At 68.4% G+C, this 454,816-nt stretch carries 436 protein-coding genes, 2 tRNA genes, 8 pseudogenes and 1 riboswitch (2 of these 447 cut by a window edge); of the genes and pseudogenes, 288 read left to right on the plus strand and 158 right to left on the minus strand.

Annotated features, from left to right (window positions below):
* The 12 genes from JOF29_RS10505 to JOF29_RS10560 form a co-directional block, all read left to right on the plus strand.
* Positions 1 to 180, plus strand: the 3' portion of a protein-coding gene (locus JOF29_RS10505; protein WP_209694017.1) for a peptide ABC transporter substrate-binding protein. The gene continues 1,407 nt to the left of window position 1, outside the view; 180 of the gene's 1,587 nt are visible here — the last part of the coding sequence; its start codon lies beyond the left edge, outside the window; its stop codon occupies positions 178 to 180.
* Positions 180 to 1,559 carry a M14 family zinc carboxypeptidase gene (locus tag JOF29_RS10510; protein WP_209694018.1) on the plus strand — a complete coding sequence of 460 codons (1,380 nt, stop codon included), beginning with the start codon at positions 180 to 182 and terminating at the stop codon, positions 1,557 to 1,559. Before JOF29_RS10505 ends, JOF29_RS10510 begins: the two co-directional genes overlap by 1 nt.
* Positions 1,556 to 2,482, plus strand: coding sequence for an ABC transporter permease (locus tag JOF29_RS10515; protein ID WP_209694019.1), 927 nt, complete (start codon positions 1,556 to 1,558; stop codon positions 2,480 to 2,482). The genes JOF29_RS10510 and JOF29_RS10515 overlap by 4 nt, the downstream gene beginning before the upstream one ends.
* Positions 2,475 to 3,383 carry an ABC transporter permease gene (locus JOF29_RS10520; protein ID WP_209694020.1) on the plus strand — a complete coding sequence of 303 codons (909 nt, stop codon included), beginning with the start codon at positions 2,475 to 2,477 and terminating at the stop codon, positions 3,381 to 3,383. The genes JOF29_RS10515 and JOF29_RS10520 overlap by 8 nt, the downstream gene beginning before the upstream one ends.
* 31 nt (positions 3,384 to 3,414) lie before the next feature.
* Complete coding sequence (locus JOF29_RS10525; protein ID WP_209694021.1) at positions 3,415 to 4,836, plus strand: serine hydrolase domain-containing protein; 1,422 nt, start codon at positions 3,415 to 3,417, stop codon at positions 4,834 to 4,836.
* A complete protein-coding gene (locus JOF29_RS10530) occupies positions 4,829 to 5,356 on the plus strand; it encodes a GbsR/MarR family transcriptional regulator (protein ID WP_209694022.1) in 528 nt (175 codons plus the stop codon). Before JOF29_RS10525 ends, JOF29_RS10530 begins: the two co-directional genes overlap by 8 nt.
* Entirely contained in the window at positions 5,353 to 6,993 is a 1,641-nt protein-coding gene (locus JOF29_RS10535; RefSeq protein ID WP_307863245.1) for a dipeptide ABC transporter ATP-binding protein, read from the plus strand. The genes JOF29_RS10530 and JOF29_RS10535 overlap by 4 nt, the downstream gene beginning before the upstream one ends.
* A gap of 144 nt (positions 6,994 to 7,137) precedes the next feature.
* Positions 7,138 to 8,811, plus strand: a complete 1,674-nt coding sequence (gene icmA, locus JOF29_RS10540) for a coenzyme B12-dependent isobutyryl-CoA mutase large subunit (protein WP_209694023.1) — start codon at positions 7,138 to 7,140, stop codon at positions 8,809 to 8,811.
* Positions 8,732 to 10,672 (plus strand): NAD-binding protein, encoded by a 1,941-nt coding sequence (locus tag JOF29_RS45225; RefSeq protein ID WP_307863246.1) that lies wholly within the window; start codon positions 8,732 to 8,734, stop codon positions 10,670 to 10,672. The genes icmA and JOF29_RS45225 overlap by 80 nt, the downstream gene beginning before the upstream one ends.
* A gap of 34 nt (positions 10,673 to 10,706) precedes the next feature.
* On the plus strand, positions 10,707 to 11,630 hold the full coding sequence (locus JOF29_RS10550) for a tetratricopeptide repeat protein (RefSeq protein WP_209694024.1): 924 nt from the start codon (positions 10,707 to 10,709) through the stop codon (positions 11,628 to 11,630).
* Positions 11,631 to 11,702: 72 nt separating this feature from the next.
* Entirely contained in the window at positions 11,703 to 12,584 is an 882-nt protein-coding gene (locus JOF29_RS10555) for a MurR/RpiR family transcriptional regulator (protein ID WP_209694025.1), read from the plus strand.
* A gap of 49 nt (positions 12,585 to 12,633) precedes the next feature.
* The gene (locus JOF29_RS10560) at positions 12,634 to 14,034 is read left to right on the plus strand and encodes a hypothetical protein (protein WP_245357535.1); all 1,401 of its coding nucleotides are present in this window, start codon (positions 12,634 to 12,636) and stop codon (positions 14,032 to 14,034) included.
* 39 nt (positions 14,035 to 14,073) lie between these two features.
* Here JOF29_RS10560 and JOF29_RS10565 read toward each other — a convergent pair whose 3' ends face one another.
* Positions 14,074 to 15,270: a citrate synthase gene (locus JOF29_RS10565; RefSeq protein WP_209694026.1), complete on the minus strand. Its 1,197-nt coding sequence runs from the start codon at positions 15,268 to 15,270 to the stop codon at positions 14,074 to 14,076.
* 73 nt (positions 15,271 to 15,343) lie between these two features.
* Between JOF29_RS10565 and JOF29_RS10570 the strand changes: the two genes are divergently transcribed.
* On the plus strand, positions 15,344 to 16,483 hold the full coding sequence (locus tag JOF29_RS10570; RefSeq protein WP_209694027.1) for a citrate/2-methylcitrate synthase: 1,140 nt from the start codon (positions 15,344 to 15,346) through the stop codon (positions 16,481 to 16,483).
* 776 nt (positions 16,484 to 17,259) lie between these two features.
* On the opposite strand, the gene JOF29_RS10575 is transcribed toward JOF29_RS10570, so the two are convergent.
* Positions 17,260 to 18,693 (minus strand): flavin-containing monooxygenase, encoded by a 1,434-nt coding sequence (locus JOF29_RS10575; RefSeq protein WP_209694028.1) that lies wholly within the window; start codon positions 18,691 to 18,693, stop codon positions 17,260 to 17,262.
* A 104-nt stretch (positions 18,694 to 18,797) separates the two neighbouring features.
* Here JOF29_RS10575 and JOF29_RS10580 point away from each other — a divergent pair, with 104 nt between their 5' ends.
* The gene (locus JOF29_RS10580; RefSeq protein ID WP_209694029.1) at positions 18,798 to 19,169 is read left to right on the plus strand and encodes a YciI family protein; all 372 of its coding nucleotides are present in this window, start codon (positions 18,798 to 18,800) and stop codon (positions 19,167 to 19,169) included.
* 100 nt (positions 19,170 to 19,269) lie between these two features.
* A complete protein-coding gene (locus JOF29_RS10585; protein WP_209694030.1) occupies positions 19,270 to 20,481 on the plus strand; it encodes an RNA polymerase sigma factor in 1,212 nt (403 codons plus the stop codon).
* On the opposite strand, the gene JOF29_RS10590 is transcribed toward JOF29_RS10585, so the two are convergent.
* The gene (locus tag JOF29_RS10590) at positions 20,478 to 20,894 is read right to left on the minus strand and encodes a MerR family transcriptional regulator (protein ID WP_209694031.1); all 417 of its coding nucleotides are present in this window, start codon (positions 20,892 to 20,894) and stop codon (positions 20,478 to 20,480) included. The genes JOF29_RS10585 and JOF29_RS10590 overlap by 4 nt on opposite strands.
* Positions 20,895 to 20,917: 23 nt before the next feature.
* On the opposite strand from JOF29_RS10590, the gene JOF29_RS10595 reads away from it, so the two are divergent.
* Positions 20,918 to 22,321, plus strand: coding sequence for an MFS transporter (locus JOF29_RS10595; protein ID WP_209694032.1), 1,404 nt, complete (start codon positions 20,918 to 20,920; stop codon positions 22,319 to 22,321).
* Here JOF29_RS10595 and JOF29_RS10600 read toward each other — a convergent pair.
* On the minus strand, positions 22,302 to 23,237 hold the full coding sequence (locus tag JOF29_RS10600; protein ID WP_209694033.1) for an RNA polymerase subunit sigma-70: 936 nt from the start codon (positions 23,235 to 23,237) through the stop codon (positions 22,302 to 22,304). The genes JOF29_RS10595 and JOF29_RS10600 overlap by 20 nt on opposite strands.
* A gap of 32 nt (positions 23,238 to 23,269) precedes the next feature.
* On the minus strand, positions 23,270 to 24,157 hold the full coding sequence (locus tag JOF29_RS10605) for an alpha/beta hydrolase (RefSeq protein WP_209694034.1): 888 nt from the start codon (positions 24,155 to 24,157) through the stop codon (positions 23,270 to 23,272).
* A gap of 140 nt (positions 24,158 to 24,297) precedes the next feature.
* Between JOF29_RS10605 and JOF29_RS10610 the strand changes: the two genes are divergently transcribed.
* The gene (locus tag JOF29_RS10610) at positions 24,298 to 24,465 is read left to right on the plus strand and encodes a hypothetical protein (RefSeq protein WP_209694035.1); all 168 of its coding nucleotides are present in this window, start codon (positions 24,298 to 24,300) and stop codon (positions 24,463 to 24,465) included.
* A 141-nt stretch (positions 24,466 to 24,606) separates the two neighbouring features.
* Here JOF29_RS10610 and JOF29_RS10615 read toward each other — a convergent pair whose 3' ends face one another.
* From JOF29_RS10615 to arfA, 8 genes are all read right to left on the minus strand, one after another.
* Entirely contained in the window at positions 24,607 to 25,500 is an 894-nt protein-coding gene (locus JOF29_RS10615; protein WP_307863247.1) for an NUDIX hydrolase, read from the minus strand.
* A gap of 10 nt (positions 25,501 to 25,510) precedes the next feature.
* Entirely contained in the window at positions 25,511 to 27,739 is a 2,229-nt protein-coding gene (glgB, locus tag JOF29_RS10620; RefSeq protein WP_245357536.1) for a 1,4-alpha-glucan branching protein GlgB, read from the minus strand.
* A 16-nt stretch (positions 27,740 to 27,755) separates the two neighbouring features.
* The gene (locus JOF29_RS10625; protein WP_209694036.1) at positions 27,756 to 29,168 is read right to left on the minus strand and encodes a maltokinase N-terminal cap-like domain-containing protein; all 1,413 of its coding nucleotides are present in this window, start codon (positions 29,166 to 29,168) and stop codon (positions 27,756 to 27,758) included.
* Positions 29,168 to 30,883 carry a maltose alpha-D-glucosyltransferase gene (gene treS, locus JOF29_RS10630; protein WP_209694037.1) on the minus strand — a complete coding sequence of 572 codons (1,716 nt, stop codon included), beginning with the start codon at positions 30,881 to 30,883 and terminating at the stop codon, positions 29,168 to 29,170. The genes JOF29_RS10625 and treS overlap by 1 nt, the downstream gene beginning before the upstream one ends.
* A 221-nt stretch (positions 30,884 to 31,104) precedes the next feature.
* On the minus strand, positions 31,105 to 31,347 hold the full coding sequence (locus tag JOF29_RS10635; protein WP_209694038.1) for a hypothetical protein: 243 nt from the start codon (positions 31,345 to 31,347) through the stop codon (positions 31,105 to 31,107).
* Complete coding sequence (locus JOF29_RS10640) at positions 31,344 to 31,556, minus strand: type II toxin-antitoxin system HicB family antitoxin (RefSeq protein WP_209694039.1); 213 nt, start codon at positions 31,554 to 31,556, stop codon at positions 31,344 to 31,346. The genes JOF29_RS10635 and JOF29_RS10640 overlap by 4 nt, the downstream gene beginning before the upstream one ends.
* 55 nt (positions 31,557 to 31,611) lie before the next feature.
* Positions 31,612 to 32,319 (minus strand): sunset domain-containing protein, encoded by a 708-nt coding sequence (locus JOF29_RS10645; RefSeq protein ID WP_209694040.1) that lies wholly within the window; start codon positions 32,317 to 32,319, stop codon positions 31,612 to 31,614.
* Positions 32,320 to 32,502: 183 nt separating this feature from the next.
* A complete protein-coding gene (arfA, locus tag JOF29_RS10650; RefSeq protein WP_307863248.1) occupies positions 32,503 to 33,612 on the minus strand; it encodes a channel-forming protein ArfA/OmpATb in 1,110 nt (369 codons plus the stop codon).
* 230 nt (positions 33,613 to 33,842) lie between these two features.
* Between arfA and JOF29_RS10655 the strand changes: the two genes are divergently transcribed.
* Positions 33,843 to 34,364 (plus strand): winged helix-turn-helix domain-containing protein, encoded by a 522-nt coding sequence (locus tag JOF29_RS10655; RefSeq protein ID WP_209694041.1) that lies wholly within the window; start codon positions 33,843 to 33,845, stop codon positions 34,362 to 34,364.
* 103 nt (positions 34,365 to 34,467) lie between these two features.
* Here the strand turns inward: JOF29_RS10655 and JOF29_RS10660 are convergent, their stop codons facing one another.
* Entirely contained in the window at positions 34,468 to 38,853 is a 4,386-nt protein-coding gene (locus tag JOF29_RS10660) for a S8 family serine peptidase (protein WP_307863249.1), read from the minus strand.
* 291 nt (positions 38,854 to 39,144) lie between these two features.
* On the opposite strand from JOF29_RS10660, the gene JOF29_RS10665 reads away from it, so the two are divergent.
* Positions 39,145 to 39,735, plus strand: coding sequence for a winged helix-turn-helix domain-containing protein (locus tag JOF29_RS10665; protein WP_209694043.1), 591 nt, complete (start codon positions 39,145 to 39,147; stop codon positions 39,733 to 39,735).
* 11 nt (positions 39,736 to 39,746) lie between these two features.
* Positions 39,747 to 40,898: a threonine synthase gene (locus tag JOF29_RS10670; protein ID WP_209694044.1), complete on the plus strand. Its 1,152-nt coding sequence runs from the start codon at positions 39,747 to 39,749 to the stop codon at positions 40,896 to 40,898.
* Here the strand turns inward: JOF29_RS10670 and JOF29_RS10675 are convergent.
* On the minus strand, positions 40,895 to 42,883 hold the full coding sequence (locus JOF29_RS10675) for a maltotransferase domain-containing protein (RefSeq protein WP_209694045.1): 1,989 nt from the start codon (positions 42,881 to 42,883) through the stop codon (positions 40,895 to 40,897). The genes JOF29_RS10670 and JOF29_RS10675 overlap by 4 nt on opposite strands.
* 187 nt (positions 42,884 to 43,070) lie before the next feature.
* Here JOF29_RS10675 and glgP point away from each other — a divergent pair, with 187 nt between their 5' ends.
* Positions 43,071 to 45,665 (plus strand): alpha-glucan family phosphorylase, encoded by a 2,595-nt coding sequence (gene glgP / locus JOF29_RS10680; protein WP_209694046.1) that lies wholly within the window; start codon positions 43,071 to 43,073, stop codon positions 45,663 to 45,665.
* A 421-nt stretch (positions 45,666 to 46,086) separates the two neighbouring features.
* Here the strand turns inward: glgP and JOF29_RS10685 are convergent, their stop codons facing one another.
* From JOF29_RS10685 to JOF29_RS10695, 3 genes are read right to left on the minus strand one after another with little or no spacing between them, the layout of a single operon-like run.
* Positions 46,087 to 46,956, minus strand: a complete 870-nt coding sequence (locus JOF29_RS10685; protein WP_209694047.1) for a transglutaminase-like domain-containing protein — start codon at positions 46,954 to 46,956, stop codon at positions 46,087 to 46,089.
* Entirely contained in the window at positions 46,956 to 47,810 is an 855-nt protein-coding gene (locus JOF29_RS10690) for a MerR family transcriptional regulator (RefSeq protein WP_209694048.1), read from the minus strand. Before JOF29_RS10690 ends, JOF29_RS10685 begins: the two co-directional genes overlap by 1 nt.
* A 22-nt stretch (positions 47,811 to 47,832) precedes the next feature.
* Positions 47,833 to 48,228, minus strand: coding sequence for a hypothetical protein (locus JOF29_RS10695; protein ID WP_209694049.1), 396 nt, complete (start codon positions 48,226 to 48,228; stop codon positions 47,833 to 47,835).
* Positions 48,229 to 48,364: 136 nt separating this feature from the next.
* Between JOF29_RS10695 and JOF29_RS10700 the strand changes: the two genes are divergently transcribed.
* Together JOF29_RS10700 and JOF29_RS10705 are read left to right on the plus strand one after the other, a co-directional pair.
* On the plus strand, positions 48,365 to 48,529 hold the full coding sequence (locus JOF29_RS10700) for a hypothetical protein (protein WP_209694050.1): 165 nt from the start codon (positions 48,365 to 48,367) through the stop codon (positions 48,527 to 48,529).
* On the plus strand, positions 48,529 to 48,957 hold the full coding sequence (locus JOF29_RS10705) for a PadR family transcriptional regulator (protein WP_209694051.1): 429 nt from the start codon (positions 48,529 to 48,531) through the stop codon (positions 48,955 to 48,957). The genes JOF29_RS10700 and JOF29_RS10705 overlap by 1 nt, the downstream gene beginning before the upstream one ends.
* A gap of 26 nt (positions 48,958 to 48,983) precedes the next feature.
* Here the strand turns inward: JOF29_RS10705 and JOF29_RS10710 are convergent, their stop codons facing one another.
* Both JOF29_RS10710 and glgX read right to left on the minus strand, forming a co-directional pair.
* On the minus strand, positions 48,984 to 49,724 hold the full coding sequence (locus JOF29_RS10710) for an SGNH/GDSL hydrolase family protein (RefSeq protein WP_209694052.1): 741 nt from the start codon (positions 49,722 to 49,724) through the stop codon (positions 48,984 to 48,986).
* A gap of 75 nt (positions 49,725 to 49,799) precedes the next feature.
* Positions 49,800 to 51,896, minus strand: a complete 2,097-nt coding sequence (gene glgX, locus JOF29_RS10715) for a glycogen debranching protein GlgX (RefSeq protein ID WP_307863250.1) — start codon at positions 51,894 to 51,896, stop codon at positions 49,800 to 49,802.
* Between the two features lie 131 nt (positions 51,897 to 52,027).
* On the opposite strand from glgX, the gene JOF29_RS10720 reads away from it, so the two are divergent.
* The 6 genes from JOF29_RS10720 to JOF29_RS10745 all read left to right on the plus strand — a co-directional run bounded on the left by JOF29_RS10720 (position 52,028) and on the right by JOF29_RS10745 (position 57,948).
* On the plus strand, positions 52,028 to 53,044 hold the full coding sequence (locus JOF29_RS10720; RefSeq protein ID WP_209694054.1) for a Gfo/Idh/MocA family protein: 1,017 nt from the start codon (positions 52,028 to 52,030) through the stop codon (positions 53,042 to 53,044).
* Positions 53,041 to 54,084 carry a Gfo/Idh/MocA family protein gene (locus JOF29_RS10725; protein WP_209694055.1) on the plus strand — a complete coding sequence of 348 codons (1,044 nt, stop codon included), beginning with the start codon at positions 53,041 to 53,043 and terminating at the stop codon, positions 54,082 to 54,084. The genes JOF29_RS10720 and JOF29_RS10725 overlap by 4 nt, the downstream gene beginning before the upstream one ends.
* Before the next feature lie 141 nt (positions 54,085 to 54,225).
* Positions 54,226 to 55,005 (plus strand): enoyl-CoA hydratase/isomerase family protein, encoded by a 780-nt coding sequence (locus tag JOF29_RS10730; protein ID WP_209694056.1) that lies wholly within the window; start codon positions 54,226 to 54,228, stop codon positions 55,003 to 55,005.
* On the plus strand, positions 55,005 to 55,955 hold the full coding sequence (locus tag JOF29_RS10735) for a class I SAM-dependent methyltransferase (protein ID WP_209694057.1): 951 nt from the start codon (positions 55,005 to 55,007) through the stop codon (positions 55,953 to 55,955). The genes JOF29_RS10730 and JOF29_RS10735 overlap by 1 nt, the downstream gene beginning before the upstream one ends.
* Before the next feature lie 9 nt (positions 55,956 to 55,964).
* Positions 55,965 to 56,867 (plus strand): acyltransferase, encoded by a 903-nt coding sequence (locus JOF29_RS10740; RefSeq protein WP_209694058.1) that lies wholly within the window; start codon positions 55,965 to 55,967, stop codon positions 56,865 to 56,867.
* Between the two features lies 1 nt (position 56,868).
* Complete coding sequence (locus JOF29_RS10745) at positions 56,869 to 57,948, plus strand: hypothetical protein (RefSeq protein WP_209694059.1); 1,080 nt, start codon at positions 56,869 to 56,871, stop codon at positions 57,946 to 57,948.
* Here JOF29_RS10745 and JOF29_RS10750 read toward each other — a convergent pair.
* Positions 57,945 to 58,676 (minus strand): class I SAM-dependent methyltransferase, encoded by a 732-nt coding sequence (locus tag JOF29_RS10750; protein ID WP_209694060.1) that lies wholly within the window; start codon positions 58,674 to 58,676, stop codon positions 57,945 to 57,947. The genes JOF29_RS10745 and JOF29_RS10750 overlap by 4 nt on opposite strands.
* Positions 58,677 to 58,794: 118 nt before the next feature.
* On the opposite strand from JOF29_RS10750, the gene JOF29_RS10755 reads away from it, so the two are divergent.
* The gene (locus tag JOF29_RS10755; protein WP_209694061.1) at positions 58,795 to 59,586 is read left to right on the plus strand and encodes an electron transfer flavoprotein subunit beta/FixA family protein; all 792 of its coding nucleotides are present in this window, start codon (positions 58,795 to 58,797) and stop codon (positions 59,584 to 59,586) included.
* A 15-nt stretch (positions 59,587 to 59,601) separates the two neighbouring features.
* Positions 59,602 to 60,558: an electron transfer flavoprotein subunit alpha/FixB family protein gene (locus JOF29_RS10760; protein WP_209694062.1), complete on the plus strand. Its 957-nt coding sequence runs from the start codon at positions 59,602 to 59,604 to the stop codon at positions 60,556 to 60,558.
* A gap of 1,422 nt (positions 60,559 to 61,980) precedes the next feature.
* On the opposite strand, the gene JOF29_RS10765 is transcribed toward JOF29_RS10760, so the two are convergent.
* Positions 61,981 to 63,543 (minus strand): hypothetical protein, encoded by a 1,563-nt coding sequence (locus JOF29_RS10765; protein ID WP_209694063.1) that lies wholly within the window; start codon positions 63,541 to 63,543, stop codon positions 61,981 to 61,983.
* A gap of 180 nt (positions 63,544 to 63,723) precedes the next feature.
* Here JOF29_RS10765 and JOF29_RS10770 point away from each other — a divergent pair, with 180 nt between their 5' ends.
* From JOF29_RS10770 to ligA, 4 genes are read left to right on the plus strand one after another with little or no spacing between them, the layout of a single operon-like run.
* A complete protein-coding gene (locus JOF29_RS10770; protein ID WP_209694064.1) occupies positions 63,724 to 64,926 on the plus strand; it encodes a cysteine desulfurase family protein in 1,203 nt (400 codons plus the stop codon).
* A complete protein-coding gene (gene mnmA / locus JOF29_RS10775) occupies positions 64,926 to 66,017 on the plus strand; it encodes a tRNA 2-thiouridine(34) synthase MnmA (RefSeq protein WP_209694065.1) in 1,092 nt (363 codons plus the stop codon). Before JOF29_RS10770 ends, mnmA begins: the two co-directional genes overlap by 1 nt.
* Positions 66,014 to 66,991, plus strand: a complete 978-nt coding sequence (locus JOF29_RS10780) for a uroporphyrinogen decarboxylase/cobalamine-independent methonine synthase family protein (RefSeq protein ID WP_209694066.1) — start codon at positions 66,014 to 66,016, stop codon at positions 66,989 to 66,991. The genes mnmA and JOF29_RS10780 overlap by 4 nt, the downstream gene beginning before the upstream one ends.
* Before the next feature lie 36 nt (positions 66,992 to 67,027).
* On the plus strand, positions 67,028 to 69,142 hold the full coding sequence (ligA, locus tag JOF29_RS10785) for an NAD-dependent DNA ligase LigA (protein WP_209694067.1): 2,115 nt from the start codon (positions 67,028 to 67,030) through the stop codon (positions 69,140 to 69,142).
* 97 nt (positions 69,143 to 69,239) lie between these two features.
* Here ligA and JOF29_RS42910 read toward each other — a convergent pair whose 3' ends face one another.
* Entirely contained in the window at positions 69,240 to 69,755 is a 516-nt protein-coding gene (locus tag JOF29_RS42910) for a hypothetical protein (protein ID WP_245359296.1), read from the minus strand.
* 105 nt (positions 69,756 to 69,860) lie between these two features.
* On the opposite strand from JOF29_RS42910, the gene JOF29_RS42915 reads away from it, so the two are divergent.
* Together JOF29_RS42915 and JOF29_RS10795 are read left to right on the plus strand one after the other, a co-directional pair.
* On the plus strand, positions 69,861 to 70,853 hold the full coding sequence (locus tag JOF29_RS42915) for a hypothetical protein (RefSeq protein ID WP_307863251.1): 993 nt from the start codon (positions 69,861 to 69,863) through the stop codon (positions 70,851 to 70,853).
* 16 nt (positions 70,854 to 70,869) lie between these two features.
* Positions 70,870 to 71,094: a hypothetical protein gene (locus JOF29_RS10795; RefSeq protein WP_209694069.1), complete on the plus strand. Its 225-nt coding sequence runs from the start codon at positions 70,870 to 70,872 to the stop codon at positions 71,092 to 71,094.
* Here JOF29_RS10795 and JOF29_RS10800 read toward each other — a convergent pair.
* Entirely contained in the window at positions 71,087 to 71,797 is a 711-nt protein-coding gene (locus JOF29_RS10800; protein WP_245357538.1) for an ACT domain-containing protein, read from the minus strand. The genes JOF29_RS10795 and JOF29_RS10800 overlap by 8 nt on opposite strands.
* A 222-nt stretch (positions 71,798 to 72,019) precedes the next feature.
* Between JOF29_RS10800 and gatC the strand changes: the two genes are divergently transcribed.
* From gatC to gatB, 3 genes are read left to right on the plus strand one after another with little or no spacing between them, the layout of a single operon-like run.
* Positions 72,020 to 72,316, plus strand: a complete 297-nt coding sequence (gatC, locus tag JOF29_RS10805; RefSeq protein ID WP_209694070.1) for an Asp-tRNA(Asn)/Glu-tRNA(Gln) amidotransferase subunit GatC — start codon at positions 72,020 to 72,022, stop codon at positions 72,314 to 72,316.
* A gap of 2 nt (positions 72,317 to 72,318) precedes the next feature.
* Positions 72,319 to 73,824 (plus strand): Asp-tRNA(Asn)/Glu-tRNA(Gln) amidotransferase subunit GatA, encoded by a 1,506-nt coding sequence (gene gatA, locus JOF29_RS10810; RefSeq protein WP_209694071.1) that lies wholly within the window; start codon positions 72,319 to 72,321, stop codon positions 73,822 to 73,824.
* Complete coding sequence (gene gatB / locus JOF29_RS10815) at positions 73,821 to 75,317, plus strand: Asp-tRNA(Asn)/Glu-tRNA(Gln) amidotransferase subunit GatB (protein WP_209694072.1); 1,497 nt, start codon at positions 73,821 to 73,823, stop codon at positions 75,315 to 75,317. Before gatA ends, gatB begins: the two co-directional genes overlap by 4 nt.
* Positions 75,318 to 75,370: 53 nt before the next feature.
* On the opposite strand, the gene JOF29_RS10820 is transcribed toward gatB, so the two are convergent.
* From JOF29_RS10820 to JOF29_RS10830, 3 genes are all read right to left on the minus strand, one after another.
* Positions 75,371 to 75,853 carry a hypothetical protein gene (locus JOF29_RS10820; protein WP_209694073.1) on the minus strand — a complete coding sequence of 161 codons (483 nt, stop codon included), beginning with the start codon at positions 75,851 to 75,853 and terminating at the stop codon, positions 75,371 to 75,373.
* A 130-nt stretch (positions 75,854 to 75,983) separates the two neighbouring features.
* Entirely contained in the window at positions 75,984 to 77,039 is a 1,056-nt protein-coding gene (locus tag JOF29_RS10825; RefSeq protein ID WP_209696072.1) for a PQQ-dependent sugar dehydrogenase, read from the minus strand.
* Between the two features lie 246 nt (positions 77,040 to 77,285).
* Positions 77,286 to 78,572: a class I SAM-dependent methyltransferase gene (locus JOF29_RS10830; protein ID WP_307863252.1), complete on the minus strand. Its 1,287-nt coding sequence runs from the start codon at positions 78,570 to 78,572 to the stop codon at positions 77,286 to 77,288.
* A 100-nt stretch (positions 78,573 to 78,672) separates the two neighbouring features.
* On the opposite strand from JOF29_RS10830, the gene JOF29_RS10835 reads away from it, so the two are divergent.
* Positions 78,673 to 79,851 (plus strand): RNA-guided endonuclease InsQ/TnpB family protein, encoded by a 1,179-nt coding sequence (locus JOF29_RS10835; RefSeq protein WP_209694075.1) that lies wholly within the window; start codon positions 78,673 to 78,675, stop codon positions 79,849 to 79,851.
* A 38-nt stretch (positions 79,852 to 79,889) separates the two neighbouring features.
* Here JOF29_RS10835 and JOF29_RS10840 read toward each other — a convergent pair whose 3' ends face one another.
* On the minus strand, positions 79,890 to 81,269 hold the full coding sequence (locus JOF29_RS10840) for an FAD-binding oxidoreductase (RefSeq protein ID WP_307863253.1): 1,380 nt from the start codon (positions 81,267 to 81,269) through the stop codon (positions 79,890 to 79,892).
* A gap of 97 nt (positions 81,270 to 81,366) precedes the next feature.
* Between JOF29_RS10840 and JOF29_RS10845 the strand changes: the two genes are divergently transcribed.
* From JOF29_RS10845 to JOF29_RS10855, 3 genes are read left to right on the plus strand one after another with little or no spacing between them, the layout of a single operon-like run.
* Positions 81,367 to 82,299 carry a 2-hydroxyacid dehydrogenase gene (locus tag JOF29_RS10845; RefSeq protein WP_209694076.1) on the plus strand — a complete coding sequence of 311 codons (933 nt, stop codon included), beginning with the start codon at positions 81,367 to 81,369 and terminating at the stop codon, positions 82,297 to 82,299.
* A gap of 15 nt (positions 82,300 to 82,314) precedes the next feature.
* Positions 82,315 to 83,409, plus strand: coding sequence for a WD40/YVTN/BNR-like repeat-containing protein (locus JOF29_RS10850; RefSeq protein WP_209694077.1), 1,095 nt, complete (start codon positions 82,315 to 82,317; stop codon positions 83,407 to 83,409).
* On the plus strand, positions 83,406 to 83,669 hold the full coding sequence (locus tag JOF29_RS10855; protein WP_209694078.1) for a MoaD/ThiS family protein: 264 nt from the start codon (positions 83,406 to 83,408) through the stop codon (positions 83,667 to 83,669). The genes JOF29_RS10850 and JOF29_RS10855 overlap by 4 nt, the downstream gene beginning before the upstream one ends.
* Before the next feature lie 12 nt (positions 83,670 to 83,681).
* On the opposite strand, the gene JOF29_RS10860 is transcribed toward JOF29_RS10855, so the two are convergent.
* On the minus strand, positions 83,682 to 84,053 hold the full coding sequence (locus JOF29_RS10860) for a nuclear transport factor 2 family protein (protein WP_209694079.1): 372 nt from the start codon (positions 84,051 to 84,053) through the stop codon (positions 83,682 to 83,684).
* A 91-nt stretch (positions 84,054 to 84,144) separates the two neighbouring features.
* Between JOF29_RS10860 and JOF29_RS10865 the strand changes: the two genes are divergently transcribed.
* On the plus strand, positions 84,145 to 84,684 hold the full coding sequence (locus tag JOF29_RS10865) for a phosphotransferase-like protein (protein ID WP_209694080.1): 540 nt from the start codon (positions 84,145 to 84,147) through the stop codon (positions 84,682 to 84,684).
* Here the strand turns inward: JOF29_RS10865 and JOF29_RS10870 are convergent.
* On the minus strand, positions 84,674 to 85,540 hold the full coding sequence (locus tag JOF29_RS10870) for a 5-aminoimidazole-4-carboxamide ribonucleotide transformylase (protein WP_209694081.1): 867 nt from the start codon (positions 85,538 to 85,540) through the stop codon (positions 84,674 to 84,676). The two genes, JOF29_RS10865 and JOF29_RS10870, sit on opposite strands and share 11 nt — an antisense overlap.
* Positions 85,541 to 85,558: 18 nt before the next feature.
* Positions 85,559 to 85,637: riboswitch (ZMP/ZTP riboswitch) on the minus strand.
* Between the two features lie 19 nt (positions 85,638 to 85,656).
* The gene (locus JOF29_RS10875; protein WP_209694082.1) at positions 85,657 to 86,376 is read right to left on the minus strand and encodes a class I SAM-dependent methyltransferase; all 720 of its coding nucleotides are present in this window, start codon (positions 86,374 to 86,376) and stop codon (positions 85,657 to 85,659) included.
* Positions 86,377 to 86,697: 321 nt separating this feature from the next.
* On the opposite strand from JOF29_RS10875, the gene JOF29_RS10880 reads away from it, so the two are divergent.
* The 5 genes from JOF29_RS10880 (at position 86,698) to serA (ending at position 93,147) form a co-directional block, all read left to right on the plus strand.
* Positions 86,698 to 88,449: an acetolactate synthase large subunit gene (locus tag JOF29_RS10880; protein WP_209694083.1), complete on the plus strand. Its 1,752-nt coding sequence runs from the start codon at positions 86,698 to 86,700 to the stop codon at positions 88,447 to 88,449.
* On the plus strand, positions 88,450 to 89,085 hold the full coding sequence (gene ilvN, locus JOF29_RS10885) for an acetolactate synthase small subunit (protein ID WP_209694084.1): 636 nt from the start codon (positions 88,450 to 88,452) through the stop codon (positions 89,083 to 89,085).
* A 27-nt stretch (positions 89,086 to 89,112) separates the two neighbouring features.
* Entirely contained in the window at positions 89,113 to 90,132 is a 1,020-nt protein-coding gene (gene ilvC / locus JOF29_RS10890) for a ketol-acid reductoisomerase (protein WP_209696074.1), read from the plus strand.
* A gap of 109 nt (positions 90,133 to 90,241) precedes the next feature.
* Positions 90,242 to 91,423 carry a trypsin-like peptidase domain-containing protein gene (locus JOF29_RS10895; protein ID WP_209694085.1) on the plus strand — a complete coding sequence of 394 codons (1,182 nt, stop codon included), beginning with the start codon at positions 90,242 to 90,244 and terminating at the stop codon, positions 91,421 to 91,423.
* 116 nt (positions 91,424 to 91,539) lie between these two features.
* Complete coding sequence (gene serA, locus JOF29_RS10900) at positions 91,540 to 93,147, plus strand: phosphoglycerate dehydrogenase (RefSeq protein ID WP_209694086.1); 1,608 nt, start codon at positions 91,540 to 91,542, stop codon at positions 93,145 to 93,147.
* Positions 93,148 to 93,245: 98 nt separating this feature from the next.
* Here the strand turns inward: serA and JOF29_RS10905 are convergent, their stop codons facing one another.
* Positions 93,246 to 93,812: an O-methyltransferase gene (locus JOF29_RS10905; protein ID WP_209694087.1), complete on the minus strand. Its 567-nt coding sequence runs from the start codon at positions 93,810 to 93,812 to the stop codon at positions 93,246 to 93,248.
* 146 nt (positions 93,813 to 93,958) lie between these two features.
* Here JOF29_RS10905 and JOF29_RS10910 point away from each other — a divergent pair, with 146 nt between their 5' ends.
* The 13 genes and pseudogenes from JOF29_RS10910 to JOF29_RS10970 all read left to right on the plus strand — a co-directional run bounded on the left by JOF29_RS10910 (position 93,959) and on the right by JOF29_RS10970 (position 103,982).
* Positions 93,959 to 94,117, plus strand: a complete 159-nt coding sequence (locus JOF29_RS10910) for a hypothetical protein (RefSeq protein WP_209694088.1) — start codon at positions 93,959 to 93,961, stop codon at positions 94,115 to 94,117.
* Positions 94,114 to 95,163 carry a 3-isopropylmalate dehydrogenase gene (locus tag JOF29_RS10915; protein ID WP_209694089.1) on the plus strand — a complete coding sequence of 350 codons (1,050 nt, stop codon included), beginning with the start codon at positions 94,114 to 94,116 and terminating at the stop codon, positions 95,161 to 95,163. The genes JOF29_RS10910 and JOF29_RS10915 overlap by 4 nt, the downstream gene beginning before the upstream one ends.
* A gap of 60 nt (positions 95,164 to 95,223) precedes the next feature.
* A pseudogene (locus JOF29_RS10920) lies at positions 95,224 to 96,316 on the plus strand (branched-chain amino acid aminotransferase).
* Between the two features lie 177 nt (positions 96,317 to 96,493).
* Positions 96,494 to 96,892, plus strand: a complete 399-nt coding sequence (locus JOF29_RS10925; RefSeq protein ID WP_209694090.1) for a hypothetical protein — start codon at positions 96,494 to 96,496, stop codon at positions 96,890 to 96,892.
* A 214-nt stretch (positions 96,893 to 97,106) separates the two neighbouring features.
* Positions 97,107 to 98,696, plus strand: coding sequence for a citramalate synthase (gene cimA / locus JOF29_RS10930; protein ID WP_209694091.1), 1,590 nt, complete (start codon positions 97,107 to 97,109; stop codon positions 98,694 to 98,696).
* A complete protein-coding gene (locus JOF29_RS10935) occupies positions 98,693 to 98,935 on the plus strand; it encodes a hypothetical protein (RefSeq protein WP_209694092.1) in 243 nt (80 codons plus the stop codon). The genes cimA and JOF29_RS10935 overlap by 4 nt, the downstream gene beginning before the upstream one ends.
* A 47-nt stretch (positions 98,936 to 98,982) precedes the next feature.
* On the plus strand, positions 98,983 to 99,426 hold the full coding sequence (locus JOF29_RS10940; protein ID WP_209694093.1) for a MarR family winged helix-turn-helix transcriptional regulator: 444 nt from the start codon (positions 98,983 to 98,985) through the stop codon (positions 99,424 to 99,426).
* Positions 99,423 to 100,757 carry an MFS transporter gene (locus JOF29_RS10945; RefSeq protein WP_209694094.1) on the plus strand — a complete coding sequence of 445 codons (1,335 nt, stop codon included), beginning with the start codon at positions 99,423 to 99,425 and terminating at the stop codon, positions 100,755 to 100,757. The genes JOF29_RS10940 and JOF29_RS10945 overlap by 4 nt, the downstream gene beginning before the upstream one ends.
* 12 nt (positions 100,758 to 100,769) lie before the next feature.
* Complete coding sequence (locus tag JOF29_RS10950; protein WP_209694095.1) at positions 100,770 to 101,348, plus strand: isochorismatase family protein; 579 nt, start codon at positions 100,770 to 100,772, stop codon at positions 101,346 to 101,348.
* A 76-nt stretch (positions 101,349 to 101,424) separates the two neighbouring features.
* A complete protein-coding gene (locus JOF29_RS10955; protein ID WP_209694096.1) occupies positions 101,425 to 102,597 on the plus strand; it encodes an alginate lyase family protein in 1,173 nt (390 codons plus the stop codon).
* A 212-nt stretch (positions 102,598 to 102,809) separates the two neighbouring features.
* The gene (locus JOF29_RS10960) at positions 102,810 to 103,418 is read left to right on the plus strand and encodes a GntR family transcriptional regulator (RefSeq protein ID WP_307863553.1); all 609 of its coding nucleotides are present in this window, start codon (positions 102,810 to 102,812) and stop codon (positions 103,416 to 103,418) included.
* Positions 103,415 to 103,771: a hypothetical protein gene (locus JOF29_RS10965; RefSeq protein ID WP_209696259.1), complete on the plus strand. Its 357-nt coding sequence runs from the start codon at positions 103,415 to 103,417 to the stop codon at positions 103,769 to 103,771. The genes JOF29_RS10960 and JOF29_RS10965 overlap by 4 nt, the downstream gene beginning before the upstream one ends.
* Positions 103,668 to 103,982 (plus strand): mannonate dehydratase, encoded by a 315-nt coding sequence (locus JOF29_RS10970; RefSeq protein ID WP_209694098.1) that lies wholly within the window; start codon positions 103,668 to 103,670, stop codon positions 103,980 to 103,982. The genes JOF29_RS10965 and JOF29_RS10970 overlap by 104 nt, the downstream gene beginning before the upstream one ends.
* 67 nt (positions 103,983 to 104,049) lie before the next feature.
* Here JOF29_RS10970 and JOF29_RS10975 read toward each other — a convergent pair whose 3' ends face one another.
* From JOF29_RS10975 to JOF29_RS10990, 4 genes are all read right to left on the minus strand, one after another.
* Positions 104,050 to 105,102, minus strand: a complete 1,053-nt coding sequence (locus JOF29_RS10975) for a ribonucleotide-diphosphate reductase subunit beta (protein ID WP_307863254.1) — start codon at positions 105,100 to 105,102, stop codon at positions 104,050 to 104,052.
* Positions 105,099 to 107,957 (minus strand): ribonucleoside-diphosphate reductase subunit alpha, encoded by a 2,859-nt coding sequence (locus JOF29_RS10980; protein WP_209694099.1) that lies wholly within the window; start codon positions 107,955 to 107,957, stop codon positions 105,099 to 105,101. Before JOF29_RS10980 ends, JOF29_RS10975 begins: the two co-directional genes overlap by 4 nt.
* Before the next feature lie 282 nt (positions 107,958 to 108,239).
* The gene (locus tag JOF29_RS10985) at positions 108,240 to 108,818 is read right to left on the minus strand and encodes a DinB family protein (protein ID WP_209694100.1); all 579 of its coding nucleotides are present in this window, start codon (positions 108,816 to 108,818) and stop codon (positions 108,240 to 108,242) included.
* 70 nt (positions 108,819 to 108,888) lie between these two features.
* A complete protein-coding gene (locus JOF29_RS10990) occupies positions 108,889 to 110,154 on the minus strand; it encodes a Fic family protein (protein ID WP_245357540.1) in 1,266 nt (421 codons plus the stop codon).
* A 78-nt stretch (positions 110,155 to 110,232) separates the two neighbouring features.
* On the opposite strand from JOF29_RS10990, the gene JOF29_RS10995 reads away from it, so the two are divergent.
* Together JOF29_RS10995 and JOF29_RS45905 are read left to right on the plus strand one after the other, a co-directional pair.
* The gene (locus JOF29_RS10995; protein WP_209694101.1) at positions 110,233 to 111,054 is read left to right on the plus strand and encodes a class I SAM-dependent methyltransferase; all 822 of its coding nucleotides are present in this window, start codon (positions 110,233 to 110,235) and stop codon (positions 111,052 to 111,054) included.
* 31 nt (positions 111,055 to 111,085) lie between these two features.
* A pseudogene (locus tag JOF29_RS45905) lies at positions 111,086 to 111,217 on the plus strand (class I SAM-dependent methyltransferase); the annotation flags it as partial.
* 48 nt (positions 111,218 to 111,265) lie between these two features.
* On the opposite strand, the gene JOF29_RS11005 reads toward JOF29_RS45905, so the two are convergent.
* From JOF29_RS11005 to JOF29_RS11015, 3 genes are all read right to left on the minus strand, one after another.
* Positions 111,266 to 111,460, minus strand: coding sequence for a hypothetical protein (locus JOF29_RS11005; protein WP_209694102.1), 195 nt, complete (start codon positions 111,458 to 111,460; stop codon positions 111,266 to 111,268).
* A gap of 396 nt (positions 111,461 to 111,856) precedes the next feature.
* Positions 111,857 to 112,711 carry a 3-methyladenine DNA glycosylase gene (locus tag JOF29_RS11010; protein WP_209694103.1) on the minus strand — a complete coding sequence of 285 codons (855 nt, stop codon included), beginning with the start codon at positions 112,709 to 112,711 and terminating at the stop codon, positions 111,857 to 111,859.
* Positions 112,708 to 113,190 carry a GNAT family N-acetyltransferase gene (locus tag JOF29_RS11015; protein ID WP_209694104.1) on the minus strand — a complete coding sequence of 161 codons (483 nt, stop codon included), beginning with the start codon at positions 113,188 to 113,190 and terminating at the stop codon, positions 112,708 to 112,710. Before JOF29_RS11015 ends, JOF29_RS11010 begins: the two co-directional genes overlap by 4 nt.
* 41 nt (positions 113,191 to 113,231) lie before the next feature.
* Here JOF29_RS11015 and JOF29_RS11020 point away from each other — a divergent pair, with 41 nt between their 5' ends.
* From JOF29_RS11020 to JOF29_RS11040, 5 genes are all read left to right on the plus strand, one after another.
* Positions 113,232 to 114,020 (plus strand): fumarylacetoacetate hydrolase family protein, encoded by a 789-nt coding sequence (locus JOF29_RS11020; RefSeq protein WP_209694105.1) that lies wholly within the window; start codon positions 113,232 to 113,234, stop codon positions 114,018 to 114,020.
* Positions 114,013 to 115,521: a glutamate--tRNA ligase gene (gene gltX, locus JOF29_RS11025; RefSeq protein WP_307863255.1), complete on the plus strand. Its 1,509-nt coding sequence runs from the start codon at positions 114,013 to 114,015 to the stop codon at positions 115,519 to 115,521. The genes JOF29_RS11020 and gltX overlap by 8 nt, the downstream gene beginning before the upstream one ends.
* A complete protein-coding gene (locus JOF29_RS11030; protein WP_209694106.1) occupies positions 115,518 to 116,423 on the plus strand; it encodes a CPBP family intramembrane glutamic endopeptidase in 906 nt (301 codons plus the stop codon). Before gltX ends, JOF29_RS11030 begins: the two co-directional genes overlap by 4 nt.
* Positions 116,424 to 116,542: 119 nt before the next feature.
* A tRNA-Gln gene (locus tag JOF29_RS11035) sits at positions 116,543 to 116,614 on the plus strand.
* Between the two features lie 79 nt (positions 116,615 to 116,693).
* Positions 116,694 to 116,769, plus strand: a tRNA-Glu gene (locus tag JOF29_RS11040).
* Between the two features lie 97 nt (positions 116,770 to 116,866).
* Here the strand turns inward: JOF29_RS11040 and JOF29_RS11045 are convergent.
* Positions 116,867 to 118,339 (minus strand): sensor histidine kinase, encoded by a 1,473-nt coding sequence (locus JOF29_RS11045; RefSeq protein WP_209694107.1) that lies wholly within the window; start codon positions 118,337 to 118,339, stop codon positions 116,867 to 116,869.
* On the minus strand, positions 118,332 to 119,009 hold the full coding sequence (locus tag JOF29_RS11050; protein ID WP_209694108.1) for a response regulator transcription factor: 678 nt from the start codon (positions 119,007 to 119,009) through the stop codon (positions 118,332 to 118,334). The genes JOF29_RS11045 and JOF29_RS11050 overlap by 8 nt, the downstream gene beginning before the upstream one ends.
* A 116-nt stretch (positions 119,010 to 119,125) precedes the next feature.
* Here JOF29_RS11050 and JOF29_RS11055 point away from each other — a divergent pair, with 116 nt between their 5' ends.
* The 8 genes from JOF29_RS11055 to JOF29_RS11090 are packed head-to-tail and all read left to right on the plus strand — an operon-like array spanning position 119,126 to position 128,881.
* Positions 119,126 to 120,292 carry an acyltransferase family protein gene (locus JOF29_RS11055; RefSeq protein ID WP_209694109.1) on the plus strand — a complete coding sequence of 389 codons (1,167 nt, stop codon included), beginning with the start codon at positions 119,126 to 119,128 and terminating at the stop codon, positions 120,290 to 120,292.
* On the plus strand, positions 120,285 to 121,331 hold the full coding sequence (locus JOF29_RS11060) for a glycosyltransferase (RefSeq protein WP_209694110.1): 1,047 nt from the start codon (positions 120,285 to 120,287) through the stop codon (positions 121,329 to 121,331). Before JOF29_RS11055 ends, JOF29_RS11060 begins: the two co-directional genes overlap by 8 nt.
* Positions 121,325 to 123,922 (plus strand): YfhO family protein, encoded by a 2,598-nt coding sequence (locus tag JOF29_RS11065; protein WP_209694111.1) that lies wholly within the window; start codon positions 121,325 to 121,327, stop codon positions 123,920 to 123,922. The genes JOF29_RS11060 and JOF29_RS11065 overlap by 7 nt, the downstream gene beginning before the upstream one ends.
* A gap of 31 nt (positions 123,923 to 123,953) precedes the next feature.
* Positions 123,954 to 125,270, plus strand: a complete 1,317-nt coding sequence (locus tag JOF29_RS11070) for an ABC transporter substrate-binding protein (RefSeq protein ID WP_209694112.1) — start codon at positions 123,954 to 123,956, stop codon at positions 125,268 to 125,270.
* 10 nt (positions 125,271 to 125,280) lie between these two features.
* The gene (locus JOF29_RS11075) at positions 125,281 to 126,141 is read left to right on the plus strand and encodes a carbohydrate ABC transporter permease (protein ID WP_209694113.1); all 861 of its coding nucleotides are present in this window, start codon (positions 125,281 to 125,283) and stop codon (positions 126,139 to 126,141) included.
* 5 nt (positions 126,142 to 126,146) lie between these two features.
* Complete coding sequence (locus JOF29_RS11080; protein WP_245358468.1) at positions 126,147 to 126,956, plus strand: carbohydrate ABC transporter permease; 810 nt, start codon at positions 126,147 to 126,149, stop codon at positions 126,954 to 126,956.
* A gap of 22 nt (positions 126,957 to 126,978) precedes the next feature.
* Complete coding sequence (locus JOF29_RS11085; RefSeq protein ID WP_209694115.1) at positions 126,979 to 127,896, plus strand: nucleoside hydrolase; 918 nt, start codon at positions 126,979 to 126,981, stop codon at positions 127,894 to 127,896.
* Positions 127,880 to 128,881 (plus strand): LacI family DNA-binding transcriptional regulator, encoded by a 1,002-nt coding sequence (locus tag JOF29_RS11090; RefSeq protein WP_209694116.1) that lies wholly within the window; start codon positions 127,880 to 127,882, stop codon positions 128,879 to 128,881. Before JOF29_RS11085 ends, JOF29_RS11090 begins: the two co-directional genes overlap by 17 nt.
* Here the strand turns inward: JOF29_RS11090 and JOF29_RS11095 are convergent.
* The gene (locus tag JOF29_RS11095) at positions 128,857 to 129,435 is read right to left on the minus strand and encodes an HdeD family acid-resistance protein (RefSeq protein WP_209694117.1); all 579 of its coding nucleotides are present in this window, start codon (positions 129,433 to 129,435) and stop codon (positions 128,857 to 128,859) included. The genes JOF29_RS11090 and JOF29_RS11095 overlap by 25 nt on opposite strands.
* A gap of 131 nt (positions 129,436 to 129,566) precedes the next feature.
* On the opposite strand from JOF29_RS11095, the gene JOF29_RS11100 reads away from it, so the two are divergent.
* A complete protein-coding gene (locus tag JOF29_RS11100) occupies positions 129,567 to 129,962 on the plus strand; it encodes a VOC family protein (RefSeq protein WP_209694118.1) in 396 nt (131 codons plus the stop codon).
* Entirely contained in the window at positions 129,941 to 130,399 is a 459-nt protein-coding gene (locus JOF29_RS11105; protein WP_209694119.1) for a 2'-5' RNA ligase family protein, read from the plus strand. Before JOF29_RS11100 ends, JOF29_RS11105 begins: the two co-directional genes overlap by 22 nt.
* Positions 130,400 to 131,096: 697 nt before the next feature.
* Here JOF29_RS11105 and JOF29_RS11110 read toward each other — a convergent pair.
* Entirely contained in the window at positions 131,097 to 131,816 is a 720-nt protein-coding gene (locus JOF29_RS11110; RefSeq protein WP_134124286.1) for an IclR family transcriptional regulator, read from the minus strand.
* A 106-nt stretch (positions 131,817 to 131,922) separates the two neighbouring features.
* On the opposite strand from JOF29_RS11110, the gene leuC reads away from it, so the two are divergent.
* From leuC to JOF29_RS11130, 4 genes are all read left to right on the plus strand, one after another.
* Complete coding sequence (gene leuC / locus JOF29_RS11115) at positions 131,923 to 133,347, plus strand: 3-isopropylmalate dehydratase large subunit (protein ID WP_209694120.1); 1,425 nt, start codon at positions 131,923 to 131,925, stop codon at positions 133,345 to 133,347.
* Between the two features lie 14 nt (positions 133,348 to 133,361).
* Positions 133,362 to 133,961: a 3-isopropylmalate dehydratase small subunit gene (gene leuD, locus JOF29_RS11120; RefSeq protein WP_209694121.1), complete on the plus strand. Its 600-nt coding sequence runs from the start codon at positions 133,362 to 133,364 to the stop codon at positions 133,959 to 133,961.
* A gap of 250 nt (positions 133,962 to 134,211) precedes the next feature.
* Entirely contained in the window at positions 134,212 to 135,378 is a 1,167-nt protein-coding gene (corA, locus tag JOF29_RS11125; RefSeq protein ID WP_209694122.1) for a magnesium/cobalt transporter CorA, read from the plus strand.
* Between the two features lie 180 nt (positions 135,379 to 135,558).
* Entirely contained in the window at positions 135,559 to 136,128 is a 570-nt protein-coding gene (locus JOF29_RS11130; protein ID WP_209694123.1) for an HU family DNA-binding protein, read from the plus strand.
* Between the two features lie 88 nt (positions 136,129 to 136,216).
* On the opposite strand, the gene JOF29_RS11135 is transcribed toward JOF29_RS11130, so the two are convergent.
* Positions 136,217 to 136,423, minus strand: a complete 207-nt coding sequence (locus JOF29_RS11135) for a hypothetical protein (protein WP_209694124.1) — start codon at positions 136,421 to 136,423, stop codon at positions 136,217 to 136,219.
* Between the two features lies 1 nt (position 136,424).
* Entirely contained in the window at positions 136,425 to 137,096 is a 672-nt protein-coding gene (gene cofC / locus JOF29_RS11140) for a 2-phospho-L-lactate guanylyltransferase (protein ID WP_209694125.1), read from the minus strand.
* Positions 137,097 to 137,112: 16 nt separating this feature from the next.
* On the opposite strand from cofC, the gene JOF29_RS11145 reads away from it, so the two are divergent.
* Genes JOF29_RS11145 through JOF29_RS11155 form a run of 3 tightly spaced genes read left to right on the plus strand, consistent with a single transcriptional unit; the run spans position 137,113 to position 139,813 of the window.
* Positions 137,113 to 137,898 carry a lysophospholipid acyltransferase family protein gene (locus JOF29_RS11145; RefSeq protein ID WP_209694126.1) on the plus strand — a complete coding sequence of 262 codons (786 nt, stop codon included), beginning with the start codon at positions 137,113 to 137,115 and terminating at the stop codon, positions 137,896 to 137,898.
* The gene (locus JOF29_RS11150; RefSeq protein ID WP_209694127.1) at positions 137,895 to 138,899 is read left to right on the plus strand and encodes an NAD(P)H-dependent glycerol-3-phosphate dehydrogenase; all 1,005 of its coding nucleotides are present in this window, start codon (positions 137,895 to 137,897) and stop codon (positions 138,897 to 138,899) included. Before JOF29_RS11145 ends, JOF29_RS11150 begins: the two co-directional genes overlap by 4 nt.
* Positions 138,896 to 139,813 carry an aminoglycoside phosphotransferase family protein gene (locus JOF29_RS11155; RefSeq protein WP_209694128.1) on the plus strand — a complete coding sequence of 306 codons (918 nt, stop codon included), beginning with the start codon at positions 138,896 to 138,898 and terminating at the stop codon, positions 139,811 to 139,813. Before JOF29_RS11150 ends, JOF29_RS11155 begins: the two co-directional genes overlap by 4 nt.
* Before the next feature lie 462 nt (positions 139,814 to 140,275).
* Here the strand turns inward: JOF29_RS11155 and JOF29_RS11160 are convergent, their stop codons facing one another.
* The gene (locus JOF29_RS11160) at positions 140,276 to 140,524 is read right to left on the minus strand and encodes a hypothetical protein (RefSeq protein ID WP_209694129.1); all 249 of its coding nucleotides are present in this window, start codon (positions 140,522 to 140,524) and stop codon (positions 140,276 to 140,278) included.
* A gap of 165 nt (positions 140,525 to 140,689) precedes the next feature.
* On the opposite strand from JOF29_RS11160, the gene JOF29_RS11165 reads away from it, so the two are divergent.
* The 4 genes from JOF29_RS11165 to JOF29_RS11180 all read left to right on the plus strand — a co-directional run bounded on the left by JOF29_RS11165 (position 140,690) and on the right by JOF29_RS11180 (position 144,970).
* On the plus strand, positions 140,690 to 142,360 hold the full coding sequence (locus JOF29_RS11165; protein WP_209694130.1) for a hypothetical protein: 1,671 nt from the start codon (positions 140,690 to 140,692) through the stop codon (positions 142,358 to 142,360).
* Positions 142,361 to 142,484: 124 nt separating this feature from the next.
* A complete protein-coding gene (locus tag JOF29_RS11170) occupies positions 142,485 to 142,745 on the plus strand; it encodes a hypothetical protein (protein ID WP_209694131.1) in 261 nt (86 codons plus the stop codon).
* 88 nt (positions 142,746 to 142,833) lie between these two features.
* The gene (locus tag JOF29_RS45230) at positions 142,834 to 143,925 is read left to right on the plus strand and encodes a Gfo/Idh/MocA family protein (RefSeq protein ID WP_307863256.1); all 1,092 of its coding nucleotides are present in this window, start codon (positions 142,834 to 142,836) and stop codon (positions 143,923 to 143,925) included.
* Positions 143,926 to 143,962: 37 nt separating this feature from the next.
* Complete coding sequence (locus JOF29_RS11180) at positions 143,963 to 144,970, plus strand: sugar phosphate isomerase/epimerase family protein (protein WP_209694132.1); 1,008 nt, start codon at positions 143,963 to 143,965, stop codon at positions 144,968 to 144,970.
* Between the two features lie 250 nt (positions 144,971 to 145,220).
* Here JOF29_RS11180 and JOF29_RS11185 read toward each other — a convergent pair whose 3' ends face one another.
* On the minus strand, positions 145,221 to 146,417 hold the full coding sequence (locus JOF29_RS11185; protein ID WP_209694133.1) for a CynX/NimT family MFS transporter: 1,197 nt from the start codon (positions 146,415 to 146,417) through the stop codon (positions 145,221 to 145,223).
* 58 nt (positions 146,418 to 146,475) lie between these two features.
* Between JOF29_RS11185 and JOF29_RS11190 the strand changes: the two genes are divergently transcribed.
* Entirely contained in the window at positions 146,476 to 147,153 is a 678-nt protein-coding gene (locus JOF29_RS11190) for a FadR/GntR family transcriptional regulator (RefSeq protein WP_209694134.1), read from the plus strand.
* On the opposite strand, the gene JOF29_RS11195 is transcribed toward JOF29_RS11190, so the two are convergent.
* Together JOF29_RS11195 and JOF29_RS11200 are read right to left on the minus strand one after the other, a co-directional pair.
* Positions 147,099 to 147,641 carry a GNAT family N-acetyltransferase gene (locus JOF29_RS11195; protein ID WP_209694135.1) on the minus strand — a complete coding sequence of 181 codons (543 nt, stop codon included), beginning with the start codon at positions 147,639 to 147,641 and terminating at the stop codon, positions 147,099 to 147,101. The two genes, JOF29_RS11190 and JOF29_RS11195, sit on opposite strands and share 55 nt — an antisense overlap.
* A gap of 46 nt (positions 147,642 to 147,687) precedes the next feature.
* Positions 147,688 to 148,044 (minus strand): MerR family transcriptional regulator, encoded by a 357-nt coding sequence (locus tag JOF29_RS11200; protein WP_209694136.1) that lies wholly within the window; start codon positions 148,042 to 148,044, stop codon positions 147,688 to 147,690.
* Positions 148,045 to 148,100: 56 nt separating this feature from the next.
* On the opposite strand from JOF29_RS11200, the gene JOF29_RS11205 reads away from it, so the two are divergent.
* Positions 148,101 to 148,529 carry a hypothetical protein gene (locus JOF29_RS11205; RefSeq protein ID WP_209694137.1) on the plus strand — a complete coding sequence of 143 codons (429 nt, stop codon included), beginning with the start codon at positions 148,101 to 148,103 and terminating at the stop codon, positions 148,527 to 148,529.
* Here JOF29_RS11205 and JOF29_RS11210 read toward each other — a convergent pair.
* Positions 148,438 to 149,619: an MFS transporter gene (locus JOF29_RS11210; RefSeq protein WP_209694138.1), complete on the minus strand. Its 1,182-nt coding sequence runs from the start codon at positions 149,617 to 149,619 to the stop codon at positions 148,438 to 148,440. The two genes, JOF29_RS11205 and JOF29_RS11210, sit on opposite strands and share 92 nt — an antisense overlap.
* Positions 149,620 to 149,671: 52 nt before the next feature.
* Between JOF29_RS11210 and JOF29_RS11215 the strand changes: the two genes are divergently transcribed.
* Positions 149,672 to 150,433, plus strand: a complete 762-nt coding sequence (locus tag JOF29_RS11215) for a DeoR/GlpR family DNA-binding transcription regulator (RefSeq protein WP_209694139.1) — start codon at positions 149,672 to 149,674, stop codon at positions 150,431 to 150,433.
* The gene (locus tag JOF29_RS11220) at positions 150,430 to 151,602 is read left to right on the plus strand and encodes an MFS transporter (RefSeq protein ID WP_209694140.1); all 1,173 of its coding nucleotides are present in this window, start codon (positions 150,430 to 150,432) and stop codon (positions 151,600 to 151,602) included. Before JOF29_RS11215 ends, JOF29_RS11220 begins: the two co-directional genes overlap by 4 nt.
* Here JOF29_RS11220 and JOF29_RS11225 read toward each other — a convergent pair.
* Positions 151,583 to 152,692 carry a trans-sulfuration enzyme family protein gene (locus JOF29_RS11225; RefSeq protein WP_209694141.1) on the minus strand — a complete coding sequence of 370 codons (1,110 nt, stop codon included), beginning with the start codon at positions 152,690 to 152,692 and terminating at the stop codon, positions 151,583 to 151,585. The two genes, JOF29_RS11220 and JOF29_RS11225, sit on opposite strands and share 20 nt — an antisense overlap.
* A gap of 68 nt (positions 152,693 to 152,760) precedes the next feature.
* Positions 152,761 to 153,360 (minus strand): TetR/AcrR family transcriptional regulator, encoded by a 600-nt coding sequence (locus JOF29_RS11230; protein WP_209694142.1) that lies wholly within the window; start codon positions 153,358 to 153,360, stop codon positions 152,761 to 152,763.
* Positions 153,361 to 153,459: 99 nt separating this feature from the next.
* Here JOF29_RS11230 and JOF29_RS11235 point away from each other — a divergent pair, with 99 nt between their 5' ends.
* The 3 genes from JOF29_RS11235 to JOF29_RS11245 are packed head-to-tail and all read left to right on the plus strand — an operon-like array spanning position 153,460 to position 157,357.
* A complete protein-coding gene (locus JOF29_RS11235; protein WP_209694143.1) occupies positions 153,460 to 154,701 on the plus strand; it encodes a cytochrome P450 in 1,242 nt (413 codons plus the stop codon).
* Positions 154,702 to 154,759: 58 nt separating this feature from the next.
* Positions 154,760 to 155,890: a D-alanine--D-alanine ligase family protein gene (locus JOF29_RS11240; RefSeq protein WP_209694144.1), complete on the plus strand. Its 1,131-nt coding sequence runs from the start codon at positions 154,760 to 154,762 to the stop codon at positions 155,888 to 155,890.
* Between the two features lie 9 nt (positions 155,891 to 155,899).
* Positions 155,900 to 157,357: a carboxylesterase/lipase family protein gene (locus JOF29_RS11245; RefSeq protein ID WP_209694145.1), complete on the plus strand. Its 1,458-nt coding sequence runs from the start codon at positions 155,900 to 155,902 to the stop codon at positions 157,355 to 157,357.
* A 90-nt stretch (positions 157,358 to 157,447) separates the two neighbouring features.
* Here JOF29_RS11245 and JOF29_RS11250 read toward each other — a convergent pair whose 3' ends face one another.
* Together JOF29_RS11250 and JOF29_RS11255 are read right to left on the minus strand one after the other, a co-directional pair.
* Positions 157,448 to 158,641 carry an RNA polymerase sigma factor gene (locus JOF29_RS11250; protein WP_209694146.1) on the minus strand — a complete coding sequence of 398 codons (1,194 nt, stop codon included), beginning with the start codon at positions 158,639 to 158,641 and terminating at the stop codon, positions 157,448 to 157,450.
* 6 nt (positions 158,642 to 158,647) lie between these two features.
* Positions 158,648 to 159,064: a YciI family protein gene (locus JOF29_RS11255; protein ID WP_209694147.1), complete on the minus strand. Its 417-nt coding sequence runs from the start codon at positions 159,062 to 159,064 to the stop codon at positions 158,648 to 158,650.
* Between the two features lie 175 nt (positions 159,065 to 159,239).
* Between JOF29_RS11255 and JOF29_RS11260 the strand changes: the two genes are divergently transcribed.
* Positions 159,240 to 159,815: a winged helix-turn-helix domain-containing protein gene (locus JOF29_RS11260; protein ID WP_209694148.1), complete on the plus strand. Its 576-nt coding sequence runs from the start codon at positions 159,240 to 159,242 to the stop codon at positions 159,813 to 159,815.
* Positions 159,808 to 161,022, plus strand: a complete 1,215-nt coding sequence (locus tag JOF29_RS11265; RefSeq protein WP_209694149.1) for an MFS transporter — start codon at positions 159,808 to 159,810, stop codon at positions 161,020 to 161,022. Before JOF29_RS11260 ends, JOF29_RS11265 begins: the two co-directional genes overlap by 8 nt.
* A gap of 15 nt (positions 161,023 to 161,037) precedes the next feature.
* Here the strand turns inward: JOF29_RS11265 and JOF29_RS11270 are convergent, their stop codons facing one another.
* Together JOF29_RS11270 and JOF29_RS11275 are read right to left on the minus strand one after the other, a co-directional pair.
* Positions 161,038 to 161,493: a DUF3515 domain-containing protein gene (locus tag JOF29_RS11270; RefSeq protein WP_209694150.1), complete on the minus strand. Its 456-nt coding sequence runs from the start codon at positions 161,491 to 161,493 to the stop codon at positions 161,038 to 161,040.
* Positions 161,494 to 161,525: 32 nt separating this feature from the next.
* Positions 161,526 to 161,762 (minus strand): Lrp/AsnC family transcriptional regulator, encoded by a 237-nt coding sequence (locus JOF29_RS11275; RefSeq protein WP_170990044.1) that lies wholly within the window; start codon positions 161,760 to 161,762, stop codon positions 161,526 to 161,528.
* A 124-nt stretch (positions 161,763 to 161,886) separates the two neighbouring features.
* On the opposite strand from JOF29_RS11275, the gene JOF29_RS11280 reads away from it, so the two are divergent.
* Genes JOF29_RS11280 through JOF29_RS11290 form a run of 3 tightly spaced genes read left to right on the plus strand, consistent with a single transcriptional unit; the run spans position 161,887 to position 164,371 of the window.
* Positions 161,887 to 162,849 (plus strand): thiamine-phosphate kinase, encoded by a 963-nt coding sequence (locus tag JOF29_RS11280; RefSeq protein WP_209694151.1) that lies wholly within the window; start codon positions 161,887 to 161,889, stop codon positions 162,847 to 162,849.
* A 2-nt stretch (positions 162,850 to 162,851) separates the two neighbouring features.
* Positions 162,852 to 163,658, plus strand: a complete 807-nt coding sequence (gene thiD, locus JOF29_RS11285) for a bifunctional hydroxymethylpyrimidine kinase/phosphomethylpyrimidine kinase (RefSeq protein ID WP_209694152.1) — start codon at positions 162,852 to 162,854, stop codon at positions 163,656 to 163,658.
* Positions 163,655 to 164,371, plus strand: a complete 717-nt coding sequence (locus tag JOF29_RS11290) for a DinB family protein (protein WP_209694153.1) — start codon at positions 163,655 to 163,657, stop codon at positions 164,369 to 164,371. Before thiD ends, JOF29_RS11290 begins: the two co-directional genes overlap by 4 nt.
* Here JOF29_RS11290 and JOF29_RS11295 read toward each other — a convergent pair.
* A complete protein-coding gene (locus JOF29_RS11295; RefSeq protein ID WP_209694154.1) occupies positions 164,368 to 165,525 on the minus strand; it encodes an ROK family transcriptional regulator in 1,158 nt (385 codons plus the stop codon). The genes JOF29_RS11290 and JOF29_RS11295 overlap by 4 nt on opposite strands.
* A gap of 48 nt (positions 165,526 to 165,573) precedes the next feature.
* Between JOF29_RS11295 and JOF29_RS11300 the strand changes: the two genes are divergently transcribed.
* Genes JOF29_RS11300 through JOF29_RS11315 form a run of 4 tightly spaced genes read left to right on the plus strand, consistent with a single transcriptional unit; the run spans position 165,574 to position 168,749 of the window.
* Complete coding sequence (locus JOF29_RS11300) at positions 165,574 to 166,194, plus strand: HAD-IA family hydrolase (RefSeq protein ID WP_209694155.1); 621 nt, start codon at positions 165,574 to 165,576, stop codon at positions 166,192 to 166,194.
* Positions 166,191 to 167,381 (plus strand): MFS transporter, encoded by a 1,191-nt coding sequence (locus JOF29_RS11305; RefSeq protein ID WP_209694156.1) that lies wholly within the window; start codon positions 166,191 to 166,193, stop codon positions 167,379 to 167,381. Before JOF29_RS11300 ends, JOF29_RS11305 begins: the two co-directional genes overlap by 4 nt.
* Positions 167,382 to 167,421: 40 nt before the next feature.
* On the plus strand, positions 167,422 to 168,255 hold the full coding sequence (locus JOF29_RS11310; RefSeq protein WP_209694157.1) for an SMP-30/gluconolactonase/LRE family protein: 834 nt from the start codon (positions 167,422 to 167,424) through the stop codon (positions 168,253 to 168,255).
* 11 nt (positions 168,256 to 168,266) lie between these two features.
* Positions 168,267 to 168,749, plus strand: a complete 483-nt coding sequence (locus JOF29_RS11315) for a GNAT family N-acetyltransferase (protein WP_209694158.1) — start codon at positions 168,267 to 168,269, stop codon at positions 168,747 to 168,749.
* 325 nt (positions 168,750 to 169,074) lie between these two features.
* On the opposite strand, the gene JOF29_RS11320 is transcribed toward JOF29_RS11315, so the two are convergent.
* Positions 169,075 to 169,680, minus strand: a complete 606-nt coding sequence (locus JOF29_RS11320) for an HAD family hydrolase (protein WP_209694159.1) — start codon at positions 169,678 to 169,680, stop codon at positions 169,075 to 169,077.
* Positions 169,681 to 169,798: 118 nt separating this feature from the next.
* On the opposite strand from JOF29_RS11320, the gene JOF29_RS11325 reads away from it, so the two are divergent.
* The 5 genes from JOF29_RS11325 to rpmB all read left to right on the plus strand — a co-directional run bounded on the left by JOF29_RS11325 (position 169,799) and on the right by rpmB (position 175,248).
* Complete coding sequence (locus tag JOF29_RS11325; protein ID WP_209694160.1) at positions 169,799 to 171,073, plus strand: ABC transporter substrate-binding protein; 1,275 nt, start codon at positions 169,799 to 169,801, stop codon at positions 171,071 to 171,073.
* Positions 171,074 to 172,102: a carbohydrate ABC transporter permease gene (locus JOF29_RS11330; RefSeq protein WP_209694161.1), complete on the plus strand. Its 1,029-nt coding sequence runs from the start codon at positions 171,074 to 171,076 to the stop codon at positions 172,100 to 172,102.
* Complete coding sequence (locus JOF29_RS11335; protein ID WP_209694162.1) at positions 172,092 to 172,919, plus strand: carbohydrate ABC transporter permease; 828 nt, start codon at positions 172,092 to 172,094, stop codon at positions 172,917 to 172,919. The genes JOF29_RS11330 and JOF29_RS11335 overlap by 11 nt, the downstream gene beginning before the upstream one ends.
* Before the next feature lie 33 nt (positions 172,920 to 172,952).
* Entirely contained in the window at positions 172,953 to 174,941 is a 1,989-nt protein-coding gene (locus JOF29_RS11340; RefSeq protein WP_209694163.1) for an aldo/keto reductase, read from the plus strand.
* Positions 174,942 to 175,026: 85 nt separating this feature from the next.
* Positions 175,027 to 175,248 (plus strand): 50S ribosomal protein L28, encoded by a 222-nt coding sequence (rpmB, locus tag JOF29_RS11345; protein ID WP_130387610.1) that lies wholly within the window; start codon positions 175,027 to 175,029, stop codon positions 175,246 to 175,248.
* 58 nt (positions 175,249 to 175,306) lie between these two features.
* Here the strand turns inward: rpmB and JOF29_RS11350 are convergent, their stop codons facing one another.
* Positions 175,307 to 176,296: an SAM-dependent methyltransferase gene (locus tag JOF29_RS11350; protein ID WP_307863257.1), complete on the minus strand. Its 990-nt coding sequence runs from the start codon at positions 176,294 to 176,296 to the stop codon at positions 175,307 to 175,309.
* Between the two features lie 128 nt (positions 176,297 to 176,424).
* On the opposite strand from JOF29_RS11350, the gene JOF29_RS11355 reads away from it, so the two are divergent.
* The 8 genes from JOF29_RS11355 (at position 176,425) to mutM (ending at position 183,891) form a co-directional block, all read left to right on the plus strand.
* A complete protein-coding gene (locus JOF29_RS11355; RefSeq protein ID WP_209694164.1) occupies positions 176,425 to 178,047 on the plus strand; it encodes a DAK2 domain-containing protein in 1,623 nt (540 codons plus the stop codon).
* A 13-nt stretch (positions 178,048 to 178,060) separates the two neighbouring features.
* Entirely contained in the window at positions 178,061 to 180,298 is a 2,238-nt protein-coding gene (gene recG / locus JOF29_RS11360) for an ATP-dependent DNA helicase RecG (protein WP_245358483.1), read from the plus strand.
* A 34-nt stretch (positions 180,299 to 180,332) separates the two neighbouring features.
* The gene (gene rsmD / locus JOF29_RS11365) at positions 180,333 to 180,893 is read left to right on the plus strand and encodes a 16S rRNA (guanine(966)-N(2))-methyltransferase RsmD (protein WP_209694165.1); all 561 of its coding nucleotides are present in this window, start codon (positions 180,333 to 180,335) and stop codon (positions 180,891 to 180,893) included.
* Positions 180,886 to 181,356, plus strand: coding sequence for a pantetheine-phosphate adenylyltransferase (coaD, locus tag JOF29_RS11370; RefSeq protein ID WP_209694166.1), 471 nt, complete (start codon positions 180,886 to 180,888; stop codon positions 181,354 to 181,356). The genes rsmD and coaD overlap by 8 nt, the downstream gene beginning before the upstream one ends.
* A gap of 128 nt (positions 181,357 to 181,484) precedes the next feature.
* Positions 181,485 to 182,000: a YceD family protein gene (locus JOF29_RS11375; RefSeq protein ID WP_307863258.1), complete on the plus strand. Its 516-nt coding sequence runs from the start codon at positions 181,485 to 181,487 to the stop codon at positions 181,998 to 182,000.
* A 96-nt stretch (positions 182,001 to 182,096) separates the two neighbouring features.
* Positions 182,097 to 182,288 (plus strand): 50S ribosomal protein L32, encoded by a 192-nt coding sequence (gene rpmF / locus JOF29_RS11380; RefSeq protein WP_130387616.1) that lies wholly within the window; start codon positions 182,097 to 182,099, stop codon positions 182,286 to 182,288.
* Positions 182,289 to 182,303: 15 nt separating this feature from the next.
* Positions 182,304 to 183,035 (plus strand): ribonuclease III, encoded by a 732-nt coding sequence (gene rnc / locus JOF29_RS11385; RefSeq protein WP_209694167.1) that lies wholly within the window; start codon positions 182,304 to 182,306, stop codon positions 183,033 to 183,035.
* Position 183,036: 1 nt separating this feature from the next.
* A complete protein-coding gene (gene mutM / locus JOF29_RS11390) occupies positions 183,037 to 183,891 on the plus strand; it encodes a bifunctional DNA-formamidopyrimidine glycosylase/DNA-(apurinic or apyrimidinic site) lyase (RefSeq protein WP_209694168.1) in 855 nt (284 codons plus the stop codon).
* Between the two features lie 159 nt (positions 183,892 to 184,050).
* Here the strand turns inward: mutM and JOF29_RS11395 are convergent, their stop codons facing one another.
* Entirely contained in the window at positions 184,051 to 184,269 is a 219-nt protein-coding gene (locus tag JOF29_RS11395) for a hypothetical protein (RefSeq protein ID WP_209694169.1), read from the minus strand.
* Between the two features lie 203 nt (positions 184,270 to 184,472).
* Between JOF29_RS11395 and smc the strand changes: the two genes are divergently transcribed.
* On the plus strand, positions 184,473 to 188,036 hold the full coding sequence (gene smc, locus JOF29_RS11400; RefSeq protein WP_209696082.1) for a chromosome segregation protein SMC: 3,564 nt from the start codon (positions 184,473 to 184,475) through the stop codon (positions 188,034 to 188,036).
* 22 nt (positions 188,037 to 188,058) lie between these two features.
* On the opposite strand, the gene JOF29_RS11405 is transcribed toward smc, so the two are convergent.
* Entirely contained in the window at positions 188,059 to 188,382 is a 324-nt protein-coding gene (locus JOF29_RS11405; RefSeq protein ID WP_209694170.1) for a nuclear transport factor 2 family protein, read from the minus strand.
* 97 nt (positions 188,383 to 188,479) lie between these two features.
* Between JOF29_RS11405 and JOF29_RS11410 the strand changes: the two genes are divergently transcribed.
* From JOF29_RS11410 to JOF29_RS11425, 4 genes are read left to right on the plus strand one after another with little or no spacing between them, the layout of a single operon-like run.
* On the plus strand, positions 188,480 to 189,016 hold the full coding sequence (locus tag JOF29_RS11410; RefSeq protein WP_209694171.1) for a COG4315 family predicted lipoprotein: 537 nt from the start codon (positions 188,480 to 188,482) through the stop codon (positions 189,014 to 189,016).
* 46 nt (positions 189,017 to 189,062) lie between these two features.
* Positions 189,063 to 189,596, plus strand: coding sequence for a sigma-70 family RNA polymerase sigma factor (locus JOF29_RS11415; protein ID WP_307863259.1), 534 nt, complete (start codon positions 189,063 to 189,065; stop codon positions 189,594 to 189,596).
* The gene (locus JOF29_RS11420; RefSeq protein ID WP_209694173.1) at positions 189,589 to 190,263 is read left to right on the plus strand and encodes a zf-HC2 domain-containing protein; all 675 of its coding nucleotides are present in this window, start codon (positions 189,589 to 189,591) and stop codon (positions 190,261 to 190,263) included. The genes JOF29_RS11415 and JOF29_RS11420 overlap by 8 nt, the downstream gene beginning before the upstream one ends.
* Positions 190,264 to 190,293: 30 nt before the next feature.
* On the plus strand, positions 190,294 to 191,385 hold the full coding sequence (locus JOF29_RS11425; RefSeq protein ID WP_209694174.1) for a threonine aldolase family protein: 1,092 nt from the start codon (positions 190,294 to 190,296) through the stop codon (positions 191,383 to 191,385).
* Between the two features lie 135 nt (positions 191,386 to 191,520).
* Here the strand turns inward: JOF29_RS11425 and JOF29_RS11430 are convergent, their stop codons facing one another.
* On the minus strand, positions 191,521 to 192,426 hold the full coding sequence (locus JOF29_RS11430) for a M56 family metallopeptidase (RefSeq protein WP_209694175.1): 906 nt from the start codon (positions 192,424 to 192,426) through the stop codon (positions 191,521 to 191,523).
* Positions 192,423 to 192,806 carry a BlaI/MecI/CopY family transcriptional regulator gene (locus tag JOF29_RS11435; protein WP_209694176.1) on the minus strand — a complete coding sequence of 128 codons (384 nt, stop codon included), beginning with the start codon at positions 192,804 to 192,806 and terminating at the stop codon, positions 192,423 to 192,425. The genes JOF29_RS11430 and JOF29_RS11435 overlap by 4 nt, the downstream gene beginning before the upstream one ends.
* A gap of 82 nt (positions 192,807 to 192,888) precedes the next feature.
* Between JOF29_RS11435 and JOF29_RS11440 the strand changes: the two genes are divergently transcribed.
* The 7 genes and pseudogenes from JOF29_RS11440 to JOF29_RS11470 all read left to right on the plus strand — a co-directional run.
* Positions 192,889 to 194,292 carry a cytochrome ubiquinol oxidase subunit I gene (locus JOF29_RS11440; RefSeq protein ID WP_209694177.1) on the plus strand — a complete coding sequence of 468 codons (1,404 nt, stop codon included), beginning with the start codon at positions 192,889 to 192,891 and terminating at the stop codon, positions 194,290 to 194,292.
* A 10-nt stretch (positions 194,293 to 194,302) separates the two neighbouring features.
* Positions 194,303 to 195,286: a cytochrome d ubiquinol oxidase subunit II gene (cydB, locus tag JOF29_RS11445; protein ID WP_209694178.1), complete on the plus strand. Its 984-nt coding sequence runs from the start codon at positions 194,303 to 194,305 to the stop codon at positions 195,284 to 195,286.
* On the plus strand, positions 195,283 to 196,908 hold the full coding sequence (gene cydD / locus JOF29_RS11450; RefSeq protein WP_209694179.1) for a thiol reductant ABC exporter subunit CydD: 1,626 nt from the start codon (positions 195,283 to 195,285) through the stop codon (positions 196,906 to 196,908). The genes cydB and cydD overlap by 4 nt, the downstream gene beginning before the upstream one ends.
* Positions 196,905 to 198,569 carry a thiol reductant ABC exporter subunit CydC gene (gene cydC / locus JOF29_RS11455; protein WP_209694180.1) on the plus strand — a complete coding sequence of 555 codons (1,665 nt, stop codon included), beginning with the start codon at positions 196,905 to 196,907 and terminating at the stop codon, positions 198,567 to 198,569. The genes cydD and cydC overlap by 4 nt, the downstream gene beginning before the upstream one ends.
* 43 nt (positions 198,570 to 198,612) lie before the next feature.
* Positions 198,613 to 199,803, plus strand: a complete 1,191-nt coding sequence (ftsY, locus tag JOF29_RS11460) for a signal recognition particle-docking protein FtsY (protein WP_209694181.1) — start codon at positions 198,613 to 198,615, stop codon at positions 199,801 to 199,803.
* Between the two features lie 15 nt (positions 199,804 to 199,818).
* On the plus strand, positions 199,819 to 200,226 hold the full coding sequence (locus JOF29_RS11465; RefSeq protein WP_209694182.1) for a YciI family protein: 408 nt from the start codon (positions 199,819 to 199,821) through the stop codon (positions 200,224 to 200,226).
* Positions 200,204 to 201,406: pseudogene (locus JOF29_RS11470) on the plus strand (RNA polymerase sigma factor); the annotation flags it as partial. The gene JOF29_RS11465 and the pseudogene JOF29_RS11470, both read left to right, overlap by 23 nt.
* A gap of 83 nt (positions 201,407 to 201,489) precedes the next feature.
* Here JOF29_RS11470 and JOF29_RS11475 read toward each other — a convergent pair.
* The gene (locus JOF29_RS11475; protein ID WP_209694183.1) at positions 201,490 to 202,065 is read right to left on the minus strand and encodes a helix-turn-helix domain-containing protein; all 576 of its coding nucleotides are present in this window, start codon (positions 202,063 to 202,065) and stop codon (positions 201,490 to 201,492) included.
* A gap of 50 nt (positions 202,066 to 202,115) precedes the next feature.
* Between JOF29_RS11475 and JOF29_RS11480 the strand changes: the two genes are divergently transcribed.
* The 3 genes from JOF29_RS11480 to JOF29_RS11490 are packed head-to-tail and all read left to right on the plus strand — an operon-like array spanning position 202,116 to position 203,736.
* A complete protein-coding gene (locus JOF29_RS11480) occupies positions 202,116 to 203,081 on the plus strand; it encodes an NAD(P)/FAD-dependent oxidoreductase (RefSeq protein WP_245357541.1) in 966 nt (321 codons plus the stop codon).
* A gap of 26 nt (positions 203,082 to 203,107) precedes the next feature.
* Positions 203,108 to 203,551, plus strand: coding sequence for a sigma factor-like helix-turn-helix DNA-binding protein (locus JOF29_RS11485; RefSeq protein WP_209694184.1), 444 nt, complete (start codon positions 203,108 to 203,110; stop codon positions 203,549 to 203,551).
* Complete coding sequence (locus JOF29_RS11490; RefSeq protein ID WP_209694185.1) at positions 203,548 to 203,736, plus strand: hypothetical protein; 189 nt, start codon at positions 203,548 to 203,550, stop codon at positions 203,734 to 203,736. The genes JOF29_RS11485 and JOF29_RS11490 overlap by 4 nt, the downstream gene beginning before the upstream one ends.
* Before the next feature lie 28 nt (positions 203,737 to 203,764).
* On the opposite strand, the gene JOF29_RS11495 is transcribed toward JOF29_RS11490, so the two are convergent.
* The gene (locus JOF29_RS11495; protein ID WP_307863260.1) at positions 203,765 to 204,283 is read right to left on the minus strand and encodes a TetR/AcrR family transcriptional regulator; all 519 of its coding nucleotides are present in this window, start codon (positions 204,281 to 204,283) and stop codon (positions 203,765 to 203,767) included.
* 346 nt (positions 204,284 to 204,629) lie between these two features.
* Between JOF29_RS11495 and JOF29_RS11500 the strand changes: the two genes are divergently transcribed.
* Genes JOF29_RS11500 through JOF29_RS11515 form a run of 4 tightly spaced genes read left to right on the plus strand, consistent with a single transcriptional unit; the run spans position 204,630 to position 209,638 of the window.
* Positions 204,630 to 205,988 (plus strand): ammonium transporter, encoded by a 1,359-nt coding sequence (locus JOF29_RS11500; RefSeq protein ID WP_209696084.1) that lies wholly within the window; start codon positions 204,630 to 204,632, stop codon positions 205,986 to 205,988.
* A complete protein-coding gene (locus JOF29_RS11505) occupies positions 205,985 to 206,323 on the plus strand; it encodes a P-II family nitrogen regulator (protein WP_131346991.1) in 339 nt (112 codons plus the stop codon). Before JOF29_RS11500 ends, JOF29_RS11505 begins: the two co-directional genes overlap by 4 nt.
* Entirely contained in the window at positions 206,324 to 208,579 is a 2,256-nt protein-coding gene (locus tag JOF29_RS11510; protein ID WP_209694187.1) for a [protein-PII] uridylyltransferase, read from the plus strand.
* A 9-nt stretch (positions 208,580 to 208,588) separates the two neighbouring features.
* Positions 208,589 to 209,638: a DUF2332 domain-containing protein gene (locus tag JOF29_RS11515; protein WP_209694188.1), complete on the plus strand. Its 1,050-nt coding sequence runs from the start codon at positions 208,589 to 208,591 to the stop codon at positions 209,636 to 209,638.
* Positions 209,639 to 209,766: 128 nt separating this feature from the next.
* Here JOF29_RS11515 and JOF29_RS11520 read toward each other — a convergent pair whose 3' ends face one another.
* The 9 genes from JOF29_RS11520 to JOF29_RS11560 form a co-directional block, all read right to left on the minus strand.
* Complete coding sequence (locus JOF29_RS11520; protein WP_209694189.1) at positions 209,767 to 210,471, minus strand: hypothetical protein; 705 nt, start codon at positions 210,469 to 210,471, stop codon at positions 209,767 to 209,769.
* A 133-nt stretch (positions 210,472 to 210,604) separates the two neighbouring features.
* Positions 210,605 to 210,961, minus strand: coding sequence for a hypothetical protein (locus tag JOF29_RS11525; RefSeq protein WP_209694190.1), 357 nt, complete (start codon positions 210,959 to 210,961; stop codon positions 210,605 to 210,607).
* A 3-nt stretch (positions 210,962 to 210,964) separates the two neighbouring features.
* On the minus strand, positions 210,965 to 211,402 hold the full coding sequence (locus JOF29_RS11530) for a hypothetical protein (protein ID WP_209694191.1): 438 nt from the start codon (positions 211,400 to 211,402) through the stop codon (positions 210,965 to 210,967).
* A gap of 374 nt (positions 211,403 to 211,776) precedes the next feature.
* Positions 211,777 to 212,307 (minus strand): hypothetical protein, encoded by a 531-nt coding sequence (locus JOF29_RS11535; RefSeq protein ID WP_209694192.1) that lies wholly within the window; start codon positions 212,305 to 212,307, stop codon positions 211,777 to 211,779.
* Positions 212,268 to 212,975 carry a hypothetical protein gene (locus JOF29_RS11540; protein ID WP_209694193.1) on the minus strand — a complete coding sequence of 236 codons (708 nt, stop codon included), beginning with the start codon at positions 212,973 to 212,975 and terminating at the stop codon, positions 212,268 to 212,270. Before JOF29_RS11540 ends, JOF29_RS11535 begins: the two co-directional genes overlap by 40 nt.
* Positions 212,976 to 212,978: 3 nt before the next feature.
* A complete protein-coding gene (locus tag JOF29_RS11545) occupies positions 212,979 to 213,413 on the minus strand; it encodes a hypothetical protein (protein WP_209694194.1) in 435 nt (144 codons plus the stop codon).
* Positions 213,413 to 213,856 carry a hypothetical protein gene (locus JOF29_RS11550; RefSeq protein ID WP_209694195.1) on the minus strand — a complete coding sequence of 148 codons (444 nt, stop codon included), beginning with the start codon at positions 213,854 to 213,856 and terminating at the stop codon, positions 213,413 to 213,415. Before JOF29_RS11550 ends, JOF29_RS11545 begins: the two co-directional genes overlap by 1 nt.
* Positions 213,857 to 213,876: 20 nt before the next feature.
* Positions 213,877 to 214,857 (minus strand): hypothetical protein, encoded by a 981-nt coding sequence (locus JOF29_RS11555; protein ID WP_209694196.1) that lies wholly within the window; start codon positions 214,855 to 214,857, stop codon positions 213,877 to 213,879.
* Positions 214,850 to 215,299, minus strand: a complete 450-nt coding sequence (locus JOF29_RS11560; RefSeq protein ID WP_209694197.1) for a hypothetical protein — start codon at positions 215,297 to 215,299, stop codon at positions 214,850 to 214,852. Before JOF29_RS11560 ends, JOF29_RS11555 begins: the two co-directional genes overlap by 8 nt.
* Before the next feature lie 134 nt (positions 215,300 to 215,433).
* Between JOF29_RS11560 and ffh the strand changes: the two genes are divergently transcribed.
* From ffh to JOF29_RS11595, 8 genes and pseudogenes are all read left to right on the plus strand, one after another.
* Complete coding sequence (gene ffh / locus JOF29_RS11565; RefSeq protein WP_209694198.1) at positions 215,434 to 216,999, plus strand: signal recognition particle protein; 1,566 nt, start codon at positions 215,434 to 215,436, stop codon at positions 216,997 to 216,999.
* Between the two features lie 252 nt (positions 217,000 to 217,251).
* Positions 217,252 to 218,616 (plus strand): lytic transglycosylase domain-containing protein, encoded by a 1,365-nt coding sequence (locus JOF29_RS11570; protein WP_209694199.1) that lies wholly within the window; start codon positions 217,252 to 217,254, stop codon positions 218,614 to 218,616.
* 212 nt (positions 218,617 to 218,828) lie between these two features.
* Positions 218,829 to 220,007 carry a lytic transglycosylase domain-containing protein gene (locus tag JOF29_RS11575; RefSeq protein ID WP_307863261.1) on the plus strand — a complete coding sequence of 393 codons (1,179 nt, stop codon included), beginning with the start codon at positions 218,829 to 218,831 and terminating at the stop codon, positions 220,005 to 220,007.
* 96 nt (positions 220,008 to 220,103) lie between these two features.
* Positions 220,104 to 221,192 carry an amidohydrolase family protein gene (locus tag JOF29_RS11580; RefSeq protein ID WP_209694201.1) on the plus strand — a complete coding sequence of 363 codons (1,089 nt, stop codon included), beginning with the start codon at positions 220,104 to 220,106 and terminating at the stop codon, positions 221,190 to 221,192.
* 106 nt (positions 221,193 to 221,298) lie between these two features.
* Positions 221,299 to 222,621 (plus strand): peptidoglycan recognition protein family protein, encoded by a 1,323-nt coding sequence (locus JOF29_RS11585; RefSeq protein WP_209694202.1) that lies wholly within the window; start codon positions 221,299 to 221,301, stop codon positions 222,619 to 222,621.
* Between the two features lie 112 nt (positions 222,622 to 222,733).
* On the plus strand, positions 222,734 to 223,474 hold the full coding sequence (locus JOF29_RS45235) for a histidine kinase (RefSeq protein WP_307863262.1): 741 nt from the start codon (positions 222,734 to 222,736) through the stop codon (positions 223,472 to 223,474).
* 165 nt (positions 223,475 to 223,639) lie between these two features.
* Positions 223,640 to 223,717: pseudogene (locus JOF29_RS45240) on the plus strand (DNA-binding response regulator); the annotation flags it as partial.
* A gap of 116 nt (positions 223,718 to 223,833) precedes the next feature.
* A complete protein-coding gene (locus JOF29_RS11595; protein ID WP_209694203.1) occupies positions 223,834 to 224,937 on the plus strand; it encodes a S1 family peptidase in 1,104 nt (367 codons plus the stop codon).
* 63 nt (positions 224,938 to 225,000) lie between these two features.
* On the opposite strand, the gene JOF29_RS11600 is transcribed toward JOF29_RS11595, so the two are convergent.
* From JOF29_RS11600 to JOF29_RS11625, 6 genes are read right to left on the minus strand one after another with little or no spacing between them, the layout of a single operon-like run.
* Entirely contained in the window at positions 225,001 to 226,350 is a 1,350-nt protein-coding gene (locus JOF29_RS11600; protein WP_209694204.1) for a flotillin family protein, read from the minus strand.
* A 40-nt stretch (positions 226,351 to 226,390) separates the two neighbouring features.
* Positions 226,391 to 226,585: an NfeD C-terminal domain-containing protein gene (locus tag JOF29_RS11605; RefSeq protein ID WP_141852289.1), complete on the minus strand. Its 195-nt coding sequence runs from the start codon at positions 226,583 to 226,585 to the stop codon at positions 226,391 to 226,393.
* 57 nt (positions 226,586 to 226,642) lie between these two features.
* Entirely contained in the window at positions 226,643 to 227,470 is an 828-nt protein-coding gene (locus tag JOF29_RS11610) for a carbohydrate ABC transporter permease (RefSeq protein WP_209694205.1), read from the minus strand.
* A complete protein-coding gene (locus JOF29_RS11615) occupies positions 227,467 to 228,396 on the minus strand; it encodes a carbohydrate ABC transporter permease (protein ID WP_307863263.1) in 930 nt (309 codons plus the stop codon). Before JOF29_RS11615 ends, JOF29_RS11610 begins: the two co-directional genes overlap by 4 nt.
* Positions 228,393 to 229,694, minus strand: a complete 1,302-nt coding sequence (locus JOF29_RS11620) for an ABC transporter substrate-binding protein (protein WP_209694206.1) — start codon at positions 229,692 to 229,694, stop codon at positions 228,393 to 228,395. Before JOF29_RS11620 ends, JOF29_RS11615 begins: the two co-directional genes overlap by 4 nt.
* A gap of 4 nt (positions 229,695 to 229,698) precedes the next feature.
* Positions 229,699 to 230,661: a carbohydrate kinase family protein gene (locus tag JOF29_RS11625; RefSeq protein WP_209694207.1), complete on the minus strand. Its 963-nt coding sequence runs from the start codon at positions 230,659 to 230,661 to the stop codon at positions 229,699 to 229,701.
* A gap of 126 nt (positions 230,662 to 230,787) precedes the next feature.
* Here JOF29_RS11625 and JOF29_RS11630 point away from each other — a divergent pair, with 126 nt between their 5' ends.
* From JOF29_RS11630 to dprA, 14 genes and pseudogenes are all read left to right on the plus strand, one after another.
* Positions 230,788 to 231,540: a DeoR/GlpR family DNA-binding transcription regulator gene (locus JOF29_RS11630; protein WP_209694208.1), complete on the plus strand. Its 753-nt coding sequence runs from the start codon at positions 230,788 to 230,790 to the stop codon at positions 231,538 to 231,540.
* 25 nt (positions 231,541 to 231,565) lie between these two features.
* Entirely contained in the window at positions 231,566 to 232,918 is a 1,353-nt protein-coding gene (locus tag JOF29_RS11635) for a 6-phospho-beta-glucosidase (RefSeq protein ID WP_209694209.1), read from the plus strand.
* A gap of 178 nt (positions 232,919 to 233,096) precedes the next feature.
* Positions 233,097 to 233,549: pseudogene (gene rpsP, locus JOF29_RS11640) on the plus strand (30S ribosomal protein S16); the annotation flags it as partial.
* A 113-nt stretch (positions 233,550 to 233,662) separates the two neighbouring features.
* Positions 233,663 to 233,914, plus strand: coding sequence for an RNA-binding protein (locus tag JOF29_RS11645; protein WP_209696086.1), 252 nt, complete (start codon positions 233,663 to 233,665; stop codon positions 233,912 to 233,914).
* 86 nt (positions 233,915 to 234,000) lie between these two features.
* On the plus strand, positions 234,001 to 234,543 hold the full coding sequence (gene rimM, locus JOF29_RS11650; RefSeq protein WP_209694211.1) for a ribosome maturation factor RimM: 543 nt from the start codon (positions 234,001 to 234,003) through the stop codon (positions 234,541 to 234,543).
* Entirely contained in the window at positions 234,533 to 235,729 is a 1,197-nt protein-coding gene (gene trmD, locus JOF29_RS11655; protein WP_209694212.1) for a tRNA (guanosine(37)-N1)-methyltransferase TrmD, read from the plus strand. Before rimM ends, trmD begins: the two co-directional genes overlap by 11 nt.
* Before the next feature lie 172 nt (positions 235,730 to 235,901).
* Complete coding sequence (rplS, locus tag JOF29_RS11660; RefSeq protein ID WP_209694213.1) at positions 235,902 to 236,261, plus strand: 50S ribosomal protein L19; 360 nt, start codon at positions 235,902 to 235,904, stop codon at positions 236,259 to 236,261.
* A 145-nt stretch (positions 236,262 to 236,406) separates the two neighbouring features.
* On the plus strand, positions 236,407 to 237,036 hold the full coding sequence (gene lepB / locus JOF29_RS11665) for a signal peptidase I (RefSeq protein WP_245357543.1): 630 nt from the start codon (positions 236,407 to 236,409) through the stop codon (positions 237,034 to 237,036).
* Entirely contained in the window at positions 237,033 to 237,836 is an 804-nt protein-coding gene (gene lepB / locus JOF29_RS11670) for a signal peptidase I (RefSeq protein ID WP_307863264.1), read from the plus strand. Before lepB (JOF29_RS11665) ends, lepB (JOF29_RS11670) begins: the two co-directional genes overlap by 4 nt.
* Before the next feature lie 22 nt (positions 237,837 to 237,858).
* Complete coding sequence (locus JOF29_RS11675; RefSeq protein ID WP_209694215.1) at positions 237,859 to 238,641, plus strand: ribonuclease HII; 783 nt, start codon at positions 237,859 to 237,861, stop codon at positions 238,639 to 238,641.
* Positions 238,638 to 238,961 (plus strand): DUF2469 domain-containing protein, encoded by a 324-nt coding sequence (locus tag JOF29_RS11680; RefSeq protein ID WP_209694216.1) that lies wholly within the window; start codon positions 238,638 to 238,640, stop codon positions 238,959 to 238,961. The genes JOF29_RS11675 and JOF29_RS11680 overlap by 4 nt, the downstream gene beginning before the upstream one ends.
* 94 nt (positions 238,962 to 239,055) lie before the next feature.
* On the plus strand, positions 239,056 to 239,412 hold the full coding sequence (locus JOF29_RS11685) for a YraN family protein (protein ID WP_209694217.1): 357 nt from the start codon (positions 239,056 to 239,058) through the stop codon (positions 239,410 to 239,412).
* Positions 239,412 to 240,989 carry a YifB family Mg chelatase-like AAA ATPase gene (locus JOF29_RS11690; protein ID WP_209694218.1) on the plus strand — a complete coding sequence of 526 codons (1,578 nt, stop codon included), beginning with the start codon at positions 239,412 to 239,414 and terminating at the stop codon, positions 240,987 to 240,989. The genes JOF29_RS11685 and JOF29_RS11690 overlap by 1 nt, the downstream gene beginning before the upstream one ends.
* 242 nt (positions 240,990 to 241,231) lie before the next feature.
* Entirely contained in the window at positions 241,232 to 242,389 is a 1,158-nt protein-coding gene (gene dprA, locus JOF29_RS11695; RefSeq protein ID WP_209694219.1) for a DNA-processing protein DprA, read from the plus strand.
* 27 nt (positions 242,390 to 242,416) lie between these two features.
* Here dprA and JOF29_RS11700 read toward each other — a convergent pair whose 3' ends face one another.
* Positions 242,417 to 244,051 (minus strand): APC family permease, encoded by a 1,635-nt coding sequence (locus JOF29_RS11700; protein WP_209694220.1) that lies wholly within the window; start codon positions 244,049 to 244,051, stop codon positions 242,417 to 242,419.
* A 135-nt stretch (positions 244,052 to 244,186) separates the two neighbouring features.
* Between JOF29_RS11700 and JOF29_RS11705 the strand changes: the two genes are divergently transcribed.
* The 3 genes from JOF29_RS11705 (at position 244,187) to JOF29_RS11715 (ending at position 246,154) form a co-directional block, all read left to right on the plus strand.
* A complete protein-coding gene (locus tag JOF29_RS11705) occupies positions 244,187 to 245,125 on the plus strand; it encodes a tyrosine recombinase XerC (RefSeq protein WP_209694221.1) in 939 nt (312 codons plus the stop codon).
* A gap of 93 nt (positions 245,126 to 245,218) precedes the next feature.
* Entirely contained in the window at positions 245,219 to 245,698 is a 480-nt protein-coding gene (locus JOF29_RS11710; RefSeq protein WP_209694222.1) for an RrF2 family transcriptional regulator, read from the plus strand.
* Positions 245,699 to 245,749: 51 nt separating this feature from the next.
* Complete coding sequence (locus tag JOF29_RS11715; RefSeq protein WP_209694223.1) at positions 245,750 to 246,154, plus strand: VOC family protein; 405 nt, start codon at positions 245,750 to 245,752, stop codon at positions 246,152 to 246,154.
* 3 nt (positions 246,155 to 246,157) lie between these two features.
* Here JOF29_RS11715 and JOF29_RS11720 read toward each other — a convergent pair whose 3' ends face one another.
* Positions 246,158 to 246,799, minus strand: a complete 642-nt coding sequence (locus tag JOF29_RS11720; protein ID WP_209694224.1) for a murein hydrolase activator EnvC family protein — start codon at positions 246,797 to 246,799, stop codon at positions 246,158 to 246,160.
* A gap of 284 nt (positions 246,800 to 247,083) precedes the next feature.
* On the opposite strand from JOF29_RS11720, the gene rpsB reads away from it, so the two are divergent.
* The 6 genes from rpsB (at position 247,084) to JOF29_RS11750 (ending at position 252,010) form a co-directional block, all read left to right on the plus strand.
* Positions 247,084 to 248,136, plus strand: coding sequence for a 30S ribosomal protein S2 (gene rpsB / locus JOF29_RS11725; protein ID WP_245357544.1), 1,053 nt, complete (start codon positions 247,084 to 247,086; stop codon positions 248,134 to 248,136).
* A gap of 148 nt (positions 248,137 to 248,284) precedes the next feature.
* Positions 248,285 to 249,103, plus strand: coding sequence for a translation elongation factor Ts (gene tsf, locus JOF29_RS11730; protein WP_209694225.1), 819 nt, complete (start codon positions 248,285 to 248,287; stop codon positions 249,101 to 249,103).
* Positions 249,104 to 249,162: 59 nt separating this feature from the next.
* Positions 249,163 to 249,924: a UMP kinase gene (gene pyrH / locus JOF29_RS11735; RefSeq protein WP_307863265.1), complete on the plus strand. Its 762-nt coding sequence runs from the start codon at positions 249,163 to 249,165 to the stop codon at positions 249,922 to 249,924.
* 96 nt (positions 249,925 to 250,020) lie between these two features.
* Positions 250,021 to 250,575, plus strand: a complete 555-nt coding sequence (gene frr, locus JOF29_RS11740) for a ribosome recycling factor (RefSeq protein WP_209696089.1) — start codon at positions 250,021 to 250,023, stop codon at positions 250,573 to 250,575.
* The gene (locus tag JOF29_RS11745; RefSeq protein WP_209694226.1) at positions 250,575 to 251,423 is read left to right on the plus strand and encodes a phosphatidate cytidylyltransferase; all 849 of its coding nucleotides are present in this window, start codon (positions 250,575 to 250,577) and stop codon (positions 251,421 to 251,423) included. The genes frr and JOF29_RS11745 overlap by 1 nt, the downstream gene beginning before the upstream one ends.
* Positions 251,420 to 252,010 (plus strand): GNAT family N-acetyltransferase, encoded by a 591-nt coding sequence (locus JOF29_RS11750; RefSeq protein WP_209694227.1) that lies wholly within the window; start codon positions 251,420 to 251,422, stop codon positions 252,008 to 252,010. Before JOF29_RS11745 ends, JOF29_RS11750 begins: the two co-directional genes overlap by 4 nt.
* Here JOF29_RS11750 and JOF29_RS11755 read toward each other — a convergent pair.
* Positions 252,000 to 252,965: an MsnO8 family LLM class oxidoreductase gene (locus JOF29_RS11755; protein WP_209694228.1), complete on the minus strand. Its 966-nt coding sequence runs from the start codon at positions 252,963 to 252,965 to the stop codon at positions 252,000 to 252,002. The genes JOF29_RS11750 and JOF29_RS11755 overlap by 11 nt on opposite strands.
* Positions 252,966 to 252,993: 28 nt before the next feature.
* Positions 252,994 to 253,395, minus strand: coding sequence for a MarR family winged helix-turn-helix transcriptional regulator (locus JOF29_RS11760; protein ID WP_209694229.1), 402 nt, complete (start codon positions 253,393 to 253,395; stop codon positions 252,994 to 252,996).
* A gap of 61 nt (positions 253,396 to 253,456) precedes the next feature.
* On the opposite strand from JOF29_RS11760, the gene JOF29_RS11765 reads away from it, so the two are divergent.
* The 5 genes from JOF29_RS11765 (at position 253,457) to JOF29_RS11785 (ending at position 257,839) form a co-directional block, all read left to right on the plus strand.
* Complete coding sequence (locus JOF29_RS11765; RefSeq protein WP_209694230.1) at positions 253,457 to 254,353, plus strand: LLM class flavin-dependent oxidoreductase; 897 nt, start codon at positions 253,457 to 253,459, stop codon at positions 254,351 to 254,353.
* A 98-nt stretch (positions 254,354 to 254,451) separates the two neighbouring features.
* Positions 254,452 to 255,132, plus strand: coding sequence for a C39 family peptidase (locus JOF29_RS11770; RefSeq protein ID WP_209694231.1), 681 nt, complete (start codon positions 254,452 to 254,454; stop codon positions 255,130 to 255,132).
* A 175-nt stretch (positions 255,133 to 255,307) separates the two neighbouring features.
* Positions 255,308 to 256,429 (plus strand): dual-specificity RNA methyltransferase RlmN, encoded by a 1,122-nt coding sequence (rlmN, locus tag JOF29_RS11775; RefSeq protein ID WP_209694232.1) that lies wholly within the window; start codon positions 255,308 to 255,310, stop codon positions 256,427 to 256,429.
* Positions 256,430 to 256,508: 79 nt separating this feature from the next.
* Positions 256,509 to 257,360, plus strand: coding sequence for a pyridoxal kinase PdxY (pdxY, locus tag JOF29_RS11780; protein ID WP_209694233.1), 852 nt, complete (start codon positions 256,509 to 256,511; stop codon positions 257,358 to 257,360).
* A gap of 26 nt (positions 257,361 to 257,386) precedes the next feature.
* Positions 257,387 to 257,839 carry a GNAT family N-acetyltransferase gene (locus JOF29_RS11785; protein ID WP_209694234.1) on the plus strand — a complete coding sequence of 151 codons (453 nt, stop codon included), beginning with the start codon at positions 257,387 to 257,389 and terminating at the stop codon, positions 257,837 to 257,839.
* Here JOF29_RS11785 and JOF29_RS11790 read toward each other — a convergent pair.
* Positions 257,832 to 258,920, minus strand: coding sequence for an LOG family protein (locus tag JOF29_RS11790; RefSeq protein ID WP_372446263.1), 1,089 nt, complete (start codon positions 258,918 to 258,920; stop codon positions 257,832 to 257,834). The two genes, JOF29_RS11785 and JOF29_RS11790, sit on opposite strands and share 8 nt — an antisense overlap.
* A 49-nt stretch (positions 258,921 to 258,969) precedes the next feature.
* On the opposite strand from JOF29_RS11790, the gene JOF29_RS11795 reads away from it, so the two are divergent.
* A complete protein-coding gene (locus tag JOF29_RS11795; RefSeq protein WP_209694236.1) occupies positions 258,970 to 260,259 on the plus strand; it encodes an aspartate aminotransferase family protein in 1,290 nt (429 codons plus the stop codon).
* Between the two features lie 41 nt (positions 260,260 to 260,300).
* On the opposite strand, the gene JOF29_RS11800 is transcribed toward JOF29_RS11795, so the two are convergent.
* The 5 genes from JOF29_RS11800 to JOF29_RS11820 form a co-directional block, all read right to left on the minus strand.
* Positions 260,301 to 261,179, minus strand: a complete 879-nt coding sequence (locus JOF29_RS11800) for an amino acid ABC transporter permease (protein WP_209694237.1) — start codon at positions 261,177 to 261,179, stop codon at positions 260,301 to 260,303.
* Positions 261,179 to 261,826, minus strand: coding sequence for an amino acid ABC transporter permease (locus tag JOF29_RS11805; RefSeq protein WP_209694238.1), 648 nt, complete (start codon positions 261,824 to 261,826; stop codon positions 261,179 to 261,181). The genes JOF29_RS11800 and JOF29_RS11805 overlap by 1 nt, the downstream gene beginning before the upstream one ends.
* An 85-nt stretch (positions 261,827 to 261,911) precedes the next feature.
* Complete coding sequence (locus tag JOF29_RS11810) at positions 261,912 to 262,835, minus strand: glutamate ABC transporter substrate-binding protein (protein WP_209694239.1); 924 nt, start codon at positions 262,833 to 262,835, stop codon at positions 261,912 to 261,914.
* 59 nt (positions 262,836 to 262,894) lie between these two features.
* On the minus strand, positions 262,895 to 263,623 hold the full coding sequence (locus JOF29_RS11815; RefSeq protein WP_209696090.1) for an amino acid ABC transporter ATP-binding protein: 729 nt from the start codon (positions 263,621 to 263,623) through the stop codon (positions 262,895 to 262,897).
* Positions 263,624 to 263,793: 170 nt separating this feature from the next.
* The gene (locus JOF29_RS11820) at positions 263,794 to 265,326 is read right to left on the minus strand and encodes an amidohydrolase family protein (protein ID WP_209694240.1); all 1,533 of its coding nucleotides are present in this window, start codon (positions 265,324 to 265,326) and stop codon (positions 263,794 to 263,796) included.
* 100 nt (positions 265,327 to 265,426) lie between these two features.
* On the opposite strand from JOF29_RS11820, the gene miaB reads away from it, so the two are divergent.
* Together miaB and JOF29_RS11830 are read left to right on the plus strand one after the other, a co-directional pair.
* Complete coding sequence (miaB, locus tag JOF29_RS11825; RefSeq protein ID WP_209694241.1) at positions 265,427 to 266,899, plus strand: tRNA (N6-isopentenyl adenosine(37)-C2)-methylthiotransferase MiaB; 1,473 nt, start codon at positions 265,427 to 265,429, stop codon at positions 266,897 to 266,899.
* On the plus strand, positions 266,896 to 267,561 hold the full coding sequence (locus JOF29_RS11830; protein ID WP_209694242.1) for a phosphotransferase: 666 nt from the start codon (positions 266,896 to 266,898) through the stop codon (positions 267,559 to 267,561). Before miaB ends, JOF29_RS11830 begins: the two co-directional genes overlap by 4 nt.
* A 111-nt stretch (positions 267,562 to 267,672) precedes the next feature.
* Here JOF29_RS11830 and JOF29_RS11835 read toward each other — a convergent pair whose 3' ends face one another.
* The 4 genes and pseudogenes from JOF29_RS11835 to JOF29_RS42930 all read right to left on the minus strand — a co-directional run bounded on the left by JOF29_RS11835 (position 267,673) and on the right by JOF29_RS42930 (position 272,065).
* Positions 267,673 to 269,520, minus strand: a complete 1,848-nt coding sequence (locus tag JOF29_RS11835) for a LamG-like jellyroll fold domain-containing protein (protein WP_245357545.1) — start codon at positions 269,518 to 269,520, stop codon at positions 267,673 to 267,675.
* Positions 269,521 to 269,561: 41 nt separating this feature from the next.
* Positions 269,562 to 270,014 carry an NUDIX hydrolase gene (locus tag JOF29_RS11840; RefSeq protein ID WP_209694243.1) on the minus strand — a complete coding sequence of 151 codons (453 nt, stop codon included), beginning with the start codon at positions 270,012 to 270,014 and terminating at the stop codon, positions 269,562 to 269,564.
* A gap of 732 nt (positions 270,015 to 270,746) precedes the next feature.
* Positions 270,747 to 271,685, minus strand: a pseudogene (locus JOF29_RS11845) (integrase core domain-containing protein); the annotation flags it as partial.
* A 77-nt stretch (positions 271,686 to 271,762) separates the two neighbouring features.
* Entirely contained in the window at positions 271,763 to 272,065 is a 303-nt protein-coding gene (locus tag JOF29_RS42930; RefSeq protein ID WP_245357546.1) for a hypothetical protein, read from the minus strand.
* Between JOF29_RS42930 and JOF29_RS11850 the strand changes: the two genes are divergently transcribed.
* The 3 genes and pseudogenes from JOF29_RS11850 to JOF29_RS11855 all read left to right on the plus strand — a co-directional run bounded on the left by JOF29_RS11850 (position 272,036) and on the right by JOF29_RS11855 (position 275,125).
* Entirely contained in the window at positions 272,036 to 273,943 is a 1,908-nt protein-coding gene (locus JOF29_RS11850; protein ID WP_344749732.1) for a hypothetical protein, read from the plus strand. The two genes, JOF29_RS42930 and JOF29_RS11850, sit on opposite strands and share 30 nt — an antisense overlap.
* 123 nt (positions 273,944 to 274,066) lie before the next feature.
* Positions 274,067 to 274,210 (plus strand): annotated as a pseudogene (locus JOF29_RS45910) (DUF4236 domain-containing protein); the annotation flags it as partial.
* Positions 274,211 to 275,125, plus strand: coding sequence for a hypothetical protein (locus JOF29_RS11855; protein WP_245357548.1), 915 nt, complete (start codon positions 274,211 to 274,213; stop codon positions 275,123 to 275,125).
* Here the strand turns inward: JOF29_RS11855 and JOF29_RS11860 are convergent.
* Positions 275,122 to 275,691: a GNAT family N-acetyltransferase gene (locus JOF29_RS11860; protein ID WP_209694245.1), complete on the minus strand. Its 570-nt coding sequence runs from the start codon at positions 275,689 to 275,691 to the stop codon at positions 275,122 to 275,124. The two genes, JOF29_RS11855 and JOF29_RS11860, sit on opposite strands and share 4 nt — an antisense overlap.
* Here JOF29_RS11860 and JOF29_RS44430 point away from each other — a divergent pair.
* Positions 275,690 to 275,812, plus strand: coding sequence for a hypothetical protein (locus JOF29_RS44430; protein ID WP_281067222.1), 123 nt, complete (start codon positions 275,690 to 275,692; stop codon positions 275,810 to 275,812). The two genes, JOF29_RS11860 and JOF29_RS44430, sit on opposite strands and share 2 nt — an antisense overlap.
* 397 nt (positions 275,813 to 276,209) lie before the next feature.
* Here the strand turns inward: JOF29_RS44430 and JOF29_RS11865 are convergent, their stop codons facing one another.
* Complete coding sequence (locus tag JOF29_RS11865; RefSeq protein ID WP_209694246.1) at positions 276,210 to 276,449, minus strand: antitoxin; 240 nt, start codon at positions 276,447 to 276,449, stop codon at positions 276,210 to 276,212.
* Between the two features lie 122 nt (positions 276,450 to 276,571).
* Entirely contained in the window at positions 276,572 to 276,805 is a 234-nt protein-coding gene (locus tag JOF29_RS11870; RefSeq protein ID WP_209694247.1) for a hypothetical protein, read from the minus strand.
* A 120-nt stretch (positions 276,806 to 276,925) separates the two neighbouring features.
* Between JOF29_RS11870 and miaA the strand changes: the two genes are divergently transcribed.
* From miaA to ggt, 4 genes are read left to right on the plus strand one after another with little or no spacing between them, the layout of a single operon-like run.
* Positions 276,926 to 277,897: a tRNA (adenosine(37)-N6)-dimethylallyltransferase MiaA gene (gene miaA / locus JOF29_RS11875; protein WP_209694248.1), complete on the plus strand. Its 972-nt coding sequence runs from the start codon at positions 276,926 to 276,928 to the stop codon at positions 277,895 to 277,897.
* Complete coding sequence (locus JOF29_RS11880) at positions 277,884 to 278,387, plus strand: SigE family RNA polymerase sigma factor (protein WP_209694249.1); 504 nt, start codon at positions 277,884 to 277,886, stop codon at positions 278,385 to 278,387. The genes miaA and JOF29_RS11880 overlap by 14 nt, the downstream gene beginning before the upstream one ends.
* An 8-nt stretch (positions 278,388 to 278,395) precedes the next feature.
* Complete coding sequence (locus JOF29_RS11885; protein WP_209694250.1) at positions 278,396 to 279,085, plus strand: hypothetical protein; 690 nt, start codon at positions 278,396 to 278,398, stop codon at positions 279,083 to 279,085.
* 9 nt (positions 279,086 to 279,094) lie between these two features.
* The gene (ggt, locus tag JOF29_RS11890; protein WP_209694251.1) at positions 279,095 to 280,894 is read left to right on the plus strand and encodes a gamma-glutamyltransferase; all 1,800 of its coding nucleotides are present in this window, start codon (positions 279,095 to 279,097) and stop codon (positions 280,892 to 280,894) included.
* On the opposite strand, the gene JOF29_RS11895 is transcribed toward ggt, so the two are convergent.
* Positions 280,881 to 281,963, minus strand: a complete 1,083-nt coding sequence (locus tag JOF29_RS11895) for a M20/M25/M40 family metallo-hydrolase (RefSeq protein WP_209694252.1) — start codon at positions 281,961 to 281,963, stop codon at positions 280,881 to 280,883. The genes ggt and JOF29_RS11895 overlap by 14 nt on opposite strands.
* A gap of 69 nt (positions 281,964 to 282,032) precedes the next feature.
* Here JOF29_RS11895 and JOF29_RS11900 point away from each other — a divergent pair, with 69 nt between their 5' ends.
* From JOF29_RS11900 to JOF29_RS11915, 4 genes are read left to right on the plus strand one after another with little or no spacing between them, the layout of a single operon-like run.
* Positions 282,033 to 282,689 carry a GNAT family N-acetyltransferase gene (locus JOF29_RS11900; RefSeq protein WP_209694253.1) on the plus strand — a complete coding sequence of 219 codons (657 nt, stop codon included), beginning with the start codon at positions 282,033 to 282,035 and terminating at the stop codon, positions 282,687 to 282,689.
* On the plus strand, positions 282,682 to 283,317 hold the full coding sequence (locus JOF29_RS11905; protein WP_209694254.1) for a MurR/RpiR family transcriptional regulator: 636 nt from the start codon (positions 282,682 to 282,684) through the stop codon (positions 283,315 to 283,317). The genes JOF29_RS11900 and JOF29_RS11905 overlap by 8 nt, the downstream gene beginning before the upstream one ends.
* Entirely contained in the window at positions 283,307 to 284,437 is a 1,131-nt protein-coding gene (gene menC, locus JOF29_RS11910) for an o-succinylbenzoate synthase (protein WP_245357549.1), read from the plus strand. The genes JOF29_RS11905 and menC overlap by 11 nt, the downstream gene beginning before the upstream one ends.
* Before the next feature lie 4 nt (positions 284,438 to 284,441).
* Complete coding sequence (locus tag JOF29_RS11915) at positions 284,442 to 285,815, plus strand: N-acyl-D-amino-acid deacylase family protein (RefSeq protein WP_209694255.1); 1,374 nt, start codon at positions 284,442 to 284,444, stop codon at positions 285,813 to 285,815.
* Positions 285,816 to 285,848: 33 nt separating this feature from the next.
* On the opposite strand, the gene JOF29_RS11920 is transcribed toward JOF29_RS11915, so the two are convergent.
* Positions 285,849 to 286,103, minus strand: coding sequence for a hypothetical protein (locus JOF29_RS11920; RefSeq protein WP_209694256.1), 255 nt, complete (start codon positions 286,101 to 286,103; stop codon positions 285,849 to 285,851).
* Between the two features lie 45 nt (positions 286,104 to 286,148).
* Here JOF29_RS11920 and dapF point away from each other — a divergent pair, with 45 nt between their 5' ends.
* Complete coding sequence (gene dapF, locus JOF29_RS11925) at positions 286,149 to 286,991, plus strand: diaminopimelate epimerase (protein WP_209694257.1); 843 nt, start codon at positions 286,149 to 286,151, stop codon at positions 286,989 to 286,991.
* Positions 286,992 to 287,062: 71 nt separating this feature from the next.
* Positions 287,063 to 288,532, plus strand: coding sequence for a GTPase HflX (hflX, locus tag JOF29_RS11930; protein ID WP_209694258.1), 1,470 nt, complete (start codon positions 287,063 to 287,065; stop codon positions 288,530 to 288,532).
* Between the two features lie 65 nt (positions 288,533 to 288,597).
* Here hflX and JOF29_RS11935 read toward each other — a convergent pair whose 3' ends face one another.
* A complete protein-coding gene (locus tag JOF29_RS11935) occupies positions 288,598 to 290,970 on the minus strand; it encodes an immune inhibitor A domain-containing protein (protein ID WP_209694259.1) in 2,373 nt (790 codons plus the stop codon).
* A 189-nt stretch (positions 290,971 to 291,159) separates the two neighbouring features.
* On the opposite strand from JOF29_RS11935, the gene macS reads away from it, so the two are divergent.
* From macS to ligD, 5 genes are all read left to right on the plus strand, one after another.
* Entirely contained in the window at positions 291,160 to 292,275 is a 1,116-nt protein-coding gene (gene macS / locus JOF29_RS11940; RefSeq protein ID WP_307863269.1) for a MacS family sensor histidine kinase, read from the plus strand.
* A gap of 37 nt (positions 292,276 to 292,312) precedes the next feature.
* On the plus strand, positions 292,313 to 292,945 hold the full coding sequence (locus JOF29_RS11945; protein WP_307863270.1) for a response regulator: 633 nt from the start codon (positions 292,313 to 292,315) through the stop codon (positions 292,943 to 292,945).
* Positions 292,946 to 293,134: 189 nt separating this feature from the next.
* Positions 293,135 to 295,435 carry a protein translocase subunit SecD gene (secD, locus tag JOF29_RS11950; protein ID WP_209694261.1) on the plus strand — a complete coding sequence of 767 codons (2,301 nt, stop codon included), beginning with the start codon at positions 293,135 to 293,137 and terminating at the stop codon, positions 295,433 to 295,435.
* A 56-nt stretch (positions 295,436 to 295,491) separates the two neighbouring features.
* Positions 295,492 to 297,489 carry an ATP-dependent DNA helicase gene (locus tag JOF29_RS11955; protein WP_209694262.1) on the plus strand — a complete coding sequence of 666 codons (1,998 nt, stop codon included), beginning with the start codon at positions 295,492 to 295,494 and terminating at the stop codon, positions 297,487 to 297,489.
* A complete protein-coding gene (gene ligD / locus JOF29_RS11960) occupies positions 297,486 to 298,460 on the plus strand; it encodes a non-homologous end-joining DNA ligase (RefSeq protein ID WP_209694263.1) in 975 nt (324 codons plus the stop codon). Before JOF29_RS11955 ends, ligD begins: the two co-directional genes overlap by 4 nt.
* A gap of 345 nt (positions 298,461 to 298,805) precedes the next feature.
* Here ligD and JOF29_RS46270 read toward each other — a convergent pair.
* Both JOF29_RS46270 and lexA read right to left on the minus strand, forming a co-directional pair.
* Positions 298,806 to 299,078 (minus strand): annotated as a pseudogene (locus JOF29_RS46270) (glutathione peroxidase); the annotation flags it as partial.
* A 48-nt stretch (positions 299,079 to 299,126) separates the two neighbouring features.
* Positions 299,127 to 299,891, minus strand: coding sequence for a transcriptional repressor LexA (lexA, locus tag JOF29_RS11970; RefSeq protein ID WP_307863271.1), 765 nt, complete (start codon positions 299,889 to 299,891; stop codon positions 299,127 to 299,129).
* 367 nt (positions 299,892 to 300,258) lie between these two features.
* Here lexA and JOF29_RS11975 point away from each other — a divergent pair, with 367 nt between their 5' ends.
* The gene (locus JOF29_RS11975; protein WP_209694264.1) at positions 300,259 to 300,747 is read left to right on the plus strand and encodes a LysM peptidoglycan-binding domain-containing protein; all 489 of its coding nucleotides are present in this window, start codon (positions 300,259 to 300,261) and stop codon (positions 300,745 to 300,747) included.
* Here the strand turns inward: JOF29_RS11975 and JOF29_RS11980 are convergent.
* Genes JOF29_RS11980 through JOF29_RS11990 form a run of 3 tightly spaced genes read right to left on the minus strand, consistent with a single transcriptional unit; the run spans position 300,707 to position 302,590 of the window.
* Complete coding sequence (locus tag JOF29_RS11980; RefSeq protein WP_307863272.1) at positions 300,707 to 301,312, minus strand: GNAT family N-acetyltransferase; 606 nt, start codon at positions 301,310 to 301,312, stop codon at positions 300,707 to 300,709. The two genes, JOF29_RS11975 and JOF29_RS11980, sit on opposite strands and share 41 nt — an antisense overlap.
* A gap of 10 nt (positions 301,313 to 301,322) precedes the next feature.
* Complete coding sequence (locus JOF29_RS11985; protein ID WP_209694266.1) at positions 301,323 to 302,285, minus strand: nucleoside hydrolase; 963 nt, start codon at positions 302,283 to 302,285, stop codon at positions 301,323 to 301,325.
* Positions 302,282 to 302,590: a metal-sensitive transcriptional regulator gene (locus JOF29_RS11990; RefSeq protein ID WP_209694267.1), complete on the minus strand. Its 309-nt coding sequence runs from the start codon at positions 302,588 to 302,590 to the stop codon at positions 302,282 to 302,284. The genes JOF29_RS11985 and JOF29_RS11990 overlap by 4 nt, the downstream gene beginning before the upstream one ends.
* Positions 302,591 to 302,928: 338 nt before the next feature.
* On the opposite strand from JOF29_RS11990, the gene nrdR reads away from it, so the two are divergent.
* Together nrdR and JOF29_RS12000 are read left to right on the plus strand one after the other, a co-directional pair.
* Positions 302,929 to 303,417 (plus strand): transcriptional regulator NrdR, encoded by a 489-nt coding sequence (nrdR, locus tag JOF29_RS11995; RefSeq protein ID WP_209694268.1) that lies wholly within the window; start codon positions 302,929 to 302,931, stop codon positions 303,415 to 303,417.
* 144 nt (positions 303,418 to 303,561) lie between these two features.
* Positions 303,562 to 306,480, plus strand: coding sequence for a vitamin B12-dependent ribonucleotide reductase (locus tag JOF29_RS12000; protein ID WP_209694269.1), 2,919 nt, complete (start codon positions 303,562 to 303,564; stop codon positions 306,478 to 306,480).
* A 97-nt stretch (positions 306,481 to 306,577) separates the two neighbouring features.
* On the opposite strand, the gene JOF29_RS12005 is transcribed toward JOF29_RS12000, so the two are convergent.
* Positions 306,578 to 306,724, minus strand: a complete 147-nt coding sequence (locus tag JOF29_RS12005; protein WP_209694270.1) for a hypothetical protein — start codon at positions 306,722 to 306,724, stop codon at positions 306,578 to 306,580.
* Between the two features lie 312 nt (positions 306,725 to 307,036).
* On the opposite strand from JOF29_RS12005, the gene JOF29_RS12010 reads away from it, so the two are divergent.
* Positions 307,037 to 307,666, plus strand: a complete 630-nt coding sequence (locus JOF29_RS12010; protein ID WP_209694271.1) for a hypothetical protein — start codon at positions 307,037 to 307,039, stop codon at positions 307,664 to 307,666.
* A 181-nt stretch (positions 307,667 to 307,847) separates the two neighbouring features.
* Positions 307,848 to 308,843: a hypothetical protein gene (locus tag JOF29_RS12015; protein WP_209694272.1), complete on the plus strand. Its 996-nt coding sequence runs from the start codon at positions 307,848 to 307,850 to the stop codon at positions 308,841 to 308,843.
* A 59-nt stretch (positions 308,844 to 308,902) separates the two neighbouring features.
* On the opposite strand, the gene JOF29_RS12020 is transcribed toward JOF29_RS12015, so the two are convergent.
* Complete coding sequence (locus JOF29_RS12020) at positions 308,903 to 309,196, minus strand: hypothetical protein (RefSeq protein ID WP_245357550.1); 294 nt, start codon at positions 309,194 to 309,196, stop codon at positions 308,903 to 308,905.
* 140 nt (positions 309,197 to 309,336) lie between these two features.
* Here JOF29_RS12020 and JOF29_RS12025 point away from each other — a divergent pair, with 140 nt between their 5' ends.
* Positions 309,337 to 309,675 (plus strand): helix-turn-helix domain-containing protein, encoded by a 339-nt coding sequence (locus JOF29_RS12025; RefSeq protein WP_209694273.1) that lies wholly within the window; start codon positions 309,337 to 309,339, stop codon positions 309,673 to 309,675.
* On the opposite strand, the gene JOF29_RS12030 is transcribed toward JOF29_RS12025, so the two are convergent.
* The 5 genes from JOF29_RS12030 to JOF29_RS12050 all read right to left on the minus strand — a co-directional run bounded on the left by JOF29_RS12030 (position 309,676) and on the right by JOF29_RS12050 (position 316,073).
* Positions 309,676 to 310,326, minus strand: coding sequence for a hypothetical protein (locus tag JOF29_RS12030; protein ID WP_209694274.1), 651 nt, complete (start codon positions 310,324 to 310,326; stop codon positions 309,676 to 309,678).
* 249 nt (positions 310,327 to 310,575) lie between these two features.
* Positions 310,576 to 313,686 (minus strand): coiled-coil domain-containing protein, encoded by a 3,111-nt coding sequence (locus tag JOF29_RS12035; protein ID WP_209694275.1) that lies wholly within the window; start codon positions 313,684 to 313,686, stop codon positions 310,576 to 310,578.
* Positions 313,683 to 314,339, minus strand: coding sequence for a hypothetical protein (locus JOF29_RS12040; protein ID WP_209694276.1), 657 nt, complete (start codon positions 314,337 to 314,339; stop codon positions 313,683 to 313,685). Before JOF29_RS12040 ends, JOF29_RS12035 begins: the two co-directional genes overlap by 4 nt.
* Positions 314,332 to 314,886, minus strand: coding sequence for a hypothetical protein (locus JOF29_RS12045; RefSeq protein ID WP_209694277.1), 555 nt, complete (start codon positions 314,884 to 314,886; stop codon positions 314,332 to 314,334). The genes JOF29_RS12040 and JOF29_RS12045 overlap by 8 nt, the downstream gene beginning before the upstream one ends.
* The gene (locus tag JOF29_RS12050; RefSeq protein ID WP_209694278.1) at positions 314,883 to 316,073 is read right to left on the minus strand and encodes a hypothetical protein; all 1,191 of its coding nucleotides are present in this window, start codon (positions 316,071 to 316,073) and stop codon (positions 314,883 to 314,885) included. Before JOF29_RS12050 ends, JOF29_RS12045 begins: the two co-directional genes overlap by 4 nt.
* A 262-nt stretch (positions 316,074 to 316,335) precedes the next feature.
* Here JOF29_RS12050 and JOF29_RS12055 point away from each other — a divergent pair, with 262 nt between their 5' ends.
* The 3 genes from JOF29_RS12055 (at position 316,336) to JOF29_RS12065 (ending at position 319,106) form a co-directional block, all read left to right on the plus strand.
* Positions 316,336 to 317,142, plus strand: coding sequence for a TrmH family RNA methyltransferase (locus JOF29_RS12055; RefSeq protein WP_209694279.1), 807 nt, complete (start codon positions 316,336 to 316,338; stop codon positions 317,140 to 317,142).
* Positions 317,143 to 317,185: 43 nt separating this feature from the next.
* The gene (locus tag JOF29_RS12060) at positions 317,186 to 318,166 is read left to right on the plus strand and encodes a GDSL-type esterase/lipase family protein (RefSeq protein ID WP_307863274.1); all 981 of its coding nucleotides are present in this window, start codon (positions 317,186 to 317,188) and stop codon (positions 318,164 to 318,166) included.
* 592 nt (positions 318,167 to 318,758) lie between these two features.
* Positions 318,759 to 319,106, plus strand: a complete 348-nt coding sequence (locus JOF29_RS12065; protein WP_209694280.1) for an iron chaperone — start codon at positions 318,759 to 318,761, stop codon at positions 319,104 to 319,106.
* Here JOF29_RS12065 and JOF29_RS46300 read toward each other — a convergent pair.
* Together JOF29_RS46300 and JOF29_RS46305 are read right to left on the minus strand one after the other, a co-directional pair.
* Entirely contained in the window at positions 319,097 to 319,552 is a 456-nt protein-coding gene (locus tag JOF29_RS46300) for a hypothetical protein (RefSeq protein WP_245357551.1), read from the minus strand. The genes JOF29_RS12065 and JOF29_RS46300 overlap by 10 nt on opposite strands.
* A gap of 17 nt (positions 319,553 to 319,569) precedes the next feature.
* Entirely contained in the window at positions 319,570 to 320,886 is a 1,317-nt protein-coding gene (locus tag JOF29_RS46305; protein ID WP_504739544.1) for an SWIM zinc finger family protein, read from the minus strand.
* On the opposite strand from JOF29_RS46305, the gene JOF29_RS46310 reads away from it, so the two are divergent.
* Complete coding sequence (locus tag JOF29_RS46310) at positions 320,792 to 321,094, plus strand: hypothetical protein (protein ID WP_245359298.1); 303 nt, start codon at positions 320,792 to 320,794, stop codon at positions 321,092 to 321,094. The genes JOF29_RS46305 and JOF29_RS46310 overlap by 95 nt on opposite strands.
* Before the next feature lie 177 nt (positions 321,095 to 321,271).
* Here the strand turns inward: JOF29_RS46310 and JOF29_RS12080 are convergent, their stop codons facing one another.
* A complete protein-coding gene (locus JOF29_RS12080) occupies positions 321,272 to 324,094 on the minus strand; it encodes an SCO1167/SCO6262 family helicase (RefSeq protein WP_209694282.1) in 2,823 nt (940 codons plus the stop codon).
* Positions 324,095 to 324,185: 91 nt separating this feature from the next.
* Between JOF29_RS12080 and JOF29_RS12085 the strand changes: the two genes are divergently transcribed.
* Positions 324,186 to 325,154, plus strand: a complete 969-nt coding sequence (locus JOF29_RS12085) for a zinc-binding dehydrogenase (protein ID WP_209694283.1) — start codon at positions 324,186 to 324,188, stop codon at positions 325,152 to 325,154.
* A gap of 97 nt (positions 325,155 to 325,251) precedes the next feature.
* On the opposite strand, the gene JOF29_RS12090 is transcribed toward JOF29_RS12085, so the two are convergent.
* Positions 325,252 to 326,568 (minus strand): GGDEF domain-containing protein, encoded by a 1,317-nt coding sequence (locus JOF29_RS12090; RefSeq protein WP_209694284.1) that lies wholly within the window; start codon positions 326,566 to 326,568, stop codon positions 325,252 to 325,254.
* A gap of 121 nt (positions 326,569 to 326,689) precedes the next feature.
* Between JOF29_RS12090 and JOF29_RS12095 the strand changes: the two genes are divergently transcribed.
* Positions 326,690 to 326,878, plus strand: coding sequence for a DEAD/DEAH box helicase (locus JOF29_RS12095; protein WP_209694285.1), 189 nt, complete (start codon positions 326,690 to 326,692; stop codon positions 326,876 to 326,878).
* Positions 326,879 to 326,943: 65 nt separating this feature from the next.
* Here the strand turns inward: JOF29_RS12095 and JOF29_RS12100 are convergent, their stop codons facing one another.
* Positions 326,944 to 328,203 (minus strand): MFS transporter, encoded by a 1,260-nt coding sequence (locus tag JOF29_RS12100; RefSeq protein WP_209694286.1) that lies wholly within the window; start codon positions 328,201 to 328,203, stop codon positions 326,944 to 326,946.
* Between the two features lie 362 nt (positions 328,204 to 328,565).
* Between JOF29_RS12100 and JOF29_RS12105 the strand changes: the two genes are divergently transcribed.
* Entirely contained in the window at positions 328,566 to 331,136 is a 2,571-nt protein-coding gene (locus JOF29_RS12105; RefSeq protein ID WP_209694287.1) for an MXAN_6230/SCO0854 family RING domain-containing protein, read from the plus strand.
* A gap of 147 nt (positions 331,137 to 331,283) precedes the next feature.
* Entirely contained in the window at positions 331,284 to 331,829 is a 546-nt protein-coding gene (locus tag JOF29_RS12110; RefSeq protein ID WP_209694288.1) for a hypothetical protein, read from the plus strand.
* Positions 331,830 to 331,857: 28 nt separating this feature from the next.
* On the opposite strand, the gene JOF29_RS12115 is transcribed toward JOF29_RS12110, so the two are convergent.
* Positions 331,858 to 332,616, minus strand: coding sequence for a FadR/GntR family transcriptional regulator (locus JOF29_RS12115; protein WP_209694289.1), 759 nt, complete (start codon positions 332,614 to 332,616; stop codon positions 331,858 to 331,860).
* 109 nt (positions 332,617 to 332,725) lie between these two features.
* On the opposite strand from JOF29_RS12115, the gene JOF29_RS12120 reads away from it, so the two are divergent.
* The 8 genes from JOF29_RS12120 (at position 332,726) to JOF29_RS12155 (ending at position 341,628) form a co-directional block, all read left to right on the plus strand.
* Entirely contained in the window at positions 332,726 to 334,240 is a 1,515-nt protein-coding gene (locus JOF29_RS12120; RefSeq protein ID WP_209694290.1) for an ABC transporter substrate-binding protein, read from the plus strand.
* Positions 334,237 to 335,184: an ABC transporter permease gene (locus tag JOF29_RS12125; RefSeq protein WP_209694291.1), complete on the plus strand. Its 948-nt coding sequence runs from the start codon at positions 334,237 to 334,239 to the stop codon at positions 335,182 to 335,184. The genes JOF29_RS12120 and JOF29_RS12125 overlap by 4 nt, the downstream gene beginning before the upstream one ends.
* Positions 335,181 to 335,999, plus strand: coding sequence for an ABC transporter permease (locus JOF29_RS12130; protein WP_209694292.1), 819 nt, complete (start codon positions 335,181 to 335,183; stop codon positions 335,997 to 335,999). Before JOF29_RS12125 ends, JOF29_RS12130 begins: the two co-directional genes overlap by 4 nt.
* A gap of 25 nt (positions 336,000 to 336,024) precedes the next feature.
* Entirely contained in the window at positions 336,025 to 337,029 is a 1,005-nt protein-coding gene (locus JOF29_RS12135; RefSeq protein ID WP_245357553.1) for an ABC transporter ATP-binding protein, read from the plus strand.
* Positions 337,022 to 337,969, plus strand: coding sequence for an ATP-binding cassette domain-containing protein (locus tag JOF29_RS12140; protein ID WP_209694293.1), 948 nt, complete (start codon positions 337,022 to 337,024; stop codon positions 337,967 to 337,969). The genes JOF29_RS12135 and JOF29_RS12140 overlap by 8 nt, the downstream gene beginning before the upstream one ends.
* A complete protein-coding gene (locus JOF29_RS12145; protein ID WP_209694294.1) occupies positions 337,966 to 339,399 on the plus strand; it encodes an aldehyde dehydrogenase family protein in 1,434 nt (477 codons plus the stop codon). Before JOF29_RS12140 ends, JOF29_RS12145 begins: the two co-directional genes overlap by 4 nt.
* Before the next feature lie 97 nt (positions 339,400 to 339,496).
* Entirely contained in the window at positions 339,497 to 340,258 is a 762-nt protein-coding gene (locus tag JOF29_RS12150) for an SDR family NAD(P)-dependent oxidoreductase (protein WP_209694295.1), read from the plus strand.
* An 8-nt stretch (positions 340,259 to 340,266) separates the two neighbouring features.
* Positions 340,267 to 341,628, plus strand: a complete 1,362-nt coding sequence (locus tag JOF29_RS12155; RefSeq protein WP_209694296.1) for an amidase — start codon at positions 340,267 to 340,269, stop codon at positions 341,626 to 341,628.
* A 308-nt stretch (positions 341,629 to 341,936) separates the two neighbouring features.
* Here the strand turns inward: JOF29_RS12155 and JOF29_RS12160 are convergent, their stop codons facing one another.
* Positions 341,937 to 342,623: a hypothetical protein gene (locus JOF29_RS12160; RefSeq protein WP_209694297.1), complete on the minus strand. Its 687-nt coding sequence runs from the start codon at positions 342,621 to 342,623 to the stop codon at positions 341,937 to 341,939.
* A gap of 322 nt (positions 342,624 to 342,945) precedes the next feature.
* On the minus strand, positions 342,946 to 343,935 hold the full coding sequence (locus tag JOF29_RS12165) for a tyrosine-type recombinase/integrase (RefSeq protein WP_209694298.1): 990 nt from the start codon (positions 343,933 to 343,935) through the stop codon (positions 342,946 to 342,948).
* Between the two features lie 363 nt (positions 343,936 to 344,298).
* Between JOF29_RS12165 and JOF29_RS12170 the strand changes: the two genes are divergently transcribed.
* On the plus strand, positions 344,299 to 345,240 hold the full coding sequence (locus JOF29_RS12170) for an aminoglycoside phosphotransferase family protein (RefSeq protein ID WP_209694299.1): 942 nt from the start codon (positions 344,299 to 344,301) through the stop codon (positions 345,238 to 345,240).
* A 149-nt stretch (positions 345,241 to 345,389) separates the two neighbouring features.
* Here JOF29_RS12170 and JOF29_RS12175 read toward each other — a convergent pair.
* Positions 345,390 to 346,144, minus strand: a protein-coding gene (locus JOF29_RS12175; RefSeq protein ID WP_209696099.1) for an IS5 family transposase whose coding sequence is annotated in 2 segments (ribosomal slippage) — positions 345,390 to 345,961 and positions 345,961 to 346,144 — 756 coding nt in all. Because the reading frame shifts where the segments join, the coding sequence is not laid out codon by codon here.
* Between the two features lie 1,019 nt (positions 346,145 to 347,163).
* Between JOF29_RS12175 and JOF29_RS12180 the strand changes: the two genes are divergently transcribed.
* Complete coding sequence (locus JOF29_RS12180) at positions 347,164 to 347,658, plus strand: hypothetical protein (RefSeq protein ID WP_209694300.1); 495 nt, start codon at positions 347,164 to 347,166, stop codon at positions 347,656 to 347,658.
* Between the two features lie 379 nt (positions 347,659 to 348,037).
* Here JOF29_RS12180 and JOF29_RS12185 read toward each other — a convergent pair whose 3' ends face one another.
* The 3 genes from JOF29_RS12185 to JOF29_RS12195 are packed head-to-tail and all read right to left on the minus strand — an operon-like array spanning position 348,038 to position 351,146.
* Positions 348,038 to 348,895, minus strand: a complete 858-nt coding sequence (locus JOF29_RS12185) for a carbohydrate ABC transporter permease (RefSeq protein ID WP_245357554.1) — start codon at positions 348,893 to 348,895, stop codon at positions 348,038 to 348,040.
* Entirely contained in the window at positions 348,892 to 349,857 is a 966-nt protein-coding gene (locus JOF29_RS12190; RefSeq protein WP_245357555.1) for a carbohydrate ABC transporter permease, read from the minus strand. The genes JOF29_RS12185 and JOF29_RS12190 overlap by 4 nt, the downstream gene beginning before the upstream one ends.
* Positions 349,854 to 351,146 (minus strand): ABC transporter substrate-binding protein, encoded by a 1,293-nt coding sequence (locus tag JOF29_RS12195; RefSeq protein ID WP_209694302.1) that lies wholly within the window; start codon positions 351,144 to 351,146, stop codon positions 349,854 to 349,856. Before JOF29_RS12195 ends, JOF29_RS12190 begins: the two co-directional genes overlap by 4 nt.
* Before the next feature lie 227 nt (positions 351,147 to 351,373).
* Between JOF29_RS12195 and JOF29_RS12200 the strand changes: the two genes are divergently transcribed.
* From JOF29_RS12200 to JOF29_RS12230, 7 genes are all read left to right on the plus strand, one after another.
* Positions 351,374 to 352,621: a hypothetical protein gene (locus JOF29_RS12200; RefSeq protein WP_209694303.1), complete on the plus strand. Its 1,248-nt coding sequence runs from the start codon at positions 351,374 to 351,376 to the stop codon at positions 352,619 to 352,621.
* 8 nt (positions 352,622 to 352,629) lie between these two features.
* Entirely contained in the window at positions 352,630 to 353,655 is a 1,026-nt protein-coding gene (locus JOF29_RS12205; protein ID WP_209694304.1) for a class I mannose-6-phosphate isomerase, read from the plus strand.
* Between the two features lie 35 nt (positions 353,656 to 353,690).
* Positions 353,691 to 354,629, plus strand: coding sequence for a ribokinase (locus tag JOF29_RS12210; RefSeq protein ID WP_209694305.1), 939 nt, complete (start codon positions 353,691 to 353,693; stop codon positions 354,627 to 354,629).
* 13 nt (positions 354,630 to 354,642) lie between these two features.
* Positions 354,643 to 355,707: a LacI family DNA-binding transcriptional regulator gene (locus tag JOF29_RS12215; protein WP_209694306.1), complete on the plus strand. Its 1,065-nt coding sequence runs from the start codon at positions 354,643 to 354,645 to the stop codon at positions 355,705 to 355,707.
* A 173-nt stretch (positions 355,708 to 355,880) separates the two neighbouring features.
* Positions 355,881 to 357,242 carry an ADP-ribosylglycohydrolase family protein gene (locus JOF29_RS12220; protein ID WP_209694307.1) on the plus strand — a complete coding sequence of 454 codons (1,362 nt, stop codon included), beginning with the start codon at positions 355,881 to 355,883 and terminating at the stop codon, positions 357,240 to 357,242.
* Positions 357,243 to 357,459: 217 nt separating this feature from the next.
* Entirely contained in the window at positions 357,460 to 358,518 is a 1,059-nt protein-coding gene (locus JOF29_RS12225) for an NAD(P)-dependent oxidoreductase (protein ID WP_209694308.1), read from the plus strand.
* Positions 358,509 to 359,594, plus strand: a complete 1,086-nt coding sequence (locus JOF29_RS12230; RefSeq protein ID WP_209694309.1) for a Gfo/Idh/MocA family protein — start codon at positions 358,509 to 358,511, stop codon at positions 359,592 to 359,594. The genes JOF29_RS12225 and JOF29_RS12230 overlap by 10 nt, the downstream gene beginning before the upstream one ends.
* Positions 359,595 to 359,620: 26 nt before the next feature.
* Here the strand turns inward: JOF29_RS12230 and dmpG are convergent, their stop codons facing one another.
* The 3 genes from dmpG to JOF29_RS12245 are packed head-to-tail and all read right to left on the minus strand — an operon-like array spanning position 359,621 to position 362,461.
* The gene (gene dmpG, locus JOF29_RS12235) at positions 359,621 to 360,643 is read right to left on the minus strand and encodes a 4-hydroxy-2-oxovalerate aldolase (RefSeq protein ID WP_209694310.1); all 1,023 of its coding nucleotides are present in this window, start codon (positions 360,641 to 360,643) and stop codon (positions 359,621 to 359,623) included.
* Positions 360,640 to 361,632, minus strand: a complete 993-nt coding sequence (locus JOF29_RS12240) for an acetaldehyde dehydrogenase (acetylating) (RefSeq protein ID WP_307863277.1) — start codon at positions 361,630 to 361,632, stop codon at positions 360,640 to 360,642. The genes dmpG and JOF29_RS12240 overlap by 4 nt, the downstream gene beginning before the upstream one ends.
* A gap of 4 nt (positions 361,633 to 361,636) precedes the next feature.
* Positions 361,637 to 362,461 (minus strand): 2-keto-4-pentenoate hydratase, encoded by an 825-nt coding sequence (locus tag JOF29_RS12245; protein WP_209694312.1) that lies wholly within the window; start codon positions 362,459 to 362,461, stop codon positions 361,637 to 361,639.
* Between the two features lie 196 nt (positions 362,462 to 362,657).
* On the opposite strand from JOF29_RS12245, the gene JOF29_RS12250 reads away from it, so the two are divergent.
* From JOF29_RS12250 to JOF29_RS12300, 11 genes are all read left to right on the plus strand, one after another.
* The gene (locus JOF29_RS12250; protein WP_307863278.1) at positions 362,658 to 363,536 is read left to right on the plus strand and encodes a glucosyl-3-phosphoglycerate synthase; all 879 of its coding nucleotides are present in this window, start codon (positions 362,658 to 362,660) and stop codon (positions 363,534 to 363,536) included.
* Positions 363,533 to 364,396: a dihydropteroate synthase gene (gene folP, locus JOF29_RS12255; RefSeq protein ID WP_307863279.1), complete on the plus strand. Its 864-nt coding sequence runs from the start codon at positions 363,533 to 363,535 to the stop codon at positions 364,394 to 364,396. Before JOF29_RS12250 ends, folP begins: the two co-directional genes overlap by 4 nt.
* Entirely contained in the window at positions 364,393 to 364,935 is a 543-nt protein-coding gene (locus JOF29_RS12260; RefSeq protein ID WP_307863280.1) for a class III extradiol ring-cleavage dioxygenase family protein, read from the plus strand. Before folP ends, JOF29_RS12260 begins: the two co-directional genes overlap by 4 nt.
* A gap of 242 nt (positions 364,936 to 365,177) precedes the next feature.
* A complete protein-coding gene (locus JOF29_RS12265; protein ID WP_209694314.1) occupies positions 365,178 to 365,696 on the plus strand; it encodes a DoxX family protein in 519 nt (172 codons plus the stop codon).
* A gap of 333 nt (positions 365,697 to 366,029) precedes the next feature.
* Positions 366,030 to 366,221, plus strand: coding sequence for a hypothetical protein (locus tag JOF29_RS12270; protein ID WP_209694315.1), 192 nt, complete (start codon positions 366,030 to 366,032; stop codon positions 366,219 to 366,221).
* 165 nt (positions 366,222 to 366,386) lie between these two features.
* On the plus strand, positions 366,387 to 367,358 hold the full coding sequence (locus JOF29_RS12275; protein ID WP_209694316.1) for an alpha/beta fold hydrolase: 972 nt from the start codon (positions 366,387 to 366,389) through the stop codon (positions 367,356 to 367,358).
* 4 nt (positions 367,359 to 367,362) lie between these two features.
* Positions 367,363 to 368,475, plus strand: a complete 1,113-nt coding sequence (locus tag JOF29_RS45265) for an acyl-CoA dehydrogenase family protein (RefSeq protein WP_209694317.1) — start codon at positions 367,363 to 367,365, stop codon at positions 368,473 to 368,475.
* A gap of 43 nt (positions 368,476 to 368,518) precedes the next feature.
* Positions 368,519 to 369,730 (plus strand): acyl-CoA dehydrogenase family protein, encoded by a 1,212-nt coding sequence (locus JOF29_RS12285; protein WP_209694318.1) that lies wholly within the window; start codon positions 368,519 to 368,521, stop codon positions 369,728 to 369,730.
* A 258-nt stretch (positions 369,731 to 369,988) separates the two neighbouring features.
* Entirely contained in the window at positions 369,989 to 370,324 is a 336-nt protein-coding gene (locus tag JOF29_RS12290) for a Dabb family protein (protein ID WP_209694319.1), read from the plus strand.
* Between the two features lie 598 nt (positions 370,325 to 370,922).
* The gene (locus tag JOF29_RS12295) at positions 370,923 to 371,867 is read left to right on the plus strand and encodes an aldo/keto reductase (RefSeq protein WP_209694320.1); all 945 of its coding nucleotides are present in this window, start codon (positions 370,923 to 370,925) and stop codon (positions 371,865 to 371,867) included.
* Between the two features lie 23 nt (positions 371,868 to 371,890).
* Positions 371,891 to 372,391: an SRPBCC family protein gene (locus JOF29_RS12300; protein WP_209694321.1), complete on the plus strand. Its 501-nt coding sequence runs from the start codon at positions 371,891 to 371,893 to the stop codon at positions 372,389 to 372,391.
* Between the two features lie 40 nt (positions 372,392 to 372,431).
* On the opposite strand, the gene JOF29_RS12305 is transcribed toward JOF29_RS12300, so the two are convergent.
* Entirely contained in the window at positions 372,432 to 373,739 is a 1,308-nt protein-coding gene (locus JOF29_RS12305; protein WP_209694322.1) for an MFS transporter, read from the minus strand.
* A 117-nt stretch (positions 373,740 to 373,856) separates the two neighbouring features.
* Here JOF29_RS12305 and JOF29_RS12310 point away from each other — a divergent pair, with 117 nt between their 5' ends.
* The gene (locus JOF29_RS12310; protein WP_307863281.1) at positions 373,857 to 374,738 is read left to right on the plus strand and encodes a LysR family transcriptional regulator; all 882 of its coding nucleotides are present in this window, start codon (positions 373,857 to 373,859) and stop codon (positions 374,736 to 374,738) included.
* A 132-nt stretch (positions 374,739 to 374,870) separates the two neighbouring features.
* Positions 374,871 to 378,395, plus strand: a complete 3,525-nt coding sequence (locus tag JOF29_RS12315) for a PEP/pyruvate-binding domain-containing protein (RefSeq protein ID WP_209694323.1) — start codon at positions 374,871 to 374,873, stop codon at positions 378,393 to 378,395.
* 14 nt (positions 378,396 to 378,409) lie between these two features.
* Here JOF29_RS12315 and JOF29_RS12320 read toward each other — a convergent pair whose 3' ends face one another.
* Entirely contained in the window at positions 378,410 to 379,279 is an 870-nt protein-coding gene (locus tag JOF29_RS12320; RefSeq protein WP_209694324.1) for an amidohydrolase family protein, read from the minus strand.
* A gap of 428 nt (positions 379,280 to 379,707) precedes the next feature.
* Between JOF29_RS12320 and JOF29_RS12325 the strand changes: the two genes are divergently transcribed.
* The 5 genes from JOF29_RS12325 to JOF29_RS12345 all read left to right on the plus strand — a co-directional run bounded on the left by JOF29_RS12325 (position 379,708) and on the right by JOF29_RS12345 (position 384,993).
* Entirely contained in the window at positions 379,708 to 380,883 is a 1,176-nt protein-coding gene (locus JOF29_RS12325; protein WP_209694325.1) for an ABC transporter substrate-binding protein, read from the plus strand.
* Positions 380,884 to 381,066: 183 nt separating this feature from the next.
* Positions 381,067 to 381,900: a carbohydrate ABC transporter permease gene (locus tag JOF29_RS12330; RefSeq protein ID WP_209694326.1), complete on the plus strand. Its 834-nt coding sequence runs from the start codon at positions 381,067 to 381,069 to the stop codon at positions 381,898 to 381,900.
* Positions 381,897 to 382,739 (plus strand): carbohydrate ABC transporter permease, encoded by an 843-nt coding sequence (locus tag JOF29_RS12335; protein WP_209694327.1) that lies wholly within the window; start codon positions 381,897 to 381,899, stop codon positions 382,737 to 382,739. The genes JOF29_RS12330 and JOF29_RS12335 overlap by 4 nt, the downstream gene beginning before the upstream one ends.
* Positions 382,736 to 384,031, plus strand: coding sequence for an SDR family NAD(P)-dependent oxidoreductase (locus JOF29_RS12340; protein ID WP_281067223.1), 1,296 nt, complete (start codon positions 382,736 to 382,738; stop codon positions 384,029 to 384,031). The genes JOF29_RS12335 and JOF29_RS12340 overlap by 4 nt, the downstream gene beginning before the upstream one ends.
* Positions 384,032 to 384,042: 11 nt before the next feature.
* Complete coding sequence (locus JOF29_RS12345; protein ID WP_209694329.1) at positions 384,043 to 384,993, plus strand: TIGR03621 family F420-dependent LLM class oxidoreductase; 951 nt, start codon at positions 384,043 to 384,045, stop codon at positions 384,991 to 384,993.
* 82 nt (positions 384,994 to 385,075) lie between these two features.
* Here the strand turns inward: JOF29_RS12345 and JOF29_RS12350 are convergent, their stop codons facing one another.
* Positions 385,076 to 386,029, minus strand: a complete 954-nt coding sequence (locus tag JOF29_RS12350; RefSeq protein WP_209694330.1) for an alpha/beta hydrolase — start codon at positions 386,027 to 386,029, stop codon at positions 385,076 to 385,078.
* 148 nt (positions 386,030 to 386,177) lie between these two features.
* Here JOF29_RS12350 and JOF29_RS12355 point away from each other — a divergent pair, with 148 nt between their 5' ends.
* The 4 genes from JOF29_RS12355 to JOF29_RS12370 all read left to right on the plus strand — a co-directional run bounded on the left by JOF29_RS12355 (position 386,178) and on the right by JOF29_RS12370 (position 389,330).
* The gene (locus tag JOF29_RS12355; RefSeq protein ID WP_245358555.1) at positions 386,178 to 387,059 is read left to right on the plus strand and encodes an alpha/beta hydrolase; all 882 of its coding nucleotides are present in this window, start codon (positions 386,178 to 386,180) and stop codon (positions 387,057 to 387,059) included.
* A gap of 79 nt (positions 387,060 to 387,138) precedes the next feature.
* The gene (locus tag JOF29_RS12360; protein ID WP_209694332.1) at positions 387,139 to 388,071 is read left to right on the plus strand and encodes a TauD/TfdA dioxygenase family protein; all 933 of its coding nucleotides are present in this window, start codon (positions 387,139 to 387,141) and stop codon (positions 388,069 to 388,071) included.
* Positions 388,072 to 388,124: 53 nt separating this feature from the next.
* Positions 388,125 to 388,940 carry an SDR family NAD(P)-dependent oxidoreductase gene (locus JOF29_RS12365; protein ID WP_209694333.1) on the plus strand — a complete coding sequence of 272 codons (816 nt, stop codon included), beginning with the start codon at positions 388,125 to 388,127 and terminating at the stop codon, positions 388,938 to 388,940.
* Between the two features lie 54 nt (positions 388,941 to 388,994).
* The gene (locus tag JOF29_RS12370; RefSeq protein ID WP_209694334.1) at positions 388,995 to 389,330 is read left to right on the plus strand and encodes a Dabb family protein; all 336 of its coding nucleotides are present in this window, start codon (positions 388,995 to 388,997) and stop codon (positions 389,328 to 389,330) included.
* Positions 389,331 to 389,365: 35 nt separating this feature from the next.
* Here JOF29_RS12370 and JOF29_RS12375 read toward each other — a convergent pair whose 3' ends face one another.
* Positions 389,366 to 390,892, minus strand: coding sequence for an aldehyde dehydrogenase (locus JOF29_RS12375; RefSeq protein ID WP_307863283.1), 1,527 nt, complete (start codon positions 390,890 to 390,892; stop codon positions 389,366 to 389,368).
* Positions 390,893 to 391,095: 203 nt separating this feature from the next.
* Here JOF29_RS12375 and JOF29_RS12380 point away from each other — a divergent pair, with 203 nt between their 5' ends.
* From JOF29_RS12380 to JOF29_RS12390, 3 genes are read left to right on the plus strand one after another with little or no spacing between them, the layout of a single operon-like run.
* Complete coding sequence (locus JOF29_RS12380; protein ID WP_209694336.1) at positions 391,096 to 392,253, plus strand: Gfo/Idh/MocA family protein; 1,158 nt, start codon at positions 391,096 to 391,098, stop codon at positions 392,251 to 392,253.
* Between the two features lie 13 nt (positions 392,254 to 392,266).
* Entirely contained in the window at positions 392,267 to 392,647 is a 381-nt protein-coding gene (locus JOF29_RS12385) for a hypothetical protein (RefSeq protein ID WP_209694337.1), read from the plus strand.
* Entirely contained in the window at positions 392,644 to 393,027 is a 384-nt protein-coding gene (locus tag JOF29_RS12390; protein ID WP_307863284.1) for a cupin domain-containing protein, read from the plus strand. The genes JOF29_RS12385 and JOF29_RS12390 overlap by 4 nt, the downstream gene beginning before the upstream one ends.
* Before the next feature lie 22 nt (positions 393,028 to 393,049).
* On the opposite strand, the gene JOF29_RS12395 is transcribed toward JOF29_RS12390, so the two are convergent.
* A complete protein-coding gene (locus JOF29_RS12395) occupies positions 393,050 to 393,862 on the minus strand; it encodes an alpha/beta hydrolase (protein WP_209694338.1) in 813 nt (270 codons plus the stop codon).
* A 210-nt stretch (positions 393,863 to 394,072) separates the two neighbouring features.
* Between JOF29_RS12395 and JOF29_RS12400 the strand changes: the two genes are divergently transcribed.
* The 3 genes from JOF29_RS12400 to JOF29_RS12410 all read left to right on the plus strand — a co-directional run bounded on the left by JOF29_RS12400 (position 394,073) and on the right by JOF29_RS12410 (position 396,346).
* Positions 394,073 to 394,435 carry an antibiotic biosynthesis monooxygenase family protein gene (locus JOF29_RS12400; protein WP_209694339.1) on the plus strand — a complete coding sequence of 121 codons (363 nt, stop codon included), beginning with the start codon at positions 394,073 to 394,075 and terminating at the stop codon, positions 394,433 to 394,435.
* 121 nt (positions 394,436 to 394,556) lie between these two features.
* Entirely contained in the window at positions 394,557 to 395,333 is a 777-nt protein-coding gene (locus tag JOF29_RS12405; RefSeq protein WP_209694340.1) for an IclR family transcriptional regulator, read from the plus strand.
* Between the two features lie 101 nt (positions 395,334 to 395,434).
* Positions 395,435 to 396,346: a VOC family protein gene (locus JOF29_RS12410; protein WP_209694341.1), complete on the plus strand. Its 912-nt coding sequence runs from the start codon at positions 395,435 to 395,437 to the stop codon at positions 396,344 to 396,346.
* Between the two features lie 21 nt (positions 396,347 to 396,367).
* Here the strand turns inward: JOF29_RS12410 and JOF29_RS12415 are convergent, their stop codons facing one another.
* Together JOF29_RS12415 and JOF29_RS12420 are read right to left on the minus strand one after the other, a co-directional pair.
* Complete coding sequence (locus JOF29_RS12415; RefSeq protein ID WP_209694342.1) at positions 396,368 to 396,745, minus strand: MaoC family dehydratase; 378 nt, start codon at positions 396,743 to 396,745, stop codon at positions 396,368 to 396,370.
* 47 nt (positions 396,746 to 396,792) lie between these two features.
* Complete coding sequence (locus tag JOF29_RS12420) at positions 396,793 to 397,239, minus strand: FAS1-like dehydratase domain-containing protein (protein WP_209694343.1); 447 nt, start codon at positions 397,237 to 397,239, stop codon at positions 396,793 to 396,795.
* Positions 397,240 to 397,286: 47 nt separating this feature from the next.
* Between JOF29_RS12420 and JOF29_RS12425 the strand changes: the two genes are divergently transcribed.
* Positions 397,287 to 398,417: an amidohydrolase family protein gene (locus JOF29_RS12425; RefSeq protein ID WP_281067224.1), complete on the plus strand. Its 1,131-nt coding sequence runs from the start codon at positions 397,287 to 397,289 to the stop codon at positions 398,415 to 398,417.
* 23 nt (positions 398,418 to 398,440) lie between these two features.
* Here JOF29_RS12425 and JOF29_RS12430 read toward each other — a convergent pair whose 3' ends face one another.
* From JOF29_RS12430 to JOF29_RS12460, 7 genes are read right to left on the minus strand one after another with little or no spacing between them, the layout of a single operon-like run.
* The gene (locus tag JOF29_RS12430; RefSeq protein ID WP_209694345.1) at positions 398,441 to 399,064 is read right to left on the minus strand and encodes an RraA family protein; all 624 of its coding nucleotides are present in this window, start codon (positions 399,062 to 399,064) and stop codon (positions 398,441 to 398,443) included.
* A 32-nt stretch (positions 399,065 to 399,096) separates the two neighbouring features.
* Positions 399,097 to 399,819, minus strand: coding sequence for an SDR family NAD(P)-dependent oxidoreductase (locus JOF29_RS12435; RefSeq protein ID WP_209694346.1), 723 nt, complete (start codon positions 399,817 to 399,819; stop codon positions 399,097 to 399,099).
* Positions 399,816 to 400,613: a DUF6282 family protein gene (locus tag JOF29_RS12440; RefSeq protein WP_209694347.1), complete on the minus strand. Its 798-nt coding sequence runs from the start codon at positions 400,611 to 400,613 to the stop codon at positions 399,816 to 399,818. The genes JOF29_RS12435 and JOF29_RS12440 overlap by 4 nt, the downstream gene beginning before the upstream one ends.
* Before the next feature lie 4 nt (positions 400,614 to 400,617).
* On the minus strand, positions 400,618 to 401,328 hold the full coding sequence (locus tag JOF29_RS12445) for an SDR family NAD(P)-dependent oxidoreductase (protein WP_209694348.1): 711 nt from the start codon (positions 401,326 to 401,328) through the stop codon (positions 400,618 to 400,620).
* Complete coding sequence (locus JOF29_RS12450; RefSeq protein WP_209694349.1) at positions 401,315 to 402,280, minus strand: NAD(P)-dependent oxidoreductase; 966 nt, start codon at positions 402,278 to 402,280, stop codon at positions 401,315 to 401,317. Before JOF29_RS12450 ends, JOF29_RS12445 begins: the two co-directional genes overlap by 14 nt.
* The gene (locus JOF29_RS12455; RefSeq protein WP_209694350.1) at positions 402,271 to 402,975 is read right to left on the minus strand and encodes an amidohydrolase family protein; all 705 of its coding nucleotides are present in this window, start codon (positions 402,973 to 402,975) and stop codon (positions 402,271 to 402,273) included. The genes JOF29_RS12450 and JOF29_RS12455 overlap by 10 nt, the downstream gene beginning before the upstream one ends.
* Positions 402,972 to 403,841: a hypothetical protein gene (locus tag JOF29_RS12460; RefSeq protein ID WP_209694351.1), complete on the minus strand. Its 870-nt coding sequence runs from the start codon at positions 403,839 to 403,841 to the stop codon at positions 402,972 to 402,974. Before JOF29_RS12460 ends, JOF29_RS12455 begins: the two co-directional genes overlap by 4 nt.
* A gap of 208 nt (positions 403,842 to 404,049) precedes the next feature.
* Here JOF29_RS12460 and JOF29_RS12465 point away from each other — a divergent pair, with 208 nt between their 5' ends.
* From JOF29_RS12465 to JOF29_RS12475, 3 genes are read left to right on the plus strand one after another with little or no spacing between them, the layout of a single operon-like run.
* On the plus strand, positions 404,050 to 405,237 hold the full coding sequence (locus tag JOF29_RS12465; protein ID WP_209694352.1) for a CaiB/BaiF CoA transferase family protein: 1,188 nt from the start codon (positions 404,050 to 404,052) through the stop codon (positions 405,235 to 405,237).
* 5 nt (positions 405,238 to 405,242) lie between these two features.
* Positions 405,243 to 406,142 (plus strand): cyclase family protein, encoded by a 900-nt coding sequence (locus JOF29_RS12470; protein WP_209694353.1) that lies wholly within the window; start codon positions 405,243 to 405,245, stop codon positions 406,140 to 406,142.
* Positions 406,139 to 407,314: an alpha-hydroxy acid oxidase gene (locus tag JOF29_RS12475; protein WP_209694354.1), complete on the plus strand. Its 1,176-nt coding sequence runs from the start codon at positions 406,139 to 406,141 to the stop codon at positions 407,312 to 407,314. Before JOF29_RS12470 ends, JOF29_RS12475 begins: the two co-directional genes overlap by 4 nt.
* Here JOF29_RS12475 and JOF29_RS12480 read toward each other — a convergent pair.
* A complete protein-coding gene (locus tag JOF29_RS12480) occupies positions 407,287 to 408,315 on the minus strand; it encodes an isocitrate/isopropylmalate family dehydrogenase (RefSeq protein WP_209694355.1) in 1,029 nt (342 codons plus the stop codon). The two genes, JOF29_RS12475 and JOF29_RS12480, sit on opposite strands and share 28 nt — an antisense overlap.
* Positions 408,316 to 408,541: 226 nt before the next feature.
* Between JOF29_RS12480 and JOF29_RS12485 the strand changes: the two genes are divergently transcribed.
* The 14 genes from JOF29_RS12485 to JOF29_RS42950 all read left to right on the plus strand — a co-directional run bounded on the left by JOF29_RS12485 (position 408,542) and on the right by JOF29_RS42950 (position 425,902).
* Positions 408,542 to 409,828, plus strand: coding sequence for an amidohydrolase family protein (locus tag JOF29_RS12485; protein ID WP_209694356.1), 1,287 nt, complete (start codon positions 408,542 to 408,544; stop codon positions 409,826 to 409,828).
* A 122-nt stretch (positions 409,829 to 409,950) separates the two neighbouring features.
* Positions 409,951 to 411,588, plus strand: coding sequence for an FAD-dependent monooxygenase (locus JOF29_RS12490; protein WP_209694357.1), 1,638 nt, complete (start codon positions 409,951 to 409,953; stop codon positions 411,586 to 411,588).
* A 697-nt stretch (positions 411,589 to 412,285) separates the two neighbouring features.
* Positions 412,286 to 413,149, plus strand: coding sequence for a branched-chain amino acid ABC transporter permease (locus JOF29_RS12495; RefSeq protein WP_209694358.1), 864 nt, complete (start codon positions 412,286 to 412,288; stop codon positions 413,147 to 413,149).
* Positions 413,146 to 414,975: a branched-chain amino acid ABC transporter ATP-binding protein/permease gene (locus tag JOF29_RS12500; protein WP_209694359.1), complete on the plus strand. Its 1,830-nt coding sequence runs from the start codon at positions 413,146 to 413,148 to the stop codon at positions 414,973 to 414,975. The genes JOF29_RS12495 and JOF29_RS12500 overlap by 4 nt, the downstream gene beginning before the upstream one ends.
* Before the next feature lie 34 nt (positions 414,976 to 415,009).
* The gene (locus JOF29_RS12505) at positions 415,010 to 415,720 is read left to right on the plus strand and encodes an ABC transporter ATP-binding protein (RefSeq protein WP_209694360.1); all 711 of its coding nucleotides are present in this window, start codon (positions 415,010 to 415,012) and stop codon (positions 415,718 to 415,720) included.
* Complete coding sequence (locus JOF29_RS12510) at positions 415,717 to 417,036, plus strand: ABC transporter substrate-binding protein (RefSeq protein WP_209694361.1); 1,320 nt, start codon at positions 415,717 to 415,719, stop codon at positions 417,034 to 417,036. The genes JOF29_RS12505 and JOF29_RS12510 overlap by 4 nt, the downstream gene beginning before the upstream one ends.
* A 123-nt stretch (positions 417,037 to 417,159) precedes the next feature.
* Positions 417,160 to 418,401 (plus strand): cytochrome P450, encoded by a 1,242-nt coding sequence (locus tag JOF29_RS12515; RefSeq protein WP_209694362.1) that lies wholly within the window; start codon positions 417,160 to 417,162, stop codon positions 418,399 to 418,401.
* A gap of 7 nt (positions 418,402 to 418,408) precedes the next feature.
* Positions 418,409 to 418,606: a ferredoxin gene (locus tag JOF29_RS12520; protein ID WP_209694363.1), complete on the plus strand. Its 198-nt coding sequence runs from the start codon at positions 418,409 to 418,411 to the stop codon at positions 418,604 to 418,606.
* A gap of 104 nt (positions 418,607 to 418,710) precedes the next feature.
* Complete coding sequence (locus JOF29_RS12525; RefSeq protein WP_307863285.1) at positions 418,711 to 420,069, plus strand: FAD-binding oxidoreductase; 1,359 nt, start codon at positions 418,711 to 418,713, stop codon at positions 420,067 to 420,069.
* A 170-nt stretch (positions 420,070 to 420,239) separates the two neighbouring features.
* Positions 420,240 to 421,460, plus strand: a complete 1,221-nt coding sequence (locus JOF29_RS12530) for a Tm-1-like ATP-binding domain-containing protein (RefSeq protein ID WP_209694364.1) — start codon at positions 420,240 to 420,242, stop codon at positions 421,458 to 421,460.
* Between the two features lie 30 nt (positions 421,461 to 421,490).
* Entirely contained in the window at positions 421,491 to 422,339 is an 849-nt protein-coding gene (locus JOF29_RS12535; RefSeq protein ID WP_209694365.1) for a phosphoenolpyruvate hydrolase family protein, read from the plus strand.
* A 413-nt stretch (positions 422,340 to 422,752) separates the two neighbouring features.
* On the plus strand, positions 422,753 to 422,893 hold the full coding sequence (locus JOF29_RS12540; protein ID WP_209694366.1) for a hypothetical protein: 141 nt from the start codon (positions 422,753 to 422,755) through the stop codon (positions 422,891 to 422,893).
* Between the two features lie 209 nt (positions 422,894 to 423,102).
* Positions 423,103 to 425,313 (plus strand): glycoside hydrolase family 2 TIM barrel-domain containing protein, encoded by a 2,211-nt coding sequence (locus tag JOF29_RS12545; RefSeq protein WP_307863287.1) that lies wholly within the window; start codon positions 423,103 to 423,105, stop codon positions 425,311 to 425,313.
* Between the two features lie 40 nt (positions 425,314 to 425,353).
* Positions 425,354 to 425,902: a beta-galactosidase small subunit gene (locus JOF29_RS42950; protein WP_245358571.1), complete on the plus strand. Its 549-nt coding sequence runs from the start codon at positions 425,354 to 425,356 to the stop codon at positions 425,900 to 425,902.
* An 18-nt stretch (positions 425,903 to 425,920) separates the two neighbouring features.
* Here JOF29_RS42950 and JOF29_RS12550 read toward each other — a convergent pair whose 3' ends face one another.
* Positions 425,921 to 426,946 (minus strand): LacI family DNA-binding transcriptional regulator, encoded by a 1,026-nt coding sequence (locus tag JOF29_RS12550; RefSeq protein ID WP_209694367.1) that lies wholly within the window; start codon positions 426,944 to 426,946, stop codon positions 425,921 to 425,923.
* A 150-nt stretch (positions 426,947 to 427,096) separates the two neighbouring features.
* Between JOF29_RS12550 and JOF29_RS12555 the strand changes: the two genes are divergently transcribed.
* The 7 genes from JOF29_RS12555 (at position 427,097) to JOF29_RS12585 (ending at position 434,132) form a co-directional block, all read left to right on the plus strand.
* The gene (locus JOF29_RS12555; protein WP_307863288.1) at positions 427,097 to 428,245 is read left to right on the plus strand and encodes a Gfo/Idh/MocA family protein; all 1,149 of its coding nucleotides are present in this window, start codon (positions 427,097 to 427,099) and stop codon (positions 428,243 to 428,245) included.
* Positions 428,214 to 429,038, plus strand: a complete 825-nt coding sequence (locus JOF29_RS12560; protein ID WP_209694368.1) for a DUF6807 domain-containing protein — start codon at positions 428,214 to 428,216, stop codon at positions 429,036 to 429,038. The genes JOF29_RS12555 and JOF29_RS12560 overlap by 32 nt, the downstream gene beginning before the upstream one ends.
* 65 nt (positions 429,039 to 429,103) lie before the next feature.
* The gene (locus JOF29_RS12565; protein ID WP_245357561.1) at positions 429,104 to 429,994 is read left to right on the plus strand and encodes an ABC transporter permease; all 891 of its coding nucleotides are present in this window, start codon (positions 429,104 to 429,106) and stop codon (positions 429,992 to 429,994) included.
* Positions 429,991 to 430,920 carry a carbohydrate ABC transporter permease gene (locus JOF29_RS12570; RefSeq protein ID WP_245357562.1) on the plus strand — a complete coding sequence of 310 codons (930 nt, stop codon included), beginning with the start codon at positions 429,991 to 429,993 and terminating at the stop codon, positions 430,918 to 430,920. Before JOF29_RS12565 ends, JOF29_RS12570 begins: the two co-directional genes overlap by 4 nt.
* 21 nt (positions 430,921 to 430,941) lie before the next feature.
* Positions 430,942 to 432,570, plus strand: coding sequence for an extracellular solute-binding protein (locus JOF29_RS12575; RefSeq protein WP_209694370.1), 1,629 nt, complete (start codon positions 430,942 to 430,944; stop codon positions 432,568 to 432,570).
* A 354-nt stretch (positions 432,571 to 432,924) separates the two neighbouring features.
* The gene (locus JOF29_RS12580; protein WP_209694371.1) at positions 432,925 to 433,236 is read left to right on the plus strand and encodes a transposase; all 312 of its coding nucleotides are present in this window, start codon (positions 432,925 to 432,927) and stop codon (positions 433,234 to 433,236) included.
* Complete coding sequence (locus JOF29_RS12585) at positions 433,233 to 434,132, plus strand: IS3 family transposase (protein ID WP_209694372.1); 900 nt, start codon at positions 433,233 to 433,235, stop codon at positions 434,130 to 434,132. Before JOF29_RS12580 ends, JOF29_RS12585 begins: the two co-directional genes overlap by 4 nt.
* An 893-nt stretch (positions 434,133 to 435,025) precedes the next feature.
* Here the strand turns inward: JOF29_RS12585 and JOF29_RS12590 are convergent.
* Entirely contained in the window at positions 435,026 to 435,181 is a 156-nt protein-coding gene (locus JOF29_RS12590) for a hypothetical protein (RefSeq protein ID WP_209694373.1), read from the minus strand.
* Between the two features lie 179 nt (positions 435,182 to 435,360).
* Between JOF29_RS12590 and JOF29_RS12595 the strand changes: the two genes are divergently transcribed.
* Positions 435,361 to 435,555, plus strand: coding sequence for a hypothetical protein (locus JOF29_RS12595; RefSeq protein WP_209694374.1), 195 nt, complete (start codon positions 435,361 to 435,363; stop codon positions 435,553 to 435,555).
* A 1,237-nt stretch (positions 435,556 to 436,792) separates the two neighbouring features.
* Here the strand turns inward: JOF29_RS12595 and JOF29_RS12600 are convergent.
* On the minus strand, positions 436,793 to 437,560 hold the full coding sequence (locus JOF29_RS12600) for a L,D-transpeptidase family protein (RefSeq protein ID WP_307863291.1): 768 nt from the start codon (positions 437,558 to 437,560) through the stop codon (positions 436,793 to 436,795).
* A gap of 101 nt (positions 437,561 to 437,661) precedes the next feature.
* Entirely contained in the window at positions 437,662 to 438,204 is a 543-nt protein-coding gene (locus JOF29_RS12605) for a GNAT family N-acetyltransferase (RefSeq protein ID WP_209694376.1), read from the minus strand.
* An 18-nt stretch (positions 438,205 to 438,222) separates the two neighbouring features.
* On the opposite strand from JOF29_RS12605, the gene JOF29_RS12610 reads away from it, so the two are divergent.
* Complete coding sequence (locus tag JOF29_RS12610) at positions 438,223 to 438,732, plus strand: phosphotransferase (protein WP_209694377.1); 510 nt, start codon at positions 438,223 to 438,225, stop codon at positions 438,730 to 438,732.
* Here the strand turns inward: JOF29_RS12610 and JOF29_RS12615 are convergent.
* Both JOF29_RS12615 and JOF29_RS12620 read right to left on the minus strand, forming a co-directional pair.
* Complete coding sequence (locus tag JOF29_RS12615) at positions 438,729 to 439,145, minus strand: hypothetical protein (RefSeq protein WP_209694378.1); 417 nt, start codon at positions 439,143 to 439,145, stop codon at positions 438,729 to 438,731. The two genes, JOF29_RS12610 and JOF29_RS12615, sit on opposite strands and share 4 nt — an antisense overlap.
* On the minus strand, positions 439,135 to 440,043 hold the full coding sequence (locus JOF29_RS12620; RefSeq protein WP_209694379.1) for an SEC-C metal-binding domain-containing protein: 909 nt from the start codon (positions 440,041 to 440,043) through the stop codon (positions 439,135 to 439,137). Before JOF29_RS12620 ends, JOF29_RS12615 begins: the two co-directional genes overlap by 11 nt.
* 375 nt (positions 440,044 to 440,418) lie before the next feature.
* On the opposite strand from JOF29_RS12620, the gene JOF29_RS12625 reads away from it, so the two are divergent.
* On the plus strand, positions 440,419 to 441,306 hold the full coding sequence (locus JOF29_RS12625; RefSeq protein WP_209694380.1) for a LysR family transcriptional regulator: 888 nt from the start codon (positions 440,419 to 440,421) through the stop codon (positions 441,304 to 441,306).
* Positions 441,307 to 441,600: 294 nt separating this feature from the next.
* Here the strand turns inward: JOF29_RS12625 and JOF29_RS12630 are convergent, their stop codons facing one another.
* Positions 441,601 to 442,596 carry an aldo/keto reductase gene (locus tag JOF29_RS12630; RefSeq protein ID WP_209694381.1) on the minus strand — a complete coding sequence of 332 codons (996 nt, stop codon included), beginning with the start codon at positions 442,594 to 442,596 and terminating at the stop codon, positions 441,601 to 441,603.
* 61 nt (positions 442,597 to 442,657) lie between these two features.
* Here JOF29_RS12630 and JOF29_RS12635 point away from each other — a divergent pair, with 61 nt between their 5' ends.
* Positions 442,658 to 443,527: a LysR family transcriptional regulator gene (locus tag JOF29_RS12635; RefSeq protein WP_209694382.1), complete on the plus strand. Its 870-nt coding sequence runs from the start codon at positions 442,658 to 442,660 to the stop codon at positions 443,525 to 443,527.
* A gap of 25 nt (positions 443,528 to 443,552) precedes the next feature.
* Here JOF29_RS12635 and JOF29_RS12640 read toward each other — a convergent pair whose 3' ends face one another.
* The 5 genes from JOF29_RS12640 to JOF29_RS12660 all read right to left on the minus strand — a co-directional run bounded on the left by JOF29_RS12640 (position 443,553) and on the right by JOF29_RS12660 (position 447,410).
* Positions 443,553 to 444,467: an aldo/keto reductase gene (locus JOF29_RS12640; protein WP_245357563.1), complete on the minus strand. Its 915-nt coding sequence runs from the start codon at positions 444,465 to 444,467 to the stop codon at positions 443,553 to 443,555.
* A gap of 227 nt (positions 444,468 to 444,694) precedes the next feature.
* On the minus strand, positions 444,695 to 445,516 hold the full coding sequence (locus JOF29_RS12645; protein ID WP_209694384.1) for a hypothetical protein: 822 nt from the start codon (positions 445,514 to 445,516) through the stop codon (positions 444,695 to 444,697).
* Complete coding sequence (locus JOF29_RS12650) at positions 445,513 to 446,187, minus strand: pentapeptide repeat-containing protein (RefSeq protein ID WP_209694385.1); 675 nt, start codon at positions 446,185 to 446,187, stop codon at positions 445,513 to 445,515. Before JOF29_RS12650 ends, JOF29_RS12645 begins: the two co-directional genes overlap by 4 nt.
* Before the next feature lie 36 nt (positions 446,188 to 446,223).
* On the minus strand, positions 446,224 to 446,406 hold the full coding sequence (locus JOF29_RS12655) for a hypothetical protein (RefSeq protein ID WP_209694386.1): 183 nt from the start codon (positions 446,404 to 446,406) through the stop codon (positions 446,224 to 446,226).
* A complete protein-coding gene (locus tag JOF29_RS12660) occupies positions 446,403 to 447,410 on the minus strand; it encodes a radical SAM protein (RefSeq protein WP_209694387.1) in 1,008 nt (335 codons plus the stop codon). Before JOF29_RS12660 ends, JOF29_RS12655 begins: the two co-directional genes overlap by 4 nt.
* 225 nt (positions 447,411 to 447,635) lie before the next feature.
* Between JOF29_RS12660 and JOF29_RS12665 the strand changes: the two genes are divergently transcribed.
* The gene (locus JOF29_RS12665; RefSeq protein ID WP_209694388.1) at positions 447,636 to 448,295 is read left to right on the plus strand and encodes a YdcF family protein; all 660 of its coding nucleotides are present in this window, start codon (positions 447,636 to 447,638) and stop codon (positions 448,293 to 448,295) included.
* A complete protein-coding gene (locus JOF29_RS12670) occupies positions 448,292 to 449,059 on the plus strand; it encodes a WbqC family protein (RefSeq protein WP_209694389.1) in 768 nt (255 codons plus the stop codon). The genes JOF29_RS12665 and JOF29_RS12670 overlap by 4 nt, the downstream gene beginning before the upstream one ends.
* Positions 449,060 to 449,089: 30 nt before the next feature.
* On the opposite strand, the gene JOF29_RS12675 is transcribed toward JOF29_RS12670, so the two are convergent.
* Both JOF29_RS12675 and JOF29_RS12680 read right to left on the minus strand, forming a co-directional pair.
* Positions 449,090 to 449,953 carry an HNH endonuclease gene (locus JOF29_RS12675; RefSeq protein ID WP_209694390.1) on the minus strand — a complete coding sequence of 288 codons (864 nt, stop codon included), beginning with the start codon at positions 449,951 to 449,953 and terminating at the stop codon, positions 449,090 to 449,092.
* A gap of 52 nt (positions 449,954 to 450,005) precedes the next feature.
* Positions 450,006 to 453,104, minus strand: coding sequence for a DEAD/DEAH box helicase (locus JOF29_RS12680; RefSeq protein WP_209694391.1), 3,099 nt, complete (start codon positions 453,102 to 453,104; stop codon positions 450,006 to 450,008).
* A 232-nt stretch (positions 453,105 to 453,336) separates the two neighbouring features.
* Here JOF29_RS12680 and JOF29_RS12685 point away from each other — a divergent pair, with 232 nt between their 5' ends.
* Entirely contained in the window at positions 453,337 to 453,744 is a 408-nt protein-coding gene (locus JOF29_RS12685; RefSeq protein ID WP_209694392.1) for a CYTH domain-containing protein, read from the plus strand.
* Positions 453,745 to 453,893: 149 nt separating this feature from the next.
* Here the strand turns inward: JOF29_RS12685 and JOF29_RS12690 are convergent, their stop codons facing one another.
* Together JOF29_RS12690 and JOF29_RS12695 are read right to left on the minus strand one after the other, a co-directional pair.
* On the minus strand, positions 453,894 to 454,487 hold the full coding sequence (locus JOF29_RS12690) for a hypothetical protein (protein ID WP_209694393.1): 594 nt from the start codon (positions 454,485 to 454,487) through the stop codon (positions 453,894 to 453,896).
* On the minus strand, positions 454,484 to 454,816 hold the 3' portion of the coding sequence (locus tag JOF29_RS12695) for a hypothetical protein (RefSeq protein ID WP_209694394.1). 27 nt of this gene lie beyond the right edge of the window; the window shows 333 of its 360 coding nt (coding positions 28–360); the start codon falls outside the window, past its right edge; it ends in the stop codon at positions 454,484 to 454,486. Before JOF29_RS12695 ends, JOF29_RS12690 begins: the two co-directional genes overlap by 4 nt.

The following is a 454,816-nucleotide window of genomic DNA, read 5'->3' on the forward strand; positions in this document are numbered from 1 at the left end:
GTCGATCCGCAGAAGGCGATCGACGGGTACGTCGACGTACAGAAGGCGATCCTGAAGGACTTCCCGGCCCCGCCGATGTTCTTCGAGAAGTACACCTACGCGACCTCGGACCGGATCGCCAAGCTGGCCGAGGGCGCGGGCAGCCTCGAGCTCGAGAACACCACGCTGGCGGACAGTTGATGGCGGCAACGAACGGCGGCCCGCTCCAGGTGATCCTGGAGCGGGCCCACCGCGTCCCCGACCTGACGTCGTTCCCGGGTGTCGACGAGATCAACGCCCGCCTGGACGCGTTGGCGCAGCGGCATCCCGAGCTCGTCACCAGGCGCCGGATCGGTACGTCGAGACTCGGCGACCCGATCACCATGTACTCGATCGGCGAGGGTCCCGACCAGGCCCTCGTCTACGCCGGCGTGCACCCGAACGAGCCGATCGGGTTCTGGACCGCGATCCAGCTGGCCGCGGACCTGTGCGCCGATCCGGACCTCCGGGCGACCTGCCGCTGGAACATCATCGGCTGTATCGACCCCGACGGCACCCGGCTCAACGAAGGCTGGTTCGCCGGGCCGTTCACCCGGGTCCACTACGGCGCGAACTTCCACCGGCCGGCGCCGGCCGAGCAGGTCGAGTGGTCGTTCCCGTTCCAGTACAAGAACGCGTACTTCGACCAGGTGATGCCGGAGACGCTCGCGCTGATGCGGGTGATCGACGAGCTGAAGCCGATCATCGCCGTCTCGTTGCACAACACCGAGCTCGGCGGCGTCTACTACTACGTCACCGCGGAGCTCGACGGGTTCGTCGACGATCTGCACGCGGTGGCCGCCTCGTTCGGGCTGCCGCTCGACCTCGGTGAGCCCGAGACGCCGGTCGCCCGGCCGATCGGGCCGGCGGTCTACGAGATGATCTCGGCCAAGGAGTCGTACGACTACGCCGAACGGCTCGGCCTGCCGACTCCGAACGAGTCGGGCAGTTCGTCGGCCGCGTACGCCGAACGGCACGGTACGGTCACCGTCGTCGCCGAGCTGCCGCACTGGACCCACCCGGCCGCGGACGACCGGACGCCGACCGACACGTCGTACCGGATGCTGCTGGCGGACGCCGCCGACGAGCTCGAGCGGAACCTGCTGGCGCTGCACGAGATCTTCACCGAAGCACGTCCGTACCTGTCCGACGACTCGCAGCTGGTCCGCGGGACCGCGGCGTTCCTGCCGTACCTGCTCCGCCGTCCGGAACGCGACCGACGGCGGGCGGCCGGGATCGACCCCGGCCGGCTGGCGACCGTCGCGGAGGCGTTCTCGCTGCGCGACACCAACCGGATGTTCCGGCTTCGGTACGGCGGGATGCTGGTCCGTGCGATCGAGGGTGAGATCGCTCGGGGCGGCGCCGCGGCCGCGCTGTACGCACCGGCCGAACGGCTGCGGAAGTTGTACGGCGAGTGGCAGGCCGAGGCCGCGTCGCTCGACCCGGAACTGCGCACGATCCCGATCAAGGACCTGGTCGGAGTGCAGTACGCCGCGGCCCTGGCGCTGCTGGACGCGGTGCGGAGGAGGACGGACCGATGATGCGCTTCACGGTCCGGCGGCTGATCGAGCTGGTCCTGGTCTTCTTCGGCGTCACGTTCGCGATCTACGCGGCGGTGTTCGCGCTGCCCGGTGACCCGATCTCCAGTCTCGGCGGTGACCAGCCGTTGTCGCCGGCGGTGGTGGAACGGATCCGCAACCTCTATCACCTCGACGACCCGCTGTGGTCGCAGTACCTGCGCTACCTCGGCCATCTGCTGACCGGTGACCTCGGCGTCGACTTCCGTGGCCGGTCGGTGGCCGAGCGGTTGGCGACCCGCTGGCCGGTGACGATGCGGCTGGCGTTGACGGCCTGGGTGATCCAGGTGGTGATCGGTGTCGGCCTCGGCCTGGTCGCCGGGTTGCGGAAGAACACCTGGATCGACCGTGGTGTGCTGATCCTGACGATCCTGATCGCGTCCGTGCCGATCTTCGTGATGGCGGTGACCGCGCAGCTGGTGTTCGGGGTCAAGCTGTCGCTGCTCCCGATCGCGGGTGTGACGGACGGCTGGCCGACGTCTTACTTGCTGCCGGCAACGGTTCTGGCGGTCTACGGACTGGCCGCGGTGGCGCGGCTGACCCGGGGCAGCGTGGTGGACACGCTGAGCTCCGACTTCGTCCGTGCGCTGTGGGCGAAGGGCCTCAGCCGTCGTCGTGTGATCGGCGTGCACGTACTGCGGAACTCTGCGATCCCGGTGCTGACCTACCTCGCGATCGATCTCGGCGCGTTGCTGGGTGGGGCGGTCGTGACCGAAGGCATCTTCAACCTGCCCGGGGTCGGCCAGTTGCTGTTCGAGTCGATCCGGGTGCACGAAGGGCCGACGGTGGTCGGCATCGCGACCGCCCTGATCCTGATCTTCCTGCTGACGAGTGTGGTCGTCGACCTGCTCAACTCCCTCCTCGACCCGAGGATCCGCCATGACTGATGCTCTGACACCGACGCCGCGCACGGTCGATCAGATCGCCGCGGGCGCTGAGCAGGACGCGCTCGTCAGCCGCGGTGTCTGGGCGACTGTTCGCCGGCGCGTGCTCTTCTGGCTGCCGCTCGCGGTGCTCGCCGTACTCCTGCTGATGGCGCTCGTCCCGCAGCTGTTCACCAGCACCGACCCACGCGCATGCGACATCTCCGCGAGCGCCCGCCCGTCGTCGGCCGGCCATCCGTTCGGCCAGGATCTGCAGGGCTGTGACGTCTACGCGAGCGTCGTGCACGGCGCCCGCGCGTCGCTGTCGGTCGGCCTGGTCTGCACGTTGATCGCACTCGCCGTCGCCCTCCTCGTCGGAACCGTTGCCGGGTACGTCGGTGGCTGGGCGGACTCGGTGCTGGCCCGGTTGACCGACGTGTTCCTCGGATTCCCGTTCCTGCTCGGTGCGATCGTCGTACTGAACAGCCTCGGCGAACGATCGGTCCTGTCGGTGTCGCTGGTCCTCGCGGTGTTCTCCTGGCCGACGCTGGCGCGGATGGTGCGGACGACGGTCCGCGCGACCCGGCACGCGGAGTACGTCCAGGCCGCGAAGGCGATGGGGTTCCCGACCAGCCGGATCCTCAGCCACTACGTGCTGCCGAACTCGATCGGCCCGGTGCTCGCGGTCGCGACGCTGACCGTCGGCGGGGTGATCGTCGCGGAGTCGACGCTGACCTTTCTCGGCCTCGGGCTGCGGGCGCCGTCGATCTCGTGGGGTCTGCAGCTCGCCACCGCGCAGTCGCGGTTCCAGCAGGCGCCACACACCCTGATCTACCCGGCGATGTTCCTCGCCGCGACGGTACTCAGCCTGATCACCCTCGGCGACGTGCTCCGCGACGCGGTGAACCCGAAGGGACGCTCCTGAATGCCCACCTACGAACAGAACGGACGCCGCCTTGTCCTTTGACATCGAGACCGCTCGCCAAGCTGCCCCCGCGATCGAGAACTGGCTCGAGTACCAGCGCCGCTACCTCCGGACGCCCGGAGTGCAGGCGGCGGTCCGGGCCGGCGACGAGGTCGTCCTCTCGGCAGCTCTCGGTCACAGCGACGAAGTCGCAGGAACGCCGCTGCGGACCGATCACCTGTTCCGGATCGCCTCGCACAGCAAGACCTTCACCGCGACCTCGATCCTGCAACTCGCCGAGCAGGGCAAGGTCCGGCTCGACGACACGGTCGAGACCTACGTCCCGGAGCTGGCCGGCAGCGACCTGGCGACCGTCACCGTACGCGAACTCCTCGGCCACCAGGCCGGCGTGATCCGGGACGGCGTCGACAAGGACTACTGGCAGCTGATGGATCCGTTCCCGGACCGGGCCGCGCTGATCGAGCTGTGCCGGTCCGCCGGCCGGGTGTTCGAGCCGAACGAGTACTTCAAGTACACGAACATCGGCTACTCGCTGCTCGGCCTGGTGATCGAGTCCGCGAGCGGGTCGACGTACGGCGAGTACGTCGCGAAGAACATCGTGGACCGGCTCGGGCTGCCGAACACCGGCGCCGAGTGGGACCCGGCCCGGGCCGGTGAGTACGCCGCCGGGCATACCGGGCTGCTGGACGGGTACGACGTACGCGAAGTCATCCCGCACGTGGACACCCGGGCGATGGCCGCGGCCACCGGGTTCTACTCGACCGCCGAAGACCTGACGGTGTACGGCGCCGCGCACTTCGTCGGGGCGGACGAACTGATCGGGGACGCGAGCAAACGGCTGCTGCAGCGCGACGAGAGCCTGGTGAACGCCAACGGCCGCGAGATCGGGCGCTACGGCCTCGGGATGGACATCGTCACGATCGGCGGGCGACGGCTGGTCGGCCACAGCGGCGGGTACCCGGGCCACATCACCCGGACCTTCATCGATCCGGTCGACCGGATCGTCGTGTCGGTGCTCACCAACTGCATCGGCGGGCCGGCCGGCACGCTGGCCACGGGCGTCGTCAAACTGCTGAACCTCGCGGCGGAGCCACCGGCCGGTACGCAGGTGCCGAGCGACCTCGACGCCCGGCGGTTCTGCGGGAACTTCGCGAACCTGATGGGCGTGCTGAGCATCGCGCTGCTGGGCGGGCGGCTGGTCGCGTTCTTCCCCGCGGCGCCGGATCCGGCCGACAGCTACGAGGAGCTCCAGGTCGTCGACGAGAACACGCTGGCCGTCGTACCGGCGGCCGGGTACGGGTCGATCGGTGAGAAGGTCGAGTACACGTGGGACGCCGACGGGCAGCCGTCGCTGGTCCGGTACGGCGGGAGCTCCCGCTGGCCGGTGGCGGCGTTCCGGGCCCGCCGTACCGCGCAGATCGCTGGGGCTGTTCTTGGAGGCCGGGATGAGTGACGAGCCGTTGTCGGACGACGACTGGGAGGAGGACACCCGCCGTGCGGACTTCGTCGAGCAGTTCGCCCTGCTACGAGAGCTGGCGGGTTCGCCGCGGATGGAGGGCCGCGTCCTCGGCTACCTGATGGTGAGCAACAAGCCGTACGTCGCCTCGGCCGAACTGACCCGGGCGCTGTCGGCGAGCGCCGGGTCGATCTCGAGCGCCACCCGGCGGCTGATCGACCTCGGCTTCATCGGACGGCACGCCGTACCGGGAGACAGGAACCACTACTTCAAGGTCGAGGACGACGTCTGGGGCAGCTTCCTGGCCGGGGAGCGGCGGTCCCTCGGCAAGCAACGCCAGCTGTTCGACGACATGATCGCGGAGCTCCCGGAAGGGATGGCCGGTCCGCGCAAGCGGCTGAAGAACGCGCGCAACTACTTCGACTGGCTGGCGAAGTACCACCGGAAGATGCTCGCGGACTGGCAGGAGCACCGCGACAAGCTCGAAGCAGCGTCGGATCAGATGGAGGGCGAGTGAGCGACGAGGTACTGCGGTTCGAGGAGCTGACTGTCGACTTCACCGTGGGCGGTACGACGCAGCGCGCGGTGGACCGGGTGAGCTTCGGCGTCCGGCCGGGCGAGGTGCTCGCGGTCGTCGGCGAGTCCGGGTCGGGGAAGAGCGTCACGGCGCTGGCGGCGCTCGGCCTGCTGCCGCCGAACGCCACGGCCGGTGGCCGGATCAGCTTCGGCGGTGCCGACGTACTGTCGATGTCGCGGGCCGAGCTGACCGCCCTCCGCGGCCGTCGGATCGCGATGATCTTCCAGGATCCGTCCGGGGCGCTCGACCCGGTCTTCACGATCGGGTCGCAGCTGGTCGAGATGATCCGCGCGCATCAGCCGTCGCTGTCCCGGGGCGCGGCGCGGGACCGGGCGATCGAGCTGCTCGGGATGGTCGAGATCCCGGCGAACCGGCTGAAGTACTACCCGCACCAGCTGTCCGGAGGTCAGTGCCAGCGGGTGATGATCGCGATCGCGATGGCCTGCGACCCGGAGCTGCTGATCGCGGACGAGCCGACCACGGCCCTGGACGTGACCGTGCAGCAGGAGGTGCTCGACGTACTGCTCGCGATGCGGTCGAAGATCTCCGGTGCGATCGTGATCATCACGCATGACATGGGAGTGGTCGCGGACGTGGCGGACCGGGTGGTCGTGATGCGCAAGGGCTCGGTGGTGGAGACCGCCGAGGTCCACGAACTGTTCGACCGCCCGGCGGAGGAGTACACGCGGACCTTGCTCAACGCGGTCCCTCGCGGCGGCGCCCGCCCCCAAGCCGGCTCCGCCGGGTCGGCCGAGCCTGTTCGTGTGGTGCCGGCGTTGGCGATTGAGGACCTGGTGGTGGAGTATCGCGGACGCCGGGGGAAGCTCGTCCGCGCGGTGGACCATGTCGACCTGGAGCTCACCCCGGGCGAGATCACCGGACTGGTCGGGGAGTCGGGGTCGGGCAAGTCGACGATCGGGAAGGCCGTGCTCGGACTCGCGCCGATCACCGCCGGTGAGATCCGGGTCGGTGGGCAGGCGCTGAGTACGGCGTCGGCCGCGATCCTGCGGCGTACCCGGGCCGGGATCGGGGTCGTGTTCCAGAACCCGGCCGGTTCGCTCAATCCGCGAGCCACGATCGGGCAATCGGTCGGCGAGCCACTTGCCGTACACCGCGGGGTCCGCGGCGCCGAGCTCCGGACCCGGGTCGAGGACCTGCTCGACAGCGTCGAACTGCCCGGCGCCTGGGCAGGCCGGTACCCGCACGAACTCTCCGGCGGCCAGCGGCAACGCGTGTCGATCGCCCGCGCGATCTCCCTCGACCCGGCCCTGCTGATCGCTGACGAACCCACCTCGGCGCTGGACGTCTCGGTCCAGGCGACCGTCCTCGAACTGCTTCGGTCCATCCAGGAACGCCTGCACTTCGCCTGCCTGTTCATCAGCCACGACCTGGCCGTCGTCGACCAGTTGTGCGACCGGGTGGCCGTCCTCAGCCACGGCGCCCTGGTCGAGCAGGGGGGCCGCGAGTCGGTCCTGCGCGATCCGCAGGACGCGTACACCGTCCGCCTGCTGGCGGCGGCGCCGGTCCCGGACCCGCGCGAGCAGGCCCACCGCCGGGGACTGCGACTGGCGGGGTAGGTGGACGCCCGCGCACGCACAAGTCGCCTCGACGGCGCCGGAAAGCGCGTGCTGGGGGGACTTGTGCATGCACAGACGACCGGGATTGGAATTTAGTTGGACGTCCTAGTATTTTGGGGACCAGTCCCTAGGGAGGTCTGACTGATGGATGCCGAGCAGATCGCGGCCGGGCGTGACCGGTGGCAGCAGCGGTACGACGCCGCGCGGAAACGGGAGGCGGACTTCACCACCCTCTCCGGCACCGAGGTCGAGCCGGTCTACGGGCCGCCTGAGGGCGTCGACGACCCGCGGATGGAGCGGATCGGCTGGCCGGGGGAGTTCCCGTTCACCCGCGGTCTGTACGCGACCGGGTACCGCGGCCGCACCTGGACGATCCGTCAGTTCGCCGGCTTCGGCAACGCCGAGCAGACCAACGAGCGGTACCGGATGATCCTCAACGGCGGTGGCGGCGGCCTGTCGGTCGCGTTCGACATGCCGACGCTGATGGGCCGCGACTCCGACGAGCCGAAGTCGCTCGGCGAGGTCGGGCACTGCGGGGTCGCGATCGACTCGGCCGTCGACATGGACCGGCTGTTCAAGGACATCCCGCTGCAGGACGTCACGACCTCGATGACGATCTCCGGCCCGGCCGTCCCGGCGTTCTGCATGTACCTGGTCGCCGCCGAGCGCCAGGGCGCCGACATCACCAAGCTGAACGGGACACTGCAGACCGACATCTTCAAGGAGTACATCGCGCAGAAGGAGTGGCTGTTCCCGCCGGAGCCCCATCTGCGGCTGATCGGCGACCTGATGGAGTACTGCGCGACCACGATCCCGGCGTACAAGCCGCTGAGCGTGTCCGGGTACCACATCCGCGAGGCCGGTTCGACCGCCGCGCAGGAGCTCGCGTACACGCTGGCCGACGGCTTCGCGTACGTCGAGCTCGGCCTGTCGCGTGGGCTCGACGTCGACGTGTTCGCGCCCGGCCTGTCGTTCTTCTTCGACAGCCACCTGGACTTCTTCGAGGAGATCGCGAAGTTCCGCGCCGCCCGCCGGATCTGGGCGCGCTGGCTGCGGGACGTGTACGGCGCCAAGACCGACAAGGCGCAGTGGCTCCGCTTCCACACCCAGACCGCGGGGGTCTCGCTGACCGCCCAGCAGCCGTACAACAACGTCGTACGGACGGCCGTCGAGGCGCTCGCCGCCGTACTGGGCGGGACGAACTCGCTGCACACCAACGCACTCGACGAGACGCTCGCGCTGCCGAGCGAGGAGTCGGCGGAGATCGCGTTGCGGACACAGTCGGTGCTGATGGAGGAGATCGGGATCACGAACGTCGCCGACCCGCTCGGCGGCTCCTGGTTCGTCGAGGCGCTCACCGACGCGATCGAGGCCGAGGCCGAGCAGATCTTCGCGCGGATCAAGGAAATAAGCCCGGACGAGACGATGACCGGCGGGATCCTGCGCGGGATCGAGGACGGCTGGTTCATGGCCGAGATCGCCGACGCGGCCTTCGAGTACCAGCAGAAGCTGGAGAAGAGCGAGAAGAAGATCGTCGGCGTGAACACGCTCACCGACACGGTGTCCGGCGAGCTGGAGATCCTCCGGGTCTCGCACGAGGTCGAGGTCGAGCAGTGCCGGGTGCTCGCGGAGCGCAAGGCGCACCGCGACGAGGACCGGGTACGGCGTACGCTGTCGGCTCTGGTGGAGGCGGCCAGCGGCACTGGCAACCTGATCGAGCCCATGCTGGAGGCAGTGCGTGCGGAGGCCACGATGGGGGAAATCTGTCACGTTCTTCGGGAACAGTGGGGAGAGTACCGAGAGCCCGCCCGATTCTGAGGAGCCGCCGGCATCCGGCCAACCGGACCGTACTGCGGGGTCCGGCACGCTCGACGAGCGACCGGTGGTGGTCTGCGGCTCGAGCCGGACGATGGTCCGGGTGGTCACCGAACTGGTGAGTTCGGGCGAGCGGGTGATCGCGCTCGTCAACCCCGCGTCGCGGCACCGCGGCCGGATCGGTGAGCTGGGCGCGAAGGTGATCGACGCCCCGGTGATCAGCGAGTCGCTGCTCCGCCAGGCCGGCATCAACGCCGCCGACGACGGTACGCCGTCCGCTGCCCGCGCGCTGGTGCTGCTCGACACCGACGACGTCCACAACGTGCACACCGCGCTGACCGCCCGCGACATGGATCGGGACCTGCGGATCATCATGCAGATGGTGAACCCGCGGCTCGGCAGCCAGCTGAACAGCCTGCTCGGCGACTGCGTGGTGATCAACGGTCCGTCGCTGGCCGCGCCCGCGTTCGTCTCGGACGCGCTCGACGACGACGAGCTGACCTGGATGGAGCTCGGCGGCCGGATGGTGGTCGTCGGCGAGGCGGACCTGATCCGGGAGCCGCACCTGACCGTACTCGCCGACGCCACCTCGTCGGCAACGCCGGTGCTGCTCCCGGAACCGGACGACGAGGAGCAGCCAGACCCGACGTCCGCCGAGCCCGACGACCCGGAGCAGGCCGGCCGGGCGTCCGCCGGGACGGTCGAGGCGGAGCAAGCGGGCTCGACGGCCGCGGAGACGGCCGAGGGGGACGACGAGCCGAAGGTCGACATCGTGCTCGGGACCGGGATCCGGCCGGTCTGGTACGGCCGCCGGGTGCGCCCGGCCGGCTGGGCGAAGGCGGTCCGCGACGTCCTGGACAGCCGGGTCCGGAAGATCGCGGCGCTGATGGCGATGCTGATCGCGATCGGTACGGCGATCGTGCACTTCTTCGGCGGGATCGACTGGTGGCGGGCCCTGTACCTGGCGGCCGGTGTCGTCACCACGGCAGGCATCGACGACAACCGGTTCAGCGACGCGCCGCCGTGGGTGAAGGTCAGCGCGGTCGTCGTCCAGCTCACCGGGATCGTGCTGATGGCGCTGCTGACCGCGGTCGTCGTCGACTCGCTGATCGGCGCCCGGTTGTCGCGGATCATCGGCGGCGTCCGCGGTCGGCCGCGGAACCATGTCGTGGTCTGCGGCCTCGGTACGGTCGGCGCGCGGGTGCTGGAGATCCTGGTGGACCGGGGCGTCGCGGTGGTCGGTGTCGACCAGGACGACGACGCACCCGGCGTACAGGTCGCGCACCGGTTGAAGGTCCCGGTGGTGGTCGGGGACAGCAGCAACGAGGAGACGCTGCGGCTGGCCGGCGTACAGCACTGTCAGGCGATGCTCGCGATCACCGACGGCGACATCACCAACCTGGAGTCGGCGATGGTCGCCCAGGGTCTCAATCCGGACGCCCGGATCACGATGCGGATGTTCGACCACGACCTCGCGGACCGGGTCGAGCGGCAGCTGGGGCTGGGCAACAGCCGGTCGGTGTCGATGCTGGTGGCGCCGGCGGTCGCGGCCGCGGTCGGCGACAAGCGGCGCCAGGTACTCGTACCGGCTGGGCGCCGAGTGCTGCTGCTGACCGAGGTGGTCGTCGAGGCGGACTCGCACGCCGAGGGCCGGACCCTCGGTCAACTGAGGGAGGCCGGTGGCCTTCGGGTCCTCGCCCGGCAGACGTCGCACGGCCCCTGGGACTGGCAGCCGACCCAAACGGGTTTGGTGAAGGCAGGCGATCGGCTGGCCGTCGTCGGCACCCGTGCCGGCCTGGCCCGGCTGTTGATGGCGACCCGGGCGCAACGCCGGACCATGGCGTCGGAGAGGATAGGTTTGTGAACATGCGGAGTCTGCACGGAATGCGAGGCCAGCGGTGAGCCAGTCCAACTTCTCCCGTCCCGGGGCGGTCGACCTGTCGTCCCTCCGCAAGCCGGCCGGGGCTACGTCGGCTGCCGGCGGTGCTCCGGCAGCGGCCGGTGGTGGTGCCTACGCCCTCGAGGTCACCGAGGCGAACTTCCAGGCCGACGTGATCGAGCGCTCGCTGCAGGCCCCGGTCGTGGTCGAGCTGTGGTCGCCGCGGGCGCAGGGCGGCCTGGGCGACGTGCTGATCAAGCTGTCGACCGAGTACGCCGGGAAGTTCCTGCTGGCCCGGATCGACGTCGACGCGAACCCCCAGGTAGCGCAGGCGTTCGGCGTCCAGGCCGTGCCGGTGGTGATCGCGATCCTGCGGGGTCAGCCGGTCCCGCTGTTCCAGGGGGTCCTGGGCGAGCCGGAGGTCCGGCAGTACCTCGACCAGTTGCTGACCGTCGCGGTCGCGAACGGGGTCACCGGGCGCGCTGAGCCGGTCGGCCCGGTGGCCGAGGACGAGGCGGTGGCGGAGGATGCGCCGAACCCGCGGTACGAGGAGGCCGAGAACGCGGTCGCCGCGGGCGACCTCGACGGCGCGATCGCGGCGTACGAGGAGCTGCTCAAGGAGACGCCGAACGACGCCGAGGCGAAGGCGGGGCTGGCGCGGGTGCAGCTGGTCAAGCGCACCCAGGACGTCCCGGCCGACGTCCGGGCACGGGCCGCGGACAACCCGGCCGACGTCGAGGCGCAGCTGCTGGTCGCGGACGTGGACCTGATGGGCGGCCACGTCGAGGACGCGTTCGCACGGCTGATCTCGACCGTCCAGGCGACCGCCGGCGACGAGCGCAACGCCGTACGGCTGCACCTGCTGGAGCTCTTCGAGGTCGTCGGCGCGGACGACGAGCGCGTCGTGAAGGCCCGCCGGCGGTTGATGGCTGCACTGTTCTGACAGCCGAGGTGGCCGGAATCGGTCAGTGTGAATTCTTGTAGATCGTGCTGATCTGCTCTGAGAATTCTTTACATGAGCGCTGTCGAGTCACCGCCGCCGAGTCTGGAGGCACGGATCCACGGGCTGCTGCCGGTGCTCAGCCCGGCGCAGGCGCGGATCGCGGCCGAAGTACTGCGGGATCCGGCGGCGGTGGCGTCGTCGACGATCGGGCAGTTGGCGGCGCGTTGCGGTACGTCGCTGCCGAGCGTCACGCGGTTCTGCCTGGCGCTCGGCCTGTCCGGGTACGCCGAGCTGCGGCTGACGCTGGCGGCCGAGAGTGGTCGGACCAGTCACAGCTGGGAGCGGGGGACCGGGTCCGAGGTCGGACCGGACGACTCGCTGGACGACGTACTGCGGACGCTGCTGCGGACGGATACGCGGGCGCTCGAGGACACGGTTGCCGCGCTTGACGTCGGTGCACTCGGGCGGGCTGCGGCGGCGATCTCCGATGCGCGGCGGATCGATCTGTACGCGGTGGCGGGGTCGGCGGCGGTCGCGGAGGATCTGCGGTTGCGGCTGCATCGGATCGGGCGGGGCGCCAGTACGTGGAGCGATGTCCACACGGCGCTGGCCAGCTCGGCGTTGCTCGGCGCGGGTGACGTCGCGGTCGGGATCTCGCACAGCGGGGAGACGCTGGAGGTCCTGGAGCCGCTCACCAGGTCCGGCCGGCAGGGCGCGACGACTGTTGCCATCACCAACTATCCGCGGTCGCCGCTGGCGGAGGCGGCGGACATCGTCCTGATCACCGCCGCCCGTGACGTGACGCTCCGAACCGGGGGACTGGCCGGGCGGCACGCTCAGCTGCTCGTCCTGGATGCGCTGTACCTGGGCGTCGCCCAACGTGACTACACGCTTGCCGAACAAGCCTTCGACGCGACTGCCGACGCGGTCGCCGCGCACCGGCACCGCCCCTGACACACCTGCTCGACCGTCCTTTCGTTCGACCGCCTTCCGGAGGAGAGTTATGGAGAGCCCGCACCAGATCCTCGGTCCCAGCCGTCGCAGCCTGCTGCTCGGCGCCGGCGCGACCGCCCTCACCGCAGCAACCGTCACCGCATCCGCCGGTACTGCGGCTGCCGCAACCGCAGCTGCCACCGGCGCGGCTGCGGGCGTGCTGCCTGCTGATGTTGCCGTGCCATCGCCGGACACCCTGCCGTTGACCGGTGGGCCGGAGTTTCCGATCGGGTTGTTCTGGCCGCCGCACCCGTACGCGAGTACGGCGGCGCGGTTCGCGGAGATCAGGAACGCCGGGTTCGACTTCGTCATCTCCGGCAACTACGCGGGCGACGGCAACATCTTCCAGTACCAGCTCGGCCTGGCGCGCGACGCCGGGCTGAAGCTGCTGATCTCGGACGACATCCAGATCCGGAACATGTCCCGCTGGTTCTCGATCTCCGACACCACCACGGACTTCCTCAGCGTGACGCCGGCCGAGGCGCAGGCGCTCTACATCCGGGCCCGCGACGCGTACGGCCCGTACTCCTCCCTGGCCGGGTTCAACTTCTACGACGAGCCCGGCGCCGGGTGGTTCGGGACGCTCGCGAAGGCGTTGGCGATCTCGCGGGAGCTCGCGCCGCAGCTGCTGCCGTACGTCAACCTGCTCCCGTCCGACGACCCGGCGTACTACCGGAACTTCGTCGACGTGGTGCAGCCGTCGCTGGTCTCGTTCGACCGGTACCCGTTGCTGTCCGAGGGCCGCGAGGACGCGAACTACTTCCACAACTGGGCGATCGTCCGGGACGCGGCGCTGCACGGCGACATCCCGGCCTGGGTGTTCATCCAGACGCTTGCCTACAACAACCATCGCGAACCGACCGCGGCGGAGCTGCTCTGGCAGATCAACATCAGCCTCGCGTACGGCGCGAAGGGCATCCAGTACTTCACCTACTGGACGCCGGAGGCAGCCCGCGGAGAGGGGTTCGGCCCGGCGCTGATCACGGTCGACGGCCAGCGGACCTCGCGGTACTACGCGGCGCAGCAGATCAACACCGGCTGGCTGCACCCGGTCGGGCGGGAGCTGAAGCCGCTGGTGTCCGAGACCGTTGAGCACGCCAACGAAACGCCGCTACCGAACGGCGCGGTCGGGTTCACGCCGACGAACCTGGTGTCGGGCGTCACCGGCAGTGCTGTCGTGGTCGGTACGTTCCGGTCGCGGGACACGGCGTCGACGGACCGCTGGCTGCTGGTCAGCAACCGCTCGCACAGCAGCCGTGCCAAGGCGGTCGTCGTGGTGAACCAGCAGGCGGTCGGCTCGGTCGGGGTGTTCCAGGCGGCGCGGCAGAAGTACGTCTCGCAGCGCGTCGGGCCGGTGCAGGTCTCGCTCGCACCGGGCGCCGCGACGCTGATAAAGCTTGGCGCCAAGTAGTTCTCGGTTGGTGGGCTGTCCACGAGGCAGCCCACCACGTCAGGTGGGTTGGCCCGTGTAGATACCCATGGCGCGGAAGCGGAGCGCGGGGGCGGCGTACTCCTCGAGGGCGTGGGCGGTCCAGCCGATCATCCGGGCGATCGCGAACAGGGCGTCGCCGGCGTCGGGGCGGAAGTGGTACGCATGCATGATCGCGGCGATCGCGAGGTCGCTGTTCGGGAACGTGGGGGTGTGCTCGGCGATCGCCCGGACGCTGCCGACGATCGGGTGGTCGCCGAGGAGATCAAGCAGCACTTCGGCGCGCGGGTCGTGGTGCTGGTAGATCCGGTGCCCGAAGCCGGGGATCGGTTTGCCGGAGCGCAACTGGTCCGACAACGCCTTCAGCGGGTCGTGTTTCGCGCGGTCCAGGAACTCGTAAGCGAGGGTCGGGGCGGCGCCGTGGTACTGCCCGTCGAGCGCGCCGAGGCCGGCGGAGATCACGGCGTACAGGTTCGCGCGTGCGCTGGCGGCGACGCGGGCCGCGACGGTGGAGACCGCGAGACCGTGGTCGGCGAGCAGGATCAGTGCGGCGTCGAGCAGCTCCGGGCGCGGCTCGTCGTCGGAGAGCTTCGGCCAGAGCCGGGCGCCCAGTGTCGTTGCGCCGTACGCCGTCTTGCCCGGGAGCGCCGTCACCACCGTCCCGATCAACCGCCCCGCCGCAGCCGTCACCGAGCCCGGTGACAGGTCGAACCGCAACGGATCAGCGGCCCCCAACACGGCCACCGCCACCCGCACTCGATCCGTCAACCGAGCCCCTTCCGGCACCACCTCCATCCCCGCCCGAGCCAACTCCACCCCGTGCCGCTCAACCTCGAACACCCCACCAACATCCGGTTGATTGGTCCCCTCGGACACCCCGCCAACATCCGGTTGATTGGTCCAAAGGAGGGTGGCCACCTCGGCGACTGTCGCGGTGGTGGCGAGGGTGCGGGCAGAGTGGCCTCGGTAGTAGAGCTCGTCGTTCTCGAGGAGGGTCAGTTGGGATTCGATGCGTTCTACTACGCCGGAGTGTTCTATCGAGCGTGCGGCCAGGCGCTCCACCTCGTCGGCCGAGAAGAGGCTGCCGCGGCGGCCGCGGGCTCGGGTGCTGGTGAGCAGGCCTCGGCTGACGTACGCGTAGACGGTGGCGGGTTTGACCTGGAGGCGGCGTGCGACCTCGGCGGTGGTCAGGTAATTCTCGTCACCTTCGGCCGGCATTCGCGCTCCTCGCAGCATTCATATTGACTGGATCAATATTGACAATAGTTGATTGGCTGTCAACGCTGAAGATATGTCAACAACGATCACTGTTCCGCCCGGTCTGCGCAACGTCGTCGTCACCGAGACCACCCTCGGCGACGTCCGGGGTGACGAGGGGTTCTACCACTACCGGCAGTACTCGGCGATCGACCTCGCCAAGTCCAAGACGCTCGAAGACGTCTGGTACCTGATGTTCGAGGGCCGCCTCCCGACCGACGCCGAGCGCGCCCGGTTCGTCGCGGAGCTTGCCCCGCTGCGCGTCCTCCCCGACGAGGTCCGCGCCGTACTCCCAGCGATCGCCGCCGCCGGACCGACGTTCAATCCGCTCGCCGGCCTCCGTACGGCGCTCTCCCTGCTCGCGGCGGTTCGCGCCCTGCCGCCGCTCTGGGACGTGGACCCGGCCCGCCGGAAGGCCGACGCGATGCTCGTCTGCGCGGTGACGCCGACGATCCTCGCCGCGCTCTATCGCCTCCGCGAAGGGCAGCAACCGCTGGAGCCGCGCGCCGACCTCACCGCCGCGGAGAACTGGCTGTACCTGGTCACCGGCGAGGAGCCGACCGCCGTCCACACGACCGCGATCGAGCACTACCTGGTCTCGACCGTCGACCACGGCTTCAACGCGTCCACCTTCACCGCCCGCGTCATCGCGTCCACCGGCGCAGACGTGGTGTCGGCAGTAGCCGGAGCGATCGGTGCGTTCTCCGGTCCGCTGCACGGCGGCGCCCCGGACCGCGCGCTCGCCAGCCTCGACGAGATCGGTACACCGGACCGCATCGACGCATGGGTCCGGGCGAAGGTGTCGGCCGGCGACCGGATCATGGGCTTCGGGCACGCGGTGTACCGCACCGAGGACCCGCGCTCGCTGATGCTGCGCGACATCGCCCGCGGGATCGGCGGCGACCTGGTCGACTTCGCGACCACCGTCGAGCAGCGCATCGTCGACGTCCTCGCCGAACTCAAGCCGGGCCGCAACCTGTACGCGAACGTCGAGTTCTACGCCGGCGTCGTGATGGAACTGTGCGGCATCCCCCGCGCGATGTTCACCCCGACGTTCGCCGTCAGCCGCATCATCGGCTGGGCCGCCAACATCCTCGAACAGTCCACCGACCCCAAAATCATCCGCCCCGCCGCCTCCTACGTCGGCCCCCACCCACCAACCCCAATCCCCTGACCAACCGCCCCTTGCCCCTCAACTGGCGCGTCGCCCACCGACAATCCGACCAGACAACCCTCCACCTGCCCAGGCAACCCTCCACGTGCGCGGGTGACCCTCTACGTGCGCGGGTGACCCTCCACCTGCCCGGACAACCCTCCACGTGCGCGGGCAGGCGTCCATCCGGGTGGGCAACCCTCTGCTCGAGTGGGTAACCCTCCACCCGAGTGGGGGCCTTGGCGCTTCGGTGGGTGGGTTGGGGGAGGGGCGGCTGGGGGTGTTCGTGGCGATGCTGGAGGGGTTGCCCACTCAATTGGTGGGTTGCCTACCCAGAATCCGAGTGGGCGACCCTCCACCTGAGTGGGCAACCCTACTGCTCGAGTAGGCGACCCCTCCGCCTGTGCGGCGACGCCCTCCGTCTGTCTGAGTGGGCCACCCTCCGTCTGCGCGGGCAGTCGCCGATCCGGGTGGGGCAAACCTCCGTCTGCGCGGGCAACCCTCCGTCTGCAGGGGCATCCTCCGCCTGCACGGGGGCATCCTCCATCTGAGTGGGCAGCCCTCCAACCGAGCGGGCAAACGTCCGACGGAGCGCGCAGACCTCCAACGGAGCGGGCAAGCCTTCAACGGAGCGGGCAAACCTCCAGCGGAGCGGCAAACCTCCAGCGGAGCGGCAAACCTTCAACGGAGTGGCAAGCCTCCAGCGGAGCGGCAAGCCTTCAGCGGAGCGGCAAGCCTTCAGCGGAGCGGCAAGCCTTCAGCGGAGCGGGCAGAGCTCCAGTTCAGGGGGCGGCTGGTTAGGTGAAGTGCATGATGCCGTCGGTGACTGGTTTGAGGTGGAGGGAGAGGAGGTCGCGGGGGTAGTTCTGGCGGAGGCGCCAGGGGCCTTGGGTGCCTTGGCGGGGGAGGATGGAGGCGGCGCGGCGGATGTAGCCGGAGGAGAGGTCGACCACCGGGCGGGGTGGGGCGTCGTACTCGGCTGGGTCGACCTCGGGGCGGCAGGTGTGGGTGCCGGTGGCGGACAGGTGGTTGAGGAGGCGGCAGACGTACTGCGAGGTGAGGTCCGAGCGCAGTGTCCACGAGTTGTTGGTGTACCCGATGCACCAGGCGAGGTTCGGTACGCCGCTGAGCATCATGCCTTTGTAGACGAACGTGTCGTGCGGCGCGACCGACGAGCCGTCGACGGTGAGCTTGATGTTGCCGAGTGCAACCATGCGGAGGCCGGTCGCGGTGACCACCAGATCGGCCTCCAGCTCGGCACCGGATCGCAACCGTAGACCGGTCGGGGTGAACCGCTCGATCTCGTCGGTCACCACCGAGGCCGACCCGTCCCGCAGCGCCTTGAAGAGATCCGCGTCCGGGACCAGGCAGAGCCGCTGGTCCCACGGTTTGTACAGCGGCGTGAAGTGCGGATCGACCGGGATCGACGGCGGCAACTGCCGGGCCACGCCGCTGTTCAGCAGCCACGCCGCATGCGCCGGCCATCGCCGGAAAGCGCTGTAGAACAAGGTGCTCAGCGCAACGTTCTTGCCGCGGATCACCCGGTGGGCGAGGTTCTCCGGCAGGACCGCGCGAATGCGGTCGGACAGCCCGTCGACAGCGGGGCGGGACGCCACGTAGCTCGGCGAGCGCTGCAGCATCGTCACGTGCTTCGCCGTACCGGCCATCGCCGGCACCAGCGTGACCGCGGTGGCGCCGCTGCCGATCACGACCACCCGCTGTCCGGTGTAGTCCAGGTCCGTGGGCCAGTGCTGCGGGTGCACGATCCGCCCGCGGAACTCGTCCCGCCCCTCGAAGTCGACCACATGCCCCGCGTCGTAGTCGTAGTACCCGCTGCACACGTAGAGGAACGAGCAGGTGTACGTCGTGTCAGCGGTGTGCACGGTCCACCTCGCGTCCGCCGACGACCACGATGCACGGACGACGCGGGCGCCGTACCGGATGTGCTTGTCGATCCCGTACGCCGCTGCGGTCTCCCGCAGGTACGACAGGATCGACGGGCCGTCGGCGATCGCCTTCGCCGCTGTCCACGGGCGGAACGGGAACCCGAGCGTGAACATGTCCGAGTCCGACCGCACTCCCGGGTACCGGAACAGGTCCCAGGTGCCGCCGAGCGCAGCGCGCGCCTCGAGGACGGCGTACGTTCGGTCGGGGCAGCGGGTCTGCAGCCGGTACGCCGCTCCGATCCCGGACAGCCCCGCGCCGACGATCAGAACGTCGTAGTGCTCCATGTACTTCACGGTAATAAACATTCTCGCGCGGCGTTGTCGATTCCGTGTCGCGGCGATCGTCAGCAAGATGTCCAAGGAGAAGCTTTTAGACGAGGGAGCCCGAGATGGCGCAGTACATGTTCCTGCTGTACGACAGCGAGGACTGGTACGACAACCAGACCCGCGCGGAGTGGGACCAGGCGATGAAGCTGCACGGCGAGTTCGCGGCGGCGGTCGAGAAGGCCGGGGCACGGGTCCTCGGTGGCGAGGCGCTGGAGCGGTCCAGCACGGCGAGTACGGTCAAACAGCGCGAGGGCGCTGAGCCGATGGTCACCGACGGGCCGTTCATCGAGACCAAGGAGGCGCTCGGCGGCTTCTACCTGATCGAGGCCCGCGATCTCGACCAGGCGCTCGAGCTGGCGAAGCTCTGTCCGTCCGGCAACGTCGAGGTGCGTCCGGTGATGGCCACCTCCGACGAGGCCGCCCCACCGGCCTGACCATGCCGTCAGCACCGGGTACGTCGGCACCGGGTACGTCGGCACCGGGCGCGCCGGCCCCGCACGGCGTCGGCGTGCCCGGCGGGAACGGGAGCGCCCGGTGAGCGAGGCGGTCGAGGTGACGCGGGCGCTCGACCGGGCGCACCGGGAGTGCTGGTCGACCGTGCTCGCGTCGGTGGTGCGGGTGACCCGTGACCTCGACCTGGCCGAGGACTGTACGCAGGACGCGTTCGTGCAGGCGCTACGGACCTGGCCGGACGGGATCCCGGGGAACCCGGGCGGCTGGCTGAGTACGGTCGCGCGGCGGCTGGCGCTGGATCGGCTGCGGCGCGAGACGAACCTGCGCCGGAAGCTCCCGCTGCTGGTCGAGGAGCCGGGCGAGGCCGAGCTGCCGGCGGATCCGCTGCGGCTGGTGTTCACGTGCTGCCACCCGGCGCTGGCGCGGGATTCGCAGGTGGCGTTGACGCTGCGGCTGATCTGCGGGTTGACGACGCGGGAGGTCGCGGCGGTCCTGCTGATCGGCGAGGCGACGGCGGCCGCGCGGATCACGCGGGCGAAGAAGAAGATCGCCGCGGCGGCCATCCCGTACCGGATCCCGGCGGATCGTGAGTTGCCGGCGCGGCTGGACGTCGTGCTGACCGTCGTACATCTGGTGTACACGGCCGGCCATGTGGCGGCGGGTCCGGAGCTGACGCGGACCGATCTGACCGGGCGGGCGGTCGAGTTGGCGCGGTTGCTGGTGCGGTTGATGCCGGACGAACCGGAGCCGCAGGCGTTGCTCGGGTTGCTGCTGATGACCGAGGCGCGCGGGAATGCGCGGGTGAGCGCGGACGGCGAGCTGGTGTTGCTGGCGGATCAGGACCGTTCGCGGTGGGATCCGCAGTTGCAGGCCGAGGGGGTGTCGCGGGCGACTGCCGCGTTGCGGCGTGGGCAAGGAAGGTTCGCGTTGCAGGCGGCGGTTGCCGGGCTGCACATGACGGCGCCGAGCTGGGAGCGGACGGACTGGCGACAGGTGGTGCGGATGTACGACGCGATGCTGGTCAGCTGGCCGACGCCGATCGTGGAGCTCAACCGGGCGGCGGCGCACAGCCTGGTCCCGGGAGCGGATCTCACCGCGGTGCTGACCGAGCTGGATGCCCTGGCCGACGAGCCGGCTTTGGCGGCGTACGCCTATCTGCCGGCGACCCGTGCGGACGTCCTGACCCGGCTCGGTCGCCGGGACGAGGCTGCCGCGGCGTATCACCAGGCCATCCAACTGACCGCCAACGAAACCGAACGCCGCTTCCTGACCAGCAGGCTGAACGATCTCTAAGGCCGCGGAGCCCACAGCTGGTCGGCGTCGCCGGCTTCCAGGCGGCCCTTGTAGACGTCGATCTTGTGGTCGATGAGCTCGAGGCTGTCCTGGAGCTCCGCCAGTTGGGTGAGGATCTCGGAGCGGTGGGTCTCCAGCAACTCCAGCCGGTCCTTCTCGTTGCCGCGGCCGGCGATCACGAGTTCGGCGTACTTGCGGATGGTGCGGATCGGCATCCCGGTGGCGCGGAACCTGGTGCAGATCTTGATCCAGTCCAGGTCGGCCTGCCGGTACCGTCGGCGTCCGCCGGCCGTCCGGTCGACCGTGGTGACGACCAGTCCGGCGCGCTCGTAGTACCGCAGCGTGTGGACACTGACGCCGGTGCGTTCGGCGGCTTCGGCGATGCTGATCCCGCGGTGGTTGACTTCGAGCACGCTCTAAATCCTAGCGTGGTTCCATGACCACACTCCAGGCCACGGTGACCACCCGCCGGTACGTCGTGCTCGCGATCTGCTGCGCCAGCCTGCTGATCTCGGTGATGGACATCTCGATCGTCAACATGGCGTTGCCCGCGATCCGGGACGACCTGAAAGCCTCGACGGCCCAGCTGCAGTGGACCGTCGACGCCTACACCCTGGTACTGGCGAGCTTCCTGATGCTGGCGGGTTCCACCGCGGACCGGTACGGCCGGAAGCGGATGTTCCGGCTCGGCCTGACCGTCTTCGGGCTCGGCTCGCTGCTCTGCAGTCTCGCGCCCGGCATCGACGCGCTGATCGCGGCCCGCGCCGTCCAGGCCGTCGGCGGGACGATGCTGAACCCGGTCGCGATGGCGATCGTGGTCACGGTGTTCCCGGACCGCGCCGAACGGGCCCGGGCGATCGGCATCTTCGGCGCCACCGCCGGCCTCTCGCTGGTTCTCGGCCCGATCCTCGGCGGCGCCCTCGTCGACGGCCTCGGCTGGCGCTCGATCTTCTGGGTGAACCTGCCGATCGTCGTCGTCGCCGTACTCCTCGCCGGCCGGTACGTCCCCGAGTCCCGCGCCGCGCACGGCCGGCGCTTCGACCCGGTCGGCCAGGTCCTCGTCGTGCTGCTGCTCGGCGGCGTGGTGACCGCGATCATCGAGTCCGAGAAGCGCGGCTGGACCGCGCCGCCGGTCCTCGCGCTGCTGCTCGTCGCGGCGATCGCGGCCGTCGTCCTGATCCCGTACGAACGTCGCCGCGTGGAGCCGATGCTCGAACTCCGGCTGTTCCGCAGCGTCCCGTTCAGCTCGGCCGTCGTCATCGCGCTCTTCGCGTACAGCGGGTTCGGCGTGTTCCTCTTCGTCACCACCCTCTACCTGCAGAGCGTCCGGCACCTGTCCGCCCTGAACGCCGGCCTGAGCCTGCTGCCGGTCGGCCTGCTGATCTGCGTGCTGTCGCCGCTCACCGGCCGGGTGGTCGGTGCCCGCGGCCCGCGACTGCCGCTCGTGGTCGCTGGTACGGCGCTCACGCTGGGAGCCGCGGCTTCGCTCACGATCGGGTTGACCACCCCGCTTCCGGTCGTACTGGCGATCTTCCTGCTGTTCGGCGTGTTCCTCGGCGTCGTCAACCCGCCGATCGCGAACTCGGCGGTGTCCGGCATGCCGGTGTCGATGGCCGGTCTGGCGGGCTCGCTCGCCTCGGTCGGCCGCCAGACCGGTACGTCGCTCGGCGTCGCGGCGGCCGGCTCGATCGTCGGCGCGACCGCGACCACCGACCCGCGAGGGTTCGTCCGGGCGGCGCACGTCGTCTGGTGGCCGATGATCGCGGTCGGCCTCGTCGTCGTGGCGCTGGCCCTGATCGGCACCAGCCGCCGCGCCCGCCTCACGGTCCAGGAGCTGTAGGCGGCAGTCCGAAGTACGTCACCAGCGACGGTGTGCTGAAGACGTGGATGTGGGTGAGGCCGCCGGGTGTCGGCGTGAGTACTGCGATGCCGTACGGCTCGCCCTTGTAGTACGAACCGACCGCGGGCTGGCCGTTCGCGATGACCGGGATCATCCGCCAGTCGCCCGGCTCGCCGGCCGCGGAGACCATGACCTTCATGCAGGTCACGAGACCGCTGAACCAGGTCGTCGTACCGACCATCTCGAGGGCGGCGTCCGCGCGGAGCGCGCGTTCGAGCGCGGCGGTGTCGGCGTTCTCGAAGCCCGCGATGTAGTCCTCGAGCAACGCCCGGGCCGCGGGATCGGTGGGTTCGTAGACCTCGCCCTGGGTCGGTGCCGTCTCGTCGATCCGGGCCCGGGCGCGCTGCAGCGTGCTCTTCACCGCCGCGACCGAGGTGTCGAGCATCGTCGCGACCTCGGCGGCCGGGAACGCGAGCACCTCGCGGAGGATCAGGACCGCACGTTGCTTCGGCGGAAGGTACTGCAGCGCGGCGATCAGCGCCAGCCGCAGGCTCTCCCGGAGCGTGACGATGGCGGCCGGATCGTCGGCCACCCTCGACTCGGGGATCGGCTCGATCCAGCCGATCCCGTCCGGCGCCTGCGCCCCGACGGTGTCCAGTTCGGTGCTCGGGGCAACGATTCCGGACGGGAGCGCCCGGCGGCCGCGCTGCTCGAGCGCGGTCAGGCAGACGTTGGTCGCGATCCGGTACAGCCAGACCCGCACCGACGAGCGGCCCTCGAAGTCCGCCCACGCCCGCCAGGCCCGCAGGTAGGTCTCCTGGACGGCGTCCTCGGCCTCGTGCACCGACGCGAGCATCCGGTAGCAATGCGCCAGCAGCTCCTTGCGGAACGGCTCGAGGTCGGCGAACTCTTCCATCACCACTCCCTGCAGAACACTCCCTGAACCAATCACAGCCCCAGCACCTTCCGTCCCCACTGTCCCATCCGCGAGATCGCATCGTCGGCCTCCGGCGCGCGACCCGCCGCCATCTGGAACGTGTGCTGCATCTCCGCGAACACGTCGAGCCGTACGTCGACCCCCGCCTTCTCGGCCGCCTCCGCGAGCTGCCGCGCATCGTCGAGCAGTACCTCGTCCCCGCCGACCTGGATGTAGATCGGGCCGAGACCGGTGAGGTCGCCGTACGTCGGGTTCACGTTCGGGTCCCGCGGCGAGCCGTCCGGGCCGAGGAAGATCCGGGCGAGCCCGCGGACCAGGTCCCGGTGGAAGAACGCGTCCCGGTCGCGGTTGCTGTCGTACGTCGCGCCGTTCGCCTCGAAGTTGATCCACGGCGAGAACGGGAGGGCCCCGGCGGGTAGCGGCAGTCCGGCCGCGCGCGCCCTGAGCTGCGTGGTGATCGCCATTCCGCCGCCGGCCGAGTCGCCGGCGAAGACGATGTGTTCGGGTGCGATGCCCTGGTCCAGCAGCCAGCGGTACGTGTCGACCGCCTCGTCGACCTGGACCGGGTGGATGCGCTCGGGTGCGAGGGAGTAGTCGAACACGAGGGCGCGGGCGCCGACGGCCTTCGCGAGGTGGGCGAAGAGTTTGCGGTGCGAGTAGCGGGATCCGCCGATGTAGCCGCCGCCGTGCAGGCAGAGCAGGACCCGGTCGGTGGTCGCGTCGTGCGGGACGATCCAGAGGGCGGGGCGGTCGGGTACCGCGAGGTAGTCGACGTGGTCCGGCTCGGCGGTCAGTTCGGCCCAGCGGTGGTCGGCGAGTTCCCGGTCGACCTGGTCGCCCGATGGGGTGCGGGCGGCCTCCCAGTGCCGGCGTACAGCGTCTGATTCCTTGCTTGCCATGGTTCTGTTCCTTTCGCTTTGCCTGTATTGACCGGCTGGGGTGCGGAAAGGAATCGGTAGGTCGGTCCGGTGGAGCTGATCGGGCAGGGGATGGCAGGCGCCGTCTACGACCTCGGGGACGGGACGGGACGGTGCGGAAGGTGTGGTTCGAGCGGCCGCCGGAGGAGGTGTTGCCGTTGAAGGCGTTCCTGGACGAGTTGCCGGAGCCTGTCGCGCTGGGTGCGTTCGTGTCTGTGGTGGAGGCGCTCCGGTCGGTGCCGCCTGGGGTTCTTCGACATGTACTCACCGGGGGCGCGGCGGCTGGATGACGTGCTGACGGAGCGGTTCGTCGAGCTCGGGCACGACCGGGAGCGGATGCGGCTGTACCGGCGGGCGTACGCGATCGTCTCCCGCGACGATCTACGACGAGAACGCGGGCGACGGGCACTACCGGTGGTGCGTGGATCAGCTCACGAGGTGATGGGTGAGCCGTTGCTGAGGTTGTGGAGCTGGTCGGGGGCGGCCAGGAGCATCGGCAGGCGGCGCGCGTTCAGTGGGGACACCAGGCCGGCCAACTCGTCCGGCGCGCGCCACGAGATGGCCTTGATCTCGAATCCGTCCGGCTGCAGCCGGTCGATCAGCGACGGGTCGTGGATGCCGCCGTCGTACAGGATCTCGACCGCATCGCCCCAGCCCTCCCAGCGCGGCAGCCAGTCGATGGCCAGTACGCCGAGCAGCGGCAGCGCCGTACCGAGCTCCTCCTCCAGCTCCCGGGACGCACCTGTCGCCGGGTCCTCGTCGGGCTCGACCACACCGCCCGGCAACTCCAGGTCCTTCTTGTAGCTGACCTGGCAGAGCAGGACCCGGCCGGCCGTGTCCCGTACGACGACGTGCGCGATCACGCGCTTCTTCGGCAGCGTCGAGTCCATCAAGGCCGTCCAGCCCGTCACGGTGTCGGGCCGCGGATCGTCGGCGCGCATCCCGTAGATCGCGACGTCCCGGCGCTGACCCTCCACGAGCACTGCCCCACGTAGGACACCCTCACGCCGGAACCCGGACCGGATGGCGATCCGGGCGGACGAGTGCAGGTCGGGGTCGACCTCCACCTGCAGCCGCTCCAGGCCGAGCTCACCGAACGCGTACTCGGCGACGAGCCGCACAGTCCGCTCGGCCACCCCGATACCGCCGTCGAGCGCCCAGGTGACCAGGCCGACCCCTGGCCCCGTCTGGCGTACCTCGACCGTGCCAACCGGTTCGCTGGGCTCGACGTCGCTGCGCTCGACGTCGAAAGTCACCAACTGCCCGTTCGGCTGCGAAGGACGCAGCGTCAGCTCAGCATCTGACAGCGGATGTACGGCGGTCACGCCGTGAACGCTACCCGGTGAAGCGCAGGTACACCGTGGCCAGGGGTGGTACGGACAGCTCAGTGCTGGTGGACATCCCGTGCCACTCCGGCCCGTCGGCCTCGACTGCGCCGTAGTTGCCGATACCGGAGCCGCCGTACGGGTTCGCGTCGGTGTTCACGATCTCGTCCCAGGTACCGGCGTACGGCAGACCGAGGCGGTAGCCGTGATGCGGGATCGCGGAGAAGTTCGTGATGCAGGCGATCGTCGGCTCTCCGTCGTCGCCGTACCGGACGAACGAGAACACGTTGTTGCCCGCGTCGTTGGCGTCGATCCAGCTGAACTTGTCGGCCGCGTGATCGGTACGCCAGAACGCCGGGTTGTCCTTGTACGCGCGGTTCAGGTCGCGGACCAGGTCCTGCAGGCCCTTGTGGTCACTGTGTTCCAGCAGCCACCAGTCCAGCTCGCCCTTCTCCGACCACTCCGACTCCTGGCCGAACTCGCAGCCCATGAACAGCAGCTGCTTGCCCGGGTGCGCCCACATCATCGCCAGGAACGCGCGCAGGTTCGCCAGCTGCTGCCAGCGGTCGCCCGGCATCTTGCGCAGCAGCGAGCCCTTGCCGTGCACGACCTCGTCGTGCGAGAGCGGGAGCACGAAGTTCTCGGAGTACGCGTACATCATCGAGAACGTCAGCTCGTGGTGGTGGTACTGCCGGTGCACCGGCGCGTGCTCCAGGTAGCGGAGCGAGTCGTTCATCCAGCCCATGTTCCACTTGAAGCCGAACCCGAGGCCGCCGAGGTGCGTCGCGCGGGTGACGCCCGGCCAGGACGTCGACTCCTCGGCGACCGTGATCACGCCCGGCACCCGCTTGTACAGCGTGGCGTTCATTTCCTGGAGGAACGAGACGGCCTCCAGGTTCTCGCGGCCGCCGTACTGGTTCGGGACCCACTGGCCCTCCTGGCGCGAGTAGTCCAGGTACAGCATCGAGGCGACCGCGTCGACGCGCAGGCCGTCGACGTGGAACTCCTCGGCCCAGTAGAGCGCGTTCGCGACCAGGAAGTTCCGCACCTGGGGCCGGCCGAAGTCGAACACCAGGGTGCCCCAGTCGGGCTGCTCGCCGCGCCGCGGGTCCGGGTGCTCGTACAGCGGCGTACCGTCGAACCGGGCCAGCGCCCAGGCGTCCTTCGGGAAGTGCGCCGGCACCCAGTCGACCAGTACGCCGATCCCGGCCTGGTGCAGCCGGTCGACGAGGAACCGGAAGTCGTCAGGGTCGCCGAACCGCGAGGTCGGGGCGAAGTACGACGTCACCTGGTAGCCCCAGGAGCCGCCGAACGGGTGCTCCATCACCGGCATGAGCTCGACATGGGTGAAGCCCAGCTCGTTGACATAGGCAACGAGCTCGTCGGCCAGGTCGCGGTACGACTTGCCCTTCCGCCAGGAGCCGAGGTGCACCTCGTACACACTCATCGGCTCGGCGTACGCCTGCGCCTCCGCGCGGCGCTGGATCCAGGCGGAGTCGTCCCACTCGTACGACGACTCGTGCACGACCGACGCGTTCGCCGGGGGAGTCTCGGCCAGGTTCGCCATCGGGTCGGCCTTCTGCCGCCAGACGCCGTCCCGGCCGCAGATGTCGAACTTGTACCGGGTGCCCGCTCCGACGCCGGGAACGAACAGCTCCCACACGCCGGAGCCGCCGAGCGACCGCATCGGGTGCGCGCGGCCGTCCCAGAAGTTGAAGTCGGCGGTCAGCCGGATGCCCTGCGCGTTCGGGGCCCAGACCGCGAAGGACGTACCGGTGATCTGGCCGGCCGGGCCGTCGTACCGGCGGACGTGCGCGCCGAGCACCGTCCACAGCTGCTCGTGCCGGCCCTCGCCGATCAGGTGCAGGTCCACCTCGCCGAGCGACGGCAGGTACCGGTACGGGTCGTCGATCTCGGTCGCGGGCCCGTCGGTGTAGGTGACCTCGAGGCGGTAGTCCGGCACCTTGTCGATGTCCAGTACGCCGACCCAGACGCCGTCGTGCTCGTGCCGCAGGTCCAGCCGCTGCCCGTCGTACAGCACCGTGACGCTCTTCGCGAACGGCCGCAGCACCCGCACCGTGACCCCGTGCTCGCCGAGATGCGGGCCGAGCACCTGATGTGGGTCGTGGAACGTCCCGGCCACCAGTTGCTCGAGCGCCGTCCGGTCGACCGGCACCGCGGTCACCACAGGGGGATCGACAGCCACCAGGGGCTGCTCGAAAGCTTCACGCTCGCCCATCGAAAACCTCCTGCTGCTACTGCTCGGCTAGTTGGGCTGCGGCTGAGAGGGGGATCTGTAGCCAGGTAGGCCGGTTGCGGGCCTCGTAGAGGACCTCGTAGATGACCTTGTCGGCCAGGAACGCGTTCAGCAGTACGTCCTGCTCCCGGGCGTCGGTGCCGGCGACCTCGGCGTACCCGTCGCAGAAGGCGCGCTGGTTCCGGCTCGCCCACTCGGCGGCGCGGTACGCGATCTGCTGGTCGCCCTGGTGATCGGCCAGCAGCGAACGGGCCGCGTAGTCGAACGAGCGCAGCATCCCGGCGACGTCCTTCACCGGCGTGTCCAGCGCGCGCCGCTCGATCAGCGACTTGGCCGGCTCGCCCTCGAAGTCGATCAGCTTCCAGCCGTCGATCGTCCGCAGCACCTGCCCCAGGTGGAAGTCACCGTGGATCCGCTGCACGGTCACCGCCTGGCCGTACGCCGCGAGCGCGTCGAACCATCGACCGAGACCGGCCCGGTACGGCTCCAGCTCGGGGATGACCGATGCGGCATGATCCAGGCGGCGCTGCATCGCCGAGGCGTGCTCGACCAGCTTGGCCGGCTCCCAGATGTCGGTACCGAGCGCCTTCGCCAGCTCGGAGTGCACCTGCGCGGTGCTCGCGCCGAGCCGGTGCGACTCGGGCGCGAAATCGCCGCCGACCTCCGCGGCGTGCAGATCGGCCTCGGCGTACAGGTCCCGCACCGACGACGTCGCGAACGACCAGCCGTCGGTGGCGTTGCTCTGGAACGCCGTCAGCATCGCCAGCTCGCCCGCGTCGGTGCCGCCGCCGGCGCGTGGCCACCTGCCGCGCGCGGACCCCAGCACCTCCGGAACCAGCTCGGACCCGGCCTCGGTGAGCGCCGACTCGATCTCGACCCCCGGGTTGCTCCCGGGCTCGAGCCGGCGGAACACCTTCAGCAGCGCGACGTCGCCGAACACCAGCGACGTGTTGCTCTGCTCGACCGTGAGGACCAGCGACTGCGCATCCTCCGGCACCTCGACGGTGCGGTCCGGCGCCTGGACGGACTGGAACTCCAGCCCGTCCAGCCGACGGTTGTGCCTGATCCCGTCCAGCCAGTACGGCGTCGCTTCCTTGTCGTGCAGCGCGTCGTACACCCAGACCTCGGTGTCGCCGAGATCCTGCTCGGCCCACTCGCCGACCAGCGCGTGGCCGAGGTTCTCGGCCGGTTCGCGGCGGTAGCTGAGCGGCAGCTGGTACACCCGGATCGGGGACTCCGCCCCGGGTGGGCCCGAACAGTAGACGAACCCGATCCGGACCGCCGGCCAGGCGCCCGCGTCCGACAGCCAGGCCGACGTGGCCAGCGCTTCGACGTGAACGTCGTGTCCCTTCTCCCCGAACCACCGCTGGCTCGCGCAGAAGGACTGGACCTGGTCCAGATGGGAAGTCACTACATGCTCTCCTCGTGGTCAGCCGGCTTCGCCAGCCGGAACCAGTAGAAACCGTGGGCGCCGAGGGTCAGAAGGTAGGGCAGTTCACCGATCGTCGGGAAGTGCACGCCGCCGAGCAGTTCGATCGGCTCGACGCCCTCCCACTGCCGCAGGTCCAGCTCGATCGGCTGCGGGAACCGGGACAGGTTGTTGACGCACAGCACCACATCGTCGCCGAACTCGCGGATGTACGACAGGACGCTCGGGTTCGAGCCGCCCAGGTCGGTGAAGGTGCCCATCCCGAAGCAGGGGTGCTGCTTGCGGGTCTGGATCATCCGCCGGGTCCAGTGCAGCAGCGACGAGGCGTTCTCCATCTCGGCCTCGACGTTCACCGCCTGGAAGCCGTACACCGGGTCCATGATCACCGGCAGGGTGAGTTTGCCCGGTGTCGCGGTGGAGAACGAGGCGTTGCGGTCCGGGGACCACTGCATCGGGGTCCGGACCCCGTCCCGGTCGCCCAGCCAGATGTTGTCGCCCATGCCGATCTCGTCGCCGTAGTACAGGATCGGGGAGCCGGGCAGGCTGAGCAGCAGCGCGGTGAACAGCTCCATCTTGTTGGTGTCGTTGTCCAGCAGCGGCGCGAGCCGGCGGCGGATGCCGATGTTCGCCTTCATCCGCGGGTCCTGCGCGTACTCGCCCCACATGTAGTCGCGCTCTTCGTCGCTGACCATCTCGAGGGTGAGCTCGTCGTGGTTGCGCAGGAAGATGCCCCACTGGCAGGTGTCCGGGATCTCCGGCGTCTGCGCCAGGATCTCGGAGATCGGGAACCGCGACTCCCGCCGTACGCCCATGAAGATGCGCGGCATCACCGGGAAGTGGAAGGCCATCTGGCACTCGTCGCCGCCGGAGTCCCGGTCGCCGAAGTACTCGACCACGTCGGCCGGCCACTGGTTCGCCTCGCAGAGCAGGACGCGGTCGCTGTAGTTCGCGTCCACCTCCTTGCGGACCCGCTTGAGGAACTCGTGGGTGCGCGGGAGGTTCTCGCAGTTGGAGCCCTCGGTCTCGAACAGGTACGGCACCGCGTCCAGCCGGAAGCCGTCCACGCCCAGGTCGAGCCAGAACGTCAGCGCCTCGAGGATCGCGTCGCCGACGGCCGGGTTCTCGAAGTTCAGGTCCGGCTGGTTGGAGTAGAACCGGTGCCAGAAGTACTGACCGCGGACCGGGTCCCAGGTCCAGTTCGACGTCTCGGTGTCGACGAAGATGATCCGGGCGTCGGCGTACCGGTCGTCGGTGTCGGACCACACGTAGAAGTCGCCGTACGGGCCGTCGGGGTCTTCCCGGGACGCCTTGAACCAGGGGTGCTGGTCGGAGGTGTGGTTCATCACGAAGTCGACGATGATCCGGATGCCGCGCGCGTGTGCCGCCGCCATCAGTGCGGCGAAGTCGGCGATCGTGCCGACCTCCGGCATCACCCCGGTGTAGTCGGAGATGTCGTAGCCACCGTCACGCAGCGGCGACGGCTGAAACGGGGGTAACCAGAGACAGTCGACGCCGAGCCACTCGAGATAGTCGAGTTTCTCGGTCAGGCCCTGCAGGTCGCCGATGCCGTCGGCGTTCGAGTCCTTGAAGGACCGCACGAGGACCTCGTAGAAGACGGCCCGCTTGAACCACAGCGGGTCACTCTTCGTCAGTCCGTGGTGCTGCTCCGGCAGCATGTCGGTCACGCTCACCTCCATCGGGTGTCTCCAAACCTAGTTCCCGTACCCCGATCGGGCGCACCTAAAAGGGGGAAGGGCAGTGCACTGAACCCGGACTGCTCCGGGGATACCGCGGCGAAGTGGTGACGCCGGCGGTCGGACGGTCCCGCAAGGCGTTCAGCACAGTCTGGCGGCCCTTTGCCAGTACAAGCAAATAGGGCTCGCGATCGGTCCACACTGCGATTCGATGACGGACCGGCTCACCGGTTCCGGTCGCGCTCCCCGCGCTCCTTCGAGGCCTGCTGCCCCGCCCCACCGCGACGGCCGCCACCCCGCCGGCGCATCGCCCCGCGGAGATTCACCGACTGCAGACCCGGATAGGCCTCGTCAGCGTTGACGCCCCGCCCCTCTTGTCCTTCACCCGCAAGGATCACGGCATCCGGCGTCAGCACCTCGCCCGACCCCTGCGGATCACCTGCCGCAGCGACCTCGTTCTCACTCATTGGCCGGCCTCCACGGTGACGGTCAGTTGCTCGGGTACGCCGAGCTCCTCGGCGAGGAGGGCGATCGCGTCCTTCAGGTCCGCGATCGCTGCCTCGCGGGTGTCGCCCTCGCCGTTGGCGAAGGCGTTCGGCGTCAGGGCGGCCGCGGCGTACCAGTCGCCGTTCTCGTCCTGGTCGACGGTGAAGGGCAGGGTGATGTCGCGCTGCACGGTCCGCCTCCTCGCGGTGCTTGTCTGCTGCGATGGTAGGTCCGCGCCGGGGTCGTCAGTCGCGCGGATCCGCCGACTTGCGCGGGCGGCGCGCGTACTTGGTGAAACCGGCCCGCTCGGCGTCGGCTTCCGTGCGGAACCAGACCTCGGGTTTGGTGCGGCCGTAGTACGGCGAGTCCGGGGTGTGGAAGAGCATGGACTGGGCGTTTCCCTTGATCGTGAACCCGTCCGGCGGCCCCTGGTGCGGCACGGCGTCCGCCGATCCGCCGCCGTACCTCCCAGCAGCTCCCTCAGCCGAGGCCCGCACGTCGTCGAACAACGTCGGCTCCCCACCCATCAACTCCGAAAACCCAACAGAACCTGCCCCGCCAGACACTCCAGCCGCCTCCGGCCGGGAGTTGGTGCTGGCCTCGTCCGCGCGAGCCGTAGTCGGCTGCGCGGCGGGCGACTCGCTTGTCCGCGCGGTCGCGGTCGCCACCGGCTCCGCCGGGTTCGCGAGAGGTGCGGGCGTGGAGCGCTCCGCTGGGGGAGCTGCTGCCGCCTCAGCCGGGCTGTTGCGGGCGGGGGTGGGAGTTGGTGGAGGTGTGGGGGTGGAGCGATCGGCTGGGGGAGTGGGGGGTGTGGGGGTGGAGCGGTTGGGTGGGGGTGTGGGGTGGGGGGAAGGGGCTGGGCGGCGGCGGTCCAGGAGGAGCCAGGTGATGGTGGCGCCCAGGAGGAAGGCTAGGAGCGAGCCGAGCCAGTTGTCGCGGAGGAGCCAGCTCATCAGCGGGTGCCTTTCGTCGGGCGGAGGCGGTGCACCAGCCACGCGGCTGCGCTACCGAGGACGAACGCGACGAGGAGCAAGACCCAGACCTGTGCGAGCAGCCAACCCATGGAATCCCCTAGAGAAGCTATGGACCACGGTGACCCTACTCCTGCGGGCACCGCGATCGAGTTTTCAGGTGTACTACCGCGGCCGGATCTCGACCCGCCGGTTCGCGATCCGCCCGGCGCCGGTGGTGTTGGACGCGATCGGGAACGCCTCGCCGTACCCGTTCGCGCTGATCCGCCCAGGGGCCACGCCGAGCCGCACCAGTTCGGCCTTCACCGTGGCGGCCCGGCGTTCGGACAGCGGCAGGCTGGTCGCGGGGGAGCCGAGGTTGTCGGTGTGACCCGCGACCTCGATCGGTACCGTCGTACAGGACTTCAGCAACGCCGCCGCCTTGATCACGGACGGCTTCGACGCGTCGTTCACGATCGACGTACCGGACAGGAAGTTGATCGGGTACTGCCGGGTGAACTGCGCCAGCCGGGTCGGGAACGTCCGGCACGGCTCGTTCACCGCGGTCTTCGGCTGCGTGGGCAGCACCAGCTGGTCCGCGACCACCGCGCCCGGCACCGCCTTCGCCGCGGCCCGTCCGACGGTCGCCTTGGTCGCCTGGTCCGGCACCTGTCCGGACAACGTCAGCGTTTCCCCGTCGTACCGCACCGAGGCGTCGCCGGTGCCGATCGCGAGCGCCCGCAGCAAGGCGGTCAGCGCGGTGGCGTCGTCGAGACCGTTCGCCGGGTCGATCGTCGTCCGGTCGTCGTACTCGCGGTTCGCCCCGAGCACCTGCTGTACCTCGGCGCCGATCGCGTCCTTGACCGCCTGGCTCCGCACCGGCGCCTGCACCCGGATCGACCGGTCCGTCCGCCCCACCTCGAACGCCGGTACGTCGGCCTGCACCGGCGCACTGGTCGACGAAGAAGCGGACGTAGGACTCGGCGTACCGCCTCGGGCCGGACCGGACTGCCCGTTCTCGACCCGCACCGACCGAACCCCGTCGACCCTGGCGACGACGTCCCGGACCGCGGCCTCGTCGACCCCGACGGGAACCGCGACGTGCGCGTCCCGCCCGTCGAACTCGACGGAGCTCGTCTCGATCCCACGCGCCTTCAACGCGGCCTCGGTCCGCGCGCGCAGATCGTCCTCGGTGGTGCCGGCGCGGGCCGGGACCAGCACTGCGGTCAGTAGTACGGGCACCGCGAGGGCCGCGAGCAGCCAGCTGACGAGCGGCCGTCGTACGGGACCGGGCACTGTTCCTCCGTGGATGCGGTCAGAGTGGCCGTGCGCGAGGAGAGTACTCCGCTTGGCGTACCGACCGCACACTCATCGGCCGAACGTCGCGAGGTTTCCTGAGGATTTCCTGTCCTGTCTCGGACAGGACGCATATGTGCCAGCCCGGTGCGCAGTGAATCACTTGACTTAGTTCGCGGCCTGAACAGTACTTGTGGCGGGCCGGTTTCGACTGGGAGGGGCTTGCCGTGATGCCGATCGCTGCTGGGCCGGAGGACAGGCCGTCCGATTCGTCGCTGATCATCGGGGTGGCCGCGTCCACCGCCGAACGTGTCCACCTGGCCCGCCTGCTGGGCGGGGCCGACGCGCTGCTGCTGGTGTCGAACGCCGACCAGGCACGCGCGTTCCTGGAACTGACCGGTGCCGCACCGGAGATCGTCACCGCTCCGGAACCTCCACAGATCAAGGCGGTCCCGGAGCCGATCGCCGAACTGCAGCTCGACGTCGGCCGCCGCGTGGTCCGCTGGAAGGACCGCGAGCTGCCACTGACCCGGCTCGAGCACGACTTCCTGCACTGCCTGGTGGCGGAACCCGGGCGGGTGTGGACGTACCAGCGTCTGCACCACGCGGTCTGGGGCAACGAGCACCTCGGCCACGGCTCGCACATCCACTCGGTCGTCAAACGCTTGCGACAGAAACTCGCCAACCTCGGCGCCGCCGTCACCATCCAGGCCGTCCGCGGCGTCGGCTTCCACCTCCTCCCGACCACCTGATCCTCGCGGAACTTTTCCGCACCAGCTGACGGAGAAGTTCCGCCGTACAGGGCTCGGCCCCCGAACCACACGATCCGGGGGCCGAGCTTTTCGTACTACCTGCCTACTTGATCGACTTCAGGGCGAAGTCTTCGACGACGGGTGTCCCGTTGACCAGCTTGGTGGTGCGGGTCTGGGGCTTGTAGCCGTCCTTCGCGGCGATCAGGGTGAGCGGGTTGTTGCGACGGTCGAGCCAGTACGCGTACTTACCGTCCTTGTCGGTGATGAACGTGTACGACTGCGCCCACGAGTCCACCTCGACGATCGCGCCCGGCAACGCAGCCGACGCGCCGGCCGAGCTGACGCCGGTGACCGTGCCCATCAGCTTGCTCCAGGTGGTCGGCGGCGTGACGGTCATCGTCACCCCGACGGCCGGGACGGAGTACGGCGTGTTCTCGCCGATCGTCACGGCACCCGTGTAGGCACCGGGCTGGTCGACGCTCGCGGAGAGCGTGACCTTGACGGTCGTCGACTGTCCCGGGGCCAGCGTGGCCGCGGTCTGGTCGAGCGACATCCAGCTCACGTCTGCCGACGACTCCGTGCAGTCCTCGAGACCCGGCAGGGCCTCACTGTCCGCGGTCGCCGTGAAGCCGCCGGACGAACCGCCGACCTTGTAGAAGCCACACGCCGCGCCACCGCGGTACCGCGGCAGGTTGGCGTTCGGCAGTGCCGACCAGGTCTCGGCCGACGGGTCGTAGGCGAACCCGGCGTTGGTGACCGCACCGGCCTGGACGCCGCCGACGATCAGCAGCTTCCCGCCGGCGACGGCGTACGACGCCGCCCAGTGGTCGGCCGGGGCGTCCGCGATCGCGGTCCAGGAGTCTGCTCCCGGATCGTAGACGTACGCCGACTTGAGCGAGTTCGTGCCGTCGTTACCACCGGCGCAGTACAGCTTGCCGTCGATGGCACCGCAGGACGCGAACGCGACCGACTGCGGGTAGTTCGCCAGCGTCTGCCAGCTGTTCGCGTCGGCGTCGTACCGCACCACGGTGTTGCTCATCGGGGTGCAGTTCGCGGAGGTGCAGCCGCCGACGGCGTACAGCTTGCCGTCGAGCACGGCCTGGCCGGCGGCGGCCCGGGGTGCCGGGTTGGCCGCGACCGCGGTCCAGGCGTTGGCAGCCGGGTCGTACGACCAGGTGTCCGCGGCCGGGCCGGAGGCTCCCCAGCCGGAGCTGGCGACGATCTTGCCGCCGACGACGCCGACGGTGATCGCGTTGCGGGCGTCCGGCAGCGGGGCGATCGCGGACCAGGCGAGCGCCGCCGGGTCGTACACGTAGCTGTTCGCCGTCGACGCACTACCGTTGCCGCCGGCAATCGAGTAGGTCTTGCCGTCGAGGCTGACCACCCGGTTGTCCATCACGGTCGCCGGGTAGTCGGCGATGTCGGTCCACGGAGCCGCCATCGGCTTCGCTGTCGCCGGAGCCGAGCCGGTCTTGCCGGACAGCATCCGGGCGAACGACGTGTCCACCGCGAGCCGCTGCAGCGGGGCGCCGGCCCCGTTCTCCACCTCGGCCTTGGTGGTCTTGCTGCCGTTCGCGTTCTCCAGGACGAAGCCGCTGTTCTTCTCGCCGAACTTCACGTCGACCGGCGCGCCACCGGTGTTGGTGACCTTGAACGACTTGGTCACCTTGCCGGTCGGCAGCTTCAGGCTGCCGGAGATGCTGCCCGGCGTGACGGCCAGCCGGCCGGCCTTCAGCGTGTAGTCGGCGGTCGTGGCCCAGTCCGCCTCGACCCCGACGGTCGCGGTCGAGCTGACGTAGTTGCCGGCCTTGGCGGTGAAGCCCTGGTTGCCGTCGGTCGACGAGTACAGCCAGTAGAAGCCGTCGTTCAGGCCGGTGTCCTCGGGCGTCGCCACGGTGGTCGCGCTCTCGGTGGTGCCGTCATGGGTGACGACCGCACCGTTCACGAAACCGTTCGTGTTGGCGTCCTTGACGTTGCCGACGACGATGCCGCCGCCGGTCGGCACACAGGTGACCTGGCTGCCGATCAGGACGTTGTCGATCTCCCACCACCAGGCGTACTTCGCCTCGTAGTAGTGGAACCGGACCTGCACGTTGGCCTGTCCGGCGGCCTGCGGGATCGCGATCTCCTTCTGGCCGGTCGCGTTCGCGGTCTGCTGCAGCACGTTGGTCCAGGTGGCACCGCCGTCCAGCGACAGGTCCACGTCGGCCTTGTCACCCAGCCGCTTGAAGTCCTGGTTGAACCGGATCACCGGAGCGGCGACCGAGGTCAGGTCCACGACCGGGCTGACCAGCGAGGTGTCCTGCTGCCCGCCGCTGCCGTACTTGTCGCTGTCCGCGATCGCGAAGTTGCCGCTGCCGCCGGACGTGTTGCCCCGGTTGCCCGGGTTGTCGAACTTCCAGACCTGACCGTTGCTCTTGTTGTCGACAACCGTCCAGCCGTTCGGCGCGGAGGTGCCGTCGAACGTCTCGTAGACGCCGTCCGAGCCCCACTTGTAACCGGGCGCGGTGGTGCACGAGTTGGCGTCGGCCGGGACCGAGATGTTCTGGGTCAGGTTGCCGCTGCCGACCGTGATCGGCTGGCTGACGGCCGCGTACCCCGGGTACTTCGACTCCACCTTGAGCGAGTACGCCGCACCCGACGGGACCTTCAGGCTGTACCGGCCGTTGCTCGGGGTGGTGTAGTCGAACACACCACCCGGACCCTCGACCGACACCTTCGCGTACAGCGGCCAGCCGTGGCCGGAGCCGTCCGTGACGGTACCGCCGACGCTCACCTGCGGAGTGCTCGCCAGGGCGAAGTCCTTGGTGGTGGTCTGACCGGTCGTGATGGTCGCGGTCGCGGTGGCGGTCTTGTACCCGAAGGACGAGACCGTCAGGGTGTAGTCGCCGGCCGGCAGTACGGACGAGAACGCGCCGTTGCTGCTGGTGGTCAGCGTCTTGTCGGGCTGACCGGCGGCCTTGATCGTCACGCTCGCACCGGCCAGCGCGGCACCACCGGTGGCGGCGGTGACGGTACCGGACAGTGTGCCGGTGTCGCCGATCGGCGCGGCGCCGACCAGTGCCAGCGCGTCCAGGCGGCCCTGGCCGAAGACGTTGTTGTTCGCGTCGGTGCCGCCGCACTGGCTGTCCGGCGTGTCGATCGCGGTCTGGTTCAGCAGCGCGCGGGTCGCGGCCACGTCCCCCTTGAGGGCCGGCGACGCGGACCACAGCAACGCCACGGTGGCCGTCAGGTGTGGTGTGGCCATCGACGTACCGTTGAAAGCGCCGTACGTATTACCTGGCAGGCTGGAGCGGACGTTCACACCCGGGGCCGAGATGTTCGGCTTGATGGTCCCGCCCTGACCAGCACCGCGGCCGGAGAACGACGCGATGTTGTTGTTGATGTCGTAGGCGCCCGCCGAGTAGTTGCTCGTCAGGCTGCCTGGCGACCCGGAGCTGTTACATGCCGAGCCGCTGTTGCCGTTGGCGAACGCACCGAAGATCCCGGACGCGGTCCAGGCCAGGGTGATGTCCTCCATGAACGGGTCGTTCGACGGCAGCGTGGAGCCCCACGAGTTGTTGATGACGTTCGGGCGCTTGCTGGCGTCCGGGTTCTGGCCCTGGAGGTCGGTCGGCTCAAGCATCCACTGGCCGGACGAGATCAGCGCGGCGTCGCTCGGGCAGCAGCCGTTCGCGGCGATCCACTTCACGCCCGGGGCGACCCCGATCTGGTTGCCCGCGCCGTCGTCGCCGACCATGGTGCCCATCGTGTGGGTGCCGTGGCCGTTGCCGTCGGACGGTGCGTTCGGCGAGGTGCCGGCCGCGTCGAACCAGTTGTAGTTGTGGTTGAAGGTGCCGTCACCGTTGTTACCGCGGTACTGGTGCACCAGCGCCGGGTGGTCGTACTGCACACCGGTGTCGATGCTGGCGACGACGATGCCCTCGCCCTTGTCGCCGTACTGCGACCAGACCTGGTTCGCCTTGATGTTCGCGACGCCCCACTCGACCGACTGGACCGCCTTCTCCTGCTGGCCGGGCGTGACCTTCGGTACCTCGATCTGGACCGGTGCGTACAGGCCCTCGACCTCGGAGTGGGTGGCCAGGTCCTGGGCGAGGGCGAGCGAACCGTCCTGGATCCGGATCGCGTTCGTACCCCAGAACGCCTGGTACTTCACGTGTTGCGCGTCCAGGTCGGCGCGGATCTTCGCCTGGCTGTCCGCGGCGGCCTTCTTCAGCGCGGCGGCGACCGCCGTACCGCGCTCGTTCCAGTTGGTGATCTTGCTGGCGGCGGTCAGGTCGGCCTTGGCCCCGAACCGGACCCAGTAGTCCGACGCGGACTTGGCGTCCTTGCCGTCCAGCTTCGCCATCAGTTCCGGCTTGATCTTGGCGGCGGGCGATGGTACCTGGGCTTCCGGTTTGGTCGGTGGCCCAATATTTGGCACAGCCTGGGCCTGGCCGGCGGCGGCCATCCCGGTCGCTACGACGGCCAGCGCCGCCAGGGTGCTCACCAGTGATCTGGCGAGACCCTTTCGTTGATGTGACATCTCTGCAGCCCCTCACTTGAAGACCCCGAGTCGACTCCCCCGAGTCATGTGCTGCTGGAGGACGGAACGCTGTGTGTCCTCCGGGTCGCGGCATGTGACACCGCGAGCCTGACGTGGACCTTATGTGTCAGAACAACGTGGTAACAAGCACACCTCGTGAGCAACTTGTGACTAGCGGTCGCGCCGATCGAGGCAACGTGGGCAATCGTTGGCATTCCGTTGACGATCCCGGGCAACAGTTGGCATCGTGACCAGATGGTCACCGCCCGTGAACCTGCCGACGCCGATCTGCCGGAGACCTTCCCGCTGCTGATCGCGGTCGCCGCCTCGCCGGACCAACGCGTCCGGCTGGCCGAGCTCGTCGACGACGTCGCCCCGCTGCTCCTGGTCTCCAGCCTCGAGGAGCTCCGCCGGCTGCTGGTTCCGGCGCAGCCGCCCCCACCGGCCGCGCCCGAACATCCCGAACCGACCGAGCCGGACGCGGTCGACACGGCGGCAGCGCACGTGTCCGGTGCGGATCCGGACGCCGAGGTGCTCACGATCGACCGCGCGCGCTCGGTCGCCCGGTGGAGCGGCCGCGAGATCCAGCTGACCGACCTCGAGCAGGAACTGCTCGGCCGGCTGATGTCGACGCCGTTGCGGATCTGGTCGTACGACGCTTTGCACCAGAGCGTCTGGCCCGGCCGCAACGTCCGTGGCACCGCCGACGTGCACTCGGTGGTGAAACGCCTGCGCCGCAAGCTCGACGACCTCGGTACGACCGTGACCGTCGACGCGGTCCGCGGAATCGGGTTCCGGCTGACCGACCACCAGCGTCCGCTGATCACCGATCTCCGCGCGGGGTAACGTCGCCTGGCGTGACCTTCTCTGCGCTGAGCCATCTCGAATGCCCGCGCTGCGGTGCGACCCATGACGCCGACCAGATCATCGGGCTCTGCCCGTGCGGATCGCCGCTGCTCGCGCGGTACGGCGTACCGGATCTGAAGAAGGAGGACCTGGCCGGGCGGGCGCCGGATCTGTGGCGGTACCACGAGCTGCTGCCGGTGCGATCGGCCGAGAACGTGGTGACGCTGGGGGAGGGGATGACCCCGCTGCTGCCGTTGCCGCGGTACGGCGCTGCGCTCGGCGTGGAGCGCCTGCTGATGAAGGACGAGGGGCTGATCCCGACCGGCACGTTCAAGGCGCGGGGTGCCGCGGTCGGGGTGTCGCGGGCTTTCGAGGTCGGCGTACGAAAGATCGCGATGCCGACCAACGGGAACGCCGGCTCCGCGTGGGCCGCGTACGCCGCCCGGGCCGGGATGGAGGCGCTGATCGCGATGCCGATCGCGGCGCCGGAGATCTGCCGGCGCGAGGTGACCGTGGTCGGCGGGCGGCTGCAGCTGATCGACGGGCTGATCGGGGACGCGGCGGCGTACGTGCGCGAACAGTCCGGGTACTTCGACGCGTCGACGCTGAAGGAGCCGTACCGGATCGAGGGCAAGAAGACGATGGGCCTGGAGATCGCCGAGCAGCTGAACTGGCAGCTCCCGGACGTGATCGTCTACCCGACCGGCGGCGGTGTCGGCATCATCGGCATCTGGAAGGCCCTGAACGAACTCCGCGACCTCGGCTGGATCGACGGCCCGCTACCGCGGCTGGTCGCCGTCCAGTCGACGGGTTGCGCCCCGATCGTCCGCGCCTGGGAGAAGGGCCTGCCGGAGAGCGAACCCTGGCCGGACGCCCGAACCGTTGCCTTCGGCATCACCGTCCCCAAGGCCCTCGGCGACTTCCTCGTCCTGCAGGCGATCGCGGAGACCGGCGGCTGCGCGGTAGCCGTCGACGACGAGGACATCCTGGCCGAACAGCACGAGGTCGCCCGCCTCGAAGGCACCTTCATCTGCCCCGAAGGCGCCGCCAACTTCACCGCCATCCGCCAACTCCGCGACACCGGCTGGATCCACCCCAACGACCAGGTAGTAGCCCTCAACACCGGCACCGGCCTCAAATACCCGGAGACAGTCCCGCTCTAGGCCTGGCCGCGGCGGACGGCGAGGATGTGGGCGGGTTCGGTGTTGGGGTCCAGTTTGAGGTAGTTCTGCTGGCCCCAGCGCCAGGTGGCGCCGGTGATCTCGTCGTACACGGTGAAGGTGTCCTCGGGGCGCATGCCGAGGGCGGCCATGTCCAGGTGGACCATCGACTCGCGGACCGAGTGCGGGTCAGTGTTCACCACGACGATCACCGTGTCGCTGTGGCCGTCCGGGGTGGTCGAGCGCTTCGAGTAGCACATGATCGCTTCGTCGTCGACGGAGTGCAGCGTCAGGTTGCGCAGCTGCTGGAGCGACGGGTGCCGGCGGCGGATGTTGTTCAGCAGCGTCAGGTACGGCGCCAGCGAGCGACCCTCGGCCTCGGCCGCCTCCCAGTCCCGCGGGCGGAGCTGGAACTTCTCGGTGTCCAGGTACTCCTCCGACCCGGGCCGCAGCGCGACATGCTCGAACAGCTCGAACCCGGCGTACACACCCCAGGCCGGCGACGACGTGGACGCGATCGCGGCGCGGATCTTGAACGCGCCAGGTCCGCCGTACTGCAGGTACGCGGTCAGGATGTCCGGCGTGTTCACGAAGAAGTTCGGCCGCAGGAAGTGACCGGTCTCCTGGGTTAGCTCCTCCAGGTACTCCTCCAGCTCCCACTTCTCGTTGCGCCAGGTGAAGTACGTGTACGACTGGTGGAACCCGACCTTCGCCAGCTCCTGCATCATCGGCCGCCGGGTGAACGCCTCGGACAGGAACACCACGTCCGGGTCGGTCTTGCGGATCTCGCCGAGCAGGTACTCCCAGAAGTTCACCGGCTTGGTGTGCGGGTTGTCGACCCGGAACACCGTCACACCCTTGGAGATCCACAGCCGGACGATCCGCAGTACCTCGGCGTAGATCCCTTCCGGGTCGTTGTCGAAGTTGATCGGATAGATGTCCTGGTACTTCTTCGGCGGGTTCTCGGCGTACGCGATCGAGCCGTCGGCGCGGACCGAGAACCACTTCGGGTGCTCCTTGACCCACGGGTGGTCCGGCGACGCCTGCAGGGCCAGGTCGATCGCGACCTCGAGGCCGACCTCGCGGGCCTGGCCGACGAAGTACTCGAAGTCCTCGAAGGTGCCGAGCTCCGGGTGGATCGCGTCGTGGCCGCCGTCCTCGGAGCCGATCGCCCACGGCGAGCCCGGGTCGCCCGGCTTCGGGTCGAGGGTGTTGTTCGGGCCCTTGCGGAACGAGTGCCCGATCGGGTGGATCGGCGGCACGTAGAGGATGTCGAAGCCCATCTTCGCGACCGCCTCGAGCCGCCGGGCCGCGGTCCGGAACGTGCCGGACTTCCACGTCTCGGTCGCTTCGTCGTACGCCGCACCCTCGGAGCGCGGGAAGAACTCGTACCAGCTGCCGTACAGCGCGCGGGTCCGGTCGACCCACACCGGGTACGTCTCCGACGAGGTGATCAGCTCGCGCACGGGATACCGCCCGAGGGCCGCCCGGACCTGTGGGGAGATCCCCGCGGCCAGCCGCGCCTCCGGCGGCAGCGCGCCGTTCGCGAGCGCATGCGCCGCATCGCTCAGCGTCGACCGGTCCGCCCGTACGGCGGGTGGTACGCCGGCGGCGGCCCGGTCGAAGAACGCGGCGCCCTCGGCGAACATCAGGTCCACGTCCAGCCCGGCCGGCACCTTGATCTCGGCGTTGTGCCGCCAGGTCCCGTACGGGTCGCTCCAGCCCTCGACCGCGAACGTCCACGCGCCCTGCTCCTGCAGCGTCACGTCGACGGTCCACCGGTCGGTGCCAGGCGCACCCGGAGTCATCAGCATCCGTCTGGTCTGTCCCGACGGCGAGGTCAGTACGACGTTCGCGTTCACCGCGTCATGTCCCTCGCGGAACACGGTGGCCGCGATCGTGAACGTCTCGCCGACCACGGCCTTGGCCGGATACGCTCCGGCGTCGACGGTCGGGGTGACATCGGTGATCGGGATGCGCCCAGTCATGGCGTGAAGGAACCTTCGCTTTCCGTGATGCCGCGGATCCGGCGGATGGGACGTTGTAGCTGTCACACTGACCGTATCGGTTCCCGCGCTTGCTCTGTGACATGCAGAGCTGCAAAATCTTGCTCGCGTTGCAAGATCGATGCATCCCGAAGGTGTTTTGCGCACCCGGGCCTTGTACGGTGTCCCGGTGCGAGCGATACGACGATTCTCCGTCCGCCCTGTTCTCCCCGAGCCGCTGACCGGCCTGGGTACCCTGGTGAACAATCTCCGCTGGGCCTGGCATCCCGAGACGCAGGACGTCTTCGAGGCCGTGGACCCGCAGCTGTGGCGGAGCACCGGCGGTGACCCGGTCAAGCTGCTCGGTGAGGTCCCGGCGGCCCGGCTCGACGAGCTGGCCAACGACCACGCCTTCCTGCGCCGGCTGGAACTCGCAGTCGCCGACCTGGACGGCTACGTGACCGACGACGGGTGGTTCCAGACCGCGGGCGGTTCACCGCTCGACGCGGTCGCGTACTTCTCCCCGGAGTTCGGCATCACCCACGTGCTGCCGCAGTACTCCGGCGGTCTCGGCATCCTCGCCGGTGACCACCTGAAGGCGGCCAGCGACCTCGGCGTACCGCTGATCGGCGTCGGCCTGCTGTACCGGCACGGATACTTTGCCCAGTCGCTGAACCGTGAGGGCTGGCAGCAGGAGCGTTACCCCCTGGTGGATCCGGACGGGCTGCCGATCAGCCTGCTCCGGGATGGTGACGCTCCCGCGACCGTGACGCTGAGCCTGCCGGGCAACCGCGAGCTGCACGCGCAGATCTGGGTCGCCCAGGTCGGTCGCGTGCCGCTGCTGATGCTCGACTCCGACATCGAGGAGAACGAGCCGTCCGAGCGCGAGGTGACCGACCGGCTGTACGGCGGTTCCACCGAGCACCGGCTGCTCCAGGAGCTGCTGCTCGGCGTCGGCGGTGTCCGCGCGGTCCGCACGTACTGCCGGATCACCGGTCACGCGGCGCCCGAGGTGTTCCACACCAACGAGGGGCACGCCGGTTTCCTCGGCGTCGAGCGGATCCGCGAGCTGGCCGCCGAGCAGGACCTGGACTTCGACACCGCGCTCGAGGTCAACCGCGGCGGCACCGTGTTCACCACCCACACGCCGGTCCCGGCCGGTATCGACCGGTTCCCGGTCGAGCTGATCCAGCAGCACTTCTCCGCCGACGTGTTCGGCCCGGAGGTCCCGATCGAGCGGATCCTCGAGCTCGGCGCCGAGGACTTCGAGGGCGGCGACCCGGCGCTGTTCAACATGGCGATCATGGGCCTGCGGCTGGCGCAGCGCGCGAACGGTGTCTCGAAGCTGCACGGTGTGGTCAGCCGCGGGATGTTCGCCGGGCTGTGGCCGAGCTTCGACGCGGTCGACGTACCGATCACCTCGATCACCAACGGCGTGCATGCGCCGACGTGGGTGGCGCGTGAGGTGCACGACCTGACGTACGCGAACTACACCGCCGACGGCGACTCGGTGTTCGAGGGTCTGGACAAGACCACGGACGCGCAGATCTGGGAGACCAAGCGGCTGCTCCGCCAGCGGTTCATCGACGACACCCGGTCGCGGGTGCGGCAGTCCTGGATCAACCGCGGCGCGAGCGAGGCCGAGCTCGGCTGGGTCGACTCGATCCTGGACCCGGACGTGCTGACGATGGGCTTCGCCCGGCGGGTTCCGTCGTACAAGCGGCTGACGCTGATGCTGCGCGACCCGGAGCGGCTGAAGTCGCTGCTGCTGCACCCGGAGCGTCCGGTGCAGATCGTGATCGCCGGCAAGGCGCACCCGCACGACGAGGGCGGCAAGAAGCTCATCCAGGAGATGGTGCGGTTCGCCGACGACCCGGAGGTGCGGCACCGGATCGTGTTCGTGCCGGACTACGACATCGCGCTCGCGCAGCCGATGTACCCGGGCACCGACGTCTGGCTGAACAACCCGCTCCGCCCGTACGAGGCGTGCGGCACGTCCGGTATGAAGGCCGCGCTGAACGGTGGACTCAACCTGTCCATCCGCGACGGGTGGTGGGACGAGTGGTACGACGACGAGTTCGGCTGGGCGATCCCGTCCGCCGAAGGGATCGAGGACACCGACCGCCGCGACGACCTCGAGGCGCACGCGCTGTACGACCTGATCGAGAAGCAGGTCGCGCCGCGCTTCTACGACGGTGACGTGCCGACCCGCTGGATCGAGATGCTCCGGCACACGATCAAGGAGCTCGGCCCGAAGGTGCTCGCCACCCGGATGGTCAAGGACTACGTCGAGCAGCTGTACGTCCCGGCCGCGCAGTCGTCCCGGGCGCTGAACTCGACGTACGAGGGCGCCCGCGAGCTGGCCGCGTGGAAGCGGAAGGTCCGGGCGGCTTGGCCGCAGATCCGGGTCGACCACGTGGAGCTCCAGGGCCTCGGCGACGTACCGCAGCTCGGCACCACGGTCGGCATCCGCGCCTTCGCGGCGCTCGGCGACCTGGAACCGTCCGACATCTGCGTCGAGGTGCTGCACGGCCGGGTCGACACGAACGACGAGATCACCGACCCGGTCCGTACGACGCTGTCGCTGGCCGAGACCTACGAGGGCAACCGGCACCGGTACGACGGTGAACTGAAGCTCGACCGCACCGGCCCGTTCGGCTACACGGTCCGCGTCGTCCCGAACCACAAGGGCCTCGCCTCCGTCGCCGAACTCGGCCTCGCCGCCGGCCCGTCCGACCCGGACGACCCGACCACCCCCGACCTCCCCGCCGGCTCGGAGTTCTGAGCCACCCCACAAAAAAGACACGCCCCCGCCTGCCTCACCAGGCGGGGGCGTTACTGCACGTCCACCCAGGCTAGGGTCTGCAAATGCGCAAGATCTGGGCGGCAGCCGCCTGCGCTCTGCTTGTGACGGCCTGCGGTAGTGAAACGGCACCGGGTTCGAAACCTTCGGCGAGTGCGTACTGGGTGACGCCGTCACCGGCCTCGTCTCGCCCGACAGTGCCGTCGACGCCGGGCCGCGACCAGGGCGAGCGCGATCGCGACCGACAGGTAGCAGGCCGATCGCCGCGAGCGCGGGCGTCCAGCGGTGGTCGAGGACCGCCGCATCCGGGTCGACCACCTCTTCGAGAAACTCCGCCTGATTTCGCGAACTGACCGCTTTCCGGAAACAAACCCGCAGCCCGCGACGAAGATGTTCCGGGAACCTACGCGAGGTCCACCCAGGCGAACGGCGGTCTGCCGGCCGGGGAGGTGACGAACGACCTGCCGGCGAAGGTCAGGCCGGGATCGGTCCGGTACAGCTCCTCGGCCTCCTTCGCGGCGGCCTCGTCTCCGTTGTCAGCGGCAACCATCAGCCGAGCGATCCGGTCGGTGCCCTCGACGTCCGCGCCGTCGAGCGTGCCGGACATGCTGCCCCAGTTGTCCCACAGCAGCAGCTCGTCGCCGTTCAGGTGCGCGAGCTGGTAGTGCACGTAGGTACGAATGAACCACCCGCCGTGCAGCTTCAGCGGCGCCTCCGGGTTGGCGTCGGCGCCGTACAGGTCCCCGTTCAGCTCCCCGGCCCGGTACCCCAGCCACACCTCGGCCGCCGACCGGAACGGCCCGGCCGGGAGGTCTGCGACCTCGAAGGGAACAGTGCCAGGCTCCAGCTGGGCGTCGATCATCACCCATCGGTCGCTGTTCCAGTACTCCGCGACCACGTGATCGTTGTTGAACCCCTCGGTGAAGTAGTCCGCGAACCCGACCCGGCTGCGCGCCGGAATCCCCTTGTGTCGCAGGGCCGCCACGAACAGCAGCGTGTAGTCGCGGCAGCAGCCGACCACCCGGTCCACCGGCTCCCGCGGCACGGCAAGCGGCGTACCGTTGCGTTTCTGGTCGGTGTCCAGGATCGCCGACACCCAGCGGCTGTCGATCTCGGCTAGCTGTTCGCCGGTGAACTCGATGCCGCCGCCGCGGTAGTGGATCACCAGGTTGCGCACCACCGCGGCGATACCTGCGACGTCGTCCGGCAGCGCGTCGAACAGTCCGGCGTGGACGCCGGGGTCGCTGAACCGGCTCTGGATCGCGTAGTCCATCAGAAAGTCCCTTCGTGGACGGGCAGAGCGTGAACGGGCAGAGCGAGAACGGGCAGGGCGATGTCGACGGCCGGCTGGTCGCGGGGGAGCAGGTGGCAGTCGGGGAGGTACACCTCGCGCGGTGGTCCGGCCTCGGGGAGGCCGTGCGCGCGGGTGTGGTCGTAGACGAGGTCGTACGCGAGCATGATCCGCGGGTACACGCACTCGTCCATCGTGATCGTGCAGTACGCCTCGCGGTGCGCGGGCTCGACCCGGATCCCGATCCGGCCGGACGGGTCGACCAGCCCGTCGAACGGGACGCAGACCTCGACCGTCGCCTCGGCCTCGGGCGTGACCGCGCCGTGGTAGATGACCCACGACCCGACGGTCGCGCTCGCCCCGGCGGCCCGCAGGTACGTGAGGATCTCGTCGGTGCAGGTCACGATCACCCCGATCAGCTGCTGCTGGTCGGTGTCGGCGCGGATGCTCGCGATCTTGGTCGCCGGTACGTCGCGGGTGTGCACCGGGCGGGGCGTGAGCCCCGGCGTACCGGATCGGGCGAGCCGGTCGCGCAGGTACTGGAACGTCGCCCGTCGCGCCGCGGTGGTCGCCTCCTCGGCGGCCCACCACCGGTCGAGCCGGATCATCGCGGCCTCGTCGCTGCCGGCGAGTACTTCGGTGATCGTGGCCAGCGGCATGTCCAGCTGTCGCAGCACGCTGATCCGGCGCGCCCGCTCGAGCTGCTCCTCGTCGTACCGCCGGTAGCCGTTGGCCGGATCGACTTCCGCCGGAGCCAGCAGCCCGGACACGTCGTACAGCCGCAAGGCCTTCAACGAAAGCCCGGCTCGTCGCCCGAACTCACTGATCGTCAACACGAGCCCATCAAACCCTCTGCCCCTAGGGCAGAGTAAAGGGGAACGGTCTCACGTCCGGTTGCACCCATCCGGTGCGTGCGTCCGGGGTCGCGAGCGTGTGCGAGTTGTAGAAGTGCGTCAGTAGGCGTTTGTTCAGGAGGCCCGGGTTCCGCTCGACGAGCTGGTCGAAGCTCTCGGTGGGTGCCTCGTTCATGTGGTACGCCGTCAACTCGACCCAGGCCCGGCTCACGGTGGCGTTGTACTTCTGCGGCGCTCCGGCGTACCGGGCGGTCCGCCGGATGCCGTCGCTGATCAGGTCCACCGCGTCGGCCGTTCCGCAGCGGCGTACCGCGAGCCAGGTCAGGCGGACGTGCTCGCGATGACCGAACCGTTCGGCGGTCGACATCACTTCGCTCATCAGTTCCTCGAACGTGCTCATCTCCTCACGGTCGGGATCTGCGGGCCGGATCGCAACCGAGTTATCGCGAGGGGGTTGCATTAGTGACGGTAACGATATATCGTTAGTGTCATGAAGAATATCGAGGAGGATATTATGAACACCCCCAACGAACTCCGTGGTCGCGGACGCGGCCACCAGCACCCCCGTCGCGGAGGACCGCGAATGGGAGAAGGCATGCCGATGCACCGTGGCCGAGGAGGCCGCGGGCCTGGACGTGGTGCGGGACGTGGCGCAGGCCGCGGCCGGGCTCCGCGCGGCGATGTCCGAACGGCCGTCCTGATGCTGCTCGCCGAGGAGCCGATGCACGGCTACCAGTTGATGCAGGCCATCGCCGACCGCAGCGACGGGCGCTGGACCCCCAGCCCCGGCGCGATCTACCCGACCATCAACCAGCTGGAGGACGAGGGCCTGGTCACCGTGACCGCGGAAGCCGGCCGCAAGCTCGTCACACTGACCGACGCCGGACGCGAGTACGTCGAAGGACGTCGCGACACGTCGACCGACCCGTTCGCGGCGTTCGCGAACACCTCACCCGGGGCCGACCTGCGAGGGCTGCTCGAGGAGCTGCACTCGGCGACCCGGCAGGTCGCGCGGAGTGGCTCGGAGGAGCAGCGGGCCGCGGCCGCCAAGATCCTGGCCGACGCCCGCCGCTCCCTCTACCTGCTGCTCGCCGACACTCCGGCCACCCCGACGGATCCCGAAGCCTGAGATCCAGGTCACCCCGGGGAGAGCTCTTAGGAGCTGAGTACGCCGGACGGAAGTGCGGCGAGCAGGGCGTCGGCGTGGCGTCGGTAGCCGAGGTTGTTCGGGTGGAACGCGTCCGGTGCGAGCATGCCGCGCCACGGTGGCCGCGCGTACCGCGACACCTCAGCAACCGGCAGCCCGCGGGACGTGGCCGTGTTGCTGATCAGCTGGTTGATGCCGGACACGTACGGGCTCACAGCGCCCCCGATCCGCCAGAGCCGGTCAGGAACGGTCAGGTCCATCACGACCGAGGAAGTGGGCAGCCGGTCGATCACCTGGCGCAGGTGGTCCCGGAACCGCTTCGGCGGGGTGGCCAGGATGTCGTTGTTGCCGATCCCGCAGGTGACGAGTGCCGGCTTCAGCCCGTCCAGGAACGGCAGCTGGTCCTCCAGTACGTGCCTGGTCTGTGCACCGGATCGCGACAGGTTCAGCACTCGCCAGGGCGTCCCCTTGCGGCGTAGGGCGTTCAGCACCTGTCCGACATACCCGTTCAGTGGTGAGGAAGCCCCCAGGCCCTGTGCGGTCGAGTCACCCAGCACGACCCACAACGGGCCGTCGCCGGAGAGCGCAGCGGCGTTCTGCCGGGTCCAGTAGTCCGCGTACGTCCGCGCTTGCACGTCGACGTACGCCACACCGTCCACCCAGCGCTGGAGCGACAGCCGGGAGCTGGTGCGCTCGGCCTCTCCCCAGCGCATGATCGCGCGGTGCAGCGCCCCGATCGGTGTGGTCAACTTCGGTCCCCCCAGAGGTGAACAGCAGGTGACCGAAGAATGTACAGGCGGAAGGTTAACGACTCCTGTGACGACTCAGAGCGCGCGGAGCAGTACCAGGCAGCGTGGTGCGAGCGGCACCGTCGCACCGGCCTCCACCTCGGTCACCATGCTCTTGCTGGTGTCCAGCACCACCTCGTACGCCGGAGCCCAGGAGGCATCCGGTACGACGACGTTCCGGATCTCGGGCGTCGCGTTCAGCGCGAGCAGGAACGAGCTGTCGGTGAGCGCGTTGCCCTCCGCGTCGGTCGCCCGCAACGCGTCGCCGCGCAGGAACATCCCGATCGTCCGCAGGTTCCCGTCGAACCAGTCCGCGTCGGTCATCTCACCGCCCTGCGGCGCGATCCACGAGAGGTCCTTACGACCGCCCGGTACGTCGGGCTGCCCGGAGAAGTAGTGCCACTGCCGCAGGGCCGGGTGCGCAGCCCTCAGCGCGATGAGCTTCTTCGTCAGGTCGAGCTGATCCGACCACGCGGCCGGCAACGACCAGTCGAACCAGGAGATCTCGTCGTCCTGGCAGTACGCGTTGTTGTTGCCGTCCTGGGTCCGCCCGCACTCGTCCCCGGCGGTGATCATCGGTACACCGGTCGAAAGGATCAGCGTGGACATCAGGTTCGCCATCTGCCGCTTGCGCAGGGTGATCACGCCGGGGTCGTCGGTCTCGCCCTCGACACCGCAGTTCCAGGATCGGTTGTCGTCGGTGCCGTCCCGGTTGTCCTCGTGGTTCGCCTCGTTGTGCTTGTGGTCGTAGCTGACCAGGTCCCGGAGCGTGAACCCGTCGTGGGCGGTGACGAAGTTGATCGAGGCGTACGGGTACCGGCCGTCGTCGCCGTACAGGTCGCTGGATCCGGAGAGCCGGTACGCGAGGTCCTTCACGCCGTCGGAGGTGTTCCGCCAGACGTCGCGGACGCTGTCGCGGAACTTGCCGTTCCACTCCGACCACGGCGTACCGAAGTTGCCGACCTGGTAGCCGAACGGGCCGACGTCCCACGGCTCGGCGATCAGCTTGACCCGGCCGAGGACCGGGTCGGCCGCGACCTCGGCGAGGAACGGGTGGTCCGGGATGTCGACCTCGTGCCGCTCGTTCCGGACCAGCGTCACGGCCAGGTCGAACCGGAACCCGTCGACGCCCATCTCCTCGACCCAGTAGCGCAGCGAGTCCATGACCAGCCGCCGTACCTGCGGGTGCGAGGTGTCGACGGAGTTGCCCGTGCCGGTCACGTCGTACATGGCGGCACCGTGCGAGAGCCGGTAGTACGCGCGGTTGTCGATGCCGCGGAAGCTCAGCGTCGGCCCGTCGAAGCCGCCCTCGGCCGTGTGGTTGTAGACCACGTCCAGGATCACTTCGATGCCCGCGGCATGGAACGCGGCGACCATCGCCTTGAACTCGGTCACCTGCTCGCCGCGCGAACCCGAGGACGAGTACGGCGCGTGCGGGGCGAAGAACCCGAGCGTGTTGTAGCCCCAGTAGTTCGGCAGCCCGCGCGCCGCGATCGACGGCTCGGTGAGGAAATGGTGGATCGGCAACAGCTCCACCGACGTGACACCGAGATCCGTCAGATACTTGATCACCGACGGATGGGCGAGCCCCGCGTACGTCCCGCGCTGCTGCTCGGGCACGTCCGGGTGCAGCTTCGTGAACCCCTTCGTGTGCAGCTCGTAGATGACGGTCTCGCCCCAGTGCACCGGCTTGCTGATCGGCGGCGGCGGCTCCGAGTCCGCGACCACCACACCGACCGGCACGTGCCCGGCCGAGTCACCGTCGGACGAGTCGTAGATCAACGGACTACCGAAGTCGAGCTCACCGTCGATGGCCCGCGCGTACGGATCGAGCACCAGCTTCGACGGATCGAACCGCAGCCCGTGCGACGGATCGAACGGCCCGTGCACCCGGTACCCGTACCGCTGGCCCGCCCCGATCCCCGGCACGAACCCGGTCCAGAACTCACCCGTGTGCGCGAGATCCAGATTCCGCTGGCTGCCGTCGTCACCGATCAGCGCCAGCTCGACCCGCTCGGCCGCCGGCGCCCAGAGCGTGAAAGTCGTGCCATCGGTCTGGACCACTGCTCCCGGACGCGGACCGGTCTCGAGAGACAGGCCGGCGGCGCTCGGGGTTGTGGTCGCTTCGTGCACCGGCACATTCTGCATGGGTTGCTGTCAGTTCACGATAGTGAGGTGGTTTTGTTCGTGAGACGGTGGTTGCGAACGTCTCTGCGCAATGATACGCAAGGACTATTACTAATTCACCCACCTATGGGGATCACATGTCGGAAGAGCTTGCCGGTCTGACCGTCGGTCTGATCGGCGCGGGCAACATCTCGCACGTCCATGCCGCGTCCTGGAAGGCCGTCGGCGCGCGGGTGCTGGTGTATTCGCTCGAGGGGGCCGAAGTACTGGCGGAGCAGTACGGGCTGGAGGTCGTGCCGTCGCTGGACGCGGTACTGGCCGCGGCCGAGTTCGTCGACATCGTCACGCCGTCGGCGACCCACAAGGAGATCACGCTGGCCGCGATCAAGGCCGGGAAGAACGTCATCTGCGAGAAGCCGCTGACGCTCACTGCGGCCGATTCGCACGAGGTGATCGACGCGGCGGAGGCGGCCGGCGTCCGGCTGTACCCGGCGCACGTGGTGCGGTACTTCCCGGCGTACAAGGCGGCGTACGACGCGATCCAGGCCGGGCGGATCGGTGACGTCGCGGTCGCGCGGTTCTACCGGCAGGCGTCGTCGCCGGCCGGCGCGGGCTGGTACCGCGAGGTGGCCCGGTCGGGCGGCGTGATCATGGATCTGATGGTGCACGACCTGGACCAGGCCCGCTGGCTGTGCGGCGAGGTCAAGAGCGTGTACGCCGTACAGAACCCGCCGACCGTCGACGGCGTCAGCCCGGTGAACGTGGCCGCGCACGTGACGCTGACGCACGAGAACGGCGCGATCAGCCACTGCCGCGCGACCTGGGGTGCGACCGGTACGACGTTCCAGACCGGCTTCCAGGTGGCGGGCGCGAAGGGCGTCCTGAAGTTCAAGTCCGACGCCGACACCGGCTACAAGGACGAGCTGCAGGACGCCGCCGGCGGTGATCTGCTGATTCCGTCGTCGCTGGGGGAGAGCCCGTACCTGACGCAGCTGCGTGAGCTGGCGATCGGCCTGCGTGGTGGTCCGGAGCCACGGGTGCTGGCCTCCGACGGCGCGACCGCGGTCTACCTGGCCGAGGCGGCGCGCGCCTCGATGGAGTCGGGTCAGCCGATCGACATGAAGACGTTCGTCTCGACGGGAGCAGTGGCATGAGCCTGAAAGTTGCGATCGCGTCGTTCGCACACGTGCATGCGGGGTCGTACGCGCATCTGCTCGCGTCGATGCCGGATGTCGACGTACTGTCCGCCGACCCGGACGGTGCCGCGGCGCCGGATGCCGGTCCGCGCGGTGCTGCCTTTGCTGCGCAGTTCGGGATCCCGTACGTCGACACGTACGACGAGCTGTTCGCGTGGGGCCCGGACGCGGTGGTGGTGACGTCCGAGAACGCGGGTCACCGCGAGCTGGTGGAGCGGGCTGCAGCAGTCGGTGCGCACGTACTGTGCGAGAAGCCGCTGGCCACGCAGGTCGCCGACGGCGAGGCGATGCTCGCCGCGTGCGAGGCGGCCGGGACGATCCTGATGATCGCGTACCCGGTCCGGTTCGCGCCGTCGTACCTGCAGCTGCGGGCGAACGTCGAGGCCGGGCGGCTCGGTGACGTGTTCGCCGTACTGGGCACCAACAACGGGAAGATCCCGTACGACGCGCGCCAGTGGTTCACCGACGCCGAGCTGGCCGGCGGGGGAGCGCTGGTCGACCACACCGTGCACTGCGCGGACCTGATCGACGGGCTGACCGGCGGGGCGTCCGCGACCCGGGTGTACGCCGCGGCGAACCGGATCCTGCACCAGGACAAGAACGTCGAGGTCGAGACCGGTGGGCTGGTCACGATCAACTACGACAACGGGCTGCTGGCAACGATCGACTGCTCGTGGAGCGTGCCGGACAACGGCGCGACGTGGGGCGGCGTGTCGCTCCAGGTCACCGGTACCAACGGCTCTGTCGAGATCGAACCGTTCCTGGCCCACGTCGGCGGCACGGACCCCGCGGGCGAGGTCTTCCTCCCCATCGGCGGCAACCTGGACGAGTCCCTCCTGGACACCTTCCTCGACGCCGTCCGCACCACGGGTCCGGCGGTGTCCGGCCAGCCACCGGCCGTCGTACCCCAACCGGACGGAGCCGTAGGCCTCCGCACCCTGAAGATCGTCGACGCCGCCCGCCGCTCCGCCACCTCCGGCCAAGCAGTGGACGTGTAACACTCACCAACCCGCCCCGGACGGCCGTCGCGCACGCTCAGCGGCGGTCGTCCGGCTCGTTTGCACGGGGTTTGATGAGTGGTGGGTGTCCGCATCCGGTACCGTTCCCCGGGATGTGACCGACGGGTAGAGGAGCGAGTGATGGGCGAGTTCGTCAACCTGACCGTGAGTGAGGGTGTCGGCACGATCCGGCTGGACCGGCCGAAGATGAACGCGCTGAACGTCCAGGTGCAGGAGGAGATCCGCGTCGCGGCTCTCGAGGCCACCGCCGACGACGACGTACGCGCTGTCGTCATCTACGGCGGTGAGCGGGTCTTCGCCGCCGGCGCGGACATCAAGGAGATGGCCGACATGTCGTACGCCGACATGGTCAAGCGCTCCGGCCCGCTGCAGTCCGCCCTGACCGCGGTCGCCGCGATCCCGAAGCCGACGGTCGCCGCGATCACCGGGTACGCGCTCGGCGGCGGGTGTGAGCTCGCGCTCTGCACCGACTACCGGATCGCCGCCGACGACGCCAAGCTCGGCCAGCCGGAGATCCTGCTCGGCATCATCCCGGGCGCCGGCGGTACCCAGCGGCTGTCCCGCCTGATCGGCCCGTCCAAGGCCAAGGACCTGATCTACACCGGCCGCTTCGTCGACGCCGCCGAGTCCCTGCGGATCGGCCTGGTCGACAAGGTCGTCCCGGCCGCCGAGGTGTACGACGCCGCGGTCGCCTGGGCCGCGCAGTTCAGCGCCGGCGCTGCGATGGCCCTGCGCGCAGCCAAGGAGGCGGTCGACTCCGGCCTCGGCGTCGACCTGTCCACCGGGCTGGAGATCGAGCGCCAGCAGTTCGCCGCACTGTTCGCCACCGAGGACCGCACGATCGGGATGAAGTCCTTCGTCGAGAACGGCCCCGGCAAAGCCGAATTCAAGGGAAAGTGATGTCTGCAACAGAGAAGCCGGCCGCGTCCGCCGAGGATGTCGAGGCGGCCTGGAACGACAACAAGCTCGCCCAGGTCCTGTACCACGACTGGGAAGCCTCGACGTACGACGAGAAGTGGTCGATCTCGTACGACGAACGCTGCGTCGACTACGCCCGGGACCGCTTCACCGCGGTCGCCGGCAGCACCGGCTGGCCGTACGGCAAGACGCTCGAGATCGGCGCCGGCACCGGCTTCTTCACGCTGAACCTCAAGCTGGCCGGCGTCCTCGACGAGGCACACGTCACCGACCTTTCGCCCGGCATGGTCGAGGCCGCGAAGAAGAACGCGAAGACCCTCGGGTTCGCGATCGAGGGCAAGGTCGCCGACGCCGAGCAGCTCCCGTACGACGACAACACGTTCGACCTGGTGATCGGCCACGCGGTCATCCACCACATCCCGGACGTCGAGCTGGCGTTCCGCGAGATGCTCCGGGTCCTCAAGCCCGGCGGCCGGTTCGTGATCTGCGGCGAGCCCACCCGGTACGGCGACTTCGTGGCCCGGCGGCTGTCCCGCTTCACCTGGTGGGCGACCACCAACGTCACCAAGCTCCCGGCCCTGACACACTGGCGGCGCCCACAGGAGGAGCTGGACGAGTCGTCCCGGGCCGCTGCCCTGGAAGCGGTCGTGGACCTGCACACGTTCGACCCGGACACCCTGGCGCGGATGGCGACCCGGGCCGGCGCCACCGGCGTACACACGGTCACCGAGGAGCTGCTGGCCGCGTGGGTCGGGTGGCCGATCCGCACGTTCGAGGCCGCCGTACCGGAGCAGAAGCTCGGGTTCGGGTGGAGGATGTTCGCGTACAAGTCGTGGTTGCAGCTGTCCAAGGTCGACAAGGTGCTGTCCTCGGTCGTCCCGGACGAGCTGTACTACAACGTCTCGATCACCGGAGTAGCGAACAAGCAGTAGGGTGTGTCGATGCGGTTGCTGTCCGTGGCGAATCTGCGCTGGGTGGTGCGCCATCGGGCGTGGACGCCGTACTACCTGAAGCGCTACTGGCGGTTCGCCTGGTTCAGGGTGCGCCATCCGCAGGTGATCACCGAGGGGTTCGTGTTCCTCGGCAAGCACCTGGAGATCGTGGCGCGGCCGGGGCACGGGCGGATCGTGCTCGGCCGCTGGGTGCACCTCGGCGACGAGACCCGGCTGCGCGCGCACGAGGGCACGCTGCGGATCGGCGACAAGGTCGTGTTCGCCCGCGACGTCACGGTGAACTGCTACCTGGATGTGGAGATCGGTGCGTCGACGCTGATCGCGGACTGGACGTACATCTGCGACTTCGACCACAAGACCGAGGACCTGGACCTGCCGATCAAGGACCAGGGGCTGGTGAAGTCGCCGGTCCGGATCGGGCCGGACTGCTGGCTGGCGACCAAGGTCACGGTCACCCGCGGCGCCGACATCGGCCGCGGGGCGGTGATCGGCGCGAACAGTGTTGCCCGCGGCAACATCCCGGCGTACGCCGTGGCGGCCGGCGTACCGGCGAAGGTGCTCGCGGATCGGCGGACGCGCTACGTCGACGACGCTGCGCGACGCAAGTACCTGGCCGGCCTGGCCGACGCCAACGACCGCGCCGCGGAGGCCCTGAAGTCCGGTACGCCGCTGCCCGCGGCAGCCACGGAACTGGCGCCCGTCGAGGTGCCGATACCGCCGGTGGAGAAGCCTGCGAGCGTGGCGCCGGGGGATGCGGGCGGTGATGAGGTAGAAGCAGGTGGTGAAAAAGAGCGCCCCGAGGGGTTCTCAAGTTACTCACCAGTCGGGCACTATGGCCCCCACGTCCGGTCGGACGCCCACGACCGGATGCGCATCGGAGAGGAGAAGTAGCGTGGCTGACCAGGCCGAGGCTACCGAGCAGGCCGCCCGGTCGCCGCTGGACCAGGCCGCGGCCGACGGTTCGATCACCCAGGCGCGGACCCGTGCGGTCGACCCGGTGCCGATCGTGCCCGACGCAGGGACCAGTTCAGTGGCCGGTTCAGGGGCCGGCAGCGCTACGTTGGAACCAGTGCTTGAAACGAACGAACCAGACATGGGCGTGAAGACCAGCGTGAACCCGGAAGCACCGATAGTTGACGGCTTGGGCGACGGAGCAGTGCACGACGGTACGGCGGTGGCGCCGGTCGCCGGCGCCCGCCGCCGGTTGTCACCGCGCCCGGTCCCGGTCAGCCGGCGGAGGACAGCGCCGGCTACCACGGACGAGGAACGGACCCCGGCTGAGGAGATGGACGACGTGGGTACGCAGGACGACAAGGCGGCCGCGACCAAGACTGCCCGGCCGAAGACGGCCGCGGAGATCGTGGCCGAGCAGCGGGCGCGGGAGAAGGCAGCGGCCGAAGGCCCGGCAGCGGCGAGCTCGGAGGATGCCGCTGCCGGTACGCCGGCCGCTGCCACCGATGCCGCGCAGGACGCCGGCGCTCCGCAGGCGGACAAGCCGGCCACGGGCGCGAGCGGTCCGGCCACGGGCGCGAGTGGTCCGGCGACGGCCGCGAGTGGTCCGGCGACGGGCGCCGTGGGCAAACCGGCCGCGAAGCCGTCCGGTGCCTCGGGCAACAAACCGCCGGTCTCGAAGAGCGGGTCCGCGGGTTCGGGCAAGGGCAAACAGGCGCTGACCTCGGTGGGGTCCGGCGTCCGCAAGCTGCGGAACCTGATCGCCTCGCTGATCTGGCTGATCGCGGTGCTCGCGGCCGCCGTACTGGCGCTGGGTGCACTGTTCACCGCGCTCGACCAGACCAACCAGAGCAACGAGATCGTGCGCTGGATCCTGGAGCGCGGGCATGACCTGGTGGGTCCGTTCAAGGACCTGTTCCGGCTGCAGACCGCGAAGAACACCCTGCTGGTGAACTGGGGGATCGCGGCGCTGGTCTACCTGATCGCCGGCAAGATCGTCGAGAAGCTCATCCGACCCTAGTTCTTCGGTAGAGCCACGAGGACGAGATCGAGAGATTCGTCCAGGTCCCCTGGACGGATCTCGAAGTCCTCGTACGTCGTACTCCGCACGAGCCCGGCCAGGTCGTCGTCCCACTGGTCGTGCTCGGTGGCGAGCTGTGCGTCCACACACGAGCCGTACTGCGTCTCCCAGGACGTCAGCCGGTCGCCGTGGTAGAGCCCGAGCGCGTGCGTGATGTCGAAGTACGGCTCGAGCAGCTCGACGAACTCGGCAGCGGTCAGCTCACGCGTGTGGTACCAGTTACCGCTCGGGAACGTCAGACGGTTCGGCGTACTGAGGACCAAGGTGCCTTGGGGTGCGAGGATCCGGGCGCACTCGGCGACGAACCGTGGCTGCTCCCACAGGTGCTCGATCGTCTGCAGTGACGTGACGGTCGTGAAGGCCCGATCGGCGAACGGCGTCTGCACCAGATTGCCTTGGGCGACATTGACCTGTGGATAAACGCGGCGGACGTGCCGCAACGTCGTATCTTCATAGTCGAGTCCGGTCACGGAGCTCGCCCCGGCCCGCCGGAGCAGCTCCGCACCGTAGCCCTCGCCGCAGCCGGCGTCGAGGACCCGGCCGCCCGGCCCGATCGGCAGGTTGGCCGTGATCCAGCGATAAGCGGCATCATGGCGCGCGAACCAGTAGTTCTCGTGCCAGATCCCGGGCGCGGTCCGCTCGCCGGTCAGCGGTAACGTCTCGGTCACCGACTCAGACTAGTCGTGCCGGAGACTGTGATGGGACTCGCATGCAGCTCATGTTTCTCGTGAGTAACATCCATGGCAGGCTTGGAGAGACCGTTAACCAGAAGGGGTCCCACACGCTATGAAGATCGTCGTCTGCGCGAAGTTCGTGCCGGATGCCACGGCGGACCGCCGGTTCCGTTCGGAGGACAACACGGTGGATCGTGCCGGTGTCGACGGGCTGCTGTCCGAGCTGGACGAGTATGCCGTCGAGACCGCGCTGACCGTGAAGGAGGCCGGGGGCTCAGAGGATGGTGAGGTGACGGTTCTCACGGTCGGTCCGGAGCAGGCTGCGGACGCGGTGAAGAAGGGTCTGCAGATGGGTGCCGATGCCGGAGTCCATGTTCTTGATGACGCGATCCATGGTTCGGACGCGGTGGCCACGTCGCTGATCTTGGCGAAGGCGCTGGCCAAGTTGGAGGCGGACCTGGTCGTGTTCGGGATGGGGTCGACCGACGGCGGGATGGGAGTGGTTCCGGCGATGGTGTCGGAGCGGCTCGGGTTGCCGGCCGTGACGCTCGGCTCAGAGGTGACCGTCGAGGGTCAGACGGTGCGGATCCGCCGTGACGGGGACACCGCGAGCGAGACGATCGAGGGCACGCTGCCGCTGGTGCTGTCGGTGTCGGACCAGGCCAACGAGCCGCGGTACCCGTCGTTCAAGGGCATCATGGCCGCGAAGAAAAAGCCGGTCGAGACCTGGTCGCTGGCCGACCTCGAGCTGACCGCCGACCAGGTGGGTGGGTCGAGTGCGTGGACCGAGGTGGTCGAGGTGACCGCCCGCCCGGCGCGCACGGCCGGCACGATCGTCACCGACGACGACGGCAGCGGCGCTGCCGAGCTGGTCGAGTTCCTGTCCACGAACAAGTTCCTCTGAGGGGGCGGCTGAGTTATGTCGAACGTTCTGGTTCTGGTTGACCACGCCGCGGGCGCGGTCCGCAAGACGACCGCCGAGCTCCTCACCATCGCCCGCCGCCTCGGCGACCCGGTCGCGGTGTTCATCGGCGAGGGTGTTTCCGAGGCGCTGCCGGCGCTCGGGCAGTACGGCGCTGTGAAGGTGATCGCGCTGTCGAACCCGGAGCTCGGGCAGTTCCTGGTGGCGCCGAAGGCGGAGGCGCTGGCGCAGGTGGCGGCGAAGGTGGAGCCGTCGGCGATCCTGATCTCGTCGAACGCCGAGGGCAAGGAAATCGCCGCGCGGCTCGCGGTCAAGCTGGACTCCGGCCTGATCACCGACGCTGTCGACGTCGAGGCCGGTGATGGTGGTCCGGTGACGACGCAGTCGGTGTTCGCGGGGAACTTCACTGTGCAGGCGAAGGTGACCCACGGGACGCCGATCATCACGGTCAAGCCGAACGCGGCCACCCCCGAAGCGGCACAGACGTCGCCGGAGGTGGAGGAGTTCGACGTGACGATCTCCGACACCGCGAAGACCGCAAAGATTGTTGAGTCGAAGCCGCGCGAGGCCACCGGCCGCCCGGAGCTGACCGAGGCCGCGATCATCGTGTCCGGCGGCCGTGGCACCGGCGGCGACTTCGGCCCGATCGAAGCCTTCGCCGACTCCCTCGGCGCAGCAGTCGGCGCCTCCCGCGCCGCCGTCGACTCCGGCTGGTACCCGCACGCCTACCAGGTCGGCCAAACCGGCAAAACCGTCTCCCCCCAGCTGTACGTCGCAGCCGGCATCTCCGGCGCCATCCAGCACCGCGCCGGCATGCAAACCTCCAAAACCATCATCGCCATCAACAAAGACCCCGAAGCCCCCATCTTCGAACTCGTCGACTTCGGCGTCGTAGGCGACCTCCACAAAGTCCTCCCCACCGCCACCGAAGAAGTAACCAAACGCAAGTCGTAACCCCCACCCGAAGGCCCGGCCCGGTCCCCCCGGCCCGGGCCTTCGCCTTGCCGGTTTCTCCCGGTGCCGGGGCGTTGGCCTTGCCGGGTTGTCCCGGTCCCGGGCGTTGGCATTGCCGGGTTTGTCCCGGTGCCGTGCACTCGCCTTGCCGGTTTCTGCCGGAGCCGTGCCCTCGCCCTGCCTGTCCGCTATCGGCCCCGTCCGGTAGGCGCAACCTCAGGGTCGACCGGCTCATGGGTTGGACGTGCGGGTCGCAAGGGCGGCCGACGCCCAGCCCGTCCGCCGTTCCGGCGAGCGCGCTCAAGGGCCGGTCAGACCGTGGAAGTTTCTCCGCCACCCACGAGCAGAGCCCCATCAAGCCCGTCCACCGGCCACACGAGCCGCCCGTCCGTCCGCCGGGCCGCCGGGCCACCTGTGCACCGGGCCCTCCCGTGCCACCAGGCCTCCCGTGCTACCGGGCCGCCCTGCCATCGGGCCACGCGTCCACCGAGCCACCCATGTCCACCCGGCCACCGATGTCCACCGGGCCACCCGTCCACTCGGCCGCGGGGCCACCTGTCCACCGGGCCCACCGTGCCACCGGGCCTACCGGGCCACCGGGCGACCGGGCCGCCCGTTCACGGGCCTCCCGCGCCACCGGGCCACCGGGCCATCGGGCGACTGGGCCGCCCGTCCACCCCTCCACCCCTCCACCCGTTCACCCCTCCAACCGTCCACCCCTCCACCCGTCCACCCCTCCACCCGTCCACCGGGCCACCCGGTTGGTCGGGCGACCCGGCGGCTTGGTGCATCGGAGATGTGGCCCGAGGCGCTGAGCATGGGGATTTGGTGCACAGATTCGACCTGCACGGGCTGTTCAGCGGCTGGGGATCGGGGTTGGGGTGGATTGCTTCCCGGATTGGGAAGTAATCCTCCCCAACGCCACGTTCCGGGCTGTCCGTGGGCAGGCCGACAGGTAGTGCACCTGCGGGACGGCGTACGCGGGATCCCGATCACGCTGAGGTGCACTACCCGACCGGTCGACACCTCCTGTCCGGAATGCACATCACGCGGTTGCAGCGTCGCCCGGAAGGCGGCAACCAACACGAGCGCCCGGTTGACCACTGAAACCTGCCAGCTCAGGGGCGTACCTGAGCTGGTAGGGCTGCTGGATGGCGGAGCTGTCCGCAGTGCCGCGGTCTCCCCGCCGCACGGCGTCGAGACCGGCGCACCCTGGGCTGGACGAGGCCGCCGGTGGTCAGGCCGCCGATGGTCAGGTCGGCGTCGTTGAGCGTGTACTGGGACCAGTTGGACGGTGGGCGTGTACCGGGACCAGTTGAACGGTGGGCGGGTACTGGGACCAGTTGAACGTTGAGCATGTACCGGGACCAGTTGAACGTTGGGCGTGTGCTTGGGACCAGTTGGGTGTTGCTGGTGGGTGGGTCAGGCGGTCAGGTGATCGCGGATTGCGGTCAGGTCGGAGGTGATGGCTGCTCGGCGGGAGGCGGTGTTCTTGGTGTAGTCCGTCAGGGCGGTGGCTGCTGTGGTGCAGCGGTCGTTGAGGTTGGTGACCTCGCCGGCGGCGCGGTCGCGGTCGGCCTTCATGGATGAGCGGAGCTTGAAGTAGCTGTTCAGGCCGATGCCGATCAGCGCCAGGCCGACCAGGATCCAGAACCAGTGCAGGAGCAGCCCGAGCCCGAGCGCCACCAGCACGCCCGCGCCCAGGAATCCGATCGGTGTCACCTGTTGCTTGGCCGTGGCACCGGCGACGCGAGAGGTGATCGCGGACGTCGCCGTACCCAGCTCGAGCTGGTCGGGTCCGTCCGGGCGGATGGTGATCCTGCGCGAACCGCTGTCGACGGACACCTCCGACGGGGCAGGCTGGTCGGCGATGTGCGCGAGGCTCTCCACTGCCGGCAGTACCGATGGGCTGATCACCCGCAGCGCGGTCGCGGCCAGATGTGGCTCGGCGGCCATCGCGAGGTCGTCGGCGAGCAGCGCGTCCACTTTCCCGGCTGAGTCCGACAGCGTCTCCACTGCGTCGGAGCTGCCGGTGACGCGTGCCCGCAGTACGGCGATTCGCGCCAGCGTCCCGCGTTCCGGCTCGCTGCCTTCGGAGATCAGCAGCCGGAGCAACGCCGCCGCGCTGTTCTTCTCCGGCTCGACAGGGACGTCGGCCCGGACCTCGGCAGGGACGTCGGCGGGGACGGCGGCCCGGAGGTTCAGGCTTGGATCGGGTTCGCGGGCCTCGGTGTTGCCGACGATGGAGTCGACCGCGTCCCGGACCCGGCTCAGCCGCAGCCACGCGGCGTCCTGGGTCTCCGTGGCCTTCAGACCCCGCGGCCGGGAGCCTGCACTGCCGCGGGACTCGAGCCGTGTCAGCCACGCCCCGTCGGCGGATACGGCCGTCTGCAGCCGCTGTACGACCAGGTCCAGCGACTCCGCACTGAAGCCGCCGCGCGCGGCCGTCGTCCACAGCACCCGCTGTACCCGGGTCAGCGTCCCGTCATCGGCCGGTACGCCGAACGCCGCGTCGATCCACTCGGTCCGTACCTGGTGGCGCTGCCCGAGCGCGGCCAACGCCAGCGCCAGGAACGTGGATGTACGGCGCTCGTCGAGCTTGATCGCCGTGCTCACCGCCTCCTCGTCGGGCGTGCCGGAGTACAGCGAGATGAGCGCGACGACGGCCGGCTCCAGCCAGTACTGCGGTACGGGCCGGCCGGCCGCGGGGAGTTCCGTGCCGGATGCCATCGCGCTCAGGACGCGGGCGGCGTACCGGCGGAGTTCGGCGGCGTCGATGAAGCCGACCGTTTCCTGGCGTAGGTCGGACAGCTCGACGAACGCGTCGAACGCCCGGGACATGCTCTCCACCCGGCTCTGCAGGCTGCCCTGGATCCGGGACAGCTGCGACCGTAGGCTGGACGCCTCCGATCGGGCGTACGACATCTCGCTCTGCAGGTCCGACAGCTGTTGGTTCTGCCGTCGCTCGGTCCACCAATCGCTCATGCCGCCTCGCTCCGCTCGGCTCCGGCCCGACCGACAAGGTCGGCTCTGCTCTTTGTTCGCTCGCTCATGCCGCCGCCTTCCGTGCCCCGGTTCGGGTCCTCGGGAAGAATGACGTGCGGGCGGGTCAGTTGGCTCCCGGGGAGCGGGAACATCCGTGGCGGACATACCCTTGAAACCGATATGACTTCCACCGACCGTCGCACGGTGTACCTGGACCACGCGGCGACGACTCCGATGCTCCCGGCCGCGATCGAGGCGATGACCCGTCACCTCGGCCGCACCGGTAACGCGTCGTCCCTGCACGGCTCCGGACGGTGTGCGCGGCGGACCGTCGAGGAGGCGCGCGAGTCGATCGCCGCGGCGCTCGGCGCGCAGCCGAGCGAGATCGTGTTCACCTCGGGTGGTACCGAGGCGGACAACCTCGCGCTCAAGGGCTTGTGGTGGTCCCGCCTGGCGCATGACCCGCGGCGGCGCCGGATCCTGCTCAGCGGTATCGAGCACCACGCGGTGCTGGACCCGGCGGTCTGGCTCGGGCAGCACGAGGGTGCCGAGATCGAGTGGCTGCCGGTCGACGAGCTCGGGCGGGTGCAGCCGGACGACGTACGGCGGGCCATCGAGCGGGACCCGGAGTCCGTGTCGTTCGTCACGCTGATGATGGCGAACAACGAGGTCGGCACGCTGCAGCCGGTGTCGGAGGTCGCGGCGATCGCGCAGGAGTACGGCGTACCCGTGCACACCGACGCGGTGCAGGCGATCGGGCAGGTGCCGGTGGACTTCGCGGCGCTCGGCGTGGACGCGATGACGGTGTCGGCGCACAAGCTCGGCGGTCCGTACGGGATCGGGGCGCTGGTCGTCCACAAGGAGACGCAGTTGACGCCGATCCTGCACGGCGGGGGACAGGAGCGTGACGTCCGCTCGGGCACCCTGGACGTGCCCGCGACCGCCGGGTTCGCGGTGGCCGCGGAGCACGCGGTCGAGCACCAGGCCGCCGAGGCGGTGCGGCTGATGGAGTTGCGGGACACGCTCATCCACGGCATCACGAGCACCGTCGAGGGCGCCAAGCTCTCCGGGGACCCGGCCGGCCGTTTGCCCGGTAACGCACACTTGTCCTTCAGCGACTGCGAGGGCGACTCTCTGTTGCTGCTGCTCGACGCGCGCGGGATCGAAGTGTCCACCGGCTCCGCGTGCAACGCCGGCGTCGCCGAGCCCAGCCACGTGCTGCTCGCGATGGGGTACGACGACCAGCGGGCCCGGGGCTCGCTCCGGTTCACCCTCGGGCACACGAGTACGCGCGCCGACGTCGACGCCGTACTGGACAACATCGGGCCGGTCGTGGAGCGGGCGAAGTCCGCCGGCCTGCAGAACGTGGGAAGGAACACCTGATGCGGGTACTCGCAGCCATGTCCGGCGGAGTGGACTCCGCGGTCGCGGCCGCGCGGATGGCCGAGGCCGGGCACGACGTGACCGGCGTACACCTGGCCCTCAGCCGGAACCCGCAGTCGTACCGCAGCGGTGCCCGGGGTTGCTGCACGATCGAGGACTCGCGCGACGCCCGCCGGGCCGCGGACGTGATCGGCATCCCGTTCTACGTCTGGGACCTGGCCGAGCGGTTCCACGCGGACGTGGTCGAGGACTTCGTCAACGAGTACGCCGCCGGCCGGACGCCGAACCCGTGCCTGCGCTGCAACGAGAAGGTCAAGTTCAGCGCGGTCCTGGAGCGGGCGCTGGCGCTCGGCTTCGACGCGGTGGCGACCGGGCACTACGCGCGGATCGTCGACACCGCCGACGGGGCTCGCGAGCTGCACCGCGCGGTGGATCCGGCCAAGGACCAGTCGTACGTGCTCGGCGTGCTGACCCAGAAGCAGCTCGCGCACGCGTTCTTCCCGCTCGGCGACACGGTCAAGACCGAGGTCCGCGAGGAGGCCGAGCGGCGCGGGCTGGCGGTCGCCGCCAAGCCGGACAGCCACGACATCTGCTTCATTGCCGACGGCAACACCGCGGGCTTCCTCGGCGCCCAGCTCGGCGAGGCGCCCGGCGACATCATCGATGCACAGGGCAACAAGCTCGGCGAGCACCAGGGCACCCACGGCTTCACCATCGGCCAGCGCAAGGGCCTGAAGATCGGCACGCCCGCCGCCGACGGCAAGCCTCGCTTCGTCCTGGACATCAGCCCGGTGGACCGCACCGTGACGGTCGGATCGCGCGCCGAGCTGGCGGTCTCCGAGCTGACCGCCTCCAAGCCGCGCTGGTGCGGCCCGGCACCGGCCGCCGAGCTGCAGGCCACCGCCCAGCTCCGCGCCCACGGCGAGGAGGTCCCCGTCGTCGCAACAGTCCAGGGCGATCACGTGCAGGTCTCCTTCGACGAGCCCACCTCCGCCGTCGCCCCAGGACAGGCCGTCGTGCTGTACGACGGCACCCGAGTGATCGGCTCCGCCACCATCGACTCGGTCCAGCGCGTCAGCGCCGCCGTATGACGACTACAGGTCTCGGGTCCGTCCCTGGCGACGACATCCGCGAGTGGACGCGCGCAGTACTCGAGCTGGTCGACCTCCCGTTCTTCCCGGAGCTTCCGGCGCGCCCGTACGGCGACATGATCAGCCGGACCATCGCCGTACTGACTGAGCTTGCAGCTGACCTGCAGACCGTCGGCTGGCGGCTGACAGGTGGCGGCGACGCGCGGGCGAGCCTGGACCAGCGCCGGGCGCGGGCCATGCTTCACGAGGACCTGGACGTGCTCGAGGAGTACTTCGACGGGTACGAAGGCCCGCTGAAGGTACAAGTCACCGGCCCGTGGACACTGGCGGCCGCCGTGGAGCGGCCGCGGGGTGACAAGGTGCTGGCGGACCACGGCGCGCGGCGGGACCTCGCACAGGCGTTGGCGTACGGCGTGGAGCAGCACGTGGCCGACGTACGCAAGCGTGTGCCCGGGGCGGAGGTCCTTTTGCAGCTGGACGAGCCCGGGCTCCCCGCCGTACTGGCTGGTGCTGTGCCAACAGCGTCCGGCTGGAGCAAGCACCGCTCTGTCGACGGTCCTGGTGCTGTCGAGCTCTTGAGCCTCTTCACCGGTGCTGCGCCTACTGTCGTGCACTGCTGCGCAGCAAGGCCACCGATCGAGGTCTTCACCAAGTCCGGCGCCAGCGGGATCGCCGTGGACGTGTCACTGCTCAACAACGCGGCCTGGGAGCAGGTCGCCGCTGCGGCGGAAGCTGGTACCAAGATCTACGCGGGCGTCGTACCGACCACAGGAGCGCTGCCGCGGCCGGAGCGGGCTGCGGAGCCGTTGGTACGGCGGTGGCGCGAGCTGGGGCTCGACCCTGAGCGGCTGAAGCAGGTCGTGATCACGCCGGCCTGCGGACTCGCCGCCGCGGCGTCGGTGGCCGACGCCCGAGCCCGCCTGAAACTTCTCCGCGACGTCGTCGACGTGGTCGGCGAAGCCGCTGACGAGTAACCGAGAACTGTCCGTAGTGCCATGTAAGTTCTGCTTATGAGCGAGAACGTTGGGGCGCCCGCGGATGTCCGGACGCGGCATGCGGCGCTGAGCCAGGAGATCGAGGACCACCGGGCGCGCTACTACCTGGCCAGCCCGATCGTCTCGGACGCGGACTTCGACGCGCTGATGCACGAGCTGCAGGCCATCGAGGAGCAGTACCCCGAGCTCCGCACCCCGGACTCGCCCACCCAGAAGGTCGGCGCCCCGATCTCCACCCTGTTCACGCCCGTCGATCACCCGATGCGGATGGAGAGCCTCGGCAACGCGTTCTCCGCCGAGCAGATGGAGGCGTGGGCGAAGCGCCTGGAGCGCGAGGTCACGGTCCAGCAGATCCTCGACAGCGGGTTCCTCTGCGAGCTCAAGGTCGACGGCCTCGCACTGGACCTGGTGTATGAGAACGGCAAGCTCGTCAGCGGCGCCACCCGCGGCGACGGCCGCACCGGCGAGGACGTGACGCCGAACGTCCGCACGATCAAGAGCATCCCGGAGCACCTGCACGGCGACGACCTGCCGGCGTTCCTGGAGGTCCGCGGCGAGGTGTACTTCCGGGTCGAGGACTTCGAGGAGCTGAACGCCCAGCTGGTCGAAGCCGGCAAGGACGTCTTCTCGAACCCGCGGAACAGCGCCGCCGGATCACTGCGGCAGAAGGACCCGCGGGTGTCGGCGGCCCGCCCGCTGCGGTTCGTCGTGCACGGCCTCGGCAAGGTCGAGGGTTACGCCGGGGGGACGCCTTTCGGCCGGCTCTCGGAGGCGTACGAGCAGCTGAAGGCGTGGGGCCTCCCGGTCAGCGACCGCGCCCGCCGGGTCGGCACGCTCGACGAGGTCAACGAGTTCATCGCGTACTACGGCGAGAACCGGCACTCGGTGGACCACGAGATCGACGGCGTCGTGGTGAAGGTCGACGAGCTGGACCTGCAGCGCGCGCTCGGTTCCACCTCGAGCGCTCCCCGCTGGGCGATCGCGTACAAGTACCCGCCGGAAGAGGTGAACACCAAGCTCATCGAGATCGAGGTGAACGTCGGCCGGACCGGCCGGGTCACCCCGTTCGCGCACATGGAGCCGGTCCGGGTGGCCGGGTCCACGGTGGAGTACGCGACCCTGCACAACGCCAAGGAGGTCGCCCGCAAGGACGTCCGCCCGGGCGACACCGTCGTACTGCGGAAAGCGGGCGACGTGATCCCCGAGGTGCTCGGGCCGGTGGTGGACCTGCGCCCGAAGGGCCTGCCTGCCTGGGAGATGCCGACCCGGTGCCCATGGTGCGGCACGGTGCTGGCGCCGGCCAAGGAGTCCGACGTCGACATCCGCTGCCCGAACTCGCAGTACTGCCAGGGCCAGCTGCGGGAGCGCCTGTTCTACCTGGCCGGGCGGTCCGCGTTCGACATCGAGGGGCTCGGGTTCAAGGCGGCGGACGCGCTGATCCGCGGCGGGCTGATCGCGGACGAGGGCGACCTGTTCGCGCTCACCGAGGAGAAGCTGGCCGAGAGCGAGTTCTTCACCACGAAGGCCGGCGCTCTGTCGGCGAACGCGCGCAAGCTGCTCGCCAACCTCGAGGAGGCGAAGGCCCGGCCGCTGTCGCGGGTCCTGGTCGCGCTGTCGATCCGGCACGTCGGGCCGACCGCGGCCGTCGCACTCACCGAGGTGTACGACAACATCGACGACGTGCGAGCCGCGAGCGAGGAGCAGCTGGCCGAGATCGAGGGCGTCGGGCCGACCATCGCGCAGGCGATGATCGAGTGGTTCCAGGTGCCGTGGCACCAGCAGATCGTCGACAAGTGGCAGGCGTCCGGTGTGCTGATGCGCGAGGAGCGCACAGGCCCGACGCTGCCGCAGACGTTGACCGGGCTGTCGGTCGTGGTGACCGGGACCGTCGAAGGGTTCAGCCGCGACGAGGCGACCGAGGCGATCGTCGGGCGCGGCGGGAAGGTCGCGAGCTCGGTGTCCAAGAAGACGTCGTTCGTGGTGGTCGGCGAGTCCCCGGGTTCGAAGTACGACAAGGCCGTTCAGCTCGGCGTACCGATTCTGGACTCCGCCGGGTTCCGGGTGCTGCTGGACGACGGGGCCGAGGCGGCGGCCGCGGTCACGAGCAGGCCGGCGGCCGACGAGTCCTGAATCGCCAGGAAGAAACTCCGGAAAGAATCGCCGGCCGGACGGATCCGCCGACAGCGCTGAGCCGTCCGACTGTTAACTTTGCACGTCGAGATCTGGGTCAGAAGGAGCAAGATATATGACGACGCCGCCGCAGGGACCGTGGGGTCCTGGGCAGCCGGGGGGCCAGCCAGGCGGGCAGCACGGGGGACAGGGGGGTTCCCAGCAGCCACCGCAGCAGCCTCAACAGGGTGGCTGGGGGCAACAACCTCCCGCTCAGGGCGGTGGCTGGGGGCAACAGCCTCAGCAGCCCCAACAACCTCAGCAGCACGGCCAGCAGCCGCAGCAGGGTCAGCCGCAGCAAGGGCAACCGCAGCAAGGCCAACCTCAGCAGGGGCAGCCTCAGCAAGGTCAGCCTCAGCAGGGGCAGCCTCAGCAGGACCGGCCGCAGCAGGGTGGCTGGGGACAGCAGCCCGGCCAGCAGGGCCAGCCTGGTCAACAGCAGCCCGGTCAGCCCGGTCAGCCTGGTCAGCAGCAGGGTGGTGGCTGGGGTCAGCAGCCGCAGCAGGGCGGCGGTGCGTACCAGCAGCAGTCCTGGGGGCAGCGTCAGCAGCAGCCGCAGCAGGGTGGTTGGCACCAGCAGCAGGGCGGACAGCCCGGGCAGTGGCAGCCGAGCGGTCAGGGCGGCCCGGGTGGCGGCTCCAAGGGTCCGGGTGGCATCAGCAAGGACAAGCTGCCGCTGGTGATCGGCGGTGGCGTGGTCGGCATCGTGGTGATCGGCCTGCTGATCTTCCTCGGCATCCGCGCCTTCGGCGGTGGCGACACCCCGCAGAGTCAGCCGACCAGCAGCCAGAGCGAGGGCGGCGACCCGTCGGCGTCCCCGTCCGCCGGTGCCGGTACCGGCGGCGAGCTCGGTAACGCGACCGGCCAGGCGAAGAGCGTGACCGACAAGCTGCAGGGCATGGGCTTCGGTTGCAGCGACCTGTTCAACACCGGCCAAGGCGCGCACCGCGGCTGCTTCAAGGTCGACGGCACCAGCAAGTCGTCCCAGGTCATCTTCCAGTTCAAGTCCGACGGCACGATCATCGCGGCCCGGGTCGAGACCGAGGACGGGGACAACAACAACAACGCCCAGGTGGCGTTCGGTCAGGCGCTGCAGGCGATCGGCAACGACACCTTCGGCGGCGACTCGGTGACGAAGATCCAGGACGCGGTGAAGACCGGCCAGCGGTCTTCCGAGGTCGGCACGAACTGGGGTTCGTTCCAGCTCAGCAACGACGGCTCGGACCTACGGGTGTCCGGTCACAAGAACGGCGAGGAGTCGCTGGAACTTCCGGACCAGACCTTCGACACCACGGTGGCCGAGATGACCACGGCGCTGAAGGCGAAGACGTACGTCTGCACCAGCTCCTGCCGCAAGGACGTCGGGAAGTACGGATCGCAGCGGGTGTTCTTCCTGGCCAGCGGGAACAAGGGCATCAAGATGATCGAGTTCAGTGCCTCCGCGGACAGCGGCAGCGCCGTGAAGGGCGCGATGACCGCGGCGATGAACGACGCGTTCGGTGTCCTCAAGGGCGGCAATGCGGCAGCGGTGAAGGCGTACATCCAGGCGCACAGTGACGGCAAGCAGTACGCTGCTTATGTCGGCGGCTGGAAGGTCGAGATCGACGGCGACAGCAGCGGGAGCTACGGGTCGCAGCGGGTCACGATCCAGTACGAGTCGTTCTACGCGTGATGCACGGAGGCCGGATGTGAAGTTCCCCCGGGAGAAGCGGGAGTCGCGGACGGTGGCCCAGCCGCCGCCCGAGGCGGTCCAGCGCGTCGACGGGGGCGGGGCCTGGGGCCCCACCCAGTTCGACCTCCCGGACCGGAACGGATCGAACAGCCAGGCGGTCCTGATCGTGGCGCTCGTCGGCGTCGTCGTCCTGCTGGTGATCGCCGGCCTCTGGGCACTCGCCTACTTCCAGTTCACCTGAGCCCGGAACGCCACAAACCCCGCTCGCTTCGGCGAGCGGGGTTTCGTGTGCGTGGGGTCAGGCGGTGGCGCGGATCGTGACTGCCAGCGAGGCCAGGTAGGACAGACGCGCGACCTCGGAGGCGAGGAACTCGGGGCCGCCGCGGCGGCCGATCACCAGCACGCGGCGGTCGGAGTCCAGCGGGGGCCGCGACCAGCACGGACTCGGAGAGGCCTTTGTGGTCCGGGGCCTCCAGCGTGGTCGCCTTCGCCAGCGGCAGCCACCGGCCGGCGACGTCGCCGAACTCCGGTGTCGCGCTGGTCTCCAGCGCGACCTTCACCTCGCTGCCGGTGCCGTCCAGCAGCGCCGCCCAGTCCGCGTGCAGGACGGCGGGTGACTGCTCGACCAGGATGTCGATCGCGTCCGCAGGCGCGGACGTCATCTGCTCGACGGCCTCGAGGTCCATGTGCACCCCGCCGCCGGCGCCGTACCGCGAGAACCAGATGACCTCGACGTCCGCGACGCTGTTGCAGGCCGAGACCAGCCGGTCCGGCAGCACGCCGGGCGGCAGGTCGACCACGATGTCGTCGACCGCGGTGCCGTTCTCCCGGCGGTGCTCGACGATCTCGATCGCGTGGATGTCGGCGTTCACCTCACCGAGAGCAGTCGCCACGACGCCCAGGGACCCGGGCCGGTCGGGGATGATCAAGCGCAGCAGGAACACCGAACGATCATCTCCCAGCCCATCACCATGCGCATAACGCCTTGTCGCCGCCCATGTTACAGAGCGGTAGGGAAGGACACGCCCACCCATCTCATCGGGTAGTTGTCCACAGCTCGGGGGACGACGAAACCTCACCGTCATGTTGCCCCCTAAGATGGCGTGGGTAACACCGAGAAGATCTACGTGTTGCGCCTCCAGTTACTGCACTCATTGGATCAGTTCATGCCATCGATTACCCGCGAAGAGGTCGCCCACCTGGCGCGACTGGCGCGGATCGAGCTCTCCGACGACGAGCTCGACCACCTTGCGCCGCAGCTCGACCAGATCATCACCCTGGTCGGGCAGGTCAGCCAGGTGGCGGCGGACGACATCCCGCCGACCTCGCACGCCCTGCCGCTGACCAACGTGATGCGCGCGGACGAGATCGTCCCGTGCCTCACCCCCGAGCAGGCGCTGTCCGGCGCGCCGGCCGTGGAGGAGCAGCGCTTCCGGGTGCCGCGGATCCTGGAGGAGGACTGACGATGACTGACCTGATCAGGAAGACCGCGGCCGAGCTGGCGGATCTGATGGCCTCCAAGCAGGCCAGCTCGGTGGAGATCACCCAGGCCCACCTGGACCGGATCACCGCCGTCGACGGTGACGTGCGGGCGTTCCTGCATGTCGACACCGAGGGTGCGCTGGCGCAGGCGAAGGCGGTCGACGACAAGCGTGCCGCGGGCGAGCAGCTCGCCCCGCTGGCCGGCGTGCCGCTGGCGCTGAAGGACGTGCTCACCCAGGAGGGTGTGCCGACCACGGCCGGTTCGAAGATCCTCGAGGGCTGGAAGCCGCCGTACGACGCGACCGTGGTCAAGCGCCTCAAGGCCGCCGGGATCGTGATCCTCGGCAAGACCAACATGGACGAGTTCGCGATGGGCTCCTCCACGGAGAACTCGGCGTACGGCACCACCCACAACCCGTGGGACCTGACCCGGATCCCGGGCGGTTCCGGCGGCGGCTCGTCCGCGGCCATCTCGGCGTACGAGGCCCCGCTGGCGATCGGCACCGACACCGGCGGCTCGATCCGCCAGCCGGGTGCGTTCACCGGGACGGTCGGCGTCAAGCCGACGTACGGCGGCACCTCGCGGTACGGGCTGATCGCGCTGGCGTCGTCGCTGGACACGCCCGGTCCGTGTGCTCGTACGACGCTCGACGCGGCCCTGCTGCACGAGGCGATCGCCGGGTACGACCCGATGGACTCGACGTCGATCAACCAGCCGGTCCCGGCCGTGGTCGAGGCCGCGCGCAACGGTGATGTCGCCGGTCTGCGGATCGGTGTCGTCAAGGAGCTCGGCGGCGACGGGTACCAGCCGGGTGTCGAGGCCCGCTTCCATGAGGCGGTCGAGCTGCTCACGAAGCTCGGCGCCGAGGTGGTCGAGGTCTCCTGCCCGCACTTCCAGTACGCGCTCCCGGCGTACTACCTGATCCTGCCGAGCGAGGCCTCGTCCAACCTGGCCAAGTTCGACGCGATGCGGTACGGGCTGCGGGTCGGCGACGACGGCGAGAACAGTGCGGAGAAGGTCACCGCGCTGTCCCGCGAGGCCGGCTTCGGCGCGGAGGTGAAGCGCCGCATCATCCTCGGCACGCACGCGCTCTCCAGCGGGTACTACGACGCGTACTACGGCCAGGCGCAGAAGGTGCGGACGTTGATCGCCCGCGACTTCGCGAACGCGTACGAGCAGGTCGACGTACTGGTCTCGCCGGCCACGCCGACGACCGCGTTCGCGATCGGCGACCGGATCGACGACCCGATCGCGATGTACAAGAACGACCTCTGCACGATCCCGTCCAACCTGGCCGGTAACGCGGCCGCGTCGTTCCCGTGCGGCCTCGCCGACGAGGACGGCCTGCCGGTCGGCTTCCACGTGATGGCGCCGGTGCTGCGCGACGACCTGCTCTACAAGGTCGGCGGGGCGCTCGAGTCGGCGCTCGCCGAGCAGTGGGGCGGCGTACTGATGACGAAGGCTCCGGAGCTGGAGGTGACCCGATGACCGCCGCGGTACTCGAAATCAACGACGCGCTGGCGACGTACGACCCGGTGATGGGCCTCGAGGTCCACGTCGAGCTGAACACCCGGTCGAAGATGTTCTGCGGCTGCCCGACCGAGTTCGGCGCGCCGCCGAACACCCAGACCTGCCCGGTCTGCCTCGGTCTGCCGGGCGCGCTGCCGGTGGTGAACGCGAAGGCCGTCGAGGCCGCGATCAAGATCGGCCTGGCGCTGAACTGCGAGATCGCCGAGTGGTGCCGGTTCGCCCGGAAGAACTACTTCTACCCGGACATGCCGAAGAACTTCCAGACCTCGCAGTACGACGAGCCGATCGCGTTCAACGGCTGGACCGAGGTGGCCGTCGACGGCGCGACGTACCGGATCGAGATGGAGCGCGCGCACATGGAGGAGGACACCGGCAAGGCCACCCATGTGGGCGGCGCGACCGGCCGGATCCACGGCGCCACGCACTCGCTGGTCGACTACAACCGCGCCGGTATCCCGCTGATCGAGATCGTCACCAAGACGATCGAGGTGCCCGGCGACAAGGCCGCCGCTGTGGCGCGTGCGTACGTCGCGATGCTGCGCGACCTGCTGTTCTCCCTGGGCGTCTCGGACGTCCGGATGGACCAGGGCTCGCTGCGGGCCGACGTCAACGTGTCGCTGAAGCCGTCCGGCTCGACAGCGCTCGGCACCCGCACCGAGACCAAGAACGTGAACTCGTTCCGCTCGGTCGAGCGCGCGGTGACCTACGAGATCACCCGGCAGGCGGCAGTGCTGTCGTCCGGCGGGAAGATCCTGCAGGAGACCCGGCACTGGCACGAGGACACCGGCATCACGACGGCCGGCCGGGAGAAGTCCGACGCCGACGACTACCGGTACTTCCCGGAGCCCGACCTGGTGCCGGTGGCGCCGTCGCGGGAGTGGGTCGAGGAGCTGCGCGCGACGCTGCCCGAGGCTCCGTCGGTACGGCGTGCCCGGCTGCAGGAGGAGTGGGGCTTCACCGACCTGGAGATGCGGGACGCCGTGAACGGCAACGCGCTCGAGCTGATCGTGTCCACGGTCGAGCTCGGGGTGCCGCCGGCCGCGGCGAAGAAGTGGTGGCTGGGCGAGCTGGCTCGCGCCGCGAACGATTCCGGTACCGAACTCGACGCCCTGCCGGTCGGTCCGGCCGAGGTCGCCGAGGTGCAGAAGCTCGTCGACGACGGCACGCTGAACGACAAGCTCGCCCGGCAGGTGTTCGAGGGTTTGCTGGCCGGTGAAGGTACGCCGGCCGAGATCATCGAGAAGCGCGGGCTGGCGCTCGTGTCCGACGACTCGGCGCTGCTCGAGGCCATCGACCGGGCGATCGCGGCGAACCCGGACGTGGTCGAGAAGGTGAACTCCGGGAAGCCCGCGGCCGCAGGTGCGCTGATCGGCGCGGTGATGAAGGACATGCGCGGACAGGCCGACGCGGCCAAGGTCCGCCAGTTGCTGAACGAGAAGCTGGGTATCTGACGCTGTCCTGAGGTGCCGGACCCCGCTGCACAGGGTCCGGCACTTCAGTGTCTTCAGGCGGCGTCGCGGTGTTCCTCGGTCGGCCGCGCGTCCGCGACCACGCCGCGCTCGACCCGGCCGTCGTCGACGTCGGCCGCGTCCGCGAGCAGCGTCTGCGCGACCGAGAGCTCGTCGGCCGGGCAGCGGAGCTCGTAGCGGGTCGGGTGGATCTCGGTGGTGATCGTGTCGGGCCGGTTGCGGACCAGCGCACGGAACAGCCCCCACAGCGTGCCGACGATCAGCCCGTACACGAAGCCCCAGAGCACGACCGCGAAGCTGGTCAGCGTGGTCTGCGCGACGAGCGTGACGAAGACGGCCGCGAGGATGCCGAGCAGTGCGCCCTGCAGCGCGCCGGCCGCGGTCATCCGGACGACCGGTATCCGCGGCCGTCTGGTGGCCTGCCGGAGTCCGGCGCCGACGATGTCCAGGCTCGCCGCGTCCATCCCGTAACTTCTCAGGTACTCCGCTGTTCGCCGAGCATCCGCGAAGCTGCTCACCGATGCGATCACACTGCTGGGGACGCCAGACGCCTGGCCGGTCGGCATACCGATCTTCTCCTCGAGTCTGCTGATGGGATGGTCTCTTCCACAACTACCAGACGACCCAAGTGCCGAGAGGGTTGACTGCTCAGGACGTGCTGATGATCACCCGGAGGATCCGGTCGTCGCCCGGGCGCGGCCGGCCGCGCCCGTCGGTGTTCGACGTGGTGACCCACAGCGAGCCGTCCGGGGCGAGCTCGACGGTGCGCAAACGCCCGTACTGCTTGGTGAAGAACGCCTTCGGTTCGCCGATTCGCTTGCCTCCGGCAACGGGTATCGCCCAGAGTCGCTGGCCGCGCAGCCCCGCCATGAAGACGTGCCCCTTGGCGAACGTGATGCCGGACGGCGACGCGTCCGCGGTCGGCCACTGCGCGATCGGGTCGGTCATCCCGTCCAGGTGACTGATCCCTTCAGCGGCCGGCCAGCCGTAGTTCGCGCCCGGGGTGATCGCGTTGAGCTCGTCCCAGGTGCTCTGCCCGAACTCCGAGGCGTACAACTGGTTCCCGTCGAACGTCAGCCCCTGCACGTTCCGGTGTCCCTTGGTGATCCATACCCGCCCGTCCGGGTTGCCCGGCGCGGCCTTCCCGTCGGTGGTGATCCGCAGGATCTTCCCGCCGAGCGAGTTGTCGTCCTGCGAGTTCGGCTGCTCCGTTCCGTCACCGGTCCCGGCGTACAGGAACCCGTCCGGCCCGAACCGCAACCGCCCACCGTTGTGGATCGCCGCCTCCGGAATCCCGTCCAGAATCACCTGCTGCTCCGACAGCTTCCCGTCCCGATAGGCGATCCGCGCGATCCGGTTGTCGCTCCCACTGGAGTAATACACGTAGATGTACGGCTTCCCCGGATACCCCGGATCCACCGCGAGTCCCAGCAACCCACCCTCCGCCGAGGCTTTCACCCCGTCGACAGCCCCCACCTCGGCCACCCGCCCACCGGCCACCCGCACAATCTTCCCGGCGTCCCGCTCAGTAACCAACGCACTCTTGTCCGGCAGAAACGCCAAACCCCAAGGCACCTGGATCCCCGTAGCCACGGTCGACGCCACCGTCAACGTGACCGCCGAGGCGTGCGCAGTACCTGCCGACGCAGGAGCAGACGAGGAACTGGTACCACCCGGTGTCGCCTCCGAGCACCCAGCCGCCATCACCAACGAGACCACCGCCACCGCCGCTGCCCTACCGCGCACGCCATCTCCTCCCCTGGACCTGGCTCCAAACTAGCGTCCGCAACGGCGAGATCCTCCGGCGGAGGAACGGCACACCGGGGCATGCCGCCGGCGAAGGGGCCAGCTCGCGGGTCAACCCTCAAACGGGGCCTGCCAGCACGCGGCTCGACTCCCCGTGCCGCAGGCACCATTCGGAACACGGTGGCCAGGCTCGCCCGTCGTGGTTCAGCTGCGCCAGGTGGGGCGGAGGGGGAAGTGGGCGTTGTGGTCGTTGTCGAGTTTTACGGCGAGGACCTGGTGGAGTTGGGTGTTGTTGCGTTCGAAGCCGACGCGGCAGGCGGCCAGGTAGAGGCCCCAGATCTTGGCGGTGGGGTAGCCGACCTCGGCGACGGCCTCGTCCCAGTGGGTGACGAGATTGTCGGACCAGGCGGCCAGGGTGAGGGCGTAGTGCTCGCGGAGGTTCTCCTCGTGGCGGACCTCGAAGCCGGCGTCCTGGGCCTCGGCGATGATCCGGCCGGAGCCGATCAGTTCGCCGTCGGGGAAGATGTAGCGGTCGATGAACGCGCCGGTCGAGCGGAAGCGGTTGTCGGGCCGGGTGATCGAGTGGTTCAGCAGCCGCCCGCCGGGACGGAGCCGGTCCAGCAGGAAGCCGAAGTACGACGGGTAGTTGCGGACGCCGATGTGTTCGGTCAGCCCGATCGAGCTGATCGCGTCGAAGTCCCGCTCCGGCACGTCGCGGTAGTCGAGGAACCGTACCTCGGCCAGGTGCTCCAGCCCCTCGCGCTTGATCGCCTCCGTGGCCCACTCCGCCTGCTCCGCCGACAACGTGACACCCAGCGCCCGTACGCCGTACTCGCGGGCCGCGTGCCGGACCATGCCGCCCCAGCCGCACCCGACGTCGAGGAGCCGCTGCCCGGCCTGCAGGTCGAGCTTCCGCGCGACCAGGTCGTACTTCTCGAACTGCGCCTGCTCCAGCGTGGCGTCCGCGGTCGGATAGACGGCGCACGTGTAGGTCATCGACGGCCCGAGGATCCACTCGTAGAACGTGTTCGACACGTCGTAGTGGTGGTGGATCGCCGCCTTGTCCCGGGCCTTCGAGTGCCGCAGCCCTTCGAAGGTACGCCGCCACTTCGGCAGGCGCTCCTGCGGCGGCGGAGGCGGCGGCTTCAGGTGACTCCACCCGAGCCCGCGGACGATCCGCAACGCTTCCGCCGTCGTCGGGCGCTCGAAGTGCACCTGGTTCAGCATCATCCGCATCAGGTCGTACGGGTTGCCCTCGTGGATGCCCGTGATCTCCAGGTCACCCATCACGTACGCGCGGACCAGCCCGAGGTCACCGGGTGCCGTGAGTACGTAGGACAGCCCGCGCTCGGAGGCCAGATGCATGTGGATCGGGGAGTCCTCGGGGCCGGTCGCACTGCCGTCGTACGCCGTGAACCGGAACGGCAGGCCGTCCGGGGTCACAGTCGTCAGCGCGTCAGCGATCGATACCTGGGTCGCGATCGTCGTCATCAAAGTAGTTGCGGTAAACCCCCAAGGACGGGGAGGAACCGCAACTCCCTCCCTTCGTGTTTCAGGGACTGTCGGTCCCGGCTGGTTGACTGAGTGCCATGTGCGCTTTCGTCTTGCCCCGACTCCGGAGCAGGAGGCGGCGTTGCTCGAGCACTGCGCACACGCCAGATACGTCTGGAACCTGGCATTGGAGCAGTGGTCCATGTGGTCTGTGGGACGCCGGAGCTATCCGCCGCGGTACGTGCAGCAGGCGCGACAGCTGACCGAAGCCAGAGCGGCCGGCGAGTGGTTGCGGGCCGGATCCCAGACGGTGCAACAGCAGGCGTTGCGGGACTTCGACCAGGCTGTGACGAACTTCTACGGTGGCACCCATCGGCGACCCACGTGGCGCAAGGCGGGCCTGCACGAGGGCTTCCGGATCGTCGGCCTGCAGGCCGGTCGGGTCGAGAAGCTGAACCGCAAGTGGGCCCGGGTCCGGGTGCCGAAGGTCGGCTGGGTGAAGTTCCGGTTGTCCAGGCCAGTGGCTGGTGCGAAGTCGTACCGGGTGACTCGTGACCGTGCCGGTTGTTGGCATATCGCGTTCGCCGTGATCCCCGCCCCGATCCCCGTCCCCGGTACCGGGGAGGTCGTCGGAATTGACCGTGGCGTGACCGTGTCGGCGGCCCTGTCGACAGGCGAGCGGTTGAATGTGCCGACCCTGACGCGAGGGGAGAAGGCGCGGCTGCGGAGGCTGCAGCGTCGTCTTGCCCGCGCCCAGAAGGGCAGCAATCGGCGCGCCAAGACCAAGGCCGCGACCGCCCGGCTGAGAGCCCGCGAGGCGGACCGGCGCAAGGACTGGGTCGAGCAGACCAGCACCCGGCTTGCCCGGGAGTTCGACGTGATCCGGGTCGAGGACCTGGACATCGCGCGGATGACGCGGTCGGCCAAGGGCACGGCAGATAACCCCGGGATACGGGTACGGCAGAAGGCCGGACTGAATCGGGGCATCCTGGCCAGCGGCTGGGGGCAGTTGGTCCAGCGACTGGAGCACAAGGCCGCCGGCCGGGTCGAGAAGATTTCTGCGGCGTACACATCCCAGACGTGTTCGCGGTGCGGGACTGTGGATCGGGAGGCACGCGGGAGCGAAGCCGTCTTCCGCTGCAGGTCCTGTAACCACGCCGCGAACGCCGATGTCAACGCTGCTGTCAACATCGCGGCCGGACGGGCCGTGACTGCACGTGGAGCGACTGCGGTACTGGTCGCTGAGAAGCGTGAACTTCAACTCCCTACCTCCGCGTAGTTCGGTTGGAATCCTCGTCGTTCACGGCGGGGAGGACGTCAACGGCGCGTCACCGCCTTTTCGTAGAGCCCGGTGAGTCGGGCGTGTGGGTCGTAGCGTTGTTTCACCTTGGTCAGGGCTGGGACGTTGTACAGCCGGTCGAACGTGTCCCGGTCGTAGTAGGCGTCGGAGTAGAGCGACTTGTGGCCGCCGAAGTCGGTCACTGCCTGCTCGATCCGGCGGTTGACGTCGCCGTCAGCGGCGCCGGGGGAGATCGGGACCGTGCCCCAGAAGCCCACGTTCACGTAGGTCTCGCCGGGCTTCAGCGGATAGAGCGGCCAGGACTCGGAGCCGCGCAGCCGCAGCGGGCACAGCCAGACCGGCCGCATCCCGACGTTGACGTCGAACCAGCGCAGAAAGTCGGCGAGCCGTGAGACCGGGATCTCCACGTCCTGTACGACGCGCTCCCGGTCAGGGAGGCCGCGCCGGCGGTTCAGCCGTGCCGCGTACTGGTGCCGGTTCTCGAAACCCACGATCTTGTGGAACACGTCGCTGCGCCGCCAACGCCGAGGCCACAGCCGCCGTACGACGGGCTGCTGGGCGCCGAACGCCGCCGAACACCAGAACCAGTCGGTGTCCCACCGCCACAGGTAGTCGTGCGCGGTGAGGAAGTCCTTCGGCCGTTGCCGGATCGACCGGTAGTAGATCTGCTGGCCGGTGTAGTCGCTGGTCCGCACGGCGGCGTCACTGTTCCGCCCGAGGCTCAGGTAGGCCTCCGACGGGCTGAACACGACGCCGTCGACGAAGTGCACCGGCTCCCCGTCGTACGTGCCTGAGGCAACGATCTCGTCGATGGCCGGGGCCAGCGCGTCGAGCGCGACCCGGACGTGCCGGAGCGCGACGTACGGCGAGATCCGGTCGAGCTCGATCCGCAGCCGGGTCGCGTAGCCGAGCGTGCCGTACGAGTTCGGGAACGTCCGGAACAGCTCCGCGTGCTCGCCGTCCGGGCGGGCCGTGACCAGCTCGCCGGCGCCGGTGAGGATGTCGAGCTCGAGCACCGACTCGTGCGGCAGGCCGGCGCGGAACGACGACGACTCGATGCCGAGCCCGGTGACCGCGCCGCCGAGCGTGATGGTCTTCAGCTGCGGCACCACCATCGGCGTCAGCCCGTGCGGCAAGGTCGCGGCGACCAGGTCCTCGTACGTGCACATGCCCTGGACGTCGGCGGTCCGGGCGTCCTGGTCGACGCTGATCACACCGGTCAGCTGGGAGACGTCCAGCCCCGGGCGCTCGCTGTCGGTCCGCGGGCGGAACAGGTTCGAACTGCGCTTCGCGAGCCGGACGGGTTCGCCGGGCGGGATCCGCTCGTACGACTCCCGCAGCCGCCCGACCGCCTGGTCGTGCGCCACCACGGCCGCTACATCCGATGTCGAAGGCACCGATCCAGACTACGACCCCGCCCACGGTCTGGCACGGGAGTTCAAAACTGTCCAGGTCGCCGAGTAGGTTCTGTGACATGGCTGACATGGTGAAGGCATGGCTGGCGTGGTGAAGGCATGGCTTCCGTGGGAAGATCCCGGCGCGTTCCTCGGCGGGGTGCCCGCGGGCTTCGACGTGGAGGTGTTCACCGGTGCCGAGCGGCCGAAGTCGCTCGACGAGGTCGAGTTCTACGTGCCCAGTTACATGGGCGGTGGCGACGTGTTCGACGTCGTCAAGGAGATGCCCTCGTTGAAGGTCGTCCAGTTGCAGACGGCCGGGTTCGAGCACGTCCAGTCCCGGCTCGCCGACGGCGTGACGTTGTGCAACGCGCGCGGCGTGCACGACGCGTCCACGGCGGAGCTGGCGGTCGGGCTGATCCTCGCGACGTTCCGGAACCTGCCGCGGGCGGTCCGCGACCAGGAGCGGCAGGTCTGGCCAGGCTCGTACGACGAGGTCGACGACTCGCTCGCGGACCGGACCGTGCTGATCGTCGGGTACGGCGCGATCGGCGAGGCGCTCGAGCGGCGGCTGACCGGGTTCGAGTGCGACGTGATCCGGGTCGCGCGGCGGGCGCGGGACGGGGTCCACCCGATCGCCGAGCTGCCGGAGCTGCTGCCGCGCGCGGACGTCGTCGTACTGCTGACCCCCGCGACGCCGGAGACGAAGCGGATGGTGGACACGTCGTTCCTGAAGCGGATGAAGGACGGCGCCCTGCTGGTGAACGTCGCTCGCGGTGTCGTCGTGGACACGGACGCGTTGCTCGCCGAGCTCGGTACCCGGCGGATCCGGGCCGCGCTGGACGTCACGGACCCCGAGCCGTTGCCCGCCGGACATCCGCTGTGGTCTGCTCCGAACGTACTGATCAATCCGCACCGCGGTGGCGCCTCGACGGCGTTCGCGCCGCGGGTCGCCCGACTCGTGCGGGCACAGCTGGAGCGCTACGCGTCCGGGGAGCCGTTGATCAATGTGGTGGCAGGTCCGCCACGCTGAAAGAGAGGGACGACGATGTCCGAGGCCGTACTGCTGATCGGGACCAAGAAAGGGCTCTGGATCGGCCGCAGTGACGCCGCTCGCCAGGAGTGGCGCCTGGACGGGCCGGTGCCGGAGTTCGAGATGCAGGGCGTGTACGCCGTGGGCATCGACACCCGCGGCGACCGGGCCCGGCTGTTTGTCGGCGGCACCAGTGAGCACTGGGGGCCGGCCGTGTTCCACTCGGACGACCTCGGCAAGACCTGGGCGGAGCCGCCGGAGGGTTCGATCGGCTTCCCGAAGGACGCCGACGCGGCACTGGAGCGGGTGTGGCAGATCCAGCCGGCCCCGGCCGACCAGCCAGGCGTGGTGTACGCCGGTTCGCAGCCGTCCGCGCTCTGGAAGTCGATTGACGGGGGAGTGACGTTCGAGCTGGTCAGAGGGCTCTGGGACCACCCGCACCGCAAGGAGTGGGGCGCCGGGTTCGGCGGCCAGGCGGTGCACACGGTGCTGCCGCACGCCACCGATCCGCAGCAGCTCAGCGTGGCGATGTCGACCGGCGGTGTCTACCAGACCCGTGACGGTGGCCGGTCCTGGTCGCCGGCGAACCACGGGATCAAGGCGTACTTCATGCCGGACCCGGACCCGGAGTTCGGGCAGTGCGTGCACAAGCTGGCGGCGCACCCCGACGTACCGGAGCGGATGTTCGCGCAGAACCACCACGGCGTGTACCGGTCGGACGACGGCGGGGCGATCTGGAAGTCGATCGCGGACGGGCTGCCGTCGGACTTCGGGTTCCCGATCGTCGTGCACCCGCACGAGCCGGCGACGGTGTACGTGTTCCCGCTGGTCGCGGACGGCAACCGGATCCCGACCGAGGCGAAGTGCCGGGTCTACCGGTCCCGCGACGCCGGGTCCACCTGGGAGCCGCCGACCGCCGGCCTGCCCGATGTGTCGTACGTGCCGGTGCTCCGGGACGCGATGACCACCGACACCGCCGACCCCGCCGGTGTGTACGTCGGCACCCGGGACGGCTGCGTCTACGCGAGCGCCGACTCCGGCGACAGCTGGGTCGAGGTCGCCAGCCACCTGCCCGACATCCTCACGGTCCGCGCAGCGGTGCTCGAATGATCGCTGTCCGGCTGCCGACGGTGCTCCGCCCGTTCGCGGGCGGAGCGGAACGCGTGCAGGTCGAGGCCACCACGGTGGCGGAGGCCTTCGCCGCACTCGACGCACCGCTCCGTCGGCGCCTCACCGACGAGCAGGGCGCCGTACGTCGGCATGTCAACGTCTACCTGCGGGACGACAACATCCGCGACCTCGCCGGCGTCGAAACCCCACTCACCGAAGGCGACGAACTTCTCGTTCTCCCCAGCGTTGCCGGCGGCTGACCCAGAAAGAAGCTAGTCGCGCCAGGCGCCGGTCCAGTCGTACAGCGGTGCGGTGGTGGCGTACTCACGCAGGTACACGATCCGATCCCCTTCCAGCCGGGCGACGGTCGAGCCGTCGAACGTCGCGGGCTCGCCCTTCCAGGTACAGCTGAACGTCCACTCAGCGACCAGCGTTACTCCGGCCCTCGCCGCGGATGTGATCTCCCACCCGTCCACCGCCCCACCGGCGCCGAACCACGCCTCCATCCACTGCTCTACCCGCGCCTTGCCGCGGTAGACCGGGCCGTAGCACTCGATGACCACGCAGTCATCCGTCAGAGTGTTCAGCACGGCCTGGGGGTCGTGTCCCCGCCAGCCCTCGATGTACGCCCGCAATTGATCCACCGCCGCAGCCTAGGCTGCGGCGGTGGTGGCTGAGGCCGTTCGGAAATAAAAGACTGCAGTTTGCCGCCGTGTTTGATTACCGTCTGGCGGCATGAGCAACGTACTTCTGCTGACCGGTCCGTCCGGCTCGGGCAAGACGACGGTGGCCGGGCTGGTCGCCACCGACGCGGCCAGGCCGACGGTGCAGGTGACGACCGACGAGTTCTTCCGCGCGATCCGGACCGGCTTCGTCCCGCCGTACCTGCCGGAATCGCAGCGGCAGAACGCCGTGGTGGTGGACGCGATCGTCGCAGCGGTCGCGGTGTTCGCCGACGGTGGGTACGACGTCGTGGTGGACGGCATCATCGGACCGTGGTTCCTGCCCGCGTACCGGGCTGCCGCCGCCGAGGGACAGTGGCGGATGTCGTACGTCGTCCTGCGGCCGGATCTCGCGACGACGCTGGAGCGCGGGCTGGCGCGCGGCGGAGTCGAGCTGACCGACGCCGACGCACTCACCGGGCTGCACGCGGCCTTCGCGGACCTCGCCGAACTCGAACGGCACGCGATCGACACCTCCGGGCTCGACGCGGCCGAGACGGCCGCCGAGGTCCGCAAGGCTGTTGCTGAGGGCACCTACCTGCTCAGTGTCTGAAGAGTCGCAGCCCCGTGGCCGACCAGGTGATTCCGAGCGCGGCGCAGGCGGCGGCGATCTCGTCGGAGCGGATCGAGCCGCCGGGCTCGACGATGTGGGTGACGCCGTACCGGTGGGCGACTTCGACGTTGTCGGCGAACGGAAGCGCACCGTCCGAGACCATCGTCACCCCGGTGAGGGGTTCAGCCGACCAGAGCGCCGCCTTCTCGCCGGCCAGGCGCGTGCAGTCGACGCGCGACTGCTGCCCGGCGCCGACGCCGATCGTCATCCCGTCCTTCACGAGCACAACGGTGTTCGACTGCGTGTAGCGCGCGACGATCATCCCGAGCACCGCGTCGTCCGGCAGATCGTGGGGGAGTGGCGCGGCGTCCCGCTCCTGCGTCAGCCGTACGCCGTACACCTCGCGGACCTCGTCGGCCGGCGGCTCGTACGACGGGTCCATCCCGAGCACCAGATACGTCCCGCGCTTCTTCGCCGCCAGGATCTCCAGTACGCCGTCGTCGTACCCGGGCGCGATGATCCCGTCCGACACCACCCGCTTCAGTACCGCGGCCAGCTCCAGGTCCACCGGCCGCGACACCGCCACGAAGTCGCCGTACGACGACTTCGGATCCGCGTCCCGCGCCCGCAGGTACGCCTCCGCCGCCGTCCGGCCGAGCGCGGCACCCGCGGGTGAGACGTGCTTGTACGACGCTGCGGCCGGTACGCCGAACCGCTCCGCGGCCTCCCGGACCAGCTGCCAACCGGTCAGCGCGTCCAGGATGTTGATGTACGACGGCGCACCGGCGAGCACCGTGAACGGCGCGTTGCCGAGCGTGGCCGCCTGATGAGGATTCATGCCGTACCGCAGACGCATCGGGACCTCCGAGTTGCTCGAAGGCGCCCAGGCGGACGACGCCTTTGCTCGGAAGCTCCCTGGTGGTGATCCACCCTCGCCAGTCGCGGTATGGCCAGCTTAGGGCGTGTCTGGCCCTACTTCGTCGCCCGCACCACGAGCAGCCGTGACTTCGCGGCCAGCGGTTCGCCGTGCCAGCCGCCGTCGACGACCACGTCGGAGAAGCCCGCCGCGCGCAGGTCGGCGGTGATCTCCTCGACCGACCGGAAGTACAGGACGTTCCGGTAGACCGCGTCGTGCCCGTCCTCGAACACGTTGTGCGCGTCGAACACCACCCGCCGGTCCGCGATCTCGATCAGCTCGAGCCACTCCTTCAGGTGCCCGGCCACGGTGTCACGTTCGCCGTACGTCGCCTCGCTCGTCCACTGCTCCCACGCCCGTACGGCGGGGTTCCGCGACTCGAACGCGAACACGCCGCCGGGCCGCAGCGCGGCGGCCACCGCGGCGACCGTGTCCGCGTGCTCCGCGACGTGCATCATCGTGTTGCCGCTGCTGACGACGAGATCCACATCGCCCGTCGGCTGTACGACGCGGTGGTCGCCGTCGATCCAGGTGACCGCGTCGGCGCCGGGCTGCCGGCGCGCGTACCCGAGCATCGTGGGGCTGGGGTCGATACCGATCACCTCCCGCCCGGACGCGACGAGCGACCGCGTGAGCAGGCCGGTACCGCAGCCGAAGTCCAGGACCTTCGCAGTGCGCTCGGCCAAGGCGCGGTAGTACTCGTGGTCCTCACCGGCCGGGTTGTCCAGGTCGTAGAGCTGTACCAGTTGTTCGTCGCCGTACGGGTCGCCAGTCACCCTGAAAGACTAGGTGGTGCGAGGGCCCTGCTTGTAAGACGGTCGTCTCAGAAATTGAGACGCTGGGTGGCTGAACTTGACCAGGTCGGCAGGTTTCGGCGAATAATGCCTACATGCGATCGATTCTCCTCGTACTTGTGCGGCGCGCCGACTGACGCGACCACCGAGTCGACGCGCCCCTTTCAGCCAACCCGGCGGAAGGGGTTTTTTGTTGCCTGTACGACTATCCGAGACCCGGAGTCGCCAAGGTGACGGCCACAAGCGAGGATGGATCGGTCGCGAAAAGTACAACCATCGTGACAGGACTGAGGGAAGGCACTCATGAGTGAGCAGCTGACCGGGGCACAGGCTCTGATCCGCGCACTGGAACATGCCGGAGTGGACACCGTCTTCGGCATCCCGGGTGGCGCGATCCTCCCGGCGTACGACCCGATGCTCGACTCGACCCAGATCCGCCACATCCTGGTACGTCACGAGCAGGGCGCCGGTCACGCCGCCCAGGGGTACGCCGCGGCGTCCGGCAAGGTCGGCGTCTGCATGGCGACCTCCGGACCGGGCGCGACCAACCTGGTGACGCCGATCGCCGACGCCTACATGGACTCGGTGCCGCTGGTGGCGATCACCGGTCAGGTGGCGGGCGCCGCGATCGGTACGGACGCCTTCCAGGAGGCGGACATCCGCGGCATCACGATGCCGATCACCAAGCACAACTTCCTGGTGACCGACCCGAACGACATCGCGACCACGATCGCCGAGGCGTTCCACATCGCCTCCACCGGCCGGCCCGGTCCGGTGCTGGTGGACGTCACGAAGGACGCGATGCAGAAAACCGGCGTCGACTTCCAGTGGCCGACCGAGCTCGCGCTGCCCGGCTACCGGCCGGTGACCCGCCCGCACCCGAAGCAGGTGCGTGAGGCGGCCCGCCTGATCGTCGCCGCCGAGAAGCCGGTGCTGTACGTCGGCGGCGGTGTCATCCGCGCGCAGGCCAGCGCCGAGCTGAAGGAACTGGCCGAGCTGCTCGGCATTCCGGTCGTCACCACGCTGATGGCCCGCGGCGCGCTGCCCGACACCCACGCGCTGCACTTCGGGATGCCCGGCATGCACGGCTCGGTGTCCGCGGTCGGCGCCCTGCAGCGGTCCGACCTGCTGATCACGCTCGGCGCCCGCTTCGACGACCGGGTGACCGGCAAGCTGGACTCGTTCGCCCCGGACGCGAAGGTCATCCACGCCGACATCGACCCGGCCGAGATCGGCAAGAACCGGGCCGCCGACGTCCCGATCGTGGGCGACTGCAAGGAGGTCATCACCGACCTGCTCGCCGCGCTCCGGACCGAGATCGCGACCGCCGGCCGGACCCCGTCGTACGACGCCTGGCGCCACCAGCTGGAGGACGTCCGCTCCCGCTACCCGGTCGGGTACGACGAGCCGGAGGACGGCACGCTGTCGCCGCAGCACGTGATCCAGCGGATCGGCCAGATCGCCGGCCCGGACACGATCTACACCGCGGGCGTCGGTCAGCACCAGATGTGGTCCGCGCACTTCCTGCCGTTCGAGAAGCCCGGCCACTGGCTGAACTCCGGCGGCCTCGGCACCATGGGGTACGCCGTACCGGCCGCGATGGGCGCGAAGGTCGCCCGCCCGGACAAGACCGTCTGGGCGATCGACGGCGACGGCTGCTTCCAGATGACCAATCAGGAGCTGGTCACCTGCGCGCTGGAGGGCATCCCGATCAAGGTCGCCGTGATCAACAACCAGTCGCTGGGCATGGTCCGGCAGTGGCAGACGCTGTTCTACGACAAGCGCTACTCGAACACCGACCTGCACTCGACCCGGATCCCGGACTTCGCCAAGCTGGCCGAGGCGATGGGCGGCGTCGGGCTGCGCTGCTCGGACAAGGACTCGCTGGACGCCACCATCGAGAAGGCGATGGCGGTCACCGACGCACCGGTCGTCGTCGACTTCGTCGTGCACCGGGACGCGATGGTGTGGCCGATGGTCGCCGCCGGCGTCAGCAACGACGAGATCCAGATCGCCCGCGACATGGCGCCGACATGGGATGGGGAGGAGCTGTAGATGTCCAAACACACGCTGAGCATCCTGGTCGAGAACAAGCACAGTGTGCTGGCCCGGGTGGCCGCGCTGATCTCCCGCCGCGGGTTCAACATCGACTCGCTCGCGGTCGGTCCGACCGAGCACCCCGAGGTGTCCCGGATGACGATCGCGGTGACCGTCGACGAACAGCCTCTCGAGCAGATCACCAAGCAGCTGAACAAGCTGGTGAACGTGATCAAGATCGTCGAGCTCGAGCCCACGCAGACGGTTCAGCGGGAACTGCTGCTGGTCAAGGTCAAGGCGGACACGCTGACCCGCGGACAGGTGCTGGAGACCGTCCAGCTGTTCCGTGCGAAGGTGGTGGACGTGGCACCGGACGCGATCACGATCGAGGCGACCGGTAATCCCGAGAAGCTCGAAGCCATGCTCCGGGTGCTGGAACCCTTCGGCGTCCGCGAGCTGGTGCAGTCCGGCATGGTGGCGATCGGCCGTGGCAGTCGCTCGATCTCCGACCGCACGCTGCGGCCGGTCCCGGTGCCGCCGCCGCACGTCCAGTCCGGACCACCGAACCTCCAGGCGCGACCCGCCGAACGTCCGCACCCGGTACCGGCGCCGCCGCCGGGCCGTAGCGCCGCCGCCGTACCGAATCAACACTAAGGAGAAGTGCCCGAAGTGGCTGCTGAAATGTTCTACGACGACAACGCCGACCTGTCGGTGATCCAGGGCCGGCACGTGGCCGTGCTCGGCTACGGCTCCCAGGGCCACGCCCACGCGCTCTCGCTGCGCGACTCCGGCGTCGACGTCCGGGTCGGGCTGCCGGAAGGTTCCAAGAGCCGGGCCAAGGCCGAGGCCCAGGGCCTGCGGGTCGTCACCCCGGCCGAGGCCTGCGAGGAGGCCGACGTGATCGTCGTCCTCGCTCCGGACCCGGCGCAGCGCAAGCTCTACAAGGAGGCCATCGAGCCGAACCTGGTCGACGGCGACGCGCTGGTCTTCGGGCACGGCTTCAACATCCGGTTCGGCTACATCAAGCCACCAGCCGGTGTGGATGTCTTCATGGTCGCCCCGAAGGGCCCGGGTCACCTGGTCCGTCGTGAGTACACCGAGGGTCGCGGCGTACCGGTGCTGGTGGCCGTCGAGCAGGACGCCACCGGCAAGGCGTGGGACCTGGCGCTCTCGTACGCGAAGGGCATCGGCGGTCTGCGGGCCGGCGGTATCAAGACCACCTTCACCGAGGAGACCGAGACCGACCTGTTCGGTGAGCAGGCCGTCCTCTGCGGTGGCGTCTCCGCGCTGATCACGGCCGGGTACGAGACCCTGACCGAGGCCGGCTACCAGCCCGAGGTCGCGTACTTCGAGTGCCTGCACGAGCTCAAGCTGATCGTCGACCTGATCTACGAAGGCGGCATCGCCAAGCAGCGCTGGTCGGTCTCCGACACCGCCGAGTACGGCGACTACGTGTCCGGCCCGCGGATCATCGACGCGTCGGTGAAGGCCCGGATGAAGGAGGTCCTCGGCGACATCACCGACGGCACCTTCGCGGCCCGCTTCATCGCCGACCAGGACGCCGGCGCGCCGGAGTTCGCCGAGTTCCGCAAGAAGAGCCAGGAGCACCCGATCGAGGCCGTCGGCAAGGAACTGCGCGGGCTGATGGCCTGGGTCAAGTCCCACGACGACGACTACGTCGAGGGCTCTGCCGCCCGCTGACAGCACCCGTGAAGGGCCCGGACCATCCAGGTGGATGGCCCGGGCCTTCTCGTTTGCGACAATGTGTGACGGTTCCGGTCCGGTCCGGTGAGATGGGGGAGGTGAGCGGGTGGCGAACGACGCTGTGCCGCGCCCGCCCCGGCGGGTCCCGGCCGATGCCGGGTCGCTCACCCAGCTCGAGGCGCCCAGCACGCCGCGCGGACCCGAGCCGCCGCCGCGCGGACCGTGGATCTTCGGTCGCTTCCTGGCCGGCCTGGTCGTTCTGCTGGTGATCGTCGCGGGCGGCGCGGGGACGGGCTGGTACCTGCGGCAGCGCAGCGTGCGGATCGACACCCTCGCCGTCCTGAAGTCCGCCGGACCCGCGGTGGTCCGGGTACTGGCGACGACCTGCGCGGGCACCGGCGAGGCTTCCGGCGTACTGATCGACAAGGGCCGGGTGCTGACCGCGGCGTCGGCGGTTGACCAGGCGATGTCGATCGTGGTCGTGGCGCCGGACGGGCGGATCCGGCGGGCCAACCTGCTCGGGACCAGCGCCGACGGGGTCGCCGTACTGCAGTCGATCGGTTTCGACGACGCGCCGCTGCAGTTGCCGGCGGTGGGCCCGGAGCGGAAGGCCGAGCGCGCACTGATCGGTTACACCGCGGCCGGCAAGCAGGTGGTCAACCCGATCGGTTCCGAGGCCGATCCCGCGGCGTTGAGCGAGTTCATGAACCCGGCCAAGCTCGGCGGCGCGGTCGTGGACAGGTCCGGCGAGCTCGTCGGCGTGGTCACCGGCGCGACGGTCCAGGCCGCCACGGTCGTCCCGCTCACCAAACTCCGCGAGTACGTCGCTCCCGCACCGTCCGGCATCACCGTCGCGGCGGCCGGTACCTGCCCGGACTCGCACGGTCCGCAGGGCGCGATCGCGCCGGCGCTGCAGGTCGCGGGAACACCGCTGGGCCTGGAGGTCCAGGGGCTGCTCGGCAACTACCTGACCCTGCAGAACCGGCACCTCTTCGACCAGGTGCAGGCGCTGTACTCCCCGCAGCTGGCCAAGTCCCTGACTCCGGCGCGGGATCGCCAGAGTCGCGGTACGGCGTACTTCTTCAACCCGAGGATCACCGCCCTGGCTCCGGACGGCTCTTATGCGCGGATGTCGTACGACGTGCTGTTCTCGCCGACCGCTACCGGCGCGAGCGGCGGGACCTGCAACCGGCTGGACAACAGGTTCGAGCTGATCCGTTCGGGCGGCAAGCTGCTGATCAACCAGGCCGTCAAGGCGTCGGAACCGGTCGCCTGCGAGACCAACTGACCGCCATCCGGGTCCCCGAGCACGTCGATTCGTGGACGCGGTACCATCGAGGCAGCGGGCACAGCGCGGTGCTCTGTTCATCATGAGCCCCTACCGCTTCTGCAGGAGATTTCTCCATGCCTTCTCTGACTGACGTAACCCGGCCCGTCGTCCTGATCGCCGAAGAGCTCAGCCCGGCCACCGTCGAGGCCCTCGGCCCCGACTTCGAGATCCGCCATGCGAACGGCGCCGACCGCGCCGAGCTGCTCCCGGCCATCGCCGACGTCGACGCCATCCTGATCCGCAGTGCCACCAAGGTGGACGCCGAGGCGCTCGCCGCCGCGAAGAAGCTGAAGGTCGTCGCCCGCGCCGGCGTCGGCCTCGACAACGTGGACGTGAAGGCCGCCACCCAGGCCGGCGTGATGGTGGTGAACGCGCCGACCTCCAACATCGTCAGCGCCGCCGAGCTCGCCGTCGCGCTGCTGCTCGCCTCCGCCCGCCGGGTCCCGGCCGCGAGCGAGTCCTTGAAGAAGGGCGAGTGGAAGCGCAGCAAGTACTCGGGTGTCGAGCTGTTCGAGAAGACCGTCGGCATCGTCGGCCTCGGCAAGATCGGCGTCCTGGTCGCGCAGCGGCTGGCCGCCTTCGGCATGAACGTGATCGCCTACGACCCGTACGTGCAGGCCGGCCGGGCCGCGCAGATGGGCGTCCGGCTCGCCTCCCTGGACGAGCTGCTGGCGGCCAGTGACTTCATCTCGGTGCACCTGCCGAAGACCCCGGAGACCATCGGCCTGATCGGCGACGAGCAGCTGCACAAGGTCAAGCCCGAGGTCATCATCGTGAACGCGGCCCGCGGCGGCATCGTCGACGAGCAGGCGCTGTACAGCGCGCTCAAGGAGGGCCGGGTGGCCGGCGCCGGGCTGGACGTGTTCGCGTCCGAGCCGTGCACCGACTCGCCGCTGTTCGAGTTCGAGAACGTCGTCGTCACGCCGCACCTCGGCGCTTCCACGGACGAGGCGCAGGAGAAGGCCGGCATCGCGGTCGCCAAGTCGGTCCGGCTCGCGCTGTCGGGTGAGCTGGTACCGGACGCGGTGAACGTCCAGGGCGGCGTGATCGCCGAGGACGTCCGGCCGGGGATCGCGCTGACCGAGAAGCTGGGCCGGATCTTCACCGCGCTGGCCGGCGGCGTCGCGCAGCAGCTCGACGTCGAGGTCCGCGGCGAGATCACGCAGTACGACGTGAAGGTGCTCGAGCTGGCCGCGCTGAAGGGTGTGTTCGCGGACGTCGTCGAGGACAACGTCTCGTACGTGAACGCGCCGCTGCTGGCGGCCGAGCGGGGCCTCGAGGTTCGGCTCGTCACCGACCACGACAGCCCGGAGCACCGGAACCTGATCACGCTCCGCGGCACCCTCGCCGACGGCGCGCAGGTGTCGGTGTCCGGCACGCTGGTCGGCGTCCGGCAGTCGGAGCGGCTGGTCGAGATCGACGGGTTCGACGTCGAGATCGAGCTCGCCGCGCACCTGGCGTTCCTCACCTACGAGGACCGGCCGGGCGCGGTCGGCCAGATCGGCCGGATCCTCGGCGACGCGGACGTGAACATCGCCGGTATGCAGGTCAGCCGGGACCGCAAGGGCGGCAAGGCGCTGGTCGCGCTGTCGGTCGACTCGAAGATCGCGGCGCCGGTGCTGGACGAGATCACCGCGGCGGTCCAGGCCGCGACTGCCCGTTCCGTGGACGTCGAGGCCTGATTCAGGCCAACGACTGATTTACTGGAGGCGGTCAGCCGCCCGCAGGCGCATGGCGGCTGACAAGGGCCCGAGTCCAATGACTCGGGCCCGCTGCCTTTCTAGCGGCGGGTGGCGAGCAGTACGGCGGCGTCGGCCGCGACCATCACCTCGACGGTGGTGAAACGCTGGTCCATCAGCCATTCCTGGCGCAGGGTGTCGACCCGGCCCTCGTACATCGGCGGCCAGACCGCGGACGGCGTGAAGTCGTCGAGTACGACGAAGCCGCCGGGTTCGACCACGTCCGCGATCACGTCGCGGGCGGACAGCTTCGCCTCGCGGGCGTCCACGAAGAGGAGTGCGAACGGGCCGCGCTCGATCAGCGCGGTCCAGTCGGCCGAGACGACCTCGATCCGCTCGTCGGCGGCGAACAGTTCGCCGACCGCCTGCGCGAGCTGCGGGTCGCTCTCCGCGGTGACGATGCTGGTGCCCTCGCTGGCGCCGCTGCGCAGCCAGGCCGAGCCGACGCCGCAGCCGGTGCCGAGCTCACCGAGCAGGCCGGACTTCGAGGCCGCGAGGGCGGCCAGCAGCCGGCCCGTCTCGTTCCTGGTGGAGCTGACGAATCCGCGCCGGCCGGACAGGCTGAGGGCCGCCGAGACCAGCGGCGGCAGTTCTGGAGGAGCACTCACGGGCTGAGAGTGGCACAGGTCGGGGCCGGGACCTGCACCGGGATCTCATATTTCGGGACAACCTGCCCGCATTGTGGAGAACTAGTCGGACGTGCGAGTAAATTCGTGCGCATCCTGCCGCCCACGACATATTGGGGAGGAGCAGCATGTACGACATGTATCCAGCCAACTGGCCGGCCGTCGACGGCCGGGAGCGGAAGGTGGCCCGCCGGCGCCGTCCGGCTCGCCCGGCGCCCGCGGCCGAGGTCAAGGCTGTCCAAGAGGCCATGAACCGCCGTGACAATGGGGGAGAACCCAACAAGTGAGCGAGAACAAGTTCTTCACGCTGGCCGTCGTCCCGGGTGACGGGATCGGACCCGAGGTGACCACCGAGGCGCTCAAGGTCCTCGACGCGGTCGCCGCGCAGCACGGCGTGACGTTCGAGCGGACCGAGTACGACCTCGGCGCGAAGCGCTGGCACGCCACCGGTGAGACGCTTCCGGACGCCGAGCTGGAGGAGATCCGCAAGCACGACGCGATCCTGCTCGGCGCGGTCGGTGACCCGAGTGTGCCGTCCGGCGTACTCGAGCGCGGTCTGCTGCTCAAGCTCCGGTTCACCCTGGACCACTACGTGAACCTGCGGCCCTCGAAGATCTACCCGTCGGTCGGCTCCCCGCTGGCGAACCCCGGCGACGTCGACTTCGTCGTCGTACGGGAAGGTACCGAGGGTCCGTACGTCGGCAACGGCGGCGCGCTCCGCGTCGGGACCCCGGCCGAGATCGCCACCGAGGTGTCGGTGAACACGGCGTACGGCGTCGAGCGGGTCGTCCGCGACGCGTTCGCCCGGGCGCAGGCGCGACCGCGCAAGAAGCTCACGCTGGTGCACAAGAACAACGTGCTCGTGTACGCCGGCCACCTGTGGAAGCGGACCGTCGACGCGGTCGCCTCCGAGTTCCCCGACGTCGCGGTCGACTACCTGCACGTGGATGCGGCGACGATCTTCCTGGTCACCGACCCGGCCCGGTTCGACGTGATCGTCACCGACAACCTGTTCGGCGACATCCTCACCGACCTGGCGGCCGCGATCAGCGGCGGGATCGGGCTGGCCGCGAGCGGCAACATCAACCCGGACCGGACCGCGCCCTCCATGTTCGAGCCGGTGCACGGCTCCGCGCCGGACATCGCCGGCCAGCAGAAGGCCGACCCGACCGCGGCGATCCTGTCCGCGGCGCTGCTCCTGGAGCACCTCGGGCTGCCCGCCGCGGCGCGCGCGATCGAGGCCGCCGTGGAGGCGGACATCGAGGAGCGGACCGGCGCTGCCCGCAGTACCGCCGAGATCGGCGACGCGATCGCCAAGCGCGCGGCCGGGTGACGGCGGCATGCTGGGGGACAACGCTCGCATGACCAGTTCGCGTAGAGGTACGGTGCGGCTATGAGCGCCGATCTGCAGTTCTCAGTTGAGCCGACCACCCATCCGGCCAGCGACGACCAGCGCGCCCAGGTCCTGGCGAACCCGGGATTCGGGCAGTACTTCTCCGACCACATGGCGATCGCCACCTGGACGGCCGAGAAGGGCTGGCACGACGCACGGATCACCGCCTTCGGTCCGCTGGAGCTTTCTCCGGCGACCTCGGTGTTCCACTACGCCCAGACGATCTTCGAGGGGATGAAGGCCTACCGGCATCCCGACGACTCGATCCACCTGTTCCGCCCCGAGGCCAACGCGGCCCGGTTCCAGCGGTCCGCGCAGCGGCTCGCGCTGCCGGACCTGCCGACCGAGGTCTTCCTCGACTCGCTGCACAAGCTGGTCGAGATCGACAAGGCCTGGGTGCCGGGCGGCGGCGAGACGTCGCTGTACCTGCGGCCGTTCATGTTCGGCTCTGACCCGTTCCTCGGCGTCCGGCCGTCCGCGCAGGTGACGTACTGCGTGATCGCGTCGCCGGCCGGTTCGTACTTCGCGAACGGCGTGAAGCCGGTCCGGATCTGGCTGAGCGAGGAGTACACCCGCGCGGCCCCCCGGCGGCACCGGTGCGGCGAAGACCGGCGGCAACTACGCCTCGTCGCTGCTCGCCCAGGCCGAGGCGATCGAGCAGGGCTGCGACCAGGTCGCGTTCCTGGACGCCGTCGAGAAGAAGTGGGTCGAAGAGCTCGGCGGGATGAACCTGTACTTCGTTCTCGATGACAACTCGGTGGTCACCCCGGAGCTGTCCGGCACGATCCTCGAGGGCGTCACCCGGGACTCGATCCTGAAGCTGGTCACCGACCTCGGCTACACCGTCACCGAGCGGAAGATCTCGGTCGACGAATGGCGCGAGGGCGCCGCCTCCGGCAAGGTGCAGGAGGTGTTCGCCTGCGGTACCGCCGCGGTCGTCACCCCGGTCGCTTCGCTGAAGTGGCGCGACGGCGAGACCCGGATCGGCGACGGCAACGGCGGCCCGGTCACCGCGGCCGTCCGCTCCGCCCTCCTCGACGTCCAGTACGGCCGCGCCACCGACCCGCACGGCTGGATGACCCGCGCCTTCTGAACCATCTGTCTCCCCGGGCAACCGATCCGCACCCGCCCTCCGGGCGAACCCTCCAGCTCAGTGGGCATCCCCTGAGCTGGAGGGTTGCCTGCTGAGAATCTGAGGGGGCAACCGTCCGTCTCGGTGGGCAAGCTCGTGGTCGCTTGGGGTTGGGTGCGTTCGGTAGGGTCGGGCGGCATGAGCGGGTTTCCGGCTGAGGTCGAGGGGTACTACGCGGAGCTGGCCGAGCGCCGGGGGTGGGACGACGAGACGGCTGCCGCGATCCGGGCGACGGTCGAGCTGATCCGGGACCTGGACCTGGGGACGGCGCCGCGGACGTACGGGGCGGCCGTCGACGACTACGGGACCGACTGGCTGTACGAGGCCGTCTGGCACGAGGCGGAGTGGGTCGTGATCCGGCAGCTCGGCTCCGGCGAGGACGGCGAGGTGACACGCTACTGGTGGCAGCGGCTCGAGGATGACGAGGGCATGCTCACCGACCAGGCCCTCGACCGCGAGGGATGGGGGCTCCGCCCGCTGACCGACGAGGACTTCTACACCGCCTGGGACGACCCGGGCTGGTCCCTTACCGCCTGAACTCCAGTACCTCTTTGCGTACTGAATGGTCGAGATGCGAGACGGCACCGTTACCGATCGGTGATTGTGTGGCAGACTTCGAGGCGTCATGAAGCACTATCGGGTGATTATTCGCTAGGCGCGCTCAGCAAGCTGTACCTGAGCGCGCAGACCTCTCGCACCTTGCGGGAGGTTTTTTGTTTGCCTCGCCACCCCTTCCGGAAGGCCGACCCGCATGAGCATCTCGGACGAGTTCCACGTCTACGACACCACGTTGCGCGACGGCGCGCAGCAGGAGGGTCTGGCGCTGTCCGTGGCCGACAAGATCGCCATCGCGCAGCACCTGGACGAGCTCGGGGTCGGTTTCATCGAGGGTGGCTGGCCGGGCGCGGTGCCCAAGGACACCGAGTTCTTCGAGCGGGCACGGACCGAGCTGCACCTGCGGAACGCGACGTTCGCGGCCTTCGGCGCGACCCGCAAGCCGGAGACCGTCGCCGCCGACGACCAGCAGGTCGCCGCGCTCCGCGAGTCCGGCGCCGGCGTCGTCACACTCGTTGCCAAGAGCCACGATGCGCACGTCGAGCGGGCGCTGCGGACGACGCTCGACGAGAACCTGCGGATGGTCGCCGACACGGTCCGGCACCTGCGCGACAACGGGCAGCGGGTCTTCCTCGACACCGAGCACTTCTTCGACGGCTACCGGGCGAACCGGGCGTACGCGCTGGAAGTGGTACGAGTGGCCGCCGAGGCCGGGGCGGACGTGGTGGCCCTGTGCGACACCAACGGCGGCACCCTGCCCCGGGAGTTGCAGGACGTCGTCCACGACGTACTCGAATCGACCGGGGCCAGGCTCGGCATCCACTGTCACAACGACGCCGGCTGCGCGGTGGCGAACTCGATCGCCGCCGTCGAAGCCGGCGTCACGCATGTCCAGGGCACGATCAACGGGTACGGCGAGCGCACCGGCAACGCCGACCTGGTCGCGATCGTCGCCAACCTCGAGCTCAAGCGCGGGATGGAGCTGCTGCCCGCGGGCAGCCTGGCCGACTCGTTCCGGATCGCGCACGCGATCGCCGAGGTGACGAACGTGCCGCCGTCGAACCGGGCGCCGTACGTCGGGCTCTCGGCGTTCGCCCACAAGGCCGGGCTGCACGCCAGCGCGATCAAGGTGGACCCGGATCTCTACCAGCACACGGATCCGGCGCGGGTCGGCAACGACATGCGGATGCTGGTGTCGGAGATGGCCGGCCGGGCGAGTGTCGAGCTGAAGGGCCGCGAGCTCGGGTTCGACCTGAGCAACGAGCGGGAGCTGGTCAGCCGGGTCACCGATCGGGTGAAGGAACTGGAGGCGCGCGGGTACACCTTCGAGGCCGCCGACGCGTCGTTCTCGCTGCTGCTCACCGAGGAGGTCGACGGCAGGCGGCCGAGCTACTTCGACGTCGAGTCGTGGCGGGTGATCACCGAGTCGCGGGCCGATGGTGAGGCGGTGTCGGAGTCCACGGTGAAGCTGGTCGCGGCGGGGGAGCGGGAGATCGTCACCGGTGAGGGCAACGGCCCGGTGAACGCGCTCGACCACGCGTTGCGGACCGCGATCGAGCGGGCGTACCCAGCGGTGAACAAGTTCGAGCTGGTCGACTACAAGGTCCGCATCCTCGACCAGGGGCACGGGACCGACGCGGTGATCAGAGTCCTGATCGAGACCGCGGACGGCGAGGGCTCGTGGGTGACGGTCGGCGTCGGGCACAACATCGTCGAGGCGTCCTGGGAGGCGCTGGTCGACGGGTTCACCTTCGGTCTGCTGCGCCACAAGGAGGTCGCGCGATGAGCCTGCTGGCCGTCGAACGGACGCTCACGGTCTACACGGCACGCGTCGTCGAGGTCGATGGCCTGCTCGCGCGGGTCGCCGTACTGCTGAATCCGTACGACGTCCGGGAACTGGAGTTGTCGCTCGATCGGGGCGAGCTGCGGATCGTCGTCGAGGGCAACGGCTTCGACGCCGGGCGAGTGGCCGCCCGGCTGGACAAGGTGATCGGGGTGCTGGAGGTAGCCGTCAGCTCCAACTGATCAGTCTGGACTGGACAGTTTGGCCTGTCTAATTTAGTGTTGACGAGGTGATTACTCCGTCGGCGACACAAGCTGCTGCTGAGGTGCGGGTGGTCTTCGGCCGGGTCAAGCGCCGGCTGAAGGAACTCGCCGAGACCGACGATCTGACACCGTCCCAGTCGTCGATGCTGAGCCGGCTGGACAAGGACGGGCCGGCGACGGCGAGCCAGTTGGCGGCGGCCGAGCGGATTCGGCCGCAGTCGGTGGCGGCGATCCTGACCGCGCTGCGCGACGCCGACCTGATCCAGCGGCACCCTGATCCGGCGGACGGCCGGCGGCAGGTCGTGTCGCTGACGACCGCGGGCCGGCATCGGCTGCAGGGTGACCGCAAGGTGCGCCAGGAGTGGCTGGCACAGACGTTGCAGGAGCACTGCACGGAGGCCGAGCGGCAGACCATCATCAAGGCGCTCGCGCTGCTGGATCACGCGATCGAGGCGGCGACCGACCGATGACTTCCGGACCGGCGACGTTCGATCGCCGGCTGATCGCCCCGATGCTGGTCGGGTCGGTGCTGAACCCGATCAACTCGTCGATGCTGGCGGTCGCGCTGATCCCGATCGGCGCCGCGTTCGGCGTACCGCCGTCGCAGACCGCCTGGCTGGTCACCGGCCTGTACCTCGCGACCGCCGTCGGCCAGCCCGTGATGGGCCGGCTGGTCGACATCTTCGGCCCGCGCCCGCTGTACCTGATCGCCACCTCGCTGGTCGGCGTCGCGGGACTGCTCGGCGCGCTGTCCCCGAACCTCGGCGTGCTGATCGCCTCCCGCGTCCTGCTCGGCTTCGGTACGTCGGCGGCGTACCCGGCGGCGATGTCCCTGATCCGGACCGAGGCCGACCGGACCGGGATGGCGACGCCCGCGGTCATCCTCAGCAGCCTGTCGATCGCGAACCAGGTGATCGCGGTGATCGGCCCGACGCTGGGCGGCCTGCTGATCGGGTTCGGTGGCTGGCACCTGATCTTCACGATCAACGTGCCGCTGTCGCTGATCTGCGTGGTGCTCGGCGCGCTCTGGCTGCCGCGGACCGCTCGCTCGCGGACTGCCGGGCGGCTCGACTACGCCGGCGTCGTGTTGTTCGCGGCCACGCTGGTCTCGTTGATGCTGTTCCTGATGCGACCGGCCGTCTCCCGCTGGTACCTGCTGGTGCTCGCGCTCGCTCTGGGCGTGGCGTTCGTGATCGCGCAGCTGCGGGTGATGGCGCCGTTCATCGATCTGCGGGTGCTGGGCGGCAATCGTCCGCTGATCATGACGTACCTGCGCCAGGTGCTCGCGTTCGTCGGCGCGTACTCGTTCCTGTACGGCTTCACCCAGTGGCTGGAGGAGGCGCGCGGGCTGAACGCGTCAAGGGCGGGACTGCTCCTGTTGCCCTTGTCGCTGGCGGCGGTGGTGGTCACCGCGATCACCGGACGGCGGGCGGCGATCCGCGGCAAACTCGTTGCCGGCGGCGCCTTTCTGCTGGTGGCCGCGGCGGCTCAGCTGTTCGTCGGCCCGAGTACGCCGATCTGGATCCTGGCGGTCGTCGGCGTGGTCGCCGGCGTACCGCAGGGCCTGAACAACCTGGCCAACCAGACCGCGCTGTACCAGCAGGCCGATCCGGCCCGGATCGGCTCGTCCGCGGGGCTGCTGCGGACCTGCGTGTACGTCGGTGCGCTGATCTCGGCGGCCGCCAACGCCCACTTCTTCCAGTACGGCGCGACCACGGCCGGTCTGCACGAGATGGCGGTCTTCCTGCTCGTCATCGCCGGCCTGCTGATGCTGGTGACCCTCCTGCAACTCCCTGAATAGAGAGGTCCTGCTGTGCCTGTCACAACTCTTGACCCGAAGACGGCGCTGGTCGTCATCGATCTGCAGAACGCCGTCGCCGCCCTTCCGGGTGAGCCGCACGCGACGTCCGACGTGATCTCCCGGACGGTCGAGCTCGCCGACGCGTTCCGCAAGCGCAACCTGCTGGTGGTGCTGGTCCGGGTGAGCATCGCCGCCGACGGTGCCGACTGGGTCCCGGGCCGCACCGAGCAGGCTCCGCGGTCCGCTCGCCCGGCGCCGCCGCCGGGTGCCGACCAGATCATCGAGCAGCTGGCCGGTCATGCCGAGGACATCGTCGTCACCAAGCGAAACTGGGGTGCGTTCCACGGCACCGACCTCGACGTCCACCTGCGCCGCCGCGGCATCACCCAGATCGTGCTGACCGGTATCGCGACCAGCATCGGCGTCGAGTCGACCGCGCGGGCCGCGCTCGAGCACGGCTACCACGTCACACTGGCCACCGACGCGATGACCGACATGTCCGCCGAGGCCCACGAAAACTCCCTGACCCGCATCTTCCCCCGCCTCGGCGAGACCGGAACCACCGCGGAGATCCTCGCCCTGCTCGGATAAAGTTTGGTTAGGAAGGTTTACTAACAGTCGCTCCGGCGTTAGCTTGGCTGTCTCCGCCCCAGCTCAGGAGGCAGCCATGCGACTGCAACGCCCACTCCTACTCACCCTCGCCCTCACGCTGATCGCCGCGTTCCTGGCCGGTCAGCCCAGCACCGCGGCGCCGCCGGCGTTCAAGCATCCCGGCGTACTCGTCGATCAGGCGCAGCTGGACTTCGTCCGGCAACAGCTCCAGAAGGGCGCCCAGCCCCAGACGGCGGCGTACGACGCAATGAAGGCCAGCACGTACGCCGCCTTGTCGTACACGCCGAAGCCGCGCGCGATCGTTGAGTGCGGTTCGAGCTCGAACCCGAACAACGGGTGCTCCGACGAGCGCAACGACGCGCTCGCGGCGTACACGCACGCACTGATGTGGTACTTCACCCGCGACGACCGGTACGCCAGGAAGTCGATCCAGATCATGGACGCGTGGTCCGCCGTACTGAAGGACCACACCAACACCAACGCGCCGCTGCAGACCGGATGGTCCGGCGCCTCGTTCTCGCGGTCCGGTGAGCTGATCAAGCACACGTACGGCGGTCCGTGGGCGCAGCGCGGCCGCTTCGAGAAGATGCTCCGCGACGTGTACCTGCCCGAGGTACGTAACGGCGCCGGGTGCAAGAACGGCAACTGGGAACTGATCATGACCGACGCGGCGATCGGGATCGCGGTGTTCCTCGACGACCATGCCGCCTTCGACAAGGCGCTGAGCATCTGGCGCGGGCGGCTGCCCGGGTACGTGTACGAGAGCAGCGACGGCGCGTACCCGAAGGCGCCGTCGACCTGCCCCAAGAACACCCGGCAGGAGATCGTCGACTATTGGCAGGGCCAATCAACCTTCACGAACGGCCTCGCCCAGGAGACCTGCCGCGACTTCGGCCACACCGGCTGGGGCCTCACCGCCGCCACCCACGTCGCCGAGACCGCGTACCACCAAGGTGTCGACCTGTACGCCGAGGCCGGCAACCGCCTGACCGACGGCTTCTCCTTCCACACCCGTCTGGAGAACGGCGCCGCCGTACCCAAGAACCTCTGCGGCGGCACCGTGAAGAAGGGCCTCGGCGCGGTCACCGAGATCGTCTACAACCACTACCACAACCGCCTCGGCCAGCAGATGCCCGCGACCCTGACCTACACCGAGTCCAAACGCCCGGCGGGCGCCGACTACTTCTACGCCTGGGAAACCCTCACCCACGCAAACAATCCGCGCTGACGAGAAGGCCCGCGGGAGCGTCTCCCGCGGGCCTTCGTCCTACTTGCAGGATGTCGTAGCTGTTGGCCAACGTGGCGGTCGGGTGGATCTGCGTCGTGGTCTTCACCTTGTTCGACGGGTCGTTCGGCGTCTGGTGGTACCAGGTCGCCGGCTTGGCCAGCTTGAAGGCGAAGTAGGCCGACCCGGCGTCGACGACCGTCCTGGTCTCCGCGATCCGGGACCTCCGGCTCGCGCCGGACGCCTCGCTGTCCGAGACCGAGATCGCGGACCGCCTCGAAGTGTCGCGGACCCCGGTCCGGGAGGCGATCGCCCGCCTCGTCGACGCGGGACTCGTGCACGTCGTGCCGCAGGTCGGCACCCGCGTCGGACTGATCCGGCTACCCGAGGTGGAGGAGGCGCGGTTCGTCCGCGAGAGCCTGGAGACCTCGGCGTTCGACGCGGCCTGCGGTACGGCGAACCTGGACGTCGGTGCACTGCGTGAGCTGCTCGACGTACAGGAGCGGAGCTGCCGGGTTGAGGACTACGACGCGTTCTTCGAGGCCGACGAGGCGTTGCACAGCGAGATCTTCGCTTTGAGCGGCTATCCCGGAGCGTGGCAGGCGGTGCAGCGGATGAAGCTGCAGCTGGACCGGTTGCGGCGGCTCGCGCAGCCGGACGCGGCCAGCATCCGCGACGTGATCGGCGAGCACCGGCTGGTCGTCGACGCGCTCGAAGCGCGGGACGTCGACGGCGGTCGTGTGCTGGTCAGTCGCCATGCCCGGCGGGCGCACGATCTGGCGCCGGCCCTGCAGGCGCAGTACCCGGACTACTTCGTCGAATGACGATCCGGATCTCCCTCGGGCACATCGACACCTACGACGCGCGGGTCGCGACGTTCGCACACCAGCTCGGGCTCAGCGGCGTACAGCTGCACACCCCGGACCTGCTGCCCGGCGTCGACGGCTTCTGGAGCCTGCCGGAGTTGCGGGCGCTGCGGGAGCGCTGCGACGCCGACGGGCTCGCGATCGACGGTCTGGAGAACGCACCGCTCGCGCACTTCTGGAAGATCCAGCGCGGGCTGCCGGGGCGCGATGGCCGGGGAGGACAGCATCGACGAGGTCATCGATCTGCTCGGGCCTGCGATCTGGTACGTCCACTTCCGGGACGTCCGGGGGACGGTGCCGCGATTCAGTGAGTGCTTCCTCGGCGAGGGGAACTTCAACCCGGCGCGGGTGATCCGCCGGCTGGCGGCGTCCGGGTTCGACGGGTTCCTGATCGACGACCACGTACCGGCGATGATCGACGACCTCGACACCTGGGGCGACATCTCCTCCGAGGCGTACTGCAGCCGCGGCCGCGCCCACGCGATCGGCTACCTGCAGGGCGTCCTCAACGGCATCGGCTAGCGGCAACCACGACAGTGGGCGGAAGGCCCGCGGAGCGGCGAGTTGCACCGCGGGCCTTCCTGATCGGTCAGTCCCAGCTCAGGCCGCTGGAGGACTGGTACTCGATCACGCGGGTCTCGAAGAAGTTCTTCTCCTTCTTCAGATCCATCACCTCTGACATCCAGCCGAAGGGGTTCCGCGTTTCACCGAAGATCGGATCGAGACCAATCTGTTCCGCACGGCGGTCGGTGATGAAGTGCATGTACTGCTCGCACAGCTCCGCGGTCAGCCCGAGCATCCCGTTCGGCATCGTGGCGCGGCCGTACGCGACCTCCAGCTCGCACGCCTCGGTCAGCATCTGCCGGACCTCGGCCTGGAACTCGCTGGTCCACAGGTGCGGGTTCTCCTGCTTGATCTGGTTGATGCAGTCGATGCCGAAGTTCAGGTGGATCGACTCGTCGCGCAGGATGTACTGGTACTGCTCGGCGATACCGACCATCTTGTTCCGCCGGCCGAGCGACAGGATCTGCGCGAACCCGGTATAGAACCACATCCCCTCGAACACCACGTAGAACGCGATCAGGTCGCGCAGGAACGCGGTGTCGGCCTCCGGCGTACCGGTCCGGAAGTCCGGGTCCTCCAGGTGCTGGGTGTACTTCAGCGCCCAGGCGTCCTTGTCGGAGATCGACGGGACCTCGCGGTACATGTTGAACAGCTCGCCCTCGTCCAGACCGAGCGAGGTGCAGATGTACTGGAACGTGTGCGTGTGCACCGCCTCCTCGAACGCCTGGCGGAGCAGGTACTGCCGGCACTCGGGGTTGCTCAGCTGGCGGTAGACCGCGAGAACTATGTTGTTCGCGACCAGGGACTCCGCGGTGGCGAAGAACCCGAGGTTGCGCTTGAGCATCTGCCGCTCGTCGTCCGTCAGGCCGTCCTTGGCCCCTGATGGACGCCGCCAGAGGGAGATGTCGGCCTGCATGGACACCTCTGTCGGCATCCAGTGGTTGTTGCACCCGGCAAGGTACTTCTCCCAGGCCCACGTGTACTTGAGTGGCAGCAGCTGGTTGACGTCCGCGCGCGAGTTGATCATCGCCTTGTCGGCGACCTGCACGCGGTCCGCTCCGATTGAGATGATGCTCACTGGCAAGCCTCGCAGTCGGGATCGTCGATGGAGCACACCGCTCCGGTGGGTTCGGGAAGCGGAAGGTCCGCCGGCATCGGCGGCGCCGGGACGGTTATGGCTACGGCGTTCAGCCGGCCGTCGGTTCCCTTCAGCGTGGACTTCTCCACGTGAGTAGCTGACTGGGAACGCAGGTAATAAGTCGTCTTGAGTCCGTACCGCCACGCCGACCGGTACAGCTCGTCGAGCGCGCGCCCGGACGGCTTCGCCATGTACAGGTTGAGCGACTGCGCCTGGTCGATCCACTTCTGCCGCCGCGACGCCGCCTTCACCAGCCACAGCGGCGCGATCTCGAACGCGGTCGCGTACAGCTCCCGCAGGTCGGCCGGAACCCGCTCGATACCGGCCAGGATCCCGTCGTGGTACTTCAGGTCCGACACCATCACCTGGTCCCACAGCCCGCGGGCCTTGAGGTCCGTGACCAGGTACGGGTTGGCGACGGTGAACTCGCCGGACATGTTCGACTTCACGAACAGGTTGCTGTACGTCGGCTCGATCGACTGGCTCACGCCGCAGATGTTCGAGATCGTCGCGGTCGGCGCGATCGCCATCACGTTCGAGTTCCGCATGCCGTCGCGGAGCACCTTCTGCCGCAGGGCGTCCCAGTCCAGCCGCGTGCTCTCGTCGACGACGACGTCGCCGTTGCGGGCGGCCTGCAGGTTGGCGAGCGAGTCGATCGGCAGCACCCCCTGGCTCCACAGGGATCCGTCGTACGACGAGTACCGGCCGCGCTCGGCGGCGAGAACGCTGGACGCCTCGATCGCGTGGTAGCTGATCTGCTCCATCGAGCTGTCCGCGAACTCGACCGCGGCGTCGGAGGAGTACGGGATGCGGAGCCTGAACAACGCGTCCGCGAACCCCATCAGGCCGAGCCCGACCGGGCGGTGCCGCTGGTTCGCGCGCTCGGACTCCGGGGTGGTGTAGAAGTTCACGTCGATGACGTTGTCGAGCATCCGGACCGCGGTCTTCACCGTGTCCCGGAGCAGGTCGGCGTCGAGCCCGTCGGCGGTCAGGTGCGCGACCAGGTTGACCGAGCCGAGGTTGCAGACCGCGGTCTCGTCGACGGTGGTGTTCAGCGTGATCTCGGTGCACAGGTTCGACGAGTGCACGACACCGTCGTGCTGCTGCGGCGACCGCAGGTTGCAGGCGTCCTTGAACGTGATCCACGGGTGCCCGGTCTCGAACAGCACCGTCAGCATCCGCCGCCACAGGTCGACGGCCTTGACCCGCTTGAACACCCGGATCTCACCACGATCCGCAGCAGCCTCGTACTCGGCGTACGCCGCCGCGAACGCCTCGCCGTACAGATCATGCAGCTCAGGCACCTCGTTCGGCGAGAACAACGTCCAGTCCCCACCGGCCTCGACCCGCTGCAGGAACAGGTCTGGCACCCAGTTCGCGGTGTTCATGTCATGCGTCCGCCGCCGCTCGTCCCCGGTGTTCTTCCGCAGATCAAGAAACTCCTCGACATCGATATGCCAGGTCTCCAGATACGCACACACCGCGCCCTTCCTGCGGCCCCCTTGATTCACTGCGACCGCGGTGTCATTCGCGACTTTCAGGAAGGGGACGACGCCTTGGGACTCCCCGTTGGTGCCGCGGATCTTGGCGCCGACGCCGCGGACCGGGGTCCAGTCGTTGCCGAGGCCGCCGGAGTACTTGGCGAGCAGGGCGTTGTTGCGAATGCCGCTGAAGATGCCGGACAGGTCGTCCTCGACCGTGGTCAGGAAGCACGATGACAGCTGCGGGCGGGTGGTGCCGGAGTTGAACAGCGTGGGAGTCGAGGACATGAACCGGAACGAGCTGAGCAGTTGGTAGAACTCGATCGCTCGTGCCTCGCGGTCGTCCTCGCGGAGTGCCATGCCCATCGCGACGCGGAGGAAGAACGCCTGCGGCAGCTCGTAGCGCACCTTGTCGAGATGCAGCAGGTAGCGGTCGTACAGCGTCTGCAGGCTGAGGAAGGTGAAGTTCAGATCGGCGTCGGGGTTGATCGCGGCGGCAAGCCGGTCGAGGTCGAAGGTGCCGAGCTCGGGGTCGAGCTGTCCGGCTTCGATACCGACCTGGACGTAGCGCGGGAAGTAGTCGACGTACGCCGCGGTCATGTCGGCCTGGCTGGCCTGCCGGGGCTCGCCGTGAACCCGGCCGAGCGCCTCGCGGCGGATCTGGTCCAGCAGCAGGCGGGACGCGGCGAAGCTGTACTGCGGCTCGGTCTCGACGTACGACCGGGCGGCCATCACCAGCGCGAGCTCGACCTCGTGCTGGGCGATGCCGTCGTAGCAGGCGCCGAGCGTCTCGTTCAGGATCAGTTCGGGGTCGACGGCGTCCAGGCCGGCGGCAGCCTCGGCGACCACGATGCGGAGCCGGTCGACGTCCAGCGGGGGCCGGCTGCCGTCGGCCGCGCGGACGGTCAGCGCCGGCTTCTCGGTGATGCCGGACGGGTCGGCGGGGGTGCGGGCCTTGGTCCGCTCCTCGCGGTACAGCACGTAGGCACGGGCGACCTGGTGCTCGCCGGCGCGCATCAGCGCCAGCTCGACCTGGTCCTGGATGTCCTCGACCTGCACGCTGCGGCGAGGCTGTGCTGTGTTGTGCTGGCCGCGGCTCGTGAGGGTGGTAACGACCCGGCCGGTCAGGTCGGTCACCAGGTCGCGGACCCGATGGGTGGAGCCGGCGTCGGGGCCCTCGACGGCGAGGAACGCCTTGGTCACGGCGACGGAGATCTTGGTGGCGTCGAACGGAGTACTGCTGCCGTCGCGGCGGACGACGGTCAGCTCGACCGCCTGACCGGTTGCCGCGGGGGATGAGGAAGCAATGGTCACAGGTGTGCGCTCCAGAGGAGTTCGGAGACCCGGGACCACGCGAGTGGGCGCACGACGGGACCGGCAGCACCGGCCGGGAACGCTGCCGTCACGCCGTGCGACCCACCCGCGAGGTCTCGGACCGCGTGCACCGGCGGTACACGCACCGGTGGCAAGCATCCGGACTCGCCGGCACCATATCTTGTGGTGTGGGCCACTCTGAACCACCAGTAGTAGTGATGCTAGGCGGAGAGATCTAGATCTTGTGGTAGCGCAACGCCGCGTGTCGCACATCTTGTGTCCTCACGCCGCGACCGCGTAGAGATCCTGGAGCGTCATGATCTCCGAACCGTGGTGGATCAGCTCCCGGTTGAGGCGCAGGACGACGTGGCCGAAGGGTTCGGAGGCGTCGAGCTCGTTCGCCTGGCTCAGGCCGACGGTCATCGCTTCGCTTTCATCCAGCTCCGCGATCGCCTCCTGCCAGGCCTCGACCCAGTAGGTCAGCCAGGCGACCGCGTCCTGCGCGTTGCCGTGCAGCGTGATGTCCGTGCGGCCCTGCCGGCTCGCCCCGAACGTCCACTCCCAGCGCTCGAAGAACATCTCGGTCAGATGTGCGATCAGCCACGCGATCGTCCGCGGGCCGCGATGGTCGGGCTCGTCCGGCCACTGGGCGACCCATTCGCCGGACCCGAGCGGCCGGTACCGCCCGGAGTGGTGCCGGCGGACGACGGTGAGCGCCTCGCTGCTCGGTCGCCAGAAGTACTGCTCGTCGGTCAGTTGAGCGAGGCGGCCGGACAGCACCATCCAGCTGAAGCCCAGCTGGCCGCGGACCATCGCCATCGCCGAAGGCCGGTGCAGGATGTCCCAGTCGAACGCCGCCATCTCAACTCTCCCCGGTATGATCGAACACGTGTTCGAATTCTTGCTCGATCTCCGGCGGAAAGTCAAACGGCTAGTGTGTCGGTCCTGGCCTCGGCGGGACCGGTCTGCTAGGCCGCTCGATCCGGGTGTCCGCGGCCGGGCTCGCGAACCGGCGTTCCAGCAACGTGAAGGCGTCGATCAGCTCCGGCGCCTCGTAGACCCGGTTGCGCCGGCCGTCGGTGAGCTCCCGCAGTACGCCGGCCTCGACCAGGCGGGCGAGGCCTTGGTTCGCGGCCTGCTGGGAGCGGTCGATCAGCTGCGCCGCGGCCGCGAGCGTCAGCACCGGCGCGGCCGGCAGCGCCTCGATCAGGAGCTCGGCCGCGGATCCGGCGCGCAGCGGGGCGGCCCGTTCCCGCCAGTCGGACTTCAAGTCCGCCGCGGTCCGCTCGAAGCGGGCGGCCTCGGCCGTCGCGTGCGTGCAGGCGGTCGCGAACATCCGCAGCCAGGGATTCGCTGCCGCGCGGGCCTTCGCGGTGGTGGCGCGTCCGACGTACCGGAAGGCCGTCAGCGCGTCGACGTACGCCGTCGCATGCGTGGCGAGTGCGAGCGAGACCGGCGGGACGGTCCGGGTGATCAGCCCGTCGGCGCGCAGGATCAGGTGGATCAGCGCGCGCCCGGTCCGTCCGTTGCCGTCGGCGAACGGGTGGATCGTCTCGAACTGCGCGTGTGCGATCGCGGTCTTCGCCAGCACCGGAAGCCGCGACTCGCGGACGAACGTCATCAGGTCGGCGAGCAGTTCCGGGACCAGTTGCGCCGGCGGCGGGACGTAGTACGCCTCGGCGGGGGAACGGCCGCCGATCCAGTTCTGCAGGTAGCGGATCTCGCCGCCGTACTCCGGGTTCGGCGACTGCGCCATCAGCAGGCGGTGCGCCTCCAGCAGATGGTCGACCTCGAGCTTGTCGCCGGGCTGTACGCGCTCGGTCACCCAGGTCATCGCGTCGACCGCGCCGAGCACTTCCTCGGCCGTCACGTCGCGGGTCCGGTCCCGCAGTACGTCGGCCTTCAGCAGCCGGCGCGCGCCGACGACGAGGCCCTCGATGTGCGACGAGCCGACCGCCTCGGCCCGCAGCAGCAACCGCGCCAGCGCCTCGCTGTCGGTCAGTACGGCGGCGGTCGCGTCCAGACGGGCGAGATCGCCGGCGGCGTCCTCGAGCAGCGCGAGCACGTCGTCGGGCAGGTCGAAGCCGCGCCCGGTCAGCGGGTCGGGCAGATACAGCTCGTACGACCCGCCGAGGCGCTCCGCCCGGGTGAACCCGTCGGGGTGCCCGGGCCAGCGGTGCAACTCGACCCTCGCCATACCCTTATTCAAGCTTATCCACAAACCTTGAACAAGGGTTGTGGATAAGTGGCCCGAAGGGCGGGCAGACTGCTGGTTGTGACTCTGGACGCGCAGACGCAGCAGATGGTGGCCGCCAACGAGGCCGACTGGGACGCCCGGGCGCCGCTGCACGCGGCGAGCACGTTCTACGACCGGCCCGCCGAGTACTGGTTCGCCGACTACGAGTGGGCGGATCTCGGTCCGCTCGACGGTCGCGACGTACTGCATCTGCAGTGTCATCTCGGCACGGAGACGATCGAGTTCGCGCGGCGCGGCGCGCGAACCAGCGGCCTCGACCTGTCGGAGAAGTCGCTGGAGGCGGCGCGCCGGATCGCCGCCGATGCCGGGGCGGACGTCGAGTACCTGCATGCCGACGTGTACGACGCGGTGCGGGCGGTCGAGGGTCGGCAGTTCGACATCGTCTACACCGGGAAGGGCGCGCTGTGTTATCTCCCGGACCTCGAGCAGTGGGCGGACGTCGTACGCCAACTGCTCAAGCCCGGTGGTGTCCTCTACATCGTCGAGTTCCACCCGCTCCTCAACGCGCTTCGCGAGGTTTCGTTGCCCGGTGAGAGCGACGACCTCGTGCTCCGCGCCGACTACCTCGAGGGCCGCGGCGCGATCGCGCACGACTCCACCGTCACCTACACCGGCGACGAAGTCCCCGGCCGCCAGACCAGCTACGAATGGCGCCACGGCCTCGGCGAGATCGTCACCACCCTCGCATCGGCCGGCTTCCGGATCACCACCGTGCGCGAATCCGACGTACTCCCATGGCCCCGCTGGCCGCACATGCACCAAACCCCCGAAGGCTGGTGGCGCCTCCCCGACGACGCCCCCCGCATCCCTTTGCTCTTCGCCCTGAAGGCCACCCGATGACGCGTGCCGGGCGCTGGGTCTGGGGGCGGAGGTGGCGTCGGTGCTCGAGTTGCCGTTCGCGGACAGCAGTTTCGATGCGGGCTGGACGATGAGCACGCTGCTGCACGTGGCCGACGAGGACCTCGACCAAGCACTGCGAGAGATCGTGCGCGTTCTCCAGCCCGGCGCCCCGGTCGCGATCGGGCTGTGGGGTGATGGGCGGTGGTTCGGGTCAGCGTTTCCGAGGGCCGCGGAAGGCTACGTAGATGAGGGCGACGCCGAAGGCGGCGATGATCGGGCCGACGGTGGCCCAGAGAGTTTGGCCGGTCATCGAGCTGCCCTTGAGATAGCCGAGGCCTTGCAGGGTCCAGACGCTGCCGACCGCGATCAGCAGTGCGGCGAAGGCGATGGCGACGATCTTTCCCATACCAAGGAGATTAGCGCTTGCGGCGGTGCCGCGTTGGACGGCAGCGAGGTCGATCGAAACGAGAGAGGGTCGGCCGGCTCTCCGGTTCGATGTGTGGCTGATCCGGCGACCCTCGACCGACGGTGCTGGTGGTTTCGCGCAGGGAGGACCTCTCCCGTGAGGTTCTCGGGTGAGAGGCACAGGAGACAGGCAATACCAGGTGCCAACCCACCACAACCTGTCTCACGACCCCGAACCGGGACAACCATCACTCACACACCGGACAGAAGAGCCGGTTCACCTCGCACATTGTCTGTTGACCTCTCGCATGCCGGGGGAGAACCGGCCGTGTCAGGGGTGAACCCCTGACACGGAGACCCTCAGCCCGGGCGGTTGGTTCAGAACGAACCGTCCCGGCTAGCTGCGGCTGAGGAGTTGGTCGCAGAGGGCGGCGAGTTGGCGGCGGAGGGGGCGGGCGCGGTCGGCGAAGGTGCGTTGGGCGGCTGTGTACTGCGCTTTGCCGTCGGGGGTTTCGATCCGGACGGGGGAGTAGCCGAGCGCGGCCAGGTCGTACGGTGAGGCGCGCATGTCGAGGGTGCGGATGTCGCGGGCGAGTTCGAAGCACGACAGGACCAGCGAGCTGGGCGTGAACGGCATCAGTTTGGTCGCCCATTTGTAGAGGTCCATGTTCGCGTGCAGGCAGCCGCCTTGTTCCAGGACGGGCTGGGACTCGCGGGTCGGCTGCAGGACGTTGAGCGGCCGCGCGGGGGTGGTGAAGAACCGGAACGCGTCGAAGTGCGAGCAGCCGATCCGGTGCGACTCGACCACCTGATCGGTGCCCTCGGCCCCCAATCGCAGCGGCCAGGCGGTATGCCGCACTTCGGGCGTCCGGTACACCATCGCCCACTCGTGCAGCCCGAAACACCCGAACTGGGGCTGGCGGTCCAGGGTCGACGACAGCAACGCGCGGATCCAGGTGATGCTGTCGGTACGGCGCTCAACCTCGGCCGGATCGAGCACCGCCGCACCGTCGACGACGACGTACCCGCGCCGCTCCCCGTAGACAGCAGCATCTTCCAGCCGCACACCCGGCCCCGGATGCCACACCCGCAACTGATTCGGACGCGTGGGGTAATAGGTGAAGAGGAAATCCTCGACGGGATGTGGTTCGCGGCGCTTTCGCCGTTCCAGGTGACCGGCCAGCAGTACGTCGACCCGCCGGGCGTGGGTTTCGGCGTACGACGTCCACTGGGCAGAAGTCAGCGTGGTCATAGGTCGAGGGCGAACGCGTACAGGTCCACACCCGGGATCGGGGCCCAGTCGCGTTCCGGGAGGCGGGTGAAGCCGAGGCGTTCGTACAGGCGGTGCGCGGTGGTCATGTACTGGGCGCTGCACATCACCACGCGGCGCATGCCCGCTTCGCGCGAACGGGCGATGCAGCGCTCGGTGAGAACCGTGCCGACGCCGAGGCCACGCGCACGGCCGGCCACGCCGAGCATGCGGAACTCGCCCTCGTCGTCCTGGCCGATCTCCCGGTAGACAGAACCGACCGGGCAATAAGTAACAGTCCCCAGCAAGCCTGATGAATCAGCCGCCACCCACAGCTCGGCCTTGGCGGCGCGGTCCGCGGCCGCACGGAGCGTCATCGCGTACTCACCGCGGACGAATCCGTCGTGCGAGTACGCCTCCACGGTCAGCTCGCCGACTGCGTCGTACTCCGAAGGATGGGCGAGCCGGATGTCGAAAGTCACCGGAATACTGTCTCATTCCGCCCCACCGGTAGGCTCGGCCCGTGCGTATCGCCAGATTCTCCGTGGACGACGAGCCGAAGTACGGCGTCGTCGAGACCGACGACCCCGAAGGGCTCGCCGGCACTGTCAACGTTCTCGACTCGGACCCGCTCTACCGGTCGGCCCAGTTCACCGGGGAGAAGCTGCAACTCGCGGACGTCCGGCTGCTGGCGCCGGTGATCCCGCGCAGCAAGGTGGTCTGCGTCGGCCGGAACTACGCGGCACACGCCGCCGAGCTCGGCAACGACGTACCGGAACAGCCGATGATCTTCCTGAAGCCGAACACCAGCGTGATCGGCCCGCGGGACGGCATCGTGTATCCCGAGCAGACCCACGACCTGCACTTCGAGGGCGAGCTGGCGATCGTGATCGGCCGGATCTGCCGGGACCTGCCCAAGGAGCGGGTCAACGAGGTGATCTTCGGCTACACGATCGCGAACGACGTGACCGCACGCGACCTGCAGAAGTCCGACGGGCAGTGGGCCCGGGCCAAGGGGTACGACACGTTCTGCCCGCTCGGCCCGTGGATCAGCACCGAGCTCGACGTGGCCGACCTGCGGGTCAGTACCGAACTGAACGGTGAGCCCAAGCAGGACGGGCGGACCAGTCAGTTCATCTTCGACATCCCGGAGGTGCTGGCCTACATCACCTCCTTCACCACGCTGCTGCCCGGCGACGTGGTACTCACCGGCACCCCGGCGGGGGTCGGTCCGATGCTGCCCGGCGACGAGGTCTCGGTCAGCATCGAAGGAATCGGAACTCTGACGAACAAGGTGATCGTGCGTGACTGACGACGTGCTGGGCGACCTGGAGCCGAGCAAGGTACGGGTGCGTTTCCCACCGTCGCCGACCGGTCTGCTGACCGTCGGCAACATCCGCAGCGCGCTGTTCAACTGGGCCTTCGCCCGGCACTACGGCGGCAAACTGGTGCTCCGCATCGAGGACACCGACACGGCCCGGAACACCGAGGAGGGCTACCGCTACACGTACGACGCGCTGCGCTGGCTCGGCCTGAACTGGGACGAGGGCCCCGAGGTCGGCGGCGACTTCGGGCCGTACCTGCAGTCCGAGCGGATGGACATCTACGCTGACGTCGTCGCGAAGCTGCTCGCGGCCGGCAAGGCCTACCACTGCTACTGCTCGCAGGAGGAGCTCGACCAGCGCCGCGAGGCCGCGCGCACTGCCGGTCAGCACAGCGGGTACGACGGGCACTGCCGCACTCTCACGCCCGAGCAGGTCGAGGCGTACGTCGGCGAGGGCCGGCGGCCCGTGGTGCGACTGCGGATGCCGGACCGCCCGATCGTGTTCGACGACCTGGTCCGCGGCGAGATCACGTTCCTCCCGGAGAACCTCGGCGACTACGTCCTGGTCCGGGCGAACGGTTACCCGCTGTACCCGCTGGTGAACCCGGTCGACGACGCGCTGATGGAGATCACCCACGTGCTCCGCGGCGAGGACCTGCTGCCGTCTACGCCGCGCCAGATCGCCCTCTACGAGGCGCTGGCCGAGATCGGCGTCGGCAGCGGCCGGACCCCGCGGTTCGGGCACCTGCCGTTCGTGATGGGCGAGGGCAACAAGCGGCTGTCCAAGCGGGACAAGGGCTCCGGCCTCGGCGAATACGTCGAGCGCGGCTTCCTGCCCGAGGGTCTGCTGAACTACCTGGCCCTGCTCGGCTGGTCGATCGCCGAGGACCGCGACGTGTTCACGATGGCCGAGATGGTCGAGGCGTTCGACATCCGCAAGGTGAACTCGAACTCGGCCCGTTTCGACCCGAAGAAGTGCGAGGCGATCAACGCCGCACACATGCGACTGCTCCCGCAGGAAGAGTTCGCGAAGCGGATGATCCCGTTCCTGGCGAAGGCCGGGGTGCTGCCGGAGCAGCCGTCCGACCAGCAGCTCGCCGTTCTGCGGGCCGCCGTACCGCTGGTGCAGGAGCGGATGAACACGCTGGACGAGTCGGTCGACATGCTCGGCTTCCTGTTCGTCGACGACGCGCATTTCACGGTCGACCCGGACGCCGCGGCGAAGGTGCTGACCGGTGACGCGGACGCCGTACTGGACGCCGCCGCGAAGGCGTTGTCCGACGTGGACTGGACCACCGAGGCGATCGAGGCGGCCTTGCGGGCGTCGCTGATCGAGGGGCTCGGGCTGAAGCCGAAGAACGCGTTCGGGCCGGTCCGGGTGGCGATCTCCGGCCGCCGGATCTCGCCGCCGCTGTTCGAGTCGCTGGAGCTGCTCGGCCGGGAGAAGTCCCTGCACCGGCTCGAGCAGGCGCGCCGTACGACGTCATGACGGGTACGCCGTACCAAAGGCTGCTGAAGAACGACGTGACACCGCGGGCGTACGTCGTTCTCGGCACGCTGACGATCCTGGTCGGCTGGATGGTCGGCGGCGTGCTCGTCCTCGGGATCCAGCAGGGGATCCGGAAGGACCCGCCCGGGACGCTGTCCTGGTTCGGGCTGCTGTCGACGAACCTGACGCTGATCATCCTGATCCCGCTGTCGATGCTGGTCGCCAGGCTGCTGAACCGGCAGACGCCCGGGCTGCTGTCGTCGGTGGTCGGGAAGCTCCGCTGGCGACCGCTGGCCTGGTTCTCGCTGGCGGCGATCGTGCTCGAGCTGCTGGCCTTCGCGGTCGTCCAGTTCGGCCACGTGCCGCTCGCCACCGGTGAGCGGCACGGCGGTCCGGCGGCGCCGGACGTGGTCGCGGTCATCGTGATCACGCTGCTGACGTCACCGATCCAGGCGGCAGGCGAGGAGTACTACTTCCGCGGTTACCTGCTGCAGGCGGTCGGGTCGTACTTGCGCGGCTCGATCATGGCGGTGGTCGTCACCGGTGTGCTGTTCACGCTCGCGCACGGGATCTGGCCGTGGCAGAGCCCGGCGCTGTTCGTGGACCGGCTCGCGTTCGGCCTGGTCGCCGGGTTCCTCGCGATCCGGACCGGCGGGCTCGAGTCCGGGATCGCGTCACACGCGGCGAACAACGTCGTGACGTTCGTGTTCGCCGGGCTGACGAACAGTCTCGGCGCCAGCCTCGGGGTCCACGACGCACCCTGGACGCTGGTCCTGGTCGACGTCGTGAAGTTCGTGGCGTTCGGTGCGATCGCGGTCTGGATGGCCGGCCGGATGAAGCTGCAGACAGAGTGCGAGCTGCCGCCGGCGACGCTGCCGGCGGGGGCTCCGCGACGGGTGTGACGGGAGTGACAACCCGCCGACGGAGGCCCGTTTTGGTGTCCGGTCGCATGCTCGGGTAAGCTCTCCGAGCCGGGTTGGTGAGGGCGGAAACAAACTCTTCAACTTCAGTGAAATGCCTTTGGGGTATGGGGTAATTGGCAGCCCGTCTGATTCTGGTTCAGTTAGTCCAGGTTCGAGTCCTGGTACCCCAGCGGATTGGACCGCGCCGATGAAAATCGGTAAAGTTCATCCTCGTTGCCCGAGCCGCAAGGTTCGGGCGGCACAACCTCTGGCCCCGTTGTGTAGCGGCCTAGCACGCCGCCCTCTCAAGGCGGTAGCGCGGGTTCGAATCCCGTCGGGGCTACCAGAGTGAACCGCCTCTCACCTCGCCGGTGAGGGGCGGTTTTGTTCGTCTGTGGTCGGTAACGGCTTTCCAGGTGGAGGGTGTCAGCGGCGGCTCGCCGTCAGCGTGCGGCGGGTGACCGGCTGCTCGTCGTCAGCGTGAAGCGCGCGCCTCCGTGGGGTGATCCCGTTGCCGTGAGGGTGCTGTTGTGGGCGTGGGCGATCTCGCGGGCGATGGCTAGCCCGAGTCCTGCGCCGCCGTCGTCGCGGGCACGAGCCTCATCCAAGCGGGTGAACCGCTCGAACACCCGCTCGCGATCCGCCGGCTCGATCCCAGCGCCGTCGTCGTCGACGTGAAGTACGACCTGATCGGGTTGGTCCTCGATGCGTACGGAGATCGCGGTGTGGGTGTAGCGGATCGCGTTGTCGATCAGGTTGCGTACGAGGCGGTCGAGCTGCCGCGGGTCGCCGCTGACGACGGCGGATTCGGGGGAGTCGAAGGTGATACCGGGGCCTTCGTCCACGCGGCGGGCGAGTTGCCGTCGGACGAGTTCGGCGAGGTCAACGGCTTTGTGGGGCGTGAGGTCGTCGGCGTCGAGCCGGGCCATCAGGAGCAGGTCGTCAGCGAGCTGCTGCAGCCGCCGGATCTCGTCGACCGCGGCCGCGTTCACCTGCGGCCAGTCCGCGCGGGTGGGGTGCTCGCCGGCGACTTCGAGGGTGGTGCGCAGTGCGGCGATCGGGCTGCGCAGCTCGTGCGCCGCGTCGGCGACGAAACCACGCTGCTGTTGGGCGGCGGCTTCCAGGCGGGCGAGCGTGTCGTTCAAGGTCGTCGCCAGGCGGGCCACGACGTCGCCGGTCGCCGGGACCGGAAGGCGGTCGTGCAGATTGCGCTGGCTGATCGCGGCCGCCCGCGCTCGCATCCGCTCCACCGGCCGGAGCGCAGCCCGGGTACCGAAGTATGCGCCGATCATGATCAGCAGCACCGCGACCGGGAGGGTCCGTTCGAGCACCCGATCGACACCGGCTGCGGCATCCTCGGCCTCGAAGGGCAGTACGAAGACTGAAACATGGCCTCCGGTGGACTTGGTGCCTTGTTTGAACCAATCCTGGGCGAGGGCCTCGCGGCTCACCCACAGGCGTCGGCCGACCATGCGCTTGGCGGTGTCGCAGTACGGGGGCGGCTGTGAGGCTGCACAGCGTCCCTGGAGGCCGGTATTGACGGTCACGAACATGCTGCCGGACGCCTGGTCGCTCGTCGGGGCGAGGGCGTGTGGTCTGAACGGGAGGAGAGCGGGGCCGGATTCGAGCAGGTGGCCGCTGTCGTCGGTGATTTCGTATGCGGCGTCGACGGGCTGAAAAGTCAGGCTCCGCTGTGGTGTCGGGGTTTCGTAGGTTCTCATCTCGGAGATCAGGAGCGCGCGATCCTGGTCGGCCTTGCGTTCGATGGCGCCGTAGCGCGAGGTGTAGATCTGGTGATGCACCCACGTCCCGAAACCGACCGCCAGCACCGCGGCAACCAACCCGGCGACCAGCCCTGCCCGAGCAGCTGTGGACAACCGCAGCCGGCGCCCGAGGCGCGGGCGGGGGTCAGGCATCGTTGGTGCCGGTGAGGCGGTAGCCCATACCGCGGACGGTTTGCAGGGTGCGGCGGTCGAACGGGTGATCGATCTTGCGGCGCAGCGAGCTGATATGGACCTCGACGACGTTCACGTCTCCGTCGTAGTGGGCGTCCCAGACCTGCTCGAGGATCTCGCGCTTGGTGACGACCACGTCGTGGCGGCGGGCCAGGCACTCCAGGATCGCGAACTCGCGCGCGGTCAACTCGATCGGCTGCTGACCACGGCGACACGTCCGCGCCGCTGGGTCGATGACCAGGTCACCGACCTCCAGCTCGACGCGGACCGCGCCGCTACGCCGCAACAGCGCCCGGATCCGCGCCACCAGTACGACGTACGAGAACGGCTTGGTGAGGTAGTCGTCGGCTCCGGTGTCCAGTCCTTCGGCCTGGTCGTACTCGCCGTCCTTCGCGGTCAGCATCATGATCGGTGTGCTGTCGCCTGAGCGGCGCAGGCTTTCGCAGACCCGGTAGCCGTTCAGCCCCGGCAGCATCACATCGAGGAGGATCGCGGCGTAGTCGTGCTCCTCCGCGGCCCACAGCGCCTCGGGTCCGCTGTGGACGACGTCGACGGTGAATCCGTGCGACTCCAGTCCCCACTTCAGCGCGGCAACGAGCTGCCGCTCGTCCTCAACCACCAGTAGCCGCACTTCTCAAGCATCACACACCCTGTGCGTCAACCTGAAGAAGCCTTCAGCTTGCTTCAGGCCCCCTTTGGCGCGCCGGACGCATGCTCGTCGGACCGTGACGACGACAGGAGGACTCGATGCTGCAGCGCAGCCCGGATCCGGTGAACCGGCCCCTGAGCCATCGGGATTACCTCGCCCTGAAGCGTTTCCCTGCGCTGGACGGTCTGCGCGCGATCGCCGCCCTGCTGGTGGTGTTCTTCCACAACAACGGCCCGGACTGGTTGCAGGGGTGGATCGGCGTTCAGATCTTCTTCGTGATCTCCGGCTTCCTGATCACTACGCTGATGCTGCGTGAGGAAGACCGGAACGGCCGGATCTCGTTCCGGGACTTCTTCGTCCGCCGGGTGTTCCGCATCCTGCCGATGTACTTCGTGATCCTCGGAGTGACGCTGGTCATCCAACTCCGCCACGGCACGGTCGCGACCACAGCGCCAGGCTCAGAACTGCCGAAGTACCTCCTGTTCCTGAACGAGTTCGGTCACGGCGGGCTCTACGGGCAGTCCTGGACCCTTGGCGTCGAGCAGAAGTTCTATCTGCTGTGGCCGCTGCTGGCCTTCGCGCCCGGCATCGCAGCGCGGGCGGGCCGATCCAGCCTCCGGATCGGCCTCTCGCTGGGACTGATGGCAATCTCGCTGGCCGCCGTCCCGTTCACCCTGGCCGACGATCCGAAGGGCTGGCCGGCGCACTACTTCTCGATCCTGATCGGCTGCCTGCTCGCGATACTGTTGCACCACCCGACGACTTATGCGTTGCTCCGGCCGCTGACTCGACCGTGGGTGGCGAGCGTCGCGGCGGGGACGTTCCTGGGTGTTCATCTGGGCGTGCGGCACTTCGTTGCCGAGATCGATCGCCATCACCTGGCCGGAGACGTCGCAGGCGTTATCGCGATCACCCCGCTGTACGCGGCCGTGACCGCCGTGATCCTGCTGCCCGCCTTGATCGCCAACGCGGTACCACAGCGGTTGTTGTCGTCGCGGGTGATGGTGTTCCTGGGCGAACGCTCCTACTCCATTTATCTGATCCAGAACCTGGCGAGCGACCTCGTCATCGCCCTCTGCCCGTCGCTGCGCACCAGCCCGCTCCTGGTCCTGGTGGTGATCCCGGCGACCGTCGCGCTGTCACACTTCACCTGTCAGTGGGTGGAACGCCCGATGATCAGGTTCGGGCAGTCGAAGCTGAAGGGGTCTTCAGGTTCCTTCAGGCCCGCTTCGGCCGGTCGCCTCGATACTTCCCGGCATGGCTGAAGCATGCAGGTTCGCGGGCATCGAGGTCGCGGTGATCGTGCCGTGCTACAACGAGGCGGCGGCGGTGCGGGCGGTGGTCGCCGGGCTGCGTGACTCGTTGCCAACGGCGCGGATCTACGTGTTCGACAACAACTCGACCGATGGCACCGGGGCGATCGCCGCGGATGCCGGCGCGATCGTGCGGCGGGTCACGCGCAAGGGCAAGGGCAACGTGGTCCGGCGTGCGTTCGCGGACGTCGAGGCCGACGTGTACGTGCTGATCGACGGTGACGACACCTACGATGCGGCTCGTGCCGCCGAGCTGGTCGAGGTGCTGCTGACCGGGCCGTACGACCACGTCGTCGGCGTACGGCGGCACTCGAACGTGGCGGCGTACCGGCCCGGGCACACGCTCGGGAACCGGATGCTGACCGGGGCCGTCGGCACGTTGTTCGGGCGCGACATCACCGACATGCTGAGCGGGTACCGCGCCTTGTCCCGGCGGTACGTCAAGTCGTTCCCCGCGTTGTCGCAGGAGTTCGAGATCGAGACCGAGCTGACGATCCACTCGCTGCACCTGCGGGTACCGGTCGCCGAGGTCGAGGTCGGGTACAAGGCGCGGCCGGAGGGCGGCGAGAGCAAGCTCCGGACCTACCGCGACGGCGCGCGGATCCTGCGCTGGATCCTGGACCTGGCGCGGCTCGAGCGGCCGACGCTGTTCCACGGCGTACTCGCCGCCGTGTGCGGCCTGCTCGCGCTGGTGCTCGGCGTACCCGTGGTCCTGGAGTACCTCGACACCGGGCTGGTCCCGCGGTTCCCGACGGCGATCCTGGCGTCTTCGATCGGGCTGACCGCGATCCTGCTGGTGGTGCTCGGCTACCTGCTCGACGCGATCAGCAGGAGTCGGCAGGAAGCCGCGCGGCTGAGCTACCTCAGACACCCGGCGCCCGCACGAGGGCGCGAAGTCCCCGGGGCGCGGGTGTGTGAGGGGGTGCCGGGAGCGGTTGGTGAGGGAGCGGCTCGGTGGATGCGTGAGTCGGCGGAGGACGGGAGATGTTGATGGCGTGGGCGGGGCGTGGTCGGGTGGGGTGGCTTGGGCGGCAGTGGGCGGTGGTGCTTGCGGCGGTCGGGGCTGGGCTGACGTTTGTCGTGAGCGGGATCATCCGGCATACGTATCCCTTCGGGGAGGTGTCGCGGAGTACGAACGACCTCGGGCAACAGGTCGTGCCGATGTACGCGCACTACCGCGACCTGCTCACCGGCCAGGGCGTCGGCGACCTGCTCTTCAACTGGTCGAGCGGCTTCGGCGTACCGTTCCTCGCCGACTTCATGGCGTACGTCGGCTCGACGCTTTCGTGGATCGTGCTGCTGTTCCCCCGCGACCACATCGACCTCGCGCTGTTCCTGGTCGACGTGGTCGCGATCGCGCTCGCCGCCGGTGCGATGACGGCGTACCTGCGGCGGCTGCGTCCAGGCCCGGCCTGGATCGCGGTCGTCGCGGGCATCTCCTACGGCGCGTGCGGCTGGGCGATCGACGACGCGGCGTACATGACTGTGTGGCTGAACGGGCTGGTCGCGTTCCCAGTGCTTTGTCTGTTGTGTGAGTGGATTCTTCGGCGGCGGTCGGTTGTGCCGTTGCTGGTCACGCCGTTCGTGGTGGCGCTGCTGTGGACCTCGGCGTTCTACACGGTGTACATGGCAACGATCGGTGCCGCGATCGTGGTGGTGGCACGGATCCTGGCGTACGACGCGAACATCTCGTGGCGGGAGCGGCTGAGCGGGGCCGTGCGATGCGTGCTGGCCATGATGCTCGGGATCGCGCTCGCGGCGCCGTTGCTGCTGCCGACGTTCCTGGCGGTGCGGGCCGCGCGACCGAGTCCGGATGCCGTGTTCAGCCCGATCGGGCCGGTCGTGTTCCTGGCTCGGCTGCTCCCGGGGAGCGAAGGGGTCGGGACGACGCCTGGGCTGGCCGTCGGCACGGTCATGCTGCTGCTCGCCGTCAGCTTCCCGTTGAACCGCGCGATCCCGGGCCGGGAGCGGATCGCGTGGACGGCGGCGGTCGTTCTCACCATGCTCAGCCTGCAGATCGGGATCACGCATCGGATCTGGCACGGGTTCGACACCCCGAACGGGAGCCCGTATCGGCAGGCGTTCGTCGTCGCCGGGTTGCTGGTGATCGTCGGATGGATGTCGGCCGCAGCTGGGGTACGGAGCGTGCTGACCGTTGCTACTGCCGTAGGTGCGGCGGGACTGCTGTGTCTGGTGGCCTGGAACGTTCGGTCGACGACGACCACGACGCACCGGGTCGTACCGCTGCTGATCGTGATCGGTGTTGTCGCCTGGCTGGCTGGTCGACGGCCGGGGCGGATACGACGTGGTGCGGTGGTGGTTCTCGTCGGTGCCGTTCTGCTCGAGGTGACGCTGTCCTCGGCGGCTATCGATGAGCGGCGGAGCAAGTTCCTGAGCGCGAAGGGGCCGTGGGGCGCGCAGCACGCGGCGGTCCGGGAACTGGTGCGGTCGGCGGACGACTGGCCGAGGTATCGCGTGGCGGCCGGTGCGGGGCAGACGGTCAACGATCCGATGCTGATCGGCGGGCAAGGGCCGCAGTACTACTCGAGCACGATCCCGGATCGGGTCTCGCAGCAGTTGCTGGACCTGGGCTTCGGGTACAGCTCGTACGGGCGGGCCACGGTAGATCCGCAGAACCCGGTGGTCGATGCGATCTTCGCGACGGGGGCGCGGGTGGTTCCGGGGGAGGTGCCGTCGTTGCGGAAGTACGAGGTGTCGCCGCTGGTGACCGTACGGTCGGCGGCATCCTTCAGGTCGGACGACCCGGGGCCGTTCGGGGCGCAGGAGTCGGCGCTGGGCGCGGATGTGTACACCGTGCCGGCGGTCCGGGCAGAGAAGGGCGCCGAGGTGATCGTGTCGGGCCGGCGAGGAGACCTGGTAGTCGCACCGACGCCCGAAGCTCAAACAGCGCCAACCGCGGGCGGCGTCCGTGGGCGGTCGGTGGAGACACGGTTGCTGGCTTCGTGCGTGCCTGGCTCGGAGGTCTGGCTCGCGGCGCCGAGTTTCGTCGGTTCGGTGCTGGTTGCGGGCCGCGGGTGGGTCACCAACCTGTCGTCGAAGGTGAACTCTCCGGGGATCTACGCGGGGGCTCCGATGGTTCGGGTCGGCATCGTCGACGCGGATGGCGTGGTCGCGGTGCCGATCCGCGTCGACAGCGCGACGCGGCTTCCCGCGGCGCCGATCGGGTGCATGGATGCGAACAAACTCAAGGCTGCTGTCCATGAGCTCAGGGCTGTGCGACCAGCGGTGAAGGTCGCCGGACACGGCCTGGGCCTCCGTCTGGAGCCGAGTGGCGCGCCGACGACTGTGGTCGTCGCGGTGGTCCGGATCGACGGCTGGAGCTGCTCCGTCGACGGCGGTGGCACCCGCACCCCCGACAGCCGAGCCGGCCTGCTCGCGATCCCGCTACCAGCAGGCGCCACGGAAGTGTCGTGCACCTACCAACCACCGGGCCTGTCCCTGGGCCTGATCATGGCCACTGCTGCACTCCTGATATTGCTCGGCCTCGGTCTCGCCGGCCACCTCCTGGACATCTGGAGGTCTAAGCGCTTAGAGTCTAACCGCTTAGACCTCCCTGCCTGATGGCTCCACTCTTGATGGAAAGGGGATCGCTGTGCGGCGGAACCTCTTCGCTCTACCGGCCGCGGCGGTTGCCGCGGCCCTGCTCCTGGCCGGCTGCGGCGGCTCGTCCGGCGCCAACGGGTCCGGCAGCACCCAGACGGCCGACCCCGGCCCGGATACCGGGACGATCACGTTCACCGGCACCGACAACGCCGAGACCTACCAACCGGTGATCAAGGCCTTCGAGGCGAAGAACCCGGGGATCAAGGTCACCTACACGCAGATCCCGTTCGACCAGTTCAACGCCACCATGCAGCAGCGGCTGAGCGCGAAGGACACCGGGATCGACGTCTACACGGTCGACGAGCCGCGCGTCTCCCAGCTCGCCGCGAAGGGGTTCCTCACCGATCTCAGCGACCTCGACGGCAAGGTCAAGACCTCGTTCAGCGCCGCGGCGTACAAGACCAACCACTTCCGCGACAAGCTCTGGTCGCTGCCCATGTGGAACTCGACGCAGTACCTCTTCTACAACAAGACCGCGCTCGCGAAGGCGAAGGTGACGCCGCCGGCGGCAGACCCGCAGCAGCGCTGGACGTGGGAGCAGGTCGAGGCGGCCGGCCGGAAGAGCATGCAGGCGGGCGGCACGAAGTACGGCCTGTTCATGGAGCAGCCGGAGGCGTACTACCAGCTGCAGCCGCTGGCCGAGTCGCTCGGCGGCGGATCCGGCGTCGAGGGTGCCGACGTGCTGACGCCGGCGATCGAGACCGACGGCTGGAAGAAGGCGATGCAGTGGTACGGCGCCACGTTCGCGAGCGGGTTGTCGCCGCGCGGTATCGGCGGGTTCCAGACCGGACCGGTGTTCTCCAACGGTGACGTGGCGTTCTTCGTCGGCGGCCCGTGGGACCTGAAGATCTTCGGCAGCTCGAAGATCGACTGGGGCGTCGCGCCGCTGCCGTACTTCCAGGGCGGCAAGCCGGTCACCCCGACCGGTTCCTGGTCGCTCGGCATCAACCCGGCCTCGAAGCAGCAGGGGATGGCCCGCAAGTTCCTGGAGTTCGCGACGCTCGACCCGGCCGGCAACCTGGCCACCACGAGTACGACGACGATCATCCCGGCGAACCTCGACGCGCAGAAGCAGTACACCCCGAAGATGGACGCGTTCTCCGGCGCGAAGACGGCCGGTGCGGCGGCGATCACGGCGTACGAGAGTGAGCACACCGCGGTGTCGCGGCCGGTCAGCGTCGGGTACATCCAGTTCGAGGAAGTGCTGGGGAAGGCGTTCGCCGACATCCGCAACGGGACGAACCCGGACGCACGGTTGCAGCAGGCCACCCAGCAGCTGACCGAGGCGTGGCGATCCATCAAATGAGGCAGATCAAGTGAAGCAAAGGCAGGGGCTGATCGCCCTGGCCTTCCTGACGCCCGCGCTCGTGTGTCTCGCCGTACTGCGGATCGTCCCGGCGATCTCGGCGGTGGTGGAGAGCTTCTACACCGAGAGCCTGCTGCGCGGCGGCCGGGTGTTCACCGGGCTGAGCAACTACACGGATCTGCTGGGCAGCAAGGACTTCCGGCAGTCGGTCGGTGTCACGTTGCTCTTCACCGTGCTGGTGAACCCGATCCAGGTCGTGGTCTCGTTCCTGCTCGCGGTGCTGTTCACCCAGAAGGCGGCCGGCTCGAAGCTCTGGCGGACGTTGGTGATCCTCCCGATCGCCACGCCGCCGGCCGTTTCGGCCGTCATCTGGAGCGTCATCTACCGCCCCGACGGACTCGGGAACGGCGTACTGGGACGCCTCGGCCTGCCGGCGCAGCCGTTCCTCACCTCGCCGAATCAGGTACTGCCGTCGCTGATCGTGCTGCTGTCCTGGATCGGCGTGGGGTACTGGATGCTGTTCCTGATCGCCGGCATCCAGGAGGTCCCGGTCGAGGTCCGCGAGGCCGCGCTGCTGGACGGCGCCGGGCCGTGGCGGCGGATGATCTCGGTGATCCTCCCGCTCGTACGGCGACCGCTCGCGTTCGTGCTGGTCGCGGACACGGTGTCGAACCTGCTCGTGTTCGCGCCGGTGCAGATCCTCACCAAGGGCGGGCCGAACGGCAACAGCAACCTGTTGATGTACGACGTCTACAACCGCGCGTACGCGATCGGTGACATCCACGTCGCCCAGGCCGAAGTGGTGATCCTGGTCGCGCTGACGCTGGCGATCGTGGCCGGGCAGTTCCGGCTGCTGCGAGGTGACCAGTGAAGCGGATGAGCCTGTCGGTGCTCGGCGGAGTCGTCGGCATCCTGTTCTTCCTGCCACTGCTCTGGGTCGTGACGAACTCGCTGCGCCCCGGCTCGGAGACGTTCGCCCATCTCAACCCGCTGTCCTGGCAGACGTTCTTCGAACTGCGGCCGACGCTCACCAACTACTCGGCCCTGCTGGGCAGCGAGATCGGCCGCGCGACGCTGAACTCGATCCTGGTCAGCGCGCTCACCGTCGCGATCGGGCTGGCGGTCTGTGCGACGGCGGCGTTCGGGCTGGCGGCGTTCGAGTTCCGCGGCCGCGGGCTCGTGTTCGGCATCGTCGTACTGAGCTTCCTGGTGCCGTTCGACGCGATCGCCATCCCGCTGTCGACGATGTTCCGGGACTGGCACCTGACCAACACCTTCACCGGGCTGGTGCTGCCGGGCATCGGCAACGGGATGGCGATCTTCCTGCTCCGGCAGTTCTTCCTGGGCGTCCCGGCCGAACTGGTCGAGGCCGGCCGGCTGGACGGGCTGGGGTGGTTCGGCGTCTTCCGCTGGATCTACCTGCCGCTGTCCAAGCCCGCGCTGATCGGCGCCGGGCTGATGCTGTTCCTGTTCCAGTGGCAGGCGTACGTGTGGCCGCTGCTGATCGGCACCGACGCGAAGCACATCCTCGGCCCGGTCGCGCTGTCCAACCTGCAGGGCCAGAACTTCGCCGACTACGGCCTCGTGTTCGCGGGCGCCGTCGTCCTCACCGTGATCCCGCTGGTGGTCATCGCCGGCTTCCAGCGGTACTTCGTCCAGTCCGTGTCGAGTACCGGGCTCAAATGACCGGGCTCAAGTAAGGAGTTACGTGCGATCCCTCATTCTCGATACCGACATCGGGTCCGACGTGGACGACGCGATGGCGCTCGCCCAGCTGCTCGGCAGCCCGGAGCTCGACCTCGCCGAGGTGCACACCGTGTACGGCGACACCCGGCTGCGGGCCCAGCTCGCCCGGCGGTACGGCGTACTCGCCGGCCGTGAGCTGACCGTCGTACCGGGGCTCGTCGATCCGTTGTCCGGGCGGGAGGTCTGGTGGGCCGGGCACGAAGGCACGCTGCACGACGGGCTGGACGCCGAGACGATCAGCGCGGACAGTGCGCCGGAGCGGCTGGTCGAGCTGCTGCGGGCGCGTCCCGGTGAGCTCGACGTGGCGGCGATCGGGCCGTTGACCAACATCGCGGCCGCGCTCGCCCTCGAACCGCAGGCGGCCTGGTGGATCCGGCATCTGTGGGTGATGGGCGGGTCGTTCGGTGACGACGTGTGCGAGCACAACTTCAAGTCCGACGACGTCGCGGCGCAGGTCGTGCTGAGCGCGGGGATTCCGACGACGATCACCGGGCTGGAGATCACCCGTCAGGTCACGATCGAGAAGGCTCGGCTGGAGCGGATCCGGGGCGCTGGGCGGTTGGGCGCGGCGCTCGGGGCGGACATCGAGCAGTGGTGGGCGTTCTGGAACGAGACGTGGAACGTGCCGCACGATCCGGTGGCGGTGCTCACACTGAGCCGCCCGGAGCTGTTCACCTTCTCCAAGCTCGGACAGGTGTCGATCCAGGTCGGGGGAGAGCAGGCGGGGCACAGCACGTTCGCGCCTGCTGCGGACGGCACGGTGCGGATCGTGACTGCGGTCGAGGCCGAGGAGGTGGCCGAGGAGATCACGCGGCGGATCGTGGTGGCGGGAACGGCATACGCTGTCGGGCGTGGGGAGATCGATGGCGACCGCGCGTGACGTCGCGGAGCGCGCCGGGACGTCGACCGCGGTGGTCAGCTACGTCTTCAACAACGGGCCGCGGCCGGTGTCCGCGGAGACCCGGCGGCGCGTGCTGGAGGCGGCGGCGGAGCTGGAGTACCGGCCCAACATCCTGGCCCGTGCGCTCAGTGCGGGCCGCACGTACTCGCTCGGCCTGCTGATCCCGCAGATCCGCAACCCGTACTTCGCGACCCTCGCCGAGCACCTGGAGAACTTCGCCCGGCAGCACGACCACCTGCTGCTGATCGGCGACTCGGCGGGCGACCCGGCGCAGGAGTCCGCGCACATCGGGTCGTTCATCGAGCGCAAGGTCGACGGCGTCGTCCTCGTCTCGCTGCTCGTCGAGCCGGCGATCCAGCGGTTCGCGGCGGCCGGCGTACCGGTCGTCGCCCTGCACCCGGTGCCGGACGGCGTCACGGTCTCGACGTTGTCGATCGACTACGTCGCGGGCGCCGAGGCGTCGGCGGATCACCTGCTGTCGCACGGTTACCGCACCCTCGGTGTCGTCACCGGCCCGGAGGAATCACCCGGTACGGCGGAGCACCGGCGCGGGATCGAGCGCGCGCTGAAGGGGCATCCGGGGTCGACGGCGCGGTACGTCGCGGCGCCGGTCTCCCGGTTCGCGGCGCGGGACGCCGTACGGTCGTGGTTCCAGCAGAAGCGGCCGCCGCGGGCGATCTACTGCTCGACGGACGAGCAGGCGTTCGGCGTACTGTTCGCGGCCTGGGAGGCGGGGCTGCGAGTCCCGGAGGACGTCGCGGTGATGGGGTTCGACGGGACCAGCGAGTGCACGGTGACGGTCCCGCCGCTGGCCAGCGTGCGGCAGCCGATCGAGGAGACCGCACGCCAGGCCGTCGAGCTGCTGCTCGACCGGAGCACGCCGCCCGCGGCGCGACACGTGCTCGACTACGAGCTGGTCCCGAGTACGTCCTGCGGGTGTCAGGCGGCCGAGGGGCTGGACTGAGACGGTCCGGACTGCGGCGGTGCCGACAGTGCGCGGCGTACCGACCAGGCGACTCCGATCAGTACGACGCCCCAGATGAGGGCCGTGATGCCCAGCAGTACGGCGATGCTGACCGCGCCCGCGCCGGGGTTGGCGGCGAACAGGATGCCGATCAGGAGCGACAGCGCGCCGTTCAGGACGAGCAGCCACCGCGGCATCACCTGCTGACTGAAGAACGCGCCCGCGAGTTCGAAGATGCCTCGGACGATCAGCCAGATCCCGAGGATCCAGGTCAACGTCGCGGCGGTCATGCCCGGGCTGGTGATCGCGAAGAACGCCGCCAGCAAAGCGATCACGCCGAGCACGATCAGCCATACCCGGCTGCCGCGGTACTCCGGCTGGAAGGCCTGGACGACCGAACCGATTCCGTCCGTGAGGGCCCAGAAGCCCCACAACAGGGCGAGCGCGATCGCCGTGGAGATCGGCCACGCGATCGCGAGGATCCCGAACACGATGCCGATCACACCGCGGACGAGCAACATCTTCCACCCCAGAGTCAGCCAGTCCCGTTCCATAGTTCCGACCTCCCGAACGTCCGGCACCCGGCGTACCGGAATCCTCACCCATCGTCACGCACGGGCCCTCCAGGGGCAATGTCCGCCACGACAAGGGGTTTGGTTGCCTCGAATCCGGCTAGCCTGGACGAATGGCCGTCGAGCTCAACCACACCATCGTCAACTGCAGCGACAAGGAGGCGTCGGCGCGCTTCCTGGCCGGCCTCCTCGGACTCGGCGAACCGGGCAGCTACGGACCGTTCGCGGTCGTGCAGCTCGGGAACGGCGCGTCCCTGGACTTCGCCGACGCCCACGGACAGCCGCACCGACAGCACTACGCGTTCCTGGTGACAGAGGACGAGTTCGACCAGATCCACGCGCGGATCGTCGAGCAGGGCCTCACCTACTGGGCGGACCCGTTCCACCGCCGCGAGGCCGAGATCAACACCAACGACGGCGGCCGCGGCCTCTACTGGGACGACCCGGACGGCCACAACCTCGAGATCCTGACAGTGCCGTACGGCGGGTGGCCCTCGGCGCAGGGCTGATCCGGCGCCTTACCGTTGGTGAGTGCCCCTGGCTGTGTGCTGGTTGTTCGACCGCCCTGCGGGAGTGGAAGCTCGACGAGGTGACCAAGGCCGTCGAGGAACTACCGGACGGCGGACCCGTCTCGCTGTACTTCGACGCACTCGGCACGTTCCGGCGCGGCCGCGCGTGGCTGGTGCCGGCTGTCAACGCCGCCGCACTACAACGACAGGAGCAGGTGGTCTCGGCCATCACGGCCACTGGCGCGGACCTGCACAGGCATTACGTACCAGGCCGGTGGGTTCCCCACTGCACCCTCGCGCCACGAGTACCCCTCAGCGCACTCCCCACCCTCACCGCCGCCGTGTACGACGTACTGCCCCTGCAAGCGGAGGTGACCCGAGCAGCCCGCATCGACAGCAGCACCGGCCACCTCCATGCGCTCGAGCGCATCCCTTAGCCCGGCAGCCGAACTTCGTGACAACGCAGCTCCGTCGGCGCGCACAACCGGACTTGGGGAGGTTTTTGTGCCGAATCGGGCACAAAACCCTCCCCAAGTTCGCCTCGCCGCGGCAGCGCCGCGGCAGCGCCGCGGGTTTGAGGGCGCAGCCGTAGGTGAATGACACGAGCCAGATGCCCATCAGGGCGGGGGATCCCGCCGCTGCGGTGGTCGGGATGGTCGAGTGCACGGCCGCCGATCGGCAGGTCGACAGGAGATGTCCGGTGGCCGGCTAGTGCACCTGAGCGTGATCGCCTTCCTGCGTACGGCGTCTCGCCGGTGCACTACCTGTCGACCTTGCACATTTCTCCGTGCGTGATCCGTCCGGAACGGCTGTGCCGAACCCCGCACGCTCAGTAGGACGACCCTCCCCACAGATTCGTGCGGAGGCGGACTTTCGTCGGTGCGGGTCGTTGCGGTCTTCCCCTGAGCGAAAGCTACTCGTTGGCCGAGGGGCCGACCGAGCTCGCGGAACCGGTGGACCAGGCCGACATTGCCGAGGCCGAGACGATCAAGGCGCGAGGTGAGTGGATCTCCCAGGAAGAAGTCGTGAGGCTCTCCTGGAGATCGACGAACGCCTTGGGTAGCACCGGCCTCCGTTGGCTCCGGCTGGGCGATCACCCACTGTGGTACGAGATCTCACTCCGAGGCGCCGGGGCTACTCCGAGGCGCGGCGGAGGGCCTCCGAAAGACGTTCGGCGGCGGCCATTACGGCGGGGGCGTGCATGCGGCCCGGCTGGCGGGAGAGGCGTTCGATCGGGCCGGAGACCGAAACCGCGGCGATCACCTTGCCGCTGGGGGAGCGGACCGGGGCCGAGACCGAGGCAACACCCTGCTCGCGTTCGCCGACCGAGTGCGCCCAGCCGCGACGCCGTACGCCGGCCAGCGCGGCCGCGTTGAAGGAGGAGTTGTGGAGGCCGCGGTGCATCCGCTCCGGGTCCTCCCAGGCCAGCAGTATCTGCGCGGCCGACCCGGCCGCCATCGTCAACTGGCTGCCCACCGGGACGGTGTCGCGCAGACCGGAGGGGCGCTCCGCGGCGGCGACGCAGACGCGGTACTCGCCCTGGCGGCGGAAGAGCTGTGCGGATTCGCCGGTGATGTCGCGCAGTCGTGCCAGCACCGGGCCGGCGGTCGCAAGCAGCCGGTCCTCACCGGCGGCGGAGGCCAACTCACTGAGTCGCGGACCGAGCACGAAGCGTCCCTGCATGTCGCGCCCGACCAGCCGGTGGTGCTCGAGAGCTACTGCGAGACGATGTGCCGTCGGGCGCGCCAGTCCCGTCGCCGCCACCAGTCCGGCCAGGGTCGCCGGCCCGGACTCGAGTGCGGACAGAACGAGAGCTGCTTTGTCGAGAACGCCGACTCCGCTAGAGTTGTCCATGAGACGATACTGCCGTCTCGAATCGTGGAACGCAAGTCGCTTCGGCAGCCCAATCCAGAGCACTGTGAGCGAAAGCACCACACTTCCAATCTCAAAGGAGAGTCTGATGGGTAGGACGTTGTCGGAAAAGGTCTGGGATGCGCACGTCGTGCGCCATGCCGACGGAGAACCCGACCTCCTCTACATCGACCTCCACCTGGTCCACGAGGTGACCAGTCCGCAGGCCTTCGACGGCCTCCGGCTGGCGGGTCGCGGCGTACGGCGTCCCGATCTGACCATCGCCACCGAGGACCACAACGTCCCCACTTTCGACGTCGACAAGCCGATCGCCGACCCGGTGTCGCGGACCCAGGTGGACACGCTGCGGAAGAACGCCGAGGAGTTCGGCATCCGGATCCACACCCTCGGCGACCCGGACCAGGGCGTCGTCCATGTGATCGGCCCGCAGCTCGGCCTGACCCAGCCCGGGATGACCGTGGTCTGCGGTGACAGCCACACCTCCACGCACGGCGCGTTCGGGGCGATTGCCTTCGGCATCGGTACCAGCGAGGTCGAGCACGTGCTGGCCACCCAGACGCTGATGCAGGCCCGCCCGAAGACGATGGCGGTCACGGTCGACGGCGTACTGCCCGACGGCGTCTCGGCCAAGGACCTGGTGCTGTCGCTGATCGCGCAGGTCGGCACCGGCGGCGGCCAGGGCTACATCGTCGAGTACCGCGGCGAGGCGATCCGGGCGCTCAGCATGGAAGCCCGGATGACGATCTGCAACATGTCGATCGAGTGGGGCGCGAAGGCCGGCCTGATCGCGCCGGACGAGACCACGTTCGAGTACCTGAAGGACAAGCCGCACGCGCCGCAGGGCGTCGACTGGGAAGCGGCCGTCGAGTACTGGAAGAGCCTGGGCACCGACGAGGACGCGACGTTCGACCGTGAGGTCGTCCTGAGGGCCGAGGAGATCACGCCGTTCGTCACCTGGGGCACCAACCCGGGCCAGGGCGTCGCGCTCTCGGACGTGGTCCCGTCGCCGGACGACTTCGACAACGAGAACGACAAGGTCGCCGCCGAGCGCGCGCTGGACTACATGGGCCTGACCGCCGGTACGCCGCTGCGCGACATCCACGTGGACACGGTGTTCCTGGGGTCCTGCACCAACGGCCGGATCGAGGACCTGCGGGCCGCGGCCGGCGTACTGGCCGGGCGGAAGGTTGCCGAGGGCACCCGGATGCTCGTCGTCCCGGGCTCCGGCCGGGTCCGGCTGCAGGCCGAGGCCGAGGGGCTGGACGCGATCTTCAAGGACGCCGGCGCCGAGTGGCGCGGCGCCGGGTGCTCGATGTGCCTGGGCATGAACCCGGACCAGCTGGCCCCGGGGGAGCGCAGCGCCTCCACCTCGAACCGGAACTTCGAAGGCCGCCAGGGCAAGGGCGGCCGCACCCACCTGGTGTCGCCGCTGGTCGCCGCCGCGACCGCCGTCACCGGGACGCTGGCCGCACCCGCCGACCTGCCGCCCGTCGCCGTACCTGCGAACGCCTGAGGAGCAAGGGAATCATGGAAGCCTTCACCCAGCACATCGGTACGGCGGCCCCGCTGCGCCGGAGCAACGTCGACACCGACCAGATCATCCCTGCCGTGTACCTGAAGCGGGTCACCCGGACCGGCTTCGAGGACGGGCTGTTCGCTGCCTGGCGCAACGATCCTTCCTTCGTGCTCAACCAGCCCGAGTACGAAGGGGTCTCGGTGCTGGTCGCCGGACCGGACTTCGGCACCGGATCGTCCCGGGAGCACGCGGTCTGGGCCCTGCTCGACTACGGGTTCCGGGTCGTCGTCTCGTCGCGGTTCGGCGACATCTTCCGCGGCAACTCCGGCAAGGCCGGCCTGCTGGCCGCCCTGGTCACGCAGGAGGTCGTCGAGCAGCTGTGGACCGCGGTCGAGGCCGACCCGGGCACCAAGGTCACGGTCGACCTGGAGAACAAGACGATCTCGGCCGGTGACGTCTCGGCACCCTTCGAGATCGACGACTACACGCGCTACCGGCTGCTGAACGGTCTCGACGACGTCGGCATCACGCTGTCGCACGCGGACGAGATCACTGCGTACGAAGCAACCCGACCGTCCTTCAAGCCTGCAACCCTTCCGGCCAAGGCCTGAGAGCTCTCTCAGAGTTGTCGTCCCCGTAACGTTTGGGTGGGCGGGGGCGATAACTCGGGTGTTACCCTTGCGGGGTTGTCAGAACAAGGCTTGCGGGACCGAGGAGGTGAGGACGCTCGTGAACAACAGCAGCGATCCCTCCAGACATACGGGTCTCGCTCGGCCTTGGGGGGCTTTCTTCCTCTAGTAGTTGTGGGTCGGGCAGACGTGCGCTCATCACTTGCCTGGATCACCCGCATCTGGAGGACTCATGTCCGACCTGCGCCTGCGCACCTTCCGTGCGTTCAGCCGTACTCCGTCACTGCGTGCCGCCGCTCGCAAGCACGCCGCATCCGTTGCCGCGTCCGCGATCGAGCCGGAGACCAAGCAGGCCCGGGATCCGCAGAAGCCCAAGGGGCACAGCGTCGTCGACAGTGCGATCTACTGCGACGGCAACCGGGTCGCGTCGCCGCATTCGCTGGCCGACACGTATTCCGCGCTCCATGACGCCCCGCAGAGCCTGGCCTGGATCGGGCTGTACCGGCCGGACCGCCGTGAGCTGGCGTCGCTGGCGCAGGAGTTCGACCTGCACGAGCTGGCGATCGAGGACGCGAACGAGGCGCATCAGCGGCCGAAGCTGGAGCGGTACGGCGACACGTTGTTCGTCGTCCTGAAGGCTGCGCGGTACCGGGACGCGACCGAGGAGGTCGAGTTCGGCGAGGTGCACGTGTTCGTCGGCCGGGACTTCGTGGTGACGGTCCGGCACGCCGAAGCGCCGAACCTGGCCGCCGTACGGCGTCGGGTCGAACGCGATCCGGAGCTTCTCAGCCGGGGTGCCGAAGCCGTGCTGTACGCGATCATGGACAAGGTCGTGGACGGGTACGCGCCGGTGGTCGCCGGCCTGGAGAACGACATCGACGAGATCGAGACCGAGGTGTTCCGGGGCGACCCGAAGGTGTCCCGCCGGATCTACGAACTGTCCCGCGAGGTGATCGAGTTCCAGCGCGCCACCCGGCCGTTGATCGGGATCCTCGAGCAGCTCCGCGGCGGCTTCCAGAAGTACGGCGTGGACGAGGAGCTGCAACGTTCACTGCGTGACGTCGCCGACCACGTCACCGAGGTGGTGGAGAAGGTCGACGGCTTCCGCGAGCTGCTCCGCGACATCCTGACCGTGAACGCGACCCTGGTGGCGCAGCAGCAGAACGAGGAGATGAAGAGCCTCGCGATCGCCAGCAGCGAGCAGAACGAAGAGGTGAAGCGGATCTCTGCGTGGGCGGCGATCCTGTTCGCGCCGACGCTGATCGGGACTGTCTACGGGATGAACTTCGACAAGATGCCGGAGCTGCACTGGGAGTACGGATACCCGTTCGCGATCGGCTTGATGGCCTTGGTGTGTGGAGGTCTGCACCAGATCTTCAAGCGCCGCGGCTGGCTGTGAAGCCGACCGAATCTGCAGCCAAAAACCCTCCAGGAGCCCCGATCGGGCCGAATTGTGGCCCGAATCGCCTAAAACAAGGCCAAATTGCCGCGTTGGTGTTTGTGCATGGCCTGTTCAGTCCATAACGTTCCTGTGAGATCGAGCGCTGTGCTCGACGCCTAGTGTTCACGGAGGGAAGCAGTGAACAAGAGCCAGTTGGTCGAAGCGCTCGCAGTGCACTTCGACGGAAACCGCCGCCAGGCCCAGCACGCACTGGAATCGGTGATCGACACCGTCCAGCGTGAGCTGACCAAGAAGGGTGGCAAGGTCGCCATCACCGGTTTCGGTGCCTTCGAGGCCATCGAGCGTGGGGCGCGCATCGTGCGCAACCCGCGGACCGGTGAGACCAAGCGTGCCAAGAAGACCACGGTTCCGAAGTTCCGCGCAGGTGCGGAGCTGAAGGCCGTCGTCTCCGGCGCGAAGAAGCTGCCGAAGCTGGTGGCCCCGAAGCCGGCCGCGACCGCCACCAAGGCGGCTGCCCCGGCGAAGAAGGCTGCTCCGGTCAAGGCCGCTGCAACCAAGACCGCCGCTGCGAAGAAGACGGTCGCCAAGAAGGCCCCGGCCAAGACGGTTGCCAAGAAGGCGCCGGCGAAGACCGTTGCCAAGAAGGCCCCGGCGAAGAAGGCCCCGGCCAAGAAGGTCGTCGCGAAGAAGGCGCCGGCCAAGAAGGCCCCCGCCAAGAAGGTCGCCGCGAAGCGTACTGCTCGCTGAGCTTCACGCACTGCGGTACACCGCACTACAGCGAAGGCCGGTCACCCCACTCCAGGGGATGACCGGCCTTCGCCGTTGTCCGTGGCAACTACAGCCGGGTCGCGAACTTTACCTTGGTGATCGCGAGCGTGGCACCGGAGCCGCTGGTCTCGATCGTCACTCGTTGGCCGACCCGCAGATGCCGCACCGGGGTGTCCGCGACGGCGTGCACGGTGAACGGGAGCTCGATCCCGGTGTCGGTCAGTACCGCGCCGGAGAACGTCTCGCCGTCGTACCTGCTCACAGTGGCCTGCATGTCAGCAGGCTAGACCCTCGGTCCCGGTCGCGGCACCGAGAACCAGCGACATCACGTCCGCCGTTGCCGGACCGACCCCGAGCTGTACGGCGTGGGCGAGATCCGCCGCGGTGTCGACATCACGACGTACCGACTCGATCCCGGTCAGCTCGATGGGGACCGCCCCGGACGCCTGGTGGGCCAGGGCGGAGCCGACGCCGAAGCGCGGATCCAGCGGTACGCCGGGAGCGGCCGCGAGCAACGTCGTACCGGTGCCGGGCTGGTCGACGACGAAGGAACGCGCGGTGGTACAGGCCGCGAGTACGGCGGTGAGCTCGGCCGGACGGAGCGCGGGAAGGTCCGCGGACAGGGCCGCGATGCCGTTGCCTGCGAACTCCGCAGCCGCCACGGTGGCTCCGTGGAGCAGCGCCTCGTTGAGCCCGGCGGCGGGCAGGTCCGGCACCACGCGGGCACCCTCCGCGGTCACGTCGGCGCCGACCAGCGGGTCGTCGGTGACCACCAGGACGGTGTGCACCAGGGGAGACCTGAGCGCGGCAGCAGTAGTGTCGACAGCGAAGGCACGGGCCAGCTCGGGACGGTGCTGAGGGTAGGCCGCAGCGAGCCGGCTCTTCGCGATCGCCGTACGCTTCACCGGGATCACCAGGGTCCAGGGAGCGACCTGTAGGTCTGCCATCAGGCAGGATTCTCCCATGACCGACGGCGCGTTCGACCACCAGGAGGCAGCAGTGGACAGCAAGGGTGCCGATCCACGGCCGCCGCGCGGATTCTGGTTCGGCATCATCGTGGCGATCGTCAAACCGTTCATGATCGTGTTCACCAAGTGCCGGTTCAGCGGCCGGGAGAACATGCCGCGGCAGGGTGGTGTGGTGTACGTGCCGAACCACATCTCGCATTTCGACCCGGTGGTGCTCGGCTATTTCATCTGGGAGTGCCGGCGGATCCCGCGGTTCCTCGGCAAGGCGTCGGTGTTCAAGGTCCCGGTGCTCGGCAGCATTATCAGCGGGGCCGGGCAGATTCCGGTGTACCGCGATTCCGCGCAGGCCGCGGATGCTTTCCGGGACGCGGTGGCCGCGGTCGAACGCGGTGAGTGCGTGGGCGTTTACCCAGAGGGCACGATCACCCGGGATCCGGCGATGTGGCCGATGACCGGCAAGACCGGCGCGGCCCGGATCGCGTTGATGACCGGTTGCCCGGTGATCCCGGTCGCGAACTGGGGTGCCCAGGAGATCCTGAAGTCCTACACGGGCAAGATCCGGGTCCGGCTGCTGCCGCGGAAGACGCTGCAGGTGCGGGCCGGGGCGCCGGTCGACCTGAGCGCCTTCGAGGGCAAGCCGCTGACCAACCAGCTGTTGCACGAGGCAACCGAGGTGATCATGGCCCGGGTCGCCGGGACGCTCGGCGAGCTGCGCGGCGAGGAACCGCCCAAGGAGCTCTACGACCTGCGCAAGGCCCGACGTGAGGACAAAGAACAATGACGAAGGTTGCGGTGTTCGGAGCCGGATCCTGGGGTACGGCGTTCGCTGTGGTGCTGGCAAATGCGGGTAATCAGGTCTCCGTGTGGGGCCGGCGGGAAGCCCTGTGTGACGCCATCAACTCCCGGCACGAGAACGCCGACTACCTTCCGGGACTGCGACTGCCCGATGCGATCTCCGCGACCCACGACCCCGCGGCGGCCGCGGACGGGGCGGAGGCCGTCGTACTCGCGGTGCCGTCGCAGTCGTTGCGGGCCAACCTCGCGGACTGGGCCGGCGTACTGCCGAACGCCGTACCGCTGGTCAGCCTGATGAAGGGTGTCGAGCTCGGTACGACGAAGCGGATGAGCGAGGTGATCGCCGAGCTCACCGGCGCCGGGCCGGAACGGATCGCGGTCGTCTCCGGACCGAACCTGGCCCGCGAGATCGCCGAGGGGCAGCCGGCCGCGTCGGTCGTGGCGTGCACGGACGAGGGGACCGCGGCCCGGTTGCAGAAGCTGTGCCACTCGCCCACGTTCCGCCCGTACACGAACAACGACGTGATCGGCTGCGAGCTCGGCGGCGCCTGCAAGAACGTGATCGCGCTGGCGGTCGGGATGGCGATCGGGCTTGGCTTCGGCGACAACGCCCGCGCCTCGGTGATCACCCGCGGGCTGGCGGAGATCGCCCGGCTCGGTACGGCGCTGGGCGCCGAGGAGCACACGTTCTCCGGCCTGGCCGGGCTCGGCGATCTGGTCGCGACCTGTTCGTCGCCGCTGTCCCGGAACCGGACGTTCGGCGAGAAGCTCGGCCAGGGCATGTCGGTCGCCGAGATCCTCGGCGGCACCCGGCAGGTCGCGGAGGGCGTGAAGTCCTGCGCCTCGATCAGCGAACTCGCCCACCACCACGACGTCGAGATGCCGATCGCCGAACACGTGACAAAGGTCGTCGCCGGCGAACTGACCCCGAAGGACATGCTCTTCAGCCTGGTCTCCCGCTCGGCGAAGTCGGAGCGCTGGGGATGATCCCGGAGGCGTTCGTTCAGTGCACCGTCGAGCGCGAAGGCGCTGCGGGGGAGGAGTGGCTGGCGGAGCTGCCTGGGATCGTCGACCAACTGCTCGGGAAGTGGGACCTCGAGCAGGAGGGCGACGTACTGCACGGGCAGGTCGGTGTGGTGGTGCCGGTGGTGGGGGACGCCGTACTGAAGGTGTCGTTCCCGCATCCGGGGAACGTGCACGAGCCGGATGCGTTCGAGGCGTGGGAGGGTCGGGGTGCGGTGAAGCTGTACGAGCGCGACGACGCGCAGTACGCGATGCTCCTCGAGCGGGCGCACCCCAGCACGCTGGGCGAGCACACCGAAGACGTCGCCACGATCGCCGGGGATCTGCTCCGCCAGTTGACGATCCCGGCGCCGGACGGCCTGCCGCGGATGTCGGACAAAGCCGAGTCGTGGGCTGTCGAGTTGCGCAAGGATGCGGCCGAGCTGGACCATCCGCTGCCGGACACTGTCGTGGAGGAGGCGATGGCGGTCGTCGACGAGCTGTGTCGCGTGCAGCCGGAGACGCTGGTGCACGGTGACTTTCATGCGCGCAACATCCTGCGTGCGGACCGAGAGCCGTGGCTGGTGGTCGATCCGAAGGGGTACGTCGGCGACCCGGCGTTCGACGCGGCGATCTTCCTGCGGACCCGGGCGTATTACCTGCTCATCGGCGACGGCCTGGACGGCGCCGACCTGCTCCGCCACCTGCAGGCCGAGCTCGGCGAGTTCGCCGAGGCGTCCGGTGTCGACGCCGAACGCATCCGCCGCTGGACCCAGCTGATCGCCGTCCAGTCCTCGTTCTGGGGCCGCCGCAACGGCTTCGCCCGCGCCCGCGGCGGTTCCGAGCTCGATCGGCTGGTCGAGCTGATCGACGAGGTCGCCATCGCCTGGACCAGCTAACCCACCCACCACCGCGTCCCCAAGCCGCTCCCCCGCCTGCCCCGCCTGCCTCGCCTCGTCCCGGCCGCCTCGTCCGTCGCGCCGATCGGCGCCGGCGTCCTCGCGCATCTCGGGGTTGACCGCTGAGATGGTGGCTTGTCGCCTGAAATCTCGGGTGCCAACCCGCAAGCCGAGACGTTGACCCCTCCCGCTGGAGTCGAGAGCAGGCGGCGAGCCGGGAGCCGTGGCGGCGGATCCCCAGGCCATCACAATTGGGGGCGATTGGGGGCAGTGAGCGTGGCGGGGGCAGCCGGGCGGGGATTGTGATGGCCTGGCGATCCGCAGCCGGCGCGATGGGCGGCGCGATGGGCGTTGGTGCTGCCGGTCGGTCCGCTGGCCGCGGTGATTCCGGCGTCGGCGAGATGAAGGTGCCGCATGATGACCTGGTGGCCCGACCGGGGCCCAAGGCCCCTGGCGCTCGTGTCACTTCTGGCGGACAGGTGTTACCGGAGGGAGGTCGAAGTCGTCGTTGCGCATCCGGAGCAGGGCGACGCTGGCTCCGGCGAACCCGACGGCGGCGACCAGGAGACCGATGCCGGCGGCGAGGTGCCCGGGCATGAACGGATGGGTGAAGCCGCCGAGGGCGAGCGCGATCCCCATCCAGGCGGGGGCGACGCGGCTGCGCCACAGCGCGATGCCGAGCAGCAGCAGGCCGAACGCCGAAGCGATCATCCGGGCCCGCTCGGCCGGCCTCGGCGACGACCACTGACACGGGACCGGGTGTGCCCGCACGGCGAGGGCGGCCCGGGGGTCGGCCGATTCATTGCCTTGGCCGACGAACTCGCCGTCCGATGGATCTGGCCCACCGCTGACCCACCTCTGACCTAGCGTTGCGGAATGGACCAGATCGAAGACTTCGTCAACCGAGTTCCGGCCTGGCTGGACCAGACCGGCGCGATGGCCGAGCCGGATCTCGGGCTCCTGCGTGACCTGCTCGAATGCCGCGCCTCGGTACTGGGGATCGGCGATCCGTGGAGCTGGCCGAAGGAGTCGTTGGCCGACACGGTCCTCGAGGTCGCGCCGTACGTGCTGCCGGTCGACGCGGCCTGGCGGGCCGCCGCGGCCGCGACGCTTCCGGTGCTGCGGGACCTGGTCGTCTTCGAGGGCGACGAATCGTCCGCGGAGTCGTTGCGGCGTGATGTCACGCCGGTGCTGGCCGTCCTGACCGGCGGTCTTGGGGAGAAGCTCGTCGATCCCTTCGCCTGGTCGGTGATCCTCCGCATGCAGCACCGTAGAGCGGGCGCGACCGATCGGAAGGCGTGGCTGGCCGAGTTCGACGCGCTGAACTGGGAGGAACGGGATCGTCTGGTCGGTCCGCTGCGGCGCGAGGCGGTGGCGCTCGGCGGTGATCCGTTCGGCGGGGTCACGATCCCCGCTCCGCGTACCGTGCTGCCCTCTGAGGTCGCGGCAACGGCCGGTCAGGCGCCGTTGGCGCTGGCGGTGGTCGAGCTGGCGCGCTGGCTCGTCGCGCAGCCGCCCATCTCGGCCGGCGGTTACCTGGACGACGACACGGTTGCGCATGCGCTGGCCGGGACCACGCTCACCGATGCGGCCGCGGTCCAGGAGGCCTGGCGGATCGCGGCGCTGTCCGACCTGGTGGGCTCGACCGGTGCCCGGGTCGTGCCGGGCCCGCAGTTCGCCGCGTGGCCGGACCTCGGGCGTCGGCTGGAGGCTTGGTGCGCGATGGTGCGCGCCGTGGTCATCGACGTACCGCTGCCCGATCGTGACGAGGTGATGGCGGCGATCTACTCGGCGTACCATCCTGGATTGCCGGCGGACTTCGATGCGGCGATCCGCAGTGACCTCGCGCGGGTCGCGATCGACCGGTTGCGGCGGCTGGGGTTGTTCGACCAGAGCGGTGACAAGCTGAGTCGGCTCGGCGTTCAAGGCCTGCTGCTGAACTGGCTGGGCTGGGACACCCCCGGCCGCTGGAACTTGGTGGCGGGTCCCTGGCGACCGGATCTGACGACGGCCGATATCCGGGCCTGGATCGCCGCGGGCCTGAACGGCGTCGTCGTCGACGAACCTGGACAGGTGTGGCTACGGACCGCCGATCCGCTCGGGTTCGCCGGCCAGCTGGTGGACCTGATGCTCGACTCCGCCGACGGCGTCGAGCGGGGCACGGCGTTCGCCTTCCTCAGCCAGCTGGGATCCGCCGTCACACCGGTGGTCGATCGCTTGAGCGGCACTCGGCTGCACGCCTATCGCGCGATGTGGGTCGGTGGCGGCGCCCCGGCAGAACCGGACCAGTCTCAACTCCAGCTGTTCCTGCGGGATCAGCTGGCGATGCAAGACGCGCTCGCGGCGAAGATCGCGGACCTTCAGCCCGGTGCGCCGGTCGACCTGGGCAGGTTCGACTTCGGCGGCGCGTTGCCGGACTTCGTCCGGGAGCGGATCGGCAACCCGGGTCCGTTGTCGGAGGCCGACCTGGCGAAGCTGCGCCAGACGATGGCCGAGCAACGCGCCGAGATCGCCGAACTGGTGGCCGGCTTCGACGATCCCGTGTAGCTCGGTCCCGCGGCGCTGCGGACGGATTGTGGCCGAGGACAACGACTGGTTCCGCCTGATGGACGTGACCCACCGCTGACCTGGCGTTGCGGCGTGGACCGGGTCGAAGACTTCGTACGCTGTCGTGGCCAGCGGCAACATCCTGACCGGAGGCATGATGACCGAGCTCGAAGCGTCGGAGACGCTGCGGCACTGGGCGCGAACTCGAGGAATGGACGCCGAGTCGATCGGCGGCGACGGCTGGACTGCTGTCGCGCACAGGACCTCGTGGGTCATTGCCCCCCGAGGGCGGTCGGACGCGGTCTACCTCGTCACGTCGACGGGAGTTCAGTCGGTCAACCGAAGCACGCAGTCGCTGGCCGAGGTACTGGCCGACCTGGATTGACCTCGGTGCACGAGTTGCGCAGTACGGCTGACACGGAGCTGGGACGGCGATTGACAGGGTTCAAAGCGGTCACATAGCGTCGTTCGACGTGTCCAGTGCGCGGAAGCTTCGGGTTGGGATCGTCGGCGGCGGCTTCATGGGTCAGGTGCACGGCAGGTCCGCGTTGGTCTCGGGAGCAACCGTGATCGGCGCGGTCGGCTCGTCGCCTTCAAGGGCTGCAGCGGCAGCGGAGGCGACCGGTGCCGAGCGCGGGTTCGCGTCCCTCGACGACCTGCTGGCTGCGGACGTCGACGTCGTCCATGTCTGTACGCCGAACAACACGCACCGCGAGGTGACGCTCAAGGCGCTCGAGGCCGGCAAGCACGTGGTCTGCGAGAAGCCGCTGGCGACCTCGGTGCAGGACGCGACCGGACTCCAGGCGGCTGCGTTGGATGCGGGCCTGGTCGGTGCCGTGCCGTTCGTGTACCGCTACCACCCGATGGTCCGTGAGCTGCGGACCCGGATCGCCGCGGGCGAGGCCGGTGTGATCACCAGCCTGCACGGCTCGTACCTGCAGGACTGGCTGGCCGGCGCCGACGACCAGAACTGGCGCGTCGACGACACCACCGGCGGCCCGTCGCGGACATTCGCGGACATCGGGTCGCACTGGTGCGACCTGACCGAGTTCGTCACCGGCGACCGGATCGCCGCGATCAGCGCGCAGCTGCGGACTGTCCGCTCCGAGCGTGGCGGCGTACCGGTGAAGACCGAGGACCTCGCAACCGCCCAGTTCCGGACCGAGGCCGGGGTGGTCGGGACGATCGTGGTCAGCCAGGTCGCCGCCGGCCGGAAGAACCGCTTGTACCTGGAGGTGTCCGGCACCGAGTCGAGCTTCGGGTTCGACCAGGAGGACCCGGACCGCGTGTGGGTCGGCCGTCGCGACGCTTCGCAACTGCTGACCCGCGACCCCGAGACGCTCAGCCCGCCCGCGGCCCGGGTGAACCGGCTGCCGGCTGGGCACGCGCAGGGGTACCAGGACGCGTTCGACTCGTTCGTCGCCGACAGCTACGCCGCCGTACTGGGTGATCACCCGGACGGCCTCCCCGATTTCGCCGCCGGAGCGCGGTCCGCTCGCGTGGTCGACGCCGTACTGCGGTCTGCTGCCGGCGACTCCGCCTGGATCACCGTCGACAACGCTTAATCGCCCTAACCGCTCTAATCGCTTGGGAGCCACTCAGATGCCTCGTCCGATCACACTGTTCACCGGTCAGTGGGCCGACCTGCCGTTCGAGGAGGTCTGCCAGTTCGCGTCCGAGGCCGGGTACGACGGCGTCGAGATCGCCTGCTCCGGTGACCACTTCGACGTCCAGCAGGCCGTCGACGACGACTCGTACGTGCAGGGCCGCAAGGACATCCTGGAGAAGTACAACCTGCAGGTCTTCGCGATCTCCAACCACCTGGTGGGGCAGGCGGTCTGCGACGACCCGATCGACTTCCGGCACCAGGCGATCGTGCCGTCCCGGATCTGGGGCGACGGCGACGCCGAGGGCGTCCGGCAGCGCGCCGCGGAGGACCTGAAGAACACCGCCCGGGCAGCGAAGAAGCTCGGCGTGAAGACCGTCATCGGCTTCACCGGTTCGTCGATCTGGCAGTACGTCGCGATGTTCCCGCCGGTGCCGGCCGAGCGGATCGAGGCCGGGTACAAGGACTTCGCCGACCGGTGGAACCCGATCCTCGACGTGTTCGACGAAGAGGGCGTGCGGTTCGCGCACGAAGTACACCCGTCCGAGATCGCGTACGACTACTGGACCACGACGCTGACCCTCGAGGCGATCGGTCACCGGGAGGCGTTCGGCCTGAACTGGGACCCGTCGCACATGGTCTGGCAGGACATCGACCCGGTAGCGTTCCTCTGGGACTTCAAGGACCGGATCTACCACGTCGACTGCAAGGACACCCGGATGCGGGTCGGTGGCGGCCGCAACGGCCGGCTCGGGTCGCACCTGCCGTGGGGCGACCCGCGGCGCGGCTGGGACTTCTACTCCACCGGTCACGGCGACGTGCAGTGGGAGGACTGCTTCCGGGTGCTGAACTCGATCGGCTACGACGGCCCGATCTCGGTCGAGTGGGAGGACGCCGGCATGGAGCGCAAGGTCGGCGCCGCGGAGGCGGTCAACGTCATCCGCGCACTCGCCTTCGACAAGCCCACCGCCGCCTTCGACGCCGCCTTCGCCACGGACAAGTAACCCCGCCTACCGGCGCCCCGCCTACCGGCGCCCCGCCAACCGGCGCCGCCCACCGGGGCGACGGTCGCCGGGGCGACGGTCGCCGGGGCGACGGTCGCTCGGCCCCGCCCACCCGGCGACGGTCGCCCGGCAGGGGTTGCCCCCTCAAGTGGAGGGTTACCGCCTCGAATTTCCAGTGGGCAACCCTCCAGACGAGGGGGCAACCCCTGCCGTGGTTGACCCGTAGGCCCGCGGATCGGGTGGGGCGCGGTCAGGTGGGGCGGGTGTCGCGGCCGACGGCGAAGCCTAGTGAGACTTGTACGGCGGCCAGCGTGGCGAACACCGTGAGCGTCGTCCTCCAGCCGCCGGTGACCTGGGTCAGGTAGCCCGCGACGACCGGGCCGGCCGCGGCGAGCGAGTAACCGACCGCCTGCGCCATCCCGGACAGCTGCGTGGTCTCGTGGTGGCCGCGCCCGCGGAGGCTGATCAGCGACAGCGCGGCGACCAGCCCGGCGCCCTGGCCGAGGCCGCCGACGACCGCCCACACGATCGCGAGGTGCGGCGCCACCAGCAGCCCGATCAGCGCGAGCAGGATCGGCGTACTCGCCGTCATCAGGCCCGCCCGCTGGTTGGTCGGGTGCTTCAGCAGGAACGGGATGCTGAGCCCGCCGATCAGCCCGAACACCTGGAACACGAACAGGTGGACGCCGGTGGCGCGCTCGGAGACGCCGCCCGTCGAGCTCTCGATCGTCGGTAGCCAGTTCACGAACAGGTAGAAGCTCGTCGACTGCAGCCCCATGAACCCGGTCACCAGCCACGCCATCGGCTGCCGCCAGACACTCACCGGAGGCGTCTCGTCGTCGGTCGTTGCCGCCGGCATCGGCTCCGGGGAGAGCGTCCGCGGTAGCCAGACGATCGCGACCAGCAGGGCGAGACCGCCCCAGACCGCGAGTGACAGCCGCCAGTCGACGGCGTCGGCGAGCGGTACGGCGAGGATCGACGCGATCGCGGCGCCACCGGTGATGAACGCCGTGTAGATCCCGGTCGCCCGGGACACGTGCGCGGAGTAGTCGCGCTTGATGATCACCGGCACCAGCACGTTCCCGACGGCGATCGCGGCGCCGACCACGGCGGTCCCGATCCAGAGGCCGGCCGGGCCGGCGTACGGGCGGATCGCGCTGCCGGCGGCCAGCACCAGGAGCGAGACGAACACGGCCCGCTCCATCCCGAACCGCCGGGACGCCAGGTGCACCAGGGGAGAGGCGACCGCGAACGCGAGCAGCGGCAGCGTGCCGAGCAGACCCTGTGTGGCCTCACCGAGGTGCAGCGCGTCGCCGATCCGCGGCAGCACCGGACCGACGGCGGTCAGCGCCGGCCGCAGGCTCAGCGCGACCACGAAGGCGGTCGCTGTGATCAGCGACGACCGCTCTCGAGTCATGGGTTCGGCCAGCACTGCCACAACACGCACCTCTCCAACTTCCGATAGAGCTTCCATGTAGATGTCCTACATTTATATACTGTACGGCATGGAGTCCTTGGTGCGGCAGGTGCCGCTCGTGCTGCAGGTGTCGGGGCAGTTCCGGGCGCGGATCGAGTCCGGCGCCTGGCCGCGCGGTTCGCGGATCCCGGGGGAGCACCAGCTCGCGACCGAGCTCGGCGTCAGTCGCGGCACGGTCCGTGAGGCGCTCCGGTCGTTGAGCCTGACCGGCCTGCTGGAACCGCGCGTCGGCGACGGGACGTATGTGCGCGCGACCAACGAGATCAGCGGCGTACTGGTCCGCGACGAGCTGTCCGCGTCACTCACCGACGTGCTCGACGCCCGCGCCGGCATCGAGGCTGCCGCCGCCCGGCTGGCCGCCCGCAAGGCGCAACCGGAGAGCCTGACGGCCCTGGCGGAGGTGCTGGAGGCTCGCGCCGCGACGCTCGAGTCCGGTGACCTGGATGCGTTCGTGGCCGTCGACACCGACTTCCACCGCGGCGTCGTGGTCGCGAGCGGGAACCCGCTGCTGCTCCGGTTGTACGACGCGTTGGCGGAGGTGATGACCGAGTCGATCCACCAGACCGCGACGATCCCGGAGGATCACCGCCTCGGCGACGCGCACGTCGACGTACTGGAAGCGATCCGGGCCGGGGATCCGGAGGCGGCGAGTCAGGCGTCGTACGCGTTGATCGAGACCGTCAAGCTCACGGGGTCCGGCCAGTAGTAGCGGAGGCACACCGGGGTTCCGTTCAGGCGGCGGGGTTCGCCGCCTGGCGGTGGGACGTTCCGGCGATCGCCGCGGATGCCGCCGCGGGCCTCGTAGAACGCCTGCGCGGCTGTGTTCTGTTCGAGCACCCAGAGGTACAGGCCGGTGGGTACGCCGGTCGCGGCACGGGCGAGCAGCTCGGTGCCGATTCCCTGGCCCTTGAGTGGTGCGCGGACATGCAGATTGTCGACAAGTGCGCCGTATGCCGGGTCCGCGTCGAACACCACGTGCGCGAGCCCGATCAGTTGCCCGTCGTACTCCGCCACCGTGGTCCGCGTGCCGTCGCGGTCCGCCAGCCGCTTCGCCCACATCGCCCCGAGGTATTCCGGCGACTCGTCGTCGAGGAACGCGTCCGCGTACGCGCCCCGGTAGTGCCGCCGCCAGCTGTCACCGTGCAGCTCCGCGACCGCGGCCGCATCCTCTGATCCCGCTACCCGAAAGTCCACCCCACGATTCGTATCACCGCTACCGCCTGGCCCGGCCGAATATCCATCACGTGACCACCCGCAGCGGACACCCGGTACCGATCCGCTCGGTGAGGTCGCCCCGCAACCGCGCCAGCTCCGCCATCCGCGCGTCGATCACCTCGACCTTCTCCGCGAACAGTGCCGACAGTGCACCGGCCTGGTCCGGCGCGTCCTGCAACTGGTCGAAGTGCTCGCCGATTTCCGCCAACGTGAACCCGAGCGCCTGCGCCGTCCGCACGTAGTGCAGCCAGGTCACCGCCTCCGGCGCGAAGTCGCGGTACCCGTTGGGCAGCCGCTCGCCGACGAGGAGCCCGATCTTCTCGTAGAACCGCAGCGTGTCCCTCGACAGCTTCGTCCGGTCAGCCAGCTCACCGATCCGCATCCGCTGCTCCGTTCGACTTGACCTTGGACCGCACTCCACTGTTTAGCGTCAAGCGCGTGTCTCCCCACAAGCGCAGTTATCTCACCATTGTCCGCATCAGTGCGTGGTACGACCTGCTGGTCACGGCAGGCTTCGCGACGCCGTGGACGTTCGTACTGGTCCATCGCGTGCTGTCGTCCGTCGGCACCTTCCCGCCGGCCGACACCATGCAGATGCTGTTCGCCAACCTCATGGGGTCGGTGGTCGTCGTCTGGTCGTTGCTCCGGCTGCTCCGCACACTGCCGCTGCACGGGCTGTACGACGGGTTCGCGCGCGGCCTGTTCGCGTGCTGGCAGGCCTATGCCCTGGCCCACGGAGCGAGCCGGGTGCTGCTGGCGTTCCTCGTCGTCGAGGTCAGTTTTGGCGTCCTTCAGTTGCTGCCGTGGCTGCGGGACGCGTTGCGAGGACGCGGGCGAACACGGCCAGCCCGGCCGCCAGTGCGGTGACGACGATGAACGACATGGTCAGGCTGCTGGCCTGGGCGATGCCGCCGATGATCGACGGGGCGACCAGGCCGGACGCGTAGGTGATGGTGGCGACGCCGGCGATCGCCTGGCTGGCGTTGCCGCCGGTGCGGCCGGCGGCGGCGAAGGCGAGCGGTACGACGACCGCGATGCCGACGCCGATCAGCCCGAAGCCGATCATCGCGACGATCGCGTCCGGCGCGACGACCACGAGCAACCCGCCGAGGGTCGCGATCACACCGCTGGCCCGCACCGTACGAACCGCACCGAACCGGTCCACGACAGCGTCGCCGGTGATCCGCGCGATCGCCATCGTCAACGCGAACCCGGTCGTCGCGCCGGCCGCGACCCCGGCCGAGCTGTCCAGGATGTCGCGCAGGTACACCGCCGACCAGTCCAGGCTCGCGCCCTCCGCGAACACCGCACAGAATCCGACCGCTCCGATCAGCAACGCCGACTTCGGCGGCAACGCGAACCGCGCCGGCGGCTCCTCGTCCTCCTCCGGATGCAGGTTCAGCACGAACTGGCAGACCACCGCACCGACGATCGTCAGGACGACGGCCGCGACCGTGTGGTGGATCTGCGCGCTGACGTTCGCATGGGCCGCGATCGTGCCGACCGCGGAGCCGATCAGCGCGCCCACGCTCCACAGCCCGTGCAGCCCGGACATGATCGACTTCTTCAGCCGCCGTTCGATCTCGACGCCGAGCGCGTTCATCGCCACGTCGGCCATCCCCGCCGTACCGCCGTAGATCAGCAGAGCGGCGCACAACGTCAGCAGGCCGGGCGCGAACGACGGCAGGATCAGCGCCAGCGTCCACAACGCGAGCAGCCCGCGGAGTGCGGTCCGGGTGCCGAACCGATGGCTGACCCGGGCGGCGAGCGGCATCATCAGCGCCGCGCCGAGGGCCGGGAACGCGAGCGCCAGCCCGAGCTGCCCGGCGGACAGTCCGGCGTGCTCCTGGATCCACGGCACCCGGGTCGCGAACGATCCGGTCACCGACCCGTGGACGCAGAAGACCGCGGCGACGGCGTACCGGGAGCGCTTGACGAGCGTGGTGTCATCTGTCACAAGTGAACACGCTATCTGTTTGAACGATCAGGCGGATGGTAGTTTTTTGCGCATGAGAAGTGCGGAACGGCACCAAGTGATCGTAGAACGCCTACGAGCCGTCGACCGAGTGTCGGTCCAGGAACTGGTCGAGGCCACCGAGGCGTCGGACATGACGGTCCGCCGCGATCTCGACTTCCTGGCGGTGCAGGGCGTGCTGAAACGCGTCCACGGGGGCGCGGTGTCCGCGATGCCGTCCGGTCTGGAGCCGCCGCACTCGCTTCGTTCGCAGGCCGCCGTCGCCGCCAAGCAGGCGATCGCCCGCGCCGCCGTCGCGCACCTCCGCGACGGCGAGACGATCGTCCTGGACGGCGGCACGACGGCACTCGAGACCGCCAGGCTGCTGCACGACCGCGCGCTGACTGTCATGCCGCTCTCGCTGCACGTCGCGCACGAGTTGGCGGACGCGCCACGGATCCGGCTGCTGATACCGGGCGGCGAGGCGCGCAAGGGCGAGCTCTCGCTGGTCGGCCCGCTGACCGTGGCGTCGTTGCGGGCGCTGCGCTTCGACGCCGCCGTACTGAGCCCGTGCGCTTTCAGCCTGGATGCCGGACTGACCGCGTTCGACCTGGGTGACGCCGAGGTCAAGCAGGAGGCGATGAACGTCGCCACCCGCACGATCGTGCTCGCCGACGGCGCCAAGTGGGACCGCGCCGCACTCGCCTACGTCTGCCCGGCGGACCGCCCCGACCTGATCATCACCGACGACTCCGCACCCGAGGACCAACGAACCGTGCTCACCCAACGCGGCGCCCTGGTAGAGGTCGCCTCTTGAACGCCGTCGACCTACAACTCCAGACCGCCCCACCCCGCGCCGCTCGCGTTGCCACCTGGCTGTACTTCGGGCTGAACGGGTTCGCCGTCGGCATGTGGGTGGTGCACATCCCGAGCATCGAGCAGAGGACCGGGATCACCCACAGCACGCTCGGGCTGCTCCTGCTGGTGCTCGGCGCCGCAGCCTTCACCGGCATGCAGGTCGCCGGGCCACTTGTCGACAAGATCGGCCAGCGCCGGCTGGTCCCGGCGGCCGGGATCCTGCTCGGTATCGCGCTCGCCGGCCCCGGGCTGGCCACGAACTGGTGGACTCTCGGCCTCGCGCTGATCTTCGTCGGCTTCGGCAACGGCTCGATCGACGTCGGGATGAACGCGCAGGCCGTGGTGGTCGAGCGCGGCTACCCGCGGCCGATCATGGCCGCGTTCCACGCGATGTGGTCGATCGGCGGTGCGATCGCCGCGGTCGTCGGCGCGGCCACGTTGCGGGCCGGCGTACCGACCGAGGTCACGCTCGCACTGGCCGGCGTGGTCTGCATCGTGCTGTCGCTGATCGCCAGCCGATTCTTGCTGGAGGCAACCGAACCCGCCGGGGAAGTGGACGAGGCGCCGCGGACGAAGCCGTCGGCCAAGCTCGTCTGGGCGCTCGGCGGGCTCGCCTTCGGCCTGATGCTGTCCGAGGGGGTCGCCAACGACTGGGCGGCGCTGCACTTCCGCGACGTCCTCGGTACGTCGGTCAGCACGGCCGCCTACGCGTACGCCGCGTTCGCGGTGGCGATGACCGTCGGACGCTTCCTCACCGACCGGGTCGCCGTCGTCGTCGGCCCGGCCGCGATCGTGCGCTGGGGTGCCGCGATGGCAGCGGTCGGCCTGACGCTGGTGATCGTGGTCCCGTGGGTGCCCGTCGCGCTCGTCGGCTGGGCGGTCTTCGGCCTCGGCCTGGCCGGCGGCGTACCACAGCTGTTCACCGCCGCCGGCAACCTCGACCCGCGGTCCTCGGGCGCGCTGATGGCCCGTGTGGTCGGCCTCGGGTACGTCGGCCTGCTGGCCGGCCCGGCGCTGATCGGCGGCCTCGCGCACTGGATGCCGCTGAACGTCGCGTTCGTCCTGCCGGTCGTGCTCTGCGTACTGACGTTCTTCGGCGGACCGGTGCTCAACTCGAAGAGGAACTGAGCGCCTGCTCGAGGTCGGCCCACAGATCCGCGGGGTGCTCGATCCCGACGGACAGGCGGATCAGGTCCTCGGGGATGGTCGGGACCTCGATCGGCCAGCGGCGGCGGCGTTCGAGCAGCGACTCGACGCCGCCGAGGCTGGTGGCGTGGACCCACAGCCGGGTGCTCTCGCAGACCTTCTGGGCTCCGGGGGCGTCGCCGCCGAGTTCGATCGCGAGGATCGCGCCGAAGCCGGACATCTGCGCCGCGGCCCGGGCGTGACCGGGATCGCCGGGCAGCCCGGGGTACCGGACCCGGCTGACCCGGGGGTGCTGCAGCAGGCGCTCGGCGAGGTACGCCGCGGTCGACTGCGCGCGGTCGAGCCGGAGCGCGAGCGTCCGCAGACCGCGGAGCGCGAGCCAGGCGTCCATCGAGCCGGGGATCGCCCCGAGGCTGCGGCGGCGCAGCTCGATCGCGGACCAGAGGCCGTCGTCGGCGGTGACCACGGCGCCGAGGATCACGTCCGAGTGGCCGGCGATGAACTTGGTGGCCGAGTGCATCACCACGTCGGCGCCGAGCCGCAACGGCTGCTGCAGCAGGGGAGTGGCGAAGGTGTTGTCGACGACCACGGTCGCGCCGGCGGCATGGGCGGCCGCGGCGAGGGCCGGGATGTCGGCGACCTCCATCGCGGGGTTGGTCGGTGACTCGATCCACAGCAGGTCGGCGCCGTCGACGTCGACCGCCTCGGTGTCCGCGATGTCGGCGCGCTGGACGGTGAGCCGGCCGGTTTCGGCGTACTGGTCGAGGAGTGCGAGGACCCCGGAGTACGCGTGCTGCGGCGCCACCACGCGACCGCCGACGGGGACCAGGTCGATCACCGCCGCGGCCGCCGCCATCCCGGAGGCGAAGCTCAGCGCCCGGCCGCCTTCGAGCTGACCGAGGGTGTCCTCGAGCGCGGTCCAGGCGTCGTTGCCGAACCGTCCGTACCCGCGATCGCCGCCGGCCACGTACGTCGAGCTGAACACCGGCGACGGTCCGACGGGGGCGTTCGGCACACGCTCCGGGCGGCCGGCGTGGACGACGACGGTGGACGGGTCGAGGTCAGGAGTCATACGCACATCCTCCAGCTACGTCCGAAGATCCGAGGTCCAGGGCCCACAGTTCTTCGGACGCAAGGGGGTCAGCGGGAGCTGGGGAGGGGGAGGTCGCCGGTTTCCAGGAGCGCCATCGCCTGCCGGGCGAGTTGGCGGGCGTCGACGGCGCCTGGGCTGTCGACCCAGACCCGGACCACGTTCTCGATGATGTTCATCGTGATCCCGGCGGACAGCGCCGCGACGAACTCCGCGCGCAGCGGGTCGCCCGGCAATCGCTGTACCAGCGCGGCCGCGAGGTCGTTGCGGAACCGCCAGATCAGCTCGTTGAGGTGTGCGCTCACCGACCCGTTCCGCTCGGCCAGGTCGAACACCGCACGGACCCGGTCGGGGTTGCTCTCCAGCTGTTCGAGGACGCGCTCGACCACGGTCCGCAAACCGTCGCGGAGGTCCAGCGCGGGCTGGTGGTGGAACCAGCTGACGGCGTCGGCCAGGCAGTCGTCGACGAACTCGAGGACCAGCGTCTCCTTGGTCGGGAAGTACCGGTACAGCGTGCTCGGCCCGACCTCGGCGGCGGCCGCGATCTGCTCGACCGTGGTCCGGCCGAATCCGTGGTCGCAGAACAGCTCGAACGCCTTGTCCGCGATCAGCCGGCGGGTCCGCTCCCGCTTCACCTCGCGCAGTCCCATGGCGGGCAGGTTACCGCGTGCGACTCGCCGAAGGGTGTTCCGAATCGGAAGCGTCCGCCATATGGTAGTCACTACCAAATTCTCCGTGAGGGGTTGCCGATGACCGAGAGCTTTCCCGTCCGCAGGCCGTCCGGCTGCCCGTTCGACCCGGCACCCGAGTACGCCGGTTACCGCCGTACCGAGGCGCCCGCGAAGGTGTCCACGCCGGCCGGCGTCGACGCGTACGTGATCAGCCGGTACGACGACGTCCGCACGCTGCTCCGGGACACCCGGCTCAGCTCGCGACTGGCGCCGTCCGAGCACGTCGTACCGGACGCGGACCTGGACCGCGAGGTGGAGTCGGGCTCGATCCTGCAGGCCGACGGGGCGGCGCACAAACGGCTGCGCCGGATGCTCGCGACCGAGTTCGCGGTGAAGCGGATGGAGGCGCTGCGCCCGCGGGTCGCGGCGATGGTCGAGGAACGGATCGACGCCATGCTGGACTCTTCCCCCACCCCACCACCCCGGTCAGGACCGGCCGCCGACGGGCCGGTCGATCTGGTGCAGGAGTTCGCGCTGCCGATCCCGTCGCTGGTGATCTGCGAGCTGCTCGGCGTCCCGTACGCGGACCGCGACGAGTTCCAGGAGCGGAGCGCCCAGCTCGTCCGGGTCGACGGGTGGACCGAGGAGAGCCAGCGGGCCAGCGACGACCTGAACCAGTACATCGTCGGCCTGGTGCTGGCGAAGCAGGCGCATCGCGAGGACGACATCCTGTCCCGGCTGATCACCCGCGGCGAGGAGCTCGGTACGCCGTTGAGCATCGAGGAGCTGGTGTCGGTCGGCGTCACGTTGCTGATCGCCGGCCACGAGACGACCGCGAACATGATCGCGCTCAGCACGCTCGCGCTGCTGCGGAATCCTGCGCAGCTCGACCTGCTCCGTTCGGATCCGTCCACAGTGCCGGCCGCCGTGGAGGAGCTGCTCCGGTACCTGTCGGTGGTGCACTTCGGGCTGTTCCGGCAGGTGACCGACGACTTGACGGTCGGATCGTCGACGATCGGCGCGGGCGACTACCTGATCGCCGCGCTGTCGTCGGCGAACCGCGACGAGAGCGTGTTCCCGGACCCGGACCGGCTGGATCTGGAACGGGACGCCGCGGCGCACGTCGCGTTCGGGTTCGGGCCGCACCAGTGCATCGGGCAGCAGCTCGCGCGGCTCGAGCTGCAGGAGGTGTTCACGCGGTTGTTCGCGCGGATCCCGACGCTGCGGCTCGCCGTACCGTTCGAGGAGGTCGACTACCGGGAGAACACGCTCGTGTACGGAGTGACAGCGTTGCCAGTCACCTGGGACGTGCCGATCTGAACGCTTCTTAACCGAACCCCGGTCGGATCATGATCTCCGGACCGCTACAGTCGAGCCGGTGAGTGAGTACTCGGAAGACAAGCGCAAGCCCCGGGTCGCCGTCGTGTTCGGCGGCCGGTCGAGCGAGCACGCCATCTCCTGCGTGACCGCGGCGAACGTCCTGCAGGTCATCGACCGGGACAGGTACGACGTCGTCCCGGTCGGGATCAGTACCAGCGGGCACTGGGTGCTGGAGAGCGGCGATCCCGAGCGGCTGTCGATCACCGACGGCAAGCTCCCCGAGGTCGACGTCACCGCGATGCCGGTGCTGTTCGGCGCGAACCGCGAGCTCGTGGTCAGCGAGCCCGACCAGGTGCCGAGCACGCTCGGCGAGGTCGACGTGGTGTTCCCGCTGCTGCACGGCCCGTGGGGCGAGGACGGCACCATCCAGGGCCTGCTCGAGATGTCGGACATCCGGTACGTCGGGTCCGGGGTGCTGGCCAGCGCCGTCGGCATGGACAAGCACTACATGAAGGTCGTGTTCCAGGCCGCCGGCCTCGAGGTCACGCCGTACGTCGTGATCCGGGACCGGGACTGGCGGCAGGACCCGGCCGGCTGCCGGGAGGCCGTCGACGCGCTCGGCTACCCGGTGTTCGTGAAGCCGTGCCGCGGCGGGTCGAGCCTCGGGATCACCAAGGTGAACAGCCTGGACGAGCTCGACGGCGCGATGGTCGAGGCCCGTGCGCACGACCCGAAGGTGATCGTCGAGGCCTCGGCGAAGGACCCGCGCGAGATCGAGGTCGGCGTACTCGGCGGGCTGGACGGCACCAAGCCCGAGGTCAGCGTCTGCGGCGAGGTCGCGGTGTCCGGCGGCGGGCACGACTTCTACGACTTCGAGACCAAGTACCTGCCGGAGGGCGAGGAGTACCTGGCGCTCTCGGTGCCGGCCGACCTGCCCGCGGAGCTCGCGAACGAGATCCGCGCCAAGGCGCTGACCGCGTTCGACGCGATCGAGGCCGAGGGGCTGGCCCGGGTCGACTTCTTCGTCGACGCGGACAACCGGGTGATCATCAACGAGATCAACACGATGCCCGGATTCACGCCGACCAGCATGTTCCCGCGGCTGTGGGCAGCCACCGGCAAGGACTACGCGAGCCTGGTCGAGCACCTGCTGCAGCTCGCGATGAACCGCCCGACCGGTCTCCGCTGACCCGTCGGCATGGCGCTCGTCGACACGCAGTACGGGCCGGTCCTGGGGACCGACGCGCTCGCGTTCAAGGGCATCCCGTACGCCGCGCCGCCGGTCGGGCCGGACCGCTTCCGGGCGCCGCGCCCGCCGGAGCCGTGGAGCGCGCCGCTGAACGCGACGGCGTACGGGCCGACGGCGCCGCAGACCGGCGCCGTCGGCCCGCTGGCCGAGTTCGTCCCGCGGGCCATCATCCCGGGCGACGACTACCTGAACCTGAACGTCTGGTCGCCGGACCTGGGCGGGAACGCGCCGGTGATGGTGTTCATCCACGGCGGATCGTTCACCAGCGGGTCCGGTGCGCTCTCGGTGTACGACGGCAGCCGGTTCGCGCGCGACGGTGTCGTGCTGGTGACGATCAACTACCGGCTCGGCGCGGACGGGTTCCTGTGGTTCGGTGACGGTACGCCGAACCTCGGGCTGCTGGACCAGATCGCGGCGCTGACCTGGGTCCGCGACAACATCGCGGGGTTCGGCGGCGACCCCGGCAACGTGACGATCTTCGGTGAGTCGGCCGGTGCGATGAGCGTCTGCACACTGCTCGCGATGCCGGCCGCCGCGGGTCTGTTCCACCGCGCGATCGCCGAGTCCGGTGCGGCGCACAACACGATCGGCGCCGCCACCGCCCGGCTGGTCGGCGAACGGCTGGCCGCGATCCTCGGGACAGCGCCGACCCGTGAGGCGATCGCCGGCGTACCGGTCGAGCGGCTGCTCGCGGCGCAGGACCAGCTCGGCCAGCAAGTGATGGAGAGGCCACGGGCGAAGGTGTGGGGCGACGTCGCGCGCACGCTGCTGCCGTTCAGCCCGGTGGTCGACGGTGAGCTGCTGCCGGCGCCGCCGATCGACCGCATTCGGGCCGGTGCGGCCGCGGACATCGACCTGCTGATCGGTACCAACAGCGAGGAGGCGCGGCTCTTCCTGATCCCGACCGGAGCCGCCGCCAAGATCAGCACTCCGCTGCTGTACGCCGCCACCCGGATGCGCTTCGGGTTGTCGATGAACGGCGTCCGCCGGTACCGCGCGAACCGCCCGGACGCCACGCCCGGCGAGGTGCTGGCCGCGATCATGACCGACTCGTACTACCGCATCCCCGCGATCCGGCTGGCCGAGGCGCATTCCAGGACGCACATCTACGAGTTCGGCTGGCGGTCGCCGGCCTGCAACGGGACCCTCGGCGCCTGCCATGTGATCGAGCTGCCGTTCGTCTTCGACAACCTGGACGACCCGTCGATCGCGCCGATGCTCGGTGCCAGGCCGCCGCAGCACCTCGCGGACCTGGTGCACAAGTCGTGGGTCGACTTCGCGAAGACCGGCGATCCGGGCTGGCCGCCGTACACCCGTCCCGAACGCCTCAGCCGCTACTTCGCGAGCGCTTCCGGCACCACCACCAACGACCGCCCCGACGAACGCACCCGCTGGCCCCACCGCTAACCCAACGCCTGGCCCCACCGCTGGCCCCCACCGCCCAGCGTGCGACGGCCCCACTCTTGTCCGCTCCGTCTGCGGCGGAGACGGGCCTGGCTACAGGTTGTTGGCGCGGGCGTGGAGGTAGCGCTGCTGGGGGAGGCTGGTTGTTCGGGCGGCGGCCTCTTCGTACGCAGCTCGGGCGGCCGGCTTGTCGCCTGACATTTCCAGGAGATGCGCCCGGACCGCCGACAACCGGTGGTCCTTGGCGAGGTGGTCGTCGGTCTCGATCGTCGAGAGCAGCTGGAGACCCTCGGCCGGGCCGCGGGCCATCGCGACCGCGACGACGTGGTTGAGGGCGACCATCGGGTTGTCGGTGAGCTGCAGCAGCACCTCGTACAGCGCGACGATCTGCGGCCAGTCGGTCTTGTCCGCCGACGGGGACTCGTCGTGAACGGCGGCGATCGCGGCCTGGAGCTGGTACGGCCCGACCGGGCCGTGGGGGAGCGTCGCGGTGATCAGGTCGACGCCCTCGCGGATCAGCTCCGGGATCCAGCGTGACCGGTCCTGCTCCGCCATCGGCACGAGCTCGCCGAGCGGGCCGGTGCGTGCCGGACGGCGGGCGTCGGTCAGCAGCAGCAACGCGAGCAGCCCGGCCACCTCGGCGTCGTCGGGCAACAGCCGGTACAGCATCCGCGCCAGCCGGATCCCCTCGGCGGCCAGCTCGACCCGCTGCAGGCGCGGGCCGGTCGTACTCGCGTAGCCCTCGTTGAAGATCAGGTACACGACCTGCAGCACCGCGCCCAGCCGCTCCTCGCGGTCGGCCGGCAGCGTGAACCGGGCGCCGCTCTCCTTCACGCTCGTCTTCGCCCGGGTGATCCGCCGGGTCATCGTTGCCTCGGGCACCAAGAACGCGCGGGCGATCTCGGCCGTCGTCAGGCCGCCGACCGCCCGGAGCGTCAACGCGATCTGGGAGGCCGGCGACAACGACGGATGGCAGCACAGGAACAGCAGCACCAGCGTGTCGTCGGTGTCGCCCACCGGGTCACCCTGCGGTGCCCAGCTCGCGACCCGGTCCTCCCGCTGCTGCCGGGCCTGCTCACGCCGGAGCAGATCCGTCAGCCGCCGGGACGCCACCGTGATCAACCAGCCCCGCGGATTCTCCGGTACGCCGGCACCCGGCCACTGCTGCGCCGCCGCAAGCAACGCCTCCTGCACAGCATCCTCAGCCGTGTCGAAGCGCCCGTACCGCCGCACCAACGCCCCAAGCACCTGCGGCACCAGCTCCCGCAGCTGATCCTCAACATCCATCCGAGATCACTCGACCAGTTCTTCGCGGCCCTCGACGATCGGGCGGATGTCGGCGTATGCCGTGGCTCGGGCGGACTCCGGTGCGGGTGTGTCGGCCAGTCGGGAGGCGATCTCGGTCGCTCGGTCGAACGACTCGCACTCGACGATCCAGTAGCCGGCGAGCACCTCCTGGGTCTCGGCGTACGGACCGTCGGTGACCACCGGCTGCCCGTCCTTCGACCCCAGCCGTCGAGTCAGCACCGGCGCCGCGAGCCCGCGCGTCTCCACCAGCTCACCCGAGGCGGCCAGCTCGCTGTTGAACTTCTCCATGAAGTCCCCCATCGCCGCGAAATCCGCCGCCTCCCAGGCCGGCTTACCGGTCGCCTTCCCTGCCATCCCGTCGTAGTCCTGCTGCGACGCATACGTCAGGATCATGTACTTCATCAGCTTCTCCCGTCCGTCCGAGCACCCTCCAGCGGGCACTTCCACCCGAGACGTCGCCGCTGCCGGCCCGAACCGGACAAAGACTTGCAGAAGACAGCGAGCAGTGAAACCTGCGGAGCTCCAGGCAATGAGGAAGAAGTCTTCGCGAAGAACTCTTCTGGGTTAGGCTGGGACCATGAGCGACCAGACGCCGTCGGGCGACATCACCTTGGATGCAGCCACCCTGCGGGTGCTGGCTCATCCGATGCGGCTGACCTTGCTGGAGCACCTGCGGCAGCGCGGCCCTGCGACGGCGCGGCAGCTTGCGGCCCATTACGAGATCGACTCGGGTGCAGCGAGCTACCACCTGCGGCGGTTGGCAGAAGGAGGTCTGATCGAGGAGGATCTCGAGCGCGGTACTCGGCGCGACCGCTGGTGGCGGGCTCGACATCGCTCGTCCGTGCACCAGCCCGCGGACAGCGATCCCGACGAGCGACAGGACAGCCGGGCGTACCTGCATGCGGTGGTGCTCGCGTACAGCGAGCAGCTGCGACGGCTCGCCTACACAGCGCCGCTACTGCCGGACGAGTGGTACGAGGCATCCATGTTCAGCAACTACACGCTGCGTTTGACGCCGGCAGAGCTCAACGACGCGAAGTCCGAGCTGGCCGCGGTGGTCAAGAAGTACCGGGACCGCGACAACGGCGCGGGCGTGCCGGTAGCCCTCCAGTTGCACGCGTTTCCACTGTTGGAGCCGGACGACGATGCTTAGCGGCGCAATGCCCGGCGTCGCCTACCGGGACGGCAATGTCCTGCGCTGGATGGCGGCCTACACCGCATCGGTCACCGGCGACGTCGCCTTCTTTCTCACCCTGTCCTGGGCGGCGACCCGGACGGCCGGGGCCGCTCAGGTCGGCGCGGTGCTCGCCGTCGGAGCCGTTCCCCGGGCTGTGCTGATGCTGGTCGGCGGAGTGATCGCCGACCGGTACGGACCGCGCCGGGTAGTGATCGGCAGCGATCTGGCTCGCTGTCTGATCGTGTTCTGCGCTGGCGCGCTGATGATGTTCGGAACTGCCGGGCTGCCGATGCTGTTCGCCGTCGCGCTGGTCTTCGGCGTGATCGACGCGCTGTTCATGCCTGCGGCCGGGGCACTGGCCGGCCGGCTCACCGATCCGGACCGACTCGGCCAGGTTCAAGGGCTCCGGATGCTCGCGGTCCGTCTCGGCAACGCGGCTGGTCCCATGATCGCTGCGATCGCATTGACCGCCGCAGGAGTCGCCGGCGGGTTCGGTCTGGCCGGCCTGCTGTTCAGCGTGTCCGTCGGTCTTCTGCTTGCGGTCCGCCTGAACCGGACACGGCCCGGCGTGCGGTCGACAGGCTCACTGTTCGCCGACCTCAAGGACGGGCTGCAGCACCTACGGCGAAACCGGCAACTGGCCCGGCTGGTTGTGGTGGTCGGGCTGGGCGACCTGTGTTTCAGCGGTCCGGTCGGCGTCGGTCTCGTCCTGCTGACCGCCGAACGCGACTGGGGCGCGGCCGTTCTCGGGTGGACGCTCAGCGCGTTCAGCGTTGGAGGTGCGGTCGCTGGGATTCTGCTCACAGCTCTGACTCGCGTCCCGCGGGCAGGCGTCGTACTCGCGTGTTTCTTGCTGGCGACCGCCGTTCTGGTCGGCGCGCTGGGGCAGGTGACTACAGCCGGCCTGCTGATCGCCGGTTCGGCTGTACTCGGAATGATCAGCGGCGCCGCGTCGGCGCTCGGCAACGCCCTGCTCCAACGCAAGACCGATCCTCGTTACCTCGGCAGAGTCAGTTCGGTGACGTCCCTCTCCACCGTTGGCCTCAGTCCACTCCTGTACCCGGTGACCGGCGTGGTTACGGCTGTCTGGGGACCAGGCGTCTTCTTCGCCGGGTGCGCGCTGATCTGCTTGCTCGCGACGGCAATCGCCGTGACCAGATCCGTGCGCAGCTCCGAGCTCTAGCACCGACGCCCGAGTTCAGATGCAGGGGGTGACGAGTTTGTCGTGTTTCTGGACAGCGTCGGAGACGTCGGTGAGGGCGTTGGCTTCGGGGGAGTACTTGTTCGGGACTGCGACCTCGAAGTACAGGGTGCGGCCGATGGTGGTGAAGACGTAGCCGTTCTGGACCTGCTTGGCGAACCAGCCGACGCCGTTGACCTCGAAGCACTGGGACTGGGCCTCGGCCAGGCCCGCGGGTGCGGCGACGCCGCAGGTCATCTCGATCGGCGGGTCGCCGTACGCGGCGGTGAGCGGGCTCTCCGGGCTCGTCTTACGCCGCTTCGCGTCGAGCACCTTCTCCGGCAGCGCCTTGACCAGATCACCGCAGGCGGCAGCAACCTCAGGCGCCGGGGAGGGCACGGGTACAGGCGCCGCCCCGGGACTGCACCCGGCGAGCACGATCACGCCGAGCGCGGCCAGCAGGATCTTGGGCATGCCGAAATCAGGACGGTCCCCGGGCCGGACGATCAGATGTGGACGACGGGGCAGGTCAGGGTGCGGGTGATGCCGGGGACGTTCTGGACCCGGGCAACCACCAGTTTGCCCAGTTCGTCGACGTTGCGAGCTTCCGCGCGGACGATCACGTCGTACGGACCGGTGACGTCCTCGGCCAGGGTGACGCCCTGGACCTCGGCGATCTGTGCCGCCACGTCGGCCGCCCGGCCGACCTCGGTCTGGATCAGGATGTAGGCCTGGACCACCACGTCGTTCTCCGCTCAGTCGTCCTCAGCTGGCTCCGGCCACAGTACTGCGGGGTGGCCAGGCGTACTCGTTGCCACGTCACGGTACCGCCTAGACTCCGGCTAGCGATATGGGAGGTCTGTTGACGTGACAGAGACGTTGGGGAGCACGGGTGAGTTCGGCCTGATCGCGGCCGTCACCAAGGGGCTGTCCCAGAGTGAGGACGTCCTGGTAGGTCCCGGCGACGACGCGGCCGTGCTGGCGGTGCCGGACGGCCGGATGGTGATCACCACCGACCTGCTGGTGGAGGGCCGGCACTTCCGCCGGGACTGGTCGTCGGCGTACGACGTGGGCCGCAAGGCCGCCGCGCAGAACCTGGCCGACGTGGTCGCGATGGGCGCCCGGCCGACCGCGCTCGTGGTCGGATTCGGCGGCCCGGCCGACCTGCCGACCGCCTGGGCGCTGGAGCTGAACCAGGGCCTCGTGGACGAGTGCGAGCTGGTCGGCGCGAGCATCATCGGCGGTGACACGGTGCAGTCCGACAAGATCGTCGTGTCGGTCACAGCGTTCGGCTCGCTGGACGGCCGCGCACCGGTCCTGCGCTCCGGCGCTCGCCCGGGCGACGAGGTCGCGTACGTCGGCCGGCTCGGCTGGGCGGAGGCGGGCTGGGCCGTGCTGGCCCGCGGGTTCCGCTCGCCGCGGGCCGTCGTCGAGGCGCACCGGCGCCCGCAACCGCCGTACGACGACGGTCCGCGAGCGGCGATCGGCGGGGCGTCGTCGATGTGCGACGTGAGCGACGGGCTGCTGTCCGACCTCGGCCACATCGCGACGGCGAGCCAGGTGATCATCGACATCCACACGAAGGCGCTGACCGTGCCGGAGCCGCTGCAGGCGGTGGCCGCAGCGACCGGCGTGGACGCGCTCAAGTTCGTCCTGACCGGCGGCGAGGACCACGCCCTGGTCGGTACGTTCGAGCCGGCCGACGTACCGGAGGGCTGGACCGTCATCGGCTCGGTTGCCGAGGGCAACGAGGAACACCCGCCCGGGACCGTGACCGTGGACGGTTCGCCGTATGCTGCGGAGACCGGTCACGCACATTTCAGGAGTTGAGCATGCGCCCGCCAAGAGTGTTGACGATCGCGGGTTCGGACTCCGGCGGCGGCGCCGGGATCCAGGCGGACCTGAAGGCGATGCTGGCCAACGGCGTGCACGGCATGAGCGTGCTGACCGCGATCACCGCACAGAACAGCCTCGGCGTCCAGGGCGCCTGGGAGCTGCCCGAGGAACAGGTCCGCGCACAGTTCCGCAGTGTGGTCGACGACATCGGCGTGGATGCGGTGAAGACCGGCATGCTGGCGTCTGAGTCGATGGTCCGCGTGGTGGCCTCGCTGTTGCGCACCCTGCCCGACGGCGTACCGGTGGTGGTCGACCCGGTCTCGGTGTCCAAGCACGGTGATGCGCTGCTCGCGGCGGACGCGATGGACGCCGTACGGTCGGAGATCGTCCCGCTGGCCACTGTGCTGACGCCCAACCTCACGGAGCTCGGTCCGGTGTCCGGTGTCGAGCTGGAGACTGTGGAGGACCGGGACCGCGCTGCGAAGGCGCTATTGGACGCGGGCGCGACCTGGGTGCTCGTGAAGGGCGGCCACGACGTCGGTACGGCGGCTGTCGACATACTGCACGGCTCTGGGGTACGCCGTGCGTACAGTGCTCCCCGCGCCGACAACCGGCACACGCACGGGACCGGTTGCACGCTGGCGAGCACCATCGCGTCGTACCTTGCACGTGGGCACGACGTACCGGACTCGGTCGGCGCTGCGAAGGAGTACGTGACCGGTGCGATCGCGGCCGGGTTCGCCCTGGGCGACGGGATCGGCCCGGTCGACCACGCATGGAGATTCAGAGGGAGTGGCATTTGAGTAAGCAGCGGCCCCCGGTCGACGGGTACTGCGAGCAGTGCGGTTTCAACTACGACACGGGTGACCTGCAGGGCACCGTGACGCTGCTGATCCGGCAGGCCGCGGACTGTGCGATGGCGCTGACCAAGGCGGCCGCCGGCCCGGACGTGAAGGTGGTGCGGCTGCGGCCTGAGCCGGAGGTGTGGTCGGCGATCGAGTACGCGTGCCATGTGCGCGACGTGCTCGAGGTGCAGCGGCTGCGGATCGCGCAGTGCCTGGCGGAGGACCGGCCGGTGTACGCGCCGATGGACCGGACCGGGCGGGTGAAGCAGCAGAAGTACGAGGACCAGGATCCGATGGAGGTCGCGGCGGCGCTGATGCGGTTCGCGCGCGAGTTCGGAGCGGCTGCGCGGGTGCTGCAGCCGCAGGAGCTGGGGAAGCTCGGGCTGTACAACTACCCGGTCCGGGCGCCGCGGACGCTCGGCTGGATCATCCGGCACACCGCCCACGAGATCCAGCACCACCGGCACGACATCACCGAGATCCTGGCGAAAGTGGAGCCCCCGATCATCCCCAAGCCCCGCGTCGAACAGGTCGAACAGGTCGACGAGGCCGCGGAAGGCGCGGTGGCCGCGGAGGCGGCGGAGGGCACGGAGGCGGCGGAGGGCGCGGAGGGCGCCGAGGGCGCGGTGGTCGTGGACGGTGATGAGGTCGTGGGAGAGGTTGCCGACTAGCGCTGGGCGACCCAGGCGGCGATCGCCGGTTCGCTCGTGAGCTGGTCGAGCGCCAGAGCGGCCGCGCCACGCAACGGTCCGTCCGGCTGGTGAGTGGCCGCGAGCACCGGCGGTGGAGCCCCACGGTGGAAGGCCATCAGACCGCCCAGGTACGCGTCAGCAAACGTCTCCGGCGCCGCTGCACGCAAAGGGATCGCCAGCCCGCCAATGGTGACCACGTCCGGGTCATGCGCATTGACGAGCCCTGCGATCCCGTAGCCCAGCGCGGTCACGACCTTGGCAACTGCTGAACGCGCAGCCCGATCAGTGCGTCGCAGTACCTCCTCCGTGAACGCCACAGGATCGTCCGGCCTCGGCTGCTTCAAGTGGTGCGCCAGCGCGCGCCCGTCGATCTCCAGGTCCCAGCAGCCACGAGCGCCGCACGGGCAGGTACGGGCGCGGTCCCCGAAGGGCATGTGCCCGTACTCACCGCCCGCGCCCGACGCCCCCTGAGCCGGTACGCCGTCGATCAGCAACGTCCCGCCGATACCCACCTCGATGATGAGGTGCACCGCCGTACCAGCTCCCGCGGCTGCACCGGTGCGAGCCTCGGCCACACCGCTCAGGGTCGCGTCGTTGCCGGCGAGCAGCGGTACGTCGACGTTGGCCGTGACCTGTCCGAGGTCCAGCTCGACCCACTCGAGCGTGGGCGCCTGCATGAGGTGGTTGTCGCGGACAGTGCCCGGTACTGCGAGGCTCACCAGCTGCAGGCGGTCGCCGTACCGCTCCCGTGTCTGCTCTACCGCGTGGCGCAGGTTCTTGAGCACTACCTGTGCGCGACGGCTCCGGTGGCGGTGGTACTGCGGGTCCTGCAGTGAGCCGTCCAGCGCTACGACCGCACTGCGCCAGCTGCTCTGCCGTAGATCGAGTGCCAGCACCACAGGGCCCTCCGGATGTGCCTGCAGCACAGTTGTCGGGCGGCCGCGCCCCTGGCTGGGAGCGGGGGCCTCGGTCAGCAGCTGTACGTCGCGTAGCCGGGCGGTCACCTCCGTGGCCGAGCCCGTGCTCAGCCGGAGCGTCCGCGCGACCGCGGCGCGGGTGATCCCTGGCTGTCGGGCGACCTGGCTGAGGACGTCCGCGGCCGTCTGCCATTGTCCCCGGCGTACTGGAGTCATCGCGGCCTTTCCGTTTATGCTCGGAGGACGAGTTTAATGGGAGGGTTGATGGAGATCCGGGACATCCGCGCCGTGCTGTTCGACATGGACGGCACATTGGTGGATTCGGACGCGGTCGTGGACCGGAGCTGGCGCCGCTGGGCGGTCGAGTGCGGGCTGGACCCGGCCGCGGTGCTCGCGGTCGCGCACGGGAACCCGGCGGCCGCGACGATCGCGCAGTTCCTGCCGGACGCGTCGCCCGCCGAGCTGGCCGCGGCCGGGGTGCGGGTGCTCGACCTGGAGGTCAACGACGTCGAGGGCGTCGAGGCGAAGCCGGGGGCGCTGCAGCTGATCGGCACGCTCGACCGGCTGGGGGTGCCGTGGGCGGTCTACACCAGTGCTCCGGCGCAGCTGGCGAAGCTACGGCTGACCGTGTCCGCGATCGCGCCGTCGGTGCTGGTCACGGTCGACGACGTCAGCCGCGGTAAGCCGGATCCGGAGGGGTACCTGCGGGCGGCGGAGCTGCTCGGCGTACCGGTGACGGAGTGCCTGGTGGTCGAGGACACCGTGGTCGGGCTGACGGCCGGGCGGGCGTCCGGGGCGTTGACGGCCGGGCTGAAGGGGGTGCCGGCGGACATCGAGCTCCCGGACCTGCATCGGCTCGACGCGCTGTTCCAAGGTCTGGAATGACCGCGCAGGCCCCGGTGGAAGCCGGGAGCCGCAGCGACGAGATCCGGATCGGGATCGCGCTGTCGGCGATGGGTTTCGTGCTGGCGGGGCTCGGGGCGTGCGTGGCGATCCTCGCCCGTGACCTGCGGGAGCCGACCAGCCGGCTGGCGCTGCTGTCGTCCGGGTTCGCTGTCGGGCTGATGCTGGTCGCCGTGGTCGGACCGCGGATGCTCCGGCGGTGGGCGATGCCTACGGTGCTCGCACTGGGGTCGGTCGTGTGCGCGGTGGGCGCGGTGCTGATCGGGGTCGCTCCGTCGTACGTCGTGGCAATCACAGGCGGCCTGCTGGTCGGTCTAGGCGGCGCCTTGCTGGTGCTGGTCGCTCCGCTGATGCTGAACGGTCCCGCTGCCGCTTCCCGCCTCAGTCGGGTGAACGCAGTAGCCAGCGGCACAGGCATCTTCGCGCCACTGGCCATCGGCACCCTCGACACCCTTGGCCCCACAGGCCGCCTCGCCATGCTCGCAGCAGCTCCACCGCTGCTGTTTCTCGCGTTCCTGACTCCTCGTTCCAGGCAAACACATCAGTCTGAGGAGCCTCCTATTCCTGTGCTGATCGACTCGGCTCCGGCGGTTGGGTTGGGGCGGAAGTGGCGGCGGGTGGGGCGGCGGGTTGTGGTGGATGTGGGGGCGGGGTGGTTGCGGGTGGTGCTGGCGGTGTCGGTGGAGTTCTGTTTTGTGGTGTGGGCGGTGGCTCGGCTGGTGGCCAGCGGGCTGCCTACTGCGACGGCGGCCTTGCTCGGTAGTGCGTTTCCGATCGGGATGGCCGTCGGGCGGGCGGTCGGGCCGATCAGGATCAACGGGTGGTCGCCGGTGGTGCCGTCCAGCGTGCTTGCTGCCGTGGGGACGTTGCTGGTGAGCCTGTTCGACGGACCAGCAGTAGTGGCCGGCGGGCTGGTCGTGGCGGGGCTCGGTGTCGCGCCGCTCTACCCGGTCACGCTCGCCGCCCTCGTCGCGACGCCGGGTATCAGCTCTGCCCGTCTCGCCGCGGTCGGCGCGCTCGCGTCCGGTACGGCGATCCTCGTCGCCCCGGCGCTGCTCGCCGTACTGGCGCGTGTCCTCGACCTGCGGACGGCGTACCTGATCACGCTCCCGCTGCTCGCCGTACTTCTCCTGCTCAGCCGTCGATCCGGCCGCACCGCGTTCGTGTAGGAGGTGACAACACACCCACACCGAACGAGGTGACCCCATCATGAAGCTCCTGATCGACGGCCTGGCGATGCCCGAGTCCGCCCGCTGGCACGACGGCCGGTTGTGGTTCTGCAACTGGATCGAGCAGCAGGTGGTGTCCATCGACGCCGACGGCAAGACCGAGTACCTCGACGTACCGGTCAAGAACCTGATGGGCTGGTCGATCGAGTGGACCCCCGACGGCCGCCTGCTGACCACCGGCGACAAGCTCCGCCGGTACGAGCCCGACGGCTCCGTCACCGTGCTCGCGGACCAGCACGCGAACGAGCTCGTGGTCGATGCCCGCGGCAACATCTACCTGGACGGTGCGGACTTCGACTTCTCCGGGGGCGAGGCACCGAAACCCGGCTGGATCAGGCTCGTCACCCCGGACGGCGCGATCCGGGAGGTGGCCGGCCAGATCGAGTTCCCGAACGGCATGGTGCTCACCCCGGACGGCCGGACGCTGGTGGTCGCCGAGTCGTTCGCCGGCCGGTTGACGGCGTTCGACGTACAGCCGAACGGCGACCTCACGAACCGCCGGGTGTACGCCGGCAACCTCGGCCCGGACGGGATCTGCCTGGACGCCGAGGGCGCGATCTGGTCGCAGACCGGCAGCGAGGGCGTGGTCCGGGTCGCCGACGGCGGCGAGATCCTGCAACGCATCGACCTGCCGGAGGACCGCGCCCCGTTCGCGCTCACGCTGGTCGACTTCGACGGGCCGACGCTGTGCCTCCTGACGTCCGAGTGGCACCTGAACGACTCGATCGCGAACAACCTCGCCCGCCTCCGCAGCGGCGCCCACACCGGCCAGATCCACACAATCCCAGTCGCCGTACCGCCCGCCGCTGGCTAACATCCCACCCAATGAACATCCGCACGTACGCCGACGCCGACCTGCAACCGCTGATCGACCTCACGATCGACACGTTCGGTCCGTTCTTCGAGGACTCGTTCCGCCCGCTGGTCGGCGACCTGATCTACACCCGTCAGCACGGCGATTGGCAGGACGCCTACCGCAAGCAGTTGCCCGGCCTGCACGACCCGGCCGAGCACAAGCACGTCGCCGTCGCCGAGCAGGACGGCGAGATCATCGGGTACGTCGCCTGGCACGTCGAACCGAGCCGCTCCAAGGGCACGGTCGTCCTCCTGGGCGTCGCCGAGGAACACCGCCGCTCGACCAGCGCCACCGCCCTCTGCGAGCACGCGTTCACGGCGATGCGCGCCGCGGGAGCGCAGTACGTCGAGATCGGCACCGGCGGCGACCCGTTCCACGCGCCGGCCCGGGCGTTCTACGAGAGCCTCGGCTGCGTGAAACTCCCGGTCGCCGTGTACTTCCGCGAGCTATAGCGGCGCGCTATCTCAGCGGTTAACCACTGAGGTTGTCCCTTCACCACTGGCATGCAGGCGGCGAAGGGGCAAGGTGCGGGGTGAACCCCAGTGCCGTTCAGTTGAGGGAGCAGGCCGCCACTGCCGTGCAGTAGAGGCTGCGCCAGGCGTGCGGGCGGGCGCAGTGGATGTATACGTACTGTCGAGCTGCCGAAGTCCACGTCCGACACCACGAGCCATCGCACCCGGCCGACCGGGTTGACAAACCCCACTGCACTAACTGAACGGCAGGGGGGTGGCCTCTGACTTGGCCGGCTCGGGCCGGGTGACCTTCACGGATCCGAGCTCAGACGGGAAGGTCGTGCCGGCGGAGCAGTTCGACGAGGGCTGGTACGCCGGCCGACAGGTCGTACAGCTCCGCCCGCAGGCCGACGCTCTGCGCGCCCGCCACGTTGGCGGCGTTGTCGTCGATGAACAGCACCTCGGACGAGGGTACGTCGATCGTGCTCAGGATCTCCCGGAAGTACGCCGGGTCCGGCTTCGCGAGGCCGAGGTCGCAGGAGTAGAACGTCCGGTCGAACCAGGCGCCGTACCCGCGTTCGTCCTGCATGATCGCCCGCCGGTAGGCCTGCTGGTTGGTGGCCAGGTGGCAGTCGACGCCGGCCGCCCGGAGCGCCTGGATCAGCTCGACCACCTCGGGCTCGGCGGCGAACCAGCTCCACGGCTCGATCGCCTCCTCGACGGACGCGGTCGAGTTCCAGCGCCGGAGTACGTCGGCGAGCGTGTCCCGGAAGTCGGCCTTCCCGACCAGCGCCGGCCGCTCGGCCGCCATCAGGTCGCTGACGAAGGCGTCGCCGTCGGCGGGTACCAGTGCGCCCAGGCGGCTCCACCAGTCGAAGGTGGGCCGCTGGAGCACTCCGTCGGCATCGAACAGGACGGCGCGTGAGGTCATGGCGTCATCTTGTCATCGGAGGGCTTGACCGGTTCAGTCGGTATGCGCTTACCTATGGCTACGTAAACATAGGTGGACACCTTCCGGCGAAATCCAACAGAAAGCGCCAGGTGAGGCTATGACCCTGAGTAGAAGGAAATTCCTGGCGGCCGGCACCGCCGCGGCCGCCGCCGGTCTCACCGGCTGCGGCTCCGTCGGCTCACTGGGTGGAAAGAACGAGCTCAGCATGTGGACCTGGGTCGGGTCCGTGAACGACGGCCTGATCGGCCAGGCCGAGAAGGCGATCCCCGGGTACGACGGCATGAAGCTGGCGATGACCCGGATCGGCTCCAACTACAAGACCAAGGTGCTGACCGCACTGGCCGGGAAGTCCCTGGTACCGGACATCGTCGCGATCAACGACGACGTCGCGACCTACTTCCCGAACGCGGACCAGTTCCACGACCTGTACGAGCTCGGCGCCAAGGATCTCGAGCAGGACTTCCTGCCCTGGAAGTGGAAGTGGGGGGTCACTCCACAGGGCAAGATGATGGCGTATCCGATGGACACCGGCCCGACCGCGCTGTTCTACCGCACCGACATCTTCACCAAGGCCGGCATCGACATCGACCCGGCCGCGGTCGCGGGACTCGCACCGGACTGGGACACCTTTATCGCGCTCGGAAAGAAGCTCAAGCAGGCCGTACCGGGCTCGTCGATCACCGACAACATCACCAGCATCTACGGCTACCGGATGGCCCAACTGCCCAAGAAGTACATGACGAAGGAAGGGCAGTACATCGGCGATCAGGACCACGTACGGCAGTCGTTCGACCTGGCCGTACGGGTCGTGAAGGAAGGGCTGTCGGCTAACGCCCAGAACTCGACCGACAAGAACGCGGTCGTCACCAACGGCAAGCTCGTCGCCTACAACGGTGCGGTCTGGTGGGCGCAGCTCGGGCCGAAGAACGCGGCCCCGAAGACCAAGGGACTCTGGCGGGTGACGGCGGCTCCTGGTGGCGCCGGCAACAAGGGCGGGTCGTTCCTGGCGATCACGAAGTACTGCAAGAACCCACAGGCGGCCTTCGCGCTGATCAGCTGGCTGGAGTCGGCCAAGAACCAGGCCCAGGCGTTCCTGGACCCGGTGCTGTTCCCGTCCACGCCGGCCAGTTACACGGACTCGCGGCTGTCGGCGCCGGACCCGTTCTTCGGCGGTCAGAAGATCGTCGACGTGTTCGCGGACTCCGCGAAGAAGTACCCGGGCGCGTACTTCTCGCCGTACGACAGCATCATCGACACCCCGATCGGTGCCGAACTGGTGAACATCGAGGCGTCCGGCAAGAACCCCGACCAGGCCTGGGCGGACGCCCAGCACCAGGTCCAGCGCGAGCTCAGCCGAGTGGGGGCGATCTGAATGGCAGTCACCAGTAAGGCCGCCCCGGCCGCTGTGGCCACCACCGCGGCGGACGACAAGCCGCCGAACAAGTACCGGCAGGCGCTTCCGCAGTACACGGCGGTCGCGCCGTTCTTCATCCTGTTCGCGATCTTCGGCGCGTTCCCGGTGCTGTTCTCGATCTGGATCTCGTTCCACTCCTGGGACGGCATCGGGCAGATGAAGTGGGTCGGCCTGGAGCAGTACCACTACCTGCTCACCGACGCGACGTTCTGGAAGACGATCGGCAACACGCTGATCATCTGGGTGCTGTCCACGGTCCCGATGCTGCTGCTCGCGCTGGTGATCGCGAACGCCCTGCACAACGCGACCCGGCTGCGTACCTTCTACCGGATCGCGTACTTCGTCCCGAACGTCACCTCGGTGGTCGCGATCACGCTGGTGTTCGGCTCGATCTTCAGCAACAACTTCGGCCTGCTGAACGCGTTCCTGCAGTCGATCGGGCTCGGCAAGGTCGAATGGCTGACCTCGCCGTGGGGGATCAAGATCGCGATCGCCACCATCGTCACCTGGCGCTGGGTCGGCTACAACGCGATCATCTACCTGGCCGGCCTGCAGGCGATCTCCGCCGACGTGTACGAGGCCGCGAAGGTGGACGGTGCCTCGCCGCGGCAGACGTTCTGGCGGATCACGGTGCCGATGCTGCGGCCGGTGATCCTGTTCACCGCCGTCACGTCGACGATCGGCGGCCTGCAGATCTTCACCGAGTCCCGGGTGCTGTTCGGCGACACCAGCAGCATCGGCGGACCTGGCGACGCCGGCCTGACGATCGTCTCGTACCTGTACCAGAGCGCGTTCATCAAGAACCAGTTCGGGTACGGGGCTGCGATCGGGTGGGCACTGTTCGTGCTGATCGTACTGTTCAGCATCATCAACTGGCGGCTGATCGGCGGCAACGACGAGGAACGACTGACCCGACGCGCCGCTCGGCGGGTGGAACGCAGGATCGCAGCCCAGAATGCCAAGAAGGAGGCCGCCGATGTCCGTTGAGCGCGTACGCACCGCAGTCGGTCACGTCGTGCTGATGTTCGGCGTCCTGGTCTCGCTGTTCCCGTTCTACTGGATGGTGGTGATGGCCTCCAACACCACCCCGGACATCTTCAGCTATCCGCCCAAGCTGCTGATCGGCTCGCACCTGTTCGAGAACATGGGCAAGGTGCTGGACAACATCGACTTCTTCGGTTCGATGCTGCTCACGCTGGTCGCGTCCCTCGCGGTCACGGTGCTGGTGCTGTTCTTCGACTCGCTGGCCGCGTTCGCGTTCGCGAAGTACCAGTTCCCGGGCCGGAACGTGCTGTTCGGCATCTTGCTCGCGACGTTCATGATCCCGACCCAGCTGTCGCTCGTACCGCAGTTCGTGGTGCTCGCGCAGTTCGGCTGGATCGGGTCGCTGAAGGCCCTCGTCATCCCGGGCGCGGCCAACGCGTTCGGGATCTTCTGGATGCGCCAGTACGCCAAGGGCGCGATCCCCGACGAACTGATCTCGGCCGCCAAGGTCGACGGCGCCGGCTTCTTCCGGCAGTACCTCACCGTCGGCCTGCCGGTGCTCCGGCCCGGTCTGGCCTTCCTCGGTATCTTCACGTTCATCAACGTCTGGAACGACTACCTCTGGCCGCTGATCGTGATGACCGACCCGAACCGCCTCACCCTGCAGGTCGCCCTCGACCAGCTGAACGGCATCTACGGCACCGACTACTCGATGGTGATGGCCGGTGCGTTGATGAGCGTCATCCCCCTGATCGGCGTCTTCCTGATCGGCGCGCGTTCGTTCATCGCCGACCTGGCGGCAGGCGCCATGAAGTTCTGACCTGAAACCACAAAACCAACCACGGGATCTCTTTTGACTGACCAAACGCTCCGCTGGGGCATCATCGGCACCGGCAATATCGCTTCCCGGTTCGCCAGCCAGGTGCCGACGTCGAAGACCAACGAGGTCGTCGCCGTCGGCAGCCGGTCCATCGAGTCGGCGAACACGTTCGCGGACAAGTGGGACATCGCGAACCGGCACGCGTCGTACGAGGACCTGCTCGCCGACGACAGCGTCGAGGCGGTGTACATCGCGACCCCGCACCCGATGCACGTCGAGTGGGCGATCAAGGCGGCCGAGGCCGGCAAGCACGTGCTGTGCGAGAAGCCGCTGGCGATCAACCGCGCGTGGGCCGAGGCGATGATCGAGGCTGCGGTACGCAACGACGTCTTCCTGATGGAGGCGTACATGTACCGGTGCCTGCCGCAGACCAAGCTGATCACCCAACTGGTCCGCGACGGCGAGCTCGGCACCGTCCACCAGATCCAGGCGACGTTCGCGTTCGCGGCCGGGTACCGGCCGGAGAGCCGGATCTTCGCCGACGACCTGGCCGGCGGCGGCATCCTCGACGTCGGCGGGTACCCGGTCTCGATGGCCCGCCTGATCGCCGGTGCGGCGACCGGCCGGCCGTACGCCGAACCGGCCGCCGTCAACGCGGTCGGCCAGGTCGGCGAGACCGGCGCCGACGAATGGACGGTGGCGACGCTGTTCTTCGACGGCGGCATCACCGCACAGATCAGCACCGGCGTACGGCTCGGCGACCAGAACCAGGTCCGGATCTACGGCAGCAAGGGCTACCTGCAGATCGACGACCCGTGGTTCGGCGGCGACGGCAAGCCGGCCCACGTCACGCTGTACCGGGCCGGGGAGGAGCCGCGGGAGATTTCCGCGGAGCCGGCGCTGATCTACACGGCCGAGGCCGAGGCGGTGCAGGCCGCGATCGCTTCCGGTGCGAAGGAGGCACCGGAGATGAGCTGGGCGGACACGCTCGGCAACCTCACCGTCCAGGACCAGTGGCGGGCCGCGATCGGGCAGCAGTACGCGAGCGAGCGGGACGACGCGAACATCCCGACCGCGACCGGACGCCCGCTGGCCAAGCGCGCCGACGCCCCGATGACGTACGGCCACGTGCCGGGGGTCGACAAGCAGGTGTCCCGGCTGGTGATGGGCGTGGACAACCAGCAGACGCTGCCGCACGCCGCGGTGGTCTTCGACGACTTCGTCGAGCGCGGCGGTACGACGTTCGACACGGCGTACATCTACGGCGGCGGGCGTGGCGAGAAGCTGCTCGGGCAGTGGATGAAGTCGCGCGGCAACCGGGACGACGTGGTCGTGATCGGCAAGGGCGCGCACACGCCGCACTGCGACCCGGAGTCGATCACCCGGCAGCTGCACGAGAGCCTCGAGCGGCTGCAGACCGATCATGTCGACCTGTACTTCATGCACCGGGACAACGAGGAGATCCCGGTGTCGGAGTTCGTCGACGTACTGGACGAGCACTTCAAGGCCGGCCGGATCAAGGCGTTCGGCGGGTCGAACTGGTCCACCGGGCGCTTCGACGAGGCGAACGCGTACGCCGAGGCGAACAGCAAGCAGCCGTTCACGCTGCTCAGCAACCACCTCAGCCTCGCGCGGGCGTACGACGTACCTTGGGCCGGCTGCCGACACGTGGCGGACGACGAGTCGCAGGCGTGGCTGCGGGAGCGGCAGGTCGCGCTGTTCCCGTGGTCGAGCCAGGCGCGCGGGTTCTTCACCGGGCGGGCCAAGCCGGAGGACACCTCGGACTCCGAGCTGGTGCGCTGCTTCTACTCCGACGAGAACTTCCGCCGGCTGGACCGCGCGCGGGAGCTCGCGGCGGCGAAGGGCGTCGAGCCGACCGCGATCGCACTGGCCTGGCTGCTGCACCAGCCGTACCTGGTGTTCCCGCTGATCGGGCCGCGGCACGTCAGCGAGACGCGGACCTCGACACCGGGGCTGTCGGTGACGCTGACGGCCGAGGAAGTGGCCTACCTCACTGCCTGATGCACTGCCTGACGGCGGAATTGGTGGGTGGCTGACACACATGTAACATGATTTGTCGGAGTCACGACCCTGAACACGGAGAATCATGTCTAAGAAGTGCGATGTCTGCGGCAAGCAGCCGACGTTCGGCAACAGCGTTGCCCGCCTGGGTAAGGGCGCGATGATCCGGCGGGTCAAGGCGCGTACGCCGCGCCGTTTCAACCCGAACATCCAGCCGGTCCGCGCGATCATCAAGGGAACGCCCACCAAGATGAAGGTGTGCACCTCCTGCATCAAGGCCGGAAAGGTCCAGCGCGTAGTCGGCTGACCCCAGCAAAACTTCCGTGTAGGGCCTTTCGACAGGCGCCCGGGTTCGTCCCGGGCGCCTAGTCGTGTTTGCGGGCGACGACCGTGATCTCGTTGCGGTTGTGGTGGAGCTGGCGGGCGTGGAGTACGTCGTACCGCTGGCTGAGCACGTCGAGGCCGCGGCGGGCGTCGTCGAGGGGGTTCCTGCCGCCGCCCTTGAGGGTGACGATCGCGAGGCCGTCGCGGCGCAGGTGGGCGGCCGCGTCGAGCATCATCCGGGCGCTGGTCACCTGGTCCATTCGCATGTCGTTCACCACCACGTCGAACCGGACCCGGTTGTCGGCGAAGAACCGCCCGGCCGTGGTCGCCTCGTGATGGATCCGCCGGTCGCCGCGCAGCCGCGGGTCCAGCGAGCCCGGGTCCACCGACCACACCTCCTGCCCGTGCTGCCGCAGAATCCGCGTCCACCCACCCGGCGAGGCCCCGAGATCCACGGCCTTCCCGCCGTTCGGCAGCTCCAGCCCGAAGGTCGCGATCGCCTCCTCGAGCTTGAACTCCGACCGCGACACCCGCTCCTCGCCCCGAGCCAACCGCATCCGCCCACCGGGCCAGTCCGACAGGCTGTCCGCGAGGCGGTTGACCCCGAGCAGGATGGCCTTCCGGCCGCCGTAGCACGAGACGACGTACTCCTGTCCGGAGCGGGTGACGGCCACGCCACGGCCGGCCAGCGCCTCCTCCAGCCGGTGGTAGTACGAGCCGCCGCCGGGACCGTCGGTCCACGCCTGGACGGCCAGCGCCTTCGGGTACTCCGGCAGCTCGGCCAGCACCAGGTCCGCCAGTTCGTACTCCGGCGGCAGCTCCTCGAAGCTCGCGATCTCGACCGTCAGGTGCCGGACGAACATGATCCGGCCGGCGTCGCACGCCGCGGCCAGCTCCCGCACCGGGACCCCGTCCACCCGCCCGAGCTCCGCCCCGACCCGCTCGACCCGCAGGTCCCGCCCGAACTCGCCGCGGATCTCCCGCACCGCCAACCCGTAGCTGTCGGCTCCGGCCGAGAACAACACACTCACCTGGGAACCGTACCGAACGACCGGACGTAGTCCTGTACGTATATCCCGCCGCAAGCCTGGCGGACCGCTCCGGACTCGCCCCGGAGGGGACCACTGCCCGTCCTTCGGTACGCGTTAGCCTTCCGGGCGTGGAGGAACTGACGGTTGAGGTGCTGCGTGCCTGGGCGCGGACCGCGTTGGCCGACCTGGCGCGGGCGCGGGCCGGGATCGACGAGCTGAACGTGTACCCGGTGCCGGACGGCGACACCGGGACGAACCTCTACCTGACCTGGGAAGCCGCCTGCGGCGCGCTGCCGAAGGGCGAGCTGACCTTCACCGAGGCGATCCAGGCGTTCGGCCGCGGCGCCCTCCTCGGTGCCCGCGGGAACTCCGGCGTGATCACCTCCCAGCTGATCCGCGCCTGCGGACTGCGCCTCGACGAGAACCTCCCGCGCGACCGGGAAGACGGCGTACTGGCCGATCCGCCGATGAGCGAGGCCGCCGCCTTCGCAGATGCACTCCGGTACGCCGCCGACGCCGCGTACGACGCCGTCGCGCAGCCGGTCGAGGGCACGATGCTGACCGTGGCCCGCGCGGCCGCCTCCGGCGCGATGACCGCCGCGAACGACGGCAAGTCCCTCGCCGACGTGTGCCTGGCCGCCGTCGCCTCCGCCCGCCAGGCGCTCACCCGGACCACCGACCAGCTCGACGTACTGCGGCGCGCGGGCGTCGTCGACGCCGGGGGAGCCGGCCTGGTGGTGATCCTCGGCGCGATGGAGTCGGTCCTCACCGGGCGGCACGTCCGCGTCGACGTACCGGCACGGGTCGAGCCGCGGGGCGAGGAGGCGGTCAGCCAGGACGGCCCGGCGTACGAGGTGATGTACCTGCTGGACGCGCCCGACGAGCAGGTCGACGGCTTCCGGCAGCGGCTCGCGGGGCTCGGGGACTCGGTCGTCGTGGTCGGCGGCGACGGACTCTGGAACGTCCACGTGCACACCGACGACGTCGGCGCCGCGATCGAGCACGGCATCGGCATCGGCCGCCCGCACCGGATCCGCGTCACGCACTTCGCGGACCATGCACACTCTGCGCACCACCATGAGCCCGCGCCCGGCCGGGCCGTGATCGCGGTCGTGGCAGGCGACGGACTGGGCGAACTGTTCGCCGCGGCCGGCGCCCGGATCATCCGCGGCGGCCCCGGGCGGCGCTGCTCGACCGGCGAACTGCTGCAGGCGATCGAGGAGTCGAAGGCACCGGAGATCGTGATCCTGCCGAACGACCAGGACTCGCTCGCGGTCGCCGAGGCCGCCGCCACCGCCGCCCGCCAGGACGGGATCCGGGTCGCGGTGATCCCGACCCGCGCCCAGGTCCAGGGCCTGGCCGCGATCGCCGTCCACGACCCGCAGCGCAGCTTCGACGACGACGTCGTACAGCTCTCCGCCGCCGCCGGGCAGACCCGGCACGGCGCGGTCACTGTCGCGGTCAAGGACGCCTGGACGATGGCCGGGAGGTGCCGGGCCGGCGACGCGCTCGGGGTGGTCGACGGCGACTTCGCGCTGATCACCGACGATCTGGAGCAGGCGGCGTACGGCGTCGTCGACCGGCTGCTGGGCGGTGGTGGCGAGCTGCTGACGATCGTCACCGGGCGGGACGCGGACCCCGGGCTGGCGGCGGCTGTGGAGCGACATGTACGGCGCGCGCGCAAGGATGTCGATGTGATGGTGTACGACGGAGGGCAGGACAGGTACCCGTTGTTGATCGGGGTGGAATGACGGTGTTGAAATGATGATGGCGGACATGGACCGCAAACTCCGGGACTTCCTCGGAGCCAAGACGGCCAAGACGTTCGCCGAGGTGCTCGGGATCGAGACCGTCGGCGAGCTGCTGCGGCACTACCCGCGGCGGTACCTGAAGAAGGGCGAGCTGACGCCGTTCGACGAGCTCGAGGTCGGCGACCAGGCGACCGTGAACGGACGGGTCAAGAAGGTCACCGCCCGCGCGCTGGACACCAAACTCGAGATCAAGCCCGAGGACGCCCACAAGTTCCGCAAGCGGCGGACGATCACCAAGGTCGTGGTCACCGACGGCCGGAACGACCTGGAGGCGGCGTTCTTCAACCAGCCCTGGCTGCTGACGAAGCTGACGCCCGGTACCTCCGCCCTGTTCTGGGGCGAGGTGACGATGTTCCGCACCACCATGCAGCTGAAGAACCCGGGCACCGAGGTCCTGGACGAGGAGGACCTGACGGACGCCGAGATCGAGCGCCGGGCGCGCCCGTTCCGCCCGCTCTACCCGGCGACCGCGAAGTTGCCGACCGCAACGATCGAGCGGTCGGTGAAGATCGTGCTGGACAGCCTGGACGACCGGGTCGACGACCCGGTGCCGGACCTGATCCTGCGCGCCGAGAAGCTGCTCGGGCTCCGGGACGCCTTGCAGCTGGTGCATCTGCCCGACACCGAGAAGGACATCGAGGCCGCGCAGCAACGGTTCCGGTTCGAGGAGGCGCTGGTGATGCAGACGATCCTCGCCCAGCGGCGCGCCGTCACCGACGCGCTGAACGCCGTACCTCGGCCGCGGGTGCAGGGCGGGCTGCTCGACGACTTCGACAAGCGGCTGCCGTTCGAGCTGACCGAGGGGCAGACGGAGGTGGGGGAGGAGGTCTTCGCGGATCTCGCCCGCCCGCACCCGATGCACCGGCTGCTGCAGGGTGAGGTCGGTTCCGGGAAGACCGTGGTCGCGCTGCGGGCGATGCTGTCCGTGGTCGACAACGGCGGGCAGGCCGCGCTGCTGGCGCCGACGGAGGTGCTCGCGGTCCAGCACCACAAGACGTTGACGAAGATGCTCGGCGAGCTGGCCGAGCAGGGCATGCTCGGCGGCGCGGAACACGCCACGAAGATCGGGCTGCTGACGGGTTCGCTGAACGCGGCGGCTCGGCGTACGGCGATGCTCGACGCGGCCAGCGGCGCCGCCGGGATCGTGGTCGGGACGCACGCGCTGCTGGAGGACAAGGTCCAGTTCGCCGATCTGGGGCTGGTGGTGGTCGACGAGCAGCACCGGTTCGGGGTCGAGCAGCGGGCCGCGCTGAGCGCGAAGTCCGGCGAGAACACCCCGCACGTGCTGGTGATGACCGCGACGCCGATCCCGCGGACGGTGGCGATGACGGTGTTCGGCGACCTCGCGGTGTCGACGCTCACCCAGCTGCCGGCCGGCCGTTCGCCGATCCAGTCGTCCGTCGTACCGGCGAAGGAGCGGCCGGACTGGCTGCAGCGCGCCTGGGTCAGGGTCCGCGAGGAGGTCGGCAAGGGGCATCAGGTGTACGTCGTGTGCCCGCGGATCGGGGACGACGTCAAGAACGCGAAGGACGAGGAGGGCGAGCTCCTCGAGACCGACGAGGGCGGGAAGAAGCAGGTCCGCCCGCCGATCTCCGTGATGCAGGTGTCGGAGGCGCTCGGGGAGATCCTGCACGACTTGCGCGTCGAGGTGCTGCACGGGCGGCTGCCGGCCGACGAGAAGGACGCGGTGATGTCGCGGTTCGCGGCCGGGGACGTCGACGTACTGATCGCGACCACGGTGATCGAGGTCGGGGTCGACGTACCGAACGCGTCGACGATGGTGATCATGGACGCCGACCGGTTCGGGATCTCGCAGCTGCACCAGCTGCGCGGCCGGGTCGGGCGGGGCCAGGTGCCGGGGTTGTGCCTGCTGGTCACGGACCTGTGGGCCGGGTCGAGCTCGTACGGGCGGCTGGAGGCGGTCGCGTCGACGACGGACGGGTTCGAGCTGTCCCGGATCGACCTGGAGACCCGGCGCGAGGGCGACGTACTCGGTGTCGCGCAGTCCGGGCGGCGGTCGAGCCTGAAGCTGCTGAGCGTGCTGCGCGACGAGGACGTGATCCTCGCGGCCCGGCACGTGGCGAACTCGATCGTCTCGGCGGACGCCGAGCTGGCCGAGTACCCGGCGCTGCGGGCCGTCGTACGGGAAGCACTGGAGTCCGAGACCACGGAATACCTGGAGAAGACGTGACTGTGTTGAATGCCGCGCCAGACCGGGAGGCCCCGTGACGCGGATTGTCGGGGGAGCGGCCGGTGGGCGGCGGATCGGGGTGCCGCCGGGGAGTGGGACGCGGCCGACGGCGGACCGGGTGCGGGAGGCGTTGTTCTCGTCGCTGGAGTCCGAGTTCGGCAGCTTCCACGGGCTCGCGGTGCTCGATCTGTACGCCGGATCCGGCGCGATCGGGCTGGAAGCGCTGTCCCGGGGTGCGGCGCGGGCCGTACTGGTCGAGTCGGACCGGCGGGCGGCCGAGGTGATCGCGGCGAACCTGACGACGGTCGGGCTGCCCGGCGCGACGCTGCTCACCCGGCCGGTCGAGAAGCTCACAGCGGGTGACGCCCCGGCGGTGTTCGACCTGGTGTTCGCGGATCCGCCGTACAAGCTGGAGACCGCCGAGCTGCAGGAGGTGCTGACCGGCCTCGCGGCGCACGGCTGGCTGGCGGAGGACGCGGTGCTGGTCGTCGAGCGCGGGAAGCGGGAGCCGTGGGAGTGGCCGGAGGGGTTCGCCGCGCTGCGGGACCGCAAGTACGGCGAGGCCCGCCTTTGGTACGGTCACCGCCATGGTTAAGGCCGTCTTTCCCGGCACCTTCGATCCGCCCACGGTCGGGCATCTCGACATCGTCACCAGGGCGGCCGCCGCCTTCGACGAGCTGATCGTCGCGACCGGGGTGAACCAGTCGAAGAACCGCCTGTTCGGGCCGCAGGAGCGGATCGAGATGCTCACCGAGCTGGTCGAGCCGTTCCCGAACGTCCGGATCGGGACCTTCGACGGCCTGCTGGTCGACTACTGCCGGGCCGAGGGCGCCGGGGTGATCGTGAAGGGGCTGCGCTCGGCCGCCGACTACGACTACGAGCTGCAGATGGCGCAGCTGAACCGGCGGATGACCGGCGTCGACACGCTGTTCTTCCCGACCGCACCGGAGAACGCGTTCATCTCCTCCAGCTGGGTCAAGGAGATCGCCCGGCTGGGCGGCGACGTCAGCTCGTTCGTGACGCCCGCCGTTCACGCACGGTTACCGAACAAGCTCTAGAGTGCCCCGGATTGGGCGGTACGCCGGGGAGTTGGTAGTCTTGACAACCGGTCTCGACGAGACCGAGATCTTGCCTGCCCACGCCTGAGAGGTTTGTCCTGAGCGTCCTGGACCCGCGGTCCCCACTCGTGATCGACACGCATGAGCTGGCACGCCGCGCCGGGTCCGAACGCGAAGTCACCTTCACGGCGCCGGCGCCGGCGGATCTCGGAATCGACGTGATCGGCGTCCCCGACGGCGACCCGATCCAGTTCGATCTACGGCTGGAATCGGTGGTCGAAGGGGTGCTCGTGACCGGAACGGCCAGTGGCCGCCTGGTCGGGGAGTGCGCGCGGTGCCTGGTCGATATCGAGGACGAGTTCCTCGCTGACGTCCAGGAGCTGTACGTCTACCCGGAGAGCGAAGCCGAGCCAGACGAGGCCAGCCGGATGGAGGGCGATCTGATCGACCTCGAGCCGGCGCTGAGGGACCAGGTGGTGCTCGCACTGCCGTTCCAGCCGCTGTGTACGGACGACTGTCCGGGACTGTGCCCCGACTGCGGGGTGCGCCTGGCGGACGAGCCCGGCCACAAGCACGAGGACGGCGGCGACCCCCGCTGGGCAGCCCTCGACGGACTGCTCGAGAACACCGAGCAGGACAACTGAAAACAGCTCCACCGCACCACCTAGCAGTACCCGAAATCGTCAGACTGAGCCGGCCGGGTCCCACCGGGCCTCCGGCCGAACCGAGGAGTCATAACCGTGGCCGTTCCGAAGCGGAAGATGTCGCGCAGCAACACCCGCAGCCGCCGGGCCCAGTGGAAGACCACTGCCCCGTCGCTGGTCACCTGCGTGAACCCCGCCTGCCGCGCGAAGCACCTGCAGCACACCGTTTGCCCCAACTGCGGCCAGTACGGCGCCAAGGGCGAGCGCCGCCAGGTCGTCGAGAGCTAAACGGCAACCTTCCCAGTGAACTCTGCCAACGAAACGGGGCTCTACGCCGAGCTGAACCAGCGGCTCGGCGTATCGCTGGCTGACAATTTGCTGGAGCACGCCTTCACCCACCGTTCGTTCGCGTACGAGAACGGTGGGCTGCCGACGAACGAGCGGCTGGAGTTCCTCGGGGACTCCGTGCTCGGCGTCATCGTCACGGAGTCGTTGTTCCGGAACCACCCGGACCTGAGCGAAGGCCGCCTGGCCAAGCTCCGGGCCGCGGTGGTCAACATGCGTGCGCTCGCGGGTGTCGCCCGCGAGCTCAAGCTCGGCAAGTACCTGCGGCTCGGCCGCGGCGAAGAGGCCACCGGTGGTCGGGACAAGTCCTCGATCCTCGCCGACTGTGTCGAGGCGCTGATCGGCGCCGTCTACCTGGACCGCGGCTTCGAGGTCGCGGGCTCGGTGGTGCACCGGCTGTTCGACGACCTGATGGAGTCGTCGGCCCGGCTCGGTGCCGGCCTGGACTGGAAGACCTCGCTGCAGGAGCTGGTCGCCCAGCTCGGCGTCGGCGTGCCGGAGTACGTGATCGCGGAGTCCGGGCCGGACCACGCGAAGACGTTCGAGGCCCGGGTCCGGATCGGCGCCGACACGTACGGTCACGGTATCGGCCGGAGCAAGAAGGAAGCCGAGCAGCAGGCCGCCGAGACCGCCTGGAAGGCCCTGCGCGCCGCGCACCCGGACAGCGTGGACCCCTCGCAGCAGCCCTGAGGTGCCCGAGCTTCCCGAGGTAGAAGTCGTCCGGCGGGGGCTGGTGGAGTTCCTCGCCGGCCGGACCGTGGAGTCCGTCGAGGTGCTGCATCCCCGCCCGGTACGGCGTCATGCCGCCGGGCCGGAGGACTTCGTGTCCCGGCTCAAGGGGCAGGTGTTCGCCGAGCCGGCCCGGCGCGGGAAGTACCTGTGGCTGCCGCTGACCTCCGGTGACGCGGTCCTGACGCACCTCGGGATGAGCGGTCAGTTCCGGGTCCAGCCGGTCGGGGCACCGGACGAGCCGCACCTTCGGGTCCGGTTCCGGTTCGCCGACGGCGGCGGAGAGGTCCGGTTTGTGGACCAGCGGATGTTCGGTGGTCTGTCGTACTCCGAGGGCGGCGCCGAGCTGCCCGCCGAGATCGCGCACATCGCCCGCGACCCGTTCGACCCGTTGTTCGACACCGACGCCGCGATCGCGAAGATCCGGCGCCGGAAGACCGGCCTGAAGCGGGCGTTGCTGGACCAGACCGCGGTCAGCGGGATCGGCAACATCTACGCCGACGAGGCGCTCTGGCGGGCCAAGCTGCACTACGCGCGGGCCACAGAAACGCTGAAACCCTTACAAATAAGGGCCATCCTCGAGCAGGCCCACGCCGTGATGGCCGCGGCGCTGACCGTTGGTGGCACCAGCTTCGACGCCCTGTACGTCAACGTGAACGGGGAATCCGGGTACTTCGAGCGCGGCCTGAACGTCTACGGGCAGGAGGGTTCGCCGTGCCCGCGGGACGGCCGGCCGATCCGTCGTGAGCCGTTCATGAACCGTTCGTCGTACCGGTGCCCGAAATGTCAGCCCGTTCCACGGCACGTCCGCTGGTGAGCGAGGTATTGTTAATAGATGTGGCCCAGGTTGACCCGTCGCCCCCGCCGGTGTCACCCTGAAAGACGGCACACCTTTCCGGCGCTCCCGCATGACCTGGACTGAGGAGCGCGACCGGCCAGAACCCTTCCGGAGGACAGCACAATGGCCAAGGCTCTTCTAGGGCATCTTGGAGGCACTGACCCGCGCATGCTCGAGCAGGTTCGTCTGCTCAATCGGCGTGTCGCAGATCTGGAGGCGCACGTGATGCGGCTCCAGGCAGAGAACGATCACCTGGTGGCCCAGATCCATGAGGGTCGGCTGCTCACCGTCGACGAGGCTCTGCGCGCCCCCGCTTCGGTCTGACGCTTCAAGAAGTAACTTCTCGACCGTCCGCATTTCGCTACGAACGGCGGTGGCCCCCGTCCGGGCCTCCGCCGCGCTGGTTTGTAGCACCGATCGGCTCGGCCTCCGCAGGATTGCGCGAATCTCTTTGTAGACTGCGAAGCGGAACAACTTCCCCCGGGTAGCGGCAGCGTGACGAACAGCTACGGCGGTTCCTTAGGTACCGTCTGTCCTTTCACGGGTTGGAGACCTTCGCCTTGTACCTGAAGAGCATGACGCTCCGGGGTTTCAAGTCGTTCGCGTCCGCGACGACGATGAACTTCGAACCAGGCATCACCTGCATCGTCGGACCGAACGGCTCCGGCAAGTCCAACGTCGTCGACGCACTGGCCTGGGTGATGGGTGAGCAGGGCGCCAAGTCGCTGCGCGGCGGCAAGATGGAGGACGTCATCTTCGCCGGCACCTCCGGCCGCTCGCCGCTGGGCCGCGCCGAGGTGGTGCTCACCATCGACAACACCGACGGCGCGCTGCCGATCGAGTACGCCGAGGTGACGATCAGCCGGACGATGTTCCGCAACGGCGGCTCCGACTACCAGATCAACGGCCAGAACTGCCGGCTGCTCGACGTCCAGGAGCTGCTCAGCGACTCCGGTATCGGCCGCGAGATGCACGTCATCGTCGGCCAGGGACAGCTGGACTCGATCCTGCGCGCCACGCCGGAAGGCCGCCGTGGCTTCGTCGAGGAGGCCGCCGGCGTCCTGAAGCACCGCAAGCGCAAGGAAAAGGCGATCCGGAAGCTGGAGGCCACCGAGGGCAACCTGAACCGGCTCGGCGACCTGATCACCGAGATCCGCCGCCAGCTGAAGCCGCTCGGGCGCCAGGCGGAGGTGGCGCGCCGCGCGGTGACGATCCAGGCGGAGGTCCGGGACGGCCGGGCCCGGCTGCTGGCCGACGACATCGTCCAGGCCCAGTCCGCGCTGGAGGCCGAGCTGCGCGACGAGGCCCGGCTGACCGACCGCCGTACCGAGGTCGAGGCGAAGCTCCGCGAGGCCCGGGAGCTGGAGGCCGAGCTCGAGGACGCGCTCCGCGAGGACGCCCCGGCGCTGCAGGCCGCGCAGGACACCTGGTACCAGCTGTCCGGCTTCGGGGAGAAGATCAAGGGTACGGCGCGGATCGCCGCGGACCGGATCCGTTCGCTGAACGACGAGGCGGAGGAGCCGCGGCCGGGGCGCGACCCCGAGGAGCTCGAGCTGGAGGCCGCCCGGGTCCGCGAGACCGAGGCGCAGATCGAGGCCGAGGTCGAGGCGCACTCCGAGCTGCTCGCCGAGTCGGTCGAGCGCCGCCAGCAGCTGGAGTCGCAGGAGGCCGAGGAGGAGCGCCGGATCTCGGCACTGATCCGGGCCGCCGCGGACCGCCGCGAGGGCCTGGCCCGGCTGACCGGCCAGGTGAACGCGCTGCAGAGCCGCGCGGCCGCCGCCGAGTCCGAGATCGGCCGGCTGGCGAGCAACCGCCGGGAGGCCGAGGAGCGCGCCGCGAAGGCGCAGCACGACTTCACCGCGCTGGAGACCCAGGTCGCCGGGCTGGACGCCGGCGAGAGGGGCCTCGACGAGGAGTACGAGGGCGCCCAGGCGGTGCTCGACGAGCTGGACGAGCGGCTGACGAAGCTGCGGGCCGAGGAGCGTGACGCCGAGCGCGAGCGCACCGGTCTGGCGGCGCGGAAGGAAGCCCTCGAGCTCGGTCTGAACCGCAAGGACGGCGCCGGCGCGCTGCTGGCCGCATCCGAGCAGATCAACGGCCTGATGGGGTCGGTCGCCGCGCTGCTGAGCGTCCGGTCCGGGTACGAGACCGCGATCGCCGCGGCGCTCGGTGAGGCCGCGGACGCGGTCGCCGTCATGCACACGGACGCCGCGCTGCACGCGGTCGGTCACCTCAAGGAGCACGACCTCGGCCGCGCCGGGATGCTGCTCGGCGACGCACCGGCCGACGACTACTCGCTGTGGCCCGTCCTGCCGTACGGCGCGTCGTACGCCGTGGATGTCGTCGAGTGCCCCGAGACGCTGCGGCCCGCGCTGCGGCGGCTGCTCCGCAAGGTCGCGGTCGTGGACGACGTCGACGCGGCACGGTCCCTGCTACGGAACCTGCCCGATGTCACCTGCACGACGCGTGCGGGCGACGTACTCGGAGCGCATTTCGTGTACGGCGGGTCGGACGCGGCGCCGAGCCTGATCGAGGTGCAGTCCGCGGTCGACGAGGCGGCGGAGAAGCTGATCGAGGCGACGGCGCGCAGCGAGCGGCTGCGGTTCGAGCTGCAGGCGCTGGAGCAGGAGCGGTCCCGGCAGAAGGAGTCCGTCGAGATCACGCTGGCCCGGCTGCACGAGTCGGACGCGTCGATGGCCGCGGTGGCCGAGCAGTTGGGGCACTTCGGATCGCTGGCCAAGGCCTCCCGCGGTGAAGCGGAGCGGATGGCCGAGGCGATCGCGGCGGCCGAGGAGGAGCGCGACAGGAACCTGTCCGGCCTGGCCGAGCTCGAAGAGCGGCTGATGGACGCCGAGGCGTTCGACGAGGAAGGCGACGAGCCGGACACGTCGGAGCGCGACCGGCTGGCCGAGGCGGCCAAGGCGGGGCGGGCGGCCGAGATGGAGGCGCGGCTGGCGCTGCGGACCACCGAGGAGCGGGCGCGGGCGCTGTCCGGTCGCGCGGACTCGCTGGAGCGGGCGGCGCGGCAGGAGCGGGAGGCGCGAGCCCGGTCGATCGCGCGGGCGGCCCGGCGGGCGCGGCAGGCGGAGGCGGCGAACGCTGTACACCTGGCTGCTGGTCACGTGCTGGCGCGGCTGGAGTCCTCGCTGCAGCTGGCCGCGGCCGAGCGGGCGGAGATCCAGGCGCAGCGGGCCGACCGCGAGCAGGCGCTGGCGCGGGCCCGGTCCGCGACCCGGAACCTCAGCTCCGAGCTGGAGCAGCTGACGAACACCGTGCACCGGGACGCGCTGGCGCGGGCCGAGCAGAAGATGCGGCTCGAGGCGCTGTACGAGAAGGCCCTCGGCGAGCTCGGGATCGAGGTCGACGCGCTGGTCACGGAGTACGGGCCGGACCAGCTGGTCCCGCCGGTTGCGTCACCGGACGACCCTGATGATGCTGAGCAGCGCGAGGGCGAGCCGTTCAACCGGACCAAGGTCGAGAAGCGGCTGAAGCAGGCCGAGAGGGCGCTGAACCAGCTCGGCAAGATCAACCCGCTCGCGCTCGAGGAGTTCGAGGCGATGGAGGAGCGGCACCGCTTCCTCTCCGAGCAGCTCGACGACCTGAAGAAGTCCCGCCGCGACCTGATGGACATCGTCAAGGAGGTCGACGAGCGGGTCGAGCAGGTCTTCACCCAGGCGTACCAGGACGTGGAGATCGCGTTCGAGCACGTCTTCAGCCGGCTGTTCCCGGGCGGTGAGGGCCGGCTGGTGCTGACCGACCCGTCGGACATGCTGGCGACCGGTATCGACGTCGAGGCCCGCCCGCCGGGCAAGAAGGTCAAGCGCCTCTCGCTGCTCTCCGGCGGCGAGCGCTCGCTGGTCGCGGTCGCGTTCCTGGTCGCGCTGTTCAAGGCGCGCCCGTCGCCGTTCTACATCCTCGACGAGGTCGAGGCAGCCCTCGACGACACCAACCTCGGCCGCCTCCTGGAGATCTACGAAGAACTCCGCGAGAACAGCCAGCTCCTGGTCATCACGCACCAGAAGCGCACCATGGAGGTCGCCGACGCCCTGTACGGCGTCACCATGCGCGGCGACGGCGTCTCCGCCGTCATATCCCAACGCATCCGGGAGCCCGAACCGGTCTAGGTGGTGCCTGGCAATTCCCCGCCTACGCCGTGATGGTCATCGAGGCCAGCGTGTCGTTCTGTACGTCGAAGGTGAAGTGGGACGGGCCGTTGAAGCCGTTGCCGCCTACCTGGGTGCGGATCGTCAGGGGGTTGCCGGGGGCGCTGACCTCGGTGTTGGTGAACGTGGCCTGCTTGCCGATCAGTTCGTTGTCGCTCCAGGAGCGGATCTGGTCGGGGCCGCGGAACTCGCGGCCCCAGTCGTTCACGTAGCCGTCGGGGCCGAAGGCCGCGACGAACGCGTCGGTGTCGAGGGCGTCGATCGCGTCGAGCGCGCGCTGGACCGCTGCGGGGATCTCTTGGCTCATGCCGACGACGATATCCACCTCTCCCGCCGGAAGTGGTGAACCGGATCGTGGCTGCGTACGTGTGCAGGGTGAGGTTCGGTACGCCGAGGAGGTCGTCATGATGCGTGTGGCCAGTGTGATGGGTGTGGCGGTGCTCGGCTTGGCCGGCTTGACCGCCTGTGGCAGTGGGAACGGGTACGGCTCCGGTTCCACCTCGGCTCCGAGCTCCGGTTCCAGCTCGGCGCCCGCGACGACTCCGGCCGCCGGCGGGGGGAAGCTTGCGACCGCGACCGTCGGTGGGCTCGGCAAGGTTGTTGTCGATGGCAACGGGCGGACGGTGTACGTGTACGACAAGGACAGCAAGGGCAAGTCCACCTGTGAAGGTGGCTGTCTGGCCCTGTGGCCGGCCGTGCCGGCGGGGTCCGGGTCTCCCCAGCTGACGGGCATCGACGCTTCCCTGGTCAGCGCCATCACCAGGTCGGACGGGAGCAAGCAGCTGGCGATCAACGGCATGCCGCTGTACCTGTTCGCGCAGGACTCCCAGGCCGGCCAGGCCAAGGGCCAAGCGACCGGCGGCGTGTGGTGGGCAGTCGGCGCGGATGGTCACAAAGTCACCACCAAGCCGAGCAGCTCCGGTAATGGCAACGGCTACTGACCCTGTGCTGGTGTTGGCACCGCCGAATCCCGGTATCGTGCGGTCGGTGGGTGACACCCCAGGGCGGCGCGACGCCGAGGCCCTGATCCGGGCGCTGTACGCCGAGCACGGGCGCAGCCTGCTCGCGTACGCGACCCGTCTCACCGGAGACCGGGCCGCGGCCGAGGACGTCGTACAGGAGACGCTGCTGCGGGCGTGGAAGCATGCCGACGACCTGAACGCTGGGAAGGGGTCGGTGCGGGGCTGGCTGCTGACCGTGGCGCGGAACCTGGTCACCGACCGGGCCCGGGCGCGGGCCGCACGCCCCGTCGAGGTGGCGGACGTGTCGGACCGGCCGCCGGTGGAGGCGGACCACTCCGAGGACGTCGTGAACACCATGGTGGTGATGGAGGCGTTGGACAAGGTGTCGCCCGAGCACCGTGAAGTGCTCGTGCAGCTGTACTACCGCGGCCGGTCGGTGGCAGAAGCTGCGAAAGAGCTGGGCGTTCCGCCCGGTACGGTCAAATCACGTACGTACTACGCCCTCCGAGCTCTGCGCGCGGTGCTGGCAGAGAAGACCAAGGAGGTGTCCCATGAGTGAGCATGACCGTAGCCAGCTGGGCGCCTACGCGCTCGGTGCGCTGGAGCCGGCCGAGGCTGCCGAGGTCGAGGAGCACCTGGCCACCTGTGCCGAGTGCCGGGCGGAGCTGACCGAGCTGACCGAGCTGAAGGACCTCCTCGGCGAAGTGCCGCCAGAGGCGTTCCTGGACGGCCCACCGGAGGGCGGCGACCTCCTGCTGCAGCGGACACTGCGGGAGGCACGCTCCGAACCCCCGGCGCCGCTCAAGCGGCGGTCGAGGTGGCTGTGGATTGCGGCTGCCCTTGTCGTCGTTGCAGGCGCTCTGGGTGGCGGTATGGCGATCGGGCGGTCGACTACGTCGGGCGGTGACCAGCCGGTGGCAGGGTCCCGCCAGGTCACCACAGTGGACACCAACACGGGCGCCCGGATGGCTACGACGGTGGAGCCGCGGTCAGGCTGGAGCTGGGTGCAGGTGCAGGTGAGCGGGCTGAAGGCCGGTGACCAGTGCGAGATGGTCGTCATGGACAAGGCCGGCTACAGCTGGGTCGCGGGCAGCTGGCTGGTGTCCGATAAGGCTGCCGCCAACGGCAGTACGTTCGGCGGCGGCGTGCTGGTCCCGCTCGACCAGGTGCGCTCGGTGGAGATCAGGACCGTGCAAGGACAGCATGTGGTGACGGCCACGCTGTAACGCGGTTGCAGGACAGGAGAGGATGGAGCTGTGGCTACTATCTCCGAGGACCTGCGGGAGCGCCGGAAGAACGCGGCGGACAACTGTGAGCGCTGGCTGTCGAACCGGCGAGTGCCGGCGGCGGAGCGACTGCGGCAGCTCGCGGAGGTGGTCACCGACGACCAAGTCGATGTCTACGGCAACGGTGGCGAGGTAGCGGCGCTGGAGCAGGAGGTTGCCGAGCTACTGGGCAAGCCGGCTGCAGTGTTCCTCCCGACCGGCATCTTGGCCCAGCAGTCCGTACTGCGGGTGTACGCCGACCGCGCCGGCACCAGCCGGGTAGCGGTGCACGGGCTTGCCCACCTGCTGATGCACGAGCTGAACGCGCTGGAAGAGGTACACCACCTGCGCATCGAGCGGATGACGTCGGACCTGCGTCAGCCGCGCCCGGACGAGCTGGCCGCGATCCCCGGCGAGCTGGCTGCCGTGACGCTGGAGCTACCGCTCCGGGACGGCGGGTTCGTACTGCCGACGTGGGACGAGCTGGTGATGTTCTCCGGGGCCTGCGCCGAGCGCGGCGTACCGCTGCACCTCGACGGCGCCCGCCTCTGGGAGAGCACGCCGTACCTGGGTCACAGCCTGGCCGAGGTCAGTGCGCTGGCGTCTACCGTGTACGTGTCGTTCTACAAGATCCTCGGTGCGATGAGCGGTGCAGCACTCGCCGGACCCGAGGACGTGATCGCAGAGGTACGCCGGTGGCAGCGCCGGCTCGGCGGCAACCTTTACTCGCTGTTCCCGTACGCCGTCTCCGCGCGCCACGGTCTGCGGACGGTGCTCCCGCTGATGGACGACCTGCACCAGCGGGCCGTCGAGGTCGCGATGGCCTTGCAGAGTGAAGGATTCCGGGTGTTCCCGGAGCCGCCGCACAGCAACTCGTTCCGGGTCTACGCGCCGCGGGCGGCCGAGTCGATGGAGCGCGCCGCGGTCGAGCGGATGGAGCGGACGCGCGAGGCGTTGAGCTTCCCTTGGGAGTCGGCCGGCGTCCCCGGATGGTCGTGGACCGAGCTGGTGATGACGCCGTCGACGCTCGAGTGGCAGGTCGACGAAATCGCCAAGGCTTTCGGGGAACTTCTGACGCGATAGGAACGTCAGGCACTGTGTTGGATGTGGGGATCTGGGGAGAGAAGTGCTGACATTCGTCGTCACCATGGTTGTTCTGCTGGTTCTTTCGGGGCTCGTGCTGCTGGCCGTCGCGCGAGGTGAGGGTAAACGCTTCGGCTAGCTCAGTGCGTCCACGATCGCCTTGACGATCGGGGCGGCGATGGTGATCGTCGGCAGCACGAGTAGTGCTGCCGCACTGGTGTAGGTGATCGCGGACAGCCTGCGTTCGTTGGCTGCGGGGCCGGCCAGTCGCTGGACCCGCAGTACGGTTGCGGACTTGGCTGCCGCCAGAGCAGCGTCGGGCGCCGGTGCTCCGGCCAGTGCGACCAATGCGCGGGCCAGCGGGCGCGGGCCGTTGCGGCGGCGGGCGTCGTCGTCTGCGAGCAGCTCGACCAGCGTGCGCGCCTGCTCCAGTGCGACGTCGCTCCGTACCCAGCGGGGGAACGCGTGGTGCAGCGCGGTGAACTCCTCGAGTACCAGGTCGTGCCGCGCGCGTAGGTGCGCCTGCTCGTGTGCCAGTACTGCCTTGAGCTCGCTGTCGTCCAGCCGGTCCAGTGCGCCGACAGACACGACAACGCGTGCGCCACGCAGTGCGGGTAGGCAGTACGCCAGCGGTGTCTCCTCGGCCAGCACGCGTAGACCTGGGATCAGCCCGTCCGGTGTGGCCAGTACGTCGACCAGGTCGCGGTGCCGCTTGCGCCTGGCCCGCGTACCGACTGCGACGCGACCGATCGCCCACAACAGCCGTCCGACGACCAGGGCCACCATGGCGAGGATCAGCGCGGCCAGGAGGTCCCGTGGCGACGAGGGTTCGAAGCGGGGGTGCCCTGGCCGTCCGGCAATCCAGTAGGACAAGGCGATCCCCGCACCGAGCGCAGCCAGTACGGCGGCCAGTGCGATCGCCTGCCAGAGGATGACCGCGGCACGGGGGACCCGGTACGGCCACTCGGAACGAGCCAGCAGAGCCGGAGCCGGGCCGGTGAGTACCAGCGCCAGGACGGCCAGCAGGACCGGAGTGGTCACCCCTGGCTGTCCAACCTGGACAAGGCGTCACGCAGCAGCGCAGCCTCTTCGTCGGAGACCTGGCCGACAAAGCGGACCAGGGCCTCCCGACGGTCGCCGGAATTGTCGAGAGCGTCGCGCATGAGGCCGGCGGCCAGCTCCTCACGTGGCGCGGCCGCGCGGTAGCGCCAGGCCTTGCCGTCGCGCTCGCGCTCGGTCAGCTTCTTCTTCGCCAGCCGGTCCAGAACGGTCATCACGGTGGTGTACGCGAGCTCTCGCGTCGCGGCCAGCTGTTCGTGCACCTCGCGCACGGTCAACGCGGCCGGTGCCGCCCAGAGCTGCTCCATCACCAGGCGCTCGAGGTCACCCAGGGGCCTCGGCGCCTTGTCCTCACTCGCCACCCGGCCAGTATAACTACACGTCGTAGTAGATCTGCGCTAACATCTACTACGTAACGTCGTAGATAGGCTGGGAGGCCTTCCGATGGACACCCTGGACCTGGCCCGGTGGCAGTTCGCGATCACCACCGTGTACCACTTCTTCTTCGTGCCGGTGACGATCTCGCTGGTCGCGATCACGGCCGGCCTGCAGACCGCCTGGTACCGGACCGGGAAGGAGAAGTACCTCCGGCTGACCAAGTTCTACGGGAAGCTGTTCCTGATCAACATCGCGATGGGCGTCGTCACCGGCCTGGTGCAGGAGTTCCAGTTCGGGATGAACTGGAGCGACTACTCGCGGTTCGTCGGGGACGTGTTCGGCGCCCCGCTGGCGCTCGAGGGCCTGCTCGCGTTCTTCCTGGAGTCGACGTTCATCGGCCTCTGGATCTTCGGCTGGGAACGGCTGCCGAAGCTCGTCCACCTGGGCTGCATCTGGATGGTGGTGCTCGGGACCCAGCTCTCGGCGTACTTCATCCTCTCGGCGAACTCCTGGATGCAGCACCCGGTCGGCTTCCGCTACAACGCCGCCCGTGGCCGTGCGGAGCTGACCGACCTGTGGGCGGTGCTGACCAACAAGGTCGTGCTGGTCACCTATCCGCACACGATCTTCGCCGCGTTCATGGTCGGCGGCGCGTTCGTGGCCGGTGTCGCTCTGTGGCACCTGCTCCGGCGGCCCGGTGTCGACAAGGACGTGTTCCGGTCGGCGCTGAAGATCGGCGCGTCCGTCGTACTGGTCGCCAGTGTCGGCGTCGCGATCAGCGGCGACCTGCAGGGCAAGGTGATGACCGAGGTGCAGCCGATGAAGATGGCGGCGGCCGAGGCGCTGTACGAGACCGAGAAGCCGGCGGCGTTCTCGGCGTTCACGGTCGGCACGCTGGACGGGTCGAAGGAGATCTTCTCGATCAAGGTGCCGTACCTGCTGTCGTTCCTGGCCACCGGGCACTTCGACGGCGAGGTGAAGGGCATCAACTCGTTGCAGGCCGCGTACGAGCAGCTCTACGGCCCGGGGTCGTACAAGCCGAACATCCCGCTGACCTACTGGACGTTCCGGCTGATGATCGGGGTCGGGATGCTGTCCGCGGCGATCGCGCTCTGGCTGCTGTGGACCACCCGTCGCGGCCGCGGGCCGGCCCGTTGGCTGATCTGGGTGACCGCGCCGCTGCCGCTGCTGCCGCTGGTCGCGAACACCTTCGGCTGGGTCTTCACCGAGACCGGGCGGCAACCCTGGCTGGTGTTCGGGTTGTTGCCGACGGCATCGGGTGTCTCACCCGGTACGACGGGCGGCGAGGTGATCACGTCGCTGGTCGGGTTCACCCTGCTGTACGGCGCCCTCGCGGTGGTCGAGGCCAAGCTGATGCTGCGGACGATCCGCGGTGGCCTGGCCGGTACCGACGCGCCGCCGGACACCGGGCCGGACCAGCCCGACAAACCATTGTCGTTCGCGTACTGAGGGGCTCGAGATGGAACTGACGACTGTGTGGTTCATCGCGATCGCGATGCTCTGGACCGGGTACTTCGTCCTCGAGGGGTTCGACTTCGGCGTCGGCATGCTGTACCGCGTGCTCGGCCGGAACGAGCCCGAACGGCGGGCCGCGATCGAGGCCATCGGGCCGGTCTGGGACGGCAACGAGGTGTGGCTGATCATGGCCGGCGCGGCGACGTTCGCGGCCTTCCCGGAGTGGTACGCGACGTTGTTCAGCGGGTTCTACCTGCCGCTGTTCTTCATCCTGGTCGGGCTGATCGTCCGCGGCGTCGCGCTGGAGTACCGCGGCAAACGGGACGATCCGGTCTGGCGGTCCCGGATGGACATCATGATCGTGGTCGGGTCGGTGTTGCCGGCGCTGCTCTGGGGTGTTGCCTTCGGCAACATCGTGCGTGGGGTGCCGCTGGACGCCGCGCACGAGTACGTCGGCAGCTTCGGGACGTTGCTGAACCCGTTCGCGCTGCTCGGCGGGCTGACGTTCGTGGCGGTGTTCGTCACGCACGGCGCGATCTTCCTCGCGCTGCGGACCACCGACGATCTCCGGGTCCGCGCGACCCGGCTCGCGACCCGGGTCGGTGTGGTGGCTGCGGTGCTGGCGATCGCGTTCCTGGTCTGGGCGCAGGTGTTGCGCGGTGACACGGCGTCGGTGGTGATCGCGGTGGCCGCGATCGTCGCTTTCGCCGGTGCCCTGGTCGCGAACATCCTGCGCCGCGAGGGCTGGGCCTTCCTCGGCTCGACGCTCGCGATCGGGCTGGCCGTGGTGTCGCTGTTCGTCGCGCTCTTCCCGGACGTGATGCCGTCGACGCTGGCGCCCGGGTCGACGTTGACGGTGGTGGGTGCCGCGTCTTCGTCGTACACGCTGAAGGTGATGACGATCATCACGGCGATCTTCCTGCCGCTGGTGCTGCTGTACCAGGGCTGGACGTACTGGGTGTTCCGCAAGCGGGTCGTGGCCGCATGAAGCCGCTCGACCCGCGGCTGCTCAAGCGCGCTCGTGGAGCCCGGGTGTTCCTGGGCGCGTCAGTGCTGATCGGCGTGCTCAGCGGCGTGCTGATCATTGCGCAGGCGGTCTTGCTCGCGCATGGCATCGCAGGTGTCGTACTGCGGGGCAGCGGGGTCGGTGTGGTGGCGTGGGGACTGGCTGCTGTGGTGGCTGGGCGGGCGTTGCTGGTGTGGGCGCAGGAGGTTGTGGCACAACGTGCTGCGGCTGCGGTGAAGTCGACGTTGCGGCGGCAGGTGCTGGAGCATTCGCTGAGGCTAGGTCCGGTGTGGTTGAGCGGTGAGCGCAGTAGTGCGCTCACAACGCTGCTCACAAAGGGCTTGGACGATCTGGATCCGTACTTCGCTCGCTACCTGCCGCAGCTCGTGCTGGCGTCTACCGTGCCGGCAGGGGTGATCGGCTGGATGGCTACGGGTGATCTGATCGCTGCGGGGACCGTGCTGATCACGTTGCCGCTGATCCCGATCTTCATGGCTCTGATCGGGTGGGTGACGCAGGAACGCAGCCGGCGGCGGCAGCACGCGCTGGCGGTGCTGGCGCATCACTTCGCGGATGTTGTCGGTGGGCTGACCACGTTGAAGCTGTTCGGCCGGGCCAAGGCGCAGGAGTCCGCCGTACGCCGGGTTACCGATCAGCACCGGGCTGCGTCGATGGGGAGCCTGCGGGTCGCGTTCTTGTCGTCGTTCGCGTTGGAGTTGCTGGCGAGTCTGTCGGTGGCGTTGGTTGCTGTGGGGGTGGGGCTGCGGTTGGTGGACGGGAAGCTCGGGTTGGAGACGGCGTTGATGGTGCTGATCCTGGCGCCGGAGGCGTACCTCCCGCTGCGGCAGGTCGGCATGCAGTTCCACGCGAGCGCGGATGGGGTGGCGGCGAGCGAGGAGGTGTTCCGGGTGCTGGAGACGCCGCTCCCGGAGCGGGGGGAGCGGACCGACGTACCGGATCTTCGGGTGACGCCGCTGCAGCTGTACGACGTGACGGTGACGTATCCGGGGCGGGAGGAGCCGGCGCTGGACGGGTTCGACCTGGAGCTGCGGCCGGGGGAGGTGGTCGCCCTGACCGGCCCGAGCGGCGCGGGCAAGTCGACTGTGCTTGCTGTGCTGCTGGGGTTCGTCGTACCTGACCGCGGGGTGGTCGTGGCAGGCGGGAGCGCGGCCGACGAGTTCGAACCGTCCGAATGGCGCCGCCAGTTCGCCTGGGTCCCGCAAACCCCTGGCCTCCGCCTGGGCACCGTCGCCGACAACGTCCGCCTGGCCCGGCCCGACGCCTCCGACGCCGAGGTCCGTGCCGCACTGACCGCCGCCGGCGCGGCCGACCTACCGCTGGACAAACCCGTAGGCGAACAAGGCCACCAACTCTCCGGCGGCCAGCAACGCCGCCTGGCCCTGGCCCGGGCTCTCGTCACCGAGGCCCCCGTCCTGCTCCTGGACGAACCCACAGCCGGCCTAGACCCAGACACCGAGGCCCAGGTCATCACCTCCCTCCGCAGCACCGGCCGCAGCATCCTCCTGGTAGCCCACCGCCCCGCCCTGATAACAGCCGCCGACCGCACCATCACCATCGCAACCCAAGAACTGGTGAACGCATGAAGCCGAGCGACCCCACCAACCCAACCACCGTGCCGGCTGTCCCCGCCCCCTCGGCCTTCTCGCTGGCCCGGCCGGAGGCCGGGGTGGTGTGGCGGTTGGGGCTGGCGTTGGTTTTGGGGGTTGCGGCTGCGGGGTCTGCTGTGGCGCTGCTTGCTACTTCGGCCTGGTTGATTACGGCTGCGTCCGCTCAACCACCGGTGCTGCTGTTGATGGTGCCGATTGTGGCTGTGCGGGCTTTCGGGGTGGGGCGGGGTGTTTTCCGGTACGTCGAGCGGCTGGTCGGGCATGACGCGGCGTACCGGGGGTTGGGGGAGACCCGTGCTCGCGTGACCGGGCGGTTGGAGCGGATCGCGCCGCTCAAGAGCCAACGACAGGGGGACTTGCTGGCGCGGCTGGTGCTGGATGTGGATGCGGTGCTGGACCTGTGGTTGCGGGTGCTGCTGCCTGTAGTGGTTGCGGCGATCACAGCCACCGCTACGGTCGCCCTTCTCGCCGTACTGCTCCCATCAGCAGGCGCAGCCGTCGCCCTGGCGGTTCTTGTCGTCTGCACCGTCGTACCGTGGCTGACCGCCCGCGTTGCGGAGCACGCCGAGCGCAGCATCGCCGGCGCCCGCGGTGACGTAGCAGCCACCACTACGGAGACCCTGCTCACCGCAGCCGACGTACTCGCCTACAACGCCGTCGACACCGTTCTGGACGACTTCACCCGCCGCGACGCCCGCCTGGCAGCAGCCGAACGCCGGTCCGCCTGGAGCACTGGCCTCGGCAGCGCCCTGCTCGTCCTGTGCGTCGGCGGTGCCAGCATCGCCGCCCTGGTCCTCGGCAGTACTGCGAACATCACCGGCGCCGTCTTCGCCGTACTGGTCCTCACCCCACTCGCCCTGGCCGACGTACTCGGCGGCATCCCCGCAGCCGCCCAGCTGGCCATCCGCGTACGGGCGTCCCTCGCGAGAGTCCAGGAACTCGTGGACACCCCAGAACCAGTCTCCGACCCGACCGACCCGCTCCCGCTCCCACCCGGCCGGGACCTCCAGGTGAACCTCCTACGAGTCGGGTACGACGCCACCGACGTACTGGACGGCCTCACCCTGGACATGCCGGCCGGGAGCCGCGTGGTGATCACCGGACCGAGCGGATCGGGCAAGAGCACCCTGGCGGCCGTCCTTCTCCGCTTCCTGGAGCCACGCGGCGGACAGGTCCTACTGGACGGCGTCGACCTGTCCAGCCTCGAAGGCGACCAAGTACGAACAGTCGTCGGCCTGCTGACCCAGGAGAGCCACATCTTCGACACCAGCATCCGGGAGAACCTGCTGCTCGCGAAACCCGGCGTGAGCGACCTGCAACTGTGGAAGGCGCTCTACCGTGCCCGCCTCGGCGTCTTCGTCGAGAACCTGCCGGACGGCCTCGACACGATGGTCGGCGAGCACGGCGCCCGCCTGTCCGGCGGTGAACGTCAGCGGCTCGCCTTCGCACGGCTCCTGCTCGCCGACCGCGACGTACTGGTCCTTGACGAGCCTACCGAGCACTTGGAGGAGGAGACCGGCCGTGCTCTCCTGAACGACCTGTTCGCTGCAGCAGGCGACCGGACCGTGGTTCTGCTCACCCATCGCCCCGAACTGGTCCCTCCTCACGTTCCGCGACAACTGGTTTGCCTGCCGTGACGAATGCGGGCGGCGGGCCGGGCGTCTGCCAAGATGGGGAACCGTGTTGACCCCACAGCTCGTCTCGCTGCTCACCGATCAGGCGCTGATCACGATCGTGGTCGTGATCGCGGTCGTTCTGGTCGTCGGTACCACCGGCCTGGTCGTCGCCCGGCGCCGCCGCGGAGAGTTGCCGTCGGCCACCAAGCCGGCCGTCGAGGCGCCGGAGACCACCGCCGAACCGCAGGTCGGTGACGATGCCGAGGAACCGCGCGACACCCCGGCCCGGACCCTCGAGGACACCGAGCTCCCGGACACGGCGACGCTCGAGAAGCCCGAGTCCGCGCAGGGCCGCCTGGTCCGGCTCCGCGCCCGGCTGGCCCGTTCGCAGGGCTCGCTCGGCAAGGGCCTGCTGGCGCTGCTCTCCCGGGACAAGCTCGACGAGGAGGCGTGGGAGGACATCGAGACCACGCTGATCACCGCCGACGTCGGGGTCGCGCCGACGCAGGAGCTGGTCGAGAAGCTGCGGACCCGGATGCGCGTCGAGGGCGTCGGCCCCGACCAGGCCCGGCAGATCCTCCGCGAGGAGCTGATCGCGCTGGTCGACCCAGGGCTCGACCGGTCGCTGAACGTGACCCGCAAGGAGACCCAGCCGGCGGTCGTGCTGGTGGTCGGCGTGAACGGCACCGGCAAGACCACCACGGTCGGCAAGCTGGCCCGCGTCCTGGTCGCCGAGAACAAGCACGTCGTCCTGGGCGCCGCGGACACGTTCCGCGCGGCCGCGGCCGATCAGCTGCAGACCTGGGGTGAGCGCGTCGGCGTCCGGACCGTCCGCGGCCCCGAGGGCGGTGACCCGGCCAGCATCGCGTTCGACTCGGTCAAGGAGGGCATCGCGGAGGAGGCGGACGTCGTCCTGGTCGACACGGCCGGCCGCCTGCACACCAAGACCGGCCTGATGGACGAGCTCGGCAAGGTGAAGCGGGTGATCGAGAAGTCGGCCGAGGTCGACGAGGTGCTGCTGGTCATCGACGCCACCACCGGCCAGAACGGCCTCACCCAGGCGCGGGTGTTCGCCGAGGTCATCAACGTCACCGGCCTGGTCCTCACCAAGCTGGACGGTACGGCGAAGGGTGGCATCGTGATCGCCGTACAGCGCGAGCTCGGCGTACCGGTGAAGCTGGTCGGCCTGGGCGAGGGTGCGGACGACCTGGCACCATTCGACCCCGAGCAGTTCGTCGACGCGCTGCTGGACTGACCGAAGGGGACCGAGATGACCAAGTTCATGCTGCTGATGACCATGGACGGCGGGAACTGCGACACTCCGATGCTGGAGTGGGACCAGGCCGACATGGACGCGCATATGAAGTACCTGGGCGACCACGTGGAGCGGTTGCGGCAGAGCGGCGAGCTGGTCGAGGTGAACGCGCTGACGTGGCCCAAGCACGCCAAGGTGGTCCGTGCGACCGGTGTCAGCGCTCCGGTGCTGACCGACGGCCCGTACGCCGAGTCCAAGGAGGTCCTGGCCGGCTACACGATGATCGACGTCGAGTCGGAGGAGCGGGCGCTGGAGATCGCCGCGGAGCAGTCCAGCGCTCCGGGGCCGGGCGGCGTACCGCTGGAGCAGCCGATCGAGGTCCGCCGGCTGATGGACTCGGATGGCGACCTCCAGGACTTCTGAGCAGGGCCTCGAGGACCGGGGCTTCGAGGACCTGCTGCGTGAGCTGACACCACAGGTCCTCGGGGCGGTCGTGCGCTGGTCCGGCGACTTCGCAGCGGCCGAGGACGCCGTACAGGAGGCCCTGGTCGCTGCTGCGACCACGTGGCCGCGGGACGGACGGCCGGACAACCCGAAGGCCTGGCTGATCCAAGCGGCATCCCGGCGATTTATCGACGAGGTACGGCAGCAGCAGGCTCGGCGGCGCCGTGAGGAACGTGCGGCGCTGCGCGAAGTCCCGCTGGGGGAGGTCGAGGAGTACGACGACACGCTCCGGCTGCTGTTCCTGTGCTGCCACCCCGCGCTCACACCGGCATCGGCGATCGCGCTGACGCTGCGCGCGGTCGGTGGACTGACCACGGCTGAGATCGCCACGGCGTACCTGGTGCCGGAGGCGACGATGGCGCAGCGGATCAGCCGTTCCAAGCAGAAGCTGAAGGGCGCCAGCTTCGAGCTGGACGCGGACGAGGACCGGCTGCGCAACGTGCTGCATGTCCTCTACCTGATGTTCAACGAGGGCTACACCAGCACCAGTGGTCCAGAGCTGCACCGTAGCGACCTCTCGAGTGAGGCGGTCCGGCTGACCCGCGCTGTCCGCGCTCAGCTGCCTGACGACGGACAGGTCACTGGGCTGCTCGCTCTGATGCTGCTGACCGATGCCCGGCGTACAGCACGGACCGGCAAGGGCGGGGAGCTCATCCCGCTGGCCGAGCAGGACCGGTCGCTCTGGGACCAGGGGTACATCACCGAGGGCGTGGCGCTCGCAGTGGAGGCTTTCGATACGCCACCGCTGGGGGAGTACCAGCTGCAGGCGGCCATCGCTGCGCTGCACGACGAGGTGGACCGCGCCGAGGACACCGACTGGCCGCAGATCCTCGCGCTGTACGGGCTGCTGGAGAACCTGTCCGGCAACCCGATGGTGAAACTCAACCGTGCGATCGCGGCCGCCATGGTGGACGGCCCAGACGCCGGCCTGAAGCTCCTCGAACCGCTGGACGACGAGCTGGCCGGTCACTACCGCCTGGACGCCACCCGCGGGCACCTGTACGAGATGCGCGGTGACCGCGAGACCGCCGCCGGCCACTTCCGAGCGGCGGCCCGTGGTACGACGAGCGTCCCGGAACGCGACTACCTGACGGCCAAGGGCCCGCGTCGCTCGGTTAGGTCCGCACCGGTCAGGCGATGGCTGCCGGCCATCGAGATCGTCCCGCGTGAACAACGCGCCGGTCATCTGGTGCGTGCTCTGACGTGCATCCGCTCACCCTGCGGGCCGTACAGGCATAGCACCTCCGCCGATCCAGGTCCCGGGTTGGAGAACCAGTGCGGCACCCGGCAGTCGAACTCGGCCACCTCGCCCTCCTTGACCACGAAGTCCTGGTCTCCCAGCTTCAGCCGGATCCGTCCGGACAGCACGTAGAACCAGTCGTAGCCCTCGTGGGTCTTCTGCTCCACGTCGTTGCCCGGGTAGCCCTCGGGAAGGATCTGCTTGAACGCCTGCATCCCACCGGGCCGCCGGCTCAGCGGGATGTGGATCGTGCCGTGCCGTTTGATCGGCTTGGCGTAGATCCGTGGGTCGCCTGTCGGCGGGGCATCCACCAGTTCGTCCAGCTGCACCTGGTGTGCCCTTGCGAGCGGCAGGAGCAGCTCCAGCGTCGGCTTGCGCTGTCCGGACTCCAGCCGGGACAGGGTGCTGACCGAGATCCCGGTTCCGTCGGACAGCTGCGCCAGCGTCGTACCGCGTTCGGTCCGGAGTGCTCGCAGCCGGGGGCCGACCGACTCCAGGACATCGTCGTCGTTTGCCATACCGGCAACAGTACTTGTCGAAAATGAAAATCACCACGCATCCTCGGAGCATGACCTCGAGAACAGAGATGGCGAAGTACGACGTGATCGTGATCGGCGGCGGTGCGGCCGGGTTGAGCGGTGCGCTGGCGCTGGCCCGGTTCCGCCGGTCGGTGCTGGTGATCGACGACGGCACGCCGCGCAATGCGGTCGCCGACGGCGTCCACAACTTCCTCACGCGCGACGGCGTACCGCCCGCCGAGATCTACGCGGTCGGCCGTCAGGAGGTGCAGGGGTACGGCGGTGAGTTCGCTGACGGCACGGTGACGACGGCGCGGCGCTCAGCGGACGGCTTGGTGGTGGGGCTCGCTGACGGTAGGACGTACCTGGGCAGGCGGCTGCTGGTGACCACTGGGCTCACTGACGTGCTGCCCGACGTACCTGGGCTGGCTGAGCGCTGGGGGAAGGACGTGGTGCACTGCCCGTACTGCCACGGCTGGGAGGTACGGGACCAAGCGATCGGCGTACTGGCGACCAGCCCGATGGCGATCCACCAGGTGCAGCTGTTCCGGCAGTTGAGCGACGACGTGACGCTGTTCCTGCACACTGCACCGGAGCCGACCGAAGAGCAGTGGGAGGAGCTGGCTGCTCGTGGAATCGCCGTAGTACAAGGCAAAGTCGAACAGGTGGAGGTGACTGACGACAAGATCACCGGCGTACGTCTTGAAGGCGGCAAGGTGGTCCCGCGGCAGGCGTTGGCGATTCAAACAACCGTTCGCGCACGGGCCGGCTTCTTGGCCGACCTGGGGCTGGAAACGACCATGGTGGAGTCGAACGGCGTTGAGGTCGGTACTGCGATCCAGGTCGACGCCATGGGCGCCACGCAGGTCCCAGGCGTCTTCGCTGCGGGCAATGTCAGCAACCCGATGGCCCAGGTCATGCCGTCCGCGGCAGCCGGGCTGATGGCCGCAGGGGGCATCAACTTCGACCTGATCAACGAAGAGACCCGTCTGGCAGTAGCCGCCCGCAGTAGTTGAGGAGTTGAATAGGTCCGGGAGGTCGGATGCGCGACACGGTCGACCCGGATTTCGCCTCGTTCGTCGATGCACGACAGGGCAGATGGCTGCGTACGACGTACCTCGTGTACGGCGACCTGCAACGAGCTGAACGGGTACTGCTGCGCGCCTTCACGCGGCTGTCGATGCACTGGCCCAAGGTGGACGACCCGGACGTCTTCGTCCAGCGCCTGCTCTACCAGCCCGTCCTTCGGCCCTGGAACCGCGACAAGCCGTTCCAGGGCGAAGAGGACGCGGTGAAGCTCGCACTGGCCGAGCTGTCTCCCGCACAGCGCGCGGTGCTCGTTCTGCTGTACCTGGAGGAGCTGACCGAGTTCGAGGTCGCTGACCTGCTCGGGATGTCGCAGCCCGCCGTCCACACCCACGGCATGACCGCGCTCAGCCACCTCCGTACGGCGCTCGGCGCGGGGGACTGGCGGGATGCCACATGAGACGCGAGGACGTATCACCGCTGCTGGTCCAAGCAGGCGACCTCCTGCCGGAGGTCGACCTGGCGGACGCAGCCTGGGCCGCCGGACTGGCGGTACGGCGTCGTCAGCGCCGTACCGTCCTGCTCGGTGTCGTGGTGGTGCTGGTGGCCCTGATCGTCGCCTCGATCGTCATCCAGGTCGGCTAGCGGGCTGTCTGAGAACTCTGACGCCCTCTTAGGGCTCCATGATCGTCCGCAGCGTGACGTCGGCCAGCCGGTCCGCCTCCTCCGGTGGTGGCATCGGCTGACCGGTCAGCGCGCGGATCACGAACACTCCGGCCATCCACTCCACCATCAGCACCGGATCCGCGGAGCTCCTGATCCGCTCGCCGCGGGCGCGGGCCCGCTCCAGGGCCTGGGCGGTCAGCTCGATCCGGCGCTCCAGCACGCCGCGGTACGCCGCCGCGGACCGCTCGTCCCGGTTCGCCTCGGAGACCGCGAGCCGGATCATCGCCCGGCCGCGCTCGCTGTTCGCGAACGCCAGCGCGACCCGGTAGACCTGGCGCAGGTCACCGGCGATCGAACCGGTGTCGGCGTCCGGGATCTCCAGGTCGAACAGATCGGACATCGCGTCGTTGGCGAGCTGTTCCTTGCTGGCCCACCGTCGGTAGATCGTCGCCTTGCCGACCCCCGCGGCCTCGGCGACATCGTCCACCGTCATTCCGTCGAATCCCCGCTCCAGCAGCAGCTGCACGGCGTACCGGCGGATCCTCGGTTCCGCCTCCGGATCGCGTGGTCGGCCGCGGCGCGGCCTCACCCCGTGGCTCGGCTCCATGACGTCGTCCCCAGGTCGGACGGGCGCAGTGGCGCGGCTGCGGCCCCGTGTGGTCCAGGCCAGAGTGCCACACTCCGCTCCGTAGTGGGCGACGTCACCTCGATGTCACCTGGGAGCCCGCTTTGTCACATGCCTGAAACAAACCGACCGATCGGCTGAAACCGCGCGTCGGCACCGTGTGCGGTGTGGCTGAGCGCGGGCTCCCCGGCGATGTGGAGTTCACCCGACTGAGGACGCCGGCCACTCCCCTGGATCGATGGAAGGGATGACGTTGATGGCGATCAACGCCGGCGATACCGCCTGGGTCTTGGCAAGCGCCGCCCTGGTGATGCTGATGACACCTGGCCTGGCCTTCTTCTACGGCGGCATGGTGCGCATGAAGAGCGTGCTGAACATGATGATGATGAGTTTCATCACCATCGCCGTCGTCACTGTGTTGTGGGTGGTGGTCGGCTTCTCGCTGACGTTCGCCGGTGACACCGGACACGTGATCGGGAACTTCTCGGAGGTCGGGCTGAAGGGCCTGCTCGCCCCGTCGGCGGTGAGCGGGACGACGCCCACGCTCGCGTTCGTCGCCTTCCAGCTGATGTTCGCGATCATCACGCCGGCGCTGATCTCGGGTGCCATCGCCGACCGCGCCACCTTCCGTGGCTGGATCGCGTTCGTGGTGGGCTGGACGCTGCTGGTGTACTTCCCGGTCGCGCACTCGGTCTGGTTCCTGAACGACGGCAACGGCGGCTGGATCGGTGACAAGCTGAAGGCGGTCGACTTCGCCGGTGGTACGGCGGTCCACCTGAACGCCGGTGCCGCGGCACTCGCGCTGGCGATCGTGCTCGGCAAGCGGGTCGGCTGGAAGCGGGACCCGATGCGGCCGCACAGCCTGCCGCTGGTGCTGCTCGGCGCCGGACTGCTGTGGTTCGGCTGGTTCGGCTTCAACGCGGGGTCCGCGCTGAGCGCCGGCACCACCGCCGCGGTCACCTTCGTGAACACCCAGGCCGCGACCGCCGCTGCGGTGATCGGCTGGTTGATCGTCGAGAAGCTCGTGCACGGCAAGGCCACCACTCTCGGCCTGGCCTCCGGCGCGGTCGCCGGTCTGGTCGCGATCACCCCGTCCTGTGGCGCGGTCTCGCCGATCGGGGCGCTCATCCTCGGTCTGGCCGCCGGTGCCATCTGCGCCGGCGCGGTCTCGCTGAAGTACAAGCTCGGCTTCGACGACTCGCTCGACGTGGTCGGCGTGCACTTCGTCGGCGGTCTGTTCGGTTCGCTGGCGATCGGCCTGCTGGGTACGGCGGCCGCCCCCTCGGCGGTGAACGGCCTGTTCTACGGCGGCGGCGTCACCCAGCTCGGCCGGCAGGCGCTGGCGAACGTGGTCGTCGGCCTGTACTCCTTCACGGTCGCCTTCATCCTGGGCAAGGTGATCGACAAGACGATCGGCTTCCGGCTCAAGGAGGACGACGAGGTCACCGGTATCGACCAGGTCGAGCACGCCGAGACGGCGTACGACTATGTGGGTTCGGCGGCCGGTCTGCGTGGCGCGTTGAGTGCCCGTCCGGTCCCTGCCGGGATCGAGAATGGGACCACTGAGGCCACTGAGACCTCCGAAAAGGAAGGCGCCAAGGCATGAAGCTGATCACCGCGGTGGTGAAGCCGCACAAGCTGGAGGACGTGCGGGCCGCGCTGGAGACGTTCGGCGTCACCGGGATGACCGTCACCGAGGCGAGCGGGTACGGGCGGCAGAAGGGCCACACCGAGGTCTATCGTGGCGCCGAGTACGAGGTGGACCTGGTGCCGAAGGTGCGGCTCGAGGTGGTCGTCGAGGACGGTGACAGCGCCGATGTGGTGGATGTCATCGTGAAGGCCGCGCAGACCGGCAAGATCGGTGACGGCAAGGTGTGGGTCACCCCGGTCGAGACCATCGTCCGGGTCCGCACCGGCGAACTGGACGGAGACGCACTCTAGATGGTTGACCGAGCAGGGCAGCGGCGGGTTCGTGCCGAAGAGGCCGACGAGCTGCTGCAACTGCTGCTCGCGAAGGCCTGCGACGCCCTCGGTGTACCTGCCGAGGGCGTCGCGCTGGTCGCGGTGGGCGGCTACGGGCGCGGCGAGCTGTCGCCGTACAGCGACCTCGACGTGATGCTCGTGCACGCCGAGGGATACCCGCGGATCGACGAGCTGGCTGCCCAGATCTGGTACCCGCTGTGGGACTCCAGGACGAAGCTGGACCACAGCGTCCGCACACTGGTCGAGGCACAGCAGGCGGCTGCGGCCGACGACCGGGTGGCGCTCGGCCTGCTGGACGCGCGGCACGTCGCGGGCGACACCCACCTGACCCTGCAGCTCCGGTCCGTGCTGATGGCCGACTGGCGACGTACGGCGAAGTCCCGGCTGCCCGGGCTTGCGCAGGCGTGCCGTGACCGGGCCTCCACGGTCGGAGAGCTTGCGCACCTCGCGGAGCCGGACCTCAAGGAGGCGTACGGCGGTCTGCGGGATGCCGTCGTACTACGTGCCCTGGTGGCGTCCTGGCTGGTCGACGTACCGCACCCCGTGGTCGAGCGGGCGCGTCGTGACCTGCTGGAGATCCGCGACGTACTGCATGAGGTGGCAGGGCGGGCGACGGACCGGCTGGTGGCTGACCTGGCCGGTGAAGTGGCCGCAGGGCTCGGGTTGTCGGGACGGGACGAGTTGCTGCGGCACGTGTACGCAACCGGGCGGACGTTGGCGCATGTGTGTGACGTGTCGTGGCGACGCGTCGAGAGCTTGATGACCAAGCCGCCGCGGTCCCGGCGCCGCCAGCGGTCCGGTGGGCCGTTGCTGCTCGCGCTGGACGAAGGAGTGGGGCAGCACGAGGGTGAGGTCGTGCTGATGCCGGACGCGCGACCAGAGCGCAACCCCGTGCTCGGTCTGCGTGCTGCTGCGGTTGCTGCTGACCGGGAGCTCGTGCTGTCACCCGCTGTGTGTGCGCGGTTGGCTGCGTCGGCTGCGGACTTCCCGGAGCCGTGGCCGGGGGAGGCGCGGCGGTTGCTGTGCGCTCTGCTTGGCGCCGGCTCAGGGCTGCTGGAGGTGTGGGAGGCGCTGGACCAGGCCGGGTACATCTCGCGGCTCCTGCCCGAGTGGGACGCCGTACGGTTCCGGCCGCCGCAGTCGGCGATCCACCGGTTCACTGTCGACAGGCACTTGCTGGAGACGTGTGTCGAGGCGTCGGCGATGGTGCGGGACGTACGGCGACCTGACCTGTTGCTGGTGGCTGCCCTGCTGCACGACCTCGGCAAGGCGCTCGACGGCGACCACAGTGTGACCGGTGCGGGCATCGCGGCGCGGGTGGCCCGTCGCATCGGCTTCAACGAGGCCGACGCCGACACGATCACGGTGCTGGTCCGTCAGCACCTGATGCTCGCGCAGGTTGCCACCCGGCGTGACCTGGACGACCCGATGACGGTGGACATGGTCGCCGGGATCGTGCGTACTACCGAAACGCTGGACCTGCTGGAGGCGTTGACGTACGCCGATGCGCGGGCCGCCGGTCCGGCGGCGTCGTCGCCGTGGCGGATGCGGCTGGTGGGGGACCTCTGTCGGCGGGCACGCAGTGAGCTGGCAGGTGGCGAGAGCATGTGGAGTGAGACCCCTCCCGTACCTGTGCCGGTGCTGCACCAGGTGGTGGGTGTTGGGCGGCTCGGCGTCACGGTGACCGAGCACCACGGCGACTTGCGCGTGAACGTCGCCGTACCGGACCAGGTGGGCACGCTGTCGACTGTTGCCGCAGTGCTGGCTGTAGACAGGCTGTCTGTGCGGTCTGCTGTCGTGACTTCCGTTGACGGTCTGGGGATCTCGCAGTGGACGGTTGCTGGGTCAGCTCCCGATCCGGTGCGGCTGAGGGACCGGCTGGCGGTGGCGCTGCGGGACTCGTCAGACGTCGTACGCCGACTGGCTGCGCGGGACTCGTCCCAACCGCGTGTGGCCAGTCGTGTCGACTTGTTGGCAGAGGCGTCCGAGACGGCCACGGTGCTGCAAGTGCGGGCACATGACCGTCCTGGACTCCTGTACGACGTCACGTCGGCTATTGCTGCCACCGGCGCGGACATCCGGTCTGCGCACGTCAGCACGCTCGGAGCGGAGTGCGTGGACGTCTTCTACCTGACAGATCGCCATGGTGCGCCGCTTGAACCCGAAGACGCGCGGACGACCGCGAAGTCGGTGCTGGATCGGTTGAGCTTCTAATCTCGCTACGTGGATCTTGTAGAGGCACTGCAGCGACAAGCGACCGCCTGCGAGGACCTGGGGTCCCCGATGTACGCCGAACTGCTCCGGCTGCTCGTCGACGACTACGAGGTCGGTGGGGCGTCGGTCCGGGTGCTGGAGGGCTACGAGGGCCGGTCCTTCGGCGAGGCGATCGGCTTACGGCTGCTGGCCGCCGTACACGGCCTGGTGCTGTCCGGTACGGCGCCTGAGCTCGCGGCGTTCTACCCGAGCGCGGGCGGTACGTGGGACCCCGTGCTCGGCTGGGAGGCATTTGAGCAGGTGCTGCAGTCGCGGCTGGGGGAGGTGCGATCTCTCCTGACACAGCCTCCGCAGACGAACGAGGTGGGCCGGGCCGCCGCTTTATACGGCGGGCTGCTGCGGCTGGTCGAGGAGGTGCCGCTGCCGGTACGGCTGTTCGAGATCGGCGCCAGCGGCGGCTTGAACCTGCGCGCGGACCAGTACCGCTACGTGGCGGGTGGGACGTCGTACGGGCCTGCTGACAGTCCTGTCGTGTTCGAGCCGGCCTGGTCGGGACGGGTGCCGTCGGTCGACCTGCGGATCGCGGAACGGGTCGGCTGCGACATCGCTCCGGTGAACCCGCTGACGGACCAGGGTGCGATCACGCTGACGTCGTACGTCTGGCCGGACATGACCGACCGCCTGGCCCGGCTGCGCGGTGCCCTGGCGATCGCACACGACGTACCAGCCGACGTACGACGACAGGACGCTGTCTCGTTTCTGCGGGGCCTGGAGCTGTCAGAGGGCCACGTGACCGTCGTGTGGCACTCGATCATGTGGCAGTACCTCCGCCGCCCGGACCGCGCCGCCATCGACGTCCGCCTCGCCGAACTGGGAGCCCAGGCCACGGACTCCGCCCCCCTCGCCCACCTCAGCCTCGAACCACACCGCGTCCTCACCCACACCCACGGCAACCCCGGCTACGAGTACCGCATCAACCTACAAACCTGGCCCACCGGCAAACCCCACACCCTAGGCACCACCACACCCCACGGCCAGGACCTGGCCTGGCTCAGCTAAGCGCCACGCTCACCGCTGTGCCGGCGGGTCATGCCAGAGGCCCATCCTGAGCCATTCCTCCGATATCTAGAGTCCCTTGGTCGGGGGACTGGTCGTGTCCATTGTCATCGCTCGTACCTTGCCGTGGTTCAGTGGCCACGGTCGGTCGGGGTGTTGCCGCGGTCGGGCGCTTCCCGGTGCACATTCTGACCGGACTCAGACCCCGCACCGCGAGCCCCGTCACCAAGTGAGGGCTTCTGGTGGGTCGCATACGCAGCAGCGGTCTGACCATCGAGAAACCGCATCGCCTCGCCGGCCGCCCCCTGCTCTGCCCCACCACGCCCAACCCGCTCTTGCCTACGCGATGTGACGGTCGGGCCAGCAGTCTGCCTCTGGGCTGCGGTGGCTGCCGGTTGGATGGGCGCGGGTGCATCGACCCGGGTTCCTGGGGCGGGAGGCGGGTAATTGGTCAGGTCTGCATCCGCTGTGCGGGTGCGGTTCTGAGGGCCCTGGAGGGCCTGGGACTGCTGGCGGGCGATCTCGAAGTTCGGGGTCTTCGCGGGGTACGGTTCATTCGGGGATTGGGCGTAGTGCTCCCGGATCCGCTCGGTTGCCTCGTCCAGCGACTGGGTCATGCTCTGCGCGATGTCGTGGCCGACGATGGGCTGTGCTTCGTCGACAGTCGCCCAGTCCGGCCTGACCATGGCATTGATCAGCTCGGCGCGCGCGGCCTGCTCGTGCGCGGGATCCTGCGGAACCACGTCGCCGAGACGGTTCCGGACGATCTCGTCTGCTATGGCGTCCCAGCGCATCACCACCGGCTGGTCGATGGCGCGGTTGGCGAGCGTGCCCATTCCCTCCGGGGCCGGCGGCGTACTCCAACAGCGATTCGGTGGCGCGGTAGGCGGCTGGGTACTCCGGTTTGGCGTCCGGGAGCTCGCCGTATCCGGCGGCGTCCGCGAAGGCCGCGACGTCCTTGACTGCGACTTACTCCGTCAACCCCTCATCGAGGCCCTTGGAATGCCGGGACAGTACCGCGTTGGGCTCGTCCGGGGCGTTGATCACGACACGTGCGTGGTTCGTCTCGTGCAGGATCGTGGTGAGAGCCTGCACCTTTTCCTGCGGTGACGCGTCCGGACCGAGTTTGTCGAAGATGAGCTCCTTGGACAGCTTGAACGAGCCATCAGGCTGGAACGATCCCCAGGCGGTGCCCTCGCCGGCAGTCGTGTAGAGGTCGCCGTTCCAGCGGTCGGTCTCGTTCGGCCGGAGCGCGCGAGCAACACGGTAAAGCTCGGCGAAGCGCCGGTACTCCGCCGACGATCGCTCGAGCTGGATGACGGCCATCGGTCAGTGGCCGCCGGTGCCCCGCGGACCGTCGAACGGCCAGTAGGGGTCGCGGAGGTTCTCCTCGATGTGTTCGAGGACCCGGGTCAGGCCGCGGATACTGGCGGCCTCGTCGGCGGGTGCGCGGTCGGCGATCTCGAAAATCCTCCGGCGGGCCTCGGCCATGATCGCGATGCGCTCTTCGGCCGTACCCGGTGCCTCGTGGGCAGCACGCTCGACCGCGACGGCTTCCTGCATCAGCGCGCTGGGCGGCTCCGGCGGTACGGCGTACCCGGGCAGCCGCTTGATCAAGTTCGCCGCCACGCGACGGTCCTCATCGGACTCCAGTTGGCCCAGCAACTCCCGCAACGACTGCTCGGCTAGTGCGACCGCGCCCACACCTTCGCGCTGGATCCGGCGTTTGGCGGCGTGGTGTGCGTTGTTGAACTCACTCAGATGCATCGGTCCTCCTCCCGGGCAGCCTATCCGCGGACGGACTCGGGGAGCCTGTGCCGAGCTGCCGCTGCCGCGCCGCGCTCCGTGGCGCTCGCGACCCGTCGCCGAGGCGGGGCACCCGTCCAGCCGCTCCGCCGGGTGGTGCCAGGACCGTCAGGAAGCGGGCTGTGGACTCCTCCTGTGTGCGTGGCTTCGGACGCCGGGGAGTGCTGGCTCGGCGTTGTGGATCGTCGGATGGGGCGGCCTGGATTGTTCGGGAGGAGCGGTGGCGGATCTCGTCGACCTTGGCGTTGAGCGCCTGCTCGATCTCCCCGGCCACTCTCCGGCCGTCCTCAGCGGACCGCTGCGCCAACGAGTCCCACTGCGGATCACGCCGTATTTCAGCGGCCGCCCCGGTCGGTGGGCGAGTGACCCCGATCAGGGGTCGTTCGTTGCGCCGTCTGCCCGGCCGAACCAGCACCGCGAGCACCGTCACCGAGTGACGGTTTCTGGTGAGTCGCGCGGGCTGCCGGTGCTTGGGCACCGAGGAACCGCATCGGGTCGCCGTGCCCGCCGCGACCTGCCGGCTCGCCACGGGTGGTGGGTGTGTGGGTGCCGACGCCCGAGGCAGACAGAGGCCGGGAGCTTGCCGCTGCCCTCCCTGGCACGTCGACTCGGGTCTCGGCAGCGGGTGGTGGCAGCGCGTCGAGGTCGGGCGTGGAGATCGCCCGTTCCTGTTCGTGGTTCAGTGCCTGCGCCGCCGCGGTCTGAGCGGCGACCGCGGCGTGTGGATTGGGAACCTTCGCGGGATACGGCTCATCCGGGCTCAGCTGGTAGTGCTCGCGGAGTTCCCCGACCGCCCGGTCCACTCGGCCCGTCGTCAGCTTCGCCGTCATCTCGCCCGCAGGCGGGCGGTCCTGGACCCGTCCCATTCGCCGACTGTCATCCGGTCGATCAAGTGAGCGCGGGCAGCCTGCTGATGCGCAGGATCCGGTGGGACGACGTCGGCCAACTCGTTCCGCACGATGTAGTCGGCCACCGTGTCCCATCGCATCGCAACGGGCTTGTCCAGCGCCGAATTGAGCAGTCGAGTGCGCTCGCCCTCCGATGAGGTGGCACGCTGCAACAGTTCGTCGCTCGCGTGCACTGCACCGGCATACTCGGGATCGGGCTGCGGTACGCCGTCGTACCCGGCGCGCTGGACGAAGTCCTGGAAGTCGTCGATCGTGCTGAGCTCTGTGAACCCCTCGTCGAGCCCGCGCGACTCCGGGCGCCGTACCGCATTCGGCTCGTCCGGGGCGTCCATCTGCGTTCGGGCGTGCTTGGACTCGTGCAGGACGGTGGCCAGCGCCTGTCCCTGGCGCACCGGGTCGCCACTGGGTTCGCCGGTGAGGTGATCGAGGACAAGTTTCTGGTTCAGCCGCATGGTGCCGTCAGTCCTGAGGCCGCCGTATACGTCGTCGGTGCGGGCGTACAGCTCGCCGTTCCAGCGGTCCTGGCCGCCCGGTCGCTGTTCCTGCGCGATCCGGTAGAGCCTCGCGAACTCCTGATACGCGGCCGAGGACGGCTCGATGCGGGTCATGCCGTCGTCGGCGGCCATCCTTCAGGCACCCGCCGGCGGCGGCGGTTCGTCCCACGGCATCGGGTCGGTCAGCATGTTCTCGGACGTCTCCAGGCCGCGGGAAAGCCCCCGGATCTTCTCGCTGTCCTTGCCGGCCCGGTCCGCGATCGCCCAGATCTGCCTCCGGGCAGCCGCCAGGGCTGCGAGCCGCTCCTCCTTCGCGCCGGTCTTGAAGTCTGCGGTCATGAGCATCCGGAGCGCTTCGGTCATCTCCGGCGACTGATCTGGAGGCGGAGGCTGAACGGCATCCTCCAGCTCGCCGATCAGCCGCTCTGCGGATCGCCGCTCGATCTCGCGTTCGAGCTTCGCGGCCGACTCGCTCAGCCGGGTCTGAGCCGCGGCGAGATCGGTGAGTCTGCCTGCCTGCAGTCCTTCCCAAGCGGCCACATACTCGCGCTCGAACTGTTCGTAGTCCATCAGTGCCTCCCTGCCGCGCTCGCAGAGATGGTCTCTGTGCGCCCGAGCGGCCAGTGTGGGTTACGGAGGTTGTCCTCAAGGTGTTCGAGGACTCGGGTGAGGCTGCGGATGCCGGCGGCTTTGTCGGCAGGGGCACGGTCGGCGATCTCGAAGATCTTGCGCGGGGCTTCTGCCATGCTCGCGATCGGCTCCGCGTCGGTGCCCGGTGCGTCGTAGGCGGCACGCTCGATCGCCACCGCCTCCTGCATCAGCCCGCTCGGCGGTTCGACCGGTACGGCGCACCCAGGCAGGCGGGCGATCAGCAGCATCGCAACGCGGCGGTCCTCGTTGGACTGCAGTTGGGGCAGAAGCTCACGCAACGCCTGCTCAGCCGGCCCGACCGTATCGATTCCCTCGCTCCGAATCTGGCGCTTGTGTGCGTTGTTGAACTCACGTAGCTGCATCGTCCCTCCTTGTCCAAAGCCTATCTGCGCATGGACTCACCAGGCGCTCGTGGACGGGTTGCCGCCGTGGCGTGCTGCGCGGCTGCGCGTGAGCCGTCGCCGAGTGAGGGTGCCTGCCCAGCTGCTCCGCCCGCGGGCGCCAGGCCGGTCAGGAAGCGGGCTGTGGATTCCTGGCCGGGGCGTGGCTTGGTGGCGGCCTCCCGCTGTCGGCCGTCGGAGGGGGCGACCTGGAGTGTCTGAGGTGAGCGGCGGCGGATCTCGTCGACCTTGGCGTTGAGCGCCTGGCCGATCTCCCCGGCCACTCTCCGGCCGTCCTCAGGCGACCGCTGCGCCAACGAATCCCACTGCGGATGCAACATCTCGCCGATCAACTCGCGTCGCATCGCCTGCCGATCAACCCCCTCAGCCGGCGCAACCTCCGCCAACCGATTCCGCACAACACCCTCCGCCAACCGATCGAAGTGCATCATCGCGGGCCCCTGGTGCAAGCGGTCGACCAACTGCTGCCGGTCGACGCTCGGACCGGACGTCTGCCGGATCAGCTCATTGGCCGCGGCGTACGCCCCGGATTCCTGGTCGTTGAATGCCAGGTTCGGGTATCCGGCCATCCTGGTGAACGCATGGAAGTCGGTGGCGGCCCGGACCGATGCCACGCCGTCCTGTAAGCCCCGTGACTGTGTCGTCCGGACGACGTTGGCCTCGCCCGGTGCGTCCACGTGCATCCCCGCGCGCGTTGCCCGATTCAGCACGGTCGCCAGTGCCCGTGCCTGCCACCGAGCGTTGCTGGCCGGGTCCTTCGTCAGTCCCTCGCGAAGGAGCGGCTCGCGGATGCCGATCGCGCCTGTCTGCTGGTCGAACCCCCCGATGCCACTCGTCGCGTAGAGCTCGCGGTTCCAGCGGTCGACGCCGGTCGGCCGGAGTTGCCGTGCCAGGTCGTACAGCCGGACGAACTCGCGGTACGTCGCGGAGTTCTCCGGAACCCGCCGACCTGACTCAGCCATCGGAGGATGGGAACGGCGTATCGGTCAGCGGAAACGGTGGGTCCCGCAGCCAGTCCTCCAGGGACTTGAGATCCTCTGTCATCGCGCGGATGTCTTCCTGCTCGTCCTTCTCGGCACGGTCGGCGAGTTCCCAGATCTTGCGGCGACCTTCCTCGAGCATCGCGATCTGTTCCTCGCTGGTGCCCCTCGGTGGGTAGACGGCGATGTGGACTCGGACGGCCTCCTTGTACAGCTCGCTGCGTTCCGGTGGCGGGGGCGGCGGTACGGCGAGGTCGTCGACGAGCTGCCCGGTCCAGGTGTGGTCGTGCTCCGAGGCGTCGTCCGGGACCAGAGCTCGCAGCTTCTGCTGCTCAGCCGCCAGATCCGTCGGCCGGGCGCCGCGGTGCACTCGTTCGTAGGCGCGGTTGAACGCGTTGTTGAAGGCGGGGATGTCGAGGGGCATGTGGGGGTTCCTTCGGTGCGGCGGGGGTGGTAGCACGGTAGCCGGGGGAGAGGGTGGGGCGTGGGAGTTATCCACAGGTTGGGGGGCCGGTAGACTCGGGGAGTTCATCGCTTCGAGGAAACGGACTGTTTCTCGTGTTCGACACGCTTTCCGATCGGCTCTCCACCGCGTTCAAGAATCTGCGGGGCAAGGGCAAGCTGACCGACGCCGACATCGACGCGACCGCCCGGGAGATCCGGATCGCGTTGCTGGAGGCCGATGTCGCGCTGCCGGTGGTGCGGGAGTTCATCGCGGCGGTGAAGGAACGCGCCGGCGGGGCCGAGGTGCGCGGCGGGCTGAACCCGGCGCAGCAGGTCATCAAGATCGTCAACGAGGAACTGATCAAGATCCTTGGTGGCGAGACCCGTGAGCTGCGGATGGCGAAGCGGCCGCCGACGGTGATCATGCTCGCCGGTCTGCAGGGTGCCGGTAAGACCACGCTGGCCGGCAAGCTCGCCAAGTGGCTGAAGGAGACCCAGCACCAGACCCCGATGCTGGTCGCCGCGGACCTGCAGCGGCCGAACGCGGTCACCCAGCTCCAGGTGGTCGGCGAGCGGGCCGGCGTACCGGTGTTCGCGCCGGAGCCGGGCAACGGTGTCGGCGACCCGGTCGAGGTGGCCCGGCGGGCGATGGACGAGGCGCACGCCAAGCAGTACAGCGTGGTCATCGTCGACACCGCCGGCCGGCTGGGCGTCGACGAGGTGCTGATGAAGCAGGCCGCGGACATCCGCGACGCGGTCAGCCCGGACGAGATCCTGTTCGTCGTCGACGCGATGATCGGCCAGGACGCGGTTACCACCGCGCAGGCCTTCCTGGACGGCGTCGGCTTCGACGGCGTCGTACTGTCCAAGCTCGACGGTGACGCCCGCGGTGGTGCCGCGCTGTCGATCGCGCAGGTCACCGGCCGCCAGGTGATGTTCGCCAGCAACGGCGAGAAGCTCGAGGACTTCGACGTCTTCCACCCCGACCGGATGGCGTCCCGCATCCTCGGCATGGGCGACGTGATGAGCCTGATCGAGCAGGCCGAGCGCTCGTTCGACGCCGAGGAGGCCGCGAAGACCGCGGCCAAGCTGCAGAAGCGCGGCGGCAAGGACTTCACCCTGGACGACTTCCTCGCGCAGATGCAGTCGGTCCGGAAGATGGGCCCGCTGACCAAGATCTTCGGCATGCTGCCGGGTGCGAACCAGTTCAAGGACCAGCTGGAGAACTTCGACGAGCGCGAGATCGACCGGATCGAGGCGGTCATCCACTCGATGACCCCGGCCGAGCGGAACGATCCGAACATCATCAACGGTTCCCGCCGGGCTCGGATCGCGAAGGGTTCCGGCACCGAGGTCGCGACCGTCAGCGGCCTGGTCGAGCGGTTCTTCGAGGCCCGCAAGATGATGGCCGCGATGGCGTCCGGCAAGGGCATCCCGGGGATGCCCGGAATGCCGGGGATGCCGGGCATGGGTGGCGGCGGTGGCCGGAAGGCCAAGCAGCAACAGCAGAAGAAGGCTAAGAAGCGCGGCTCGGGCAACCCGGCCAAGCGCGCGAACCAGGTGCACCAGCAGCCGCAGGAACCGGAGCCCGGTCAGCTGCCGGCCGCGTTCGGTGGCGCCGGCCAGGACGGCGACTTCGAGCTGCCGGACGACCTGAAGAAGATGCTCGGCGGCAACTGAGCGGCAACTGAGCGGCCCGAAAGGGCACAGTCCGAACGGACGGCCATCTGTCGTCCGTTCGTCCGACGCGCCCGGCGCGGCCCGCGGCCTACCGTGATCTGGAGTGAACACCGGGGGACGAGTGCCTGAACTTGCCTGTTCGGTACTCGGTCACGGCACACCGGCGCCGGTTGTGGCCGACCTTCCGGCGGCTAAGATCGTGCCTACGCCCGAGAGACACACCAACTGCGGAATGCGTCGAGGACGGTTCGGATGAGGCAGCAGTTCAAGAACCTGGACACGTGGCGGGGAAAGTTGACCGCTACCTGGGTCTGCTTGGCTCCGCCCACCGCGATGGTCGCCGTGTTCGTGGTCGGCGGAGTCACCTCGAACACGTTCATCGTCGACGCGCACGCGCTGGCCGCTCCACGCCAGGACGCGGTCTTCGACGACCTGGCGAACAACGTGCCGGCGCAGCCCGGCGTCGACGGCAGCCTGCCGACACAGGCGAAGTCCACGATCCAGGTCCCGGTCACGGGGACCACCGACGGCACCGTGCAGCCGATCCCCGGCGCCTTCGGCGACGCGTCGGGGATCCCGGGCACCGTGCTCGCGGCGTACCAGAAGGCTGCCCGCGACCTGGCGCTGTCGATGCCCGGCTGCCACATCACCTGGCCGTTGCTGGCCGGGATCGGCAAGGTCGAGTCCGACCACGCCAGCGGCGGCAAGGTGGACGCGAACGGCAACACCCGCGGCAAGATCCTCGGCCCGATCCTCGACGGCAGCCCCGGGACGGCGGCGATCGCCGACACCGACCACGGCGTGTACGACGGGAACACGACCTGGGACCGCGCCGTCGGGCCGATGCAGTTCGTGCCCGGTACCTGGAAGACGTTCGGTGCCGACGGCAACGGTGACGGCGTCAAGGACCCGCACAACGTGTTCGACGCGGCCCGCGCGGCCGGGGACTACCTCTGCTCCGGCGGGGCGAACCTGTCCGACCCGCAGGGCCTGGTGCAGGCGGTGCTGCGTTACAACCACTCGATGGACTACGTGTCGACGGTCCTGCGCTGGATGCAGTCGTACAGCAAGGACACCGTGAGCGTCCCGGACAAGCCCGGCCAGATCGTCACCCCGGACAAGCGCGGCAACGCCGGCGACGACAAGGGCTCGACCCGGACCACGACGCCGCCGCCGACCACTCCGCCGACGACGGTGCCGACTGCCGGTACGACGACCTCGACCGCCCGGCCGGTGGTACCGACCACCCCGCGTCCGACGTCCGGCGTCACCGCCTCGACGAAGCCGACCACGCCGAAGCCGACGCATGCGCCGGGGACCACAACGACGCCCACGAAGCCGCCGTACACCCCGCCGAGGACGCCGCCGACCACCCCGACCAAGACACCGCCGTCCACGCCGACGACCACTCCGACGCCGGGCGACCCGACCTGTACGCCGACGCCGACCCCGACGGACACCCCGACGCCTACGCCTACGCCGACGCCCACACCGACTGTCACCCCGACCGGACCGCCGACGACCACGCCGAGTCCGTGCGCCTCGAACACCCCGGGATCCGACCAGACCACCACGCCGGAGAGTTCGCCGACCTCGGCCCCGCAGCCTGCCGGCTGACCGGTCCGGACCCAGGTCCAGGTAGCGCCTGTCGTTACCTCGGTGCCGGTTTTCCGAGCGGATTCTGTGGCCCGTAACTTTGCGTCGTCTTGATGTAACTTTCTGGCGCTTGGTTCGTTGAAGGGGCTATGCGCCTAACCCGTAGTGGTAACCGTCGGGTCAAAATCATCATCGCTTCACTCTGTACCGCCCCGCTCCTGGTCGGGGCCGTTGTGACCGTCGCCTCGGGTGGGACCGGTGCCGCCGATCAGCTGACGGCAGGCAGCCCGGTCGCCCCTTCACCCGGGGCCGGGCTGAACAGCGGTGAGTTCGACGAACTGACGATGATCGTGCCGCAACGTCCCGGAGTGGACGGGCAGCTCGGATCCGACAAACCTGCCCTGGCCGACGTCCCCGTGCAGGGGGCCACCGACGGGCGATCGGTCGTCCGTCCGGGGCGGCCGGGTGCCGTGAACGGCATCCCGCGCGGGGTGTTCCCCGCCTACCGCCGCGCCACCGCGAATCTCGCGGTCGTCCGGCCGAACTGTGGGCTCACCTGGCCGCTGCTGGCCGGGATCGGCAAGGTCGAGTCCGACCACGCGAGCGGCGGCCGGGTCGACGTGGCCGGCACCACCCGCGGCCGGATCCTCGGCCCGGAGCTGAACGGCCGGCACGGCAACGGCCGGATCACCGACACCGACAAGGGCAAGTACGACGGCGACCAGACCTGGGACCGCGCCGTCGGGCCGATGCAGATCATTCCGCAGGTGTGGAGCGAGTTCGGGGCCGACGGCAACGGCGACGGCTTCCGCAACCCGAACAATGTGTACGACGCGGTCACCACCGTCGCCGTGGTGCTCTGCGCCGAGGGCGACGACCTGCGGAACCCGCGCGACCTGGTCGCCTCGCTGCTGCGGTACCACCACTCCAAGGACTTCGTCGCCACGGTCCTGAAGTGGATGCGGCTGTACAGCAAGGACGCCGTCCTGGTGCCGAATGCGAAGGGCAACATCGCGGCCGCGAAGCCGGCCGGCAACGCCGACCGCCGGGTCGACCCGCGCAAGGTGCCGAGCGTTCCGGACGACACCAAGACGCCGACCCCGACACCGCCGCCGGCGACCACCACCACGGTGCCGACCGTGCAGCCGACGACGCCGTGGGAGACGCCGACACTGCCGCGGCCGATCGACACGCCGACGGACTCGCCGACCCACCACCCGACGGCGACCCCGACCCGGACGCCGACCAAGACCCCCACCAAGACGCCGACTCCGACGCCGACTCCGACCCCCACGCCGACGCCGACCCCGACGCCGACCGAGACCCCGACGGAAACCCCGAGCGGGACGCCGTGCGCCGGCAACGAGACCACCACCCCGACCTGTACGCCGGGCGGCGGCTCGCACGGGTAGGTGATGCCTGGCAATTCCCGCTGACTGCGGGGCACCGGGCACCTCCTCGCTACGGCGCGGAATCACCAGACGCCACCTAACAGATACGGTCGCTCCATGACCGGTGTACTGAAGCTGGCCGGCACCGTGTTGCCGGCCGGCGAGCAGCAGGAGATCCACCTCAGCGGCGGGCTGGTCGTCGACCGGCCCGCCGCTGCTGACGTCACGACCGTGCACACGGGCGGCTGGATCGTGCCCGGCCTGGTGGATGCGCACTGCCACATCGGCCTCGACCAGCACGGCGGCGTCGACGAGGAAACCCAGGAGCGGCAGGCGATCGCCGACCGGGACGCCGGTGCGCTGCTGGTCCGGGACGCGGGCTCGCCGGTCGACACCCGCTGGATCGACGACCGCGAGGACCTGCCGAAGATCATCCGGGCCGGGCGGCATCTCGCCCGCTCGAAGCGGTACCTGCGCAACTACGGCTGGGAGATCGAGCCGGAGGAACTGGTCGCGTACGTCGAACAGGAGGCCCGTCGCGGTGACGGCTGGGTGAAGCTGGTCGGCGACTGGATCGACCGCGAGGCCGGCGACCTGACGCCGTGCTGGCCGGCCGCGGCGCTGAACGCGGCGATCGCGCGGGCCCATGAGCTCGGCGCCCGCGTCACCGCACACGTCTTCGGCGAGCACGCCCTCCCGGACCTGCTGGCCGCGGGCATCGACTGCCTCGAGCACGGCACCGGCATCGAGCCGGGGCTGCTCAGCGAGATGGCCGAGCGCCAGGTGGCCGTCGTACCGACGCTGGTCCAGTTGGAGAACTTCCCGCAGTACGCCGAGCAAGCCGCGGGTAAGTTCCCGGTGTACGCCGCCCACATGACCGACCTGTACGAGCGCCGGCTGCAGCGGCTGCGGGACGCGTTCGAGGCCGGCGTACCGGTGTATGCGGGGACCGATGCGGGCGGGGTGCTCGGGCACGGGCTGGTCGCGCAGGAGATCCAGGCGCTGACCGAGATCGGGATGTCGGGGGAGCAGGCGCTGGCCGCCGGGTCGTGGGCCGCACGCGACTGGCTCGGCGCGCCGAGCGAGCTGCGACCGGGTGATCCGGCGGATCTGGTGGTGTACGACGAGGACCCGCGGGCGTATCCGGCGGTGCTGTCGTACCCGCGGCTGATCGCGCTGCGTGGGAGCGTGATCTTCTCCCGGTGACGGAAAAATCTTCCTGAGAGGGTGGCTTCTGCGGAAGATCTTCCCTTAGCGTGGCTCTGGGACCGCCGACGCCCCTCGGCGGACCAGCTACGGGAAGGAACCGCCCATGTCCCGAGTACCCAAGCTGTCCGCGCTCCTGGCCGTCGGTGCGCTCGCGCTGACCGCCCTCCCGAGCAACGCGGCACAGCCCTCCCGGTCGAGCCTCGCCTCGGCGTTCCAGAGCGCGTCGGCGAAGTACGACGTACCGCGCGAAGTGCTGGTCGGCGTCGGCTTCGCCGAGACACACCTGGACGGCCACCACGGTGCGCCGAGCCAGGCGAACGGCTACGGCGTCATGCATCTGGCCGCGAACAACGTGAACAAGACGATGTCCGAGGCAAGCAAACTGACCGGACTGCCGGTCGCGAAGTTGTCCAAGGACGACGCGTCGAACATCCTCGGCGCTGCGGCCGTCCTGGACTCGTACGCCGACCAGGCCGGCCTGAAGGACCGTTCCAGGATCGGCGAGTGGTACTCCGTGATCGCGAAGTACTCGCACTCCGCCGACGCCGCGACCGCCCGGCTGTACACCGACGAGGTCTACAAGATGATCGGCCTCGGCGTCCGGACGGCCGGCGTCTCGACCGATCCGCAGCAGGTAACGCCGGACCGCGGCGCGTACGCGAAGGTCGCACCCCTCGGCGCCAAGGTCCAGGGCGCCGACTACCCGGGCGCGATCTGGGACCCGGCCAGCACCAGCAACTACCAGGTCGGGCGGACGCAGGCGATCAGCACGATCGTCATCCACGTCACCCAGGGCTCGTACGCCGGCACGATCAGCTGGTTCAAGAACCCGTCGGCCCAGGTGAGCGCGCACTACGTGGTGCGGTCCAGCGACGGCCAGATCACCCAGATGGTGGCCGAGAAGGACACTGCCTGGCACGCCCGGAGCGCGAACCCGTTCGCGATCGGCATCGAGCACGAGGGGTACGTCGACCAGCCGTCGTGGTTCACCGACGCGATGTACCGGTCGTCGGCCGCGCTGGTCAAGAACATCGCCGACCGGCGGGGCATCCCGAAGGACCGTGACCACATCAAGGGCCACAGCGAGATGCCCGGCAACGACCACACCGACCCGGGTCCGAACTGGAACTGGGACTACTACATGCAGCTGGTGAACGACGGCAACCCGAACCCGCCGCAGTACAACTTCACCACGTGGGGGAACGGCGTGAACGTACGGTCCGCGCCGAAGCTGTCCGCGTCGGTCGTAACGACGCTGGCCGGTCCGACCCGCGTGTTCGTCGAATGCCAGGTCCAGGGCGACACGGTCACCGCCGGCGGCTACACCAACAACTGGTGGTCCAAGCTCCGCGACCAGAAGGGCTACATCACCAACATCTACATCGACGACCCGAACGCCAAGCTCCCCGGCGTACCCGACTGCTAGAGCAGGAAGGTAGAGCCTGCTGTACCGACCGCGGCTACGAGGGTGCCGCAAGATAAGGGCATGCTCAAGAAGATCCTGTCCCGGGGGTGGTCCGGCCGCCGCGTACCTGATCGTGCGCTTCTTCAAGTCGGTCACGCTGCTCGGCGCGCTGCCGATCAGCCTGCTGCTTGGCTGGATCATCCCGGGTGCGACCGCAGGACTGGTGCGGCTGGCCAACAGCGAGCGGTACCGCGCCGCGAAGTACCTGGGTGTCCCGCAGGCGGAGGAGCTGCCTCCCGCGCTGCCGAGGCAGTCCGGGGACGTGGTGACGCCGTTCCGGGACAGGTCCTTCAAGCGCAGTCTCAAGTGTCTGCTGATGCCGGTGGTGATGATCCCGGAGCTGTTCATCACCGCGATCTCCGTGGTCGGCGCACCGGCGGCTGTCGCGGGCATGCTGCTCTGGAAGCTTGGCCCAGGCAACTTCAGCTTGATGGGCGTTGGCGTCGGCAACTGGTTCGACGCGCTCGCCCTCGGCCCCCTGCAGATTCTGCTCAGCCTGGGCTTCCTTGGTTGGCTGGCGCCGGCAGTGGCCCGCGGCCACGCCAACGTGGTGCTGACACTGCTCGCGCCGAGTGCCGAGCAGGTGGAGACCGCCCGGTTGGAGCAGCGAGTGGAACAGCTCACGAAGAGCAGGGCGGGTGCTGTTGACTCGCGCTGCGCCGAGCTGCGCCGTATCGAGCGGGACCTGCACGACGGCACCCAAGCCCAGTTGGTCTCCCTGGCGATGCGCATCGGCGTTGCCAAGCAGGTGATGGCCGAGGACCCGGAGAAGGCCGCCAAACTGCTCGACGACGCCCGCGACGGCGCAGAGTAGGCCATGACGGAGCTACGCACAGCGCGGCCGGCCACGTCGACGTACAACTCGAACGGCGCGGTCCTGAGCTCTACCTGGCCGTCACCGACGACGGGATCGGTGGCGCCCGGATCGGCGAGCAGAGTGACCTGCTGGGCCGGGGGAGCGGTCTGCACGGCATGCTGCATCGCGGTCGTCGACGTACGGCTGCCACCCACCTTGACCGACGAGGGCCTGCGCGCCGCGATCGAGGCCCGCCGTGTCCTCGCTGTTCTCGCCTACCTCGGCCTGTGAGCTCTTGACGGTTGAGCCTCACTAGTCCACTCTCGTGATCTGAGAGCGCTCTCATCCACCGAACCGCCCCTAGGTGAGGAGAGTCCATGAAGGTCCTACTAGCCGTCGTGGTCACGGCGGCTGCGCTCACTGTGCCCACAGCACAGGCGCTCGCTGTGCCCGGCCAGTCCGCTGCGATGCAACGTGACTTCGGCCTCAACGAGCAGCAGATGCAGCAACGCCTGGCCGCCGAGACGTCAGCAGCCAAGCTCTTGCCGGCAGCACAGAAGGCAGCCGGTGCTGCCTTCGGCGGAGCCTGGTACGACGCCAGCACGCAGAAGCTGGTTGTAGGAATCGTCGGCCAGGACCACGCGGCCGCCGTACGCGCCACAGGTGCCCAGGTGACCGCCGTACCCATCACTGCGAAGGCCCTGGACCAGCGGAAGGCTGCGGTCGACAAGCTGGCCGGTAAGGCAGTACCGGCTGCCGTGAGCGGCTGGGCTGCCGACCCGAAGTCAGGCAGCGTTGTCGTCAACGTCCAAGCAGGCAAGCGTTCCAAGGCCGTCGACACGTTCGTGGCCAAGCTGGCCAAGGCAGGTGCCGTGACAGTGAAGGAGGTTGCCGCCCAGGCGCCCCGTACGTTCGCTGCCGGCACCGTCGGCGGTGACCCGTACTACGTCAGCAACATCCGCTGCTCGATCGGCTTCTCGGTGTACGGCGGCTACGTGACCGCCGGGCACTGCGGCCGGAGCGGGATGGTGCGCGGCTGGGACGGCTCGGACCAGGGGTCGTTCCAGGCCTGGTCGTTCCCGGGCAACGACTTCGCGTGGGTCGCAACCGGCTACGGCTGGTGGACCGTGCCTGTGGTGTTCGGCTGGGGACAGGTGAGCGACCAGCTGGTCCGCGGCTCGTCCGAGGCACCGATCGGTTCGTCGGTGTGCCGCAGCGGCTCCACGACGCACTGGCACTGCGGCACGATCCTGGCCAAGAACGAGACCGTGAACTACGGCAACGGCCAGCTGTTCTACGGTGCGACCAAGACCAACGTCTGCGCCGAGGGCGGCGACTCGGGTGGATCGTTCATCACCGGTGACCAGGCGCAGGGCGTCACGTCCGGCGGCTGGGGCAACTGCACCAGCGGCGGCGAGACGTGGTTCCAGCCGGTCAACGAGATCCTCCAGACGTACCACCTGACCCTGCACACCGCCTGAAAGCAGTAACGTCCGAAGAACCGAGGGCTATTGGCCTCAGTTCTTCGGACGCTACGCGGGTTGTCAGGCTGTTTCGTTGGGGACGGGCTCCAGCTTCGGGGACTCGTCCTGCTTCGTGGCCAGCGAGTCGATGAGCTGCTTGGCCAGGGCGAAGCCGGAGCCGCCCATCGTGATGGTCTTCACCAGGGTGTCCTCGATGCCCTGCGCACCGTTCAGCACCACCATGTTGCCGACCTTCGCGAACGAGCTGGCCGCCGCGGTGACGATCTCCGGGTAGGCCTCGGCGAGCTGCTGCGCGACGACCGCCTCGGTGTTCGTGGCCAGCGCCTCGGCCCGGGCCTTGATACCGGCCGCCTCGGCCATCGCCTTCGCCTGCACGGCCGACGCCTCGGCCTTACCGTTCAGCTCGGTGGCCTTCGCCTGCGCCTCACCGCGGAGCTGGACCTCACGGGCGTTCGCCTCGGCGCCCGCGATCTGCGCGTCCCGGGCGGCCGTGGCCAACGTGCGCTGCCGGTACGCCTCGGCGTCGGCGGGCTTCAGCACCGTCGACTCCAGCTGCTTCTCGGCCAGCGACGCGTTCAGCTTCGCGGTCTCGGTCTCGGCGACCACGACCTCCTGGCGGGCCAGCGCCTCGGCCAGCGGGCCGGACTGCGACGCCTTCGACTTCGCCTGGTCGACCTCGGCCTGGTAACCGGCCTGGGCGATCGAGCTCTCTCGGACGGCGGCGGCCTTCTTCGCGGCGGCGGCCTGCTCGCGCTCGGTCGCCTCCCGGTCCCGCTCGGCCTGCGCGATCCGGGCCGCGGCCTCGACCGCGGCGGCCTGCGGACGGCCGAGGTTCTTGATGTACCCGGACTCGTCGTCGATCTCCTGGATCTGCAGCGAGTCCACGACCAGGCCGAGCTTCTCCATGTCGCCGGCCAGCGAGCCGCGGATGTTCGTGGTCAGCGTCTCCCGGTCGTGCAGCATCTCCTCGACCGTGGTGGAACCGACGATCGCCCGCAGGTGACCCGCGAACAGCTCGTGGATGGTGCCCATCACCTGCTCGTCGCTCTGCTCCAGGAACCGCCGCGCGGCGTTCGCGATCGAGCCGTAGTCGTCACCGACCTTGTACGCCGTGACGCCCTTGATGTGCAACGGGATCCCCTGGCTGGACACGCAGGTGACGGTCAGCGGCGTGGCCCGGATGTCCAGCGGCAACCGCCGTACCGTCTGAAAACCTGGGAGAACCGCCGTACCGCGGCCGACCACGATCTTGAAGCCGAGGGTCTCGTTGATCTGCTCGTTGCTTGAGTGCGCGCCGAGGCCGGAGATGATCAGCGCCTCGTTCGGCTCCGCCACCCGCCAGACCATCCGGAACACGATGAGCAGCACCACGACCGCGACGGCGGCGATGCCTACGTACGTCCAGAGCATTTCCCCTCCAAGACAGTGCACATTTCAAGAACTGGGCAATTTAGATGGCGCGAGCGACGTAGACGGTGCGCGGTGGGTCGAAGTCGACGACGATCACCTGCGTCCCCACCTCCAGCACCTCGTCGGTCGCCGGGTAAGCGTAGAAGGCCTCGGTGGCACCCCGGACCGGCAGCATCACCTCGCCGACGATCCCGGGTGCGATCCGGCCGATCACCCGCCCCCGCTTGCCTACCATGTTGCCCCTTCGACGTACCGCTGCTGCTCTGGGTTCCGGGCAGCTTACATCGAAGTATCAACCGCGGACGGCGCCTTCCGTAGCCCCCTTCACGAACTGCCGGGCGAAGATCGCGAACACGACCACCAGCGGGATCATCGCGAGCAGCGCTCCGGTCATCACCATGCTGTAGTCGACGCCGTGCGCACGGTTCAAGGTGGACAGCGCGACCTGCAGCGTCAGGTGGTCCGGGTTGGTCAGCACGATCAGCGGCCACATGTAGTCGTTCCAGGACCCGACGAACGTGAAGATGCCGAGGAACGCCAGCGCCGGCCGCGCCGACGGCAGCGCCACGTGCCAGTACGTACCGAAGAAGCCGCAGCCGTCCAGCGTCGCGGCCTCGACCAGTTCGTCGTGGATCGAGTTCCGGAAGTACTGCCGCATCCAGAAGATTCCGAACGCGTTGGCCGCGCCCGGAATGATCAGCGCCTTCAGCGAACCGACCCAGCCGAGGATCGCCATCGTCTGGAACTGCGGTACGGCGGCCAGTTGCGCCGGCAGCAGCATCGTCGCGAGCAGGATCACGAACAACGCGTTCCGCCCCGGGAACCGGAACTTCGCGAACGTGAACGCGGCCAGCGAGTCGAAGAACAGCACCAGCGCCGTCGTCGAGACCGCGACGATCGCGGTGTTCGCCATCGACTGGAAGAACGCCACGTTCGCCAGCACCTGGTGGACGTTCTCGCCGAAGTGCCCGCCGAACGTGAACTTCGGCGGGAACCGGTAGATGTCGGCGGTGGTGTTCGACGCCATCAGGATCGTCCACGCGAACGGGAACATGAACACCAGCAGCGCCAGTACGAGCGCAGCATGCAGCGCGATCCCGCGCAGCCGGCTCCGGATCATCTGTCCTCACCCCGTCCGCGGAAGATCCGCCAGTTGATTGCCGTGAACAACAACACCAGGACGAAGATGCTGAGCGCGATCGCGGCGGCGTACCCGTAGTCGTTGTCGAGGAACGCGGCCCGGTAGAAGAACAGCACCACGGTCATCCCGCTCTGCCCGGTGCCGCCGCTGTTGCCGACCATCACCTGCGGCTCGGTGAACGTCTGCAGGCCGCCGATCGTCGACATGATGACCGTGAACAGTACGACGGGGCGCAGTTGCGGCAACGTGATCGAGAAGAACGTCCGTACGGCGCCCGCCCCGTCCACCTTCGCGGCCTCGTACTGCTCGCGCGGGATCGCCTGCAGACCGGCCAGGTAGATCAGCGTGTTGTACCCGACCCACTGCCAGACGATCATCGTGGAGATCGCGATCTTGATGCCCCACGGCTGCCCGAGCCAGTCCTGCTGCGGGATGCCGAGCGAGCGCAGCGCGGCGTTCACGAGACCGAAGTTCGTACTGAAGATCGAGCTGAAGAAGATCGCCATCGCCACCAGCGACGTGACGTTCGGGATGAAGTACGCGATCCGGTAGACGTTGGTGAACCGGACCGCGGACTGCAGCATCACCGCGAGCAGCAACGCCAGCACGAGCGTCGGCACCGTCGACATCAGGAACAGTACGACGGTGTTCTCCAGCGCCTGCCAGAACGTCGGGTCCTTGACCAGGAACGCGAAGTTGCCGAGGCCGGTGAACCTGCGGGCGCTCATCCCGTCCCAGCGCTGGAACGCGAGCACGATCGTGGACAGCATCGGGTACAGCCCGAACACCGCGAACAGCACGTAGAACGGCGATAGCGCCAGGTAGAACCGCCAGTACGACCAGATCCGCTTGCGGGCGGGTGCCGTGGTCACCGTGGCCGCCGGCACCGTCGCCGTAGCGGTCACTGCACCCCCTGCCGCGTGGCGATCGCCTTCGCCTTCGAGACCGCCGAGGACCAGGCCGCGTCCGACGTCTTGGACCCGGTCTGCACGGTCTTCAGCTCGTCGTGGAACGGCGCCGCGACCGAGTCGTCGAACGGGCTCTGGTACGCGACCGGGATCCCCTTCGCCGCCGGGCCGAAGATGTCGATCGGCACCTGGCCGCCGAAGAACGCGTCCTTGGCCTTCAGCTCCGGCTTGTCGTACGCCGCCGGCGTGGACGGGAAGATCTGCGCATCCGTGAACGCCTTGGCCTCGTTGTCGGCGCTCAGCATGTACTTGATCACGTCGAACGCCTTCTGCGGATCGGCGGCGTTCTTGGTGATCGCGAGGAACGAGCCGCCGAAGTTCGCCGGGCCACCGGGGGTCGGCGCCAGCCGCCACTTGCCGGCCGACTTCTTCACCGCGGACTTGATGTCCAGCGCCACCCAGGCGGCGCCGATGTGGGCCGGCACGGTGCCCTGGTCGAGGCCGGCGTTCCAGTCCGGGCCGCCGCTCGGCGTCCGGCCGTCGATCTTCAGCGTCATCGCCTTGACCGCGGTGTCCCAGGCCTTGCGGATGTGGTCCTGGTCGCCGATGAACTTGTTGTCCTTGGAGATGTACCGCTCGGTGCCCTGGCCGACGACCATGTCGTACAGACCGGCGGCGTCGCCGACGATCGGCGCCTTCGGGTTCTTCGCCTTCAGTTCGACACCGGCCGCGAAGAAGTCGTCCCAGGTCTTCAGCTGCTCGGCCACCTTGGCCGGGTCGCTCGGCAGCCCGCCGGCGGCGAAGATGTCCTCGCGGTAGAACAGCGCGGTCGGGCCGACGTCGATCGGCAGCCCGATCACCTTGCCGTCGAGCGTGGTCGCCTGCTTCACCTTCCAGTCCAGGTAGTCGCCGAGCACCGAGTCCGCGCCGACCGTCTTCAGGTCCACGAACCGCTCCGCCTGCGGCAGCAGCGACGCGATGTCCTCGCCCTTCAGCCCGGTGATGTCCGGGATCGACGTACCGCCGTTGAACGTGGTGATCAGCTTCTGCTTGAAGTCGCCGCCGATCTCGGAGTACTTGATCTTCGGGTCCGGGAAGTGCGCGATCGTGTCGTCGAGCACGGACTTGCCGAGACCGCCCGGCCAGCACCAGAAGCTCAGCTCGGTGGCGGCGTTCTTCTTGGCCGGCGCGCCGGCGTTGTTCATCCCGGACGAGCAGCCGACGAGCGACCCGCCCGCTAGTCCGCTCGCAACGGCCGCGAAGCCCCCGAGCAGCGTCCGACGTGAGAGCTCCATGGATCTACCTTCCTGAGTGGGCGCCGATCAGCGCTTCCAGTTGGTGGTCATCGGGGTTCGCGTCCTGCCAGGCCGCGAGGTCGGCCCAGCGCGGCGCGGCGTCCGCTCCGCCGAGCCGGGTGACCGAGATGGCTGCGGTGAGCGCGGCGAACCGCACCCGTTGCTCCAGCGGCAGGTCCCAGAGGGTGCCGGCGATGAAACCGGCGGCGAACACGTCACCCGCCCCGGTGGTGTCCGCCGCCGGGACCGGATAGGCCGGTACGTCGACGTACTGGCCGCTGCCCGCGTCGAGTGCGATCGCACCGGCGGCGCCGTTCGACACGACGACCAGCGGCACCTTCTCCGCGAGCCGGCGGATCGCCTGCTCCGGGGTGTCCGTTCGCGTGTAGTACCTGGCCTCGTCGGCGTTGGGCAGGAACACGTCGCAGTGCTCGAGCTGGTCGAGTACGGCGGGATCCCACTGCTCGCTCGGGTCCCAGCCGACGTCCGCGAACACCGTGCTGCCGGCCGCCTTCGCCTTGGCCAGCCACTCGTTCGGCCACGGGCCGATGTGGGCGGCGACCGCGCGGGCGGACGGTGCGGTGGTGATCAGGTCGTCGGCGGACAGCGGGGGAGTGGTGCCGCGGGTGACCAGCGCCCGATCGTTGTCATAGGCAAGGGCCACGGTGAGCGGAGTCGGCCAGTCGGGGAGCTTGCGGGACAGTCCGAGGTCGATGCCCTCGGCGCCCAGCGCCGCCCAGACCCGGTCGCCGAGGTCGTCCGCACCGAACGCGGCGACCATCCCCGTCCGCAGCCCGAGCCGGGCGAGCGCGACCGCGAAGTTCGCGATCCCGCCGGGGCTTTCGTGCGACTCGGTCGCCCAGACCTCGGTGCCGGACCGTGGCGCCGTGGGCAACCCCAGCACGAGGTCGTGGAAGACCAGCCCGGACACGACAACATCCAGAGACGTGACGTCCAGCTCATGCATCCGCAGCCACACTCCTGCATGCTCGATCAAACTCGTGCATGAATCTTGAAACTTGTGCGCATGATCCGCAATACCTAGTCACAACTTTGACGGAAAATGACGGAGTTTGCGTGATACGGTCTGTGTGTGTTGCCGAAGCAGCGACAGGATCAGATCCTCCGCGCCCTCCGGGCCGATGGCGCCGGAGGCGTGAAGGTGCTCGCCGGGAAGCTCGGGGTCAGCGAGGCGACCATCCGCCGCGACCTCGAGCAGTTGGACGCCGAGGGCCGGCTGACCCGGGTGTACGGCGGCGCCCTCGCGGTCGACGGGGGCGACGAGCCGTTCGCGGAAGTGAACGCCGTACATGCCGAGGAGAAGGACCGGATCGCCCGCCGCGCCGCCGAACTGGTGACCGACGGCGAGTCCGTGCTGCTCGACATCGGTACGACGGCACTCCGGGTGGCGCAGCACCTGCACGGGCGCTCGTTGACGGTCGTCACCAGCAACCTCGCCGTACTGGACGAGCTGGAGAACGACGAGCAGATCGAGCTGATCGTGCTGGGCGGGTTCGTACGGCGCAGTTACCGGTCGCTGGTCGGGTACCTGACCGAGGAGAGCCTGCGGCAGATCCACGTCGACTGGCTGTTCCTCGGGACCAGCGGGGTCCGCCCCGACGGGCGGGTGATGGACAGCACGATGATCGAGGTGCCGGTGAAGCGGGCGATGATCAATGCGGCGGACCGGGTCGTGCTGCTCGCGGACCGGACCAAGTTCCCGGGTCATGGCGTTGCCCGGGTGTGCGAACCGGGGGAGCTGAGCATGGTGGTGACCGAGCCGGGCGCCGACGAGGCGACCCGGGTGCAACTGGCGGAGGCAGGAGTGCAGGTGGTACTGGCGTGAGCAGGCGGATCCAGGGGGTGTTGCTGTGCGACTGACGATTCTCGGTGGGGGCGGGTTCCGGGTCCCGCTCGTGTACCACGCGCTGCTCGGCGACCACGGCCCCGGCCGGATCACCGACGTGATGCTCTACGACACCGACCGGACCCGGCTCACGGCGATCGGCGCCGTCCTCCGCCAGCAGGCGGCGGCCGCAGAGCCAGGGTTGGCCCCGCCGATGGTGACGGAGACGACCGACCTCGACGAGGCCCTGCGCGGCGCCGACTTCATCTTCTCGGCCATCCGGGTCGGCGGCCTGGACGGGCGGACCGTCGACGAGCGGGTCGCCCTCGGCCGCGGGGTACTCGGCCAGGAAACGGTCGGCGCCGGCGGAATCGCCTACGGCCTCCGGACCCTCCCGGTCGCCACGAAGATCGCCCAACGGATCGCGGCCGTCGCCCCCGACGCCTGGACGATCAACTTCACCAACCCGGCCGGCATGGTGACCGAAGCGATGATCCCGTTCCTCGGCGATCGGGTGATCGGCATCTGTGACTCGCCTTCGGGGCTGGGCCGGCGCGCCGCCCTCGCATTGGGAGTGGACCCTTCGACCGCGTTCTACGACTACGCCGGTCTCAACCACCTCGGCTGGCTCCGCGGCCTGAAGTCCGGCGGCGTCGACCGGCTGCCCGAGCTTCTGCAGTCGTCCGAGGCGCTGAGTTCGTTCGAGGAAGGCCGCCTGTTCGGCGCGGACTGGCTCCGCTCGATCGGCTCGATCCCGAACGAGTATCTGCACTACTACTACTTCGCGCGCGAGACGCTCGCCGCGGTACAGGCTGTGCGGCAGACCCGCGGGGCGTTCCTGCTGGACCAGCAGTCCGCCTTCTACGCCGAGACCGGGCAGCACCCGGAGCAGGCGCTGGAGCTGTGGCAGAAGACCCGGGCCGAGCGTGAGTCGACGTACATGGTGGAGAGCCGTGAGGTCGCGGACGCGGGGGAGCGGGACGAACGCGACATGGCCGCGGGCGGCTACGAGCAGGTGGCGCTGTCGCTGATGCGGGCGATCGGGCACAACGAGCGCGCGTCGCTGATCCTCAACGTCCGCAACCGCGGCGTACTGCGTCACCTGGACGACGACGCCGTGGTGGAGATCCCGTGCACGGTGGACGCGAACGGTGCGCTACCCGTCACGGTCTCCCAGCTCACGGACCACCAGGCCGGCCTCGTCTCCTCGGTGAAGGCCGTCGAGCGGTCCACCATCGAAGCTGCCGCGTCGGGCTCCCGGGACGCCGCCGTACGGGCGTTCGCCTGGCACCCGCTGGTCGACTCGGTGACGCTCGCCCGCGAACTGCTGGACGGGTACGTCGAACTGCTCCCGGACCTGGGGTACCTCCGCGGGTGAGGCCGATTGGTATCCCGGGTGCGGGATCTGGCACAATGTCAGGCTGAGTCCGTCCAGGTTTCGTGCAGCCCTCTAACTCCACGTTCCCGGTGCGGCCCGTTCGAGCTGTCAGGCGTTGTCCCCACGACGCGTTGTGCTGCTCACCCAGTCTGTAATTTCCAAGGGAGACCACCCGAAAGTGGCAGTCAAGATCCGTTTGAAGCGCATCGGCAAGAAGCGCACCCCGCACTACCGCATCGTCGTGATGGACGCCCGCACCAAGCGGGACGGCCGGGCGATCGAGGAGATCGGGATCTACAACCCGAAGACCGAGCCGTCGTTCATCCGCGTCGCGTCGGACCGGGCGCAGTACTGGCTGGGCGTCGGCGCGCAGCCGAGCGAAGCCGTCGAGGCGATCTTCAAGGCCTCCGGCGACTGGCAGAAGTTCAAGGGCCTGGAGGCCCCGGCGCCGCTGCGGGTGGCCGAGCCGAAGCGGGACAAGCAGGAGATCTTCAACGAGGCGCTGGCCGAGGCCCACGGTTCGCTGAAGACCGAGGCCGTCACGGCGAAGAAGACCGCCAAGAAGGCTGAGAAGAAGAGCGAGGCCCCCAAGGCTGAGGCGGAGGCCCCGAAGGCTGAGGCTCCCAAGGCTGAGGCGGAGGCTCCCAAGGCCGAGGCTCCCAAGGCTGAGGCGGAGGCTCCCAAGGCTGACGAGGCTCCGAAGGCCGACGAGGCTGCGGCCGAGACCACCGAGGCCTGACGATGATGGAGACCGAGGCGCTCGAGCACCTGGTCCGAGGCATCGTGGACAACCCCGACGACGTCAGCGTCCAGGCCCGGACGCTGCGGCGCGGCCGCACCCTCGAGGTGCATGTCCACCCCGACGACATCGGCAAGGTGATCGGCCGCAACGGCCGGACCGCCACCGCGATCCGCACCGTCGTCGGCGCCCTCAGCTCCGAGTCCTCGCTGCGCATCGACTTCGTCGACGAGTTCAATCGGCGCCCGCGCCGCTGAACTCGACAGTCCTCTCGAAGGGCCGCCCCCGGACTCGGGTGCGGCCCTTCGTCTCGTACAAAGTCTCGTACAAAGGAGTTGTGCAGGTGCTGGTGACAGTCGGGCGGATCGGCCGGGCGCACGGGCTCAAGGGCGAGGTCGGGATCGACGTGCGGACCGACGAGCCGGATCGGCGGTTCGCGGACGGTTCGGTCGTCGTGACGGACGCCAAGGTGACCCGGACCCTGACCGTGGCCGCGAGCCGCTGGCACAGCGGGCGGCTGCTGGTGAAGTTCGCCGAGGTGCCGGACCGGACCGCCGCCGAGCAGTTGCGGAACCTGGTGCTGCAGGCAGAGGTGGACGAGGACGAACGCCCCGAGGACCCGGAGGAGTACTACGACCGCGAGCTGGTCGGCCTCGCGGTGCGTACCACCGACGGCGCCGACGTCGGAGAGGTGATCGACGTCGTGCACCTCCCGGCGCAGGACCTGCTGGAGATCCGCCGTACCGCGGGCAACGTGGTGCTGGTCCCGCTGGTCGAGGAGCTGGTCCCGGAGATCAACGTCGACAAGCAGTACGTCGTCGTGGCCGACCGGCCCGGCCTGCTGGACCCGGACGGCGCCGAGGTGGTCCCGACCGATGAGGCTTGACGTCGTCTCGATCTTCCCGGAGTACCTGGCGGCTCTCGACGTCTCCCTGGTCGGGAAGGCGGCCAAGAGCGGCCTGCTGGACGTCCACCTGCACGATCTGCGCGACTGGACCCACGACCGGCACCGGACCGTCGACGACACCCCGTACGGCGGGGGAGCCGGCATGGTGATGAAGGCCGAGCCGTGGGGCCAGGCGCTGGACGCCCTAGCGCCCGTGGACGGCCCTGCACAGCCCCGGCTGATCGTCCCGACCCCGGCCGGACGGCCGTTCACCCAGGCGCTCGCGTACGAGCTGGCCGCGGAGCCCTGGCTCGCGTTCGCCTGCGGCCGGTACGAAGGCATCGACGCGCGCGTGGCGTCGTACGCGGCCGAGCGGATGCGCGTCGACGAGGTGTCCATCGGCGACTACGTGCTGAACGGCGGCGAGGTCGCCGTACTCGTGATGGTCGAGGCCGTGGCCCGTCTGCTGCCCGGCGTGATCGGCAACCCGGAGTCCCTCGCCGAGGAGTCGCACTCTGGCGACGGTCTGCTCGAGTACCCGGTGTACACGAAGCCTCCGGCGTGGCGCGGGCACGACGTACCGGAGGTTCTGCTGTCCGGGAACCACGGCCTGATCGCGGACTGGCGCCACGAGGAGTCGGTACGCCGTACCGCGGAACGCCGGCCGGACCTGCTGGCGGCGTGGGGCGACGTGCTGTCCGGTCAGGACGGCACCGACGGTGTGCGCATCCTGCCCGCGACGACGGCCGACGCCGGCGAGATTCACGTGCTGCAGCTGGCCGCGTTCCTTTCCGAGGCGCGCTTGTACGACGACTACACGATCCCGCCGCTGACGGACGACCCTGCGGCGACCGTGGCCCGGCTGGAGCGCGGCACCGTACTGAGGGCCGTCGCAGGCACCCGGATCGTGGGATCCGTCCAGCTCGTCGTGGACGACTCAGTGGGGCATGTCGAGCGGCTGATCGTCGCCCCGGACTGGCAGGGCCGCGGCCTCGGCGCCCGGCTGCTGCGTGCCGCGGAGCAGCTGGCGCCGACCGAGGTCACGTCGTACGCGGTGGACACCGGTGCGCGGAGCGACCGGAATCTCGCGCTGTACCGGAAAGCGGGGTACCGGGAGATCGGCAGGGAGGCGCAGACGTCGAAGGTCGACCTGGTCCACCTCACGAAGCGCCGTCGCCGTAAGTAGCAAGCCCCGGCGGATTTCGTCACCATGTAGGGGGTGTGGCAAGATTGTCTGCTGCTGCCCTTCGGTGCTCCTGCCACAGGGGGTGACCACCGACCGGCAGCCTTCTGATGACTTCATCACCACCGACATTCGTGGGTGACCTGTGGCACGCGCGAGGAAGAGACACCTTAAGATGAGCAACGTCCTGAACGAGCTCGACAACGAGAGCAAGCGCGACGACATCCCCGCCCTCCGCCCCGGTGACACCGTCAAGGTGCACGTCAAGGTCGTCGAGGGCAACCGGTCCCGCGTCCAGGTCTTCCAGGGTGTCGTGATCCGCCGCCAGGGCGGTGGCCTGCAGGAGACCTTCACGGTCCGCAAGGTCAGCTTCGGCGTCGGCGTCGAGCGGACCTTCCCGCTGCACACCCCGATCGTCGAGAAGATCGAGATCGTCACCCGCGGCGACGTCCGCCGCGCCAAGCTGTACTACTTGCGCGAGCTGCGCGGCAAGGCGGCGAAGATCAAGGAGAAGCGCGAAGTTCCGGCCTCCTGACGCCGCGTAACGACGACGGTCACCGATGGCGCCGAGCACTGCGACTCGCGCTCGCACGCGCCCGGTATCCACGAGGGCACGTCGCAGCAAAGGACGGCATCGCAGGCTGAAGCAGCGGAATCCGCTGCTCAGCCTGCTCGTCGAGATGAGCACCGTCACGGTGCTCGCGCTCGTCATCACGGTGGTCCTCCGGCTGTTCGTCGCGGAGGCGTTCTACGTCCCGTCCGAGTCGATGTACGACACGCTGACCAAGGACGACCGGATCCTCGCCGAGAAGATCAGCTACATGCACCGCGACGTCCAGCGCGGCGACATCGTCGTCTTCAAGGACCCGGCCAACTGGCTGAACGAGGCGCCGGCCGAGCCGGGCGCCTTGCGCCGGATCGGCGAGTTCGTCGGCATCCTGCCGCGCAGTGGCGAGGGTCATCTGGTGAAGCGGGTGATCGGCATCGCCGGCGACCGGGTGGTCTGCTGCAACAAGCAGGGCCAGATCACCATCAACGGGATCGCGCTCGACGAGCGGGAGTACCTGCTGAAGGACGCCAAGCCGTCGGAGATCCCGTTCAGCGTGCTGGTCCCGGCCGGACACCTGTGGGTGATGGGGGACAACCGGGCCGACTCGGCCGACTCCCGCGCCCACATGGGCGGGCCCGGCGGCGGATTCGTACCGGTCGCGAACGTGGTTGGCCGGGCTTGTTGCGTAATCTGGCCGTCTGACCGGATGACGATGCTGCGTCCTCCGGATACCTTCAAGAAGCCGGGGCTGAAGAAGTGACCGATACACCGACCAAGCCGGACGCCAAGGACACCAAACCGGCCCGCCGCTCGGGTTTCGCGGCCGCCGCTCGCGAGTTCGTGCTGATCGTGGTCGGCGCGCTGATCGTCTCGTCGATCCTGCGGGCGTTCGTCGGGCAGATGTTCATCATCCCGAGCGAGTCGATGGAGAACACCCTGCTGGTCGGTGACCGGGTCGTGGTGGAGAAGCTCACCGACGTCAAGCGCGGTGACGTGATCGTCTTCGAGGATCCGGGCGGCTGGCTCGGCCAGGAGGAGAGCGGCCAGAAGCGCGGCTCGATCGGCCGGTTCTTCGAGATCGTCGGCCTGCTGCCGGACTCCAGCCACGGCCACCTGATCAAGCGCCTGATCGGCATGCCGGGCGACAAGGTCGCCTGCTGCGACGCCAAGGGCCGGATCCTGGTGAACGGCCAGCCACTGGACGAGACCAGTTACCTGTATCCCGGGGATGCCCCGTCCCAGATGGACTTCCAGGTGACCGTCCCGGCCGGCCGGATCTTCGTCATGGGTGACCACCGGTCCGCGTCCGGCGATTCCCGCGTGCACCTGCAGGAGCTCGACGCGAACGGCGGCAACCAGGGCGACGCGGCCTTCGTGCCGCTCGACAAGGTCACCGGACGGGCGATCGCGATCGTCTGGCCGGCCAACCGCTGGACCAAACTCGGCGTGCCCGACACCTTCAAGTCGGTCCCGGCCCCCCGGCCCCGCGCCGGACAAACCCTCGATATCCCTGACGCCACCGCCCAAGTGACGTTCTGTCCCCCTTGGCCCCTAGGGTGAGATGTGTGATGCGGAGGGTCGGATGAGCGCGCTGCCGCGCGGGAGCACGGTACGGCGGGACGCCGGGTTGTACGGGTACGAGCGGGCGCTGCGACGTGTCGGCCTGGATCCGATCGCCGGCGTCGACGAGGCCGGTCGTGGGCCGTGTGCCGGCCCGCTGGTGGCGGCTGCGGTGATCCTGCCGGACGGCAAGCGCGGCCAGGTCCCCGGTCTGGCGGACTCGAAGCTGCTCACCGCGAAGGCCCGGGACCGCTGCTACGAGGAGGTCCGCAAGCGCGCTCTGGCGTGGTCGGTGGTGGCGATCGAGGCGCCCGAGTGCGACCGCCTCGGGATGCACGTCGCGAACGTGCAGGCCCTCCGCCGGGCGCTGTTCCGCCTCGACGTGCGCCCGTCGTACGTGCTCACCGACGGCTTCGGCGTCGACGGTCTCGGCGTACCCGGCCTGGCGATCTGGAAGGGTGACCGCGTGGCGGCTTGCATCGCGGCGGCGTCCGTGATCGCCAAGGTGACCCGGGACCGGGTGATGGAGCACTGGGACAAGGAGTACCCGCAGTACGGGTTCGGGATCCACAAGGGTTACTGCACCCCGGAACACCAGGCGGCACTGGACGAATACGGCCCGTGCCCACAACATCGACGGCGGTTCGAGAATGTCCGCCGCAGTCTGCGGCCCGATATGGGACAGAATGTGGCCAGTCCCACCGGAGTGGAGAGCCTGCCTGTGAGCGAGCGTAGCGAGCGAACCAACAACACTGCTGGCCCCAGCGCTCATGCCGGAGCCGAGCGCAGCGAGGTGCAGGCATGAGTGCTGACGACCTTGAGAAGTACGAAACCGATATGGAGCTGCAGCTCTATCGGGAGTACAAGGACGTCGTCGGGATCTTCAAGTACGTCGTCGAGACCGAGCGGCGCTTCTACCTGTGCAACGCGGTCGACCTGAAGGTCCGCACCGAGGGCGGCGACGTGTACTTCGAGGTCACGATGGCCGACGCCTGGGTCTGGGACGTCTACCGTTCCGCCCGCTTCGTCAAGAACGCCAAGGTGGTCACCTTCCGCGACGTCAACATCGAAGAACTCGCCAAGTCCGACCTCGAGGTCCCCAAGGACGCGGACTTCGGTCGCTGACTTTATCCACAGGCGGCCGGTTTTCCACATTCTGAAAGCGAGGTCCGTTTCGCTGGCCTGATCCCGGCATCTTCTCTGCCGGAGGTGGTCATCGATGCAGACCAAGAACACCGTCGGACGGTACGGCGAAGATCTCGCCGCGAGGTATCTCAGCGGAGCCGGTTTCACCGTGCTCGAGCGCAACTGGCGCTGCGAGTTCGGCGAGATCGACATCGTGGCGCGCGAGGGCAACACACTCGTCGTCTGCGAGGTGAAGACCCGCCGCGGGCTGAACTACGGCAGCCCCGCGGAGTCGATCACCTACCGGAAGCTGGCGAGGCTACGCAGGCTCGCCGGCCGCTGGTTGCAGACACATGAGCTCAGACCGGCGGAGATCAGGATCGACATCATCTCGATCCTGTTCGACAACAACACGCCGCCGCGGGTCGACCATGTGCGGGGTGCTGTCTGATGGCGCTCGCACAGACCTGGTCGGTCGCGCTGGTCGGGCTGGAAGGACACCTCGTCGAGGTCGAGACCGACATCGCCCAGGGCCTGCCGAAGACGACGCTGATCGGCCTTCCGGACGCCTCGCTGTCCGAAGCCCGCGACCGCGTCCGCGCCGCGGTGGTGAACAGCGGCGAGCGGTTCCCCGACCGCAAGGTCACGATCGGCCTGTCACCGGCCACGCTGCCGAAGACCGGCTCGCACTACGACGTCGCTATCGCGTTGTCCCTGCTCACGGCCGCGGGTGCGGTCGACCCGGGCGTCCTCCGCCGGACCGCGATCATCGGCGAGCTCGGGCTCGACGGCCGGATCCGTGAGGTTCGCGGCGCGCTCGCGATGACCCTGGCCGCGTCCCGCGCCGGCTTCGACCGCATCGTCGTCCCCGATCTGAACGTCGGGGAGGCCCGCCTCGTGCCCGGCATCCAGGTGTACGGCGCTCGCTCGCTGCGTCAGGTGCTGGCGCTCCTCCGCGGGGTCGAGGTGCCCGAGGAGGCGCCACCACGGGCCGAGCCGCGGCTGGTGTCGGAGTCGTTGATCCGGGTTCCGTCGGTCGACCTCGAGGACATCATCGGCCAGCACGAAGGCCGCCGGGCGATCGAGGCCGCGGCAGCCGGCGGTCATCACCTGTTCCTGCACGGCCCGCCGGGTTCCGGCAAGACGATGCTTGCCGAGCGGCTGGCCGGCTTGATGCCGCAGCTGAGTACGGACGATTCGCTGGAAGTCTCGGCCGTGCACTCGCTCGCCGGTCTACTCACGAACGACGCCGAGCTCGTCGTCCGGCCACCGTTCATCGCGCCGCACCACACGGCGTCGCTGGTCAGCCTGGTCGGCGGCGGGTCGGGCGTCCCGCGCCCGGGCGCGATCAGCTGCGCGCACCGGGGCATCCTGTTCATCGACGAGGCACCGGAGATGCATCCGCTGACGCTGGACACTCTGCGCCAGCCGCTCGAGTCCGGTTTCGTCGAGGTGCACCGGGCCGCAGCGGTCGCCAAGTTCCCGGCGCGCTTCATGCTGGTGCTGGCCGCCAACCCGTGCCCGTGCGGCCTCGCGGGCACCGAGCAGGGCATCTGCAGCTGCACTCCGCAGATTCTCGCGCGCTATCGACAGCGGATCAGCGGCCCGATCAAGGACCGCCTGGACATCCAGCGCCAGATCCTGCCCGCGGCCCGCGCCACGGCCACCGGCGAGCCGGCCGAGTCGACCGCCGTCGTCGCAGCCCGCGTCCAGGCTGCCCGCGACCGCCAGTCACACCGTTACCGCAGCACGGCCTGGACCTTGAACAGCGAGATCCCCGGCCCGGTCCTGCGCCGCGAGTATCCCCTCGACGAGGCCAGCCAGCATCTCCTCGAATCGCACTACACCGCAGGCCGCCTGACCGCCCGCGGCTTCGACCGAGTGGTCCGCCTCGCCTGGACCCTCGCCGACCTGGCCGCCCGCGACACCCCCACGGTCGAACAAACCCACGAAGCCTTCCAACTCCGCTCCGGCCACACCCTGACCCCCCTCACAGACCACCGCCCCCTCAAAGGACCAACCCCATGACCCTCACCCACCCCCTCCCACCCCCCAAAACCCCAACCCCTCCCACCCCACCCCCAACCACCCCCGGGACAACCGACCCCGGGACAACGGTCTCCGCGACGTCCGAGCCCGAGGTCGCTGTGTCGAGGGCCGTGTGCTCCGGAGGACCTGGCGCTGGGGAATCGCGGCGCGGCGGGCTTGGCTCGCGTGAGGTTGGCTCCGGGGGCACCGGCGGTGGGGGATTCGGCCCGGGGACGACCACCGTGGTTGCTGACGGCAACGGAGAGCAGGAACGCCTGGCGCGGGTCGGCCTGTCCCGCGTCATCGAGCCAGGAGATCTCGCCGCACTGAAGGCGTTCGACGGGCTTTCCGCGCAGGAGATCTGGGACCGCCTGCACCACAACAGCCCTGAGTACGAGCGCTGGTCCACCCGCCTCGCCACCGTCGACCCGCACCGCGACCTCGAACGCGCCACCGCCGCGGGCGCACGTTTCGTGATCCCTGGCGACGACGAGTGGCCGGAGCAGGTCGACATCCTGTACGAGGCAGGCCAGCTGTCCCGCCGCGCCGGCGTACCGTTCGGCCTCTGGGTCCGCGGCCGCGCAAACCTCCGCCACGCAGTGTCCCGCGCCGTCGCAATGGTCGGCTCACGCGCATGCTCGTCGTACGGCGAACACGTGGCCGCCGAGCTCTCCTCCGGCCTCGCGGACAGCGGCGTCACGATCGTCTCCGGCGGCGCCTACGGCATCGACGCCGCCGCACACCGCGGTGCCCTGTCCGTTGCAGGTCTCACGATCGCGGTCCTCGCCTGCGGAGTCGACGTCAGCTACCCGAAACGCAATGCGGCGCTCCTCAGCCGCATCGCCGAGGACGGTCTGGTCGTCGCCGAACTCCCGCCCGGCTGTGCGCCGACAAAACTCCGCTTCCTCGCCCGCAACCGCCTGATCGCCGCAATCGCCCAAGGCACCGTAGTCATCGAGGCCGCCATCCGCAGCGGCGCCCTGAACACCGCCGGCTGGGCCGAACAATGCGGCCGCACAGTCCTCGCCGTCCCGGGCCCGGTCACGTCCCGCATGTCCGCGGGCAGCCATCTCCTGGTCCGCGAACGCAACGCAGTACTGGCCACCAACGTCGCCGACATCATCGAAGCAACCTCTCCGTTCGGCACCGGCCTGACCGCACCTCCGCGCGCCCCGCAAACCATCACCGACACCCTGAGCCCCGACGTCCAACGCACCCTCGACGCCGTCCCGGTCCACAACCCGGCCCCTGCCGCCCGCATAGCCGCCACCGCCGGCCTCGATCTCACCACCACCGAAAGCTGCCTACAGACCCTCGCCACGATGACCCTGATAACCCAAACCCCCACCGGCTGGCGCCTTCCACCCACCACACCACCCCCAACCCCATCCACCCCGTAAGCGCTGCTGCTGGGGCGGCCCGCTTGGCTAGTTGCGCATGTGCTTGCCGCGGTTGGCTTTGGCGGGTTGCTGGTCGGGTGGGGTGCGGATGGCGCGGAGTTCGGTGGAGTGGTCGTGGCCGGGGCGCATGACTTGGAGGCCGCCGGTGCCGGGGTCGGTGTCGCCGAGGTCGAAGTCCCAGCTGTCTTCGTTGGCGAGGCGGCTGTGCCAGCGGCCGTACAGGCCGTAGATCGCGACGCCGATGCCCATCCAGATCAGGAACTTGACCCAGGTGCCGGTCTTCAGGTTGAGCATCAGCCAGACGGTCGCCGCCAGCGAGAGGAGCGGAATCAGCGGGACGATCGGGACCCGGAAGCCGCGCTCCAGGTTGGGCTCCGTGCGACGTAGACGGAGTACGCCGACCGCGCAGAACGCGAAGCAGAAGAGGGCGCCGATGACCAGTAGCTCTTCGAGGTCCAGCACCTTCGGGTACAGCGTGAGCACGAGCGCGGCGACGCCGGCAGCGGCTGCGGCGCGGGCGGGGGAGGAGTACACGCGGCTGACCCGGCCGAGGCTCTTCGGGAGCAGGCCGTCGCGGCCCATGTTGAACAGCACGCGGCTCTGCGCGATCAGGACCACCATGATGACGGTCATCAACGCGAGCAGGGCGCCGACGTTGACGACGTTCGCGGCCCAGCCGACGCCGACGGAGGCGAGTGCCTCGGAGACCGGGGCCTTACCGCCGAGCTGACCGTACGGGCGCATGCCGACCAGGACGACCGCCATCGCGATGTAGAGGATCGTCACCGCTCCGACGCCGAGCAACATGCCCTGCGGCACGGTCTTGCGCGGGCTGCGGGCGTCCTCGGACGCGGTCGCGATCAGGTCGAAGCCGATGTAGGCGAACACGATCGTGCTCGCCGCGGTGAAGATGCCCATCATCCCGAACGAACCGAACGAGGTGTCGAGGATCCAGCCCAGCACCGTGGGATCCGCCATCGCAGGTGCGGCCCGGGCGGGCGGCACGAACGGGTGGTAGTTCTCCATCTTGATGTGGGTCGCGCCGACGACCACGACCAGCAGGATCACCGCGACCTTCGCGATCACGACGATCGTCAGCACCCGCGACGACAGCTTGGTACCGGTCACGATCAGCGCGGTCAGGATCAGCAGCAGCAGCGGGGCGACCAGGTTCACCTTGGCCTCGGGCCCGAAGAACTGCGCGATACCGCTCGGCAGCGTGACTCCGAAGCCGTCCAGGGTGGCGAGGAAGTACGCCGACCAGACGCGGGCGACGATCGCCGCCGCGGTCACGAGTTCGAGGACGAGTGCCCAGCCGACCAGCCATGCCCACATCTCGCCGAACGTTACGTAGCTGAACGTGTACGCACTGCCCGAGACCGGGATCGTGGACGACAGTTCGGCGTAACAGGCCGCGGCCAGCAGGCAGACGATCGCGGCGATCACGAACGACAGGATCACTGCCGGTCCGGACACGTTCGCCGCTTGAACGCCGCTCATGCTGAAGATGCCGGAGCCGATCATCACGCCCAGGCCGAGTACAACCAGGTCGCGACGACCGAACAGCCGCGGCAGACGGTGCCGCGCGTCCTCGACTCGAGTGAACGCCGACTCGACCGGCAGGCGCCGGCCTACGGTCTGTCCGTTCGCTGAGGGGGCCATGGTCAGGGGTGCCTCCGTTGCTACTAGGGCAATCGGGCCGAACAGTAGTCGACCGTTGGGCTATCGACCAGACCTCCTCTTCTCGGCCCCGCGCGGTGGCTTGCAGTGCCGGGTCGCCTCACGCATCGTCGAGGTATGACGCCGGACGAAGTCAGCGGAAACCGTTCCTGGCCGGAAGGTTTCGCTGTGTTACTTGCTGACTACGAAAGGCATCTGACGGCGGAAAGAGACCTCAGCATTCACTCCGTGAGAGCCTACATCGGCGATGTGGCGGATTTACTCGAACATTTGATTCGGCTTGGTCACGATGATCTCGACGGGCTGGATATCCGGGGTCTGCGGTCCTGGTTGGCCAAGCAACAAAGTCTGGGGAAATCCCGCAGCACGATGGCCCGCCGGGCGACGGCCGCAAGGGTGTTCACCGGCTGGGCGCAGCGGACCGGGCGGATCAGTACGGATCCCGGAGCGTTGCTCGCCAGCCCGAAGGCGCACAAGACGCTTCCAGGGGTGCTCGGCCAGGCCGACACCCGCGCGGTGCTCGCCGCGGCCGCGGTCGCTGCCGACGACGGCAGCCCGGTCGGGCTCCGCGACCTCACGATCATGGAGTTGCTGTACGCCACCGGGATGCGCGTCGGCGAGCTGTGCGCCCTCGACGTCGACGACATCGACCGGTCGCGCCGCGTCGTACGGGTGTTCGGCAAGGGGCGGAAGGAGCGGTCGGTGCCGTACGGCGTACCGGCCGGGCAGGCGATCGAGCGGTGGCTGGCCGAGGCGCGGCCGAAGCTGGTGCGCGAGGGGAGCGGGCCGGCGGCCTTCCTCGGGGCGCGTGGCGGCCGGATCGATCAGCGGACGGTACGGCGGATGGTGCACCAGCGGGTGGCTGTCGTCGACACGGACATGGCGCCGCACGGCCTCCGGCATACCGCGGCCACGCATCTGCTGGAGGGCGGAGCGGATCTGCGCAGCGTGCAGGAGCTGCTCGGTCATGCGTCGCTGGCGACCACCCAGATCTACACCCACGTTTCCACCGACCGGCTGCGGCAGGCGTATCAGCAGGCGCATCCCAGGGCCTGACCGGATTCGATCGTTCTGCCCGAGCGGGACGCCGGCCGGGTTGTGCGTGCGGAATGCGGCGGGAGGGTGCCGGAATGCGGCAGACTGCGGGACATGCGGGTTTCGGCGAAGTCTGACTATGCGTTGCGAGCTCTGATCGAGATCACCCAGCGGTGGGTGGCCAACGACCATTCGGTGGTGTCCGCCGAGGAGTTGAGCCGGGCGCAGGGCATTCCGCACGGGTTCCTGCAGGGGATCCTCGCCGACCTGCGCCGGGCCGGAGTGCTGTCCAGCCAGCGTGGGCAGTCCGGCGGGTGGCGGCTTGCGGTCGACCCGAACGAGATCTCCGTCGCCGACGTGATGCGGGCGGTCGACGGCCCGATCGTGAGCATCTCCGGCGTCCGGCCGGAGAGCGTCACGTACAACGAGCACGCGGTGGTCCTGCAGCGGGTCTGGATCGCGGCGCGGGCCAGCTTGCGGGACGTGCTCGAGAACACCACGCTGACCGATCTCGCCAGGAACAAGCTCCCGGCCGGCGTCGAACGCCGCTCCCGGGACGAGGACGCCTGGCAGGCGCGGGTCCCGGGGAGCTGAGGCAGTGCTACAGTCGTGCCTTATATAAGCCACGACTTTAGGAGATGGGCAATGGCTGAGCAGCAGATCAAGACGTTCCTGATGTTCGAGAGTGGCGCGGAGAAGGCGATGACCTTCTACCTGTCGCTGTTCGAGGACGCCGAGATTGTGTCGATGCACAAGTACGGCGCCGAGGGGCCTGGTCCTGACGGGTCGGTCATGGTCGCCGTGTTCCGGCTGGCCGGGCAGCAGTTCATGTGCAGTGACAGCTACGAGCATCATGAATTCACCTTCACGCCTTCGGTGTCGCTCTTCGTGGACTGTGCGGACGAGGCCGAGCTCGAGCGGCTGTACAACGCGCTGGTCGAGGGTGGCAGCACGTTGATGCCGTTGGGGGACTACGGGTTCAGTAAGAAGTTCGGTTGGGTGAACGACCGGTTCGGGGTTTCGTGGCAGCTGAACCTGCCGCACGCGTAGGGCTCACGGGCGTCTGATCAGCAGGCCGGCGGCGAGTGTGAGTGCGGCGCCGGCGGCGATGACGAGCTTTGCCGCGCGTCTGTTCCGGTAGCTGGCGTCGCCGATCGGGGTGTCCGGTGCGGGTGCGGGCGGTGCTCCGGGCTGCGGCGCCGGGGACGGAACTGTGGCGGTCCGCGCTGTGAGTGGGAGGAGGCGGACCGGGCGGGTCGCGAGCAGGGTCAGGGGGTCGAGGTACTGCTTGGCCTGGAGGAGGCCCCAGTGCAGGCAGGTCCTCGGCGGGCAGTGCGAGCCGATGGCGGACAGGCGGCCGATGACGGTGCCGGTGCGGACGGAGGCGCCCACCGGCACGTCGGCGACTACGGGTTCGTACGTCGTGCGGTGGGCGCCGTAGGTGATCGTGATGACGCCCCGGCCGGCGACGGGACCGGCGTACGTGATCGTGCCGGGGGTGGCGGCGAGGACCGGTTGGCCGGGGCGGCCGGCGAGGTCGACGCCGCGGTGGCCGGGGAGCCACGGTTTGGCGGGTAGCTCGAAGCCGCGGACGATCTCGGGGCGTGGATCCAAGGGCCATCCGGCGACGGGCTTGGGCGGCAGGGCCGGAGTGGCCAGGGCGAGGGTGGTCAGGGCGAGGACGGTGACTGTCATACCGGAGAAAGTGCCGGTTTCGGGGGTGCGAATCGGTGCGGATCGGCGGATTGTGGACAAGTGGGGCCGGTTCGCGTTGGGGGTGCGGGGTCACGTACACTTCCGGTGGCGCCCCGTGTGAGCGGGGCGACTACGCATGCCCGCACAAGAGCGTCGATCCAACGGTCCCGGAGCAGTCCGGGTGGATTCGCGCGACGGGCATCAGGCGTCACGGGTCAACCCGGTCCGTGGCGAGACAACCGAGTAGACCCGGAGCGATCCGGGTCGCAATAAGGAGACCCCTCATGGCCGTCGTGACCATGAAGCAGCTGCTCGAGAGCGGCGTGCACTTCGGGCACCAGACCCGGCGCTGGAACCCGAAGATGAAGCGCTACATCCTCACCGAGCGCAACGGCATCTACATCATCGACCTGCAGCAGTCGCTGTCCTACATCGACCGGGCGTACGAGTTCGTCCGCAGCACGGTCGCGTCGGGCGGGGCGATCCTGTTCGTCGGTACCAAGAAGCAGGCGCAGGAAGCGATCGCCGAGCAGGCGACCCGCGTCGGGATGCCGTACGTGAACCAGCGCTGGCTGGGCGGCATGCTGACGAACTTCCAGACCGTGAACAAGCGGCTCCAGCGCCTCAAGGAGCTCGAGCTCATCGACTTCGAGGACGTCGCCGCCTCCGGTGTCACCAAGAAGGAGCTGCTGCAGAAGCGTCGCGAGCACGACAAGCTGCTCAAGACCCTCGGTGGTATCCGCGACATGGCCCGGGTTCCGGCCGCCGTGTGGATCGTGGACACCAAGAAGGAGCACCTCGCGGTCGACGAGGCGCGCAAGCTGAAGCTGCCGATCATCGGCATCCTGGACACGAACTGCGACCCGGACGAGGTCGACTACCCGATTCCGGGGAACGACGACGCGATCCGCTCGGTCGGCCTGCTCACCCGGGTCGTCGCCGACGCCGTCGCGGACGGTCTGATGGGCCGCTCCGGCCAGGGCTCCGCCGCCGCCGGCGAGGAGCTGGGCCAGGAGGAGCCGATGGCCGCCTGGGAGCGCGAGCTGCTGGAGAGCCAGAACGGCGCCGCGAAGGCCACCGAGACCGCTGAGGCGGCCCCGGCCGCCGACGCCGCCCCGGCCGCCGAGGCCGCCCCGGCGACCGACGTCCTCACCGAGCCGGTCGCGACCGACGCCGTGGTCGAGACCGCGCCGGAGGAGGTCAAGGTCGAGGAGACCGAGGCCAAGGTCGACGAGGTCAAGGTCGAAGACACCGAGGCCAAGGTCGAGGACGCCGAGGTCAAGGTCGAGGACACCGAGGCCAAGGCCGAGGAGACCCCGAAGGCCGACGAGGCCTGACAGCCACGGGTGCCGTCCGGTTCACCACCGGACGGCACCACAGCTGCGGATCCCGGGGCGCGCCGGGTGTGACGCCCGGCCGCAACGGTCCGCGGGGTACCGGACAGCCCGCCCATCCAGCCGCATCGAGAAAACGAGAGAACGAGGAATGGCGAACTACACCGCCGCTGACGTGAAGAAGCTCCGCGACGCCACCGGCGCGGGCATGATGGACGCGAAGAAGGCGCTCGAGGCCACCGACGGTGACTTCGAGAAGGCGATCGAGGAGCTGCGCATCAAGGGCGCGGCCAAGGCCCAGAAGCGGGGCGCCGAGCGGTCCGCCACCAACGGCCTGGTGGCCGCGGCGGAGAACGCGCTCGTCCAGCTGAACTGTGAGACCGACTTCGTCGCCAAGAACGAGCAGTTCCAGCAGCTCGCCGCCGACATCGTCGCGCACGCCTCGGCGAGCAAGGTCGGCGATGTCGAGGGCCTGCTGAACGAGAAGCTCACCGACGGCAAGTCGGTCGCCGAGAACATCGAGGCCCTGGCCGCGGTCATCGGCGAGAAGCTGGAGCTCGGCAGGGTGGCCGTGTTCGACGGCCAGGTGACGGCGTACATGCACAAGCGCGCCGCGGACCTGCCGGCCCAGGTCGGCGTGCTGGTCGAGTTCGAGGGCGACAACGTCGAGGCTGCCCGCGGCGCCGCCATGCAGGCCGCCGCGATGCGCCCGCTCTACACCACCCGCGACGAGGTTCCGGCCGAGACGGTCGAGAACGAGAAGCGGATCGCCGAGGCGACCGCTCGCGAGGAGGGCAAGCCGGAGGGCGCCCTGCCGAAGATCGTCGAGGGCCGGGTGAACGGCTTCTTCAAGGACGTCGTACTGCTCGAGCAGCCGTCGGTCACGGAGAACAAGAAGACCGTGAAGGCAGTGCTCGACGAGGCCGGTGTGACCGTGAAGCGGTTCGCCCGCTTCGAGGTCGGCGCCTGATCCCGCGAAGGATCTGAGCGCACAGACAACGAAGCACAGGCAACGAGGAGGCCGGAATCGTGACGGAAACCCTGGGTACCGAGACGAGTCCGGCCTCTTCGCCGTTCTCGCCCGCCTATCACCGGGTGCTGCTGAAGCTCTCGGGTGAGGTGTTCGGCGGCGGCAAGCTCGGCGTCGACCCCGACGTCGTGAACTCGATCGCCAAGCAGATCGCCGACGTGGCGCGGGCCGGCGTGCAGGTCGCCGTGGTGGTTGGCGGCGGCAACTTCTTCCGCGGCGCCGAGCTCCAGCAGCGCGGCATGGAGCGGAACCGGGCCGACTACATGGGGATGCTCGGCACCGTGATGAACTGCCTGGCCCTGCAGGACTTCCTGGAGAAGCTCGGCATCGAGACGCGGGTGCAGACCGCGATCACGATGGGCCAGGTCGCCGAGCCGTACATCCCGCGCAAGGCCGAGCGGCACCTGGAGAAGGGCCGCGTGGTGATCTTCGGCGCCGGTTCCGGTATGCCGTACTTCTCCACCGACACGGTGGCCGCGCAGCGTGCGCTCGAGGTCGGCGCCGAGGCGCTGCTGATGGGCAAGCAGGGCGTGGACGGCGTGTACGACTCGGACCCGAAGAAGAACCCCGACGCGGTCAAGTTCGACCAGCTGTCGTACGACGACTTCCTGGCTCGCGGCCTCCGGGTCGCCGACGCCACCGCGATCAGCCTGGCCCGCGACAACGCGCTGCCGATCGTGATCTTCGGTCTCGAAGAGGGCAACATCGCCCGGGTGATCCACGGTGAGAAGATCGGCACGGTCGTCTCCCGGGGGCAATAGCCCGGCGTACGGCGGCATACCACTAGGATCGGTTGTCACAAGGCGCAGTAGGAGTGGCCGCACCGACGCGGCCCAGAGGAAGCGAGGAATGTCGTGATCGACGAAGCTCTCCGCGATGCCGACCAGAAGATGGCGAAGGCCGTGGAGGTAGCGAAGGACGACTTCGCCGCGATCCGCACCGGCCGCGCGCACCCGCAGATGTTCGCGGGCATCCTGGCCGACTACTACGGCAGCCCGACGCCGCTGCAGCAGCTGGCCGGCTTCCAGGTCCCGGAGCCCCGGACCGTGCTCATCTCGCCGTACGACAAGGGCGCGATGGCCGCGATCGAGAAGGCGATCCGGGACTCGGACCTCGGGGTGAACCCGGGCAACGACGGCGCGGTGATCCGGGTCGTGATGCCGCAGCTGACCGAGGAGCGGCGCAAGGAGTACATCAAGGTCGCCAAGACCAAGGCCGAGGACGCCAAGGTCTCGGTCCGCAACATCCGCCGGCACGCCATGGACCAGGTGCACAAGACGGTCAAGGACGGCGACGCGGGCGAGGACGAGGGCAAGAGTGCTGAGAAGCGGCTCGACGGGTTGACGAAGAAGTACGTCGACTCCATCGACGACCTGCTCAAGCACAAGGAAGCCGAACTGCTCGAGGTGTGATGGGCGTCGAGAGCACGCCCGCGCCGAGTCCCAGCCCGAGCCGCGCCGGGCGCAACCTGCCCGCCGCGATCGCGGTGGGTGTCGGGCTCGGCGCACTGATCCTCGGATCGCTGTACTGGCAGAAGGTCTTGTTCGTCGTCCTGGTGCTGGCCGTCGTGCTGATCGCTGTCGACGAGATGATCAAGGCGCTGCGCACGGGTGCCGCGGTCATCCCGCGGGTCCCGCTGTTCGTCGGTACGACGGCGATGCTGGTGGCGGCGTACTTCGGCGGTCCGATGGCGTTGCTGGTCGCGCTGGGGCTCACGGTGCTGGGGACGATCTTCTGGCGGATGCCGGGCGGCTCGGTCGGGTTCGTGCGCGATGTGAGTGCCGGGGTGTTCCTGATCGGCTACGTCCCGTTGCTGGCCGGGTTCGCGATTCTGCTGGTCCAGCCCGACGCCGACGGTCCGGCGCGGGTGGTCACGTTCTTCGTGGTCGTGGTCGCCAGTGACGTCGGCGGGTACGTCGCGGGTGTCCTGTTCGGCAAGCATCCGATGGCGCCGACGATCAGCCCGAAGAAGTCCTGGGAGGGCTTCACCGGTTCGGCCCTCGCCTGCATCGGTGCGGGGATCGCCGCGGTGGTCTTCCTGCTGCACGGCGACTGGTGGGTCGGAGCGATCATCGGCGCGGTCGCGGTCCTCACCGCGACGGTCGGCGACCTGGGCGAGTCGATGATCAAGCGCGACCTCGGCATCAAGGACATGTCGAACCTGCTGCCCGGCCACGGCGGCGTGATGGACCGCCTGGACTCGCTGCTCGCCACCGCCCCGATCGTCTGGCTCCTCCTCCATCTCCTGGTGAAGGCATGACGATCCAACCTGACGGACGTCCGCTGGTCGGCGACGTCGTACGGCTGGACCGGATGCAGGCGTCCGATATCGACGAGTTGTACGCCGCGATCGGCAACGAGCAGGTGTACGCCAGCGGTTTCGGCGGCGGCCCCGCCGCGTTGCCGGCGAGCGCGGAGGACATGCGCGCGAAGTGGATCCCGGCTGCCGCGAAGCGGTTCGCGTATGTCGTGCGGCTGGTCGCCGACGGCACGGTTGTCGGTACGTCGAGCCTCGCCGACGTCGACGTGGTGAACGAGCGGATCCACATCGGCTTCACCGGCTACACGTCGGCAGTGTGGGGGACCGCGGTCAACCCGGCGACGAAGCTCCTGCTGCTGGAGCACGCGTTCGAGACGTGCGGATTCGGCCGCGTGAAGATCCAGACCGGTACGAAGAACACCCGTTCGCAGGCGGCGATCGCGAAGCTCGGGGCGACCCGGGAAGGCGTGCTGCGGCGGCATATGGTGCAGGCGGACGGGTCGTTCCGCGACACGGTGGTGTTCTCGATCCTGGCCGACGAGTGGCCGGACGTTCGGAAGCGGCTTGAGGACCGGATCAGCCGGTGAGCTTCGCCAGTGCCGCGTAGTTCGCGAGCAGCGCGGCCCGGTCGAAGGCGTTGGTCGTGATCAGCAGCTCGTCGGCAGCGGTACGGCGTACCAGGTCGGTGAGCGTCTCGTCGACGTCGGCGGGGGTGCCGTAGATCTGGCCGCGGAGCGCGTTGTCGAAGTACTCCTGCTCGCGCGCCGTCAGCTCGGCCGGTACGTCGGCCTGCAGCGGCGGGAACACGCCGCGGGTCCGCGAGTACGCACTGGCCCAGGCCTCAGGCAACAGCAACTGCCGGGCGGCCTCGGTGGAGTCCGCGACCGCGGCGGTGACCGCGAGGATCACGTAAGGCTCCGGAGCCCACGCGGACGGCCGGAACGTGCTCCGGTAGTCCTCCAGTATCGAAGCCGAGTCGGGGCGCGCAGCCAGCACCACAGGCAGCCCCAGTGCGGCAGCGATCGCAGCCCCTTCACCGACGGCGAGGATGTACGGCGGGATGCGCAGCCCCTCGCCCGGTCGCGCGTGCACCCGGTCAGGCGACGTACCGCGGAGGTAGCCGAGCAGCTCCTGCACCTGGGTCGTAAAGTCCTCTGCTGCGTCCTTCTCGACACCCAACGCCCGACGGACGCCGTTGGTGAAGCCGACGGAGCGGCCGAGGCCCATGTCGATACGGCCCGGATACAGCGATTCCAGTACGCCGAACTGCTCCGCCACGACGAGCGGCCTGTGGTTCGGCAGCATGACGCCGCCGGTGCCGACCCGGATCCGATCGGTGCGAGCGGCAACGGCCGCGGCCAGCACCGTAGGCGCCGAACCGACCACCCCTGGCACGCTGTGGTGCTCCGAGACCCAGAAACGCCGGTAGCCAAGCTCTTCCACCTGCTGCGCGAGCTCTACCGTCGCGCGCAGTGTCTCCGCCTCCGACTCGCCTACGCGCGTCCGAGAGCGGTCCAGGACTGACAGCGGGACGGAGAGCATGCAGAGTCCAACGGGCCTGCCGCAGACCTCATTCCCCGAGCAGCAGCCGCAGGTCGTCCCGGAAACGCTCGCTGTCACCCAGCGGAGCAAGGAACGATCGCTCGACCTCCAACCGGGTCCGCTCGGCGGCGGCGAACGTGGACTCACCCAGAGAAGTCAGTACGACGACGTTCCGCCGCCGGTCCTCCGGGCTGCGCCGGCGTTCGACGAAGCCGCGCTCCTCGAGCCCGTCCAACAGGTCGCCGATCGACGTCCGGTCGACCCGCAGCCGCGCCGCGACCTCGAGCTGAGAGAGCGGCTCACCGGACGCGACCGCGGACAGCACCGCCAGGTCGCGGCCGTTCAGCCCGTGCGGCGCGAGCGCCTTGGTCTGCGCCTCGGTGAGTTGCGCGAGGACGTGCTTGAGCAGATACCCGAGCCGTTCAGACATACCTCAAATCTACCGGGTAACTGATCGTCAGGAACCCTGATCATCAGTTACCCTGATGATTATGTCACCCACCTTCGGTCTGAAGACCACCCCGATGCACGTCCCGTACGCCGACATCCGGCGCGTCTGGCTCGAGGCCGACGAGGAGCCGCTGATCCGCGACGCCTGGCTGTGGGACCACTTCCTCCCGCTCGCCGGCCCGAAGAGCGGCGACGTACTCGAAGGCTGGACACTCCTGACCGCCCTGGCCGCGCAGACCACCCGGCTCCGCCTCGGCCTGCTCGTGACGAGCAACCGGATCCGCCCGCCGGCCGTCCTCGGGAAGATCGCCAGCACGCTCGACGTGATCTCCGGCGGCCGCCTGATCATGGGCCTGGGTGCCGGCGGTACCCATCAGCCCGCCGGTCTGAGCGGTATCCCGGGACCGAACCCGGCGATCGAGGAGTACGCCGCGTACGGGCTGACGCTCGTGCCGCCGGGGGAGGGGGTCGACCGGCTCCGCGAGACGATCGAGATCCTGCGCCGGATGTGGACCGAGGAGGAGTTCGACTTCCACGGCCGCTACTACTCCCTCGAACGCAACCGGAACTCGCCGAAACCGATCCAGCCGGACGGCCCGCCGCTCCTGATCGGTGGCTGGGGCAACCGGATGCTCGGGCTCGTCGCGCAGTACGCCGATCAGTGGAACATCGGCGGCCCGCCGCACACCGACTTCGAGACCCTCGCCGACCGGATCCGCCGGCTCGACGCGGAGTGCGAGCGGATCGGGCGCGACCCGGCGACGATCAGCCGCTCACTGCAGCAGATCGTGTCGTACGACGATCCGGCCGCGACGCGGGCGATCGTGGAGAAGGCGGCCGGGCTCGGGTTCGACCACCTCGTGCTCTCGCTGCCGAGGCCGTACCCGGAGCACGCCGTGCGCTGGCTGGTCCGGGAAATCATCGACCCTTTCCACTGAGATCGAAACGAGTGGTGATTTTTTCACCACTACATCGCTGAATGTGTCAGCATCAAACACAGGACGATCCGCCCCGGTCGTCCCAGTGAGGAGCTGACATGATTCCCACGACGAAGTTCAAGGCCGCCCTCGGTGGTCTCGCCCTGGTCGCCGCCGCGGTTCTCCCGGTGAATGTGGCCACCGCCGGGCAGCCTCCACCGCACAGCGCCGTGTCGGCCGAGCAGGTCGCCGCGACCAAGCCGGTGCCGAGGCTCGGCTACTCGACGCAGACCGTCAAGACACTCACCATCGACTTCCAGTACCAGCAGACCGGCTACTGGTGCGCACCGGCCGCCACCCGGATCGCACTCTCCGCCCGCATCTCACCGCCCAGCCAGCAGCAGCTAGCCAACGAGCTGCCGACCACGACCAACGGCACGGACTGGATCGGTCAGGTCACGCGGGTGCTCAACAACCACCTCGGCACCGGCTGGTACGAGACCAAGGAGATGCCGAACGATCCGCCCACCCAGGCGCAGCGCGACCTGCTCTGGCGGGACGTCGTACTCGACATCAACAACAACTATCCGATCGTCGCCAACATCGTTGCCCCGGCCAACAACCACCCGCCGGGCTACCCGAACTACACGATCTACCACTACTTCACTGTGATCGGGTACGACGACAGCGACCAGACCGTCCTGATCGCCGACCCAGCCGGCTTCGCGCCGACCGCGACGTACTGGCTGACCTTCAACCAGCTCGCCACCCTCATCCCGCCCAAGGGCTACTCCGCCTGACCAGACCCGAAGCACTTTGAGAACCCACCGACCACTTTTCTTCCGCCCCGGTGGTTGGTGGGTTCTCAAGGTTGGTGTCGCGCTCGGGGACTCGGACCGTAGACAGAGTGATCCTCAGCACGAAGTGGATGTGAATTTGTGAAGCGTCGTGCCGGCGGGCGACAATAGGGCGGTTATGTCTACCTCCCTGCCGCTAGTGTTCGATGAGCCGCGCCGTGCCAAGAAGCCGCCGCGGCACCTTGCCGATCTGTCCGGGGAGGAACGGCGTACGGCGGTCGAGGCGCTGGGCGAGCCTGCGTTCCGCGCCAAGCAGCTGTCGAACCACTACTTCTCCCGGCTGGTGTCCGACCCGGCCGAGATGACCGACCTGCCGGCCGCGACCCGCGACAAGCTGGTCGCCGAGCTGATGCCGCCGCTGCTGACGAAGGTCCGCGACCTGGAGTGCGACAACGGCGAGACCCGGAAGTCGCTGTGGAAGCTGCTCGACGGCTCGCTGGTCGAGTCGGTCCTGATGCGGTATCCGGGGCGGGTGACGATGTGCGTGTCGTCGCAGGCGGGCTGCGGGATGGCGTGCCCGTTCTGTGCGACTGGTCAGGGCGGCCTGACGCGGAACATGACGACCGCGGAGATCGTCGAGCAGGTCGTCGACGGTGCGCGGGCGCTGGCCCGCGGTGAGATCGCCGGCGGTCCGGGGCGGGTCTCGAACATCGTGTTCATGGGCATGGGCGAGCCGATGGCCAACTACAAGGCCGTGATCGGCGCGGTCCGGCGGTTCACGGACCCGTCGCCGGAGGGGCTCGGGATCTCGGCGCGGGGCGTGACCGTGTCGACGGTCGGCCTGGTGCCGCGGATCAACCAGCTCGCCACCGAGGGGATCCCGGTGACGCTGGCGCTGTCGCTGCACGCGCCGGACAACGAGCTGCGCGACGAGCTGGTGCCGATCAACAACCGCTGGAAGGTCGACGAGGTCCTCGACGCGGCCTGGGCGTACGCCGAGCAGACCAAGCGCCGGGTCTCGATCGAGTACGCGATGATCCGCGACATCAACGACCACGCCTGGCGCGCCGACCTGCTGGCCGAGAAGCTCCGCGCCCGTGGCGACTGGGGCTGGGTGCACGTCAACCTGATCCCGCTGAACCCGACGCCCGGTTCGAAGTGGACCGCGTCCGACCCGGCGGACGAGCGCGAGTTCGTCCGGCGGCTGGAGGCCGGCGGCATTCCGGTGACGGTCCGGGACACTCGGGGGCAGGAGATCGACGGCGCCTGCGGGCAGCTCGCCGCAGCGAGCAAGTCCTGATGCTCCGCCCACAGTTCCGGGTCCGCCGGATGGGGCAGCGGTACGGCTGCGAACGCTGGCTGGATGGGATGATCGGGCGGTGAAGATCCTCTCGATTCAGTCAGCGGTTGCCTTCGGGCATGTGGGGAACTCGGCAGCGGTGTTTCCGCTTCAGCGCATCGGTGTCGAGGTGCTGCCGGTGTACACGGTGAACTTCTCGAACCACACCGGCTACGGAGCATGGCGCGGGCCGATGATCAGCCCGGACGACGTGCGCGAGGTGCTGCGCGGGATCGAGGACCGGGGTGTGCTTCCGCAGATCGACGTGGTGCTCTCGGGGTACCAGGGCGGTGAGGGGATCGCGGAGGTGATTCTCGAGGCGGTCCAGCGTGTGAAGGCGGCCAACCCCGCGGCGGTGTACTCGTGCGACCCGGTGATGGGGAACGCGAAGTCCGGCTGCTTCGTCGCGCCTGCGATCCCGGTGCTGCTGCGCGATCGGGTGGTGCCGGCGGCCGACATCATCACGCCGAACCAGTTCGAGCTGGGTTTCCTGACCGGCACCGAGCCGGACACGCTCGAGTCGACGCTGGCCTCGGTGGAGCTGGCGCGCGCGACCGGGCCGCGCACGGTGCTCGTCACCAGCGTCGAGCGCCCCGACCGCGAGGACGGCACGATCGAGATGCTGGCCGTCGACGACAGTGGTGCGTGGCTGGTCGAGACGCCGTACATCCCGATGAAGGCCAACGGGTCTGGCGACGTGACGGCCGCACTGTTCACGGCGCACTACCGCCGTACGGGCGATCTCGCGGACGCGCTGGCGCGGACCACGTCGAGCGTCTTCGAGCTGCTCACGCGCACCCACGAGTCGGGGGAGCGCGAGCTGCAGCTGGTCGAGTCGCAGGACGCATACGCAAACCCGCAGCTGCAGTTCAAGCCACGCCAGGTCGCCTGACCGCACGGACACGACAGACTGGGCACATGAAGGTACGTCGGTACGAAGATGCAGACCACGCAGCGGTTCTGGCGCTGGCGCCGCGGCTCGCGGAAGGGGTCGCCCCCTGGCGGTCACCTGACGGAGTCCTCGCAGCCGCCACCGGCTGGGTTGTCGAGGCGCTGGCGCGGTCGAGCGAGCGGGGCCGGGTCGTGCTCGTGGCCGAGGAGGACGGTGTCGTCGGGTTCGTTTCCGGCGAGGAGCGCACGCACTGGGCCGGAGAGCCGGAGCTGTACGTCGGTGAGCTCGTGGTCGCGCCGCAACACGAAGGACGGGGCGTGGGACGGGCCCTGATGGACGCGGTTGTTGACCACGCCAGGCAGCAGGGCCTCACAGCCATCACTCTCGACACAGGGGCCGCGAACACGAACGCCCGTGCCTTCTACAGCCGCCTGGGCTTCGCCGAGGAGGACGTGAAGCTGACGAGGACGCTCAGCTGACCAGTTCGGCTGCCTCGTCGATGGTGGAGACGAGGTGGACCGACATGGGGCGGTCGGCTGCCAAGGACTGGAGGAGGGGCCAGACGGGGAGCTTGGTGGTCCAGTGGTCGACGTCCACCAGGATCAGCGGGATCTGGGTGGCCGCGTCGCCGTAGTAGTTGGGGGTGGCGGCCTGGAAGACCTCCTGGACGGTGCCGGCCGCTCCGGGGAGGTAGATGATGCCGCCGCGGGCGTGGCTGAGCAGGATGTCCTCGCGCTGCGCGTTGGAGAAGTACTTCGCGATCGCGGACGCGAAGACGTTCGGGGGCTCGTGACCGTAGAACCAGGTCGGGATCGACACACCACCGTCGCCCGGGAAGTCCCGTCGTACGTCCAGGCCGGCCGTAGCCCACGCGGCGATCGACGGGCGGAAGGACGGTACGGCGGCCAGCCTGGTCAGGACCTCCTCCACGGCCCCGTCGGCGTACGCCGAAAGTGAGGCCCCGAGGTTGGCGGCCTCCATCGCGCCCGGACCGCCACCCGTGACGACCATCCGACCGTGGCGGGCCAGCGTACGGCCGAGCAGGACGGCGGAGCGGTAGTCCGCGGAACCACGCAGTACGCCGTGCCCGCCCATCACGCCGACCCAAGGCATCGAGGAGGGCAGCTCGGTCAACGCATCGGCGATCGCGTGGTCGTGCAGCGCGGCGGCGAGCGTACGGCCGGTGTCGCCCTTCTCGTCGTGCTGCCGGGACCACGCGTAGATCTGGGCGTCCGGCGTGGCGTCGTACCCGTGCTCCAGACCCGCGTACAGCTCATCGGCGTCGTACAGTCGCCCGCGGTACGCGTCGAACGGCAGCTCCGGGATCGCCGGGAACACCAGCCCGCCGCCGTCCCGGATCCAGGCGTCGGCCTTCTCCTCCAGCGCACAGCCGAGAAACACCGACCCGGTCGGCTTCAGCCCGAGGAGTTCCGCCGTACGACGGGTCAGATCGACGGACTGCACCCGCCAGCCGGCCATCGACGTGGCCCCCGCGGCCAGCAGCCGGTCGAAGTGCTCCAGGGACTCGATGTCCACATGCGGAATGCTCGGCAACGTCACGGAGAGCACAGTAATGGACGGCCGGTGCCGGCTGAGGTAATGCTTAGGCATGACACATGCGGAGCTCTGGGAGCGTCACAAGGCCGTCATGCCTGCTTGGCTCGCGTTGTACTACGAGGAGCCGATCGAGATCGTGCAGGGGTCCGGCCGCCGGGTGACCGACGGCGAGGGCAACACCTATCTCGACTTCTTCGCCGGCATCCTGACCAACGCGATCGGGTACGACATCGCGGAGATCTCCGACGCCGTCCGCGAGCAGCTCGGGTCCGGGATCGCGCACACCTCGACGGTGTACCTGATCCGCAAACAGATCGAGCTGGCCGAGCAGATCGCCGAGCTGTCCGGGATCCCGGACGCGAAGGTCTTCTTCGCGAACTCCGGCACCGAGGCGAACGAGACGGCCCTGCTGCTCGCCACCCAGGCGCGCCGCTCCAACCAGGTGCTCGCGATGCGCAACTCGTACCACGGCCGCGCGTTCGGCACCGTGGCGATCACCGGGAACCGCGGCTGGTCCGCGAGCAGCCTGTCGCCGGTGAACGTGCAGTACGTGCAGGGCGCGTACCGGTACCGCAGCCCGTTCCGCGAGCTGCCGGACGCGGAGTACATCAAGGTCTGCGTCGACGACCTGCGCGAAGTCATCGAGACAACGACCTCGGGCGATGTCGCGTGCCTGATCGCGGAGCCGATCCAGGGCGTCGGCGGGTTCTCCTCGCCACCGGACGGGCTGTACGCCGCGTTCAAGGAGGTCCTGGACGAGTACGGGATCCTGTTCATCTCCGACGAGGTGCAGACCGGGTGGGGCCGGACTGGAGAGCACTTCTGGGGCATCCAGGCGCACAACGTCGTACCGGACGCGATGACGTTCGCGAAGGGGCTCGGCAACGGGTTCGCGATCGGTGGGGTGGTCGCGCGCGGCGACCTGATGGACAGCATCAAGGCGAACTCGCTGTCGACGTTCGGCGGCAACCCGATCTCGACGACCGCGGCGAAGGCGACCATCGACTACCTGCTCGACAAGGACCTGCAGGCGAACGCGGCCAAGCGCGGCGCTCAACTGGCCGACGGGCTGCGCGGCATCTCCGACGAGTTCCCGGAGCTCGGCGACGTCCGCGGCAAGGGCCTGATGCTCGCCACCGAGATCGTCAAACCCGACGACGACACCCCCGACCCGGCCACCACCGCCAAACTCCAGCAGGAAACCAAGAACCGCGGTCTGCTGATCGGCAAGGGCGGCCTCTACGGCAACGTACTGCGGATGGCGCCTCCGATGACGCTGACCGAAGAGGAAGCCGCGGAAGCCCTCGAGATCATCCGCGACTCCTTCAACACCCTGCGCTGAATCGACGAGGGCCTCTCCCTGAACGGGTGAGGCCCTTCGTGTTACGACAAGCCGATTTCGCGGGTCGCGTCCCCGGCATCGGTGATCGGCAGGGGCGGCGGTGCACCGGTGATCTTGCGGCGGCGTCTCGAACGGCCCTCGAGGTAGCGGGCCAGCAGCGAGAGCAGCGAGCACAGGCCGATGTAGATCACCGCGACGACCATGTACGTCGGGATGTAGGGGAAACCGTACTGGAGCCGGCCGCCCATCTGCTTGGCGACGTACAGCAGCTCGCCGTAGGTGATGATGAAGCCGAGCGCCGTGTCCTTCAGCAGCACGACGAGCTGACTGACGATCGCCGGCAGCATCGCGCTGATTGCCTGCGGCAACAACACCAGCCGCACCACCTGGTTCTTCCGCAGACCCAGCGCGTACGATGCCTCCCGCTGACCCTTCGGTACGGCGGCGATGCCCGCGCGGAAGATCTCCGCCAGCACGGAACCGTTGTACAGGGTCAGGCCGAACACGACGTCCCAGAACGGCCCGATGCCGAGCTGCCACTGCAGGTTGCCGTAGTAGAAGAAGAACATCAGGATCAGCAGCGGGATCGCGCGGAACAGCTCGATCACGAGCGTGGCCGGCACCCGGACCCACTTGTGGTCGCTGATCCGGGCGGCCGCGAGGACCGCGCCGAGGATCAGCGCGAAGACGGTCGCCAGTCCGGCGGCCTTGAGCGTGTTCAGCAGGCCGTCGAGCAACTGCTGCTGGATCGACGTGTACTGGAACTGGATCCAGCGCCGGCTCTCGAACTGCCCGGAGGCGTTCAGCCGGTAGACGACCCAGCCGACGGCGGCCAGCACCAGGAGGATGACGACGACGTTGGCGATCCGGTTCCGCGCCTTCGCCCGCGGACCGGGTACGTCGTACAGGACCGCACTCATCAGGCCACCGCCGTCCGTCGTTCGGCCCACCGTTGCAGGAGGACCAGGGGAATGATGGCGATCAGGAAGCCGATGGTGATCCAGACCAGGGTCAGCACCTGGTTCTCACCGCGCTCGGCCATCACCGCCGGGATCGCCCCGGCCTCGGCGACCGAGAAGCCCGCCGCGATCGTGGTGTTCTTGAGCAGGGCGATCAGCACGCTGGTCAGCGGCGGCACGATCGCCCGGAACGCCTGCGGCAGCACGACGATCCGCAGTACCTGCAGGAACGTCATGCCGACCGCGCGGGCGGCCTCGCTCTGGCCGGGTGCGACCGTGTTGATCCCGGAGCGGACGACCTCGCAGATGAACGCCGAGGTGTAGATGGTCAGCGCGGTGACCGCGGACCAGAAGTACGACGGAAGCTCGATCTGCATCTTCGGGGCGCCGAAGACCAGGAACGCGAACACCAGGGTCAGCGGGGTGTTGCGCAGGATGTTGACGTAGCCGGTGCCGAATCCGCGCAGGGCAGGCACCGGAGAGACCCGGAACCCGGCCAGCGCGGTGCCGAGCACCAGGCTGAACACCCCGGCGACCAGGAACAGCCTGATCGTCGTCCAGAAACCGTCGACGAACAGTTTCCAGTTGTCGGTGAGGACCGAGAGCATCGCGACCTTCCTCTTGCTTACAGGTCCGTACAGGTACACAGTCGGCCGCGGCGCCCGTGTCAGGACGCCGCGGCCGGTCGGTGGATCAGTACTTCTCGAGCGGCGGCGGGGTCGAGTCCGAGCCCGACTTGCCGAGCGTCTCGTCGTAGATCGCCTTCCAGGTGCCGTCGGCCTCGCCGGCAGCCAGGACGGAGTTCACCTTGTCGCGCAGCGCCTTGTCGGCCAGCGGCAGGCCGATGCCGTACTTCTCGACGCTGAACGGCTTGCCGACCACACGGAGCTGGTCGGGCGCGGTGGCGGCGTACCCCTTGAGGATCGCGTCGTCGGTGGTGACCGTGTCGACCTTCTTGTCCAGCAGCTGGGAGACGCACTCCGAGTAGGTCTTGAACTCGGAGATGTTGCTCGGCTCGGTCAGCTGCTCGTCCTTGACCCGCTGGATCGGGGTCGAACCGGTCGCCGAGCAGACCTTCTTGCCCTTCAGTGCGGTCTTGCCGGCGTCCATCGAGGTGTCGTCCTTGCGGACCAGCAGGTCCTGGCCGGCGATGAAGTACGGGCCGGCGAACGAGACCTGCTTCTTGCGCTTGTCGGTGATCGAGTAGGTGCCGACGTAGTAGTCGATCTCACCGCCGGCGATCGCGGTCTCGCGGTTCGCGGACGGGATCTCCTTGTACTCGACCTTGTCGGGGTCGAGGCCGAGGCCGGCCGAGACCATCCGGGCGACCTCGATGTCGAAGCCGCAGCGCTTGCCGCTGGCGTCCTTGTAGCCGAGGTTCGGCTGGTCGGCCTTGACGCCGACGGTCAGCTTGCCGGCGGACTTGATCTTGGTGAAGGTCGGGCTGCCGGCTACGTCCACGCCGCTCGCGGTGGTGAACTTGTGCAGTTGGCCGCACGAGTCGGAGGCGTTGCCGCCGCCACTGCCCCCGGCGCTCGGCTCGCTCTTGCCACAGGCGGCGGCGGTCAGCGCGAGCGCTGCGACGCCTACCGTGGAGACGAGGGTGCGCATTCTCATGATCAGGATTCCCCTTCGGTTCGTTGCTGGGTACGGCTGCGGGCAGTGCGACTGCCGGCTCAGTGCTTGAGGATCTTGCCCAGGAAGTCCTGGGCGCGCTTCGAGGTCGGGCTCGTGAAGAAGGTCTCCGGATCGGATTCCTCGACGATCTCGCCGTCGGCCATGAACACCACCCGGTTCGCCGCGGTCCGGGCGAAGCCCATCTCGTGCGTCACCACGACCATCGTCATGCCCTGCCTGGCGAGGTCGACCATCACCTCGAGTACCTCCTGGATCATCTCCGGGTCGAGCGCCGAGGTGGGCTCGTCGAAGAGGATCACCTTCGGGTCCATGGCCAGGGCGCGGGCGATCGCCACGCGCTGTTGCTGACCCCCGGACAGCTGGGCCGGGTACTTGTCGGCCTGGCTTGCCACGCCGACCCGTTCCAGCAGCTCCATTGCCCGCTTCTCGGCCTGCTTCTGGTCCGCCTTGCGGACCTTGGTCGGGCCGAGGGTCACGTTCTGCAGAATCGTCTTGTGGGCGAACAGGTTGAACGACTGGAACACCATGCCGACGTCGGCCCGCAGCTTGGCCAGCGCGCGACCCTCACTGGGGAGGGCCTGGCCGTCCAGGGTGATGCTGCCGGAGTCGATCGGCTCGAGCCGGTTGATCGTGCGGCACAGCGTCGACTTGCCGGACCCGGACGGGCCGATCACGACGACTACTTCGCCCTCGTCGATGGACAGGTTGATGTCCTTCAGGACGTGCAGATCGCCGTAATGTTTGTTGACGCCGGTCAGCGCAACCAGGCCGGCCGCTTTCCGTGTGTCCTGCGCCAGGGTGCCCGAATCGCTCATGGCCAGAACTTAGCGGAGGCCGGGGTGCGGTCGCAGGCCCGGGTGGTTCCACGGTGGTAACGATCTGCAATAAACCGGAGCGGACTGTGACCTGTTGATCACCGTCCGCCCGGGTTTGTGCTTCAGTGTCCGGTTGTGCCGGTCCCGCAGCAGCCTCCTGCAGCGATGGTCGCGGCCGTCGGCGGCTCCTTGACCGCGGCCTCGACGCCGGCGAGCATCTGCCGCCGGGCGGCGGGGGAGATGACCCGGCCGCGGGTCACCACGGTGTCGATCCGGCGGCTGTTGCGGATATCGGCCAGCGGGTCCGCATCCAGTACGACGAGGTCCGCGATCTTCCCGGCTTGTACGGCGCCCAGGTCCGCGGTCCGCCCGAGGAACTTGGCCGGCTCGACCGTCGCGGCGTACAGCGCCTGCCGTGGGGTCGCGCCCGCGCCGACCAGGTGCTCCAGCTCGTCGTGCAGCGCGAACCCGGGCACGGAGTACGGCGTACCCGTATCGGTGCCGGCCATGACCGGTACGTCGTGCGCGAACAGCTCCCGGACGAACCGCTGCCGCCACGCCCACATCTGGCGCTGGTGGGAGATCTCCTCCGCGGTGCGGTTCGCGGCGTACATGGTCTGGATCACGTAGTCGTAGGTCCCGATCGAGTCCGCGCTCAGGTACTTCGCCAGCGCCGGGTCGAGCCGGGTGTAGTCGATCTGGTCGAGGACCCTGTGCATGGTCAGCGTCGGCGTCACCCGGGTCCGGTTACGGCGCAGCGTGCCGAACACGTCGGCGGCGCGGGCCGGGCTGTACGTGTTCGCGGCGATCCACTCGATCGGGTGCAGTTGCCGGAACCAGCTGTTGTAGTCGCCGTTCGCGACCTTGATCCCGAGCACCATCCGCCGTACGTCGGCCTCTCGGGTGGACACCGCCAGGCCGAGCGAGTGGATGTGCTCGATGCTGCGCTGGCCGCGGTTGCTGACCTCCGTCGAGGTGACCTCGTCGGGCCCGTGGCCGTGCACGGTCAGGCCGACCTTGCGGGCCTCGTCGATGATCGCCAGCCAGGACTCCCGGCTGAGCCGCGAGTACACCTTGACGAAGTCGGCGCCCTCGGCCTTGACCCGGCGTACGGCGGCCCTCGCATCGGTGGCGCCGTCGACCACGATCACCTTGATCAGGTTCGGGTCCCACAGCGTCGGGTCGCCGTCGATGATGTTGCTGGCGACCACCATCCGCGGACCGAGCAGCGTGCCCGCCTCGATCCGGTCCCGCCAGTCGTACAGCGCCGGGTTCGTACCGGACATCTCCCGGACCGTGGTCAGCCCGTTCGCGAGGTACAAGGGCGGCGAGACCCGCTCGTCGCCGAGGCTGTGGACGTGCATGTCGGCGAGGCCCGGGATGACGTACTTGCCGGCCAGGTCGACCTCCACCGCACCCTGCGGCACCGGAAACCGCCCGACCCCGACGATCCGCTCGCCGCTGATCAGCACTGTTTGATTGGGGTCCCGACGCCCGGTGCTGACGTCGATGACCGTGACGCCGGTCAGCGCGGTGAGCGCGGTGAGCTTCGCGGGCTTCGCCTGGGACGTGGAGGTCGTGGTGAACGTGCCACCCGCGACGATCGCGGCGCCGGCGGCAGTACGGGCGAGAAACTGACGACGAGAACTGTTCATGCCCCTCACTATTGTCCGTGCGGGCTTGGTGGTCAGGGGGGTCAGGCCGTTGGCCCAGGTAGGGAAATGTCTACCGCGGCACGTACTCTTGGTGGCTGTCATGCGTACTTATGAGGTCCGCACCTACGGGTGCCAGATGAATGTCCACGACTCCGAGCGGCTGCGCGGGCTGCTGGAGGATGCGGGCTACGTCCGCGCGCCGGAGGGCGACGACGCCGATGTGGTCGTCTTCAACACCTGCGCGGTCCGCGAGAACGCCGACAACAAGCTGTACGGCAACCTCGGGCACCTGGCGCCGGTGAAGGCCAAGAAGCCCGGCATGCAGATCGCCGTCGGCGGGTGCCTGGCGCAGAAGGACAAGGCGTCGATCGTTCGCAAGGCCCCGTGGGTGGACGTGGTCTTCGGGACGCACAACATCGGGTCGCTGCCGGCGCTGCTGGAGCGGTCCCGGGTCGAGCAGGAGTCGCAGGTCGAGATCCTCGAGGCGCTCGAGGTGTTCCCGTCGACGCTGCCGACCCGCCGCGAGTCGCCGTACAGCGCCTGGGTCTCGGTGAGCGTCGGCTGCAACAACACCTGCACGTTCTGCATCGTGCCGTCGCTGCGCGGCCGCGAGAAGGACCGCCGGCCGGGCGAGATCCTCGCCGAGGTCGAGGCGCTGGTCGCCGAGGGCGTGCTCGAGGTGACCCTGCTCGGGCAGAACGTCAACTCGTACGGCGTGGAGTTCGGCGACCGGTTCGCGTTCTCGAAGCTGCTCCGTTCGTGCGGCTCGATCGACGGCCTGGAGCGGGTCCGCTTCACCTCGCCGCATCCGCGGGACTTCACCGCGGACGTGATCGAGGCGATGGCCGAGACGCCGAACGTGATGCCTTCGCTGCACATGCCGCTGCAGTCCGGCTCGGACGCCGTACTGAAGGCGATGCGCCGTTCGTATCGGCGGGACCGTTATCTGAAGATCATCGAAGACGTGCGGGCGGCCATGCCCGACGCCGCGATCACCACCGACATCATCGTCGGGTTCCCGGGGGAGACCGAGGAGGACTTCCAGGGCACCCTCGACGTGGTCCGGCAGGCGCGGTTCGCGGGCGCGTTCACCTTCCAGTACTCGAAGCGTCCCGGGACGCCGGCCGAGTCGATGGAGAACCAGATCCCGCGGGACGTCGTCCAGGAGCGGTACGAGCGGCTCGTCGCACTGCAGGACGACATGGCCTGGGGCGAGAACAAGGTGCTCGTCGGGCGTTCGGTCGAGGTCCTCGTCGCCGAGGGGGAGGGGCGGAAGGACGCCTCCACCCACCGGCTCAGCGGCCGCGGCGCGGACAACCGGCTCGTCCACTTCGCCGTACCGGAAGGTGTCGAGGCGCCGCGACCGGGTGACATGGCAACGGTCGAGATCACGTACGCCGCTCCGCACCACCTGGTCGCCGACGTGTTCGGTGCGGTACGCCGGACCCGCGCCGGCGACGCGTGGGAACGCGTCCAGGGAGTACCGGCCGCCACGCCCGGCGTCATGCTCGGCATGCCAACGATCGGCGCCCAGCCGATGGAGCCCGCAGCCGGCGGCTGCCAGGTCGGATGAGCCTGCTCGCCCCCGATGCCGAGCCGTTCGCGTTCGGGCGGGACGCGGACATCTACGCGATCGACGAGGACTGGGTCCTGCGGCGGTACCGGAACGGGCACCCGGTCCGCGACGAGGCCGACTTCATGCGGCACGTGGCGCAGTACGGGTATCCGGTGCCGGTGGTCCGCGAGGTGGACGGCGCCGACATGGTCGTGCAGCGGCTCGAGGGGCCGACGCTCGGCGAGGCCGCGATCGCGGGCGAGCTGACCGCGACCGACATCGGGCTGCTGCATGCTGACCTGCACCGCCGGCTGCAGTCGATCCCGGCGCCGAGCGGTACGCCGGGGCTGGTCGTGGTGCACGGCGACCTGCACCCGCTGAACGTGATCTCCACGCCGGACGGGCCGGTCGTGATCGACTGGCGGGATGCCGAGGAGGGGATCGCGGAGTTCGACATCGCGATGTCCGCGATCATCTTCGCGCAGGTGGCGCTCGACCCTTCGTACGCGGACCTCAACACGCTGCTCCGCGACGCGCTGGCGACGTACCTGGCGAACTCGATCGACCCGACCCCTGGCCTCGACGCCGCCCTCGCCCGCCGCGCGGCCAACCGCACGCTGACTGCGGCGGAGCGTGAACTGCTACCGGCTCAGGAAGCGCTGATCCGCGCCCACCTGTGAGCGGTGCGTACCGAAGAACGGGCAGTGGTCTGCCTGCGCAGCCGGCCCGCAGCGTAGAGCGGGCCGCTCGGCGGCGTCAGATCGTGACCACTGCCCGTTCTTCGGTACGGCTCAGGCGTTCAGGAACTCCGACGGCTTGAGCGGACGGGTGACGACGCGGAGCTCGCCGATGTTCCCGGCGAACGCCTGGTCGATCTTGTTGGCGTAGTGGCCAGCCGCAACCAGCCACGGCTTGCCCGCCGTCGCGAGCCCGTTGGACGGGGTCGCCGGGTTGCGCAGCAGCTCCGAGGAGTCGACGTACACGACGCTGTGCCGACCGTCGTTCACGATCGCCAGGTGGAACCACTCGCCCGCCTGCTGCTCGTGACCCCAGTTGGTGAACGTGTCGTTCTTGTCCGCCGGGTACGCCGCCCACTGCACCTGCAGCCCGCCGGAGAACCCGAGCTTGGCGGCCGGCTCGTCCGGGTCGCTCCCCGTCTTGCCCGCGTCGCGCCCGGTGCCGAGCCGGGTGAACAGACCCTCCCACGAGTGGTCCTGCCCGTCGTCGGCGAGCTTCACGAACGCCTCGATCGTGTACCCCTTCGGGAACGTCAGCGCGTTCAGCGGCGCGTTGTCGGCGGTCTTCAGGTACCCGCCGCGCGCCGGGTTCTTCCCGCCGCGGAACTGCCAGCTCGCGTGCCCCGGCTGGTCCGGGTGGTACTCCGTGGACGCGGTCGGCAGGTCGTTGCTGAGCTGCACCCGGGTCAGGTCGTTGCCCTGCCCGGACTGGTCGACCACCTTGTCCGCGACCGGTCCGTCGAAGCGCCAGTACGCCGCCGTACCCGGGATCACGAGCTGCTTCGCCGGACGTGCCGGGCGGACCGGCTCCGGGGCGAACCCGGCGAACCGCCGGGCGAAGTCGATCGGGATGCCGAACCGGTTGGTGTCGTCGCTCAGCTCGATCTCCGCCTCGGCCAGTTCGTTGCGCCGGGCCGGGTCCTGGGCCATGATCCACGGCGAGATCGTCTCGACGTCGATGGTGTTCCGGGCCAGGTCGAAGTGGTACAGCCGGACCATGCCGGAGCCGCCGTAGTACCGGTCCTGGTAGTTGGTGATGTGCAGGTGCACGTCGTTGCCCGCGGCGTTCTTCCGGGTGACCCGGCCGGGCGGCCAGTAGTGCCCGTTGAGCGTGAGGAAGATCTGGTCGCTGTCGTCGACGAGCTGCTCCCAGACGCGGTTGCCGTGGTCGCTGAAGTACGCCACCGGGTTGCCGTGGTCGGCGTTCACGAGTTCGTGGATGGTGAGGATCACCGGGAGCTTCGGATGCTGGGCGATGACGGCGCGCGCCCAGGCGAAGCTCGCGTCCGACGGGCGCCAGTCCATTGCCAGCAGCAACCACTGGCGGCCGGCGGCGCGGAACACGTGGTACGAGTTGTACCCGTTCGCGGTCGATCCGCCGTACGTCGGCATCCAGCGGAACCGCTGCGGGCTGAACGTGTCCAGGTACGGCGACGGGCCGCGGGTGTCGTCCTTCGAGCCGTCGATGTCGTGGTTGCCGGCCAGCACCGAGTACGGGAAGCGGGCGCGGTCGAGGATCCTGAAAACCGGGTCCGCCTTCGCGAACTCGCTCGCCTGCGCGTTCTCGACGACGTCGCCGAGGTGCGCCATGAACACGATGTTCTGTTCGGCGCGCTGGTCGATCAGGTACTTGAACGTCGCGGTCAGCGGCGCGGCGTCACCGCGGTCCTGGTCGAACTGGTACTGCGTGTCCGGGACGACCGCGAGCGTGAACTGCGGGTGCTCGGTGTCGATCCTGCGTGCTGCTTGTGCTGCTTGTGCTGGTCCGGTGGCTGCGGCGTTCCCGGCGCTGAGGGTGCCCGATGCGAGCACAGCACCCGCCCCGATTGCGCCCAGCAACCCGCGCCGACTCGTACCGCCGTACTGCTCGTCCATCGCCCCACGCTCCCAGTCCGTTGACAACGTGGGCACTGTAGAGCGCGGCAGGCGCCCCGGTGGTGAACTCAGGCGAAACCCTGGACGATCACCGCGGGAAGTGCTTCGGCCTTCAACGACCCGAGCACCCGCGCCTCGTGCGGCACGAGCGGGTCGGGGAGGTCGTCCAGCGAGTACCACCCGAGCCCGGCCGCCTTGTCCGGCTCCATGATGGTCGGCTCGCCGGTCCACGTGTCGGTCGTGAAGAAGAAGTCCACCCGCTCGTCGATCGGATCCCCGTTCCCACCGGTCCGGTGCATCGCCGTCACCGCCACCAGCTCCGCCGGGTCGACCTCGATCCCGACCTCCTCCTTCAACTCCCGCACCGCCGCCGCCACCGCCGACTCACCTTGCTCGACATGACCCGCAGGAACCGCCCAGTACCCATCCATGTACCCGGTGTTGGCCCGCAGCAACAACAACACCTCATCCCCCCGCCGCACGACCACATAAGCCGCAGGCACCACCCGAAACCGATCCATACCCCAGACCCTAAACACCTCCACCGACACCCAGCCGCCCGCCCAAGGGACACCGCTGCGCGGCGGCTGTCTGTTGCCGCCTTCGGCGGGGTGCGCGTGAGGTGGCGTCGAATGTGATCTGGCCGCGCCGCGTGCGACGATGCAAACGGTCAGGCGCATGTCCGCGAGGACCACTCGCCAGCAGGCCGTCACCAGCGAGATTCTCCTTGCTGGTAAGGGATTCCGGCCCATCAGTCGGGCCGTCGCCGATTTGCCTGTGACCATGTCGTGATCTACAATAGAACACATGTTTGATACTGATCTGGACGATCTCTCGACCGCGGATGTGATGTCTCAGGACTTCGGTGACAGTTCTGCATCAGGACATCGGTGACAGTCGATGTCTCAGGACTTCGGTGACGTTTGGGGTTTGTCGGTGTGTGGTCCGGGTGGTCTGCCGTTGCCGACGTAGGCGGTGCCGGGTGCGGGTCGGGTGTGTTCGATGAGGATCTCGCCTTGGAGGTCGGTGACGGTGATCGTGTCGCCGGTCTTGTTGCCGTTGGTGATGACGAGGACGTGCTGGAAGCCTCGTCGCCCGTCGACCATGTACTGGGTCTTGTCCAGGTAGAGGGCGCCGTTGCTGGTCAGCGTCTTCACGACGGTGTCGTCGGGCAGGTCTGTGGGTGCTGGTGCGGGGGCGGGTCGGGGCCGGCTGGCGGGACGGCGGATCAGGTCGTGGGTGGGGCGGGGTGCCTCGGCCTTCGCGGTGGTCTGCCAGGCGGTCAGTGGTGTGATGCGGCCGGGTAGGCCTTGGTGGGGACGTTGGGTGTTGTAGATGTGGTCGAAGGCGTCGACCTGGGTCTGTAACTGGTCCAGGTCGGCGGCGAGTGGCTGTTTGTCGAGGTAGCGGAACAGGGTCTGGTGGAAGCGTTCGTTTTTGCCCTGGGTGGTGGGTTTGTAGGGCTTGCCGGTGATCGGTTCGACGCCGAGGGCCATGACGTGGACGACGAGTTGGCCCAGGAGTCCGCGGCGTGACGGGTTGAGCGCGATCCCGTTGTCGGACAGCAGCCGTTGCGGCACGCCGTGAGCGGTCATGGCCTTGTCGAACACGACGATCGCGGCCTCGGCGGTCTCGCCCCACGCGACGTGGGAGGCGAGTGCGTAGCGGGAGTGGTCGTCGATGAGCTGGAAGATCACGCATTTGCGCCCGCGGGTGAGCACGTACTCGGTGGCGTCGAGCTGCCAGCAGGCGTTCGGGGCTGGATACACGAACCGGCGCCATGCCGCCCTCGGCTTCTTGCGCGGTTCCAGCCGCGCCACGCCGGCCCGCCGGAAGATCCGGGCCAGTGACGCGACCGACGGCACCTGGTCCAGGCCCATTGCGTGCATCTTGTCGTGCACGCTGATCGGGCCGCAGTCCAGCCCCGACTGCTCGAGTGCAGCCCGGACCCCGATCGCCTGCCGCTCGACCTCGTCGGTCAGCTTCGACGGGCTCGACTTCGGTCGCCGCGACCTCGGCTCCAACGCTGCCGCGGGCCCGTCAGCCAGGGCGCGCCGCCGGATCTCGTAGAACGTCTTGCGCGAGATGCCGTGCTCGGCGCAGAACGTCGAGACCGCCCCGCGAGGCGCATCAGACGGCCACTGCGTGATCGCGAGACGGACACGAGGATCGATGGGTTCATTGGCAGCCACCGCCCGAGCCTCGGGGCGGAAGTGTCACCACCAAGAATCCTTGCAGTGTCACCGATGTCCTGATGCAGAACTGTCACCTATGTCCTGAGACATAACATCTCTCGACCGCGGACCTGCTCGCCGCGGCCGCCGAGTACGCCCACGATCAAGAACAAGCCGCCGTCGGCATCCTCCGCACCACCCTCGTCTTCGCCGACCGCAATGCCATCGTCGAATGGCCCGGCCGCGACCCGCTCCCCGGCTACGAACGACTGCGCGTCTACGGCGGCGAAGGCTGCCCCGGCGTCGCCGAGTTCGCCACGATCGAGCTCGGCGCAGTCCTCGGCATCTCCTCCGGCGCCGCCGCCTCCCTGCTCGGCGAAGCCCTCGCCCTGCGGCACCGCCTCCCGCGGGTCTGGGCTGCGGTGCTGTCCGGGAACGCGGTCGCCTGGCGTGCCCGCAAGATCGCCCACGCCTGCCTGAGCCTGTCGATCGAGGCCGCCGCAATCGTCGACAGCCACGTCGCCGGCATCGTCAACACCGTGACCCCCGGCCGGCTGAAGAAGATCGTCACCGCCGCGGTCTGGGCAGCCGACCCCGAACGGGCCCAGGCCGCCGCCGAAGCCACCGCCAAAACCCGCGGCGTGTTCGTCGCCCAATCCGACCCCGACGACGACCACGGCACCAAACGCATCTGGATCCGCGCCGCGACCGGCGCCGTCATCCGCTTCGACGCCACCATCGACGACCTCGCCAACGCCTTGAAGACCCTCGGCGACACCGACACCCTCGACGAACGCCGCGCCAAAGCCGTCGACTGGATCTCCGACCCCGCCGCTGCCGACAAACTCCTCCACGTTGCCCGCCACCTCGCCCGCACGCAAACAACCAAGCCGCCACAGTCCGCACCGGACCCAGCAGCCCACTCCGCCCAGCACGACCGCGGCGAGGCAGTGGCTGAAGACGAAGCCGTCACTGCGGGCGAGCCCGTCTCGTACGGCGAGCCGCCGCACGATGCCGAGGCTGTCGGTGACGACCCGGCCACGACCGATCACCCCGACGAGTACGAGGGGTACGCCCCAGCCGCTGATGACATCGATGACATCGACAGTGCATGCAGCGCGGACAGTGCATACGGCGCGTCCGCCGCGGACGACACCCGTGGCACTGACGGTACGCGCGACGACGACAGTCCGTACGACGACAGTCGGTATGACCCGTACGACGACATTCGGTATGACCTGGACAGTCGGTACGACCCGGACGACCCGGACGACCCGGACGACCCGGACGACCCGGACGACCCGGACGGTGCGGACGGTGCGGACGGTGCGGACGGTGCGGACGGTGCGGACGGTGCGGACGGTGCGGACGGTGCGGACGGTGCGGACGGTGCGGACGGTGCGGACGATGTGAGCGATCTGGACGGTGCGGGTGCTGGGCACGCGTTTACGCGACTGGCGCTGGCGGACACCCTCGAGGCACGGCTGGCCGCCATCAAACGCGACAGCACCGGCCTCGCCGCGGGCAGTGGGCCGCGGACACGGCACACGCTGTACGTGCACCTCACCGACAAGACCCTCGCCACCGGCACCGGCGTACTCCGAGTCGAAGAACACGGGCCACTACTCGCTGGCCAACTGAGCGAACTGCTCGGACACGACCAGGTGATCGTCAAACCCGTCATCGACCTGCACGACCAAGTCAGCGTCCACAACTACGAGATCCCCGACCGGATCCGCGAACGAGTGCGGCTACGACATCCCGTCGAGATGTTCCCGTACGGCGCCGCCGAGGCAACACCCCGAATGGACCTCGACCACATCACCCCGTACAACCACGCGACCCCAGACCACGTGACCCCAGGCCACGCCGCCCCGGGGGACGCCAACCTGGACGACCTGAGACCGGACGACCTCGGTCCGGGCAACACCAGCCCGGTTCACCCCAGCCGCATGCGCCATGTCGGCGGATTCGGCACTGGTGGACGATTCGACTCCACCAGTCCAGCGAGTCCAGCCAGTCGGACAGGTATGCCTGGAGGTGCCAGACCACCGGCACCGACCGGATCGCCAGGGCAGACCGGGCAGACCGGGCAGACCGGTGTTGACAACCTCATACCGCAAGGGCGACTTCACCACCGCGCCAAAACCTTCGGCGGCTGGCGGAACCGGCGCCTGCCCGGTGGAGGGATCGAGTGGATCAGCCCTCACGGGTTCGTCTTCCTGGTCGACCACACCGGAACCCACCGGCTCACATCTGGACGGAGCGGCAGCTGAAGGCCCCGCGACGAGGCGCCTTCGGCGCCGTAGGCCGTGACGCGGGGGCTGACCGGTCGATCCGGGTATCACGCGCGGCTCGTCGTTGCTCTGTGTAGGGAGGCGTCGGATCTGGGGGTGCGTGTGTTCTACGTTCGGAGTTCCGTCAAGGCTGGGCCGTTTCGATTCTCGGTGGGCAAGTCCGGGCTTGGAGTCAGTGCGGGCGTGCCAGGCTTCCGAGTCGGAAGTGGGCCGCGTGGCAACTACGTCCGTATCGGTGGCTCCGGCGTGAGCTACCGGGCGACGTTGTCGCCCGCGCCGAACGTGCAGCCTCCCCGAGCAGCTGTGCCGGTCGTCCGAGAGTCGGCTCGGGTTGAGATGGAGGACGCTACGGGGCTGACGTCGATGGCCCTTGTGCCGACCGGGAGCGGAGACATCGTCCGGCAGTTGAACGCGGCTGCGGCGCGGCACGGGTGGGGCTGGCCAACGACGATTGTGGCTTTCGTTCTGGGCCTCTTGACGATGCCCTTCGGGGTGATGGTGTGGTTGCTGGCGATCCCACTGTGCTGGTGGCTGTTCCTTCGGGACAAGGCGCGCAGGACCGTCGTCCTGTTCTATGACGTCAACGACCAGCCGGCTGCTTGGTTCGATTCGTTCGTCGGTATGTGGCCATGGCTGACGCAGTCGGCCAAGCTCTGGCGAGAAGTGCAGAACGGCCGCGTTCAGACCACCTATCAGCACAAGACCAACGCCGGTGCCAGCAACCTCGTCAGCAGGTTGTCTGCCGTTGCCGGTCTCAAAGGTCCACGCCACCTTGCGACGAACATCGTGGTTCCGTCTCTTACTGCCGGCAAATCCAGTCTGTACTTTCTTCCGGACCGTGTTCTGGTCTGCGATCACAAGCGTTACAGCGACGTGAGTTACTCCCACCTCCGTGCCGACGGATACCGGCAGCGCTTCATCGAGACGCCGGGGCATCTCCCGAAGGATGCTGAACAGGTCGATCAGACATGGCAGTACGTCAACGTCAAAGGTGGTCCTGACCGTCGGTATTCCAATAATCCGGTGCTTCCGGTCATGCTGTACGGCCAGGTCGACCTCAGCAGCCTTGAGGGGTTGGACTGGCGGCTGCAGATCTCTCGCGCGCAGGCCGCGGCGCACCTCGCAGAGGTGCTGGCTGCCGTGCCTCGGGTGCCGGGTTAGAGCGTTTTTGTCATGACGCAGTGGTTTTTGCCCTTGGGGCGTTGGTAGGTGAAGCCGGCTTCGGTGAAGAGGGTGCGGGTGCCGTTGTAGAGGAAGGAGGCGGTGATCTTCTTGCCGGCTGTGTCTTGGGGGTAGGCCTCGATCAGGCCGCCGCCGGATTGGGCGATCAGGGAGAGGGCTCCCGTCAGGGCGACGGTGGAGACGCCTTGGCGGCGGTAGTTGCGGTCGGTGAAGAAGCAGGTGAGGCGGTAGTCGGGCAGACGTTCCAGGCCGGCTTCGTACTCCTTGCGGTGGTAGATGTTCGGCAGCTCGTCCGGCGTCCCGTACTCGAGCCACCCGACGGCCCGCCCCCCGTCGAACACCAACGCCGCATGCGCCCGCCCGTCGACGACCAGGCGGTGCTTCGCCTCACGGTTGCTCGACGCGTCGAACGTCTTCTCGTGGCGCGTCGTGTGGAACCACGTGCACCAGCAGCCGCCCCAGACCCCGTTGTGCCGTTCCGCGAGCGCCGCGAACGCGTCCCAGGTATCGGGCGACAGCGCCCGGACAGTCAGCCCTTCGACCATGTGGCGAGCGTACGACGGCATCCGGACGATCCGCGTCCGGAAACCTCAGATCGTGTACGTCGACCCAGGTGCGGCGTACTCGACCGATCCGTCGTACCGTGTCCCCGGAGTACACGAGTGAGCCGCTGGCCTCCAGCCGGACAGCGAACGCGGGCAGCCCGTGCTCCACAGCGCGACGTCAGCTGGACAGCGCCGACCGTCGTCGGGCGTCAGGTCCGCGTACAGCGCGCCGTAGTACGCCGTCAGCAGGTCGGCGCTGTGGTCGGCGTGCAGGTGTGAGATCCAGAGCGCGTCGAGCTCGTCCAGCCGGGTGAGGCGTTGCAGCGGTCCGAGGGGTGCCGGTGGCGGCGTCCATCCAGATGCGCGTGTCGCCGGCGGTCACCAGGTAGCCGGAGCACGGGTTGGCGGCGGCCGGGTACGGCGTCGCGGACCCGAGCGCAGTCAACTGAAGGCCGTTCATGCTAGGGCACGAAGAAGGGCCGCAAGCTCCGGGCTTGCGGCCCCTCCCGGGTGCATCGTCAGGCGGACGGCTTGTCCGGGATGTCGTCGTTCTGGCCGTCCAGGTTGTCCAGGCCGTCCTTGGCCTTCTCGACGCCCGTGTCGATCTGGTCGCCGTACTTGCCGCCGGTCTTCTCGTCGACGAAGTCACCGGCCTTGTCCAGGCCTTCGCCGACCTTGTCGCCGTGGCCGTCGACCAGATCGGCGGCCTTGTCCTTCAGCTCCTCGGCCTTGCCCTTGAACTTGTCGAAGATGCCCATCACGGGGCTCCCATTCCTGCGTAGTTAGGTGCTTACAGACAGCTAGCGGCGATCTTCGCACTGCCTACCGGAACTGGGGAACCGCCGCGAGTGCCGTACCCGTAACGATGCGGAAACGGCTACTACTCTATGTCGCCGCCGCTGTCCGTGGTCCCGCCGCCGGACTCGATGTCCCCGCCGGACTCGATGTCGCCCCCGGAGTCGGTGCCGTCGCCCGGCTTGCCGTCGGCCGCGAGCTCGATGTCGCCCCCGCTCTTGCGCGACTCGATGTCACCACCGCTCTTCTTGGCGGCGGTCAGGTTCTCGGCGTCCTCGGGCTGGTCCTTCGCCGACTCTTCGTCGAACGGATTCGTCACTTGATGTCCTCCCGTAGAAATGTCACAACCCCATGGTTCCTACCGAACTTTCCGGGTCATCCACAAGACTGGTCTGCACCTCTTGGCGAACTCTGAATCCGGCACTGCCAGACTGGAGCGATGCCTGCACCACTCGTCGTCGCGGTCGTCGGTCCCACCGCGGCCGGCAAGTCCGACCTCGCCGTTGCCCTGTCCGAGCGCCTGGGCGGCGAGGTCGTGAACGCCGACGCCATGCAGGTGTACCGCGGGATGGACGTCGGTACGGCGAAGATCACCGACGCCGAGCGCCGCGGCGTACCGCATCATCTGCTGGACATCCTGGACGTCACCGAGACCGCGACCGTCGCGGAGTTCCAGGAGCTCGCCCGGGCCGCGATCGACGACTGCCTGAACAGGCAACGGGTGCCGGTCCTGGCCGGCGGCTCCGCGCTGTACGTGCGGGCGATCCTCGACGACTTCGTGTTCCCTGGCACCGACCCCGACGTACGCGCCCGCCTGGAGGCCGAGCTGGAGGCGCACGGCTCCGGCGCCCTCCATCAACGGCTGGCCGAGGTGGACCCGACGGCGGCCGCGCAGATCCTGCCGAGCAACGGCCGCCGGATCGTCCGGGCGCTCGAGGTCGTCGAGATCACCGGCGGCCCGTACGTCGCGACGCTGCCCGAGCACCGCTACGTGTACGACGGCGCGATCCAGCTCGGGCTCGACGTACCGCGGCCGGTTCTCGACGAGCGGATCGACCGCCGGGTGGACCGGATGTTCGACGCCGGATTCGTGGCCGAGGTGCGAGGTCTGCTGGACAAGGGTTTGATTGAGGGCAAGACCGCCAACCGCGCACTCGGATACTCGCAGGTGATCGCGTTGCTGAACGGTGAGATCGACGAAGCCCAGGCCCGGGAACGGACCGCGCAGGCCACCCGCCGGTTCGCGCGCCGGCAGGACTCGTGGTTCCGTAAGGACCAACGCATCACCTGGCTGCCGTACGATGCGCCCGACCTGCTCGCGCGGGCACTCGAAGTGATAGCCGGAGGCAACCGCGAGCCCGCCGCCGGCGTAGTCGAGGTGAACACCGGGATCGTCGATGCGAGGGGGTGACCGTGAGGCCGAGTTCCGCGAGTACCTGATCGCGGACCGCACTCGACTGATGCGTACGGCGTTGCTGCTCACCGCGGGAGATGTGCACACCGCCGAGGATCTGGTCCAGACCGCCTGCACGCGGGTCTATGTGCACTGGCACCGGATCAAGCACGAAGGCGCCGGCCCGTACGCCCACCGCATCCTGGTCAACGCCTTCCTCGACGAACGCCGCCGGGCCGGCCGCCACCCGGAGGTGGTGACCGCGGACACGCTCGAGCCGCGACTGAGCGACGTACCGGACCAGGCGGACACCCTGGCGGTCCGGGACGCGCTGCTGGACCTCGCGCCGCGGCAGCGGGCGGTCCTGGTGCTGCGGTACTTCCAGGACCTCGACGTCGCGACCTGCGCGCGCATCCTGGAGTGCACCGAAGGCACCGTGAAGAGCCAGACAGCGAAGGCGCTGAAACGCCTCAAGGAACTGATGACGGAAGAGACGGGGAGTAGCTGAGACCGCCGATGGACGAGGTCAAGAAACTGCTGGAGGGATTCGCGGACCGCGCGGCCGACGGGCTGCCGGACGCGGACATCGACGCGGACGTCAGCCGCGGCCGCCTCGCGCTGCGCCGGATCAAGCGCCGCCGCCGGGTCACCGGGGTGCTCTGCATCGCGGCCGCATCGGCTCTCGTGCTCGCGATCGGCAACCAGGTGAAGTGGTGGGGGAGCGGCAGCGAGGTGGCCGGCGGGACAGTCCAGCCGGAGACCGTCGCCTCGGCCGCCAACCCGTCGTCCGCACCGCCGGCCCGGCCGAGCTCGAACCGGACGATCTCGGAGTTCGGTGCGCCGGTCGTCGAGCTGGTCGCGAACCAGCAGCCGTGGAGCACGATCGACTGCAGCCTCGCCCCGAAGGGCTGGACGGCCGAGTCGCCGATCGCGGCCAGCCACGTGGTGCTGTCGCAGCCGGAGATGCGGACCGCGGACACCGCGGCGAAGGTGATCCTGCAGGCGGCCCCGCAGGCGCGCGCCCTGTCGCACCCGCGGGTCACCGACGCGGGCGGCAAGACCTTCCACATCGGCACCCTCGACGGCCGCCTCACCGCGCAGGTGAAGCTTCCGAGCCAGTGGCTGCTGGTGTCGTTCCCTTCCGGCACGGTCGAATGGCCGGACGACGCGGTCCAACGCTTCCTCGACTCCTGCACCGTGCGGTAAGAAGACCTAGTGAAGAAGCTGATCGCCTCTCTGTCCGCAGGAACCCTCGTTCTCACCGCCTTCACCGCGACCACCAGCGCTCAGGCCCAGGCGCCGACCAGACAGCCGGTCTCGATCGGGTACGGCGGCGCCGTGTCGTCGGTCGATCCGGACGCGACGAACATCGGTCTCGACGTACTGCGTCGTGGTGGTAACGCCGTCGACGCGGCCGTCGCGACCGCCGCCGCGCTCGGCGTCACCGAACCGTACTCGGCCGGTATCGGCGGCGGCGGGTACTTCGTGTACTACAACGCCAAGAGCCACAAGGTGACCACGATCGACGGCCGCGAGACCGCGCCCGCGACGATGCCGTCCGACGCGTTCATGAACAAGTCGACGAACCAGCCGTACCCGTTCGCGCAACTGGTGACGTCCGGCGTCTCGATCGGCGTACCCGGGACCCTCGCCACCTGGAACAGCGCCCTGAAGCAGTGGGGATCGCTGTCGCTCGGCAAAGCGTTGAAGCCGGCCGCGGAGCTGGCCGAGCGTGGCTTCGTCGTCGACCCGACGTTCCGCCTGCAGACGCTGGAGAACAAGGACCGCTTCTCGCAGGTCGTGCCGACCGCCAAGCTGTTCCTTCCGAACGGCGACGCGCCGCAGGTCGGCTCGCTGTTCAAGAACCCCGAGCTCGCCGCGACGTACACGCTGATCGGCCGGCAAGGACCGTCGGTGTTCTACCGCGGCCCGCTCGCGGGTGAGATGGCAGCCGTCGCGAAGAACCCGCCGAAGACGCCCGGCGCCACGCTGCCGTTCTTCCCCGGGTACCTGCGGGCGAGCGACCTCGCGGCGTACGGCGCGATCGACCGTGCACCGACGAAGGTCCGGTACGACGGTCTGGAGGTCTACGGGATGCCCCCGTCGTCATCCGGCGGCAGCACGGTCGGCGAGGCGCTGAACATCCTGCAGTCGCAGCACCTGGCGCAGATGTCCACCACGCAGGCGCTGCACACGTACCTCGAGGCGTCGGCGCTCGCCTTCGCCGACCGGGGTGCGTACGTCGGCGACCCGGCGTACGTCGACGTACCGCTGAAGGAGCTGTTGTCGAAGGGCTTCGGGGCCGAGCGGTCCTGCTTGATCGACCCGCAGAAGGCGGCGACCAAGCCGGTGCCGGCGGGCTCGCCGGACGGGAAGTACTCGCGCTGCGGCAAGGGCAGTGCGGTCGACCAGCGCCCGGACACCGAGGGACGGTCGACGACGCACCTGGTGACTGCTGACAAGTGGGGCAACGTGGTCTCGTACACGCTGACCATCGAGCAGACCGGCGGCAGCGGGATCACCGTGCCGGGCCGGGGCTTCCTGCTCAACAACGAGCTCACCGACTTCTCGGCGGTGCCGGACCCGAAGGACCCGAACATCGTCGAGGCCGGCAAGCGGCCGCGGTCGTCGATGTCCCCGACGATCGTGCTGCGCGGCGACAAGCCGTACATCGCGATCGGTTCGCCGGGTGGTTCGACGATCATCACGACCGTCCTGCAGACGCTGACGAACCGGTTGGACCGCGGTATGACGCTGCCGCAGGCGATCGCGGCCCCGCGGGCGTCGCAGCGCAACACCGCGTCGGTGACGGCGGAGCAGTCGTTCATCGACAAGTACGGCGCCGCCCTGGCACCGTACGGGCACACGTTCACACCGGCCGGTGCGCCGGGGAGTTCGGCGGCCGAGATCGGTGCGGTCGCGGCGCTCGAGTTCCTGCCGGGTGGTGCGATTCTCGCGGCGGCAGAACCTACCCGGCGGGGTGGGGGAGCGGCCGGAGTAGTCAGAGAGAGGTGATGATCGCGGCGACCAGGGCTGCTCGTTCGGCCAGGGTCGCCGCGATCACCTGCTCGTGGACGGCGTGGGCGCCCTTGCCCACCGGCCCCAGGCCGTCCAACGTTGGGATACCCAACCATCCGGTGAGGTTCGTGTCGGCGGCGCCGGACGCGGGCGCGCCGCCGATCTTCTGTCCGACCGACCGCCCGGCCTCGACCACCTTCGCCAACAGTTCGTCGGTTCCGGGCGACGGCTGCCAGGCCGGACGGTTCGACAAGATGCGCGTCTGTACCTGGGCGTCGCGGACCGGCCGGAGTCCGGCGATCGCCTCCAGGACCGACCGCTCGGTCTCCGGATCCATGAACCGGAATCCGACGTCGGCGGCGGCTGCGCCCGGTACGACGTTCGTCCGCCCGCCGCCGGTGATCGTGCCGACGTTGCACAGCACGTGCTCGTGCGCGGCGACCACTCGTCGGACGGCGATCAACTGGTCGACGAGCTCGTCGATCGCGGAGACCCCGCTGTCCGGATCCAGTGCGGCATGCGCCTCACGGCCGGCGACCTCGATCCGGACCCGCGTACTGCCCCAGCGCGAGGTCTTCAGGCCGCCGTCCGGATGCGGCGGCTCGAACCCGAAGGCGGCGTACACACCCTCGGCCTCGGTCGTCACGAGTGCGCGGGCCGACGGCGAACCGACCTCCTCGTCCGCGACCACCACGATGCGCAGCGGCCGGTGCTCGCTGCCGGCGACCTGTTCGAGGGCGGTCTCCAGGACGACCAGGCCGCCCTTCATGTCGAAGACGCCCGGGCCGTGGATGACCCCGTCCGCCTCGTGCCACGGCATCGGGCCGTCGAGCTGCCCGATCGGCCAGACGGTGTCGTGGTGCGCGAGGAACAGTAGCGGAGCCTCGTCCGGGCGGCCCGGGAAGTCCGCCACCAGGTGGTCGCCGGTCGGGTGCTGCTCGCGGCGGACGGTCGCGCCGAGGTCGGCGTACCGCGTCGCCAGCCGGTCGGTGAACGCGTTCAGCGCGGCCGCGTCACCGGTCGGCGTCTCCACGCCGACGTACTCCTGGAGTCGCTCGATCATCATGGATAGTCAACGTATCATCATCCGATCGACGGCTGGCCAGAGTTCTCCGAATGCGGCTATGGTCAGGATATGAATCGTATCTCTGAGGTGGGCTTCCGTGCGGTCTCGCTCACCACGGCGTCCCGGTTCGCCGAGGCGTCGGAGTTGTACCGCGGGGTGTTCGGCTACCTGGACCCGGCGTACGGCCTGAATCCGCGGCTGCTCGGGGCGCTCGCGAGCAACGGCGGCTCGGTGGTCGGCATCCTCGACGAGAGCGATCAGCTGGTCGCGTTCGCGTACGGCTTCTGCGCGACCGACCGGCGCGGGTTCTACCACTACTCGCAGTCCGCGGTGGTGGCCGCCGGGCAGCAGGGGCACGGCCTGGGCCGGATGCTCAAGCATGCCCAGAAAGAAGTTGCCCTCAGCCACGGAATGTCGCGGATGCGCTGGACGTACGATCCGGCCCAGATCCGCAACGCCCACTTCAACCTCGACGTGCTCGGCGCCCGCGGGCGCTGGTACGCGCCGGACATGTACGGTCCCGGCACCGACCGCGTCGTGGTCGAGTGGGACCTGACCCGCGAGCAGCCGTCGACCCCGACTCCGGTGGCCGAGTTGGCCGTGCCAACGACCGACCTCCGCGGTTCGTTCGAGGAGCTGCTGGGGAAGGGCCTCGTCGCCGTGTCCTGCCAGGGGCGCCCCGACGGTACTGGCGTCTACTGCTTCGCGGCGGCCGACGATGCGTGACAACCGCGAGCTCACGAGCCCTCAGGAGCGGTACGACGCCCGCCTGCAACGGCGCTCGTCGACGCTGCTGCAGCGCCGCGTGGTCGAGCAGGAACGTGCCTCGATCGACGAGGCGCTGGACCAGATCCGCACCGACGGGTCGATCGCGCAGGCGGCCGCCCGGATCGTCGCGGCCCGCCGGCGGTTCATCATCGGCTCCGCGAAGTCGTTCTCGTACGCGTCGCTGCTCGCCTTCGACCTCGGCGCGGGCCTCTCGCAGGTGACGCTGGTCGACGGCACCGTGGAGCGTGGCGTCGACGTCCTGGCCGACGTCCGGTCGAACGACCTGATGGTCGCGTTCTCGTTCCGGCGGTACCGGCGCGACACGGTCGAGATCGCGCGCCGGTTCGCGGAGGCCGGCGGGGAGCTGGTCGCGATCACGGACTTCGAGGACGCGCCGCTGGCGAAGGTCGCCGACCAGAGCATCTACGTCGCCACCGGGAGCGCGTCGTACGTCGACTCGCCGACCGTCGTCGCCTCCGTGCTGCACGTCCTCGCCACGCTGACCACCGCCAGTGCGAAGGGCGCGCGGCGGCGGCTGGTCGAGCGGGATCGGCTGAACACGGAGCTGGGGTTGTATGTCAACTGAGCTGAAGGTTGTCGCGGCCCGGCTGCACCGGGTGCGGATGCCGCTGGTGCACGAGTTCCGGACGAGCTCGCATCGCAAGGCGTTCCTCGACCACATCCTGGTCGAGTTGGAGGACGCGTCGGGTGCGATCGGCTGGGGCGAGATCGCCTCGTCCTCCGACCCGTACTACGCACCGGAAACGGTCGAGTCCTGCTGGCACATCGCGTCGAAGTACCTGCTGCCCGCGGTGCTCGACCGCTCGTGGACCCGCCCCGCGGACCTGGCAGGCGCCTGGTCGAAGATCCGCGGCAACCAGTTCGCCAAAGCAGGCGTGGACACAGCCGCCTGGGTCCTCTGGGCAGAATCGCGACAGCTGCCGCTGGCAACTGTTCTAGGAGGTACGCGGAGCGAGGTTGTCGCGGGGGTGTCGCTGGGGATCGAGCCGACGATCGACGACCTGCTCGTACAGGTGCAGCACCAGGTGGACGCCGGCTACCCGCGGGTGAAGCTGAAGATCGCGCCCGGATGGGACGTCGAACCTGTCCGGGCCGTGCGTTCGACGTACCCGAAGCTCGATCTGCACGTCGATGCCAACGGCATCTACACCGCCGACGACCTCGCGCACCTGCAGCAGTTGGACGGGTTCGAGCTGACGATGATCGAGCAGCCCTTCGCGCCTCGCGACCTGCTCACCCACGCTCGCCTGCAGACCATGATCTCAACCCCGGTCTGCCTCGACGAGAGCATCGAGACGCTCGCCGACCTGGAGACCGCGCTCCAGCTGGAGGCCCTGGAGGTGCTCAACATCAAGGTGTCGCGGATGGGCGGTCTGACCGTGGCGCGGGCGGCGCACGATCGGGCGCGGGAGGCCGGGATTCCGGTCTGGTGTGGCGGCATGCACGAGTTCGGCGTCGGCCGGCTCGCGAACGTCGCGCTATCCAGCCTCGCCGGCTTCACCCTCCCATCGGACGTGTCCGCCTCGGAGAAGTACTACGCCCGGGACGTCGTCGAGCCCGCCGTGACCGCTGTCGACGGGGTCGTCCAGGTACCTGACGGGCCAGGGCTCGGGCATCAGGTCGACCGGGAGTTCGTCACCGCGAACACGGTCGACGAACTGACTCTCCGCCCAGGACAGGAGTGACTCGATGCGCCTCGCGCTGATCGGCGGCCTGATCGCCGACGGTACTGGCAGCGAACCGCGGCCCGGGACGGTACTGGTCGAAGGCGGCCGCATCAGTGCGGTGCTGCCACCCGCCGAGCCGGTCTCCGAAGCCGAGGTAATCGATGCCACGGGCAACATTGTGGCACCGGGGTTCATCGATCTGCACTCACACGCGGATTTCAGTCTCGGTACAAGTCCGGGCGCGGCGTCGCAGCTCGCGCAGGGCGTCACCACGCTGGTCGCCGGGAACTGCGGATGGTCGCCGTTCCCGGTCACCGACCTGGAAACCCTCAAGGCCGGTACGGCGTTCCTCGGGCCGCGGCACGGCTGGTCGTGGACCGATCTGGCGGGCTTCGCTGCAACGTTGGAACCGGCGGTCAACCTGGCGCTGCAGGTCGGCCACTGCACGCTCCGGATCGCCGCGATGGGCACCGCTCAGCGGGCACCGTCAGCTGCTGAACTGCGGCTGATGCAGGACCTGCTGCGGTCGGCTGCCGACCAGGGAGCGGTCGGCTTCTCCACGGGCCTGATCTATGCACCCGGCACCTATGCGTCGCCCGAGGAAGTCGCGGCGTTGGCCCTGGAACACCTCGGCCAGGTGACCGACGTGGACCTGGGCTGGGACGCCTACCCCTACACCGCCACCAACACGACCCTAACCACCCGCCTCCCGGCGTGGGCCCTCTCCGGCAACACGCTTCTCGACCGGCTTACTGATCCTGCCGAGCGGGCGCGGATCGCCGAGGCTCTGCGGGGCGACGTACTGCTCTCACCGGACACGGTTGTGATCGCATCCCTCCCGCCCGGGCCGTACGAGGCCTGTCGTGGGCTGAGCCTCACCGAGATCGCCCGCCGCGACGGCGTCGACGCCGCCGAGGTCGTGCTTCGCATCCTCGAGTCCCACCAGGCCGCGGTCAGCGTCGTCAACCACGCGATGCGCGAGGAGGACGTGACCGCAGTCCTGGAACACCCGCGCACAGCGATCGCCAGCGACGGCTGGATCATGGACGCGACCGGCCCCGGGCACCCGCACCCGCGCAACTTCGGCACCTTTCCCCGAGTCCTCGGCCACTACGCCCGCGACCGTCAACTGTTCGCCGTGTCGGAGGCGATCCGCCGCATGACCTCACTCCCGGCATCCCGCCTCGGCTGGGCGGACCGCGGCGTGCTCCGGCCCGGCGCGATCGCGGACCTCGTCGTCCTGGACGCGGACCAGATCGCCGACAAGTCGACGTACGACGATCCGTGGCAACCGTCCGTCGGGGTGACGCACGTCCTGGTCGCCGGCCAACCGGTTCTCTCCAACGGCGCCCCGACCGGCCGCCGTCCTGGTCGGATCATCGGCTTTGGCGACTGAGATGTACCAGGTCGATTACCTGTCCAGCTGATGCTATTTCTTCAACCGCTTCGGAGCGTCCGGCAGCGGCGTAGGAGCGGTCGGCTCGTCGTCCGCCTCGGACTCCAGCCAGCCGTCGTACTCGCTCAGCAACGCGTCCAGTTCGCCGCGGTCGACGTCGTGGAGCACGACGAGCCACGGGTGATCCTCGTCGTCGTCCTCCCCGTGGAACCGTCCGCGGCGTACCTCCCCGCCCAGCCGTTCGGCGACGTCCGCGGCGTCCTCCCGCTCCCAGAAGTACGCGATCATCCCCAAACGGTACGACCTGGACGGGCCCGCCGTACGCTTGGCGCCATGAGTACCTTTTCCTGGGTGAAGGGTCACGGCACGGAGAACGACTTCGTGATCCTGCCCGACCCGGACGGTTCGGTGCACGGCGAGCTGGACACTGCCGTGGTCCGGTTCCTCTGCGACCGGCACGCGGGGCTCGGCGCGGACGGCGTACTGCGGGTGATCCAGGGCGGCAAGCAGTCGTACGTCGAGGACGGCGGCGACTGGTTCATGGACTACCGGAACGCTGACGGTTCGATCGCGGAGATGTGCGGGAACGGCGTCCGGGTGTTCGTGAAGTACCTCGCCGAGGCGGGCTTGATCGACGGCAAACCGGTCCGGGTCGGTACCCGCGCCGGCGTCAAGGAGGTCGCGCAGAACGACGACGGCACGCTGACCGTCGACATGGGCGCCCCGAAGCTCCCCGCCGCGGCCGGGGTCGTGGTCGAGGCCAACGGTCATCAGTGGCCGGCCCTGCACGTCGACATGGGCAACCCGCACGCGGTCGCGTTCGTCGACAGCCTGGCCGAGCCGGGCAACCTGTGCGACCAGCCCACGTGGACGCCGACGGAGGCGTTCCCGCAGGGCGTGAACGTCGAGTTCGTCGTACGGCGGGACGCACACGACGTCCAGATGCGGGTCCACGAGCGCGGCGCGGGGGAGACCCGCTCCTGCGGAACGGGTACGTGTGCGGTAACCGTGGCCGCGGCACGCCAGGCGCGGGACGAGCTGCCGGTGACGTATCGGGTCGGCGTACCGGGTGGTGAGGTGACGGTGACGTGGCGTGCGGACAACCATCTGGAGCTGACCGGTCCGGCCGTCCTGCACGCGCGCGGGGAGTTCGACCGCGCCTGGTTGGGAATCTGACCCCTGCGTGGGGCGTTGACTGCTGTAAACGGGTCGCTTGTACTTGAGGCCCGTGCCACCATGGAAGGTATATGACGACCCAATCAAAGTTGTACGACGAGACCTCCGACGTCGAACTCGACCTCTTAGAGGGCGATGACTCCGGCGATTCGTTGAAGGGTCACGATTCCGAGCGGACCACCGAGGGCCTCGACCTCGAAGAGCGCCAGGCGCTCCGCCGCGTGGTCGGCATGTCGACCGAGCTGACCGACATCAGCGAGGTCGAGTACCGCAAGCTGCTGCTGGAGCGGGTGCTGCTGGTCGGCGTCTGGACCGAGGGCAGCGCCGAGGACGCGGAGAACTCGCTGGCCGAGCTGAAGTTGCTCGCCGAAACGGCGGGCTCCGAGGTCCTGGACGGCGTGATCCAGCGCCGGAAGAAGCCGGACCCGGCGACCTTCATCGGCTCCGGCAAGGTGTCCGACCTGCGCAACCTGGTCGCGTCGCTGGGCGCGGACACCGTGATCGCGGACGGCGAGCTGGCGCCTGCGCAACTGCGCAACCTCGAGGACAAGCTCAAGGTCAAGGTGGTCGACCGGACCGCGCTGATCCTGGACATCTTCGCGCAGCACGCGAAGAGCAAGGAAGGCAAGGCCCAGGTCGAGCTGGCGCAGCTGCAGTACATGAAGCAGCGCCTGCGTGGTTGGGGTGGCAACCTGTCCCGCCAGGCCGGTGGACGCGTCGGCGCGGCCGGTGGCGGTATCGGTGGCCGTGGTCCCGGTGAGACCAAGATCGAGACCGACCGGCGCCGGATCAACACCAAGATCGCCAAGCTCCGCCGGTCGCTCAAGAACATGAAGAGCACCCGCTCGACGATGCGCCAGGAGCGCCGCCGGAACCTGGTTCCCTCGGTCGCGATCGCGGGCTACACCAACGCCGGCAAGTCCTCGCTGCTGAACCAGCTCACCGGCGCGGGCGTTCTGGTCGAGGACGCGCTGTTCGCGACCCTGGACCCGACCACCCGCCGTACGACGACCTCGGACGGCCGCGTGTTCACGCTGACCGACACGGTCGGGTTCGTCCGGCACCTCCCGCACGACATCGTCGAGGCGTTCCGCTCGACGCTGGAGGAGGTCGCCGATGCGGACCTGCTGCTGCACGTGGTGGACGGTTCGCACCCGGACCCGATCGCGCAGATCCAGGCGGTCCGCGAGGTGCTGGCCGAGATCGACGCGACCGACGTACCGGAGATCGTGGTGATCAACAAGGCCGACGCCGCCGACCCGCTCGCGCTGGCGCCGATCCTGCACCGCGAGCCGAACGCGATCGTGGTCTCGGCCCGGACCGGCGAAGGCATGGACAAGCTCCGCGAGCTGATCGAGGGCGCCCTGCCGCAGCCGCACGTCCTGGTCGACGTCCTGCTCCCGTACGAGCGCGGCGACCTGGTCTCCCGGATCCACTCCGAGGGCTCGGTCGAACAGCTCGAACACACCGCTGACGGCACCCGCATCACCGGCCGCGTCCACCCGGCCCTAGCCGGCGACCTGACGCGGTACCACCAGTAAGCTCCACCACTTGCGTCCGAAGATCTGTGGGTTATTGCCCTCAGATCTTCGGACGTAAGTGTCTTTCACTTGCGCTTGGTGATTTGGATCTTCATCGAGGTGCCGGTCTTCGAGAGGACCTTGATGTTGATGCCGTTGTTCGGGACCTTGACGCTGCTCGTCGGCTGGTCGGCGGACCAGTACGAGTTGCTGTCGTTGAAGGTCGGTACGGCGTTCTGGCCGCGGATGTAGCTCGCCTGCCCGTTCGCGTGCAGCGTGAACGAGTCCGCTTTCTCGAGGCCGAACGGTGCGTCGTACGCCGCGACCCGTGGGCGCCAGAGCTGGCCGTCGAGCCGGTTGATCGGCGTCGGGTGCGCGTCGATCGGCAGGATCAGGCCGGCGCCCGGGTGGGTGTTGGTGTTGTTGTCGGACTGCGAGGTGTCCCAGTACCAGATCAGCAGACCGTCCTGGTACGGGAAGTGCTCGACCTTGTCCGGCAGCGTGCTCGCCCAGCCGAAGTTGTACGGGCCGGTCTGCAGGTACTTGTCGTGGTCGACGTAGTTGATGTTCGACGCCAGGTAGTAGTTGTCGTGCTGGCTCGTGTACGACGACCCGACCGCGCTGAACTCGTTCAGCGTCCAGCCGTCCGGCGAGGTCTCGGCGCCGGAGTCGAGCACCGTGGTGGAACCTGACGTCACCTTGATGTCGTCGGCGAAGAACCCGATCCCGCCGGCCGCCGGGTCGGTGACGTAGCGGAACTGCAGCGTGACCGTCTTCCCGGCGTACGCCGACAGGTCGAACGTGGCCGGCACCCAGCCGTTGCTGTTCCCGTCGATACCGTTGCCCTCGGCATCCTTCGTGATAGTGCCCTTGATCGGCTTCGCGCCGGTGCCGTCGTTCACGTCGACGTACGCGTAGTCGCAGGCCGTCGTACCGCAGTCCTCGATGTCCCAGTTCGCCTGGAACGTGAGGCTCGCGGGCTGACCGGCCGGGAGCGTGACCTGGCGGCTCATCGTGTGCGTGAAGTTGTTGCCCTGGCCGCTCCACCAGTCCTTCGTCCCGGACGGCGGCTGGACCAGCTGGTGCTGCACCTGTTTCTTCGGCAGCGTGACCACCAGGCCCTGGGCCTTCTTCGAGTTGTACTCGTGCGGGCCGAGGTCGACGGTCCGGTTCTGGCCGGCGTTCACGATCTCGTAGTCCAGCCAGCCGAGCTGCAGCTTGTCCCAGGCGTTGAAGTCGGCTGCCTGCTCGCCGATTCCACCGTCGCTGGGCTTGCTGACCCGGCTCTGGGACATGATCGTCCACCAGTTCACGCCGTTCTCGACGGCCGCGCCGGAGGTGTCGTACTCGTCCGGCAGACCGAGGTCGTGGCCGTACTCGTGCGCGAACACGCTGATCCCGCCGTTCTCCGGCTGGATCGTGTAGTCACCGACGTACAGGCCGGTGTCGCCGATCTGCGCGCCGCCGTTCGGGTTCGTCGCCGGGCCGCCCGGGAAACCGGCGTACCAGCGGTGCGACCAGATCGCGTCCTCGCCCTGCCACGGGTCGCCGTCGGCCTGGTCGCCGCCGGCGTGCACGATCTGGAAGTGGTCGATGTAGCCGTCCGGCTCGTTGAAGTTGCCGTCACCGTCGTAGTCGTAGCGGTCCCACTGGTCGAACGACTTCAGGTCCGCGGTGATCTCGGCCTTGGTCCGGCCCTTGGTCTCCTGGTCGGCGACCCACTGGTTCACGGCGTCCTGGATCAGGTTCCAGGTGTTGTTGCAGACGTTGCCGCTGCACGGGTAGCCGTTCGACCGGCCGTAGCGGGCCTCGTTGTACTTGACCTTGACCCAGTCGGTGACCTGACCGTCGACGCTGTAGCGGCCGGACGACTGCTTCTCGTAGTAGTTCTTCACCGAGTTGCCGGCGCCGAAGTACAGGTCCTGGAAGTGCTGCCGGCTGTAGTCGGCCTGCCAGACGGTCGAGTTGTCGACCGAGCGGTTCGGCGCCGGGATCTCGTTGTGCAGCGGGCCGTCGAAGCGCGCCGGGCCCGGGATGGTTGGGTTCTGGTCCTTGTCCGGATAGTTCGGGTGCCGCTCGTTGCCGAACTCGGCGAGGATCACGAAGATCCGGTCGGTCTTCTCCCGGGACAGCTCGACGTACTGGTCGACCTTGCCCTTGGCGTTCTTGGTGCCCTTCGCACCAGCCGCCTTGGCGCCGAGGTTGACGACCGTACTGCCGTTGCGCTGCTCCGGCGTGGCCTGCCCGTTGATGACCTTGGTCAGGGCCTCCTGCCGCAGCTCGCGCCGCTTGTCCTCGAGCGGGCTGGACAGCTCGTCCGGCGCCGGCGCTGCCTCGCTGGCGATCGGCGCCGATCCTGACTTGGGCGGTGTGGCGGCGTTGGCCGAGGCGGCGGCGATGCCGAGCCCGGTCGTGGCCGCCAAAGCCAGGCTGAACAGCCCGGCGGGTAGCTTGCGCACGATTCCCCTCCGTGTCTGATGACGCTGTGTGATCGAAGCTCCCCCGAGCGTGAATTCCAGCGAGAGTACGGGGAAAATCCGGTCAGCTGAAGTGGAACTGAGGAAAACCTGTGAAGCTTTCGGGGAAACCTGCGTTCTGAGTAGAAGGGCTCACGCATGCCCGGCCTCGGGGTTGGCAGACTGTCCCGCGTGGAGCGCCCGGCCGTCGACCTGCTGCAGCCGTTGTGGCGTGCGCTGGTCGTGTTCCGGGTGCTCACCTGGGTGTTCGCGTGCCTCGGCGTGTGGGCCCGGTGGGACGGCATCGTCCGGCCGTACGGCGCGGTGCTGCAGCTCGCCGTGATGGGTGTCTGGACGCTGATCTCGTCGTACGGCTACAGCATCCGCTGGGGGCGCCGGAACACCCGGCTCGCGTTCGCGGACCTGATTGTCACGGTCGCCTGCATGTACGCGACCCTGTGGGCGCAGCCGCTGCCCGACATCCGCGCCGGCGCGTCCGTGCTGACGTCGGTGTGGGCGGCCGGGCCGGTGCTCGCGCTCGCGATCTCCCGCGGGCGCGACGGGGGCCTGCTCGGCGCGGCGACGATCAGTCTCGCGTTGCTGTCGCTGCGCGGGGTGGATCACGTGTCGAAGATCCTCGGCAACGTGCAACTGCTGCTGGTGACCGGCCTGGTCGTCGGGTACGCCGCCACGACGATGCGCCAGGCGGGGGAGCGGCTGCGTGCGGCGATCGCCACGGAGGGCGCGACCGCGGAACGGCTGCGGCTCAGTCGGTCGATCCACGACGGCGTACTGCAGGTGCTGGCGCAGGTCCAGCGGCGCGGTACGGCGATCGGCGGCGAGGCGCTCGAACTGGCCGAGCTGGCCGCGGAACAGGAGGTTGCCCTGCGCACCTTGATGTCGACGCGACCGGCCGTCGCTCCCGGGGACCGCGTCGATCTGTGCGGGTTGTTGTTGCCGTTGGCCACAACGCGGGTCGATGTCGTCGTACCTGCCGGGCAGGTGCTGCTGCCTTCGTCGACGGCCGCTGAACTGGTTGCCGCGGTCAAGGAAGCGCTGAGCAACGTGAGCAAACACGCCGGCCCGGACGCCCGGTCGTGGGTCGTCGTGGAGGAACTGGGGGAGGAGGTCGCGGTGTCGATCCGCGACGACGGAATCGGTACGACGCCCGCCCGGCTCGAACAGGCCCGCGTCGACGGCCACCTCGGCGTCAGCCAGTCCATCCGCGGCCGCATCACCGACCTCGGCGGCACCGTCACCGTCCGCACCGCCCCCGGCGAAGGAACCGAATGGGAGTTGAAAGTATGACCGGACTGCGTTTTGGCGGGTCGTTTGTGGGGCAGGCGTGACGCGCGTGATGATCGTCGACGACCACCCGATGTGGCGCGAAGGCGTCGCCCGAGACCTCGGCAGCCGCGGGTACGACGTGTGCGCGACCGCCTCGGACGTGGCGAGCGCGGTGAAGATCGCGCTGGCGACCCGGCCGGATGTGGTGGTGATGGATCTGCAGCTGGGCACCGGCTCCGGCGTCGACGCGACCCGGTCGATCACCACCGCGCTGCCGGACACCCGCGTGCTGGTGCTGTCGGCCAGCGCCGAACAGGACGACGTACTCGCCGCGGTGAAGAACGGCGCGTCCGGCTACCTGGTGAAGTCCGCGTCCCTGGACGAGTTCGACGACGCCGTACGCCGTACCGCCGAAGGCGACGCCGTCTTCAGCGCCGGCCTCGCCGGACTGCTCCTCGGCGAATACCGCCGCCTGGGCGCCACCGGCCCCGAGGTCCCCCAACTGACCGACCGCGAAACCGAAGTCCTCCGCCTGGTCGCCCGCGGCCTCACCGCCAAACAGATCGCCACCCGCCTCGTCCTCTCCCACCGCACCGTCGAGAACCACGTCCAAAACACCCTCCGCAAACTCCAACTCCACAACCGAGCCGAACTCGTCCGCTACGCCATCGAAAACGGCCTGGACGACTAAAAGCCCCGCGATGCGTCCGGCTGAACCGACTGCGTGAGGCCGCGGAGCACGTGGGGTTTGGGTGAGGTTACGGTTGCGACACGGTCGCTTGTGTGATTGTGGGGCGTTCGTACACTGGGCGTTCCACGGCTGCGTGGATGCTCTGTGTCAAGACACCTGTGCGTTGGGTGCCCACCTCCGGAGGCTTCGGTGAACCGGTCGTCCCTTGTCCGTGCTCTGCTCGCGTTTCTGGTGCTGGCGGGGGCGACGTACGTCACGCTGACGGCGAAACCACAACTCGGTCTCGACCTGCGCGGCGGGACGCAGATCGTGCTGCAGGCCAAGGACTCGCCGACGGTGAAGGTGACCAAGGAGACCACCGACAAGGCGACGCAGGTGCTGCACCGGCGGATCGACGCGCTCGGGGTCAGTGAGCCGAACGTCACCCGGCAGGGCGAGAACCGGATCATCGTCGAGCTGCCCGGCGTCCAGGATCCGCGCGAGGCCGCGAAGGTGATCGGCAAGACCGCACAGCTCACCTTCCACGAGGTTCTGGACCAGGTCGCGGCCAAACCGGCCAAGCCCGCGGCGGGCGAGACGTACCTGCCGAGTGACCAAGGGCAGGGTTTCCTGCGGCTCGCCAAGCCTGCGATGACCGGTGAGCTGGTCAGCGGCGCGGACGGCATGCTCGACCCGCAGCAGGTCGCGCAGGGCTGGTTCGTGCAGATGAAGTTCAAGGGCGACGGCGGCAAGATCTGGGCGAACATCACCGGCAAGGCCGCCTGCCAGCCGGTCGGTACGCCGCAGCGGCTGATCGCCATCGTGCTCGACAACGAGGTGATCAGCGCCCCGCAGGTCGACCCGAACGGCGGCAACCAGCTCTGCAACCTGGGCATCTCCGGCGGTACGACGACGATCTCCGGCGCCTTCACCGAGGCGGACGCGAAGGACCTGGCCGCACTGATCTCCGGCGGCGCGCTGCCGGTACCGGTCGAGGTCATCGACCAGCGTACGGTCGGCCCGTCCCTCGGCCAGGACGCGATCCAGGCCAGCGCCCTCGCCGCGATCCTGGGTCTCGCCCTGACGGCCCTGTTCATCATCGTGGTCTACCGTCTGGTCGGCCTGATGGCGGTCCTCGGCCTGATCGGGTATTCCGCGATCTCGTACGCCGCCCTGACCGCGCTCGGCGCCACCCTCACCCTGCCCGGTCTGGCCGGTTTCGTACTGGCGATCGGTATGGCGGTCGACGCGAACGTCCTGGTCTTCGAACGTGCCCGCGAGGACTACGTCGCCGGCCGTACCGACGGGCTCCGCCGTTCGCTGCGCAGCGGTTTCCAGAACGCGCTGTCCGCGATCGCCGACTCCAACATCACCACGCTGCTCGCCGCCGGGCTGCTGTTCTTCCTGGCCGCCGGCCCGGTCCGCGGCTTCGGCGTCACGCTGTCGATCGGTGTCATCGCGTCCATGCTGTCCGCGCTGGTGGTGACCCGCGTGTTCGCCGAGTTCGTGGTGTCCCGCGGGTTCGTACTGCGGCGTCCGGGACTCAGCGGGATCGCCGGGCACGGCCGCGTCCGCACCTGGCTGGAGGCTCGGCAGCCCGCACTGATGAAGCACAGCAAGCGCTGGCTGGTGATCAGCGCCGTCGCGATCGTGGTCAGCGTCGCGGGGGTCGCCGTCCGCGGCCTGAACCTCGGCATCGAGTTCACCGGCGGCCGGCTGCTCGAGGTGAGTACGGCGCAGCGGATCACGCCGGACCAGGCGCGCGCCGCGGTGGCCGAGGCCGGCTATCCGACCGCGGTCGTGCAGGCGTCCGGTACCGACAACTTCACGATCCGGACCGGGACGATCAGCGACGACGAGGCGGAGAAGGTCCGCGAGTCGATCTCCCGGACCGCCGGCGACACCGAGGTGATCCGGAACGAGAGCATCGGCCCGTCGCTCGGCAAGGAGCTGCGCAACAAGGGCCTGATCGCGCTCGGCATCGCGCTGTTCGCGCAGCTGGCGTACCTCGCCGCACGGTTCCGCTGGACGTTCGGCGCCGGCGCGGTCCTCGCGCTGCTGCAGAACGTCGCCGTCGTGGTCGGGATCTTCGCCTGGACCGGGAAGCCCGTCGACGGCATCTTCCTGGCCGCGATCCTGACCGTGATCGGGTACACCGTGAACGACTCGGTCGTGGTCTTCGACCGGATCCGCGAGACCCGCAGCGCCCGCGCCACCGGCAACCTCGGCAAGACCATCGACACCGCGATCGTGAACGTGCTGCCGCGGACCATCAACACCGGCATCTCGACGCTGTTCATCCTCGCCGCGTTGCTGTTCCTGGGTGGCGACTCGCTGGCGGACTTCGCGCTCGCGCTGCTGCTCGGCATCCTCGTCGGTACGTACTCCTCGAATCTGACCGCCGCACCGCTGCTGCTCGAGCTGGAGCGCCGCTACCCGGCGCCGCCGCCGCGCCCGAAGCGCACGCAGGTCGACCGCGACGCACAGCCGGACCGCGGGGCGGTCGTCTAGGTTTATCCACACCCCAGCCCGCCGGACGGAAATCTGTCGGCTCGCCGGGCTAGGGTATGGCGGTGGGTGTCGATGTGCGGGAACTGCTGGAAGCTGCCGTGTCCGGGATCGCCGGACAGACCCGGCCCGGGCAGGTGGAGATGGCGCAGGCCGTCGACACCGCGATGCACGAGGGGTCGCACCTGCTCGTCCAGGCAGGCACCGGCACCGGCAAGTCCCTCGGGTACCTCGTGCCCGCGCTGGTGCACGCAATCGAGGACCGCCGGGTGGTCGTCTCGACCGCGACCCTCGCGCTGCAGTCCCAGCTCGTCGACCGCGACGTACCGGCGCTGCTCGACGCGACCGAGAAGCTCCTGCCGCGACGGCCGAAGTACGCGATCCAGAAGGGGCGGAACAACTACGCCTGCCTGCACCGGATCCGCGAGGGCGCGCCGGACGACGACGGCATGCTCGTCGAGGTGCCGCCTGCCGGAGAGGTCGGCCGCCAGGTGGTCGAGCTGCGCGAATGGGCCGAGCAGCAGCTCGCGGACGGCGAGGCCGGCGACCGGGACCACGCGCCCTCCCACCAGTACCAGGCCTGGCAGCAGGTCGCGATCGCCGCGCGCGAATGCCTCGGCGCCCAGAAATGCCCGTACGGCGAGGAGTGCTTCGCCGAGAAGGCCAAAGAGCTCGCCCGCAAGGCCGACATCGTGATCACCAACCACGCGCTGCTCTCGATCGACGCCTTCGAGAACCGGACGGTCCTGCCCGAGCACGACGTGGTGATCGTCGACGAGGCTCACGAGCTGCCCGCCCGGGTCACCGGCGCGGCCGGCGACGAGCTCTCGCCGCAGCTGGTGGAGCGCGCCGCCAAGCGGGCCCGCCGGTTCGTCGACGACGACAAGGCCGACGACCTGATCGACGCCTCGGACGCGCTCCGGGCCGCCCTCGACGGCACCCGAGAGGGCCGGATCGAGCCGACCAACACGTCCGTCCTGGAGGCCGCCGGTCTGGTCCGCGACGCCGCCCGCGGGCTGTACTCCGACCTGAACAAGAAGTCCGACGACAAGGACGACGACCCGGACGGCGCCAAGCGGCAGTCCAAGGGCACGGTCAAGGAGATCTTCGACGTCGCCGAGCGGGTCGCAGCGCTGAGCGACGCCGACGTGGTCTGGATGATCGACCGGGACCGGTTCGGCCGCGAGCTCCGGATCGCCCCGCTGACCGTCGCCGGCCTGCTCCGCGAGCTGGTCCTCCGGGACCGTACGGCGGTGCTCACGTCCGCGACGCTGACGCTCGGCGGTGACTTCGACGCGATCGCCCGCCAGGTGGGCCTCCGCCCGAACGACAAGCTCGACGGCGACGACGAGATGCCCGAGCTCGACGAGGCCGAGGAGAAGGGCCCGCTGCCGTGGCGCGGCCTCGACGTCGGCTCCCCGTTCGAGTACGAGAAGCAGGCGATCCTGTACGTCGCCAAGCACCTGCCGGCGCCGCACCGCGACGGGCTCGGCAAGAAGCAGTTCGAGGAGATCGTCGACCTGATCACCGCGGCCGGCGGCCGGACGCTCGGGTTGTTCTCCTCCCGCCGCGCCGCCGAGGCGGCCACCGCCGCGGTGCGCGAATCGACGGATCTGAAGGTGCTCTGCCAGGGTGACGCGCAGCTCGGTGAGCTGGCCCGCGAGTTCGTCGAGGACCCGGAGACCTCGCTGTTCGGCACCTTGTCGCTGTGGCAGGGGATCGACGTCCCCGGCTCGACCTGCAACCTGGTGATCATCGACCGGATCCCGTTCCCGCGGCCGGACGAGCCGCTGATGGCGGCCCGGCAGCGCGCCGTCGACGAGGCCGGCGGCAACGGGTTCATGTCGGTCGCCGCGACGCACGCCGGACTGCTGCTCGCGCAGGGCACCGGCCGGCTGATCCGCCGCAGTTCCGACCGCGGCGTGGTCGCGATCCTCGACCCGCGGATCGTCACCCAGCGGTACGGCGGGTTCCTGCGCGCCTCACTGCCGCCGATGTGGCCGACCGCCGACCGGGAGAAGGTGCTCGGCGCGCTGAAACGACTGCAGTCGTCATGAGCCCCGTGACCGGTCCGCCGGTGCTGCCGATGATGGCGACGCTGGGGGAGCTGCCGTCCGGAGCGGGCTGGTCGTACGAGCTGAAGTGGGACGGCATCCGGGTGATCGCCGACGTCGACGACGGGGTCTGCCGGTTGTGGTCGCGGAACAGCCACGACATCTCCGGCGGGTACCCGGAGCTGATCGGCCTGGCGGACGCCCCGGGGCTGCGGCTGCCCGCCGTACTGGACGGGGAGATCGTCACGCTGGACGAGCACGGTGCGCCGTCGTTCGGCCTGCTGCAGCGGCGGATGCACGTCCGCGACCCGCGCCAGCTCCGGCACCTGATCACCGAGGTGCCGGTGTCGGTGCGGCTGTTCGACCTGCTCCGCTTCGACGGCGAATGGTTGCTGGAGGCAACGTACGACGATCGCCGCGGGCTGCTCGATTCGCTGGACATCGGTGACCCGTTCTGGGAGGTGCCGTCGGCGCTGACCGACGGCGCCGAGGCGCTCGAACTCTCTGCCGCACAAGGGCTCGAGGGCGTGGTGGCGAAGCGCCGCAAGTCGCGGTACCTGCCCGGGCGGCGGAGCTCCGACTGGATCAAGATCAAGCCGGTGCAGACCCGCGACGTCATCCTGTGCGGCTGGCACCCGGGGGAGGGCAACCGGGAAGGCAAGATCGGCTCGTTCTACTGCGGCGCGTACGATGGTGACCAACTGGTGCTGATCGGCAAGGTCGGATCCGGGCTGGACCTCGCGACGCTGGACATGCTGAGCGCCGAGCTGGCCGGTCTCGAGGTCGACAAGCCCGCGTTCGACCCGGCGACGATCCCGCTGACCGACCGGCGCCGGGCGCACTGGCTGGACCCGGTCCTGGTCGCCGAGGTGACGTTCTCCGGCTGGGGCGGCGACGGCCGGCTGCGGCACCCGGTGTGGCGCGGCCTGCGGCTGGACATCGACCCGGATTCGGTCCTTCTGGACCGCCCCTGAAATGCATTTCACGACATGCGGCCGGGGGCCGAATTGTTCGGAATGCGGAGAATAGTGCGTGTCGCTGCGACAATTGCTGTTCAACTGTCGCAGGAATTCACCGATTGTCAGTCGTTCGTTTTCGGCGACGGTGCCGGAACGGCCAGCGCGGCCTCGATCTTGTCGGCCAGCTTCTCGGGCGCGTGGGTGGGCGCGTAGCGGGCGATCACGCCACCGTCGCGGCCGACCAGGAACTTGGTGAAGTTCCACTTGACCCGGCCGCCGAGCAGGGCCGCCCTGCTCCCGCTTGAGCCAGTTGTACAACGGGATCGTCTTCGACCCGTTCACGTCGATCTTGGCGAACATCGGGAACGTGACGTGGTAGATCGTCGAGCAGAAGTTGGCGATCTCGGTCTCGTCGCCAGGCTCCTGGTGGCCGAACTGGTCGCAGGGGAAACCGAGCACTGCGAAGCCCTGCCGGCGGTAGGTCCGGTAGAGCTTCTGCAGGCCGGAGTACTGCGGGGTCTGAGCGCACTGTGAAGCGACGTTCACCACCAGCAGCACCTGGTCGCGGAAATCGGCAAGAGACTGTTCATTGCCTTCGATCCGCCGCGCGCTGAAGTCATAGACAGTCGTCATGACTCAATGCTGACACGTCACGCCGGACTTCGCTCGCCGTCCGATATGTCAGACTCGGCGCAGAACTGTTACGACCTTTCCGAGAATGGTCGCGTCCTTGCCGTCGATCGGTTCGAACGCGGGGTTGTGGGGCAGCAGCAGGATCTCGTTCTTGGTCTTCTTGAACGTCTTCACGGTCGCCTCGCCGTCGATCATCGCGGCGACGATGTCGCCGTTCTCCGCGGTCTGCTCCTGCCGGACGACCACCCAGTCGCCGTCACAGATGGCGGCGTCGATCATCGACTCACCCTTGACCTTCAGCATGAACAGCGTGCCCTCGCCGACCATTGCCTTGGGCAACGGAAAGACCTCTTCGATCTCCTGCTCGGCGAGGATCGGGTTACCGGCGGCGATCTGGCCGACCATCGGCACGTACACCGCGTCCGGGTGCGCGTCGCCGGCACCGGTCTCGTCGTACGCCGTCTGCCGCACCGAGCCGAGCGCCGACCGCCGCGCGGCCGCGTCCGCCTCGCCCGGGTAGCGGACCTCGATCGCGCGCGGGCGGTTCGGGTCGCGGCGGAGCAGGCCCTTCTGCTCCAGCACCCGGAGCTGGTGCGACACCGAGGAGGAGCTGGTCAGGCCGACCCGCTCGCCGATCTCCCGCATCGAGGGCGGGTAGCCGCGGCTGTCCACCGAGTCCCGGATCACGTCCAGCACGCGGCGCTGCCGCGGCGTCAGGCCGGTCGCGTCGGCCGGCCCGTCGGGAAGCTCGGCGACGGTCCGGTCGGCGTCCTTGGCCGGCTTGCCCGACGACTTGCCCGCTGCCTTGTCCACGCTGATTGCTCCTCGGATCGGGCCGGCGAACTCGCACCGGCCGAAAGCTTGATCGACTGAGACGACCGTAGACCGAATCTTGAGATTCTTCAAACATCTGTTCGAAGGCGTGTCGGTTCGCAAGTTTGTTCGGGTGTCGGGTTATAGGGCGTACGCGGGCAGCTTCGGCGTCAGGAATTTTCTGGGCGTGTCCTGGTTGGAAGTGGTTGCGCGACGGGCGGCTGTCGGTTAATCATTCGTACAGACGTTCGATCGAACAGGTGTTCGGGTCGGTCGGACGGGCGCCTTCTTCAGAAACTGTCGGAGGCGGCCGATAGACAGGAACCACACACCGCAGAACGTGCACCAACCGAGGTCTGGAGGACTGATGAGCACAGCAGCCGTTGCAGCCGACGCCCTGGCCCCGCGCCGCTCGACGAAGGCCGAGCCGCGCCCAGACCTGAAGCTGGTCACGCCGAAGCGGCGGATCGAGGGCGCGACCACCGACCGGATGCCGGTGCGCGGCTGCTCGGGTGACGCACTGGGCCGCCGTGTCCACGAGCAGCCCGAGTCGGCGACTCTCCGACTCACCCGCCGCGGCCGGATGCTGCTCACCGCGGTGTCGGTGCTGGTCTTCGGTGCCGCGGTGCTGGTCCTCGGCCTACGAATCGCCGGCGTCCTCGAGCCCGGCCCGCACTTCACCCACACCGTCCCGGTGCAGGTGGCCCCCGGTCAGACCCTGTGGTCGATCGCCGAGTCCACGAACCCGGGCCAGGACCCGACGATCGTCGTCGAGAAGATCGCGAAGCTGAACAAGCTCGCCACCCCCGCCGACCTCACCCCTGGTCAGACCCTGCAGATCCCGGTCGCGGGCTGACCGGGCCGGTCCGCCACTCGTCGGCGAGCAACGCGTAGACGTACTCGTTCGCCCACTCGCCCTTGAACTGCAATGCCTGCAGGTGATGCGCCTCGCGCCGCATCCCGAGCCGTTCGAGCAACTGGGCCGACGCGGTGTTCCGGTCGTCGAGAACGGCCACGATCCGGTGCAGCCCGAGCTGCTCGAAGCCGACCCGCAGCATCTCCCGCGCCGCCTCCGCGGCCAGCCCCTTGCCTTGGTAGTCCGCGTTCAGCGCGAACCCGATCTCACCCTGGCGATCCGCCTCGCTGGCCCATTTCAGCAGTACCTCGCCGATCACGGTCCCGGTCTCGCGCAGCTCGATCGCCAGTACCAGCCACTGACCTGCCTCGGTCAGCTCGCCCTGCGGCAGCTTCCGCTCGAGCGCGACCCGGGTCTCCTCACGATCCCGCACCGGCCATGGCGTGTACCGCACCACCTCCGGCCGCGAGTGGAACGCGAACAGATCGTCCAGGTCGTCCATCCTGTGCGGCCGTAGCTCCAGCCGCTCGGTCAGCAGCGGGTACGCGGGCCGGAATCCAGTCACAGTGCCATCCTCACCTGACGGTCGCGAGCCACAGGTCGGCGTACCGCTTTGCGTCGACCGCCGTCGCGACCTGAATGACCGGCGCCGGCCCCTGGACATCGTTGGCCTGGTCGGACGCGGTCCGGGTGTCGACGATCGTCCGCCCGCGCGACCAGCCGCCGGACAGCTCGACGCGCACCGGGTGCCGCTCGGTGGTCAGCCCGGACGGGTCGATCACCGCGCACACCGCGCCGCCGTCGCCGATGCTGCCACCGTCCGACTGGTACCGCTCGCTGCGCTTCTCGATCAGCTTGCAGGCCAGCTCCGCCGACGGCGATCCGCTCAGCCCGCGCGCCTGCTCGAGCGTGACGACGACGTCGTAGAACACGTCCAGGCCGTACATGGTGACCGAGATCCCGAGATCGTTCGCTGCCGCCAGCACGATCGCGGCCGCCTCCGGATCGCTCCAGATGTTGAACTCCGCGGACGCCGTCGCGTTCCCGACTCCCGCCGAGCCGCCCATGAAGACGATCTCCCGCAGCCCGGCCGCCGCCTCCGGGTATGTACGCAGCAGCAGTGCGATGTTCGTCAACGGCGCCAGTGGGATCAGCGTGACGAGTTCACCCGTCGCCGCCGCGTCCCGCAGTACGTCGCGCAGCAACTCGACCGCATGCCGCGGATCGGTGGGCCGGGTGGACCGCGGCCAGTCGAGGTCCCCGAGCCCGTCCGCGCCGTGGACGTGCCGCGCCGGACGCACCGGCTGGATCAGCGGTACGGCGGCGCCGCGCGCGATCGGTACGTCCGGACGGCCCGCGGCGTCGAGCACCGTGAGCGTGTTGCGGACCACGTCGTCGATCCCGACGTTCCCGCCGGCGCAGGTCACCGCCTTCAGGTCGAGACCTGAATGCCGGGCCGCGAGCAACAGTGCGCACGCGTCGTCCAGGCCGGTGTCGACGTCGAGGACCACCGGTGTCCGCCGGCCGGAGTCGGTCACGAACGCACCAGCCGGGCGATCGCGGCGGACGCCTCCTTGATCTTCGCGTCGGCCTCGGGTCCGCCGGCCGCAGCAGCGTCGACGACGCAGTGCGCGAGGTGGTCCTCGAGCAGGCCCAGCGCGACCGATTCGAGTGCCTTCGTCATCGCCGAGACCTGCGTGAGGATGTCGATGCAGTACTTCTCGTCCTCGACCATCCGCTGCAGCCCCCGCGCCTGCCCCTCGATCCGCTTCAGCCGCCGCAGGTACGCGTCCTTGTCGCCGATGTAACCGTGCTGCGCATGCTCAGCGGACGGTTCTGCCACCCTCACCACATCCTCCCGGAACCCGGGAGAACCATATCCCGCCGGCGGCCCGGCAAGTGCGCTGCGCGGGCCGTAGTTTGCTCCTCGAAACGGCCCTCCCGGTGGCGCCACGCGGGAGTACACGGGGTCGCGCGGGTGTTGAAACCTAGGACACGCGCGGGCAATCCGAGCGTGCTTGCAACTGTCGGAGCAGCGATCTAGGATCCCTAGATGTAGTGGTTACACGGGTGTAATTTTCCACAGGTAGTGGTTAGTTGCACACAGGTTCTGCACAGGTTGTCCCCAGGTTGATCCACATGCCATCCCCAGGATGGCCCCACGGGAGGAAGTGATTCGTCGTGCACTGTCCGTATTGCCGGCATGCCGACTCCCGGGTTGTCGACAGCCGGGTGGCCGAGGACGGCGGAGCGATCCGCCGCCGGCGGCAGTGCCCGGTCTGCGAGAAGCGATTCACCACCGTCGAGCAGATGCAGCTCACGGTCGTGAAGCGCTCCGGCGCGACCGAGCCGTTCAGCCGCGAGAAGGTCATCAACGGGGTCGGCAAGGCGTGCAAGGGCCGGCCGGTGAACGCCGACCAGCTCGCGCGGCTCGGCCAGAAGGTCGAGGACGCGCTCAAGGGCGGCGGTTCGCCGGAGGTTCCCGCGCACGAGGTCGGACTCGCGATCCTCGGGCCGCTGCGGGAGCTGGACGAGGTCGCGTACCTGCGGTTCGCGAGCGTCTACCGGCAGTTCGAGTCGGCCGACGACTTCGAGACCGAGATCGCGCTACTGCGGGCCGAGAAGGAGCCGCAGGGCACTGAGCCGCCACAGCCGGCCCAACAGACATAAGCCGCCACAGCCGGCCCAACAGACATAAACCGGGGGAACGGAAGTTCCAGGTAGTACCAGCACCATCGGGCGTTACGCAGTACAGCAGGACCAACGGGGCGGTCCCGACAGACCGCGGTAGCAGACACAGGGCGAGGAGCAACCATGACAGAGACGGTGACCGGCCACTCGGGGTCGACCAAGCGGTCGGCGGCCGGGTTCCGCGGGCGGAAGAACGCGCCCACGGGACTCACCATCGAGCGCATCTTCAGCACCGAGGGCATCCACCCGTACGACGAGGTGACGTGGGAGCGCCGCGACGTCGTGCAGCAGAACTGGAAGACCGGCGAGACGGTCTTCGAGCAGCGCGGGGTCGAGTTCCCCGACTTCTGGAGTGTGAACGCCTCGACGATCGTCACCACGAAGTACTTCCGCGGCGCGGTCAGCCACGACAACCGGGAGTGGAGCCTCAAGCAGCTCCTCGACCGGGTCGTGAAGACCTACCGCAAGGCCGGTGAGGAGCACGGCTACTTCACCACGCCGCAGGACGCCGAGGTCTTCGAGCAGGAGCTCACCTGGCTGCTCCTGCACCAGTACTTCAGCTTCAACTCGCCGGTCTGGTTCAACGTCGGTACGTCCTCGCCGCAGCAGGTGTCGGCCTGCTTCATCCTCGCCGTGGACGACTCGATGGAGTCGATCCTGAACTGGTACAAGGAAGAGGGCCTGATCTTCAAGGGCGGCTCCGGCGCCGGCCTGAACCTGTCCCGGATCCGCTCCTCGAAGGAACTGCTCCAGTCCTCCGGCGGCACCGCGTCCGGCCCGGTCAGCTTCATGCGCGGCGCGGACGCGTCGGCCGGCACGATCAAGTCCGGCGGCGCCACCCGGCGGGCCGCGAAGATGGTCGTGCTGGACGTCGACCACCCCGACATCGAGGAGTTCGTCGACACCAAGATGCGCGAGGAGGAGAAGATCCGCATCCTCCGCGACGCGGGCTTCGACATGGACCTCGGCGGTCGCGACATCACCTCCGTGCAGTACCAGAACGCGAACAACTCGGTCCGGGTCTCCGACGAGTTCATGCGCGCGGTCGAGGAGAAGGGCGAGTTCGGGCTGCGCGCGCGGCTGGACAACTCGGTGATCGAGACCGTCGACGCCCGCGAGCTGTTCGACAAGATCTCCCAGGCCGCGTGGGCCTGCGCCGACCCGGGCCTGCAGTACGACGACACCATCAACGACTGGCACACCACGCCGGAGACGGGCCGGATCACCGCGTCCAACCCGTGCTCGGAGTACATGCACCTGGACAACTCGTCCTGCAACCTGGCCTCGCTGAACCTGATGAAGTTCCTCCGCGACGACGACCTCTTCGACTCGGAGAAGTTCGTCAAGGCGGTCGAGCTGATCATCACCGCGATGGACATCTCGATCTGCTTCGCGGACTTCCCGACCGAGGCGATCGGCGTCACCACCCGGGCGTACCGGCAGCTCGGCATCGGGTACGCGAACCTCGGCGCGCTGCTGATGGCGACCGGGCACGCCTACGACTCCGACGGTGGTCGCGCACTGGCGGGCGCTATCACCTCGCTGATGACCGGTACGTCGTACAAGCGGTCCGCTGAGCTGGCCGGCATCGTCGGCGCGTACGAAGGCTTCGAGCGGAACAAGGACGCGCACACCCGGGTGATGCGCAAGCACGCCGCGGCGAACGACACGATCCGCACCATCCACGAGATCGACAAGAACGTCCAGGAACACGCCACCGCGGCGTGGGAGGGTGTGCTGAAGATCGGTGCCAAGAACGGCTGGCGGAACGCGCAGGCCTCGGTGCTCGCGCCGACCGGCACCATCGGCTTCATGATGGACTGCGACACCACCGGGATCGAGCCGGACTTCTCGCTGGTCAAGTTCAAGAAGCTGGTCGGCGGCGGCTCGATGCAGATCGTCAACCAGACGGTCCCGCGGGCGCTGCGCCAGTACAACTACACCGAGGAGACCATCGAGGCGATCATCGAGTACATCGCCGAGAACGGTCACGTCGTCGACGCCCCGGGCCTGAAGCCGGAGCACTACGAGATTTTCGACACCGCGATGGGCGAGCGGGCCATCAAGCCGATGGGCCACGTTCGGATGATGGCAGCCGCGCAGCCGTTCCTGTCCGGCGCGATCTCGAAGACCGTGAACCTGCCGGAGACCGCGACGGTCGAGGAGATCGCCGACGTCTACTTCCAGGGCTGGAAGCTCGGCCTGAAGGCGCTCGCGGTGTACCGCGACAACTGCAAGGTCGGCCAGCCGCTGGCGGACGCGAAGGCGAAGAAGGCTTCCTCGTCGGAGGCTGTCGCCGCCGAGGCCGCGGTCGCGGAGAAGATCGTCGAGAAGATCATCGAGTACCGGCCGACCCGCAAGCGCCTGCCGAAGTCGCGGCCGTCGCGGACGACGTCGTTCACCGTCGGCGGCGCCGAGGGCTACATGACCGCCGGGTCCTACCCGGACGACGGTCTGGGCGAGGTTTTCCTGAAGATGGGCAAGCAGGGTTCGACGCTTGCCGGTGTGATGGACGCGTTCTCGATCGCGATCTCGATCGCCCTGCAGCACGGCGTACCGCTGGAGACCTACGTCCAGAAGTTCACCAACCTGAAGTTCGAGCCGGCCGGTCTGACCGACGACCCGGACGTCCGGATGGCGCAGTCGATCATGGACTACATCTTCCGCCGCCTGGCGCTGGACTACCTGCCGTTCGACGAGCGGGCCGCGCTCGGAATCTACTCGGCGGACGAGCGGTCCCGGCAGCTCGACACCGGTTCGTACGAGCCGGCCCCCGTCGAGCTGTCCGAGGCGGAATCCCTGAAGACTGTGGAGCCGGTGGCCGACGCGGCCGAGGCCACTGTGGAGGCCGCTGAGAAGCCGGCCGACGCGGCGGCCGCCAAGCCGATCAAGGGCGAGGCCCACACGACCGCGGAGATGCTCGAGCTGATCACCGGTACGTCGGTCGACGCCCCGCTCTGCTTCACCTGCGGCACGAAGATGCGCCCGAGCGGCTCCTGCTACGTCTGCGAGGGCTGCGGCAGTACCTCCGGCTGCAGCTGACCTGCAGCAAACTCAGTAGCTGACAGCACTACGGCCCCCGGGAACTTCCCACTTCCCCCGGGGGCCGCGGTGCGCCCAGCCGCGCCGTGCCTGCCCGCTAGTGGCCGGAGCGGTCCGAGTCGGCCGCCGGCTTGGCCGTCCCGTCGAGCGCCGCCAGCGCGCTGAGCTCGGTCTCGCTCAGGCCCTGCCACGCCTCCACGTACCGGTCCTGGGCCGGGTTCGGCCAGTGGATGAGCCGCGGCACCCTCCTTCAGCGCCCGTCCGTACCGCCCGTTCGGCGTCCGCGTCGTTCATCGGCGATGTCCCGAGACCGATTCGTGGCATTGTGATTCCGTGACTCAGTGTGACTGCCGGCACCTGGCTCATCCGTGTCTTCCTTCGGCGTACGCTGCCCCGCCACCCCAGGCCGATCACGGTCCGCACCCACGGTTTCCGGCCGTACGCCGTACGGCCGTCTCACCCTCGCGATACCCCCGCGCGAACTGTCGGGGGTGTGGTTCATGATGGGTTCCGCGGGTCGTGAGGATTTGCTGAAAGGCGTTGGAGGGGTGGGCTTATGAAGAACCGGCTGATCACTCTGGTGGACCTCGGTCTGGACAGTTCGTTCGACGCGTCGATGACCTTCGTGCAGGGCATCACCGGCAACATCAACGCCGGCTGGGACCGGCCGTACCTCGACGTCAACTTCGTCCGGTCCCGGGACCACGAGACCGCGTTCTCGGCCCTCACCACCCCGTCGACGGTGCTGCACGTGATGGCACACGGTGATCACAGCGAGGAGCCGTCCTTTCTCTCCACCGACGGCGAGACCCAGGTCTCGCTGAAGTCCCTGGCCGACTGGTTCCTCGATCACCAGTGGGGCATCGCCAGCGGCGTCGTGATTGCCGACGGCTGCAAGACCGGCATCGGCAAATGGCAACGCGCGATCCGCGACTGCATCCAGGACGACATCACCTACATCGGCACCAGCACCGTCATCGGCTGGTACGAAGCCACCGTCTTCTGCTCCGCCTTCTACGGCGCCCTCGTCCGCAACCGCGGCCTGGGCCGCACCCCCGCCGAACAAGGCTGGGACGCCGCGAGCCGAGCCATCCGCGCCTACGAGACCCTCACCGACCAACGCTGCCCCTACAAACCCGTAGTCCTAACCCCCTCCCGCCAAGCCCTCCGCTCCCTCACCGGCTAACCCGACACGCATTCGGCGGCTACTTGGGGTTAGGGGGTGGGAGACTTTTTGTGGGCTCGTCGTGGGGCGCAGTCTGTGGTCTGGGTTGCTGGTGGCTTGCTTGGTGTGGGGACGGGGGCGGCGCCGGGTGGGTCGCGGGTGATCTGTTGGCCTCCGCTCGACGCGGTGAAGGAACGACAGCATGAAGCTCCATCGGAACTCGCTGCTGACGGCGGCTGGGATTGTGGTTGTGCTGTATGTCGCTTCGCTGGTTGCGGGGCTGCCGTCGTGGGCCGCTGTGGTGCTGATCGTGGTGCTGCTGGTGTTGCTGGCTGTGGTGTGGAAGCAACCTGACGAACCTCGTCCCGCTGTCGCTAAGCCGGCGGCGCCGGCGGTTGTGCTGCCGGATCCGGATCCGGTGTTCTCCGGGCCGCCGTCGCGGACGGTTGCGGATGTCCGGTTGCCGTCCGCGTCGCCGGACTTCCAGTTCAGTTTCTCGGCCGTGGTGCAGTGGTCGACGGTGTTGTCCGGCTCGCGGCATGCCGACCTCGGCGCGGTTGCGGTCGACGCGTTGCTCGATCGGGCCCGGTCGTTGACCGCGCGGCAGCAGGTGACCGAGGAGTCGCTCAACCAGCATCGGCTGGCCGCGCTGCTCGGCGAGCCGGCGCTCGACGAGAAGGGCCAGGTCCGGAGTTGGGCCACCGAAGTACGGCTGCGGTTGCCGGACGCGGACCAGAAACATCTCCAGCACCTTGCCGCCCTGCATCGCCGTGAGCAGACCACGCTGCTCGAGCGGCGGATGGAGCAGGACAAGCGTGCCTACCTCAAGGACGACGTGTTCGCGACGCCTGGGTCGGCCGCGGTCTGGTGGCTGGTCAACCACCCGGGCGAGGTCGAGACGGCCCTCGGGCTGCTCGACACGCTGGCGGAACTGTCGGCCGCGGCGAACGACCTTCCCGGACGGCGTACCACCGCCGAGGAGATCGAACGCCAACGGCCGACCCGTGCCGAACTCGCCTTCAGCACGGCGGTCGAAGAGCTGACCGGGGCGGCTCGGACCGCGGCGGACGCGAATGGCGCCACGGCGAGCCAGACGTCCCCGGCGGCGGAGTCGCACCAGCACCCGGTCGCCCGCGAGCGGACCGGCTCCGAAGCGGAGCAGCGCAAGAAGTACCGGGAGCAGTTCTTCACCGAGTAGGCCGGCGGGGCGGGCTGTCAGCAGGGTGTGCCCGCCCCGCCGGCGATCGATACGCATGGCTACTCGTCCAGCCAGCGGATCGTGGTCCGGCCGTTGTGCCCGTGGACGGTGAGCAGCGCGCCGATCCCGTCCTGCCAGATGGTCGTGGTCGGGTAGCTGCCGCCCCAGCGCAACGCGACGGTCCCGTCGCTCCACTGCACGCCTTCCGCGACAACGCCCGTACCGCTGACGCCGGACACGTCTTCGTGCCGGAACAGCTGGAAGCAGCGCGGCCCGGAACGGTTCGCGATGCGTAGATGACGCCGCTGTGCGCTGCGCAGCAGCGTCGCGGTTCGTCCGCTGATCTCGTCCATGGCCCAAGTCAACGTGCGGGCGGCTGTCCGCACCAGGAACTCAACCGGTATCCACAGCGCACAAATTCGGCCCACCGTCGGTCACCGAATCGCCATATTCTCATTGCAGGGAGTAATCGACTCGCAAGGGAGCAGAACGGATGACGATCATCGACGAGTGGACGGGGCGACATGCCCACGCGCTGCGGACGGCGTTGCGCCTCACGAACGAAGCCTTCGCCGAGCGGCTCGGCATCTCGCCGCGCACGCTGACCAAGTGGCGGGAGAGACCCGAGTCGGTGCCCAGTCCCTTGCTCCAGGAGGCCCTCGACACCTACCTCAAACAGGCGCCGCCGGACGCGCACATCCGGTTCGCGGCGAACCTCGGGCCGGACAACGGCCAGGTGCCGATCGACAGCGCGGTGCTGACCCAGTTGAACACGGCGCTCGGCGACCTGACGCGCGCCCTGGCACGCCTGCAGCCGGGTGGGCCGGAGTGACTACTCTTCGGGGGCGATGCCGACCAGGGCCGCTGCGGCACAGATGTGGACGGGAGTCATGTCTGTGGGGGAGACGGGCGCCTGGAGGAGGGTGCCGCGTTCGTAGGGGGTGAGGGTGATGTCGATGCCGGGGGCGCCGGCCACCAGGCCGCGGATGTAGGTCAGCCAGCCCATCATCGGGATGCCGCGGCGGAAGACGCCGGCTGCGGCGGCCAGTTCCGTGTCGGCGATGCTGGCCCATTGGGGTTCCCAGATCGTGACGACTGCGCGGAGGATCTGGGCGAAGCGCTCCGGCTGCAACAGGGCGTCGTCGTCGCTCCAGTGCAGGGTGAGCTGGTCCGAGATGGTGGTCATCGTGCCACCCATGGACAGGTCGAACAGCCATGGCAGCTCGCCCGTGCTCTGCAGGTGCAGCCGGGTCGTACTCGTGCCGTTCGCCAGGACCTTCGTCGTGGCCTCGACCATCTCCTGAAGCGGGGTGGAGCCGTCCGCCTCGAGGACGTGGTACCCCCAGCGCTCGTCCTGCGTCCAGTTGTGGACGTCGGGGAACGCGACAGCGACCGCGGTCAGCGTGCGGCCGACGCGGAGTGCGCGGTGTTCGACGGACTCGTCACGGTGTGACCATTGGGCGCGGACCAGCCAGGAAGCCATTCACGCCCTCCGATCGTGAGGCGGCCGGTTCGGCGGAGGTGCCGCTGTGCCGGCTGGTGGCACACATCCGGATGCTGGCGACGGTACGCCGTCATACGACCGCTTGACCAGAGCTCCGCGCCCTCGCTGCGCGCGGGTACGGCGGCTCTCCGGAAAAGTCACCGGACCATACTGCTGTACCCGGAGGTCGCAGGTCTGCACCGGGGCCGCTTTTGGTAACCACGTGTCGAAATCTGGACAAGTGTCAAGTTACGTCAGGGTCGGCGGCGCCAGCTCCAGGGTCGGGGTGGAGCCGCGGTACGACGTCATCCACTCGCGGAGCAGCTCGACCCGCGCGGAGTTGTCCTCGTTGCCCTTCACCACGGGCGCCTGGTTGTACGGCATCGTGTCCGAGCTGCGCCGGAGCTTCACGTACAGCCGGGACGAGGCCAGGGCGTACCGCTCCATGTCGTCCTGCAGCGCGCCGATCACCGTGATGTTCCGGTCGCGGCCGATCTGCTCGAACAGCGCCACCGCCTCACGCCGGTGCTGGGAGCCGAGGTTGCGGCCGAGCTCGTCGAGTATCAGCAGCAGCGGACGGTCCGAGCCGCCGGCGAGCGCGGCCGCGCACACCAGCTTCACGGCTTTCTCGTCCATCTGGGCGGTGTTGCCCTTCACGTTGAACGCGGAGAACGGGCCGCCCTCCGAACGCCGCCACTTCGGCGTCACCGTCCAGCGCCACGGCTTGTCGGGCTCGGCCGGCGGATCCGGCTCCGGGAACTCGAGCTTCGCGCCGTACCCGCCGTACTGCTGGTCGAGGCGGTCGAACTCCTGCGACACCAGCCGGAGGCGTGCCTTGATGCCGTCGGCCAGCGAGGCGCGGTGGGCGCGGGCTGTGCTCTCCGCCTCGTCGAGGCCTTCGCGGGCGCGTTCCAGCGCGGCGTTGCGCTCGGCGCGCTGGTTGGCGATCTGCTGTTGCTGCAGGCTGTCGAACGTCTCGTGCTGCGCGAGGTGGCTGCTCAGCGTCCGGTGCAGCGCCGGGACCAGGCCGACGCGGTCGCCGAGCGTACCGTTCGTCCAGCGGTCCGGGCCGTTCAGGATCTCCCACAGCTCGGCCGGGATCTCCTCGCGGGAGCGCGCGCTCGGGAAGCAGCGGCGGATGACGTCGTCCAGCTGCGTGCAGGCCTGGTGGTTCCAGTCGGCGGTCGTCCGTCGCTGGGCGTCGTCGGGCAGGGCGAGCAGGAACTCCTCGGCTTCTTCGGGTGTGCCGCCCCAGGCGGTCGTCCGGGTGGTGAGGTCGAGCGCGCTCTGCTCCTCGCGCAAGGCGAGCCGACGGCCGGTCAGCTCGTCGAGGACCCGGTTGTGGTCGCGCCGGGTGGCCTCGAGGTTCTTCAGCCGCTCGTCGCGGACGAGTTGCTGGCCGGCCGCGGCCTCGGCGGACTCCTTCGCCGCCTGCAGCTGGGGAGCGAGCGAGTCACGGTCGGTCTCGTGCCGGTCGACGCTCTCGCGGAGCGCGCGGATCTGCTCCTGCACCGACTCCGCATCGGCCAGCGCGCGAGCGGCCGCCGTACGACGCTCGGCCTGGTCGACCCGGGAACGGGCCTGTTCCAGCGCGGCCGACGCGACTGCCCGGGCCTCGACCGCGGACTCCACGCGCCGCCGGGCCGCCTCGATCCGCGCGGTCCGGCCCGTGATCGGCTCGTCGAACTGCCCGACCGCGACCACACCGGCGACGTCGTCGATGTTGTCCTTGGTCGCCCGCTCGCCGATCGCCGCGAAGAACACGTCCAGCACGAACCGCTTGTCCGCCGACTTCGGTCCGCGTTTCCGGGAAGCCGCAGCACCCGGCCGATTCGCGAGCACCAGCAGGAAGCCGGAGTAGTCGGCATCGGCAAGGGCAGTCGCCGCCATGGTCGCATCGGCGAAGTCGATGACGACGGCCTCCCGGTACGGCGCCAGTCGCGGCTCCCACTCCGCACGGTCGGAGGCGGGCAGTTCGGTGATGTCGGTGAGCGCGCCGCACTCGATCCCGGCGTTCTCCAGGACCTGTTGCTGCGGCGCTGAGACCGTCTGACCGCTCTCCGCCTCACACAACTCGGCCGTCGCGTAGTCGACCGCGGAACGCGCGGCATGGTCGCGGCCGATGTACTCCTCGAGTACGGCGCGGGCTTCGTCCTGCTCCTCGGCGGCCGCGGCCAGATCTCGGCCGTCCGCCGACCGGCCCGCGTCCAGGAGCCGTCGGTGCTCCTGGCCGAGCCGCTCCAACTGCTCCCGCACCGAACGCTGGGCCAGGTCGAGCTCCCGGTCGCGGGCGTCCAGCGTGTCCCGCTCCTGACGGGTCAGCTGCACGTCCCGGAGCAGGTTCTCCTCGTTGCCGAACGCATCGATCTCGGCCTCGATCGCTTCCTTCCGGGCCTCCTGCTCGGCGGCCCGCTCGTCCAGCGCCGCGACTTCCTGGAGGATCTCGCTGTTCCGCGCGGAGCCGTCGATCAGGTGCCGGGCGGAGCGTGCCTGCCAGGACTCCTTCGCCGCGGCGAGGGCCTCGCGGGCCGCGGCCCGCTGCAGGATGCCGGCCTCGACGGTCGCCATCTCCTGCTCCCAGCGCTGCAGGTCGGTGGTCGCCTGCTTGGTCGCCTCGCGCTGGGTGTGTTCGGCGGAGCGGTGCGCCTGCTCCTGCTCGAGCTCGTGGTCGAGACCGGTGAGCGTCGCGATCGCGTTGAAGATCCGCGCCGGGCCGAGCTCGTTGAGCGGCTCGGCGAGCAGGTTCGCGGTCGGGCTGGACCGGACCGACGTCGACAGGAACGAGACGCACCGGACCTGTCCGCCGTACAGCACCTGGGAGAGCTTGTTCGCGTGGAAGTCGGTGCGCCCGTTCGAATGCGGGAGGGCGGCCCACAGCGCGTCGGCGCCCGCGGCCCGCTCGGCCTCGGTCGCGCCGTACGGGATGTGCAGGCCGTGTTTCCAGCGCAGGTCGATGTACGACGCCTTGCGGTTGATCCGGATCCACACCGTGACCGCGGAGGCCTCGATCTCGTCGAGATCGGTCAGGTCCGGGTCGGAGAAGACGCCGACGATGTAGCCGCGGTCGACGTTCGACCAGTTGCCTTCCTGGCCGGCCGCCTCGGCCGTGAACAGCAGCTCGGCCGCGCCCGGTGCGCCGCTGGTCAGGCGCCACTGGTCGTCTGCGTGCAGCAGGCTGAGCGCGGCGATCCACGACGACTTGCCGGCGCCGTTGGAGTCGGTGGGGCCCTGGCCCGCGACCGTGATCAGGCCGCGGCCGATCATCGGGATCGGGTGGGTGGACAGCCGGGACAGGTCGACGACCTGGACCCCGAGCAGCACCTTCGAGCCCAGGATGTCGAACGGCCCGTCGTCAGTCATGCTTCTTCTCCCACTTCGACAGGGACCCCGTGACGGGCGCGGATGGCTTCGGCGATCGGGCTGGCCGGGGCGGCGGCGAGGATCAGCTGGTCCTGCAGCCGACGGCGAGCGGCCGGTGTCAGCCGCTGCAACTGTGGACCGGGGATGTACGACGGTCCGCCCGAGTGGTCGCCGGACAGCTGGATCAGTCCGGCGGCGCGCAGCCGCTGGAGCGCCAGCCGCCGCTCCTCGCCGCTGATCCGGGTCGTCCGCAGCTCGTCGACCGTGGTCGGCCGGGCGGACTTCCAGCTGTCGCTGGTCAGGATGCCTTCGCTGCGCGGGATCGCGACCGAGTGGATCAGCACCAGCACCAGCACCGCGCGGTCGATCACCGACAACGGCTGCCAGCCCTGGGCGGCGAGGCTCGCCGCGATGTCGTCGTCGTACCCGGCGGTCCAGTGGGTGCCGTCGACGTGCACGAGCGTGCGGCCGATGAGCTTGAGCATCCGCTGCACCTGGCGGCGGAGCGTGACGTCGCGCAGACCTGCCAGCTGTACTTCGGCGACCGGGTGCGCGGCGTACTGCACCGCGCTGAACGCGGCGAGCACCTCGTCGCGGGACCGATCGCTGAGGTCCTGGAGCATCGGGTCGAACAGCGCGTGGTGGTCAGTCATCGGCCACCTCCGCGCGCGGCGGTTCAGGGAGATGGCGGCAGAGGTCGCGGAGCGTGGAGAGGTCAGCGGCGGTCCAGGTGACGACGCGCGGGCCGAGCCGGACCTCGGCGGCCTTCTCGTCCCACCGGAGCCAATGCGTGGAATGCAGGCGGCGCAGGCTTCCGATGATCAGCGTCATGTCGCTCGGCTGCTCGGCACGGCCGCGCATCCCGGCGTACACCGACCTGATCTGCGCGAGCGTGCCGGTGCCGCCGGGCCAGGGCGAGGCGCTGCGGTCCGTCCAGCAGCAGGCGACGCAGATCGCGAGCAGGCGGGCGGTCTCGTTCGGCAGCTCGACCGGGACCGGAGGAGCGCCGAGCTCCTCGAGCACGCTGTGGCCGGCGCCCGACGGAAGCGTTGGCACCAGCCAGACACCGTCGGACGACGAGGCTCGGGTCAGGCCGGCGACCGCGGGTGTGTCCAGGTCGACCTCGATCGGTCCGGCGGACTGCACCTTCGCCCACCAGAGCGCGTTGTACAGCCGCCGCTCGACCGCCTCGGTGCTCATCGGGCCACCCGGCGGAACACGCCCTCGGTCGCCCACGGCGTACCGGCGGCCGGGTCGATGCGCATGCCGTCCGACCACACCAGCTCGTAGTCGAGCTCGTCGTGCAGATGCGCCGCTGTCAGCTCGGCGAGCACCCGGCGGGCGGTGATCCAGTCGCCCGCCTCGTCGACGACCTCGACGATGTCGACCGCAGGACGTCCCGCGAGCACCCGCTCCGCCTCACGACGCAGGTCCTCGCGGTCCGTCGCGGCGGCCGACTCCGGGGCGTCCTGGTCCGCGGTGGGACGCGGCGGCGCCATCCGGGCCGTACCGCTCCGGCGCCCGGTCTCCACCGCCTCGACCATCGTCTGCGCGGAGAAGTCCGGCGCGGCGGCGTCGAACAGCAGACCGTCCAGCACGGCGGCCAGCGTCTCGGGCTCGCTGGTCCGCGTGAACGTCAGCCAGGTCTCGATGGGCAGCAGGCCGAGCGCCCGCGTCGTACCGGCACGCTCGACCAGGCGGCCCGCCGCGAGCTGCACGGCGTCGGCGTACGCGGCGAGGGCCATCCGGAGCGACGTACAGTCCCGGTGCAGCTCCGGCCAGCGGCCGAGGACCAGGCGGTGCACCTTCTCCGCCTGCTCGATCAGGCGCTCGTTGCCCCACGCGAGCTGGGCGTTCTCGCGGAGCTGCGCCGCCGTACTGGTCGCGACCAGGATCGCGAGCTCGTTGCCGAGCAGCCGGAACACCTTGGTGAGCCGCTCGACGGACGCCTTGCCGTCGTCGGCCGTCGCCTGCGGGTCGCTGACGCTGTGCGCTTCGAGCGTGAGCAGCTGGTGCAGCTCCGCCTGGCCGCCCTGGACGGACATCCGGCGCAGGAACATCAGCATCACGTACGGCGCGAACGCGGCGCGGTGACGCAACTCGTTCGGCCGGTCGACGAGTTTGGTGATCGCGCCGTACTGCCGGAGGAGGTCGAAGCGGCGGACGATCAGGTCGTGCGGATAGGCCCGGCAGGCGAGGGTGGCCTGCTCGACGGTCAGCCCGTCGCTGCCGGCCTCGGCGAACGCGTCCAGAATCGCCTGGTCGACGTCCAGCAGGTCGGGATCGACGATCATCGCGCCGGCCTCGCGGGCGAGCACGGCGAACACCTGACGGTAGACGCGCAGCACAGCCGCCTCGGCCTCGGCGTCGAGCAGCGTCGCGTCCATCCCGCACTCCTCCCGTGTGACAGCGCAGGAAAGGGACTCTAACCACCCGCACCGACAGACCAAAACTCGCCCGGCACCGGCCTGTGGAAAACCGGATGACGGCGGACGTACGGCTGCCTACGATCCGGAGTGTGATGAGAATCCTTGGCTGACGCGGTCGGAAGGCCGCGTCAGTACCGCGGCACCCGCGGGTGTCGCCCCGCCGGAGTGGACCGTCGTGTCCCCGGCGCGCTTGCTGATTCTCTCCGTACGGAGCCTGCACATGACTGTGCATTCTTTCGGGCATCCTTCTGCTCGCCCCATCGGCGCGCAGCATCCCCGTGTCCGTGATCTGCTCGCCCTGCGCAAGGACGGTTCGCCCGGCCGGATCATGGTCGAAGGAACGTGGGAACACGACCGCCTGCTGACCACCGCCGCCACGATCGAGGCCTTCTTCTGGTGCCCGGAGTCCGGGATCCCGGACATCGACCGGTACGCCGGCCGCGCGGCGGAGGTGTACCGCATCTCCGAGAAGCTGCTCGCCCGGCTGTCCCGCAAGAGCCGCCCCGACGGCCTGATCTCGATCGCCCGGGTCCCCGAATGGCGGCCGCAGGCGTTCCGCTTCTCCGACCGCTCGCTGGTCCTGGTCGCCGACGGGGTCGAGTACGCCGGCAACCTCGGCACGCTGATCCGTACCGCGGACGCCGCCAACGTCGACTGCCTGGTCCTGACCAGCCGCCGCGCCCGCCCGACGCACCCGGCCGTGTACTCCGCGAGCCGCGGCACGGTGCTGTCGACGCCGATCGTCGAGTTCGACGACATTCCCTCCGCGGCCGCCTGGCTGCGGAGTCACCGGTTCCGCGTCCACCTCGCCGATCCGGCGGCGACCGGGACGTACCGGGTTCCGCAGTACGACGGTCCGACGGCGTTCGTGGTCGGGTCCGAGGGGGCGGGGTTGTCGCGGGCCTGGCACGACGAGGGGTTCGACGCGGTGTCGATCCCGATGCTCGGCCAGGCGGACTCGCTGAACGTCGCGCTGTCCGCCGGGATCCTGCTGTTCGAGGCGCGGGCTCGGAAGGAAGGGTGGTGACGTGTTCGGCACAATGGGCTCGCCGACAACAGAAGGAGTGCCCGTGACGTTCGAGCCCGGCGAGGTCGTCGCCCCGTCCGACCCGCGCATCGTCCTGGAAGGACAGTGGGGACACCAGCCCGGCGTGGCGATCACCGTCAACTCCGGCTCCCGGCTCTCCTTCTCGTACGCCGGTGAGCGGGTGCAGCTGCTCTTCGACACCGACGGGCTGACCGTCGCGCCGCACCTGTGGATCACCGTCGACGACACCGAGCCTTCGTTGTATTTGGTTGACGAGCCGGTCATCGAGCTCGTAGCGCCCGACGGCCGGCACCAGGTGTCCGTCGTGGTGAAGGACGTCAACGAGCACGCGAACCGGTGGAACCCGCCGTTCGGGTGCGCGGTCGTGTTCGCCGGTCTCGTTCTCGACGCGAGGACGGTATTGCGGCTCAGCGGGCGGCCCGGTGGCCCGCGGATGGAGTTCTACGGCGACTCGATCACGCAGGGGGTGCGGTCGCTGAGCGAGCACCCCGAGTCGGAGGGCGCGGACGGTACGACGTCGTTCGCGTACCTCACCGCCCGCGCGTTCGGCGCCACGGCGTACCAGGTCGGGTTCGGCAGTCAGGGGATCAGCAAGCCGGGGAACGGCGAGGTGCCGTCCGGCGTGGACTCGTTCGGCTGGAACTTCGCCGGCTCGCGGGCCGAACGCGTCGAGCCGTCCGACGTGGTGGTGATCAACCTCGGCGTCAACGACCCGACGCTGGAGGTCGAGGAGTACGCCGAGTACGTCCGCCGGGTGCGGGCGGCGTACTCGGCGACGACGATCGTGTCGCTGACCCCGTTCAGCGGGAAGCACGCGGAGACGATCCAGGCCGCGGTGAAGACCCTCGACGACCCGAACCTGGTCTGCGTCGACTCCACCGGCTGGATCACCGAGGACGACTGCACCGACCAGGTCCACCCAACCGTCGCCGGCCACACCAAGATCGCCGACCACCTGATCTCGGCCGTCGAGGAACACACGTCCCTACGTCGCCGCATGTAGCGCTCAACGAACCTGCCCACACAGACCCTGGCCGACACAGGAACATGGGGTCCACCGCGCGCCGAAATCGTGACGTTGATCGGGGGCGCGAACAGGCAATGGTGTCGGGGGACCTGCAATAACAGGTCCCCCGACACCACGACCTGTCCCCACCCCCGATCGCCGACCCTCGACGCGCCCCACCGCCATCCCACACCGCGACCGCGCGTCCTGTGTACCCGCGTCGCGACCGCGCGTCCCGCGACCCGCCCGCATCCGCGTCCCGCAAACCCGCCCCCGCAAACCCGCCCCCGCGCACCCGCGCCGCAACCGCACGAACCCGTGTCCCGCGGACCCGCGCCGCGCGCGCGTCCCGCGACCTCGCGCCTGCAGTTTGGGAAGCCACCAACCAATCTTGTCGCGAGGAAGTGGTTGGTGGATTCTCAAAGTCGCCTGCTTGCCGTCTGGGTGCGGCGAGGGGCGAGCGCGGCGCAACAGTGCGGAGGGCTGTGGGGAGGGCTGTGGGGAGGGCAAATGAGTCAGGCACGGTAGGTGGGGGTGGGGTGGGGCGCGGGGTGAGGCGGGTGCCTCAGGTCGGCGTTAGATTGGGCGTGTGGCCGGCAGGTTCGAGACCGTGGACGAGTACATCGCGTCGTTCCCTCCCGAGGTGCGGACGGTGCTGGAAGAGGTGCGCCGTACGATCCACTCTGCCGTGCCGGACGCGGGCGAGAAGGTCAGCTATCAGATCCCCACGATCACCCTGGACGGCACAGCCCTGCTGCACTTCAGCGGCTGGAAGTCACACGTCGCCCTCTACCCGATCCCGCCGCTGGACGAGGACCTGACCCCGTACCGCTCCGGCAAGGGCACCCTGAAGTTCCCCCTCAGCAAGCCGATCCCGTACGACCTCATCGCCAGGATCGCCCGCGCGTTTGTTGCTGCGCGCAACAGTCAGGAGTAGGCGGGGGAGATCGCCCGCGCCAGCATCACGATCGGGACGGGCTTCATCTCGTCGTTCGGCGCGGCGCTGATGCTCACAAACTGGCCCCGAGCGGTCCGGAAGACCAGGTAGCCGTCGCTCTGCTGCCAACCCTCGGCGCCCACCGAGACGCGATGGGACGGGTCCAACGTGCCGGTGCCGGCGTCGTGGACGAGCTGGAAGTCGAACGCTTGGTCGGATCCGTCCGTACCGGACATGACCCACACGGAGGCGGCCTCGGAGCCCCACGCGCACCAGAGATGTCCGTCGACGAGCGCGTCCCGCCGGACCACGGCCGTGCCGCCGATGACGTGCTCGGCTGCGGCGGAGCCGCGGTCGCACTGCAAGCGGACCGTCCTTGGCTTCGCGACCGGGAGCCCGCCGGGAACCGTGGTGATGGCGTGGGCGATCGACACCAGCTCATCCATCGTGCCGGCACCGTCGGTCACGACCCGGAGCCGCACCTGGCGATTGCCGGTGCGGAACACGAGCCACGGTGCGGCGGCAGCCGGGTCGAGTGCCCAGGAGCTGCTGCCCATTCGGCCGCCGGTGACCTTGGCCGCGTAGCCGCGTTGCGTCGTGTCCACCTCGTCGGCCTTGCGGTATCTGGCTGCTTGCGCGTCGGTGACCGGAAGAATCGAGACGAGGACCTGGATCCGGTGGGTCGGCTGCGCCGGATCCACCAGCGAGCAGGCGTCCGCGAGTGGTGCCGTGGGACAGGGGGTTGCCGCGTTCGGTGGTCCAGTTGCCGGCGAGTTGTTGGCGTACGCGTTCGCACAGGTCGCCTGTTGGAGGCGGAGCCGATTGTTGTTGGACGGTGTGGGGGTCGCAGCCGAGTAACGCGAGTAGCAGGAGGGCGGTGATGGTCGCTCGGCAGTGCAGCGTGGTTCCTCCCCAGGACAGTGCTTTGGGCGGAGCTTAGAGGAGGGATTGGGGGTCTGCCGCGGGTGGGCGGGTGAGGGTCCAGTCGTTGAACTGGTTGTCGAAGCGGTACCAGAGGTTGTCCTTGCCGAGGCGGAGCTGGAGTTTGCCGGTGGTGACGCGGTTGGCATCGGTGGTGGCGTGGGGGAGGGCGGTCACGGCCTCGGTGAGGGCTTCGGGGGTGACTGTGTGCGGGGCGTCGACGGTGACGGCGAGGCCGCCGGGGGCCGCCGTGGCGCCAGGCGGTGGCCCAGGTGGTGAGCCGGCGCGCGGGGATGCCGGCGTGGTGCGCGAGGTCGGCGAGCTCCGGCGTACCGAGGGCTGCCGCGGCCCGTCGCGCGAGGTCCTGCTCGAAGGTGAGCGGGAGGCCGACGTCGCCGGACGCGAGCTCCCACGCACGGCGCGCGGCGTCCGTGGCGAGCGCGACCAGATCCCGTACGTCGACCCCGGACGACCGCGGCGGATCGAGCACCTTCACCGCCGCCGGCACCCCCGGAGCCCCCAATGGCCGAGGCGGAACAGGAATCGGCACGACCGGTTGACTGGACTGATGGCGGGCGAAGGCGGCGATTGCCGGGATGCCGGCCGGGGTGGGAGTGCGTGGAGCCGGTGGGGTTGTTCCGCCGCCGCGGCGGGCACGAAGGGCTGCGAGTAGTTCGTCCCGAGGCCGGCCGCGCAGGAGCAGCAATGCGAACGGGTCGTCGTCCAGAGCGTCGGCCACGAGGTAACAAACGGCCGCGGAATGCTTGCACGGTACGGCGAAGTCCGGGCAGCTGCAGTTCGTCAGCACCTCGCCCGCGCCGGGCAGCAGATCCAGCCCGGTCGCCCGTACGTCGTCCACGACCTCCGGCGGCAGCTCCCCGTCGAGCAGCGCCGCGACCCGCCCGATCTGCGCCGACACCACGTCCAGCACGGCCTCCCACTCCGCCGCCGAGAACGCCCGGATCCGCACCGTCACCTGGTACGGCGTGACCCGGCTGCCCTGCACCATCGCCTCGACCTCGCCCGGGCTGACCGTCAGCTCGAGCACGCTGCCGCGCCGCGCGTAGGACCGCCCGCGCGACAACCGCCCCGGATCGAGCCGCGCCCGGTGCTCCAACGCCTCCAGCCACGCCCGGCCCCACCACGTCGCGCCGAACGTCCGCCGGCTCCCCGCCCCGCGCGCCGCCGGCAACCCGGCGTCCTCGTCCTTCCGGCGCCATCCCTGCCACGGCCGCCGCTCCTCCTCAGCCATCGGCCTCACCGGCCACGGATTTCCCAACAGCTGACGGGTTGTACGCGCTCGCGGACCCCGACCGCGACGGCCCGGTCGACAGCTCCACCAGCTCGGTCAGCTCCGTGTCCGACAGCTCGCTCAACCACGCCTCGCCCGATCCGACGACGGCGTCCGCGAGGTCCCGCTTCGCGTTGATGACCGTCGCGATCCGGTCCTCCAGCGTGTTCTCGGTGACGAGCCGGTGGACCTGCACCGGCCGGTCCTGGCCGATCCGGTACGCGCGGTCTGTCGCCTGGTCCTCGACGGCAGGGTTCCACCAGCGGTCGTAGTGCACGACATGCGTGGCCTGCGTCAACGTCAGCCCCACACCACCGGCCTTCAGCGACAGCAGGAACACCGGCGCCGCGCCCGCCTGAAACTGCTCCACCATCTCCGAGCGTTTCCGCACCCCGATCCCGCCGTGCAGGAACAACGTCCGCACCTGCCGCGCTGCCAGATGTGCCTCGATCAGCCGGCACATCTCGACGTACTGACTGAAGATCAGCACCGACTCGCCCTCGGCGAGGATCACGTCGAGCAGCTCGTCCAGCGCGGCGAGCTTCCCGGACCGTCGCTCCAGCGGACCGGGCTCGTGCAGGAACTGCGCCGGATGGTTGCACACCTGCTTCAGCTGCGTCAGGAGACTGAGCACCAGCCCGCGGCGCGCAATCCCCGAAGCCTCCTCGATCTTCGCAAGCGTCTCCTTCGCGACGGCCTGGTACAGCGTGGCCTGCTCGGTCGTCAGCGGTACGACGACATCGTGCTCGGTCTTCTGCGGTAGCTCGGGCGCGATCCCCGGGTCGCTCTTCCGGCGGCGCAGCAGGAACGGTCGCGTCACCCGGGTCAGCCGCGCGGTCGCCTCCTCGTCGTGGAACCGCTCGACCGGTACGGCGACGTCCTGGCGGAACCGGTCCAGCGGGCCGAGCAGCCCGGGCGCCGACCAGTCGAGGATCGACCACAGCTCGGAGAGCCGGTTCTCCACCGGCGTACCGGTGAGCGCGATCCTGGTCGCTGACGGCAACGTTCTCAACGCGCGGGCGGTACGTGACAGCGGGTTCTTCGCATGTTGCGCCTCGTCCGCGACCGCCAGGCCCCACGCGATCTCCCCGAGCAGCCGGTGATCCTGGCGGACCACGCCGTACGTCGTGAGCACGACCTCGTCCGCGGCGAGATCGCCGAGCGTACGACCGGGGCCGTGGTACCGCCGGGTCGGTACGTCGGGGGCGAACCGCTCGAACTCGCGCTCCCAGTTGCCGAGCAGCGTCGACGGGCAGACCACGACGGTCGGCCCGCGGCCCTTGAGCTGCAGGTGCAGGGCGATGACCTGGATCGTCTTGCCGAGGCCCATGTCGTCGGCGAGACAGCCGCCGAGGCCGAGCTGCGCGAGCTGCGCCATCCACGCGACGCCGCGGCGCTGGTAGTCGCGGAGGGTGGCGCGCAGGCCGGCGGGTTGGGTGAACGGCGCGGGCTCGTCGGCCGTGCGCAGTCGGGTGAGCAGCCGGGCCAGCGAACCGTCGGCGTCGAACGGCACGAGTTCGCCGTCGACGTCGATCGTCCCGGTCAGCGCGGCACCGAGCGCCTCGGCGCCGGTCAGGGTGCGCGTGGAGCCGTCGCGCAGCCGGCGTACGACGTCGTGGTCGACGCGGATCCAGCGGCCGCGCATCCGGATCATCGGGCGCTTCGCCTCGGCGAGCGCGGAGATCTCCGCCTCGGTCAGGTCCTGGTCGTCGACGGTCGGGCGCCAGCGGAAGGCGACCAGCTCGTTCAGGTTGAAGTCGGGGCCGGTGACGGCGCCGGGTGCCGGGGTCGCGACGCTCGCCCGGAGCGCCAGTTGCCCGGCGAACAGCTCGGTCGGCCAGAGCACCTCGATGCCGGCGCCTTCCAGCTCGGGACTGCCTTCGGCGAGTTCCTCGAGCGCGGCGTCGTCGATCGGGATGTCCTCCGGGGCGGCGTCCCGTAGAGCCGTCCCGAGCGGTGGCCAGACGCGTGCGCCGCGGCGGAGCGCCAGCAGCAGGTCGGTCTCGGCGCGTTCGCCGAGGGCGGTCAGTACGGCGGCGGGCGCGTTCCACAGGTCCGCGACATCCACCAGCAAGCTCGGATCCAACCCACTCCGCAACTGCAACACCGCCCGAAACTCCTCCGCTTCGAGCGGATCGGCCGGCGTGGGCGGCTCGATACGCAGTACCAGCCGGGTGCCTGCCTGTTCGGCCAACGCCGTTTCGTCCAGCCAGGTTGTGGTTCCGGGTAGCGCGACGGACTCGACGGCCGCGAACGGCGCCGCGCCCGGACGAACTGCCACCGCCGCAGCCGGCGTACGGACGAGAGCATCGGCAAGCGCATCCCAGAACGCGCGAATCAGCTGCTCCGGTTCCACCAGCCGGACCGGGCGGGTGCCCGCGATCGGCAGCGCATGACCGTACGCCGGCATCGCGGCGCCGAGGTTCCGCAGCCACGCGTGGTCGATCGGATCCAGCGGAGCCACCCGCCACGCGCCGTACCCCTCCGCACTCCGGTCCGGCACCAGCCGCCCGCGCCCGATCAGCACCAGCCCGGCGAGCCCCGCCGCCCGCCACGCGGCCCAGCTCCCTGAAGCGTCCCGCTCCGGCTCGGTCAGACGACTGATCACCTCGTCCACAGACAACAGCCGCGCAGGCACCGTCGTACGGCGCACCGCCGTACCGCGAGGGAGAACCAGCTCGACACTGCCGTCAGCGGTCTCACCCGAAAGATCGCCGTACAGCGCCAGCCGACCCGCGCGCGGCGGATCGGCAGGCACGAAGACGGCGTCGAACATGCCCCGCAGAGTACGTGGCACGACCGACAGAACTTGACCTGAACCAACGTTGAGGTTGCACGCTCGTAGTCCCCAACAGGAGAGAACAGACATGCGTGCAGCAGTGGTGACCGCGTTCGGCGGTCCGGAAGTGATCCAGACCCGCGAGGTACCGGACCCGATTCCGGCTGCGGGACAGGTGCTCGTCGAGGTGGAGATCGCGGACCTGATCTTCGTCGAGACCGCGATCCGGCGCGGCGGCCACGGCAAGTTCTTCGACGTCGAGCCGCCGTACATCCCCGGCAGCAACCTCGGCGGCCGGGTCCGCGCGGTCGGCCCCGGCGTACCGGCGGACTGGATCGGAAAGACCGTGGTCGGCCGCCCGCCGAACTTCGGCGGCCACGCCGAGCTGGCCGTCCTCACACCGTACGTCGAAGTACCGCCGGAGCTCGACCTGCAGACCGCGGTCGCGGTGTACGGCGACGGCTTCACGGCCCTGATGCTCGAGCAGCTGGCGCCGTCGATGACCGGGCAGAACGTCCTGATCACCGCCTCCGCCGGCGGCATGGGCCTGCTCCTGATCCAGCTCGCGCACAAGGCCGGAGCACACGTGATCGCGGCCGCCCGCGGCGAGCAGAAGCTCGCGCTGAGCCAGGCCCAGGGCGCCGACGTACTGATCGACTACAGCAACCCGTCCTGGGAAAAGCTGGTGCTAGAGGCAACAAACAACCAGGGCGCCGGCATCGTCTTCGAAGGCGCCGGCGGCGAACTCGGCAGCACCGCGTTCACCGTCACCAGGGACGGCGGCTGGTTCTCGGCCCACGGCGCCCCCAGCGGCGGCTTCGCCACCATCGACCCGGCCACCGCCGAACGCCGCGGCATCACCGTGAAGGGCATCATGGACCTCCGCGCCGACTCCACGACCACCACAGTCACCGCCCACGACGTCCTGACCCGCGCAGCCGCCGGCGACCTCCGACCCGTCATCGACCGCACCTACCCGCTGGACGAACTCCCCAAAGCCCACCAGGCCCTGGAAAGCCGCACCCTCCGCGGCAAAGCCCTGATCCGGATCGCCTGACTACCCGAGCAGTACTGCGTTCTGTTGCCGAGCAGCGCGCAGCATCGGGCCCGCGGTTCGCCGGTGGCCGCGCAGCAGTTCGGCGACGCTGCCGGTGTCAGTCGGTGACGGATTCGTCGGCACGATCGGCGAGGCCCGGGCGGGCGGTGACGATCTTGTTCCGTCCGTCCCGCTTCGCGCTCAGCAGTGCATTGTCGGCGGCAAGGATCAGCTGGTCCATCGTGTCGGCGACCTCGGGGTAGACCGCCGCGCCGATGGACGCCGGTACGCCGGTGATCACGGTGCTGCGGGCGCTCGCGGTCTCCACGGCCACGCTCAGCGTGCTGAGCCGGTCGCGGATCCGTCCGGCCACTTCGAGCACCTCGCCCTCGGAGGCGCCGGGCAGCAGGACCGCCAGCTCGTCGCCGCCGACGCGTGCGACCAGATCGCCCTGGCGGACTTCGGCGCGGATGCTCTCGGCCACCGCGCGCAGTGCCTGGTCACCGGCCGGGTGTCCGTACGTGTCGTTGATTTCCTTGAACTTGTCGAGATCCAGCATCAGCAGCCCGACGGTGCTGCGCAGCGACTGCGCCCGGGCGAGCTCGGCCGGCACTGCGTTGGCCCAGTACGCCGGGGTGGCCAGACCGGTCTTCACGTCGGTGCCCGCCGCCCGCTGGAACTGCGGCAGCAGCAGATCGCGGTGCAGGGTGAGCACGGTCACCATCAGGATCGGAACCACCCACGGGTACGACGCTTGCAGCGCGGCGACCGCTACGCCGAGCCCCAGGCCCGCGACCACCACGAGCTGATCTGCCAGATCGCCCAGCGCACCACGCGCAGTGGCGTCCGGGGACGACAACAGGATCGCTCCGATGACCAGCGCGAAGTTCACCAGCCACCAGGTCGCTGCTGCGCCCAGCACGACCAGCAACGGCCACGGGCCGGTCGGTACGCGCGGCTCGTGCAGCAGGCCGCCGGCCCGCAGTACGGCGGCACCTGCCGCGCTGGCCAGGATGAACGTGCCGGCCGAGAACACCTTGCGGTGCGCGATCGTCCGGCCGTAGACCCGGATCCAGGAGTAGCTGTACGAGATCACGACCAGCGCGACCACCAGGCTGAGCGGGAGCAGCAACAGGCCGGCGAACACCCAGAGGCTCTTCAGGTTCGTGTACGGCGAAGTGTTCGCCGCCATCTCGCGTCGGCGCTCGATCCCGCGGGCAGACTCCAGGTGCAGGATGGACGCTGCGGTCAGCACCCCGAAGGCCAGCCACTCCGCACGGCCGACGCCCCTGGCGATCGTCGATCCGGCAGACAGGACGGTGATCATGACCGCGACCGCATCGACCCCGAGCACGTACAGCAGCGCGGGACGGGGGAGCGACCAGAGCTTCCACTGCCGGGGTGGCACTAAATTGCTCCGACCGATCAGAATCATTGTGGCCTCACCAGGATCGACCTGAACGGTTATTCCTGAATAGTAACTGTTCGTTCACGCGAGGTCAGCACCGGCCCGCGTTTTGTTTCATCCTCTGGGATGACGAAGGAAGGACTGCACCATGGCGAAGATCAGCACCGGCAACGAGTGGTTCCGCGGCGGCAACGAGTGGTTCACCGGTACCGGGAACGAGTGGTTCCAGGGTGGCAACGAGTGGTTCACCGGCGGTAACGAGTGGCTCCGGAAGCCGGGCAACGAGTGGCTCCACAAGCCCGGCAACGAATGGTTCCGCAGCGGCAACGAGTGGTGACACCGAATTTCTTTACCGACATTTTACGGAGCCGATCGGGAGATATTGCGCGGATCTCCAGCGGCTCATCCGACCGGCATTTCGGCGGTGCCGGTCGCGGCCCGGCGGGCACGTGCCCAGGCAGTGCCCGCCAGCAGGGCCGCGCAGGTACCGACGGCCCCCATCGCGCCGACCGCCACCGACGGCGACCAGTTGTCGGCGAGTAGCCCGGCGAGCAGGATCCCGATCCCCTGACTGCTCTTCAGTGCTGTACTCGCGACCCCGAACGCCTGACCACGCTGCGCGTCCGGCACTGCCTGGACGAACGCAGCGCTGGTCGGCAGGTGGTACGCCGACGCCAGACCGGACAGCGCCCACAACGCCACGGACAGCGGCAGGCTCGGCCCGTCGATGCAGAAAATCAGCGGCACGCAGGCAAGGACGGCCAGCGGCCCGAGCAGCCGCAGGCGATGCTCCGGCTGCCACTTCGTGATCAGCCACATGCCGAGCACGGCGCCCGCCGGGCTGGCGGCCAGCAGGAAGCCGGCCGCCGTGGTGCCGTGGCCGATCTCGTGCGCGTACGGGACGGCGAGGCCTTCGACGGTCACGTAGAAGCCGGCGATCGTCGCGAGCAGGACCAGCGTCCGCAGTTGCGGCGTACGGGCGACGAGGGAGAATCCGGCCGCGAGATCGCGGAAGTAGCTCGTCGCTGGCGCATTCGCGCCATGACCGTCCTGGCCACTGTTCGGCGTCGGCCGGTGCTGCACGCCGAAGACGACCAGAGCGGCCGACAGCACGAATGTCGCCGCGTCCAGCAGCAGTCCGCCGGACGTCCCGACGGCGACCACGACAGCGCCGCCGAAGCCGAACCCGAGGACCTGGCTGAACTGCACGACCATGTCGTTCGCGGCCTTGCCCAGGACATAGTGGTCACCGGGCAGTACGGCGGGCAGCGTCGCCGCGCGGGCCGCGTTGAACGGTGAGCCGAACGCCTGCACGGCGAGCAGCAGCAGGATCACCGCGATCAGTGGGAGGGCCTGGATTGCCATCGCTGCAACGAGAATGGCGCGGGCTACGTCCGTGACGATCATCACGGTGCGGCGGGGGTAGCGGTCGGCGATGCCGGAGAGGAGGGGGCCGAAGAGGAGGTCGGGGATGTAGGTGAGGGCATAGGTGAGCGCCGTCAGGCCGGCCGAGGAAGTGCGGTCGAAGACCAGGACCGAGAGCGCTACCCGGGCGATCTGGTCGCCGGCGACGGACAGTACGCCGGCCAGGAACAGCGCCCGGAACTCCGCATGCCCGAACACATCTCGCCAGCGCGCACGCTCGATCACCCCACCTGCCATACCTTGCACGTTAACCACATTCCGTGGCCTGACACCTCCCGACCGTGAGCAAATCGATGAATCAAGGGTTTGCCTGCGGCGCATCAGTGCCAAATCTTGGTCAGATCGGGACCCGGTGGAGCGAGATTTGGATGAACGTTCTACTCTGGAGTTCTCCGGTGGCGGGGTCTGGGCGGGGCGGCCCCGACCCTGCCACCGGAGCTCTTCTTTTGGGGCCATCCCCGGAACTGTCGGTGCTGCCCGGTAGCGTTCTCGGTGCCAGGGGCGGCTCATGGACGTGCTTCCTTCTCCTTCACCAGGCAAAGTAGCGCGCCCGCTCTCCGCCCCTGGCGCCTTCGTCCGGACGCCCAGGGGGAGACGCGATGCCCGACCGACCAGCGGATCCGCGGGCTGCTGTCCTGCTGCGCCGCCGCCGGCTGGTCGACGCCACCGCGTTGACCCCGCCGGTACGGCGTTCCGCCTGGCAGTGGCTGCGTCGCCCGTTGACGATCCAGGCGGGGCTGTCCGCGTTGCAGGCGGACCTGATCCAGCGCGGCCTGCTGCTCTCGGTCGGCCTGTACCGGTATTGCGCTGCGTTGTCGGCGCCCGCGCTGGCCGGATTCGGCGGCGCGCTGCTGGATCTGCTCGACGCCGAGTCCGGGTTCGACACCGAGCACACGCCGCTGTTCCGCGGCTTCCCGGAGACCGTGCCGGGCAACACCGAGACCTTCTACGTCAACAGGGTCTTCGCGCGGCTGCTGCAGGAGCCGGAGCAGCCGTGCGTGCTGTGCGGCGACACGAGCTCCGTGCATGCGGTCTCGCCGTGTGCGCACCTGGTCTGCCGGACCTGCTGGGACGGCTCCGACTTCAGTGCGTGCCCGCTCTGTCTGCAGCGCATCGACCCGAAGGATCCGTTCCTCCGCCCGTCCGCCGCGGAGGACGCGGAGGTCCACGTTCGCTCGGACCGCCTGCGGCTGCTCTCGCTGGCCACCGCCGATTCGGTGCGGCAGACGATCGACGGGCTGCTGGCCAGGCGAGCGCCGTTGTCGGCTTCGGATCGCGCGGACCTGCAGGTCCTGCTGGACGGCGCCAGTTCGGCCTGGCTGCCCGCGGACATCCCGGTGCGCGAGACCCGGGCGCTCGTGATCGCGCATTTCCTGGCCGCCGAGCCCGCGATGATCGATCGCACCGACACCGCGACCGACGTACTGCGGCTGATCTACGCGCTGATGGACGCGGACCCGGGTCTGCGGACCCCGCCGGCCCGGCGGAAGTCGTTGCCTCGGGCAACGCGGCGGCTGGTGCTGCGGCGGCTGGACCGGCTGCCGGTGGAGATGCTGGTGGAGGACCTGTTCCGGCACGAGCGCGCTTGGAAGCGGATCGGCGAGAGCCTGCATCCGTTCGAGTTCGCGGCCCGGTTCCCGGTCGCTGCGCTGGCGTTCGCGATTCTCCGCCGTACCGACCTGGACCTCGGTACGCCGGCCGGGCGTGCGGTGGCGGGCGAGTCGTCGCGGCATCCACTGGTGCGGGTCGCGGACGGGCGGCTCGTGCTGACCACGTTCGGCTCGCGGGTCGAGGACGCGTTCACGTCCGGCCGGCCGGACCAGGCGCTCGACCTGCTGCGGCAGCGTCCCGGCGAGCTGGTACGGCGACTTGTGCAGCTGGCTCGTGCGCTGCCACCGGAGCAGCACGCCATGCTCGTCGACGCGCTGACGACCGCCGTCTCGGACGTGTCGCCGGTCGTCCTGACGGCCGCGCTCGGGCAGGTCCGGACGCCGCCGGGCGAGCTGCGGCTGTTCTTCCCGCGCGGCGGGACCACCCGGATCTGGACCGCGGTGGACGAGCGGGAGCCGTTGCCGGCCGCGCTCGCCGCCGAGCTGTCCGGCGTACTCACCGGGGAAATGTTGCGGAGGGCAACAGGTCTGCCGCGCTGGCGGCGGGCGTTCCTGGACGAGGAGCTGACCCGGCTGGCCGCGCCCGGATCGGAGCGGAGTACGTCGGCGAGCCTGCTGCGGATGCCGCGGGGGAGTGCGGTGCCGATTCCGCAGGACGAGCTGCTCCGGCTGTTCCTGCACTGGGTGGAGCCGCGCGGCCGGCGGGTCGACCTCGATCTGTCGGTCGCGGTGTTCGACGACGAATGGGGTTTCGTCGGGCTCTGCGACTACACCCGGCTGCGGTTCGACGAGGACGCGCTCGTGCACTCCGGCGACCTGACGTCCGCGCCGGGGCCGGGCGGCTCGACGGAGTTCGTGGACGTCGACCTGCGGGCGGTGCGCCGGGTCGGCGGGCGGTACCTGCTGCCGGTCGTGTTCAGCTACAACGACGTACCGTTCGAGGAGCTGGAGCGCGGGTTCGCCGGGGTGCTGCGGCAGCCGTCCGGGCTGTTCGATCCGGCGGCCGTCGAGGAGCGGTTCGACCTGTCCGGGCCGGCGAAGATCCTGCTCCCGTTCGGCGTGGACCTGCACACGAAGGAGCTCCGCTGGTACGACGTGAATCTGAGCGCCGCCGGCTACGGCCACAACGTCGCGCGGTACGCCGGTCAGCTCGGGCTGATGGCGGCGACGCTGGAGGAGGTCCACGGCTCCGGCGACCGGGTCAGCCTGTGGGAGATCTGCTGCTGGCACGCGGCGGCGCGGACCGACGAGATCGCGGTCCGGTGTGCCGACGGGTCCGTGGTCGGGTACCGGCGCGCCGAGGGTGAGGAGCCGGCGGCGTTCGCGCGCCGGGTGACCGCGCGGCTGGAGCCGGATCGGGTCTGGGACGACGACGCGGCGGCCGGTGCCGACTTCGTTGCCGTGCTCACCGGAGATCTGGCGGCCCGGCCGGGGGCGGAAGTGTACGCGCTGCATCCCCGCCTGCTGGACAACGCGAGTGTCGCTCTGATCGACGCGCCGCACCTGCTGGCGGTGCTGGCCCCCGACAGCCGGGCGCGAGCGAGCGTGCGGGCGGTCTGAGCTCGGTCCGGCACTGCGCGGCACCTGCGTTCGGGCGAGTCTGGCAGGAGCCTGAGAGGATTTTGACAATTCCGTGACGGACGCGAGTCCGGTGCTTTGGTGTGCTCCGGGCCGGGGGTACAACGGAATTGGCGAAGGGAGCCACGAATGGCGTACGACGTGGTGGTGCTCATCGAGCGGGAGATGAGCGAGGGCGACGCGCGACGCATTGCCGCCCTGCACGCGAGGCGTGAGGATGTCGTCAACTACCACCTGCTGATCTCCAGTCATCCGGAGAACGGCCCGAGTGGTCCGATGGCGTTGCTCGGCTCGACGTTCGCGGATGTGGCCGGGCTGACCGGTTCGGCGTCCGTGACCGGCTCGGCGACCGCGCCGTCGGCGTCGACCGGCCCGCCGCGCACGGCCCGAACACAGACGGCGACCCTTGCGGACCCCGCGGTCGATCTCGCCGCGGTGATCGAGCACAGCGCCCGTCGGCTCCGGGCCGCGAGCGGATACCCGGTGCAGGTCTCCATCACGCACGGCGAGGTGCTGCTGGCGCTGATGCAGATGGTGAAGACGACGAGCGGTCAGGAGGTCGTGGTGGTCGCCTGGCCGGAGACCGCGGCCCGGTTCCTGTGTTCCGACTGGACCGCGAAGGCGCGCAAGGTGCTGAAGGTTCCGCGGATCCGGATCCTCGAGCACGACAGCTGAGGAGGCCCCGGGTCTTCGCTGGTCGGGCTCAGTCCTCGATCAGGGCCAGCAGCGTGTCCTGCTCCGCCTCCGGTACGTAGCCGGCGTAGTAGTCGAACATGTTCTGCCGGGCGATCCGGGCGGCGGCGTGGCCGTTGCCGGTGCGGATCGCGTCGACCACCTCGGCGTGGTGGTGCAGCGACTCGAGCATCAGCGCGCGGCTGTTCGGCGCGTGCGCGATCTTGTCCGAGATCAGCCCGAGGACGACGCCGCGGACGACCTCGTTACAGGTCTGGATCAGTGAGTTCCGGCTGATCCGGGCGATCAGCTCGTGGAACGCCAGGTCGGCCTCGCCGAAGGCGTCGAAGTCGACGTCGATCGCGGCCCGCATCGCGACCAGCGTGGCCTCGAGCTCGTCCAGCTCCTCGAGGGTACGCAGCCGGGAGGCGACCTGGATCGCGGCGCCGTCCATGATCATCCGGAACCCGATCAGCTCGCTCAGGGTCACCTCGTCGACCCGGGCCAGCCGGGCCACCTGCTTGCGCAGCGCGGCCTGTGAGAACGGCAGGATCTCCGGCCCGTTCGGGTCGCCGGGCCGGGAGCGGACCACTCCGTTGCTCTCCAGCACCCGCAGCGCCTCGCGCACCGTCGACCGGCTGACCGCGAACTGCGTGACCAGCTCGCGCTCGCTCGGCAGTCGCTGACCGGGGGTCAGCTCGCCGCGGGCGAGTGCCTCCTCGACCTGCTCGACGATCCGCTGGTAGGCGCGCACGGGCTGCACGGGCTCGAACCGCGGAGACTTCGGCATACGGCACACCCCCAGTCGCTTGACAGGCACCTGACCAGGGGACAAACCTAGTGGCCCATTGAGACCTAGTCCACTGGTCGGACCAGTTGGGTGCACTGGAGGAGTAGACGTGAAGTCGTCGTTCCCTACGCGAGTGGTCGCATTCCTCGCCTCCGCGGCGCTACTCTCCGTGACCGCGTGCTCGGCCGGATCCGGTACGTCGTCCGGCGGCAGCTCACCGGGTGGCGGGCAGGACCTGTCGATCGGCCTGGTCGCGGAGCCGGCCAGCCTGGACTTCACCACCACCGACGGGGCGGCGATCCCGCAGGCGCTGCTCGGCAACGTCTACGAGACGCTGGTCAAGCAGGACGACTCCGGCAAGATCGTGCCGTCGCTGGCGAAGTCGTGGACGGTGTCGGCGGACCGCAAGACGTACACGTTCGACCTGGTCGACAACGCGAAGTTCACGAACGGCAAGCAGTTCACCGCGAGCGACGCGGTGTTCAGCATCAACCGGGTGAAGACCGCGTGGACGATCTCGCTGAAGAGTGCGATGGACGTCGTCTCCGCCGCGACGGCGGTGTCACCGACGAAGCTGCAGGTCACGCTCGCCAAGCCGAGCAACGACTGGCTGTTCCGGATGACCACCCGGATCGGGGCGATGTTCTCCGAGACCGGCGTCAGCGCACTGGCCACTGCCCCGGTCGGCACCGGGCCGTTCAAGTTCTCGAAGTGGAACCGCGGCGACTCGATCGTGCTGACCCGTAACGACGACTACTGGGGCACGAAGCCGAACTTCGCGCAGATCACGCTGAAGTACTTCAAGGACGCGACCGCGCTGAACAACGCGCTGCTGACCAGCACGATCAACGTGATCGGCACGGTGCAGGCACCCGAGGCGCTGAGCCAGTTCACCAGCAACTCGAAGTACCAGGTGATCGAGGGCACGACGAACGGCGAGGTGCTGCTCTCGTTCAACAACTCGCGGCCGGTGTTCAAGGACGTCCGCACCCGGCAGGCGATCCGGATGGCGATCGACCACAAGGCGCTGCTCGACACCTGCTGGGCCGGTCGCGGCAAGCTGATCGGCAGCATGGTCCCGCCGACCGACCCGTGGTACGAGGACCTGACCGGGATCGCGCCGTACGACCTGGCCAAGGCGAAGTCGTTGCTGCAGGCCTCCGGTGCGGCCGGCCAGACGCTCCGGCTCCGGCTCCCGACGTTGCCGTACGCAACGTCCTGCGGCCAGGTGGTGAAGAGCGACCTGGAGCAGGCCGGGCTGAAGGTGCAGATCGACCAGCTCGAGTTCCCGGCCGCGTGGCTGACCACGGTGTTCAAGAACGCCGACTACGACATGTCGATCATCGCGCACGTCGAGCCGCGGGACCTGGGCGCGGTGTTCAACGCGAAGTACTACACCCGGTACGACGACCCGACGCTGCAGGCCGATTTGGCCGCGGCCGACGCGGGTGACGAGGCCACGCAGGTCGCGGACATGAAGAAGGCGGCCCGGCGGCTGTCCGAGCAGGCCGCGGGCGACTGGCTGTTCCTGCTGCCGAACCTGATGGTCGCGGACAAGGACATCAAGGGCCTGCCGACCAACGCGATCACCGAGGCCTTCGACCTGTCCAAGCTCAGCCGATGATCCTCCGCCTGATCGAGCGCACCGCCGTGTTCTTGGTCAGCCTCGCGGTGAGCACTGTGCTGGTGTTCGCGTTCATGGCGATCCTGCCCGGCGACCCGGCCCGGGTCGCCCTCGGCGTGAACGCCTCGGACGCGGCAGTGGCCGAACTGCGGCGGCAGTTCGGCCTCGACCGTCCGCTGCCGACGCAGTACTTCGACTGGGTCGGCGGCCTGCTGCACGGCGACCTCGGTACGTCGTACGTGTCGAAGGTGGCGATCGGGCCGCAGGTGTTCGACCGTCTGCAGGTCACGCTCTGGCTGGTCGTCGCCGGGATGATCGTCGCGCTGATCGTCGCCGTACCGGCCGGGACGATGATGGCGGCGCGGCACCGGCAGGTCTCCGGGCTGGCGCTGTCCGCGGTCTCGCAGATCGGTGTCGCGGTCCCGGCGTTCCTGGCGGGCATCCTGCTGATCGTGGTGTTCGCGGTGAAGCTCGGCTGGCTCCCCGCCAACGGCTGGACCCCGCCCGCTCAGGACCCCGGGATGTTCCTCAAACAACTGATCCTCCCCGCGCTGTCACTCGGCCTGGTCCAGGGCGCCGTCCTGACACGCTACGTCCGGAGTGCGGTGCTCGATGTGTTGCGCGAGGACTACTTGCGAACAGCCCGGGCGAAGGGTCTCCGCCCGTTCCACGCGTTGTGGAGACACGGCCTCCGCAATGCCGCCGTTCCTGTCGTAACTGTTCTTGGCCTCCAACTCGCGACGCTTCTGATCGGAGCGGTCGTGGTGGAACGCGTCTTCGTGATCCCGGGCCTGGGCAGCCTCCTCCTGGACGGCGTGTCGAACCGCGACCTCCTGCTGGTGCAGGACGTGGTGATGGTCCTCGTGCTCGCAGTACTCCTGGTCAACTTCCTCGTCGACATCCTGTACGTCGCCCTGGACCCAAGACTCCGGGCCTCCGCATGAGGCGCCGCAACCCGAGCCTGCTGGCCGGCGCCGTCATCGTCGGGGTGATCGTGCTGATGGCCCTCGTCTCGTTCGTCTGGACGCCGTACGACGCCACCCTCGTCACCCCGGCGTCACGCCTGCTGACACCGTCGTGGTCGCACTGGTTCGGCACCGACAAGTTCGGCCGGGACGTGCTCAGCCAGATCATGGTCGGTTCCCGTACGACGTTGTTCGTCGGCGTCGTCGCGGTCGGTGTGGCCGCGGTCATCGGCGTACCGCTCGGGATTCTCGCGGCGATGGTGCGCCGCTGGCCGGGCGAGGTGATCATGCGCGCGAACGACCTGCTGCTCGCGTTCCCGGCGCTGCTGCTGGCGATCATGTTCGGCGCGGTCTTCGGGGCCAGCACGCTGACCGCGATGGTTGCCATCGGCATCGCTTCGGTGCCGAGCTTCGCGCGGGTGATCCGGAGCGGGGCGTTGCAGGTGATGCGGACGGAGTACGTGCTCGCTGCCCGTGCCGCGGGGCGCCGGCCGTGGCCGATCGCCGTACGGCATGTGCTGCCGAACGTGACGAGTCTGATCACGGTTCAGGCGTCGGTGTCGTTCGCGATCGCGGTGCTGGCGGAGGCCGCGCTGTCGTTCCTCGGGTACGGCACGCCGCCGCCGACGCCGTCGTGGGGGCGGATGCTGCAGGAGAGCCAGGAGTTCCTGTTCAGCGCGCCGCGGCTGGCGATCTTCCCGGGGGTGGCGATCGCGATCGCGGTGCTCGGGTTCAACCTGTTGGGCGACGGTCTGCGCGACCGGTTCGATCCGAAGCTGGAGGACCGCAGATGAAGGAGCGGAGCGAGTTCATCATCCAATGCAGCGAACGCTGTCGTTCATCCACGCCCGCAGCGAAGCGAGGACGTGGATGAACGACGTACTGACGGTGCGCGGGTTGTCCGTCTCGGTCCGGGACACGACGCTCGTGGCGGACGTGGACCTGACGGTCGGCGCGGGGGAGCGGGTCGGGCTGATCGGGGAGTCCGGCTCGGGAAAGTCGCTGACCGCGCTGAGCATTCTCGGGTTGTTGCCGGAGGACGTCCGGGCCGGCGGTTCGGTCCGGCTGGACGGTGTCGACCACGAGTTGGTCGGTGCGGACGAACGCCGGATGTCGCGGGTCCGCGGCCGGGACATCGCGATGGTGTTCCAGGAGCCGATGACCGCGCTGAACCCGACGATGCGGGTCGGTGACCAGATCGCCGAGGCGATGCTCATCCACAAGACTCACGCCAAACCCGCGGCTCGCGCGGCGGCGGCCGACCTGCTGGAGCGGGTGCAGCTGCCGCCCGAGACGCTCCGGGCGTATCCGCATCAGCTGTCCGGTGGCATGCGGCAACGAGTTGTCCTGGCGCTTGCCCTGGCCAACGATCCGGCGCTGCTGATCTGCGACGAACCGACGACCGCGCTCGACGTCACGGTCCAGGCGCTCGTCCTCGACCTGATCGTTCGCGGGGTCCTGGATCGCTCGGCCGCGCTGCTGTTCATCACCCACGACCTCGCCGTCGTCGCCACGGTCTGCGAACGGGTTCTGGTGATGTACGGCGGCCGCGTCGTGGAGGCCGGTCCCGTCGAGGAGGTCTTCACGCGGCCCCGCCACCGGTACACCGAAGGTCTGCTCGCGGCCTCGGACCTGGAGGCGAACTCCCGGCGGCTGACCACGATCCCCGGCAACGTGCCACCCGCCGGTCGCTTCCCGTCGGGCTGTGTGTTCCGTACGCGTTGCGCGCACGCCACCGCCCTGTGTGAGGAGAGGCCCGCGTGGACCGGGGCCGAGGCCGACGGCTTCGCCTGCCACCATCCGGCCGGAGGCACCGATGCCTGAACACGTCCCACCGGCGCACGACCGCGAGCACGACCCAGCGCCACGCCAGCACGGCCCGGCGGCACGCCTGCACGGCCCGGCGGCACGCCAGGACGGCCCGGCGCATCCGGAGCCGGTCATCCGCGTGGTCGACCTCGTGCGCGACTACCCCCGTCCGCGGACGTCACTGGTCAGACCAGCGCCCGTCGTACACGCACTCCGCGGCGTCAGCCTGGAGGTCAAGCACGGCGAGCGGTTCGGCATCGTCGGCGAGTCCGGCTGCGGCAAGTCCACCCTGCTGCGCATCGTCGCCGCCCTCGACCGCGCGACCTCGGGCCACGTGTTCGTCGAAGGCACCGACATCACCAACCTCCCGGAGCGCCGGCTGCGGCCGCTCCGCGAGAACCTGCAGCTCGTCTTCCAGGACCCGATGAGCTCGCTCGATCCGCGCATGCGGGTCCGCGACATCATCGCCGAACCCCTTGTGGTGCAAGGCCATCCGGCCTCCGGTCAGCGGGTCCGCGAGCTGCTCGAAGCCGTCGGTCTGTCCGCCGATGCGGGCGACCGGTACCCGCACCAGTTCTCCGGCGGGCAGCGGCAGCGGATCTCGATCGCCCGCGCGCTCGCCCCGCGGCCGCGGATCCTGATCGCCGACGAGCCGGTCAGCGCCCTCGACGTCTCGGTCCGCGCGCAGGTCCTGAACCTGATCTCGGACCTGGTCGACGACCTCGACCTGACCCTGGTGTTCGTCTCGCACGACCTGTCCGTGGTCAAGCACGTCTGCGATCGCGTGGCGGTGATGAACGCCGGCCAGATCGTCGAGACCGGCTACACCGCGGACGTGTACGCCGCCCCGCAGCATCCGTACACGCAACGCCTGGTCTCCGCGATCCCGACGCTGCAGCGGGCGCTGTCCGGCGCGACCACCTCCGACCTGCTCGCGAACGGAGATCCAGCATGAGGTTCCCCGCCGGCTTGCCGATCGGTGAGTCATGGATCGAGGCACCGGGCGCGACACCGGTGATCTTCCCGTACGACGGTTCGGTCGTCGCGGACGCCCCGGTCGGGGACGTCGCGATGGCGCGGGCCGCCCTCGACAGCGCGCTCGCCGTACGTGAGACGGTCGGGCGGATGCCGTCGTACCTGCGGCGGAAAGTCCTGCAGGGCGTGCATTCCGCGGTACTGGCCGAGCGGGACGCGTTCGTGGACCTGCTGGTGCTGGAGACCGGGAAGCCGCTGGTCGACTGCCGGGTGGAGATCGATCGGACGCTGCTCACGCTGGAGACGTCGGCCGAGGAGGTCGCGCGGCTGCACGGTGAGACTGTGCCGCTCGACCTCTTGCCGAGCGGTGAAGGGCTGCAGGGGTTCTGGGTGCGGAAGCCGATCGGCGTGGTGGTCGGGATCACCGGGTTCAACTACCCGTTGTTGCTCGCGGCCCATAAGATCGCGCCGGCGTTCGCGGCCGGCTGCCCGATCATCGTGAAGCCCGCGCCGCAGACGCCGCTGGCGACGCTCTGGCTCGCACACCTGATGCGCTCGGCGCTGGCCGACGCGGGTGCGCCTTCGACCGCGTTGCAGGTGGTGACGGGCGGGCGGGAGGTTGGTGCGACGCTGACCACGGACCGGCGGATCGGCGCGGTGTCGTTCACTGGATCGGCCGCCGTCGGGCACCGGATCGCGCGGGACGCGGCGCCTACCAAGGTACTGCTCGAGCTCGGGTCGAACTCAGCACTGGTCGTTGCCGATGACGCCGATCTGGACGCGGCGGCGGACGCGATCGTACGCGGCGGGTACTACGCCTCCGGCCAGGCCTGCATCTCGGTGCAGCGCGTGATCGCGGTCGAGCCGGTGCGAGACGTGTTGCTGGAGAAACTCGGTGCTCGGCTCCCCGGTGTGGTCGTCGGTGATCCGCGTGATCCGGAGACGCGGGTGTCCGCGCTGATCAACCCGGCGGCGACGGACCGGGTCCGGCAGTGGGTCGGCGATGCGGTGCACGCGGGGGCGTCCATCGCGTACGAGGCCCCTGGCGACGTGCTCGGTCCGACGGTCTTGACCGACGTACCGGATGGTCTGCCGGCGTGGGACGAGGAGATCTTCGGACCGGTGATCGCCGTACGGTCGGTTGCCGATGTGGACAGTGCCCTGCGGGCCGTGAACGAGACGCGGTACGGCTTGCAGGCGAGTGTGTTCACGTCGTCGCTGGACACCGCGTTCGCGGCGATCGACCGGCTCGACGTCGGGGGAGTGGTGATCAACGACGTCCCCGGGTTCCGGTCCGACGTGATGCCGTACGGCGGCGTCAAGGACTCCGGCACCGGCCGCGAAGGCCCACGCTTCGCCATCGAAGAACTGACGACGACCCGGATGGCCATCATCCGCCCCCGCCCATGACCACCAACAGCCGACTTTGTGAAGCCACCGCCCATTTCTCGCCGTCGCAAACGGTTGGTGGCTTCACAAGGTCGGGAGACCACGGGAGGTGACGGCGATGGATTATGCGAGGCTCTTCCGGCTCGACGGCAGGCATGCGCTGGTGATCGGCGCGGGCAGTGGGATCGGCCGCTCGAGTGCTCTGGCGTTGGCGGCCCACGGGGCGCGCGTCACGTGTGCGGATCGGGACCTCACCGCGGCTCGCTCCACCGCCGGGACCGCGTTGGCGGCGTACGAACTGGACATCCTGGACGACGCCGCGATCGACCGGGCTGTGGGGGACCTGGATCCAGTCGACGTGCTGGTGTTCACCGCCGCCACGAACGTGCGGAAGCGGATCCTCGACTACACGGCCGACGAGTTCGATCGGGTCGTGTCGCTGAACCTGCGGGCCTCGTTCCAGCTGGTACGCGCGTTCGGCCGCGGTATGGCGGAGCGCGGGCGGGGGAGCATCATCGGGTTCAGCTCGATCCGCGCTACGACGGTCGAGCCGGGCCAATCGGTGTACGCGGCAACAAAAGCCGGTCTCGTCCAGTTGCTGCGGACCGCGGCCGCCGAGCTCGGACCGTCCGGCGTCCGTGCGAACGCGATCGCCCCCGGAGTCGTCGAGACTCCGCTGACCGCACAGATCAAGGCCGACCAGAGCTGGTACGACGCCTACGCGCAGAAGAGCGCACTCGGCCGCTGGGCGCAGCCGGACGAGCTCGCCGGCGCGGTCGTCTACCTCGCCTCGGACGCGGCAAGCTTCGTCACCGGCAGCGTCCTCGCCGTCGACGGCGGCTGGACCGCAGTCGACGGCCGCTTCGAACCACCGAACTAGGAGGTTGTATGAGTCTCGCCGACCTGACTGCTGTCGAACTCCTGGCGATGTACCGCGACGGCTCGGTGTCGCCCGTCGAGGTGATCTCCGATGTCCTCGACCGGGTGTCCGCTCTCGAACCGCAGCTGTGTGCGCTTTACGCGTTGGACCCCGACGGCGCGCGGGCGGCGGCGCACGAGTCCGAGCAGCGGTGGCGGGACGGTACGGCGGGTGCGCTGGATGGCGTGCCGGTGACGGTGAAGGAGAACATCGCGACGCGCGGAACGCCCGTACCGCAAGGGACCGCGGCGACCGAGCTGGTACCGGCGGCGGAGGACGCGCCCGCCGCGGCGCGGTTGCGGGAGGCCGGGGCGGTGATCTTCAGCAAGACGACGATGCCGGAGTACGGGATGTTGTCGTCGGGGGTGTCGACGTTCCACCGGTTGACGCGGAACCCGTGGGACCTGACGAAGACCGCCGGCGGATCGAGCGCGGGCGCGGCCGCCGCGGGCGCCGCCGGGTACGGGCCGATCCACGTCGGTACGGACATCGGCGGGTCGATCCGCCTGCCGTCCGGGTGGTGCGGGCTGGTCGGGCTGAAGCCGACGCACGGGCGGATCGCCGTCGGCAACCCGTACGCCGGGCGTGCGATCGGGCCGTTGACGCGGACCGCGGGCGACGCGGCGCTGGCGTTGTCGGTGATGTCGGGGTACGACCCGCGCGACTACACGTCGATCCCGCCGGCCTCGGACGTGTTCGACGTACAGCTGAAGGGCTTGCGGGTCGCGTTGCTGCTCGACGCCGGCGTCGGCCTGCCAGTCGATCCCGAGGTCAGCGCGGCGGTCTCGGCCACGGCCACGGCACTCGAGCAGGCCGGCGCGGTCGTCGAACCGATCGCCCCGATCATCACCCGCGACATGCTCGACGGCCTCGACCACTTCTGGCGGATCCGCTCCGCCACCGACATCGCCGCCCTCCCCGAAGAACGCCGCGCCAAGGTGCTACCGCAGATCCGCCAATGGGTCTCGACCGCCACGGACCTCACCGCCGCCGACATCTTCCACGGCTACAGCCAGATGTCCGCGATGGCCACAGCCGTCACGAGGGTCTTCACGACGTACGACGTCATCCTGTCGCCGGTCGCCCCGATCACCGCCTTCCCCGCCGAACTCGCCTACCCGACGGACGACCCCGGCAAGCCGTTCGAACACATCGCCTTCACCGTCCCGTACAACATGTCCCACCACCCCGCCACCACCGTCAACGCCGGCTTCTCCCGCGACGGCCTTCCGATCGGCGCCCAACTGGCCGTGCCCCACCACCAGGACCTGACCGCGCTGGCCCTGGCCGCTCACCTCGACAACCATCAGCGGGCCTGGCCGACAAGCTGACGCCTCGACACCATCGAGCGGTCTCACAGCCCCGACCGATAGGTTGAAGAGATGAGTCAACCCGCGTCGACACTGCCCCCGTGCACCAGCTGCGGCGGTCAGCAAATCGGCAACCTGGAAGTCATCAGCCAATACACAGTAGGCATCCACCCAGCTGGCCGCTCCCTCTGGAAACGCCCGCTGTCCACCCTGAGCGCGGTCGCCTGCCTCAACTGCGGCCTGACAACCTTCTTCGCCGGCCAACTGGACGCCCTCCGCACCGAGACCCAAAAGAAACCCCAAGACTTCCTCTGGTAACCGATCAGAAGCTAACCGCCGACGGCGGCGTCCAGCCGGGCAACAGCTGTCGTCACGAAGCGCACGAACGCGGCATCCGTCGTGACGGTCTCGCTGCTGCCTCTGAGCGCGAGGACGGTGCCGCCGCGCACGACGCACGCGGTGTACGTGCCGGACTTGAGCTTCGGATCCGCGGGGTCTCCGAACCGCAACACGATCCCGTCCCGCAAGCTTGCCATCGGCAATTGCCGAGCGAATACGTGGAACGTCTCGCCCTCCATGGTGCCGGCGAGGGTCTGGCACCGCGGCAACATCTCGGCGATCTTCTGCAGCAGCGGAAGCTGCGACGTCGGCCACCACGCAATCACCTCGGTGGCGTCCGTATCGCCGCCCGGACTGTCTCGCCGGAGGAAGTACTGGCCGCGAACGCTCAGCGTCGGCGCCTCCCGATCACGCAACGGGTCGCGGAGCACCTCGCAGTCGACCGGGTCGTAGGTGATCGGCACGCGGAGCGTGGGGATCGGGTCGGGCGCAACTCCACCGTCCCAGCCCTTCGGCAGGTCGGCGACCCGAAGCGCGGCCAGCTTCGCCTGCTCGACGGTGAGCGGCGCGATCGTTGGCGCGGGGCTGGGTGTTGGCGGTGTCGGCTGGGTGGTGCAGGCGGTGAGGGTTAGTACGGCGAGGGTTAGTACGGCGAGGGGGGCGAGGCGGCGTGCCACCTAGTACTCGCCGTAGATCTGGACCTTGGTGCCGATCGGGGTGTCCTCGAAGATCTGGTGGATCTTCGTCGCGCTCAACATGAGAGCACCTCATCACGACGAGGCGATGCTCGGCAAAGCTGCTGAAGCTATGTTGCTTGTAAGGCGTTGTGGGCAGTCAAGCGCTCGCTCAGAGCAGGCCGGGTCCGGCGCCGGGCTCCTCCTGATCGACAAGTTGACACGTCCTACTCCGTCGCTGCTCCGTGAGCCGTGCGGCCAACGGCTCCAGCCGTCGGTCGACCGCCTGCCTTGCGCGCTCGTGTGGGGATGGCAAGAGGTGCGTTTACTGCTCCAGAGTGAAGCCTGGATCGTGGTGCCCGAGGTATTCGGACAGCTCCTTAACATTGACGCCGTCGGCGAGAGTGATGCTCGCGTAGTAGTGCCGCAGCGCGTGCATCCCTGCCTTCCGGTTGGTTATGTAACGCCGACGTCCACGAGCGTCCTTTGTCGGTGGGGGAATGACCCCGCTGGCTGAGACGGCCGGCTTCCAGACGACCTCATCGAAGAGTCTCGCTCGCAGCGGCCTGCCATCCTGCCAAATGAACAGGAGGTCGACCGTCTCGATCTCTCCGTCCTCGTGCTCCCAGGGTAGAGAGACGGCGGTCGCGCCGAAGCGCTCGATATGCTCCCTGGCGATCGTGGCGTATGAGGATGGCATCGGTACGACTCGCTCCGTGTCGTTCTTTGGGAGTGCGTAGACAAGATGCTTGCCGAGCCGCTTGATCTGTCGCCGGACTCGGATGACTCCCGCATCGAAGTCGAGGTCGTGCGGTGAAAGCCCGAAGATCTCGCCTTGGCGCAGCCCCGCGGCCGATCCCGTGATCGGAATCAGTCGGAACTCCTCAGGGTGGGCCGCGATGATGCGATCGACGGTCTCGTCGGACCAGACCTCAACCCTGGCTTTGGCCAGGGCGGGCCTCTTGACGACGCGTGACCTGGCTGGATTGCGCTTGATGAGTTCATCGGCGACTGCGAGCTCGAGACATCCGTTCAGCACCAGGAACGCACCTCGCGCGGTAGATACCCCGTAGGTACTGACGAGGCGAGTCAGCCAGACCGCGATCTCTGACGGCACGATGCTCTTGACCATCCGCTGCCCGAAGACCGGCTGCAGATGGAGCCGCCACATCGACTCGTACCGGATCTGCGATGCCGGGTCTACCGTCCGGGATTTGAGCCACCGTTCACCGATCTCGTCGAGCCGAGCCTTGCCTGCGCCACCGCTTCCCGCGTCCCCAGCGCTTCTCGTTCCGCTCTCGTACCAGGGACCCATCGGCCAGCTTCACTGACTTCGTCCACTGATGATCCTTCGCAAACGCCACAACAGCCTCCCAGCACGCTGAAACACCGACGGTGCTCAACGCGCGAGGACGCACTTGATTGACGCGGCAGGCCGAGACTGACCAGCGTTTGTCGCTGATGGGCGAAAGTTCTTATAGATAAAGGATCTCGCGACTGCTCAGTTCGTATTAGTTCTCATCGGCAACCATCCTCTCGCGCTGATTGGGGTGCGTAAAGAGGTGCGTTGAGTCTGCCCGCCGGTCTCGTTGTGGGATCCGGCATGTGGGCAGCGGCGTGGCGTGAGCAGCCCTTACTGTGTGTTGGGAAAGCCACTGCTGCGCAATAAAGTAGTGAAATGGCAAGAGCGCGCACAGGCGAGATGCCGAATGACCAGATTCTGCGCTGGGCGGCCGAGGTGGTTGGCGGGACGAGCGTCGTTTCGTCCGAGGGCCTGACCCGCGGCGAGCACCGCCCTTCGGGCACGTTCCGCCTGGGAATCGAAGGACCGGCGGCCCGGACCAGGGACGTGATCTTGAAGGTCCCTGTCCGGGGATGGATCGCCGCCGCGTGGGTGATCACGAACGCACGCGCGCTTCAGCTGGCCGAGACTCATGGCCTGGCCGCGCCGCGGCTGATCGCTGCGGATCTCGACGGGAAGGCGAGCGGAACCGTCGCCACCCTGGAGACCTTCCTGCCCGGCAGCGCCGGTCTCTCGCCGACGGTTTCGGTCGCCCGGCTCCGCGAAGCGGGAGCGGCCCTTGCCAGGGTCCACGCCTTCAGGCTGGTTCCGCAGGCCCACCTGCCATACCGGCCCCGGCCGTGCGCCGTCGACGACCGCGCCGATGAACGCTGGCGGGGCCTGATGCCGACCACACCTTTGCTGCAGCAGGCCGACGAGCGGGTCAGGTCGCACGGGATGCCGGCAGTCGCGTCGGTGTTCGTGCATGGTGACGCCTGGGGCGGCAACATGCTGTGGGAGGGTGACCGTTGCGTTGCGCTGATCGACTGGAATACAGCCGGAGCTGGTAATCCGGGCGTCGATCTCGGCAGCCTGCGGATGCAGCTGACCCTTCAGTACGGCCAGGACGCGCCGTCCCATGTGTTGGAGGGCTGGGAGCAGCAGGCGGGCCGGGAGGCAGTCGGCGTGCCCTACTGGGATGCCGTGGCCGCGCTGAACACGCCGACAGTGATGGACGGTTGGGCGGGATTCGCCGACGACGGTAGCCTCCTGGGCGCCGCTGCCGTCACCGAAAGGCGCGACGCTTTCCTTCGCACCGCTCTCAGTCAGTGGTCATAAAGTGGTCGCGCGTGCCGAAATCGACGCTGCTCTCCACGTGGGGGCCTGTAAGTAAGTGTTGGGAAAGGGGGTCATGTGGCGTTTGGGGGCTGCCATGGCCGTCTGCCCGGTGCCGGTGCGAGACGGCGGGTCATCAGCCCGATCATGGTCTATTCGACGAACGCCTCGGAGTGTTCGGGGAGGCGCTCGTAGTCGCGGGCCGGCCGGCGACAACGCATCAGCCAGAACAAGGTACGTTCCACCACCCACCGGCGGGGCAGCACCTCGAAGGTGGGCTTCTTGTCGGTCCGTTTCACGATCTCGACCACGATGCGCAGATACTGCTTCGCGAACCCGACCAACTTGCCGGCGTAGCCACCATCCGCCCATACCAGCACGATCGAGGGCATGCGCATCCGTGCCCGGTCCAGCACCAGCCGGCCACCATCACGATCCTGCAAACCTGCCGTGGTCACCAACACCACTACCAGCAGACCGAGGGTGTCCGTCACGACGTGACGCTTGCGCCCGTTGATCTTCTTGCCCGCGTCGTAACCACGAGACCCGGCCCCGACGGTGTCTGCGCCCTTGACCGACTGGGCATCCATGATCCCCGCACTGGCCATCGGGTCGCGTCCCTGCGCATCGCGCACCCGGTCGCGCAGCGCGTCGTGAATCCGGTCAGTGGTGCCATCGGCGGTCCACCGTTTGAAATACCAATACACCGTGTCCCACGGCGGAAGTCGTGCGGCAGCTGTCGCCACGAGCACCCAGTCCGGTCCACGTACAAGATCGCCTCCCCGATCCGGCGCCGCGCATGCTTCGCGGGCCGACCGCCGCGCTTGACCGACACCATCGACTCAATCAACGTCCACTGCTCGTCGGTCAGATCCGACGGGTAACGGGCTGGGGAAGTAGACCGCACGAATACACCATCGGTCACACAGGCACCACCAGCCACGACGCCACGCCGTCGCTTTCCCAACACCTACTTAGGCCTTGAAGGCCGCCGGCGGACTCGGCGGCGATTCGGGTGATCGTCAATAGAACGCGGAGAACCGTCCGGTCGGTGGGAGGAGCCGGGTCCCCAATAGACGTGGTCGTCCCATCGAGGGCAGCCTTGCCTTCATGAGCGCAAGCTCCTCATGGCCCTCGACCGTCAGCGTCGGCCCAGCGCTCTCAATCTCTTCGACATCTGGCCCTGGACGCCAACAGCAGAGCCTTCCAGATCGACGCGAACTTCGGTACGCCGACCGCGATGCTCGAGATGCTGGTCTGCCCGCACCTCGGCCAGATCGAGTTGGTCCCCGCGCTTCCTGTGCATGGGCAGCGCAAGGACGGGCTCACCGGAGTCGGGCCCGAAGGGGGTTCAGCGTCGATCTGTGGCGGCGCGAAGGCAAGGTGTCAGAGGTGGTGATCCACAGTGTCAGCGGCCTGACGACCAAGGTCGTTGCGCAGGGCAAGGCCCGCACCGTGCGACTTGCACGGGGCAGTTCCGCCACGCTCGGGTGGTCATGCACAAGGCAACATGGCTACTTGCTCGCGGCCCCGCGAGCAAGTAGTCACCTCAGCTCCGAAGCGATTCAGGAGGGGGTAGCTACGGCTGCGGGCGACTGCCAGTGGGTTCGCAGGATGGTTGGAGTGGTCTTGCAGGATCGTCAGAGATTCTGGGGTCGTCGGTGAAACCAGGACGAGGAGCTGATGATGGCAGATGAGTCTGCGAAGCAGTCGAAGGTACGGCGCCTGTTCTCGGGACCGAGGCGGTTGGTCGGGGTCGCGGTGCTGATCTGCGTGGTGGGCGGATCGGCAGGGTATGCAGTGGCCCGGTCGTCGCCGGCCTCGGATGCGGCCACCCCTCCGGCTGCCGCGGGACCGCAGGTGCCAGGCGGGGAAGGCGGATCGAACGCGCGCTCGGGTCCGGCCGCCGGCGGCTCAGTCGGTACCGTGAGCAACCTGTCCGGGACGTCGTTCACTCTGACGACGTCGGCGGGGGAGAAGGCGACGATCAACGAGAGTTCCTCGACGATCTACCTGAAAGGGTCCAGTTCGACGACTCAGGCCGCCGTGACGAACGGCGCATCGGTCTTGGTGCTGGGCACGACAAACAGTACGACGATCACTGCTGTGCAGGTTGTCGTCGATCCGGCGTCCGGGTCGGGATCGCCGGGCGGACAGGTCGTCCCGTTCCAGCGTGGGACGCAGAGCGCCGCGCAGCAGGTTGGTCAGATTCCGCAGGACTACAAAGAGGGCGACGGCACAGTCGTCAGCGGAACGACGGCGTACAAGGCGACCACGGCGGCGCTTGCCGCGTATCCGGGCGGTGTCGTCGACCGCGTCGTGCAGTTGAGCAGTGGTGAGTACGAAGTGCACAACATCGGCGTCAACTGGCCGCACCACATCTTCGTGAACCAGTCCTTCGAGGTCGTCGGCGCCGAGTGAGTTAAGGAGCCGTCCGTGAGCGGCGGAACGAGCTGATTGGACCAACTGGACCCCGCCGATGACCTCCGTCCATCTGTCGAGCAGGTCGTGGAGTGGTTCGGCCCGTCCCGCCTCATGCCCGGCCGAGGTGGCACCGCGAGTCGGAGGGGATCGAGCGCCGACTGCTGGTGAAGTGCCGGGTGGACTCGGAAATCTTGGAGAGGGCTCTGTAGGTGCCTTTTGCGGATCTTCGGAGTCGAGCAGGTTCGTCGAGGTTGGCGGTGGCGCGGAGTCGACGGATCTCTTGGTGTTGTACCGCGAGCCGGGCAGGGCCTGGGATTGGGTCCTGCCCGCTGTGCTGCCGTTGCCGGAGGCACGGATCGGTCTCGCGGTCCTTGGCTCAGGATTTCGAACCCGACAAGGCGATGCCTTCGACGATCTTGCGCTGGGCGAGCAGGAACACGAGCAACATCGGAACCGCGGCGATCGTGACCCCCGCCATCAGGGCGCCCCAGTCCGAGGTCAAGGCGCCCTTGAACTGGTTCACGACCAGCGGAAGGGTGAAGTTGCTCGTCGAGTTCAGGAAGATCAACGGGTAGAAGAAGGAGTTCCACTGGCCCAGGAAAAGGAAGATGCCGAGGGCAACCAGTGGAGTCCGCAGCAGCGGTAGGACGATCGTCACGAACGTGCGGATCCGGCCGGCTCCGTCGATGGCGGCGGCTTCCTCGAGTTCCAGCGGGATGCCCTTCACATACTGCCTCAGGAGGAAGACACCGAAGGCGTTGAAGAGTCCGGACGGGAGGATGAGTGCCCAGAGAGTGTCGAGCAGACCGATCCGTCCCATGATGATGTAGAGCGGGATGATGGTCAGCTGCGGCGGAACCATCATGGTGCAGAGGAAAGCGGTGAAGAGGATGCCCCGGCCGGCGAAGCGGATTCGGGCGAAGGCATATGCCGCCATCGCGCACGTCAGCAAGGAGATGACGGTGACGGACAGCGCGACGGTCACGCTGTTGGCGAAGGCGCGGACGAAGTCGACCTGGGCGAAGCCGGTGTCGTAGTTGCGGGTCGTCCAGTGCTCGGGGAGAAGGGACGGCGGGTACCGGAAGATCTCGTCCAGCGGTTTGAAGGACGCGAACAGCATCCACAGGAACGGGATCGCCATCAGCACCGAGGTGACCAGCAGGATGAGGTGCAGTTGGAGTTGCGTCCAGCGGATCGCTGTGCGGCGGGTTGGGTGCGATGTCGTGGTACTCATTCGGCGTAGTACACCCATCGACGTTGGGCCAGCAGTTGCAGGCCGGTGAGCAGGAGCAGGGAGACGAACAGGCTGACGGCCAACGCGGATGCCTGACCGAAAGAGTTCTGCTGGAACGCGATCTGCACGATCTCGTAGACGATCGTTCGCGCCGACGACGTGGCGTTCGTATCGAACATGACGTAGACGATGTCGAAGACCTGGAACGACGCGATGATCGACGTGATCGAGAGGAACAGGATCGTCGGCGAGAGCATCGGAATGGTCACTCGCCAGAACTTCTGCCACTCGTTCGCGCCGTCGATAGACGCGGCCTCGAGCAGCGTCCGCGGCACGTTCGACAGGCCGGCCATGAAGATGACGACCTGGTAGCCGAGTCCCTGCCAGATACCGACGACGACGAGCGAGAGAATGACCGTATGCGGGTTCTGCAGCCAGTCGGGTGCTGTGATGCCGACCGACCGCAGCGCGCTGTTGATCGGCGAGATCTGCGGATTGAACAGATACAGCCAGATCGCCGCGACGGCGACCGACGAGGTAACTTGCGGCGCGAAGAAGAGCAGGCGGTAGAAGCTCGTCATCCGGCCGGCCTTCTGCAGGAAGTAGGCGACGATCAGTCCGGAGACGAGCAGGCCCGGTACCTGTAGCGCCGTCAGCCACAGGGTGTTGCGCGCCGAGGCGGCCAGCTGGGGATCGGTGAACACGAACCGGTAGTTGTCCAGACCGGCCATGGACAGGGTGTTGAATCCGTCCCAGTTCGTGAACGATAGATAGAACGCGAACGCCATCGGCCCGACGACGAACACGATCAGCCCGGTCAACTGGGGAGCAAGGAATCCCATTGCCCAGCCGAAGTCTCGCAGCCGTGCTCGCCGGACCGCAGCGGGCTTCGGTGACGTCTGCACGGTGGTCGGGTCGGCTGACGCCTTGCTTGCCGTCAGCATCGAAGTCCGGCTGTTCATGCTTCTCCGTTGATCACGGCCGCAGTCCGCTCCGCGAACGTCTTGTAGTCGGACTTGTCGTGGAGCAGCTTGTCGATCGTGCCGGGCAGGGCGGCGTTGCCGTCGGGGTTCCTGGACAGGTAGAGCGGATGGTACGCCTTGGCCGCGATGTCGCTGTACCAGTGCCCGTGGGCCGGCGTCTTGGCGACGGCGACTGCGCCGTTCAGTGACTTGTCCTCGATCGTCGGTACGACGGCGCCCAGTTCGACGCGGTACTTCTGCCCACGGAGGCCACAGAAGTCGGCGACGAGTTGGCTGGCCGCGTCGGCGTTCTTCGACTTCGCGTTCACGCAGATCGCGCCGACCAGGATGCCGACCGGCGCGAAGTCCTTGCCGGACTTCGAGGGGAACGGTGCAACGTCGTACTCGAAGTTCTTCACCTGCTGAAGGTTCGGCGCGATCCAGCGGCCGTACTGGCAGGTGGCGAGCTGGCCGCTGTAGAAGAGGGCGTCGACGGCCTGGCCCTTCGGCAGCGTCCCGGCGTACACGAGATTCCCGTTCGCGAACTGGTCGAAGATCCATTTGAGCGCCGCCAGCGAGGCCGGGTCTGTCGCCCAGGTGCACTTCCCGGCGTCGTCGAAGGCCTGCCCGCCGAGTGCGGTGATCCAGCTGGTCCAGTACCACCAGTTGGTCTCGATCGCCATCGGCACCTTGCCGGTGGTCTTGAGCTTGGTGAGGATCTCGGTGGCAGCTTCCTGGTTCCAGTCGCCGGCCTCCTGCAACTGTGCCGGGTTCTGGGCGACCTTCGCCTGGTCCAACAGGTTCTGGTTGAACCAGAACGAGACCGGGTTGGCGTCTTGTGGGACGCCGAAGAACTGGCCGCTGTCGTTCTTACAGAACAGTGAGAGGTCGGGGTAGAACTTGTCCAGCGGGATCTTGGCGGTGTTCTTCTTCCACCAGTCGCTGTAGTTCGTGACCAGGCCGGCCTTCAGCGCCTGGCCCATGATCGAGTCGTCGGCGAGGAACACGTCCGGCGCCCGGCCGCCGATCAACTCGGTCCGCATCTTCGTGACGTAGTCACCAGTTACGTCCGTCAGATCGACCTTGATTCCGCTGTCCTTGGTGAACTGATCGAGGAATGTCTTGTAGGCCTTCGTGTTCGCCGCGCCAACGAAGGTCCCAAAGGTGACCGCCGCGGACTTCGACTGGTTCGAGCTGCAGCCGGACAGCGCAACCGCCGGTGCGCCGGCGGCTAGCGCACTGGCGAGGAGGAAGGAACGGCGGGATATCCCCGTTGCAGGGTTGGGCATGTCACACCTCGTTTGGAATTGCCTGCGTTTGAGTCGATGCCTGGGGCGGTTGGAGTTGCTGCTCTGCTGCCCCGATCGGGGAGTCGGCGCCGCGCCACGGTCATTGCCGTGCGGAGGTTGCCATTCACGCGGCTTCAGGAGATGCTTGACCTAGTTCAACACGAGTTGCATAGACTGTCAACGCATATTGCGCCGTGTTTCTCGCTCCTTCGACAGAGAGGAACCGCATGTCCAGCCCCTCCAGATCGCTCCCGGTCACGACCGTCACCGTCGGACAGCCGTACGTGTACGGCGACAACTCCGGCGACAACTGGATCGCCGCACTCGGTGCTGACGGGACGCTCTACCTGCCGGCGAACGACTCCGGCGGCTTCCGCCTGTGGGAGCGGGTGGCCGAGGCGCTCGACCTGACCGCCGAGGAAGCCGAGAAGCTCAAAGGTGTCCACGACGCCGTCTACGATCCCGACGAGATGGTCAAGCGGCATCTCGCCGAGGCCGAAGCGCGCGGTGTCGCCGGCTCTACGGTGGTCTTCAATACGCTGACAGGTGATGATCCCTACTCCCTGGTAGGGACGACGATCACGACGATGCCGGAGTACTACGCCCTCGACCAGCAGACCATCCGGGATGCGCAGTACTTCAAGGCGAACGGCCTCCTGCCAACCGAACAGTTGGGCGACGGCTGCACCTGGAAGTCGAGCGGCTGCACGTACGTCGACGGACGTCTGTACTGGGCATTGACCCGCAACGGGTACGGCGAGATGGCCGGCGACCTGCTGTCCCGCGAAACCCAGCAGAACACGACCATCATTGTGTCCGACGACGGGGGACAGACCTGGTCGCCGAAAGCCGAAGAGGCTCTCGCGCACCCGACATTCCCCGGCACAAGCTTCGCCGCCCCGTACTTCATCGACTACGGCGAGTCGGACGAGCGCCCGCACGGAGCCGAGCGCTATGTCTACGCGATGTCGAACAACGGCTTCTGGGACAACGGTGACTTCCTCGTCCTGGGCCGGGTGTCGCGCGAAAAGTTGGCCCGGCTGAACGGGGCGGACTGGGAGTTCCTCGTCGGCGAAGACGGCGCCGACGACGCGAACTGGGGACCGGATCCCTCGACGGCGCGACGCGTTCTGGAGCGTTGCGGCCGGCTAGGCCGGTCCGGCATCAACTACCTTGCGGATCGTGGTCGCTACCTGACGATCCGATGGCACTATCCGGCCGGCAGCGGCAAGGTCGATTGGCCCGAGTCGGTCGGCGTCACCGACGAGACGGTGTGGGACTTCTATGAGTCGCCGACGCCGTGGGGACCGTGGGTTCAATGCGGGGCCCACGCGTTCTTCCCGGCGGGGTACTACGTGCCCGCGATTCTGCCGCGATGGCAGTCGGCCGATCGCGTGTATGTGCTCACGGCAGGTGACTTCAGGAAGCCGGCTGAGCACTACAAGCTGACGGTCATACCGATCGAGCTCGGGTAGGAGCGACTGTGACAGCTATTCCAGGCGTACCGCCGATCGTGCTGCAGTCCAACCAGCCACCGGCGCGGTTCTATCGTGGAGGTGCCCGGATCGCTCGGTTCCGTGGCATGACGTCCACAGGCGATCGGGTGCCGGAGGATTGGATCGCCTCCACGACGAGCGTGCGCGGAGGGGACGGCGTCGGACAGACGGTCCTGCCGGACGGCCGGCTCCTTGCCGACGCGATCAGTGCGGATCCGATCTGGTGGCTGGGCCCGGATCACGTCGCGGAATTCGGTGCCGACAGCAAGCTCCTGCTGAAACTGCTGGACGCGGGCGAGCGTCTTCCGGTGCACGCGCATCCGAGTGGTGATTTCGCCCGCGCACATCTCGGCACCGCGCATGGCAAGGCTGAAGCCTGGTACATCCTGTCGCCCGGCGAGGTATACCTGGCCCTGAACACCGATCTCGAGGCTGCCCAGTTGCGCGAGTTGGTGGCTCGGCAGGATGCGGGCACACTGCTCGGCGCGATGCATCGGATTTCGGTCGACCGCGGTGATCGGGTCTTCGTGCCACCGGGTGTCCTGCATGCGATCGGTGCCGGAGTGTTCCTGGCCGAAGTCCAGGAGCCGGAGGATCTGTCGATCCTGCTGGAATGGCGCGGGTTCGCGATCGACGGATCCGTACAGGGGCACCTCGGTCTCGGATTCGAGCGAGCGCTCGAAGCAGTCGAGTGCCAGGCCCGATCGACGGAGCTGGTCGGCCGGCTGGTCCGGCGGGCGGGTGACGGTACGACGGGGCTCGGGCGCGAAGCCGAGGCGTACTTCCGGCTGGACGAGAAGGTGATCGACGGGTCTGGCACGATCGCCGCCGGCTTCGTGATCCTGCTCTGTCTCGAGGGTGCGCTCCGGATCGAAGGATCCACCGGGAGTACCGCAGTGCGACACGGGAGCACGGTCTTGCTGCCGGCCGCCTCCGATGTGCGTCGGGTCACTGGGAAAGGAACCGTGCTGGAAGCCCGTCCACCGCGGTCCGGCGACCTCAACGCGCGTTGATAATGTAGCGAAGCATCGATACCCAAGGAGCCTCCGTGGCGAATGTGATTGTTGTCGGTTCGGCGAACCAGGACTACGTGATGACGACCGACGCCCTGCCAGCGGCCGGCGAGACATTGCTCGCGAGGACGTTCCAGAAATTTCCCGGGGGCAAGGGGGCCAATCAAGCGGTAGCCTGCGCACGGCTCGGTGCCCAGGTCGGCTTCGTCGGCGCCGTCGGCGACGACGATGACGGCGCGTTGATGATCCGCGAACTCCGCTCGGAGGGGATCGACACCAGCGAGATCGAGATCACCACGAGCGAGCGGACGGGCATGGCCATGGTCTCGGTGCTGCCGGAGGGCGAGAACGCGATCACGGTGGTGCCAGGTGCGAACTTCACGCTAGCTCCCGAACGGGTCGCCCGGGCGGTCGAGCGGCTGATCACCGATGACAGTGTGGTTGTCGTCGTCGTGCAGGGCGAGATTCCGGTCGAGAGCATCGCGGCCTCCGTGGTCGCGGCGTCCAAGGCCGGCGCTCGAGCGGTCGTGAACCTCGCACCGTTCGTCGAGTTGCCTGCCGAAACCCTCCAGGCCGCAGATCCGTTGATTGTGAACGAGGTCGAGGCTGCCTTCCTGACCGGCTATGTCATCGACAGCAGTGCGCGTGCGCAAGAGGCGGCCGAAGACATCGCGCGACAGGCCAAGTCGGCGGTCATCACGTTGGGGGCCGCGGGGGCGAGTTGGGCCGTGGCAGGCGCGAGCGGCATCGTCCCTGGCCTGCCGGTCGCCGAGGTTGTCGACACGACCGGGGCGGGCGATGCGTTCATCGGGGCCATTGCGGCCATGTTCACCGAGGGACGCGAGCTCGAGAGTGCGGTTCGGGTCGGCGTCGAAGTCGGCGCTCTTGCCGTTGCCCGGGTCGGCGCGCAGGCGTCGTACCCGCTCCGGGAAGAGGTCCGGCAACTGGCTGGCTCTCGCCAGCGCGTGAAGTGATCCGGCGCGAATCATGAAGATCACCCGCTCCGACGTCGCACGCATGGCCGGCGTGTCTCCCGCCGTGGTCAGCTACGTGACCAACGGAGGTCCCCGGCCGGTGTCCACGTCGACGCGTGCTCGCGTCGAAGCAGCGATCGAGGCCCTCGGGTATCGTCCGAACGCACTGGCGAACGCGTTCCGCGACGGCCGCAGCACGTCCGTCGGGCTCCTCATTCCGAGTCCGCTGAATCCGTACTACGCCGAGATGGCGCAGGTCATCGAAACAGAGTTGCTCGCCCACGGATATCTGCTGTCGATGGGCATCAGCACCTTCAATCCGGAGCAGGACGAGGCTCACCTGAGGTCGTTCGAGGATCGGCGGATGGCGGGCCTCGTCATCGCCTCGGGTGCCTCGGTCACGTCCTCCGTCGCGCACCAGGAACGGAGCATCGGCCAGGTGGTCCTCGATGAAGTGCCCGGCCTGGGTATCCCTTCGGTCTACACCGACAACCACTACGACGCGGCCCGCGCTGTCGACCATCTCCAACTGCACGGACACAGCGTGATCGGGTGTATCGCCGGACCGGTCGGCTGGCGCGACTGCGAGGTCCGGGTCGATGCATGGCGCTCGCAACAGCAGTCAGCCGGCCTGCCCTCCGGCCGCGAACTCGTCACCCACGGGGACGTGAGCGAAGAGGGCGGCTCGATGGCTTTGCGCATCCTGCTCTCGGACGAGTCCTACCGCAGCTCACGCCGGCGGCAGAAGCCCACGGCGGTGTTCGTCAACAGCGATGTCCAGGCCTTCGGAGCCCTGCGCGCGTGCCACGAGCTCGGCATCAGGGTCCCCGACGACCTCGCGATCGTATCCTTCGACGGCGTTCGGCAGGGGTTGTTCAGCCAGCCGCGGCTGACCAGCATGCGCAGACCGCTGAAGGAAATGGTGCGAGCGGCGGTCAGCATCCTGCTCGGTGATCTCGAGGACCGGGCCGGCGAGCATCCGGTGTCGCCGGTGCATCGAGCCCTCCGCGGCAACATGCTCATCGGTGAGAGCTGCGGCTGCGTGCCTCCGATCACCTGGCATGGCGGGATGAGCTGACCGCGGCACCACCCGCTGCGCTTCACCAGTCTGACTCCCTCGACCCGTCGGGGAGGCCGCGAACTCGTCCTTGCAACACGCGTTGACGTACATGCAACTCGCGTTGATAATGAGATTTCCAACCCCGATCAACCGGGTCGCTCGCGAACTTCGACCGAAGGATCTGCTAGCTCATGCATGGTTCACTCAACTCCCATCACCTCCTCCGCGCGGAGCTTGACCAACGCCGGGAGAGTGGCTTCGAGATCTCTGAGGTCGAGCAACGGGTAGCGCGGCTCGGTGAAGTGGAGTCTCTCGACCGGGAGGAGGCCGAAGCTCTGCTGGGCGAGCTGGACAAGGCGAATCGCCGAGCTGGTTGGGAGTACGACGAGCCGGCGGAGCTGGCCGCGATCATGGCTGCCTCCCGTTGGCCGGTTGCGCAGGTGTCGTTGCCTCTCGACGAGGCGTACGAAGCGACCGTGAACCGTGCGTGGACCGGCCGAGTGGTCGGCAACATGCTCGGCAAGCCGGTCGAAGGCTGGCCGCGCGAAGACATCAAGGACCTCCTGGACGCGTACTCCGCGTGGCCCTTGTCGGACTACTTCCCGGCGCCGACGCGAACGCAGCCGGGTGTCCGTGAGTACATCGCCTGCTGGGTCGAGACGACGGCAGGCAAGATCGACGGATCGGCGCGGGACGACGACGTCGACTACACGATCCTGAACCTCCACGTTCTGCGGACCCGGGGCGCCGGCTTCGGGACCGACGACGTGGCGGCCGCATGGTTGTCGATGCTGCCGTTCCTGCAGACCTACACAGCTGAGCGGGTGGCGATCCGCAATCTCCTCCGCGGCGACGAGCCGTCGCGCGCGGCGCTGTGGCGCAATCCCTACCGGGAGTTCATCGGAGCCGCGATCCGCGCGGACGTCTTCGGCTACGTGAATCCGGGGGACCCGGGGAGCGCGGCCGAGCTGGCATACCGCGATGCCGTGCTGTCGCACGAGGCCAACGGCGTGTACGGCGAGATGTGGTGCGCCGCACTCGTCGCGTCGGCTTTCACCGCAGCGTCGGCCGAGGAGACCGTCGACAGCGCTCTCGCCGTGGTGCCGGCGCGTTCGCGGCTGTACGAAACGGTTGCGCGGGTGCGCGATTGGTGGGCCGCCGGGTTGAGCTGGGCCGACACGCGCGATCGCATCGAAACGGAGTACGGCCGGATCAGCTGGGTCCATATGCTGCCGAACGCCGCGGTACTGACAGCCGGCCTGCTTTACGGAGCCGGCGACTTCGACCGGACGATCGGTCTGACGGTCGCGGGAGGGCTCGATACCGACTCCAACGGCGCGACGGCCGGCTCGGTGGCCGGCATCCTGGCCGGATCGATCGACGATCGATGGACGGCGCCGTTGCACGATCTGGTACGCAGCGCGGTGTTCGGGTACGACGGCTCGTCCATCAGCGCGCTCGCCGGCCAAACGGTCGAAGTCGCCAGAGGAATCCGCCAGGGTTCCGCCGAGCCGGTGCAGCCGGACTCCGTCACCCCGCGGAACAACTGGTGACAGCGACTCCCGCACGCACCCACGCCGTTTCGAAGGGGCTCGCCACGGCGCTCCGCCCGGAATCAGGGCGAGTCTGTTGGCCGCCGCAGGGATCGCCTGCTCCGCGTTCGTGCTGTCGATATTCGTCAAGGAGAGCCGTCCCTTCAGTAGCGAAGAAACGTTCGGTCGTGCGCAACTCGGCCGCACAAGCACAGCTCGTACCAGAGGAGAGATCAGCATGAGCGACGCCATCGTCGTGGACGAATCCTTCGAACGGCACTGGTCCTTCAGCGCTGACCACGCCGCCTGGCGCTGGCACGGTGCCGGGCTTCACTTCCAGCGTCTCGACAGCGGGTCCGGCCAGCGCCTGGCCGAGCTCGACCTGCCGGCCGACCTGACCCGGTTGCTGGTGTTGTCGTTCGACATGGACACCCGCCTTGACGACGGCGCGATCGAGCGCTGGCCTCGACTCGAGGAGGCAGCGTTCTCGGACGCACCTGACCCGGAGACGGCCGAGCGACTGCGCCGTCGGGGCGTGGCGGTCTACGTGCCGAGGAACGAGGGGTTCTGGGGTCAGTCGGTCGCCGAGTTCGCTTTGGGGCTGACGATCGCCGGCCTGCGCCGGATTCCGCAGACCTACCACTCGATGCTGACGTCGCACGAGACCTGGCAGTACCTGCCCGAGCCGGGGAAGGGGCGGCCCGGCCGCCGTGCCGCGCAGTTCGGCGACGATCCCGCGTTCGCGTCCGGAACCGTCGCGGGCAAGCGGGTTCGGGTAGTTGGTCTCGGCAACATCGGTTCGAGGTTCGCGTCGTTCTGCTCGATGCTCGGAGCTGATGTCGCAGGGTGGGCGGCGACCGCTCCGGATCCGGTGTTCCATCGCTCGGGAGTCCGGCGGGAGTTCCGGCTGGAGGATTTGGTGGCCGACGCCGAGATCTTCGCGCCGATGGTTCCGCACCTCCCGGCCACCGAGGGACTGATCAGCGCGGATCTCGTCGATGCGCTGCCGGTAGGTTGTCTGGTGGTCTGTGTGACCCGGATGCAAGTGATCGACGCGAAGGCGTTGCGTCGTCGAGTGCTCGCCGACGAAATCGCTCTGGCGGCCGATGTCTTCGACATCGAACCGCTTCCTCTCGACGATCCGCTCCTCGGCCGGCACAACGTCGTCCACACGCCGCACAATGCCGGCCGGACGATCGACGCGAACCACGCGTTCGCGGATGAACTCCTGGACCAGTTCCGTTCGCTACGTCCGGCCGGCGCTCCGGTCCGGAAGGAGGTGCCGGCGTGGGGTTGACGGTAGCCGTTGCCGGCCTGAACTTCGGCGAACTGTGGGTTCCGCTCTATCAGCTCCATCCCGACGTCGATCGGGTGGTGCTGTGTGACGCGTCGGTGGAGACGCTCGAGCGGGTGGGTGCGTCGACCGGTATCGCGGACCGGGCACAGAGCCTTGACGACGTGCTTGCGGATCCTCGGATCGACGCCGTTCACCTGCTGACGCCACTCCAGCTCCACGCCGAGCAGACACTGGCGGCTCTGCATGCGGGGAAGCACTGTGCCGTGGCCGTCACGCCTGCTCTCGAGCTGGACCAGTTGCATCAGATCGTCAAAGCCCAGCAGGACACAGGTCTGAACTACATGATGATGGAGACGGGGGCCTACAGCGACCCCGTCGTCCACCTGCGTGCGGAGATCGACTCGGGTGCCTTCGGCAACGTCACGTTCGGCCGGGGCGAGCATCACCAGGATATGGAGGGCTGGCCAGGTTACTGGGTCGGCCTGCCTCCGATGTGGTACTCCATCCACGCCCTGGCCCCCCTCCTCGCGATTCTCGGCGCCCGGCCGGCAACAGTTCGCGCTCTCGGGTCGGGGAGGTTGCCGTCGGATCGTGAAGCGAAGTGGGGTAATCCCTACCCGCTGGAGACGGCGCTGTACGAACTCGAGGACAATCCGGTCACCCTCGAGGTCACCCGGTCGATGTTTCAGACCACTCGTAGTCCGATCGAGTCCTTCTCGGTCTGGGGCGATCGCCACGGCTTCGACTCCGGCCGTACCAACGACGAGACTGCACTCTTCTACTCCTGGGGTGCGCCTGGCCCGGGCGGCCGCGGGCGAACCGTGATCGCTGAGCCGTACTCTCCGCCGGAACTCTCGTGGACCGTGCCCGAGGAACTGCGGCCCACGCTGGCGTTGCCACAGAACTACAACGGCGCCTCGCCGCGGCTCGTGCACGAGTTCGTCCGCAGCATCGTCGAATCCCGGCGGCCGGCACTGGACGCGGTAGTCGCCGCGCAGTGGACGGCAGCCGGGTTCGCCGCCCACGAATCAGCCCTCCAAGGAGGAGCCGTCGTCGAAGTCCCCAGCTTCACTTGACGCGCCGAGCCGTGAGAACGTTCGGGCTAGTGGCTTGTGGCTGCAGAGGCCGCGAGATCGAGGGCGATGTCGATGATCATGTCCTCCTGGCCACCGACCAGTCGCCGCCGTCCGCACGCCATGAGGATGTCGCGGACATCCACACCGTACTGGCGGGAGGCGTTCTCGGCATGGCGCAGGAACGATGAATACACGCCGGCGTAGCCGAGGGTGAGCGTCTCACGGTCGACCCGCACGGGTCGGTCCTGAAGGGGACGGATGAGGTCATCGGCGGCGTCCTGGACCGCGAACAGGTCGCAACGATGCTCGAAGTCCGAGAGGTCGGCGACGGCGATAAAGGCCTCTAGTGGGCAGTTGCCTGCGCCGGCACCGTGACCAGCCAACGAGGCATCGACGCGGCGTACGCCGTTCTGCACCGCGACGACCGAGTTGGCGACGGACAGCGAGAGGTTCTCGTGCGCGTGGATACCGATCTCGGTGCCGGGCTCGAGGACATCGCGGTAGGCGCGTACGCGGGCGGTCACCTCGTCCATGGTGAGCCGGCCGCCGGAGTCGGTGACGTAGACGCAGTGCGCGCCGTAGGACTCCATCAACTTGGCCTGCTTGGCCAGCTCGCCGGGCGGTGCCATGTGGGAGAGCATCAGGAAGCCGGAGACGTCCATGCCGATCTCACGAGCCGCCTCGATGTGCTGGGCAGAGATGTCCGCTTCCGTGCAATGCGTGGCGATCCGCACCGAGCGGACCCCCAGGTCCCAGGCGGTCTCGAGTTCGTGGATGGTGCCGACCCCCGGCAACAGGAGCGTGGTGAGCCGGGCATGCCGGACCACGTCGGCCGCCGCCTCGATCCACTGCCAGTCGGGGTGAGACGCGGGTCCGTAGTTGACGGAGCTGCCCGCAAGGCCGTCACCGTGGGCGACCTCGATCGCGTCGACACCAGCTGCATCGAGGGCAGCGACGATCAGCCGAACGTTGGAAGGGGTCATCCGGTGACGGATGGCGTGCATGCCATCGCGGAGGGTGACGTCCTGGACGTAGATCGGAGTACTCACGCGATGGAGGCCTTTCCCCGAAGCTGTGTGGCGGAAAGGTAATCGGCAAGCTGATCGGCCACCTGTACGCCCGCGGAAGTCATGATGTCGAGGTTGCCGGCGTAGGCAGGCAGGTAGTGTGCGGCGCCCTCGACCTCAAGGAACACCGACACCTGTTGGGTCGGTCGGGGGGCGCCGCTGTGGAGCAACGTCTCGACTGGTTGGTCCGGGCTGATGTCTGTGATCTGCACCGTCTGCTTGAGTCGGTACCCGGGAACATAGGCGGCAACGGCGGCGACCATCGACTCGATACTGGCCCGGATCTGCTCCTGGACGGCGGAGTCCTCGGCCCGCACCAAGCAGAACACCGTGTCGCGCATGATCAGCGGCGGCTCAGCGGGATTGAGGACGATGATCGCCTTGCCCCGGGCAGCGCCACCGACGCTGACGATGGCGGCCGACGTGGTCTCGGTGAACTCGTCGATGTTGGCCCGGGTCCCGGGTCCCGCGGACTTCGAGGCGATGGACGCAACGATTTCGGCGTATTCCACGGGCACCACCCGGGCGACCGCAGCCACGACCGGAATCGTGGCTTGGCCCCCGCACGTCACCATATTGACGTTGGGTGCATCGAGGTGTTCCTCGAGGTTGACCGCCGGGATCACGTAAGGACCGATCGCGGCGGGCGTCAGGTCGATCAGGCGCCTGCCGTGCGCAGACAACAACTCGGCGTTGTGCTTGTGTGCTTTTGCCGACGTGGCGTCGAAGACGATCGCGATGTCGGCGAACCCGGGCAGGGCGATCAGCCCTGCAACGCCGTCTGCTGTCGTTGGCACACCCAAGCGATCTGCCCTCGCCAGGCCGTCCGACGCGGGGTCGATGCCCACCATCGCGCCCATCTCGAGGCGCTTGCTCGTTCGCATCACCTTGATCATCAGGTCGGTGCCGATGTTGCCGGAGCCGACGATGGCGACCTTGACCTTGGCCGGGGGGTCCTTGGGAGGAGTCACTGACTCACGCATCCTTGTCCGAGGTTTCGTTGCTGAACCGGACCGAGACGTCACCAAGGCCGGAGATCGTCGCGTTGGCTTCTGCTCCGGGCGCCACGGACCGCATCGGACCAAGTGCTCCGGAGAGGATGATCTGGCCTGCCCGCAAGGGTGCTCCCAGGTCGCGAGCCTGACGGGCAAGCCACTGAAGTGCCAGCAGGGGATCACCCATGCAGGCGGACCCGCTCCCCGTGGACAGGTCCTGGCCGGTGACCGTCATCGTCATCGACACCGTACTGGGGTCGAACGCGTCGAGGGTGCGCGGCTGGTTGCCGAGGACGAATGCCCCTGCGGAGGCGTTGTCGGCAACCGTGTCACCGAAGCTGATGTCCCAGTTCTGCACGCGGCTTCCGCAGATCTCCAACGCCGCCACCGCATACTCCACAGCAGCTCGCACCTGGCTCATGGACAGATCTCCGAACCCCAGGTCCGCCTTGAGCATGAATGCGACCTCGGCCTCGACGCGAGGCTGGAGCACCCGGTCGAAGGGGATGGTGTCGCCGTCGGCGTAGGCCATGTCGTCGAAGAGGACGCCGAAGTCCGGCTGGGCGACTCCCAGTTGCGCCTGTACCGCGGCAGAGGTGAGACCGATCTTGCGACCCACCACCTTGGCGCCGCCGGCGATGCGAAGGGCCACGACCTGCTGCTGGACGGCGTACGCCGCTGCACCGTCGTTGCGCCCGATCAGGTCGCGTATCGGCGCGCACGGACGGCCGGTCCGCGCAGAGTCGGCCAGGCGTTGTGCCGCCTTGGTCACCCGCACCGTGATGGGAGCTGTCGTGAGGTTCATGCTCACCAGATTCGCGCCCTTCTCTGCCCCGGTCAGGATGCGGTTCCGCCTGACGGCACATTTCCCTGTGTTGGGCGGTTCGGCGCAAGACAGTTGGGTTATGACCGCTCAAGAAGGGACTTGGACGGCAGCTGGAACCTGCAAGCAGCCCAGCATCGCTGTGGGACGGCGACGTACGTCTGCTGGAGTCGACTGCGTGTTCGCGGACCATCACTGGACGGACTGGGCCTTGGAGACCCTGGTTGCAAGCAAGGGGTCGACGAGGGTCAGTCTGGTGGTTCCGGCGCGCAACGAGGCTGCCACGGTGGGAGCGGTCGTTTCGCGGGTGCGTGCGGCCCTGATGGAGACCGTCGCGTTGCTCGACGAGGTCGTGGTGATCGACAGCGACTCGACCGATGCAACGTACGACGTCGCGGTTGATGCGGGTGCGACGGTACACCGGTCGTGTGACATCCGTCCGGACCTCGGGTCCTTCCCGGGCAAGGGCGAGGCGATGTGGAAGTCGCTCTTCGTCACGACCGGTGATGTCGTCGTCTTCATGGATGCGGACCTGCAGGACTGGGACACCCATTTCGTACCGGGATTACTAGGTCCGTTGTTGTCTGACCCGGGTGTCGAGCTGGTGAAGGGGTACTACGAGCGGCCGGGCGGGCACGGTGCGTTGGACGGTGGGCGGGTGACCGAGCTGGTCGCACGGCCGCTGATCGCGCTGCTCCACCCGGAGCTCGCTGGCTTGGTTCAGCCGCTGGCGGGGGAGTGGGCGGTACGACGCGACCTGTTCGCCTCGCTCTCCGTCCCGACGGGGTACGGCGTCGAGCTCGCCGCTCTGGTGGACACAGCCGTCGGTCGCGGGACCGGTGCTATCGCGCAAGTCGACTTGGGCACGCGGTCGCACCGCCATCAGGCACTGCTCGACCTGGGAGGGATGGCCGTCCAAGTGCTGGCGGCGAGCCTGGCGCGGCGTGGCGTGAATGTCGTGGACCCGCCCCTGTTGGAACAGTTTCCAGCCGGGCTGAAACCGGTGAAGCGATCTGTCGACATCGTCGAGCGTCCGCCGGCGCGGGAGGTCTGGTGACGCTGCGCCTGGGTCGGCACGTCTTTGCCGACGACACAACCATCATGATGGCGATCGTCAACCGCACACCTGACTCCTTCTACGACCGTGGAGCCACCTGGGCCGAGGACGCAGCGTTCGCCCGGGTCGGTTTGGTTGTGGCTCAGGGCGCCGAAATGGTTGACATCGGCGGTATCAAGGCTGCTCCCGGCGCCGAGATCGGTGAGGCCGAGGAACGGTCGCGCGTTGTGGATTTCGTTGCCCGGGTCCGGGCATCCTTTCCCCGCCTGGTGATCTCGGTTGACACGTGGCGTGCATCGGTCGGGGAAGCGGCCTGCTTGGCAGGCGCCGATGTGCTGAACGACGCGTGGGGCGGGGCCGACCCCGAGCTGGTCGATGTAGCAGCCTCCCACGGAGCCGCGATCGTGTGCACCCACACCGGGGGCGCCACGCCCCGTACCCGCCCGTACAGGGTCGAGTACGACGACGTCGTTGCATCGGCGATCAAGGACACGGTTGCCTACGCCGAACGCGCGGTGGCCGCCGGCGTGTCGCCCGACGCGGTGGTCATCGACCCCGCCCACGACTTCGGCAAGAACACCTTCCATTCCCTGGAGCTGACCCGGCGCCTGGACGAGATGGTCGCCACGGGTTGGCCGGTCCTGGTATCGCTTTCCAACAAGGACTTTGTCGGAGAGACCCTCGACCGGCCGGTGGGCGAGCGGCTGATCGGGACGCTGGCAGCGACGGCGATCTGCGCGATGGCCGGTGCTCGGATCTACCGGGTTCACGAGGTCGTCGAGACCCGGCAAGCCGTCGACATGGTGTGGACCATCGCCGGGCGACGGGCGCCTTCCCGCGCGATCCGGGGACTCCAGTGACTGCAGACACTCTGCTCCTTCCGCGGGTCGTGCTGATCCCCGGTGTCATGGCCCTGCTGCCTTCATACGCAAGCATCGAGGACCCCGTCGCCGACCTGCGGGCAGCATGCCTGGCTGCGGTGGGTTCCCTGAGCGGACGGGTCGAGGTGCTCGCCACCGGGGCGGGCGCCAAGGTGGCGGCCCACCTGCTCGACTCGACATCGCGTACCGGCGACGACCCGAGCTGGCTCGTCGTCGCCAACGGGTCGGCCAAGCGGTCCGAGAAGGCACCAGGCCACCTCGACCATCGGTCCGGGGCTTTCGACGACACCCTCCACACCCTGCTCACCACCCCCGACCCCGCGGGGCTCATCGCACTCGACACCGCGCTCGCACACGAACTGTGGGCTGATGTCGAGTCTCTGGTGGACTGTGGCCGCGAGGTCCTCACCCCTCGCCACCATGCGGTAGTCGACTACGACGACGACCCTTACGGAGTGCGCTACTGGGTTATCCGCTGGGCTCCTCGATGCGGCGCCGGCGGCGGATCGGCGTACTGATCAGTGCCCGCCAGAGACCGCGACGATTCCGTGCCGCGGAACGGGTGCCGCCGGGCGCCATATGGAATTAATAGCCTGAGGCTCCAGGGAACGCGGTCCGAGCAAACACCCCGACGTCCGACCTCGTTCATACCTCCGACGACTCAAGTACCGGCATCTACTACAACTACCGGACTGAGGCTGCGGATGGAGCGGTTTTCGGCCTTTCCTGTCGGCTTCGACCGAGCGAATGGAGCACCACGATGGATCAGGACCTCGGGCTGCTTGTCCTGCGGCTGGCGCTGGGCCCGATGCTCGTCGCGCACGGGTGGAACAAGGTCTTCGGCCCCGGAGGCCTCAAAGGCACGACGGGCTGGTTCGGCGCACTCGGGCTGCATCCGGCGTGGCTGCACGCACGAGTCGCGGCCGTGACGGAGAGCGGTGCAGGTCTGCTGATGACGGTGGGTCTCATGACTCCGGTCGCAAGCGCCGCGTTCGTGGGGCTCATGGTCGTGGCGGCGCTGACCGACCACCGTGGGAAGGGCTACTTCGTCTTCAAAGGTGGAGCTGAATACACGGTGTTGGTGGCTATGGTGGCGGTGGCCGTCGCTGCCCTGGGGCCGGGAACGTGGTCTGTGGATCACCTTCTCGGCGTGGCCGGTTGGGCTGGCGGGTGGTGGGCGTTGGGTGCGGCGGCAGTTGGATCCCTGTCGGCTTTCAGCTTCTGGCGGCTCGCTTTTCGCCGTACTGAGTCGACGGCCGAGCATGTTCAGCCCGGATGACCGCAGCTTCAGCCAGCCAAACGGCCGACTGAGATGTGCCGTCCATGCTGCACGATGCAGGACCGTCAGTCGCAGTACGCGGCCCGCCAGTTCCGATCTACGGGACGTTGGCACGACATGGTCGGAAGCGCGTCCTAGTCTCACCGACGAGTCAACCGCAGGCGGAGGAGGACCACCGTGATTGCGTGTAGTGCCTACGTCGACGAAGTCGTCCAGTGGCCCGAAGGAACAGGCGTCGTGCTCCGGCCACCCTCAGGGCAGCGTCTTGTATGGATGACCGACAGCCGGCCAGATCACGACGCGGCGACCGCGCTCAGATCTGAACATTCCCGCGTGTTCACCGTTCAGCTGTACGGCGTCGGCTCCGACATCTGCTGCACGGTCCTCGTCGGCTCCGAACGAGGAGCCCGCGGGTTTCACACGAGCCTGGCAGTGGGCCTGGCCCTCTGCCAGTCCGGCGTACACGGCATCCTTCGAGACCTGGGGCATGTGATGAGGTCGCAGCCAGTCCACCTCGTCTCGTAGGCGGGTCAGAGTTTCTCGAACTGCGTGCTGCCGGGCATGGGCAGCCCCAGCCATCACCGTTCGTGTCAGCGGAACCGACGTTGGCGGCGCGCACCTGATTCCGCAACGATGCGACCGTTCCCAGGACCCTTGGGGACGTAACGGACCAATGCGAAAGGGTGCAGCGTGGCGCTAACCGAAGAATGGCTGATGCCGGTGCCGGGCCTGTCGAGCCGGTGGGCCAAGCTGGCGAGCGGAGCTCGAGCTCACTACGTCACTTCGGGCGACACCGGGCCGGCGGTGATCCTCCTGCATGGCGGCTTGCCCGGCTCTTCAGGGACGGCCGGCTGGCGTTTCATGGCGCCCTATCTCGGTGCCCGTGGGTTCCGCGTGTACTGTCCGGACCAACCCGGGTTCGGGCTGGCCGACACCCGTCAGGAGCATTGGCCGCAGGGGCCGCATTCGCATGTCGAGTTCGTGCACGAGTTCGCAAATGCCCTGTGTCTCGACGAGTTCCACCTGTCCGGCAACTCGATGGGAGGGACCACCGCTGTCAACTACGTCGTCGCCCATCCAGAGCGGGTGCTGAGCTACGTTCTGATCGGCACGGACATCGGGGACGTCGCGCCGCTCGAAAGAAGGCCGCCGGCGGCGGCGCACTTCGAGGAGTACGACGGCAGCCGTGAGAGCATGCGGCGGCTGATGGCGGCGATCATCGGACGTGATGCTGCGATCGAGGACGAGCTGGTCGAGATGCGCTGGCGTTCCGCCCAGCTGCAGCGAGAGTCGCGTGCCCAGTGGTGGCCGACCCAGTTGCAGTACCGCGGAACCCTTCCGTGGGAGCACACGGACCTTCAGGCGAGTCTGTCGACGAAGGGCAGGTTCGAGCGACTGAAGATCCCGGCCCTGTACCTCTACGGCAACGATGACGTCCTCACGCCCGTCGTGTGGGGACACGAGCAGGAAGACGTCCTGCCACACGTTCAGTTCTTCTACCCTGACGGCGCGGGTCATCAGTCCCAGACGGATTTGCCCGAACTGTTCAATCACGTGTACCTCGAGTTCTTCAGGGATGGCCGCGTCTCGCGGGCAACCGCTGATCGTGCGGGTGTGTCGAGACGCCGTCCGGAGCTCGTCCACCTCGTAGAGCAGGTGTAGGCCCGTGGTCGATGTCGAGCTCACGGCTGAGCAATCTGCCCTCCGCGACGTCCTGGTGGACTTTGCAGAGCGAGAACTTCGTCCGGCCGGCCCGGCCTGCGATGTCCGGGGACGAGTGCCGGCCGATCTCGAGGCGAAGCTTCACGCGCTCGGGGTGACGACCCCGCAGGTCGGTGCGAGCGAGAACGGTGGCATGAGCCCACTCGACTACCTCATCGCGACCGAGGAGCTCGCCTGTGGCGACCCTGGCATTGCCTATGGCGCCCTGTCGACGGGGCATGCGGCCCTGATCCTGGGCCTCTGCGGAAGTCCGGAGCAGCAGACGGCATATCTGCCTTCGCTGGCCGACGGCGAGCTGGGGAGTGTCCTTTACTACGAGGGATGGGGCAGGAGAGCTGCCGAGATCGAGGCGAGCGCCGCGGGCGACCCTGCCGGTTGGAGCCTCAACGGTGAGAAGTTCTTCGTTGCCAACCCCGCCGCGGCGGCAGTGTCGATCATGTTCGCGATTGACATCGGGACCGGTGATCTCCGGGCGTTCGTCTTCGAGTCCACCCCTCCTGGCTACGTTCTCGGGTCCGACGACCGGGTAACGCCCAACTGCGGACTACGTGCCGCACACACCGGCGCCGTCGCCATCCGTCATCTGAGGGTTCCCCCGGATGCTGTCCTCCCGGGGCGCGGGATCGACCTGGCGCGTGCTCTGGGCTGGATGCGCCTGACGGTGCCCGTCGTCGCCATCGGCGCGGCGCGGGCAGCGAACGCGTATGCGGCCGCTTATGCGCAGGAGCGCGTGGCCTTCGGACGACCTATCTCCGCGTTCCAGGGTGTGGCGTTCCTTGTCGCAGATGCCGACACCGCGATCGACGCGGCGAGGCTGTCTGTCTGGTCGGCGGCGAATGAGCTCGACAGGATCACCGATGTGGCGGTCCTGGACGATCTCGTGTCGAGCACAGTCGCTCGCGTCTGCGCAGCGATGGAACGCGTCACGCGCGACGCGGTGCAGGTCCTCGGCGGGTCGGGTTTCGTAAAGGACCACCCGGTCGAGTACTGGTGGCGTAGCGCGATGACGCTGGCCGCTATCGACACCGATCCTCTCGCGGTCCCCGGCATCGTCTGATGCCGACCCGGTAGGAGCAATTCGTGAGCAATGGGAGTGATCGATGACAGTCAATTTCGAGCTGCCCGCCGACGTGACCAAGCTGTGCGACGAGGTTCGCGATTGGAGCCTGCATCAGGTGAGGCCGCTGGCTCGGGAGAGCGACCGGTCCAAGGGGCTGCCGGCCGAGGCCGATGCTGTGATGGCGAGCTGTCCAGTCGACCTTTCGCCGTTGGCAATCGCCACCTTCGGCCGGACTCGCGCGGACTGGGGCACTGAGTTCCCGCTCGCCGACTTCACTACGCAGTACGTCCTCGGTGCCGCGATCTCAGAGGCGATCGGCTACGGAGACAGTTGGCCGCTTGCGACCCTCAGGGGGAGCATCGCCGAGAAGGCGATACTGGCGCTGGGTACCCCCGAGCAGCAGGAGCGGTGGGTCGGCGGCTTCATGCGGGGTGACTTCCGCTCCAGTGCTTTCGCGCTCACGGAGCCCCATTTCGGCTCCGACGCCTCCCAGGTCGCGACCACGGCGACGCGGACCGCGACCGGATGGGTGATCCGTGGCTCGAAGATGTATTGCTCGCTCGGGGCCAGCGCCGACTACACCGTCGTGTTCGCCACCATCGACAAGGAGGTCGGCCGCAACGGGATCCGCGCCTTCGTTGTTACCAAGGAAACGCCTGGGTACGTCGTGACAAAGGCGCGCGAGGACAAGCTCGGGATGCGCGCCTTCGAGACTTCCGCCTTGGCGTTCGACGACATGCATGTCCCGGAGGACGCTCTCTTGGGGAGTGAGGACCAGGACAGCCGCGGCTTCTACGCCGCACTTGGGACGCTGAACACGAGCCGACCCCTCACGGCCGCCTGGGCGGTCGGCATCGCGTCCGGATGCGTTGACTACCTGAAGCAATGGGTCGCGCAGCACGGCCGCGCCTTCTCCATCCAGCGCCGACAGCGAATCGACGAGGACGTGGCCGGGATGACGTCGGCGTTGGCGACCGCGCGGTTGCTGTACCTCCGCGCGGCGTTGCTCCAGGACAAGGGACGGGACAACCGGCGCGAGGCGTCGGCTGCGAAGGCCTACGCCCCACAGGTCGCTGAGGCGGTCTGCCGGCGGACGGCCGAGATCATGGGTCCGGACGGTACCTCGGAGCGCCACTTGGTCGAGAAGTGGTGCAGAGACATCCGGGTCTTCGACATCTGGGAGGGCTCAGGCCAGATCCAACGCCTCACGATCAGTCGCATGCTCATGGGCGCTGGCGCCGGGCGCGCCTGACCGCCTTGGGCGTGATGCACCTCGAGGTCGCGGATCGAAGGTGACCGTGGTCGCCGATCCTCCACTGGGACCCCCACTTCGTCCGCGGGTGCTCGGTCCGGCGTTGTCGGACCACCGAGCTCAGCTGGTTCATGGACACAGCGACCAACCTGACTATTCCGTGCTGCGGAACCGTGCCCTACTGGTGCTCGGCCATCTCTCTAGCCTGACGTCTGGCCCGCTGGAGTGAAGTGGCCTGACAACGACAGGGAGTGCAACGTGGCTGACCAAGAGAATTCGTCCCGTGCCCAGCAGGCGGTCTGCTACGCCGTCTACAGCTGGATGTTCAAGGATGACGCGCCGATCGAAACCATCGAGGGTGCGTTCGCGGAGATGGTCGCGATCGGTGACGAGGTCCAGGGGATTCAACGTGCCAGCTGGGGTCGCAATCGCGCCGGCTCGGCCAACGGCTACACGCACACCATGATCGTCGTTGCCGACGATCAGGCTGCCGTGGACGAGTACAACCTCCGGACCAGCAAGCACCCGATGTCGGGCCTCGTCCACTCCTCCGAGAAGCAGGGAGTCGGCGTCTCCTACGCGCTGCCGGCCTGAATTTCTGGCATGAGCAACTGATTGACAGTCATCTGGTTCGGCAGCCTCGAACTGCGGCCGGCGTGGCTGCATGCACCGGAACGTGGCCGGTATGCCGCGTCGCCACCATCGGAACGCTCGCGGCTCTGATCATGCTCGCCGCGAACAACCCGGCCACGACCTGGTGCATCGACTCGAGCTGGCCCGGGGTGAATACGCTGTCAGCGGGTACCCGAGGCGGTCCGTTGTGGGCCAGATGATCGGTGTCGCGTCCGCGGAGCAGGTATCGACCCACTGACTTTCGATCGATGGGGTCATCGCCGAGCAGACCGAACTTCCCGCGCTGGCAGGGATTCGCAGTCGCCGGTACCGCCGAGAATCTGTTGCTGCGGCCGAACGACTAGTGGCGCGTGGCGTCAACAGTCCGACATCTCGGGACCTCAGGTCACGAGGTAGGACGAGTCGTACTGGCGGCGCTGTCACCGGGGCTGGAACGGCTGCTCCTACCCGTGCGGCTGCTCAACGGCTTCGAGTACGTTGCATGGTGCCGGAGGCGTCGGTTCCAGCGCGCGGAACCGACGACCGTGGGACGGCCTCGGCAGGCCTAGCATCGCCGCCCATGACTGACCTGCCAAATGTGACCCTCGGACGTACCGGCCTGGCGGTGTCGAAGATCGGCTTCGGGGCGATGGAGCTTCGCGGGCCGTACGGCGACTGGCCCACGAGAGTCGATGACGCGACCACGTCCAGGCTGCTGAACTCTGTGCTCGACCTGGGGATCAACCTCATCGACACAGCGCCCGACTACGGGCTGTCGGAGGAGCTGATCGGCAAGCACCTGTCCCGGCGGCGCGATGAATTCTTCATTGCCACGAAGTGCGGATGCTCCGTGCGCGCCACTGGCGAGCCCTTCGAGAGCAATGTGCACACCTTCGAACGGCCGATCATCCGCGCGGCCGTCGAGCAGTCCCTTCGTCGCATCAGGACCGACCACATCGATATCATCCAGTTCCACCACAGCCCCAGCCGCTCCGAGCTCGAGGAGCACGATGCCGTCGCGGAGCTGGTCGATCTCCGGGATGACGGCAAGGTCCGGTTCATCGGAATGTCCGCCACTCTGCCGCACTGCTACGAGCACCTGGACATGGATGTGTTCGACGTGATCCAGGTGCCGTACTCCCTGGTCGAGCTCGAGCACGAGGACTTCCTGGTCAAGGCCTCGGAGGCGGGTGTCGGCACGATTGCGCGGAACGGCGTCGCCCGCGGCATCGTGTCGGCCGGCCGCGACAAGGTCGAGGCGATTCCCGACGGTTGGCGCCAGCAGTGGCTCACGAACCGGGACAAGTTCGAGGCCGCCGGACTGGAGGACCTGATGGATGGGGCGAGCCGGACCGAGTTCATGATTCGCTACCTCTTGGCCACGCCGAGCGTGGACTCGACCATCCTGGGGACGGGCAAGCCGCAGCACCTGGCCGACAACATTGCCGCCGCGTCGAAAGGTCCTCTCGGCCGGGACGCCTACGACGAGGCGCGTCGGCGCGTGGCCGCGGTGTCCGGAGCCTGAACCCGAAGACGTCCTGCCCGCTCATGACGCGCGAATCCGTAGCGAGGGGAGACATGACCACCGAACGATGCGAGGTCACCCGAAGAGTCGCTGCGGACACCGCAACGATCTTCGCGGTCCTCTGCTCACCGCATGGTCATGTGGCCATCGATGCATCAGGCATGTTGCAGTCCGCCGAGGGTTCGCCCGTCGAAAGGGTGGGTGATGAGTTCCTCGTCCACATGGATCGCGAGTCACTCAACGACAAACCCCTGGGCAGGTACGACATCAGGGTCGTGATCACCCGGTTCGAGCGTGACCGGCGCATCGAGTGGATGGTCTCGGGGTCCGGCGAGCCGCCACGCCTTCGGCACGCGTTCGGCTACCTGCTCGAGCCAAGCGCAGAGTGCACCCTTGTCACGTCGTACCACGACTGGAGCGAGATCGCCGACGAGGTTCGGGCCAAGCGCAACTTCCCGGTGATCTCCGAAGCGACCTTGCGGGCCACGCTCGGGATACTCGCTCGGACGGTCGAACAGCGCTGATGCTCGGTCAGGGATTGCGACGGGCCTTGGCGGGCTCGTTTCAGCCGCGTCGTCGGCCTGACGTGCCGTTCGGCGACGAGTGGTTTGGGCGGTTGACGACCGCGATGCCGAGCAGGACCAAGGCCGGGACGGCGCCGGCGACCAGGTAGCCCACTCGGGCTCCGGCGATGGCGTCGACAAAGCCAATTAGTGGTCCACCCAGCGCAGCGGACCCCAACGCGACGAGGACGTAGATCCCCATGACGCGACCGAGGCTCTCGGGAGGTGCACTGAGCTGGACCTTCGCAATAGTGCCGGTGATGACCAGCATCGTGAGGACCCCGACCGGAAACAGCCCGATCGCGAGCGCGACAGGAGTGGTCAGCAACCCCAGCGCGCCGTACCCACCAGCGAGCAGCGCTGCGTGCACGAACAAGGTGCGCAGTCCGTTGCCATGTCGGCTCGCCGAGAACAGCGCGCCACACAGGGATCCACAGGCCACGACGGCCGTCAGAAGTCCGTAGAGATCAGACCCGCTGTGGAAGTCGACCGAGGTGCTGGCCGCGATGGTGACCGGCAGATTGGGGAGAAAGAGTCCGAACGATCCGGCGATGATCAACGGCAGCATCACGTTCCGGCTCCTGAGGATCGAAAGAATCGGGGTCGTATCGTCACCGGACGCCTTGCTGCGGCGTGTAACGGGGTTCAGGTCCCGTGGGTTCATGGCCAGCAGCACGATGATCGGTGCGGCGTACGAGGCCGCGTTGAGCGTAAAGGCTGTGCCGACGCCCACGGCCTGGATCATGAAACCGGTCGCCGCCGGCCCGACCATCGCGCCCAGCTGAAACACCGACGAGGCAAGGCTGGTCGCGTTGCGGATCCGGTCGGCACCCACCATCTCAACGACAAAGGCCTGGCGCGCGGGGTTGTCGACGACGCTCACCAGACCGAGCGCCGCCCCGATGACGAAGACGTGCCAGGTGCGCACATCCCCGGTGAGCGTGAGGACGGCGAGCACTGCCGCGAGTACACACATGGCAACCTGCGTCCCGAGCAGCACCAGCCGCTTGGGCAGGATGTCGCCGACGACACCGCCCCAGAATCCGAACAGCAGCGTGGGCAGGCACTGGACGGCCGTGACGAGGCCGACCGCGAACGGGTCGTGCGTCAACGTCAGCACCAGCCAGTCCTGGGCGACCCGTTGCACCCATAGCCCGGTCATCGAGATCGAGTGTGCGATCAGGAACAACCGGAAGTTGCGGACAGCCAGCGAGCTGAATGTCGAGCCCGACCGACGACGAAGCCGCGTAGTGCATGGGTCGGGCGACGGCACTCCAGTGGAGCGGTCGAGGGTCGAGAGTGTGGTCACTGATGGTCCCTTTCGAAGCCAGCCGAGGGTCGCTCTCGATTGTGGGGAGTGATCGGTAATTGCGCAAAGTGATCTCTAGGATGACTGTTATCGCGATATATGATGTACGCTGGTCATGTGTACGATCCGGTCCTGCTGCGCACCTTTCTGGCTGTGAGTCATTCGCTGAGCTTCACGCAGGCGGCTGCGGCGCTTGGTCTCGGCCAACCCACGGTCAGCCAGCACATCCGACGGCTCGAGAGCGTTGTCGGTCGAGACCTCTTCATTCGTGACACGCACTCCGTGCGTCGGACTGCCGACGGAGATGCGATGCGTGACTTCGCCTCGTCGATCCTGGCCGCTCAGGACCGTGCCGTGAGCTATTTCACCGGCTCGGGACTGAGCGGACGGGTTCGCTTCGGGGTTACGGACGACCTTGCGCTGACCTCGGTGCCCCGCATCCTCCGTGACTTCCGGCAGCTGTATCCACGGATAGATCTCGAGCTGACGGTGGCCGCGAACGACTCTCTCCAACGGCAGTTGGAGTCGGGGCACGTGGACATCGCCTTCGTGAAGCTGCCGCCCGACCAGACGCGGGGCAGGCTGGTCCGTCGGGACCGCCTCGTCTGGGTCGGTACCCCGGGCGTGCTCTCCGATGACCGTCCCGTGCCGCTGATCGTCGACCGGGCGCCGAGCATCAGCCGATCGTTCGCAGTCGAAGCAATGGACCGCGCCGGCATCCAGTACCGGGTCACCACCACCGCGCGTAATGTCCTCGGCGCAGTGGCAGCCTGCAGGGCCGGACTGGGGCTGGGGATCTTCCTGCGCAGCCTCATTCCGGCCGGCTTGGTAGAGATACCGGTCGGGGCCGGGCTGCCGGAACTGGGCGAGATCGATCTCGTCCTGCTCAGCAGCCGCCGAGATCCGTCCGCGTCCGCGGAAGCGTTGACCGAGGCCATCCTCGGCGACGGGCAGCCCCTGAGTGCCGAGGCAATCGGCACCGCCGCGACCGACATCTGACGCCGAAGGCGGATGTTCTGTCCGGCGGAACAGCTGCCTGCTCAGGATCCGTCGGGCGCGTACGTTTCGCGCCGTAACTCTTATCCGGGCGACGCGCGGCCGGTTTGGAGGCTAGACCAGACGATGCAGTATGTGCTCCGATTCGATGACGAGACCTGCCTGTCCAGAGATGAGGCCGGCGGCAAGGGTGCGACCCTGGCCGACCTGACTCAGGCAGGATTTCCGGTCCCAGCCGGGTTCTGCGTCACGACGTCCGCCTACGCCGCGTTCATCCGGCGCGGCGCTCTCGGCCAGCGACTCCGGATCATCATCGACGCGCTGGCAACGAGTGACCCGGATGCGTTGGAGACGCAGACCGTGGCGATCCGGGAGCTGATCCGTGCGGCACCGATGCCCGATGCCGTCGCTGCGGCCGTCGATGACGCCTACGAGCGACTCGCCCCTGGCGGCCCCGTAGCCGTTCGTTCGTCAGGCACCGCCGAAGACCTGATTGACGAGTCGTTCGCGGGGCTGCACGACACCCTCCTCGACGTGCTCGGCCGCGACGCCGTCCGGGACGCCATCCGCGACTGCTGGGCATCCCTGTGGACCGCTCGCGCAGTGGCGTACCGCAACGACAACGGCTTCGACCACACCGACGTCGCGATCGCAGTGGTGGTCCAGCGGATGATCGACAGCGAGTGCTCCGGAGTGCTGTTCACAGGTCATCCGATCACGACAGCCACGGAGCAGAGCGTGGTCGACGCCAGCTGGGGACTCGGGGAGGCGATCGTTGGCGGCCTGGTGGTGCCCGACCAGTACACGCTCGACAGCAGCACCGGCCGGGTGCTCGACCGTGCCCTCGGCTCGAAGAAGGTCGAGGTCGTCCGAAACCCCGATACCGGCCGAGGGACCGCAATCCGCGACGTCGGCCCGGAGCGTCGTAACCGCTACGTGCTCAATGATTCGCAGCTGCGCGAGCTGACCGCTCTCGGGCAGCAGGTGCAGGAGTACTACGAGGGCTTCCCGCAGGATCTCGAGTGGGCGCGCGCTGACGGCCGACTGTGGCTGCTGCAGTCTCGCCGGATCACTGGTGTCGAGTTCTCCTGGGACGCGGAGGTCAACGATGACCCGGAGTTCTCCGTGCCGGACGGTACCGTCTGGACGCGCGGGTTTGCCGATGAGGTCTACAACGGCGTGATCACGCCGCTGAACTTCACGTTGCGCTGGACGTCGGCCAACCGAAGGGTCCGCTGGGGAGCACGGGTCGCCGGGCTTGAGGACCTGGTCGGCAACAGCTCATTCTCCTATCGCAAGGCCTGCGTCTACGCGAATGCGGACTTCGAGAAACGCTGGATCGAGCTGACGAGCCTGCCCTTCCTCCGGCCGTACCTGCTTGACCTGATCCCGGAGGCCTGGCGACACGACGTTGCTGACTGGCAGCCACTGAGCCGTCGAGCGTTCCTGCTGATGATCGCGCGGATCGCAGTTCGCTCGCCCCGTAACCTGCGGCTGGCGAAAACCCTCGAGCACTGGAACCGGCCCGCTCAGCGTGCACGGTTCGCCAGCCTGTCCGTCGAGAAGATCGCCGAGCTGTCCGACGCAGCGCTGATCGGCTACGTAGAGGAGCGCCAGCAGGTCGGGTTCGAGTTCACCCGCGACGGCGCCTTCCAGTTTCAGCTGTTCTTCCGGCAGGCTTCCGCCTTCCTCTCCTGGATCTTCGACCACTGGATCACCGGCGTCGACCGGTCGCTGCAGACGGCGCTGCTCAGTGGGGCGGAGTCGCGCACCGAGACCGTCGTCGAGAACCTGCGCTTGTGGCGCCTCTCGACTCGGGTGCGCGAGTCCGAGGAGCTGCGCAACCTGCTCGGCCACCACGAGAACGCCGCGTTCTTCAAGGCCGTGGCTATGAGCGATCACGCCGAGGTCCGGGCCTTCGCGGCCGAGTACGCTGAGTTCCTGCGGGACTATGGGCACCGGGGGCACGCTGACCGTGACCTCATCCACCCACGTCGCGCCGAGGACCCGTCCATCGACTACCGATTCCTGTGCATGTTCGTGGGCGTCGAGTCGCCTGTCGACCCGGAGACGGCGGAGGAGCAGACCAACCGCCGCCGCGAGCAGGCCTACCGCTTGGTGCTGGCGAACCTGCGGCGCGGCGGCCCGCGCGGTTGGGCGCGCGGCGCCGTGTTCGCGAGGCTCTACCGCTACCTGCAGAAGTTCATCGTCTACCGGGACAACGGGCGCTTCCGTCCGACCGACGAGACTGCGCTGGCACAGAAGTACGGGGTGCTGGAGGTCGGACGTCGCCTGGCCGCACGCGGGCTACTGGACAACGCGGCGGACGTCTACTACCTGACCTGGCCGGACGCTTGTGCGTTGTTGCGTGGCCGGATGGCTCGAAGTGCTCTCGGAGACGCCAAGGTGGCGGCCCGGAAGGTCGACGTAGCCCGGCTGATGCGCAAGGAGGTGACTCCGCCGATGTACCTGCAGCACGGCCGGGTGATCGACCTCGACACCGCGACGGACCACGGCGAGGACGGCGTCTTCGTCGGCACTCCGACCAGCAAGGGTATGGTGACCGGCACTGCCCGGGTCGTTCGGTTCCTCTCCGACATCGGAACCGTGAAGGCCGGCGAGATCCTGATCACCAACAGCACCGACCCCGGATGGACGCCGGCCTTCCTCTTGCTGTCAGGGATCGTCGTGGAGACCGGCGGTACCCTGTCGCACGCTTCCTGCCTGGCGCGGGAGTACGGCTTCCCCGCGGTACAACTGGCGCGGGCTACAGAACTGGTCCCGGACGGAGCCAGGATCACAGTCAACGGCGACACCGGGGTGATCACACTGGATCCGGGCACCACCGCCGGGCCGCCCGAGCCCGAGACGCTGGTCGACGGGAGCGACGTGGAGCCAACCGCGCCCATGAGCGTGGTCCGATGGGTCGAGCTTGACGGCTGTGAGAACTTTCGCGACCTGGGTGGTCACATCTCGTCGTCTGGTGAGCGCGTGCGATACGACCTGCTCTTCCGGTCCGACACCCTCGAGAGCCTGTCCGACGACGATCACCGACGGCTGGACGAACTGGGAATTGCCACGGTCATCGACCTGCGAGCCGCGTCGGAGATCGAACAACGAGGTCGGCTGGACATCGAGCGTCACAAACTCCGGTACGTCCACCTCCCGCTGATCGACGCGATCGGAGACCCGAAGGCGTGGGACCCGGTCGACGCCGCCAGGCCCGAGTATCCGATCGAGGGCTACCGTCAGATGTTGCGCGAGGGCTCTGTGCGCCTGGCGGAAGTGTTGTGCCTACTCGCCGAGCCCGGTGCTCTGCCGGCCGTATTCCACTGCATCTCCGGCAAGGACCGCACCGGCCTCGTGGCCGCGGTCGTGCTGAGCCTCCTCGACGTGCCGCGCGGCGTGGTTGCCGACGAGTACGCGCTCAGCCAGGGGCGCAACGGGCACTCGAGCGCGCCGAAGGAGTTGCACCGCCGCTTCCCGCTGGTGTTCGGTGCCCCGCCCGCGAACATGCTCGGTGTCCTCGATGCTCTCGCGAGGGACTTCGGTTCGGCGGCGGGCTTCGTGGCGTCCCTCGGGGTCACAGACGAGGTGGTCGAGCGGCTGCGGGTCGCGCTCCTGGACTCGTCCGGTGAGCGCCCCGAGACCTCGACTTAGGATGAGTGGACGCGTCAGATCCGGTAGAGGTGCTCAGCTGTGCAGTGAAAGAGTGCCTCCTGCTCCGCCTGCGAGAACTCGGAGATGATCTCGGCGTAGGCGTCGACCAGCGGGGTGTACGAGCTGTACAGCCGCTCAATAGGCCAGTTGCTGCCGAACATGCAACGCTTCGGACCGAACGCGTCGATGCAGCACAGTACCCAGGGGCGCAGGCTGTCGATGGTCCATCGTGGGTCACGGGCGCCGAGGGCGGAGATTTTGCAGTACGCGTTCTCTGCCTTGGCCAGCTCCCGCAGCCCGGACTGCCACTGCTGCCGGTAGTCCTCGGTGCGGGCAGTCGGGAATCCTGCGTGGTCGAGGATGATCGGCACCTCCGCGTTCTGCTCGGCGAGCTCGCGCGCGATCCCCATGCGCTTCCAGTCGCAATCCAGGTCCAGCACCATGCCGAAGCGCGCGAGTTGCCCGACGCCGCGGCGCCACGCCGGGTTAGTGAGGTAGTCGCCCTGTCCGACGTCACGGATGCCGCGTACGGCCGCGAACGAGGCGTGCCGCTCCAGTTGGGACTCGACGAAGGGGTCTGCCAGGTCGCAGTGCGCGACGATCGCGGTCGGATAACCCGTCCGATCCGCGACCTCCTGGAGCCATTCGGTTTCCTTGAGCGGGTCGTCGATGCCAATCGCGGCCTCGACGTGCACCACCTTGCTGACGTTGGAGAAGCGCACCTCGGCGAGATAGGGCTGGGTGTCATAGCGCAGCGTCTTGAGCGAGTCGAAGTCGCCGAAGTCGGGGTCTGACCAGTCCGGCTGCAGCCATGAGTAGTGAAGATCGGGATTCCTGAGGTCGTAGAAGTGGATGTGTGCGTCGACGAAGGGGATCCCGGCCATGACAGTGACGCTATGCAGAGCCCGCAACTACCGCGACGAGGCGTTTCCGTTGCCGGAACTGGTGCCGATTCGCCTGGTCGAGTTCCGCTGTCCGGCGAGGCGCCGCGCTCATAGCACCTGGACCACCGAAACGCGGAGGTTCCACAGGACGGGACGTCGGATGGACCACCCGCGAGCAGGCCCATATGTTCACGCGTCAAGTGAGTTCGGCCACATCGGCCGAGCTCCACATCCTTGGGGTGCGTCGACGGGTGCGTCGCGTGAGATCGAAGGAGATAGCAGTGACTCGAACCCGAACGGGCCAACGCACCGGTGTTGCGCTAGCGGCAACTCTGACTGCACTGGCGATCGTAGCCGCTTGCAGCAGCGGAGGCGGCAGCGCTGCCGCACCACAGTCGGCGAACACCAGCGGTGCTGCGCCCACCGGCGTGACGCTGACGGTATGGCGGTCCCCTCTGGACACGCCGGCGATCAACAACCTCTACAAGGCCTACGAGAAGGCCAGTGGTAACAAGCTGAACCTGGTCTCGCTGCCGAGCGACGCCTACGAGGTGACCGTGAAGACGAAGTTCGTGACCGGTTCGAAGCCGGACATCCTCAACTTCGCGGCTGGTGTTGATCAGATCTCCCAGCTCAACCCGGCGAAGAACCTGATCGACCTGTCGGACCTGGACTTCATCAAGCGCGAGGGAAGCCTCGCGAAGTCTGCCGGCTACTTCAACGGCCACACCTACGCGGTTGCGCTCGGACCGGTGGCCAGCTACGGCATCTTCTACAACAAGCAGGTCTTCGCCAACGCCGGGCTCGAGCCGCCGAAGACCTTCGACGACCTGAAGACTGTCTGCTCCACCCTGAAGTCGAAGGCTCCGGCAGTGGCCCCGATCTTCGAAGCCGGCGGCGAGGGATGGCCGCCGCAGATCCTGGCGGGCATGCTCTACGTCACCGACGCGAACAAGGACGGCGCCTACGTCGCCTCGCTGATGGACGGATCCGCCAAGCTCAGCGATGCCAACAGTCCGCTGGTCAAGGGTCTGGCAGATTATGCCGAGTTCCGAACCTCGCACTGCTTCAACTCGGATGCCACCACGGCCAAGCTCGGTGACTCAGCGAAGGCTCTGCTGGCCGGGAAGGCGGCGATGGTCGCTCAGGTCGACTCCGCAATGACTCCTCTGCTGGCAGACGACCCCGCCGCGGCGCGCAAGATCGGCTTCGTCGGCGTTTCGGCGAGCGGCCCCGTCGTCGCCACCACGCCGAACATCACGGGCACCTACTACGCGCCGAAGACGGGCGACGCCATCAAGGAGCGCGCCGCCGTCGACTTCATCAACTTCATCACTGGTAAGGGCTATCAGCAGTACATCAACGACGCGAACGCCGTTCCCACCTTGTCCGGCGTCGACGCGCCGAAGCAGGTCGGCCTCAACGCTGCGGTGGCGACCGCTCTCCAGAGTGGTTCAGCTCCTACCTATCTGACCAATCTCCCGGCGTCCACCGCGCTCGGCCCGCTGGCACTGCAGGTCCTCGCTGGGCAGATCAGCCCGCAGGACGTCGGCGTCAAGATGAACGTCTCGTTCGAGGCGGCCAAGCAGAAGTTGGCCAAGTAGAGCTCGACCCCAAAGGAGATTGACATGCAGCGAGCGATGGCACGCGGCAGTGAGGCCGCCCCGTCGGACGCCGATCCTGGCCGGCCGAAACGGCGAACCGGAGGCGACGGTTCGAATTCCAAGGCGCGCCGGAGGCCGAGTTGGCATCAGCTCCGCGCCGGTCTGACCACCTCTGGGTTCGTCGTGCCATCGCTCGCTCTGATCGTCGTCTTCTTCATCATCCCGTTCGTCTTCAATGCCGGGTTCGCGTTCTCCGACTGGACCAGCTTCTCCGACGCGATAGCGTTCAACGGCCTGGACAACTTTCGTCTGATCACGGACCTCGGGATCCTCGGGCACGCGATCGAAGTCACGGTGATCTACGCGCTCGTCGTCGTGGTGGTCCAGAACGTTGTGAGCCTCGGCCTTGCGACTCTGCTTCAGACGCCTTCGAGACGGACGACCTTCTTCCGAACGTTGTTCTTCCTGCCGGTACTGATCTCCCCGCTGGCCGCGGGCTACATCTGGTCGGCGATGTTGCGCCCGAACGGGCCGGTGAACTCCGCCATCTCCGTGCTGGTTCCCGGGCACTTCGACTACGCCTGGCTCGGAAACGCCACGTCCGCCCTCATCTGCACGGCGGCGATCGAGGCGTGGAAGTGGAGTGGGCTCGCCACGTTGGTGTACGTCGCCGGACTGAACTCCGTGCCTCGGCCCATCATCGAGGCCGCGACGATGGACGGTGCCGCCGGCTGGACCAGGTTCTGGCGGATCAAGGTACCGCTGCTGATTCCGGCGTTCACGTTCAATCTGGTGATCGGCTTCGTCGGCACCCTCAGCGCGTTCGACGTCATCATGGCCACGACCTCCGGTGGTCCCGGAAACGCCACGACCGTCCTCAATGTGGCCCTGTTCCAGCAGTACGGACTGGGCTTCTTCGGCAACGCCAGTGCGCTGAGTCTGGTTGTCACGACCCTGGTGGTGGCGACGGCCGTACCACTGGTGGCGTTCATGCGGCGCCGGGAGGTGGCACTGTGAGCCTTCACCAAGCTACGAGAGTCCGTTCCTGGCTCCGCCATGGGACGCTCACGGCGATCGCCATCGTCTGGATCGCGGTGCCGTTCTGGTTCCTCATCGTCAACTCGTTCAAGACCGAGGCCGAGGCGAGTGTGCTCAGCATCGCCTGGCCGGACCGATGGAACATCGTCAACAACTACCGGACGGTCATCGTTCAGGGCTCGTACTTCCGAGGACTGGCGAACAGTTTCATCATTGCGGTGCCGACCATCCTGGCAGTGCTGCTGCTCGGCTCGATGGCGGCGTGGATCTACGCCAGGTCGCACCGGCGAACCGTACGGTTCCTCTACTACGCGTCGATCCTGTCGATCCTGCTTCCGCCCGGCATCATCCCCACCATCTACCTCCTGATGCAGCTCAATCTCGAGGGGTCCCGGCTAGGATTCATGCTCGCGTTGACCGGCACCCGCCTCGGCATCGTCATCTTCATGGTGACCGGGTTCGTCAGTGCGATTCCCCGCGATATCGAGCAGTCCGCGTTTCTGGATGGGGCGTCCCGCATCCGGACGTACTGGCACGTCATCCTGCCGATGATCACGCCGGTTCTCTTCGTGGGTGCGGTGTTCCTGTCGATCTCTGTGTGGAACGAATTCTTCCTGAGCATCTACCTGCTACCCGATCCGGACATGGCGACTCTTCCGCTCACGCTCTACAAGTTCGCCTCCTCCAGTCAGTTCACGCTGAAGTGGAACCTGGTCTTCGCGCAGGTGATCTTGAGCAACATCCCGCTGCTGATCGTCTACGTGATCTTCCAGAAGCGCGTCATCGGCGGTCTCAGCGAAGGCGCTTTGAACGGATGAGCAGCTCCTCGAGTCAGCTAGGAATCAGCGGTTCTCCAGCCGACCGAGACATCTACGCCGGCCGTCTGGCGGTCGTAACGGGCGCCGCTAGCGGGATGGGCAGGGAACTGGTGATTCAATTGGCCGCCCGTGGCTGTGGTGTTGCTGCCTGCGATCTGGACGGACCAGGCATCAAGGAAACTCTTGCTCGAGCCAAGAGCGTCGCTCAGAAAGACGTGATCCTGTCGTCACATGTGTGCGATGTGGCAGATCGGGTCTCTGTAGACGGGCTACCGGACGCAGTGGCCACCGCCCACCTCGCCGACCATCTAGATTTCCTCTTCAACAATGCTGGGGTTCACGGCGAGGAAAGCTTTGTGAACGGGGACCGCGAAAGATGGGAGCGCGTCTTCTCGGTCTGTTGGAACGCCGTTTACCTACCCAGTCGTGCGTTCCTGCCAATGCTGATGGCCGGCCGCGCAGGATGGCTCGTCAACACCAGCAGTTTGAACGGCTTCTTTGCCAGACACGGGGACGGTGCGCCGTGCACGGCATACAGTGCGGCCAAGTTTGCCGTCCGGGGACTCACTGAAGCGCTGATCGAAGACTTCCGAACTTATGCGCCATCGGTCCGTGTGGCGACCGTCCTTCCGGGCACGGTGGTGACAGGTCTCAGTTCGAACAGTGACCGAATCCTCGGCCGCCGGGCTGAACCGGATTCCGCGGGCGGGGTGGGAATCCGGGACCATCTCAAACTTCTCGGGGTGCCGACGACCGATCTGGCGGAAGGCGACCTGTCCAAGATCACCAGCCTGCTGAGGGACATCTTCATGATGCCCGCTGCTCAGGCGGTGCGGCAGATTCTGGCCGGCGTACAGGAGGGGCGATGGCGCATCCTGGTTGGCGAAGACGCCGTGGAGGTCGACGCCCAGGTGCGAGCGCGCCCGGAGGAAGCATATGAACCCGGTGGTGTGAACCAGGTGAACGTAGACCTGCTCCGGGCCTTGGTCTCACTTGTGGTGCGCGCCGATCCCGAGCGAATCCGCGGCCTGGAAGGAGTATTTCAGGTTGTTATCGGACGGTATGACCTCGTCTGCCGGGTTTCACCTGACGGTATCGAGATTGATCGGCACGGCGGCGATGACGGAGTCTCCGCGATCGTCGAAGCCGAGCCAGACGCTTTCCGACGAGTGCTGTCGGGAGAAGAGCCAATCGATCAAGCAATGTTGGATGGTCGCTTGCGAATCGCTGGAGACCGACACCGGTTCGACGCGCTGGTGAAAGCTCTGCGTCCAGAACCGATTGCGACCTGAGGAGACGTCGCATGAGTGAACGTCCGTTTCGGTTCGGGCTGGTTGTCTACGACGGTCCGGCGGACGTGCGCAGGTGGCGCGAGCTCGCTCAACGCGCCGAGGGACTCGGTTACAGCACGTTACTGATGGGCGATCATGTCGGCCAATTCCTGCCGTTCGGCGGGTCGGCGCCATTGCTCGCGCTCGCTGATGCCGCAGCAGCGACGGCGAACCTTCGGGTCGGTACGGCGATGCTCGCCAATGACTATCGGCATCCGGCTCTCGTCGCGAGGGAGGCCGCCACAATCGACGTGCTGACGGATGGACGTTTCGAACTTGGAATCGGGGCAGGCTGGCTGGAATCGGACTACCGGGCCTTGGGCGTCCCTTACGATCCTGCGCCGACCCGGATCGATCGGCTTGCCGAGGCGGTGCGAGTCATGAAGCTGGGGTGGGCGGGCGAAGCATTCGACTTTGCAGGTGAGTACTACTCGGTCCGGGACTATCGAGGCCTACCCAGGCCGATCCAGCAACCCCATCCGCCGGTGGCGATTGGGGGCGGCACTTCCAAGATTCTTCGCAAAGCCGGCGAACTCGCGGACATTGTCGGGGTGCACGTCTCTACGCGATCCAAGGGACCTCAGGAGAGGGCTCGAGACATGAGCGAGGAACGCCTCCATCAGAAACTGGCTTGGATCCGCGAGGGCGCCGGCGATCGCTTTTCCGCTGTGGAACTCCAGATGACCGTGTTCACGCTGCTGATCTCCAACGACCCCCGGGAGGCGGTACGGCGAGTTGCGGTTCAACGGGCTGCGGCCGATGCCGACATAACCAGTTCGGTGATGTCCCTGGTCGGAACAGTCGACAGCGTATGTGACGAGTTATGCCGACGCCGCGAGCAGTGGGGCGTTTCCTATGTCACGGTTGACGCTGCGTCTTGCGATGCCTTCGCCCCCGTGGTCGCACGGCTCAACGGCTCCTGATGAAGGGACTGTTGGCAGAGGGCTCTCTGGCTGGCGCTGTTGTTGTGCGCGTGCCGGGACCGATGAGCCTGCAGTCAGGAGCTCAGTCGGCCAGCAGACCCAGTGCCTGACGCAGGCATGCGACCTGCTCTCGATGGTGCCGCTTCGAGACGTGGGAAGGTACCTGCGCCGAACCGTGGAACGTCCCTGGGAACGAGTGCAGCTCGACCATCGCTCCCGCGTGCATCAGCGCGAGCGCATAGTTCACGTCCTCGTCGCGCAGGGGGTCGTTCTGCATGGCCGACACGTAAGCGGGTGGTAGACCCACGAGCTCCTCGGGGACCGCACGTCCGGGCGCGGCGGTGAGCGGAAGGATGTCCTGGCCATACAACTCACCCAGGTAGTAGCGCCAGCTGAGTTCGGCAGCCGCCCGCGTCCAGAGAGGCGTGTCGACGAACTCGCGGCTGCTGCGGGTAATCAACCGGTCATCGACCTCCGGGATCCCCAGCGCCTGGAAGCAGATCGGTGGGCCTTGACGGTCGCGAGCGAGGATCGCGAGCGCTGCGGCGAGGCCACCCCCGGCGCTGTTTCCGAGCACAGCGATCCGTCGGGGGTCGATGCCAAGGGAATCACAATTGTCGTAGGCCCATTGGAGGGCCAGGTACGCGTCCTCCAACGCGGCGGGGTAGGGGTGCTCGGGCGCGAGTCGATACTCGACCGACACGACTACCACACCAACCGCAACGGCGAGTACACCTGCTGCTAGATGCTCGCTCTCGATACTCCCCATGACGAAGCCGCCCCCGTGAAGGAACAAGATGGCCGGCGTTGGCTCGGCCGCTCGGCGGACCGGTTCGTAGACGCGAACGCGGACCTGCACGCTACCGTCATCGCCCCCGATCTGACGATCGTCCCAGCAGACATCGCGCAAGGTAGGTGCGGTCCCGAGATTCTGTCGGACCCGCTCCATCTCCAGGCGTGCCCCGACGATGTCGCTCAGGTCCACCGACGGCAGCCGCGAGACGTACGGTGCCAACTGGGGGTCGTAGGTGGTCATCTCGTCCTTGGCTAGGGCCTGGTTCTACCAATCACTCGGTCAACGATGTTTGCAACGTGGATCGTGTACGTCGCGGTCCTGTTCCGCGTGCCAGAACCGACCGGTGCGGCGCAGGGCGGGTCGACTGCGAGCATCCGGTATGGCACCCATGGCTCAGGCTCATCGAGCGATCGTCTCGGCTGAGAGGTTCGCGCCGAACCAGGCAGGCCCCCCGGTGCGGGTACTCCTCTACAGTCTCCGGCGACTCCAAGGGGCGCCGCCCTTGGTGCTCCGCATCCACGGTGGAGGCTTCACGCGGTTCAGTGCCGATTCCTTCTCCGCGACCGATGTAGCCATCGCCCGGATGGGGGCGATGGTCGTGTCGGTCGACTATCGGTTGGCTCCGATGCACCCGTTCCCGGCCGCGCCCGAGGACTGCTACGCGGCCCTGTGCTGGGCCTACGACGCACTCGAGATCGATCGATCTCGAGTCGTCGTCACCGGATCGAGTGCGGGCGGCGCTCTAGCAGCGGCGGTCTCGCTCCTCGCGCGCGATCGGTCCGGTCCTCGCATCACCCATCAGTTGCTCCATGTGCCTGCCCTCGACGACCGGTTGAGCACGTTTTCGATGCAGCAGCACCGGCGGAGCAACAACGGCCTCACCTTCGAGGACGTAGCGGAGATGTGGCACGTCTATCTTCCACCGGGCACCGACCGTCGTCGTACCTCGCGGTATGCCGCGCCCGCTCGCACCAAGGCGCTCGCCGGGTTGCCCGCGACGTTTATTCAGGTCAACGAGTTGGACCCGCTGCGGGACGAGGGGCTCTGCTTCGCGCAGCGCTTGCTCCGAGCAGGGGTTCCGGTGGAGGTCTACTGTGCCCCCGGCCTCGGCCACGGGGCGGTTCCCGGTGACTCACCGGTTGCGGCACTGGCACAGCGCATCTTCGATGCGGCGATGTTGCGAGCGCTGACGGAACGTCCGCCGGATGCGCGTCCAACGCCGGGAGTTGCGAGTCGAGGATCTCGGCAGGCTGGGGTTCCGGCCGGCTGAACAGTGTCTCTGCCCGAACAGTCGAGACGATCTAACGTGCTCCGAGCGGCTGTGCCAGACGGTGACCCCTCGAGGATTGGTGGCACGTCAGCTCGCAACAGAGGAAACCACGGTCCTCGCGGTGGCGCAGGACCTGACGGAAGGACGAGGCATGAGGTTCACTCCACTCTCGGACCACATCGGCGCTGAGGTTCACGGCATGGATCTCGACCGACCGATCTCGGCGGAAGTCGCCGCGGAACTCCATCAGGCGCTCGGCACCCACAAGCTCCTGCTCTTCAGGCAGGGCAGCATCAGTGACGACACGCACGTGCGACTGCTTGAGTCGATGGGCCGGATCATGCGTGAGGACGATGCCGGCTCGCTCTTCACGCATGTCGGGACGACCCCCGACGCGTACGTCAAGGGCACGGACCGCCTGCGCTTTCACTCGGACTGGCAGTGTGCCGAGAGTGGCGCGCTGCAGGTCATCTCGCTCTACGCCGAGGAGATGGAGCATGACGACCCGACGATCTTCGCCGACATGACCTACGCGGCCCGATCCCTTCCCTCCGATCTTCGGGATCGGGTCGCCTCCTTCGATCTAGTCCAGTGCACCGACTTCTCGGGCGCGACGCCCAAGGACGGTCATTTCCGACTCAGCGCGCAGGCGGCCGGCGTGTCGGACGCCTACTTCCCGCGTTCCGTCCACCCGTTGCTCGGCCGCCATCGGGTGACGGGCGAGGAGCTTCTGAACGTCAGTGAGCAGCAGACCAGCCACATTGTCGGTATGTCCGAGGACGAGAGTGACGTGGTATTCGCGGAGCTCGCCAAGCACCAGTACGGCGACGACAACCGCTACGTGCACCATTGGCAGGTCGGTGACCTGGTGATCTGGGACAACATCGCTCTGCAGCACGCACGAGACGCGAGCACAGGTCCGAGCGGTCGACGACTGCGTCGTGTTGTGCTCAACGAACTGGACTTCGGGGACCTGTTCGCCGAGCTACCAGAAGCCGTCGCGATGAGCTGAGCTGCCAGGCATACCCATGTCCTGGATGGCCCGCTGACCAAAGGGGAGAAGAGTTGTTCGACAACTTCGACGGAAGCGGTGCGGTGGTCACCGGCGCAGCGCACGGTATCGGCCGAGCCCTCGCGTTCGCGCTCGCCCGTGAAGGCTGCGCCGTGGTGCTGGCCGACCTCGATCGTGACGGACTCGTCGCGACCGAGGCCGCATTGGCCGCGGTTGGCGCCAAGACGTTCACGTGCATCACCGACGTTGCGGACGCAGCCGCTGTCGACGGCCTGGCCGACTTCGCCTTCGACCGACTGGGCGCAGTCCAGATCCTCTGCAACAACGCCGGCATCGTCGGACCGACCGGGAATCCGGTGTGGGAGATCGACGTGGACGAATGGTCGCGGGTGTTCGGGGTGAACGTGATGGGTGTCCTGAACGGCCTGCGCTCGTTCCTTCCCCGGATGCAGCAGTTGGGCGAACCGTGTCATGTGGTGAATACGGCCTCTGAGTGCGGCTGGGTCCCCTCAGCATCTGTTCCGCAGTACTTCGCCAGCAAGCATGCGGTCGTCTCGCTCACTGAGTCTCTGCGCCTCCAGGCTGCGGAGCAGTATCCCTGGTTGACAACGACATTGCTGTGTCCCCGCCTGGTCGACACTGGGATTACGGAACGCGAAAGGACGCGGATCGAGGCAGCTGGTAAGGCGACCGGGGCGGCGTACACCACCGACCAAGCTGTCGTTGCGAGTCTGCCCAAGCAGTCGCCGGCGTTCGTGGCGGACTGCACGATCGACGCGATGCGGGCAGGGAAGTTCCACGTCTTCCCCGATCCGGAGTCGAAGCAGACGCTGATGGGCGAGTTCGACGAGGTGCTTGCCTCCATCTGACCAGTGCCCGGAAGTGGGTGCATCGACGTACATTCGAGAGAGGATCCAAACTCCATGAGTTCAGCCGACCTGATCGAGCGCCACTCGGTGCACTTCGCGGTCTATCGGTACAAGGAGGGCACGCCGATCGACGAGATCGAATCTGCTCTCGAAGACGTCTGCCGGCTGGGTGACCAGGTGGCGGGTATCCGCCTGGTGAGCTGGGGAAGCAACTCCTCGCCGCACGCGTGTGGCTACACCCACGCGATGACCATCGTCGGCGACGATATGGACGCGGTCCGTGAGTTCCGGGAGCTGGCACGGAATCATCCGATAAGTCAGTTGCTCTCGGACTCGGAGGAGACGGGGGTAGGTGCCGACTACGACTATCCGCGCGTCGAGGGCACCTGACACGGGGTGGGCGGCCGCAGGTGAACGGCGGCGGCCTACTTTCCCTCGAGGACGACGGTCTTCGGCTCCAGGAACGGGTACACGCCCTCGCGACCGCACTCACGTCCGATCCCAGAGTCCTTGAACCCGCCGAACGCAATCGTCCAGTCCGTTCGGAAACCGTTATGCCCGACGCTGCCCGACCGCAGCCGCCGCGCGACCTCGAGAGCGCGGTCCGTATCGTTGGTGAAGATCGAGGCGTTCAGACCGTAGGCCGACTGATTTGCGAGCGCGACAGCTTGCTCTTCGGAGTCCGCGGGAATGACAGCGAGCACGGGGCCGAAGATCTCCTGCTGTGCAATGGTCGATGCGTTGTCGACGTTGGCGAAGAGCGTGGGTTCGATGAAGTAGCCACGCTCGAGACCCGCTGGTCGATTGCCACCGGTGACCAGCATCGCGCCCTCGTCGATCCCGGTCCGGATGTATCCCTCGACCCTGTCTCGCTGCCGGGCGATGGAGAGCGGTCCCATCTGCGTCGCGACATCGAACGGATCGCCGATCGTGACCCCGGTGAACTCGCCGTGCAGCGCGTTCACAATCTCGTCGTGACGACTCCTGGTGACGACAACGCGGGTGAGCGCCGCGCAGACCTGGCCGGCCCAGTGCCACGTGTTGGCCAGCACCCGGGCCACGGCCGCGGCATCGTAGTCGTTGAGCACGACGGCAGCCGATTTTCCCCCCAGTTCCAGGGTGCAACGGGCAATGCGCTGGCCACAGATCGAGCCGATGCGGCGCCCGGCAGTCGTGGATCCGGTGAAGGTGACCTTGTCGACCCGGCTGTCGCGAACGAGCAACTCGGATTCCTCCCGGTCAGCAGTGATCGCGTTCCACACCCCCGGCGGCAGGCCCACGTCCTCGGCGATCTCGGCCATGATCTGCCCTGCCCCTGGGGCCTCGGGCGAGCACTTGACCACCAGGGTGCAGCCGGCCAGCAGTGCCGGCGCCGCCTTCATGGCGATCATGGGCGTCGTACCGTTCCACGGGACGATCGCCCCGACGACGCCGACCGGCTCGCGGACCAGCAGCCGCAGCAGCCGAATGCCGGCATCGTCCCCGTCGGGGAAGTGTTCGACGAACGGGAACGACTCGGCCAGGTCTGCGTAGAACTCGTAGATCTCCGGAGGTGTGGCCAACGCCGCCACCGCCTCGCTGTGTACCGCGCCAGTCTCGCGTGACCAGAGGGCGGCCAGGTCATCGGTGCGTCGGCGTACCCCGGCCGCGATGGCTCGCAGATACTCCGCGCGCTCACCAGGCTCCATCTTCGGCCAGGGGCCGTCATCGAAGGCAGCGCGCGCCGCCGCGATCGCGAGGTCGACCTCAGCCGGTCCGGCGGCCGGCGCCCGGTATGCCACATGTTCGGTGGTCGGGTCGACCACGTCGAAGTGACCTCCGGTCGTCGTAGGGATCCAGCTGCCACCGACGTAGAACTTGTCCGGGTGCCGGAAAGGCAGAGGTCCTTCGTGTCTCAGATCCATGCTCAGTCCCTTTCGCGCCCAGGCCTGTCGGGTCCCGAGGCAAGACATACCTGTGGCGATCGACCGACCCGCGGAGAGCGAGCCTTCCTGACGATTCTCGTCGCGCGGCGTCGACCAGCCGTCCCGATGTTCCGCCCGCTGGAAAGGGGGTGGCGGGTTCCGGCCTGTGGTACCGATGCCAGAGCGAGGGAGCCTGTGTCCCTAGCCTCACAATCGTGGCTACCGAAAACGTGGGGCATACACCAGTACGCGTGGCTGTCGTCGGTCTGGGATCGTTCGGACTGACTTTCGTGCCGCTCTACAGCAAGCACCCCGATGTCGCGAGGGTCATACTTTGCGATCCCGATGAGAAGCGTCTGGGACAGGTTGCGCGCGCGTTCGGCATCTACGATACGCGCGCCAGCCTTGATGAGGTCTTGGCGGATCCGGACATCGATGCCGTCCATCTGGTGACGCCCATGCAAATTCACGCTGAGCAATCGGTCGCTGTGCTCGACGCCGGGAAGCACTGCGCCTGCGCGGTCCCCGCGGCTGTCTCGCTCGACGAGTTGCACGGCTTGGTGGCCGCTGAGGCGCGCTCCGGGTGTAACTACATGATGATGGAGACGGCGGTCTACACCCAAGAATTCCTCCACGCCCGGGGCCTCTTGGACTCCGGGGATCTGGGGCGGATTCAGTTCTTGCGTGGGGCGCACTACTCCGACTACGAGGCGTGGCCACCCTGGAAGTGGTACCCGCCAATGTCGTACGCAACGCACGCGGTGGCCCCGCTACTCCAACTCGCGGACGCCGAGGCTGTCTCCGTCCGATGTCTCGGGTCAGGGGTCATGCCCAAGTCCCTGGCAGGCCCGACTGGGAATCCCTTTCCTGTTGAGACGGCCATCTTCGAGTTGGAGGGCGGGCTGGCGGCCGAAGTCACCAGGTCCATCTTCCGGATGACGCGCCAGGTGCAGGAATCCTTCAGTGTTTATGGCGAGCACGCCTCATTCGAGTGGCAGCAGATCGCGGGGGAGTCTCCGGTGGTTTTCAGGCTCGCCGATCCCGAGGCTGAGAATGAGGCCTTCGTGCTTCAGAGGCAATCCTTCGGAGCCATGCTCGGCATCGACACCGAGGCTCTGGACGAGCTCGTGCCCGTATCGAGGTTTCCCTCGGTCACTTTTGAACACGCAACTCTCGGGCCGACCGACACCGATCTACCCGAGGCGCTGCGCGGCGCCGCCGGACACGGCGGCGCCGAGTCGCACCTCGTCAACGAGTTTGTCCGCAGCATCGTCGAGGGCCGGCCTAGCTCAGTGCGGGCAGCAGTGGCGGCTGCGTGGACGGCCCCCGGCCTGTGCGCGCACGAGTCGGCTCTCCGAGGCGGCCAGCCGATGGCCATTCCCCAGTTCCGCCACGACAGCCTCGCCTGAACTTCGAAAGCGGATGATGATGGACTACCAACCCGACGCCCCCGAACGTCTGCGGATCGCACAGGTTGGGGCAGGCATGCACGCCTACCGAAATATCCTCCCTCTTCTTACCTTCCTCTCCGGTCATCACGTGTGGATGGAGAAGCCGGCAGCGGTAACCGTGGCCGACGTCGATCGCGTGCTGGCCGAACAGACGTTCGCTCCTGCAGGGTCGGAGACCGGAGCCGTGGTGTGGGAGTCGCAAGAGAGTCTGAGCACCTTCGAGTGTCGCGCCGAGGTGACGCAGGGGCTGTGCGGAGGACTCGCGCACTTCGTCGCGTGCGTCCTGGCCGGGGACGACGCATCAGCAATCGTGTCCAATGGGGACACAGTTGAGATAGGAGACCAGTCGTGACCAAGGACGCCATGGATTCGCGCTTGCGGCGGGCCGGTGAGCACCTGACGGAGACGATGCCGTGGGGCCGGCTGGAATGGTCGGTGTCGGCACATCTGGGGAACTCCGAGACGATGACGATCGGAACGTGCTTCATCAATCGCGGGAGTCAGAACGGGCGCCACTTCCACCCGAACTGCGACGAAGTGCTGCGAGTGGTCCGTGGACGGATCATCCAGTCCTTGGACGGCACCGAGCTCGAGATGAACGCGGGCGACGTCGTCTCGATCCCGAGTGGAGTGGTTCACCATGCCCGCAACATCGGGGCCGAGCAGGCTGAGCTGGCGATCACCTTCTCCAGCGCCTACCGCGAGACCGTCGACGTCGACGGGAAGCACTAGGTGTTCGGTCCACAGCCAGAGGTCATGTCGGCGTCACGCACCTTGTCACGAAGGACACGACGTCGCCCAGGACCTCGAATGCGTTGATCTCGTTGAAGATCTCGTGCCGGGCGTGGGCGTAGACGACTTCCTCGAAGCGTGGGCCGCGGATCTTCTCGAGAGCGGCGCGGGTGCGGTCGAGCGGCGCCAGAGAATCGAGTTCGCCATGGACCCAGAGTGTCGGCACCTCGCCCAGAGAGCCTGAGGCGGCGATCCGAGCCACATTTGTCCGGTACGCCGTCAACGTCTCCCGCAGGTAGGGACCGTGGTACACGAGCGGATCGGCTCTGAACGCCCGGCCCACGTCGCTGTCTCGTGACAGCACGGCCGGGTCGACCGGCACGTTCGGGATCGGGTCGTGGTTCGCCAAGGCGAAGACCTCTGGGTTGCCGCCTGCGACCGGTGCCGACAGCACCAAGGCGCGAAGGTCGTGTCCGTGGCCGAGCTGCATGAATCGGATCGCAATGTTCCCGCCCATCGAGTGACCGATCAGCGCGGTCGGGAGACCTTCGTGTTCCGCTGCCATCGTGGTGCCCACGACGCTGAGATCTTCTGCGTACTCGTCCAGATCGCGCATGAGACCGCGCTCGCCAGGAGACAGGCCGTGTCCCCGGTGGTCGGGCGCTACGACCATCGCCCCGGAGTCCGTCAGCCATTGGGCGACGTGTTCATACCGTCCCGCGTGCTCGGCATAGCCGTGAGCGAGCAGTACCAGAGCCCTAGGGCTCTGCGCGGGGTTCCACACGTGCACGGTCAACTCACCCGAGGGAACCTGCATGGTGCGGTGTGCCGACATCAGTGCCTCCGCGGTAGTCGCTGCGTCGCTGCAGGTTAGGCGGTGCGGATGAGCGGCGGCGATCCTGTGTTCCGGGTGGCGAAACTGTCCGGTTCCACCGCGCGGAACGGAGCCCAGTCGGCCGGCCCGCGCGCTCGTAGGTTCTGGGCGCAGGCTTCGGGCGCACGTCACCCGTTGAACGAGCTGCGTAGACGACGCCCGGAGGAGACCATGAACGCCGAGCACGAGATCCAGACCGGCGAGCAAGCGAGCCCCGTGTACGAGCTGACCGAGTTCGTGGTCCCCAAGGGCCGTGAACTGGAGTTCGAGCACGTGATGCGGACGGCGCGGACGGTCATCGCGCGTTGTGCGGGCCTCATCTCGATCGAGTACTGGCGCGGCGTCGAAAGACGCAACGTGTACACCCTGCTGCTCAAGTGGCGCTCGATGGACGCACACCTCGAGGAGTGGCGGAACTCCCCACACTATCCAGAGTGGAGCGCTCTCGTCGTTCCGTTCATCGTCGAGCCGCCACGCGATGAGCATTTCGTCCCTTGCGGGGTCGCCTTTCCGTGTGACCCGGAATCGGTGTGACCGTTCCCACAGCCGAGTCTTGTGCCTCGATGTCAACACGCGTAGATTGCTGACATCTACACGCGTTGAATTTGCGCAGTGCACTGCCGCGATACGGGCACTTGCAGGAGGAGGAACGGACGTGGGATCTGTACTGGAGAGATTCGAAGTCACTGAAGGCGTAGTGTCGTCCGTCGCCAAAGCTGCGCGGCTACTGCGAGCACTGGCGCGCAGCAGCGGCGAAGCCGGTGTCACGGAGTTGGCGGTTGCCGCGGGCTTGCCCAAGAGCACCGCACACCGGGTGCTCGCCGAGCTGATCCAGGAGGAAATGGTTGCCCACAATGGATCGCGGTATCGCCTCGGAGCCGGCTGGTACGCGCTGCAGATGAGTCGGAGCACGTCAATGTGGGGAGACCTCCTGGACATCGCGAGACGTCCTCTGGAGGACGTGTTCGAGGCAACGGGGGCAAACGTGCACCTGGCTGTCCTGGAGGCGGGCCAGGTCCTCTATTTGGAGAAGCTCACGGCCCGCGGAGGAACACGGATTCCGACTCGAGTCGGCGCTCGGATGCCGGCGACGTGCACGGCCATCGGCAAGGCGCTCCTCGCGTTCAGCGACGTTTCCGTGGTCCGTTCCGTTCTCTCGCATGACCTTCCGCGCCCGTCGGCACGGTCCATCGTCGCCCCGCGACTCCTGCTGGACCAGCTCGCGGAGGTCCGTCGCGCCGGATACTCACAAGACCTGGAGGAGGCGCAACCCGGGCTGTTCTGCGTGGCGGCGCCAGTCGTTTTGGAGGGCCGCTCTGTTGCGGCCGTGTCGCTGGCGCGGATCGGCTCGAGTGCCCACCTGATGTCCGATCGGAACCACGTGCGTCGCGCGGCGGTGCAGATTGCGAACGCTCTGTCGGCGCCCTATTGATGCCCTCGGCAACGGTCGACTGGCGTTCCGTGCGCCGGAATTCTCAGCCGCAACCGGGCCGACCTGCAGAAATACTTGGCGCCAGACGAAGGGTGAGGACAATGTATCGGATCGAACGCCTCGGATACGTCACGATCGAGGTTGCGGACCTGGAGCAGGCGATCGACTTCTATGCACGGGTCGTTCGCCTCGAGGTAACCGAGCGCCGCGCGGGTGTCGCCTTTATGAGCGGAGGCGCGGACCACCACTGGCTGCGTCTGGAGGAGGGACCCAATCCAGGTGTCACCCGGATTGCCTACCAGGCAGTCGATCGAACCTCGTACGAAGCCATTGCCGCGGATCTGGCCACCGCAGGGACCGACTTCATTCGCGGCGGTGACTTCAAGGTTGACCGTGTCGAGGAATGGATCCGGTTCCGTGACCCGGCCGGCATCGAGTGGGAGATCTTCACGAAGATGGCCGAGCTCGCTGTGCCCATTGCCCCGAACGGAATCGCTCTGGACAAGATGTTGCACACCCTCTGGGTGGTGCCGAACTATGACGACGAGACCGCCTTCTGCCGCGAGGTTCTCGGCTTCGAGGTGTCGGACCAAGTTGAGGAATCGGTGGAGTTCCTACGGTGCGCGAACGGCTATCATCACTCGCTCGGCTTCGCCCGCGGAGCGCCCGGCCTCAGTGCGCCGACGTTCTCGCACTTCTGCGTGCTGGTCGGCTCCCTGGACGAAGTCATGCGATTCCGGCACAACGCTGTGTCACTCGGCATGAAACTCGAGTTGGACATCCTCCGCCACCCCACGTCGGGCTCGATGGGGGTTTACGTGATCGAGCCGTGGCTGGGCTTCTCGATCGAGTTTTCCACGGACCACGCGGTGATCGACGACGCGACGCACCTTCCTCGGCGTTTCGTGATGGGCAAGGGTGCGCTGGACGTCTGGAAGGAGCCCCTTCCCCCGCCGCGGGTGGACTCCAAGGCGTCGTTCACCGAGAAGCTGGACCCGGCGTCCGCGTTGTGACTGTGCCTGCGGGTAACGCGCTCAGGACAGGTCGGATGCCGGTACGACGAAGGTCGCCCAGCCCTTCAGTACGATCTCGTCGCCGGCGCGAGCCTCCAGTTCCAGCTCGATGAGCGAGTCGCGGTCCCGTGCCTCGGCGCGGACGATCGTGCCGCTGCAGGTGAGCGTGTCACCCGGCCACACCATCTGTGCGAAGCGGACCTTGTACCTGCGGAGGTTCCTGGCTCCGAGCCACGACGTGGCCCAGGACGCGAGTAGGCCGGCCGGATACATCCCAGGGGCGAAGGGCTTGTCGTAGCCCGCCGCGCGAGCCACTTCGGTGTCGTGGTGGATGGATGCCAGGTCACCGGAGGCGCCCTGGTAGACGACGAAGTCCGTCACGCTGAGAGGTCCGTACACGCTCGGCTCCGGCGGCGATGCCAGCGAGATGGGGACGGCCGGCGCGCTCACTGTGCTGTCGCCGGACGTGAGATGTGGGCCTCGGTCCAGATGCTCTGAGCAACCATGTCTCCATCCTCGTTCCGGAAGTCGGTGGTGACCGCGACGAAGGTCATCGGCCCGGCGCGCTTGCCCTCCTTCTCCCACGTTTCGGAGATTCGGGCTGAACCTGTCAGGGTGGCGCCGACCTGTGGAGCTCCGTTCGGGAAGACGTACTCCACCTCCACGTGGAGCATCCGTGACGAGTCGAGCCCGGCGTCGTGCAACGGGTTCGCCTCGGGGCCTTGCCACCACATGGCGGTGGCGAGAAACGTGGGAGGAATGACCGCGGTCGCATCGTCGGTGTCGATCGACCTCTCCGCGACCGCGTGAACGAATTCCCGCAGCTTCCCACGCTCGATCGGAAGCACGAAGTCCTGCCCGGTCTTGCCGATGACGACAGCGGAGCGATCCATGCCTCAATGCTCCGGTATCTCGACCGACGGAGCCCACGTTGGTTCCAATGACCGGAAAGAAACCTCGGTCCCAGCCTTCCGCGAGGCAGAACGCCGCCTGGCGATCAGCGCTCGAACTGCGCTCTGCTTCTCCTGTGTCCAATCTCGACGACGTTCCTCAGACGAACCCGGTGGTTGATCTCCATGCCCATTTCATGCCGGCGGACCTCCCAGACCTGGCTGCCGAAACCGGCGACGATCGATGGCCCGTGCTGTTCGCCGATCCTGACGCCTTGACCGGAGCCGTGATGCAGGGCCCCAAGACGTTCCGGGTCGTGCGGCGGCCGTGTTGGGACACGGCCGCCCGGCTGAGTGAAATGGATGCACTGGGCGTGGACATCCAGGTGATCTCACCGATTCCGGTGGCGCTCACGTACTGGGCCGAGCCGCAGCTGGCGCTGCGCTATGCCCGGCACCTGAACGACTGGCTGGCGCGAACGGTTGCCGAGGGCAATGGCCGGCTGCGAGGTCTCGGCACGGTGCCGCTCCAGGACCCGGCGGCGGCGGTCCCTGAGCTGAAGCGATGCATCGACGAGCTCGGGTTGGCCGGGTTGGAGCTGGGCACCATCGTGGGGCCGACCGAACTGGATGCACGGGAGATGCGCCCGTTCTTTGCCGCCGCGGAGGAGCGGCAGGTGCCGCTGTTCATCCACCCGATGGACACCAGATGCGTGAGCAGGGCTGCATCGGTCGACTTGTCGTTCGGAATCGGGATGCTCACCGACACGGCAGTGGCGGCCAGCGCGCTGGTCTTTGGCGGCGTTCTCGAGGACTTCCCAGGGCTGCGGATCTGCCTGTCGCACGGCGGGGGAGCCCTCCCCTGGATGTGGCCTCGGCTGAAGTTCGGCCGCTCGCTCAGCCAGCCCGGTCTCGAGGCCCGCTGGGACGAACTCGTCGCGCGCTTCTACGTCGACTCTCTCGTCTTCGACCCGCGACATCTGGACCTGCTCAGGGCACGGTTCGGGATCGGCCACATCGTGGCCGGGTCGGACTACCCGTTCCTGCCGAATGGGCCCCGCCCGCAGCTGATCCTCGAACAGGCGACGCAGCTCGGCCTCGTCGCCGACGACGAGCTCCGGGGTGTCAGTGGTGGCAACGCGTTGGTCTTCCTCGGCGACCGAAGCGGCCAGTCGGAGTGAGCAGGACGTCCCGCTCACTCCAGCTAGCTGGACGCCGCGAGCTCCTCGGTCGCGGTGAGGTTCGCCGCCAGCACGGTCGCACCCGTCCTGACCAGCTCAGCGATCCTCGTTTCCTTGGCGAGCCTGGTTTCGGCTGCTGCCAGGACGTTGAGGACGCGACCCTCGGGAATGACGACGACGCCGTCGCGGTCGCCGACCACCCAGTCGCCCGGTCGTACGAGAATGCCACCGAGGCTGATGTCCACATTGACTCTGCCGGCGCGGCGCTTGACAGTGCCGCGTGAGCAGATCCCGCGGGCGGCGACCGATGGCGGTGCCTCCAGCAGATCGATGTCACGGATTGCGTCGTCGAGCACGATCGCCTGCCACGCCCCGGCGCGCAACTGCTCGACGAGCAGTTCCCCGATGACGCCGTAGCGGCCCTTCCCGGCACTGGCGACGCAATAGATGTCGCCGGTTCGCTCTGGGGCCCTGAGCCCGTTATGAAGTCCGAGGTTGTCCCCGGCGGGAATCTCAGCCGTGTGTGCTTGCCCCGCGAAGGGCACTCCGACGAGGAGCTCCGCCCCGGCCATCAGTCCGCGGCGTCCAGCAGCCTCGTACAGCGTTGCGACGCCCAGCCGCAGCAGGTCCTTCTTGATCTCGTCCATCCTCATCTCCTCGTTGGTCGGAATCGTGTTGGTCATGCGAGCGCCTCGGCGCCGCCGTCGAGCACCACGCGTGCCGCGCAAAGGTACGAGGGGGCGTCCTTGATGAGGTACGCGATGAGGTCGGCGACCTCGTCAACGCGGCCGAGTCGCGCCGCGGGCACTCGTGCTTGTGCCCAGTCGTGGAGGTCGTCGCGGGCAGCGGCGATGAAGGCGCTGTCGATCACCCCGGCCGAAACGACATTCACGATGATCTGGCGCGGAGCGAGCTCTACGCCCAGGGAAACGAGAAAGGCCTCAAGGGCCGCCTTGGTAGCGCCGTAGACCGTTCGTTCGGGGAGCGGTCGGCGGGCGGAGATGGAACCGAGACCCACGATGCGCGCGCCGGAGGCCCAGGCGCAGTCGCGGAGGAGGGCCTGCAGCAGCAGGACGGGGGACACCACGTTGGTGGCGAAGGTCGTCTGTACCCGTGCCGGCGTCAAGGTTTCCAGGGCCCCCCGGGCTCCCACACCTGCGGTCAGCAGAACCCAGTTGATCGAGTCATCCGCCCCCTGGGCGGCTCGCACGACGGCGGCACGGGCGGCCTCGTCGTTGATGTCTCCCAGTACCTGGACAAGCCGGCTCGTGCCGGATCCGGGAAGCCGGGTGAGGGCATCGACAGACAGGTCGAGGGCGATGACCCGCTGGACCGAGTCCTGAAGTCGGACCACAGTCGAGGCCGCGACGTCACCAGCGCCGATGACGATGCCGGTGCTCATTGCGAGTCCGGTGCGATGGCAGTGTCGTCGGGGTCGACCCAGATGTGCCGGGCCACGCGTTCGGGGCCCGAGGAGGCGAGCCGTTCCAGGCGGTTTCCGAGCGACACCCGCAGTCTGTCCAGCTCCTCGCGCACGAAGACATAGGGGTTGCCCACGGCTGCCTGCCCGGCGTCCGAGGTCAGGTAGATCGTGGAGCCCAGGGAGTGCAGCAGGTCGGCGCGCGGGGCCAACGGAGCCAGCGGGACGTCGCGCACGGTTCGTGTCAGCGTGTAGAGATCGACCTCGAACACCGCTCCTTTGCCGGCCAAAGACGTGACCTCGCTGTCGGAGAGGTACAGGCTGTGCGTGACGGTGCACAGGATTGCCGGAGCGGTGGAGCAGAACGAAGCGAACTCGTGCCGGCCCGTGTGTTCGAGGTGCGAGGTGGCGAGCACGACCGGTTCCGCGAGATCACACAACATTTCGGCGATCTCCTTCCATGATCGGGGGAGGGGCAGTTCCCATCCGAGCGAACCGTCCGCGCGGCGGGACGGACCCCAGATCCAGCGCACACCGCGCTCGATCGCCGCGTGCACGTCCGCGGGGGACACGCTCGGGTTCAGGACGATCGACGGGATGACCCAGGGAGAGCCGGGAGCCAGCTCACTGGTGAACGCCGCCGTGGAGCCTCCATGGGATTTCCAGACCAGGCCCTTGACCCCGGCTCGGCGCGCGGCTTCACGCACCTCGCCGCCATCGCCCCACCGTCCCTCGGCGGCCGACCCAGGGTGTACGTGCAGATCCCAACTGAGCATGATCTCAGTCCATGTAGATGCCGCCGTTGACGTCCACGGTCTCGCCCGTGAGGTAGGACGCCGCCGGGGACACGAGGAAGTTCACGACCTGGGCAACTTCGTCGGGGCGCCCGATCCGCCGAAGCGGGATACCGGCCCCGCGGTCGCGGATGCCCGGCACGTTGTCGAGGAACTGCGTCTCGATGATGCCTGGGGCAACGGCGTTCACTCTGATGCCCTCGGGGCCGAGCTCTCCGGCGAGGGACATGGTCAGGCAGAGGACCGCGGCTTTGGCGGTCGAGTAGGGCGCCCCGATGAGAAGCCCACCTGTCTTGGCGGCCTGTGACGTGAAGTTGATGATGCTCGGGTGCTCGTACGTCGATTTGCGCAGCAGCGGCAGAAATGCCCGGCAGATCCTCACGGTTCCAAACAGGTTGACGTCGTAGACCCGCTGCCAGATCTCATCGGTGGCGTCGTCGAACGACACGGGCGTTCCTGCGCCCGCCGCATTGACAAGTGCATCGATCCGTCCGTACTGATCCAGCACTTGTGCACTGACCGCATCGACGGCCGCGGGGTCGGTGATGTCGCACACAGCGAGCTCCATGTCGGGATTCGCTTGGCGGTCCAGGCCGACGACAGTCCAGCCGTCGTTGCGAAGGACGGTGGTCGTCGCGAGGCCGATGCCGCCTGCGGCGCCGGTGACGACGCAGACGCGGGAGTCAGTTGAGGGCATGAGGTGGGTCCTGTTCGGTGTCGTGGTCCGAGGTGTTCGGGTACGTCGTGATGGTGCTGGTCACCGTGCGTCGTCGGAGCTGGTGGAGAGAGCGCTCGCTGTACCACCCGATGTGAGGTGTCACAAGAACGCGCGGATGGCCGAGGACCGCGGCGAGCGGCCCCTCGGGTGCGAGCCGCGCGTCGAGGCCCAGGCCGCCGAGCGTCCGGTCCTGGATGGCGGCTGCGACTGCGTTCTCGTCCAGCAAGGCGACGCGGGCCGTGTTGACGAGGATCGTGCCCGGGCGCACGCACCGGATGAGCTCCTCGTTGAAGAAGCCGCGGGTGGTTGGGCCCAATTCGCACTGCACGAAGACAATGTCGGCGCGGGCGAGACCCTGCGCGAGACTGACGGCGGTCATCTGAGGATCGAGAGGAACATCGGCTCGTCGGCTGGTGACCATCGTGCGCCAGCCGAGCGTCACGATGCTCTCGGCGAGGTGTCGACCAACGGCGCCGAGCCCGATGACCAGGGCGTTCATGGCGCCGGGACGCGCGTTCTGGGCGATGTACTCCTGCCAGCCGTGGCGCTGCCACTCGACGTTGTCGTGCTGCGGCCCGAGCCGCTGGACCAGCGCGAGACCGAGACCGAGGGTGTGGTTGGCCAGCTCGGCGGTGCAGTAGTCCCTGACGTTGACGACCGCGAGCCGAGCCGTCTCGGCCGCGGCCAGGTCGACGGTGTCTACACCGGTGCCGAAGCGTCCGACGACACGGCACCTCGCGAGGCGTGAGATCAAATCGCGGTCGATGGCTGTGCGCACGTGGACGACCGCGTCCGCGGTGCCGAGCTCTTGCAGGTCCCCGCTCCAGCGCCGCAGCTCCCAGCCCAGCTCTTGAGATGCGGCTGTTTCGACAGTCAGGTCGTCGTCGAGTAGTGAGTCGAGGACGAGGAGAAGCCGGCCCGTCACAGCCATTGTTCGCGCCAGCCGAGCGAGTCGAGCTGTCGGGCGTTGCCGTTCAGCAGGGCAGCTTTGTCGTCGACTTCGAGCGCAGCGAGCAGTGTCTCGTCCGCACAGCTGCCCGCGCCGCGGGACCCGTAGACGAACCGGTGTGCGCCGAAGGTCTCGATACCCGTTGCGAGGTCCACGGGCCCGGCGCGGTTGGTGATCTGGAGGAGTATGTTCGGGCAGCGGTCGAGTAGCCGCCAGATGGCGGTCTGCTCGAACAGCCTGTCTCCGAGCAGGAGGAGCGGCACCTCGGGTGCCGAGCATGCGAAGCTTGCCAGCTCGGCCAATGGGAGCGCTCCGCTTGGGCCCCAGTCGAGCGCCAAGGCATAGCCCTCGCGTTCGCAGATCGCGGGCAACGGCTCGAGCACCCAGTCGACAAGGGGAAACCGATGCCCGGGGATGCCGGGACGGAGCCTGAGCACGCGGGGAGCGCCGGCTTCCATGGCCCTTTGTGCCGCGTGGACGTGCTCCCAAGGATCGGGGGACGGGACGAACACGAACTGCCGGCGTAGGAGCGCTCCGCCGATGGTTGTCTCCGACCACGCCTCGTCGGTCGGGGAGGTTGCCAGGCGAGGAGCAACCCACACCTCCTGCCCGGATCGAGACCCGTCGACGTCTGCCGGTTTCGCGGAGGCGTCCGTGTCCACCTGATCGATCGTCATCGCTGGAACGCCGGCCTCGCGGCAGACAAGATGTGGTCGACGGCGTGCCCAGTTACTGCTGCTGTGTCGGCCCAATGCTCCGCCAGACGAGCTAGGACCTCCGCGGCGGAACCCGCGACGGGAGACGCGCACTCCTGGTCTGCGGCGTACGAGATGGCGTGTCGCAGTTCGGGCGTGCGCCGTCCCGCATGGGTGACGTCGCTCGTCACCAGAACGTCGGCGAAGTCGGCGAAGACACGGCCGAGGTTCTGTTGGATAGAGCGCCAAGCGACTCCCGAGGGATCGAGAACCTTGGCGTTCGCCCTGAACTCCACAACCAGTGCTTCGAGAGGCTTCATGAAGAGGGAGCGGGTGAGTTTGACCGCGGCGGCCTGCCCCACGGTCTCGCCTGCGACATCGACGTCGAACCCGAGTGCGCGCAACGCTGTCGTTGCCGCTACCGATCGCATCCCACTGATAGCCAGAAGTGGCCGATCGACGACCCTGTCGAGGGAGTCGAGCAGGGCAACGTCGATCCAGTCGTCGGCGGTCGGGCCGGCGGTCGCCACCTTCGTCGATGGTGGTGCGCTCGCCCAGTCGAGGATCATCGGCCGGCCTTCGACGTACAAGCGCACGTAAGCGGCGGCATCTGGGGCGACTGACGACGGCACGCACAGGGCGACGTGGGACGCGGCGACGCGCTCCTGTGCTCCGACCTGGCTCACTCGATCGTGTTGCGGCGGTCGCACTCTAGGGGCGTCGTCCCTGACCAGGACTGTGCCACCGGCCGCGAGCACCCGTTCGGCGAGCACCAAGCCGACGGAGCCGTGGCCGACGATGAGCCAGGATCCGACGGTGGGTTTCTCGCCGGTGGTCGCATCGTCCACTGTCGTGATCGGACCTTGCGCGTGCACCGTGTCTTCGCTCCTGACCATCTCGCGGACCTCGATCGAGCCCAGTTGCCGGTTGGACCTCCGAAAGATAGGCACTGGGCCCGAGCTTGCACGCCGTCGAGTTCCGGGTGCCGGAACGGCACGGGACGGTGCTTCGCGATGCCTGACTACGTTGCAGAAAACAAGCAGAGGAGGGTGCGGCATGCCGGGACCAATGAATGGCGTCCGAGTCGTCGAACTGGCCGCTTGGGTCGCCGGCCCGTCGGCCGGTGGAATCCTTGCCGACTGGGGTGCGGACGTCATCAAGGTCGAGCCGCCGGCGGGTGATCCGCTGCGTGCGATCTACACCGAACTCGGTCCGGACGTCGCTTACAACCCCTTCTTCGATCCGGACAACAGGGGAAAGCGGAGCATCGTACTGAACCTCAGGGAGCCCAGGGAGAACCAGCGCGCTCTCGAGCTCATCGCCACCGCAGACGTTTTCCTGACGAACATGCGTGGCGCTGCTCTTCAGCGGCTGGGGCTGGACCATGAGACGCTGCTTGCTCGTGATCCCCGCCTGATCTATGCCTTCATCACCGGGTACGGCCTGTCAGGGCCGACGGCCGCCGCGGGCGCGTTCGACCTCGGGGCCTGCTGGGCTCGGGGCGCGGTCGCTGACCTGCTGTGCGCTCCCGGGCAGGATCTCCCCCTGCAGCGTAGCGGGATGGGTGACCACTTCGCCGGCGTCGCTGCGGCGGGCATGATCAGCGCGGCGCTGTACGACCGCGAGCGCACGGGCGAGGGACAGCTGGTTTCGACATCCCTGGTGCGTGTCGCGGGGTATCAGATGAGCAGCGACCTCAACACGAAGTTGCTTCTCGACTTGGATCCCTCGCATCCTGTGCGTACCGCGCCGGCCAACCCGCTTGCCAACAATTACTCGGCCGCTGACGGGAAGCGTTTCTGGCTCCTCGGGATCGAGTCGGACCGGCACTGGCCCGCGCTGACCAGGATCGTCGAACGACCGGAGTTGGAGAGCGACCGGAGATTTTCGAGCATCCAGGCTCGCTACGAGAACGCCAGCGAGTTGGTCGGCATTCTCGACGTCGAGTTCGCCAAGCGCCCGCGCGAGGACTGGGCGAGGCGGTTCGACAGCGAGGCCAACTTCTTCTGGTCACCCGTCAATGACGTCGCCGATCTGCTGTCCGATCCCCAGACGGAGGCGAGCGGCATGCTAGTCACCACAGAAGACGGATCCGTGGCGCGCCAGATGGTGGCCAGCCCGGTGGACTTCTCGAGGACGCCGGCAGCGGTGCGAACCCGCGCGCCGCGCCTGGGCGAGCACACAGACGAGCTCCTTCAGGAGCTGGCGGGCCACACCGCTGCAACTGTCGCCACGGCGGGTTGAGTTCGGTGGCCCAGACGCGCGAGGAGATCGCGACGCTGCTCACGACGCGGAACAACTGGGGGCGCTGGGGTCCCGACGACCAGCGTGGCGCCGTCAACCTGGTGACCCCCGGGCGAACCCGGGCAGCCGCTGCCGGTGTCGCGACTGGCGAGGTCTTGTCGCTGAGCCGGCCGTTCCCGAAGGATCCGGGTCCGACGAACCCGAAACCGGCCAGCCACTTTGTGATGCGGGAGGCGCGGGGAGCCGGCGGTATGGCGTCGGACTACCTGGGGCTGAACTTTCACGGCCTGGCGTGTACCCACATCGACGCACTGAACCATGCCTGGAGTCTGGAAGGCATGTGGAACGGACGTCAGCCTGACGACGTGCTACGACCCTCTGGCGCGTTGTGGGGAGGCATCGAAGCCTGGGGAGGTGGGATCGTCACTCGGGGTGTACTCCTCGACGTGCCCCGCTACCGCGGTGTTCCCTACGTGACGCAGGATCGGCCGGTGCACGGGGAAGAGCTCCAGGAGATCTGTGCTGCGCAAGGCGTCGAGATGCAACCCGGGGACGCCGTAGCCGTCTACTCCGGCCGGGAAGAGCACGACCGGCATGAGGCACCATGGGGAACGGGCCCGGCCAGGCCCGGACTGCACGCCTCCTGCCTCGGGTTCCTCCGGGATACCGACTGCGCCGTCCTGATCTGGGACATGCTCGACATGGCACCGAACGGCGTCGGAATGGATTGGGCGGTGCATGCGGCCCTCTATGCTTTCGGTACCGCCCTGGTGGACAACGCCCTGCTCGAGCCGCTCGCGAACGCATGCGCCGAGCGTCACCGTTACGACTTCATGTTCGTCGTTGCGCCGCTGCCGGTGGCAGGGGGGACCGGATCTCCGGTGAATCCGCTGGCCGTCCTATGACCAGGCGTCGGAGGCTTCCCTACAACCTTGACGGTTACAGGGCTGCCGCACGGCGGTCGCTGCCCAAGGCGATCTTCGACTTCGTCGACGGGGGAGCGGGTGACGAGTGGACGATGCGTGAGAACCGGGCGGCGTTCGAGCGGCACGCGTTCATGCCGTCGGTGCTCCGGGACGTGAGCGAGTGCTCCCTCACCACAGTCGTAGGTAACCGCGAGATGGCGAGTCCGATCATGCTGGCGCCGGCGGGTCTGGCCGGCATGATCCACCCCGAAGGCGAACGGGCACAGGTCCTGGCCGCTCGACGCCACGGGGTCATTGCGATCACCTCGTCCGCGTCGACGTACTCGTTCGAGGAGCTGACCGAGGCGGTGCCTGACCACCTCCCGTGGTTCCAGCTCTATCCCTACAAGGACCGCGGTTTCTACGGCGAGATGGTGTCCCGCGCAGCGACCGCGGGTTTCACCGGACTCTGCCTGACCGTCGACGCGTCGGCGCCGGGCAAGCGCGAGCGTGACCTCGCCAACCATCTGAGCGTCCGTCCGCTCCGCGTTACGTGGGGCAATGTCGCCGGTGCCGCACGCCACCCCTTGTGGCTGGCCGGGCTCCTCAGGGAGCGACGCCTCGTCGCGCGGATGTCGACCGAGGCGCTCGGTCAGCGCCGGCCGCCGCTGCGTAGCTTGCTGCGTTCGGCCGGTGATTCCGCCGCGAATCTCGTCGAGCTCCTTCCGCGCCAGGCGACCTGGGACGATCTGGAATGGCTGCGCGAGACCTGGTCCGGGCCTCTGGCGGTGAAGGGCATCGCGAACCCCGAGGACGCCAAGCATGCGGCACGCCTCGGAGTGGACGCGATCGTCGTGTCGAACCATGGCGGCCGGCAACTGGACGGGATGCCGTCGACACTCGACCTCCTCCCGCGGGTGCGTGACGCCGTGGACGACCGGGTCGACCTCATCCTCGATGGAGGGGTACGTCGGGGCGCCGACATCGTGAAGGCGCTGTGTCTTGGCGCGCGCGCCTGCATGATAGGACGGCCCTGGGTGTACGGCCTGGCCGTCGCGGGCTTGCCCGGCGTGAGTGGGGTGCTGAAGATCCTGGAGGAGGAGATGGCCACCACGATGGCGCTGCTCGGTGTCCGGGACGTTACTCAGCTCGGCGATTCCCAGCTCGCCTGACTGAACTGCATGCGGCACAGTGCGAGCACCGCTGCCTCGGTCTCGGCGATCGTTCGTGCGTTGTCGTCGGGCACCGACCGCACGGCGAGGTGCAGCCGGGAGGCGTCGCTCTCTTGGCCGAAGTGGTCCAGGAGCAATGCCATGGCCGCATAGGCTCCACGAGGATCCGCGCGCTCGACAGGCGTCGCGGCCACCCGTGCTGCAGAGGCATGGAGCGGCTCGAACAGTGAAGGTCGCCGGCCGCCGGCATTGAGGTCCGCCGAACCTGATCGGTGCAAAGAGCCGGTCACCGCTCCGGCCACGTCGGTGACGATGTCGCCGAAGAGGTTGTCCGTCACGAGCACGTCGAACTGGGATGCATCCTCGATCAGCCGGACACAAGCGGTGTCCACGTCGGCGTAGGTGCAGTCGACGTCGTCGTAGCACGTCGAGAGGCTGTCGAGTGTGGAGGTCCAGATGCCCCCGGAGTACTCGAGGACACTCGCCTTGTGCACGAGCGTCAGCTTCTTCCGCCGCCTGCGTGCCAACTCGAAGGCGTACCGCAAGCAGCGGTCGACACCGAAGGCAGTCGTCACGGATCCCTGGGTCGCCACGGCGTCCCGGGTCCCAGGCCGGAGGACGCCGCCCTCCCCGATGTAGCCGCCCTCGGTGTTCTCACGGACCACGGCAACGTCGACGTCGCTGTCTCCGATGTACCGACGCAGGTTGACGTACAGGTCGAGCTCCGCGCGAAGTCTGAAGATGATCCCTCGCTCAAGAATCCCGCGCGGGATGCCGTTGGCTCCGACCGGAGGCGACCCGACCACGAGGGCGTCCATCGTTCGCAGTTCCGCGAGCACGTCCTCCGGCAGCACGTCACCCGTCGCGAGGAACCGTCGAGCCCCGAGGTCGAACTCCGTGACGTCGATGGGGTGCCCCACAGCTTCCAGGACGCGGAGCGCCGAGGTAGCGACTGCACGACCGTGCTCTGTCACGGGAATCAGGCCGATCGACCACGCCATGGATGGAGCCTCCGGATGGGTCGTTCCGGCCGCGACCCTTTGTTGCTGGGACGGTAGCGGCCCGGCCTGTCCCCGCCGTCATGGACGTCCCGGCCACCGGAATTCCGGTTCGCCTGTGCAGTGCCTCGCGAGCAAGATCGGCACCAGCAGTATCCCCGGACCGGACTCGCGGCCGGACCAGCGGTGGCGCGCTCTTCGAACTCGATGGACGGCGGAAGGAATCGCTATGGAAAAGATCATGATCATCTCCTCGGACGGGCACGCGACAGGTCGTGTCGACGACTACGGGCCGTACCTCGACCCCGAGTTCCGGGAGGAGTACGACGACTACTGCGTGGAGTTCAAGAAGCAGCCCCGATACGCCTTCGACCCCGAGGTCTTCAAGCTCCGCGCCGACCCGGACGTCGTGGAGGAGTGGGACCGGGAGGTCAATGCGGCCGGTGTCATGGAGGGCAAGTGGGACATGGACGTCCGGCTTGCCGAGATGGATAAGCACGGCGTCGTCGCCGACATCATCTTCCCCGACTTCGGCAAGCCTTTCGAGCTCCACTCCGCCACGCAGGGCGCCAAGGAAGGCGCGAAGCCGCTCGGATTCAAGCACAAGCAGGCTTCGGACCGCGCCTACAACCGCTGGCTGGTCGACTTCACCTCGCCTGCGCCCGAGCGTTTCGCCAACGTCGCGATGATCGAGTTCGACGACGTCGACGCCGCCATTGCGGACCTGCACTGGGCGAAGGAGCAGGGTTTCAAAGGTGTTCTGTGCCCCATGTTCGAGACCAACGAGCCGCTCTTCGACAAGAAGTTCGACCCGGTGTGGAGCACCATTGAGGATCTGGGACTGATCCTCAACTCGCACGGCGGCATGTCCTCGACCAACCGCAGCGGTGAGCGCGACATCGCCGTCGACTCGATGCCTCATCCGGCGTGCATCCTCCCGATCATGGCTCGCCACATCGAGTTCTTCACCCACGAGATCCTCGACCAGCTGATCTTCTGCGGAGTGTTCGAGCGCCACCCGAACCTCAAGGTCGTCTTCACCGAGCAGGGCTCGGCATGGGTACGGCCGAAGCTCGCGGCAGCGGACTACACGTGGAAGGGCAGCTACGTGCGCAGCGACCTGCGCGATGTCGTCAAGCACTCTCCGACTGAGTACTTCCAGCGACAGTGCTGGATCGGGTCGTCCCTGTTGTCGAGACACGAGGTCGCCATCCGGCACGACATCGGTATCGACAAGATGATGATCGGCACCGACTTCCCGCACCTCGAGGGCATGTGGCACCCCTCTGTCACTGAATACCTGCGGGCCACGTTCGGGGTCAACCACGTGCCCGTGGACGAGGCACGACCGATGATGGGCACCACCGCCGCCAAGGTCTTCGACTTCGACCTGGACAAGCTCGCTCCCATCGTCGAGCGGATCGGTCCCGACGCCGACGTGGTGCTGTCGGAGCCCGGTAGCGATCTCTACCCGCGCGGCGATGTTCACAAGCCCGCCGCCGGCGCTCTCGTCTGAGCTGCGAGCCACCAACCACCTTGTCCGTGTGACAACCGCGGGAGAGCGGCGGGTTCCGCGGACACGCCTGTCGACGATTCTTCGCGTCGCCGTCATTGGTGACGCGCGTAGGAGCAGCTGCCATGCCTGGAACGAATGACACCTTCGACTTCGACGTCATCGTCGTCGGTGCCGGACCCACCGGACTGACACTCACGATCGACCTAGGGCGCCGCGGCGTCCGTTGCCTGATCGTCGAGCGTGAGCCGACGCCGGCGCCGTGGCCCAAGATGGACCGATCCAACGCGCGGACCATGGAGATCTATCGCCGGATCGGGATCGCCGATCGCGTGCGAGCGCTCGGCTATCCCGCGGACAACCCGATGGACATCGTACTGGCGAAGACGCTGAACGAGCCCGCGGTGGCTGTGCAGGAGTTCCCCTCGGTTGCGGAGCGGCGGGATCAGATCGCGGCCTGTTCGGACGGCGGCCTTCCGCTCGAGCCCTATCAGCTGGTCTCGCAGAACACGATCGAGCCGCTGCTGCGCGACGTCGCCGAGCATGAGACGCCCAACACGACCGTCAGGTATGCGACCGAGCTGATCGACTTCAAGCAGGACACCGACGGCGTCTCTGTCGTCGTACTCGACGCGGCGGGCGAGGAGCACACCTATCGGTGCGCCTTCCTCGTCGGCGCCGACGGCGGCGCGAGTACCGTACGCAAGAAGTTGGGCATCAAACTGCAGGGGCGTGCCGCGATCCGTGAAATCAGGCAGGTGATCTGTCGCTCCGAGGACATGTACGAGCGGATGGTGATCACGAAGGGTCGGCACTACCACTTCGTCGGCAGCGACGACGGGCTGGTTGTCCACGGCGATCGCAAGGAGATGTCGTACGGCACGTCGCTGCCCGAAGACACCGACTTCGAGTCGCACATCCGTGGGCTCATCGGCTTCGACTGTGACCTCGAGATCCTCACGGTGAACACCTGGCGACCTCATCTCTTGCTCGCCGACAGTTATCGCGACGGCCGGGTATTCCTGGCAGGGGACGCGGCGCACCTCGTCATCCCGACCGGCGGGCTAGGGATGAACACCGGTATCGGCGACGCGATCGACCTCTCCTGGAAGCTCGCGGGTGTCGTCAACGGCTGGGGAGGCGAGGGCCTGCTGAACGGCTACGAGCTCGAACGACGACCGGTGGGGAGGCGGAACATCGAGGCCTCCGGATGGGCGACCGACGGTGCCGCCTTGTACCGGCAGATCTCGAGCACCTACGTAGAGTCCGAGGGCGAAGCCGGCAAGGCCGCTCGGGAACGGCTTGTCGACTCGTTCCTCAACGACCACGGCCGTATGCACGGCATGGTGGGCGTGGAAACCTGTTACTCGTACGCCGGCTCTCCCCTCGTCGTGCATGAACCGGGCAATGTTCCCTTCTGGGAGTTCAGCCGGATCGAGCCGCACGGGCGCCCGGGCATCCGGATCCCGCACATGTGGCTCAAGGACGGTTCGCCGCTGCAGGACTCGCTCGGCCTCGACTACACACTGCTCGACCTGACCGGCGGTGCGGACACGAGCGTGTTCGAGGAGGCCTTTCGCTCCCTCGCTGCGCCGCTCCTGGTGGTCCGGATGGACGAGCCACAGCTACGCGATTTCTACAACGGCTCGCTGTTCCTCATCCGGCCTGACCTGCATATCGCTTGGCGTGGCGACGTTGTGCCCAGTGATGCCGGCGCCGTGGCGGACATCGCCACGGGCCACGGCGCCGGCTACCGCCCCTGATCGATACGTCTGGCGGTCATGCGCGGGCCTGCTCGGGCGACCGACCGCGGCTCGAGGTCATCCCAGCTCTCCGAGCATCGGTCGGCTCCCCGCTAGGAACTCGGAACCTTCGATCTGCGGGGCGCAAACAAGCGCCGGATCGAGTTCTTGGTGACCTTCTTCCCGTCGAGCGTCATCAGCTGACGTCGCTTGACCGTGAGGCCCTCAGGGAGCGTTCCATCCTTGAGCATGCGGATCGGACAGCGCTTGCACCTGCTCCTGGATTCGCAGCACTTCGACTTAGGGAGTGCTTTCATTCTCACTTTCCTTCCCGCCATCCCATCAGTCTTGTGGCTGGCCAGATGAGATTCACCTCAGCGTTCGGGTGGATGGAATCGTGGGTCGACCAGCAGGACGCCGACGAGCCTCGTCCGTTCCGGCACCTGTACGACCTTCCGGGGCGGCTGATCCGCCGGCTTGATCCCCGAAGTGGCCTACCTGGGGGCGGTCTGGTCGCTTCATCAGACATTCGCCGTCGCCTGAGGTATCCAGTCGGACGGCGAGATGCAGCGTTGCGCGCCCCAACTTGACACGGCTCCCAGGAGTGGATCTGAGGATTCCGGTCGGTGGAACACCCACAGGAATCCTTCGATCGGCACAGACAGCATCGGCGCATGATCCGAGCGATCGAAGCCTCGGAGAGGCAGGTGGATGTAACGTGCTGACGCTTTGGCTCGGCATCTGTATCGGCTCCGTCTACGTGCTGGTAGCGACGGGCTTCAACCTGGTTTTTGTCGCCTCGGGGACGTTCAACTTCGCCCAACCTCAGTTCCTGGTTCTGGGCACATTCCTGGCCTACGCTGCCGTCTTCACCTGGCACGTCTCGGCCTGGGTCGCGCTACCCGTCGGACTGGTTGCAGGAGCTGCCATCGGGGCGGCCGAAGAACGGCTGGCCATCCGCCCAGTGATGTCCAACGGCGTCAACGCGGAACTGGTCACGATGGTCGGCTGGTCGGTGACGATGCAGGGAATCGTTCTTCTGATCTGGAAGGAGAATCCTCTCGCCGTCAAGGGCATCGCTGGAGACCAGGTGTTCACGGTGCTGGGCACCCGCATTACGGCCGGCCAGGGGTTGCTCGTCCTCGTCGCGTTGGCTCTGGCCCTCGGACTGCATCTGTGGTCGCACCGGACGAGGTTAGGCATCGCGAGCCTCGCAACGTCTGAAGACCGCGATGTCGCCATGCTGCGCGGCATCAATGTGCCTCGCCTGGCTGTCGGCGCATTCGCCGCCGCCGGCGGACTCCTCGCCGCGATGGGTCCCATCGCCGGACCAACGACCTTCGCCGTCTACAGCCTCGGCGACACGGTCGTGCTCTATGCCTTCCTGGCGATGGCGATCGGCGGCTTCGGACACAACATCGGCGCGATCATCGGCGGTCTCGGGCTTGGGATCTTCCAAGCGGAGATCTCCCTTCACTGGGGCGACAAGTGGATCAGTGTGCTGACGTTCACCCTCCTGCTGTCGGTGCTCCTCCTGCGTCCCCAAGGGCTGTTCGGCGAGCGGAACGAGAGGGTCGTATGACTTCCTGGCTGGAGCGAGTCCCGTCCTGGTTCCTTCCCCTGGCTATCGGCCTCGCGCTGATCGCCGTGCCCTGGTACGGGACTGACCCACTGTGGGTTCGCCAACTGACCCTGATCGCCATCTACACCATGCTTGTCGCCGGGCTGAACATCACCTTCGGATACGCAGGTCTGCTGTCGCTGGGGCAGGTGGCGATGTTCGCGCTCGGCGCGTACACGACCGGAATCCTGATGATCCACGGGTGGTCCATGCTGCCCAGCCTCGCTGTGGCCGTGGCAGCCTCCGGTGTCATCGGCCTCATCACGGGTCTGCCCGGACTCAGACTGGGCGGCTGGGGTCTCGGCATGACATCGTTCTTTCTGGTGCTCCTGATCCCCGACATCACCCAGATCTTTACCAAGCAAACCGGGGGCCTCTTCGGGCTCACAGCTGTCCCGCCCGCCACCATCGGTGGTCACCAGCTCGACAAGAACGAGTTCTACGCGGTGTGCACCATCGCGATGGTCGTGGTCGTTGCCCTGCTTCGCAACCTGATGCGGTCGTCCTTCGGCAACTCCTTGCGCGTCCTGCGACGGAGCCCCGTGCTCGCGACATCGCTCGGACTCAACATTCATCTCCTGAAAGCCAAGGCCTTCGTCATCTCGTCGCTGCCGGCCGGCCTGGGCGGCGGCCTCGTCGTCAGCCTCGACCACTACATCGCGCCAACTTCGTTCACCCTGACCCTCGGAGTCCTGATCATCGCTGCTTCGGTCCTCGGCGGGTCCGAGAGCATCTACGGAGCATTCTTCGGAGTCGCCGTCATTCGGCTCGGTACGTGGCAGGTGACCGCGTTCGAGAAGTACTCGTTGGTTGCCTACGGCCTCTTCCTGGTCCTCGGCGGCGTCTTCTTCTCGCAAGGTATCGCCGGCCTTGCCGAGCGAAAGGCCGGCCGGTGGCACTCCGCGCGCTCGCGCTTGAAGCCCCCAGCCGGGACGCGCGCCGCACCGCGGCTCAGAACTCAGGCACCAAACGTCATGCCTATCCCCGGCAGCCCACTGGAAGTGCGCGGCCTGACCAAACACTTCCAGGGCAACCAGGCATTGAACGACGTATCCATCGCGGCACTACCGGGTCAAGTCACCAGCCTCGTGGGCCCCAACGGATCGGGTAAGACCACCCTGCTGAACCTGATCTCTGGTCTCTATCGCCCGACCGCCGGCGAGGCGACGCTCGCCGGCGAGCGGCTCTCCGGTCGCCCACCACATCTTGTGGCCCGACGCGGCGTAGCCCGCACCTTCCAGACGCCCGTACTCCCGGACGGCATGACGGTGCTCGAGGCAGTGGCGTCGGCACGCTATGCAAAGGATTCGGTAAGCATCGCGACGACGATCCTGCGTCTGCCCGCGAACCGGGCTGCCGAGCGATCCCGCGAGGCAGCGGCCCGCCAGGCGCTGCGACGTGTGGGGTGTGAAGATCTCGCCGACCAGGACGCGTCCGGCCTTGCCTTGGGCAGCCGTCGACGCGTCGAGGTCGCCCGCGCTCTGGCCGGCAACCCTCACCTCATCCTCCTTGACGAGCCGGCATCGGGCCTCGACGAGGGTGAAGTAGAGGAGTTGGCGTCCGTGATTCGCCAAGTCGCGGCGGCAGGCGGCACGGTCCTCCTCGTCGAACACAACTTCAACATGGTCTGTTCGGTGTCGGACCAGATCTACGTCCTCGAATCCGGCCGTCTGCTCGCGCAGGGCACTCCCGACGAGATCCAGCGCAACCAAGTTGTGGCGGAGAGCTACCTCGGGCAGCTACCCGACGCCGATCAGCTCGGAGCGCCGATCCGTGCAGGGGAATGACGTGTCTTCATCATCAGTCGCACCGCTGCTAGAGGTGAACGACCTCAGCGCGGGCTACCGCGACCTGGTGGCAATCCGCGACATCTCGCTCAGCGTTCACCCAGGCAAGGTCACCGTCCTGTTGGGTCGCAACGGCGCAGGCAAAAGCACAACGCTGCTGACCATCGCGGGCCTCGCCAAACGCACCGCCGGCCAGATCCTCCTTGACGGAGTCGATATCACCGACAGACCGCCCCACGTGCGCACGGCCCTAGGGATAGCGCTCGTGCCGGAGAACAAGCGGATCTTCCGGCGCCGAACTGTCGAGGAGAACCTCGCCATCGGCGGGTACATCCTTCGACGTGGCGAACGACGAGCGGCCGTGCGAAACGCGTACGACCGATTCCCGATGCTGCACGCCAAGCGGCACGAGCCGGCCGGCGGTTTGAGCGGCGGACAGCAACAGATGCTGTCGATCGCTCAGGCGCTGATGCCCGGACCACGTGTTCTCATGCTCGACGAGCCCACCGCGGGCCTGGCACCGGTGATCGTCAAGGACGTCCTCGAGATCCTCGGATCCATCAAGGCCGAAGACGTGGGTGTTTTGCTGGTCGAGCAGCTCGTCGACCAAGCGATGACGGTGGCGGATCGCGTGGTCCTGCTCGATCACGGTCGGGTCCAGTCCAGCGCAGAGGCGGACGGTCTGCACAACTTCGAGGAACTGCGGAACGTGTATCTCGGGGGTAGGCCGGATGACCAGCCGTGATCGCGACGGTGTGCGTTCCGCCGACCGGTACTGAGACGCGCGCCAGAAGGCACAGCAACCCTACGTTCCCCATGAGCCCCGTGATATGGCGCTCGCCCGGCCCGGACAGGTTTCGGCAGAAGAAGGGGAGCGTGACAGTGCACAAAGTGATTGCTGGGATGCTGGGGGCCTTGGTGGTTCTTGCCGGCTGCGGCACCGCGAAAGACTCAAGTTCTGGAGATGCGAGCGGTCCCTTCCAGGTCCTCGTTGTCACCGGGACCTCGGGTGCCTACGCACAGTTCGCGAACGCGAACGTGACGGGCATCAAGGCGGCCGCCAAGGTCATCAACGAACGTGGTGGGATCGACGGTCGCAAGGTCGAGATCAAAGTTGTCGACGATCAGAGCGACGCAACTCAAGCGGTCAGCCTTCTTCAGCAGGAGCTGGCCCGGTCACGACCCAACCTGGTGTGGTTCTTCACCATTGGCGAGGGACAAGCGCTGATGCCGATCTTGAACGGCGAGAAGGTCCTGGTGGTGACGAATTCGGGCGATCCGCTCGCGGACCCAGCGAAGTACCCCTACCTCACGTCTCTCGCCGCCGACCAGAAGGCACCGTACGTCGCCATGCGCCAGCGGCTGGAAGCTGAGGGGGCGAAGAAGGTCGGATTCATCACCACCAACGACGGTGTCGGTCAGGTTGACTGGCCGGCCTTCCAAGAGGCGATGAAAGGGTCAGGCATGACTCTGTTCAACGAGCCGGTGAATCTGAACTCTCTCAACGTCACGCCCAACATGCTGTCGTTGAAGAACAAGGGCATCGACCACCTGGTGGTCGAGTCGTATACCGCCCTGACGTCGTACATCTTCTCGGCTCGGACCGCGGCCGGCATGGACGACATTCCCACGATTGGCGACTCGCCGGTTGCGCAGACGGACCCAGCCAAGGCGATCGCGCCCGCGGACCAGAAGAACGTCGTACTGGTGGCCGCGAATCCGCAGGTCGAGGGAGGTGTGTCGGGGGCGGGCTGGGACAAGATGGTCGGCGCTCTCAAAGCCACCGGCGGCATCTCCGTGGTCCAGTCGCAGGCCACGGTCTACACCGGGCTGCAGGCGATCGCCGCGGCTGCCGCGAAGGCCGGCTCGACCGATCCTGGTGACATGATCAAGGTGCTGAGAGGAAAGCTCGAGAGTCCCGAGTTCACGTTCCCGCAGGTCTGGGAGCCGGTGAGCCCGACGTCCAACCTGCTCAAGTCGCCTCCCAAGGACTTCAACTTCGTCAAGGTCGCCCCCTACAACGAGATCGGGCAGTTCCCCGCCGGTGCTGTCGTGCACTAGCCGCGGACGGCGAGGCGTCCGCCACGAAGGTGGAATCCACAGCCGTTCCAGTCTGTCGACCGCTGTCGAGCTGACGCTTGAGACGCCCACCATGCTCATGTATCGCCCAAGGAGGAGAACACTATGGAAGGCTCGAGACCAGCACCCGTCGGCACGGGTCATCCCAGCGGCCGTGCCCCCCAACCGTCGCGGCTGGCGGACCCGGCGCTCCATCAGGTCGATCCAACCGATCCGTGGAGCAGTTGGAGCTGGCTGACGAACGCGACGCCTGTGGTGCGATTGGCGGACGAGGGCGAGTCGGCTCGCTGGCACCTGCTGGGCTACGAGCAGATGAAGGAGGCCCTCCAGGATCCGGTTCTGTTCTCGAGCCGGAACACCGCCGAGGCATTTGGCCGATCCTCCTTCGAACTGATCCCGGGGGAGCTCGATCCCCCGGAGCATCGCAGGTACCGCCAACTGTTGAACCCGGCCTTCGCGCCGGGCGCGATCAAGGTCCTGGAGCCGGCCATCAGGCAGGTGTGCAACGAGCTCATCGACGGCTTCCAGGACCGCGGCGGATGCGATCTCATCGCGGACTTCGCCTTCCTCTTCCCGACGACGATCTTCCTGCGCATGCTGGGGTTGCCGGACGACCGGCGCGACGAGTTCGTGGACTGGACCCACCGCTTCACGCGTCCTACCTCGCCCGAAGATCGGCAGGTGGTCCAGGACCTCATCGACAGAACACTCGGCGACGTCTTCGCAGCTCGACGTGACCAGCCGCGTGAGGACATGGCGTCGTTCCTGGTGACCTGCGAGCTGGACGGCCGGCCTCTGGAGGTCCGAGAGCTGCTGGGGATCGGACGGCTCCTGTTCATCGCCGGCCTCGACACGGTGGCGGCCACCCTGGGGTGGTGCTTCCATCACCTGGCTTTTCAACCGGGGCAACGACGCCACCTCATCGAGCACCCTGACAGCGTCCCGTTGGCCGTCGAGGAGTTCCTGCGGTACTACTCGGTCGTCACGAGTACCCGGTCGGTGTCTGAGGATACCGAGCTGACCGGATGCCCCATCAAGAAGGGCGACATCGCCGTCGTGCCACTCGCACCGGCGAATCGGGATCCGAGATCATTCCCCGATGCCGACGAGTTCCTGATCGAACGCCGACCGAATCGGCACGTCGGTTTCGGTCTGGGACCACATCGCTGCCTGGGCGCCCATCTTGCTCGCACCGAGCTGAGGATCGCGCTCGAGGAGTGGCACAGGCGTATCCCAGACTATGTCGTACCTGATGGAGTGGAGCTGCCGTCCTCGGGTTTCGATGCGTTGTACGGTGTGGGGACCTCGGTCCCGATGCTGGATTCGCTCCCACTGGTGTGGAAGTAGGCCGGAGATGCGGATTCGCGTAAATCACGATCGATGCACCGGCCATGCGCGCTGTAACGCCCTCTCGGAGGAGATCTACCCCCTCGACGACGTCGGATACTCGGCTGTCGTCGATGCTCAGGTCCCGGTGGGTAGCGAGTCGATCGCCCGCGAGGGCGCCGACACGTGTCCCGAAGGGGCGATCGAGGTCATCGACGACTGCTGACGAATGCTGGGCGCTCAGTCTGCCCTGCCTCCGAGTTCGGCCGTTGTCCATAGGAACGACGCGATCGACAACGAGACCCCGATCGACGAGAGGGAGCGACAAACGTGAACCATCTAGAAGCTCTGGTGGAGGAGCTCGGTGATCGCGTCGTCACCGATGCAGAGCGGATGGAGAAGTATCGCTGGGACCGTGCCAACGATCCGGACGCCGGCGTTCCGCTCGCCGTGGTGCGCGCCGGATCGACCGAGGACGTCCAGGCGGCGATGCGGTTCGCGGCCGCCCACGGCGTCCCCGTCGTGCCGCGCGGGGCGGGTTCGGGACTGTCCGGCGGGGCGTCGGCCGTGCCCGGCTGCCTGGTGTTGTCTACCGAGCGGATGACCGAGATCGAGGTGGACCCGGTCACCCGCACCGCGGTCGTGCAGCCCGGGCTGACGAACGCGCAGGTGAAGGCAGCTGCGGCCGAGCATGACCTCTGGTATCCGCCGGACCCGTCGTCCTTCGAGATCTGCTCGATCGGCGGCAACATCGCCACCAACGCGGGCGGCCTGTGTTGCGTCAAGTACGGCGTCACCACCGACTACGTGCTGGGCCTGACCGTTGTGCTCGCCGACGGCACCGCAGTCCAGCTCGGCGGCGCGAGGCTGAAGGATGTCGCGGGACTGTCGCTGACGAAGCTGTTTGTCGGCTCCGAAGGGACGCTTGGGATCATCACCGAAATCGTGCTGCGGCTGATCCCGAGGCAGCGACCGCCTGCCACGCTCGTCGCGGTGTTCGCGACGCTCGACGACGCCACCAACTCAGTCCTCGCGATCACCAGGCGGCTGCGACCTTCGATGCTCGAGTTCATGGATCGGCCAACGATCCACGCGGTCGAGGACATGACAAAGATGGGGCTCGACCGCGAGGCCGCAGCGATGCTGGTCATCCAGTCCGATGAGCCGGCCGGCCACGCAGCTACCGAGTGCGAGCTGATTGCGTCGCTCTGCGAGGAGAACAACGCTACCGAGGTCTTCGCCACCGACGATCCGGACGAGGGCGAGGCCTTCGTCGCCGCCCGCCGGAACGCGATCCCGGCCGTCGAGCGGACAGGCACGCTTCTTCTCGAGGATGTCGGCGTACCGGTTCCGCGACTCGGCGCCCTTGTGAACGGCACCGCCGACATCTCCGCGAAGCGCGAGGTCACGATCGCCGTGATCGCGCATGCCGGCGACGGAAACACCCATCCTCTGATCGTGTTCGACCCCAGCGACCCGGACATGGCCGAGCGTGCGCGGACGGCGTACGGCGAGGTGATGGAGCTCGCGATGTCACTAGGTGGAACGATCACGGGCGAACACGGCGTGGGCCGATTGAAGCGCCCGTGGCTTGCTGACTACCTCGGCCCGGATGTGTTGGCGCTCAACCAGAAGATCAAGGACGCCCTCGATCCTCAAGGCATCCTCAACCCCGGTTCGGTCTTCTAGATTGGCACGTTCCGATGTCCGGAACGATGTGCTGCCGCGGGCGGCGGGGGGAGCGAGGGTGCCGCGTGGAGTTAGTAGTCGGGGTAACGCACTCAGATCGGGTGGTGTCGGCATAAGGAGCCGGTATCTCAGTCCTGACCAGGCGCTACCGATGAGCGGAGGCGACCACGATGGCAACGATTCTTCTGATCGGGACCTTGGACACCAAGTGGGCGGAGTACGCCTTTGTGCGTGACCGGCTGACCGATGCCGGGGTGGCTACCATCGTGGTTGATGTCGGCGTCCAGGGCGAGCCCGGTTTTCGCCCGGACATCACGCGCGAGGAGGTGGCCGGCTCTGTCGGCGCTGACGTCGTCGCACTGGCCGAGGCCGGCGACCGGGGCGCGGCGGTCGCCACCATGGCTCGCGGCGCAGCCGAGTGGGTTGCCAAGCTGCACCGCGAGGGTCGCTGCGACGCCGCACTGGCGCTCGGTGGCACCGGCGGTACGTCGCTGGCCTCGCAAGCCATGCGAGTGTTGCCTCTCGGCGTACCCAAAGTGATCGTGTCGACCGTCGCGTCCGGCGACACCGGCCCTTACATCGGCGAGAGCGACCTGGTCCTGATGCCCAGCGTGGTCGACATCGCCGGTGTAAACCGTCTATCGACCCGCATTCTGGCGAATGCGGCGGCGTCGGTGGCAGGCATGGCCACTACGACACAGCCGCCGGACACCGGTACCAAGCCGGTGATCGCGGCCAGCATGTTCGGGGTCACCACGGCCTGCGTGACCGCAGCCCGAGAGAGGCTAGAGGAGCTTGGCTACGAGGTGCTGGTGTTTCACATGACCGGCGCCGGCGGCCGGACGCTCGAATCGCTCGCTCATGAGGGCTACCTCGCTGGTGTCCTCGACATCACCACCACTGAGCTCGCCGACGAGCTCGTGGGCGGCGTCTTCTCAGCCGGGGCCAAACGCTTGACCGGGGCTGCTGCGGCTGGTGTGCCCCAGGTGGTCTCGGTCGGGGCGCTGGACATGGTGAACTTCGGGCGTAAGGACACGGTGCCACCGCAGTTCGCCGACCGGAATCTCTATCTGCACAACCCGAACGTCACTTTGATGCGGACAACTCCGTCGGAGTGCGCCGAGCTTGGCAAGCGGCTCGCCGAGCGGGTCAGTGCCGCTACCGCTCCAGCCGCCGTATTCCTGCCGCTGCGGGGTGTCTCCTCGATCGCGACCGAGGGCGGACCGTTCCATGACGCCGACGCCGACGAGGTGTTGTTCAGCGCGATCCGGCGGCACTTGAATCGGGACGCAGTGGAGATCGTCGAGTCCGACAAGGAGATCAACGACCCGGATTTCGCCATTGCTATGGCGGAGAGGCTCCATCAGATGGTCAAGGCGACAGCCAGCTAGCACACGTCATTCAGGTAGAGGGGAAGTAGGATGCCAGGCTTCACCCGTACTCAAGTCCTCGACCGACTGCGGGACAAGATCGACAGGGGCCGACCGGTGATCGGTGGCGGCGCCGGCACAGGGTTGTCGGCCAAGTGCGAAGAGACCGGAGGGATCGATCTCATCGTGATCTACAATTCCGGCCGCTATCGGATGGCCGGCCGCGGCTCGTTGGCCGGTCTACTCGCTTACGGCAACGCCAACGACGTGGTTGTGGAGATGGGCCGGGAGATCCTCCCGGTGGTCACGAACACCCCGGTCCTAGCCGGGGTCAACGGTACCGACCCGTTTTACAACCCCGAGTTGTTCATTCAGGCGTTGATCCGGCAGGGTTTCTCCGGTGTACAGAACTTCCCGACCGTCGGCCTGATCGACGGCACCTTCCGCTCGCACCTTGAGGAGACCGGCATGGGTTTCGGTCTGGAGGTGGAGATGATCCGGGTAGCCCACCAGAACGGCGCTTTCACGACGCCGTACGTGTTCTCCGCAGCGGACGCCGTTGCGATGGCCGAGGCCGGCGCCGACGTGATCGTCTGTCATATGGGCCTGACGACTGGCGGGTCAATCGGCGCCGAGACGGGGCGGTCGCTAGACGAATGTGTGACCGCTGCGAACGAGTGGGCCGAAGCCGCTCGCTCAGTCCGCGACGACGTGATCGTCCTCGTCCACGGAGGTCCAATTGCCGAGCCAGAGGACGCGGAGTACGTGCTGAGTCGGACCATCGGAACGCACGGCTTCTACGGTGCCTCGTCGATGGAGCGGCTACCCACCGAACTGGCAATCGCCGAGCGAACGCGAGAGTTCAACCGGATCACCCCTGGGAACTGGGGCCGGCGCTGAGCTCGACGCGGTCCCATCTCCAGCATCTGGGCATCGATTCCTCGAATCGACGGCGTTGCCTGCAATCCGCGGCGGGAGCGTTGGCCGGGTGATGGGACGGCCGTCCAGGTGTAGCAGCTCCAGCAGCCGTTGGTTCGTCGCCTGTCGAGTGCTCCGGTCCTGCCGCCAGATCACCTCACGAAGCCTCGCTGATGCCTTGGAGCCGGTGACTTCGCTGCCGTCGTACAGGACGTTTCCTTGCACAATGCGCCCGCCTTCAGGCAGCAGGCCGAGGATCGCGCGAGGGCACCGGGATCTCCGCGAAGCGCGAGGTCACCATCGCCGTGATCGCGCACGCCGGCGACGGAAACACCCCATCCTCTAGGACGCCCTCGATCCCCAAGGCATCCTCAACCCCGGTTCGGACTTCTAGATTGACACGTTCCGATGTCCGGAACGATGCGTTGCCGCAGAAGGTGCGTCGGGCGAAGGTGCCGTGTCTGGAGGCAGATGTCGGGGCAACGCAGCCGATGAAGGGCAACACCCTCGACGGTGCCCGTCCCGAGCTGTGGTGAATCGCTGCGCCGAGCAGACGCGGCCCGCCGGTACGCCGCAACCGGCTTCGCCGCGCAAAGCTCTCATCCCTCGAGGGCGGCATGGTCGTCGAAGTCCCCGAGCTCCACCTGACGCCCTGACTGTTGCGCGGTGCATCGGATCGCGGGAATCGGTCAGATTCTGTTCGCAAAGCTAGTGATTGGTTGGATTATTGGACAACTTGGGCTTGGTGACCCATGACCATAGCTATGTAGAAGACTTTGCGCCCGACGCGAACGTGCTGCCTCCGCGCGCTTGGCTGGACGACGCGTCTGCGCGATTGTCGTTGAGTGGTGACTGGACTTTCCGGCTGTCGCCGAGTGTGGCGGACGCGCCGGATGACCTGAAGGATCCCGACACCCGTGGGTGGGACACGATCGCCGTCCCGGGGCACTGGCAGCTCAGTGGGTACGGCGCGCCCGCATACACGAATGTGGTCTATCCGTTCCCGCTCGAGCCGCCGTTCGTGCCGACGGGCAACCCGACCGGTGACTATGTCCGGACCGTGACGGTCCCGGCGGACTGGGTCGACGCCCGGGTGGTGCTGCGGTTCGAGGGTGTCGATTCCCGGTTCGCGGTGTACGTGAACGGTGAGCGGGTCGGCTGGTCGTCCGGCTCCCGGCTGCCATCGGAGTTCGACCTCACCAACGTGGTTGAACCCGGCAAGGAGGTCCGGATCGCGGTCCGGGTGCACCAATGGTCGCTCGGCAGCTATGTCGAGGATCAAGACATGTGGTGGCTGTCGGGGATCTTCCGTGAGGTCAACCTGATGGCACTCCGTCCGGGTGCTCCGACCGACGTGTTCGTACACGCGTCGTACGCCGGCGGCACCGGTACGCTGTCGGTGGACGCCGATGTCGCGGGCACGGTCGTCGTACCCGAGCTGGACCTGGAGTTTGCAACCGGTGCCGAGGTCACCGCAGCCGTCGAGCCATGGTCGGCCGAGAGCCCGCGGCTTTACGACGGTGTGTTGCGGACCGAAGATGGTGAGGTCCTGTTGCGGATCGGCTTCCGCACGGTCGCGATCGCCGACGGCGTGCTGACGGTGAATGGGAATCGGGTGTTGTTCAGCGGCGTCAACCGGCACGAGTTCCATCCCGACCGCGGGCGGGCGCTGACCGAGCAGGACATGCTCGACGACGTACTGATCATGAAGCGCGCCGGGATCAACGCGGTCCGCACCAGCCACTACCCGCCGCACCCGCACTTCCTGTCGCTGTGTGACGAGTACGGGCTGTACGTGATCGACGAGTGCGACCTGGAGTCGCACGGGTTCGGGTACGAGCCGCAGCCGCCGAAGCTGCCGAACCCGGTGATGGACGACCGGTTCCGTGACGACCTGGTCGGCCGGATGCGGCGGATGGTGGAGCGGGACAAGAACCACCCGTCGATCGTGATCTGGTCGCTCGGCAACGAGTGCGGGATCGGCGAGAACCTGCGTGCGATGTATGCCTTCGCCAAGGACCGCGACCCCTCCCGTCCTGTCCACTACAAGCTGGACCGGGGCATGCAGCTCGGCGACGTGTACTCCGAGACGTACACCTCTGTGGAGAACGTGGAGAAGATCGGCGCGGACCCGGCGTCGCACAAGGGAATGCCGTTCATCGTGTGCGAGTACGGCCACGCGATGGGCAATGGTCCGGGCGGGTTGCTCGACTACCGCGAGGTGTTCGAGAAGTACCCGCGGTGTCAGGGCGGGTTCATCTGGGAGTTCATCGACCACGGTCTGCGGACGACGATCGACGGGCGCGAGGTGTACGCGTACGGCGGGGACTTCGGGGAAACGATCCACGACGGGAACTTCGTCTGCGACGGGCTGCTGTTCCCGGACCGGACGCCGTCGCCGGGCATGCACGAGTACGCGAAGGTGATCGAGCCGCTGCGGATCGTTGCTGATGGCAACCGGGTGGCGATCACCAACCTGTACGAGGTGCTGGACACGAGTCACCTGACGTTCAGCTATGTGGTGGAGACCGAAGGCGTGCAGGTGGACGCCGGGAGTTTGCCGGTTCCGGCGATCGCCGCCGGCCAGACCGTGACGGTGGACCTGCCGGACGCCGATGCGTCGAAGCCCGAGACCTGGGTGACAGTTACCGCATCGCTGGCTGCAGACACTTCGTGGGCCGACGCCGGTCACCGGATCGCCTGGGGGCAGATCCGGCTGGACGAGCCGGCACCTGCAGCTCCGATCGCGACCGGTACGCCGGCTGATGGTGTTGCCGGGGTCGACGGGATCACCGTCGGTGCGCTGCGGAACGTGCGGCTCGACGTCTGGCGCGCCCCGACCGATAACGACGCCGTCCCCGGCGCCGCCTGGAGGGCCCCCGGGGTCGCCAGCGCCTGGAAGGAGGCCGGCCCTGCACCGTGTCCAGCACCGAATCGTCTCCACCGGCGTCAATGACGGCGCGTGGCAGGTCGTCGTCCGTACCGCGCCGCCCGCGCTGCAATGGGGTCTCGTCTCTACCTGGCGCTGGGCCAGGCTCGACGATGGCGTACTGCTGGATCTCGAAGTTGTGCCGGACGGACAGTTCCCCGATACCCTTCCGCGACTCGGTATCACCTTCGAACTGCCGAAGGTCGAGCACGTCGAGTGGTACGGCGCCGGTCCCAACGAGGCGTACGTCGACACCCGCGCGGCCGCCGCGGTTGGCAGGTACTCTGCGACCGTCGACGAACTGCAGACCCCTTACGTCCGTCCGCAAGAGAACGGGCACCGCATCGACACTCGATGGGCCGTCCTCACGGGCTCGGCCGGATCCCTGCGAATCGAGGCCGCGCCGGACCTCTTCGGCCTGACCGTCCGGAACTGGACCACGGCCGACCTGGAAAACGCGAAACACACGATCGATCTGACCGCCGGTGACACGACGTACGTCACCGTCGACCTGGCCCAGGCCGGCATCGGCTCGAACGCCTGCGGCCCGGACCTCCCCGACAAGTACCAGCTCCACACCACCCCAAGATCCGTGTCGGTCAAGTTCGCCGGCTAGGCCGACCGGACCGCCTGGTCAGCTGCTCGTGTCCTGGGCGCCCCTGCGGGGGGCAGGTGCAACTGACTCACGGATGATGATTCGGTTGATGGGGTCGTGTGAGGGTTCCGGCGGCTCCTCACCGCGTACCGTGGCGATGAGCTTCAGGATCGCTTCGCGGCCTTGGGCGTCTCGGTCCACGGCGACTGTCGAGAGCGCCGGGGTGGCGTAACGGCCCATGTCGTAGTCGTCCCAGCCGAACACGCTGATGTCGTCCGGAACGCGCCAACCTCGCTCGAGTGCCGCGCGGATGGCTCCCATCGCAGCCTGGTCGCTGGCTGCGATGACGGCGGTGACTCCGCACGTCGCGGGCAGTCCTTGGACGGCGTCGTACCCGGACTGGCCGGACCAGTCTCCGTCCGCGACGCCATACGATCTGAGACCGAGTTCCTCGATGGTGGTTTCGTAGACCAGCTTCCGATTGCGAGCCGACGTGAACGTCTGGGGGCCGGCGATGTGGAGGAAGTCCCGGTGGCCGAGCGATACCAGGTGCTCGATGATGTTCCGGACCACCGAGGCGTCCGCGAGTTCGCCTTGGCTACGAAACTGGTCGTCGTAGTCCCCGGTGGCCACGATGGGAACGGGTGATCGCTCGAGATCCAGGGCGAGCGGGCTGAGCGACAGGATCCCTTCGAAACCACCGTTGGCAGCGAGTTCGAGCACGCGGTCGGCCCGGGTCCGGGCGTCGCCGACGATGGTGACGACCTCGAGTAGGTATCCCTCGGCCTGTGCGATGGCAGCAGCCCCGCCGAGCAGCTGGGAGTGCAGCAGGCTGGGAGTGGAAGGCAGGATCGTGGCGAGCCTGCCGCTGCGCTTTGTGCGCATCGACCGCGCCACCGGATTCGGTCGGTAGTTCAGCTCGGAAACGACAGCTTCGATCTTCTGCCGGGTCGCCGGCTTGAGACTCTCGATCCGGCGGAAGTAACGCGACACCGTCTGATGGGAGACACCTGCCCGGCGCGCCACCTCATGGATCGTGATTCGTGGGGCGCCCACGTCGGTCATCCAGATCCTCCTGCCAGTAGGTCGTTTTCAATCTAGCCCACGAACCGTTGACAGGAAAGTGATCGATCACTAGCGTCGCGAACCAAGAAAGTGATCAATCACTTTTTGCCGGATCCGTCGGGTCCGGTCGCCACAACCAAGGAGCCCTACGTGCCTGCACCTGTCCGTGTCGCCGTCGTGGGAGCCGGCGGGATCGCGAAAGCGTGCCACCTACCGGCCCTGCGGTCGATGGCGGCCGCCGTCGAGGTCGTCGCCGTGTGCGACGTCGATCTCGAGGCCGCGCGCCGGATGGCCGACGACTGGACGATTCCGCGGTACTTCACCGACCTCGACCAACTGCTGGCCGACCAGACGCCCGACCTGGTGATCGTGTCCACACCGCCGTCGGTACACCGCGAGCCGGTGATCGCCGCGCTGAACGCCGGTGCGTGGGTGTGGTGTGAGAAGCCCCCCGTGCTGTCACTGGCGGAGTACGACGAGATCGCACGTCATGAGCGTGCGGGCGGGCCGTATGTGAGTTACGTCTTCCAGCATCGCTTCGGCTCAGCGGCACAACGACTCCGGGAACTGGTCGCCAACGGCGCGCTCGGCAGACCACTCGTTGCCTTGTGCAACACTCTCTGGTACCGGCCGCCCGGGTACTTCGAAGTGCCGTGGCGTGGGCGCTGGGACACCGAGGGCGGCGGACCCACCATGGGCCACGGAATCCATCAGATCGACCTTCTGCTCTCGCTGCTGGGTGACTGGACCGAGATGGTCGCGACCGCCGCGACCCTGGACCGGGAGACCGAGACGGAAGACGTGTCGTTCGCGATCGTGAAGTTCGCCTCCGGTGCGATCGCTTCGGTGACGAACAGCCTCCTTTCGCCGCGCGAGGTCAGCTCTCTGCGATTCGACTTCACCCACGCGACCGTCGAGCTCGAGCACGTCTACGGCTACCACAACGCGAACTGGCGCTGGACTCCATCGGCGACCGCCGACGTCGCTGAGGCAAGTACCTGGACACCGGTCGAGGACGAATCCGGCTCTCACCAGGCACAGCTGCGCCGATTGCTCGACAGCTACCACCGGGGCGAACGCCCCGCCGCCAGCGGAGCCGACGGCCGGCGAGTACTCGAGTTCGTCGCGGGTTTGTATCAGTCCGCGTTCGAAGGCCGGACCGTTCGACGCGCTGATCTCGATTCCTCGAACCCCTTTTACCGATCGATGGCCGGTGAATCGCCTGCGGAGTTCGCCGACCTCCTCAAGCCGACCAAGGGAGACGACCATGCCCAGCTCCGTCGTCCTGTCCGTTCGTGAAGACGACAAGGCCCTCAGCATCAGCTGTGGAGAAACCGAACTCGGTCGCTACGTCTTCATGCACGACGACGCTGGGTACGAGGCGCCCAAGCCCTACATGCACCCGATCCGCAGCCTGAGCGGAGCCGTGCTGACGAGCTTCCGGCCCTGGGATCACCGTTGGCACAAGGGCCTGCAGATGACCTGGTCGCACGTGTCCGGGCAGAACTTCTGGGGCGGACCCACCTTCTTGCCCGATCGGGGTTACCAGAACGCGGACAACGTCGGCCGGATCGAGCATGCCGGCTTCGACGAGGTGACCTGCACGGGGGACCGGGTGCAGATCGACGAGAAACTCTCTTGGATCACCTCGACCGGGGAACGCTGGATCGACGAACATCGCAGACACACCGTCGGTGACGTCGACGCCGGTCGTGGACTCTGGGCGTTGACCTTGAACACCCGGTTGCGAAACGGCGCGGGACGACCGCTCGACTTCGGCAGCCCGACCACTCAGGGTCGCCCCCAAGCCGGCTACACGGGCCTGTTCTGCCGCGGTCCACGTTCGTGGACCGGCGGCAGGATTCTCGCGCCGGCCGCGCTGGCGATCGCTGGTCGATCGAGCGCAGCAGCGCCGATCAAGTGGTTCGTCCGCCGCGAGCCGTTCGCGGCGATCGCGCCGTCCCCATCGTTCGATGACGAGATTGTCCTGGCGGACGACCAGACCCTGGCGCTCCAGCACAGGTTCGTGTTCGTCGACCACGTGTGCGATACCGAGGAGCTCGAAGCGCTGGGCGCAGAGTTCGCGCTATGACCACGGTCCGCAGTGCTGAGCGTAGGCGGCCGGCGGGTGTGCGCAAGCTTTCCGTCATCAGGCGATTGCGACGGGACTACCCGGTGCTCCTGCTGGCGACACCAGGGCTGCTTGTCATCCTCGCGTTCCAGTACTACCCGCTGCTCGGGAACGTCATCGCATTCCAGGACTACCAGCCGTACCTGGGAATCGATCAGAGCCTCTGGGCTGGCCTGGACAACTTCAAGGTGATCTTCGACGGCGACCCCGAGTTCCTGAACGCCGTCAAGAACACCCTGATCCTGACTGTCATCCAGACGGTGATCGTGTTTCCAGCACCGATTGTCGTAGCCGTCGTTCTGCACAGCCTGCTGTCGAACCGGCTGCGGCAGCTGGTCCAGTCGATCATCTACCTCCCGCACTTCATGTCCTGGGTGATCGTGGTCGCGGTGTTCCAGCAGGTGCTCGGCGGGACCGGGATGATCAACAACTGGCTGCGGTCCAACGGGCATGACCCGCTCCACATCATCGGGAACGTCGAGGTCTTCCGGGCCCTGCTGACCTCGCAGGTGCTATGGAAGGACACCGGGTGGGCGACCATCCTGTTCCTGGCCGTGCTGTCGCAGATCGACCGGGCGCTCTACGAAGCGTCGTCAGTCGACGGCGCCGGGCGCTGGCGGCAGACCTGGCACGTGACCCTGCCGGGACTCAAACCGATCATCATCCTGCTGCTGATCCTCAAGCTCGGGGACTCGCTGACCGTCGGATTCGAGCAGACAGTCCTGCAGCAGCAGGCGGTCGGCGTAGACGCGAGTGAGGTTCTCGACACCTACGTCTACAACAACGGAATCATCGGCGGGAACTGGGGCGTCGCCGCCGCTGTCGGCCTGGTGAAGAGTGCTGTGGCGCTGACCCTGGTGCTGACCGCGAACAAGATCGCACACCGCCTCGGCGAGGAAGGGGTGTACCGGGGATGAGCCGAGTCAAATCTGTTGCTACCGGCAAAAGCCGCCGGGCGATGGTCGGCGGTATGCCGATGCCCGGGCTGACCGAACGCGTCGCCAAGGCGGTCTTCCTGGCCATCATCTGCGCTGTCGTAGTGCTTCCGTTCATCGGCGTGGTCTCCACCAGCCTCGCGCCCGCCGAGGAGGTGACCAAGGCCGGCGGCTTCGTGATGTTTCCGGCCCAGGGCATCGACCTGTCGGCGTACCGTTCGATCTTCGCCGGCGGAACGGTGACGCAGGCGCTCCTGGTGAGCGGCTTCATCACCGTGGTCGGCACGACGATCGCGCTGTTCCTCACCTGCACCCTCGGCTGGGCGCTGAGCCGCCGCGGGAGCGTCGGCAACCGGCCGTTGCTTCTGGTCGTTCTCGTCAGCCTGCTGTTCAACCCGGGCCTGATCCCGACCTACCTCGTCGTCCAGCAGTTCGGGCTGTTGGACAGCGTGTGGGCCGTCATCGTCCCGGTCTGTGTCAGCGCGTTCAACGTGATCGTCGTCCGCGCGTACTTCGTCGGCCTGCCCGACGCGGTCATCGACTCCGCGCGGATCGACGGCGCCTCCGAATGGAAGCTGTTCTGGCACATCGGACTGCCGTTGTCCAAGGCACTGGTGGCGGTCATCGGGCTGTTCTACGGCGTCGGGTACTGGAACAGCTTCTTCAGTGCGTTGCTGTACCTCAACGACAGCAGCCAGTGGCCGTTGCAGCTCGTGCTGCGCACGTACGTGGTGAACGGGGTCGAGCTCGGCGGTCAGGAACTCGGGCTCGGTAGCGAGACGGTTCCACCCCAGACCTCCATCCAAATGGCCATCCTGATGATTTCGATCGTTCCGGTCCTGTGTGTCTATCCGTTCATCCAACGCCACTTCGCCAAGGGCGTGCTGACCGGAGCCGTGAAGGGCTGACCCGAGAAGAGAGGTAAGACAATGAGTGCTTACGATGCGCGGCCGCTGACCCGTCGGGCGGTGCTCGCGGGGGGCGCGGCGCTGAGCTTGGCCGGTGCCGTCGGCTGTTCCAACAACGGTAGGGGCGGCGTCAGCGTGCAGAACGACGAGGCGTCCCGCGCCAAGATCCGGCCCGCCTATGTACGCTACTCCGGGGTCGAGCCCGATCTGGCCGGCGCCGAATACAACATCCCGGACGCGTTCCGCCGTTACCCGGCGACGCCGGTCCGCGCCGTGACCGAGCCTCCGGGTGACGGCAAACCCATCCAGATCACGACGGTCACCAACACGCCTATCCCTCCCAAGCTCGAGCAGAATCGGTTCTGGCAAGAGCTCAACAAACAGGTGGGATCGCCGGTCGCGGTCAGCCTCACGTCCTCGGTGGACTACACCCAGAAGTTCGCCACGGCAGTCGCTGGCGACCGGCTCGGCGACATCTTCATGGTGGGCGTGGTTCCCCAGGTCCCGCAACTGCTGTCGGCCAAGGCGGCCGACCTCACACCGCACCTGGCCGGCGACAACATCAAGAAGTACCCCTTCCTCGCGAACCTTCCCGAGGCATGCTGGAACTCGGGCATCTTCGACGGCAAGATTTACGGCGTCCCCATTCCCCGCGGTGCCATCAGCTCCCAAGTCCTCTACAGCCGAGAGGACATCCTCGAGACACAGGGGCTGAAGGCGGAGGTCAAGAGCGCCGACGACTTCGTCGAGCTGTGCAAGAGCCTGACCAACCGGACACTGAACCGTTTCGCGCTGGCCACACCGCCGACGCAGTACGTGCAGAACATGTTCGGCATGCCGAACACCTGGAGCAAGAACGGCGACGCCCTCGTCAGCTACCTGGAACACGAGGCCCACGAGGAGGTCTTCGGGATCCTGCAGAAGCTCTGGAAGTCCGGCTACATCCACCCAGACGCCTTCTCCGGTCAGAACCTGGACATGAAGACGCGCTTCTCCAACGGCTCGAGCCCGCTGGTGCTGGACACCTTCAGCGGCTGGGTGGGGTATCTGCAGACGATGGTCGGCAAGGATTCCCGGATCGCGATCATCCCGCCACCGAAGCACGACGGCTCGGGCCAAGGCCAGACCTGGCTCGGCGCACCCACCACCAGCATCACGGCAATCAGCAAGAAGGCCGAGGGCCGGGTCGAGACGCTGCTGTCGTACCTGAACTACCTCGCGACGCCGTTCGGCACGCAGGAGTATCTCTTCCGCAAATACGGTCTCCCGGGCGTCCACCACCGGCTCGTCGACGGCAACCCGGTCCTCAACGAGAAGGGCTTCAGCGAGACCCAGCTGGGCCTCCAGTACCAGGCGGACGCGCCTTGGACGATTTTCCTGCCCGAGAAGGAGGGAAGCAGCGACGCCGAGTTCAAGGCGATGAAGGCGGTCTGCCCGAACGCGATCGCCAACCCGGCCACCGGACTGTACTCGGAAACCGATGTGCGTAAGGGCCCACAGCTCATCGCCGCCGTGAAGGAGGTGACCGACGACATCATCCAAGGCCGCAAGCCGGTGTCGGCCTGGGCAGCTGCGGTCAAGAAGTGGAAGAGCGACGGCGGCGACAAGATCGCCGAAGAGCTCGCCCAAGCACTCAAGATGTCGCGCTGAACCCGAACCGCCTCGGCGCATAGCCATGAACTCCCATTGCCGTCGCCAGGTCGGACGGCCCGGACAACAGACCGTCGGGCCTGGCTCTCCGGCAATGACCTCGCCGTCCGCGGCGCGCATCCGCACGAGATCGTTTCGCCCGCCGATTCAGCCAATCCGCTCGGCCGCGGAGCCGAACCGATCGGCCGTCTCGCCTTGTCGAGACATGTGACGCGACCCGCCGATCACTCCTTGGGCGGTGATGCGGGCGGTGGTGTTGTCCATCCAGCGCACAACCGGCTTGCCAGCTCTGGGCCTGCCCCGTTTTGACGGACATCCGAGATCAGGAGCTTGTGCTCCGGAAGGATGTTCATCATGGAGTCCATGGGCAAGAAGAAGCCGCGGCCTCGTCGTTCGTTCACACCTGAGTTCAAGGCCGAGATCGTCGAGCTGTGCCAGCGCGGCGACCGGTCGGTGGGTCAGGTCGCGAAGGACTTCGATCTGACCGAGACCGCGGTCCGGCAGTGGCTGAACCAGGCCGAGCGTGACGCCGGCACCGGTGATGGCGGGTTGACCACGAGCGAGCGAGAAGAGCTCAACCAGTTACGGCGGGAGGCTCGCCGGCTGCGTGAGGATGTCGAGATCCTCAAGCGGGCCACGGCTTTCTTCGCGAAGGAGACCCGGTGAACTGTTACCCGTTCATCGAGGCGGAGAAGGCGGGCGACCACAACGTGAAGCGGGCGTGTGAGTTGCTGCAGGTCTCCCGTTCCGCCTACTACGCCGACCGCACCAGCGGCCCCTCGTTGCGCGAGCAGCGCGACGCCGAACTGACCGGCAAGATCGTCGAGATCCACGACGACTCCCGCCACACCTACGGCTCGCCGCGGGTGCACCGCGAGCTGAAGGCCCAAGGCGAGCGATGTTCCCGCAAACGGGTCGCCCGGCTGATGCGGGCCGCCGACCGGTACGGGCGAACCCCACGAAGATGGAAGAAGACCACCATCGCCGACCCGGCCGCAGCCACCCGCCCGGACCTGATCGGCCGCGACTTCGACATCGACCCCGACCACCCCGGTCAGCTGGATCGCCGCTGGTGCGGTGACATCACCTACATCCACACCTGGCAAGGCTGGCTCTACCTGGCCACCGTGATCGACCTCGCCTCCCGCCGGGTCGTCGGCTGGGCCGTCGCTGACCATCTGCGCACCGACCTGGTCGCCGACGCGCTCACCGACGCCGTCAACCGGCGCCGGCCCGCGGCCGGCGTGGTGTTCCACTCCGATAGGGGCTGTCAGTACACCTCGGCCCAGTTCGCCAACCTGGCAAGGGATCTGTGCGTGACACTGTCGGTCGGTCGCAAGGGTCAGTGCTGGGACAACGCCGTGGCCGAGTCCTTCTTCGCCACCGTGAAGACCGAGCTGATCCACCGCCGTGCTTGGCCGACCCGCAAGGCCGCCAGCAGCGCGCTCTTCGACTACATCGAGGGCTGGTACAACACCCGCCGGCGCCATTCCACCCTCGGCTATCTCAGCCCTACACAGTACGAATCCAGCCTCACGGTCACGGCCGAGCAGGTAGCCTGACCACCTCACATCGACCCTGTCCGTCGAAACGGGTCAAGCCCAGCTCACGATCGGTCGCGTTGGACTGGCTAGCAGATGACATCTCCCGCAGTGGGAGTGATTGAGTGCGAGTGTGGAGCGACGGACCTGATGCGAACGGAGCTGCGCGCGACCGTGCGACTTGAGCTTCTCGCTCACCCGGTCGTTGGGCTGGTCGACCCAGGCATCCTCGCTGGGACCGAGAAGCACTCGCACGCTCGCCAACGTCTCATCAGGATCGCCTGCACTTGATGGGCGTCGTCGACCAAGACGAGGTCATCGCGTCACCAGGCGGCTTTTTCGAGGTAGCGGATGCTGGCGTCGGTCAGCGGTCCCCGGACGCGGATGCGGATGCGCACAAAGCTCGAGGAGGTCGCGATCCAAACCGCGGCTGATGCACGCTGTCGGCGGCACGATAGTCGGGACCGACACTGCTCGGATCCGGGCACGAGTCGTCGACGCGGGCCGAGGGTCCGATCGTTGTTGAGCGGGAGTCGAATCCCACGGCTGCCATCGCAGGCACGACGACACCATTGGAGATATCTTCCGGTGGCGCATCGCCCATACGCCTGCAAGTAGCGCCGTCGCGGTTCGGCAAGCCGGGCGTAGAGGTCGGGGGCGCTGATTGAGGGCGTGGTGATCAGCAGCTTGCGAAACGCCGCATAGCAGTGCCGTGCAACTTCGGCCCGGCAGCGCATCCAGCACGGCGTGCATCAGGCCCACAGGTCACGCACACGCATCATCGATCCCCCTCATGTGTCAAAGACATCGCGCTGACACCGTCGCCCGTTACGCGCCCGCGGGGGAATGTCGATGCTCAGCGCCCGACGTGGCGGACACGACACGCCGATTGGGCGGCGCACTTGGTGACAAGGTCATCGGGGAACGTCGTAGGGCTCGCGTGGATCCTCCGGCCGGATGTCCGTCACGGGGTCGCAGATGCAGACGTCATCGACGAGCGAGGCTTGCCAGCCGACCATGTTGTGCCAGCTGTCCACGGACAGCTTCGCCAGGCCCTGATACAGCGTCATGTCAAGTGAGAGGTGGCCCTTGGTGTCGATCGCCCCGGCGATCGGTAGGAGGCGCTTCAGCTTGGTGAAGCGCGATGGCCACGGGATGTCGCAGTCGACCGATCCGGCCGCCTGGTCCGCATTCGGATCGTAGGACAGCTGCCGTTTGCACCTTGCACTTGTTGGTGAGCTTGGTTGCGATGGAGTTGACGTTGTTCAGCCACGTGAAGACCTGGCTGATCGGCCGCCCTCCGCGGGGCCGCTGCGAGCAGCAGGCAGGCGAGCAGTTGCATGCCGGCGGAGTCGAAGAACACGTCGGTGCGGGCGTCGGCCGCCCGGGAGGCGTACGCGAAGTGCTGGGGAGGTCGCGGGCGGTGTCGTCGTCGACGACGTAGCTGAGCGGGTTCCACCACCAGTTGAGTTCCTCGGCCGCGACGCGTTGCGGGTCGAACACCCACACGCCGTCCTTGCCGTGGTCGCCGGCCTCACGCAGCCCACGGGTGGCGTCGAGGATGTCGCGCTTGTTGGAGGTGACGATCACCGCGCCGGGCGCTCGGCGATCATCGTGATGATGCGCGAGGTCGTCTTCCCTGGTCCGGGTACTGGCGATGTCGATGATGATGTCCTCGTTGCGATCGTTGTACGTCGGCTCGGTTCCTGGGCGGACCGATCTTGGAGGCGTCTGGCCGCTACAGATGCCGACGAAGTTCAGTCACTGTTCTTCGGTAATTAGAGTGGCCAGATCTCATGGCGGCGGACGGTGAGGAACGTCTGCGTGGTGGTCAAAGGGACGGCAGCGTCGCTCGCTGCCGACGCATGCGAGGCCCGCGGAACGGCACGCGTGACAAATCAGCCTCGGGCTAGTGCCGAGGACAGCGAGTCAGTACCCACCTCGGACCTCCACCCTGAGTCGAGAGCTCACCGTTTTACTCACCGGAATGAACGCGAGGACTCGAGCCACTCCAATCAACGGTGGGTGCTCTCCAACGGAGAGTTAGCAGGTCAGCGGCAACTTTCGGCGACTGACGCGAACCAGTGAGAAGGCTGGCACAGTAAAGCGGGGATTAGAGTGTCAAGCCGGTCTGCGCGTGAGCCAGTTGCCTCCGGCGGCTGACGGAAGTGCGATGGCTGACGTCAGACCGAATGGGCGTGCGCTGTGCCCGGCTGCCTCCGCGACATGATCGGTTGCAGTGTGGCCGGCCACGGATCCCGGGTTCGCGCCCGAAACGACGTTCGGTGCTCTTGGCAGCGCCGGAATCCTCGAGCCTTTGCATCGGGGATCGAGTTTCGAGGCGGATCGGCCGTGGGTAGGCCGAGTGGCGTCCAGGGGCAAGGTGGCGCATCCGGCGGAGTGAGATGGAGTGGCATCATTTCAGGAATCGGATGTCGCGCCGTCGTACTCCGTCACTAGAGCGATTCGGCTGCATGCGTGGACGGATTCTCGCAACTGTCTCCGATTATCTGTGACTGCGCCGGCTAGCTTCGCCTGCTCCGTCACTGCTCCGTGGGCGGCTGACAAACGTCCATCATCGGCGCGTGCTGATGCGAGGTGTAAGCGCAGGTCAGACTGCAGATTTGGCGGATCTTGCCGATGGGTGGCTGTCAGCACTCGCAAGATCCCTGACATGCCTGCTAGTACTCGCCGTAGATCTGGACCTTCGTGCCGATCGGGGTGTCCTCGAAGATCTGGTGGATCTCCGGGCGCAGGACGCGGACGCAGCGGTGGCTGGCGGGGTACGGCTTGACGAGGGAGTTGACCCGGGAGCCGTGCAGCGCGATGCCGGGCCGGTCCTTCAGGAAGTACAGCGAGTCGTACATGTACGCGTCCGGGTACAGGCTGCTCTCATGCGCCCCGGCCCACTTGCGCCACACCGCGCCGGTGCGGTTCGGCGTCTCGTACCCAGGACCGCCGGTGGAGATCCAGACGATCCGCTTGTAGGTCTTCCCAACGATTTGGTACAGGATCTGGCAGGTCTTGTCGACGTAGATCCCGGGCTCGCGGGTCGGTGCCGGGCGGCTGGTCGCGTTCAGGACGGAGTACGCGTCGTCCAGCGTCAGGCCGTGGCGGTTGACCGGCATCCCGTGGGTCTCGCGCCACGCGCACAGCGCCTGCTTGGCGCGGGGGGTGATGTCGCCGTCGATGTCGCCGACCGGATACCCGAGCTTGTCGAGCTGCTGTTCGACCCGGAGTGCGTAGTACTCGGGCTTCTGCTTCACCTTGGGCTTCGGTTGCACCGTGGGCTTCACGGTCGGCGTGACCGTCGGCCGCGGAGTACTGCTGCTGCTCCTGGACGCCTTCGTCGGCGAGGGTGCCGTCTCACTCGCGGCGACGTCTGCGCAGCCGGCCAGGACGAACGACAGGACGACGGCAGCGGCGACCAGACCACGGCGACGAGACACGGATTCCCCTCTCCTCAGCATTTTTCAGCGTCGCAGAACCACGCCCGGTAAGCGTGCAACGACCCGCCGAGACTAATCCGCAATGGTTCCTTCGCCGGGCTTTAACGTGTTCCCGTCACCGAACCGTTGCCGAGTTCCGGCTCCGGGTCGTCGCGCAACCGGCTGTACAGGTACCCGTCGCGGAGCTTCCCCGCGCGGAACTCGCACCCGCGGATCACGCCTTCGAGCCGGAAACCCGCCTTTTCCAAGGACTTCTGCTCGGCAATGTTCTCCGGATGCGTCGCGGCCTGGATGCGTTGCACCGGCGTGTGCTCGAACAGGTACGCCGTCAGCGTCGCCTGGGCCCGCCACCCGATCCCACGCCCGCGGTACTCCGGCAGCAGCGCGATCCCGATCTCCCAGTACGGCGTACGCCCGTCGAACGACCCCGAATGCCAGCTGACGAACCCCGCCGTCTCCGAGCCCGTGCGTACCGTCAATCGCCCGTCCTCCTTGCCGAGGAACCCGTCCTCGGCGAACCGGCGTACCGGCGATTGCGGGTCCCGGTACCCGTTCCAGTCCAGCCCGATCAGCCCCGGCTCGACCGCGAACCGCTGGAACAGGGGCAGATCGTCCTCCACGACGGGCCGCAGCGTGACATCCATACCTGTCAGACTAGGCGGGTGAGGTGGCTCGACGAGTACTCGCCCGCGGCGATCGCCGACCTCGTACGGCAGGTGACGCCGGAGCTGAGCGACCTCCCGATCGTCACTCGCGAACTCGTGAACAAGGACGAGCCCGTGTGGTGGTCCTCGAGCGCCGTCGTCGGCGGGCGCTATGTCGCCAAGTTCGCCTGGTCACGCCCCGCGGCGCTCCGGCTCGCGCACGAGGTCGCCGTACTCGACGCGCTGTCCCGCGAACCCGCGGTCCCGTACCTGCCGAAGGTCGTTGCGAGCAGCACCGACCCGCTCCTGCTGGTGACCGAACTCGTGCCCGGTACGTCGCTGTTCGAGGTCGTCGACGCGATCGACCGAAACCAGGCAGGCCGCCAACTCGCGCACTTCGGGACGGCAGGCCGCGCCGAGCCGGAGTACGACCTCCGTGCATTCCCCGGAACAGGCCCGGCCGACCACCGCACCCCACCGGACTGGATCGACGACCTCGCCGCCCGCTTCACCGCACTGAATCTCTAGAGCCCGAGGTCGCGGAGGAACTCCGGCTTGTACGCCTGCAGTACGACGTACCGCGGATCCGGAACCTCCATCCCCGCGTTCTTCGCCGCATCCCCGGCCGCGTCGTGCGGCCCGACCGGCACACTCGGGTCCGTCCAGTCCTGCTCGGCGGCGTTCCAGTACGTGATGGTGGACGTCGCCTCCAGCCGCTCGCCCGCCACCAGCTCCTTCGCGGCCCGCTCCGCCTCCTGCGCATCCTCGAGCGAATGCGTGTACATCAGCATCCGGTCCCCGTCCCGGGTCACCGTCACCTGCGCCCCGAGCCGCTTCCGCGCATCATCATCCAGATCCAACGCCCGCAACCGCTCCCAGAACGTGAGCCTGTGCCCCTCGTCCCCCAACACAACCTCAACCCGAAACTCCTCATCCGCCATGAGCGCCACCATACCTATTGAGCTGCGGACCAGCAGGCATCGGCTCGGCCGCAGGTAGCGGTCCACCACAGCATTTCTTGTACTTCACGCCCGATCCGCACCAGCACGGCTGATTACGCGGTGGTGGCCACTGCACACGTCGGCCGTCGGGCAGGTCGTCATGCTTGATCCTGACGTCACGCAGGCAGTCCAACAGACCGTTGTACGTCCACGTGGCGATCGTTGCCCGCGCTCCGTGAGCGCGCAGCTCCGCCTCGACCATGCGGCAGTAGCGGTCGGCGCTCCCGCCGATGAAGTACGTGCGCCACCGCACGGAGTCATCGAACTCGCTCAGGTCCCAGGCCTCGATTCGGCCGGCACAGACCTTTGGCAGGCGCAGGAGCTCGTGCAGGTCGGCCTCTCGGTCCAACGCTTCGTCATCTCCCTGCTCCCCGAGCAGATCGATGCCGTCCAGCGGTAGCCCCAATTTCCATTTCACCCGTCGCCTCCCGCTCACCAGATCCCGGACCCGGTACGTGCTGGTGACATCGTCCGCGGTCATTTCACCGGCCGCGATCTCGTACCAGAACAGAGCCTCGTCCAGCTCACCGCGCCGCTCCAGCATCTCGGCCGCAAAGCACCACGCGGAGTTGTAGATCCGTCCATTGGTCATGACGGCGTCGAGCTCGCTCCGTGCCTCACTTTCCCTGCCCGCTTCGAACAGGAAATCGGCATGGTCGACCCTGGCGTTGTCGCCTGCTGTGCCTCCTTCACTGATCAGCTGCTGCCAAATTGCCACCGCCCGCTCGGGCCGTCCCATACTTGCGTGCTCGTTTGCGATGATGAGCAAGGCGAAGGCTCGGCCAAGTTTGGTGTCCATCCAGTGGTTGCGGAGCTCGTCCGCCAAGGGATCGTCCATGCCAGGGAAAGTATTCGGATGGTCACCCCGCGACCCGGCGGATTTGGAACCTGTGGATATCCCTGCCCGACCCGGTGCGTCACCACAACCGGACCCCTCACACTGACCAACGTCGCCACCGCCGGTCACATCGGCACAGCTGAGCGGGCGCGCGGACCTTCTGCCTCGGTTTGCTGAGTGGTGGACGTCCGCCCTGGCGACGGATGCGGACCGCCAGGCCATCACAAGTGCGCCGGCGGCGCCGCTGTCAGGCGGCGGAGGTCGTCCGTGCGTGCAGATGTGATGGCCTGGCGGTCCGCGTCGGCGGATCGGTGTCCGGCGCCAACATTCGGGGTCGCAGAATCGGTGGGGTTCGATCGACTACAGTTCTTAGTTATGGAGCTGAGGCATTTGGAGCACTTCGTGGCGGTGGCGGAGCAGAAGCACTTCACGCGGGCTGCTGAGGCGATGTCGATCTCGCAGTCGGGGCTGTCGGCCTCGATCCGGGCGTTGGAGCGGGAGTTGCGGGCCTCGTTGTTCGTGCGGAACACGCGGAGCGTCGAGCTCACCGAGGCGGGGCGAGCCCTGCTCTGTGAGGGGCGCCGTGCGCTGGCCGCCGCCGAGGCCGCGAAGGATGCGGTCGCCGCGGTGCAGGGGCTGCTGCGTGGTCACCTCACGGTCGGGCTGGAGCAGTGCCTCGGGATGGTCGACGTACCTGCGCTGCTCGCGAAGTTCCGGTCGGCGTACCCGGGGGTCGAGATCGAGGTCCGGCAGGCCGGCTCCACCCCGATGCTCGACGAACTCGCCTCCGGCCGCCTCGACGTCGCGTTCGTCGCGACCGCCGGCGACCCGGTCGACGGGCTCGACCTGCGGCCGCTGTCTCGCGAGTCCATGGTGCTGGTCTGCGCTCCTGACCACCGCCTTGCGAAGGCGTCCGGCGTCACGCTCGACGACCTGGCGGGGGAGTCGTTCGTCGACTTCGACCCGACCTGGGGTGCCCGGGCGATCTCCGACCGCGCGTTCGCCACGGCGGGCGTCGCGCATCCGGTGACGATCGAGGTGAACGACGTACACACCCTCCTCGCCCTGGTCGCCCACGACCTCGGCGTGGCCCTTGTCCCCGAACGCATCGCCGCCAAACGAGGCGATCACATCACGGTCAGCCTGGCCCCTGGCACCGCCTCCGACTGGCAGGTCTCGGTCGCCGTCCCCACCGGCCCCGCCGCCTCCCTCGCCGCCGACGCCCTGATCGGTATGCTCCCGACCACGGCGGTCCACGCCTAGGCGTACTGCAGGTTCGCGATCCGCCCGGCGGCATGGCACGCGTTCACGAGCCCGTCGAGATCCCGCCGGTTGACCGCGTCGATGTGCGCTCGCGCTGCGGGCAGCACGTCAGCCGCCGTACGAGGCGCACTTGATTCGGAAGCGGTAGCTACCGGGCTCACTTCTGCCCGTCCGAGGCGGAGTACCCGGGCTCGCTTCACTCGGATGCCGCGGTACGACCGGGCGCCGTCGTACCCGGATCAGGTCCGCTGCAGCCGATCACGATGAGCCCGGCCGCGGCGGTGGCGAGTACCTTCATCGCTCGTCCCGGAGCAGCGTGCCGCCGACCGGCATCAGTCGGCCGAGGACGGCGTCGATCCGCTCGAGCGTGTCCGGGTGCAGCGTGATGCCGGCCGCCGCCAGGTTCTCGACGATGTGCGCCGGCGTACGACTGCCCGGGATCGGTACGACCCCAGGATCCTGGTGCAGCAACCAGGCGAGTGCGAGCTGGCTCCGCGTGATTCCGAGGTCGGCCGCCAGCGCCTGGAGAGCGGCGTACGACGCGTTGTTGGCCTTCAGGCTCTCGGGATCGAATCGCGGCGCGTTGTTCCGGAAGTCGTCCTCGCCGAGCGTCTCGACAGTGCCGGTCAGGAAGCCGGCGCCGAGCGGACTCCACGGTACGACGCCAACCCCGAGCTCCCGGGCCACGTCCAGCAGCTCCGGATCGATCGGCCGCCACATCGACCACTCGGTCTGGACGGCGGCAACGGGATGTACGGCGTACGCCCGGCGCAGCTCGTCCGGCGTCACGTTCGACACGCCCAGGTACCGGACCTTGCCGTCGGCAACCAGCTCGGCCATCGCGCCAACGGTGTCCTCGATCGGCACCTGTGGATCGGGGAAGTGCAGGTAGTACAGGTCGATCACGTCGATGCCGAGGTTCGCCAGACTCCTGTCGGCGTACCCGCGGATGTACTTCGGCTCCGCGTTCACCAGCAACTGTTCGAACGCGAAACCCACCTCCAGCGGATGCGGCTGCGCGCCGTCGAGAAGTTTGAGGCCGAACTTGGTGGCCACCGTCACCTGATCGCGGCGGCCACGAATGACGCGTCCAACCACCTTCTCGTTGTGACCGTCCTCGCCGTACGCGTCACTGGTGTCGATGAACGTTGCGCCGGCTCCGATCGCCGCGTCGAGTGCCGCCACCGCGCGGTCGTCGTCGATCTCGCCGTACATGCCGGGGGAGAGCACCATGGCGCCGAACCCGATCGCCGGTACGTCGAGACCACCGAGGTTGCGTGTGCTTGTCATGAGTCCAGCGTCGGACCGGCACCGCCGTGCGGTCCAAGACCTGTTGATATAACCATTGGTTATGGATGCGCACCTGCGCGAGCTCCGCTACTTCGTTGCGACTGCCGAGGAATCGACCGTGACCGCCGCGGCTGCGCGTCTGTTCGTCTCGCAGCCCGCCTTGTCCAAGCAACTCCGAGCCCTCGAACGCAGGCTCGGCTTCGACCTGTTCGAACGTCAGTCCCGCGGTCTTGTGCTGACGCGACAGGGGAGTGCGATGCTGCCCGTCGTGCGGGAGCTGCTGGCAGCCTGGGATCGCGGGTACGCCGACGTCCGCGCGCTCACGCAACCCCACACGCTCGTCGTCGGCATGCAAACCGCCGTCGGCCGCGCCCTCCAGGGTCCAGCCGTGGCACGCTTCCGTTCCCGTTTTCCAGGCTGGACGGTCTCATTGCGCCTGGTCGGCTGGGACGACCCGACGGCCGGTCTGGCCGACGGCACCAGCGATGTCGCCTTCGTCTGGCTCCCGGTTCCGCTGGACGACATCGCCACCCGCGTGCTGGTCCGTGAGCCGCGTTGGGCCGCGCTCCCCGCCGAACACCCCCTCGCCGCCCAGGCGGAGATCTCCTTCGCCGACCTCGCCGACGAAGCGTTCGTCGCGCTGCCCGTTGCCGCCGGGCCGCTGCGCGACTTCTGGCTCGGCGTCGACGCCCGTCCGACGCCGCGCCTGATAGCCGCCGAAGCCACCGCGGCCGACGAGGTACTCGAGCTGGTCAGCGCCGGCGTCGGCATCGCGTTGATCGCGGAAGGCAACGCCCGCCTCTACCAACGCCCCGGCCTGACCTTCCGTCCAGTCCCGGACCTCGAACCCGCCGAACTCGCCGTGGCCTGGCGCCGCGACGATTCCCGCGACGCCATCCACGTCCTCGTCGACTCGATCGACCCGGCCTGACCTGCCGGCCCACATCGACGTACTGCTACCAGGCGTAGTCCTCCGGGGCGGTCTTGTACCCCGGGAAGATCTCGTCCAGCCGAGTCAGCGACTTCTCGTCGAGCTTGATGTCGACCGCGCGTACGGCGGACTCCAGCTGCTCCATCGTCCGCGGCCCGACGATCGGCCCGGTCACCGCCGGCTGGTGCAGCAGCCACGCCAGCGCCAGCTCACCCGGCTCGTGCCCGAGCTCGTCCGCGAACGCCTCGTACTCCTCGATCTGCGGCCGAAGCTTCTCGAGCGTCTCCTTGGCCCGGCCCTCGAGCCGACGTACGCCCTCGTTCTCCTTGCGGATCACGCCGCCGAGCAGTCCACCGTGCAGCGGCGACCACGGGATCACGCCCAGCCCGTACGCCTGGGCCGCCGGCAGCAGCTCACGCTCGACATCACGCTGGATCAGGTTGTACAGCGACTGCTCGCTGACCAGACCGTTGTAGTTCCGCTTCGCAGCCACCTCCTGCGCCTGCGCGATGTGCCAACCTGCGAAGTTGCTGGACCCGGCGTACAGCACCTTTCCCTGCTGTACGGCGACCTCCATCGCCTGCCAGATCTCCTCCCACGGCGTGTTCCGGTCGACGTGGTGGAACTGGTACAGGTCCACGTAGTCCGTCTGCAACCGCTTCAACGAGGCGTCGAGCGCGCGGCGGATGTTCAGCGCGGACAGCCGACTCGTGTTCGGCCAGTCCTGCCCCATGTCGCCGTACACCTTGGTCGCGAGCACCGTCTTCTCCCGGTTCTTCGCGTCCTTGGCGAACCACTCCCCGATGATCTCCTCGGTCCGCCCGGGGTGGATCGACCGCCCGTACCCGTTCGCCGTATCGAAGAAGTTGATCCCCACCTCATGCGCCCGCTCCATGATCGCGTGCGCGTCCCCCACCTCGGTAAGGGGCCCAAAGTTCATAGTCCCCAAAACGATCCGACTAACCTGCAGTCCCGTCCGCCCAAGCTGAGTAAATTCCATGTACTCCACCCTCCCTCGCCCCCACCCAGACTTCCAACAGAAGAATCTGCACAGTCCCATCACCGCATGTTCTGAGTCGCGAGGTGGTAGCCGCCACGTGGTGCGACGCGCGGCGACCGTCTGCGTGTACCAGGAGATGCTCGCCAGACCAGCTCTCCGGGCCTGATTCAGAGGTGCTTGAGGATCTCTGTCACATGCTGACGAACAGGTTGCGCCACTTCGACCAGTTCGCCGCCGTCGGCGAATCGGAGAAGTCGTGTGGCGGCAGCAAGCGTGGCGATGCGCCCCGCCCGTGTGTCAAGGAACTCGGAAAGCGCTCGGCTGATCCTGCGGGCCAGGTCTGGATACGTCAGGCTCGTGCAGACGAGGGTGGCGGCGTCGTAGCCGGCGGGTGCTCTGCCCCAGGTTTCCCAGTCGAGGATGGCGAGTGTGGGAGCAGTGAGGTTGGCCCAATGGAGGTCGCAGTGTGCGGTTGTCCAGGGGACGGACGTTATGTCGAGGTCGATACCGAAGAAGGCTCTGATGCCGTCGTTCACGTCGTCTGCGTCGATACCATGCTGCGGCGTGGGGTGCGCAGCGAGTGCCTGCAGGGCATCGTTCAGCTCAGAGAGCCACTGATCGGAGAGATCGACCTCGCTGTACGGCACCATGCCGGTGGAGATGGCTGCGTCGGCAACAAAGGTACTGACCTCTCCGCGCATTCTCCGCGCGTTGTCTTCCCATTCTCTCCACCGCTTGACGACGGGTTTGGGTACGTCGTGGATCGCGTTGGCAGCGACGTTCTGATCGAGGTAGTTGCCTTCGCCCCACTCCGGGTCGGCGTACACGACCCGGAGCCAGGCGTCTTCCCCGGAATCGAGGACACGGCAGCCGACCGAGTGCAGGCGTCCTGTGTGCAGTGGCGGACCGGTCCGCTCGACGCCGAACTCGTGTGCGGCCCAGTCCAGATGGGCTTCCATCCAGGTACGGCGTCGCCGATCGTCGCTCACCGATCGGCCTCGTCGGCGTAGCGCAGGTCGAGTTCGGACACGAGGGCCTCCGCGAGCTCCTGCCGTTGGACGCGGTCGATCAGGATGCCGTTGAGATTGCTGGCGCCGCGGATGGCGGACAGGTCGTTGTCGCGGAAGTCGAAGTCTGTGTAGGTGCCACCGTCGAACTCGACGGCGTCGAGTGTGCAGTTGGAAATGTGTCCGGCATGAAGCTCCGATCTGCGGAACGTGACCTCCTTAAAACGGGTACCGACGAAGACGATGGGGGTGCTTGCGTGGATCGTGTCGAAGGTCGTGTATTCGATCCGGCAGTCTTGGAAGACGACGTTGCTCCATTTGTTGTCGACGAAGTTCGCGCCAAGGAACTTGCAGTCCCGGAACATCACCCGTGACAGGACACAATCGATCCAATCGCTCGACATCAGCACGCAGTGGTCAATCACGACCGATTGGAGCGTCGCCCCGGTGACGGTCACGCGCTGAGCCTCGATGCGGCTCAGCTTGCCGCCCGACAAGGTCGTGTCGGCGACTGCCAGGTGATGGGTAGACCGGTCGGCATACTCGAAGTCGGCCAGCGACGCAGCGCCTTCCAGGTCATCGACCGCAATGAGTTCGTCATCCTCGATGGAAGGTTTGAGGACCTTCGCCCGTCCGTACTCTTCAATCTCCATCGGCACTCGTTCGGAAGAGAAGTGACTGAGCTCAACCTAGCGGTTCCGGAAGTAGATGGTCTTCTTCTTGAACGGCTTCGGCTTCTGAGCCCAGTTGTCCCAGCTCGACTTGTTGTTCCATCCGACCACGGCGGGCGGACGTGGTTCTTGCCGTCGGGCCTCGATCATCTCTGCGACGTAGCTGGAGTCGGTCGCTGCCAACTGCTCAAGGATCGTCATACCGCGATCCTCCGCTCTGAATGGATGTCGTGGAGTGCGAGGACCACTGCTTGTGTCGAGGTTCGGCAGTGCTCAGTCTCTGTAGCGAGAAAGTTGCCGTGTTCGAAGTGCCTATTCCCGGCGTGCGCGCCTTGGCAGTGAGCGAAGAATTCGCAAATCGCCTTGCAGCGGTTGATGCCGAGTCGGAACTCTTGCACGTACTTCAGTTCTGCGGCGCGATCGATGATGGCCGGGATCGGATCGTGCAGCACTGTTGCTTGCCGCGCCGTCAGCGGTAACGCCAGGTATTCGAGCAGATGCTCGACCTCTCGGACCTTCATCTGGGGATTGTCCCGACTCCAGCGGAACGTGTCGCGCCAGAAGCGCCGTGCCTGGTCGATCGTCGGTGTCTCGTCGTGCTGGTTCGTTCCCTCCTTCTCTTCCATGTTGATGCCCACGTATGGGCATCCGAGACTCGCAAGGAAGTCCAGTATCTCGCATGCCTCTCCGACGCTCCCTTGGTCGACAACCGCGATGGCAGTGAAGTGGATGTCTCGCTCTTCGAGCTTCGAGATCCCGGCAATGATTCGATCGAACGCTGGCTCGCCGCGCCAGTCGATGCGATTGCCAGTCAGTTCCGGTGGAGCGTCGATACTGATTCCAATCGACACGTCGTACTCGACGAACAGCTCGCACCATTCATCACTGATCAAGGTCGCGTTGGTCTGGATCACGTGCATGATCCGGCCCGCACGCCGTAACTGCTCGAACGGCGCCAGCAGTTCTCTCATCGCCTTGACTCCGATGGTCAACGGTTCGCCGCCGTGCCAGACGACCTCGAGTACGCCCTCGGATGGCCAGGCTGCCGGGATGCCGCCGGCGATCGCATGGGCTACGGCGGGCGACATGTCCCGCTTCAGTTTCCGTCCTGGGAGGTAGCAATACGTGCAGTCCAGGTTGCAGAGTGACGTTGGCTGGAGGATGAGGGCTGCCGGTTCTGCGGCCAGCCAAGGCCACATCGACATTGCACAGGCAGCTGGTGGAACCAGCACGCCTCTTCAGAAGGTGAAGCTGGGCACAGCGCGTGGACACATCCTGCTGTCTGACCGTGACACCCGTTCAGAGGGATTGTCGACGCTGGAGCGGTGTCGTGAGCTCGCGGTCGCGCACCAGTTGCTTCACCAGGTGTCGAGCATCGACCGGATCATGGGATCGATCCAGGATCCAGCAAACCGACGAAAGGTGAGTTGATGACCGACAGAGCTTCCGCGAAGGATCTCCACGACGCACGGACGATCTGGGACTACCACCTCATGCACCACGAGCTGGAACCGACCGATGTAGGGATCGGCCTGGGCAGCCACGATCTCGGCGTTGCGACCTTCGCCGCGAAGCTGTACCACGAGCAACTATTCCCGATGATCGTCTTCACAGGAGCCAGCAGCCGCACGACTGCAGCACGCTTCCCGCGCGGCGAGGCCGTGCACTACCGGGAACACGCCATCGAACTCGGTGTGCCTTCAGCCGCAATCAGGATCGAACCGAGGGCTACCAACACCGGCGAGAACCTAACCCTGACACGAGACTTGCTGGCGGCTGCCGACACCCAGGCAAGCACCGTGCTGTTGATCTCGAAGCCCTACATGGAGAGGCGGGCATACGCCACCTGTCGCAAGGTCTGGCCCGATGTTCGAGCCATCTGCGCTTCGGAACCGATTAGCTTCAACGACTACCTTGCGAGTATCGGCGACACCAAGCTCGTGCTGGACATGCTGGTAGGTGATCTGCAGCGGGTGATCGAGTATCCGGCCCTTGGTTTCGCGATCGATCAGGACATCCCGGATGAGGTCGATACCGCGTACCACCGGCTGATCTCCGCCGGGTATACCAGCCGCCTGATGACAACATGAATCGACCGCGTGGCTTGCGCTGCGCAATCCATCAGCCGAACCTCTTCCCGCGCCTGTCCACGCTCGCGAAGTTGTTCGCCGCGGACGTCTGGATTGCACTGGACGATGTCCAGTTCGCGCGCCGGGACTATCAGCACCGGGCCAGGCTGGGACGACGTGACGACCCAGGTGCTCAACAATGGATGTCCCTACCGGTCCATGCACCGAGTGGCCGCCGCAGTCTTATCAGTGACATTCGTTTGCTGGAACGGGATCGATCGACTCGCCGCGTCCTCAGGATGACGAGACAGCATCATGGCCGCGGCCCGCATTGGTCAGCCATCGATACCAGCATCGACCGAGTAGCCGACAGGATCGTCCACACCGAGTCACTCGCAGAGGTGGCGATCGAATCCACCGTTTCGCTTCTCGAGTTGCTGCGCTGGCCGGGCAGAGTCGTCCGCAGTAGCGACTTCCACGTGTCGGTCGAGCGATCCGCCCGTCTCGCTGAGCTCACGCTCGCTGTCGGTGCGGCTGCGTACGTCTGCGGAACAGGCGGCGCCGGCTACCTGCGTCCGGACCCGTTCCGAGAGCGCGGTGTCGAGATCGTCCGCTTCTCGGTTCCAACGGAGGGGAACTCGGTGGTTTGGGCAGCCGCTACGCGGCTCAGCAGCCTCGCCGCCCTGGCCGAAGCTGGTGCATCGGCGGTGCATCAGGCGTTCGCGGACGACGTCGACCTCGGCCGCCGGATGGCCCCTCCGTCAGGGCCTGCTCGTTTGATGTGATGTTGGCCGGAGGCACGACGGAGCGTGCCTTCAGCTGGCCTGGAATTGGTTGTAGCGCCAGGCGAGGGCTTCGGGGTCGGGGTGTTCGAGTTTGCGGCGGGGGAGCGTGATCGTGGACCCGTGCATTCGCTGCAGGCCGTACTTGAGCATGGGGCCGTCGCGTTCCTCGAGCAGCTCTCGGTTGATCTCGACGACGTTGTCCGGGCGGATGCCCATCAGGTTCTGGTCGTAGGCGGCGTGGTGGATCTTGCAGAGGCTGAGGCCGTTGCTGACGTGTGGGACGCCGGCCTCGTGCGAGTCGGGCATGATGTGTGCGGCGTCGAGGAGTTCGCCATGGTGAAGGTGGCAGACCGCGCAGCGGGTTTCGTACGCACGGATCACCGATGCCCGAAACACTGGTTGATGGAGTCGCCTGCGGGTGACCTGCTCGGCGTACTGCTTGACCTGCTCCTTCAGGTTCTGCGGGTCCGGGATGAAGCGCAGCGATTCGTCCAACGCGATCAAGAAGATCCGGGCGGTTGGGTCGTCGGCGACGGCGTAGACAGGGAAGATCGGAACGAACACGCCTGCCTCCAGCCAACGGAGCAGGATCATCGGCAGGCTAGGCGCGATGGCTGCTCGGAGCTTTCGGTTGTCGCCTTCGGCGGAATCTCTTTGATACGCATACACGTAGTACCCCTGATCGACTTGTCGGTCGTCGTACTGCCCGTCCTGCTTACTGAGAATCGACAGCGTCGCGTGGAAGTCACGGGGATTTCGGATTCCGCGTCCTTGGTCGATCAATGGCAGACGCTGCCCATCGATCTCGAAGTTCGCGAGCTGGGCGCGAGTGACAGTTCCGCCTGACTGATCGCGGAGATGGGCTAGGCGTTCCAGGATCCGCTCGCGCAGCACGAGTTCGTCGGACAGGCTGAGGTTCGTCAACTGCGCTTCTCCTGGCTGTGGGTCATGCCACGACCGACGCGGCTTGGAACATCTCTGTGGGCATTGGACGATCGAGTTGCCAGGTGATCGCTATCGGGCGGTCGCCGGTGTGGGAGGTGTACGTCGCCGGGCCGAGGAAGAGGTATGGCGAGGTGCCGAGCTCGGTGAGCTTATGTTCGCGGGCGAAGATCAGGATCTTCGTGTCGTGGTCGCGGTGATTGAGATACCGCTGACCTACCTTCGATGAGACCGAGGTGTTGCTCTGGGTCTCCCAGTGGAAGAGCGAGGGACTGATCGCGTAGTCGCGGTACATCGTTGTCGGCGAGTAGTCCGCCTCGGATTTCACGAGGGTCACCAGGAAGGCGTCAGAGTTCCGCGGCTCCGAGTACAAGACACCGGATTGAAACGTACTCGGCCGGCGCTCGAAGTTGGCGTAGTCGAGGGCCGCGAGAATCTCCTCGCGCTGATAGCGCGCGTGAACGCGAAGCGCTAGATCGCCGAGCCGCCCAGTCAGCGGTATGGCGCGATGCCGGGCATGATCCATCGCGAAGTTGGTGACCTCGAGCAGCTCGTCGCGAACGGCGCGCTCCTGCCGGAGGGCGCGGAAGCCGTCGGTGTACGACGTGAATCCGCCACCGTTGGGCCATAGCGAGAAGAACAGCATGCGCGCGAACGTGCGTTGCAGCGGCGCAAGCTCGTCGTACGCCGGTCCGTCGTCCTGCAGGAGTCGTCGATAGGTCTGAGCGCGTTCCGGATCGTCGACGTGGGCAAGCGCCCGGACCCGGCGGAGCAGCACGGTCTCATTCGACGATCCGTCGCGCGTGGGCATCCCGGCGTCTCGGCGAAGCGACGTCCAGCTCCGACCGCTGCGCAGTACGTCGCTGAGCTCGACGCCGGTCTCGTGCACAAAGGTGCCGAGGTCTTGGTCTCCCTGTGACCTCAGCTCCCGGATCATATCCTGCCAACGACCGGCGACCTGGCCCTTGAGATTGGAGAGGACGACCTCCTGGGCGACCTTGTCGAGGACGATCTGGCACCCAGAGGGCAACGCTGGGAAGCCTTGTTTGACTTGGTCTTCGAGCCCCTTACGAGTCTTGCCGGTGAGTGCTCGGAACCTCAGGTCAAACCGAAACTCCTTGCGCTGGTGCCCGACGAAGTCAAGCGCAGTGAGGACAGGCTTGCCGTCGGACTGACGTAGTCCGCGTCCTAGTTGCTGCAGGAAAACAGTTGGACTCTCCGTCGGACGAAGGAACAGCACGGTGTCGACCTCGGGAAGGTCCAGGCCCTCGTTGAACAGGTCGGCCGCGAAGAGAGCGTTAACTCGACGATCCTTCAGGTCCCGCAGGGCCTGATCGCGCACGGCTGTTGAGGTCTCACCGGAGACCGCCTGCGCGGGAATGCCGGCCTCGTTGAAGGTCTTTGCCATGTATTCGGCGTGGGCGACCGAGACGCAGAAGCCGAGTGCCCTCATGGTGCGCACATCTGAGAGCTTGTCTTGGACCTCGCGCAAGACGACGGCCGAGCGATTGTCGTTTCCCGTGTAGAGCTCCTCCAACTGCCGCTCGTCGTACCGTCCGCGCTTCCATTGCAGCTCGTTGAGCTGAGTCCCGTCCGCGATCCCAAAGTAGTGGAATGGACAGAGTAGATCGGCCGATAGCGCATCCCAGAGGCGTAGCTCAACGGCGGTGCGACCACCGAAGAAGCTGAGCAGGTCGAAGCCGTCGGTGCGTTCCGGCGTCGCTGTCAGCCCGAGCAGCTCGTCGGGTTGTAGGTGATTGAGCAGTCGCCGGTACGTCGGTGCTGCGGCGTGGTGGAACTCGTCGACGACCACGATGTTGAAGGCGTCCGCCGGCATTGAGGTGACGTCGTACGCCGTCAACGCCTGGACGGACGCGAAGACGTGTCGCCAACGTTCCGGGCGCGCGCCCGAGTGGTACTCCTCGCCGAAGCTGGCATCCGCGAGAACCTCGCGGTACGTGCGGAGCGACTGCTGCAGAATCTCGCGCCGATGAGCGACAAACAGGAGCGAGGGCGCAGGCTCACCGCGCTTGAGTGCTGCGTCGCGGAGCCGTCGGTAGTCGAGAGCTGCGATCACGGTCTTGCCGGTGCCGGTCGCTGCGACGACCAGGTTGCGATGCCGATCATGTACTTCACGCTCGACTTCGATCTCCTCAAGCATCTCAGCCTGATACGGACGCGGGCGTACTTCGAGGCCGGCGAGCGAGATCGTGACCCGATTGGACGACGTACGGCCGCTGGCTTCTGCCAGCGCATCGTCGAGCCGATCGCGGTCGCGCGCCGGGTCGTACGACTCGAAGGTGGAGTCGTTCCAGTACGTATCGAAGGTTGCGCCGAACTTGTTCAGCAAGCCCGGCGTAGCGATCCGGGAGAGCCGGACATTCCATTCGACCCCGTCCAGCAGCGCCGCTCGGGACAGGTTCGATGAGCCGACGTACGCCGTGTCGAAGGCAGTCGTGCGGCGAAACAGCCACGCCTTCGCATGCAGCCGCGTGCGGAGTACGTCGTACTGGATCTTGACCTCCGCACCGAAGTCGTTGACGAGTCGGTCGAGGGCGGTGCGGTCCGTTGCACCCAGGTACGTGGTGGTGATGACGCGGAACGGGGCGCGCCGGAGCCGGAGGCGCTGGAGCTCCGGCTCGAGCAGTCGGAGGCCGTACCACTTCACGAAGGCGCAGATGAGGTCGACTTCGTCGGACGTGTCGATCTCGGCACGAAGCTCCGGGCCAAGCGATGGCTCGCCGTGCGAGTTAGTCAGGAGTGCGGCGTCCGACAGCGGCGTACTCGGCCGGATCGAGCCGTAGGTGGTGATGCCCGGCCGTACGGCGGGATACAACGCGTGCAACTGACGAGGTGGCTCAGCTGGCAACAGGTCGTCGTGCTCGGAGAGTCGTTGCAGCAGATCGTTGACTAGAGCAACCCGTTTGCCAACGTCACGCGTACTCCCAAGCGCTCGCCGTACCGCCTCACCGACGTGCCGCGCCAGCACCTCCGGCTGATCAGCTTCGTCAACCTCATGCAAGACCGGCTGCTGACCCTCAAACTGCTCCATCGCCGCAAGCAGACTGCTGGTCACCAACGCGTCATAGATCCCTGGCTTCATTCCCCTATCACCCCTCGCCGAGCAGCATGCCAGACCGCACCGACAGCCGCTGGGCTGGGAATCTGCTGGGCGTATCCGGGGCCGCGCGATGGAGGGGTTACCTGCTCCGGGGGAATCGTCGGTTTCCTTGTGGAAGAGTTCGTGAGGAGTGACCTTCGTGATGAGATTCTCGCGTTGCGGGAGACCGAGGTTCGGAAGTTGGCGGCGGAGTATGGCGCCGAGGGAGAGTGAGATGCCGATCGAGTTCGAAGCGAAGGTCCTGCAGATCGAGCCGGATGAGGTGGCGGACAGGATCCTCTCGCTGGGTGGGTGTCGGGTCGGGGATCGCTTGATGCGGCGGTATGTCTATGACATTCAGGCGGGTGACGAGGCGCGATGGATACGGTTGCGGGACACGGCTACGGCGGTGACGTTGACTGTGAAGGAGATTGCGCAGCACGGCATCGACGGTACGACGGAGACCGAGGTTGTGGTTGGCGACTTCGAGGCCACCGATGAGTTGCTGAGGCGGATCGGGTGCCAGCCGAAGTCGTATCAGGAGAACCGGCGCGTCAGCCTTGAGCTGTTGGGTGCGGAGTTGGAGATCGACTGGTGGCCGCTGATCCCGCCGTACCTCGAAAATCGAAGGGCGCTCGCGTGAGCACGTTATCGAGGTCGCCAACGCGCTGGGTGTCTCCGAGGAGCGGCTGACTGCAGAGAACACGACGAAGGTCTATGCCCGCTACGGCATCGATCTGATGGCGATTGCCGACCTTCGCTTCCCCGTATGAGTCGACCTGCTGAGCGAGGCTAGCGCCCGCGGTTAGGGTGATCTCCGTTGGTGCGTCGCGATGGACTCTGTTGGCCTGGCGAGGATTTGACAGCGTTGCGCGCGGGTGCAACGTTCGCGGTTGCAGTGAGAGCCCGGCGGATGTCGGGTGGGAGGTTCTGACGGATCGGCGCGATGTCGGACGAGGCGCCGTACGTCTTGACCCTGTTGCGCCTGACTCCTGCCTCGCGTTCCAGACGTTCGGCGGCTACCTCGAACGGGCGATCGTCCCTGCGGTGTTCGAAGCAGACAGCCTCGCGGTACGGCGGGCCGCCGTCGTCGGCGCTGAACTCGCGGTACACCAGCCGGTGTGAGGCGCCGAGTTCCTGGCTCCCGCGGGTCTCGGGGACGACGGGCAGCTTGATCTCGGCGCAGTCGCTCAGGTCGTGCTCCGCGAAGCGAAGCCGTTTACCCTCGAAGTTGGCCTCGTCGCCGTGGGCGAGAGCGCGAAGTCCGGCCCTCAGCGCGCGGAACTCGCGGTCACGCAGGCCACCCGGTTGGCTCGTCGACGCCCGCTCGAGTTCGCGCATGTACAGCAGCAGATCGTGATTGACGAGCAAGCGGTACTGCGTCATTGCGGTTTGCGGAAGTCGGAGTCGTCGACGTCTTCGTCGAGGTCCCAGCCGAACTCGGCGGCGACCTCCTCGAACGGGACAGAGGGGCCGCCGGGATTCTTCAGGCGGTGCCGGACAAGCGAGTAGGACGAGTCGAAACCTTCCTCGTCGGTGGCTGCTTCGGTGAGTGCTCGCCAGACCTCGAAGGGAATGACGACTGCTTCAGGTTGGCCTGCATCGCCGAAGACGAGCGGCTCCGCCTTGCCGGAGCGGAACATCTGAAGGATGGCGGGGAGATTCTCCGAGGCAGCAGAGGTCGACAGAACCCAGACCGTGGTCCCGTCGGACAG

It is taken from the genome of Kribbella aluminosa (assembly GCF_017876295.1).
Lineage (GTDB): Bacteria > Actinomycetota > Actinomycetes > Propionibacteriales > Kribbellaceae > Kribbella > Kribbella aluminosa.

Coding starts and splice junctions, on each gene's coding strand:
- JOF29_RS10510 (WP_209694018.1), top strand. CDS start 180: ATGGCGGCAACGAACGGCGGCCCGCTCCAGGTGATCCTGGAGCGGGCC.
- JOF29_RS10515 (WP_209694019.1), top strand. CDS start 1,556: ATGATGCGCTTCACGGTCCGGCGGCTGATCGAGCTGGTCCTGGTCTTC.
- JOF29_RS10520 (WP_209694020.1), top strand. CDS start 2,475: ATGACTGATGCTCTGACACCGACGCCGCGCACGGTCGATCAGATCGCC.
- JOF29_RS10530 (WP_209694022.1), top strand. CDS start 4,829: ATGAGTGACGAGCCGTTGTCGGACGACGACTGGGAGGAGGACACCCGC.
- icmA (WP_209694023.1), top strand. CDS start 7,138: ATGGATGCCGAGCAGATCGCGGCCGGGCGTGACCGGTGGCAGCAGCGG.
- JOF29_RS10555 (WP_209694025.1), top strand. CDS start 11,703: ATGAGCGCTGTCGAGTCACCGCCGCCGAGTCTGGAGGCACGGATCCAC.
- JOF29_RS10560 (WP_245357535.1), top strand. CDS start 12,634: ATGGAGAGCCCGCACCAGATCCTCGGTCCCAGCCGTCGCAGCCTGCTG.
- JOF29_RS10565 (WP_209694026.1), bottom strand. CDS start 15,270: ATGCCGGCCGAAGGTGACGAGAATTACCTGACCACCGCCGAGGTCGCA.
- JOF29_RS10570 (WP_209694027.1), top strand. CDS start 15,344: ATGTCAACAACGATCACTGTTCCGCCCGGTCTGCGCAACGTCGTCGTC.
- JOF29_RS10575 (WP_209694028.1), bottom strand. CDS start 18,693: ATGGAGCACTACGACGTTCTGATCGTCGGCGCGGGGCTGTCCGGGATC.
- JOF29_RS10580 (WP_209694029.1), top strand. CDS start 18,798: ATGGCGCAGTACATGTTCCTGCTGTACGACAGCGAGGACTGGTACGAC.
- JOF29_RS10595 (WP_209694032.1), top strand. CDS start 20,918: ATGACCACACTCCAGGCCACGGTGACCACCCGCCGGTACGTCGTGCTC.
- JOF29_RS10600 (WP_209694033.1), bottom strand. CDS start 23,237: ATGGAAGAGTTCGCCGACCTCGAGCCGTTCCGCAAGGAGCTGCTGGCG.
- JOF29_RS10605 (WP_209694034.1), bottom strand. CDS start 24,157: ATGGCAAGCAAGGAATCAGACGCTGTACGCCGGCACTGGGAGGCCGCC.
- glgB (WP_245357536.1), bottom strand. CDS start 27,739: ATGGGCGAGCGTGAAGCTTTCGAGCAGCCCCTGGTGGCTGTCGATCCC.
- treS (WP_209694037.1), bottom strand. CDS start 30,883: ATGGAGGTGAGCGTGACCGACATGCTGCCGGAGCAGCACCACGGACTG.
- JOF29_RS10635 (WP_209694038.1), bottom strand. CDS start 31,347: ATGAGTGAGAACGAGGTCGCTGCGGCAGGTGATCCGCAGGGGTCGGGC.
- JOF29_RS10645 (WP_209694040.1), bottom strand. CDS start 32,319: ATGAGCTGGCTCCTCCGCGACAACTGGCTCGGCTCGCTCCTAGCCTTC.
- JOF29_RS10655 (WP_209694041.1), top strand. CDS start 33,843: ATGCCGATCGCTGCTGGGCCGGAGGACAGGCCGTCCGATTCGTCGCTG.
- JOF29_RS10665 (WP_209694043.1), top strand. CDS start 39,145: ATGGTCACCGCCCGTGAACCTGCCGACGCCGATCTGCCGGAGACCTTC.
- JOF29_RS10675 (WP_209694045.1), bottom strand. CDS start 42,883: ATGACTGGGCGCATCCCGATCACCGATGTCACCCCGACCGTCGACGCC.
- JOF29_RS10685 (WP_209694047.1), bottom strand. CDS start 46,956: ATGGACTACGCGATCCAGAGCCGGTTCAGCGACCCCGGCGTCCACGCC.
- JOF29_RS10695 (WP_209694049.1), bottom strand. CDS start 48,228: ATGAGCACGTTCGAGGAACTGATGAGCGAAGTGATGTCGACCGCCGAA.
- JOF29_RS10705 (WP_209694051.1), top strand. CDS start 48,529: ATGCTGCTCGCCGAGGAGCCGATGCACGGCTACCAGTTGATGCAGGCC.
- JOF29_RS10720 (WP_209694054.1), top strand. CDS start 52,028: ATGTCGGAAGAGCTTGCCGGTCTGACCGTCGGTCTGATCGGCGCGGGC.
- JOF29_RS10725 (WP_209694055.1), top strand. CDS start 53,041: ATGAGCCTGAAAGTTGCGATCGCGTCGTTCGCACACGTGCATGCGGGG.
- JOF29_RS10730 (WP_209694056.1), top strand. CDS start 54,226: ATGGGCGAGTTCGTCAACCTGACCGTGAGTGAGGGTGTCGGCACGATC.
- JOF29_RS10735 (WP_209694057.1), top strand. CDS start 55,005: ATGTCTGCAACAGAGAAGCCGGCCGCGTCCGCCGAGGATGTCGAGGCG.
- JOF29_RS10740 (WP_209694058.1), top strand. CDS start 55,965: ATGCGGTTGCTGTCCGTGGCGAATCTGCGCTGGGTGGTGCGCCATCGG.
- JOF29_RS10755 (WP_209694061.1), top strand. CDS start 58,795: ATGAAGATCGTCGTCTGCGCGAAGTTCGTGCCGGATGCCACGGCGGAC.
- JOF29_RS10760 (WP_209694062.1), top strand. CDS start 59,602: ATGTCGAACGTTCTGGTTCTGGTTGACCACGCCGCGGGCGCGGTCCGC.
- JOF29_RS10765 (WP_209694063.1), bottom strand. CDS start 63,543: ATGAGCGATTGGTGGACCGAGCGACGGCAGAACCAACAGCTGTCGGAC.
- JOF29_RS10770 (WP_209694064.1), top strand. CDS start 63,724: ATGACTTCCACCGACCGTCGCACGGTGTACCTGGACCACGCGGCGACG.
- mnmA (WP_209694065.1), top strand. CDS start 64,926: ATGCGGGTACTCGCAGCCATGTCCGGCGGAGTGGACTCCGCGGTCGCG.
- JOF29_RS10780 (WP_209694066.1), top strand. CDS start 66,014: ATGACGACTACAGGTCTCGGGTCCGTCCCTGGCGACGACATCCGCGAG.
- ligA (WP_209694067.1), top strand. CDS start 67,028: ATGAGCGAGAACGTTGGGGCGCCCGCGGATGTCCGGACGCGGCATGCG.
- gatC (WP_209694070.1), top strand. CDS start 72,020: ATGCCATCGATTACCCGCGAAGAGGTCGCCCACCTGGCGCGACTGGCG.
- gatA (WP_209694071.1), top strand. CDS start 72,319: ATGACTGACCTGATCAGGAAGACCGCGGCCGAGCTGGCGGATCTGATG.
- gatB (WP_209694072.1), top strand. CDS start 73,821: ATGACCGCCGCGGTACTCGAAATCAACGACGCGCTGGCGACGTACGAC.
- JOF29_RS10825 (WP_209696072.1), bottom strand. CDS start 77,039: ATGGCGGCTGGGTGCTCGGAGGCGACACCGGGTGGTACCAGTTCCTCG.
- JOF29_RS10830 (WP_307863252.1), bottom strand. CDS start 78,572: ATGACGACGATCGCGACCCAGGTATCGATCGCTGACGCGCTGACGACT.
- JOF29_RS10845 (WP_209694076.1), top strand. CDS start 81,367: ATGGCTGGCGTGGTGAAGGCATGGCTTCCGTGGGAAGATCCCGGCGCG.
- JOF29_RS10850 (WP_209694077.1), top strand. CDS start 82,315: ATGTCCGAGGCCGTACTGCTGATCGGGACCAAGAAAGGGCTCTGGATC.
- JOF29_RS10855 (WP_209694078.1), top strand. CDS start 83,406: ATGATCGCTGTCCGGCTGCCGACGGTGCTCCGCCCGTTCGCGGGCGGA.
- JOF29_RS10865 (WP_209694080.1), top strand. CDS start 84,145: ATGAGCAACGTACTTCTGCTGACCGGTCCGTCCGGCTCGGGCAAGACG.
- JOF29_RS10870 (WP_209694081.1), bottom strand. CDS start 85,540: ATGCGTCTGCGGTACGGCATGAATCCTCATCAGGCGGCCACGCTCGGC.
- JOF29_RS10880 (WP_209694083.1), top strand. CDS start 86,698: ATGAGTGAGCAGCTGACCGGGGCACAGGCTCTGATCCGCGCACTGGAA.
- ilvN (WP_209694084.1), top strand. CDS start 88,450: ATGTCCAAACACACGCTGAGCATCCTGGTCGAGAACAAGCACAGTGTG.
- ilvC (WP_209696074.1), top strand. CDS start 89,113: ATGTTCTACGACGACAACGCCGACCTGTCGGTGATCCAGGGCCGGCAC.
- serA (WP_209694086.1), top strand. CDS start 91,540: ATGCCTTCTCTGACTGACGTAACCCGGCCCGTCGTCCTGATCGCCGAA.
- JOF29_RS10910 (WP_209694088.1), top strand. CDS start 93,959: ATGTACGACATGTATCCAGCCAACTGGCCGGCCGTCGACGGCCGGGAG.
- JOF29_RS10925 (WP_209694090.1), top strand. CDS start 96,494: ATGAGCGGGTTTCCGGCTGAGGTCGAGGGGTACTACGCGGAGCTGGCC.
- cimA (WP_209694091.1), top strand. CDS start 97,107: ATGAGCATCTCGGACGAGTTCCACGTCTACGACACCACGTTGCGCGAC.
- JOF29_RS10935 (WP_209694092.1), top strand. CDS start 98,693: ATGAGCCTGCTGGCCGTCGAACGGACGCTCACGGTCTACACGGCACGC.
- JOF29_RS10945 (WP_209694094.1), top strand. CDS start 99,423: ATGACTTCCGGACCGGCGACGTTCGATCGCCGGCTGATCGCCCCGATG.
- JOF29_RS10955 (WP_209694096.1), top strand. CDS start 101,425: ATGCGACTGCAACGCCCACTCCTACTCACCCTCGCCCTCACGCTGATC.
- JOF29_RS10965 (WP_209696259.1), top strand. CDS start 103,415: ATGACGATCCGGATCTCCCTCGGGCACATCGACACCTACGACGCGCGG.
- JOF29_RS10970 (WP_209694098.1), top strand. CDS start 103,668: ATGGCCGGGGAGGACAGCATCGACGAGGTCATCGATCTGCTCGGGCCT.
- JOF29_RS10985 (WP_209694100.1), bottom strand. CDS start 108,818: ATGGCGGCGTTCGACTGGGACATCCTGCACCGGCCTTCGGCGATGGCG.
- JOF29_RS10990 (WP_245357540.1), bottom strand. CDS start 110,154: ATGGCGAGGGTCGAGTTGCACCGCTGGCCCGGGCACCCCGACGGGTTC.
- JOF29_RS11005 (WP_209694102.1), bottom strand. CDS start 111,460: ATGGGAAAGATCGTCGCCATCGCCTTCGCCGCACTGCTGATCGCGGTC.
- JOF29_RS11010 (WP_209694103.1), bottom strand. CDS start 112,711: ATGACCACGCTGACTTCTGCCCAGTGGACGTCGTACGCCGAAACCCAC.
- JOF29_RS11030 (WP_209694106.1), top strand. CDS start 115,518: ATGACGGGTACGCCGTACCAAAGGCTGCTGAAGAACGACGTGACACCG.
- JOF29_RS11045 (WP_209694107.1), bottom strand. CDS start 118,339: ATGCCTGACCCCCGCCCGCGCCTCGGGCGCCGGCTGCGGTTGTCCACA.
- JOF29_RS11055 (WP_209694109.1), top strand. CDS start 119,126: ATGCTGCAGCGCAGCCCGGATCCGGTGAACCGGCCCCTGAGCCATCGG.
- JOF29_RS11060 (WP_209694110.1), top strand. CDS start 120,285: ATGGCTGAAGCATGCAGGTTCGCGGGCATCGAGGTCGCGGTGATCGTG.
- JOF29_RS11065 (WP_209694111.1), top strand. CDS start 121,325: ATGTTGATGGCGTGGGCGGGGCGTGGTCGGGTGGGGTGGCTTGGGCGG.
- JOF29_RS11080 (WP_245358468.1), top strand. CDS start 126,147: ATGAGCCTGTCGGTGCTCGGCGGAGTCGTCGGCATCCTGTTCTTCCTG.
- JOF29_RS11090 (WP_209694116.1), top strand. CDS start 127,880: ATGGCGACCGCGCGTGACGTCGCGGAGCGCGCCGGGACGTCGACCGCG.
- JOF29_RS11095 (WP_209694117.1), bottom strand. CDS start 129,435: ATGGAACGGGACTGGCTGACTCTGGGGTGGAAGATGTTGCTCGTCCGC.
- JOF29_RS11100 (WP_209694118.1), top strand. CDS start 129,567: ATGGCCGTCGAGCTCAACCACACCATCGTCAACTGCAGCGACAAGGAG.
- JOF29_RS11110 (WP_134124286.1), bottom strand. CDS start 131,816: ATGGACAACTCTAGCGGAGTCGGCGTTCTCGACAAAGCAGCTCTCGTT.
- leuC (WP_209694120.1), top strand. CDS start 131,923: ATGGGTAGGACGTTGTCGGAAAAGGTCTGGGATGCGCACGTCGTGCGC.
- leuD (WP_209694121.1), top strand. CDS start 133,362: ATGGAAGCCTTCACCCAGCACATCGGTACGGCGGCCCCGCTGCGCCGG.
- corA (WP_209694122.1), top strand. CDS start 134,212: ATGTCCGACCTGCGCCTGCGCACCTTCCGTGCGTTCAGCCGTACTCCG.
- JOF29_RS11135 (WP_209694124.1), bottom strand. CDS start 136,423: ATGCAGGCCACTGTGAGCAGGTACGACGGCGAGACGTTCTCCGGCGCG.
- cofC (WP_209694125.1), bottom strand. CDS start 137,096: ATGGCAGACCTACAGGTCGCTCCCTGGACCCTGGTGATCCCGGTGAAG.
- JOF29_RS11145 (WP_209694126.1), top strand. CDS start 137,113: ATGACCGACGGCGCGTTCGACCACCAGGAGGCAGCAGTGGACAGCAAG.
- JOF29_RS11150 (WP_209694127.1), top strand. CDS start 137,895: ATGACGAAGGTTGCGGTGTTCGGAGCCGGATCCTGGGGTACGGCGTTC.
- JOF29_RS11155 (WP_209694128.1), top strand. CDS start 138,896: ATGATCCCGGAGGCGTTCGTTCAGTGCACCGTCGAGCGCGAAGGCGCT.
- JOF29_RS11160 (WP_209694129.1), bottom strand. CDS start 140,524: ATGATCGCTTCGGCGTTCGGCCTGCTGCTGCTCGGCATCGCGCTGTGG.
- JOF29_RS11165 (WP_209694130.1), top strand. CDS start 140,690: ATGGACCAGATCGAAGACTTCGTCAACCGAGTTCCGGCCTGGCTGGAC.
- JOF29_RS11180 (WP_209694132.1), top strand. CDS start 143,963: ATGCCTCGTCCGATCACACTGTTCACCGGTCAGTGGGCCGACCTGCCG.
- JOF29_RS11190 (WP_209694134.1), top strand. CDS start 146,476: ATGGAGTCCTTGGTGCGGCAGGTGCCGCTCGTGCTGCAGGTGTCGGGG.
- JOF29_RS11200 (WP_209694136.1), bottom strand. CDS start 148,044: ATGCGGATCGGTGAGCTGGCTGACCGGACGAAGCTGTCGAGGGACACG.
- JOF29_RS11215 (WP_209694139.1), top strand. CDS start 149,672: ATGAGAAGTGCGGAACGGCACCAAGTGATCGTAGAACGCCTACGAGCC.
- JOF29_RS11225 (WP_209694141.1), bottom strand. CDS start 152,692: ATGACTCCTGACCTCGACCCGTCCACCGTCGTCGTCCACGCCGGCCGC.
- JOF29_RS11230 (WP_209694142.1), bottom strand. CDS start 153,360: ATGGGACTGCGCGAGGTGAAGCGGGAGCGGACCCGCCGGCTGATCGCG.
- JOF29_RS11235 (WP_209694143.1), top strand. CDS start 153,460: ATGACCGAGAGCTTTCCCGTCCGCAGGCCGTCCGGCTGCCCGTTCGAC.
- JOF29_RS11245 (WP_209694145.1), top strand. CDS start 155,900: ATGGCGCTCGTCGACACGCAGTACGGGCCGGTCCTGGGGACCGACGCG.
- JOF29_RS11250 (WP_209694146.1), bottom strand. CDS start 158,641: ATGGATGTTGAGGATCAGCTGCGGGAGCTGGTGCCGCAGGTGCTTGGG.
- JOF29_RS11255 (WP_209694147.1), bottom strand. CDS start 159,064: ATGAAGTACATGATCCTGACGTATGCGTCGCAGCAGGACTACGACGGG.
- JOF29_RS11260 (WP_209694148.1), top strand. CDS start 159,240: ATGAGCGACCAGACGCCGTCGGGCGACATCACCTTGGATGCAGCCACC.
- JOF29_RS11265 (WP_209694149.1), top strand. CDS start 159,808: ATGCTTAGCGGCGCAATGCCCGGCGTCGCCTACCGGGACGGCAATGTC.
- JOF29_RS11270 (WP_209694150.1), bottom strand. CDS start 161,493: ATGCCCAAGATCCTGCTGGCCGCGCTCGGCGTGATCGTGCTCGCCGGG.
- thiD (WP_209694152.1), top strand. CDS start 162,852: ATGCGCCCGCCAAGAGTGTTGACGATCGCGGGTTCGGACTCCGGCGGC.
- JOF29_RS11295 (WP_209694154.1), bottom strand. CDS start 165,525: ATGACTCCAGTACGCCGGGGACAATGGCAGACGGCCGCGGACGTCCTC.
- JOF29_RS11300 (WP_209694155.1), top strand. CDS start 165,574: ATGGAGATCCGGGACATCCGCGCCGTGCTGTTCGACATGGACGGCACA.
- JOF29_RS11305 (WP_209694156.1), top strand. CDS start 166,191: ATGACCGCGCAGGCCCCGGTGGAAGCCGGGAGCCGCAGCGACGAGATC.
- JOF29_RS11310 (WP_209694157.1), top strand. CDS start 167,422: ATGAAGCTCCTGATCGACGGCCTGGCGATGCCCGAGTCCGCCCGCTGG.
- JOF29_RS11315 (WP_209694158.1), top strand. CDS start 168,267: ATGAACATCCGCACGTACGCCGACGCCGACCTGCAACCGCTGATCGAC.
- JOF29_RS11320 (WP_209694159.1), bottom strand. CDS start 169,680: ATGACCTCACGCGCCGTCCTGTTCGATGCCGACGGAGTGCTCCAGCGG.
- JOF29_RS11325 (WP_209694160.1), top strand. CDS start 169,799: ATGACCCTGAGTAGAAGGAAATTCCTGGCGGCCGGCACCGCCGCGGCC.
- JOF29_RS11330 (WP_209694161.1), top strand. CDS start 171,074: ATGGCAGTCACCAGTAAGGCCGCCCCGGCCGCTGTGGCCACCACCGCG.
- JOF29_RS11335 (WP_209694162.1), top strand. CDS start 172,092: ATGTCCGTTGAGCGCGTACGCACCGCAGTCGGTCACGTCGTGCTGATG.
- rpmB (WP_130387610.1), top strand. CDS start 175,027: ATGTCTAAGAAGTGCGATGTCTGCGGCAAGCAGCCGACGTTCGGCAAC.
- recG (WP_245358483.1), top strand. CDS start 178,061: ATGATGGCGGACATGGACCGCAAACTCCGGGACTTCCTCGGAGCCAAG.
- coaD (WP_209694166.1), top strand. CDS start 180,886: ATGGTTAAGGCCGTCTTTCCCGGCACCTTCGATCCGCCCACGGTCGGG.
- JOF29_RS11395 (WP_209694169.1), bottom strand. CDS start 184,269: ATGCGGACGGTCGAGAAGTTACTTCTTGAAGCGTCAGACCGAAGCGGG.
- JOF29_RS11405 (WP_209694170.1), bottom strand. CDS start 188,382: ATGAGCCAAGAGATCCCCGCAGCGGTCCAGCGCGCGCTCGACGCGATC.
- JOF29_RS11410 (WP_209694171.1), top strand. CDS start 188,480: ATGATGCGTGTGGCCAGTGTGATGGGTGTGGCGGTGCTCGGCTTGGCC.
- JOF29_RS11420 (WP_209694173.1), top strand. CDS start 189,589: ATGAGTGAGCATGACCGTAGCCAGCTGGGCGCCTACGCGCTCGGTGCG.
- JOF29_RS11440 (WP_209694177.1), top strand. CDS start 192,889: ATGGACACCCTGGACCTGGCCCGGTGGCAGTTCGCGATCACCACCGTG.
- cydB (WP_209694178.1), top strand. CDS start 194,303: ATGGAACTGACGACTGTGTGGTTCATCGCGATCGCGATGCTCTGGACC.
- cydD (WP_209694179.1), top strand. CDS start 195,283: ATGAAGCCGCTCGACCCGCGGCTGCTCAAGCGCGCTCGTGGAGCCCGG.
- cydC (WP_209694180.1), top strand. CDS start 196,905: ATGAAGCCGAGCGACCCCACCAACCCAACCACCGTGCCGGCTGTCCCC.
- JOF29_RS11465 (WP_209694182.1), top strand. CDS start 199,819: ATGACCAAGTTCATGCTGCTGATGACCATGGACGGCGGGAACTGCGAC.
- JOF29_RS11475 (WP_209694183.1), bottom strand. CDS start 202,065: ATGGCAAACGACGACGATGTCCTGGAGTCGGTCGGCCCCCGGCTGCGA.
- JOF29_RS11480 (WP_245357541.1), top strand. CDS start 202,116: ATGACCTCGAGAACAGAGATGGCGAAGTACGACGTGATCGTGATCGGC.
- JOF29_RS11485 (WP_209694184.1), top strand. CDS start 203,108: ATGCGCGACACGGTCGACCCGGATTTCGCCTCGTTCGTCGATGCACGA.
- JOF29_RS11490 (WP_209694185.1), top strand. CDS start 203,548: ATGAGACGCGAGGACGTATCACCGCTGCTGGTCCAAGCAGGCGACCTC.
- JOF29_RS11500 (WP_209696084.1), top strand. CDS start 204,630: ATGACGTTGATGGCGATCAACGCCGGCGATACCGCCTGGGTCTTGGCA.
- JOF29_RS11505 (WP_131346991.1), top strand. CDS start 205,985: ATGAAGCTGATCACCGCGGTGGTGAAGCCGCACAAGCTGGAGGACGTG.
- JOF29_RS11510 (WP_209694187.1), top strand. CDS start 206,324: ATGGTTGACCGAGCAGGGCAGCGGCGGGTTCGTGCCGAAGAGGCCGAC.
- JOF29_RS11520 (WP_209694189.1), bottom strand. CDS start 210,471: ATGGGCACGCTCGCCAACCGCGCCATCGACCAGCCGGTGGTGATGCGC.
- JOF29_RS11525 (WP_209694190.1), bottom strand. CDS start 210,961: ATGGCCGTCATCCAGCTCGAGCGATCGTCGGCGGAGTACCGGCGCTTC.
- JOF29_RS11530 (WP_209694191.1), bottom strand. CDS start 211,402: ATGCATCTGAGTGAGTTCAACAACGCACACCACGCCGCCAAACGCCGG.
- JOF29_RS11535 (WP_209694192.1), bottom strand. CDS start 212,307: ATGGGACGGGTCCAGGACCGCCCGCCTGCGGGCGAGATGACGGCGAAG.
- JOF29_RS11540 (WP_209694193.1), bottom strand. CDS start 212,975: ATGGCCGCCGACGACGGCATGACCCGCATCGAGCCGTCCTCGGCCGCG.
- JOF29_RS11545 (WP_209694194.1), bottom strand. CDS start 213,413: ATGGACTACGAACAGTTCGAGCGCGAGTATGTGGCCGCTTGGGAAGGA.
- JOF29_RS11550 (WP_209694195.1), bottom strand. CDS start 213,856: ATGCAGCTACGTGAGTTCAACAACGCACACAAGCGCCAGATTCGGAGC.
- JOF29_RS11555 (WP_209694196.1), bottom strand. CDS start 214,857: ATGGCTGAGTCAGGTCGGCGGGTTCCGGAGAACTCCGCGACGTACCGC.
- JOF29_RS11560 (WP_209694197.1), bottom strand. CDS start 215,299: ATGCCCCTCGACATCCCCGCCTTCAACAACGCGTTCAACCGCGCCTAC.
- JOF29_RS11570 (WP_209694199.1), top strand. CDS start 217,252: ATGAGGCAGCAGTTCAAGAACCTGGACACGTGGCGGGGAAAGTTGACC.
- JOF29_RS11580 (WP_209694201.1), top strand. CDS start 220,104: ATGACCGGTGTACTGAAGCTGGCCGGCACCGTGTTGCCGGCCGGCGAG.
- JOF29_RS11585 (WP_209694202.1), top strand. CDS start 221,299: ATGTCCCGAGTACCCAAGCTGTCCGCGCTCCTGGCCGTCGGTGCGCTC.
- JOF29_RS11595 (WP_209694203.1), top strand. CDS start 223,834: ATGAAGGTCCTACTAGCCGTCGTGGTCACGGCGGCTGCGCTCACTGTG.
- JOF29_RS11600 (WP_209694204.1), bottom strand. CDS start 226,350: ATGCTCTGGACGTACGTAGGCATCGCCGCCGTCGCGGTCGTGGTGCTG.
- JOF29_RS11605 (WP_141852289.1), bottom strand. CDS start 226,585: ATGGTAGGCAAGCGGGGGCGGGTGATCGGCCGGATCGCACCCGGGATC.
- JOF29_RS11610 (WP_209694205.1), bottom strand. CDS start 227,470: ATGATCCGGAGCCGGCTGCGCGGGATCGCGCTGCATGCTGCGCTCGTA.
- JOF29_RS11620 (WP_209694206.1), bottom strand. CDS start 229,694: ATGGAGCTCTCACGTCGGACGCTGCTCGGGGGCTTCGCGGCCGTTGCG.
- JOF29_RS11625 (WP_209694207.1), bottom strand. CDS start 230,661: ATGCATGAGCTGGACGTCACGTCTCTGGATGTTGTCGTGTCCGGGCTG.
- JOF29_RS11645 (WP_209696086.1), top strand. CDS start 233,663: ATGGAGACCGAGGCGCTCGAGCACCTGGTCCGAGGCATCGTGGACAAC.
- trmD (WP_209694212.1), top strand. CDS start 234,533: ATGAGGCTTGACGTCGTCTCGATCTTCCCGGAGTACCTGGCGGCTCTC.
- rplS (WP_209694213.1), top strand. CDS start 235,902: ATGAGCAACGTCCTGAACGAGCTCGACAACGAGAGCAAGCGCGACGAC.
- lepB (WP_245357543.1), top strand. CDS start 236,407: ATGAGCACCGTCACGGTGCTCGCGCTCGTCATCACGGTGGTCCTCCGG.
- JOF29_RS11675 (WP_209694215.1), top strand. CDS start 237,859: ATGAGCGCGCTGCCGCGCGGGAGCACGGTACGGCGGGACGCCGGGTTG.
- JOF29_RS11680 (WP_209694216.1), top strand. CDS start 238,638: ATGAGTGCTGACGACCTTGAGAAGTACGAAACCGATATGGAGCTGCAG.
- JOF29_RS11685 (WP_209694217.1), top strand. CDS start 239,056: ATGCAGACCAAGAACACCGTCGGACGGTACGGCGAAGATCTCGCCGCG.
- JOF29_RS11690 (WP_209694218.1), top strand. CDS start 239,412: ATGGCGCTCGCACAGACCTGGTCGGTCGCGCTGGTCGGGCTGGAAGGA.
- JOF29_RS11700 (WP_209694220.1), bottom strand. CDS start 244,051: ATGGCCCCCTCAGCGAACGGACAGACCGTAGGCCGGCGCCTGCCGGTC.
- JOF29_RS11705 (WP_209694221.1), top strand. CDS start 244,187: ATGACGCCGGACGAAGTCAGCGGAAACCGTTCCTGGCCGGAAGGTTTC.
- JOF29_RS11710 (WP_209694222.1), top strand. CDS start 245,219: ATGCGGGTTTCGGCGAAGTCTGACTATGCGTTGCGAGCTCTGATCGAG.
- JOF29_RS11715 (WP_209694223.1), top strand. CDS start 245,750: ATGGCTGAGCAGCAGATCAAGACGTTCCTGATGTTCGAGAGTGGCGCG.
- JOF29_RS11720 (WP_209694224.1), bottom strand. CDS start 246,799: ATGACAGTCACCGTCCTCGCCCTGACCACCCTCGCCCTGGCCACTCCG.
- rpsB (WP_245357544.1), top strand. CDS start 247,084: ATGGCCGTCGTGACCATGAAGCAGCTGCTCGAGAGCGGCGTGCACTTC.
- tsf (WP_209694225.1), top strand. CDS start 248,285: ATGGCGAACTACACCGCCGCTGACGTGAAGAAGCTCCGCGACGCCACC.
- JOF29_RS11745 (WP_209694226.1), top strand. CDS start 250,575: ATGGGCGTCGAGAGCACGCCCGCGCCGAGTCCCAGCCCGAGCCGCGCC.
- JOF29_RS11750 (WP_209694227.1), top strand. CDS start 251,420: ATGACGATCCAACCTGACGGACGTCCGCTGGTCGGCGACGTCGTACGG.
- JOF29_RS11755 (WP_209694228.1), bottom strand. CDS start 252,965: ATGCTCTCCGTCCCGCTGTCAGTCCTGGACCGCTCTCGGACGCGCGTA.
- JOF29_RS11760 (WP_209694229.1), bottom strand. CDS start 253,395: ATGTCTGAACGGCTCGGGTATCTGCTCAAGCACGTCCTCGCGCAACTC.
- JOF29_RS11765 (WP_209694230.1), top strand. CDS start 253,457: ATGTCACCCACCTTCGGTCTGAAGACCACCCCGATGCACGTCCCGTAC.
- JOF29_RS11770 (WP_209694231.1), top strand. CDS start 254,452: ATGATTCCCACGACGAAGTTCAAGGCCGCCCTCGGTGGTCTCGCCCTG.
- rlmN (WP_209694232.1), top strand. CDS start 255,308: ATGTCTACCTCCCTGCCGCTAGTGTTCGATGAGCCGCGCCGTGCCAAG.
- JOF29_RS11785 (WP_209694234.1), top strand. CDS start 257,387: ATGAAGGTACGTCGGTACGAAGATGCAGACCACGCAGCGGTTCTGGCG.
- JOF29_RS11795 (WP_209694236.1), top strand. CDS start 258,970: ATGACACATGCGGAGCTCTGGGAGCGTCACAAGGCCGTCATGCCTGCT.
- JOF29_RS11800 (WP_209694237.1), bottom strand. CDS start 261,179: ATGAGTGCGGTCCTGTACGACGTACCCGGTCCGCGGGCGAAGGCGCGG.
- JOF29_RS11805 (WP_209694238.1), bottom strand. CDS start 261,826: ATGCTCTCGGTCCTCACCGACAACTGGAAACTGTTCGTCGACGGTTTC.
- JOF29_RS11810 (WP_209694239.1), bottom strand. CDS start 262,835: ATGAGAATGCGCACCCTCGTCTCCACGGTAGGCGTCGCAGCGCTCGCG.
- JOF29_RS11820 (WP_209694240.1), bottom strand. CDS start 265,326: ATGAACAGTTCTCGTCGTCAGTTTCTCGCCCGTACTGCCGCCGGCGCC.
- miaB (WP_209694241.1), top strand. CDS start 265,427: ATGCGTACTTATGAGGTCCGCACCTACGGGTGCCAGATGAATGTCCAC.
- JOF29_RS11830 (WP_209694242.1), top strand. CDS start 266,896: ATGAGCCTGCTCGCCCCCGATGCCGAGCCGTTCGCGTTCGGGCGGGAC.
- JOF29_RS11840 (WP_209694243.1), bottom strand. CDS start 270,014: ATGGATCGGTTTCGGGTGGTGCCTGCGGCTTATGTGGTCGTGCGGCGG.
- JOF29_RS44430 (WP_281067222.1), top strand. CDS start 275,690: ATGTGGCGAGCGTACGACGGCATCCGGACGATCCGCGTCCGGAAACCT.
- JOF29_RS11860 (WP_209694245.1), bottom strand. CDS start 275,691: ATGGTCGAAGGGCTGACTGTCCGGGCGCTGTCGCCCGATACCTGGGAC.
- JOF29_RS11865 (WP_209694246.1), bottom strand. CDS start 276,449: ATGGGCATCTTCGACAAGTTCAAGGGCAAGGCCGAGGAGCTGAAGGAC.
- miaA (WP_209694248.1), top strand. CDS start 276,926: ATGCCTGCACCACTCGTCGTCGCGGTCGTCGGTCCCACCGCGGCCGGC.
- JOF29_RS11880 (WP_209694249.1), top strand. CDS start 277,884: ATGCGAGGGGGTGACCGTGAGGCCGAGTTCCGCGAGTACCTGATCGCG.
- JOF29_RS11885 (WP_209694250.1), top strand. CDS start 278,396: ATGGACGAGGTCAAGAAACTGCTGGAGGGATTCGCGGACCGCGCGGCC.
- JOF29_RS11895 (WP_209694252.1), bottom strand. CDS start 281,963: ATGATGATCGAGCGACTCCAGGAGTACGTCGGCGTGGAGACGCCGACC.
- JOF29_RS11900 (WP_209694253.1), top strand. CDS start 282,033: ATGAATCGTATCTCTGAGGTGGGCTTCCGTGCGGTCTCGCTCACCACG.
- JOF29_RS11905 (WP_209694254.1), top strand. CDS start 282,682: ATGCGTGACAACCGCGAGCTCACGAGCCCTCAGGAGCGGTACGACGCC.
- menC (WP_245357549.1), top strand. CDS start 283,307: ATGTCAACTGAGCTGAAGGTTGTCGCGGCCCGGCTGCACCGGGTGCGG.
- JOF29_RS11915 (WP_209694255.1), top strand. CDS start 284,442: ATGCGCCTCGCGCTGATCGGCGGCCTGATCGCCGACGGTACTGGCAGC.
- JOF29_RS11920 (WP_209694256.1), bottom strand. CDS start 286,103: ATGATCGCGTACTTCTGGGAGCGGGAGGACGCCGCGGACGTCGCCGAA.
- dapF (WP_209694257.1), top strand. CDS start 286,149: ATGAGTACCTTTTCCTGGGTGAAGGGTCACGGCACGGAGAACGACTTC.
- hflX (WP_209694258.1), top strand. CDS start 287,063: ATGACGACCCAATCAAAGTTGTACGACGAGACCTCCGACGTCGAACTC.
- JOF29_RS11955 (WP_209694262.1), top strand. CDS start 295,492: ATGGCGGTGGGTGTCGATGTGCGGGAACTGCTGGAAGCTGCCGTGTCC.
- ligD (WP_209694263.1), top strand. CDS start 297,486: ATGAGCCCCGTGACCGGTCCGCCGGTGCTGCCGATGATGGCGACGCTG.
- JOF29_RS11975 (WP_209694264.1), top strand. CDS start 300,259: ATGAGCACAGCAGCCGTTGCAGCCGACGCCCTGGCCCCGCGCCGCTCG.
- JOF29_RS12000 (WP_209694269.1), top strand. CDS start 303,562: ATGACAGAGACGGTGACCGGCCACTCGGGGTCGACCAAGCGGTCGGCG.
- JOF29_RS12010 (WP_209694271.1), top strand. CDS start 307,037: ATGAAGAACCGGCTGATCACTCTGGTGGACCTCGGTCTGGACAGTTCG.
- JOF29_RS12015 (WP_209694272.1), top strand. CDS start 307,848: ATGAAGCTCCATCGGAACTCGCTGCTGACGGCGGCTGGGATTGTGGTT.
- JOF29_RS12020 (WP_245357550.1), bottom strand. CDS start 309,196: ATGGACGAGATCAGCGGACGAACCGCGACGCTGCTGCGCAGCGCACAG.
- JOF29_RS12025 (WP_209694273.1), top strand. CDS start 309,337: ATGACGATCATCGACGAGTGGACGGGGCGACATGCCCACGCGCTGCGG.
- JOF29_RS12030 (WP_209694274.1), bottom strand. CDS start 310,326: ATGGCTTCCTGGCTGGTCCGCGCCCAATGGTCACACCGTGACGAGTCC.
- JOF29_RS12035 (WP_209694275.1), bottom strand. CDS start 313,686: ATGACTGACGACGGGCCGTTCGACATCCTGGGCTCGAAGGTGCTGCTC.
- JOF29_RS12040 (WP_209694276.1), bottom strand. CDS start 314,339: ATGACTGACCACCACGCGCTGTTCGACCCGATGCTCCAGGACCTCAGC.
- JOF29_RS12045 (WP_209694277.1), bottom strand. CDS start 314,886: ATGAGCACCGAGGCGGTCGAGCGGCGGCTGTACAACGCGCTCTGGTGG.
- JOF29_RS12050 (WP_209694278.1), bottom strand. CDS start 316,073: ATGGACGCGACGCTGCTCGACGCCGAGGCCGAGGCGGCTGTGCTGCGC.
- JOF29_RS12055 (WP_209694279.1), top strand. CDS start 316,336: ATGACTGTGCATTCTTTCGGGCATCCTTCTGCTCGCCCCATCGGCGCG.
- JOF29_RS46300 (WP_245357551.1), bottom strand. CDS start 319,552: ATGGATGAGCTGGTGTCGATCGCCCACGCCATCACCACGGTTCCCGGC.
- JOF29_RS12080 (WP_209694282.1), bottom strand. CDS start 324,094: ATGTTCGACGCCGTCTTCGTGCCTGCCGATCCGCCGCGCGCGGGTCGG.
- JOF29_RS12085 (WP_209694283.1), top strand. CDS start 324,186: ATGCGTGCAGCAGTGGTGACCGCGTTCGGCGGTCCGGAAGTGATCCAG.
- JOF29_RS12090 (WP_209694284.1), bottom strand. CDS start 326,568: ATGATTCTGATCGGTCGGAGCAATTTAGTGCCACCCCGGCAGTGGAAG.
- JOF29_RS12095 (WP_209694285.1), top strand. CDS start 326,690: ATGGCGAAGATCAGCACCGGCAACGAGTGGTTCCGCGGCGGCAACGAG.
- JOF29_RS12100 (WP_209694286.1), bottom strand. CDS start 328,203: ATGGCAGGTGGGGTGATCGAGCGTGCGCGCTGGCGAGATGTGTTCGGG.
- JOF29_RS12105 (WP_209694287.1), top strand. CDS start 328,566: ATGCCCGACCGACCAGCGGATCCGCGGGCTGCTGTCCTGCTGCGCCGC.
- JOF29_RS12110 (WP_209694288.1), top strand. CDS start 331,284: ATGGCGTACGACGTGGTGGTGCTCATCGAGCGGGAGATGAGCGAGGGC.
- JOF29_RS12115 (WP_209694289.1), bottom strand. CDS start 332,616: ATGCCGAAGTCTCCGCGGTTCGAGCCCGTGCAGCCCGTGCGCGCCTAC.
- JOF29_RS12125 (WP_209694291.1), top strand. CDS start 334,237: ATGATCCTCCGCCTGATCGAGCGCACCGCCGTGTTCTTGGTCAGCCTC.
- JOF29_RS12130 (WP_209694292.1), top strand. CDS start 335,181: ATGAGGCGCCGCAACCCGAGCCTGCTGGCCGGCGCCGTCATCGTCGGG.
- JOF29_RS12135 (WP_245357553.1), top strand. CDS start 336,025: ATGCAGCGAACGCTGTCGTTCATCCACGCCCGCAGCGAAGCGAGGACG.
- JOF29_RS12140 (WP_209694293.1), top strand. CDS start 337,022: ATGCCTGAACACGTCCCACCGGCGCACGACCGCGAGCACGACCCAGCG.
- JOF29_RS12145 (WP_209694294.1), top strand. CDS start 337,966: ATGAGGTTCCCCGCCGGCTTGCCGATCGGTGAGTCATGGATCGAGGCA.
- JOF29_RS12150 (WP_209694295.1), top strand. CDS start 339,497: ATGGATTATGCGAGGCTCTTCCGGCTCGACGGCAGGCATGCGCTGGTG.
- JOF29_RS12155 (WP_209694296.1), top strand. CDS start 340,267: ATGAGTCTCGCCGACCTGACTGCTGTCGAACTCCTGGCGATGTACCGC.
- JOF29_RS12165 (WP_209694298.1), bottom strand. CDS start 343,935: ATGGGTCCCTGGTACGAGAGCGGAACGAGAAGCGCTGGGGACGCGGGA.
- JOF29_RS12170 (WP_209694299.1), top strand. CDS start 344,299: ATGGCAAGAGCGCGCACAGGCGAGATGCCGAATGACCAGATTCTGCGC.
- JOF29_RS12185 (WP_245357554.1), bottom strand. CDS start 348,895: ATGAGTACCACGACATCGCACCCAACCCGCCGCACAGCGATCCGCTGG.
- JOF29_RS12190 (WP_245357555.1), bottom strand. CDS start 349,857: ATGAACAGCCGGACTTCGATGCTGACGGCAAGCAAGGCGTCAGCCGAC.
- JOF29_RS12195 (WP_209694302.1), bottom strand. CDS start 351,146: ATGCCCAACCCTGCAACGGGGATATCCCGCCGTTCCTTCCTCCTCGCC.
- JOF29_RS12200 (WP_209694303.1), top strand. CDS start 351,374: ATGTCCAGCCCCTCCAGATCGCTCCCGGTCACGACCGTCACCGTCGGA.
- JOF29_RS12215 (WP_209694306.1), top strand. CDS start 354,643: ATGAAGATCACCCGCTCCGACGTCGCACGCATGGCCGGCGTGTCTCCC.
- JOF29_RS12220 (WP_209694307.1), top strand. CDS start 355,881: ATGCATGGTTCACTCAACTCCCATCACCTCCTCCGCGCGGAGCTTGAC.
- JOF29_RS12225 (WP_209694308.1), top strand. CDS start 357,460: ATGAGCGACGCCATCGTCGTGGACGAATCCTTCGAACGGCACTGGTCC.
- JOF29_RS12245 (WP_209694312.1), bottom strand. CDS start 362,461: ATGAACCTCACGACAGCTCCCATCACGGTGCGGGTGACCAAGGCGGCA.
- JOF29_RS12265 (WP_209694314.1), top strand. CDS start 365,178: ATGGATCAGGACCTCGGGCTGCTTGTCCTGCGGCTGGCGCTGGGCCCG.
- JOF29_RS12285 (WP_209694318.1), top strand. CDS start 368,519: ATGACAGTCAATTTCGAGCTGCCCGCCGACGTGACCAAGCTGTGCGAC.
- JOF29_RS12295 (WP_209694320.1), top strand. CDS start 370,923: ATGACTGACCTGCCAAATGTGACCCTCGGACGTACCGGCCTGGCGGTG.
- JOF29_RS12300 (WP_209694321.1), top strand. CDS start 371,891: ATGACGCGCGAATCCGTAGCGAGGGGAGACATGACCACCGAACGATGC.
- JOF29_RS12320 (WP_209694324.1), bottom strand. CDS start 379,279: ATGGCCGGGATCCCCTTCGTCGACGCACACATCCACTTCTACGACCTC.
- JOF29_RS12340 (WP_281067223.1), top strand. CDS start 382,736: ATGAGCAGCTCCTCGAGTCAGCTAGGAATCAGCGGTTCTCCAGCCGAC.
- JOF29_RS12345 (WP_209694329.1), top strand. CDS start 384,043: ATGAGTGAACGTCCGTTTCGGTTCGGGCTGGTTGTCTACGACGGTCCG.
- JOF29_RS12350 (WP_209694330.1), bottom strand. CDS start 386,029: ATGACCACCTACGACCCCCAGTTGGCACCGTACGTCTCGCGGCTGCCG.
- JOF29_RS12355 (WP_245358555.1), top strand. CDS start 386,178: ATGGCTCAGGCTCATCGAGCGATCGTCTCGGCTGAGAGGTTCGCGCCG.
- JOF29_RS12370 (WP_209694334.1), top strand. CDS start 388,995: ATGAGTTCAGCCGACCTGATCGAGCGCCACTCGGTGCACTTCGCGGTC.
- JOF29_RS12375 (WP_307863283.1), bottom strand. CDS start 390,892: ATGTCTTGCCTCGGGACCCGACAGGCCTGGGCGCGAAAGGGACTGAGC.
- JOF29_RS12385 (WP_209694337.1), top strand. CDS start 392,267: ATGATGATGGACTACCAACCCGACGCCCCCGAACGTCTGCGGATCGCA.
- JOF29_RS12395 (WP_209694338.1), bottom strand. CDS start 393,862: ATGTCGGCACACCGCACCATGCAGGTTCCCTCGGGTGAGTTGACCGTG.
- JOF29_RS12400 (WP_209694339.1), top strand. CDS start 394,073: ATGAACGCCGAGCACGAGATCCAGACCGGCGAGCAAGCGAGCCCCGTG.
- JOF29_RS12410 (WP_209694341.1), top strand. CDS start 395,435: ATGTATCGGATCGAACGCCTCGGATACGTCACGATCGAGGTTGCGGAC.
- JOF29_RS12420 (WP_209694343.1), bottom strand. CDS start 397,239: ATGGATCGCTCCGCTGTCGTCATCGGCAAGACCGGGCAGGACTTCGTG.
- JOF29_RS12425 (WP_281067224.1), top strand. CDS start 397,287: ATGACCGGAAAGAAACCTCGGTCCCAGCCTTCCGCGAGGCAGAACGCC.
- JOF29_RS12430 (WP_209694345.1), bottom strand. CDS start 399,064: ATGGACGAGATCAAGAAGGACCTGCTGCGGCTGGGCGTCGCAACGCTG.
- JOF29_RS12435 (WP_209694346.1), bottom strand. CDS start 399,819: ATGAGCACCGGCATCGTCATCGGCGCTGGTGACGTCGCGGCCTCGACT.
- JOF29_RS12440 (WP_209694347.1), bottom strand. CDS start 400,613: ATGCTCAGTTGGGATCTGCACGTACACCCTGGGTCGGCCGCCGAGGGA.
- JOF29_RS12445 (WP_209694348.1), bottom strand. CDS start 401,328: ATGCCCTCAACTGACTCCCGCGTCTGCGTCGTCACCGGCGCCGCAGGC.
- JOF29_RS12450 (WP_209694349.1), bottom strand. CDS start 402,280: ATGGCTGTGACGGGCCGGCTTCTCCTCGTCCTCGACTCACTACTCGAC.
- JOF29_RS12455 (WP_209694350.1), bottom strand. CDS start 402,975: ATGACGATCGATCAGGTGGACACGGACGCCTCCGCGAAACCGGCAGAC.
- JOF29_RS12465 (WP_209694352.1), top strand. CDS start 404,050: ATGCCGGGACCAATGAATGGCGTCCGAGTCGTCGAACTGGCCGCTTGG.
- JOF29_RS12475 (WP_209694354.1), top strand. CDS start 406,139: ATGACCAGGCGTCGGAGGCTTCCCTACAACCTTGACGGTTACAGGGCT.
- JOF29_RS12480 (WP_209694355.1), bottom strand. CDS start 408,315: ATGGCGTGGTCGATCGGCCTGATTCCCGTGACAGAGCACGGTCGTGCA.
- JOF29_RS12485 (WP_209694356.1), top strand. CDS start 408,542: ATGGAAAAGATCATGATCATCTCCTCGGACGGGCACGCGACAGGTCGT.
- JOF29_RS12490 (WP_209694357.1), top strand. CDS start 409,951: ATGCCTGGAACGAATGACACCTTCGACTTCGACGTCATCGTCGTCGGT.
- JOF29_RS12500 (WP_209694359.1), top strand. CDS start 413,146: ATGACTTCCTGGCTGGAGCGAGTCCCGTCCTGGTTCCTTCCCCTGGCT.
- JOF29_RS12515 (WP_209694362.1), top strand. CDS start 417,160: ATGGAAGGCTCGAGACCAGCACCCGTCGGCACGGGTCATCCCAGCGGC.
- JOF29_RS12520 (WP_209694363.1), top strand. CDS start 418,409: ATGCGGATTCGCGTAAATCACGATCGATGCACCGGCCATGCGCGCTGT.
- JOF29_RS12530 (WP_209694364.1), top strand. CDS start 420,240: ATGGCAACGATTCTTCTGATCGGGACCTTGGACACCAAGTGGGCGGAG.
- JOF29_RS12535 (WP_209694365.1), top strand. CDS start 421,491: ATGCCAGGCTTCACCCGTACTCAAGTCCTCGACCGACTGCGGGACAAG.
- JOF29_RS12550 (WP_209694367.1), bottom strand. CDS start 426,946: ATGACCGACGTGGGCGCCCCACGAATCACGATCCATGAGGTGGCGCGC.
- JOF29_RS12560 (WP_209694368.1), top strand. CDS start 428,214: ATGCCCAGCTCCGTCGTCCTGTCCGTTCGTGAAGACGACAAGGCCCTC.
- JOF29_RS12570 (WP_245357562.1), top strand. CDS start 429,991: ATGAGCCGAGTCAAATCTGTTGCTACCGGCAAAAGCCGCCGGGCGATG.
- JOF29_RS12575 (WP_209694370.1), top strand. CDS start 430,942: ATGAGTGCTTACGATGCGCGGCCGCTGACCCGTCGGGCGGTGCTCGCG.
- JOF29_RS12580 (WP_209694371.1), top strand. CDS start 432,925: ATGGAGTCCATGGGCAAGAAGAAGCCGCGGCCTCGTCGTTCGTTCACA.
- JOF29_RS12590 (WP_209694373.1), bottom strand. CDS start 435,181: ATGACGCTGTATCAGGGCCTGGCGAAGCTGTCCGTGGACAGCTGGCAC.
- JOF29_RS12595 (WP_209694374.1), top strand. CDS start 435,361: ATGGAGTTGACGTTGTTCAGCCACGTGAAGACCTGGCTGATCGGCCGC.
- JOF29_RS12605 (WP_209694376.1), bottom strand. CDS start 438,204: ATGGATGTCACGCTGCGGCCCGTCGTGGAGGACGATCTGCCCCTGTTC.
- JOF29_RS12615 (WP_209694378.1), bottom strand. CDS start 439,145: ATGGCGGATGAGGAGTTTCGGGTTGAGGTTGTGTTGGGGGACGAGGGG.
- JOF29_RS12620 (WP_209694379.1), bottom strand. CDS start 440,043: ATGGACGATCCCTTGGCGGACGAGCTCCGCAACCACTGGATGGACACC.
- JOF29_RS12625 (WP_209694380.1), top strand. CDS start 440,419: ATGGAGCTGAGGCATTTGGAGCACTTCGTGGCGGTGGCGGAGCAGAAG.
- JOF29_RS12630 (WP_209694381.1), bottom strand. CDS start 442,596: ATGACAAGCACACGCAACCTCGGTGGTCTCGACGTACCGGCGATCGGG.
- JOF29_RS12635 (WP_209694382.1), top strand. CDS start 442,658: ATGGATGCGCACCTGCGCGAGCTCCGCTACTTCGTTGCGACTGCCGAG.
- JOF29_RS12640 (WP_245357563.1), bottom strand. CDS start 444,467: ATGAACTTTGGGCCCCTTACCGAGGTGGGGGACGCGCACGCGATCATG.
- JOF29_RS12650 (WP_209694385.1), bottom strand. CDS start 446,187: ATGGAGATTGAAGAGTACGGACGGGCGAAGGTCCTCAAACCTTCCATC.
- JOF29_RS12655 (WP_209694386.1), bottom strand. CDS start 446,406: ATGACGATCCTTGAGCAGTTGGCAGCGACCGACTCCAGCTACGTCGCA.
- JOF29_RS12660 (WP_209694387.1), bottom strand. CDS start 447,410: ATGTCGATGTGGCCTTGGCTGGCCGCAGAACCGGCAGCCCTCATCCTC.
- JOF29_RS12665 (WP_209694388.1), top strand. CDS start 447,636: ATGACCGACAGAGCTTCCGCGAAGGATCTCCACGACGCACGGACGATC.
- JOF29_RS12670 (WP_209694389.1), top strand. CDS start 448,292: ATGAATCGACCGCGTGGCTTGCGCTGCGCAATCCATCAGCCGAACCTC.
- JOF29_RS12680 (WP_209694391.1), bottom strand. CDS start 453,104: ATGAAGCCAGGGATCTATGACGCGTTGGTGACCAGCAGTCTGCTTGCG.
- JOF29_RS12685 (WP_209694392.1), top strand. CDS start 453,337: ATGCCGATCGAGTTCGAAGCGAAGGTCCTGCAGATCGAGCCGGATGAG.
- JOF29_RS12690 (WP_209694393.1), bottom strand. CDS start 454,487: ATGACGCAGTACCGCTTGCTCGTCAATCACGATCTGCTGCTGTACATG.